Here is a 445,258-nt window from a genome sequence, read left to right on the forward strand (position 1 = left end):
CCCGGCCGCCGTCTTGTAGTCCGCCACCAGCCCCCGGTACAGAGCGTTGGTGTAGGTACCGTCCGCGCCCGGCTTATCGAGCGCCTGACTGAACCTCTGCACCGCCGCGTTCACGGCCAAGCCGGTCGCCGCGACGGCGGCGCCGTGGGTGGCGACGAGCCGACTCGCGAAGGCGGCGTTCTCGACGGAGAGATGGCGGTAGCCGTTCGCCATCGACAGCCAGGCCGCGGCGTTCGGCACCACCGCCACCTGGTCCGGCCATTTGTATCTCTCCTTCCCGTACCAGCTCAGGAACCCGGCGGCACCCCCGGTCCCCCGATGTAGGTCGAGCAGCGCGACCGGGTTCGCCAGATGGTCGGCGTATCCGCCCGGGTCCGGGATCAGCGGACTTTCCATGGTTCTTTCCACCGCAGCCGAGTACACCAGGCTCGCGGCGGTCGAATAGTGTTCGTAGGTCGGAACGGGCTTCCCGCTCGCCCGCCTCAGATAGCCGTTGAGTATCGTGTTGGCGTCCTGCAAGGCGCCGTTCTGCAGCGCCTTGATGATCTCACTCGACCAGACGTCCACCTTCTGCTCGATCGTGTGCAGCTGATCCTGGATCTGGTAGAGCTGGTCGATCGTCACCTGCTGCAGTCTCAGGACCTCGCCGAACCGCGCGAGCATCTCCGTGTAGATGAGGTTGAGATTCTTGTTCACCGCGTCGAACTGCTTGATCATCGCGATGTGGAGATCGTTCACCTCCTGGCGGAGCTTGCCGAGCTCGATCAGGGTCTGCGCCTCCGCACTGGGCTGACCGGCCTGGAAGAGCGGGAGCAGCGCGCCGACCGCCCCCAGGATGTTGCCGGTGAGCACCACCGAGCCCAGCGAGAAGAGCGCGTCGCTGAATCCCTTCGCGGCGATCACCGGCAGGAAGTCGTTGATGGCGTTCGCAATCTTCAAGGCCGCGTCACTGAGGTACCGCGTCTGCTTCTCGGCCTCCTTGTCGAACCAGCCCATCACCGTGGTGGCCGCCTTGAAGCCCTCGGCGAGCCCCTTGAGTACCTCCCGGCGTTTCGCTGCGTCCTCTTCCGCCTTCTCCAAGGGCGTCTTGCAGGCCGCGGGGTTGCGCGGAGCGGGACAGGTCGGCGCCGGAGGAGCGGAGGTCTTCCAGAGGAACGCGCCGTCGTACCCGTTCTGCAGTTCGTCGATCGCGCGCACCGCGGCGTCGACGTTCTGGTTGGTCAGGGCCAGCAGATGGGCCACCCTGGCGTCGAGCGCCTGCCGGCGCCTGGGGTCGCCCGCCGGGTATTTCAGGACCTCGGTGAGGCCGGCCACCTCTTTGATCACAGGATCCGCCAGGAGGTCCTGGAGCACGGTGACGGCGGTGATCCCGGACCGGACACCGATCTGCGAGTTCCAGACCCGCACCGCGGGATGGTCGGCACCCAGCTCCTGCGCCATCCTCCGAACCCGCCCGGCGGCGAAGACGTTTAGCCCGTCCAGGAGATGTTCGATCTCCCTGCTGGTGGACGTCTGGGTGGCGAGCGCTTCGTCCCAGTTGTTGTACGGCGAGATCGGTTGCGCGCCCATCTCGACCAACCCGGCCTTGAGCGGTGCGGCGACACCCGCCATTCCCGGCAGCACCTGGCCGATCTTGGCGATCCTCCTTAGAAGATCCAGCCGGGTCTTCACTTCGGGTGCCTCCGCGAGTTTCGACGAGACCCCTGCGGAAGCGTCCTGGTACCGGCTGAGGTACTCCGCCTCGGTCAGCCCGGGAGAGGCCAGCGCGAGCGAGACCAGGTATTCACTGAGCAGCACATCGTGGCCGGCTTTGGCACTCTTCATCTGTACGGCGACGGCGTGCAGCCTGGTGGTCAGGGTCTCCAGTTCGGTGGCCGCCGGATCGGCGTGCGCCGGGGTCGCCGGCGCTCCTTGCACGAGTGTCGCCGTGAGCACGACGGCCATCGCCGTCGCGGTCCACCGGCGGAGCCGGCCGCGCCATCCCGGGTGGGGTGGCGCGCCGTACCTTCTCCGTCTCGACCTCAATGAGGGTCCTCTCGTTTCGGTCCCGGCCGCGCGGCCCGGCCGGGGGGTTCGCCGGACGCCCGGCCGCCGTTTCCGGGCACGCCGCCGGACACGGCCCTCCGGCCCCGTTCGAGGCGGTGGGTACGGCGACGTGGACGGGCCGGCGAGGGGCCCGGCTCCCCGGCCCCGTGACCGGGCGGGGCCGAAAGGCGGGCGGGCTGCCGCCGGACGTGCGGCTGGGTGGTTCCCGGGCGGGCACCCGGTGCGCGGCGGCGGGCTCGGTGTCGTCGGCCCGAGGTGGTCGCCGCGCTCGTGTGCGCCACCCGGTGATGAACCGCGACGGCGGGTCGCGGTGGGTGAGGGTCACGGCGGTGGACCGCGAGCGGGCCGGAGCACCGGTCGTGACCGCGGATGTCCTACCGGAGGCGAGCGTGCCCGGTGGGCGACCCGGCCGGGGGGCGTTCGTGGGGTGACCGCACGTCGCTCATAAGCATTTCCTAAAGATCGACTTGTCCACGGGCGCAGAGTCGTTCAGATCACTTGCGAGCGCCTTGGTTTTCACTGGGGATGACTGGATTTGACTCGAACACCCCGGAAAACGATCCGAATACCTGGGAAAACACGAGTCGCCGCCGCCGCGGAACAATCCGCGACGACGGCGACCCGCCGTTCGAACTCAGCTTTGGGCAAGCAGAAAGCGCATAATTTACTGCATGATGCCGCCCTGACGGTGGAAGTTTGCCTCACCCGCCGCGTCGATCCGGGCCACTCCGTCGAATTCCATCGAATCGGCGGGACTTGACTGCGGCGCGCAGTGTGATTTAGGTCGCTTGCAGGGATCTTGGTTCTTACTGGTGCCGACTGGCAATGACTAGTACCGACTGTTCCGATACGAATACCATGGAAAATCCAATTCGATTACCTCGGAAAACACGAGTCGCCGCCGCCACGGAACAATCCACGACGACGGCGACCGGCCGCTCGAACTCAGCTTTGGGCAAGCAGAGAGCGCAAAACGTACTGCATGATACCGCCGTGGCGGTAGTAGTCCGCCTCACCCGGCGTGTCGATCCGGACCACCGCGTCGAACTCCGCCGAACCGGCGCGGACCTTGACGGTGGCGGGTATCCGGCCCTCGTTCAGCTCCTCGATCCCGACGATCTCGAAGGTCTCCTCCCCGGTCAGGCCGAGCGACTCCGCGCTCTGCCCGGCGGGGAACTCCAGCGGGAAGACCCCCATGCCGATCAGGTTCGAGCGGTGGATCCGCTCGTAGGATTCGGCGATCACCGCGCGGGCGCCGAGCAGCGCGGTGCCCTTGGCCGCCCAGTCCCGCGAGGAGCCGGAACCGTACTCCTTGCCGGCCAGGACCACCAGCGGGGTGCCCGCCGCGGCGTAGTTGACCGACGCGTCGTAGATCGTGGAGACCGGGGCCCCCTCCTGGGTGAAGTCCCGGGTGAACCCGCCCTCGGTGCCCGGCGCGAGCCGGTTGCGGAGCCGGATGTTGGCGAAGGTGCCGCGGATCATGACCTCGTGGTTGCCCCGGCGCGAGCCGTAGGAGTTGAAGTCCTTGACCGCGACGCCGTTCTCCCGCAGGTAGGTCCCGGCGGGCGAGTCGGCCTTGATCGAACCGGCCGGGGAGATGTGGTCGGTGGTGACCGAGTCGCCGAGCAGGGCCAGCACCCGGGCGCCGGAGATGTCGTTCACCGGGGCGGGCGCGGCGGGCATCCCGTCGAAGTAGGGCGCCTTGCGGACGTAGGTGGAGGAGGGGTCCCACTCGAAGGTGTCCCCGGTCGGGATCGGCAGGGACCGCCAGGTCTCGTCGCCCTTGAAGACGTCGGCGTAGTCCCGGAGGAACATGTCCTTGCCGATCGAGGACCGCACGACCGCGGAGACCTCCTCCGGCGCGGGCCAGATGTCCTTCAGGAAGACGGGCTGCCCGTCGCTTCCGACCCCGAGCGGCTCGGTGTTCAGGTCCACGTCCATGGAGCCCGCCAGCGCGTAGGCGACCACCAGCGGCGGCGAGGCGAGGTAGTTCATCTTGACGTCGGGGTTGATCCGGCCTTCGAAGTTCCGGTTGCCCGAGAGCACCGCGGTGACCGCGAGGTCGTTCTCCTGGATGGCGGCCGAGATCTCCTCGGCGAGCGGCCCGGAGTTCCCGATACAGGTCGTGCAGCCGTACCCGACGAGGTTGAAGCCCAGCTTGTCGAGGTAGGGCGTGAGCCCGGAGCGCTCGAAGTAACCGGTGACCACCTGGGAGCCCGGCGCGAGCGAGGTCTTCACCCAGGGCTTCACGGTGAGCCCCTTGTCGACGGCGTTCTTGGCCAGCAGCGCCGCGCCGATCATGACGTAGGGGTTGGACGTGTTCGTACAGGAGGTGATCGCGGCGATCACCACGGCGCCGTGGTCCAGCTCGAAGGTGCCGCCGTCGGCGAGGGTCACCTTGCACGTCCGGTGCGGACGGCCGTTCGGCGAGATGGACGGGGCGTCGGAGGCGGGGAAGCTCTCCTCGCCGGCCTCGTCGTCGGAGACGTAGTTCAGGACGTCGTGCCGCCAGGTCGTCTTGGCCGCGGTGAGGGCGATCCGGTCCTGCGGGCGCTTGGGCCCGGCGATGGACGGGACGACGGTGGCCAGGTCGAGCTCCAGGTACTCGGAGTACTCCGGCTCGTTGGCGGGGTCGTGCCAGATGCCCTGGGCGCGGGCGTAGGCCTCGACGAGCGCGAGCTGCTCGGGGCTGCGGCCGGTCAGCTCCAGGTAGGACAGGGTCTCCTCGTCGATCGGGAAGATCGCGCAGGTGGAACCGAACTCGGGGCTCATGTTGCCGATCGTGGCCCGGTTGGCGAGCGGCACGGAGGAGACGCCGTCGCCGTAGAAGTCCACGAACTTGCCGACCACACCGTGCTTGCGCAGCATCTCGGTGATGACCAGGACCAGGTCGGTCGCGGTGGCGCCGGGCGGGAGCTGACCGCTCAGCTTGAAGCCGACGACCCGCGGGATGAGCATCGAGATGGGCTGGCCGAGCATGGCGGCCTCGGCCTCGATCCCGCCGACGCCCCAGCCCAGGACGCCCAGGCCGTTCTCCATGGTGGTGTGGGAGTCGGTGCCGACGCAGGTGTCCGGGTAGGCCTTGCCGTCGCGAACCATGACCACCCGGGCCAGATGCTCGATGTTGACCTGGTGGACGATACCGGTGCCCGGCGGCACCACCTTGAACTCGTCGAACGCGGTCTGCCCCCAGCGCAGGAACTGGTAGCGCTCGCGGTTGCGCTCGTACTCCCGCTCGACGTTGCGCGCGAAGGAGTCGGGCCCGCCGAAGAAGTCGACGATGACCGAGTGGTCGATGACGAGCTCCGCGGGCGCGAGCGGGTTGATCTTCGCCGGGTCGCCGCCGAGGTCGCGGACCGCTTCGCGCATGGTGGCGAGGTCGACCACGCAGGGCACGCCGGTGAAGTCCTGCATGATCACACGGGCGGGCGTGAACTGGATCTCCACGCTGGGCGCGGCCTTGGGGTCCCAGGCGCCGAGCGCCCGGATGTGCTCGGCGGTGATGTTGGCGCCGTCCTCGGTGCGGAGAAGGTTCTCCAGCAGGATCTTCAAGCTGTACGGGAGGCGCCCAGAGCCCTCGACGGCGTCCAGCCTGTAGATCTCATACGACGCGTCGCCCACGCGCAGCGTGTCACGGCTGCCAAAGCTGTTCGCGGACACGAGTGTTCGCCTCCCTGAATGACGTCTTGGTCTCGCTATCCTCCCGCACCGCGGGGAACGCCGATTCAGTTAGGCACGCCTAACCTGCCGCCCCTCCCCCGAGGTGTCTTGATGTCAAGATATCTCCAAAGTATCTCGACATCAAGCTACCGCGTGGGCGAGCGGGCGTGATCGCAGGTCAGACGGCCGTGAAGGACGGGTAGAGGCGCCAGACGAGCAGACCGACGACGGCGATCGACAGGATCGGGGCCAGGATCTTCATCTCGAACTTCTGCCCGGTCTTGATTCCGATCTTGTACGGCAGCAGCCAGCGGCCCTTGATCGGCCAGAGCACCGGACATCCGCGCTCGGTGAGGCAGTCCCCCACCACGTGCGCCAGGCAGCCGACGCCGATCGCGACGCCGAGCCAGTCGTAGCGCACGCCGATCAGCATGAACGCGCCCAGCGCCCCGGCGGCGAGGACGACGTTGATCGCGGCCGAGGCGAGCCGCTTCTTGGGGATCCCGATCCCGATCGCCCGGAACGCCAGCCCGATCATCAGGAAGACCACGACGTCACTCGCGACCTTCGAGTACGAGGCGAGCAAGTGCGCGCCGAAACCCATCAGCGCCGCGAAGAGGATCGAGTGGGTGGCGTTGCGGTGGCCGCCGCTCACCCAGTTCACCGCCTTGCTGAGCGCCCAGGTCACCGGGCCGAACGTCTGCGCGATGGTGGCGGACGGATGGTCGAGGTCGGGGAGCATCGCCGCACCGGCGCAGACCAGCGCGCCGGCGACCAGTTCGGCGGGTCCGACCGGCATCCCGGTCATGGTCAGCGCCGGCACCCCGGCCAGCCACACGAGTGCCCCGCTGAGCGCGTGGCTGTGCCCCATCATGCGGAGCCCCGGACAGCCGAATCACACAATGTCATGATCAGGGATGTTAACGAAATCAGGCCGTCCGGACGCGCGGCACACCCGATGAGACAAGGCTTTTCGTCGTCGGCCCACCGGATCGGGGCCGGATTCCCGGGACCGCTTCCGGCACCTGACGGCCGGATCCCGGAGCAGGACGGCCGGACAACGGAACGGTCCTAAACCCACCCATTTCGGTGCGGCGTGATTACCCCGTCACGAAAGCGACCCCCCAGCCCTCTCGCGACGGGGCAACCCCGCACGTTTGGTCAAACGCCATGTGCTCCCGGCTAGTTCCCGCTTCCAAAAGAAATTTCAAGATTTATCTGGCCGGGCTGTCCAGGGCCGGGACACACCCGTGCCGGCAGACCTGTGAACTTCTCCAGTAAGCCGGCGGGACCGGCACGCGCCCCCTCAAACACCCAGCTCACACCGTATGTCCTCGGATCCGGCCCACCCTCGGCGACCCGGGCCCGGCCGGGCGGGGCGGGCACCGCGTCCGGCGCCGTGCGCCGGATCACATCTCCGGCGGCATTGCACACCGACATGTAGCGATATATCGTTGAAGTACCGGTGAAAGTCATAGAGATTCCTAAGAAGGAGGATCCGGTGGGCGCATCACATACGATGGGCGGCTCCGCCCGGCACTGCCGGGGAGGCTTTGTATTCGGCCGGATAGCCGAGGAGGTTTTGACAGCGATGACCCGAGGAGGCTTCCAAGGACGGGGCAAGGGTGGCTTCGAAGGGGGGCCGTGGCACCACATCGGCCAGTTCTTCAACCAGGGCCCCGGATTCCCGTTCGGCGGCGGCCCGCCGTTCGCCCGGGGACGCAAGGCCAAGCGCGGCGACGTCCGCGCCGCGATCCTGGCCCTCCTGGCCGAGGAGCCCCGGAACGGCTACCAGATCATCCAGGAGATCGGCGAGCGGAGCCACGGAGCCTGGCGGCCGAGCCCCGGCGCGGTCTACCCGGCCCTGCAGCAGCTCGCCGACGAAGGCCTGGTGATCGCGGCCGAAGGCGAGGGCCGCAAGACGTTCCGGCTCACCGAGGCCGGCCAGGCCTACGTCGCCGAGCACGCCGACGAGGTGAACGCGCCGTGGGAGGCGATGACCCCGCACATCGACGAAGGCGTCTTCGGGCTCTTCGACCTCGCCCGGCAGGCGGGCGCGGCGATGGTCCAGGTGGCGCACAGCGGAAACGAAAGCCAGGTTGAGCAGGCCAAGCAGGTGCTGATCGAAACCCGGCGCAAGCTCTACCAGATCCTGGCCGACGGGGGCGACCAGGAATGATCCCGGCCGATCGGCACGACGACCTCCGGGTCGGGGACGCCGAGCGGGACGCCGTGGTCGCGGCCCTGCAGGAGCACTTCGCCCAGGGCCGCCTGACCGCCGACGAGCTCGACGAGCGGGTCGCGGCGACGCTTTCCGCCAAGACGGCCGGGGCGCTCCGTGAGATCACCCGCGACCTGCCCGGGCCGGAGCAGGCGCCCCACCGTCCCGAGCACCCGATCCACCGCGCCCAGGTTCCGCACCGCCGTCCGGGTGGGACCGGACGTCACCGGGGGGCGCCCTGGCTTATCCTCCTCATCCTGTTCGTCATCGGGGTCTCCGCCGGATTCAAAGGCCTGCTGATACTGGGCGTGATCGCCGCCGTCGTCCGACTCGCGGCCCACCGCCGGCACATGCGTCCCGGGGGACCGTGCCGCCGACTGGGCTCAAGGCCCCACCTGACCTGACCGCCGCTCCCGCACCGCGCGACCGGGGAACCCACCGGGGGACCACCACTCCCCCGGTTCGGGGTTCGGCCCCCACGGCGATCCGACGACGACCTCACAGAGTTCGACGACCGCGCGGACGTCAAGGTGATCGTTGCGAAGTGCGCTCCCCAGATGGTGCGGACAACACAACGATCACCCGAGGCAAGGCACACAACCCACCTGTACCCTCACCGTGTTTCGCGGGTTCCCGACGGGCTTGTCCGGCCCTCGTGTCGGTCGTGCTCGCGGCCTGAGCCGCCCCAGCCCGCACCCCGGCCGGAACGGCCCGCACCAGGCCGCACCCAATCCATCCGGGATCGCCGCATCCCCGCCGTACCACCCCCAGGCCGTACGCCCACCGCGACCCGGTCCCTGAATTTCAGATGATCATTGCGCTGTCCGCACCCCCCAGGGTGCACACACCACAACGATCACCCGCACAACCCAGGCACCAGCCCCACCCCGACCAAGAACCCATGATCATTGCGCTGTCCGCACCCCCCACGGTGCACAGACCACAACGATCACCTGTACGACCCGGGGGCGGGCCAAAGCCTCACCAGCGGAGCAAAGCCGCCACACCGTCGTGCCCGGCGATCGGCTCGGCCGCGGGCTCCTCCAGCATCGTCACCTGGGCGGACTCCCCCAGGGCGAGCTCGATCATGCGTTCCCCCAGCCGGCTCTCCGGGATCAGCTCGGCCGCCGCCGCGCCGGGCGGGACCTCACCGCGGGGGGACAGGCGTCCGTCGGGCGCCCTGCTGCCCGCCCACTCCATCGCCTCGTCGAGCAGCAGGTGGGCGACCCGTCCCTGCTGGAGCGCGCCCAGGGTGTCCCCCAGGCCGACCGTGCCCGGTCCCCCGGCCAGGGCGACGTCCCGTACGGCGACCGCGAAGTCACGGGCCTGCGTCAGCCGTACCGACTCCATCTCCGGCGCCACGGCCTCGGCGAGCCTGGGCGCGGGCAGGGTCTCCACCACCTGGGAGAGCCGGACGATCTCACGGTGGCCGTTCTGCGGCAGCCCGGCGACCACGGCCTCGACCAGGCGCGGGTCGCCGGTGACCACGAGCATCTCCCATTCCAGTTCCTCGGCCCGCCGGTCGATCCGCGGGCCGAGGGAGGCCAGGAAGCGCAGCGTGTTCTCGTCGACCCGGCGGTCGAAGCCGTCGCGCTGGGACGCCGAGCGCTGACCGAGCCCGGGGTTGTCCGCGCGGGGCCCCTGCTTGCGCCGCCAGTCGTCGGTGTCCAGGTCGAAGGCGATCGTCTCGACGTCTCGGGCGAGCCCGAAACGCTGGTCGACCAGGCGGACCCCCGCCCTGGAGACGGCGGCCACCCCGGCGGGGGCGCCGGCCGTGGTGGCGGCCACCAGCGGGCGGACGTATGCGGTGGGTTCGATGACGGCGAGGTCGCCGAGCGGCATCTGCAGCGTCAGGGTGCGCAGCTCGTCGCGGCCGATCGTCGCGAAGAGCGCCCGGCCGAGCCCGGGCTCGCTCGCGTCGACCAGCCGGTCGATCTCGGGCTTCAGGGCGTCCAGCCGGGACAGGACCGTGGACTTGTGGTCCCGGTAGCCGTCGGCGGCGACCCGCTCGCGCAGCGCGGCGAGTTCGTGGGCGATCCGCAGACCCCAGGCGGGCCGGGTCGTCCCGGCCTCCCGCGGATCGGTCGTGACGTAGACGGACAGCACCCCGAGGTCGTCCGTGAGCGCCGCGAGATCACGAACCGTGGTCTGATTGAGAATCACGCTCATTCCCCCTTTGTGGCGCTCTTCCCCTTTGTGCCGATTCTGCCTGGACATCAGCCCCAAATCATGACGAAACCGCTTAAATAGCACGTGCTGATATCCACGCCAAGAATCTACGGGTGGACCGTCCGCCGCGACATGCATAAGGATCTTGAAAGCGGGCAGCCGTGACCGGGTGACGCCGGGTGCGGCTCGGTAACCCACCCACATCCACGCCGCACCCGGCGACCCGCCACGGCCGTCAGCCGAGCTTGGACATGACCTCCGCGGCGATGAGCTCCACGTGGTCGTGGTCCGACATGTCGAGCACCTGAAGGTAGATCCGCGACGCCCCGATCTCGGCGAGCCGCCCGATCTTGTCGACCAGCTCGTCCGGCGTCCCGGCCAGGCCGTTCTCCCGGAGTTCGGCCGGTTCCCGCCCGATCGCCGCCGCCCGGCGCGCCACCTCGGCCTCGTCCCGCCCGCAGCAGACCACCTGAGCCGCCGAGTAGACCAGGGAGCGTCCGGTGGACTCGCATGCTTGCCGCACCCGGGCGAAGGCGGCGTCGACCTCGTGGACCTGGCGGAACGGGACGTTGTACTCGTCCGCGTAGGTGGCGGCGATCCGCGGGGTACGGCGGGCGCCGACCCCGCCCACGATGATCGGCGGCCGGGGGCTCTGCACGGGCTTGGGCAGCGCAGGGGAGTCCGCCAGCCGATAGTGGGAGCCCTCGAAGGAGAAGGTCTCGCCCGGCGGTGTCTCCCAGAGCCCGGTGACGATCTCCAGCTGCTCCTCCAGGCGGGCGAACCGGACCCCCTGCGCGGGGAAGGGGATCCCGTAGGCCGTGTGCTCGGCCTCGTACCAGCCCGCCCCCAGCCCGAGCTCGACCCGGCCGCCGCTCATCCGGTCCACCTGGGCGACGGTGATCGCCAGGGGTCCGGGGAGCCGGAAGGTGCCGGCCGAGACCAGGGTCCCCAGGCGGATCGTGCTCGTCTCGCGGGCGAGTCCGGCGAGGGTGATCCACGTGTCGGTCGGTCCGGGATCGGGGTCCACCCCTCCCATGTGGAGGTAGTGGTCAGACCGGAAGTAGGCGTCGAATCCCAGCCGTTCTGCCACCTTGGCCAAGGCCAGCTGATCGTCGTATGTGGCGCCCTGCTGCGGCTCGGTGAAGATCCTCAAATGCATGGATCAATCATGCACTTTCTCGATACCCCGGACACAGCAGGGGAACCCCATTCACAACCGCGGACGCCTTGATAAGGTATACGTCAAGTAATCGATCAGTCACTCTCGGGAGCGCCATGTCGCCCAGGAGACTCGGAGCGGACGGCCGGGCGCCGCGTTCGCTGGTCATACTCGCGGCGTCAGGGCTCGTCCTCGTCACCTCCGTCGCGATCTGGGCGCTCCCCGGCGCCGGGCCGGACGACCGCCCCCTCGGCGGGCCGGGACGGGTCGCGGCGTCCACGACCCCCACGCCCAGGGTGACGGCCGGACCCACACCGCCCGTCCGCCCGTCGGGCTTCATCGGCTTCGTCAACGCCGTGAAGAACCCCCGTTACGACCTCCCGAGCACCGCGCGGCGCACCGGGGCCCGCTGGTTCACCCTCGGCTACATCACCGCCCTGCGTGACGGGTGCGCCCCCACCTGGGCGGGCATGCCGGACAACCCCGTACTCAAACGGGTCGAGCCGCTGCGCGCGATGGGCGGCGACGCCGGTCTGGTCTTCGGCGGGCCGGGCGGGCCCGAGCTCGCCCAGACCTGCAAGGACGTCCGGCGCCTGACCGCCGCCTACCGGGCGGCCGTCGACGATCCGAAGGTCCGGCACATCGACTTCGAGGTGACCGACTCGTTCGACCTGGACGCGGTCCGCCGCAGGGCCAGGGCCGTCGCCGCCCTCCAGCGGGAGCGCCCCCTGCAGGTGACCTTCACCCTGCCCGCGACGCGGGACGGACTCGACCCCGACGACCTGCGGATGCTCGGCCTCACCCGGGCCGCCGGGGTGAACGTCTCCGCCGTCAACCTGCTCTCCTCCCCGCCCCTGGCCCTGGTGCTCAAGGGCGCCCAGGCGGCCCATCGCCAGGTGTCCCGGGCCCTGCGGCTGCCCGGCGGCCCGGCCTGGCAGCGGATCGGGCTCACCCCGGTGCTGGCCGGTCCCGCGGACCTGGGCGTGCCGGAGGCCGAGCGGCTCGTCGGCTTCGCCACCTCCCACGGCCTCGCCTGGCTCTCCCTGCGCGGCGCCCGGCCCACCGACGAGGTCGCCCAGATCCTGCTTACCGCCTCCCGCCGGACCTGACCCCCGTCCGGGTACGGCGACGCGGAAACCGCACCCCGTGTCCCCCGGTTCACCGGCCCCTCTTCATTCCCAAAAGGGAAATTTGGCGTCATAACCCCATATGTGTAATGACATATAGATCTCTAATGCCGTGTCGTGACTGGTAACCGCCACTCAATGTGCGGCATGCTAAGCCCGTTTGGAGTGTCCCGGCAGGCGGGCCTCCAGGGGATCACTCTGTCGGCGAGGAGTGCCACGCACCATGGCCAGATTCAATCCGGCACCGGGCTGGCCCACCCCACCACCGGGCTGGGAGCCGCCACCGGGCTGGCGCCCGGATCCCGACTGGCCGCCGGAGCCCCCCGGCTGGCGGTTCTGGATCGAGGACGACGAGGAGCCCGCGGGGCCCGAGCCGGTATCGGACACCCTGCTGCTGGACGCGGCCTTCGAGCCGCCGAACCCGGCGCCGCCGGCGGAACCCGCGCCGACCCCGCGCAAGCCGTACCGGGCCCTGTCCCGCGAACTCAGGATCGCGCTCTCCGTCGCGCCCGTCGTCGCCCTGCTCGTCCTGCTCGGCTCGATGGTCGTCGCCGCCGCCTCGTCGGTGACCCCCGTCGCCCAGCAGGAGAAGCTGGCCCCGATCCCGGGGCCGACCACCTACGCCGACGACTCCCTCTGGACCGACGAGCCGGCCGTCCCGGCGGCCACACCCACGCCCACCCCGGCGCCGGTGTACACCCCGACTCCCCCGCCGTACACCCCACCGGCGGTCACCACCCCGGCACCCGTCACGCCCACACCCACGCCCACGCCAGCGCGCACCACTCCCACCCCGCCCCGCAGCCCGGCCCCGACCCCGACCCCGACACCGTCGCCGTCCGCCACCCCGACCACCACTCCCACCCCCACGCCCGGCCAGGCCGCCGTCCACGAAGGCCGCGGCGACAAGGTCGTCCAAATCCAGCTGACCGGCCCGTCCCTGCTGGCCCTCACCCACGACGGCTCGCAGAACTTCACCGTGCACACGCTCAACGCGAGCGGCGGCAAGCAGGACCTGCTGGTCAGCGCCACCGGTTCCTACTCGGGCACCCGCCCGGTGAAGGCGACCGGACCCGCGCTCCCCGGCTCCCTCAACATCCGCGCCGACGGCGCCTGGAAGATCACCGTCAAGCCCCTCGACTCGGCCCGGACCTTCACGGGGACCTCGCTGACCGGCCGGGGGGACGACGTCGTCCGGATCAGCCCGGCGACCACGACCCAGGTCACCCTGGCGGTCGCCCACACGGGCACGCGCGAGTTCGTCCTTTCCGGCGGCGCCGAGCAGAGCGTCCTGCTCACCGCGACCGGCAATCACACCGGCGACGTCACCGTGCCCGCGGGCACCGAGTACCTCACCGTACGCGCCGACGGCGACTGGACCCTCACCCGCCGCTGACCCGGGCCACGGCACCGCGGCGCGGGGGCGTCCCCGCGACCGCGGTACCGGTCTCTCAGCCCCGCCTCAGCAGCGCCACGCATTCGACGTGGTGGGTCATGGGGAAGGCGTCGAAGGCCCTGAGGTCGGCGAGCGGGTAGCCGCGCTCGGCGAACCAGGCGAGGTCGCGGGCGAGGGTCGCCGGGTCGCAGGAGATGTAGACGATCCGGCCGGGGGCGATCCGGGCGATCCCGTCCACCACCGTGCGGCCCAGCCCGGCCCGGGGCGGGTCCGCCACGATGAGATCGGCCGAGCCCTCCTCCCGCGCCGCGAGGGAGTCCTCCACCCTGCCGCGTTCGATCCGGACCTGGGGAAGGTCACGCAGATTGTGCTTGGCGTCCCGGACGGCGGCGGGATCCGACTCGACCCCCGTCACGCGCCCGGTGGAACCGACGGCCTCGGCGAGCGCCGCGGTGAACAGCCCGGCCCCGCAGTACAGGTCCAGCGCGGTCTCCCCCTCCTGGAGCTGTCCCATGGCAAGGAGCGCCTCCCGGAGGGTCGCCGCCGCGCCGGGGTGAACCTGCCAGAAGCCGATGCCGCTGACCCGGAACGACCGGCCGGCCACCGTCTCGACGACGGATCCGCGCCCCCGGACCTGACTGACCCTGCCGCGCCCCTCGTCGACGAGGACGGCGGCCTCGGCGTCGAGCTGCGGCAGGGTGACCTGGCGCCGGCCCTTGGGGTTGACCACCACGGCCCGATCCCCCGTCGAGGACGCGATCACCTCGACCGTCGCCGCGCCGCGCCACCGCCGGCGTTCCACGCCGACCGCCTCGACCTCGTCGTGGGCGATCATGCACTCGTCGACGGGCTCGACCGTGTGGGACCGGTGCCGCCGGAGGCCGACCACGCCGTCCGGCCGTACCGCGAACTGGACCCGGGTCCGCCACCCGAGTCCTTCGGGCGCCCCGGGCACCTCCTCCACGACGACCTTCCAGTCGAGATGGGCCAGCCGCTTGAGCTGCTCCTCCACCACGGCGGCCTTCAGCCCCCGCTGGGCCGGGAGCGCGACGTGCTGCCAGTCGCAGCCGCCGCACCGCCCGGGGCCGCTGAACGGGCAGGGCGCGACCACCCGGTCGGGGGACGGCCGGAGGATCTCCACGGCGTCCGCGCGGAGGAAGCGGGGCGCGCGGCCCGTTTCCGCGTCCGGCTCGTCCAGGATCTCGGCCAGCACCCGCTCGCCGGGGAGGGTGTGCCGGACGAACACCACCTGTCCCTCGTGGCGCGCGACACACCAGCCCCCGTTCGCGACGGGTCCAACCTCAAGCTCGATCATCGGTTTACTCGCTCCTCGGTACGCGTCTCGCCGTACGGCCTGCGAACTGCCCCCGGCGCTAACGGCTCGGGACGGCCCTTGAGCCGGTCCGACGAGGCGAGCTGCCACGGCACACTGATCACCATGATGCCGGGCGTGAAGAGGAGACGTCCCTTCAGCCGCAGGGCACTCTGGTTGTGGAGCAGATGCTCCCACCAGTGTCCCACGACGTACTCGGGGATGTAGACGGCGACCACGTCCCGGGGCGATCGGCGCCGTACCGACTTGACGTAGTCCAGGATCGGTTTGGTGATCTCCCGGTACGGCGAGGCCAGGATCTTCAAGGGGACGGGGACTCCCCGGCGGTCCCACTCCTCCTGCAGCGCGCGCGACTCCTCGTGGTCCACCGCGACGGAGATGGCCTCCAGGGTGGAGGGCCTGGTCGCCCGTGCGTAGGCGAGGGCCCGCATGGTGGGCTTGTGCACCTTGGAGACGAGCACGATCGCGTGTGTGCGGGCCGGGAGCATGGTGTCGTCCTCCTCCGCGGGCACCTCCAGCTCCACCGACACCTGGGTGTAGTGGCGGTTGATCCCCTTCATCATGAGGAAGAGCATCGGCATGGCGATGCAGACGATCCACGCGCCGGGGATGAACTTGGTGATCAGCACCACCACGAGCACCAGACCGGTCATCAGCGCGCCGAACCCGTTGATCAACCGGATCCGCATCATCCGGTGGCGTTCCTTGGCGTCGGTCTCGGTCCGCAGCAGCCTGGTCCAGTGCCGGACCATACCGGTCTGGCTGAGGGTGAAGGAGACGAACACCCCCACGATGTACAGGTTGAGGAGTTTGCTCACGTCGGCGTCGAACACCCAGATGAGCAGGCAGGCGAAGGCCGCCAGCATGACGATGCCGTTGGAGAAGGCAAGCCGGTCGCCCCGGGTGTGCAGCTGGCGGGGGAGGTAGCGGTCCTGCGCCAGGATCGAGCCGAGCACCGGGAATCCGTTGAAGGCGGTGTTGGCCGCGAGGAAGAGGATGAGCGCGGTCACCGCGGCGATCACGAAGAAGAGCACGGTGCCGTCGCCGAAGACGGCCGAGGCGACCTGGGCGATGATCGGCTGCTGGTAGTAGTCGGGACCGGCGGGCTGCCCGTTGATCAGGATGTCGGTGGCCGCGTGGGTGGGCTCGGTCACCTTCACCCCGGAGGCCAGGCCCAGCGTGATGATGCCGGAGAACATCGTGACGGCGAGCACACCCATGAGCAGCAGGGTGGTCGCCGCGTTCTTGCTCTTGGGCTTGCGGAACGCGGGCACCCCGTTGCTGATCGCCTCGACGCCGGTGAGCGCCGCGCACCCCGAGGAGAAGGCCCGGAGCACCAGGAGCGCCACGGCCAGGCCTTCCAGTCCTGTCTCCTGGGGCACGATGTCGTAGTCCTTGGTCGGCGCGACCAGCTCCTCCCCCAGGACGAAGAGCTTGAAGAAGCCCCAGAGGATCATGCCGATCACGGCCACCATGAACGCGTAGGTCGGGAACGCGAAGGCCATCCCGGACTCGCGGATCCCGCGGAGGTTCATCAGGGTGAGCAGGACGACGATGCCGATCGCGACCAGCGGCTTGTTCTCCGCCACGAACGGAATCGCCGCGCCCACGTAGTCGACCCCGTTGGCGACCGACACCGCGACCGTGAGGACGTAGTCCACCAGGAGCGCGCTGGCCACGGTCAGACCGGCGTTCTTGCCCAGGTTCTCGTTGGCGATCTCGTAGTCGCCGCCCCCGCTGGGGTAGGCGTGCACGTTCTGCCGGTAGGAGGCGACCACGGTCAACATGATCACGACGACCCCGGCCGCCACCCACGGGCTGTAGTGGAAGAGGGTGACCCCGGCGATCGAGAGGATGACGAGAATCTCCTGCGGGGCGTACGCCACCGAGGAAAGCGCGTCGCTGGCGAACACCGGGAGCGCGATGCGTTTGGGCAGCAGTTGATCGTGGAGCTGGGTGCTGCGCAGCGCCCGCCCCAGAACCACCCGTTTAACAAGATCCGTCACCTTGGACACGACTCACGATGCTAGTCGGGCCGGACGCTCGGCACGGCATCGGCACACACGATGCCGAATCGATGCGGTCAGAGATGCGGTAAGAGTAGACAGACGAGCGTGTAGTCTGCGGCGGACCCTGAGGTGCGAAAGGACGGCCGTGCATATCGTAATCATGGGATGCGGGCGCGTCGGCTCGACGCTGGCCCACATCCTGGAGGACAACGGTCACTCCGTGGCGATCATCGACCGCGACCCGTCGGCGTTCCGGCGCCTGCGGGCGGGTTTCCGCGGACGCCGCGTGACCGGCATAGGTTTCGACCGGGATGTACTCGTCGACGCCGGAGTGGAGAACGCCAGCGCGTTCGTCGCGGTGAGCAGCGGAGACAACTCCAACATCATCTCCGCCCGGGTGGCCCGGGAGACCTTCGGCGTGGAGAACGTGGTGGCGCGGATCTACGACTCGCGCCGGGCCGAGGTCTACCAGCGCCTCGGCATCCCGACGGTGGCCACCGTACGCTGGACCGCCGACCAGATCCTGCGCCGGGTCCTGCCCGAGGGGGCCGAGCCGCTGTGGCGGGACCCGACCGGCACGGTCGTCCTCGCCGAGGTCACCGTGGAGCCGAGCTGGATCGGCACCGACGTGAGCCGGGTCGAGGAGCATTCCGACGCCCGGGTCGCCTTCATCAACCGCATGGGCGAAGCCTTGATCCCCGACTCCGAGAGCGTCGTCCAGGACGGGGACATCCTCCACGTCATGGCCGTCGAATCCGACCTGGAGCGCATCATCGAGCTGCTCTCCGCCAAATACGAGGGGGGCCACTGATGCGCGTCGCCATCGCCGGCGCGGGTGCCGTCGGCCGGTCCATCGCCGTCGAGCTCCTGGAGAACGGCCACGAGGTCCTGCTGATCGACAAGGACCCGGCGGCCATCAAGATCGACTCCGTCCCCAGGGCCGAATGGCTGCTCGCCGACGCCTGCGAGATCTCCTCCCTGGACGAGGCCGGGCTCAACCAGTGCCACGTCGTCATCGCCTCCAGCGGGGACGACAAGGTCAACCTGGTCGTCTCCCTGCTGGCCAAGACCGAGTACGGCGTGCCCCGCGTGGTCGCCCGGATCAACCACCCGAAGAACGAGTGGCTCTTCAACGAGTCCTGGGGTGTGGACGTGGCCGTCTCGACCCCGCGGCTGCTCTCCGCGCTCGTGGAGGAGGCGGTCTCCGTCGGGGACCTGGTCCGGCTGATGACGTTCCGCCAGGGCGAGGCGAACCTCGTCGAGCTCACCCTGCCCGAGGACGCCCCCGTGGTGGGTCAGCGGGCCGGCTCGGTCCCGTGGCCGCGCGACTCCGCCCTGGTGGCCATCCTCCGGGAGGGACGGGTGCTCGTCCCGACGGCCGACGACCCCCTGGAGGCCGGAGACGAGCTCCTCTTCGTCGCCAACCAGGCGGTCGAAGACGAACTGGCCAACCTCCTCTCCCCCCGCTGACCGACCCCACCCCACAGGCCCGGGCGCCACGACCCCGGGCCTGTACGGGCTGCGCCACTCACCGGCCGTCCCGCGCCGTCCGCGCAAGACCGCTCTGCGGTGCACGATGTGCCATGCGGCTCCAGGCCCTGAGAGGCTCATGGTTGCCTGCCCGCGCAACGCGGCGGTGTTCAATCTCGTGCCCGATCGGGACAGGACACCACCTCGCCGCTAGGTACATGTACACATCAGGGGCAAGGGTCACAGCCTGGAAAGCAGCCGCTCAGGTCGAGGGGGTGGCGGTGCCGGCGATGGGGGTACGGCCGCGGGCGAGCAGCCAGGCCATCGCGCCGAAGGCGGCCACCTGGAGCGGCCAGCCGAGGGCGATCTTGGCTCCGGCGAGGATGGCGACGCCCGCCTCCCAGCCGGGACCGGCGGCCAGGTAGATCGGGTACTGGACCAGGACCCGCAGGAAGCACGGGATCGCCAGCAGCCAGGTGAGCTTGGAGCAGAGCTTGACGATTCCGGGGTCGGACCGCCAGCCGGTGGGATCGCCGGTAACCGAGCCGATCAGGAAGCCCATCAGCGGCCAGCGCACCAGGATGGACAGGGTGAGCCCGGCCGCGTAGGCGGCGTTGTAGAGGATCCCGGGCAGGAAGGCGTCCTCGGCCCGGCCGGAGCGGAGCGCGAAGAACGCCGCGATGGCGATGCCGATCAAGCTGTTGATCACGAACTGGGGGGTCGACCGCTGCACGATCCGGACCGCCAGAAGGACCAGCGCGCCGGCCGCCCCGATGATGAGGGAGAGTTTCAGGTCTTTGGTGAGGAGCCAGCTCCCGGCGAACATGAGGGTCGGCACCGCCGCCTCGACGATCCCCCGGACACCGCCGAGCGCCTTGGCGAGCTGGGCCCGCACCACCGTCTCCACGGTGTCGTGCGCCAGGACCTTCTCTTCGGGGGATTCGGTGGCCTGTCCGGGCTTGCCGGGGCCTTGACCGGACGCCGCTCCGGCACCGGCGACGGACTCGGTCATTCGCCCTTCACCCCACGCAGCTCGTATCTCGGGTTGAACATCACCTTGCGGCCGTCCTGAACGCTGATCAGGCCTTCGGCCCGGATCATCCGACCGGGTTCGATCCCGGCGATCCGGCGACGGCCGAGCCAGACGAGGTCGATCACGTCTGTGCCGTCGTAGAGTTCGGCTTCCAGGGCGGGCGCGCCGCCGCGAGGACGTAGGGTCACGGTCCGAAGAGTACCGGCCACACACGACCGTTGCCGTACACCACAGGAGGCGATGGGCGTGGCTCCCGCGCGATCGGTGTCTTCCTGGAGTTCAGCGGCCTCCAGCTCCGCTTGGCTCGAGGTCAGCCGTCTGAGAAATCCACGCCATCCGCCCTGTTTAGGGGGATCTGACTGAGCACTCATGATGCTTCCAGACTATGGCATGAGCCGTCACATCAACACGTGTGTCACGCAAACCACGAAACAGCCAGAAAACCGAGATCAGGGCTCGAATCGATAGCCCATTCCGGGCTCGGTGATCAGATGCCGGGGGTGCGAGGGATCCGGTTCGAGCTTGCGGCGGAGCTGGGCCATGTAGACCCGCAGATAGTTCGTCTCGTTACCGTAGGCGGGTCCCCACACCTCCTGCAGCACCTGCCGCTGGCTCACCAGCCGCCCGGGGTTTCGCACGAGAAGCTCAAGGATCGCCCACTCCGTCGGCGTCAGCCGTACGTCGTGCCCCTCCCGGGTCACCCGCCGCGCCGCGAGGTCGACGGAGAACGCCGCGGTCTGCACGACGGGGGTCTCCGAGGCCGGGACGCCCCGCCGCACGGCCGCCCGGATCCTCGCCATCAGCTCGTCCATGCCGAAGGGCTTGGTGACGTAGTCGTCGGCGCCCGCGTCGAGCGCCTCGACCTTCTCGTACGAGCCGTGCCGGGCCGACAGCACGATCACCGGGACGGAGGTCCATCCCCGCAGCCCGCGCAACACCTCAAAACCCGAAATGTCGGGCAAGCCTAGATCGAGGATGACCACGTCGGGATGGTGGGAGGCCGCCAGCTCCAACGCGGTCCGGCCGTCCCGGGCCGCGTCCACCTCGTATCCGCGGCTGCGCAGATTGATACTGAGCGCCCGGATCATCTGCGGTTCGTCGTCCACCACCAGGACACGCGTCATCGAAACCCCTCCTGCAGCCGGGCGGAGCACCGCGGACACCGAGCACTCCCCCGCCGCCCACGGGGGAGCCGACCACGACGATCAGCGGATCTCGGTGATCTCGGGCCCCCGCTCGAACGGGTTGAGCTTGGCCCGGTTCTGCTGGGCGTTGTGCTCCTCCAGCGCCTGGAGCGCCTCGGTGGGCAGCCGCAGGCCGATGAGCTCCTTGGGCGCCATCGGCTGGGCGCCCCGGACCACCACAACCCCGGCGAAGGCGTCCTCCAGCAGGGCCGCGGCCTCCCGGTCCAGCGCCGCCTTACCGCTGATCACGCCCCGCAGGAACCACCGCGGGCCGTCCACGCCCAGGAAGCGCACCGCCTGCTCGCCGGCGTCCTCGACCGGGATCCTCGCCTCCAGCTCGGCGCCGAACGGCCCCTCCGCCTCCTCCGTCGTCCCGCCCGAGGAGGCCACCTCGTCGGCGATCTCCCTGCGCAGGTCGTCCCAGATCCCGCTCTTCTTCGGCGCGGCGAACGCCTGGATCTGGAGCGCGCTCTCCCCGGTCAGCACCGTGGCGGCGACGACCTGGTCCTCGGCGAGGTTGACCTGGACCTCGAAGTCCTGCGAGATCGGCACCCGCATCCCGCCCAGATCGATCCGGTCGTGCTCGGGCACGTCGTCGGCCTCGTCCCACGGACCCTGGGTCCGCCCGGGGGCGGCACCCTCCTGCTCCGCGGGCTCGACGATCTCCTCGCCGGGCTCCTCACGACGGCGACGTCGGAACACTACCTCACGCTCCTTGCTCCTCAAGGGCGCCCTGCGGACGACCGCGGGGCGCCGGGGTCTCTCATGGTCCGGTGGATCCGAACCCGTCCGTGCCTCGCACCGAACCGGGCAGCCGGTCGACCTCGTGGAACCTGGCCCGCTCGACCCGCTGGAACACCAACTGGGCGATGCGATCGCCCCGCGCGAGCCGTACCGGCTCCTTGAGATCGGTGTTGAGCAGCGTGACCTTGATCTCCCCGCGGTATCCGGCGTCCACGGTGCCCGGCGCGTTGACCAGGGTAACCCCCAGGCGGGCGGCGAGCCCGGACCTCGGATGCACGAACGCGGCGTATCCGTCGGGAAGCGCGATCGCCACCCCGGTCGGCACGACGGCCCGCTCGCCGGGCGCCAGCTCCACGTCGCACGCCGCGTAGAGATCGGCTCCGGCGTCCCCGGGGTGGGCGTAACCCGGCAGCGGCAGCCCGGTGTCGAGCCGGTGAATCAATACCTCAACGGTGTTCACAGGTTCACCTCAACAGTCACGAGGGCCGACCCTACCGCCTGCGCGCCGACTGGGCCCCGGTGACTCCGCCACAGATCACATCGCGTCGCCGGGTTCCGAGGATACGGCCTTGGCGGCGGCCTTGGGCCCGCCCTTGGGCGGGCCCGGCTCGGCGGCGGGCGGCGCGGGCGGTTTGGGCCCCGGGCGCTCCGGGCGCAACTCGGGCAGCGCCCGGTAGATGACCGCGGCCACCGGTACGGCCACGGCGGCTCCGGGGATGCCGGCCAGGGTGCCGCCGATCGCCAGCACGAGAATGATCGCCAGCGGGTGGAAGCGGACGGCCCGGCCCACCACCAGCGGCTGAAGCAGATGGTTCTCGATCTGCTGCTCGATGATGAGGATGCCGACGAAGACCAGGGCGAGGATCCACCCCTTGGCGCTCAGCACGATCAACGAGGCGAGGCCGCCGGCGAACAGGATGCCCACCACCGGGATGAAGCTCGCCAGGAAGATGAGGACCGCCAGCGGCGCCCAGAGCGGCACTCCCATGACCACCAGGACGATCGCCATCGCCACGCCGTGGATCGCCGCCACCGCGACCGTGCCCTGCACATAGCTGGACAGGGTCCGCCAGGCGACCCGGCCGGCCCGGTCGACCCGGGGTGCGACGCGCCCGAACGCCTTGAGGAACCACTTCCAGATCCCCGCGCCATCCTTGAGCAGGAAGAACGTGATGAACAGCACCAGGATGATGCTCGCCAGCACCTCGACCGCGACGGTCGCGCCGGTCAGCAGCTGACCCGCGATCCCGGGCTGCTCGAACTGCTTGGCCAGCTGCGCGAACCACTGCTGGAGCTGAGCCTCCTTCAGGTGGAACGGCCCGGCGGTGAGCCAGCCCTGGATGTCCTCACCCGTCTTCTGCACCTGCCTGGCGAGCTGGGGGAACTCCTCGTTGGCCCGGACCCCGATCAGCACCCCGGTCCCGATGATCACCACGAACGCGGTGAGCAGCGAGAGCCAGGTCGCGGCCATGGGCCCGAGGCCGATCCGGCGGAGCCGGCTGAACAGCGGGTAGAGGAGCCCGGTGAGCAGCAGGCCGATCGCGCAGGAGAGGAAGACGAACTTGAGGATCGAGATGACGTTGAGGAGGTAGTAGACCACCGCGCCGAGGACGAGCAGCCGCCAGCCCCAAGCCGCCATGGTCGCGAGCACGGGGGGAACAAGCGACGAGCGGCGTTCTTGATCTGGCATCACGTATCCAGACTGGCACGTTCCCGGCCCGAACGCGCGGATGGCGGCCTCGATTCGCATGACACGCCCGCCGATCGCGTGCGGCACACCGCCCGGGCCGCCACGTGCCGCACGGTGATGAGGGAGACTGGTGGTAAGGAAGCGTCTCACCCACAGGAGATCTCATGCCGGACAAGGCGGAGAAGCCAGACGTCGGCTGGCGGCTGGTCGGCGGCGTGGCCGCGATGGTGGCCGGCTACGCCGCGCGCAAGGCCATCGTTTTCGGCTGGGAGAAGGTCACCGGCAAGAAGCCGCCGGCCAATCCCGACGACCCGGAGATCCGCCTGACCGAGGCGATCGGCTTCGCCGTGGTGATGGGCGTCGGGATGGAGGTCGCCCGGATCCTGGCGACCCGCGCCGCGAACAAGCGCTACAGAACCTGGGCGAGCCGGGCCGCCGACACCGCGAACCGGGGGGCGACCGCTTAGAGCGGCCGTTGTGTCAGCGGGGTGACGACCATCCGGCCCCGCTGACAGATCTGCCCGTCGAAGGCCGCCCGTACCTGTACCGTCTCGTCCGGGGGAATGATCAGGAGACCGACCGCGCGCGGGCAGGGTTCCTCCCCGGCGGCGGGGACGACGGCCCATCGCACCCGGAGCCAGGCTTCCCCCGCTCCCCCCGGCTCCAGGATGACCCGGGCCCGGGTTTCCTGCCGCTCCCGGACCGTCTCGGTCCGCAGCGCGTTGCCGTCCGCGTCGATCGCCGTCAGGCCGACGTACCCGTAGACCCAGCAGGGGGCCGGGCCCTTGTTCTGGAAGCGGATCTGCGCGGAGCGCCCGTCCTCCCCGAACTTCTCGCTTGGAAAGGACCGCGTCGTCAGCATGTCGGTCCGGCACCGTTCGACGGTGCCGGGCTCCGGCGGCTGGACCGTGGCCTTCCCGGTGATCGCGGGCTTCTGCGGCGGGGTGGCCACCGGATCGGACGCCCCCGGGAACAGGCCCGCCGACGAGGTGAGCGGCCGAGGATCCCCGGCCAGGAGGGCCGGGCCGACCGGGCCCGAGCCGCACGAGGTGACGAGCAGGCTCAACGCCGCGAGACACGGCAGGGAGGCGGCCCGCCACGCCACGCCCGCGCTCCCGGACGAGCGGGACGGGACGCCCTTCGCACCGCCGGCGGACATCGCCTCACGCCCCTTCCAGAGCCGACAGGAATCCCGTCGCCCAACGGTCGACGTCATGCAGCGACACGCGTCGGCGCATCGCCCGCATCCTACGCATGAGGTCCCCCGGTTCGGCGTGCATCGCGGCGAGGAGCACGTTCTTCATCCCGTCGATGTCGTACGGGTTGACGAGGAAGGCCTGGCGCAGCTCGTCGGCGGCGCCGGCGAACTCGCTGAGCACCAAGGCGCCCCGCAGGTCCCGGCGGCAGGCGACGTACTCCTTGGCCACCAGGTTCATCCCGTCCCGCAGCGGGGTCACCACCATGACGTCGGCGGCGAGGTAGAGGGCGGCCAGCTCCTCCCGGCCGTAGGAGGAGTGCATGTACCGCACGGGCTGCGCGCCGAGGAGGCCGTGCTCGCCGTTGATCCTCCCCACCTGCAGCTCGATGTCGTCCCGGAGCAGACGATACTGCTCCACCTGCTCCCGGCTCGGGGTGGCGATCTGCACCAGGACCGCGTCCCCCGGCTCGATCGAGCCTTCGGCGAGCAGCTCGCCGAAGGCGCCGAGCCGCTGGCCGATGCCCTTGGTGTAGTCCAGGCGGTCCACGCCGAGCAGGATCTTCCCGGGATCTCCCAGCTCCTCGCGGATCCGCTTGGCCCTGGCCACGACCTCGGGCCGGCGCACCAGCTCGTCGAGCTCCCCGAAGTCCACCGAGATCGGGAACGACTGGACGCGGACCGTCCGTTCCCCCGCGAAGATCGCGTTTCCCTGGAAGCCGTACCCCACCAGGCGACGGCACAGGCGCTTGAAGTTGGACGCCGCGCCGGGACGCTGGAAGCCCACCAGGTCGGCGCCGAGCAGACCTTTGACGATCTCTTTCCGCCACGGGAGCTGGTGGAAGAGCTCACTCGGCGGAAAGGGGATGTGCAGGAAGAACCCGATCCGCAGGTCCGGCCGGAGCGCGCGGAGGAGGGCGGGCACGAGCTGGAGCTGGTAGTCCTGGATCCACACCACCGCGCCGGGCGCGGCGGCCTCGGCCGCGGCCTCGGCGAACCGCTCGTTGACCCGGCGGTAGGCCTCCCAGAACGTCCGATCGTAGACGGGCGGCGCGATGACGTCGTGATACAGCGGCCAGAGGGTGGAGTTGGAGAACCCCTCGTAGTAGAGCTCGATGTCCTCGGCGGAGAGCGGCACGGGGACGAGGTGCATCCCGTCGTGGTCGAAGGGGTCGATCTTCTCGTCGGCCGAGCCGGCCCAGCCGAGCCAGCCGCCCTCCCGCCGCCGCATCAGCGGGGCGAAGGCCGTGACCAGGCCGCCGGGGCTGCGTCGCCACGCGGAGTCGTCGACTCGGTCCACCGGCAACCGGTTCGCGACGATCAGAAAGCTGCTCGATCCCACGGAATCCACCCTAGGGGCAGGCGGCGCGACCCGGGGTGATCGGGGCGGCCGCGCCCGGTGGCGTCTACTCGGGGAGCTCGCGCGGCGGGGGCGTCAGGCCACGTTGTCGGCGCAGATCCTGCCGTACGGCGTTCGCGAGTTTCCTGGTCGCCAGCCGGTTCAAGGTCCCGCCGGCCACGGCTCCGGTGAGGAACGGGCCGAGTGTGGTCAGATGCCGTCCCAAGGTGCGCATCAGACGGTTGCGCAGCGCCGTCTTGGTCGCCACCCCGAGCGCGATGGTCACCGACCCGGGGGCGAGCGGGTTGATTCCGCGCTGTCGCGCCCACGAGGTGACGTACTGGGCGGCCCGCTCGGTGAGGCTGCCCGGCACCTGGACGCCGTAGACCTCGTGCAGCTCGGCGATGAGCTTGACCTCGACCGCGGAGACCACGAGTGTCTCGGCGACGAGCTGGGCGGGCACGGTCAGCAGCAGCGGCGGTGCGGCGAGCTCGACCGCGGCGAGAGCCCCGCCGACCGCACCGACACCGGTGGTGGCGTTGGCGGCGGTGTTCACCAGTTTGTCGGCGAGCTCCTCACCCATGAGTCCCGGGTGATGCTTCTGAAGGGTGTGCAGATCGCGGATCGGAATTCTCGGGGCGATGGATTCGAACACCTCTGCGAGCCAGCGCCCGCGGCCCACCCCGGACGTCGCCGCCTGACGTGCTCCGGCGGCCAGTGCCCCGGTGAGCCGACCGAGCAGCATCCCGCGCTCGGCACGGTCCAAATCCTCGCCACCGGACAACCGTCCGACGAGCTCGGCGACCTCTTCGTTGCGTTCAAGGTCCCGTCCCGGCTCATCGGACGGCTGACGGTCGGCGTCGGGTGACACGGAAACTCCCCCTTAGGCCGCGCACTCCCGGCAGACCTGCTGTCCGCCCTTGTCCGATGCCAGCTGGCTCCGATGGTGAACCAGGAAGCATCTCGAGCAGGTGAACTCATCGGCCTGACGGGGAATCACCCGCAGGGAGAGTTCCTCGTTGGACAGGTCGGCACCCGGCAGCTCCAGCGACTCTGCGAGTTCAGTCTCGTCGATGTCGATGGTGCCCGATGACTTGTCAGCCCGCCGCGCCTGGAGTTCCTGGAGGCTGTCCTCGCCCAGGTCGTCGTCGGTCTTGCGTGGGCTGTCGTAGTCGGTAGCCATCGCTTACTCCATCCCCCTCATCTATGTTGCTGTGCCTCTCTAAGCTGATCGGCTTTCATGTCCGGTTGGATCCCGTCGCGCGCTTGTAACGCTCAACGGGCTCAAGTTGTGCCCGATCCGAGCTGGAAATTCTGTGATGCGCACTCTTTCTGGACACACACTGAACCTCCTGGCACGTCGGGACGTCGTCAAACCGCCACCATAGTTACGCAAATATGGCGAAAATCGCAGCTTTTGACGTTGCCCTGGGGGCACCGAGGGGACATCCAACCACATCCAAGGGCTTCTCTTGGTATCCCTCCGCGATCCGCGTGGCGGACACGGACACGGCAGGCCGACTAAGAGCGCGGCAGCCGTACGGTCACCACCAGACCGCCCCCCGGGCGCGGTATGGCGGTCACCGTACCACCATGCGCGCGTACCACAGCACGCACGATGGACAACCCGAGCCCCGCGCCCCGCGCCGAGTCCACCCGGTCGGCGTTGAGCCTGCGGAACGGCTCGAACAGGTCGTCCACCTCGTAGGCGGGGACGTGCGGCCCGGTGTTGGACACCTGGAGCAGGACCTCCCCCTCCGAGCCGCCGACCCGCACCCAGACCTGGCCGCCCTCGGGCAGATTGTGCTTGATCCCGTTCTCCACGAGGTTGGCGGCACAGCGCTCCAGCAGCACCGGATCGCCCACCGAGTCCGCCTGGTAGAGCTCGGGGGAGACCGTCACGGAGTTCTCCGCCGCGAACGGCGCCAGTTGCTCGATCGCGGTCTCGGCGACCTCCCGCACGTCGACCTGCTTGCGCACCTGGAGCTCCCGCTCACTCCGGGCGAGCAGCAGCAGCCCCTCGATCAGCCGCTCGTTGCGGGCGTTGGTGCCGAGCAGGGTCCGCCCGAGCACCTTCAGATCGTCGGAGGCCTCCGGATCGGAGATCGCCACCTCCAGCACGGTCCGGTTGATCGCCAACGGGGTGCGCAGCTCGTGCGAGGCGTTCCCCACGAACCGGCGCTGGGTGTCGAAGGCGATGTTGAGCCGGGTGAGCATCGCGTCGAAGGTGTCGGCCAGCTCCTTGAGCTCGTCGTTGGGGCCCTGCAGGTTGATCCGCTCGTGCGCCAGCGTGCTGTGCGAGAGCCGCCGCGCCGTGGCGGTCATCTCCTGAAGCGGGCGCAGCGCCCGGTCGGCGATGAAGTAGCCCACGATGACGGCGAGGATCCCCACCCCGATCAGCGCGATGATCGACCGGCTCACCAGCCCGCTGAGGATGCCGTCCATCAGAAGCTGCCGCTGGACGTCGACCTCGTTCGCCCAAAGCTCGGTCACCTCTCTGGGGATTCCCGGCGGAAACGACACCCGGAACCGCAAGCCCGCCTCCACGGCCGGCTTGATCAGGATGTACACCACCCCGAGCAGCACGGCGCCCGCCACGAAGAACATCAGGGCATAGGTCAAGGTGAGCCTGGTTCGCACACTCACCCGGCCGGGCAGCCTCTTGACCGTCTCGGTGAGCGAGGTGGTCCGGTCCCCCTCCCGCGGCAGCCCGTTCGGCGCCGACGCAGCCGGTACGGGCTGCGCGCCGCCGTCCGGCGCGGGCGGTGGGGCCGGCGGGCCGCCGTACGGCGGTGGCGTGGTCACAGCCGGTATCCGACGCCGGGCACGGTCTCGATGACCGGTGGGTCGCCCAGCTTCTTCCGCAGGGTCATCATGGTCACCCGGACCACGTTGGTGAACGGGTCGATGTTCTCGTCCCACGCCTTGTCCAGCAGGTCCTCCTGGCTGACCACGAGCCCTTCGGCCCGCATCAGCTCCTCCAGGACCGCGAACTCCTTCCGGGTCACCTGGATCTCCCTGCCGTCCCGGAGCACCACCCGGCGGCCCGGGTCCAGGGTGATCCCCGCCCGCTCCAGCACCGGGGGCAGCGCCGTGGCGGCGCGCCGGCCCAGGGCGCGGACCCGGGCGACGAGTTCCAGGAACGCGAACGGCTTGGCGAGGTAGTCGTCCGCGCCGAGGTCCAGCCCCTCCACCTTGTCGTCGACGTCGCCGGAGGCGGTGAGCATGATGATCCGGCTGCTCGACCGCGCGGCGACCAGGGAGCGGCAGACCTCGTCCCCGTGCACCTTGGGCAGGTCGCGGTCGAGCACGATGACGTCGTAGTCGATGTAGCCCGTCCGCTCCAGTGCCCCGGCCCCGTCGTAGGCCACATCGACGGCCATGGCCTCCCGGCGCAGGCCGGTGGCGATCGCGTCGGCGAGCACCCGCTCGTCCTCCACCACGAGCACGCGCATGTTCGAGGTCACCTCCCTGTGGTCCCCGGTCCAGTCACCGGGGACGGCATCCCATTGTTGTCATATTGCCGGTAAGCCCGGGGTAAGGCACCCGGGCGGACCGTCAGGTTTAGACCATCCGGCGGCATGGGTAGAGGCAAATCCAAGCCCACGGGCGCGTCTGGCGGCGCACCCGGGCCGCTTCTCCCTCATGACAGGGATACCGTCCCCCCGGAAAGAAGGTGAAATGGGCGAGTTCACCAACACGATCGCAGACCGGCTCAACCAGGCCTACCAGGGCCTGCGGGAGGCCGAGTCCAACGGAGACGACTTCCTCGCTGAGACGCTGATCGCGGACATCGAGGACCTGCGCAGGCTCGCCACCGAGCACGGCGTCGACGTCCCGCGCGTCGCCTAGCAGGACCTGCCGGAGTTGTGGAGCCGTACCCGAACCCGGGTACGGCGCCGCAGCCCCCGCCTCAGGCGTCCCGCTCGGGGTCGAGGGGGACGAGCAGATCGTGGAGCTCCTTGAAGAGCCCCGGCGACGCGCAGAGGGTCATGTCCGGGCCGGCGGGGCGGCCGTGCAGCCCGCCGATCACGGCACCCGCCTCGCCGGCGATCAGGCCGCCCGCGGCGAAGTCCCACACCTGGGCGCCCCGTTCGAAGTACCCGTCCACCCGGCCGGACGCGACCGAGCACAGGTCCACCGCGCAGGAGCCGCCCCGGCGGATGTCCCGGACCCGGGGAATCACGTGGGTGAGGACCTCGGCCTGGACCACGCGGCGCCCCCGCTCGTAGCCGAAGCCGGTGGCCACCAGCGCCCGGTCGAGCGGCACCTCCGTGGTGCAGCGCAGCCGCCGCCCCGCCAGATAGGCGCCTTCACCCTTGGCGGCGGTGAAGACCTCCCCGAGCGGCGGGATGTCGACCACCCCGGCGACGATCTCCCCGTCGACCTCCACGGCGATGCTGACCGCCCAGGCGGGCAGGGCGTACAGGTAGTTGACGGTCCCGTCGATCGGGTCGACGATCCAGCGGACCCGGGCCCCTTCGCCGCTGGCCCCGCCCTCCTCCCCGAGGAAGGCGTCGCCGGGCCGGGCCGCGAGGATCCGCGAACGGATCAGCCTCTCCGCGGCCCGGTCCATCTCGGTGACCACGTCGGTCGGACTGGATTTGGTGCCGACGACCTCGAGCCGTGCCGGACGCGAGTCGAGCAGCATCCGGCCCGCCTCGCGCGCCACGGAGACGGCCAGCTCCAGGAGTTCCCCGGTGTTCACTGTCATGGCACCCGATTGTCCCCTGCCGACCGGCCGGACCTCACAGCAGCTCCGGCCGCCTCCACTGCGACCCGAGCACGTGCGTCCCGAGGAACGCGAGCACCGTCTCGTACCAGACGGCGATGTTGCCCGGACGGTTGATCCAGTGGTTCTCGTCCGGGAAGTAGAGGTACTTCGCCTCGACCCCCGAGGCGATCAGATCCCAGAAGAGCCGCTTGGACTGCGAGATCGGCACCCGGTAGTCCCGATCCCCGTGGATCACCAGCATGGGGGTGCGGATCTCGCCGAGCGCCCGGCGGGGGTCGTTCCGGGCGTAGCCCGGCCCGCCCGGCGACCCGTACTCGCGGTGCCAGTCCAGGGCGTAGTCGGTCGTGCCGTAGAACCCGTCGATGTCCCAAAGCGAGGCGTGGGAGACGATCGCCCGGAACCTGTCGGTGTGACCGGCGATCCAGTTGGCCATGTAGCCGCCGAACGATCCGCCGATCGCGGCGGTCCGGGAGGCGTCGATCTCGGGCCGGACGACGCAGGCGTCGGTGACGGCCATGAGGTCGGCGTAGGTGCGCGGCCCCCAGGACCCCCATCCCCGGGTGAGCATCCCGGGGCCGTAGCCGGTGGACAGGCAGGGGTCGGGCATGAGCACCGCGTAGCCGCGGGCGGCCATGGCCCAGGGGTTCCAGCGCCACTGCCAGCCGGTCCAGCTGCCGAGCGGCCCGCCGTGCACGGCGAGGATCAACGGCACCGGGTGGGCCTCGGACGCCCCGTCGGGCAGCGCCAGCCAGGCGCGGAGCTCGGCGCCGTCGTCGGCGACCGCGTGCACCTCGGTGAGCGTGCCCGGGACCTCGACGGGTTCGGCGGGGCCCCGCAGCGGGACGACCTCGCCGGTGGCCATGTCGATCCGGACCGGTGCGGGCGGCTCGGCCACGGTCGAGCGCAGCGCGTACAGCGCCTCAGGTCCGGCGCACAGGTCGGTGTAGGCGGCGTCGTCGGGCGTCAGCCGTACCACCTCCCCGGAGGCGAGGTCGGCGCGGAAGACGGGCCGGCGGCCGTGGTCGTCGGCGCAGAAGTACAGGACCGAGCGGTCCCGGGCGAACGTCGCGTACTGCATGAGGATCTGTTCGCCCAGCTCGCGGCCCTCTCCCGACTCCAGGTCGACGAGCCAGAGCGCGAACGACGGGGGCAGCTCCTCCGTGGGGTGGGAGGAGCGCAGGCAGGCGGCGAACCGGCCGTCCGCGGAGATCGCGATCGGGCCGCCGTAGGCGTGGTCGTGGCCCTGCGCCGAGGCGAGGGTGCGGCGTTCCCCGGTGCGGACGTCGACCGCGACCAGGTCCTGGCGGATCTCGCCACCGGCCTCTGGCACCGCCCAGCTGGTGAGCAGGCTCGTCCCGTCGGGGGTGAGCGCGCCGGCCGCGTCGTCGAGCGCGCGCCCCGGGTCCGGGGTGAGGTCCCGGGGTTCGACGAGGCCGCTCTCGGGGTCGGCGGGCAGCGACGCCGCGAAGAGCCTGGGCTGGTCGGGCCCGAGGTCGGCGTCCCAGTTCCGGACGGGGAAGCCCTCGTGCAGGATCGCCGCGACCCCCGCGTCCTTCCGTGCCTTCCTGCGCGCCTCGTCACCGCCGGCCTCCCCCGGCAGCACCGAGGAGGGGAACACGACGACGGGCGACGCCTGCGCGGCGTGCACGCCGGTGATCCCGCCGGGCCGGGAGGCGATCCGCCGGGCCTCTCCCCCGTCCACCGGGAGCAGCCAGAGCGAGGGTGTGTCCTCCTCCCCACGCGCGGAGACGAACAGCAGGTCGCCGGTGTGGGTGAACGCGGCGGCTGACTCTCCCTTCTCAGATCGGGTCAATCTGCGCGCTGGGGTGTCCCCCGCAGGGTTGACCTGCCACAACGCGCTGTCAAAGGACCTGCCGTCCTGCCGGGGCGTCTGCACGGTGCAGACCAGACGCGAACCATCGGGTGAGATGCGCAGCGACGACACTCGGGGAATCTTGATGTACTCCTGAAGATCCTTAAATGGGCTCATTCGCGCAATGTACTCTTTGCGGACAAACCTCCATAGGCTCTTAACTGAACAGACAACAACTCGTGTCACAAGAGACCGGCTCCGGCTCGCTGAGCAGGTCGTTCACCATTGACACGAAACGGGGATGCGTCCCCGCCGTGCCCGCCCGGACCAGCCGCAGGCCGAGCCGCCGCGCGACCTCCGCCGCCTCCACGTCGAGGTCGTAGACGACCTCCATGTGGTCCGAGACGAACCCGATCGGGACGAGCACCACCGCCTCGACCCCCGCGGCGTGCAGCGCGGTCAGATGGTCGCAGACGTCCGGCTCCAGCCACGGCACACTCGGCGGGCCGCTGCGGCTCTGCCAGACCAGATCCCATTCCCGATCCCCCGCGACCAGCCCCGAGGCGACCCTGAGCTGGGCCTCGTACGCCCCTCCGCCCGGACCGGCGTTCCGCGCCATCGCGACGGGCACGCTGTGCGCGGTGAAGACGAGCCTGGCCTTCCCGCGGTCCCCCTCGGGCAGCCCGGCCAGCGCCTCGGCCACCCGGTCGGTCATGGCCGCGATGAAACCCGGGTGGTCGTAGTAGTGGCGCAACCGTACGATCTCCGGCGCGTCCGGCACGGCCGCCCTGGCCCGCGCGATGTCGTCCAGATACTGACGGCAGCTCGAATAGGAGCTGTAGGCCGAGGTGAGAAACGCGGCGGCCCGGCGGACCCCGTCCGCGGCCATCCGCCGTACCGTGTCCTCAAGGAACGGATGCCAGTTCCGGTTTCCCCAGTAGACGGGGACGTCCACCTCCAGCGCCTCGATCAGGTCCCGGCACTGCGCGTTGATCGGGCTGACCCCGCCGAAGCCCAGATAGTGCCGCTCCACCTCGTCGAGCCTGGCCGCCGGGACGTTCCGGCCGCGGACCACGTTCTCCAGGAACGGCCGGACGTCCTCGGGGCGCTCCGGCCCGCCGAAGGAGACGACCAGCAACGCCTCGTAACTTCCCATGCTCCCATCCAACCCCACGAGGGGGCCGGTGGCGGCCTCAGGGATAGGCGCGGGCGTACGCCTCGGCGAGGTTGAGCACTTTGCGGACATATGCCCAGGAGTGGTTGTACCGCCACACCGCCTGCTCCAGGCGTTTGCCGCCCTGACCGGCCTTGTTGGCGCACAGGTAGCGTGCGGCGGAGGGCACCGCGTCGTAGGCGCTCCAGACGTCGGCTTTGCCGTCTCCGTCCCCGTCGAGGCCGTACGCGCGCCAGGTGCCCGGCATGAACTGCATCGGGCCGAGGGCGCCCGCACTGGAAGGTCCGTTGTTGCGGCCGTGGTTGCTCTCGATCTGACCGATCGCCGCCAGGACGCTCCATGACAGACCCGGACAGATCAGGGCGGACTGCTTGTAGAGCTCCAGAAAGCTCGCCGGTCTACCCCGAACCGGTGCCGGTACGGGGGCCTGCGGCCCCGGCGCGGACGGGGTGGCCGCGGGGCGGACCGGGACCAGCGGAACCACCTGCGCCCGCCCGCCCAGCAGCCGCCGCAGGTCGGTGCCGAGCGCCCCGACCCGGTCGACCGGCGCGTTCACGAGTACGGCGACACTGCGCATCAGTCCGAGCCCGCGCCCGGTGTCCAGGCTGACCAGGCCGTCCACCCCGGGGATCCCCAGCGGCGCCGAGCCGCCCACCCGCAGCCGCCGCTCGTGGACCGCGTACTCCCCGCCGACCCGCATCCCCAGGCGCGCCCGGGTCTCGTCCGCCAGGATGAACTCGCCCTGGGCGAGAGCGCTCCAGAGTTCGGGGCGCGCGGCCACCGCGGGCGGCGCCCAGGAGCGGAACTCGGCGGGATCCACGGCGAGCAGGTTGATCCGGTAGGTGTGCAGCCGGACCGAACCGCCGTCGACCGCCGTGACCTTGGAGACGCCTTTCAGGGTCGCGATCGCGTGCAGGGTCTCCTGCGGGACCGGGACGGGGGTGACCGCGATCAGGCGGGGCGGCACCGGCGTCACCGAGGGCGCCCCCGCCGCCCGGCTGGGCGCGGGCACCGCGCTCGGAACCGCCACCGGAAGGGGCGCCGGAGGCGGGGGGGAGGGGACGTACGCCGCGACGGGTCGCGGCGCACCCGCCCTCAGATGGGAGACGCCGATCACCGTCACGGTGGCGGCGGCCACCGCGGTGAACGCGACGGTCCATCGCAATCCGGTCACCGGAGGAATACCCGCCCGCCCGCTCACGCTTGGTTCACCGGAGCCAAATCATTTGCATCGCCGCGAAGGTCTCCATAAGGATCGTTGGGTGCACATGCGGTTGGGGAAGGACGGGGGATGAGGGCGTACCGGGAGTTGTTCGAGGTGCCCGGGGCTAAGGGATTCGTGCTGGCGGGCTTCATCGGGCGGATGCCCATGTCGATGCTCGGGCTCGGTGTCGTGCTCCTCATCTCCGCCATCACGGGATCGTATGCCACGGCGGGCGCCGTCGCGGCGATCGTGTCCCTCTCCTTCGCGGTGAGCGCGCCGCTCTCGGGCCGCCTGGCGGACCGGTTCGGGCAGCGCCGGGTACTCGTCCCCATGATCCTGCTGCACGGGGCGGGCCTGTCCGCGATGATGCTCTGCGCGAAGGTCGGCGCCCCGGTCTGGACGCTCTTCCTGACCGGGGTGGTCACCGGCGGCGCCGCGGTCTCCCTCACCTCCATGGTGCGGGCGCGGTGGGCGCATGTGCTGCAGGGCTCCCCGCGCCTGCACACCGCCTTCTCCTTCGAGTCCGTCGTCGACGAGGTGGTCTTCGTCGGCGGCCCGGCCCTGATCACCGGGCTCGCCACCCTGGTCGACCCCTACGCCGGGTTGATCCTCACCCTGGTGCTCACCCTCGGCGGGACCCTCGCCTTCGCCTTCATGCGCCGCACCGAGCCGCCGGTCCGGACCGAGGGCCGGGCCAAGGGCTCCCCGATCACCATCCCCGGGGTCGCCCTGCTCTCGGTGGTCTTCCTGGCGATGGGCTCGGTCTTCGGCTCCGTCGACCTGATCACCGTCGCCTTCGCCGAGGAGGAGGGCGCCAAGGGCCTCGCGGGGCTTCTCCTCGGGGCCTTCGCGGCCGGGAGCATGGTCTCCGGGCTCTGGTACGGCGCCCGCCGCTGGCAGGTCCCGCTGCAGACCCGCTACATCCGGGCGCTCGGCCTCTTCGCCGTCGGGCTCACCCCGATCCTGTTCATCGACGAGCTGTGGCTGATGGGCGCCTACCTGTTCGTGGCCGGTTTCGCCATCTCTCCGACGATCATCAGCGGCTACGCGCTGATCGAGCGCCTGGTCCCGTCGCACATGCTCACCGAGGGCATGGCCTGGGTCTCCACCGCGGTGGGTTTCGGGGTGGCGATCGGGGCGTGGGCCGGCGGACGCCTCACCGACATGTACGGCGCGCAGAACGCCTACGCGTTCGCGTTCCTGTGCGGGGTGCTCGCGATCGTGGTCGGCCTGGGCGGCTCGGTCCTGCTCCGCGAGCGACCGGCTCTCGGCGACTCCGCGCACGACTGAGACACCGCGCACGACCAAGGGGCAGGGTTTCCCCTGCCCCTTGGTCACACCGGCGCGATCACTCCAGGACCGCGGTCATCAGGACGTGGATGACCATGCCCATACCGAGCGGCATGATGTGGGTGTTGCGGGCCGGACGGTCGTCGTCGTCCGGGAACATCTTGATCCACTCGTCGTTCACCAGCGGCCTGAGCTCGTCGCCGACCACGTTGAAGATCACCATCGCGATGTCGTCCGTACCGCCCCCGGCGTTCTCCACGATCGTGCGCATGTGCCGGAAGACCAGCTCGACCTGGCGGGCCGGGTCCGCCGGGACCTCACCCGTCTCCGGGTCCATGCCGTGGATGCCGCTGGAGTAGACCATGTTCCCGGTCCGCACCGCCATCGGAATCGGGGCGGTGCCGTGCCGGACCCCCGGCACGTCGATCACCTGACGGCGCCTGCCCACTCAGACCACCACCATGTCGCGGTGGTACCGGTTCAGGCTCCGCGCCCCACCCGGCTCGCAGACGAACAGGTCCTCCACCCGGGCGCCGACCCGGCCGGGCCGGAACACCGACGGCTCGATCGTGAACGTCATGCCCTCTTCCAGCACCGTGTGGTCCTCCTCGGAGATGAACGGCCGCTCGTGGGTGTCCAGGCCGATGCAGTGGCCGGTACGGTGGCGGAACCAGTCGCCGTAACCGGCGTCCACGATCACCTGCCGGGTGGCCCGGTGCACCTCGGCGGCCGTGTTCCCCGGGATCGCCGCGGCGATCCCGGCGGCCTGCGCCGCGATGACGATCTCGTAGACCTCCCGGTACTCCGGGCCCGGCTCACCGAGCTGGATCGTCCGGCCGAAGTCGGAGCAGTAGCCGTCCACGACCGTACCGAAGTCGAACGAGACGCCCAGACCCTCGACCAGCGCGTTGACGCTGACCCGCGTGGTGGCGTCCCGCCCGTCCCCCGGTCCCATGGCGAACACCCCCGTGTCGAAGGAGGGGGTACGCCCGCCGTGCCTGCGCATCAGGTAGTCGACCTCGGAGGCGATCTCCAGCTCGGTCGTCCCGGCCGCGACGCTGGAAGTGATCTCGGCCATGACCGTGTCGCAGATGAGACTGGCGCGTTCCAGCGCCGCCAGCTCGTCCGCGGACTTCACCCGGCGCAGCGGCCCCAGCACGGTGTCCAGGTCGACCAGGCGCACCTCGGGCAGCGCCTGCAGGATACGCACCACGGTGGCGCCCATCGCCCGCGCCGACACCGCGACGGTACGGGGCGCGCCGCCGCGCCGGAGCAGTCCCGCGAAGATCGCGGCCGCGTCGTCGGCGTTGGCGACCGCGACCACCTCGCCGTTCACGCCACCGGGCAGGTTGAAGGCGGCGTACCCCTGCGGGATCACATAGACCGGCTCGGTGCCGGGACGGAAGAGCGCCCCCGCCACCCACTGGTTGGCGTACTCGAAGTTGCCGAACGAGGCGAGCCGCCGGGGGAACCCGGTCAGGTACTCCAGGTCCCCCGAGGGCGGGCAGAAGGCGAGGTCGACCCCGGCCGCGGCGAGCGCGTCGGAAAAGCGGGCCCTGCGTCCCGCGTGGTCCAGGCCCATCTCAGCCGACCGGCTTCCAGCGGCTGAACACCGCGCGCGCGTTGCCGTGGAACACGTCGCCGCGCTGCTCCTCCGAGAGCCACCCGATCCCCTCGACCACCGGCTTGAGGTCGTCGAGCGTACGGCCCACGGCGGGGTCGAAGCCGGAGCCGATGCCGGGGGCCTCGGTGGCGAACAGGCAGCGGTCCGTTCCCACCACCTTGAGCAGCAGCTCCAGCGCCTCCGGGCTGTACAGCACGGTGTCGAACCAGAGGCGGCGCAGGCTGTCGTCGAAGGACTCGGCGTTCTTCTGCAGCCGTTGCGCCCGCCACCGCCCGATCTGGTACGGGATCGAGCCTCCCCCGTGGGCCACGATGAGCTTCAGGTTCGGGAAGTCGGTGAAGACCCGCGACTCCACCAGGGAGAGGATCGCGATGCTCTCCTCGGTGATGAAATGGTTGGAGTAGGACTCCCGAGGGTTGGCGCACCCCGCGCTGTGGATCAGCGCCGGGACGTCCAGCTCCGTCATCTTCTCGTAGAGCGGGTACCACCACTCGTCGCCGAGCGGCGGGGTCGCGTAGTCTCCCTCGCCCGGGTCCGGGTTGATCACGCATCCGATGAAGCCGAGCTCGGTGACGCAGCGCTCCAGCTCGGCCACGACCGCCGCCGGGCTCACCCCGGCCGACTGCGGCAGGCCGGCGACCCCCGCGAACACGTCCGGGTACGCCGTGACCTGCTTGTGGATCATGTCGTTGACGTGCTCGGTGTACCAGTGCACGATCCGCTCGGGCTTCTGCGAGTGCATCATCGCGAACGGCCGGGGCGAGATGAACTGGGTGTCCACGTTCAGCTTGCGCAGCAGCTCGATGTGCGGCTTGGCGGCCTCGACGACCTCCTCCTCGGAGCAGGCGGGACGGCCCTTGCCGTGAAAGCCCTTACTGGCTATCAGCTGAGCCTGGTAGGCGTACAGGGCCAGTGGGGCACTGATGTGCCCGTGCACGTCAATGATCTGCATGTCTTCGACGGTAGGAACCGGCGCCCGGCGGCGTCCAACGCGGAGTGCCGATGCGAACCATCGGAGCCGCCGATGGTATCGCGTACGCTGCGGGAATGGCGGAGCTCAGGCATTACCGGTACTTCGTGGAAATCGCCCAGCGGGGCAGCTTCACCGCGGCGGCCGCCTCGTTGCACGTGACCCAGTCGGCGCTCAGCGAGCAGATCCTCATGCTGGAGCGGCAGCTGGGCTGCCGGCTCTTCGACCGCGGCCGCCACGGCGCCCGGCTCACCGCGCACGGGGAGGCGCTCTTCGACCAGGCGATGATGCTGCTGAGCGTCGCCAACGAGCTGGAGCAGTCCGCCAGATCCCTGCAGCGCCACCGGGGCCGCCCGCTCCGCCTGGGGGTCACCATGGGGCCGCTGCTGGTCTGGCTGCCCGAGGTGCTGGCCGGGCTGACCGGCTCGCCGCAGCGGTACGACATCCGGATCGAGGACATCACCACCGCGGAGATCTTCCTGAAGGTGAGCATCGGCCAGCTGGACCTGGGCATCGCCAGCCTGGGCGAGGGCGGGCTGGCCGTGGCGCCGGGCACCGGGGTCGAGGTCCACACGCTCTTCGAGGACGACTGGGTGATCATCGTGCCGGACGGGCATCCGTTCACCGCCGACGGGGCGGTGCCGCTGTCCGCCCTCCGCGACCAGCGGCTCGTGCTCTTCCCCCGGCAATACTCCCTGCGCACCGTGCTGGACGACTTCTTCGCCCGGGCCGGCGTCTCGGTCTCCCCCGCCATCGAGACCGGCTGGCTGGAGATGGCGCTCCGCTTCGTCGAGCTGGGCATGGGCATCACCGTGGTCCCCCGCGCGGTGACGCTGCTCTACCACAACGTGCACGTCGTGGAGATCGACGAAGCCTACAAGCCGCGCCGCGTCCTCTCCGCCCTGTACCGCTCCGACACCCCCCGCCGCAAAACCATCGAAAAACTCCTCCACCTCGCCCGCGAACGCCTCCCCCCACAGGGCACCTGGCCCCCAGAAACGGACCGTTCCACCCCCTAGCACCGATACGGGCTGCGCCTGGCCGGGAAGAAATAGCCAAAAAGGCCACTGCCGGTAAGCCTGAGTTTCTTACGGGACTTCCGGGTTGTGGTGTAAGCACGGCTGGATCCTAGGTGCTCGACCATTTACGTACGCACTTCTCGCGCCGCGTACTTTGCGGCGCGAGAATGCGCGCGAGGTCTGTGCCGCGCGCTTTTTGTGCGGCACAGACCTCGCGGTCAATGTTAAAAAATACAGGTCCTTAAGCTCAACCTCGCTTAAGGCGGTTCGCACGTCCACGGTTGTGACCGGGGGCACAGCTACCTGCCCGGCCCAGTATGCGTGGTCGAGGTCACAACCTGGACGTGCGGACCGCCTTAAGAGAAACCACTCTCACAAGCCTGTATTTTCTGACATTGACCGCGAGGTTCGAGCCGCACAAAAAGCGCGCGGCACGAACCGCGCGCGCATTCTCGCGCCGCAAAAAACGCGGCGCGAGAAGTGCGTACGTAGCGCGCCCGACCCTAAAATCCAGCCGTACTTACAACCGTGACCCGGGAACCCCGCAAGAAACCTCAGGCTTAACGGCTGTGGCTTGCCCCGGCCCATTCTCACAGGGTGGGCACCTGGGGGATTACAAGTCGAGGCCGAAAAGCCGTACGGCGTTGTGGTACAGCACGTTTTCCAGGGTTTCGTCGGGGAGGCCGAAGGACAGGTATCTGTCCACGGTGGCCTGGACCGGGCAGAAGGGGTAGCCGGTGGCGAAGAGGAAGCGGTCCGCCAGGTAGGTGCGCATCGCCAGCACGTAGTCGTGTTCGCCGGGGAGGCCGGGGAAGTAGACGTCGGGCAGCATCCAGACGTTGGGGCGGCGGAAGGCGACGCCGAGGGCGGCCTGGGCGTGCGGCCACCCCCCGTGCACGTTGACCAGCGGCAGGCCGGGGAAGCGGATCGCCACCCGCTCGAAGCGGAGCGGGTCGCTGAAGGACAGGTCGGGCCCGGTCTCCCCGCCGCCCATGAGCAGGACGGGCAGCCCGGCCGCCAGGCTCGCCTCGTACACCGGGTCGATCCGGGGGTCGTCCACGTAGGCGGGTTCGTCGGCGACGCCGGGTTCCAGGACGATCGCCCGGGCGCCGGAGTCGCGGAGCCCGGCCACCGAGTCGGCCGCGCCTTCGGCGAACGGGTCGACGGCGGCGTAGCCGAAGAAGAACCCGGGCCGCTCCGCGCAGGCGGCGAAAACCGGGGCGTTGCCCTGCCCGCCCCACCACCTGTTGGGGGCCCGGGCGGGTATCCCGGCCCGCACGATACCCGCGGCGGCGCACTCGGCGAGGTAGCCGTCTAGGTCCTTCCCCTCCATGGCAGGGGCCGGGGTCCATCCCCGGGCCCGGACGTTGCGAAGGGTCCGCTCCAGATTGACGTAGGTCCGGTCGGGCAGGAACGCCGCTATCGGCGGCCGGCTGCGCGCGTCGACGATGCGCGGGTCGCTCACCCTGGTCTCCGTTTCTCGGTGCTGAATCGCGATGGTCGGGTCTCGGCGACCGTGAGCTCGCCCGCGCGCAGGCAGGCGGAGCTGTGGCCGGCGCCGACCTCGCGCGGGGCGGGGTCGGCGGTGCGGCACGTGTCGGTCACCAGGGGGCAGCGCGGGGCGAACCGGCACCCGGCGGCGGGCAGTCCCTCCCCGCGGGTCCGCCGTGGACCGGCCGGGCTCGGCCCGGGTTCGAAGGACGGCGCGGAGTCGATGAGGAGCCGGGTGTACGGATGCCGCGGCGCGGAGCAGACCTGTTCGGCGGGCCCCTGCTCGGCCACGGCCCCGGCGTACATCACGACCATGCGGTCGGCGAGGTGGCGGACCACCGGCAGGGAGTGGCCGATGAAGAGCATCGCGGTGCCGTACCGCTCCTGGATCTCCAGGAAGAGGTTGACGATCTGCGCCTGCACCGAGACGTCCAGCGCGGACACGGCCTCGTCGCAGACGAGCAGGGCCGGTTTCAACGCCAGTGCCCGGGCGATCCCGGCCCGCTGGGCCTGGCCGCCGGAGATCTGGTGCGGGTACCGGCCGGCCAGCGCGGGGTCCAGGTGGACCGCGCGGAGCAGTTCGGCGACGCGGGCCCGCAGCGCCGCCCCGCGGGCGACCTTGTGGATGACGAGGGGCTCGGCGATCGACCAGCCGACGGTCTTGCGGCCGTCCATCGCCTGCACACTGTCCTGGAAGACCGCCTGGACGGCGGCGCGGTAGCCCCGGCCCGATCCGGCCAGCAGCTCGGGAAGCGGCCGCCCGCCGTAAAAGATCTCCCCGGAGTCGGGACGTTCAAGACCGAGGACGAGGTCGGCCACGGTGGACTTGCCGGAGCCGGACTCCCCGACCAGGCCGACGATCTCGCCGGGGCCGACGGTGAACGACACGTCCCGGACGGCCTGCACCGTACGGGCGCCGGCGATGAAGGTCTTGCGGAGGTTCCGCAGTTCCAGCAGCGGGGTCACATCCGCCATGCGGGTTCCCTCCCCGGCTCCCCGGCGAGATGGCACGCCACCTCGATCCCGCCCACCGGGCGCAGGGCGGGCTCCGACGTCCGGCAGCGGTCCTCGGCGCGGGGACAGCGGGGCGCGAACACGCAGCCCGAGTGTGCGACCGGGCCCTGGGCCATCGCGGGCAGGGGTGTCTTGCGCGGCCCGTCCAGCCGGGGTACGGCCGCGAGCAGCCCCTGCGTGTAGGGGTGGCCGCGGTGCCGGTAGATCTCCGCGGTGGGTCCCCGCTCCACCGTCCGCCCGCCGTACAGCACCAGGGTGTGCCGGGCCAGGCGGGCCACCACCCCGAGGTCGTGGCTGATCAGGATCATCGCGAGGTCGCGTTCGGCGCGGAGCTCGTCGAGGATCTCCAGGATCTCGGCCTGCACCGTGGTGTCCAGGGCGCTGGTCGGCTCGTCGGCGATGAGCAGGCTCGGCTCGGTCACCAGCGCTCCGGCGATCATCGCCCGCTGCAGCATGCCGCCGCTGAACCGGTGCGGGTAGTCGTTCAGCCGGCTCTCGGGGTCGTGGATCCCGACCCGGCTGAGCAGCGCGACCAACGCGTCCCGGCGCTCGGGCCACCGTCCGGCGGCGCGCAGCCCGTCGACGAGCTGGGCGCCGATGGTGCGGGTGGGGTTCCAGGAGCCGGACGGGGACTGGAAGACCATGGCGATCCGGCCGGCCCGGAGCCGGCGCAGCTCCTCACGGCCCAGGCCGAGCAGGTCGCGCCCTTCGAAGGTCATCGTCTCGGCCCGGACGGCGACGGCGGGGCCGAGCAGCCGGCTCACCGCCAGGGCGACGGTGGATTTGCCGCTCCCGGACTCGCCGACCACGGCCACGGTCGCCCCCGGCTCCAGGTCGAAGCCGACGCCTTCGACGGCGGGGCGGGCGGTGCCGGGGTAGCGGACGGTCAGGCCGCGCACCGACAGGATCGGGCTCATCGGGTTCCTCCCGCCCGGCGCATCCGATCGCCGAGGGACATGAAGTTCAGCGCGGTCAGGAAGACCACGGCGCCGGGGAGAACCGCGGCCCACCAGGCGGTGAGGGCGTACTGCTTGGCGTCCGCGATCATCAGGCCCCACTCGGGGGTGGGCGGCTGGGCCCCGAGGCCGAGGAAGGAGAGGCCGGTCAGCGCGACCAGGGCCTGGCCGAGGTCGAGGGTGTACCGGACGAGCACCGCGTCGTAGGTGTGCGGCACCACGTGCCAGCGCAGGATCTGCGGGCCGGAGGCGCCCAGGGTGCGCGCGGCGCGGACGTGCCGGTCCCGGAGCAGCGAGATCACCTGGCCGCGGACCATCCGGGCGTAGCTCGGCCACCAGAGCACCGTCAGGGCGACCAGCGCGGCGGTGAGGCCGCGGCCCAGGGAGGCGGCGACGGCCATCGCGAAAACCAGGTAGGGGAAGGCGAGGAACAGGTCCACGACCCGCATGAGGATCCGGTCGAGGATCCCGCCGGACCAGGCGGCCGCCGCGCCGTACACCACGCCGAACACGGCGGCGACGGTGACCACGATCAGGGCGGCCCCGATGGAGTTGCGGGCGCCGTACACGACCCGGCTGAAGATGTCGCGGCCGGCGTCGTCGGTGCCGAACAGGTGCCCGGCCCCGGGTGGCCGGAACCGCTGGGAGACGTCGAGCCGGTAGGGGTCGAGGGGGGCGATCCAGCCGGGGGCGATGAGCAGCACGGCGATCACCAGGACGGTGGCGCCCGCCCAGAGCTCGGTCGGGGTGGGGCGGCGCCACCCGCCTACCGCGCCGGAGGTGGGCTCCGTCGTGGTCATCGCGCCTCCTTGAGCCGCGGGTCGAGCAGCGGGTAGATCGCGCCGACCAGCGCGTTGATCAGGACGAAGGCGACCGTGGAGAGGAGGGTGACAGCCATGATCGCGTTGTAGTCGAAGGCGGAGAAGGCGTGGTAGGCGTAGAGCCCGAGGCCCGGCCAGGAGAAGATCACCTCGATGATCACCACACCGCCGAGGCTCCAGCCGAGCTGGAGGCCGAGCATGGTCACCACCGGGTTGAGCGCGTTGCGCAGCGCGTCGGCGAAGACGATCCGCCGCTCCTTGACGCCCCGGGCGCGGGCGGTACGGACGTAGGGTCGCCGGAGCTGCTCCTCCAGCGAGGAGCGCATCAGCGTCATCGCCACCGCGAAATGCGTGACGACCAGGGTGGTCACGGGGAGCGCGAGCGTGCGCAGCGCCTCGCCCACCAGCGTGAGGTCGCCGGTGAGGGCGGTGTCCACCAGCCCCATCCCGGTCACCCGGGGCACCCCGGTGCCCTCGAAGTCGAAGTTGCCCGCGACCGGGAACCACCGGAGCCGCCCGGCGAAGACGATCTGCAGCAGGAGCCCCACCCAGAACACCGGTACGGCCACCCCGACCACGGCGCCGAGGCGCAGGAGCAGGGTGTGCGGTCCGCGGGGCCAGTAGGCCCAGGCGATCCCGGCGAGCACCCCGAGCACCGCGTAGATCAGGGAGGAGACGAGGATCAGCTCCAGGGAGGCGGGCAGCGCGGAGAGCAGGTCGTCCAGGACGGGTTGCCGGGTCTGCACCGATCGCCCGAGGTCACCGGTGAGCAGGTCACCCAGATAGCGCCCGTACTGCACGATCAGAGGCTGGTCGAGCCCCATCTCGGCCCGGACCTGCGCCACCTGCTCGGGGCCGGCGTCCAGCCCTGCGGCGAGCCTGGCCGGGTCGGCGGGCACGATCCGGCTGAGCAGGAACGTGACGGACACCGCGCTCCACACCACCACCAGGATCCAGGCCAACCCGGTGACCGGCTTGAGCAGCCGTCGGGCGACCGGTGGCCGCATGGCTCGCTCCCTTCCGCCGCAGCGCGGCACGACCGGCGATGGGTGTGGGTGACGGTGTCGGGCGGGGATGTCCGGCGGAGGGTCGACACCGCCGGGGAGGTCGCTCCAGGAGCGGGTGACCGGCGGGCTCGGGTGGGTCCGGGCCGTGTTCGGGGCGAGGGCCGGGTGGTTGGGGGATGGGGTGGGCCGAGGGGGTCCCGGGCGAGCCCGGCGGGAAACGGCCACGTCAGGTGGGGTGGCCGAGCCGATCCGGTCGGCGGTCGCCGGGCCCGGGAGTCCTTTGATCTTTATACGCTAGTCGGGGAGAAACATCTATCCCATCCGTTTTGTCAATGTAAGTCCTTACTAGCGCGGATTCATGCCTGCCGGGTGTAGAAGAACCGGACGAGCACCACGAAGTCGATGGGTTCGTAGCTGACGGTCCACTTCTTCCGGACGGGCTGGTAGATGTCGGCCGCGGGCAGCCAGATCGCCACCTGGTTCTCGATGATCGACTCCTGGACCTTCCGCAGCGCCGCCGTCCGCGCGGTCTCGTCCAACGTGCCGCTGATCTCGCCGAGCCCGGCGTCGAGCGCCTTGTCGGAGTGGTAGGCCCAGTTCAGCCCGCCCTTGTCGGCCCGGGCCGCGGTCGTGTAGTTGCGCAGGATCGAGGTCGGATCCGGGGTGACCATGTTCAGCACCACGAACGACAGGTCGTGCGCGGTCTCGGGGTTGCCCTGCAGCGAGACCATCTGCGGCCAGGCCACCAGGGTCTGCTTGACGGTGATCCCGAGCGGCTTGAGGTTCTCGGCCAGGAGCGTGCCGAAGAACTCCTCCCAGGCCAGGCCCTTCAGCCCGAGGTAGCTGATCGTGAACCCGCCCTTGGGGTGGCCCGCCTCGGCGAGCAGCCGCCTGGCCTCCGCCAGGTTCTGGGAGAACACCGGGAACCGCGGCTCGAACGACACCGTGGACGGCGGCAGCGGGCCGCGCGACTCCTGGGCCCGCCCCTTGAAGTACTCCAGGTATGCCTTGTAGTCCACCGCGAGGGAGATGGCCTTGCGGACCCGCACGTCGGCGACCGGGCCCTTGGCCGCCAGGTTGAAGAAGACCGTGTTCACGCCGAGCCGCGGCTGCTCCACCGCCTTGACGTCGGGGCACGCCGCCGCCTGTTCGGTCTGGTCGGTCCCGATGCCGCCGATCATGTCCACCTTGCCCTGGCACATCAGCTGGACCGCGGTGGTGACGTCGGGGTCGGTGCGCAGGGTGACCTTGGTCGGCGTCCCCGGCTCGAATCTCTGCCAGTAGCCCTCGAAGGCGGTGAGGTTGATCGCCTTACCGCGTTCCCAGGAGCCGAGGGTGTACGGCCCGCTGCCCGCCGCGTTGGCCGCGAACCAGTCCTTGGCCCAGGGGTCGGCGTCGGTCCGGTGCGCCTCCGTCGCCTTCTTGGAGACGATCGGCAGCTTGGGGAGCGAGCCGGGGAAGAAGGCGTCGGGCCGCTTGAGTTTGAAGACCACGGTGTCCGGGGCCGGTGTCTCCACCGCGTCCACACCCACGAAAAGCGTGGCCGGGCCCTGGTTGATCCCGAGAAGCCGGTCGACGCTGGCCTTGACCACCCCCGAGTCCAGAGCCGACCCGTCGTGGAATTTCACACCGGTGCGGAGCGTGAGCGTGTAGGTCGTGGCGTCGGCCGAGCCCTCCCACTTCACCGCGAGCGCCGGGCGGACCTTGGTCCCGCCGGGCTCGTACTCCAGCAGGCCCTCGTAGGCCTGCCTGGCGAAGAGGGCCGCCTCCGACGAGAAGGCCAGGTGGGGGTCGAGTGTCTTGGCCTCCGCGATGTTGGAGAAGACCGCGGACACGGCGGCGGCCTTCCTCTCACCCGGCGGCGTCACCTGGGTACATCCTGTCAGCGCCACAAGGGCGGCCACCGCGATGACCACAAGCCGACTCCGCATGACGTCACCTCCTAGAGGGGTGTGGGCCGTTGCAGAGTATCCGGTCCCGCTTTATCCGAAATGTCCGGCTAGTCTTGGACATATCCATCCGCAAGGTCCGCGGCAAGCGACTCCGGGTCCCGCAGCGCGGGCGACCCGTAGCCGCCCCCGCCACCGGTCATCACCAGGACCCGCGCTCCCTTCGCCAGCCGCCTGGCCCCCGTCTTCAGCACCGTCTCGCGCACGTCGCCGGTGACGATCTCCCCGTGGGTGGGCGCGCCGTCGCCGCCCCCGTGCAGTCCCCAGCCGGGTAGCGTCGACCGCTCCAGCCAGAGCGACAGGTAGGTCTCCTCGGCGAGGGTCTCGTACTCCCGGACGATGCCGAGGCCGCCCCGGAACCGGCCTTCCCCGCCGGAGCCGTCCCGCAGGCCGTACCGGAGCACCCGGATCGGGTACCGCGACTCCAGCACCTCGACCGGGTAGTTCTTCAGGTCCCCCGCGCCGTAGTTGATCATGCCGTTGGCGCCGTCCCCCGACGAGGAGGCCCCCCAGCCGACCGCGGTCGCCTCCCCGGTGACGTACCGGCCGCCGTCCGGGAGCGTGCCGACGAACGTCACGTTCATCGGGTCGGCGGGCTGCCCGGCGACCACGGCGTCGGGCAGCGCGTCGGCGAGCGCCCGGATCACCAGGTCGATCATGAGCCCGAGCGGCGGGTAGTAGTAGATCGTCGCGTGCGGCTCGGCGACGTTGAAGACCGTGCCCGGCGGCGCCACGACGGACAGGTTCCGGAACGTGCCGTCGGTGACCGGGACATTCGGGTTGATCAGGCACTTGTACGCCAGCCGGGCCCCGGCCACGGTGCCGGGCAGCGGGGAGTTGACCGACCCCGCGGTGGGGCCGCCCGACCCGGTCAGGTCGATCGTCATCCGATCCCCGGACACGGTCACGGTGACCTTCACCGGGACCGGGGGCAGGCCCGGCCCGCCGGAGTCCATCGCGCCCTCGGCCCGGTAGACGCCGTCCGGCACGGCGACGACCGCCTCCCGGTCGAGCCGCTCGCACTGGGCGAAGATCTCCTCCGCCGCGGCCTCCACCACGTCGACCCCGAACCGCTCGCAGAGCTCGACCATCCGGCGCTCGCCCGTACGGCACGCGGAGATCTGGGCGTGCAGGTCGCCCCAGACCGACCGCGGGAGCCGGCTGTTGCGGGTGATGTAGTCCAGCATCTGCGTCTGCGGCTCGCCCGCCCGGTAGACGTAGGTCGGGCCGAAGCGGTAGCCCTCCTGGTAGATCTCGGTCGTGTCGACGGGGCGCCCGGCCTCCTTGGCGCCGATGTCGATCCAGTGGGCCTTGGTGGCGCCGAAGCCGACCAGCCGGTCCCCGAGGAAGATCGGCGAGAAGATCGTCACATCGTAGGTGTGGCTGCCGACCAGGTAGGGGTCGTTGACCATGAACACGTCGCCGGGACGGTAGTGCTCGGTCCCGCCCAGCATCTCGGTGGTGACCTTGATGCCCGTCTCCAGGTTGCCGAGGAACATCGGCAACCCCGGGGACTGGCCGAGCAGCCTGCCTTTGCGGTCGAAGACGCCGACCGAGCAGTCCTTCATCTCGTAGATGATCGGCGTGTAGGCCGACCGGGCCAGGTTGTTGTTCATCTGCCGGGCGATCGAGGAGAACGCGTTCCGGACCACCTCGACGGTGACCGGATCCACGGCGTGCTCCGGCGGCGAGACGACGGTCATGAGAGCCTCTCCAGAATCAGATGGCCGTGCTCGGTGACGGTGGCCTGCCAGCCCGGGGGGACCAGCGTGGTGCATCCGGCCTCCAGCACGACGCACGGGCCGGCCAGACATGTGCCGGACCCCAGGTCGGTACGGTCGTAGACGGCGGTGTCGTGCTCGGTACCGGCGAAGACGGCCCGGGTCCGCCGGATCGGGACCGGCTCGGGCCCGGCGCCGATCGGCGAGGTCCCCGGGCGGGGGCGGACCCCGATCGCGGCGAGGCGCAGGTTGACGAGCTCCACCGCCTCGGCCGGGTTGCTGTGCCCGTATCGCTCCCGATACGCCAGGTGGAAGCCGACGGCGAGGGTCTCCAGTGCCGCGTCGTCCACCCGGTCGGGCACCGGCACGGTGAGGGTGTACTCCTGGCCCGCGTAGCGCAGGTCGGCCGCGCCCCGCAGCACCATCCGGGACCGCTCCACGCTCTCGGCGGCGAGCAGTTCCCGCGCCTCGTCCCGGAGCGCGCCGAACTCGGCGGCCATCCGCTCACCCGGCACCCGGACGCCCGGCGCCCCCGTCAGGACGGCGAAGAACGGCCGCACCAGGTCGTGCCGGACGTCGGCCTGGAGCATGCCCCAGGCGGACAGGGTGCCGGGCGAGGCGGGGACGACGACCCGGGGGATCGCCAGCTCCTCGGCGAGCGCGGCGGCGTGCAGCGGCCCCGCGCCGCCGAAGGCGAGCAGGTCGAAGTCGCGCGGATCTGTGCCGCGGGCCACGGTCAGCTCCCGGATGGCGTCGGCCATGGCGGCGTCCGCCACCGCCACCGCGCCCTCGGCCAGGCGGGTCGCGGTCAGGCCCAGCTCGGCACCGACCCGGGCCAGGGCCCGTTCGGCGGCGGCGCGGTCCAGGGCGACCGTGCCGGCCATGTGGGTGTCCGGGGGGATCCGGCCGAGCACCAGGTTGGCGTCGGTGATCGTGGGCCGTTCCCCGCCCCGGCCGTAGCAGGCGGGCCCCGGAGCCGCCCCGGCCGACTCCGGGCCCACCCGCAGGCCGCCGGACTCGACGTACACGATCGAGCCGCCGCCGGCGCCGAGGGAGTACATGGTCACCGACGGGGTGAGCACCGGGTGTCCCTCGATCTCCAACTCCACGTCGATGTCGGCGACACCGTTCACCACCAGCGAGACGTCGAACGAGGTGCCGCCCATGTCCACGCAGATCAGCCGGTCGGAGCCGAGCTGGGCCCCGATCCGGACCCCGGCCACGGTGCCGCCCACCGGTCCGGAGAACAGCGTCTGCACGGCCCGGCGCACACCGGCCTGCGCGGTCATCACCCCGCCGTTGGACTGCATGACGTGCAAAGGTCCGGGCAGGCCGTCCTCGGCGAGCCGGCTCTCCAGGCGGCCCAGGTAGTCGCTGATCTTCGGGGTGACGTAGGCGGAGACCAGGGCCGTGGAGAACCGCTCGTACTCCCGCCACTCCGGGGCCACCTCGTGCGAGGCCACCACCGCCAGGCCCGGCGCCGCCGCGGCGATCAGCTCCTTGGCCCGCCGCTCGTGCCCGGGGAACCGGTGGGCGTGCAGGAAGCAGACCGCCACCGCGTCGTAGTCCCGGGCGAGGGCGGCCCCGAGCGCGGTCAGCCCGGCCTCGTCCGGCGCGATCAGCACCTCGCCGCCGGCGCCGGTCCGCTCGGCCACCTCGAACACGTCCCTGCGGCGCAGCAGCATCGCCGGCCGCCGGTACCGGATGTTGTACATCTCCGGGCGTCCGGCCCGGCCGATCTCGTAGACGTCCCGGAACCCGGCGGTGACCACCAGCGCCAGCCGGGCGCCGGACCGCTGCAGCAGGGCGTTGAGCGCGGTGGTGGTGCCGTGGATGAAGTCGCCCACCTCGGGCAGGCCCACGCCGAGGCGCTCCACCGCCTCCAGCACGCTGGAGTCCTGCCGGCCGGGGACGGTCAGCGCCTTGGCCGTGCGCACGGTGCCGTCGGGGTCGACGCAGACCGCGTCGGTGAAGGTCCCGCCGATGTCCACGGCCACCCGGTATCGGTGTCCGGCCGTCTCCACAGTCATCGCTCCGTTCCCGTCTTGGTTCTGAGGTCGAGCAGGTCCAGGGTCGCCTCGCCCGCGGCGAGCCGGGGCAGCAGGATCCGCTCCCCCTCCGCCCGGGCCAGGGACGCCGCCAGCGTCACCGGTACGTCGCCGGCGGGCACCGCCACCGCGCCGTCGCCGTCCAGCACGACCACGTCGCCCGGCGCGATCGTCACCCCGCCGATCCCGACCGGGACGTCCGGCTCGCCGGGCACCGCCTTGTCCGCACCGCGCGGGCTGACCCAACGGGCCCACACGGGCAGGCCGAGAGCGACCAGCTCGTCCAGGTCGCGGACCGCGGCGTCCAGGAGCAACCCGGCGGCGCCGCGCGCCTTGGCCTGTACGGCGAGCAGCTCGCCCACCAAGGCCACGGGAGCCGATCGCGGCATCGTCGCCACGAGCACCTCCCCCGGCCGGATGCGGTCCAGGGCCAGGTGGACGCCGAGGTTGTCGTCCTGGCCGCAGCGCACGGTACGGGCGGGGCCGGCCACCCGGCTGCCCGGCACGACCCGGATGAGCGGCCCGTCCACCAGGCCCCGGCGGCCCGCGGCCTCGTACACCGTGGAGACGCCGAGCTCCGCCAAACCGGTCACAGCCGGTCCCTCAGCTCGGGCGTCATCCGCTGGAACGTCTCCACCTGGGCCGTCTCGGGGCCCGCGCCGAGGTAGCGGCTCTGGTAGGCGCGCTGGACCGCCCGCTCCCGGTAGTGCCCGGCGAGGTAGGACTGGGAGGTCATGGCCGCCATCGCCGCCAGCTTGCGATCGAACACCGGGGTGATGTCCAGGTAGACGTCGGGCTTGTAACCGCACTGCTCCGGCTGGTGGGGTTCGAAGGCGAACATGGCCGGGGGCGGGATGGTCGGGAACGCGGCGGGCACCCCGCCGGCCCCCATGGCGAGCAGCCGCGCCTTGACCGCGGCGGCCGAGGCGACCGGGTGGTCGGGGTTGAAGGGGTCGGCCGCGGCGTGCACGAGCAGCACCTCCGGCCGGGTCCGCAGATACACGTCGACCAGGCGCCGCATCGCTTCACCGGAGACCTCCAGCGGGTAGTCGCCGAGGTCCAGCGCCAGGTACTCGGCGCCCACCTCGGCGGCGGCCTTGGACCCTTCTGCGTGCCGGCGCTCCTTCACCGCCTCCACCGTCTGACCGGGCTCGCGCCACAGGTCCCCGGACTCGCCGCGTTCGCCGTAGGAGAGGCAGACCACGGTCGCGGTCCCCCCTGCCGCGGTGTGCAGCGCGACGGCGCCGCTCGCGCGCCAGACGAAGTCGGCCGCGTGCGCGCTGACCACCAGCATCGAACCGGCGTTCGTCATCGGGTCCACCTCACCATTGCCATGCCGCAGCCGGTTCCGGCCTCGGTGCGATAGGCCGGGATGTAGTCCACGACCTCCATGTCCAGCGCCGCGCAGGCGCCGCCGACCGTGAGCCAGCCCATGGCCTCACTGGTCCCGGAGACGAAGTCCTCCCCGGACAGGCCCGCGATGGCCTCCTCGTCCCGGTCCTTCATCGCGGCCAGCACCGCGCGGTCGATCTCCTCGTCCACCACGAAGTGGCTCAGGCCGCCCGAGGCGACCACCGCCACCCGCAGGTCCTCGGGGTAGGCCTCGATCGCCGCCGCGACGGCCTTGCCCAGGGCCCAGCAGCGGGCCGGGGTCGGCCGGTTGGGCTCGAAGTAGGTGTTGAGCAGCAGCGGCACGACCGGCAGGGGTTCGGCCGCCCGGTCCATGATCCGGTTGCGGACGAGCACGACGGTGTGGCCGATCGACTCCCCCGGCGGCTGCGCCCGCACCTGCGCCACGTCGAAGCCGGAGCCGTTGAGGTGGCGGATGAGGTGCTCGCCGAGCCCCGCGTGGCAGGGGTAGGTCTCGGGCTTGTCCCCGTACAGGGCCCAGGCGGCGGTCGCCACCTCGGGGAACCACAGCTTCTCCGGCGGGATGGCCTGGACGGTGTCCCCCCAGTAGACGGCGAACGTGGGCATGCTGTCCGCGCTGAACAGCTCGTGGTGGTCGTCGCCGACCACCACGACCACGTCGGGGGCGACCCGCGCCAGGGTCTCGGCGAGCGTGGCCACCGCGGTCTGGGCGCGGGCGTGCAGGCCGGCGAACGCCTCCTCGCCGATCCGCTCGGCGATGCCGTCGGCGGCCCGCTCGGCCACCAGGTCGTCGTACTCCCATCTGCGCCGGTGGTAGACGAGGTTGGGGTTCTTCCGGTCGTGCCTGGCGTACGAGGCCCACAGCTCGCTGGGCATGCTCATCTGCGGGGTGTGCGACACCCCCAGGCCGAGGACTAGTCGTGCCATGTGTGTACCTTCCTTGGGCCCCTGCGGACGCGTGGTTCAGCCGCCGTGCAGGGTGTACAGGGCTTCGGTCGGGTCGACGCGGGCGATGCAGGCCCGGCAGTTGGTCGAGCAGAGGCGCCCGCCGTAGAAGATCAGCGGGGGGCCGGCCTCGGGCGCGCGCCACAGTTCGGCGACGCGCCCGACGAAGAGCGTGTGGTCCCCCTCCCGATGCGCCGAGGCGACCTCGCAGCTCAGCCGGGCCAGCGTGCCCGGCAGGAGCGGGTCGCCCGTGGCGCCGGCCGCGACCGGGACGGTGCCGAAGAGCTCCGCCTCCCTGGCCATCGGCCGGGCGAACCGCAGCGCCGTGTCCGCCTGCGCCTCGGCCAGGACGTTCACGGTGAAGTGCCCGGCCTCGCCGATCAGGTCGGCGGTGTAGGACCGGACGTCCACCGCGACGGCGAGCAGCTGGGGCCGGAGCGAGACCGACATCACGGCGCTGGCCGTCATGCCGTGCCGTTTGCCCAGGTGCCCCACGGTGATCACCGTGACCCCGGTGGCGAACAGGCCCATCGTGGCCCGGTACGCGCGATCGGGAGACATCTCGGGCCCGGCTACTTGGCGCCGAGCGCCGAGTCGCGCAGCGCCCGGCCTTCGCTGAGGATCTCCTCAAGCAGTTCCCGGCCGAGTCCCATGTCGGCCGAGCGGGCGAAGAAGGAGGCGACGAACATCGGCTCGCCGATGTAGAACCGCTCGTAGTGCGCGAGCCGCTGACCCACCGCGTCCCCGGCCAGGTCCCAGGCGAGCTTGGCGATCTGCACCCGGTCCACACCGGGCATGTCGTCGGCGCCGGCGAAGTAGGTGTTGGCGAACTCGGCGACCTCCCCGGTGAACTCGCCCAGGGTGGGGGTGAGCATCAGGCCGGCGGCGCCCGTTCTCTTGATCACTTCCAGCATGGTGGTGTAGAAGTCCGGGAAGAGCAGGCCGGAGGCGCTGAGCGCGTCCCCGTTCACCCAGTAGGTGCCGGTGTCGGTGACCCGGGGGTCCTCCTCGCACCGGAAGAGCAGTGCCTCCTGCGCCTTGTACATCGCGGCGAGCCGGCCGAGCAGCTCCCCGACGTTGGGGAACGCGTCGGTCTTCACCGAGTTGCACATCTTCATCGCGGTGGCCACGGTCAGCGCGGCCCGCACCGTGGCGCGGTGGATGGACAGGTGGCCGGAGAACGCGGCCACGCCGGTCATGAAGCGCATGTTGTTCGCGGCCTGCAGGCTGTTGTAAAAGAAGACCCGCTCCCAGGGGACGAGCACGTCGTCGAAGACGATCAGCGCGTCCATCTCCTCGAACCGCGAGCTGAGCGGGTGGTCGTAGACGTTGCGGTCATCGCCCGGGACGAGCGGCTCCCGGCAGATGATCTTGACGCCGGGGGCCGTGGTGGGAACCGCGAAGCACATCGCGTAGGCGTCGTCGCCGGGCCCGAACTGCCGCCCGTTGGGGAAGACCAGGATCTCGTCGGTCACCGGAGCCGCGGTGGCGAGCTGCTTGGCCCCGCGGATGATCAGTCCCTCCGGGGTCTCCTCCTTCACCCTCAGGTGGATGAAGGGGTTCGCCTGCTGGTGGGACGGCTTGGAGCGGTCCGACTGCGGGTTGCCGAGAGCGTGGGTGAGAAAAAGGTCGTTGTCCCGCACGTAACGGACGTAGTCGGCCACCTTCTTGGCGCCGCCCTCGCCCCACTGCTCGAACCAGTCGGTGCTCTCCCACATCCCGGCGATCAGGGCCGCCATGAACTCCGGGCCCCGGCCCAGGCACCCGTACGACGCCTTGGCGAAGGTGTGGTACGCCTTCCCCTTCGCCTTCAGCTCATCCTTGCTCTTGGGTACGAGGAAGCTGATGTCGTGGCGCTCCCCGGTCGCGGGGTCGACGTAGGTGAGGATGTCCTGGAACCGGTTGTCGTGCTTCATGTCGTAGAGCCGGGCGTAGCTCTGGATCGGCTCACGGAACGCCGGGTACGTCGTCACGTCCACCACGCGCTCACCACCGACGTACACCTCGCGTGGTGCCCGAAGTCCCTCGATATATTGCTTTCCAGTGCGGATCACGACGTATTGCCCTCCGTGCGATATCCCGACTTTGTCGGGTTGCCCTGATGCTAAAAATCCGTGATCTCCGCAGTCCAACGGGCGTTCCCGATGCGATCCATCGGTCCGGCCGATCTGTGTTTTCCGACATCGACCGCGACGGTCCGTGCCGGATAGCGAACATCCGGCACGAACCGCCGCGCGCATTCCCTCCCCGCAGAGAGCGCGGCGCGAGAAGTGCGGACGTGGCGCCTCGGGCACCTAAGGTCCAGCCGTGCCGACAACCACGAACCGGGGAGCCCGGGAGGCGGCCGACCCGTCCGTTGCTGTGTTTTCCCACACAGACCGGGCTAGGGCGCCCGGCACGTAAGTCCCAGCCGTGCTCACACCCACGGACCGGGAGCCGCCTGACCATGATCATTGCGCTATCCACACCCCAGAGGGACCACACACCACAACGATCACCCCGGCAGAGACCGTCCGGAGGACCTGCAGGGCGCCGCCGGGCCGGTGCCGGGGCTCTCCCGTACTCAGGTGCCCATGTGGGTCTAGGCTTGGGAATAGTTCATGAGTAATGTTCGCGTTTATGGTGGCTTTCCGTAATTGGGCGGGAAATCAGACTGGCTCCCCCAGTGAGGTCCGCACCCCCGCGAACACCGGGGACGTGGCGGACGCCGTACGGGACGCGGCCGCGTCCGGCCGCCGGATCAAGATGGTCGGGACCGGCCACTCGTTCACCGGGATCGCGCTCACCGACGGGATCATGCTCCGGCCGGACCGGCTCCGGCGGATCCGCGAGGTCGGCCCGGACCGGGTCACCGTCGAGGCCGGATGCCCGCTGAGCGACTTCAACGCCGAGCTGGAACGGCGGGGGCTCGCCCTCGCCAACATGGGCGACATCATGGTGCAGACCGTCTCCGGCGCCGTGCAGACCGGCACCCACGGCACCGGCCGGGACGCGGGCGGGCTCGCCGACCAGGTCCTCGCCCTGGAGCTCGTCCTCGCCGACGGCTCGGTCGTCACCTGCTCCGCCGACCGCGACCCCGACCTCTTCGACGCCGCCCGGGTCGGCCTGGGCGCCCTCGGGATCGTCACCGCGATCACCTTTCGGGTGGAGCCGTCGTTCCTGCTCCACGCCGACGAACGCCCGGCCACCCTCACCGCCCTGCTGCACGGGCTGGACACGCTCACCGAGGGCAACGAGCACTTCGAGTTCTACTGGTTCCCGCACACCGAGGGGTGCCAGGTCAAACGGAACAACCGGACCCCGGGCCCCGCCCGCCCGCTCGGCCCGCTGCGGGACCTGTTCAACGGTGAGTTTCTGCAGAACACCGTCTTCGGGGCGATCTGCGCCACCGGGGCGTGGATCCCGGCGACCGTCAAACCGTTCAACCGGGTGAGCGCCGCGGCGCTCGGGGTGAACGTGTACAGCGACGCCTCCTACAAGGTCTTCACCAGTTCCCGCAGGGTCCGCTTCCTCGAACAGGAGTACGCGATCCCCCGGGAACACCTCGCGGAGGCGCTCCACCGGATCCGGGAGACCGTGGACTCCTCCCGCTGGCGCATCGGCTTCCCCGTCGAGGTCCGGGTCAGCCCGGCCGACGACGCCTGGCTCTCCACCGCGTACGGCCGGCGGACCGCCTACATCGCCGCCCACACCTTCCACCGGACCCCCAACCCGGAGTACTTCGCCGCGCTGGAGGAGATCCTGACGTGGTACGGCGGACGGCCGCACTGGGGCAAACTGCACACGCGCGACGCCGGGTACCTCAGGACCGTCTACCCCAGGTTCGACGACTTCCGCGCGCTCCGCGACCGGCTCGACCCGGGGCGGCTCTTCACCAACGACTACCTCGACCGCATCCTGGGCACCGCCGCTTCCGGGCAGTAGCCACGGACGGCGCCCCGCACGCCATACAATGAGCCGCCGTGAGGTCACCGGCTCGGCGGCGAAGCCGTCCGAGGGGAATCCGTTCGGCGTCGCGAACCCGCTTCGGCACAGCACAACCCCTAGGACTTACGGGTGAAGACCTTTAAAGTGTGATCGGCGTCACATCCCTCCCCGGGATTCGATGCAGGCGATGTTAGGACATGCCGGGTACGGTGCTGGAAGGCAACCGGAACACACGAGAGACTCAAGGGTCCGGGGGAAGAGTTAGAAGAGATCGACGAAGGGACTCGTATGCAGGAGCTCCGTCTCGTCGCGGTGAGTGAGGACGGCTCGTATCTGGTGCTGGCGTCCGCCGGCCGCGGGACCCGTTTCACGCTCCCCGTCGACGATCGGCTCCGCGCTGCGATTCGCGGAAACTTCTCCCGTCTCGGCCAGTACGAGATCGAAGTGGAGAGTCCGTTGCGACCCAAGGAGATCCAGGCCCGTATCCGGGCCGGAGAGACCGCGGAGGAGATCGCCGCCACCGCGGGCATCCCGGTGGAGCGGGTCCGCTGGTTCGAAGGCCCCGTCCTCCAGGAACGCGAGTACATCGCCGTGCAGGCGCAGCGGATCTCCGTCCGGCTGCCCGGCGAGTCCGGCCCCGGGCCGATCCTCGGCGACCTGGTCAGCGAACGGCTCACCCGGCGCGGCGTCCCGGCCGAGGAGATCGACTGGGATTCCTGCAAGCGCGACGACGGCATCTGGCGGGTGAAGCTCGGCTTCATCCTGGACGGCGTCACCCGGCACGCCGAATGGCTCTTCGACCCGCGGCGGCGCCACGTCAGCCCCGGCGACGAGGAGGCGCACCGGCTCTCCAGCGGCAACTACGAGGAGGAGATCGAGCGGGAGAACGCCACCGTCACCCCGTTCGTCCCCCGGCTCGCCGCCAAACTCCAGCCGCTCCCGCCCGTCATGATCGAGCGCGATCCGCCGCGGTCGACCCTGCAGCCGCGCAACTCGACGCACCTGCCGGGCTCACCCCCCGTCTACACCTTCGAGCCCAGCGCCACGACGCCTCCGGTCGCCGCCCCGGCCGCAGGCCGTGTCTCGGCACCGGTCAACCCGTACGGAGACCCCGTCCCGGCTGAGCCGACCCGTCCGGACCAGCATGTTTCGGACGAAGCCGTGTCGCAGCCGCCCGCCGAGCCCGATCCGGTGTCTCATAAGATCGTGTCCGCTCAGCCTGAGACCCAAAGGCCCACGTCGGAGCAGGTGCCGTCCGTGCAGACGACCGCCACCCCGCCCGCCGTGGACCCACCCGCGACCCGTGACGTCGTCCCCGCCGAACCGGCGGCGGCGACGCCGCAGACCCGTGCGCCGGAGCCCGTCGAGCCCGCGGCCGCTCCCCCGGACCAGGCGAAGCCGGACCCACGGCCGACGTCACCCGCCGCCGCGGAGCCGACACCCGCCCGGGTCCGGCCCCCGGCTCCCCGGCTGGCCCCGAACCGCGGCCCCTCGGCGCAGCCGAAGGCCCCCGCGCCGAGCCCGGCCGCGGCCGCGCCGCGCCCGCAGGTGGCCGGTCCCAAGCCCACGCCGCCGCGCAAGCCGCCGGCCCCCGGCCTGATCCCGGCGCCCGCGGCCCGGACCCCGCTGCCCAAGCCGCCGGCGCCCGCGGCCCCCGAGACCGAGGCCCCGGCCCACACCGGCAAGACCCCCAAGCCGGTCCCCGGGGGCAAGCCGGCCGAGCCCGAGCCCACCCGGCCCGCCCGCAAGTCGGGACGGGGCCGGCGCGCCTCCGTGCCGAGCTGGGACGAGATCATGTTCGGCGCCCGCCGCTCGGACTAGGACTGCTCCGAGCCGGGTTCCCCCGCACGGGCGACGGCCTTCCCGCGGCCTTTGCCCCGGCGGGCCGGCGGGTCCGCCAGGTGCGCGGACCCCCAGGTGACGAAGGATTCCAGCGACCGTTCGGCCGCCTCGATCCGGGTACGGAGCGCGGTCCGGTCCTCGGCCTCCCGGATGGCGAGCGTCGTCTCCACGGCCTCGGAGGCCAGCCGGAGCACGGCGTCGTCACCGGCGGCGATCAGCGCCACCCGGTAGAGGGCCTGGGTGGCCAAGGCCCGGGACCGGTACGACTCGGTCTTGGCCTCCAGGTAGCGGTCGCCGTCCCGGCCCTCCCACGTACGGTGCCAGCGGTCCAGCTGGGCGCGCCGGAAGTCGGTCACCGCCGAGGCGAACGCGCTGTAGGTCTCCATCCGCTCCTGGCGAAGCCGCTCGTCGCGGGTGAACCTCTCGGTGCGCACCGTGTTCAGGTGCTGGAAGTAATACGTGACCCCCGAGCCGAGCAGAGTCCCCACCACGGCGATGAACGCCGTCAACGCTCCGTCCATGGCGGCAATTCGACCACGGACCTCCGCCCCCGGAAAAGAGTGATCAGGTATTCCGGCCGGGGTGCGGCTCGGCGAGGAACGGGGTGATCCACGCGGGCGTGACGGTCCGGGCGAACTCCGCGCCTTCGGCCGTACCGATGTCCTTCGCCGGGTAGCCGCCGCTCCCGGCTCCCACACCCGCGATCACCGTGACCAGGCCCGCGCGACGCTGGAACCAGCTCTCCCGTACGGTCCATCCGACCACGGCACGCCGCTCCACCACCGCCTGCCTGCGGGTGAGGGAGCCCTCGCGGACCGAGAAGCGGCGCCCGTCGAAGGCGTGACCGAGCCAGCGGTACCGGTCCAGGCCCAGCGGGATCCCGGCCAGCGCGAGGACCAGCCCGGTCACGGCGACCGGGATCGAGGCCAGGGCCACGCCGGCCGCGGCGACCAGGGCCCACGGCGCGGTCGCCCGGAACAGGCGTCGTCTGCGCGCCGCGGGCGGATGCCGGGTCAACGGGGTGGTGAACGGCCCCACGACCCGCCCCGCCACCTCCCCCGCCGCCGCCCGCGGGGCGACCGGCAGCAGCTGGCCCCGGGTCGTGGAGTCACCCAGCCCGGCCACGATCGCCCAGAGCCGGGCGACCCCGGCCCGGCGCTCCAGCACGCTGTCGACCAGCTCGAACCCGCGGATCCTACGGCGTTCCAGGGTGACCGTCCGGCGGGTGAACAGACCTCGCTCGGCGACGAGGGAGGAACCCTGGACCCGCAGGGTGAAGCCCCAGTTGAAGATCGCGTACATGATCGTGCCGAACAGCGGCATGGCGATCAGGATCAGCACCGCCGCCACGGCGACGAGCCAGGGGCGGTCCCCCATCCAGCCGAGGAACCGCCAGGCCGACCGCGGGTCCACCGCGTACTCGCCGCGCAGCTGCGAGACCAGGCCCGCCGCACTCGCCAGCAGCGCGAACGGGGTCAGCAGATAGGCTCCCGAGAGCGGTCCGAACAGCAGCCACCGCACCGGCGCACGAGTGATCACATCGCTCTCGCCGCCGGACGCCGCCGTGCGCGCCGGGCTCTGGCGCAGCAGCAGCGTGCGCACCCGCCGGGCCTCGGCGAGCGTCAGGCCGTCGAGTTCCCCTTCCTGCTCGCCGCCGCTCGCCCCGGTGTCGACGCGCAGGACCGCCAGGCCGAGCAGCCGATGCGGCAGCGACGCGCTGACGTCCACCCCGCGGACCCGTTCCAGCGGGATCGTCCGGACGGACCTGCTCACCAGGGATCGGGTGAGCTCCAGCCGGTCCCCGACCACCTGGTAGGTGAAGGTGGCCCAGCGCACGGCGGAGTAGGCGACGGAGAACGCGAAGATCACCGCGGCCACGCCGTACGAGACCGGGGAGAAACCGCCGAAGAAGAAGACCCCGACCAGGGGGATGAACATGGAGGGGAGCATGCGTACCGGGTCCAGCAGGAGCACCAGCGGACTGAGCCGGTGCACCGGGAACCCGAAGGACGGCGGCTGCGAGCCGTACGGCGTCCCCGGCTCCTCCGCGTGGGGCGTCCCGCCCGATCCGGGGTACGGCCACGGCGGGCCGTTCGGCGGGACCTCCCCGTCCGAAGCGGCGTCCGGCGGCACGGCCGACGCTCCCGGCGCCTGCGGCGAAGACCCCGCGGAAACCGGCCGAGGGCCGTCGGCACCCCCCGCCGGCCAGGCGCCCGCCTCGGGGGGAGGGGCGACCGGCGGGACGGGGTCGTGCGGCGGCCGCGGAACGCCCTCCCCGGTGTCCCGCGGCTGCGCGACGGGGTCGCTCATGTTGCGTCGTCCCGCAGCTCGTGCGCCCGATGGGCCAGCTCCTCCGCGAGCCGGGCGGCGACGGCGTACTCCAGCCCTTTGATCGACGAGGAGCCCGCGTAGGACGCGGTCTTGATCTCCAAGGTGCCCAGCCCGAGCAGGCGTTCGAGCCAGCCCTGCTTCTTGTCCACCGTCTGGATGCGGCTGACCGGGACGAAGACCCACTCCCGGTTGATCCAGCCGGATCGGGCGAACACCACGTCGTCCCGGAGCTCCCAGCGGTGCACCGCATACCGCCGGAACGGCTCCAGCACCACGAAGGGGGCCAGGACCGCCCCCAGGGCGACGGGCAGCCAGCCCAGGTTGGCGGTGAGCCAGCCGGGTAGCCAGGAGACCTCGTCGCCGCCGAACCACGACGCCACCAGGAGCGCCGCGCCCACCATGAGGACGTAGCCGAAGACGGCTTCGGCGAGCCACATGGCGATGGCCCGGCGGGACACCCGATGTGCCGGATCGCGGAAGGGTGCGGTCACCACTCCAGATTAGGCGCTGCCCCCGTTGCCTGAAACGTCCGCCCCGACCCGGCCGCGCCGCCCCCAAGCCGCTTCCGGACGCCGTCACCGCAGGTGGGGGGCATGTTGACCGGCCCCGGCCCGGGCTCACGCCGCCCTGGCGCCGTACCACCAAACAAAACCCAGACCAACGGGTGATCCCGCCCCCTCGACGGCCGAGCTCCTTGATCTGGGCGGGGTACGGCGCCGGCGTGCTCCCGCGGGCGCGCCAAGCGCCCGGCGGGTCTGACCGGTACCGCCGGAGACGGTGGGACGGCGCACTGACAGATCCGTCGCCCCAAGCTCAGCCGGACCCGGAAATCCGGCTGTGACCTGGGCGAACCTTGGCCACCTGGATGTCCGTCACCCCTATCAGCGGGATATCAGGGAATTGTCAGAGCCTTCCGGCAGGGTGGACCCATACGCTGGAAGGAAACATGCCGATGCGATACGCGATCGAGGCACACGGCCTCGTCAAGCGATACGGGAAGACGACCGCCCTGGACGGCGTGGACCTCACGGTCCCCGAGGGCAGGCTCCTCGGGGTGCTCGGCCCCAACGGGGCGGGCAAGACCACCGCCGTCCGCATCCTGGCCACCCTGCTCCGGCCCGACGGGGGCACGGCCACGGTGGGCGGGTACGACGTGGTGCGCCAGGCCCACCGGGCCCGGCACATGATCGGCCTCACCGGGCAGTACGCCGGGGTGGACGAGTCCCTCACCGGGACCGAGAACATCATCCTCATCGCCCGGCTGCTCGGCATGTCCCGGGCCGACTCCCGGGCGCGCGCCAAGGAGCTGCTGGAGCGATTCGCCCTCACCGACGCGGGTGGCCGCGCCGCCAGAACCTACTCCGGGGGAATGCGGCGGCGGCTGGACCTGGCGACCAGCCTGGTCGGCCGCCCCCGGGTGCTCTTCCTGGACGAGCCGACCACCGGGCTCGACCCGCGGAGCCGTACCGATCTGTGGGACGTGGTGCGCGCCCTCGTCGCCGACGGCGTCACCGTGCTGCTCACCACGCAGTACCTGGAGGAGGCCGACCAGCTCGCCGACGACATCGTGGTGTTCGACCACGGGCGCGTCATCGCGAGCGGCACCTCCGACGAGCTGAAGGCGCGGACGGGAAACCTGGTGCTGGAGGTCCGGCCCCAGCGCGAGGAACACCTGGACCTGGTGATCCAGGTCGTCGGCGACATCGCGGGGGTGACCCCGGTCCTGGAGGGCGGCCAGGTGGTCACCGGGGTCACCGACCCCGCCGTGGCGCCCGCCGTGGTGCGCCGGCTCGACGACCTCGGTGTGGTGGCCGCCGAGATGTCCCTGCGGAAGTCGACTCTGGACGAGGTCTTCCTCTCCCTCACCGGACACCGCACCGAGGAGAACCCCACCGCCAAGGAAGGTGCCCTGGTATGACCGCGATCACCAGCCCCCGGGTCAAGGCGCCCTCCGTACGGGTCGGCCCGCTGAGCACCCTGCGCCAGACCATGACCCTCGCGTGGCGGAGCCTGGTGCAGATCAAGCACAACCCGATGGAGCTGCTCGAACTGAGCCTGCAGCCCATCATGTTCGTCCTGCTCTTCGTCTTCGTGTTCGGCGGGGCGATCGCCGGATCGACGGAGAACTACATCCAGTTCGCGCTCCCCGGCATCATCGTGCAGAACGCCGTCTTCGCCACCCTCACCACGGCGATCGGCCTCAACACCGACATCGCCAAAGGGGTGTTCGACCGGCTGCGCAGCCTGCCGATCGCCCGTACCGCACCGCTGGCGGGCCGGGTCATCGCCGACCTGACCAAGCAGGTCTGGTCCATCGCGATCGTGCTCGGACTCGGCATGCTGCTCGGCTTCCGGTTGAACAACGGACCGGCCGGGGTGCTCGGCGCGACCGCGCTCCTGCTCGTGGTGGCGCTCGCCGTCTCCTGGGTGTCCGTTCTCATCGGGGTGATCGCCAGTGAGCCGGAGAAGGTGCAGATCTTCGCCTTCGTCCTGCTCATGCCGCTCACCTTCACCAGCAACGTCTTCGTCCCCAGCGCGACCATGCCGGGCGCCCTCCGCGCCTGGGCGGAGATCAACCCGGTGTCCGTGCTCGCCGACGCCGTCCGGGGCCTGCTCAGCGGGGGGCCCGTCGCCACCCCGATCCTGCAGTCGCTGCTCTGGGCCGCCGCCATCACCGTGGTGTTCGCCCCGCTGGCGATCCGCGCGCTGCGCCGTAAGACCTGACGCAGTCGATGTCCAGCCCGGCGACCTCCTTGAGGACCTCCTCACGGGTCATCCGACGGCCGTACTCCAACGCCTCGGCGAACGCCGCGGCCCCGAGTGCGGCCGTCGCCGCGTCGGCGATCCGCGGGGTGTCCCGGCAACTCAGGTTGGGGGTCCCGCGGACCGCGTCCGCGCCCCCCAGCAGCCGGGCCGCCGTCGCCGCGTCACCCCGCATCACCGCCACCCCAGCCCAGCCGACCACCACGTCCGCCAGAAACGCGCAGCTCATCGTCGCGGTCCGGTTCCGCAGTGCCTCCCGGTGCAGCCGCCAGGCCCGCGCCGCGTCGTGTTCCTGTCCGGCGAGGAAACCGAGGTCGTTGAGGAGGATCGCGTCCAGGTGGACGCCTCCCTCCCGGATGCGTCCCACCCCCTCGGCCGCCACGGCGTAAGCCAGCCGGGCGCCCTCCAGGTCCCCCCGCAGGCGGGCGATCGCACCCGACACCAGGTCGACGAAGACCGTGGCGAACTCGTCCCCGGTGGCCACCGCCTCCGTCCGGATCTCAGCGAGCTGTGACCCGGCCCCCGCCACGTCGCCCGTGTAGAAGACCGCCGCGGCGAGCCTGGCCCGCAGGAAGAGCAGTTCGTCCGGCGGGCTGAACTCCTCGGTCACCCGCAGCGCCTCCTCCAGGAACCCGACCGCCTCCCGTGCCTCCCCCCGGAGCTGGGAGACCTCCGCGAGCACGGTGAGGGCGACGCCGATCCCCCAGCGTTCGCCGACCTTGCGGAAGACGGCGAGCGCCGCGAGGGTCTCCGACTCCACCCGCGCGAAGCGCCCGTCGTTGAAGTGGACGAAGACCTCGTACATCCGCTGGACCGCGTCGATCCACGGATCGACGGCCGCGGCGGCCTCGGCCGTACGGCGTCCGGCGCCGGTGGTGTCCCCGCCCAGCAGGGCGAGCATCGAGCCCGCCATGAAGATGAGCGGATACGTGGGCACCACCCCGGCCTCGTCCATGATGCGCACGGCCTTCCGCAGATCCCGGAAGGCCGTGCCCTCGACCCCGTGCTCCCCGTAGGCGTTGAGCCCGGCGACGGCGTAGACCAGCGCGAGCCGTTCCGCCGGCACCGAATGCGGCCCGGCCTCGAGCAGGCGGATCACCTCGTGGGCCCGCCGGCGCGACTCGGCGCGACGGCCGCGCAGCCATCCGTACCAGCCCAGGGCGCAGACCAGGCGGACCGCCAGCCCCACGTCGCCCGAGTCGACGGCCCAGCGCAGCGCCGCGCCGAGGTTGTCGTCCTCCAGCCACAGCCGCCGGAGCCAGATCAGCTGATCGGCCCGGCGCAGATTCGGCTCGGCCGTCTCGGCGAGCTCGGTGTAGCAGGTGGCGTGCGCCCGCCGTACCCGCTCCTCCTCCCCCGCCTCGGCCAGGCGCTCCGCGCCGTAGGCCCTGATCGTCTCCAGCATCCGGTAGCGCGACCCCTCGAAGGTCACCAGGGACTTGTCCACCAGCCTGGACAGGACGTCCAGTACGTCGTCCGGGTCCAGGCCGTCCCCCGCGCAGACCCGTTCCGCCACCTCCGGCGTCAGCCCGCCCGCGAACACCGAGAGCCGCCGGGCCAGCACCCGCTCGTCCTCGTCCAGCAGGTCCCAGCTCCACTCGACGACCGCCCGCAACGTCTGATGGCGGGGAAGCGCGGTCCTGCTCCCCCGGGTGAGCACGGCGAACCGGTCGTCCAGGCGCGCGGCGAGCCGGTCCACCGAGAGCGAGGAGAGCCGGGCCGCGGCGAGCTCGATCGCCAGGGGGATGCCGTCCAGCGCCCGGCAGATCGCCCCGACGGCGTCGGCGTGCTCCTCGGCGCGCAGCTCGGGGCGGACCGCCCTGCCCCGGTCGGCGAAGAGGCGGGCGGCCGGGAAGTCGAGGACCGCCCGTGCCCCCTCGGGCGGCGACGCCAGCGGGGGCACCGTCCACAGCCGCTCCCCGGTGATGCCGAGGGGCTCCCGGCTGGTGGCGAGGATGCGGATCCGCGGGCATTCGGCGAGCAGCCGGTCGGCGAGCGTCGCCACCGCGCCCACCAGGTGCTCGCAGTTGTCCAGGACGAGCAGCGCGTTTCTGCGGCGAAGCGCCGTCACCAGGTGGGAGGTCAGGTCGACGTCCCCGCCGGAGGCGAAACCGCCCAGGACCGCGGGGGAGAGCCGCTGCTCGTACAGACCGAGCGCCGCGGCCACGGCCCGCGGCACCTCCGCGGGGTCGGTGACGGGGGCCAGCTCCACCAGCCAGGCGCCGTCCGCCCCCCGGTCCGACGGCTCGGGCCGCGCGGCCGCCGCCTCCACCGCGAGGCGGGTCTTGCCCGCACCGCCGGATCCGGTAAGGGTCACCAGGCGGTGCTCGGCGAGCATCCGCCCGACCCGTCGCATCTCCGCCTCACGCCCGACGAAGCTGGTCAGGCGGGCCCGCAGGTTGCCGTGACGCCCGGACGGGAACCCGGCGGGCGGGGCCGCGTCCAGCTCCGGGTCGCGGCGCAGCATCGCCAGGTGGAGCGCGGTCAGCCGCGGGGAGGGGTCGACGCCGAGTTCACCGGCCAGCGTCGACCGGGCGTCCTCGTAGGCCAGCAGCGCCTCGGCCTGGCGCCCGGCGCCGTACAGCGCCCGGATCTGCGTCTCCCGCAGTCGCTCGCGCAGCGGATGCTCGGCGATCAGCCGGGCGAGTTCGGGGAGGGCCTCCTCGTGCCGCCCGAGCGCGACCCGCGCCCACGCCCGGTCCTCCAGCGCGGCGAGCCGCAGCGACTCCAGCCGCGACGCCTCCGGGCGGAGCGTCTCGTTGTCGGCGAGGTCGGGCAGGACGGGGCCGCGCCACAGCTCCAGCGCCCGATCGAGCAGGGCCTGTGCCGCCTGCGCGGCCGAGGGGTCCTCATTCGCCACCATGTCCCGCCCCTGGGACGCGAGCCGCTCGAACCGGTGGGCGTCCACCGAGTCCGGCTCCACCGCCAGGCGGTACCCGGCCGGATGCGCCTCGATCGGGGCCCGCAGCAGGGTCCGGAGCCGGGAGACCAGGGCCTGCAGCGCGTTCGCCGTCGCCGCGGGCGGCTCCTCGCCCCAGACCGCGCCGACCAGCGTCCGGGTCGGCACGATCCGGCCGGCGTTGAGCACGAGCGCGGCGACCAGGGCCCGCAGCCTCCGGCCGCCGACCGGCACCGGCTCGCCGTCCCTGCTCACCTCGAGGGTCCCGAGGACGGCGAAGCGCTCGCCGCCCTCCCGGGCCCGGCGCGGGGCTCCCGGGCGAGGCGTTGTGGTCATACGTCGATTCTCGCGGATCCCAGGGCCGTCGCGGTCCGGTCACCCTCGTCCCGTGAACCGCGTAGCATCGGCGTCGTTATGAGCGAGCGACACGGCCGCGCCGCGGCCCTATGGGCGGTCATCGGGACGATCACGGTCCTGGTATCGGGGTGCGGAATCGTCGGGGCGCGGTCGCCCGGGGCGCCGGTGGTGGACTCCATGACCGTGCTCAGCCCCCGGTTCCGATCCATGGGGGAGCTTCCGACGGAGTACTCCTGCCGAGGTGAGAAGGTCAACCCCCCGCTGAGGTGGTCGGGAGTGCCGGCGGGTGCCAAGTCGCTCGCGCTCGTCGTCGACGCCGTCGATCCGCACACGGGCGGCTACGTCCACTGGATCGTCTTCGACATCGATCCCCGGGCGACCGAACTCGCCGAGGACAGCGTGCCCGCAGGGGCTCGGCAGGCGCTCAACACCTCCGATGACAAGCGTTATTCTCCCCCGTGTGTCGCGGAGAACAATTACCGCTTCACCGTCTATGCCCTACGGAATCCCGTGGGTTTGCGTGATGGCGCGCCATTGGCACGTACTCTTGAACGCATCGCCGACGAGACGGTCGCCCGGGGTCGTCTCACGGCGTCGCACATCGAGTGATCCGCTGTTCACCTGACGTATTAGTAAGCGACAGATATTCACGTAGGGTGTGACAACGGTCATAGTGGTCAGACACAATCGGATGCTAATCCCTGGGCGCCGGTGATCAATGGGGACAGATCGCGTCGATGGCCGCGCGATCTCACCGGTGCCGACGGAAGGCCATTGGCTTGAGGGTGGTGCTATGCCTGGGGTCGTAATCGGCCTTGTTGTCGTCGTGCTCATAGTGCTTGTCGTTGTGGCGCTGGGCATGCGGACAATGGGCCGAGCGGATAAGCCGGATCGCTCCGAGAAGGAGTGGGACCGGCCGAGTCGGGCCGGTCGGCGTAACGCCTCCGAGGACCGTGAGGAGCGTGCGGAGCCCGTCGAGCAGACCGGACCACGTCCGCGTCCGGGGCGGCCCGTGCCCCGGCCGTCGGCCCGCCCCTCGTCCCGCTCCAAACAGCCTCCGCCGGGGCGCCCCCGAGGCCGCCGGGGGGTCGACGAGTGGGGTGAGTCCGACGACTACGACGCCTCCTACTGGGAGCGGGTGCGCGCCGACGAGGGGGGCTTCGGAGGGTCTCTCGCCGGCCGACGCGCCGCTCCGTCCTCGGCCCCCGTCCCGGAGGACAGGCGCCCCGCCGCACCGGCGGCGGCCCAGAGCGCCGATCTCCCGAAGCGGAACACGCCGACCGCCGCCGAACTGGCGGAGAACAAGACTGTGACGTTCGCCGTCGGGCAGGGTTCGCCTGCCGCGGCGCCCCCTCAGGCCCCTCCCGCCACCGACCCGATGCGCCTGAACACCACGGGACCGGTCACCTCGCCCGGAATGACCCCCCGGGGCGCGATGCCCGGGGCCGGACCCCGGCCCGACCCGCTGACCGACCCCCGCCTTTCGGTCCCCTCGGCCGCCTCCCCCTCCTGGAGCCCCTCCACGCCGACGCCGAGCCCCTCCGCACCGGCGGGCGGCAACGGCTACGGCTACTCCGCCCCGGCCCCCGAGCAGCGGCCCGAGCCCGCCTCCTGGCAGTCCTCCGGCTCCACCACCTCCGGCTCCTGGAGCTCCGGGGGCGGATCGGGCTCCTCCGACTCCGGCTGGCCTGCGCCGAGCGGCGGCCCCCAGGCCTCCTCCGGCTGGGACAGCAGCTCCTACCAGGGGTACGACACCTCCTACTCGTCCAGCTCGGCGACGTCGGGCTCCTACGAGGTACGGGAGGGCTGGGCCACGATCGACGACGCCGACTCCTACGCCAAACCCTCCCCCTACGGCGGCGGCGGGTCCTACCAGTCCCAGACCGGGCCCTCCGCCTCCCGCGGCCGGTCCGGTGAGGACCTGCTGTCGGGCAGCGGCTCCCTCAACTCGGGAGGCTTCCCCTCCCCCACCTACTCGGCCCCCTCCCCCTCCCCGACCCCCTCCCCGACCCCCTCCCCGTCCTCCTCCTACGGCGGATACGAGCCCGCGGCGACCCCCGCGCCGGGCTCCTACGCCCCGCCCGGTGCGGGAGGCCCCGAAGGCGAGCGGGAGCGGAGCTGGCCCTCCTACGACGACCTCTACGGCAACACCCCGTCCTCCCCCTCGGGACGGCACGGCTCCGGTCAGGGCGGCGGGCACCGCCGCTCCGCAGACGGCGACTATCCGGAGTACTATCGCTGATCTTTTCCTCCTCCGACCAGGCGCGGCGTGGGCACTTTCCCCGCCGCGCCTTCGTCATGACTTGCCAGATGCGACGACTCTCGGTTAACAGTGTTCCACTTAGAGTTACCGACATCGGGCTTCAAGGAGGAACCATGGGTCAGCAGCCACCAGGCCAAGCGGTCACCGAGCCTGCGCAAACCGTGAACCACGCCCACGATCCGCCATACCGATGGTCCCGGATCCGATCGGTGATCACCCACGACGTGCCGGCCTCCTGCGTCGTCTTCCTCGTCGCCGTGCCGCTCTCCCTCGGCATCGCGGTCGCCTCGGGAGCCCCGCTCATGGCGGGTCTGGTGGCGGCGGTCGTCGGCGGCGTCCTGGTCGGGCTCCTCGGCGGCTCCGCCGTCCAGGTGAGCGGCCCCGCCGCCGGGCTCACCGTGATCGTGGCCGAGCTGGTGCAGACGTACGGCTGGCGCGCGACCTGCGCCATCACGCTCATGGCCGGCCTGCTGCAGCTCACCCTGGGCCTGCTCCGGGTGGCCCGCACCGCGCTCGCCGTGTCACCCAGCGTGGTGCACGGCATGCTCGCCGGCGTGGGAGTGGTGATCGTGCTCGCCCAGCTCCACGTCGCCCTCGGCGGCAGCCCGCAGAGCTCGGCCGTGGCGAACCTGCGGGAGCTTCCCGAGCAGCTCGTCCGCAACCACACGCCGGCGGTCGCGGTCGGGCTGCTGACCATCGTGGTCCTGCTGCTCTGGGCCCGCGTGCCGCACCGGCTGCGGTCGGTTCCGGCCCCGCTGGTCGCGGTGGTGATCGCCACCGCGATCTCGCTCCTGGCGGGCTGGAACGTCGAGCGGGTGGACCTGCCCTCCTCGATCACCACGTGGACCGGCCCGCTCTGGCCCGACGGGGACTGGCAGCAGATCGCCGGGGCGGTCATCGCCGTCGCCCTCGTGGCCGGCGTCGAGTCGCTGCTCTGCACCGTCGCCATGGACCGGCAGCATCGCGGCCCCCGGGCCGACCTCAACCGGGAACTGGCCGCACAGGGCATCGGGAACACCGTCTCGGGCGCGCTGTGCGGCCTGCCCGTCGCGGGCGTGGTGGTGCGCAGCACCGTCAACGTCCACGCCGGCGCCCGCAGCCGGTGGTCCACCGTCATGCACGGGACGTGGATCCTGCTCTTCACCCTGACGCTCAGCTCGGTGATCGACCTGATCCCCCTCGCCGCCCTCGCCGCGATCCTGGTCTTCATCGGGGTGCAGATGATCAACCTAGGTCACATCCGCAACCTGCACCAGCACCGGGAGGCACCCGTCTACCTGGTCACCCTCCTCGGCGTCGTCGTCTTCGGCCTCGCCGAAGGGGTGCTCGTCGGGCTCGCCGTGGCCGGGGTGGTGGCGCTGCGGCGGCTGGCCCGGGTGTCGATCCGGGTCGAACAGCGCGACGACGGCCGGCACGTGACCGTCTCCGGTTCGCTCACGTTCTTCGGGGTGCCCCGGCTCGTCGCGGCGCTCCAGTCCATCCCGCCCGGAACCCACGTCGACCTCGACCTCAACGTCGACTTCATGGACCACGGGGCGTTCGAGGCACTCCACGACTGGCGCCTCACCCACGAGCGGTCGGGGGGCGCCGTCGACATCCACGAGATCCACGACTCCTGGTACGAGCGCCGCACGTCCGGCGACACCGGGCCCCCGGTCAAGGTACCGCCGGCGATCCCCGAACGCTGGTGGCTGCCGCGCTCGGATCGGCGCCGCCGCCACCGCCGCGGCCTCACCTCCGCCCAGGCCGACCTGCTCGCGGGGACCAGGGAGTACCAGACCCGGACGGCGCCCCTGCTGCAACCCATCCTCACCCGGATGATCCGCAAGCAGGAACCGTCCCACCTCTTCATCACCTGCGCCGACTCCCGTCTCGTCCCCAACATCATGACGGCGAGCGGCCCGGGCGACCTGTTCACCGTCCGCAACGTCGGCAACCTGGTGCCCCGGTACGGGTCGGAGACCGCCGACCACTCGGTGGCCGCCGCGGTGGAGTACGCGGTGAGCGTGCTCCGGGTCAGGGCGATCACCATCTGCGGCCACTCCGGCTGCGGCGCCATGGGCGCCCTGATGAGCGGCGGGGAGAAAACCGCCGAGCTGACCGAACTGACCCGCTGGCTGGAACACGGGCACCACTCACTCGCCCGCTACCTCGACTCGCCCGGTCCCGACACCCTCGACCGGCTCTGCCAGATCAACGTGCTCCAGCAGCTCGACAACCTCCGCTCCTACCCCGTCGTCGCCGATCTGGAGGAACGGGGCGAGCTGGAACTCGTCGGCCTCTACTTCGACCTCGCCACCGCGCGGGTCCACGTCGTCGACCACGAGACCCCGCGAGGGGAACCCGCCCTCCCCTCGATCGGCGGATAGCCCGGGGGCCCGGAGACCGGCCGCGCGACGGCGGCCGGTCTCCGGGCCCGGGGTCCGCGGCGGACCTGAGACAAGGATCGGGCTCCGCCCGTACCCACGTGAATCCCACACGTGGGCAAGGACCCCGAGCACCCGCGGGGCGGAATCCGCCTCAGGCCGAGAGGGACTTCTCGCAGCGGGCCAGGCGCTTCTCCAGCCGGTCCCGGACACTCGCGGCGGACGGGGGCTCCTTCATCGCCTGCCGGATGACCTGCGCGGCCTCCTCGAACTCACTCTGCTTGACCAGCCAGACCGTGAGGCGGTCGGCGACCGTCGCATTGGTGTTGCCCGCCGCCACCGCCCGGCGCCACGACGCCACCGCGGCGGCGAGATCGCCGTCCTTCTCCGCCTGCAGACCCACGTGACCGGCGAGGACGGCGACACTGCTCTCGTCGCCCTGCGCGTCCGCCGCCGTCACCAGCGCCTCGCCCAGCGCGACGCGCTCCCCCGCGGGCAGCGGGTTGGCCTTGTCCTTGCCGAAGGCGAGGCCGATCAGCCGGGTCATCAGCACCGGCCGCGCCTGCACCGGGCTCTTGCGGAACAGCTGGGTCAGCGTGGGGACGTCGGGCGACGCGCCCGCGTGCTCCAGCAGGCGGCGCCAGGCCTCCCCGTCCTCCGGGCCGGCGTCGAGCGCCCGCGCGTAGGCGGCGAGGACGTCCTCCTCCGCCCCGCCCCGCAGGCGCACCGCATCGGCGACGTCCAGCCACGCCTTGACCGCGAGAGGATCCCCCACCTCGTCGAGCCGGTCGGCGACGGCACGCAGCTCCCCCTCCACCCGGGACAGGGCGTCGGCGTCCGCCTCGGACTCATGGGCGGCCCGCAGCTCGGCCCACGCCACCTCGGCGGCGGCGAAGGCCTCCCGCGCGGCGGCGTCGGAGCCCGTCCGCTCCGGCCTGGATCCATCGATACGGTCAAGCAGGTCGATCACGGTTAAGGGCGTCGCCAAGGTCATCGCCGGTACCGGGGCGTCGATCTCATCGATCACGTCCGACGGCTCCCCGTCCGTCACCGGGCCGGGCTCGGCGGCAACCGGCTCGTCACGGACGGCGGGTGGCTCCTCAGGCACGAGGGTGTGCGCGTCCGGCTTCGCGGGGCTCTCCTCGTCCACAACGGGGTCCACGGCGGGAGCCGGTGTGGCCGCCCGCACGGGCTCCTCGGCCGGGGACGCGTCGGCGGCAGGCGCCGGAGCCTCCTCCGGGGCGGTCTCCTTCGATCGTCTCTTGCCTGTCAACCAGGCCCATAGACCCATCTGACTACCTCATCAATGTACGGAAACATCGCCTGAGCAGGACCTCCGCCCTGGTCGACCCTGAAAGCGTGAGCCGTTACGGCGTCGCCGACGGTGCGTGACGGTGATCACGACGCTCAGGGTGTCCGAGGAGGCGCTCGGCGTGTGATCGGTGGGGGTTTCAGCTAGGCATTGCACCACAACTCCACCGATCATGCACAGCCAATGCCATCTTCCGCCCAACAGACGAGACGGATGGGGCGGAAGAAGCGACCGGATCACCGGCGCGGCGGACGAGTCGGACTGTAGGCCGGGTTCTGTAGGCCCGCGTGTGCGGGCCCGGCGACCATCCATCTAGGACCGCGGTTGCCCGCGGCCTCGTGCGGTCTACCCGTGGACTCGGGCGGGCAGCCCTCGAACGCCCACGCAGGGACCCCGGAGGATCCCCTCTTGACCTTGCTCCGGGTGGGGTTTACCGAGCCGCCCAAGTCACCTTGGGCGCTGGTGGTCTCTTACACCACCCTTTCACCCTTACCCTCCCCTTCCGGGAAAGGCGGTCTGCTCTCTGTGGCACTGTCCCGCGGGTCACCCCGGGTCGGCGTTACCGACCACCCTGCCCTGTGGAGCCCGGACCTTCCTCGGCGGGATCCCTCGCGGAACCCCGACGCGGCCGCCCGTCCGGCTCGTCCGCCGTACCTCCAGCCTAGAGCCTGCGCCCGCCCCGCGCACACCGGCCACCGGACCACCAACCCAACCGTGCCTCCATGACCGCCCGGCCTTGGTCGTGAGCACGGCCGGATTCCAAAGCCCGTTTCGATGTCAGACAGCCCCCGTACCGTCCACCTGATCCTTGCCGTGTGCGCACCCCTCAAGGAACACACAGCACAACGATCACACGAGCGAAGCGGGGTACGGCCCACGCCGCGCTCCGAGCCACCTTCAGCCGTACCGAACGCCACACCCGTGATCGTTGTGCTGTACGCACCCCACGAGGAACACACAACACAACGATCACCAGAAAACCCCGAGCCGCCCACAGCCGAACCCCATGATCATTGCGGTTTGCGCACACTCAAGGCACGTACAGCGCGACGATCACGTGGACGACGTACGGGCCGCAGGCCGCACAAAGACCACCAGGATCCGAACCACCTGCACCCGACACCAGATGATCCTTGCCGTACGCGCACCCCCCAAGGAACACACAGCACAACGATCACCCAAACGACGTACGAGCCGCAGGCCGCACAAAGACCACCAGGATCCGCACCACCTGCACCCGACACCAAATGATCCTTGCCGTACGCGCACCCCCCAAGGAACACACAGCGCAACGATCACCCAAACGACGTACGGGGGCGTGGCCTCGTCGGGTATCGGGCTTCGAGACAGGGCTTAGGTGCCGGTCATGCTAGGTACGCACGTCTCGCGCCGCGGCCTCTGGGACGCGAGAATGCGCGCGGCAGTGGGTATCGCGACCTTTGTACGGTACCCACCGACCGCGATCAACGCTGACGAAGACCGCCGCAGGTCACCGTGGAACGGCGAGATGGGCGGTGTCGTTGAAGGAGTGGACCACGGAGGGGCCGTCGGGGTAGAAGTCGATGTGGGAGAGGCAGGCCACGTCCAGGTGCATCCGGTACAGGGCGGCCGGGGGTGCCAGCAGGGCCATCCGCAGCAGCATCTTGATCGGGGTGACGTGTGAGACGGCGAGGATCGTCCGCCCCGGGTGGGCGGCGAGCAGTTTCTCCCTCGCGTCCTTGACCCGCCGGGCCGCGGCGGTGAAGCTCTCCCCGCCGGGCGGCGCGACCCCAGGATCGTCGAGCCAGCGGGTGAGCTCGTCCGGCCACTTGTCGCGGATCTCTCCGAAGGTGTGTCCCTCCCACTCCCCGAAGTCGGCCTCCCTGAGCCCTTCGACCGCCTGGACGGGCAGGTCCAGGGCCCCGGCGACGATCCGCGCGGTCTGCATCGCCCGGGTCAAGGGCGAGCTCACGACCACGTCGATCCGCGGTTCGCGGGCCAGCCGCCGTGCCGCGGCCTCGGCCTGGGCCACCCCCTGCTCGGTCAGCTCCACGTCGCCGAGCCCGGAGAAGCGGCGTTCGACCGAGAGCGGTGTCTGGCCGTGCCGCAGGAGCAGCAGCGAGGTCGGCTGGTCGCTCGGCCCCATCCACCCGGTCCGTGGCCGCCCGCCGGAGTCCGTCTCCGCCTCGGCCCGCTGCGCGGGGGCGGGTACGGCCTCGGGCCGGGTCACGCCTTTCGCCTGCCAGGTGAGCCCTTTGGCCGCCGCGTCCATGGCCTCGTTGGCGAGCCGGTCGGCGTGCGCGTTGCGCTCGCGCGGGATCCAGGCGTAGGTGACCCTGCCGAGGTCACGCGCGACCCTGCCCGCTTCCAGCGCGAGCGGCCGCAGTCCCTCGTTCTTGATTTTCCAGCGGCCGGACATCTGCTCGACCACGAGCTTGGAGTCCATCCGGGCCTCCACCGTGGTGGCGCCCAGCGCGGCCGCGGCCCGGAGTCCGGCGATGAGCCCGCGGTACTCGGCCACGTTGTTGGTCTCGGTGCCGATGGCCTCGGCGACCTCGGCGAGTGTCTGGCCGCCGACCGACCGGACGACGGCGCCGTACCCCGCCGGGCCGGGGTTGCCCCGGGACCCGCCGTCCGCCTCGACGATCACTTTCAAGGGATCAGAGTCCCGACTCGGGGGTCCGGACCAGGATGCGGCGGCACTCCTCGCAGCGGAGCACCTCGTCGGCCGCGGCGGCCCGGATCCGGTTGAGGTCGGCGACGGCGAGCGAGACCTTGCACCCGTCGCAGCGGCCGCGGAGCAGCCGGGCCGCGCCGACGCCGTACTGGCCCCGCAGTTTCTCGTAGAGCGCCATCAGGTCGCCGGGGATCTCCTCGGCGACCGCCTTGCGCCGCTCGCCCGTGGCACCGGCCTCCTTGTCGATGTCGGCGAACGCGACGTCCCGGCGGTCCTCGACGGCGGCCCGCGCCGTGGCGACCTCGTCCCGCTCGGCGGTGAGCCTGGCCACGGTGGATTCGGCCGTCTCCCGCCGCTCCATGATCTCCAGGACCACCTCCTCCAGGTCGGACTGGCGACGCCGGAGCGAGGCGAGCTCGGACTGCAGGCTCTCCAGGTCCTTGGGGGAGGAGACCTGACCGGAGTTCAGCCGCGTCTGGTCGCGCTCGGCCCGGGCCCGGACGGCGTCGACGTCGGATTCGGCCTTGACCTGGTCCCGGCCGAGATCTGCGACCTCGGTCTCCGCTGTGATGATCTGGGTGCCGATGCGGGCCAGCCGAGTCTTGAGCTCGTCCAGCTCCGCCAGTTCGGGCAGAGTACGGCGGCGGTGCGCCAGTCTGTCGAGGGTCGCGTCGAGTTCGGCGAGCTCGAGAAGGCGGATCTGGGCTTGCTGGGCTGCTTTCACTTGTCCCTCACAGTTGTCCACGCGTCGGTGACGGTCGCGGATACGCGCGTCTCCACCGTAGTGCCCTGCGCACCCAGGGCGCTCTCCACAAGCGCGGCCGCGTCGCGCAGCCACGGCCATTCGGTCGCCCAGTGCGCGGCGTCGATCAACGCGGGGCCGCCGACTTCCATGAACTCACTCGCCGGATGGTGCCGCAGGTCGGCGGTGAGGTAGACGTCCACCCCGCCGGCGCGCACGTCCTCAAGGAGGGAGTCGCCGGCTCCCCCGCACACCGCCACCCGGTGGACGGGGGCGTCCGGGTCTCCCGCGACCCGGAGCGGCCCCGCCGTCTCCGGGAGCCCCGCCGACGCCTGTGCGGCGAAGTCGCCGAGGGACATCGGCTCGGACAGGAGCCCGATGCGCCCGAGCCCGGGCGACCGCTGCGGGTCGGCGCCGGGCACCGGCCGGATCGGCCGCAGGGGGCCGGTCAGCCCGACCGCGCGGGCCAGCGCGTCCGAGACCCCGGGGCGGGCCACGTCGGCGTTGGTGTGCGCGGTGTACAGGGCGATGTTCGCCCGGATGAGCCGGTGGACGAGCCTGCCTTTGGGGGTCGTGGCCGCCACCCCGTTCACCCCCCGCAGGAAGAGCGGGTGATGGGCCACGATCAGATCGGCCCCCCACTCCAGCGCCTCCTCCAGGACGGCGGCGACCGGGTCGACCGCGAAGAGCACCCGCCGTACGGGCTCCGCCGGGTCGCCGCAGACGAGGCCGACCGAATCCCAGGACTCCGCCCAGTCCGGATCGTAGGCGGCTTCCAGCACGTCGAGTACGTCACACAGTTGCGGCACGGCCCGAGAATACCGTGATCACGCTGGCCCGGGGCTCGCCGCCGGACGGCCCCGCGTCCGAGCCTGCTTGAATGGGCGGGGTGGACGCCGACCGGGCGAGGGCCCGCTTCACCGCCGCCAGGGTGGCCAGGCTCGCCTCCCTCACCCCGGACGCCTCCGGCGGCGTGCGGCCGCACCTGGTGCCGGTGACCTTCGCCCTCGACGGCGACACCGTGCTGACCGCGATCGACGACAAGCCCAAGTCCACGACCGACCTGCGCAGACTCCGCAACATCCGGGCCTGCCCGCGGGTCTGCCTCCTCGCCGACCACTACGAGGAGGACTGGACCGCCCTGTGGTGGGTGCGCGCGGACGGCCGGGCACGGGTGGTGACCGAGGAGCCGGAGCGGCTCCGCGCCCTCGCCGCGCTGCGGGCCAAATACCCCGCCTACCGTGGGCGGCCGCCCGGCGGGCCGGTCGTCGCGATCGAGGTCGAGCGCTGGTCCGGCTGGTCGTTCACGCCGGGCTGAGTCACCTCGAGTCCGGAACGCCCCGCGAATCGACCCGCTAACCTGGGGTCGTCCCGTCCGGAGCCGTGACCGGCGAGGGGAGGCGGGGTCGTCCGGCCGGGCTTCAGCCGTACCATCGACGCCGTGACTTCCCCGGTCGCCGTAGGTTGTCTTTGAGAAGTACGACTCCCGGAAGGTGTCGATCGCGATGCTTGACCCCACGGATCTCTATGAGCTGTCCGACGACGTTCCCGACCTGACCGATCCGGTCCTGCTCTGTCATCTCGACGGATTCGTCGACGCAGGCTCGGCCGGGCGGCTCGCCGCGAGTCATCTGCTCGACGGTCTTGAGCACCGTGTGGTGGCGCGGTTCGACACCGACCGGTTGCTGGACTACCGGGCCAGGCGCCCGGTCATGGTGTACGACGCCGACCACTGGGAGAGCTACACCCGGCCCGAGCTGGTCGTCTACGCCGTGCGGGACACGGTGGGCCTGGATTTCCTGCTGCTCACCGGGCTGGAGCCGGATCGGGAGTGGGAGCGTTTCACCGCCGCGGTGCGCGGGCTGGTGAAACGGCTCGGGGTGCGCTTGACGGCGACGTTCCACGGCATCCCGATGGCGGTGCCGCACACCCGGCCGATCAGCGTGATCGCGCACGCGACCCGGCCCGAGCTGGTCGCCTCCTACCGGCCGTGGATGGGCAAGGTCCAGGTGCCGGGGAGCGCCGCCGCGCTGCTGGAGCTGCGGCTGGGCGAGGAGGGCCACGACGCGATGGGCTTCGCCGTACAGGTCCCGCACTATCTCGCCCAGACCGAGTATCCGCACGCCGCGCTCGCCGTCCTGGAGACGCTGAGCCTGGCCACCGGGCTCACGCTCCCCATGGACGGGTTGCGGGAGTCTGCGGACCGCACCCTGGCCGAGATCGAGTCGCAGATCGCGGACTCCCCGGAGATATCCTCCGCGGTCACCGGTCTGGAGGAGCAGTACGACGCGTATACCCGAGCCGAGGATCGGGGCAGCCTGATGGCGGAGGAGCCGGGCACGGTGCCGACGGCCGACGAGCTCGGCGCGCAGTTCGAGCGGTTCCTCGCCGAACAGGACAGGCGAAACGAGAACCCCGGAGGGGACTTCTGATCTGGCATCTTCCCACCACAGAAGACAAACTAACTGGAAACTTTCTTAAAAGAAAGCATTGACGTCACGGCCTGAGCGCATTTACCTTCACGTCAACCCCCCCGGGGACCGGGGCAGGCCCCAGTTCCCTGAATCGACCGGAGGTGAGGCCCGTATGGCCTCTCGTTGGCGTGCCTCGCTCTTGGCCGTAGGCGCAACCCTGTCCCTCGTATCCGGCACCCTCGTCGCGGTCGCCGGCGCGGCGGCGGCGGTGGACCACGAAACCTGTCGCCCGGACGGGCTCTACAAATCCCCGGGCGTAGCCGCGCCCTACTGCCTCGTCTACGACGAGAACGGGCGCGAGAAGCTCGGCGCCGACCACGGACGCCGGATCATCGGATACTTCACCGGATGGCGGCACGGCAAGACCGGCCAACCCGCATATCTCGCCCCGGACATCCCGTGGAGCAAGATCACACACATCAACTACGCGTTCGCCCACGTCGGCACCGACAACCGCATATCGGTCGGCGCGAACAACGCCAACAACCCCGCCACCGGCATGGAGTGGCCGGGCAAGGCCGGGGCCGAAATGGACTCCGCCTACACCTACAAGGGCCACTTCAACCTGCTCAACAAGTACAAGAAGCTGAACCCCGACGTGAAGACCCTGGTCTCCGTCGGCGGCTGGGCCGAGACCGGCGGAATCATCGGCGAGACCGGTGAACGCTCCCCCACCGGCGGCTTCTACAACATGACCACCACCTCCTCCGGCGGGGTCAACACCGCGGCGATCAACACCTTCGCCGACTCGGCCGTCCAGTTCATCCGGACCTACGGGTTCAACGGCGTGGACATCGACTACGAGTACCCCACCTCGATGAACAACGCCGGGCACCCGCTCGACTGGACCATCGCCAACGGGCGGCGCGCCGGGCTGATGAAGAGCTACACCGTGCTGATGAAGACGCTGCGGGAGAAGCTCGACGCCGCCTCCGTCGCGGACGGCAAGTACTACATGCTCACCATCGCCTCGCCCTCCTCGGGCTGGCTGATGCGGGGCATGGAGACCTTCCAGGTGCTGCAGTTCCTGGACTACGTCAACATCATGTCCTACGACCTGCACGGCGCCTGGAACGAGTTCGTCGGCCCGAACGCCGCCCTCTACGACGACGGCAAGGACAACGAGCTCATCAAGTGGAACTACTACGAGCAGCAGCAGTACGGCAAGATCGGCTACCTCAACACCGACTGGGCCTACCACTACTTCCGGGGGGCGATGCAGTCCGGCCGGATCAACATCGGTGTGCCGTACTACACCCGGGGCTGGCGTAACGTCCAAGGCGGCACAAACGGCCTATGGGGCAAGGCACCCAGCACAACGTGCAACATCGGCCTGACCACCTGCGGCGACGGCGCCCGCGGCATCGACAACGTCTGGTTCGACCTGGAGAACGACAAGGAGGTCGCCGGCGGCGGCAACCCGCTCTGGCACGCCAAGAACCTCCAGGACGGCAAGTCGGGCTCCTACATCGGCGCCTACGGCCTGACCCCGGCGACCGACCCCGACGACCGGCTGACCGGCACCTACGCCGCGCACTACGACGCCACGCTCAAGGCCCCCTGGCTGTGGAACGCCACCAAGAAGGTGTTCCTCTCCACCGAGACCACCGAGTCCCTCGGAGCCAAGGCCGACTACGTGGTGAACAACGGCATCGGCGGCATCATGATCTGGGAGCTGGCCGGCGACTACGCCTACGACTCCGCCAAGGCCGAGTACGGCATGGGTCACGTGATGACCAACCTCCTCTACGACAAGTTCAGGACCGCCACGCCGTACGGGGCGGCCGTGTCCAAGGTCGCCATCCCGAACGAGAAGCTCAACGTCACCGTGGAGACCTCGCAGTTCGCCAACGGTGACAACCTCTACCCGATCAACCCCAAGCTGACGATCACCAACCGCGGCACGACCACGATCCCGGCGGGCGCGGAGTTCCAGTGGGACTACGCCTCCGCGGCACCGGGCACCGCCTCCGACCAGAACGGCTGGCAGCTCCGGGTGATCCGCAGCGAGCACACCGGCCCCAACGTCGGCGGGCTCAAGGGCGACTTCAACCGGGTCTCCATGAAGCTCCCGTCGGCGCTGCCCCCGGGTGCCTCGGCCACCACGACCTACGTCTACTACCTCCCGGTCCCGGGCCCGATCAACTACACCGTCACCTTCGGCGGCAAGACCTACGGCCTGGTCCAGGACAACGCCCGCGGCGCGATCGTCACCGAGCCGACCGCCGACCCGACCGGTTCCTGCACCGACCCGGCGTGGGACCGCAACGCGATCTACACCGGAGGCATGAAGGTCTCCCACAACAACAAGGCCTGGGTGGCCGGCTGGTGGAACCAGAACGCCGAACCCGGCGTGAACTCGGTCTGGACCGAGCTCGGGCCGTGCACCGGCAGCTCCCCGACGGTCGACCCGACCGGCACCTGCGTCGACCCGCCGTGGGACCGCAACGCGATCTACACCGCGGGCATGAAGGTCTCCCACAACAACAAGGCCTGGCGGGCCGGCTGGTGGAACCAGAACAACGAGCCCGGCGTCAACCCCGTCTGGACCAACCTCGGTCCCTGCTAGCGACGGATCCGCGTCCGGAGTAAGACGTCCCCGGGTGTGACCCACCCGGGGAACAGGGAACACACTGAACACGACGGGCGAGCGGCTGACTCGGGTCCAGCCGCTCGCCCGTCGGCCTTTTCCCCGGGACCGCGGGCCGGGCGGCGCCGCCGGGAAAGCGGGGTCGAGGATCGCGTCCTGTACGGCCCGCGGCCCGGCCGGGCCGCGGGCCGAACCGCCCGATCCTCCCGTCCGGCGAGGGCGGCGGTGCACCCGGTGCCCCGGAGATGGCACGATGTCAGGCAACCACCCCCGCAAGAAGGAGGCCGTTCCCGGTGAGGCGACTGCTGACGGTCCTGATACTCGCCTGGGCCGGGGTCGCCTGGCTGTCGGCCCCCGCGAACGCGCACAACGTGCTGATCGACAGCGATCCCAAGAAGGACTCCTCCGTCGCCTCGGCGCCGCGGAGCGTCACCCTGGTCTTCGACCAACCGGCCCGGCAGGGCTTCGCCCAGGTCACGGTCACCGGACCCGGCGGCACCCGATGGGAGCAGGGTCCGGTGAAGGTGAGCGGTGCGAAGGTCACCTCCCCGATCAAGCCGCTCGGCCCGGCCGGCAAGTACGTGATCGGCTACCGCGTCCTGTCCTCCGACGGCCACCCCATCTCGGGCACCGTGCGCTTCACCTTGACCGCCCCGGGACCGGGCGCGTCGCCCCCGCCGGCGTCACCGTCTGCGTCGTCGCCTGGATCCGCGGCCGGGTCGCCGTCGCCGTCCACGGCACCCGTCGCGGTGCAGGAGGCGCCCCCGGCGCAGGACCTCAGCGCGGAGGCGGCGGAGGCCGCGCAGAACGGCGGCGCGGGGGTCGCGGTGGCCGGGATGGCCGTGGCGATCCTGCTGCTGGGTGTCGGCACCGTCGTCGCGCTCCGGAGGGGCCGCCCGGCGCCCTCCGGCGACCAGGACGCGAAGGGCGCGAGCGCATGACGGCGACCCAGGCGACCGGACGGCTCGGCAGCCGTTCCTCCCACGTGGTGGTCGCCGGGCTGCTGCTCGGCGCCTCGATCGCCGTGATCGTCGGGACGGCCTTCACCACCGAGGAGCCCGTCCCGGGGATCCCCGCGCCCGGACCGTTCGTCAACTACGGCGTCCCGATCGTCCGCGTGCTGCTCGACGTCGCGGCCTCGCTCGTCGTCGGACTGAGCCTGCTGCCCAAACTGCTCGGCTTCGACCGCCCGGACCGGACCGAGCCGGTCATGCGCCGGGCCAGGGAGGCCGCGGTCACCGCCGCCTGGGGGTGGGCGCTGGCCGCGTTCACCGCGATCGTGCTCCAGACGGCCGAGCTGTACCCGGACCGGTTCCCGACCCCCGGCCTGGTGATGCAGTACGTGGGCGACGTGGGCGCCGGGCAGGGACTGCTGCTCAGCGGCGCCTGCGCCCTCGCCTACGCCGGGCTCGGCCTGCTGGCGGTCCGCTTCGGCGAGAAGGTGCCGGCCGAGTTGCGGATCATCGTCGCGTTCTTCGGGCTGCTCCCCATCCCGGTCACCGGGCACGCGGTCAACTCGGTCTGGCACGACCCCATCATGATCGGCATGGAGTTCCACGTGATGGGCTCGGCCGCGTGGGTCGGCGGCCTGCTCGCCGTGATCCTCTTCGTCGCGCGGGACCGGGAGCTCCTCGCCCGGGCGCTGCCGAAGTTCTCCAAGGTGGCCACGGTGTGCCTTGCCGTGGTGGGTGTCTCGGGGCTGATCAGCGGCCTGTCCACGATCGCGCTCACCCCGGGCACCGAGCTGCCGGGCTCGCTGTTCACCACCGGGTACGGGATCCTGGTGCTCGCCAAGGTCGCCTGCGTGGCCCTGCTCATCCCGCTCGCGGCCCACATCCGCTTCCGCCTGCTCCCCGCCGTCGTGGCACGGCGGGGGACGGCGGTCATGGCGTGGGCCGCGACCGAGATCACGGTGATGGGCGTGGCGTACGGGGTAGCGGTGGTGCTGACTCGCGCGTCCGTAGCCGGCTGACCAGCCCGGGGCCGTACAGCGTGACGAACCAGGCCACGACGAGCACCCCCGCCGCGACCGGCGCCGACGCCGGGACGAGCGGCGGGGCGTAGTAGAGCGAACTCTGGGCGGCCAGCGCGCCGTACCCGCCCGCCGTGATGAGCAGCGCGCCCGCGACCGCGCGGATCCGGGCCTCCATCGGGATCATGAAGACCAGGTCCACGACGAGGGCCGTGGCGACGAGGAAGAAGGGGATGGCCGACGGCGGGAAGTCCGCGACGAACAGGAGCGGCCAGATCACGCATCGGTAGGCCACGTAGACGGCGGCCACGACGGTGGCGGTGAACCGGAACCCGACCAGCATCCGGGCGACGACCAGGGCGAACATCACCGCGGCCACCATGTACACCGGGTACACCCAGTCCGCCGCCGGGAGGGAGAAGTTCACCACCATCTCCCGGTCGACCGGGCGCTCCATCTGGTCGGCGGCGAACTGCAGCAGGATCGGCTCCGCGTACGGCTCGCCGCGGTCCCAGGCCATGATGCCGAAGACGCCGTACTCCTGGTGCTGCGCGGGGAAGAGGGTGTTCTCCATGCAGTAGACGAAGAGCGCCAGCAGCCCGAGGTCGCGGATCCGGCCCGGCGCCGCGCAGACGTACCAGCCCCGGATCACCCCGGCGATCATGAACGCCGTGCCGATGTACAGCAGCATGTGGGAGGGGCTCCAGGACGTGATGTCCAGACCGTTCACCCTGTGGTTGATCAGGTCCAGGGGCACCGCGACCAGGAAGGTGCCGGTGCCCCACTGCATCAGGCGCAACGCGAGGCGGTCCACGCCGAGCCCGGTGTAGGTGTGCACGATCACCAGGGTGACGACGATCCCGGTACCGACCGAGTTGATCAGGTGCGGTGGGGCGAGGTCGTCACGGAGCCATTTGAAGTGCCAGGAGACGTCCCAGGAGGAGCCGAGGACCTTGAGGAAGAACGCCGTCACCCACCCGCCGTAAAGCAGGTACAGAAGTTCGACGGGCGTCTCACGTCCTGGTTCGCCACGCTCCCAGTGCGAGAGGGCGGTGTTGACCAGAGGCTGTATGGCGGCTGGTACCTTCACCCGCTGAATGATGCCGTTCCTCACCTAGACCGCGCAATCGGGGATGTCCCCGATATCCCTACAATCCCAAAGCGCGCTCAGCGTATCCGACACTTTGGGCTTCCCGCAGCTCACCGTGGGTATCCCGCCCCACCCCACCGTGACCGGACGGCTACTCAGGAATCGTTAAGAACTCCTCGGTAAGGTCTGCTTATGAGGTTTCGGGGGACGTTGTCGAGGCAACGCCGGATTGTCGCCGTGGTGCTCGCGCTTCTCCTCGCCGGCGGGCTCACCTGGTTACTCGTTCCGGGTGAGACGCCGGTCCGCACGTTCGAGCAGCGGATCGAGGTCGTGGACGGCCCGGCCGACGACCAGCGGGTCTCCCTGGACACCGCACTCCACGTCCCGGAGACCGGCGGGCCCCACCCCGCGGTGCTCCTCGGGCACGGCTTCGGCAGCAGCAAGGAGGCGATGCGCCCGCAGGCGCTCCGGCTCGCTGCGGAAGGATACGCGGTCCTCACCTGGTCCGCGCGCGGCTTCGGCCGCTCCACCGGGGAGATCGCGCTCAACTCCCCCGACTACGAGGTGAAGGACACCAAGCAGCTCGTCGACTGGCTCGCCCGCCGCCCCGAGGTCCGGCTCGACGCCCCCGGCGACCCCCGGGTCGGCATGGCCGGCGGGTCGTACGGCGGCGCGATCGCGCTCCTGACCGCCGCCCACGACACCCGGATCGACGCGATCGTGCCCCAGATCACCTGGTACGACCTCGCGGACTCCCTCTTCCCCAACGCCGCCGGGACCGGGGCCGCCGAGGGTGTTTTCAAGAAAGCCTGGGCCGGGCTCTTCTTCGGCGCCGGCGGCGCCGACGTCCGATCCGCCGCGCTCGCCCGTACGGCCGAAGGCGGCGCGGCCCGGGGTGAGGGCCCGGCGATCCCGCAGGGGACCGTCCAGTGCGGCCGGTTCCTCCCCGCGATCTGTGAGATCTACCAGAAGGTCGCCGAGTCCGGTCGCCCCACCCCCGAGGCCGTCGAGCTGCTCCGCCGGTCCAGCCCCTCCTCGGTCCAGGGCCGCGTCAAGGTGCCCACCCTGCTGCTGCAGGGCCTCAACGACTCGCTTTTCCCGATCGACCAGGCCGACGCCAACGCCAAGGCGATCGCCGCGACCGGGGCCCCCGTCGAGGTGGCCTGGTTCGACGGCGGCCACGACGGCGGCGACGGCGAGGCCGACCGGCTGCACGAGCTCACCCGCGGCTGGTTCGACCGCTGGCTGGCCAGGGAGTCCGTCGAGACGGGCCCGGCCTTCGCGGTGACCCGTCCAGGCGGACGCGACCCCGGCACCCGCCGCCTGGTGCTGCAGATCACCGGGGCCGACCGCTATCCGGGAATCTCCGGGACGGCGACCCGCGAACTCTCCCTCACCGGGGAGCGGCAGGAGATCGCGAACCCGGCGGGCGGATCCCCGGCCTCCATCTCCTCGGTTCCCGGGTTCGGCAGCCTGCTCGGCGGATTCGCCGGGGCCTCGACCGCGCTGGACATGCCGGGGCAGAGCGCGGTGTTCGAGACGGCGCCGCTCACCGAGAGCCTCCAGCTCACCGGGGCGTCCACGATCCGGCTGCGGGTCACGCCCGGGGCGACGGTCTTCGTCAAGCTCTACGACGTGTCGCCCGGCCAGCCGGGCACGCTCCCCCGCGGTCTCGCCGCACCGGTCCGGGTACCCGCGAGCGGTGAGGTGAGCGTCCGCCTGCCCGCGGTGGACCACCGGTTCGGCGTGGGCCACCGGCTCCGGCTGACGGTCACCTCGACCGACATGGGGTACGCGACCCCCGTGGCCCCGGCCGTCTACCAGGTCGCGCTCGGCTCCCCGACGCTCACGGTGCCCGTCGTCGACGAGCTGGGCGGCGCCGCCTCGGGTCCCCCGTGGTGGACCTGGGCGATGCCGCTGGGCGCGGTCGTGGTCGCGGCGGTCCTGCTGCTCACCGGCCGCCGGGCCGGCACGCCGGCGCCCGCCGACGACGTCGCCGTCCCGGCGCGGGAGGAGGTCCCGCTGGTCATCACGGGACTGACCAAGCGCTACCGCAACGGGGAGCTCGCGGTGGACGACCTGTCGTTCCGGGTGGAGCGCGGCCAGGTGCTCGGCCTGCTCGGGCCGAACGGCGCGGGGAAGACGACGACGCTGCGCATGCTGATGGGGCTCATCGTCCCTGATGCCGGACAAATCCAGATTTATGGGCAGAAAGTCAAGCCGGGCGCGTCGGTCCTCTCCCGGCTCGGCTCGTTCGTCGAAGGCCCCGGCTTCCTGCCCCACCTGTCCGGCCGGGCCAACCTGAAGCTGTACTGGCAGGCGACCGGCCGCCCCGCCGACGAGGCCCACATGGACGAGGCCCTGGAGATCGCCGACCTCGGCGCCGCGCTGGAGCGCCCCGTCCGCACCTACTCCCAGGGGATGCGGCAGCGGCTCGCGATCGCCCAGGCGATGCTCGGCCTCCCGGACCTCCTGGTCCTCGACGAACCCACCAACGGACTCGACCCACCGCAGATCAGGGAGATGCGCCGGGTCCTCATCGACTACGCCGCCACCGGCCGTACCGTGATCGTCTCCAGCCACCTGCTCGCGGAGGTCGAATTGACCTGCACCCATGTCGTCGTGATGCGGCGGGGACGCCTCATCGCCGCCGGCGAGGTCAAGGAGCTGATCGCCTCGGAGCGCCACCTGGAGGACGCGTTCCTCACCCTGATCGGAGACGAGGCGTGACCGTCAAGACCGCCCCCGGTTACCGGCCCGGCCGGACCCTTCCGCTCCGGGTCGAGTTCGTCCGGCAGTTCCTGCGCCGGAGAACCCTGCTCATGTTCGGCCTGCTGCTGCTCCTCCCGTGGATCCTGGCGGTCGCGTTCATGGTGGGCCGGCCGAGCCAGGGGAACCGGGCACCCAACCTGAGCGACCTGGCCACGGCGAGCGCCCTCAACTTCACCGCGTTCACGCTCTTCGTCTCGGTGGGCTTCCTGCTCGTGGTGGCGGTCGCGATGTTCTGCGGGGACACCGTGGCGAGCGAGGCCAACTGGTCCTCGCTCCGCTATCTGCTCGCCGCGCCGGTGCCCCGGGGCAGGCTGCTCCGGCAGAAGCTGGTGGTCGCCCTCACCTACTCGGCGGCGGCCATCGTGATCCTGCCGCTGATGGCGCTGCTGGTGGGGACCGTCATGTTCGGGTGGGACGACATCCAGCTCCCGGGGACCGGGCAGACCCTCGGCGCCGCCGACGTCCTCCCCCGGTTCGGCATCGTGATCGCCTACGCGATGATCAGCCAGCTGGTCGTGGCCGGCCTCGCCTTCTACCTTTCGGTGACCACGGACTCGCCGCTCGGCGCGGTCGGCGGGGCGGTCGGGCTGGTGATCATCAGCAACATCGTGGAGGCGGTGGAGGCCCTCGGCGTCTGGCGTGAGGTGCTGCCCACCTACTGGGCCATGGCCTGGCTCGACGTCATCCAGCTGGAGATCTCCTGGGCCGGCATGATCAAGGGTTCCGCGGTGTCGGTCTCCTACGCGGTGATCTTCATCGCGCTGGCCTTCCGCAGGTTCCGCACCAAGGACGTGGTCTCCTGACCTCCGGCTCCGCCCGTACCGACCATCCGGACGCACAGCACCCGGCTCGGTCGAACGGATCGCTTTGGTCGTCGTGGTAACACCACGGCGACCGGAGGTCGGCGGAGCGGCGGTCTACCAGTGCGGGGGACGTTCGTCGAGCAGCCGGGAGTCGTCGTCGCCCAGCCAGTCGCCCCAGCCGATGTCGGTGTCGTCCGTCGTCTGGTCGGGAAGCACCGGGGGCGCCTCGTCGAAGAGGTCGACGGGGCGCTCGTCGTCAGGACCGTGCATCACCATCTCCACCTCCGCAGCGCGTTCGCGCCATGGTACCGCGCACGGCATGATCAGTCCGCTAAGACGCGAAGCGCGGGCGGTGAAGAGGTTTCAGACCGTCCCGGCACCGGAACAATCACAGGGCTCTCCTCCCGCAACATGCCCGCACGGAGGGCGGCCAATCTATAGGATCTCCAGGTGAAAGCTTGCCTGAAGCGACCCCCGTGAGGCGGCATGGAAGCCCCCGCAGAATGGCGCCAGGACGGCAACCTCCCCGCAGAGCCCACCGGCTTCGTCGGCCGGAGCCGTCTGCTCGCCTCGATCAAGCGCGCCGTCCGGACGTCGCGCATGGTCACCGTCACCGGCATCGGCGGCGTCGGCAAGACCCGGATCGCGCTCCGCGCCGCCCGGGAGATCCGCTCCCGCTTCCCCGACGGGGTCTGGGTCGTCGACCTCTCCCGGCTGCAGACGCCCGACCTGCTCGCCCACTCCGTCGCCGCCACCCTCGGCATCGTCGACAACACCCCGCGCCCGGCCGAGGAGGTGCTCGCCGCCTACCTCACCGGCCGGCACGCGCTGCTCATCCTGGACACCTGTGAGCACCTGGTGGACGCCTGCGCCCACCTGCTGGAGGGTCTGCTGGACCAGGCCGAGCGGCTTCACGTGCTGGCCACCAGCAGGCAGTCGCTCGGGGTGCTCGGGGAGCAGTCGATCCTGATCAGCCCGCTCGAGGTGCCCCCGCCCGACCGGGCCACCCCGACCGGCGAGGCGGTCACGCTCTTCCGGCAGCGCGCCGAGGAGGCCTCCCCCGGCTTCACGATCGACGAGGACAACCTCGCCGACGTGGCGGAGCTCTGCCGCCGGCTCGACGGCATCCCCCTCGCCATCGAACTCGCCGCGGTACGGCTGCGCGTCCTGTCGGTCCGCCAGATCCTCAACCTGCTGACCGATCGGTTCGCGCTCCTGTCCGGCGTCGGCCTCAGCCCGCTCCCCCGCCACCAGACGCTCCGCGCCGCGATCGGCTGGAGTCACGAGCTCTGCGAGCCCAAGGAGCGCCGGCTGTGGGCGCGCCTGTCCGTCTTCGCCGGGGACTTCGACCTGGACGCGGCCCGCGACGTCTGCTCGGGGGAGGACCTGTCCCCCGACGAGATCCTCGAACTCGTCACCGGACTCGTCGACAAGTCCATCCTGCTCCGTCAGGGCCAGCCCTCGGGGGTGCGCTACCGGCTCCTGGACACCGTCCGCGAGTACGGCCAGGAGTGGCTGGAACGGCTGGGTGAGCGGGATCTGCTGCTCACCCGGTACCGCGACTACTACCTGCGGCTGGCCCGGCGCGGCGAGCAGGCCTGGTCGGGCCCCCGGCAGGTGCACTGGTTCATCCGGATGCGCCACGAGCACGCCAACCTGCGGGCCGCGCTCGACCACTGCATCGGCGACCCCCGGCACACCTCCGCCGGTCTCGACCTCGCGGCCTCGCTCTGGTACATGTGGGTCGCCTGCGGGCTGTCCAAGGAGGGCAGGCATTTCCTGGAGCGCGCGCTGGCGGCGAGCCCGCAGCCCAGCCCCGCGCGGTGCAAGGCGCTCTGGACGGCCTCCTACATCGCCAGCGCCCAGGGGGACATCCCGGCGGCGCTGCGGTTCGCCGAGGAGTGCGGGGACGACGCCGTGCGCATCGGCGACGACCCCTCGGTGGTGCTCGCCACCAAGATGCTCGGCACGGCCGCCTACCTCCAGGGCGACCTCACCAAGGCGATGGCGTTCCTCGGCGTGGCGATCGACCACGGGCGGGGCGTGCGCGGGCTGGACCCGCGTCTGCTTCCCGCGGTCGTCGAGCTGGCCCTGGTCCTGACCGCCTGCGGCCGGCCGGACGCGGCGATGCCGCTGCTGCGGCACTGTGTGGGCGTCTGCGTCGAACGGGGCGAGCTGTGGCTGCGCTCGTACGCCGACTGGGCTCTGGCGATCACCCAGCGGTCGATGGGCCTGATCGCCGACGCCGTCTGCAGCGCCCGGGAGGCGCTGCGCATCAAGCGGCACTTCCACGACGTGCTCGGGATCGTGCTCTGCGTCGAGACGCTCGCCCAGCTCGCGGTGGACGACGGAGACCCGGAGCGGGCCTCGCGGCTGCTCGGCGCCGGTCAGGCCGGATGGCGGACGTTCGGGGTGCCGCAGATGGACTCACCGGTGCTGCGAGCCGACCACGACCGGTGCGCGCGGGAGTGCCGTCGCCTCCTCGGCGAACAGCGCTACAACGAGGCGTTCGCCGAGGGGAGCGCGATGCCGCTCGACACCGCGATTCACTACGCGATCGGTGCGGCTCCTTCGGTCACGGTTGCCTAAAGGGCCTGATAGCGCGAGCTCCGGGTGGAGAACTCGATGTGCCCGCGCACCCAGTGCTCCAGCCCCGTCACGAAGGAGCGGACCTCCGCGGTGCCGGCCCACCGCTCGACGGCCGCCTTCCGGGCGGCGAACGAGTCGATCGACCCGGCGTGCATCCGGGCCACCTCGTCCATGGCCGACTGGGTCGAGCAGCCGGCATGTTCCATGATCACGGTGACCAGGTTGTGCCGCGCCCGGTCGCTCCCCCGTTCCTTGGCGTAGGAGAGCAGATCGTTGTCCCAGCCGATGAGATCGCACGCGATGTCCCGGAGGGCCTGGACGTCGGGGTGGTGCCACACGTCCGCCGGCACCCGGTATCCACCGGCCACGTCGATCAACGCGAGGCAGGTGTAGGTCGCCCCGGTGATCCGGCGCATCACCAGATAGTCGCCGAGGCCCGGGACGATGTCGGCCTCCCGGTTGGCCGCCTCCCACACCTGGGCGAACAGATATTCCTTCACCGTGGTCCGCCAGCGGTCGAACTGCTCCGGGCTGCTGCACCGGCCGACCCGGAACCGCAGGTCGCGCAGCGCCTGGACAAACAGGTCGTCACCGGGCCTCGGGTCGGGTTCGTCAAGGACCGACAGCAGCCGGGGGATGGCGCGGGAAATGGGCCCGGCCCGCCCTCCGGTCCTGGCGGATTCCGCGAACGCGTCGTCGAAGGCGAAAAGCCAGTTGTACCAGTCGTTGAGTAACCGGAGCATATCGGGCGGCACGGTGGGGTTTGTGCGCGCCGTAAGCCAGCCGATTTCGGCACGGCGGAAGTCCTCGATCGTCCCTTGTTCATCAAGCATTCCCGACGCTGCCAACCAGGCAAAACTCTCCCGGTTGACCCGGTCGGCATGGGCGTTCACCTCACTTGGAAACGGGCACGGCAGCTGCGGAATACACAGGTCAGAGCGGATCGCCCCAGTCAACGGTGAATACACGTCTCCATCATGGCCACAAATGACCGCAATGGCCATACTAACAATTTTCTCCAATATTAGGACAGCAATAAATGCATGATGGAGCACGCCCATTTGCGCGTGCAAATGCGCTATTGCAAATGCACGTGAAGAAACGCCACCGCCGGGTGGGCCAATCGAGAAACCCCGCCTTTTCGCACCGGCCGCGTGCCGTGGCCCCGGCGGACGGGCGAGGCGGCGGCGCCGCCGCTAATCACACAGCCGGGCGCGGAGCAGCTCGGTGTCCGCCTCCGTCCAGCCGTTCGCGTCCAGCCAGCCCGCCACGCCGCCGTACCGCCGGTCCAGCGAGCCGAGGAACCCCTCCATGATCTGCGCCCGGGGCAGGTGGCTGTCGGCCGGGCGCGAGTCTAGGTCGGCGGCATAGGTGGAGCTCGCGCGCAGTCTGCCGATCACCTGCTCCAGCCGATCGCCCGTCCGCGTGTAGTCCGCCACGACCTGCGCCCGCTCCACCCCCGCGACCTCCAGCGCCAAGGCGACCACGACCCCGGTCCGGTCCTTGCCGGCCGCGCAGTGCACCAGGGCCGTCCCGTCCCCGCCGGAGAGCACCCGGAGCGAGGAGACGACGGAGTCGGGCCGGGCCTCCAGGTAGCCGAGGTAGTGGCCGACCGTACGGCTTACCACCGGGCCGTTCTCCGCCTGACCCACCCAAGGAAGCACCGCGTCCACGTCCACGGCCAGGTCGGCCTCCACGTCGGTGCGCGCACCGCCCTCCGCGAACACCGTGTGATGGTGGATCGTCACCTCGGGCACCCGGGTCAGTGGCCCCGGCCCCTCCAGCATCACCTCGGCGTGTGAGCGGAGGTCGACCACATGGCGGAGTTTCAGCTCGGTGACGAGGTGGTGCACGTCCCGGTCGCTGAGGGCCTGCAGGTTGTCCGAGCGCAGGATCCGCCCGGGCCGGGTGGTCCCGCCGCCCTGGACGGCCAACCCACCGAGATCACGAACGTTGACGGCTCCATCAAGGTTTATCCATAGGGTCACCACAACAACCCTACATGTCAGTGTTTGATACCCCATGGACTTTTTTTGCCGTGACTGCCGGAGTCCGCCACCGGGTGTCGGTCACCTCTGATAGGACTTTCCGCGTTCCCCCCGACCGAGGAGCCGCCATGTCTTCCCTGCACCTCACCCGGTTCGCCGGTCTGCCGGTCCGGCCCGTCCCCGCGGAGGGGCCGCTCACCGGCGACGTCGCCTGGCGGATGAGTGTGGAGTACGAGAGCAAGGACACCTTCGACGGCCTGTTCGACCGGTTCCTCGCGCTGCCCGGTGCCGAACGGGTCCGTGCTCTCGTCGTCGGCGCCTGGCACCCCTTCCCCTCCGAAGGTCATTCCTCCGGTGACGCGGTCAGGCGGATCGCCGAGTCCGCGAAGCGGCTGCCGGAGCTGCGGGCGATCTACCTCGGCGACATCACCCAGGAGGAGTCGGAGATCTCCTGGCTCCAGCAGAGCGACGTCACCCCGCTGCTGGAGGCGTACCCCGCGCTGGAACGGCTTGAGGTACGCGGGGGTTTCGGACTGAGACTCCAGCCCGTCAAACACGCCTCGCTCCAAGCCCTGTGCGTCGAGTCCGGCGGGATCCCGGCCGAGGTGGTCTCCGCCGTCTCCCGCTCCGACCTGCCCGCCCTCACCGAACTGGAACTCTGGCTCGGCATCGAGGAGTACGGCGGGGACGCCACGCTCGCCGACCTCGCCGGGATCCTGTCCGGCGAGGGGCTGCCCGCCCTGATCCACCTGGGCCTGCAGAACAGCGAGATCCAGGACGAAATCGCCACGGCCGTCGCCTCCGCCCCGATCGTGGCCCGCCTGGAAACCCTCGCCCTGTCCATGGGCACCCTCACCGACGACGGCGCCGAAGCCCTCCTGTCCGGCCAGCCCCTCACCCACCTGCGACGGCTCGACCTCAGCCACCATTACCTCACCGACGCCATGATGGAGCGGGTGACCGCCGCCCTCCCCGGCGTCAAGGTCGACCTCGGTGACCAGGAGGAGCCGGACGACGGCGAGTGGTTCTACGTCGCCGTCTCGGAATAGGCGCTTCACCAGGGCGCGCCCCGCGCCGGTCCCCCGGATTCGGTACGGTCTGCCACGGCGCACGCCGTACCGGCATCGCGTGCGCCGCATCCGGAGCCGTCCGTTTCCAGCCCACCCCGTGCGTCGGCGGATTCCGACGCCGATACGGCCGGCGGCGGCACACGCCGTACCCCCCGTACACCGCCCGCCGATCCTGCGGATTCGGCACGACGCCGTATCCGCGCACCCCGTGTCACCCGCCGGACCCCGGCCTTCGCGCCCGGCGCCCCGGAGGCGGCGGGGTGTCGGTCACCTCTGGTAGGACTGGGCACCACTTCCCCGCCAAGGAGCTTTTGTGATCAACGAACGCCTCACCGAATTCGCCGGCCTCCCGGTCAAGGGCCCGGATCGGGACACCGAGCTCGACGGCGACACCGCCTGGTGTCTGGGCCTGGGGTACGACTCCGACGAGAACTTCCACGATCTCTTCGCGAGCTTCCTCGCGCTTCCGGGGTCGGAGCGGGTGCGGGCGCTGGTCATCGGGGCCTGGGATCCCGAGGTCGCCACCGAGGAATCCTCCGCGCCGGTCGTCGACGCCCTCGTCGCAGCCGCCGGGCAACTGCGCGGACTACGGGCCGTGTTCCTCGGGGACATCGTCCAGCACGAGGCGGAGATCTCCTGGATCCCACAGTCCGACGTCACCCCTCTGCTGGAGGCGTACCCCGCGCTTGAGCGGCTGGACGTGCGCGGCGGGGACGCGCTGAAGTTCCGGCCGATCCGGCACGAGTCGCTGCGCACCCTGCGGATGGAGACCGGAGGGCTCCCGGCCGAGGTGGTCTCCGCGATCGGCCGCTCGGAGCTGCCCGCCCTCACCCACCTGGAACTCTGGCTGGGCACCGAGTGGTACGGCGGGAACACGACCACAGCCGACCTCGCCGGCATCCTCTCCGGCGAAGGCCTCCCCGCCCTGACCCACCTCGGCCTGCAGGACAGCGAGATCCAGGACGAGATCGCCACGGCCGTCGCCTCCGCCCCGATCGTGGCCCGCCTGGAAACCCTCGCCCTGTCCATGGGAGCCCTCACCGACGACGGCGCCGAAGCCCTGCTTTCCGGCCAGCCTCTCACCCACCTGCGACGGCTTGACCTCAACTACCACTTCCTGAGCGAGGAGATGATGAAACGCGTGCGCACCGCCCTGCCAGGCGTCGAGGTCGACCTCGGGGATCGGCAGAACGCGGACGGCGATCGGTTCTACATCGCGGTCTCGGAGTAGGCGCGTCATCGGGCCGGACGCCTCCGGTGACACCGGAGGCGCACGCCGTACCCGCACTCCGCCCGCTGACCTCCCGGATTCGGTACGACCGGGGGCGGCGCACGCCGTACCCGCACAGACCGCCGGACCGTACCCCGGCCTGCGTACCGGAGGCATCGGGATGTCGGTCACCTCTGATAGGACTGGGCACGTTCCCCCCGCAAGGAGCTTTCGTGATCTACGAACACCGGACCGAGTTCGCGGGCCTCCCCATCGCGAGCCCCGAACCGGACACATCGCTGCACGGCGAGGCTGCCTGGGTCCTCAGCCTGGAGTTCGAGGCCACCGAGGCTTTCGACGAGCTGGTCGCGGGTTTCGTCGCACTCCCGGGATCGGACCGGGTACGCGCCCTGGTCATCGGCAACTGGGATCATGAGTACTCCATGGATCAGTCATCGGAGGAGGTCGTCCGGAGCCTCGCCGCGTCCGCCGGGCAACTGCCCGAACTCCGGGCGCTCTTCCTGGGGGACGTCATCCGGGAAGAGATGGAGATCTCCTGGATCCGGCAAAGCGACATCACCCCGCTGCTCGAGGCGTTCCCCGCGCTGGAACGGCTGGAAATCCGCGGCGGCGTCGACCTGGAGCTCCGACCGGTCACGCACCCCTCGCTCCAGGTCCTGCGGATGGAGTCCGGCGGACTCCCCGGCCCGGTGGTCGCGGCGATCAGCCGTTCGGAGCTGCCCGCCCTGACCCGGCTTGAGCTCTGGCTGGGCACCGAGCAATACGGCGGGAACGCCGGCGTCGCCGACCTCGCCGGGATCCTCTCCGGTGCGGGACTCCCCGCCCTGACCCACCTCGGCCTGCAGGACAGCGAGATCCAGGACGAAATCGCCGCAGCGGTCGCCTCCGCCCCGATCGTGGCCCGCCTGGAGACCTTGGACCTGTCCATGGGCGCCCTCAGCGACGAGGGCGCGGAAGCCCTGCTGGCGGGACAGCCCCTCACCCACCTGCGCGGCCTCAACCTCAGCCACCACTTTCTGACCGACGCGATGATGGAACGTGTGCGCGGAGCCCTTCCCGGCGTCGAGGTCGACCTCGGCGACCGGCAGAAACCTGACGGCGAGCGGTTCTACATCGCGGTCTCGGAGTGAGCGTCCGCTTCACCGTGGTCGGGGTGCCGGGTGAACGCCGTACCGAACTGTTCTCCCAGGCGGTACGGGCCCGCGGCCTGCCCGCGCCGGCGGTCCTGCCGTGGCGGGAGCTGCTGATCGGGGACCCGGTCCTGCCCGCCGAGACCACCCACGTCCGGGTGGACTCCCCGGGTGGGGACGTCGAGACCGACGCCCTGCTCCGCGGTGCGGGCGATCCCACCCGGGTGGACGGGGGCGCGCTCTGGTACTCCCGCCTGACCGGGGCGCTGCGGCGGGTCGCCGAGCTCACCGCGGGACGGGCCCGGCTGCTCAACGACCCCGAGGAGATCGGGGTCATGTTCGACAAGCGCCGTTGCCACGCGCGGCTCGCCGCGGCCGGCGTGCCGGTCCCCCCGGCCCTCCCCGAGGTGACCGGCTATCGGGAGCTGCGCGAGCGGATGGCCGACGCCGGATGGAACCGGGTGTTCGTCAAGCCCGCCCACGGCTCCTCGGCCTCCGGGGTGATCGCGCTGACCGCCCGCGGCGACCGGATCACCGCGACCACCTCGGCGGCCCTCGGCCCCGCCGGGCTCCACAACTCCCTGCGGGTCCGGACCTACACCGACCCCCGCGACGTCGCCGCGGTGGTGGACCGGATGGCCCCGGACGGGCTGCACGTGGAACGCTGGTTCCCCAAGGCGGGGCTCGGCGGCCGGAGCCTGGACCTGCGGGTGGTCGTCACGGCGGGCAGGCCGACCCACGCGGTGGTGCGCACCAGCCGGATCCCGATCACCAATCTGCACCTGGGCGGCGCCCGCGGCGACCTGCCCGCGGTCCGGGCCCGGCTCGGCGAGCGGGGCTGGCAGGCGGCGCTGGAGGTGTGCGTCCGGGCCGCGGCGTGCTTCCCGCGGAGCCTGGCGGCAGGGGTCGACCTGATGATCGGGTCGGACTGGCAGGAGTTCGCCGTGGCCGAGGTCAACGCGTTCGGAGACCTCCTCCCGGGCTTGGACGGCCTGCCGGGCGGCGGCTCCGAAGGCCTGGACACCTACGCGGCGCAGGTGGAGGCGGTCCTGTGCACGACATGAACGAAATCGTCGGCAGCCATGACCTACTGCTGGTGACCTTGGACACCCTCCGCTTCGACGTCGCCCAGGAGTCGATGGAGTCCGGCCTCACCCCGGAGCTGGCCCGGGTGGTGCCAGGCGGGCGCTGGAAACGCAGGCACGCCCCGGGCAGTTTCACCTATGCCTCGCACGCCGCGATGCTGGCGGGATTCCTGCCGACGCCGACCGAGCCGGGCCCGCACCCCCGGCTCTTCGCCGCCGCCTTCCCGGGGAGCGAGACGACCGGCGGGCGGACCTGGGCGTTCGACGCCCCGGACCTGCCGTCCGGCCTGGCCCGGGCCGGATACCACACCGTGTGCGTCGGCGGGGTGGGCTTCTTCAACAAGCTGACCCCGCTCGGCTCCGCCCTGCCCGGTCTCTTCGCGGAAAGCCACTGGGAGCCCTCCTTCGGGGTGACCTCACCGACCTCCTTCGAGAGCCAGATCGAACGGGTGGCCGAGGTCGTGGCCCGGGCCGGAGACCGGCGGCTCTTCCTGCTGGTGAACGTCGCCTCCCTGCATCAGCCGAACTGGTTCCACCTGCCCGGGGCGACCCGGGAGCACGGTGACACGCGGGAGAGCCACGCCGCCGCGCTGCGGTACGTGGACCGGCACATCGGCAGGCTCCTCACGCTGATGCGACGTCCTTGCTTCGTCGTCATCTGCTCAGATCACGGTACGGCCTACGGCGAGGACGGCCATACCGGGCACAGGATCGGCCACGAGGTCGTGTGGACGGTGCCCTATGCCGAGTTCATCCTGGAGAAAGACCTATGAGTAGCCCCTATCAGGGATATGTCTATGCGTATCCGCATAAATCGGCTTATCGGCCGCTGAATCCTCGGCCACGCCTCGCCGACCTGTGGGCGGAGGAGAAGCGGAACTCCCTCTTTCTCTACGTGCACATCCCGTTCTGTGAGATGCGCTGCGGATTCTGCAACCTGTTCACCCGGACCGGCGCCCCCGAGGAGCTGGTCGGCGCCTATCTGGACGCCCTCGACCGCCAGGCGCTGGCCGTACAGGACGCCCTCGGACCGGCCCGCTTCGCCCTCGGCGCGATCGGCGGCGGCACCCCGACCTACCTCTCCCCCGCCGAACTCGACCGGCTCTACGGAATCGTCGAGCGCTTCACCGACCCGCGGGCCGTCCCCTTCTCCGTGGAGACCTCCCCTGCGACCGCCACCCCAGACCGGCTCGGCGTGCTCGCCGACCGCGGGGTACACCGGATCTCGATCGGGGTGCAGAGCTTCGTCGACGCCGAGGCCCGGGCCGCCATCCGCCCGCAGCGGCGCGCGGAGGTGGAGAAGGCGCTCCGGCACATCCGGGACTCCGGCGTGCCCGTCCTCAACATCGACCTCATCTACGGGATCGACGGGCAGACCCCGGAGACCTGGCGGTACTCCCTCGACGCCGCCCTGGCCTGGGAGCCGGAGGAGATCTACCTCTACCCCCTCTACGTCCGGCCGCTCACCGGCCTGGCCAGAACCGCCCGCGAATGGGACGACCAGCGGCTCACCCTCTACCGCCGGGGCCGCGACCACCTGCTCGCCGCCGGATACGAGCAGACGTCCATGCGCATGTTCCGGCGGATCCGGCACGAGCCGACCGCCTACAGCTGCCAGGGCGACGGCATGGTCGGGCTCGGCTGCGGCGCGCGCTCCTACACCGGGGGGCTGCACTACTCCTTCGACTACGCGGTGGACGCCCGGCAGGTCCGGGCGATCGTCGACGACTTCGTGCGGCAGCCGGCCTTCGACCACGCCGAGGTGGGCTACCGGCTCGACGAGGAGGACCGCCGGCGCCGCTACCTGATCCAGTCCCTGCTCCAGGCCGAGGGGGTGGAGACGGCCGCCTACCGCGAGCTGTTCGGCCGCGAAGCCCGTACCGACCTGTGGGAATTCACCGCGACCGGCTGGATCGAGCCCGCCACGGGCACCACCGAGGATCGGGTACGGCTGACGCCCGAGGGCCTGGCCCACTCCGACGCGATCGGCCCGGCGCTGTTCTCGCCCCGGGTCGCCGCGCTCATGACGGCGCACGAGGCCCGCTGATGCTCACGATCCTCTACCGCGGCCCCCTGGCGAGCTGCGACTACAGCTGTGGGTACTGCCCGTTCGCCAAACGGCGGGACGACCCCGGGCGGCTCCGGGCCGACCGGGCCGCCCTGGAACGCTTCACCGGCTGGGTGGCCGCGCAGGACGAGCCGATCTCCGTGCTCTTCACCCCGTGGGGAGAGGGCATGGTGCGGTCCTGGTACCGCCGCGCCGTGGTCGAACTGAGTCACCTGCCCCACGTCGGGCGGGTGGCGATCCAGACCAACCTCAGCTTCCGCCCGGATCACCTGGCCGACGCCGACCTCTCCCGCCTCGCCCTGTGGGCCACCTACCATCCGAGCCAGGTCACCCACGAACGGTTCCTGGGCAAGTGCCGGACCCTGGCCTCGGCGGGGGTGCGGTACAGCGTCGGCGTGGTCGGGCTGCCCGAGCATCTTCAGGCGGCGCGACGGCTCCGGGCCGACCTCCCCGGACACGTCTATCTCTGGGTCAACGCGTCCGAGGGCCTCGTCTACACCGACGCGTCGGCGGCGCCCTGGCAGGAGATCGACCCGCTCTTCCACTACAGCCGTGACCCGCACCCCAACCTGGGGCTGCCCTGCCGTACCGGATCCTCGGTGATCACCGTGGACGGGGACGGCACGGTCCGGCGCTGCCACTTCCTGCCGACGACGCTCGGCAACCTCTACGACGGCTCGTTCCGCGACGCGCTGCGGCCCCGGCTCTGCCCCGCGACGCGGTGCGACTGCCACATCGGGTACGTGCACCTGGAGCCGACCGGCCTCTACGACGTGTTCGCCGGCGGAATCCTGGAACGCATCCCGGCCCGCCTGCACGGCGACCGGCCCGGCTGACCCGTCGTCCGGCGCCCCCGCGAACCCGGAGGACACGGCGACCGGCATAGGCGCCCCTCGGCTACGGCCCGCCGGAAGCCGACCTTCCCATTCTCCGCGATCCGCCGGGCCGACTCGGTCCTGATGACGGACGAGAGCCGGGCCGTCACGCCCGGCCGTCACGAGGAGCCGCCGACTACCAGGACCTGCTGCAACGCCCCCGAGTTCCTGGAGGCGGTGCCGTGACCGGCGACGAGGACTTCACGGTCGTCCCCGAACCCGGCCACCTCGTCGACCCGGTGGCCGGATACGCGGTGCGGGCCGCGGATTCGATCGCGGGCGTGGCCGGCGAGCCGGAGTCACCGGCCTGGGGAAACGACGGCATCGGGCCGACGGCGGACCGTCGATCCGCACAACCGCGGAGCCGTGGCCCGGCGGACGGAGGCCCCCGGGATGGGCGGACCGCCCGCTCCGGATCGGCGGCCCGATCCAGCGGCCCGGCCCACCCCGGGGAGGACCGGCGGAGGTGTACGGGAGACCGTCCACCTCGCCGGAGACGGCCGCCTCGCGGCGGTCAGGTCTCGCGCTCGGGGCGGTAGTCGGCGGCGTCCACGCCGAAGGTCCACGCCACGCCCTCCCGCGCGGACCGGGTGGCGGGCGGGACCCGGAGCCAGTAGGTGCGGAACGTGCCGTCGGGCTCGGCGGTGGAGTTGACCACCTCGACCATGACGACCGGCTCGTCGCCGGGGAGGTCGATCCGCCAGAGCACCCCGGTCTCGTCCCGGTGGGCCGGGGTGGCGCCGAGGTCGGCCAGGTAGCGGTCGTATCCGTAGTACTCCAGCATCACCCGGCGCAGCTCGGCGTTCTCCTCGTTCATGATCCGCTTGGCGGTGAGCCCGTCCAGCCCGGCGATGAAACCGGGCGGAACGGGCATGCCGCGCCAGGCGTACAGCGAGAAGCCGTCCGGGTAGCTCAGCGCCGGGCCGTCCCCCCGATGCAGCCGTCCCGGCTCGTCACGGTGAAGCTCGGCCGGGCGCTCACAGACGATCGCCACGCGTTCGTAGGGCCACCACCACCCGGCCGACCTGGCGACCTCGGCGAGGGCGGCGATCACGTCCGGCACCGCCTCGCCGTACAGTCCCTCGAAGGTGGCGAGCCAGGGGGCTTCGTGCTGACCCAGGACCGCGTCCAGGGTGACCCGGCGCAGCCGCCGGGCATACTCCGGGCTCTCCGCGTCGGCGATGCCCCGGCGGATCCTGCCCACCAGCCCGCTCACCGGCTCCCAGAGCCGCCCCCCGGCCAGCGACCAGGCCCGCGGCCAGCCGCGGGGCCCGAGCTCGGCGGCCTTGGCCGTGCGGGCGGCCTCCCACGGCCGGGTGAGCAGCACGTCCCGCACGCAGGCCCCGGGATGGTGCGCCTTGAACTCCAGCCCGCCGGTGAGCCCGGCGGCCCGCAGCTCGGGACCGGAGCGCTCCGGGTCGGTGAGCAGGCTCGCGAACACCGCTCCTTCGCGCGGGGAACGCGCCCAGAGGATCCGCGTCGGCTCGGCGAGCCCCGCGGCACGGTAGGCGGCTCGGATCCCGGCCTCGGCCCGGGGGCGGTCCGCGGGGCCGGCGGCGAAGGCGACGGCGGCCCACTCCCCGGCGGAGACGGCGAGACGGTCGAGTTCCACGGTCGCCATGTCAGTCGGCCACCATTCGGACGGCGCCGGGGGTGTACTCGCGCTGGCGGACCACCCGGTACCACCCGGCGGGCAGCGAGATCGCGGCGTGCTCCTCGTGCACGACCCGGCCTCCCGAGGGCAGGTGCAGGTGGGAGGGACGCATCGGGTCGGGGTCGCTCAGCAGCATGCCCGGCCCGACGACCGCGTGGGCGTGCCCGGTCGCCTCACCCAGGGCGAGCACGAGGCGTCCCCGCCCGTCCCGCGCCGCCGGTGAGGTCGACGCGGACGCCGCGAGGGCGTGCTCCTCCGCTATCGGAACGATCAGGACATCCCCTTGGCGATACATGTCGCGCCCTCTCCCTCGCACTGTCGTCGACTCGATGCACGGAAGCTATCGGCGCCCTCCGACATTTCCCGGCGGGCTCCGGACGGCCCGGATCGCCGGGCCGGTCACGCGGGCCCAGCCGGACGCACGGGGTGGACCGGACCGATCCCGCGGCGTCCCCGAGTCCGAGCGGCACCTGCCGACGCGGAACTCAGAGTGATCATTGCGCTGTGCGCACCCCACAAGGCCCACACAACACAACGATCACCCAGCCCAACCCGTGCAACCCAAACCAAACCCCCGACGCCGCCCCCGAAATCCGATAGCAGCGACCAACACGGCACTCCAGAGTGATCAATGCGCTGTACGCACCCCACGAGGCGCCGACAACGCAACGATCACCCACCGCAGGCCGCACAGGCCAAGCCCCAAACCACACACCGACACCACCAGGAACAACCCTCAGCAACCCGCACGACACACCAGAGTGATCAATGCGCTGTGCACACCCCACGAGGCGCCGACAACACAACGATCACCCACCGCACGCCGTACAGGCCGAACCCCAAACCACACACCGACACCACCAGGAACAACCCTCAGCAACCCGCACGACACACCAGAGTGATCAATGCGCTGTACGCACCCCACAAGGCGCCGACAACACAACGATCACCCACCGCAGGCCGTACAGGCCGAGTCGGGCTTCCGGGATCGGGCGCGGGACCGGAGGCGGGCGGGATCCGGCGGCCTCCGAACCGGGTGGCGGGATCTCCGGCCATGGGCTGGGGCGTGTAGGCACCGTGATCACCTGGACCTGGTAGCGTCCCAGCTTGGTGTGAAACAAGGAGATCGTGACGAATGACGACTTCGCGGGGAATCGAGGTACCGGGGTACCAGGTACTCGGCGTGCTGGGCCAGGGTGGGTTCGGCGTCGTCTACCGGGCGCGACAGCTCTCCGTGGGGCGCGAGGTCGCCCTCAAGGTGGACAACCGCGTCCTGCTCTCCGAACGCGATCAGCGCAGGTTCCTCCGCGAGGTCAACGCGGTGGGCGCCCTGTCGGGCCACCCGCACGTCGTGGAGATCTACGACGCGGGGGTGCTCCACGACGGCAGGCCGTACATCGTCCTTGAGCTCTGCACCAACGGCTCCCTCAACGACCGCCTGCGCGGCCACGGCCCGTTCGCCCCGGCCGAGGTCCGGGACATCGGGGTGCGCGTCGCCGACGCCCTCGCCGCCGCGCACGCCCACGGGGTGCTCCACCGGGACGTCAAACCCGCGAACATCCTGATCAATCGGTACGGGATGGTCGCGCTCGCCGACTTCGGGCTCGCGGCGATGCCCGTACCCGGCCAGGACCTGTCGGTGACGCTGGAGTCCCTCACCCCGGCGTTCGCCCCGCCGGAGGCGTTCGAGCTCGCCGGGCCGTCGCCGCTGGGCGACGTGTACTCGCTCGCCGCCTCGCTCTACGCCCTGCTCTCCGGCCGGCCGCCCCGCTTCCCGCCCGACGGGGTGCCCAACGTCGCCGTCATCCTCGCCCTCCACCGGCAGCCGATCCCCGACATCCCCGGCGTTCCCCCCATGTTGACCGAGGTGCTCCGGCGGGGGATGCACACCGATCCGGCCACGCGGCTAAGCGGCGCCGCCGCCCTGCGCGACGCGCTCGCCGCCGTACCGCTCTCCGCCCCGGAGGCGGGCCGGCCCCACCACGCCGCCCCCACCGGTCCGCCGCCGGGGTACGGACCCACCGCGTCGCGATCGGCTTCCGGGGAGCTCACCGCCTCCCACGCGGCCGCCCTTCCGTCCGGTCCCGCCGGCGTCGACGTGGGAACCCCGCCGGGCGGCCTCCCCATCCGTCCGGGCGTCTCGCGGCGGACGGGCAGCCCGCCCGGCGGACCGGTTCCCGCCGGCTCGCCGGGACGCCGATCGCGGACGACCGAGGCGGAACACCGGACGCGGCCCCCCGCGGCGGCGCAGCGGACCCTCGGCCGCGATCGGCGCGGCGCCCTCCGGTCGGGGCGGGTCACGGCGCTGATCGCGGCTTTGGGCGTCGTCCTCATCCTCGGCGCCCTCGGCGCCGTCGCGCTCGGTGCCCTGGAGGAGGGCATCCCCGGCGCCTCCCCTTCGACGATCACGTTCGCCCCCGGGGCGCCCGCCGGAGACGAGACGGACTACGGCACGCCCACCGTCACGGCCGGGTGCGCCGCGGCCAAGGTCTCCGGCGCGCGGGCGCGCTGCGTCAAGACCGCGGAGTGCTGGAGCGGGCTCGTCGTCATCCTCGGGAAGGTGGACGTCAAACGCCGGGGATGCGAGGAGGCACACGCGTGGGAGACCTTCGCGATCGCCCCGCTGCCGATCGACGCGATCACCAACGACCTGGACGACCTGGAGCGGCACCCCCAGGTCAAGCGGGTCTGCGCCAAGTCGGTCCTGCTCGCCTCACGGCTCGCCGCCGCCCGCGCGGTGCCCGTCGCGTCGTGGGACGTCTCCGTCCTCCCGCCGACCCAGGGGGCATTCGACCGGGGTGTCCGGGTCTACCGTTGTGTGGGCACCGTCGTCGGGCGGGACGGACCGGGAAGCTTCTTCCGGCCCAGGACCTGACGCCTCCCCCCATCCGGAGGGGAGGCCGGGGAATCGCGGAGGACATCGGTTCGCCGGATGCATACCCTGGGTGACGACGGCCAGGCGGAGGTACGGATCCTCGGCCCCGCCGACCGGGCCTCCGGCCACGCACCGGACCGCTCGATTCCGACGCGTTCACGAACCGCCGGCGATGTCGCCGAGTCCGTGAACGGCGCCGAGGGCGCGGCATGAAATCTCAAAATCCTGCGAACATTCATTCGCAAGATGCATAATCATGAGAGCGCGTTTAAACATACGTACGAATCTTATGCAAAGTTCGCCCAGAATCCGTAAATCTCCTCAATCCAGACCGGACCTGCTCGGAACGCGGCGGTGCCCGGATCTCACCGGGCACCCGATCGGGGGACGCCCCATCCCACGGCGTTCCGAACCGGCCGGCGACGATGCGGCCGGTGCGACCCCGGCGTTCCGAGACGGCCGATCACACAAGGTGGGCAGAGACATGGACGAGTTGGACGACAAGGAGATACTCACCCAGTTCGCGGGGCGCACCCAGCCCGCGGCACCACTCCACCCCTTCAGGAACATGGTCCTGACGGACTCGCTCGCCCCGGTCACCTTGATCACCGGGCACCGGACCCCGGACGAGGCCGCACACCTGGTGTGCGGACGCCCGGGACGCTTCGGGGACGTGGTCCGCCACACCCGGGTCGGCCTGCTCCGGGAGGCCGAGTTCCTGGTGCGGCCGACCCCCGCCATCCGGTTTCCGGAACACGTCTCGGTCGTCCTGGCCCGCTCCTGGACCAAGGAGGACGCCCGCCGATTCGACGGCTGCTTCGGCCCGATCACCTGGTGGAAGGAGAAGGAGGAGGAGAGGGATGCCTGAGATCGCGTTGCGGCTCGGCGCCAGTCCCTGGCAGCCGACGGACGACTCCCGGACGGTCCTCGCCCTGCACTCCTACGATCGCCCGCTCGCGGGAATCGTGGCGCAGGTCGGCGGGTACCTGCTCTTCGAATGCCTGCAGGGCCACGTGAACGACACCTCCCTGTGGGCCTACGCCGAGCTCGCCGGGACCGAAGTCTCCGCGTTCCGGGCGGCGCGAGGGCCCGTCGGGTGGGACCTCGCCGACCACGTGCTGCTCACCCGGCCGGTGCTCGCGGGCATGGCCGTCGACGACCGGCTGGTGCTCACCACCCGGATCGAGCCGGGGACGCCGACCCGCACCGAGTTGACCCGCGTCGCGCTGGCCAGGTTCCGCCGGAAGATGACCCGCGGGCTCTCGGCCGTCACCGGATGGCTTCAGGACCACGGCCCGGTGCCGAGCGCGGCGTCCTGACCCCGATCACCCGGCCGACCCGGCGGCCCGCTGCTCGGCGATGTCGTCCTCCATCGCCGAGCACAGGCCGTTCAGCGCCACCGCCAGCGTGCGGAGCATCTCGACGTCCATGCGGAGAAGCACCCGCTGCCGCCGCTCCCGTCCGGCGTCGACGATGTCCCCGATCATTTGCCGCCCCGCGCGGGTGAGCTCGATACGACGTACCCTGCGATCAGCAGGGTCTTCGGCACGGCGAACCAGGTCTCGGGATTCGAGACGGTCGACGATGCCGGTGGCCGTGGCGAGCCCCACCCCGAGGTTCGCCGCCAGGTCGTGTGTGGGGATGCCGTCGTCCAGGTTGAGCAGCATCAACACCCTGATCTGCTGAATGGTGAGATTGGCGTTGAGGAGCTCGTCGGACTGGTCCCTGGTGTGCAGGCGTATCAGATCCGCCTCCATACCCTCGATCTGCTCAATCAGCCGGTTCTTCTCATCCATTGACCAGTCCTCGGGAACTATTACATCGCTTAATCCGTATAGTCAGCTTGACACGAAGTTTCCCACCCCGCGACCGAAGGACCCGCCGATGTCCAAGCTGGCCAGGCTCAGCCTCGCCAACCGTAGCGTCATCGCCCTGGCGACGATTGCGATCATGATATTCGGGGGGCTGATCACTCCGTCCCTGCGTCAGGAGCTCATCCCCTCCCTGGAACTCCCCGTCGCCGCGGTCGCGACCGCCTACCCCGGTGCCTCCCCCGAGGTCGTCGAGCGGGAGGTCACCGAACCCATCGAGAACGCCGTCAAGGGCATCGCGGGTCTGGAGTCGGTCACCTCCACCTCCAGCAGCGGGTTCTCCACCGTTCAGGTCTCCTTCACCTACGGAATCGACATCAAATCGGCCGTCCAGGAGATCGAGCAGGCCGTCGGGCGCCTGGGACCCCGGCTCCCGGCAGACGTCGACCCCTCGGTCCAGGCGGGACGCTTCGACGACTTCCCCGTGGTCATCCTCGCCGCGAGCTCCGCACTCGACCAGCAGCGGCTGGCGGACCAGCTGGAGAAGACGGTCATCCCCGAGCTCACCGCGATCGACGGCGTCCGGGACGCCCGCGTCGCCGGGGTCCGGGACAAGGAGATCGCGATCCGCCTCGACCTGGGCAAGGTGCTGAAGGCCGGTCTCACCCCGAGCGGGGTGACGAACGCGCTCCAGGCCAACGGCGTGGTCCTCCCTGGCGGAACCCTGACCGAGGGCGGGCGGACCCTGGCGATCGACGCCGGGCGGTCCTACGCCTCGATCGACGAGCTGCGAAACCTCACCCTGGCGCCCGCCCCCTCGCCCGCGCTCGCGATCCCCGGACTGGCCGCGCCGAAGCCCGCCAAGGCCGTCAAGCTCTCCGACGTCGCCGACATCGACGTCCGGGAGGCGACCGCCCGCGCGCTGACCAGGACCAACGGCCAGCCGACGCTTGGCATCCAGGTGGTCAAGGCCGCCGACGCCAGCACCGTCGCCATCTCCGACGCCGTCCACGCGAAGCTCGGCGACCTGCGCACGGCGATGGGCAACGGCGCGGACCTGACCGTCGTGTTCGACCAGGCGCCCTTCATCAAGGACTCCATCCACGGGCTCACCACCGAAGGTCTGCTGGGCCTGGCGTTCGCGGTCCTGGTCATCCTGCTCTTCCTCTTCTCCTTCCGGTCCACCATCGTCACGGCGGTCTCGATCCCGCTCTCCCTGCTGATCGCCATGATCGGCCTCTACGTCAGCGACTACTCGCTCAACATCCTCACGCTCGGCGCGCTCACCATCGCGGTCGGCCGGGTCGTGGACGACTCGATCGTGGTCCTGGAGAACATCAAACGGCATCTGGGGTACGGCGAACGCCGCCGGGACGCCGTGCTCACCGGCACCAAGGAGGTGACCGGCGCGATCACCGCGTCGACGATCACCACGGTCGCCGTGTTCCTGCCGATCGCCTTCGTGGGCGGGCAGGTCGGCGAACTCTTCCGGCCGTTCGCCGTGACGATCGCCATCGCCCTGCTCGCCTCGCTGCTGGTCTCCCTCACGATCATCCCGGTGCTCGCGTACTGGTTCCTCAAGCCGTCGACGGGGGTGGACCGGACCGCCGCCGAGGAGCGGGAGCGCAACGGGATCATGCAGCGGACGTACGTCCCGATCATCAACTGGGCCGTCAGGCGCAAGGCGCTCACCCTCGCCCTCGGCATGCTCGTCTTCATCGGCACGATCGCGCTCACCCCCGCCTTGAAGACCAACTTCATCGACTCCTCCGGTCAGAACACGCTCTCGGTCACCCAGACGCTGCCCCCGGGCACCGATCTGGCCACCACCGACGCCGCGGCGCGCAAGGTGGAACAGGCCATCGGCGCGCTCACCGAGATCGAGACCTACCAGGTCACGGTGGGCTCCACCGGCTCCGCGCTGCTCGGCGCGGGCGGCGGCAACCAGGCGCGCTTCTCCATCAGCACCGACCCCGACGCGGACCAGGCCGCCTTCAAGGACCGGCTCCGCCGGGTGCTGGACGGCCTCACCGACGTCGGCGAGGTGAAGGTGGCCGGGCAGCAGTCCGGGTTCGGCGGCTCCTCCCTGGAGGTCCTGGTCCAGGCTCCGGACGAGAAGGTGCTGCGGTCGGCCACCCAGATGGTCACCGACATGGTGCGGGGCATCGAGGGTGCGGCGGACGTGACCAACGACCTGGAGGCCGCCGAGCCGGGGGTCGAGGTGGTCCCCGACCGGACGAAGGCCGCCAAGGCCGGGCTGTCCGACGCGCAGATCGGCCAGGCCGTGCAGCAGTCGGTGAGCGGGTCCCGGCGCCCGATCCTGGTGGGCGGCGAGACGTACAGCCTGGTGATCCGCGGCGGAATCATCCCGCTGACCGTGAAGGACCTCAAGGGGCTCAACATCGCGACCCCGACCGGGAAGACCGTGCGGATCACCGACGTGGCGACGGTCCGGGAGGTCGACCGGCCGACCCGGCTCACCCGGATCGACGGCGCCCGCAGCGCCAAGGTGACCGCGAGCCCGTCGGCCGACGACCTCGGCAGGATCAACACGGCGCTCACCGCGAAGCTCGCCGAGCTGAAGCTCCCCGCGGGTGCGAAGGCCGTCATCGGCGGCGTCAGCGCCGATCAGCAGGAGGCGTTCGGCCAGCTCGGCCTGGCGCTGGTCGCGGCCGTCGCCATCGTGTTCGCGGTCATGGTCGCCACCTTCGGCAGCCTGATCCAGCCGCTCATCCTGCTGGTCTCGGTGCCGTTCGCGGCCACCGGAGCGCTCGGCCTGCTCCTCGCCACCGACACCCCGCTCGGCGTGCCCGCGATCATCGGCCTGCTCATGCTGGTGGGCATCGTGGTCACCAACGCGATCGTGCTGATCGACCTGATCAATCAGTACCGCTCCGCCGGGCTGGGCGTCCGCGAGGCGGTCGTGGAGGGCGCCCGTCACCGGCTCCGTCCCATCTTGATGACCGCCGTGGCCACGATCTGCGCGCTCTTCCCGATGTCGCTGGGGCTCACCGGCGGGGGCGTCTTCATCTCCCAGCCGCTCGCGGTCGTCGTCATCGGCGGTCTGATCAGTTCCACCCTGCTCACCCTGGTCCTCGTCCCCACGCTCTACACGTTGGTGGAGGAGTTCAAGGAGCGCCGGAAGTCGCGCCGGGGCAGGCGTTCGGTCACTCCGCGTGAGGAGAGGGAGGTACAGCCGGTCGGTTGACGATACGGTGCGTACGGCTCCCCTGCCGGGAGCCGTACACGTCTTCCCGCGTGTCGCACCGATTCAGCGGCGAATCGTCGGTTACTGTCCAGTTGTGTCCGTGTAGACGGCTCCATCTATGAAGGACGGACAGGTGGGAAACACGATGCGCAGCTTGGCGACCTACCTAGGCATCGCTGACGACGTCCCCTATGGAGACGACGAGATCGAGGACCTCGATGAAGGCGTCGACGGCGACTGGCCCGACGAGCCGGCCGAACTCACCCAAATCGTGACCCTTCAGCCGCGAACCTACAACGACGCCGTGTCCATCGGCCACCACTTCCGGAACGGCATTCCCGTGATCATGGATCTCTCCCGGATGGCCGACGAGGACGCCAAACGGCTGGTCGACTTCGCCGCGGGGCTCATCTTCGGCTGCCGGGGCGGCATCGACCGGGTCGCCACCAAGGTGTTCCTGCTCTCCCCACCCAACGTCGAGGTCACCACCGACGCCCGCCACTAGACCCGTCTTCTCCGGCCACGCCGTCCGCGGACCCCGCGGACGGCGTCGTGGCATCCGGGCCGCGGACCCCTTCAGGGAGTTGTAACTCAAAAAGTCCCGCCCGCCGGTCCGCACTGCCCACCGTCACCGATCCAACCGGCCGTATCAGGCGTTTTGCCGCTTCCCTCACCCTCAGTCACCGCTGGCGGTGGAGATTAGGTCTTCGATTCCGGGCCCGCTCAGTGTATAGAGAGTGGAACATCATGATGGATTGGGTGGGGATCTGATGATTCGTCAAGCCAAGTGGGTCGAAGATGAGAGGATGCCGCACACGCGTGTCAACCCGCGTGAGGCCTGAATCACACCGGGATTCTTGGCCTGGAGCATACGTTTCCGCACTGCCGCCCGGGATTCTTCGCAACTACGGACATCCTCCTCCCGCAGGATGAGGGCTAATCCAGCCAAACGACTGATCTGGATTTGATACAGCACCCACTACCGTGAACGGTGTCAGCAACGTCGATAGGGGATTGACCATGGGCACAGAGTCACCCGCCAGGCAACGGTGCCGGGGACGAGGCATGCTCGCGCGGCAGAACCGGATGCCTTCGGCCGGCTCCGCGCGGAAGATCCGCCCCGCCGTCATCGAGGCCCGGGGAGAGATCGACCTCCTCGGCGCCCAGGCACTGCGCAAGGCCATGGCCGACGAACCGGCCAGGCATGTCATCGTCGACCTCAGCCAGGTGACGTTCTGCGACGCCAGCGGGCTCGGCGCCCTTGTCGCGGCGCGCAAGCGGCTTCTCGCCGAAGGCGGCAGCATCCAGGTCGTGGGTGCGAACACCCACATCCGCCGGCTGTTTGAGATCACCGGGCTGGACCGGGTCTTCCCTCTGCACGAGAACCTCGACGAGGCGTTCGCCGCCTGACGGGCGACGAGACGACGGGCCCCTCGCGCGGCGCCCGCGTTCACGCCCCACCCCTCACGCACCGCCCGCCCGCATCCGGGCGTCGCCGCCACGACCGACCGACCCCCCACCCGGTCCCTGCCCAGGCCGAAGCCGGGGTCCGGCGAGTCAGGCGACATCACAGGGCATCGACCAGCTTGAGCATGTGCTTGATCTGCGCCGACCGGGAGACGTCCATCTGCCGCGCCATCGCCTTCGCCCCGGTGTTGGCCCCGCTGTCGGACTCCACCCGGGCCATCTGGATCGAGTCGTCCAGCAGCGAGATCATGAGATTGAGGAACTCCCGGTCGAACCGGTCGAGCGATCCGCTCTTCAGCCTCTTGATCTGCTGCTTGCTCGGACCGGGCATGCCGCCGTGGGAGGCGTGTGCGTCCGCCTTCCCGGTCAGCGGCTGGTCCCACGCGCGCAGCCAGCCGGACATCGTCCGGACCTCGGTCTCCTGAGTGGCCCTGATCGCCGCCGCGAGGCTCCGGACCTCGGCTGCGGGGGACCGGTCGGCCGCCAGCTTGGCGATGTCCATCGACTGACGGTTCTGCGCCACCATCATCTGGAGGAACATCACGTCGGCCGGGTTGACCGCGTCCTTGGCCGCCGGGCCGGTCGCCGGTCGTAGGTGGGCCGGTTGGGCTTCGGCGACGCTCCCTGCGGCGCATCCGCCCAGCGCCAGGACCGCGAGTACGACGAAGGGGAGGAGGCGAGGTCTCATGGGGGGTGCTCCGGCGAGTCTGGTCGGGGTCGGGAGAGTGCCGGTGATCCGTGCGGAACCCGCACGGATCACCCGGCGCCCCGGCCGCGGCATGGCCGACCGCCCGATCGGCCGGCCGCGGCCGGGGGGTCTCGGCGCTTAGAAGACGACGTCCGAGCAGGTGTAGAAGGCCTCCTCGCTACCGACGACCCGCTGCCAGATCGAGTAGATGATGTGGCGGCCGGTGCGCTGCGGGATGTTGATCGTCCAGTTGGTGAACGTGGTCGGGTTCTGGTTGTTGAAGGTCTGGATGTGCACGAGGTCCGACCAGCGGAGCGGCTGGGTCGGGTTGAACCCCGGCTTGGTGATGTAGAAGGAGAAGTTGCTGGCCGAGTGCGGGGCCGTCGCGTGGTACGTGATGGTCTGGTTGCCCGACGACATCTGCCTGGCGGGCCAGTCGGCGCGCGGAAGGTCGAGGCCGCGGTACTTCGCGCGGCCCGCGCTGCACAGCTGACCGTCGGGGATGAGCTGCTGGTGCCGTCCACCGGCGTTGAGCAGCGAAACCTCGTGCCAGTCGTAGAACGCCTGGGTGCCGCCCGCGGCGACCGCAGCCCGGCACGCCGCGGACTGCGGACGCTCAGGGCCTTCCTGCTTGCAGACGTAGGCGCGGCTGGGCGGGTTGGACATGGAGCCGTGGGCGCTCGCCGGGGTCGCCGGGGTGAGTACCACGAGGGAGGTTGCGATTGCGGTGGCGATCAGAGCCACTTTGCGTCGCACGTGCATGGGGGGTCCTCCTTGGTGGGGGTGAAGATCTCTGTTGTGCCAGGCCAGGGATCGTTGAGCCGTTGTCGGCCGAGCTCAGCCCCTGGTACGCCCCCCGAGGGGGGCAGGGCCGCTCACCGCGAGCCGGTGGTCGGCCCGAGTTCTCTCACGGCCGGTCCTTCACGCAGGGACGATGACGGCTGACCCACCATTCCGCTCCGCCACCGCATCTCCTCCGAGGAGGACCGTCCTTACTAACAAGAAACCTTACTAAGAATTAACTATCGCCGACAGTGGGAAAGTTCGCAAGCACCCTGATACCGGGCGTTCCAGGATGGGATAGTCCGTTCAGGGAATTCCTCCCCCACCCTCGGCCACGGCACGTCCGGGACGAGCCGCAGCCCCGTGCGGGCTCGGGTTTGCGGGCTCAGCCCCGTACCGACGCAAGGATTTGCGGGATCGGCCCCGTATCCACGGGGAATCTCCGGCCGCCCGGAGCGCGGTGGCACAACCTGCCCGGCGGACCGGCTATGGAGCGCCTCGCCGCCTCACACAGTCGGCCCGCCGGACATTCCGGCGCACTATCCGCGGTCACCAAGCCCGCCGCCCGGCCTTCCCGCAAAGTCGGGCGGCGCCACCCCCATCGGCCGAACCCGGTGGCGCCGTTCCCTTACCGTCCTCTCGTTCCGCCCGGCGACGTCACGTCGCCGGGACGGCCTGCTCGGTCGCCGCTGTCACCAGTCGGCGCCGTCCTGCGTTTCCCAGTCGCCGCTCCCGAGGAGTCGGCGCTGTCTCGGTCGATCGCTTACCGGGTCGGCGTCGTCAGAGTCGCCGCCAGAGCGCCGGGACGTTGGGGGGTTCCCAGCCGGTGAGCGAGGGATGGGGCTGTCGGCATTCGTACTGCACTCCCGCGTAGGTCACCCGGTCACCCGCACGATAGGAAGTGTTCGGGGCCCACGTGGTGACGCCGCCGGTCGTCTGGGTGTCCGTGGGCGAGTGGCTGACCGTCGGATCATCGGTGATGGTCGGGGAAGGGTCGACGCCGAAGTAGACGTCGGAGCAGGTGTAGAAGGCCTCACCGCTGTCCGAGCGCTGCCAGATGGAGTAGATGAGATGCCGCCCGGACTTACCGGCCGGAAGCGTGGCGTTCGTCACGTACGCCTCGTTCTGGATCGGCGGGTTCGTGACCCGGTGGAACGGGGTCGCCTCCAGGTCCGACCACTTGAGCGGTGTCGTCGGGTTGTAGCCGTCCTTGGTGACGTAGAACTCGAACGTGCCGGGATGCGGTGCCGTCGCCTTGTAGCGGAAGGTGTACGGACTGCCGGCGTTCAGGTTCGTCGTCGGCCAGTCGGCCCTGGCCTGGTCGAAGCCCCGGTACTTGTCCCGGCCGCCGCTGCACAGCTTGCCGTCCGGAATGAGCGACCGGTGCTGCCCGTTCGCATTCGCCTGGTTGACCTCGTTCCAGTCATATAGCGGCTGGGTTCCGCCAAGTGCGACCGCCGCCTTGCAGGCGGGAGTCCTCGGGTTCTCAATGTTGTCCTGGAAACACATCCAGGTCCGGCTGGCGGGAGTCTGCATGCTTCCGTGGGCGCTCGCGGTGTTCACCGCCCAGATGGAGACCGCGACCGGTGCCAAGACGACGAAAGTGACCAACGCAGAGGTACGCCGTTTGCTCATGAGGCCTCTCTTGTATCTCTGAGCCCCCTAACTCTTAGGAAAGTTTCCTAAAAGTAATGGTGAATGTAGCCCCGAGATCCCACGCTTGTCAATCAACTCGACGCCGGGAAAACACCGGTTTGTCAACTAGAAAGCTGGTTTATCGCCCGATAGATACGTTTGTCCGAGACTGGGTGTGGAGTGCCGAGGGTCTGCGCGAAGTAGCTCACCCGGAGTTCCTCCAGCATCCAGCGAATCTCGGTCCGGCCCTCGCCCGGGGGCAGCGCCTCGAAAGCCGCACGGACCGGGGCAATCTTGGCCATCCACTCCCGGTCCCGCTGCGGGTTCTCCGGCAGCTTCTCCAGCCGCCGTTCCACCGCCCGCAGATAGCGGTGGAGATCCGGAAGCCTGCGCCAGCCGGTGGCGGTCACGAAGCCCGGATACACGAGCGCGCCGAGCTGGGTCCGCACATCGGCGACGGACGGAGCCAGCACCGGACTGGAGAGTCCCTTCAGCAGGAGGTCGACGCTCTGCGCCACGGCGAGGATCCGCTCCACCTTGACCACGACGTCCAGCACCGTGTCGCTCAGATCCGACCGCACCCGCTCCGAGAGCCTGGCGAAACCCTCCTGATCCCAGGCCGGTCCACCCGCGTCGGCGATAAGCTTGTCCGCCGCGCAGGCCGTGCAGTCGTCGAAGAGGTCGACGGCGCTCCCGTGCGAGCTGAGCACCAGCTTGCTCCGGTTCGACAGGGTGCCGAGGACGTACTTCACCGGGGACGGCGCGTTCAGCAGGATGAGCCTGCGGGTCCCCGTCCACATCGCCCGCCGCTGCTGCTCCCGGGTTTCGAACACCCGGACGGCCACGCTCTCCCGCTCGTCCACGAGCGCCGGATACCCCTTGACCCGCCCCTGCTCGAACAGGTCGGGCAGCCGGCCGAAACTCCAGCCGCGCAGGCCACGCCGCTCCACCCCGTCCCCGGCCTTGGCGAGCGTCTCGCGGAGCCTCGGGGTGAGCCGGCGTTTCAGCTCGCCCAGCTCCTTGTCCTCGGCGATCTTGCGTCGGTGCTCGTCCTCGACCCGGAACGTGATCCGCAGATGGTCCGGGACCCGGCCGAGGTCCCAGCTCCCGCCGGGGATCTTGAACCCGGTGAGGCGGAGGAACTCCCGCTCCATCACCTCGCAGAGATCGCCTTCCCGCGGTTTCGCCGCGGCGAGCACCGCCTTGGCGAAGTTCGGGGCCGGGACGAAGTTCCGCCGGATCGGCTTGGGCAGGGACTTGATCAGCGCGGTGACGAGTTCCTCCCGCAGACCGGGGATCTGCCAGTCGAACCCCTCCGGACTCACCTGGTTGAGGACGGCGAGCGGGATGTGCACGGTGACCCCGTCGGCGTCGGCGCCCGGCTCGAACTGATAGGTGAGCGGGAAACGCAGGGCGCCCTGCCGCCAGACGTCGGGGTAGTCCTGTTCGCTGACCCCCTCCCCCTGGATCAGCATCGCCCGTTCGAAGGTCAGCAGGTCCGGCTGGGCGCCGCGGGTCCGCTTCCACCAGACGTCGAAATCCCGGACCGAGCCGACCTCGGCGGGGATCCGCCGGTCGTAGAAGTCGAACAGGGTCTCGTCGTCGACCAGGATGTCGCGCCGCCGCGCCCGGTTCTCCAGCTCGGCCACCTCGTCCAGGAGCGCGCGGTTCTCCTTGAGGAAGCGGTGATGGGTGTCCCAGTCCCCCTCCACCAGCGCGTTCCGGATGAACAGGTCCCGGCAGAGCTCGGGGTCGATCCGGCCGTAGTTCACCTTGCGTTGGGCGACGATCGGCACGCCGTACAGCGTGACCCGCTCGAAGGCCATCACCGCGCCCTGCTTCTTCTCCCAGTGCGGCTCACTGTAGGTGCGTTTCACCAGATGTCCGGCGAGGGGCTCGATCCACTCGGGCTCGATGCGGGCGTTGACCCGGGCCCACAGGCGCGAGGTCTCCACGAGTTCGGCGGACATCACCCAGCGCGGCGGCTTCTTGAACAGCGCCGAGCCGGGGAACAGGGCGAACTGGGCGTTCCGCGCCCCCTGGTACTCGTGTTTCTCGGTGTCCTTGAGCCCGATGTGCGAGAGCAGCCCGGCCAGGAGGGAGACGTGGATCCGGTACGGCTCCGCGGGGGTGCTGTTGAGGTGCACACCCATGGATTTGGCCATCTGCCGGAGCTGGCTGTAGATGTCCTGCCATTCCCGGACACGGAGATAGTTGAGAAACTCCGCCTTGCACATCCGGCGGAACTGCCCGGAGGACAGCTCTTTCTGCTGTTCTCGGAGATATCTCCAGAGATTCAGGTAAGAGATGAAATCTGACTCTTTATCGGCGAAGCGGGCGTGCCGCTGCTGGGCCGCCTCCTGCTTGTCGGCGGGGCGCTCCCGAGGGTCCTGGATGGACAGCGCGGCGGCGATCACCATCACCTCGACGGCGCAGCCGTTGTCGTCGGCCGCCAGCACCATCGTGGCCAGCCGCGGGTCCACCGGGAGCTGGGCGAGCTTGCGGCCGAGCGGGGTGACCTCGTTCCCGGAGAACGCCCCCAGCTCCTGCAGGAGCAGGACGCCGTCCTTGACCTGACGGCGATCCGGGGGTTCCACGAACGGGAATGCGGCGATGTCGCCGAGCCCGAGGGTCGTCATCTGCAGGATGACCGAGGCGAGGTTGGTGCGCAGGATCTCCGGATCGGTGAACTCCGGCCGGCTGAGAAAGTCCTCCTCGTCGAAGAGCCGGATGCAGACCCCGTCGGAGGTACGGCCGCAGCGGCCCTTGCGCTGGTTCGCCGAGGCCTGGGAGACCTTCTCGATCGGGAGCCGCTGCACCTTCAGGCGGTGGCTGTAGCGGGAGATCCGCGCCGTGCCCGGATCGATGACGTACTTGATGCCCGGGACCGTGAGCGAGGTCTCGGCGACGTTGGTGGCGAGCACGATCCGGCGCCCGCGAGCCGGCTGGAACACCCGGTGCTGGTCGGCCGCGGAGAGACGCGCGAACAGCGGGAGGATCTCGGTGTCCCGGAGGTTCTGTTTGACCAGCGCGTCCGCGGTGTCACGGATCTCCCGCTCCCCGCTGAGAAAGACGAGGATGTCCCCCGGACCTTCGGCGCAGAGTTCGCCGACCGCGTCGCAGATCGCCGAAACCTGATCCTCTTGATCCTCGGTGATGGGCCGGTAGCGCACTTCCACGGGATAGGTGCGGCCGGAGACCTCGATGATGGGCGCGCCGACCGGCCCGGCCTCGTCGCCGGCCGGAAGCCGCGCGGACGCCGTACCGGCGCCGTCGACGCCGATGTGGGCGGACGCCACTCCGCCGGGCCCGCCGTAAGCCTCGCCGGTCTCCCCCGGCTCGGCGGAGGATCCGGTACAGGCCGCAGGCCGCGAGTCCGCCGTACCGGCGCCGCCACCGGGTTCGGCGGGACCGGCCGCCGACGGGGCGGATTCGGTACGGCCGGAGGGCCGCGAGTTCGCCGTACCGGCGTCGGCGCCGTGGTCCGGCCGAGGGCGGCGGGGCGCACGGCCCCCGCGTCCGCCGTCACCGGAGACCACCGGAAAACCGGCGAAATGCCGGGAGAACCGCTCGGGGTCGATCGTCGCCGAGGTGATGATCACCTTGAGGTCGGGTCGCTTGGGCAGCAGCTGCTTGAGGTAGCCGAGGATGAAGTCGATGTTGAGGCTGCGCTCGTGCGCCTCGTCGATGATCAGGGTGTCGTACTGGCTGAGCATCCGATCGCTCTGCAGCTCGGCGAGGAGGATGCCGTCGGTCATCAGCTTCACCAGGGTGGAGTCGCCGATCTGATCGGTGAACCGCACCCGGTAGCCGACGACTCCCCCCAGCGGGGTCTTCAACTCCTCGGCGATGCGTTCGGCGACCGTCCGCGCGGCGATCCGGCGCGGCTGGGTGTGGCCGATCAGGCCGCGGACCCCGCGCCCCAGCTCCAGGCAGATCTTGGGGATCTGGGTGGTCTTGCCGGACCCGGTCTCCCCCGCGACGATGACCACCTGGTGGTCCCGGATCGCGGCGAGGATCTCGTCCCTCTTCCGGCTGACCGGCAGGGCCTCGGGATAGGTGATCTCCGGGACGTTCTCCCGCCGCACCGCCACCCGGGCCTCGGCCGTCTCCACCTCCGCGGCGATCTCGGCGAGCACCGAGCGCCGGGCCGCCGGGTTGCGGACCTTCCGGACCCCGCCGATGCGGCGGCGCAGCCGGTGCGCGTCCCGCGACATCAGGCCGGGCAGGCGCGCTTCAAGGTCTCCGAGCACGGGGTCGGCAGGTTTCACAGGTGGCTTTCCCATACATTCGCAAGGATAGGCACCCCGGTCCTGCGAGCTGCCATCGCGGGCAGGCCGACACGGACGCCTGGCCCCCACCCCATGATGGCGACATCGGCGGCCGCGCGCGAATCGATTTCCGCCGATCGGCCGGCCGCCGCCCCGGATCACCGGCGGGATCGGGAATGCCGCCGCGTCGAAACCGGCGTTCGACGTCGCCCGTGTCTCCCCCGATCCGATCGATTCCGTACGGCCGCGCCCGCCGGCGTGGCGTCACGCCGTACCGGCTGGAGGTCAGCGTGCCGGTAGGCCGAGCGCCGCGCAGGCCGCGTCCACGGCGGCCGGCCCGATCTCCTCGGCGGGGAGGTGGGCGAACTGCACGGTGCAGTCCGACATGCCGCCGATCGCCACGACCGCACGCGCCTGGGCGGCGAGCAAAGGATCGGGGCCGATCAGCAGCGTGGTCAGCCGCGCGCGCCAATCCCACAGACGATCGGTCAGGTCGAGGCCCGCGAACGCGCTCAGATCGCGCACCACCATCACGGTGACCGCCCGGTGCCGGTAGAGGAGGTCGAAGTACCCCTGCAGGAGTTCCCGGGGATCGGCGGAGGCCACCGCCTCCCGCTCCGTCAGGAACCCCTCGACATCCTCGATGAGCGGCTCGACGATGCTGCGAACCAGGTCGTCCCGCGAGGCGAAGTGGTAGTAGAGCGCGGGCTTGGTGATGCCCAGACGGTCTGCGATCTCCCGCAGGCTCGTCCGCCGCACCCCCTGGCTCACGAACAGCTCCCGGGCCACCTCCTGGATCCGCGCCTTGGTGCCGGACGGTTGGGCAGACTCCACCGATCGCCTCCTTCGCAGGTTGTCCGTCGATTCTATCCCCTGACCTTCCGGTAAGTAGAATACATCCACAACTGACCTTCCGGTAAGTAGAATCATGGCTTACCATCCGTTAAGTAAGTACGGACGAAGGGGTCTCATGCGCATCCTTGTCTCCGGCGCGAGCGTCGCCGGCCCGGTCCTCGCCTACTGGCTCCGCCGGTACGGCTTCACCCCCACCGTCGTGGAACGCGCCCCCACCCTGCGCAAGACCGGCGGCCACGCGGTGGACCTGTTCAAACCCGCCGTGGAGATCGTGGAGCGAATGGGCGCCTGGCCGCGGATCCTGGAGCACCGCACCGGGACCGACCTGATCACGATGGCCGGTGACCGGATCAAGCGGCCCATCGACGTCGAGACCAGCCGGTTGACGAAGGTGATGTCCGACCGGCACGTCGAGATCATGCGCGACGACCTGAGCGAGATCCTGTACGACACCGTCAAAGGCGAGGTGGAGTACCTCTTCGACGACTCGATCACCGGGCTGCGCGACGACGGCGACGGCGTCGACGTCACCTTCGAGCGGACCCCCGGGCGCAGGTTCGACCTCGTGATCGGCGCGGACGGCCTCCACTCCAACGTCCGCCGCCTGACCTTCGGCGAGGAGTCGCGCCACACCGCCTACATCGGCTCCTACCTCGGCGTGATCTCGCTCCCCAACCATCTGAACCTCGACGGGCGCATGATGGTCTACAGCGGGGTCGGCCGGATGGCGGGCGTCTACGGCGCCCGGCGCCTCGGCGAAGCACGGGCGATCTTCATGTTCCGCAGCGCCGCGGAGCTCGACTACCACCACCGGGACATCCCCCGGCAGAAGGAGCTGCTCATCCGGCACTTCGCCGACCTCCCCTGGGACCAGGCCCCTCGGCTGATCAAGGAGATCGACCGCGCCACGACCTTCTACTTCGACTCCATCACCCAGGTCCGGATGGACACCTGGTCCCAGGGCCGGATCACCCTCGCGGGCGACGCCGGCTACTCCCCCGGTCCCGCGGTTGGCGGCGGGACCAGCCTCGCCGCGGTCGGCGCCTACGTCCTCGCCGGACAGCTCGCCGCCGCCGGCGGCGACCATCGGCGGGCTTTCCCCGCCTACGAGGCGGAGATGGCCGAATTCGTCCGGCACAGCAGAGCCTTCGGCCTCCGCACCGCGAAAACCATCATCCCCGACACCGGAACCCGGGCGTGGGCCCTCGCCCAGTCCGTCAGGCTGATAAACACCCTCCCCGGCGGCCTGGTCCGCTTTGCCCTGAAGCTCTCCCGCAGCGGCAGCGGCCCCCACAACGACTTCCCGATCCGGGACTACACCCCCGCGAACCCGGTACGGCCGTAGGGCACCGGTTACGCGTCGAACCGACCCGCCGACGAAACCACCTCGTGGCTCAGGTACCGCCCAGGACCGGAGCGTCCCCGTACAGTGCGGCAAGGTCGACAAGGACGAGGTCGTCGCGGAGGCCGGCGGCCCGCAGAACGTCGGGATGGAATCCGTGCAGGGAGAACAGGGCGAGCACCGCGTCCCCGGCCTGGTGGCCCTGCCGCTCCAGCAACTCCCGGATGCGCTGCAGGCGTTCCACGTTTCTCGTTCCGGCTGACCTGAACGAATCCTGTCGGCCGAGCGGGAGGGCCGGACAACCGGCGGGAGTCCTGGGCGAGGGGTTAGCTCCGGATTCCGGCAAAGAGGTCGTCCTCGCGGTCGGGGGCGGCGACGCGGCTCATCCGGCGGATGAACGTCTCACTCGCCAGCATGAGCCGCTGGGCCTCCTCCGGCATCGCGAGGAGGAAGGCGCCGTCGCTCTGGCTCGCGTGCGCCTTGAGCGCCTTGACCTTGCGGTCGAGGTACGGCAGGACGTCGACCACACTGGTGATCAGCTCATCGGGGGTGCCGAAGTCCTCGGAGGGATCGAAGTCGCCCATGTCGATCCCGGCCTCCCGCATGTAGGCGACCATCTGCCGCATCCCGGAGCGGGGCAGGGCGGTGTAGTACAGCTTGTCGGGGATCCCGGTGCCCTCGGTCGCCGCGACGGCGATCCGGTGCGCCTGGATGTGGTCGGGGTGCCCGTACCCGCCGTCCTCGTCGTAGGTCACCACGACCTGGGGGCGGTAGCGCTCCATGAGCGCGCCGAGCCGGGCCGCGGCCCGCTCCACCGGGATGTTGCAGAACGCCTCCGGATGGTTGTTCGCCGCCCAGCCGACCATCCCCGAATCGCGGTAGCCGAGCGTTTCGACGTGGGTGACACCCAGGTGGCCCGTGGACTCCTTCAGCTCGGCGAGGCGCCGCTCGGCGACCGCGGCGACGTCGTGGCCGTCCTGTCCGGGCTTCACCCCGCCGGGTCCGTCGCCCTGCTCCCCGTTGGTGCAGGTGACCAGGACCGTGCGGATCCCGGCCTCGGCGTAGCGGGCCAGGATCCCGCCGGTGCCGAGCACCTCGTCGTCGGGATGCGCGTGGACCGCCATGAGTGTCAGCACTTGATCCATTGAGTCCCCCAGATTCCGTTGCGTCCACCGGTGACGGACCGACGATACCGAGCGCGGCCGACATCTCCGGCCGCGTGTCCGCGGCCGTACCGCGGAGCGACCACCTGGACGCTCCGGGTCACCTTCAGGACCTGCCACAGCGATTCACGACAAATCCCCCCAAATAGCTATATAGAGATAGTTATCTAGACAAACAGCCCAACCAAGCCACATTGCCCTATAGGATCACAGAGATCTCAGAAAATGCACTTTATTATAACTTTATAGCAAATATCGATACGCCCCATTAGTTATCCGAAATGGGACATTATGGGATCTTGACGAAGATCCACCCCATGGCGAAGATTTCAGCCAAATGCACGTTTCCTACCGAGGTGAACCACTGCCCGGAAACGTGCGCCAACTGGAGGAATCTCTCATGAGGAGTTCTCTCAATGGCAGGAGAGCAGGCCGCGTCGCGGTCGTGCTCACCCTTCCCATTGTCCTGAGCCTCAGCTCCATCCCCGTTCTGGCGAACCTCTCCCCACCCGTGTCCGAGGTCGCCCCCGAGCGGCCGTCCAGCACGGAGCAGAACGGCGTGGCGCTGATGCGCGTCATCGTCCCCGACGAGGCCGGGATCGACCGGCTCAACGAGCTCGGCGTCGACCTCGCCGAGTACAAGAAGCCCGTCGAGGGCGGCTTCGAGGTCCACGCGGTGCTCAGCCCCGCGGAGGCGCAGCAGCTGCGCGACCTCGGCTTCAACGTGGCCGGGGTCATTTCCGACCAGAGCGACTTCGCCGCCAACAAGGCCGACCGGCGTGAGGCGATCGCCGCCCAGACCGAGGCCGCGTCGGAGACCGACACCCTGACCCCGCTGCGGGCCGAATGGTTCACCAGCCTCGACAACCAGCGATTCCTCTCCGTCGAGGTGAAGTCGAGCGCGACCGACGCGCAGACCGTGCTCACCGTCACCTGGGACAAGGGCCGCGGGACGCCGCCGGACTCGGGCGGCACCGCCACGATGTCGCGGTTCACCGACGTGGGCCAGTACATGTACCACCGGTTCAACGCGCCGGTGAACATCGCCGACACGCCCTCCAAGGTCACGATCACCAGCAGCCGCGGCGGCACGGCGACGGTGCCGGTGACCAAGTGGCTGGGTCTCCCGCGCAAGGCCCCGAGCCCGCACTACGTCGCGGACTTCGTGGACCGGTACATGGACGCGACCGAGGTGACCAACCGGATCACCGCGCTCTCCAAGGAGTTCCCGAGGATCTCCCAGCTCATCGACCTGCCGAACAAGACCAACGGCTACCGCCGGGCGGCCCAGGCGCAGTTCGGCACGGTCGCGGCGAGCACCTTCCACGTCGTCTCCAAGGCGTACGGCCACCAGGGCGGCAACGACCTCAGCGTGGCCGTGGTCAAGCCGGACGCCCCCTCCAGCCCGCTGAGCGTCACCGTCACCGGCAAGGACCTCGTGGTCAGCCTGGCCACGGACGCCTCCGGCGCGGCCGTCAGCACCGCCCGCCAGGTGGTGGACGCGATCAACGGCAACAGCGGCGCCGCGGCCCTGCTGACCGCCGCCGTCTACCGCACCAGCCCCGGTGACGGCGTGGTGGCCCCCGCCCCGGCGACCCGGCTGACCGACAACCTCAAGGCCCCCGCGACCGTCTCCCGCGACCCGTTCCAGGTGAAGGCGCTGCGGATCGGCAAGGACCGGAGCGGCTCGAAGGTCGGCGTCTTCCTCTACTGCCAGGAGCACGCCCGCGAGTGGGTGACCCCGCTGACCTGCGTGGAGACCGCCGAGCGGCTGCTGCGCAACTACGCGCGCGACAACCAGACCAAAAAGCTCGTGGACGACCTCGACATCTTCATCATGCCGACGGTCAACCCCGACGGGTCGCACTACAGCTTCTACGACTTCAACATGCAGCGTAAGAACATGACCAACCACTGCCCGCTCACCCTGGGCGACCCGGCGGTGCGCAACAACTGGGGGGTGGACCTCAACCGCAACTTCTCGGTGGGTTCCATCTTCGACGGGTACAGCGGTGCCTCCACCAACTGCACCAGCGGCAACTACGCCGGTCCGGGCGAGCTGTCCGAGCCGGAGGCGCGCAACGAGGTCTGGCTGACCGAGCGGTTCCCGAACATCAAGTTCGCGATGAACACCCACTCCTACGGCGGCTACTTCATGTGGGCTCCGGGGGCGTACAAGGTGCCGAGCCGCGAGACGCTGCCGCGGGTCGACTTCGGCACGGAGAACTTCTTCTGGGAGGCCTCGAACAAGATCCTCTCCGGGGTGCAGTCCTGGCGGGGCAACGGCATCTGGCCGGGCCGCACCGGCCCGATTCCGGACGTGCTCTACTCCGCGGCCGGCAACAGCGCGGACGAGCACTGGACCAACCGCGGCATCATCGGCTGGAGCTTCGAGGTCGGCGCGGACGTCTACAACCCGGTGACCAAGCAGTTCGAGGGCGTCGGCTTCCAGCCGCCGTTCACCGAGGGCCACGAGGAGGCCATGGAGTTCGCCTCCGGCCAGATCGCGATCCTGGAGGTCGCCCGCGGCTACTCCCGTGACCGGGAGGACCCCGAATCCGACCTGGAGATCACCGGGCGGACGGACACCACCACCACGTTCACCTTCGAGCTGGACGAGCCGGCCAACGTGTACTACACGCTGGACGGCAGCCGGCCCACCCTCAACTCGCCCAAGCTGACCGCCGCGGCGATGCGAGAGGGAGCGCAGAAGATCACGGTGGACAGGACCACCCGGGTCCACTGGTTCTCCGTGGACATCCGGGGCAACGTCGAGGACGGCTACAAGCCTGACGGCAAGGGCCACAACTACCAGAGGGAGACGGTGCGGGTCGGACGCCACTGACCCCTGCGGCTCCAGGCGGCCATCGGTCTCGCACCGGTGGCCGCCGTTCCGTATTCCGGACCGGTACGGCCTCCGGCCGCCCTCGACCCACACGATGCCGCCCGAGCCACCTCAGGCCGTACCGGCCCCCTGTACACCCATCGCCGAATGATCATTGCGCTCTCCGCACCCTCCAGAGTCCACACACCACAACGATCACGAAGACGACACAGGGAGCCACGGATCACCCGAACACCACCGAGATCACCAACGACGCACTACCCACCCCAGCCGCCGAATGATCATTGCGCCCTCCGCACCCTCCAGAGTCCACACACCACAACGATCACGAAGAAGCCGGCGGGCAGACCGAGGATCGCCGAGATCACCGGCGATGCGGCCGTGACGGCGGTCACCCGGTGATCGTTGTGTTCTCCGCACCCCCTCGGGTGCGCACAGCGCAACGATCACGCGGGCGGCGTGGAGCTGTGGCCGGATCGCGCACCCGGCTTCGAGACAGGTCGCCCGGAGCGCAACGGCTTACGCGGCCGCAGGCCGTACCGGGCTCTCATCGAACCGGCGTGGATCCCGGGCCTGACGGCACGGCGCACCCGGCGCCCGGGGAACCGGGCGCCGGGTGTTCGACCCGGTGAAACCGGTTACGGCATGGCCGCCAGATGCGGCTTGACCGTACGGGAGAAGTTCCAGTTGTGGGTCGCGTCCCAGTTGATGGACCAGGTCATCGCCCCGCGGATGCCCGGGTAGGCACGCGGCGGGACGAAACTGCCGCAGCTGGTCCGCTTGGCCAGGCAGTCCAGGGCGTTGTTCACCATGGACGGCGCGACGATGCCGCCGCCGGCCGCCCCGGGCCCGGCGGGCAGGCCGAGCGCCACCTGGTCTTCACGCAGGCCGTTCTCCAGCTGGATGCAGGCGAGCGCGGTCATGAAGTTGATCGTGCCCTGGCCGTACGCCTGGGCCTGGTCGCAGCCGAGCATCGTGCCGGAGTTGTAGTACTGGGTGAACACCACGGTGAGGATGTCCTTGATGGCCAGCGCGAGCTGGAAGTAGGACCCGCCGGTCGACTGCATGTCGATGGTCTGCGGCGCCATGGTGATGATCAGGCCGGGCACCCGGCTGTGCAGCTGCCGCAGGGCCTGGGCCATGTAGGTGGCGTTGAGGCCGTTCTCCAGGTCGATGTCGATGCCGTCGAACCCGTAGGTCTGGATCAGGTTGTAGGCGCTGTTGGAGAAGGCCGTGGCCGCCGCGGAGCTGGCCACCTGGACCCGGCCGAGCTCACCGCCGACCGAGAGGATGACCTTCTGGCCCCGCGACTTCAGCGTCGCCACGTCCGCGGTGAACTGGGCGTTGGTGTAGCCGTTGAGCGCGGTCGAGAGCTTGGGGTCGATGCTGTAGGCGAGCTCACCGGGGGTCGAGGTCGCGTCGGCGAAAGCCACCGCGACCAGGTCGTAGTCCCTCGGAACCTCGCTGAGCCGGAGCGCCTGCGCCGGGTTGGTGAAGTTCTGCCAGTAGCCGGTGAGGAAGTGCTTGGGCAGCGGGTCGACCCGGCAGCCGTCAGTGGTGCCGGAGACCGAACCGGACGCGGCGGACTCACCGATGGAGTTGTACGCCTTGACGGTGTAGGTGTGCGGCTCGCAGAGCCCCAGGCCCGAGATCGTGGCGGTGGTGCCGGTCACGGTCGCCCGCACGTTGGCACCCTCGTACACCCGGTAACCCGTCACGGTCCCGGAGGAGCCGGTCCAGGCCAGGGTGAGGGAGCTGTTGGTCTTGCCGCTCACGGTCGGGGTGCCGGGGACGCCGGGCACGCCCTGGCACCCGGAGGTGGTCCCGGTGACCGAGCCGCTCGCCGCGGACTCACCGACGCTGTTGTAGGCCTTGACGGTGTAGGTGTGCGGCTGGCACAAAGCGAGGCCCGAGATCGTGGCGGTGGTGCCGGTCACGGTCGCCCGCACGTTGGCACCCTCGTACACCCGGTAACCCGTCACAGTCCCGGAGGAGCCGGTCCAGGCCAGCGAGATGGAGGTGTCGGTCACCCCGGTCACGGTCGGGGTGCCGGGGGTGCCGGGCACGCCGCCGGTGTCGGTGCAGGAACCGCCGTTGAGCTTGCAGTTCAGCGGGAGGGCGCTCGGGCCGCCGGGGGTGCCGAGGAAGCCGAAGGTCCGCGACGCGCCGGGGGCGATGCTCCCGTTCCAGCTGAGGTTGTCGAAGACGTAGTGCTGCCCGGTCCTGGTCATCCGGGCGTCCCAGGAGGAGCCGACCGAGATCCCGGCGGGGAGGTCGAACTCGACCTTCCACGAGGCGAGCGGGGTGGTGCTGCCGTTGGTGATGGTGTATTGGCCCTGCCACCCGGAGCCCCAGTCGCCGGTCTTGACGAAGGTGGCGGTGGCGGACGCGGCGCTCGCCGGTCCGGTGGTCGCGATCAGGGCCGTCGCCGCCAATAAGGCGGCGACGCACAGGCGGATGAAACGCATGTGGTGCTCCCTCAGGGAGGGCCGGCAGGGCTGAGGGCCGCCGTGCCGGCAGTGGGGGGTCTGTCGGCGCGATGCCTGCGCCGTCTCCGGCACAGGCCCAATACTTTTAATAAAGTTTCCTAATAGATGTGCGTGATCGTAACCCGATCGACATCACTCCACAAGAGCCCGAACCCCACCAAACCGTTCCGGTACGGCCGCCACAGGGCCCACCCGTCGCGGTCGACCCCTCGCTCACCGCGCGATCCCCCCGAACACTCCCCGTGATCGTTGCGCTGTACACACCCTCCAGGGGCCACACACCACAACGATCACCAGAGCAGACTGCCGGCACCCCGCCCCACATGATCACTGCGCTCTGCGCACCCCAGCGGGAGCACACAGCGCAACGATCACCAAGCAGCTGGGGCGCGGCCTCGTAGGACGTGCGAGAGCCCCCAACTCGCCAAATGATCGTTGCGCTGTACGCACCCTCCAGGGGCCACACACCACAACGATCACCAAAGCAGACTGCCGACACCCCACCCGGCATGATCGTTGCGCTCTGCGCACCCCAGCGGGAGCACACAGCGCAACGATCACCGAGCAGTGGGCGCCGCTTCGTAGGACGTGCTAGCCCCGGACGCGCCGAATGATCGTTGCGCTGTGCGACCCCGCAGGGGTGCACACAGCGCAACGATCACCGGAGTCAGACCCGGGTGCGGCGGACCACGGCGAAGAAGCCGGGGATCCTGATGGAACTCGTGTCCGAGTCGGGGTCGATGGCGGCCAGCTCGACCCCGCCCGAGGTCACCTGCTCCCAGCCGTCCTCCGCCCGGAAGTAGCGGTCCAGCTCCTCGCCGCCGAAGCGGGAGGAGTGGTTGACCCCGGCCCGCTCCAGCGGCCGGACGAGCGTGGCGGCCCGGCCGCGGTCTCCCCCGACGAAGCCGAGGTAGCCGAAGGAGGACTCCTCGTAAGCCGGTTCGAGGAGGATGAGCACGCCGCGGTCGCCCGTCAGCTCGGCCACGGTCTCGGCGAAGCCGCGCCGCCCCGCGTCGTCCAGGACGTGCAGGACCGCGCGGACGAAGACGTTGGCGTCGCCGATCTCCATGGCGAGGGCCGTGCCCTCCTCGGGCCGGGTGGCGTCGAGGGTCTGGAAGGCGGTGCGCGGGGTCCGCACGGACTCGGCGACGGCGTGCGCGATCGCGCTGGCCGAGACGTCGGTGCCGACGGCCGCGGGGAACCTGGCGGCGAACGCCCGGGTGAACCGGCCGTTGCCGCAGCCGATGTCGACGACGGGAAGCGAGCGGTTCATGTGCTGGAGCGCGACGTCGACCCAGTCGGAGAGCTCCTGGTCGTTGTCGGGGTCCCACAGGACGTCGCCGCCGGACCCGGTGCGGTCGACCCCGGCCCAGAACCGCTCCCACGCCTCACCGGTGTCCCGGCCCGCGAGGGTGTCCTCCGGCCCGTCGGCCGCGGGGAGCTCGTGCGACGAGGTGAGGCCGAAGTCGGCGGCCCGCCACGTAGCCGGGTCGTCGATGAGCCGGTGCAGGATGGCGCAGAAGGCGTCGAACATCTCCTCGACCAGGCCGTCGGGGAACAGCCCGGGGAGGAAGTCCCAGTTGAACTGGAGCTCCCCCGCGACTTCGAAGACCTGGAAGTCGATCGAGACCTGCGGGGTCTGGGAGATGGAGTAGGTGGCCTCGCCGAGGGAGGCGGCGAAGGCGCGCGGCGGATGGCCGGCGAGGCTGGTCATCACGATGGGCATGGCGGGGAGCATGGCGCCGCGCTTGCGGGTGAGGGCCCGCAGGACCTGGACGCCGCTGAAGTACCGGTGCTCCAGGTCGGCCCAGAGCTGGCCCTGCAGGGCCTGCGCGCGTTCGGCGAAGGTGCCGTCGGCCTTCTCGACGGCGAGGAGCATCGTGGTGGTGGTGTCGCCGAGGAGCCCGTTGATGTCGGGGTGAAGCGGCAGGCGGTTGAAGATGGGGAAGTTGATGGTGAACCGCTCGGAGCCGCTCCAGGCCCGGAGGACCTCGGCGAAGACGGCGGCGAGCAGGCCGGAGGGCGTGACGCCGTACTCGGTGGCCTGGGCCTTGAGCCGGTCCCAGGTCCCCGGGTCGATGCGGTGGTCGCGCCGGTCGAAGCGGATCGGCTTCTCCTCCTGGTCCGCCGGGCGGGCGGGGAGGACGGGGGCGGCCGGCAGGGTGTCGAGGCGGTCGAGCCAGTAGAGCTCCGAGCGCCGGTAGACGTCGCTGTCGGTGAGCCGGTCCCGGCCGCCGAGAACGTAGTCCCGGAAGCTGAGCCGCAGCGGGGGCATCTCCTCGTCGGGGTGTTCGTAGAGCTGGACCAGGTCGGGGATGAGGACCTGGAAGTAGCTCCAGGCGTCGGAGATGAGGAAGTCGAGGCTGAGGTGGATGCGGACCCGCCAGGCCGGTCCGGGGAGGATGGAGAGCCGGACGTCGAAGAGCGGCCAGTGCCCGTCGTCGAGGACCTGGTGGGAGAGCCGGGAGCGCAGCGCCTCCAGCTGCTCGGCGGCGGCTACGGGGTCGGCGTCGCTCAGGTCCAGGACGTCGATGTCGTAGTGCGGCGGCTCGGCGAGGACCTGCTGCAGGGCGTCGGGCCTGATGATCGTACGGAGCGCGTCGTGCCGCTCGACGAGTCTGCGCCAGGCGGTCTTGAACCGCTCGACGTCGAGGTGGTCGCTCTCCCATTCGAAGTAGCCGTGGCATCCGACGTTGCCGAGGTCGACGGCGTCGCCCCGGCCGACCCACAGCGCCTGCTGGCATTCGGTGAGCGGGAACGGGGTGAACCGGTTCGCGGGGTCGGGTTCGATGGCGGACATGCCGCCGAAGTCCGATCTGCCCTCGGTTTTGCTGACGCCGATGAGCCCGGCGAGCCCTTCGATCGTGGGACACCGGTAGAGGTCGGGGAGGCTGAGTTCGACCGCGAACGCCGTACGGACCTCGTCGATGAGCCGGAAGGCGAGGAGGGAATGCCCGCCGAGCTCGAAGAAGTTGTCCTCGACGCCGACCCGTTCGATGTTGAACAGCGCCGCCCAGATCCGCTCCAGCCGGGTCTCGATCTCGTTCCGCGGGGCGACGATCTCGGTGCCGTCCCCGGTCCCGGTCGGCTCGGGCAGCGCCCGCAGGTCCAGCTTGCCGTTCGGCAGGCGGGGCAGCTCGTCCAAGGCGACGATCACCGCGGGCACCATGTACTGCGGCAGCCGCCGGGTGACGTGCGCGCGGATGATCCGGGCCTCGGCGGAGGCGGGGGCGACGTAGGCGACCAGGCGCAGACCGCCCCACTCCTCCGGCCGCGCCGTGACGACGGCCTCGGCGACGCCGGGCGCCGACCCGACGACGGTCTCGACCTCGCCGAGCTCGACCCGGAACCCGCGGATCTTCACCTGGGCGTCGGAGCGGCCGAGGAGCTCGATCACCCCGTCCGGACGGTGCCGCGCGAGGTCCCCGGTGTCGTACAGGACGGGCTCGGGCTCCTCGGGAAGGGTGGTGGGGCGGAACTTGGCGGCGGTGAGCTCATCCCTGCGGTGGTAGCCGGCGGCGACGCCCGCCCCCGCGATGTGCAGGTGCCCCACGACCCCGACGGGCACCGGCGCGCCCGCCGCGTCGAGGATGTAGGCCCGGGTGTTGGCGACCGGCCTGCCGACGGGGACGGGCCGGGTCTCGCGGATCTCCTCGGGGGTGGCCTGCGCGGTGCAGTCCTGGCCGGCGCCGATGTCCAGGCAGGAGAGCGCGTTGGTGGTCTCGGTGGAGCCGTAGGTCATGACCACCCGGAACGGGGTGTCGACCGGTGGCCAGCTGTGTACGCGCTCGGCGGTGGTGACCATGATGCGCAGCCGGGTGCCCTCCGGCCAGTGCAGCGGCCAGACCCGTTCGGCGAGCGCGGCGACGAGCATCGTGTGGGTGATCCCGGAGGAGACGAGCCAGTCGCGCACCTGCTCGGGCGTACGCTCCTCGACGTCCCCGACGTGGATCGCCACGCCGAGCGCGAGGTAGGGAAGCCACTCCATAAGCTGGACCGCGAAGCCGGGGGTGGAGAGCCAGGAGGCCCGGTCGCCCGGGCGCACGCCGTACGCCCGGCCGGTCCAGTGCACGAGGTTGACCAGCGCGCCGTGCCGTTCGAGGACCGCCTTGGGACGCCCGGTGGAGCCGGAGGTGTAGATGAGGTGGCTGACGGTGTCCGCGGTCAGCGTCACCTCGGGCGCCTCGTCCGGCTCGTCGTCGAACTCGGCGCCGTCGACCCGCAGGACCCGCACCCCGCCGGGCGCCCGGCCCTGCAGCGCCTCGGTGACCAGGACGACGACGGGCTCGGCGTCCTCGACCATGTGTGTGAGCCGGGCGTCGGGGTTGACCGGGTCGAGCGGGACCAGCGCCGCCCCGGTCTTGAGCACGCCGAGGGTGGCCAGGACGAAGTCGGCGCCGCGCGGGCAGAGGAGGCCGACCCGCTCACCGGGTACCGCGCCGAGCCGGCGCAGCAGGCCGGCGATCTTGTTGGTGCGGGTCTCCAGCTCGGCGAACGTGACGACCCGGTCCCCCTGGACCAGCGCCGGGGCATCGGGGGTCGCGGCGGCGTGCTCGGCGACGAGCCGCGGGTAGCTCGTGTCCGGCCAGTCGGCGGCGGTGTCGTTCCAGCCGGTGAGGATGCGGGCGCGGTCCTCCCGGGTGAGCAGGTCGAGCTCGGACACCGGGCTGCCGGGGCGGGCCCGGGCGCTCACCGCGAGGGTGACCAGCTGCCCGGCCATCCGCTCGGCGGTCTCGGGCAGCCACAGGTCGGCCGCGGCGAGCAGCACGCCTCCGTCCTCGGAGACGAGCAGGCACAGGTCGCCGGGGATCCGCCCCTGGTCAATGTGGGCGAGGGCGACGGTGACGCCGCCGTCCGCGGGGGCCGTACCGCCCGGTACGGTCTGGGCGGCGCCGGGACGGGCCACCCGGGCCCGCAGGGTGCCCAGGGTGTCGCCGGGATCCACGTCGTAGCGGTGTACCCGGCCGGTGGATCCGGTCAGGGGGATCTCGCCGACGCCGCTGTAGCGGTGCAGGAAGGCGAGGAACAGCGCGGTCCACCAGTCCTGGGTCCGCCCGGTGATGGGGACGCGCACGGAGTAGTGGCCGGCCGTTCCGTTGACGGACCGGCCGCGATCGGTCGGCAGGTCGAGAAACTCGGGGGTGGTGACCTGGGCACCTCGGGTGATGGCGGGGGTGGTCACGGCGTTACCTCCTTGGGGGCCTATGCGGCGGCGGTCTCGGGGCCGGCGATGCCGGGGTGCCGTGCGGGGACGAGTCGCACGGGCAGCCGGCGGAGGCCCCAGGTGAAGTTCGATCCGTTGTAGACCGGTTCGCCGGTGAGCTCGATCCGTTCGACGCGAGCGACGAGCTCTTCGAGGAACGCGACGAGTTCGATCCTGGCGAGCCGCGCGCCCAGGCACAGGTGGGGGCCGTGGCCGAAGGCGATGTGGCGGTTGGGTGTCCTGCCCACGAGGAAACGGTCCGCCTGGGTGAACACCTCCTCGTCCCGGTTGGCGGAGACGTTCCACAGGGTGACCTGGTCTCCGGGCTCGATCCTGACCCCGCCGACCTTGGTGGGGCGTACGGCGGTCCGCAGGGCGTGCACGCCGGGGGTGGTCCAGCGGAGGATCTCCTCGGCCGCGGTGGCGGCCGTGGCGGGGCCTCCGGCGCGCAGGAGTTCCCATTGGTCGGGGTTGTCGACGAAGGCGAGCACACCGCCCGCGGCGGAGTACCTGGTGGTCTCGTTGGCTCCGGCGAGCACGCCGTTGCAGTTGAAAATGATCTCCTCGTCGCTGAGCGGGCGCTCCCCGCCGGGGACGTCGGCGACCCGGCGCGCGGCGGCGACGGCGCTGACGAAGTCGTCGCCGGGGTGGCGGCGACGGCGGTCGAGGAGGTCGGCGAAGTAGAGGAAGATCTCTCCGTGGGCGCCGCCGCGCTCGGCTTCGTCCTCCGACTCGAAGGCGTCGGTGGTGATCTGGCCGAGCCACTCCCAGTCCTCCCGCGGGATGCCCATCATGGTGCAGACCACATAGTTGGGGATGCGCTTGGCGACGTCGATGAAATCGACCTCGCCGGCTCGCACCCCGTCGTCGAGGACCTCGGCCACCACCTGGCGGACCAGGGCCTCCATCCGCGGCATCTCGGCCGGGGAGAAGGCCCGCTGCAGGACGCGTTTGAGGTGGGTGTGGTCGGGGGCGTCGGAGACGATCAGCATCCGCTGGGAGACGGCCGCGACGGCCTGGCCGTCGGTGTCGAGCCGCATGCCGAACCGGGAGCTGAAGCCGGCATGGTCCGCGTACACACCCACAATGTCTCGATATTTGCTGACAACCCAAAAGTCCGGTCCCCCGTCGGCGGCCTCATGCCGATAGACGGGTGCGTTCTCCCTCAACCAGCTGAAAACCGGCCAAAACCTGTTCTCGGCGAACATCCGGGTGTCATGCAGGTTCACGCGCATGTCGGCCTCCCCTACCGGCGCGCCTGCGGCGGGCGCATGTCGGTCCAACGCTCGTCCACGTGGCGCGCGCACGCGTTCTCGTCACCCGAGAAGCCGGCCGGGCGCCAGCCGCCGGGCACCCGGGCCGCCTCGGGGTGGAGTGCGTACTGCTCCGCGTCGTTGACGAGCACGGTGTAGCGCCGGTGATCCTCGTTCACTGCGGCTCCTCTCGGGGTCGCGCGCTCATCGCGCGGCGGCTCGGTGCGACGGGTTCGCGGACGGCGCCCGGACGGCCGGCGGCGGCCCGGACGGTCCGGGGACGGATTCGGACGCGGGCTCGGGGTCGCCGAGCCCGGCCAGCAGCGGGAGGAGCGCCTCGGCGTGCTCCACGGCGAAGTGGTGGCCCCCCGGGAACCGCCTGCGGCGGAACCCTCCGGCCGCGTAGCCGGCCCACCCGTCCAGCTGGGCCGCGGTGACGGTCTCGTCGGTCTCCCCGCCCCACGCCTCGACCGGGCAGGGCAGCGCGGGCTCACCCCGGAGCTCGTAGTCGAGGGAGAGGCGGGCGTCCTGCCGGAGGATCTCCAAGGCGATCTCCCGGCTGTCCTCGTCGAGGTCGTCCGCGCCGAGTCCCCGGGCGTCGAGCAGCCCCGCCAGCTCCTCCTCCCCCTCGACGAGTCCCCGGCCGGCCCCGGCCCAGGAGTCCGGGGGACGGCAGGCGGCGACGACGAAGGCGAGCGGCCATCGGCCGTACCGCAGTCCGAGGCTTCGGGTGATCTCGTAGCCGATGAGCCCGCCGAAGCTGTTCCCGAACACCAGGAAGGGGTGGCCCGGGGGCATCGCGTCGACGAGCTCCCCGGTGACGGCCTCGACGACCGCCTCGACGCTCTCCGGCGGCGGATCGGCCCAGCGGTTCTCCCGGCCGGGGAGCTGGACGCCGATCACCGAGAGCCGGTCCCCCAGCCGGTGCTGCCAGGAGCGGAACCACCCGCATCCGGCCCCGGCCTGCGGCAGACAGAGCACGACCGGGCGGCCGTACGGCTCAGGCCGCCAGCTCACCAGCCATCGGGCCTTCACCGCTCCGTCCTCTCCGGGCGGACCCCGCGGCGGCCGCAGGCGGCGTTCACGTCCCCACCCGGGTGTCGGCCAGGACGAGGTCGGAGACGCCGGAGACGGCGGCGATGCGGTCCAGCTCGGCCGCGACCCCGGCCGCGGTCGGCTGGGCGAGCAGGTGCCGCATGGTCAGGCGCAGGCCGGTGAGGCGCCGCAGCGCCGAGACCGCCCGCGCGGCGAGCAGGGAGTGCCCGCCGAGCTCGAAGAAGTCGGCGTCGACGTCGTCGAGGGGCCGCCCGAGCAGCTCGCCGAGAACGGCGCACACCTGCCGCTCGCGCTCGCCGGCCGGAGGCCGTCCCGTCGGCGAGGCCGGCGAGCTGGTGAGCGCGAGCGCCGTACGGTCCACCTTGCCGGTGGTCGCGACGGGGAGCGCGGGCAGCACGTCGACGACGACGGGGACCATGGAGGAGGGCAGGGAGTCCGCGCAGTGGGCGAGAACCCGCCCGGCCAGCTCGTCGGGGTCCGTCCCCTCGGCGGCCGGGACGACCGCGAGCCCGGCCGCGTCGCCGGAGACGGTGACGAAGGCCGCGGCGGCGTGCACCCCCTCGACCCGGGTGGCGACCCGTTCGATCTCCCCGAGCTCCACCCGGAAGCCCCGGATCTTGACCTGGTCGTCCCGGCGCCCGGCGTATTCGAGCTGCCCGTCGGCCCGCTGGACCACCATGTCCCCGGTGCGGTACATCCGGCTCCCGTCCCCGGTGAAGTCGTCGGCGACGAAGCGGGAGGCGGTGAGCCCCGGGCGGTTGCGATAGCCGCGGGCGATACCGGGTCCGGCGAGGTAGAGCTCCCCGAGGGTACCCGGGGAGACCGGCCTGCGATCGTCGTCCAGGACGTAGGCCCGGTAGCCGCGGATCGGCCGGCCGATCGTGGTGACGTCGTCGCCGGCCCGGCTGTCGGCCCAGGTGGCGGCGATCGTCATCTCCGTGGGGCCGTAGACGTTGAGCACGCGCCGCCCTCCCCCGGCGAACCGCCTGGCGAGGGCGGGCGGGCAGGGCTCCCCGGCGACCACGATCACCTGCGCGGTGGGCAGGTCGTCGGCGCAGGCGGCGAGCAGGGACGGGGTGAGGCACACGGTACGCGGCCTGACCCCGGCGATGGCCGCGTCGACTCCGTCGGCGAGGTCGACGATCGCGACGCCCTGTCCGTGCAGCAGGTACAGCAGCGTGCACCAGAGCCACCCGTCGAACGCCGGGGAGACGGCGTTGACGCCGAGTCCCCCCGAGGGCAGGTCGAGGTCGGCGAGCGCGTCGAGGTGGGTGTCCAGGCCCCGGTAGGTGACCTCGACGCCCTTGGGCCAGCCGGTGGTGCCGGAGGTGTAGATGATGTAGGCGCAGTGGTCGGGATGGGATTCGGCCGTCCAGGCCGGCCGCCCGGTTCCGGCGAGCACGGCGGGGTCGAGGGTGCGGGAGCGCGGCGGCGCGACACCGGGCGGCAGCCCGGTGCCGAGCAGGATCCGCACATCCGCGTCGCGCAGGACGAAGTTGAGCCGGTCGGCGGGGTGCCGGTCGTCGACGGGGACGGCGGTCGCCCCCACCTTCCAGATCGCGAGCAGGCTGGGCACCACCCAGCGCGACCTGCCGAGGCAGAGGCCGACCGGTGTCTGCGGGCCGACCCCGGCGGCGACGAGACCGGCCGCGAGGGCGTCGGTGTACTCGGCGACCTCGGAGAATCGGAACGTGCCGTCGGGTGCGGAGACCGCGGTCGCCGTGGGCGCATGCCTGGCCCACCGCGCGACCGCGCCGAAGACCCGTCGTGCCGTGGCGTATCCGCCGTGACCGCCGGGCGTCGAGCTGTGGATCATCAGAGCTCCTGGGGTTGTCACACGGGTCACCCAGCCGGCGATCGCTCGTCGGCCATCTGCCGTGGAAGTTAGGGAATCTCGGTTAAACGGGGGTTACTCGGACGTGACGCCGTCGGCCGCGGGGCAAGGGTCCGCTCACACCCGGACGAGGTCGGGGTCCGGCCGGGCCTCGGTGTGCGGGGCGTCCGGCAAACCCTGTTCCGGTACGGCGGCGTCCGCGGATCCGTCCGTCTTCCCCCGGGAGCGGAACCGGACCGCGGGGGCGGCCATGGCCGTGGAGAGCAGGGCGATCACCACCATGATCGCGAACAGCTCACCTGTCAGGACGCCGAGGCTGAGCCCCACGTTGAGGACGACGAGCTCGGTGAGGCCGCGGCAGTTCATCAGGAGGCCGATCCGGGTGGCCTGGTCCCAGCTCTCGCCCACGGACCGCGCGGCCAGCATGGAGCCGCCCAGCTTGCCGGCGAACGCGACCACCAGGAAGGCGAGGAACCAGCCCCACATCTCGAAGGAGAGACCCAGCGCGTGGAGTTTGGTGTTCACCCCGGTGATGGCGAAGAAGATCGGGAGGAGCAGCACCGTGGTGAGCCCGCCGATCACGGACCGGAGCTCCTCCACGACGGGGGAGTCCCGGGGGATGGTGAGCCCGAAGAGGAAGGCCCCGAAGATCGCGTGAATGCCGAGCGAGTCGGTGGCCATCGCGCTGAGGAAGACCAGGACCAGGGTGAGTGTGGCCGCGGAGGTCCCCTTGCGCATCCACGGCTGGTGCAGCACACGCTGGAGCACCGGCCTGACCACGAGCATCAGCACCGCCACGAAGCCCACGGCGAGCACCAGGGTGAGCAGGACACCGCTGAGCGAGCCGGTGCCGAGCATCGTGACGACCACGGCGAGCAGGCACCAGGCGGTGATGTCGTCGACCAGCGCGCTGCTCAGCGCCACCCCGGCGATCTTGGTGTTCTGCAGACCCGCGTCGCTGAGCATGCGCGCCATCACCGGCAGGGCCGAGATGCTCATCGCCACCCCGACAAACAGGGCGAACGGCGCGAAGGACACCCCCGGCGGGGCGAAGACCGGGTATGCCGTGACCGCGAGCAGGATGCCGGAAAAGAGGGGGAGCGCGATCCCCACATGGCTCACCATCACCGCCAGCGGGCCCGACCCGCGCAGCATCCGGATGTTGAGCTCGGTCCCGGCGAGGAAGACGAAGAGCACGGCGCCCAGCTGGGCGAGCACATTCAGCTTGCCCAGTACGGCGTCGGGGAACAGCCAGGCCGAGGCCGCGGGGAAGGCGAGTCCCAGCACCGAGGGCCCGAGCAGGATGCCGGCCGTGATCTCACCGACGACGGCGGGCTGGCCGATCCGCTGCGCGAGCTTCCCCGCGATCTTGCAAACCCCCACGATGAGGGCGATCGCCACCAGCAGGCGGGTGATCCCCGCCGGCCCGGACCCGGCGTCGGCCCCCGGGCTCTCCCCGCCCGCACCGCCCGATCCGCCGCCGAGGATGACCACGGCGAGGATGGAGGGAAAGACGACGAGCATGCTGTAGACCGCGCCGATACGCCAGCGGCGCGGGAGAAACGACGTCTTGCTTTCCATGATCACACCTCAAAGTCATGCGGAGCGGGCGACGGCGGCCAGCGGGGACGTCGCGGGGAGGTCGTCCTGGGGCGGCCAGAGCAGCCCGTGCGTCCGGGCGAGGGAGAGCACCTGGTCCAGCATGATCTCCAGCTGCAGACCGACGCGTCCGCCGAGCGCCCCGTCGAGCCCCATCGGGGTCTCGGCCGTGGCGACCGCCATGCCGAGCGGCGTGGGCCAGCCGCGCAACGCGTGCACGATCGTCCGCATCGTGGCCAGCGTCAAGGCCGCGCCCTGCGCTCCCCCCGCGAGGGACACGCAGCCGACCGCCCTGCCGTCGAGGAAGGGCCGCGCGTCGTCGGCCAGCTCGTTGAGATAGTCCAGCGCGTTCTTCAGCAGCCCGGAGACGCTTCCGTGGTAGGCCGGGGTCACCAGGACCACCCCGTCCGCGCGGGCCAGGGCGTCCAGGAAGCGGACGACGTACGGGCCGTGCAGGTCACCCGGCCGGTAGAAGGGGAAACTCAGCTCGGCTCCGCGGAAGAAGCTCACCGTCGCCCCGCGTCGCAGGCAGTCCTGAGCGCACCAGCGGGCCAGTCGTTCCGTACGCGAATCGGCGCTCAAGGCGCCACTGAGCACAGCGATATGCGGCGCTACAGACATTGTGACTCCAGTCTGGTCAGTTGCGGGTGAAAGGTGGTCAGGAGTCGGAAGCGCCGGATCCCTGGTGCTACCCCCTCCAGACCCGGATCGGCCGGTCGGCCCCGAGGAACTCCAGCCGGCCCCCGGACAGCAGGCGGACCCGATGACCCGTCGCGAACATGCGGCTGCCGTCCGCCGCGAAGGGATCGGGCAGGAACCGGGTCACCGTCGCGGCGGGATCGTCGAGGTAGCCGCGTGCGAGCGCGACGCCCCCCACGTAGAGGAGACCGACCGCGCCGACGGCGACCGGCTCGAAGTCGGCGTCGAGCGCGTGGAGCCGGCAGCCGCGCCGGGGCGGCCCGATCAGCACGCGCGGTCCTTCCCGCCCGTTCTCCTCCACGACGCGGCGGGCACAGGCGATCGCCGTCTCCGGGAACCCGTAGAGCTGTGGCTCGACCGCCGCCGGTGCGGCGGAGCCGGACACCGCGCGATCGGCGAGCGCCACGCCGGACGGGTCGGCCCCGGGCCGTACCGGACGCCGTTCCCCGCGCTCACCCCGTGGCTCCCCCACGACGAGCTCGGCGCCGCTCGCGAGCGCGTGCAGGATCTCCAGGACGATCAGGCCGCTGGAGAACCGCCCGGACGGCGTCACCCGGTCCCCGCTGCGCACCGGCGGCAGGAGTGCCCCGTCGATCAGCGCGCCGAGCTGCCGGTGTTCCAGGATCACCCCCCGTGACTCCGGTTCCTCGGGCCGGTAGAGCACGCACGCGGCACCCGCCGGCCGGATCCCGGGCAGCGTTCCGTGGCCGTCGGCGACGTCGTCCGGCCAGCTCAGAATGTGCAGATCGAGGTGTTTGAGCCACCGGGCGGAGGGGGTGACGACGAGCCGCGCGCCGCTGTCGGCGATCACCAGATCGCGCCACGTGCCGACGTCGTCGACGTCGACGGGCAGCCACGCCGCGCCGGACAGCGCGACGCCGAGGAGCGCGGTCAGGGCGTCCGCCCCGACCGGGAAACACAGCGCCACCCGGTCCTCGGGGCCGACGCCGAGCGCCGTGAGCCGCCGGGCGAGCCGCTCGGCGGAGGAGATCAGCTCACCGTAGGTGATCCGGCGGCGCCGGACCCCGATCTCGGTGACGGCGGCGGCGCCGGGCTGCCGCTCGGCGATTCGGCGGATCCGGTCCACCACGGTGACCGGCGCGTCACCGCCCGTTCCGCGCCCGGCAAGGGGGCGCATGTCGTGCCACAGCTCGGCGACCTGGGTGAGACATTCCTCATAGGTGCTCACAAAGCCGATGGGCGACCAACCACCGGGTACCGCATCATATAGGGGCCAAATCCCGTATTGTCCTTCCACATTTACGACAACCTGGAAATACCGCTGCGGTGGGCCAGTCGCCATTGGTCCCTCCAGGATTCACCCCAAAAATCAGTATCGGCCGCACGATGCCGAACGCCGGTTGCGGCGCGGTTACGCGCGAAATTTCGCCATAACTGGCCACATTTCCTCATAACCCAGCGTTAACTCTGGCTCCTTAATCTCGGCCCGCGGATGAAGCCCCGATTCACCCGGTGTGAACGGTTATTTCACCCCCGGAGGTCCACATGACCAGGTTGGCGGAATTCCACAGACGTGCCACCGAAGAACTCTCCGCAGAGGATCCCGACCTGTTTCTCCTGCTAGAACGGGAGATGAGCCGCCAGAGGAGCACCCTCGCCATGGTGGCCGCCTGCAGCACGGCACCGCCGTCCGTCCTCGCCTGCGCCGGGAGCGCGCTCGCGAACGTGACCACCGAGGGTTACCCCGGGGGCCGGTTCCACGCCGGCTGCGACGTCGTCGACGCAGTCGAACGGCTCGCGGTGACGCGGGCCCGCGAGGCGTTCGGCGCCTCCTACGCCAACGTGCAACCCCACTCGGGGAGCTCGGCCAACCTGGCCGTCCTCTTCAGCCTGCTCCGGCCCGGCGACACCGTCCTCGGCATGGACCTGGACGCCGGGGGCCACCTCACGCACGGGTCGCCCGCCTCGGTGGTCGGACGCTACTTCACCGCCGTCGGATACGGCGTGGGCCCCGACGGCCACGTCAACCTGCACGAGGTCGCCGAGCTCGCCCGACGGCACCGGCCCAAGATGATCATCTGCGGGGCGAGCTCGTACCCGCGGGTCGTCGACTTCGCCGGATTCCGGCGGATCGCCGACGAGGTGGGCTGCTGGCTCATGGCCGACATCTCCCACGTGGCCGGGCTGGTCGTCGCCGGCGAGCACCCGAGCCCCGTCCCCCACGCCCACGTCACCACCACGAGCACCTACAAGCAGCTGTACGGGCCGCGCGGCGGCCTGATCCTCTCCGGCCCCGACGCCGACCGGCCCGGGCCCGGGACCAACGCCACCCTGGCCGGCACCCTGCAGCGCGCGGTCTTCCCCCGGGCGCAGGGGACGCCCGACCTCGCCGCCGTCGCCGCCAAAGCCCGCGCGTTCGCCGCGCTGGCGACCCCGGGGTTCCGCGCCCTGGCCCGGCGGGTCCGGCTCGACGCCGCGGCGCTCGCCGTCGAGCTGCAGGACCGCGGGCAGAACCTGATCACCGGGGGGACCGACAACCACCTCGTCATGATCGACGTCGGTGCCAAGGGCTACACGGGCGTCGTGATCGAGCAGGCGCTGGAGGAGTGCGGGATCATCGTCAACAAGAACCGCATCGTGGGCGACCGCAAATCCGCCCGGGTCACCTCCGGAATCCGGCTCGGCACCAACACCCTGGCCCTGCGCGGGATGGAGCCCGCGGACATGGCCGTGTGCGCCGAGCTGTACTGCCAGGCCGTCGGCGCCGTGGACCAGCTAGACGACGTGAACTACCGACTCGACCCGGTGACCCGGGACGAGATCAGGGTCACCGTGAACGGACTCTGCGAGACCTTCCCGCTGCCCGGATACGACTACTGACTCCCGCTTTCCGATGACGCACGGAGGTTCTCCAGGTGAGCGACATCCTCGCCGACCGACTGGCCGGCATGCCGGCGTCCCGCCGGGCGCTGTTCGAAGCACTCACCCGGCGGGCGGCACCGGAGACCGGCACCGAACCGGACGGTCCGATCCCCCGACCGGACGGACGACCGGGGGTTCTGTCGTTCGCCCAGCGCCGGCTGTGGTTCGTCGACCAGCTGCGGCCCGGTAGCCCCGCGTACAACGTGCCGGTGGCCACCCGCATCCACGGCCCCCTGGACGCGGCCCGTCTCCGCGACGCCCTCCAGGCCCTGCTCGACCGGCACGAGGTGCTGCGCACCGTGTATCCCGCGCACGACGACTCGGGTGCCTCCGAGCCGGTGCCGCAGGTCCTGCACGGGTACCGCCTGCCGCTCCCGGTGACCGACGTCGACGGCGAGGCGGGACTGCGCCGGTTCTTCGACGCCGACGCGGGAGCGCCCTTCGACCTCGCCGGCGCGGTGCCCGTCCGGGCCTCACTCGCCCGGCTCGGGCCGGAGGAGCACGTGCTGCTGCTCAACCTCCACCACATCGTCACCGACGGCTGGTCGATGCGGCTGCTCTACACCGAGCTGGAACACCTGTACGCCTCGGGCGGCGCGACCGCCGGACTCCCGGCCCTCCCCATCCAGTACGGCGACTTCGCCGCCTGGCAGCGCCGGCGGGTCGACGGCGACCGGCTGACGCGGCTCAAGGACTTCTGGACGGGCGAGCTCGACGGCGTCGCGCCGACCGACCTGCCCACGGACCGGCCGCGCCCCGCCGTCTTCGACCACGCGGGCGAGTCGAGCTTCATCGAACTCCCCGCCGACCTCATCGCCAGGCTGCGGGAACGGGGCCGGGCCGAGGGCGCGACCCTCTACATGACCCTGCTCGCCGGGTTCGCGGCCGTCGTCGCCCGCTACACCGGGAGCGACGACGTCATCGTCGGCACCTCGGTGGCCGGGCGGGACCACCCCGCCGTCTCCGACCTCATCGGCTTCTTCGTCAACACGCTGCCGCTGCGCATCCGCACCGGCGGCGACCCCGAGTTCCGCGAGCTGGTCCGCAGGACCCGTACCACGACGCTCTCCGCCTACGCCCACCAGGAGCTGCCGTTCGACCTGATCGTCGACGCGCTGCGCATCCCCCGCGACCCGAGCCGTCCCCCGCTGACCTCGGTGATGTTCCTGCTCGACGACGCGCTGGACACCGCGCCGAAGCTGCCGGGACTGCGTACCGAGCCGGTCGACTTCGACGCCGGGACCGCCAAGTACGACCTCATGATCAGTGTGCACGACGCCGGGTCGAGCGTGCGCGCGATGGTGCAGTACCCGAGCGCGCTCTTCGACGCCGAGACGATCGAGGCCCTGCTCGGCCACTTCCTCACCCTGCTGGAGGCCGCGGCCGGCGACCCGGGCACCCGGCTCTCCCGGCTGCCCCTGCTCGGCGGGGGCGAGCGCGAGAGGATCCTGCACGACTGGAACGACACCGCCGCGGAGTTCCCCGGGCACCTGTGCCTGCACCGGCTCTTCGAGGAACGCGCCGACGCCGCCCCGGAGGCGACCGCCCTGCGCTGCGCGGGCACCGGCGAGACGGTCGCCTACCGGGACCTGGACGAGCGGGCCAACCGGCTCGCCCACCACCTGATCGCCCACGGCGTGCGGCCGGACCAGCCCGTGGCGCTCGCCCTGCGCCGCGGCGTCGACCTGGTGGTCGCCGTCCTCGCCGTCCTCAAGGCCGGCGGCGCCTACGTGCCCCTCGACCCCGGCTACCCGCCGGAACGGCTCGCGTTCATGGTCCGCGACGCCCAGGCCCCCATCGTGATCACCCGTACCGAGCTCCTCGGCGGAATCCCGGCCGACGCCCACACCGTCCGCGTGCTGCTCGACGCCGACCACGCCGAGATCGCCGCCCGCCCGCACGACCGTCCCGACTCGGGCGTCACCTCGCGCCACCTCGCCTACGTGATCTACACCTCGGGCTCCACCGGCCCGCCCAAGGGCATCGCCCTGGAGCACCGGGGAGTGGTCAACAACCTCCTCGACCTCAACGGATCCCACGGGATCGGGCCCGGCGACGCCGTACTCTCCCTCTCCTCGCCCAGTTTCGACATGAGCGTCTACGAGATCCTCGGCATGCTCGGCGCCGGGGGGACCCTGGTGCTGCCCGACCCGGTGAGCGCCAAGGACCCCGCCCACTGGGCCGAGCTGATCGTCCGCCACGGCGTGACCGTGTGGAACTCCGCGCCCTCCCTGCTCGGCCTCCTCCTGGACCAGCTGGAGCACGCGGGCGGGCCCGCCCTCCCCCTCAAGGTCGCCTTCCTCGGCGGGGACTGGATCCCGGTCGCCCAGCCCGGCCGCATCCGGGCGTTCGCCCCCGGCCTTGCGTTCACCGCGCTCGGCGGAGCCACCGAGGCCTCCATCCACTCCACCGTGTTCCACGTCGGCGACGTCGACCCGGAATGGCGCAGCATCCCCTACGGCAGGCCGATGGCCAACCAGCGGACCTACATCCTCGACGAGCGATCCCGGCCGGTGCCCGCCGGCGTCCCCGGCGAACTGCACCTGGGGGGCGTCGGCCTGGCCCGCGGCTACCTCAACCGGCCGGAACTGACACAGGAGAGGTTCGTCGTCGTCGAGACCGAGCCGGGCCGGCCCGAGCGGCTGTACCGCACCGGCGACATCGCCCGGCACCGGCGCGACGGGGTCCTCGAACTGCTCGGGCGGACCGACTTCCGGATCAAACTGAACGGGCTGCGGATCGAACCCGGCGAGGTGGAGAGCGGGCTCCGCGCCCTGCCGGGCGTCCGGGAGTCCGTCGTGACCACGCGGACCGACGGCGGCTCGGCCAAGCTCGTCGCCTACGTCGTGCCCGACGCCGGCGCCGAGCCCGACCCGGCGGTCCTGCGCGCCGCGCTCGGCGCGACCCTGCCCGCGCACGCCGTACCCTCCGCCGTGGTCGTCCTGGACCGGATGCCGCTCAGCCCGAACGGCAAGGTCGACCGCAAGGCCCTCCCCGCGCCCGGCGGGCGGGCGGCACCCGGCCGGCGGCCGGACTCCGGCGACGACCCCCTCGCCGCCTCCATCGCCGCGGTGTGGCGGGACGTGATCGGGACCGGCGCGATCGGCCTCGACGACGACTTCTTCGCCGCCGGAGGCGACTCCTTCGCCGCGGTCCGCGCGATCCGCGCCGTCGAAGGCGACCTGCGGGTGGTCGAGCTGTTCACCCACCCGACGCCCCGCCGGCTCGCCGCCAGGATCAGAGCCCTGCGGGAGGCCCCCGGAGAAGGGCCCGAGCACACCCTGCTGCACCGGCTGACCCCCGATCGGCCCGGCGGCCCGCCCGAGCTCACCCTCGTCTGCTTCCCGCACGGCGGCGGCGACGCCATCATCTACCGGCCGCTCGCCGCGGAGCTCCCCTCCCGCATCGCCCTGTGGGCCGTCTCACCGCCGGGCCACGATCCGGCCCGGCCCGGGCCGATGATCCCGGTGAGCGAGTTCGCCGAGCTCGCCGCGGACGAGATCATCCGGACGATCCGCGGCCCCTACGCGGTGTACGGGCACTGCGCCGGGGTCGTCGCCGCGCTGGAGACCACCCGGGTCCTGGAGGAGCGCGGGCAGCACCCGTGCGCGCTCCACCTCGCCGCCGCGATGCCCGAGGACGACCCCGAGTACTCCCTCGAACTCGAACGGGTTTCCACCGACGACGACCTCGTCGCCCACCTGAAAAGCATGGACGGGTTCGACGGCGTCCTGGACGAGCGGGACCTCGCCGCCGTGCTGCGGATGGTCCGCCACGACATGACGGAGGCCGCCCGATTCTTCGCCCGTACCCCCGACGGCTATCAGACCCGGCTGTCCACCCCGCTGACCTGCATCATCGGCGATGCCGACGACGCGACGGCCGGATACGCCGAAGGTCACCTGGCCTGGGGGAGGTACGCCCGGGAAGTGGGGCTCTCCGTGATCCCCGGCGGGAGGCACTACTTCGCCAAGCATCTGCCCGAACAGCTCGCCGAGCTGCTGACCGAGATTCACCGGCTGGACCGGTACGACGGAGGAGACCATGAGTGACCTCGCAGAACGGCTCAGCCGGCTCCCGCAGGGACAGCGGGCCAAGCTGCTGCGCCACATGCGCAACCGGATGGAGTCCGGGCCGGCGGGCCGCGCGGCGCTGGTCCGCCGCGACCACGGCTCCCGGGCCAGGGCCTCGTTCCAGCAGGAGCAGATGTGGTTCGTCGACCGGCTCGGCGCCGGACGCACCCGGAACAACATCGCCCTCACCGTACGGCTGCGCGGGCTCCTCGACACGATCGCGCTCCGCGAGTCGGTCAACGCCGTGGTCCGCCGGCACCAGGTGCTGCACAGCCGGCTCGTCGAGATCGACGGTGTGCCGTGGCAGGAGCCCATCCCCGGCTTCGTCGTCGGAATCACCACCACGGACCTGTCCGAGCACGAAACCTACGAGGAGATCCAGCGGGAGCTCACCGAGCTGACCACGGCCGACGCGGCGACCCCGTTCGACCTGGCCGCGGGCCCGCCGATCCGGGCGAGGCTGATCCGCCTCTCCGAGGACGAGCACCTGCTGCTGTGGGTCGTCCACCACATCGTGTGGGATCCGGGGTCGACCCGGGTCTTCGCCGAGGAGCTCACCGAGGGGTACGCCGCGGCCGTCGCCGGACGGCGGGCCACCCTGCCCGAGCTTCCGGTGGCCTACGCCGACTTCGCCGCCTGGCAGCGGGAACGGCTCGACGGCGAGCGCACGTCGGCCCTGGCCGATCAGTGGCGCAAGGCCCTCGCCGGCTCCCAGGCCACCGAGGTGCCGTCCGACCACCCGCGCAGCCCCGAGACCGGCGCCGAAGGACGCGGGCTCACCCTCACCGTCGAGCGGGAGACGCTCGCCAAACTCACCCGAGTCGCCGGGGCCCAGGACACGACGATCTTCGCGACGCTGCTCGCCGCCTTCAACGCCACGCTGCGCCACTGGACCCGCTCCGAGGACATCGTGGTCGGCACCGCGAGCGCCTCACGCCCCCACCCCGACCTGGAGCGCCTCATCGGCTGCTTCGTCAGCATGATCACGCTGCGGACGGAGGTCTCCGACGACCTCACCTTCCGCGAGCTGATCGGGCGCACCTCCCACACGATCATGGACGCCTTCGCCCACAGCGAGCTCCCCTTCGAGCAGGTCGTGGAGGCGGTACGGCCGCCGCGCGACCCGCTGCGGCACCCGCTCTTCCAGATCGAGTTCACCTCGCTCGGCCGCTGGGGCGCCCACCGCGCGCAGGCCGCCGGAGTCGAGTTCTCCATCGAGCAGATCCACGACGGCGCCGCCAAGTTCGACATGAGCATGCTCGCCGGCGAATCCGACGACCTGGAACTGTCCCTGGAGTACAACACCTCCCTGTACCGTTCCGGAACCGCCTCCGCCCTCCTCGACGCCTTCGGCCGGGTCATCCACCAGGTCGCCGCCGACCCCGACATCCGCGTCGGAGACCTCACCCTGGTGGACCCGGAGCGGTCCCTGCGGTCGGCGCGGGAACTCGCCCCCGGCGCCCCCGCCCTCGAGACGTCGCTGCGCACCACCCTCGGCGAGGCCTTCCGGGCCGTCGCGGCGGCGCGCCCCGACGCGGTCGCCGTCCGCTTCGGCGACACCGTGGTCGACTACGACACGCTCGACCGCTGGTCCGATCGGATCGCCCGGGAACTCCTCGACCGAGGGGTCGGCAGGCAGGAGCCCGTCGGCGTCCACCTGCGGCGCGGACCCGCCCCCGTGGCGGCCGTCCTCGGCGTCCTGAAAGCCGGCGCCTGCTACCTTCCGATCGACCTCGGCGCGCCGCCCGAGCGGATCCGGACCGTCGCGGGCGACGCCTCCGCCCGGCTCGTCCTCGTCGACGAGGGGTCCGGCTCCCCCGTCCCCTGCCTCCTGGAGCCGATCGCGGTCGGCGCGCCGCCCGCCGGGCCCGTCACCGCGCCGCCCCCGATCGCCGAACCCGGCGACCTCGCCTACCTGCTGTACACCTCCGGCAGCAGCGGGACCCCCAAGGGGGTGATGATCGAGCACCGCTCGGTGACCCACTTCACGCACGCCATCGCCGAGGCGTACGAGATCACCTCCGCCGACCGGGTCCTGCACTTCGCCCCGCTCACCTTCGACGTCTCGGTGTTCGAGATCTTCACCTCGCTCCTCGTCGGGGGCGAGCTGGTCGTCGCCGACGACGCGCAGCGCCGCGACCCCGCGCTGCTCACCGAGCTCATGCGCCGCACCCGGGTGAGCGCCGCCGAGCTGCCGCCCGCGCTGATGCCGCACCTCGACCCCGACGAGCTGCCCGACCTGCGGCTGGTCTCGGTGGGCGGCGAGGCCTTCCCCGGGCACCTGGTCGGCCGGTGGACCCGCGGCGGGCGCCGGTTCTGGAACGGCTACGGCCCCACCGAGGCCACCGTCGCCGTGACGCTCATGGACTGCGTCGGCGACCACGACCGCAACCCCCCGATCGGACGGCCCATGGCCGGGCATCAGGCGCACGTCCTGGACGACCGGCTCCGGCCGGTCCCCGCCGGCGCCCCCGGCGAGCTGTGCGTCGCCGGGCCCGGGGTGGCGCGCGGTTACCTCGGCCGGCCCGAGCTCACCGCCGACCGGTTCCCGGACAACCCCTACGCGGACGGCCCCCTCACCGAGCGGCTCTACCGCACCGGCGACCTCGTCCGATGGCTCCCCGACGGCAACCTGGACTTCCTCGGACGCGCCGACCGCCAGGTCAAACTCCGCGGATTCCGCATCGAGCCCGGCGAAGTCGAGGCCGTGCTCACCGGGCATCCCGACATCGCCCAGGCCGTCGTCACCGTCGTTCCCGGAGCCGGCGGCGAACGGATGCTCGCCGGATACGTCGTCCCCGCGCCCGGCCGGACGCCCGGCGCCGACGAGCTGCGCGCCCACGCGGCCGGGCGGCTCCCCGCCTACATGGTCCCCGTGATCGTCGTCCTCGACGCGCTGCCGCTCACCCCGCACGGCAAGGTGAACCTGGGCGCGCTGCCGCCCCCCGCCGACGAGACCACCGCCACCGGCACGGCGCCCCGCGACGCCGTCGAGGAGAAGATCGCCTCCGAGATCGTCGCGCCGCTGCTGGACCGGACGACCGTCGACGTGGAAGGCGACTTCTTCGCCCTCGGCGGGAGCTCGCTCCAGGCCACCACCGCGGTCGCGCGGGTACGCGGCCTGTTCGGCATCGACATCGCCCTCGCCGACTTCTTCATCCGGCCCACCGTCGCCGGGCTCGCCGACCTGGTGAAGGAGGCCCAGCGGGCCGCCGCCGCGGAACAGGACCGCCTGCTCGCCGTCTTCGACCAGGTCGAGTCGATGAGCGACGAGGACGCCGCACGCATGCTCCTCTCCCTCCAGTCCTCGGGAGACCGGCCGTGAACCCCTACTTCGGTGATCATTGCGCTCCGCGCACCCCACCAGGCACACACACCACAACGATCACCAGAAAGCCTGAGCCGCCCACAGCCGAACCCCGTGATCATTGCGGTTCGCGCACCCCACGGGGGACGCACAACACAACGATCACGCGAGCCAAGCGGGGTACGGGCTACGCCGCCCTCCGACCTGCCTTCAGCCGTACCGAACGCCACACCCGTGATCGTTGTGCTGTCCGCACCCCGCGAGGAACACACACCACAACGATCACCCCAATCACACCGCGAACGCCGTACCCAACCGCCCATGATCATTGCGCTGTACGCACCCATCCGGGTGCACACACCACAACGATCAACGGAACGGGGGTACGGCCGTGAGCGCCGGGATCGACGAGGCGGCGCTCGCGCTCCTGCCCGAGCACAAGCGGGAGCTGGCCAGGCTGCTGCTCGCGGCCCGGGCACCCGCACGGGACGCCGTACCGGCGCAGCCCGTGCCCCGGCGCGAGGACGCGCCCGTCCCCGCGACCCCGACGCAGGCCCGGCTGTGGCGGTACGCGCAGGCCGGGGACGCGGCGGCCGGCACCGGATCGCACGCCGTACGGCTGCGCGGCCCCCTCGACCCCGGCGCGCTCACCGGCGCGCTCACCGCGGTGATCGGCAGGCATGAGGCGCTGCGCACCGGCCTCGGCGAAGGACCGGACGGGCTCCGGCAGCACGTCGCCGCCGAACCGCACCTGCGCCTCCGTGTCCTCGACCTGAGCGGCACCCCGCACCAGGACCAGGCCGCGCAGGTCACCCGGCAGGTGCACGCGAGCGCCGGGCGGCCCCTCGACATCGCCTCCGGCGAAGGCACCCGGTTCACCCTCATCAAGCTGCGCGAGGACGAGCACGTGCTGATCCTCGCCGCGCACCTCGCGGTCTTCGACGGATGGTCCTCCGGGGTCTTCCTGCACGATCTCGCCGCGGCGTATCGCGGCGAGACCCGCGCGGCGCCCGCGCTGCAGCTCGGCGACTACGCCGTCTGGCAGCGGGGCTGGCTCGACGGGCCCCACGGGGCGGCCGAACTCGGCCACTGGCGGACCGCCCTCGCCGGGGTGCCCGCCGCCCCGGCCCACGACGGCTTCACCCGGGGCCACCTGCCCGTCGGACTCGACCCGGAGGTCACCGACGCCGGGATCGCGGTCGGCGCGTCACACGGGGCGACCCCCTTCATGACGCTGCTCGGCGCGCTCGCCCTGGTCCTCGCCCGGAGCCGGGGCAACCCCGACGTCGTCATCGGAACCCCCACCGCCGGCCGGGTCTTCCCCGGCATGGAGGACATGGTCGGACAGTTCACCACGGTCGTCCCGATCCGCGTCGACTGCTCCGGCAGGCCGACCTTCGCCGGTCTGCTCCGCCGGGTCAGGACCGCCGTCGCGGACGCGCTCGCCCACGGCCGACTCCCGGTGGACACCCTCGCCCGCGAACTCCGCGGCACCCCGTACTCGGTCCTGTTCGCCCTCCACAACTACCCCGTCGTCCCTCTGGACCTGCCCGGGATCGAGGTGGGCCAGGTGACCGGTCCCCCGGCCCGGCACCTGGAGCTGTACAGCCCCGACCCCCGGACCGCCGAGGCGTGCATCGGCCTGGTCGAACGGAAGGGCCGCATCGGCGGCACCGCCGAACACAACCGGAACGCCATGACGGCGGACCAGGTCCGCGCCCTCGTCGACGGCGTCGGCGAGATCCTGGCCCTGGCCGCCGCCGAACCCACCACCACCTATCCGTGCTGAGCAACACCGTGGGAGGAGTCATGCTCACGCCCGAGCTGCTCTACTGGGAGCTCACCGAGACACCGGTGCGCGCACTCCGCGACGAGATCCGCGAGATCCTCGACGCCGCCCCGATCGCGCAGGCCCGGCGGTGCCGTGACCCACGGCCCATCCACCGGGCCCTCGGCACGGCGGGACTGCTCGCGCCCCAATGGCCGGTGGAGTACGGCGGCCGCGGCGTCAGCCACGTCGCCGCCGCGGTCCTCGTCGAGGAACTCGCCATGCACGACGTGCCCGACCTGCTGCACACCCTCACCGTGCAGATCGTCGGCACGACCCTGCTCAACTGCGCCACCCCCGAGATGAAGTCGCGCCACCTCCCCGGATTCGCCGCCGGGGAGACCTACGGCTGCGTGCTCTTCAGCGAACCCCACGCCGGCTCCGACCTTTCGGTGCTCTCCACCCGTGCCGTCAGAGACGGCGACGGCTACCGGCTCTACGGGGTCAAGACCCACTCCATCTTCGCCCGCCTCGCCGACGTCGCCCTCTGCCTGGCCCGCGGGGACGACGACGCGCTCACCCTGTTCCTCGTCCCCCTCACCGGTGACGGGGTCGCCATCAAGCCCATCGAGGCTCTGGGCGACGACGACTTCCACGAGGTCACCCTGGACGGGGTGTACGTCGGCGCCGACGCGGTGGTCGGGGAACCCGGCCAGGGCTGGGCCATCGTCGTCCAGACCCTGCTCTACGAGCGGACCGGCCTCGACTACTACGTCAAGGCCCTGCGCTGGTACCGGGCCGCGGCCGGACGGCTGAACGGCGGCGGCAGCCCCCAGGACGCGGCCGGGCTGGCCCGGCTCAACACCCGCCTGGTCACCGCCGGAACGCTGGTCCGGCGCGTCCTCACCCGGCTGGACCGGGGCGAACTCGGCGAGGACGAGGCCGCGGCGGCCAAGTGGTACACGACCGAGCTCGCCGCCGACGTCGCCTGGTGGGCCGCCGAACGCCACGGCGACCGGGCGCTCCTGGCGGAGCAGGACGGCGTCGCCGACCCTCTCGACACGGCCGTCCGGGAAGCCCCCGGCCTGCGCATCTCCGGCGGAACCTCCGAGATGATGCTGGAAACCCTCGCCCGCCTGCGCCTGGACTCCGGTGTGGAGGTCCGGCCATGACCCGCGCCGCAGCCTCCTGTGATCGTTGTGGTATGCGCCCCGTCCGGGGCACACACAGCGCACGGATCACCATGCCCTTCGCCAGACACCACGGAGGTAGACCGTGACCACGCAGGACCCGGGCCACCGCGAATGGTGGACCGAATGGGAGGAGGAGGAGCCCCTCTTCCGTCAGCTGCGGCTGACCGTACGACAGGCGCTGCTCGCCGGCGGGGAGAACCCCGCCGACGCCTGGGCCGCGCTGACCGACGTCGGCGCCTGGGACTTCGGGACGCCCGTCGACCGCGGCGGCCTGGACCTCGGCCACGAGGTCGTCACCATGCTCAGCGAGGAGGTGGGCAGCTCGACCCAGCCCATCCCCCTCCTCGGCACGCTCGTCGCCCTCGACGTCCTCGGCGTGCTGGACACGCACCGGGACCTGTTCGACGCGGTCCGCGGCGGCGACGTCCCCGTCGCCATGCCCGGCCGGCTTCCCGGGCTCGCCGGCTGCCTCGCCACCGGGCTGACCTGGCGAGCCGACGGCGACTCCGCCGGCCGCCTGAGCGGCACCGCCGGGCCGTTCGCCGTCGGCGTCGAACCCGGCGCCCTGCTCACCCTGGCGCCCGCCGAGGACGGGCCGCTGGTGAGCCTGCTCACCCTGCCGAGCCCCGGCGTCGAGCTGCGTACCCTCACCGACCGGGGTGGCGGCCCCACCGCGATGGCCGTGCTCACCGACGCGCCGGTCTCCGCCGAGGCGATTCTGCTCCGCGGGCACGAGGCCGAGCAGGCGCTCCGGCGGGTCGGGCTGCGGGTGGCCGTGTACCAGGCGGCGATGCTGATCGGCCTCACCGCGGCCACCCTCACGGCGGCCGTCGAACGGATCCGCAGCCGCCGGTCCATGGGCAAGGCGCTCGTCCAGCACCAGGCACCCCGCCTGCGCGTCGCGGGACTACTCGCGCGTCTCGACGCCGTACGCTGGGCCGTCGCCGACGCCGCCCGGTCCCTGGACCGGCACACCCTCACCTCCACCGAGGCGGCGGGGCTGCTCGCGCTCACCGCCGAGACCGCCCTCGACGTCACCCGGGACGCCGTTCACCTGCACGGCGCGTCGGGTCTCGGCCGCCGCTCGGTGGTCGCCACCTGCTACCGCCGGGTCGCCTGGGAGGCCCTGCGCTGCGGTCGCCCGACCCTGCTGTGGGAGACGGCCGCCGGCACCCCCCAGCCCACCTGATCGTCCCAGCCCACTGATCGTCGAGAGGTACGGCTACGCCGCCCCACGCTCCCGTGATCGTTGCGCTGTCCGCACCCCTGAAGGGCCACACACCACAACGATCACCTGGGACGGGCTCACCGGGATGACCACAGTTGAAGATCGCCCCCGCGTGTCCGTCCGCAGAACGGCGCACGGGGGCCTGTCGTCGTGACCGCCGAGAGGTACGGCTACGCCGCCCCACGCTCCCGTGATCATTGCGCTGTCCGCACCCTTGAAGGGCCACACACCACAACGATCACGCGGGAGGCGAGGAAACCGAGGCCGGTCGCCGCCACCCTCTACCCCGTGATCATTGTCCTGTCCGCCCCCCAACGCAGCCACACACCACAACGATCACACGCGCGGAGGCCACGTCGCCTCCGCCCTCCCTTGCTCCCGTGATCATTGCGCTATCCGCGCCCAGGAGCGGCCACACACCACAACGATCACGCGGGAACAGGCTCGCTGGATATCCACAGATGAAGATCACCCCCGCGTGACCGTCCACAGAACGACGCTCGGGGGTCTTTTGTCATGAGGGCAGGGCGAAGACCGATCCGCATGAATCTCAAGGCTGCGGAGCAGGCGACGCTCGCCCTGGCGGCCAGCCAGAGTGGGATGATCACACGCGAGCAGGCTCTGCGGCAGGGGATGTCCCGCAAACAGCTCTGGCATCGCCTCCGGACGGGCAGGTGGCGGCGTCTCTGCTCCGACATGGGGAAAGCCGGTAAGCGTCGCGCGGTCTACTCGACCTTCACGGGGCCTTTGAACCGTTCGGCCCGGATGTGGGGCGCGGTGCTCCTATGTGGCCGCGGCGCGGTCCTCAGTCACGAGTCGGCCGGCGAGATCTGGTCGCTCTCCGAGCCCCGCCCGGACAACCGCACCGTGCACATCACCGTGCCCAGCGGACGCACCGTGCGCTCCCCCGAACCCTGGATCAAGATTCACCATTCGTCCTACCTCACATCGTCCACGCATCCGAGCAAGCGGCCACCGTGCACCCGTGTGGAGGAGACGGTGTTCGATCTGACCCAGAGCGCGACAGGACTGGATCAGGCCACCGCCCTGATAGCGGAGGCCGTACGTCGAGGAATCACCACCCACGCCCGGATCGTCGGCATGATCCGGAAGCGCCCGAAGATGAGATGGCGAGCCGAGATCCTCGAGACGTGCGGCGAAATCGCCGACGGCGCCCAGTCCATACTGGAGCTCCGCTATGTCCGCGATGTGGAGCGCCCGCATGGGCTGCCCAGGGCGCAGCGGCAGGTCCGGCGGAAGGCCGACGGTCGGGGCATCGTCGTCGACAACCTGGTCCGTGCCTATCGGACCAGAATCGAGCTCGACGGGCAGCGAGGTCACACCGGGGACGGCGTCCTGCGAGACATGTGGCGGGACAACCAGGCGGCCGTCGACGGCGAGTTCACCCTCCGCTTCGGCTGGAACGACGTCACCGGCCGGCCCTGCGAGATCGCCGCGGTGCAGGCCACGGTGCTCACCGCCAACGGCTGGACCGGACGGTTGAGACCGTGCCGACCGGGCTGCGGCGCGGAGCGCACCCTGCGGGCTCTCAGCTCAACAGGTGCGGCCGGTCCTGTCACAGCCCAGCGGGTACCCCCAGGGCCGGATGGACCCCACGGGCATGGTGTGCCGACCGACCGTACGGACCTGAATCGGATGGCTCCGGGACCAAGCGGCGTCGTGGCGCAACGCACGATGTCCCGCTCCGTCGCCCTGGATGGCGGAGCGGGACATCGGATGGGTGACGGGGTGCCGCCCGTCACCTCCCGTGGAGGCTGCGCAGGTACTCGTAGTTGGTGGGCAGGACGCGCATCAGCTCGCGCTGCTCCTCCTTGACCTTGGCGAACAGCGACTCGGCCGCCCGGATCGAGTCGTCCTTATAGGTGAGCGCGGGCAGCGGGTGGTCGGGGAGACAGCCGAGGCCGGCGAAGATGCAGTAGTAGCTCCCGTTTGTCCAGAAGTTACGGAACTCGGCTTCGAAATTGCCGTAGTAGTTACTCTCGTCCGTCACAGGCTGGTTGACCGCCAAGCCGGCCTTGTAGGTCTCCATCTTCTCCCGGATGGCCTCCGGCAGGTACAGCTCCTTGTTCGCCTTCCAGAACGGGGTGTCCTGGCGGGGGGAGAAGTAGAAGTGCGCCTGAATGAAGTCCCGCGTGTCGTCGAACATCAGCTCGATCTCCCGGTTGAACCTGTCGACCAGGACCGGGTCGAAGCGCTTGTCCGGGAAGTGCTTGGCGAGCTGGTAGATCGCCGCGTAGATGAAGTAGATCCCGCTCGACTCCAGTGGCTCCAGGAAGCACGAGGCGAGGCCGATGCTCACGACGTTGTTCACCCAGGCCCGGCGGTTGCGGCCGACCCGGAAACGAATGTGGTTGAGCCGGGTGTTCTCCGGGTCGAGGCCCCACAGCCCGCAGAAGTCCCGGGTCGCCTCGTCCTTGCTCGCAAACTGGCTGGAGTAGACGTAGCCCGTGCCAAACCGGCCCAGCATCGGGATCTTCCAGGTCCAGCCCGACGGCATGGCGATCGCCGAGGTGTAGGGCTCCACCCCGTTCGCCTCGTCGTCGTGCGGGACGGCGGTGGCCACGGCGCTGTCGTTCATCAGATGGTCGCTCATGTCGATGAACGGCTCGTCCATGGTCTTGTTGATGAGAAGACCGCGGAATCCGGAGCAGTCCACGAAAAGGTCGCCCTCAAGGGTCAGACCGCCCTTGGTCTTCAACGCGGTGACATGACCCCGCGAGTCGAGGACCGCCTCGGTCATCTCATCCTGAACGTGACGAACGTTCTGCTTCTCCGTCGCGAAGCGCCGAAGGAAATCGGCCACCAGGTGGGCGTCGAAGTGCCAGGCGTATCGGGTGGCGTGGGTGCCGTCCGCGAAACGGGGCGCGAGGTTGGCGTCCATCAGCGGTGGCTCACGGAAGCACGCGTAGTCGAACGGCTCGGTGGTCCGGCCGTTGTGCACGTTGTTGTACCAGTAGTGCGACAGCGGAATCTGGTCCTGGTCGGGCAGGATTCCGAACGGGTGGAAGAAATGGTCGTTTCCGCCGTCGTCGAGGGTGCGGGTGGTCGACACGGCCGGACCGGGGGTCCGCCAGTTGATGAACTTGACCGCCATCTTGAAGCTGGCGTTGCACTGGGTCATCCACTCGTCCTCGGGAATGCCGAGGTAGTCGAAGAACGCCTTCTGGAGATTGGGCACGGTCGCCTCGCCAACGCCGATCTTGGCGATGGTCGGCGCCTCCAAAACCGTGATCCGCACCGTGCCTTGCAGAGCCTTGCCGAGGTAACTGGCCGTCATCCAGCCCGCGGTACCACCGCCGAGGATGACCACGTGCTTAATGCGATTGTCCACTACGCACTCCGTTTCCATCAGAACCTTGCGCCGGTCGGGAGGCGCGGTGGTCGTCGGTCACAGTGGTGACCGTAAAAGGTTCCAGTTAGACAGTGGTTACGCGAAGTACGGCGGCCTTGAGCATCAAAGGTAGTGATCGCCATGGATTGCGCAACCCCAAAGCGCGAATTTTCTGACGATCATCGAAAACCCGGGCGTAACCCCGTCCCGTTACCGTGCGGGTCCGACGCCGACCGGGTGACGAGACTGTGGTCCCCGCGAACGGAAAGCGACCAGGAGGGCACCATGACCGCGACCATGCCCATCACGAGAACGGTGTTGCCCGATCATCGTGACTCGATGTGGATCGGGGGTGCCTGGACGCGGCCGAGCGTCGATGAGCGGTTCACCGTCGTCGACCCCACCACCGAGGAGGTCATCGGCAGTGTCCCCGCCGGCTCGGCCATGGACGCCGGACGGGCCGTGCACGCCGCCGCCGCGGCCTTCCCCGGCTGGTCGGCGCAGCCGCTGCAGGCACGGCTGCGCCCGCTGCGCAAGCTCCTTGAGCTGCTTGAACGCGACGCCGACGGGTTCGCCGACCTGATCACTCAGGAGGTCGGCATGCCCCGGCAGCTGTCCCGCGGCGTCCAGGTGGAGTTCGCGCTCGGCGTGCTGCGTTCCTACCTGGAACTGGTGCCGAACCACCCGTTCGAGCAGCGGATCGGCGGCTCCCTCGTGATCCGCGAGCCCATCGGGGTCGTCGGCTGCATCACCCCGTGGAACGTCCCCCTGCTGCTGGTCGTGCAGAAGCTCGTGCCCGCGCTCGCGGCGGGGTGCACGGTCGTGCTCAAGCCGAGTGAGGTCACGCCGCTCAACACGTTCCGGCTCGCCGACCTCCTCACCGAGTGCGACCTACCGCCCGGTGTGGTCAACCTGGTCAGCGGCTCGGGTCCCGTCGTCGGCTCGGCGATCGCGAGTCACCCCGACGTGGCGATGGTCTCGCTGACCGGGTCGGCCCGGGCGGGACGCCACGTCTCCGCGCTCGCCGCGGACAGCGTCAAACGGGTCCACCTGGAACTCGGCGGCAAGAACGCCAACATCGTCCTCGACGACGCCCCGCTGGACCGGGCGGTCGGCGCCGGCGTCCGCCAGGCCTGCTTCAACTCCGGCCAGGCGTGCCTCGCGTGGAGCCGGATCCTGGTTCAGCGCTCCCGCTACGCCGAGGCGGTCGAGATCGCCGCCGCCACCGCGGACTCCCTGCGCGTCGGCGACCCGTTCGACGCCGGCGTCGACCTCGGGCCGGTCGTCTCCGCCGTGGCCCGCGGGCGGATTCGCGACTACATCCTCCTCGGCGAGCAGGAGGGCGCACGGCTCGTCACCGGAGGGGCCGCTCCGCCTCCCGGCCTGGACCGGGGCTTCTTCGTCCGTCCCACCGTCTTCGCCGGTGTCCACAACGACATGCGGATCGCCAGGGAGGAGATCTTCGGGCCGGTCGTCGTGCTAATCCCCTACCAGGACGAGGCCGACGCGGTGCGGATCGCCAACGACAGCGAGTACGGGCTGCACGGTGCGGTCTGGTCCGCGTCGGAGGAGCGCGCGCTCGCCGTCGCCCGCCGGATTCGCACCGGCCGCGTCGACGTCAACGGGGCGCCTTTCAACCTTCTGGCGCCGTTCGGCGGCTACAAGCAGTCCGGCAACGGCCGCGAGCTCGGGTCCTGGGGCCTGGAGTCGTTCTGCGAGGTCAAGTCGATCCAGCTCGGCGAGAGCGACGTCCAGGTGACGGTCGGCGGCACAACCTGATCCACCACCGGGTTCCGCAGACCCGCACGGCCTCTCGACCGGGGAGAAGTCTCCGCGGGAGGCCGTTGATCACGTGGCGGTCTCCTCCGATGTCCGGAATCGGCCACGCCGGACAGGTGGGTCTCGTCCGCCCTGGGGTATACGGCAGATCTCATCCCCGCCACGAGAGGGAAACCATGGCCTTCCGCATCAGGCATCTCGGCGTCGCCGTGGCGATTCTCGCGGGTTCGCTGTCGGTGTCCCCCGCTGCGCAAGCCCAGGCCTACGGGAACTTCGTCTGCGAGGACGGAACCCGGCATCGTGTCTCCACGCTCGTCCCCTACGTCATTTGGGGAACCGGCTGCACCGGTTCGGGATCAGGCGCGAGCAGGGTCGTCATTTCCTCCGGTCCCGACGCCGGCGTGTACCAGTGCCGCGAGGCGAGAGTCCTCCAGGGCACCCTGCTCGGGCAGCAGTGCTGAAATCCCGATGACCGGCGTGTTCCGCACGCCTCGGGACGGGCGCACAACGCAACGATCACCCGGGAGCCGGGAACTCAGTCGCGCGGCCGACCCCCACCCCCGCCGTCAATCATGGGGTGAATGAGCTTGGCGGCCATCGCCTTGCGCACCGAGTCGACGCGGGAGACCGCGCCGAGTTTGGCGTAGATGTTCGTGAGATGCCGTTTCACCGTGGCCTCGCTGATGCCGAGTCTGGTGGCGATCTGCGAGTTGGAGAACGCCTCGGCGGTCAACCGGAGCACCTCCATCTCCCGGGTCGACAGCCGCCGCGGCGTCCCTTCCCGGGGGTCCCCCCCTCCGCCGAGGGTCTCCCGGGACACCGAGAGCAGGACGTTGCGCGGACTCTGGTACACGGCGTGCAGGGCGGCGATGAGCTGGTCCCTGGCGATGTTCTTGACGAGGTAGGCGGCCGCGCCGCAGTCGAGCAGCTCCTGGACGATCCTGGAGTTCTGGTGCATGGTCAGCACGATGACCGAGACTTCGGGACAGGTTCTGCGCAACCCGGTGACGACGGCCCGGGCCCCGGGCCCGGGCATCTCCACATCCAGGACGAGGATGTCGGGACGGAGCGCGGTCACGATCTGGACGGTCCGGTCGCCGTCCGCGGCCTGTCCGACGATCTGGAAGGCCGGATCGGTCTGGATCAGCTGGGCGAGGCCGTCGCGAAAGAGTGTGTGATCGTCGGCGAGGACGACCCGGATGGATGGCTCGTCGGGAGCGCTCACGGCGTCACGGCCCCGACCGCTTGGACGACGTCCCGCCGGCCTCGCCGCTCGCCCTGCCCCGCTCCACCTCACGACGCTGCCACGTCGTGAGTATGGGGTCGTCGGACATGGGAATCCGTACCTCCACCGTGGTCCCCTCCCCCGCGTTGCTGAGCACGGCGACCGTTCCGCCGAGCAGCGCCGCGCGTTCCCGCATGGACGTCAATCCGCCGCCCTTCTTCCGGGCTTGGGTGGCCACGACGTCGAATCCGCAGCCGTGGTCGCTGACGGAGGCGCGCAGCACCCCGTCGGCTGTTTCCAGCGCTACGGCGAGTTCGGTGGTACCCGAGTGCAGCATGGCATTTCGAACGGCTTCGCGGAGCAAAATGTAAAGTTCTTCCGTTACCTCCCAGGGAAGGGAGATTGGCGGCCCCTGAACGTCGACGGAAACGCGCGTGGACCGGGGTACCGTGGTCCGCAGGTATTTCCGCAGCGCGACCTCCAAGCTGTCGTCGCCGACCTTTTCCCACAGGTCCGCCGAGAGCTGTCTGGTCCCCTGGAGCCCCTCTCTGATCGCCTGGCGGGCGGTGGCGAGGTTGTTCGCCGCGCGTTCGGGGTCGTCGTCCCGGTACACCTCGTACAGGTCGAGCTGCTGGAGCGCCACCCCCATCCCGTGCGCGATCCGGTCGTGCAGGTCCCTGGCGATCCGGTGGCGTTCGTCCTGGTAGGCGGAGAGCAGCTTGCCCAGCAGGAAGTTGACGTAGGGGACCGACCCCACCGCGAGCCGCACCATGATGGAACGGTGCAGCTCCAGGCCGATCGTGAGGACCCCTTCGACGGGATGGTCGTCCTCGGCGACGAGCCGCTGCGCGAGGACGGGAAACGCGGCCTCGAACATGAGGGCCGCCGCGTGCAGGGACTGGGTGGGGTGGACACCCGCCTGCGCCCGCTTCGCCCCGATCTCCATGCTGAGCGGCAGTGAGGTCCGGTCGTCCAGATCCAGGTTCCACCAGCGCGCCAGGACGTCCTTGGTGACCAGGGACGCCTGAATCTTGAGCTGCTCCTGAATGCCGGCGTCGGTCAGGACCGGACTCCCGGTCGCGGCCAGGTGCCGCTCGTACTCAATGAGGACCGCCTGGCAAATAAGATCAGGATCGTAGCGTATTGTCCCCTTGACGTACTGATGATCCTTGTCGGCCTTCGCCATCCCACACCTCGAAAGCTCGGGGACAGATCTTCTTTTGAGCGGGGAATATGATGTTCCATCTACACATGGCATCGGACTAACGCAGATGTTATGGAGCTCCCCTGGGTAGAGCAAGACATCTGACCCTGTTTGTCCATGTCTGTGGGTTACCTACGGAAAAATGCGGAACTCACAGTGAAACATGGGGATCATCAGACTTCTGGCCTGACATTAAAGCCTGTCAAGTCCACCCCTAACCCCGACAATCAACACAAACCTATATTGAACACCATCTCGCCTCTTTCAGCATCTTTGCAGCATTATCCCAGTGTGGGCCCGTGCATCCGCCCGTGCCGGGCCGACCGGCCCGGGCGCCGGCCGCAGAGTCCGGTGCGCGCGCGCCGTACCGGGCCCGTCCGAGACCGCGAAAACGATGTGGCCCCGCCCCCGGTGGGGGACGGGGCCACGGAGCCGGCTCAGCCGATCCGAGGTGGGAGGTCAGACCGGCGTCGCCATGGCGTCGCGTGACGACTCAGGCGTGGAAGGGTTTCCCTCACCGCCGTCACCGGTGCTCGGCATGTCCCGGATGGAGCGGACCGGACCGGCCAGCAGGGTGAGTCCGCCGATCACGGTGATGCCGCCCGCGAGCAGCAGACCGGCCGTGAGCCCGAGGGTCTCGCCCACGCCGCCGCCGATCGCGTAGCCGAGGGAGAGCGCGCCGTAGACCACCGCGAGCGCGGTGCCGCTGACCCGGCCCATCTGCTCGTTCGGCGTGACGCCCTGCACCAGGCTGAGCACGTGGATGTCGTACATCGGGCTGACGAAGCCGATGATCGCCTGGATCACGATCAACCCGACGAAGGCGCCCACGGCCCCGGCCGACGGCAGCAGCGCGTAGCCCGCGCCCAGGACGACCGCGGTGATGACGAGCGTGCGGCCGAGGGTGAAGAACTCGGCGACCTTGCCGGAGAACACCGCGCCGACGATCACGAACACGCCGCCCACCGCCGCGGCGGCACCGACCTGACCGGGGCTCAGGCCGAGCTGCTTGTACGCGTAGACGATCAGGAGGGCGTCACCCATCGCGGCACCGAGGTTGACCACGCTGCTGGACACGAACAGGCTGCGCAGCGTCGGGGTGCCGAAGAGCGTGCGCATGCCCTCCTTCATCTCGAAGGCGGCCGACTGCTGACGGTCCCTGGTGCGCCGGCGGACGTCGCGGTCCCGGATGAACAGCAGGGCGACGATCGAGATGAGGAAGGTGAAGGCGTCGATCGCGACCGCGCGCGCGATTCCGACGAACTGCATCAGGGCACCACCGGCCGCAGCGCCGACGACCTCGGCGAGGCTCCGGCTGATCTGCAGCTTGGTGTTGCCTTCGACCAGGTTCTCGTTGCCGACCAGCTGCGGCAGGTAGGACTGGTAGGAAACCTCGAAGAACGTGGTGAGGATGCCGGCCGTGGCCGCGACGATGTAGAGGTGGGCCATGCTGACCGTGTCGAACGCGAAGGCCACCGGAATCGATCCGAGAGCGATCATGCGGCCGACGTCGGCGACGATCATGATCGCTCGCCGGGAGAACCGGTCCGCTACCAGACCGGCGATCGGCGCGAGCACGAAGAACGGGAGGAAGCGCAGCGCGCCGAGCACACCGGCTTCGAACGCGCCCCCGCCGAGAACAACAATGGCGATGGTGGGCAGTGCCAGCAATGAAATCTTGTCGCCGAAATTGCTGGCTGTCTGACCAGCCCAGAGCCGATTGAAGTCGGCGTGTTTGTTGAGTGCCATTTCAACGTCCTCTTTCCTTTTCCAGGGGAAGGGCTTGGATCGGTGGCCCTCGGGCAAGTCTGGGGATTAGCCTGGGAACAGTCGCACCGTCGAACGTTCATCACCTCCCGACAGCCCTCATCGGGGGAGCCTCACGTGAGGCTAAAAACCCAGGGTTATCGCCCGGTTACGTGGGATTCGACGTCATTGCCGATGTCTCCCGAGGCGTAACCAAACCCATCTAGTTTCGCGATGCCGACGCAATGATGGGAGAAACCTATGACCGTTCTGAACGGGCCGGACGACGTGCGTTCCCCGTCTCCCCCGGATCTGCCGATCGCCGCCGTTTCGCGCGCGGTCCGGCGGAACAGCCGGCGCATCCACCGGCTCGATCCGGGCGACTGGCGGGCGCTGACCGGCCATGTCCGTGACATCGGAGCGGATCCGGACACCCTGCTTGTCGCCGCGTTCGCCGAGGTGATCCGTTCACGGTGCAAGAGCCCCGAGTTCACCCTCGCCTACCGGGCCTTCCGTACGCCGGTCAAGGCCGTGACGGCCCTGGGGCACGCCGCGACGTTCGCCGCGGAGGTCCTGGAGGTCCGGCGATCGATCGCCCGCGCCGTGCCCGGCCCCGACGCGGCCGGCCTGCCCGTGGTGTTCGGCGCCCTCGCCCAGGCGGACGCCGACGCGCCGCTGAGCGTGGGTTACACCGAGGACGCGGGCGGGCTGGAACTGTGGTGGGACTTCGACGCCGAGGCGTTTCCGCCCGGGCTGATCGACGGAGCCGTCGAGTCCTTTCAGGCGCTGCTCCACCGGCTCACGGATTCCGCGACCTGGGCGCAGCGCCGTCCCGACCCGCTGCCGGAGGCCGATCGCGCGCTCATCGCCCAGGTGAACGACACCGCCGGGCCGATCCCCTCCGTCCTCCTGCACGAGATCGTCGCCGCCCAGGCGGAGGCGCGGCCGGACGCCGAGGCGGTCGTCGACGGCCGGCGCCGGCTCTCCTACGGCGAGCTGGCGCGGTACGCCAACCGCATCGGCAGGCGGCTGCGCGAGGCGGGCGCCGTACCGGGCGAGCTGGTCGCGATCGTCATGGAGAAGGGCTGGGAGCAGTACGCCGCCGTCTACGGCGTGCTGACCTCGGGTGCCGCCTACCTGCCGATCGACGCGGGGGTGCCGGCGGAGCGGCTGGCCCGTCTGGTGGAGCGAGGCCGGGTCCGCCACATTCTCACGCAGTCGTGGCTGGACGAGCGGCTTACCTGGCCCGCTCAGGTGACACGCCACCGGGTCGACCAGGAGTTCGAGACCGGGGACGCGAGCCCGCCGCCCTCGGCGCAGAGCCCCGGCGACCTGGCCTACGCCATCTTCACCTCGGGCTCGACCGGGGAGCCCAAGGGCGTGATGGTGGACCACCGCGGAGTGGTCAACCTCATCACCGACGTCAACGCCCGTTTCGGGGTGGGACCGGAGGACCGGGCCTTCGGGATCTCGGGGCTGCACTTCGACGCCTCGATCTACGACGTGTTCGGGGTGCCGGCGGCGGGTGGCACGGTGGTCCTGCCCGATCCGTTCGAGCGCGCCCAGCCGGACCGGTGGACCGATCGGGTGCGGACGGAGTCGGTGACCCTGTGGAACTCCGTACCGGCGATCATGGAGATGATCGTCGGGCAGGCCGAGATCCGGGACGATCGCCCGCTCGAGTCGCTGCGCCTGGCCGTGCTCTCCGGCGACTGGATCCCCCTGACCCTGCCCCGGCGGCTCCGCGCCCAGGCCGGGAACGTCAACCTGATCGGCTCAGGCGGGCCGACCGAGACGATCTGCTGGTCGGTCTTCTACGAGATCGGCGAGGTCGACCCCGCCTGGACGAGCATCCCGTACGGCAAGCCCATCACCAACCAGCGCTACTACATCGTCGACGGCGATCTGCGGCAGCGGCCCGTCTGGGTGCCGGGGCAGATGGCGGTCGCGAGCCCCGTCGGACTCGCCCACGGGTACTTCGCCGACGAGGTCCGTACCGCCGCGCAGTTCGTCACGCTCCCGGAGACCGGGGAGCGCGCCTACCTCACCGGGGACATCGGGCGGTACCTCCCCGACGGCAACATCGAGATCCTCGGCCGTGAGGATCACCAGGTGAAGATCCAGGGCTACCGGATCGAGCTCGGCGAGATCGAGGCCGCGCTGCGTGAGCACCCGTCGGTCGAGGCGGCCGTGGTGGTCGCCCCCAAGAACGGTTTCGGGGTGCGCCGGCTCCACGCCTACCTGGTCGGACGCGGGGTGGACACCCGTGAGGTACGGTCCGCGCTGCGCGCCGTGCTCCCCTCCTACATGGTGCCCTCGTCGCTGGACGTCCTCGACGCGCTCCCGCTGACCCGCAACGGCAAGATCGACCGGCTCTCGCTCACCGAACGGGCGGGCGGCCCCGCGCCGGCGGTCCGCGCGGCCGTGGAGCCGGACCGCTCCGGTGAGCCGAGGAACGCGCTGGAACGCCTGATCTGCCGGCTGATGAGCGATGTCCTCGGCGGGGAGCAGGTGGACCGGAACGGCAACTTCCTGCGGCTCGGCGGAGACTCCCTCAGCGGCACGCGGCTCGCCTACAACCTGCGCGAGCTGCTCGACGTCGAGGTGCCGCTGCGCCACGTCTTCGACAACCCGGTCGTCGCCGATCTCGCCCGGGTCATCTCCGCTCACCCGGTGCACGGGACGACCGCGGTCGAGACCGCCGAGCTCATCGAGGCGCTCGGCGAGGAGACCGAGGTCGCCGAACCCGTCCCCGTCCGACCGGCGTGCTGAGACCCCGTCCGACAACCGGCGGAATCACCTCTGATTCCGCCGGTTTCCGGCTCACGGAAACGCGATGCCCCTCGGCTTTTGTCAACAAACCCGGCCCACATGCGCGACACCTGGGGAGCTCCCGGCCAGGCCGCTTCACAAAGCCGGACCGTCGTCACGCAGGCCGCCGGCCGAGAAAGAAACATCCAGGTGGCAATAATTCTTTTCAGCAAACCACCGCCAAAGCATTTGAAACATTCTTTTCGATTTCCCATCGAACCGATTTCCTCAACTATTCTCAACTCACCGATGATCGGGGGCACATCTTCACGCGTCACGATAGATCTCAACTCCGATTCGATAAAGAAGGGTTTCGTCACGGTGCCGGGCCGAGGTTCCGGGTGTTCCACCCGATTCCGGGCTCTTTCCGATGTCATATCGCCGATCTCCCGTGCCGATGCCCGCTGCATGCCGTCGCGCGGCCTACCAGGCAACGAGGTCGGTGAGGACGAGAAGGTGGGTCGAGTACTGCGTGATCATGAAGACGCGGTACGGCAGACGCCGGCGTGAGCGGTTGCCGACGCTCCAGCGGCCCAGGGCGGACACCGCCAGGCCGAGGCCTCCGGCGAGGACCAGGCACGCCGCGCCCAGCAGCCCGGGGGCGCAGATGAGCGCGCCGGTCACGAAGGCGACTCCCACCGCGCCGGCGCCGAGGCCGACGACGATCTTCGCTCCGCGGTCCCCCCAGATCAGCGGGAGGGTACGGCGTCCCGCGTCGCGGTCGCCCTCGATGTCGGAGAGGTCCTTCGCCAGGCCGCCGATGCCCATCCAGGCCGACATCGCGACCGCGAAGACCAGCATCGCCGAGTTCACCGGGATCCCCGCTGCGTTCATGCCCGCGAGGTAGGTCACGATTCCGGCCCCGACGACCGCCACCTGGACGCCGGCCACGGTGTTCTTCAACGGCGCCGGTCCGGTGGAGTAGACCCAGCCGAGGACGAGGAGCAGCAGGGCGAGGACGAAGAACCGCTCGGAGACCCCGGCGGCGAAGAGCAGCCCCAAGGTGCCGAGGAGCATCGCGAGCCGGCCGGCGGTGACCGAGGAGAGGTCGTCGCGGGCGATGGGCCGGTTGGACCCGTTCGAGCGGTCCTCGACGATGTCGGCCGCCCCGTTGACGAGGTACACCGACCAGGTGAGGAAGAGCCAGGCGCTCGCTCCGGTCATCATGGTTCCCCAGGTGACGCCGCTGAGCCCGCCGGCGGCGAGGAGGGCGCCGACGACGAGGCGGAGCTGGAAGATCACCTGAACCACGGGCCGGGCCTCGACCCAGGCGAGGCGCAGTGTCCGCCAGTTGGGTGTGACGACCGTGGACGCCGATGCGCTGATCTTGAACGATTGATGCGTCATTTCCCGCCCCAATACGGTGGAGGCTACGTCTGCGCATTAATCGTTTATCTAGGAATGAACCCTCGTATATCCCGCAAGGCGCGTATCGGACTACGACTAACGTCGTAGTCCCCATTACACCTTGGGGGCAAATACCTTGATCGTGGCTTCGGGCAATTCGTACCGTTCACAGTGAACCCACCCGCGCGGCCAGGCGAGCCGGCCAAGCCGGACCGGGGGAGATTCGGCGAAAGGACGACACGAAATGCTCACCGCAACCATTCCCACAGTGGTGGCCCGTTGCATGGGGCAGTTCCGTCTAGTGATCAACGATCAGCAGGTCGCCCACTGGCGGGCGGGCAAGGCCCGTGCCCTGTTCCAGTACCTCCTCATCAACCGGGGCAGGCTTGTGCACCGCGACCGGCTCCAGGAGGTGCTCTGGCCCGACTCCTGCGATCGCGGCTCCAGCTCACTGAAGGTCGCGGTGCACGCCGTACGGCGGATCCTCGCCTCCTACGGCGCGGACGAGGACTTCACCCTGGTCCACCAGGACCACGGCTACCTGCTCCGCGCCGAAGGCGTGTGGGTGGACGTCGACGAGTTCGAGCGCGCGTTCCAGCGCGGCCGCCTCGCCTGGGTCGCCAAGGACCACCTCCAGGCGCTGGAGTGGTTCCGCCGCGCCGCCGAGCTGTACACCGGGGACTTCCTGGCCGGCGAGACCGGTGACTGGATCAACGAACAGCGCCAGTGGATCCGCGGCATCGGGCAGCGCGCCCTGACCACGCTGCGGGCCGACGCCCTGGAGCGGGAGGACTGGCCCGAGGCGATGCACTGGTGCCGGCGCATCCTCGACCTGGACCCCTACCATGAGGACACCTATCAGACCCTGATGATGATGCACGGCGAGCTCGGCGAGCTGGGCCGCGTCCGGGACTGGTACGAGCTGTGCCGCATCCGCCTCCGCAACGACCTCGGCATCGAGCCGACCGACCGGACCGAGCGCATCCACACCTCGCTGCTGCGCAACCGGGCGCGCACCCACCTGGTGGCGGTCGCCGGAGCCCGGTGACCCCCCGATCCCGTCAACCCCATCCCAGCCACGCGGAGGACTCCCGTGAACACCCTCGTGACCACGCTGCTGTGGCGGCTGCTTACCGTCTTCGCCGCCACGATCCTCACCTTCGGACTGGTGGGCGGGCTCGCCCCCAAGCAGCCCGCCGGCCGCCAGCGCGGTCCCTGGGCGTACGGCGTCAGCCGTACCCGCCTCTTCTCCCCGAGAGGCCGGCTCCGGCTCGCCTGACGTGCCCGGAATCGGCTGACGGCGTGTCCCCCATCGTGACAAGGTGACTTCCATGGCTTTCACGGGCTTCTCCGCGGAGACCTTCGCGTTCTACGACAGGCTCGCCGCCGACAACACCAAAGAGTTCATGAAGCGCGAGAAGGCGGTGTACGACCGCGCGGTCCACGCCCCGATGGCCGCGCTGGCCGAGGAGCTGTCCGGTGAATTCGGCGAGGTGCAGGTGCTCCGGCCCCAGCGTGACTCGCGTTTCTCCAACGACAAGTCCCCCTACAAGATCTATCAAGGCGCCTACACCGACACCGAGCCGTGCCTCGGCTACTGGGTTCAGGTCGACGCCGGCGGCCTCTACGTCTCCGGACGCTTCTACCCCTGGGCGACCGAGCAGGTGACCCGCTTCCGCGCGGCCGTCGAGGACGACGTCACCGGTCCCGGGCTGGCCGCGATCGTCGCCGTGCTGCGCGACGGCGGGTTCCAGATCGGCGGCGAGCGGCTCAAAACCGCCCCGCGCGGCTATCCGAAGGACCACTCGCGCATCGACCTGATCCGGCACAAAAAGATCGACGCCGGGCTGCGCTTCGCCCCCGCGGCCTGGATGCACACCGGCGAACCGCTCGCCCGGGTGCGTGAGATCTGGCGGGCCCTCACCCCGATGCTGGACTGGATCTCGGTCAACGCCAAGCCCACGCCCTGATCCCGGTACGGCCCTGACGGAAGGCCGATCGGGAAGTCCAGGCGCTAGGGTTCAACAATGGCGATTAGCAGCACGAACCCATCGGTACGCCAGGCCGTCATCCTGGCCGGAGGTCAGGCGACGCGCCTGCGGCCCTACACCGACGACCGGCCCAAGGCGATGGTGCCCGTGGCCGGCAAGGCCATTCTGGACTGGCAGCTCGAGTGGCTGTCCGTCCAAGGAGCCGAGCACGTCGTGGTCTCCTGCGGTTACCGGGCCGACGTCCTGCAGGAGCACCTGCACGACCACCCCTACCCTCTGAAGATCGAAGTGGCGGTGGAGTCCGAGCCGCTCGGCCGGGGCGGGGCGCTCCGGTTCGCCGCGGGACACCTGCCCTACCGGGACGAGCTCTGGCTGGCGCTCAACGGCGACGTCCTCACCCGTTTCCCCCTGGGCGAGATGGTCGACCGGCATGTCTCGGCGGGCGCGATGGCCACGATCGCACTCGCCCAGTACCGTACGACCTGGGGCATCGCCACCCTTGACGACGAAGACCGCATCGTCGGCTTCGTCCAGTCGCCGCGGCTGCCGTACTGGATCAACGGCGGCATCTACGTCTTCGACCCCGGCGTGACACCGCTCCTGCCGGTCAAGGGCGACCACGAGGACACCGTGTTCCCGCAGCTCGCCGTGGACAAAAAGCTCGCCGCCCACAAGATCGAGGGCTACTGGCGGGGCGTCGACACCGTCAAGGACGTCAACGAGGCCACCACCGAGATCGGCCGCCTCGGCTGGTAGCGGACGTCCGGATCGCCGTCCCGGGGACCGATCCCGGGTCGCCCGTCCCACCGTCGGACGCCTCACCGAGACGGCAACCGGTTCCGCCTACGCGGACGGCGTCCCACGGTCAGGTCGCGGGGGATCCGGGTCCGGGGGCGGCGCCTCGGGCCGCTCGGACGCCGTGACCTCGGCCAAACGCTCGTGCAGCCGGGCCCGGATCTCCTCCGGGGTGTACGCGCGGCGCCTGCGCTCGGCTCGGGCGAGCACCACCCCCGTGGCCGCGACCCCCGCGAAGCCGGCCAGGCCGATTATCTTCCACCACCGCATTCGCATACCCATAGGCTAGTTGCGTGAGTGACGCGAGCATCACCCTCGACGAGGCCCTGGAGCTGACCAGGACCGGCGACGTCTGGGTGTTCCGCGGGCGTTCCGGGCCGGACCGCGCCATCCAGATGACCACCAACAGCCCGGTCAACCACGTGGGGATGTCCGTGGTCGTCGACGACATGCCGCCGCTGATGTGGCACGCCGAACTCGGCAAGTCGCTGCCCGACCTGTGGTCCGGGACCCACCAGCGGGGCGTCCAGCTGCACGACGCGCGGGACGCCGTCTCCGTCTGGGCGAACCGGTACGGTCAGCGGGCCTGGCTCCGCCAGCTCGACCCGGCGATCACCCGGGAGATGGAGGACGCCGTGCTGCGGACCGTGGCCCGCCTGGACGGCACCCCCTTCCCGTCGACCGCCCGGCTCGCCGGACGCTGGCTCCGCGGCCGGATCCCCCGGATCCGCCTGCCCGGCCGCCGGCGGGCCGGCGAGGACGGGCAGTGGGGGGAGTCCGCCCTGGAGACCGCGTACTGCGCCGAGGTGGTGGCCGTCACCTACGAGGCGATGGGGCTGCTCCCCACCGGCCGCCGGCCGAACTGGTACGACCCCGGGCGGTTCTGGAGCGGCGACGACCTGGGAATGGTCGAGGGCTTCCGGCTTGGGGGCGAGATCTCGGTGCGGATCCCCGCCGACACCGGGCGGACGCGGCGGCGCTGACCGTCATCGGTTTCTCCCGGCGAAGGCGAGCACGAACAGCGGAACGGGGAAGAAGAGCAGCCAGTCCGCGTACATCTCCGTCCAGCCGGCGCCGGCCGTGACGTCCCGCTGCGCGGCCCCGCCGGGATCCGCCTGGACACCCGGCGCCGATTCGGCAAGCGGGTCCGGCTCGGCGTGGACAAGCCGTCCCACGTCGGCGTCCCCGGGCACCGGCCCCGAGGCCAGGACACCGGCGATGAGCGCCGTCGCCGAGGCGACGGCGAGGACGGCCACGGAGATCCGCCATCCGGCGCGGCGGCCGAACCGGCCCGGCAGCTCGGCGAGGGTGAAGGCGAGACCGGCCACGTTGTAGGCGACCGCCTCGACGGCGAGCCGGACCACGCCGAGCTCGGTGCCGCGGGCGAGGCGGAGCCAGATGATGAACAGGGACGCGGTCCACGCGCCGACGGTGCCTACGGCTACGAGCAGGATCCGGAGCGAGCGGCGGATCCGGGCCCGGGCCGGGCCGGAGCCGACGAGGGCGAACCCCGCCCCCGCGCCGAGGAGGACCGCCGACATGCGGAGCAGCCCGGTCGCGTCCTGCGGGTGCGGGCCGGTGTCGGCGAACGTCACCCCGGCCACCAGGACGCTGGTGATCGCGGCGACGGCGAGCGGCGCCCAGTCGATCGTGTGGACGAGCGGGGAGAGCCTCTCCCGGACGACCCGGATCACCGACGATGGGGTCACCTGGTCCCCTGACGGGCCTCGGGCGGCGGGCGAAGTCCGGGCTCCGTCCCTATGTCGGGCTCGGCCGCCGGCCTTCCGCCGTCCGGGGCTCCCGTCCACGCCGAGGTGAGGAACGATTCGGCCGGGGCGGACCGGCCTTCAATCTCAATCGGTGCAGGCATGACGGGGTCCCATCGGGTGTGTCAGACGATTCCGGCCGGCTCCGGCGCCCGTGGGCCGAGCGGAACGGCCCGCTGCCCTCACCGATCCGAAGAATCAGCATCTAAATTGAATTACCGAGAAAACGGACAATTAGGTGCTTGCCTACATTCACCCCACCACCCCACTGGATCACCGATCTCGCTGTTCACCGGGAAGCGTCCGCGGATTCACCGGCGGATTTCCCATACGGACGAGATCGGTGTCGGAGTCACCCGGGCCGCGTCGGTCCACGCGAATCCCGGAGCCGCGTCGCCTCTCCCCGGCCCCGGAGCGGACTCAGGTCACCCGGCGAGCGCCCGCCGCACCGGCCCCGACCGGACGTGCTCACAAGGATGTGCTGACGACACGCTACCGTGACCCGATACGGCCGGGCACACCCGAAATGCCCCGGCAGCCCGTCGATCGGGCGCGAGCCGTACACCGCCTGAAGCACAGCTCATCACAATCTGTGCTTTTTACGACTAACAGTCGTGTTATCAATCCAATCACGCTTAAAGAGGGTCAACCCGGAGATACGATCTCCTCCACGAGATCGTTCGCGGAGCACGGGAGCAGGCCATGGGCGAACAGCGGCGGGTACCGCTTGGGGTCGACGTCACGCAGATGAGCCACGCCAGGGCCTACGACTATGTGCTCGGCGGCAAGGACAACTACGCGGTGGACCGCGACGGAGCCGAGCAGGTGATGGCGCTCGCCCCCGACCTTCCCGTCGTCGCCATGGCCCAGCGCAGGTTCCTGATCCGCGTGACGGAGATGTGCGCCCGCCTGGGAATCGACCAGTTCCTCGACATCGGCACCGGGATCCCGACCTCCCCCAACGTGCACGAGGCCGCGCGGGCGATCATCCCCGACGCCCGGGTCGTCTACATCGACAATGACCCCATCGTCCTCCTGCACAACAACGCCCTGCTCGCGGGGGACGACGGGGTGGTCTCCATCCAGGCCGACGTACGCGACCCCGACGAGATCTTCAAGCATCCCAGCGTCCGGCGGCACATCGACTTCGAGAAGCCGATGCTGCTGCTCTTCGTCGGCCTTTTCCACCTGGTCGACGACGAGGACGACCCGCCCGCGCTGGTCGCCAGGTTCCGCGACCGGCTCGCCCCCGGCAGCCACGTCATGATCTCGCAGTTCTGCACCGACGGCAGCGACCCCGCCGCCAAGGCCAAGATCGAGGAGATCTCCGAGCACTCCACCGCCTCGATGAACTTCCGGACCCGGGCCGAGATCGAGCAGATGTTCGACGGCTTTGAGATCCTGGAACCCGGCGTCGTGGACGTCCAGGAGTGGTGGCCGGACGAGAAGGCGCCGCCCACCGCGCTCAAGGTCGCCGCGGGGGTCGGCCGGCTCAACTGACCCCCGGCGACGACTGAAGGGGTGTCTCCCGCACCGGGAGACACCCCTTCAGTCATGTGAGGGTCAGTGGTTCGCGGACGAGCCGTTCACCGCCAGGATCCGCTCCGGCACCTCAACCGCGGGGAAGATCCCGCTGTCGATGATCCCGTGCTCGTGGTAGGCGGCCTCGATCAAGGCGTAGGCCCGCGGCTCCAGCTTCCACAGCGCCCGGTACTCCCGCGCGGTGTGCAGCGGGACCCCGACCTCCCTGGCGATCTCCGCCGCCCGGGGGACGTGCTTGCGCTCGATCTGACTGTCCCAGTATTCCCGGGCCGCCCGAAGGAGCGTCGCGCGCTGGGCCGTGTTCACCACCAGCGGGGCGGCGGGGGCGTCGAGCATCTTGAACTCCTCCGCCTCGTCCTCCGCGAGCGACATGGCGAGCGACATCGCCGCCGACGGCGGCTCGGGCTCGGGCTCCCATGGGACCGGCGGCTTCAGGTCGATCAGCGTGGAGGTGTTGTAGAGGGCGCCGATCTGCCGCAGCAGCGCCTCCTGGCGTTCGGTGTCGACGGCGAGTCCGGTGTGCTCCACCGCCTGGTCCATCGCCCGGTCCAGCCTGGCGAGCGCGGCGCGCATCTTGCGGTCCGAGGCACCGGTGGCGCGCAGGGCGCGCGCCCGCTTGGCGGCGAGCGCGACCCGGGTGAGCCGACGGTGGGCGTCCACGTCGCTGGCGGTGCGGTCGCTCACCTCGGCAAGGCCGATCCGGACCAGCGCCCGCTCGGGGGTGATCCGCCAGTTGATGCGGTGGCGGCCGGTGATGCGGTGCCGCTCGATCCTCATGCCGCGCTCCCAGAGCCATGCGGCAACCAGCGGCGCGGCGAGCCGGAACATGGCCTCGGCGAGGCTGCGCGCGTCCATGCTGGACAGGACGGCCGACAGGCCGGTGAGCGCCCACACGGCGACGCCGTCGATGCCCGCGGCGTAGTTCTCGCGCATGTTGCGGCGAGCGCGCACCGCGCTGGTGATGACGGCGACTTCGATGAAGGCGAAAAGCAGGAGCCGCAACGGCCCGTCAAATCCGAGCACGTCTCCGGAGAACCGCCACATGCCCTGGGCGGAAACCCCGGTCGCGATGCTGGCGGCGACGATCGTGAGGATGTCCTCGGTCGGACGCGGCGCGATGAAACGCTGGAAGAACCGCTCTCCCACGCGGTATGTGGCGCGCAGGGCGAAGTAGGCCAGGCCCAGGACTACCAGGGCGACCGCGCAAAGAACGATCGTTCCGACCGGATGGTCCGATGCGAAGGTGGTGATTTGATCAATGGGTGGCATCAGTCACTGTCCGTCAGTCTCGATGTCCGACAGGATACTCGGCGATCATTCCAGGTTTTTGACGCCTTGTTTGCGAAACACGCGCGAACCCGTGGGACGGGAGTGAAGCTGACAGCCTCCTGTTATCAATCCCGTCCCACCCTGTCGACCTGCGGCTTCACCGGAAGCGCGGTTACGGGCCGACCGGTACGCGCCGCGCCCCGCACCCCCTCGGGAGTGCGGGCCGGGCTAGGCCCCGAGGGTGTCCAGGACCTGCTGCCCGTACTTCGCCAGCTTGCTCTCCCCGACCCCGCTCACCTTGCTCAGCTCGTCCAGCGATGAGGGCGACCGGGTGGCGATCTCCCGCAGGGTGGCGTCGTGGAAGATCACATAGGCGGGAACGCCCTGCTCCTTGGCGGTCGCCGCCCGCCACGCGCGCAGCCGTTCGAACACCGGCAGGGCCTCCTCAGAAAGCTCGGCCGGTGCCGCCGCGGCTCCACGGGACTTGGGGGCGGCCGGCTCCCTCCGTACCTTCACCTCACGCCGCATCAGCACCTCGCGGCGGCGGCCCAGCACCTCGCCGCTGGATTCGGTGAGCACCAGCGTGCCGTAGTCGCCTTCGACGGCGAGGAGCCCCTGGGCGAGCAGCTGGCGGACCACGCCGCGCCATTCGGACTCGGTGAGCTCGGTGCCGACCCCGAACACCGTGAGCGAGTCGTGCCGGAACTGCGCCACCTTCGGCGTCTGCCGGCCCAGCAGGATGTCGATGAGATGACCGGCCCCGAAGCTCTGCTGCCGCTCCCGCCGGAGCCGCAACACCGTGGACAGCAGTTTCTGCGCCGCCACCGTGCCGTCCCACGCCTCCGGCGGCGACAGGCAGGTGTCGCAGTTCCCGCAGGCGACCGAGCCCTGGCCGAAGTAGTCGAGGATCCTTCGCCGGCGGCAGTCCACCGTCTCGCAGAGCGCCAGCATCGCGTCCAGGTGGACCCCGAGCCGGCGGCGGTGCGCGTCGTCGCCCTCGGAGACGTCGATCAGCCGGCGCTGCTGGATCACGTCCTGCAGCCCGTAGGCGAGCCAGGCGGTGGCGGGGAGCCCGTCCCGCCCGGCGCGCCCGGTCTCCTGGTAGTAGCCCTCGATGGACTTGGGCAGGTCCAGGTGCGCGACGAACCGCACGTCGGGCTTGTCGATCCCCATCCCGAACGCGATGGTGGCGACCATCACGAGCCCGTCCTCCCGCAGGAAGCGGGCCTGGTTCTCCGCCCGCACCCGGGCGTCCAGGCCCGCGTGGTACGGCAGCGCGGCGACGCCGTTCGCGGTCAGGAACTCGGCGATCTTCTCGACGGAGGAGCGGGAGAGGCAGTAGACGATGCCCGCGTCCCCGGCGTGCTCGGTCCGGAGCAGGCGCAGCAGCTGCCGTTTCGGCTCGTTCTTGGGCTCGATCCGATACCGGATGTTGGGCCGGTCGAAGCTCGCCACGAAATGCCGGGCCGCCCCCAGGTTGAGGCGGGAGGCGATCTCGGCGTGGGTGGCCTTGGTGGCGGTCGCGGTCAGCGCGATGCGGGGCACGTCGGGCCAGCGTTCGTGCAGCGCCGACAGGGCGAGGTAGTCGGGCCGGAAGTCGTGTCCCCACTGCGCCACGCAGTGCGCCTCGTCGATGGCGAACAGGGAGACGTCGCCCCGGGCGAGCAGGCTCAGCGTCGAATCCAGCCGGAGGCGTTCGGGCGCGAGGTAGAGCAGGTCCAGCTCACCCGCGAGGAAGACCGCCTCGACCAGGCGCCGTTCGTCGTGGTCCTGGGTGGAGTTGAGGAAGCCCGCCCGCACCCCGAGCCCGGTCAGCGCGTCGACCTGGTCCTGCATGAGCGCGATGAGCGGCGAGACGACCACGCCGGTCCCCCGGCGGACCAGGGCCGGGATCTGGTAGCAGAGCGACTTGCCGCCACCGGTCGGCATGAGCACGAGCGCGTCGCCGCCGCCGACGACGTGCTCGATGATCTCCTGCTGGCCCTCCCGGAAGGTGTCGTAGCCGAAGACGCGCCGGAGCACCCGTGCCGCGTCGCTGATCTCGGAATCGTTCTCGGGGGAGGACATCGCGCCAGTCTACGAGGGCTAGAAGGCGGCCGGGCGAACTCGACGCGGCTCCTGTGGACAACGCGACCCCTGTGGAAAAGTCCCATGCCACATACCGGACCGGCCTTGCCGCGGGGCCGCGTCTGCTAGATCATTAAACGCGATTCCGCACCTTGAAGTCCCGCGCCCCCGAAACAGGACAGGCGTCCCGATGATGACTCGTTCGAGGGTTCAGAGCGTCCTGCTCGTCATCCTGAGTGTGGTGGTCTTCACCTCCGGCGCGGCCGAGGCGAACGGCCCCCGGTGGAAACTCGTCGAGGGCGCCGACATCGGCCACGCCAGCGCCCTCGCGGACGTGACCGCGACCGGGCCGCGCGACGTGTGGGCCGTCGGCTACGGGTGCAGCTCCGCGGACCGGGCGGGCTGCCCGGCGGCCGAACGCTGGGACGGCACACGCTGGCAGGCGGTCACGCTCCCGCGCGGCGGCGCCACCCGGATCGAGGCGGTGAGCGCCGCCGGGCCGGACGACGTGTGGCTGGCCGGAAACGGGTCGACCACCTGGGCCGCGCACTGGAACGGCTCCGGCTGGACCGCCTACCAGCCGTTCGGCGCGTCCGCCGAACACAGCGTGAACGACGTCGTGGCCTTCGAAGGGCGCCCCTGGTTCACCACGGGTGTGCGCGACCGGGCCTTGATCGTGACCTGGACGGCCGGTGGCGGCTTCGCCGTGGAGTACGACTCCCCGGGCTACCTTGAGTCGATCACGGCGTACCCGCCCACCGGCGAGCTCTGGGCGGTCGGCACGAACGGCACGCGCCCGCTGGTGGTGCACGGCACGGGCGGGGGGACCACCTGGGCCGAGAGCCCGACCCCGGCGCACCGCAGCGACTTCCTCGCCGAGGTTCTGCAGGTCGGCAAGGACGACGTCTGGGCCGTGGGCAACGAAGGGCTGACCCCCTCCGCCCAGCGGCCGCTCGCGCTCCACTACGACGGACGCGCGTGGAAGCGGGTCCCGGTGCCGATCGCCAAGGGGCGGCTCTCCGGCCTCGCCGTGGACGCCTCCGGGATCCTGTGGGCGAGCGGCGTCGACTTCTCCCGCGGCAAGCAGGTCCTCTTCCTCCAGTACAAGAAGGGCAAATGGGTCCCGTCCTACGGCCCCGAGATCCCGCTCCGCGCCCAGCGCGCCCACGACCCCCAGACCGTCACCCGGACCGCCCTCGTCCGCGTCCCCGGCGCCAAGGACCTGTGGGCCGTGGCCGCCGCCGGCGGCGGCGACTACGAACAGCACTTCATCCTCCGCCGCCGCTGACGTGCCGGCCCCCGTGCCGGCACGTCGCGACGCCCCCGCTCCGCCGCCCGGCGTCTCCCCGGTCGCGGGTACGGCGGAACGCCGCCGCCGGGCTCCGCCCGTACCGGACCACCTCCCGACGGGCGGGTACGGCGAAACGCGACCGACCCCGTCCAACCCCGGACGGGTACGGCGGAACGCCCCCGGCCCGGCTCCGTACCGGACGTCGCCCGATCGCGGGTACAGACCGGGAACCCGGCTCCGCCCGTACCCGACCGTCCTTGATCGCGAGTACGGCGAAACGCGGCGAACCCGGCCCCGCCCACACGATTCGTGGACAGGACACGGCGGGTCCGGCGGAACGCCCCCGGCCCGGCTCCGTACCGGACGTCGCCCGATCGCGAGTACGGACCGGGAACCCGGCTCCGCCCGTACCCGACCGTCCTTGATCGCGAGTACGGCGAAACGCGGCGAATCCTGCCCCGCCCGTATCGGACCTCGCCCGGTCCCGGGTACGGGCGGAACCCGGCTCCGCCCGCGCGATTCGTGGTCAGGACACGGCGGGTCCGGAAACGGGGCCGACGGCCCTTCAGCGGGATGGGGCCGAATCCGCAGGCCGTCGGGCCCGATCGCGCAGGAGATCCACCGCGAGCAGGGTGAGCCAGAGCCAGTTCACGCCCACCAGGACGCGCTGGACGAGACCCGCGTAAGGCAGGTCGGCCGTGAAAACCTGGCCGTACCAGATGAAAAGCGCCGACGAGGCCACCGCCGTGGCCACCGAGTAGAGGCGCCACCCGCCGGGGAACCGGACCGCGGCGGCCACGCAGGCGGCCGGCAGCCCGAGGAAGACGGGCAGGGCGCCCAGGTCGTGGAGGAGGTGGGACACGCTCGTCTCAGCCGGGATCCCCGCCGGGGCACCGGGAGGGTAGCCCTGCATCGGGTCCATGACGAAGACCCCGGAAACGATCAGGCCGAAGCCCACGAGCCCGATGAACAGGGCGATCCACCGCGAGTCCAGCACCCGTCGGACGCCGACCGCGAAGGCGACCAGCAGCAGGCCGAGCAGAATGAAGTTGACGATCTGGATCCATCCCCGGCCGCCGAGGGCGAGGTGGCTGCCGGAATGGTAGACGGGATCGTATCCGGGGCGCAGTGCCCCTTCGATCAGCAGAACGGCGTAGAAAAGCGGCGGGCCGAAGGCTCCGCACCGGAGGAGTGCCCGAGTACTCATACCCGCAAGCCCATCCGCGACGGCCGGTCCGGCGCTTTGGCCGTTCGGCCAGACGGGAAACCGAATGGCCAGGGACCGTCGCGACGGCCGCGCATAGGCTCACCGACATGACCAACGTGCCGCGCCGGCTCCTCCCCGCGGAGCTGGCCGTGCTGGAGGGGTGGTCCCCCGGCCGGCGCACCGTACGGGACTGGGCCGCCGACACGGCGCTCTTCGCGCTCGCCGTGCTGGTGGCGGTCGAGCAGGCGCGTGAGTTCCCACCCCCCGGGGTGGACTTCATCGCCGGCTGGCAGATCGCGGTCAACCCCTGGGTGGGGGCCGCCGCCTGCCTGGCCCTGTGGTGGCGGCGCCGCTTCCCCGTCGCCCTAGCCGTCGGGATGGTCCCGGCGCTGGCTCTCTCGGCGTCGGCCATCGGCGCGGTCGCGGTCTCGCTCTTGACACTGGCCGCGCACCGGCCTTGGCCCCGAGCCGCCGTGATGACCGGCCTCTGCCTGCTCACGGTCGGCTACTACACCGTGTACAGCGACGTCCCCGGCGAGTCCCGGCCGGTGATCGCGGCCATGCTGCTCCTGGTGTTCGGCGGGCCCTTCTGCCTGGGCATGGTGGTACGGGCGCGCCGGCTGCTGCTGATCAGCCTGCACCGGGACGCCGAGGTCACCGAGCGACGGCACCGGCTCCGGCTCGACGAGGCGCGCCGGGACGAGCGGGAACGGCTCGCCCGCGAGATGCACGACGTGCTGGCCCACCGGATCTCACTGCTCAGCGTGCACGCGGGCGCGCTCGCCTACCGGACGTCCCAGGCCAAGGCCCGGACCGGTCCCCCGCTCCAGGCCGACGAGGTCGACGAAGCCGTCACGGTGATCCTGGGCAACGCCCGGCTGGCCCTGGACGAGCTCCGCGAGGTGCTGTCGATCCTGCGCGTGGGCGAGGGCGCCGACCCCGGGTCGCCCGCGCCTCCCGGCCTGAGCGACCTCCCCCGGCTCATCGACGAGGCCGGCGCGGCCGGGCAGCGGGTACGGCTGGCGGGCGGCGAGACGATCGAACGGGCCGCCGCGCTCCGGCCCCACCTGCAGCACACCGTCTACCGGACCGTCCAGGAGGGCCTCACGAACGCCCGCAAGCACACGCCCGGCGCCCGGGTGACCGTGTCCGTCGACGGCGAACCCGGCGACCGGCTCGTCGTCACCGTGGAGAACCCCCTTCCCGCGGGGTCCCCGCCCCGCCCGGCCTCCGGGACCGGCAACGGGCTGGCCGGCCTCGCCGAACGGGTCACCCTGGGCGGCGGCAGTCTCGACCACGGCCCGAAAGACGGTTTGTTCCGGCTGGTGGCGCGGTTACCGTGGCAGACATGACCGGAGAGCCGATCCGTGTGCTCCTCGTCGACGACGACCCCTTGGTCCGCGCCGGCCTGCGGCTGATGCTCCGCGGCGCACCCGACGTCGACGTGGTCGGGGAGGCCGCCGACGGCGCCGACGTGCCCGACGCGGTCAGGCGGCACACGCCCGACGTGATCCTCATGGACGTCCGCATGCCGCACCTCGACGGCATCGCGGCGACGAGGGCGCTCTCCTCCCGGACCGGCCGCCCGCCCAAGGTGATCGTCCTGACGACGTTCGACGCGGACGCCACGGTCATCGAGGCGCTCCGCGCGGGAGCGGTGGGCTACCTGGTCAAGCACACCCCGCCGGAGCAGATCGTGGAAGGCGTACGCCGGGCCGCGGCCGGTGAGCCCGTGCTCTCCCCCGGGGTGGCCCGCGCGCTGATCAGCCACGTGACCGAGGGGACCGACTCCCGCACCCGCCAGGCGCACGACCGGCTTGCCCGCCTCACCGAACGGGAGCGCGAGGTCGCCGTCGCGGTCGCCGACGGCCGCTCCAACGCCGAGATCGCCCGGCTCCTCCACCTGTCGGTCGGCGCGGTCAAACTCCACATCTCCAGCGCCCTGGCCAAACTGGACCTCACCAACCGCACCCAGCTCGCCGTCCTCGCCCACGACGCCCGCCGCCACCCCGGCTGACCCCTCACACCCCAGTCGGGTACGGCGCCAGGCAGCATGCCCATCTCCCACGTCCTTGGTCACGGCCACTGTGGAATGCGGCCAACCCCGCCCTGCTCCTTTCGGTCAGGAGTGTCTGGCGAAACGCGACGACCCCAGCACGGGCTCGTACCGGAAGCTCAGCACCTGACCGGCTCGGCCTCGGAATTACCCTGGCCACCGATTACTCATGTCCACTCACGGCAGACCCGGTCGATGTCGTCGATCATCCGGCGCCAGCTCGGCAACGTGGTGACGAGGCCGGTTGGGTCAAGCCGCTCCAAGAGTTGCCGACGATGCTGCGGAAAGCGCTTGTCGGCACGATCCCGCCGCCGACCTGTCAGATCGCCCGCTTTGAGAAGGCATTCGGCGAGCATCGTCTTGGGGTCGGCAATCTTCTCAACCTCACCTGCTTTGGGGAGTCCCAATGCCTGCCGACCTCGGGGGTTTCCGGCGACCTGCCGAATTGCGCTCTCGTCGAGAAGGAGCCATGCCTCGGTCATACGTACTGGAATGATGGGAATCAGGGAGGTCTTCTCGACGATGTTCTGGACCGCGCTTTCGATCTCGGTCCGGCGGACTCCGTGCCCTGCGTTGTCGGAGTCACGATGAACGACCACGAGATCCGGGGTTTCCTCCATCAGCTCGAGCCCTGCCGTCACCCGTGACGTGACATCCCTGGGTACCTTGCGGAGAAACGAGAAATCAGGCTTGCTGAGCCGGACATCAAATCCTCTGTCGATGAAGAGTGCCTCAACGATGTCCGCCAACGGCATATCGGAAGTCCCCTCGGCGATGAAGAGCCCGGAATACGAGCACATCGTCAGCCCTCCGTCTCCGATGAGAGCCGGAGCTGCGCACCTGGCGGTGCGACGAGGTAGGGGATCACATCGGCTTTCGAGAAAGTTGGCCCACCCTGCTTTGCTCGCCATGACCCGCGATACGGAAGCAGGGACAGCGCTGAGACCACCCGGCCGTCGGGTGCCCGTTGCGGCCGCGTCTCGGCCAGGAGCAGATCATCGGGATCGCAGAGCTGTACGACCCCGGGGGCGTGTGTGTTGATGACGACCTGCCGGTAGGGGTTGGTCGCACCAGGGCGTTCCGTCGCGTCGACCGACAGATCCCGGACCAGTTCCACCATCGCGGGCAGGTTCGCCGGGTGGATCCCGTTCTCCGGCTCCTCCATGCAGATCAAACCGGTTACCGTCGGGTCCTCCAGAAGCACGCACAGGGCCAGGAAGCGCAGCGTCCCCTCGGACAGAGCCCGCGCGGGAAGCCGCAGGCCACCGCGTTCCTGCAGGTACAACGTGAGAACCTCACGCGCCGGGTCCGGTTCCACCCGAAGACTCTCCACCCCCACACCGGAAAGGTCGGACAACCGGTCGGCGACTTGGGCGTACACCGCCTCCTCATCCTGGACGCCGACGTCATGGTCGGTCTCGACGGCCATTCGGAACAGCGTCGCCGCCAGATGCCGACCGTCGGTCCCCAGCGATCTCGGTGCGGCGAAGCCGTCGGGAGCCCGCAGCGCCGAGGGCTCCAGCGCGAGCCGACGCCAGCTCTGCATCTCCCGGCGCGCTGCGACGATCGTCGGGTGAGAATCGGCGCCGGTGACGCTGCTGAGGACGGTGCGGCGGGCCTTCCCTGCAGCGATTCTGGGCGGCGGTTGGTCGTGGCTGCCCCGATCACCGTGCACGTGGATGAACGTAAGGTCTTCCCACGACTCCGTGGTCAGGAAGACATCGCTTTCTCCCTGACCGATGACGACGGTGTCTCGGAAGTTCTCGGCGCTGTGGGGAAATCGCATATGCCGCGCGATGTCTCCGCGCTTTACGGCACGCAGTTCCTCATGGGCCAAACCCAGTCTGCCGACGCCTCGCCCAGTAGGCGGAGACTTGAACTCCAGGACGAGGTCGTAGCGGAGGAAAGTGGCGGTCGCCTTGGCAATGACACCGAGGTCGTCCTCCACCTCCGCCGGAACGATCATCTCCGCAGTGAGCGAAATACGGTGTTCCCCGTCCCGATAACCGTCCCAGAACAGATCTCTCGGGTCACCGCCCGGCGAACCGGAGGCGCCTCGGACCCGCTGAGCCGCCTCAGCCAGGGTTTCATCGGCCAGATAGGACAGAAACTCGATCGCGTCGAAGACGTTCGACTTGCCTGTGCCGTTGGCCCCGGCGATACAGGTGAACGGCCCGAAGTCGATCTTCACGTCCAGGAGATTCTTGAACCCCTTGACTTCAAGCCTGGTCAGCACAGCTCTCGTCCCTCCCGCGTAGCGCTCGCCCCCACACGCGCCCACAACCGGCAGCCGATTCACCGGGCGTGTTCTCCGGATCAACGACGATCTCGTAGGTGACCACGCCGCTGAGGAATTTGTCATGGTCAGTAGTACAAAATCTTCGGTCAGGCTATACCGAGATCGGACTCATCCCAGGCGAACGGCCGACGTGAGCGTGGCTGCTCCTGAGACCACCCATCCGGCTCCGCCCGTGCCGGACCTCCCCATCACGGTGTAGGCACGCGTGGGAAGCCGACTCGACCGGTACCGGCCTTCCCGTTCCTCGGGACGGCCGGACGCGGCGAACCCGGCTCCGCCCGTACCCGCCAGTTCTTGGCCATGGGTACGGCGGAAGGCCGGTGGGCGGGCTTGGCCCGTACCGGATCCGGGGTCAGGCGCCGAGGTGGGTGAGGCGGAGGCGGCAGGCCAGGTGGAGGGCGAAGCGGGTCTCGGGGTCGTCCAGGTCGGCGCCGAGGATCTCCACGATGCGCCGGACCCGGTAGGAGACGGCGTTGTAGTGGAGGTTGAGGCGTTTGGCGGCCAGGCGCGGGGACCGCTGGGCGTCCAGGTAGGCGGCGAGGGTCTCCACGGCCTGCAGGCTACGGCTCGGGTCGAGCGCGTCCAGGGGTTCGAGGAGTTCGTCGACGACCCGGCGGCTGAGGGTGGAGGCGGCGGCCTCGGCGAGGATCCGCTGGACGCCGGTGGCGTCGAACTCCTCCAGGAACGCGCCCCGGGAGACGGCGCCGGCGCTTGCCGCGCGGGCCTCGATCGTGGTGGTGCGCAGCCCGTCGAGGCCGGGCTGGGCGGTGCCGAGGCCGCAGCGGAGTTCGACGCCGGGGTGGCGGGCGAGGAGCGCGCGGGGCAGTTCGCGGGCGGCGCGGCGGAGCCGTCCGCCGGCCTCGTGGCCGCTGCCGGTCGAGGTGCCGAGGATGAGCAGCGCGTCCTCGACGGTGGCGACGTTCCAGTGGCCTTCGGGGGTGCGCGGGTTGCGGAGCACGTGCATGACCATGGTGTCCAGCAGATGGCGCCGCGCGGCGAGCGCCTGCGGGTCGCCGGCGGCGTCGCGGCCGACGCCGACCCAGATCGCGACGTGCTGCCCGTCGACGGGGAGGCCGAGGACGCGGGCCCGTTCGACCAGGCGGCTCGCCTGGGTGCGGTCGGCGACGACGAGCTCGGTGAGCAGGTCGGAGCGGCTCTGCCCGGGGGCGATCTCCCGGGCGAGGGCGGCGGCCCGCATCCGGGCGATCGCGGCCGCCGCGGCGGGCAGGATCAGCTGGGCGGCGTCGCCGGGGGCGTCGAGGGCGCCGAGGTCTCGGCCGTCGATCCGGATCGGCTCGCCTTGGGCGGTTTCGCCGTCGAGGAGGAGCACCTCCACGCCGAGGGTGTCGCGCAGCCCGGTGAGGAGGAGGGCGACGTCGCCGGAGGGTTCCCGTTCGCGGATGGCGGCGAGCGCGGCCTGGGCCCGGGCGAGGGAGTCGGCCGCGCTGTCCCGGGTGACCCGGTCGAGGTGGAGGAGGACCTCGGCGACGTCGAGCGGGTCGGCGATGGCGAGGACGGGGAGCTCGGCGCGGTCGGCGAGGTGCCTGACGGTGATCGGCAGGTTGGCGGTGCCGAGGAGGACGACCGCGGTGAGGTCGCGCTGCGCCGCGCGCCGGATGGCGATGTCCAGCTCGTAGGGGCGCGCGGGGCGGACGACCCGGCTGGGGACGACCACGACGGAGGAGACGGGCGCGTTCTCCATCGCGTCCAGCGCGTCGACGGAGGTGACGACGCCCAGCGGGCGGTCGGTCGGGGGGCCCGCCAGGAGCCGGAAGGGGACGGGGGCGCCGGGGGCCAGCAGATCGGAGACACACACCATGTCCGAAATTATGCCCATGTCACATAAAGTGGGCAAAGTTTGTTCTCCCAGATCTAGGTAACCCCCTGACCTGCTGCGAGGCTTTCCGCCATGCAAGGAGGGAAACACGTGAGCGCTCGCCGGATCACGCTGGACGACGTCCGTCCGCTCGCCCGCGGCTGCGCGATTCTCGGCACCGGCGGCGGGGGCGACGTCTCCACCTCCACCCTGGCGGCGGAACGGGCGCTCAAGGACTACGGCGACGTACCGCTGGTCACCCTGGACGAGCTCCCCCGGGACGGGCTGGTGCTCCCGCTCGGGTCGATCGGCGCGCCGACGGTCTCCCAGGAGATGCTGATGAGCGGACGCGAGCCGAGGCTCATCCGCGAGGCGGCCGAACGGGACCAGGGCCGGCCCGCGGTGGCCGTGATGGCCTCCGAGATCGGCGGCGGCAACGGGGTCGAGCCGGTCGCCTGGGCGGCCACCCTCGGGCTCCCGCTCCTGGACGCCGACGGCATGGGCCGGGCCTTCCCCGAGGTCCAGATGGTCTCCATGTACGTCGCGGGCCTGCCCGCGGGCACCGTGGTCCTCGCCGACGTGCAGGACAACCTCACCCTGATCCGCCCGGTCGACGGGCTCTGGTCCGAGCAACTGGCCCGCGCGGTCTGCGTGGCCTCCGGCGCCACGGCCCTCATGGCGGACTACATCCACACCCCGGCGGAGCTGGCCGGAGCGGTGATCGAGGGCTCGGTGAGCCGGGCGCTCGCGATCGGCCGGGCCGTCTCCGACACCCAGGACCCGATCGGCGCCCTCGTCCGGACCCTCGGCGCGGCCACCCTCATCACCGGCAAGATCATCGAGCTGGAGCGGCACACCGGCGGCGGCTTCGTCCGCGGCAGCGTGGTCGTCGACGGCGTCGGCGAGTGCCGGGGCCGGATGCTCCGGGTCGAGATCCAGAACGAGAACCTGGTGGCCCTGGAGAACGGCGTGGTCCGGGCGAGCGTCCCCGACCTCATCACCCTGGTCGACGCCCAGACCGCCGAGGCCGTCTCCACCGAGTCCCTCGGCTACGGCCAGCGGGTCACCGTCCTGGCCTGGCCGTGCGCCCCGCTCTGGCGCACCCCCGCCGGGCTCCGGACCGCGGGACCGGCCGCCTTCGGCTACGACATCCCCTACATCCCCGTCGAAGAGGCAGCCCATGCGAACGTCTGACCGCACCGCCGACCTGCGGGTCGGGGTCGACGTCGGCGGCACCAACACCGACGCGGTCGTCCTCGACGCCGCGAACCGGATCGTCGCCTCCACCAAACAGCCCACCAGCCCCGACGTGACCGCGGGGATGCGCGCCGCCGTCAGCGCCGTCCTGGCCGAGCTGGGCGAGGACCGGTCCCGGGTGGGCCGGGTGATGCTCGGCACCACCCACGCCGTCAACGCGATCCTGGAGCGTCGCAGACTCGGCCGGGTCGCGGCGGTCCGGCTCGGCGCCCCCTCGTCCCTGTCCATCCCGCCGCTGGAGTCCTGGCCCGACGACCTGCGGCGGACGGCGGTCGTGTCCACCACCACGCTGCGCGGCGGATACTACGTGGACGGGCGGTCCCTGGCCGACCTCGACCGCGACGGGCTCCGCCGGTTCCTCGGCGCGGTCGCCGGGCGGGTCGACGCGATCGCGCTCACCGGCGTCTTCAGCCCCGCCTCGCCGGAACAGGAGCTGCAGGCCGCCGAGATCACGGCCGAGGAGCTCGGCCCCGACGTCGCCGTCTCCCTCAGCCACGAGATCGGCGCCCTCGGGCTGCTGGAGCGGGAGAACGCGACCGTGCTCAACGCCATGCTGTACCGGGTGGCCAGGCACGTCCGCGACGCCCTCCAGGCCGTCCTGGACGAGCACGGCCTGCGGGTCTCCCGCTACTTCACCCAGAACGACGGCACCCTGATGGAGGTGGACTTCGCCGCACGGTACCCGGTGCTCACCATCGGCTCGGGGCCCGCCAACTCGATCCGGGGCGCCGCCTACCTGTCCGGCTTCTCCGACGCGATCGTGGCGGACGTCGGCGGCACCTCCACCGACCTTGGCGTCCTGGTCAACGGCTTCCCCCGGGTCTCCTCGGTGGGCGCCGAGATCGGCGGGGTTCGGACCAACTTCCGGATGCCCGACATCCTCGCGCTCGCCCTCGGCGGCGGTACGGTGATCGACGGCGACGGCGTCCCCGGGATCACCTCGGTGGGCTATCGGATCGGCGAGGAGGCCCTGGTCTTCGGCGGAGGCACCCCCACGATGACCGACGCGTGCGTGGCGGCCGGCCGAACCGGCCTGGGCCGGCACCGGGTACCCGAACGGCTGCGCCGGGCGCTGGCGGCCGCGGTGGGCCACGCCGACGAGCGGGTGGCCGACGCGGTGGACCGGATGTCGCTCGGCAAGGCCGGCATGCCGCTGGTCGTGGTCGGCGGCGGCGCCTTCCTCGTCCCGGACGGCCTGCCCGGGGTCGCGGCGGTGGTACGGCCGGAGCACGGCGGCGTCGCCAACGCGGTCGGGGCCGCGATCGCCCTGGTGAGCGGCTCGTGCGAGACGATCGCCCCCGCAGGCAACGGCCGCCGGGAGGCGGTGGAGGCCGCCGCGGAGACCGCGCGGCGCCGGGCGGTCCAGGCAGGCGCGGACCCGTCCTCCGTCGAGATCGTCGAGATGTCGGAGATCCCGCTCAGTTACCTTCCCGAGCCGTCGCTTCGGGTGCAGATCAAGGCGGCCGGGCCGCTCGGAAAGCTCTAGGAGATCCCCCCATGCGTCTTCCCCTGCGCACTCTGGCCCTGGTGTCCGCGCTCGGCCTCGCGGTCGCCGGGTGCTCCGGCGGCGAGGTACGGCGTCCCGCGGCCTCCTCGGCGCCGGCCGCACCGACCGCACCGTTCGTCTACGCGTTCAACCTGGACGTGATCACCAACTGGGATCCGGCCACCTCCTCGTCCAACGAGATCATCGCCTTGCAGAACGTCTACGAGACGCTGACCAAGTACAACCCGGAGACCAGAAAGGCCGAGCCGCGGCTGGCGGTCTCCTGGACCGCCTCACCCGACGGCAGGGGCTGGACGTTCAAGCTGCGCGAGGGGGCGAAATTCCACACCGGCAAGCCGGTGGACGCCGCCGCGGTGAAGGCCTCGATCGAGCGGACCCGGAAGATGGCGGGCTACGCCGCCTACATCTGGGACTCGGTGAAGGCGATCCAGGTGGTGAACCCCACCACGGTGCGGTTCTCGCTGAGCTACCCCGCGCCGCTGGACCTGATCGCCTCCGCCGGGTACGGCGCCTACGTGTACGACACCACGGCCGCCGGGCGGGGCGACCTCAAGGCGTGGTTCGCCGAGGGCCGGGACGCCGGCTCCGGCCCGTACACGGTCGGCACCTGGGAGAAGGGCAGGGAGACCGAGCTCACCCTGAAGGCCTTCGACGACTACTGGGGTGGCTGGAAGGACCCGGGTCACTACCGGGACGTGCGGTTCCGGGTGACCCCGGAGGAGACCACGGCCTGGCAGCTGCTGAAGCGGGGCGAGGTCGGCTTCATGGAGCGGGTGAGCCCGCAGCTGTTCGCGCAGGCGCCCGCCGACGGGGTGCAGACGTCGGAGACGTCCTCGTTCCAGAACCTGCTCGTGCTGTTCAACACCGAGTCGACGGATGTGCGGGTGCGGCGGGCCGTACAGAAGGCGATCGACTACCAGGGCCTGGTGACGGCGGCGAAGGGGTCGATCGTGCTGGGGGGCGGGCTGGTGCCGGAAGGGCTCCTCGGCCACGTCCCCGGCGATCCGCCGGCGCAGGACCTGGCGGGGGCGGAGGCGCTGCTCAGGGAGGCGGGGTACGGCCCCGGCGGCAGGGAGCTGACCCTGCGGATGACCTTCGCGCAAGGCGACTCCGACCAGCAGCTGCTCACCACCCTGCTCGGGTCGGCGCTGTCGAAGCTGAACGTGAAGCTGGAGGCGGCGCCGCTGCAGTGGAGCGCCCAGTGGGACCAGGGCAAGGCCAAGGACCCGAGCAAGCGCCAGGACATCTTCGTCATGTACTGGTTCCCCGACTACGCCGACGCCTACTCCTGGTTCAACAACGTGTTCCGCAGCGCCGAGAACGTGGAGTTCAACCTCTCGTACCTGAAGGACCCGGCGGTCGACGCCAAAATCGACACGCTTCCCGAGCTCACCGCGACCGACCGGGCCGCGGCCGAGAAGGCGTACGGCGAGCTGCAGGCCACGCTGATCGACGAGCGGGCGGCGGTGGCCGTCCCGTACGTGCAGCGGTACCGCCGCGCCTATCTGGGCGGTGTGCAGGGCTACGTCGACAACCCGGCCTACCCGAACGTGGTCTTCTTCCACGATCTGCGCGCGGGGCGGTAGCGGGTGCTCCGGCTGCTGATGCGCCGGCTCGGCCAGGCTGCCCTGGTCGTGGCCGGCGTGGTCGGCCTCACCTTCGTCGTCACGCGCCTGGTCCCGGGCGACCCCGCGGTCGCCTACGCCGGTCCCCGGGCGAGCGAGGCCGAGCTGGCGCAGGCCAGGGAGCGGTTCGGGCTCGACGAGGCGGTCCCGGTCCAGCTGTGGAACTATGTGCGGGATCTGTTCGCCGGTGACCTCGGGATCAGCCTGCGCACCCGGCAGCCGGTCTTGGACGATCTGGCGCTGGCCTTCCCGGCCTCGCTGGAGCTGGTGGGCACGGCGTTGTTCGTCGCGATCGCCGCGGGGATCCCGCTCGGTGTCCTAGCCGCCCGCTATAAGGGGAAATTTCCGGATCTGTCGGTGCGGTTCTCCTCGATGCTCGCGGTGTCGGTCCCCGTGTTCTGGCTCGCCCTCGTCCTGCAGACCGTGTTCGCGAGCAACCTCCGCTGGTTCCCGGTGGCCGGAGAGTACGACGCCGCCCTCGACACGACCAGCCCGCTCACGGTCTACACGAACGTCACCGTGGTCGACGCGCTCCTCACCGGCAACTGGCCGATCCTGGTCAGCACCCTGCACCACCTGGTGCTCCCCGCCCTCGTGGTCGCCGCCTACCCCATCGGGCTGATCGCCCAGATGACCCGGGCCGTGCTGCTGGAGGAGGCCGGCCAGGACCACACCCGGCTCGAACGCTCCCTGGGGTTCGGCGAGACCTCCATCCTGGTCCGGTTCTCGCTCCGGCCCGCGCTGAACCCGGTGCTCTCCCTGATCGCCCTGGTCTTCGCGTACGCGATCGTCAACGGGTTCCTGGTCGAGGCGGTCTTCAACTGGCCGGGCCTCGGCCGGTACGCGGCCGACGCCATCCGATCCCTGGACACCCCGGCCGTCGCCGGGGTCACCCTGCTGGTGGCACTGCTGTACGTCCTGGCCAACCTCCTGGTCGACCTGGTCCAGGGGATCCTCGACCCGAGAGCGAGGACGCGATGACCGCCGCCCTCCACCGGCTGGCCCGGACCGACCGGCTCGCCTTCGCCGGGCTGGTCATCCTCGTCCTGATCATGCTGGCCACCCTGCTCGCCCCGTGGATCGCGCCCTACCCGGCGGACGACCCCCGGCCCGTGGACGCGCTGCTGCCGCCGGGCGCCGAGCACTGGTTCGGCACCGACCAGGTCGGCCGGGACGTCCTCACCAGGATCCTGTACGGCGCGCGGACCTCGCTGTTCATCGCGGTGTCGACACTCGCCCTGTCCGCCGCGGTCGGCGTGACCCTCGGGGTGGTCGCCGGGTACGCGGGCGGCTGGATCCGGGATGTGATCATGCGGGTAACCGACGTCTTCCTCGCCTTCCCGGCGCTGCTGCTCTCCCTCGCCCTGGCGGTGGTGCTCCGGCCCAGCGTGACCACCGTGATCATCGCGATCTCGGCGACCTGGTGGCCGTGGTACGCCCGGGTGACCGCCGCGGCGGCCACCTCGGTGTCGGCCCGCGCCTACGTCGACTCGGCCCGCTGCCTCGGGGTACCCGCGCCGCTGATCGTCTTCCGGCACGTGCTGCCGAACGCGCTCACCCCGGTGCTGGTCCAGCTCTCCCTGGACGCCGGAGGAATCATCCTCACCGCCGCCGCCCTCTCCTATCTCGGTCTCGGCGCCCAGGAACCGACCGCCGAGTGGGGGCTCATGGTCGAGCAGGGGCAGGCCCTGTTCACCACCGACTGGTGGGTGGTCACCTTCCCGGGTCTCGCCATCCTGATCACCGCCTTCGCCTTCAACACCCTCGGCGAGGGTCTGCGCTCGATCCTCGACCCGCGAAGGACGGTCCGATGACCTTGATCTCGGTACGCGACCTGCGGGTACGCATCGGCGAGCGGGTCATCGCCGACGTCCCCGAACTCGACGTGGCGAGGGGCGAGTGCGTGGCCGTGGTCGGCGAGAGCGGCTCCGGCAAGAGCACCACCCTGCTGTCGATCCTCGGGCTGGTCGAGGGCGCGCAGATCTCCGGGAGCATCGAGGCTTTCGGGGTGGACGTCCGCACCGCGAGCCGAAGCCGGCTGCGGGAGATCAGAGGCGCGAAGATCGCCCTCGTCATGCAGAGCCCGCAGGCGGCCCTCAATCCGACGCTGCGGCTCGGGACGCTGCTCCGCCGGGCGTTGAAACGGCACGGCGTCGCCGGGGCGGAGGCGGAGCGGCGGACGGCGCAGGCCGTCGCCGACGTCATGCTGGAGCCGGCGATCCTGCGCCGGTACCCGCACGAGGTGTCCGGCGGGCAGGCCCAGCGCTTCGCCCTCGCGCTCGCGCTCGCCCTCGGCGCCGAGGTCATCCTGGCCGACGAGCCGACCAGCGCGCTGGACGTGACCGTGCAGGCCGAGGTGGTCGCCGTCCTGCGGCGGCTCCGCGCCGAGCGGGGCCTGGCGGTGCTGCTGGTCTCGCACGACCTCGCCCTCGTCTCGATCGTCGCCGACCGCGTACTCGTGATGCGGGAGGGCCGGGTCGTGGAGAGCGGCCCCGCCGCCGAGGTGTTCGCCCGGCCCCGTGACCCGTACACCCGAGAGCTGATCGCCGCCGTGCCCGTACTCCCGGAGGCCGACCGTGTTCACGACTGAGACCCTCGCCTTCCTTTCGATCGTCACCGAGCACGCCCGGGAGAACGGCCCCGCCGAAGGCACCGTCCCCCACCCGAGACCCCCGCTTCTGGACGAACTCCTCGTGGACGCCCCCGAACCCCCGGAGACCGACCATGCTGACAGCTGAGAACCTCGTCCTCGGCTACGGCGCACAGCCCGTGGTGCACGGGGTGGACCTCTCCCTGGGCTCAGGCGGCGCCGGTCTCATCGGGGAGAGCGGCTCCGGCAAGACCACCCTCGCCCGGGCGCTGCTCGGCCTGATCAAGCCGCGTTCGGGCCGGGTGCTGTACGGCTCGCGCGAGGTCATCGCGATGGGCCGCGCCGAACGGGCCGCCTTCCGCGGCGCCGTACAGCCCGTCTTCCAGGACGGCAGCGAGGCGCTCAACCCCCGGATGCGGGTCGGCGCCTCGATCACGGAGGCTCTCCGGACCCACCGGCGACACGAGCCCGGCGTGGCCGAACTGCTCCGGGCCGTCGGCCTCGATCCGGCCCTGGCCGACCGCAGACCGCACCAGCTCTCCGGCGGCCAGCGGCAGCGGGTCGTCATCGCCCGGGCCCTCGCCGTCCAGCCGAAGACCTTGATCCTGGACGAGCCGACCAGCGCGCTGGACGTGACCGTGCAGGCCAAGGTGCTGGACCTACTGGAGCGGCTCACCGCCGAGCGCGACCTCAACTACCTGCTCATCACGCACAACCTCGCCGTGGTGAGTAGGCTCTGCAGCACCTCACACGTGCTGTTCGCCGGGCGGGTCGTCGAGTCCGGCCCGACCCGGGCGCTGCTGACCCGCCCCGCGCACCCCTACACCGCGATGCTGCGCGACGCCGTCCCCCGCATCGGCGGCCCGCCCCCGGGAACGGCCGACCGGACCGAGGCCGCCCCCGCCGGCACCGGCTGCCCGTTCCGCCTGCGCTGCCCCCTCGCCGACGACCGTTGCGCGGCGCAGCGGCCGGAGCCGCGTGTCCTGGGCGACCGCACCGTGGCCTGTCACCGCGCCGAGGAGGCTCTCACCGCGCGTTGACCCCGAGCCGCGGCAGCCGTACCGAGCCCGCCACCCGGCGGTCCCGGTGACGTGCGGGGGCCGTCCACCGAACCCGGACGGCTGCCGCGGCCCCACCCCCCGCCGCAAATCCCGTCACCTCTTTATCCGTAGGTTCCGGGTCCGAGTCCCAGGCGTCCCACCGGACTGGTCCAAGGCCGACTCGCCATTGCGGACAACCTGAAGCGGTGTCCCCTCTTCGCCGGTGGCCCGCCCCCGGCCTTAATCGGCGACAAGCTGGACCTGGTCTGCCTGCTCGCGCTGGCGGCGCAGCTCGTAGGTGCCGGGTGCGATACCGGTAAAGGCGTGTTCGGGGTGCGCGAGGTAGGCCGTGGCGCCCTCCTCGACGGTCAGCACGCCAAGCACCAGTGCGCGGCCGGACCGGTCAGGGCTGAAGAACGCCGCGCCGGTCGCGACCAGGAGGTGGGTGTTGGCCTGGGCCTGGCCGCGGACGACCGGGACGCCGGAGGTGGGGATCGGGGTACGGGCAGGCTCCCCGGTGACCGGCACGACGGCGACGTCGCCCTGAAACTGCAGGCCGGACAGGATGGGGATCTCGGCCTGCCGGTCGAGGTGCTCGTCGACGGTGACGCCGAAGACGGCGATGGCCTGCTCGATGGTGGGCATCTTCTCGGGGCTCCTCAAAGGTCAGGATCGGCGCTGTGCCTGGGCGTACTGGGCGGGGGTGAGGCCGTAGGTCCAGGCGGCGGCCTCGATGGGGTCGGTGCAGTGGGCGGGGACGGTGAGGCCGAAGCGGCGGCGGGTGCCGTCCCGCTCGACGGTGCCGTTGGTGCACAGCAGGACGCGCACGTTCGTGGGGTATACGCCCGGGGGGACGTCGTGCAGGGTGAGCGTCTGGCCGGGGTTGCCGGGGTCGGGCGCGGCGGGCCCGATCTGGGCGAGTCGGGCCTCGGTGACGAAGCGGTCCCAGCCGCGGCGTTCGATGGCGCAGCGGCGGATCTCGGCGTTCGGCTCGCGGATGATCTCGTCGGTGGTCAGGGTGTCGTCGACGACGGCCCGGGGGACGTGGGTGCCGTGCCAGAAGTACAGCCCGAACCCGTCGACCCAGGTGACGGCGGGTCCGTCGGGGCAGTGGAGCCGCAGCCTGGCCAGGTCGCCCTCGCCGACCTGTTCCCGGCGCAGCTCGTCCGGGGGCGGGCAGAGGAGGACGAAGTCGCGGAACGGCCACCACCACCAGGCGGCGGGCGTGGACCGGATGCCCGGCAGGCAGGCCCGCCACAGCAGGCGGATCGCGCCGCGGATCGTGTCCTGCCGCGCGCCGCCCACCGCCGCGTCCACCGCCGACCGCACGTCCGCGTCCGCGGCCTCGGTGACCGTGGCCCGGGTGCCGGTGGGCGTGCCGCGCGGCGCGGTGTCCGCCGTCGCGGTGATCTCGGCGTGCAGGGCGGTCGCCGCCGCCCCGTGCACCGGATCGCCCGCCACGCCGTCCGCCGCGGCCCGGACGGCGTCGCGTACCGCCCGCCCGATCGTCTCGCCGGCCGTACCGTCCACGGCGCGATGGACCGAGTCGAGGACGCGGCCGTTGCGGTGGCCGGTGACCAGGCAGGCGGCGATCGGTGCGGCGAACGCGCCGACGAGCGGCGAGGGCACCCACACGACCCGCTCCGGGAACGAGACCCCGATCTGCCGGTAGCAGGCGCGGGCGGCCGACTCGAACGCCTGCCTCCCCTCGGCGGAGACGTCCTGCTCGTCGGTCGCGGGACGGGCCGAAGCCGGTGCGCTCACAGTGGAGACCTCCCATGCCGGCGGCCTGGCTCCGCCTCAGGACGCCGCAATGTATACCGTGCCGCGCGGAGCTGTCCACGCCCGCGATCACGCGTCCGATGGGCCGAAACGCCTGCGGGCAAGGTCATTTCGGCGGTAGCTTAGCGGGGCTTTGTCGTGACATAGCGATGGTGATCCGTACATGTGTTCTAATGACGTTGTGGTCATCGAGGAAGCACTACGGGCTCGTCCCGACGACTTCGCCGCGTGGCACGCGTACGGCGACCGGCTGCTGCGGCAGGGCGACGCCAGAGGCACGCTGATCCGCCTTGAGCAGCGCCTGGCACGCACCCGCCCCGCCGTTCGGCCGGCCGTGGAGCGCGAGATCGCCGACCTCGTCGCGGAGCACGAGGGCCGATGGGACGACGGGCTGCCGGGCAGGGCGCGGGTGCGGTCGCGCCGGTACGGCTTCGCCACGGAGGTGGCCGTCGAGTGGTCGGACGATGTCCGCGAGGTCGTGGAGCAGGTGCTGTGCGCCCCGTTCGTCACCACGCTGAGGATCACCTCGAACGCGGCGGCTGACGAGGACGATTACGGGGACGACGAGGACTCGTACCTGGCCGTGGACCGCGGCGAGTTACGCCCGGGCCGTCTGGACCTGCGAGCCCTGGCCGGGCTGGACCTCGGGCGGCTCACCGAGCTCGACCTGTCCTACCTGAGCGTCGGCTTCGACGGCGCCGAACTCCTCGCCACCCTGTTCGCGTCGGACCGGTTGCGCGCACTCGACCTGCGGTACTGCCGCATCGCCGACACCGGCCTGGCGGCGCTCGCCGCCTGCCCGCACCTGGGCGGGCTTCGCCGCCTGCACCTGCAGCGCAACAGGGTGACCGCCGAGGGCGTGCGGTCGCTGCACAGGTTCACGGAACTGACCGAGCTCGACCTGCGCTACAACGACCTCGGAGAGGCGGGCGCGCAGGCGCTGCTCGCCGCCCCGTTCGCCGGATCCCTCACCCGGCTGTGGCTGTACGACTCCGACGTGGGCCGGGACGGCGTGCGGAAACTGGCACAGGCCGCGAATCTTCCGCCGGGGCTGCGGAGCATGTGGAGGTGCGTGTGAGCATCGGACTTCGGGACCGGTTCTTCGCCCTGTCGGCAGGGAACGCCCCCGCCGAGGAGGTCGCCGTGTATCGGGCGGAGGTGGACGCGACCGACGCCGGACCGGCCGCGACGGTGGACGGGCTGGAGGTCTGCTGGCATCCGTCGGCGCGGTTCAAGGCTGTGCGCTTCATCGACGCCGAGCTCGTCGACGAGCGGGTTCGGGAGCTGTTCGCCCGGCCCAGCGCGGACGCGCCGTACCTGGCCGCCGTGTTCGCGGATCCGCACGAGCTGTCGTTCCGCACGTTCGAGAACATCGTCCCGCTGGACCGCCTCCTGCAGGCCGTGCCGCTGGAGATGGAGCTGACCGGGCGGAGGGAGCACGCCGAAGGGGTGTTCTCGTTCTCGCTGCGCCTGCCGGAGCAGGCTCGCGACCGGCTGGCGCGGCTGGACGGCATGAACCTGTACGTGCCGCCGCTGAACGCCGCCTCCCGGGGCGGCGAACGGTTCATCTTCCACTCGGCGCTGCTGGCCGAGGCGTTGACCGTGGCGGTGGCCGACGCGCTGCCGCCGTCCGTGGCGGAGGGGTTCTCGCACGTGAACCCGGTGTTCCGGTGCAACGGGTTCGAGCCCGGTGACGCCAAGTTCCACCTGCATCGGGACACGCCGTACTACGACGCGACGCGCGGGCACATCTCCCGCTACACGCTGCTGCTGTACCTGACCGGCGGTACGGGCTCGCCGGCGCTGGACCTGGTCGGCGGCGCCGCGCTCGGCGAGATCGGCGCCTTCACATGTGTGATCTTCGATCAGCGGTACGAGCACGAGGGCGCCCCCTACCGCGACGGCCGCAAGGTGTTCCTGCGTACCGAACTGATCTTCACCGCCGGCGAGGTCACCGAGGCGCCGGAGATCGGCGCGCTGTTCGGCAAGGCGTGCTACCTGACCGGCGAGAGCGTGTTCGCGCCCGAGCTGGCCCGGCACGCCGACGCGTACTACAACCAGGTGGCCGCCGCCCACTGGGACGGCTGGGGCGAGGGCCCCGCCCGCGAGACCTTCCTGCACAAGGAGTTCCGCGGGGTGCACTTTGTGACCAACGGCTACGACTTCTGGTTCCCCGGGACCGACGCGCTGCCGCCAGCGGAGTGCGCGGCCATCACCCTGCTCGACTACTTCAACTGCAAGCTCGGCGACACCGCGTTCCGCGCGCTGTGCCGGACGGAGGTCGTCGAGGCCGAGGATGCCGGCTGGATCCCCGAGTTCCTGCGGGACAAGCACGGCCACTCGGTCATGACGCGGGTGGACAAGTCCGCGTTCTTCCCCGAGCCGGAGCGGCCCCACGGCGCGATCTGCTGCCCGTTCCACTCCACCGGGCAGTTCGACCCCACGCGCTTCGACGAGGTCGTCAAGCTCTACACCGACGCCCAGTCCTTCGCCCAGGCGCACATCCTGCCCGCGCCGATCCTCATGCTCGGCGAGGATGTGGCCCTCGACCCGGACCGGTTCGTCATCCAGGACGGCCTCATCCACGTGCTCGGCAAGAACGCCCTCACGCCGGTCAACTTCGCCGCCTGCTGGAACGACGAATCCATCCCCGAGGACTATGTGGTCGTCGCGGCCAAGGTCGACGTGGAGCGGTTCCTCGTACCACCGATCATCTACAACGAGTCCGCCGGCTGCCGCCACCTCAGGTTCGACTTCTTCCGCAACTCCTGGATGGTCGCCCACCGGCGGGCCACCATCCCCGTTCCCAGGATCACCGAGCTGGGCTGGGCCGATCCCGAGGACAGCCGGGCCTGGCGGCGCGAGGTGGACGACTCCCTCATCGACGACGAGCACCCGCTGGAGCCCAGCGACCTGTGGGACGACGAGGAGGACGACTGGGACGACGAGGACCAGGAGTGAACGGCCGGACCCGGTCCTGCGCCTGCCGACAATCCTGCTTGAGGATCTCCCGGAAGGTGGAGCGGTCAAAACCGCGACCGGGGATCCGACACGCAGTTCCGCTGAGCGAGACGTTTCCATAGGCAAGCCCCTCCCGCGCGGCCGATCATCGGGGCATGGCTGAAGCGGCACCCGCGAGGATGACACCACGCGCGGATTCCGGCTCGCCCGCTACGGCGAGGCGGGGCAGGGGTCATCGGACGGAAGGCGCGTACGGGCGAGTCCGGCCCGAGTACGAGGCCGCCGCCGAGGGGTACCGGTGTCCGGTCACCCGCTTCAGCCACGTGACGGGGGAACAGCGACCCGAGGAGATCCCATGCCAGGCATTCTGCTGACCCTGCTGGTCTGCTGCGCCCTCGCGGCGGCGGTACCGCCGCTCTGGCGCCGGCTCGCCCGGACCTTCAACACCCAGGTCCACCGGATCAACCAGTGAACACCCCGGACGGGCTGAACGGACTGGAGGGCCTCGACCGGCGGCGGCGTGAGCAGGTCGCGGCGGCCTGGCGGCACGTCAGCGCGGACCGGCTGCGGGAACTGCTCTGCGGCCTGGTGAACGTCCCCAGCCCGACCGGCGGCGAACGCCGCCTCGCCGAGCACATCACGGGCACCCTCGCGGCCACCGGCATCACGGCGACGACGCAGCCGCTCGACGACCGGCAGGCCAACGCCTGGGGCCGGTTGCGCGGCGACGGCAGCGGCCCCGACCTCATGCTGTATGCGCCGATCGACACGCTCACCACCGGCCGCGAGAGCGAGGACGTCCCGTGGATCGGCCCCGAACTCCGCCCCGACATGCGGCCGGCCGCCCGGGTCGAGGGCGACCTGGTGATCGGGCTCGGCGCGGGCAACCCGAAGGGCCACGCCGCCTGCGTGCTGATGGCCGCCGAGGCCGTCCACCGCGCCGGGCTGCCGCTGACCGGGGACCTGCTGGTCGCGTTCGGGGCGGGCGGTATGCCCGCCAACGCGCCGCCCGGCGGGGAGCGGCGCAACATCGGGCAGGGAGTCGGCTGTTCGTTCCTTCTCGAACAGGGGGTCTGGGCGGATTTCGCGGTGATCGCCAAGCCCGGCTGGACGGTCTCCCGGGAGGAGGTGGGGCTGGCCTGGTTCGAGGTCGTCGTGCACGGCGTCCACACCTATGTCGGCTCACGCCACCGCCTGCCGTACGAGAACGCGATCGCCCGGGCGGGTGAGGTCGCCGTACGACTGGAGCGGTGGTTCGCCGAGTACGCCGAGCGGCACACCGCCGGGACGGTCGCCCCTCAGGGCGTCGTCGCCGCGGTGGAGGGAGGGTGGCCCCACCTTGCGGCCGTCACCCCGGCCGCGTGCAGGCTGCTGGTGGACCTGCGCCTGAGCCCGGGCACGAGCCCCATGGCGACCAAGCGGGAGTTCGGCTCCGCGATCGAGAGGATCCGCGGCGAACTGCCCGGCACCGCGGTGACGTTCGAGATGGTGCTCGCCGTCCCCGGCACCGCCTCCGATCCGGGAAGCTGGGTGGTCAGCAGCGCCACGGCCGCCTGGGAGGCCGTGGAGGGGCGCCCGCACGAGGTGATCCGCGGCAACAGCGGCGCGACCGACGCCAACATCCTGCGGAGCCGGGGCATCCCGACCGTGCGGATCGGCATGCCCAAGGTCGCCGACGTGCCGTTCGAGGTCGACTTCTCCATGGGGATGAACACCGCCGACGTCCGGGAGATGGAACGGCTCACCCGACATCTGATCCGCACCGCCGTCGACACGGTCACCCGGTCCCGATCGGAGGTGGGCCTGTGACGAGGACCGGCCCCGGTGGCCTGGCGTTTTCTCGTGGAACGTACCAAACTCCTTTCCAGGTCTCCGAGCCATTTGGGAGGTTCCTGTCATGACAGTGCTTTCGTCCACCTCACCGGAATCGTCGGCGGTCACCGCTCCGACGGGAACCGGCGACGCCGAGGCGATGAACTCCGTCCTGGGAAAAGCGCGCCTGATCATCGAGGCCTTCACGGCGGAGGACGACTCCCTCTCGCTCGCGGAGCTCGTCCGGCGCAGTGGAGTGGCGAAGGCCAGCGTGCACCGGCTCGCCCAGGAGCTGCTCGCCTGGGGTTTGCTTGAGCGGGCCGGGAACCGGTACCGCCTGGGCCTGCGGCTCTTCGAAATCGGCCAGCGGGTGCCCCGGCAGCGGATCCTGCGTGAGGCGGCCCTGCCGTACATGGAGGATCTGCTGCTCGTCACCCAGGAGACGGTCCACTTCGCCATCCACGAGGGCCTGGACGTGCTCTACGTCGAGAAGCTCATGGTGCACCGGGGGCTGAAGAAGCAGTCCCGCGTCGCCGGACGGCTTCCCCTGTACTGCACCGCCACCGGGAAGGTGGTTCTCGCCTTCTCTCCCCCGGCGCTCTTCCACGAGGTCCTCCGGGGCGGCCTCACGCCCTTGACCAATCGGACCGTCACCCAGCCCGGACGACTCCAGGTCCAGCTCGACAGGATCCGGGCCGAACGCCTCGCGATCGAGGTCGAGGAGACCAGGCTCGGCTACACGAGCGTGGCCGTACCCGTCTTCGGGGACGCCGGCGCACTGGCCGGCGCACTGTCGATCACCGCGCCGACCTTCCGGCTGAACCACATGAACCACGGCCGGTTCACGGGCGCGCTGCGCACCGCGGCACTCGGCGTCTCCCGCGCGCTCCAGACGACGGGCTGACCTGCGTCTCGTCGACGACCTCCGCCGCCTGCGCCGCACCGGCCGGACGGCGGGCCCGCCGTTCGGGCGCCGTACGGCCGGCAGGCACGGACTCAGTTCCGGCGCCTCATCCGGACACCGGGTGTTTCGCGAGGAACGCAAGGCTCACCGCGTTGTACCGCGCGGCCTGCTCGTGCTGGGGCCAGTGGCCGCACGCGTCGAACAGCACCAGCTCCGAGCCCGCGACGGCCTCGTGCATGGCGGCGGCCTCGGGTACCTCGCCGAACGGGTTGTCGCGGCCCCACACGATCAGGGTGGGCACGGTGATCCGGGCGAGGTCTTCCGGGCGGAGGATGTTCCGCTCCCGAACCTCCATGTCCTGCAGGCACAGCAGGTTGTCGATTCCCGCGACGAAGTCGGGCCGGTGGTAGATGGCGTGCCTGATCGCGATCAGTTCCTCGGTCGCGTCCTCGGCGTCGGCCATCAGCAGCCGCATCCGTGCCCGGGTCAGCTCGACGTCGTCCTCGGCGACCGCCTTGCGGGTGGTGGTGCGGATGCGCTCCATGACCTTCGGGTTGGCCACGGTGCCCCCGGCGCAGAGCAGTTGGAGGGAGGCGACCCGCTCCGGGGCGTCGATCGCCGTACGGGCGCCGACCCATCCGCCCAGCGACTCCCCGACGATGTGGGCGGCCTCGATCCCGGCGGCGTCCAGGTAGGCGAGCAGATGATCGCGGTAGCGGGGGATCTCATAGGGGAAGTCCGGTTTGCCGGTGTAGCCGTGCCCGAGCATGTCGACGGCGTGGCAGGCGTACCGCCCGGCGTGGGCGCCGATGTTGCGGGCGAACGCCTCCAGGTGGCCGCTGGTGCCGTGGAGAAAGATCACCGGCTCGCCGGCCCCCGCCTGGAGGGAGCGGGTCGGCACCCCGCCGGCGTCGACGGTGGTGACCCGGAAGTCGAGGCCGGCCAGTTCGGTCCAGATGGTGTGAACGACGGCGGTGGATGTCATGGGGTGCTCCAATGGTCGGGGACGGGGGTTTCCCGTCGCTCAGCGGTGCTGGTTGATGCGGTGGACCTGGGTGTTGCTCCGGGTGAGCACCTTCCACAGTGCGTAGGCCGCGGCCGGCATCACGACGAGGATCAGCAGCTTCTTCACGGGTGGTCTCCTCAAGGTCTGGGTCACGGATGGCCGACGGAGCGGAGGAACCCGTCGACGACCGCGTGGTAGGCGGCGGGCCGCTCCTCCTGCAGGTGGTGGGAGACGTGGTCCATGACGTGCAGGTTTCCGCGCTTGACCATCCGGGACAGCATGAGCGGGTAGTCCGGGGTGAGGAAGGCGTCCTCGCGTCCCCAGATGAAGAGCACCGGCGCCTCGATCCGCCCGAGCTCGCCGGTGAGGTCCTGCCAGTCGCCGCGCGGTGAGTCCGACATCGCGGCGAGCTCCCGCTCCCCCGGGTCCAGGCTCTGCCGCCAGCGGAGGTCGACGGTCTCCTCGGGCAGGCGGTCGGCGTCGTACCACTCCAGCCGGGTGATCAGGTCTCGCATCTTTTCGCGGGTGGGACCTTCTCCGCCGTAGTAGACGTCGCGGGCGTTGCGGCCGCGGCGGCCGCGCTCGGGCAGGGGGGCGAGCGGCCCGTGGAAGACCGGCATGCTGCCGGTCACCACGAGGGAGCGGACGCGGCCCGGATACCGGGCCGCGAGGCACAGCGCGATGGTGCCGCCCCAGGAGTTGCAGACGAAGTCCGCCTGTTCCAGGCCGAGGGTGTCCATGAGCGCGACGGTCTTGGCGGCGTGGAAGTCCCACATCGGCCCGGAGATCAGGCACTTGTCGGACTTGCCGTACTGGAGGAGGTCCACGATCAGGCAGTGCCGGTCGGCGGAGAAGTACGGCGCGACGGGGCCGAAGTCGCTCCAGCCGGTGCAGCCCGGGCCGCCGCCGTGGAGAAAGACCGTGTCCGGACCCGCGCCGAGCTCGTGGAAGTGGTACGTGACGCCGTCGGCGTCGGCGAACCGGCTCTCGGGCGCGGCACCGGCCGGAGGCGCGGGAGGACGAACGGGCGTGACGGTCATCGGGGTTCTCCTGAAGCACCGGGATCGAGTACGGCGACGCCCATGCCGGTGAGCCACTCGGGCATGGGCGCGTAGACCAGCGGTGTGCCCGGGATGAACCCGAGGGCGGCGGCCATCACCAGCCAGGCGCGCAGCTCCTGGCCGCCGTTCCCGGCCGCGGACTCCACCTCGTCGGTGGTCATCGACGCGTAGCGGCGGAGGCGGCCTTGCTCCAGGTCGTCGAGGAACGTCCGGTCGAACTCGGGGAAGATCGTCGGGCGCGCGGCCACGATGATCTCCCGGCGCCGCTTGTCGTAGCGCTCCCACTCGCCCCGCCCGTTGATCCAGGCGTCCACGAGGAAGGTCTCGTCGTCTCCGTGGGGATCCGTCCAGTCGCTCGGCCACGGGAGCCGGTGGGACAGCCCGCCCGAGGCGATCACGACCACGCGCCGACCGGCGGCGATCCGCCCGACGGCCGCGGCCAGGTTCTCGCCGAGCCGCACGCAGCGCGCCGGCGTGGGCAGCGGCCGGGCGAAGACGTTGACGACCAGCGGCACCACCGGCACGTCGAGGCCGTCGAGCAGGTACTGGATCGCATGCGACTGCCCGTGGTCGATCTGCAGCCGGGCCGAGATCGCCACCTCGGTACCCGCCTCGACCAGGTCGGCGGCGAGGGCCTGCGCGAACTCGGGGTCCGTCCGCTGCGGGCCCTTGGGCGTCCCCGACTCACCGGCGGCGACGACCTCGCCGACGCCCAGGGTGAATGCGGGGATCAGGTCGAGCCAGAAGCCGCGGAAGTGGTTCGACCCGACGATCACCGCCACGTCCGGGCGCGCCTCCGCGATGCGCCGCCGGGCGGTGCCGAGGGCGTCGCGGAAGGCTTCGGCGCGGTCGATGTGGACGACCTGGTCCCAATGGGTGTTCATCAGGGTTGAGTGGGACGCCCCAACCCCCAGCACGATGTCGGACATCGGATTGCCTGGCTCCCTTCCTTGTACGGCCGCGGCTCAGTCCGCAGTGGCGTCGGCGGGCTCGACGCCCTGGGCACGCAGCCGTTCCAGCCGTTCCTCGGTGGTGTCCTCGGCGAGCTTGCGCCACTGCAGGAGCGAGTCGTCGGGGCGGTAGAGCTTCTCCGGCGGCGCGTCGGTGACCTCGACCATCCACTTGTCCTGACCGGAGAACTGGCCGTGGAAGAGCCACCGCACCGCGCCGAGGTACTTGGCGTAGAACGGCAGCGTCCGCAGGCCCTTCTTGAAGTCGGCCAGCACGCCGACGTACAGGTGGTTGCCGGCGTCCACCGGCACGTAGAACTCGTAGTGGATGAAGGTGGGGTACACGATCCGCAGGACGCCCGGCATGCTGACGGACGCGAATCCGGGGAACCCCTGGTCCGCGATCGTCGGGTTGACCTTGCGATGCGAGGCGGTGTTGCCGATGTTCGCGGTCCCCTCCGGGGGACGGGCCTTGTACCAGGCCAGCCCCGACCACCTGCCGAGCCCGGGGAAGTCCGCCTCCCAGAACTGCTCCTGCTGCACCCGGTAGATCCAGCGGCCACGCTTGATGATCTTGGTCTTGTTCCAGACCGGCATCGGCTTGAACAGCCGCCACAGCGCCGTACGGTGCAGATACTTGGCGTGCCCCTCGTCGTAGCCGTTCTCGCAGGCGAACCGCCAGTTGCCCGTGCGCGCCTGGATCCGCGCGCCCACCACCGCCGGGTTGCCGACCAGTTCCTCGGGCAGCTGCCCGTCGATCGGGTGCGGCTTCTCGCCGTCGCCGACGTACACCCAGACCATGCCGAGGCGCTCCTCGACGTCGTACGTCGGCTGGGTGACCTTGCCGCAGATCGGGGACTGCGGCCCATCGGTGATCGCGGCCTTGAGGTCACCGGTCGCAAGGTCGAAGGTCCAGCCGTGGTAGACGCAGGAGACCGTGCCGGGGAACTGCTTGCTTCCGTAGCTCAGCGGCACCCCCCGGTGCGGACACCGGTCCTTCATACCGAAGACCTTGCCCTGGTCGCGGATGACGAACAGGCGCTCGCCGAGCAGGGTGACGGCGCGGGGCTTCTCGCCGACCTGCGAGGAGAAGCAGACGGGATACCAGTAGCCGCGGAACCCGGCCGCGGCGGCCTGGTAGTGCGGCCAGCTCGACCAGTCCTGGCGGCCCGGCAGCCTGCCCGCGCGATGTTTCCGGACCGGCTTGCGGACGGGCACGGGCTGGGGGTTCACGGTCTCGGTCATGTCTGCTCCACGGGTCCTCACGGCGGCGTCGCCGGCTGCGATCGAGATCGCCGTACACCGGTGCCGAGAGCAGACCATCCGGCCGGAAGCGCGGACAAGGAGTCCGGTTCGCCTGGCGGAACACGGTGCCGGACGGCGCGTACGGCGAAGGAATCCCGCGGACGGTTCCGGTGAGCGGTCCTCATCGGAGGACCGCGCGGGCCGCCGTACCTACATTCGACGGCGAAGCGCATCGCCCAACCCCTTCAAGGAGGCCTGTGGTGACCACGTCCGAGACCGTGTCGGCCGACGTCCTGGTCGTCGGTGCCGGACCGGCGGGCCTGTACGGCGCCTACTGCGCCGGGTTCCGCGGCCTGACCGTCGTCGTCGTCGACGCCCTGCCGCAAGCCGGCGGCCAGGTGACGGCCCTGTATCCGGAGAAGCAGATCCGTGACGTCGCCGCCATTCCCGCGATCAGGGGCCGCGACTTCGTCGCCGCCCTCGTGGAGCAGGCGTCGGCCTTCAACCCGACGTACCTCCTCGGCCGGCAGGCGACGACCCTTGAGCACCGCGACGGCGAACCCGTCGTGACGCTGGACGACGGCACGGTCGTCCACGCCCGCGCCGTCGTGCTGACCTCCGGCATCGGCACTCCGACCCCGCGTCCCCTGGAGTGCGGCGAGGAATGGCTCGGCAGAGGCCTGTCGTACTTCGTGGTGGACCCCGGGGTGCACACCGACCGGGACGTGGTCGTCGTGGGGGGTGGCGACAGCGCCCTGGACTGGGCGGACGCCCTCGATCCGATCGCGCGGTCGGTCACCCTCGTGCACCGCCGGGCCGCCTTCCGCGGGCACGCGGCCACCCTTGAGCGGGTCCGGGCCGGGCGGACCCGGATTCACACCGACACCCACGTGATCGCGCTGGACGGAGACCTGGCGGCCGGCCGCCTCGCGAAGGTGACGCTGCGGTCGAGATCCGGTGACGAGACGGTGGCCGCGGCCGACCACGTGATCGCCGCACTCGGCTTCATCAGCGACCTGGGCCCGCTGCGGGACTGGGGCCTGGAACTCCGGGCGAGGTCGGTCGCCGTCGACCGCTCGATGCGGACCAACCTGCCCCGCCTGTACGCCGCCGGCGACCTCGCCGACTACGCGGGCAAGGTGAGGCTGATGTCCGTCGGCTTCGGCGAGGTCGCCACCGCCGTGAACCATGTGGCCGTCGACCTCGATCCCACCCTCACCCTGTTCCCCGGCCACTCCACCGACGGCCCCTGACCCCGCCCTCGCGAACACCCCTAGGAGGGACACCCATGAGTTATGTGATCGGCGCCGACTGCATCGACGTCCTCGACCGCTCCTGCGTCGACGTCTGTCCGGTCGACTGCATCTACGTCGGCGAGCGGAAGAGCTACATCAACGCAACCGAGTGCATCGACTGCGGCGCGTGCGAGGTCGAATGCCCCGTTTCCGCGATCACCGCAGATCGCGCCGCCCTCAAGGACGGGAGATGGAACACCCACCTGGAGGACTCCCGCACCTTCTTCTCACAGCCACTTCCAGGCCGTGACCGGCCCCTCGGCGACCCCGGCGGCGCGAGACTGATCGGCGATGTGGGCACCGACACCGCCTTGGTCTCCGATCACCCCGCCTCTTGACGGGGGTGCATTTGACGTAGCCGCGGTCTCGGGGCGACGTCAGGGGGTGAGTTGGAGGGAGTGGGAGAGCACGAGTCCGGCCGCGCCGAGGAGGGTGGAGTCGTCGTGCAGGGCGGAGAACGCGATCTGCGGCAGGCTGCCCGGATGGGCGGCCGTGCGCTGACGTACTCGCTGCTCGATCTTGCCGCGCAACGCTTCGCCGCCCGCGACCACGTCGCCGTGCAGGATGAACAGCCCGGGGGCCAGGAGCTGCTGGATGTTCGTGATGCCGACGGCAAGGTTGTCGACATACCGGTCGAACAGCTGAGCCGCCCCGGGGTGGCCCTTGGCGGCGAGACGGGCCAGCGGTCCGACCGTCAATGTGGACGCCGAGGGCAGATTGAGCCGGGCCGCCTCATCGCGCAGCCAGCGGTGCGTGGCGATGGTCTCCCAGCAGCCCTGCTGACCGCAGTGGCAGGGGAGGCCGTCGACCTGCACGATGCTGTGCCCGATCTCGCCGCCCGCGCCGCCCGGCCCGCGGTGTACCGAACCGCCCAGCACCAGCCCCACGCCGAGTGCCTCTCCGGCGTAGAGCGAGGCGAAGGTGGACAGCCCACGTCCCTGGCCGAACCAGCGGTCACCGAGCGCTTGGACGCGCGGGTGCAGGTCGACGTAGACGGGCAGGCGGGTGTGCTCGGCGATGAGCGGGCCGATCGGCAGGCCGGCCAGGCCGGGAGCCAGGTTGACCTGCACGATGGTGCCGCTGTCGGTGTTGACCATGCCGCCGACCGCGATGCCCACGCCGAGGGCGACCGGTCGGTTCGGGGCGAACAGCTCATCCAGCGCATCCGTAACCGCCTTGACGACTTGGTCGGTGTCGCGGGTGTCTGCCGGGTACTCGCGTCTCGCCGTGGTCAGGATCGAGCCACCCGCGCTGACGAGCGCGGTCTCGACGTGTCCGGGCAGCAGATGGACGGCGGCGATGGGTGGGCTGTTGGGAGAGAACCACAGCGGGCGCGACGGCTTGCCCCCGGCCGCGCTGCTGGGTTGGGGATCGCCCTCGGCCAGCATCTCGCTATCGATCATCGGCTGCACGATGGCGCCGATCGTCGCCCGGCTGACCTCGGTGAGCCGGGCCAGGTCCGCGCGGGACAGCGGGCCGACGTCGTAGAGCGCTTGCAGCACCCGGGCGCGATTGACCTGGCTGACCGTGTTCGGGGAGATCAGCGGCGAGTGAGGCCGAGGCGGTGGGGCTGTCGCCGCCGGGCGTGTCGACTCCGATTGCACGCTACGGTACCTCCCGATCCGGATGGAACGCCCAGTGCAGCGCGCCCAGAGCGGGCATGGTCGCGCGGGATCTTTCCCCTACGCCAATATACGAGTCGCGCCGGTGATCGTTGTCCCATATGAATGCCGACAAGTCGTCCTCCTCGTGGCCCGGCTCAGCCGACCAGCGGGAAGGAGTGGGACAGCACCAGGCCGGCCGCGCCGAGCAGGGTGGCGCGGTTATGGGCGGCACCGAAGGTGATCTGTGGTTCGGCCGCGGATCGCGTCGGAAGGTGGCTGCGTGCTTGCCGCTCGACGCGGCCGCGCAGCGCCTCACCGCCGGCGATTACGTCGCCGTGCAGAATGAACAGGTTTGGGGCGAGGAGTTGCTGCAGGTTCACCACGCCGAGGGCGAGGTTGCGGGCGTACCGCTCGAACAGTTCCTTGGCGTCGGCGTTGCCGGCGGCCGACAGGCCGGCCAGCAGTGCCGTGGTCATCGCGTGCGCGGTCGGCAGACGTAGCCGGGCGGCCTCTTCGCGCAGCCAGTCGCGTGTGGCGATGGTCTCCCAGCAGCCGCGCTGGCCGCATCGGCAGGTTCGTCCACGGATATCCACGATGGTGTGCCCGATCTCGCCGCCGGCCCCGTCCGGCCCGCAGTGGATGGCGCCGTTGAGGAACAGGCCCGCGCCGATCGCCTCGCCGATATAGATGGACGCGAAGGACTGTTCGCCTCGGCCGGGGCCGGACCAGCGGTCGCCCATGGCCTGGGCCCTGGGATGCAGATCGAGGTGGACCGGCAGGCCGACCCGCTCGGAGACCAGCGGCCCGAGCGGAAGGCCGGAAAGCTCCGGCATCAGGTTGCAGGCGAGAATGGTCCCGCTGGTCGATTCGACGATGCCACCGACCGCGATACCCACGCCGAGGGCCCGGGCCGCGCTTCCCGCCAGAACCGCGTTGAGTCGGTCGACCACGCAGTCGACCACCGTGGCGGCCGGGGCGGCGGCTCGGAAGGGCCCGCCGGCGTTCGCCAGTATCTTGCCGTCGGCGCTCACCAGCGCGGCCTGCACCCAGCCGGGCACCAGGTGTACCGCGGCCAGCGGCGGACTGTCCGGAGCGAACCACAGCGGCCGGGCCGGCTTGCCGCCGGGAGTGGCGCCCCGTTGCGGTTCGCCCTCCGCGAGGAGTCCCCCCTCAAGGAGGGGCTGCACGATCGATCCGATGGTGGCCCGGCTGACCCCGGACAACCGGGCCAGCTCGGCCCGGGACAGCGGCCCCAAGTCGTGGAGCGCCTGCAACACCCGGCCCTGGTTGACGCGCCCGGCCTTGACTGCGGTCATCAGGACGGTTGGCTGCCGCCGGGTCGGCTGCCCGGGCGGGGGTGTCTTGCTGGGTGGCCGCACCGCACTACCGTCCTCACTAAGTATGTACGGAAATCTAACATACCGATTCGAACACGGATAGTGGTGGCTTGCAAGACAAACGATCTACCTGGCACGTTGGTTTTCAAGCCGACAAATGCGACCAGCTGGGACCTATTGACAGGGGAAGGTATGTAGCTACTCTTAACTAACCTCGCGACTCCGAACCACCCCCCGCGAGGCGGATCTTCAAGCAAGAAACGGTGTGACATGAAAGTAAGGCGTAGGGTTCAGCTGTTCTCACTCATCAGCGTCGCGGGGCTGGTGGCCACGGGTTGTGCGGCGGGCGGTGGCGGTTCCTCCGCCTCAGGGACCACCCTTGACCAGGAGAGATGCGACCAGATCACGAGTGGGACGGCAGCCGGCGCCACCACGTCGCTGAAGCAGCCGAGCGGAGGTGACCAGAGCCTCCGCGTCCAGCAGGCATCACTCAAAACCGAGCTGCCCAGGGCCACGGTGGGAAGCAAGAAGACCATCAGTTTCGTCGGCGGTGCCTACACCGGGACCACCGAGGCGTACTGGAAGGACCTCGCCGGCAAGTTCGAGGCGGCCAACCCAGGCTACAAGGTCAACATCCGGATCATCGACTGGAACAACATCGACCAGCAGGTCAGCACGATGATCCAGACCAAGCAGTACCCGGATATCCTGAACCAGAACAAGTTCTCCGGGTGGGCCGCGAACGGACTGCTTCAGCCGGTCGACTCCATGGTCTCCCCGTCGGTCGGGAACGACTTCATCCCCTCGTTCAAGCAGAACAGCTACTACCAGGGCAGCCAGTACGGGCTTCCCTTGATCGCCAGCACCCGCGCGCTGTTCTACAACAAGGACATCTTCGCCAAGGTGGGGATCGAAAAGCCTCCGGCCACTTGGGCAGAGCTGGTCGCCGCCGCAAAGAAGATCAAAGAGGCCGGGTACACCGGGTACGGCCTGCCGCTGGGCGGCGAGGAGAACCAGGGCGAGTGGTCCCTGTGGATGTGGTCCAACGGCGGTGAGTGGAAGTCGGGCGACACGTGGGGCGTCAACAGTGAGCGGAACGTTCAGACTCTGAACTTCCTCAACTGCCTGACCCACGTCTACAAGGTGACGCAGCCCAACCCGGGGCAGACAAACCGTACCGACGGCGTCTTCCGGCCGTTCGCCAACGGCCAGACCGGCATGATCATGGGGGCCAGCTTCGCCCCCAGCCTGTTCAAGCAGTGGAACGCCAACGTCAACTACGGCGTCGCCCCCATCCCGTTGAACAACGGCACCAAGCCGTTCACCCTGGGGGTGCAGGACTACCTGGTGTCGTTCAAGAACCCGGGCAACACCGAAGCCGTGTCGAAGTTCTTGAACTTCTTCTACCAGAGCGACAACTACGTGCGGTTCCTGACCAGTCAGGGCTTCCTGCCGACCACGCAGTCGGCGTCCACCGCTCTGAAGAGCGACCCGAACTTCGCGCCGTATCTGGATCTGCTGCCGATCGCGAAGTTCTACCCGTCCACCGACCCCGCCTTCCCGAAGGCACAGGGCACCCTTGAGGCGCAGCTCGGCACCGCGCTGACTCCGGGAGTGGACCCCAAATCGGTTCTGGACCAGATCCAAGCGGCGGCGACGCAGGGTAACGGCGGCTAAGTGGCGTCACCGATGATGCGGCGCCACCGATGGCGGTCGCTGGCCTGGATCTCGCCGAGCATGCTGCTCATCATCGCGGTGATCACGCTGCCTGCGCTGCAGATGGTCTGGACGTCGCTGCAGCTCACCGATGAGACCGGAGTCAGCCACGGTTTCGCCGGCTTGGCCAACTATCAGCGCTTGTTCGCCGAACCTGCGCTGGCAGGCGTCCTGAGCAACACGGTGGTGTGGGTGCTGCTCGTGGTCGGCGTGTCCATTGTGGCCGCGCTCGGCCTGGCGCAGTTCCTGAACAAGCGATTCTTCGGGCGGCGCCTGGTGCGCTGGGCGCTGATCGTGCCGTGGGCCGCATCGTTGGTGATGACCTCGACGGTGTGGCGGTACATGCTCGAGGGCGGTAACGGGATCGTCAACCGGTTCCTGATGGACCTCGGCCTGATCAGCACACCGATCGGCTGGTACCAGGACCCCCGGTATGCCTTCTGGTCGGTGGTCGCGGTGGGCATCGTGGTGACCATCCCGTTCACCACCTATGTGCTGCTGGCCGGGTTGCAGGCCATCGATCCGCAGGTGTACGAGGCCGGAAAGATGGACGGCGCCGGTCCGTGGAAGGCGTACCGGTACATCACCCTGCCGCTGCTCCGCCCGTCCCTGGTGATCGCCACCATCTTGGTTACCATCTACGTTTTCAACTCGTTCCCGGTGATCTGGGTCATCACCGGGAGCAACCCGGGGAACTTCTCAGACACCACTCTTACCTGGGCATACAAGATCGCCTTCCGTGAGCAGTTGAACACCGGTGAAGGAGCCGCCCTGTCGGTGATCAACGTCCTGATCCTCGTCGTCGTGATACTGCTCTACCTCCGTGCCGTCGACGGCGACCGTGAGCGGCAGTCGTGGCTGGGCCGCACCTGGGCGGCGCTGACCGGCAGGCTGAGCGAGCGATGGGGTCGGAGCGGTTCGGCAGGTCCTGTCCCGGCAGCGGCATCCGGCCGGGTGCGCCCACGGGTGTGGCCGCGGCTGCGTCCGGTGGTGCTGCCGCTGGCCGGCCTGCTCATCGCGGCGTTCTTCCTGGCCCCGTACGCGGTGATGTTCCTGGGCTCGTTCAAGGACGGCGCCGAGCTCTACGCGGTGCCGGCCACCTACCTCCCGCAGAACTGGGAGTGGAGCAACTGGATCGACGTCTGGGAGGTGCTGCCACTCGGCATGCTGCTCCGCAACAGCCTGATCATCGCGGTGGCCTCGACCGCGCTGGTCCTGCTGATCGCGGTGCCGGCCGCGTACTACACCGCTCGCAACCGGTTCGCCGGCCGGACGACCTTCATGAAGCTCGTGCTGATCACGCAGGTCCTCGCCCCTGTGGCCTTGGTCGTCGGCATCTACCAGGAGGTCGTCTACGTCGACGGAGTCAACCAATACTGGGCCATCGTCGTGGTCAACGCGGCGTTCAACCTCGCCTTCGTCACCTGGATCATGAACGGCCAGTTCGCCGGCGTCGACGTCGCGATCGAGGAGGCGGCCATGATGGAGGGGCTCGGGCCGGTGCGCCGGATGCTGCGCATCATGCTGCCGGTGGTGCGCCCGGGTCTGGTGACCGCCCTGGTCTTCACCTTCATTCAGGTGTGGAACGAGTTCGTCATCTCGCTGACCGTCTTCAATGACCCGACCAACGACCGAGTCACCCTGCCGGTCGGCATCCAGCAACTGGTCGGCCTCAACGAGACCAACTACCAGTACCTCTTCGTCGCCTCACTGATCGCCACGGTACCCGTCGTGGCGCTGTTCATCGCCGTCGAGCGGCATCTGGTGGGCGGCCTGACCGCAGGGAGCGTCAAATGATCGAGTTGACCGCCGGGAACGCCGCCATCCGCGTGGACCCGGCCGACGGCGGTCGCCTGACGTCCCTGCGCGTCGGCGACGCGGAGCTGCTGGGCACCGGCGGCGCGGGCCCAGCCGGCCTGAACCGGATCATGTACGGGAGCTTCCTGATGGCGCCGTTCGTCGGCCGTCTGGAAGGGGCCCGGTTCACGTTCGCCGGCCGGGAGTGGACGGTACCGGCGAACCTCGCCCCGCACGCCCTGCACGGTCTCGTCTTCGACCGGCCCTGGGACATCGACGGCACCGGGGCCATCGGCATCGAACTGGACGAGCGATGGCCTTTCGGCGGCGCCGTACGGCAGGAATTCGAGCTGGGGCCGGACGCGCTGACGGTACGCGCCACGGTGACCAACGAACGCCGCTCCATGCCGGCGATCGTCGGTTTCCACCCGTGGTTCGCCCGCAGGATCGCCGGCGGACCGGAGCTCACCTACCGCTTTGAACCCGGCCTGCGCTATGTCTGCGACGAGGACGGCATCCCGCGGCATCTGTCCGCCTCCACCGGCCCGCGGCCTTGGGATGACTCCTTCACCTCCGTCGCAAACCCACCGATCATCCGCTGGCCGACCCTTGACCTGACCGTCGCCAGTGCGGCCGGCCACTGGATCGTCTGCGAAACCAAAGCCGACGCCGTCTGTATCGAACCGTTGTCCGGACCGGTCAACGGCCTGAACACCCACCACTACCAGCTCGTCGAGCCCGGAGCGCCATTGCAGTTCTCGATGACGCTGCACTGGGCCGTGCGACAGCCAACCGACAGGAAGACAGCATGACCGTCTTGGACTCATTCTCGTTGCAGGGCAAGGTCGCCGTGGTCACCGGAGCCAGCCGCGGCATCGGCCGGGCACTGGCCCAGGCACTGGGTGAGGCGGGCGCGGCGGTCGCGGTGACCGCCCGCACCTTGGAGGCCGCCGAGCGGGCGGCCCGGGAACTTCAGGCCTCCGGGATCACGGCGCTGCCGGTCGAACTCGAGGTGACCGACCCGGCTCAGGTCGATCGGATGGTGGAGCTGGTCAGCGGGCGATTGGGCCCGATCGACGTACTGGTCAACAATGCCGGCATCAGTATCGGCCGGGCGGCTCTGGACACCCCGCCTGAGCTCTGGCGCGAGGTGCTGGCCACCAACCTGGACGGGCTCTGGTACTGCAGCAAGGCGGTCGGGGCGCAGATGGTCGCACAGGGCGGCGGGAGCATCGTCAACATCGGTTCGATGTCGGCCATGATCGTAAACCGGCCCCGGTGGCAGCCCGCGTATCTGGCCTCCAAGGCGGCGGTGCACCAGCTGACCAAGGCTCTGGCCGCCGAGTGGGCACCGCACGGGATACGGGTCAACGCGCTCGCCCCCGGTTACATCCTCACCGAGGCGTCCCCCGTGGACCAGCCGGAGTACCGCGAGTGGTGCGTCGAACCCGCCGCGATGAAGCGGTACGGCCTGCCTGAGGAACTCGGCCCGGCGGTGGTCTTCCTGGCCAGTCCGGCATCCAGCTTCATGACGGGCTCGGTCGTGGTGATAGACGGAGGATTCACTCTTTTCTAGGTGGATCAGGCCGGGCTGCGGTGAACGCTGACAGGTCGGTAGTGGAGGGTGGTCGTATCTGCTCGAGAAGAACGAGCGGATACGGGCGCAGGCAGGCTCCCGAGCTGGAGTTTCCTCCTCCTACTACTTCCTTTCGGTCACCCCAACCCTAGTTGGGGAGCCGTCCGGAAGATCTAGGGCACCTCAGCCATCGTCACACGGCAATCTCTGTCTTCGGGTGGTTCGCCCTAGTCGCGCCCAGCAGACTGAACCTGTTTCATCCCTGGGAACCCGATGATTGTGCGGAACGGTCTTGCTGGGGCTTGAGCGGAGCCTGCGGAGGATGCGCCGGCTCTTGAGCCGACAGCGGCATCGCGGTCTCCTCCATTGTCCGCAAGTCACCGAGGCCGGTGGCCCTTCCTTTTGCGGCCGGTCGGCACGGCCCGGCGGCCGGAGCTGTTCTGTGTGGGTTTCTGTGCCTTCCGCGGTACCGGTTTCTCCGCAGGGGCGGCGGGGGTGCGGCCTCGCGAGCTGTTCGCTGTCCTGCCGCGGACGATGCCGATGAAATCTTCCACCAGGTCGGTGGTCGCGTCCGTGGGCCAGGCCAGCGCGGCCTGCGACTGCGGTGCGTCCGGCACCGGCCGGTAGGTGAGGTCCCTGCGGTGGTGAAGGCGTGCCAGCGACTGGGGTACCAGGAGAATTCCCGTGCCGGCCGCCACCAGCTTGATCGCTTCCGCCGTCGTGGTCGGGCGGGTGTGCGCGGGCAGCCCGGGGCGGATCGTCCACTCGATGGTGTCGTCCAGGGGATGGAACACCTCGTGGTCGACGAGGTCGGAGACGGCCACCTCGTCAGCGGCGGCCACCATGTGGTCCTTGGGCACCACGGCCACCGTGGTCTCCACGTAGAGAGGGATCACGCTGAGACCGTCCCGGTCGATCGGGAGCCTGACGAATCCGGCGTCGGCGCCGCCGTTCCGCAGGAGTTCCACCACCTCGGCGGCGGGGACCGCGATCAGGGTGATCGGCACGCCGGGCATTCTCTCGGTCCAGATGTTGACCCATTTCGCAGGTGTCACCCCGGGCACGTACGCCAGTCGAAACACTCTGCCGGTCTCTCCATCAGTCACTTCCTCAGGGTACCGATGTCAAAGGAACCCGTTCCGGTTGACTACTCTTGACGCCATGATCTCGCCCAAACCGAAGACCATCCAGACGATGAAGCCCGCGACCGCGGCCAAGAAGCTGGGTGTCCTCCTCTCGGCCACACCCGCCGAGTTCCAGGCGGGTGTCGTCTCCAGGGACGAGCTGAACCAGTTGCAGTCGGCGCCCCCCGCCTGGCTCGCCGACCTGCGCCGCAACGGCCCGCACCCCAAGCAGGTCATCGCCGCGAAGCTCAGGGTCTCCATTTCCGGCCTGATCAGAGGTGGGATCACCGAACCGCTCACCACCGCTGAGATCGACGCGCTGAAAGCGGAGAACCCGGCGTGGCTGGAACACGAGAGGTCCATCCAGGCCGAGGTCCGCAACGAAGAACTCCGCCTCAAGGAACGCTAGACGCCTGAGATCCCGCACGTCTCCGCCCCCGGACGCGTGCGGAAGGCCGAGCGTCTGGGCGGAACGTTCACCGAAGTGAGATTCCGGGTCGCCCAGGATGAGGTCGGTGACAGCATCGACATCCTGGTCGTGGGCGGGCCAACCCACGTCTTCGGCATGACCTGGCCGTCGACCCGCAAGTCGGCGGCGGAGCAGGCTCCGGGCGAGCTGGTGTCCCGAGGACGGGGCATGTGAGAGTGGCCGGCCGCGGCGCGGGTTTTCCGGCCCAGGACTGTGCCGTGCCCCGGGTGATCTGGTGGCCGCGGGGCCCGAGGTCGAACTCGAGGTGCCCATCCGTACGGCGGCGGCGGAGAGTGACCGCCGGGAGTGAGGACCCGGGATGCCTGAAAGCGGGTCGCCGATCACCACAGCGCCACCCGCCACCGGCATCGCTCGCCAGGACACTCCGGCGGATCACGGTTCGTGATCGTCCAACTTCGCCGCGGCGTCGCGGAGTAGCCCGGGTGCCAGCCGGCGATGGACGGCGGACAACGGAGGCCACACGCTCCGGCCCAGACGCCGGTCGTAGTACAGGAAGGTCCCCAGCGACACCCGTCCCTCGGCCGCCTGGACCAGGAGGTTTCCGGTCAGAAACCAGGAAGCGGCCTCGAGCCGGATCCAATCCTCGCCGCGTTCGGCGATCCGCCATCCGGCCACGGTGTCCGGCGATCGCCCCCGGCTGAGCCGGAGACCGAGCAGACCACGCCAGATCAGCAGCTCCGCGAGGCTGGGGACGTCGCCGAACATCGCCCGAGCCCACTGCTCCGGGGTTGCGTCCGCGTCCGTGGAGAGGGTGAATCGGTCGGCGTAGTCGATGCCGGGCAACGAGCTGAGCGCGCGGACGGATTCGGGGACGTTGTGCGTCCCCACGGCACTGTCAACGGTCATCTCACGGTCTCCATTCATGTATACGCCTCCGTATAAACTGAGGTTATCCCGTTTTATACGGTGGCGTATACATAGTGGAGAGGTGAGGTGAGGCACATCGTGGGCGCAACTCGCACGACGCGCGACAGGTGGATCGAGGAGGGGCTGCGGGCGCTGGCCGCCGGCGGCCCGGACGCCGTCCGCGTCGAGGCGCTGGCGAAGCGGCTCGGCGTCACGAAAGGCGGGTTCTACGGGTCCTTCGCCGACCGCGACGCGCTGCTGAACGCGATGCTGGACGCCTGGGAACGGGAGAGCACCGACGAGGTGATCGACCGTGTCGAGCGCGAGGGCGGCGACCCGAAGGCCAAGATCCACCGCGCAGGCGTCCTCACCTTCTCCGACGACCGCCTGCTGCCCGTCGACCTGGCGATTCGGGACTGGGCCCGGCGCGACGAGGCGGTCGCCGAGCGCCTGCGGCGGGTGGACAACCGGCGCATGGCGCTACTGCGCGAAATGATCGGTACCTTCTGCTCCGACGCCGACGAGGTCGAGGCACGCAGCCTGCTCGCCTTCTGTGTGGCGATCGGCGAGCACTTCCTCGCCGCCGACCACGGGGACCGCACCCGGGCCCAGGTCCTTGCCCGAGCCGCCGACCTGCTACTCGACCGCCCCCGCGACGACCACGGCCGCTGATCGAATCTCGGCCGGCACCTGAGTCCGATGACGGTGAGGGGTGGGCTCCCGGCCGCTGGGCGCCTGACCGGGAGCCGGGGAACCGTCAGGGGATGAGGGAGACGTCGGGGAAGCGCGTGTCGGGACCCTCGAACAGGCGGGTCGGCTTGCCGCGCAGGTGCAGGTCGAAGAAGGCCCCGACGTAGGCGCGCTGGGCCGCGACCGATCGGCCGGGATCGATCGTGCCCACGTAGTCGGCGACCGGCACCGTGGGGAGCTTCGCCGCGATCTGCGGCAGCAGCGGCTGCAGGTCGGTGAACGAGCCGTGGGCCGCTCCCGTGAAGCGCAGTTCCCGCTTCCACCCGGTCGAGGCCCGCCAGAACGACTTCCAGCTTGGCTCACTGTCGCGGGTGTGGGTCTCGGCCGCCAGCTGCAGGAACGGCTTGGTCACTCCGCGCGTGGCCACCGGGCCGACGTAGGCGCCGTCGAGGTTGACGCCCGCGTCCACGCGGGCGTCGTCGCGGGCCAGCTGCGCGGCGACCGACCCGCCCAGGGACTGTCCCAGCGCCCCCACTCTCGACAAGTCGGGCGCGCCGCGCATCCCCTCGGGCAGCACGCCGCCGATCGGGCGGCCGTGCGCGAGGGCCGCGACCCGGTCCAGGACATAACGCATGTCGGCCAGGCGGGCGCGTGAATGCCGGGCGAGCAGCTTGGCGATGACCCGGGGGGTCAGCTTGGACGGCAGCGGCAGGGCGCGCACCAGGCGCCCGCCGGGGAACTCCACCTGGTCGGCCTCGTAGGTGTGGTCGACGGCGACGACCAGGTAGCCGCGCGAGGCCAGGTCCTCGACCAGGCTGGTTCCCAGGGTGCGCGGTCCGCCGTCCCCGGAGGCGAACAGCACCACGGGCAGTTTTCCCGCGCGGGACTCGACCGGCGCGCCCGCGCGGGCGTGGGTGCGGGTGGCGGCCCAGCGGACCGCGCCCTTGGCGATACCCATGGGCGGCGCGGAGTGCCGGTCCCAGTCGGCGGCGGCCAGCGGCGCCATGTGCGGCGCGGGCGGCCCGCCGCCCACGCCCGCGGGGTACCACAGGCTGACCATCAGTTCCCGGTACGGCTTGGCCGCCACCAGAGGATCGGGCCGTGAGCGGTCGACCAGGCGCAGCGCGACGGTCCCGACCGGGTACGGGCCGCCCGGCGCGGGCAGGCTCACCTCGATCGCGGGTCCGGCGGGTGCGGCGCCGGCTGGAGTCAGAAACACCGCCGGCGCCAGTACGGCCAGAGCCGCGGCTTTGACGAATGTGGCGACAAAGGACATGAGAAGGCTCCTCCAACGAATGAAAAGGGGGGTGTGGGACGAGGCTGGCAGGCGGGCACTCCCGCGGGCCAGCGGCGCAGGTCGCATACGCGTGTGCGACTTTCGGATGATGGTCGTCCTCGGGGAGGAGAGGGAGCGAACCCGCACGACAACTAGGGTGAAGGCCATGAAACCAACCGGTCGTCCGGCGGCCCGCCTCGCCGCGCTGAACCGGTGGTCGACGGTGCCCGCCGACGCGCTCCTGGCCGCCGCCCTGTTCACGGCCACGCTCGGGCCCGGCCAGGTGCTGTCCGGACCCGCGTGGCTGCCGGCGCTCCAGACCGCGCTGGTGGCGCCGCTGGCCTGGCGACGGCGCGCCCCGATGACGGTCCTGGTCGCGATCGGCGTCGCGGCGGCCGTCCAATGGGCGCTGGACGTGCAGCTTCCCGCCGACGCCGCTCTCCTGGTGGCCCTCTACACGGTCGCCGCGCGCCGCCCGTGGCGCCACACCCTGGTGGCCGCGCTCGCGCTGCAGGTCGGGGTACTCCTGGCCGCGGCCCGCTGGGCGCCGCCGGGCCGGTTCCCCCTCACGGCCGCCGCGTTGAGCGCGATGGCGGCCGCCGCCGTCCTGGCCGGTCTGTGGATGCGGACACGGCGGGCGTACGTGATCTCCTTGGAACGCGACCGGGAGCAGCGGGCGCGGCTGGCGGTCGCCGAGGAACGCGCGCGGATGACCCGCGACATGCACGACATCGTCACCCACAACCTGTCGGTCATGGTGGCGCTGGCCGACAGCGCCGCCCACGTCCGCCACAGCGCGCCGGACCGGGCGGCGGCCGCGGTGGAGCAGATCGCCGAAACGGGACGTCAAGCTCTGCAGGACATGCGCCGCTCCCTGGGCGCCCACGATCCGTCCGGCCCGTACGGCGCCGCCACCGCCGCGGAGGAGGAACATCCAAGCCTCGCGAGCACACCCGGACTCCGGACTCCCGCCGGGGGTGACGGCGCGGATCCTCTCCGCGGGCGAGAGGACGTGATGATCCGGCCCATGCCCGGGATCGCCGAGCTCGGCCCGCTGGCCGAGCGGATGCGCGCGGCCGGGCTGCCGACCCGGCTGCGGGTGGCCGGTGACGTCGAATCCGTTCCCGCCACCGCCCAGCTGACCATCTACCGGCTGGCCCAGGAGGCCCTGACGAACACGCTGCGGCACGCGCCCGGCGCCGGCGCCGACGTCCGGGTCCGGGTGACGGCGCGTCGTGCCGAGGTGGAGGTCGTCGACGACGGTGCTCATCCCCGGGTGTCCGGCGTCCCCGAGCCCGAGTCGGCCGGGCGGGGGCTGGCGGGCATGCGGGAACGGGTGTCCGCCTACGGAGGGACGCTGTCGGCCGGACCGGTCGGCGGCGGGTGGCGGGTGGCGGCCGTGCTGGATCTGGGGGCGCCGCGATGATCCGGCTGCTGATCGCCGACGACGAGTCGCTGCTGCGGATGGCCTTTCGCATGGTGTTCGAGGCCGAGCCGGACATGGAGGTGGCCGGGGAGGCGCAGGACGGTGCGCAGGCCGCCCTGCTGGCACGGCGGCTGCGCCCGGACGTGGTGCTGATGGACGTGCGCATGCCCGGCTTGGACGGCGTCGAGGCCACGCGCCGGATCGTGCGGGACAGCCCGCGCTCGCGGGTGATCATTCTGACCACCTTCGACCTGGACGAGTACGCGTTCGCCGCCTTGACGGCGGGGGCGGCCGGATTCCTGCCGAAGAACACCCGGCCCCCGGAGCTGCTGGGCGCGATCCGCAACGTGGCGGCGGGGGAGGCGGCGCTGTCGCCGCGGGTGACCCGCCGCCTGCTGGAAAGGTTCGCGCCGCAGATGACGCCGGGGCCCGCCGCGCGCGATGAGCGGCTGGCGCGGCTGACCGCGCGTGAGCACGAGGTGCTGGCGCAGGTGGCGCGCGGGCTGTCCAACGCCGAGGTCGCCGCGGCGTTGCATCTGGCCGAGGCGACGGTCAAGACCCATCTGAGCCGGGTGCTGGTCAAGCTCGGGCTGCGTGATCGCGCCCAGGTGGTGGTCTTCGCCTACGAGAGCGGGCTCATCCGTCCCTCGGCCCCCTCATGACGAAATCCTCAGGCGGCAGGCCGTACCCGGCCCGCCGTCGTCCGGGTCGACGGCCTGAGGCCGGTTCAGAACAACAGCCGGTCGAGCAGTTCCGCGCGCGTGTGCACGCCGAGCTTCGCGTAGATCGACTTGAAATGGTGCTTGACCGTGTGCGGGCTGATGAACAGGTCGGCCGCGATCTCGCCGTCCCGCCGGCCGGTGAGCGCGCGCGTGGCGATCTCGATCTCGCGCGGTGTGAGCAGCGCCAGCCGGGTCGGCGCGATCGCGCGCGACGTCTCGTCCCGCGCGGTGATGACGGACACGATCACATCCGGCTGGTCCGGCAGCCGCTGTGAGGTGACGGTGAGCTGAAGCCCGGCCCACCGGCCGCCGTCGGCGATCCAGGTGGCCACGACCCCTTCGTCGTCGCAGTCGAAGAGCCGCTCGACCTCGGGGCGGACCTCCCCGAGCCGGTCCAGCAGAGCGACCGCGGGCCCGTTGAGACGACGCCGTGCCCGCCCCAGATCGGTCAGCACCACCGGGGTGCCGCACCGGTCCAGCGCTTCGGCCAGCTGGACGCGCTCACGCTCGTTCGAGGCACGCTCCCGTACGGCGGACACGGCGATGCCGAGCACCGTGGCCGCGACGTGCGCCGCGGTGCGGTCCTCCTCGGTGAACTCCGGCTGTCCGTCCCGCCTGGCCAGGTTCAGCGTGCCGACCACCTCGGCACCGACGACGATCGGGGCGCACAGCACCCGGGCCATGGCGTGCGGTGTGAACACGTCGTGCACGATCGGGAGCTTCAGCCACTCCTCCCTCGGCATCAGCGAGTCGCTGTCGCAGACCCGGCGGTCGCGCAGGGCGTGCTGGACGACGGGATCCCGGTCCCGGCCGTGGCGTTCGTAGCTGTGCACGTAGTAGTTGCCCAGGCCCCGCACCTCCGCGGCGGCGGGACGCCCGGTGGCGTGATCGTGGACGTAGACACCGGCGGCGAAGGATTCCAGGCGCCCGGGTGCCTCGTCGAGGAAGCGGCTCAGCAGGCGTTCGACGGAGGGTGAGGTGACCAGTTCGGCGACGAGCGTGGGCGGCAGCGACCGGACCGGCTCAATGGGAAGGTTCCCCATGTGGTGCTCCACTCTGGATGCGCTCGGCCGGGCGGTGCCGCACCGAAGCGTCCGCCCAGACTAGCTCCACCCCCACCATCAGGGAAGATGCCGCGGACCGCCAGCCGCAGGGTCCGCTGAGCGGACCAGTTGCACGTCAAAGTCGGCAGCCGGCCCGGCCCTCCCTGCGCATCGGATCCCGGTGCCGCCGCACGGAACGCCGATCGACTCGTTCACCCTCGCCGACCTGACGAGACGTCCGCAGGACACCGCACCCGTCGGGCGCTCCACGGCGCGGCCCGTACCGCTTGGGCGGGGCGTCGTTCACATCGGCCGGTCCGGGGGCGGACACGCCGATGACCTGCCCGTGGATGCGAGCAGGCCATCGGCGTGCGGGGAGCCGTCATCCGGTCAGACGGCCGCGGACGAAGAGCAACGACTCGCGGCTCGGATCGGATGTCAGCGAGACCACGCGCCCGATGAGCATCCAGTGCGAGTTGTTGCGCAGCGTTCCGGCGAGTTCGCACTCGAACCGCGCCGCGGTGCCGGTCAGCAGCGGAGCCCCGAGCACGCCGGGTACGTGGTCCACGCCCACGAACTTGTCGGGATCCTTCGAGGCGAACAATTTTGCCGTGGCCGCCTGGTCGGAGGCGAGCACGTTCACCGCGAACACCCCGGACCGTTCGATCGCCGACCACGTTCGCGACGTCGCCGCCAGGCAGACCAGCACCTGGGGCGGCTCCAGGGTGAGCGAGGTGAAGGCGTTGACGGTGACGCCGTACGGCTTCCCGTCGACGGTCGTGGTGACGACCACGACCCCGGTGGGGAACTGGGCGCACGCCGACCGGAAGGCGGCGGGGTCGGGCATCGGCGTCATCGTCGTCGGCTCCAGACACGGCTCACACGACGCGGTCGGAGTCATGGCGTGGTGCGCAGGGCCGGCGCCTGGCCCGGGTCGAGTCCCATGGAGATCAGTCCGGCCATCTCCGCGCACGCCAGCGCGTTGGGCGGCATGATCGGGCCGGTCATGGCGTCACGGAGCATCCGCTCGTAACCCCGCCCGCGCATCAGCGAGTTGAGTCCGCCGGCGGTCGTACCGAGCGTGGAGATCGTGTGGATCACCGTGCCGACCATCAGCTTCGCCCGCAGGAACGCGGCACAGGTCGCAAGGCTCGGCCCGCTGTTCTCGTCGGCCTCCCACGCCGCGTGGTACATCATCAGCCGAGCCGCCTCGACCTGGGCCGCGATATGACCCATCGCGGTGCTGATCGTCGGGTGGTAGCCCATCGGCTGGGCGTGCCCCTTCGCGACCCGCGTCCCGAGCGCGCCCTGCAGCCACTCCGCCATCGCCTCGGCGACGCCCAGGTAGCAGCCCGTGTACCCGCCCCAGGCGATGTGGGCCTGCGCCACGATCCAGTTGCCCAGGAAGTCGCCGAACTCGCACAGGATCAGCTCCTCGGGCACGAACGCGCCGGTGATCTGGACCTGGTTGCTGCGGGTCGACCGCATCCCGAGGGTGTCCCAGTTGTCGGTGACCGTGATCGCGCCGTCCTGGCGCGTCGGCATCAGGAAGCCGACCACGTGGGTCGGGTCGTCCGCCCACTCCGGGTGGGCGAACATGAAGGCGTAGTCGCTCGCCTCCCAGAGGGAGGCGAACATCTTCATGCCGCTGACCTCAAGCCCACCCGGCACCCGGCGCGCCGACAGGGACGGCATGTAGGTGGCCGGCAGCAGGCTGGAGGCGGACGGCTCGGAGAGCGGCGCGCAGATCAGCGCGCCGTCCCGCACCACCAGGTCGGCGACCCGCTTCTTGGCGTCGGCCGGCACGGCGTCGAGGACGGCGATGATCCGCGTCGCCACGTAGTGCATGTTGAAGCCCAGCGCGGTGGAGGCGTCGCCCTTGGCGAGCGCCTCGACGAGGGCGAGCCACTGGGTGGTCCGGGCGCCCAGGCCGCCGAGGTCTCGCGGCAGCGCGACGCCGTACAGCCCGGATTCGCGTAGCTTGCCGAAGTTCTCCGCGGCGATGCTGCGGTCACGGTCGTGGTCGTCGGCGTGCGGGGCGAACTCGGCAGCGAGCCGGGCGCCCAGTTCGGCCAGTTGCCGACTGTGTTCGTCGAGTTCGAAGTGCATGGTGCCTGTCTTCCTGATCGTCGGTGGGCCGGCGCCCTCAGGTCCACATCGGAGGACGCGTGGTGTCGAAGCTGGTGTGGACGACTTTGGTCGCGGTGTACTCAAGGAGGGTCGCGGTGGCTCCCTCGCGGCCGAATCCGCTCGCCTTGACGCCGCCCTGCGGCTGGCCGAGCGGTGTCGCGAACCAGGTGTTGACCCAGACCATCCCGGAGTCGAGACGGTCGGCGAGGCGGTGCGCCTGGCCGAGGTCGGCACTCCACACCCCGTTGGCCAGCCCGTACGCGACCCGGTTGACCCGGTCGACCACCTCGTCCTCGGAGGTCCAGGCCTCGACGGTGAGCACGGGCCCGAAGAACTCCTCGCGGGAGGCGCAGGTCAGGCCGTCGGGGGACGCCAGGACGGTGGGACGGTAGTAGCTGCCTCCGGCCAACTCTTCGGACATCTCGGGTGTACGGCCGCCGGCCCGGAGCTCGGCTCCCTCCGACAGCGCGGCCTGGACCCGCTTGGCGACCACGTCGCGGTGCCCGGCCGTGATCAGCGGGCCGAGCTGGGTCGCCGGATCGAGGGCGTCGCCCACGACGATCGCGTCGGCGCGCGCGGCGACCCGCTCCAGCAGCTCGTCGTACCGGTCGCGGTGCACCATGAGCCGCGAGGAGGCGAAGCACACCTCGCCGTTCGCGGCGAAGATGCCGGTGAGCACGTCCTCGGTCACGGTGGACAGATCGGCGTCCGGGCACACCACCATGGACCCCTTCCCGCCCAGCTCCATGACGGTCGGGATCAGCCGGTCCGCGACGTCGCCCAGGATGCGGCGCCCGGTCTCGGTGCCCCCGGTGAAGCTCACCTTGGCCACCCCCGGGTGCGACACCAGCGCACGCCCGACGTCGTGGCCGAATCCGGTGACGACGTTGACGACGCCGGGCGGGAACAGGTCCTGCACCAGCCGGACGAACTCCACCGTGCTGACCGAGGCGAGTTCGGACGGCTTCACCACGACGGTGTTGCCCGCCGCCAGGGCGGGCGCCAGCTTGTGGGCGACCGAGATCAGCGGCGAGTTCCACGGGACGATCGCGGCGACGACGCCGACCGGACGCGGCTCGGTGAAGACGTGGGCGCCCGGGCCACAGGGCACGGTCCGCCCGTGCAGGTCCCGGACGACGCCGGAGAAGAAGCGGAAGATCTCCGCGGCCGTCGGCACGTCGATGAATCCGGCCTCGCGGACGGCCCGGCCGTTCTCGGTCGCGAGCAGGGCCGGCCACCGCGCGGCGTCCTGGGTGAGCCGTTCGGCCACGGCCCACAACAGGGCCTGCCGGGTGTCGAGCGAGGTCTGCCGCCAGGTCTGGAACGCCCGCTGAGCGGCCGCGACCGCGCGGTCCACGTCGCCTGCCGTACCCTCCGCGACCTGGGCCCAGACCCGGCCGGTACTGGGATCGACGGCGGGGAACGAGCGGTCGGCCGGTACCTCCTCGCCGCCGACCAGCAGAGGCTGCGGCGCGTCGAGCGTGAGCCGCGCGGTCGCGGTGTGCGTCGCGGTCACGTCAGAAGCCGATGTGCTGGGAGTGGAACGGGTTGTCGATGCGGATGCGCCACGTGCCGTCGGCCTGGCGGCAGAAGACGTTGCTGTCCACGGCGCCCATCTCGATCGGCTGCCCGTCCGGCCCGGTCCCGGCCAGATGCCACCTGAGCGCGACCAGGACGACGTCGCCCGCCTCGACCCGGTGCAGTTCCTCGACCGTCAGGTGGGGCTTGGTGTCGATGAACTGCTGAAGCGCCTCACGCAGGGCGGGCACCCCGCGGACGGGCTCCGTCCCCGGAGCCGTCCGGAAGACGGTGTTCTCGTCCCAGCAGGACATGGCCAGATCAAGGTCGCCGGCGTTCATCGCCTCGACGAACAACTCGTTGAGCTCGGTGACACTGTTGCGCGAACCCATGGGTTGCTCCTCACGCTGGAAGGGCTGAATGTCCCCCCAACGTAGGTTTGGCCGCCGCCGCCCACATCCCACCCGAACGGGGTTCCCCCGGCATCCCCCACCCAGGGGATACCGATCGTCACAGGTCGCACCCGGAGCGCACGAGGTCGGTCTGGAACGCCGGTCGCCACCCCCTCACCTCCGTGATCGTTGCGCTCTCCGCACCCCACAGGGTCCACACACCACAACGATCACCGCGCGCACAGCCACACCCGCACCCGGACACAGCGCCGGACGACCCGGCTCCACCCGTACCGAACCTCCACGAGGTCACGCCCCCGACCGGAACACACCCACCCGTCCATGATCGTTGCGCTGTACGCACCCCACAGTGGCCACACACCACAACGATCACCGCGCGCACAGCCACACCCGCACCCGGACACAGCACCGGACGACCCGGCTCCACCCGTACCGGACCTTGAGAGCCGGGTACGGGCCGCGGATCAGACGAGGGGGCCGTCGGTGAGGAGGGGACGGAGAACCCGGAGGGCGGCGCCGCGGCTGAGTTCGTCGTGGACGGTCTGGTTGCGGAAGCCGCGCAGGCAGCCGTAGCAGGAGGTCTCCTCGCCGCAGTCGCAGTCGGAGACGCGGGCGAGCGCCGCCTCGGCCACCCGGTCGAGCGCTTCGGCGATGCGGACGGCGGCGCCGGCTCCGCCGGGGACGGTGTCGTACACGACGATGCCGGGCCTGCCGCCGGGGCGGGTGTCGAGGGTGCCGCCGATGTCGTCGCGGCTGAGCTCCAGCCGCTGCGCGGCGCCTTCGAGGAGGGCGTAAAGCAGGGACAGCCAGTGGCCGCGGCCCGCGTCGAGCGGCATGGCGAGGGGGTCGAGGGTGAGGCTGAGCAGGTCTGTCTCGTACGGGTGGGCGAGTGAACGCTGCCGGAACGGGCCGGTGCAGTCCGTGCCGCGCAGCAGATGGGGGTGGCTTCTGCCGTACTTGGCACCGACGGGCATCCCGGTCCCGCACCAGTCGCAGATCAGGTAGCCCGCCCGGGTCGGCCCCTCGGAGATCGCGATGAGCTGCCCCCGGGATCCGGCCCGGCTGTGCAGGACCGCGCCACCGGGGGACCGCCAGACGCGTTCCCGCACCTTCTCCGCGGCGTGGGACAGCACATGGGTGCTCCCGTTCCAGCTGCGTTTGGGGGGTGTCATGGTGGTACTGGTGGGTTTGGACTCGGCGACGAACCCGAACTCAGGCACGTAGTACCGCCGTGGCGGGCCGTCCGCGACGACCGAGCAGGACGGGCAGATCGGGTCGAGGTCCTCCTCACCCTCCCAATAGCACCGGCAGTGCTCGCAGATCAGGTAGTGCTTCCCGACGAGTTCCCGGTCGGGCAGCCGGTACACCCCGCCGGATCGCCACAGCAGCCCACCGGCCACGACCTGGGCGCCGGGGGCGTACTCGTAGATCGCCGAGGTGAGGTCGCGGGTGAGTTCGAGTTTGGCGCCGACCGGCTCGCCGGAGTACGCGGTCCGCAGCTCGACGGTGTCCACCGGGAACCCGTACTTGGGCAGCACGTTCCGCGCGGCCAGATAGCCGAGAAGGTTCCGCCGCGTCAGGGTGTTGATCGTGTTGCCGTAGCGGAGCACCAAATGGTTCCGCCCCTGCTCGAAGGCCTGGCGGCGGCGCTCCTCGAAGACCTCCACATCGGCGGACAGCTGGAGCCTGATCTCCTCCAGAAGCTTGGCCAGGCCGCCGACCCACTCGCCGGTGTCCACACCGATCTCCCGCCGGACCCGTTCCGGCAAAACCCGCAGCAGCGACCGCCGCACCCCCTCCGGCACCGGGGTCAGGAACGAGCGGACCCTGGTGGCCGGGGGCGCCGCGCCGACGAAGAACTCCCCCGCGGTACGCCACGTCTCGCCTCCGCTCTCCTTGGCGTGCCGGAAGAACGCGGCCAGAGCGATCGAATGGGCGTGCCTGCGGTCGATCCGCTCGTTGCCGACGGGCACGTACGGTGCCCGCACCCGACCGGCGATCATCGATGTGGGGTCCTGGTAGCGGGTGAGGTCGTGGGAGCGGCGCTGCGCGTAGGTGACGACGAGCGCCGCGGAGTCGGTACGGCGTCCCGCCCGGCCCGCGCGCTGCACGTAGTTGGCGGTGGTCGGAGGCATGTTGCGCAGGACGACCGACTGCAGCTCACCCACGTCCACGCCGAGCTCGAACGTGGTGGAGCAGGAGAGCACGTTGACCTCGCCGCCGAGGAACCGCCGCTGGATGTCGGCGGCCTCGGCGCCGGTCCACTGGGCGGTGTGCTCCCGGGCGACCAGCGGCACGGGCCGCATCGTCCGGTAGAGGACGCGATAGTGGTTGTCGTCCCGCTCGACCGGCGGCGGCTCGAATCGCTCCAGCGTCCCGGTGCACCGCAACGTGGGACACACCCCCCGGACGGCGACGGCGACCACGCGGCGGCAGAGTGCGCACCGGTGGGCCGGCCGATCGGCCCGCGCCAGCCGTACCCAGGTGTGATCGATCTGGCGGACCGTCCCCAGCCCTTTCTCCTGCCGGACGGCGAGCCACCCGTCCCGCCAGCCGACGATCAGCTTCCAGCAGCCGCGAAGCACCGACTCGGGGTCGTCCGGGGAGCCCACGGCCACAAGGACCCGCCGCACATAGTCGAGCCGGCGGTTCACCCCCCGGGTGGGCAGCCAGCTGAACACCCGACGCGACGGCTCGGCCCCGTCCTCACGGACGAAGCGGGGCCCGCGGCGCGGGTCGAACGCCTCGTCGCCCGGATCGACCCCGTCGGGCATGTCCAGCACGCTCTGCTGGCGCAGGGTGCGGAGCAGCTCGGACAGGAGCGCCCAGCATTCCTCGTCGGTGAGCCCCAGCGAGCGGAGCGCGGGCGGGACGGCCCACCGGCGCTCCCGGTCCAGCTCCACCCGGAGCAGCCCGAGCCCTTCCAGGGACTGCCGGTCGTCGAGGGCGACGAGCTCCTGCATGACCCAGAGGCCCGTCGTACGCTCCCGTTCCTGCCGTGACATGCGCCGATGGAAGACGTGTGCCCGGTCGGCCGCCTTGGCCGTGTGGTACACCACGTCGGCGACGGTCGCGCTCTCGTCGTCCCTGGTGGCCGCGACCAGCCCTTCCAGGATGAGCCTGCGACGCTGGATCCCGGCGTAACTCGACTCCAGGTAGGGGGCGAAGAACGCCGCCGACTGCCTGCTGTCGCTGAAGCACAGCAGCTTGCGGCCCTGTCCCGGCTGGTCGGCCGTCTCGTCTGCGGCCGCTTCGGGGAGCGCCTGGTACAGGGCGGTGGTGAGCACCGACACCGCCGCGTCGTTGCCGCTCTCGAACCGGCGCACCATGCCGGCCCCGCGCGCCCCGCAGGAGCCGCACCCGGCCGGGGAGTCCTGGCGGGTGTTGAGCCGGTGCACCGGCCAGAGCACGGTCGCCGCGCATCCGCCCCGTCCGCAGGAGAGCCCGGCGGCGGAGTGGAGTCCGCCGCAGGCCGCGCAGAGGTACATCCGGTCACCGCGGACCTCCGCGGCGTTCTCGGCGTCCTCGTCGTCCTCGTCCGCGACCACCGGGGAGTCGCCGAGCAGCAGCCACACCCGGTGCTCCTCGTGCCGGAGCCGCTGGGCGAAGACGAGTCCGTCCCCTTCATGCCGGACCGCCCCGATGAGGTGTACGGCGCCGCAGCGCTTGCAGGCGCCGAACTCCAGCATCCGGCCCCGGCAGGACGGGCAGGACTCGTGCCGGCCCAGCGAGACGTGGGGACCGGCGCCGGTCAGGCAGGTGAACGCGCCCTCGGTGGCCCGGGCGAACAGGTGGTACCGCGCGGAGAGTACGGGCGAGCCCGCGGCGTCCCGGGTCCTGCCGCCCACCGCGACCAGGGCGGCGAGCGCGGTCTCCGGCCGGTCCCCGGGGTCGAAGAGCAGCCGGGCGAGCTCGCCGAACATGACCGGCCCGCCGGACAGGCGGGTACGGAGCTCGGCCAGACCCCGCTCCCGGGCGAGCGCGTCCGCGGGTCGGGTGGCCGGGCATCCGTGTTCCCGGGCGAGCCGCAGGATCTCGGCACCCGGATCGGGGGCCTCGGCGAGGTCGCGGTAGGCCTGACCGGACAGGGGACCCCAGAACGGGCCGGCCGGGTCCGACGGCGGGGTCGCGGTGACCAGGTCCTGCCGGGAGGGATCGCCCGGCACCCACTCGAACGGCACATCGAACAGCTTGCCGGCGAAGGAGACGACCGCCGCCGGGTCGTCGCCGACGGTCGCACTGGTGGCGAGGGACTGCGGCGGACGCCCCGGGGAGACCCGGTCGTACAGGCGGCGTAGCAGCATCGCCACCTCGGCCGCCTTGGCCCCGTCGTACACGTGCGCCTCGTCCAGGACGACGAACCGCCAGGTCCGCCCCTCGAACAGGTCGAGGTCGGCGGGTCGGAGCAGGAGGTACTCCAGCATGGCGTAGTTGGTCAGCAGCAGATGCGGCGGCCGGGCCCGCATCTCCTCCCGGCTGAGCAGCTCGTTCGGCAGCCGCCGTTCACCGGGGTCGAGGGACTCGAAGTCGTCGGTGCCCCGCTCGGGGGTGTCCCCGGTGTACCGGCCGAAGGTGATCTGCGGAGCCGCGGCGAGCATCTTCCGCAGCCGTTTCATCTGATCGTTGGCGAGCGCGTTCATCGGATAGAGCAGCAGCGCCCGTACCCCCGGTCCGAGCTCTCCGCGGGCGTGCTCGGCGACGAGCGAGGCGAGGACGGGGTAGAGGAAGCTCTCGGTCTTCCCCGAGCCGGTGCCGGTGGCCACCACCAGGTTCCGCCCGGTCACGGCCTTGCGTAGCGCCTGCTCCTGGTGCCGGTGGAGTGGCCGGTCCAGCGGAAGGTCGTCGCTCGCCAGCGTCGCGAAGGCCGGGTCGAGCACCCCTTCGGCGATCAACGTCCGCAGGGTGGCCCCGGCGGCGTACCGGGGGGTGGCCTCCAGCAGCGGCCCCTTGGTGAGCGCCGGGTTACGGGTGATCTCGGCGGAGAGCGCCTCGGCGATCCGCGGATCCCGGACCGGCAGCAGCGAACGCAGGTAGCGCCGGTAGCCCTCCACGATCAGGTGGCCGGTCTCCAGCGGATCCAGTGTGTGACCCACCTGCTCAGCTCCTCTCCGCACCGGGTCCGATCAGAAGCTCGGCCAGCACCAGGTCGATGGCGACGAGGTCGGGCGCGACCGTCGCGAGCCGGACCCAGTCCGCGCGGAAGGTCTGCTCGGCGGCCCGGCACGCGGTGTCGCCCCGGGCGGCCCGCCGGGCGACGAGCGCGAACGCGGCCGACGCCGCAGGCGCCGAGTACCATCCGCGCCGGTTCCGCGGGTGCCGGCGGCGGTCGATCTGACCGGTCAGCTCCTTGCGTTTGAGCAGCGTCCGTGCGGCGTCCGCAACCTGCAGGGCGACCTGGCCGAGGAGCCGCAGCGGCTCCTCGCCCCGCGCGTCGAAAAGCCTGCGGGCCGCCGACATGCGGGTGTCGGCGTCGAGCAGCGCCCGGGGCACCACGTCGGCGGCGCGCCAGATGCCCTCGATCTGCTGCGGGGACAGATGCGCCATCCGCTCCACCTCGGGCCCGAACCGGCCGACCGCCGCCAACGGGTCCACGCCGTCGCCGAGGATCCGGGTCAGCGCCTCGCCGCACTGCCGTTCCGCCGCGGCCAGGCAGTCGGGGTCGGTGAGATCCCCGGCGAGGACGGCGGCGGCCGGCGCGACGGGCCACATCCGCCGGGCGGGCGCCGACCCCGCGGAGCCGGGTACGGCCGAGGCGGCCAGACCGGAGGCGATGAGCGCGACGATCAGGCGTCCCGGCTCCAGGCCGAGGTCGACCAGGGTGGCGAGCGCCTTGGCCGGTTCGGCCAGCAGGGGCCGGGAGCAGCTCCGCCGGAAGTGCGGCACCTCCGGGAGCGGTCTGATCGACGGGGCGAGGTCGATCAGCGTCCAGATGCGCCGGAGGTCCTCGATCCCGGCGGGGAACGGGCCGCTCCCGGCGACGAAACGGGAGAGCTCCGTCTCCTCCGGGTCGTCGCCGGTGAAATGGCCCTCGCCGCCCGCGACGAAGTGGTGATCGGGCCGACGCGGCCACTCGGCCGGCACCCACGGATCGTCCACCTGGAGGTGGACCAGGAGCGGCCCGGCTTGGCGCAGCTCAGGGGGCAGCGGGATCCCGCCGTCCGGGTCGACCGGCACCACCAGGGGGTCCCGCCACGGCGCGGCCGCCGGGTAGACGCCGGCGCTGAGCCCGTCGACGGCGACGTGGCCGGCGAGCCGGAGCAGCCCGCCCGCGTGCTCCACCCCCCGGGCGAGCTGCCTCGGCCGGACACAGACGAGCCGGATGACCACACCGTCCAGATCGAGCAGCAGGTCGGCGCGTTGATGCTCGTGCACCGTGTCGGCGATCCGGGTCAGGTCGTAGCGCGCGGTGCCCCCCTGGGCCGCGCCGTTCGGCGGGACGTCCTGAACGGACTGCCCGCCCACGACCACCCGAAGCGGCGGGACGAACCGGGCCCCGGGGATCCGGACGAACAGGCACCCCGGCTCCTCGGCGAAGACGTCGGTGACGATCCGGAGCGGACCGGCCCGCCATTTCAGCGTGCTGTCGGCCCGCTCGTGCATCACCTGGAGGTGCGCCGGGGTGACGACCAGCGGCTCGGTCGCCGTCCCCGTCCGGTACTCGACGACACCGGACAGCGCGTCGGCGGCGAACCCGACGGTGCTCGGGATGACCGCGGCGCCGTCGGCGGAGCCGATCTCCGCCCGTCCCGCCACAAGCCCGGCGACCCCGAACATCCGTACCCGCGGGAAGAAGCGGGTGGTCAGCCCCTCCGCGACGAACACCGTGAGCCGGGTCCCGCGCCCGAGCGGCCCGCGCACCGTGATCTCGTACGCGCCGAGGAGCGGCCGTGGCACCGCGTCCCACAGGTCGTCGACCGTGGTCGGTTCGCCGACCGTCCGGCTGCGGGAGACCAGCGGCGTGTCCTCGCCGCTCATCCGGACGTCGATCAGCCAGGTGGTGTCGGCCCCCGCCTGGCCCGGGAGCCACACCTTCGGCGGCGCGGCGTGCACCGGGGTGCCGTACGGCGTCGCGGCCCCCGCCACCGGGTCGCCCGTGAGGATGCGCGGGCGGGTGTGCCCCCGGACCTGGCGGCGGCTCGCCGGAATCCCGGCCAGCCCGAGCGAACGGACGTGCTCCAGCGAGACCTGCCGGAGCCGCCAGCCGTTCCAGCCCAGCGGGAGCTGCCCTTCCACGACGACGCCGAGGTCGCCGTCGGCGACCAGCTCGTGCTCGGCCGGGTACACCGCCCAGACCACGTCGGGCGCCGGCGGCAGGGCCGGGGAGAGCCGCCGGCCGTCCTCGGCGAAGAGCAGGAGCGGCGCCGCCGGGTCGATCACCTGGAGCTCGGCCTGGTGGAACCAGCCGGCCAGTTCCACCACGACGGTCCGTACCGGGCGCAGCAGGCTGAACGTCGTGGACGGCGCCCCTTCGGCCACCCCCGCCCACTGCGCCTGGCTGCGGATCGTGGTGGTGACGCCGTCGGCGGTGACGTTCCAGCGGGCGAGCCCGTCCGGGGTGTCGCTGATCGCGGGCAGCACGACCTCGACCCCGCGCCCGAAAGGGTCGAGCGCGATCCGGGGATGCTCGCGCCGGATCCCGCCGCCGCGCCGTACCCGATGCCGGTCCAGCTTGAGGCGCCCCTGCCCCGTCAGCTCCTGGGCTCGGGCGAGGACCCGGGCGGGCAGGCCGACGCCGTCGAGGTCCGGAACGCGGTCGCGGAGCCGGTCGACCAGGTCGAAGCTCCGTTCGACGAAGTCGTGGGCGTACTCGGTCCCGTGCTGGAGGAACCGCCGGGCGGGTACGTCCAGGACGCCGATCCTGGTCTCCTTGCCCGGTTCGGTGGCCCAGTCGAGGAAGCCCTCCGCGTCCAGCCCCGGGTCGGCCCCGGCCCGCTGGACGAGCAGCCGAAAATAATCTTCCAGGCAGAACGTCGGAATCCCGGTATGCATGAGGATCGGCCCCACATAAGGCATCGGCATATCCGGAAATGTCGGCATTCCGAGGGCGTCGAGCGCGGTGGCGAAACCCTTGCCCCAGATCGGCTGCTCGTCCACCCCGCCCGGATGCCCGATCGCCGTCCAGAGCGACCGCCAAAACTGGCCCTGGCGGTAGTCCCGGGCGGCCACCGCCGTCATCGCGACCGCCACACACGCGGGCCACCGGGTGAAGAACGTGCCCGGCGTCCGCCCGCTCGCCACCCATTTGGCGTAGACCCGGCCGAGCACCGAGGCGACCTGCACACTCCTGTGGTCCGGGATGTCGACCTCGGCGACCAGCGAAGAGCCGCGCAACGACCGCGACCACGCTTTGTCCCGCAGGTTCAGCAGCTCCGTCGCGCCGACCTTCCGCACCTCACCCATCGGCACCCACCCAAGCGACGACGCCTCCCCCCGAAGTCCGCGGCCCCCCTCGCCCGCGACGAACTCGCCGATCCGGCTTGCCCGCGTGACGGCACCCCCGCCGGCACGCTCCAACCACCGCCGACCGCGCGGTACCGCTCACGACCTCCGGAGCGGGCGCGCGCGGGTCACCCCTCCCCGTGGCCGCGGCCCTCCGTCGGCCGCCCCTCACCCCCGACCTCGCCGAGCCGCCGTCCGCCACCGGCGCCCCTCCTCACGCTCCAGAGACCGTGGTCTTCACCTCTGATGACGCCTGACCCCCCGAATCAGTGGTCCTCTCCCATGAACCGCTCGAATTCCGCTATCGCCCGCTTTCCACAACAATCCGGACTCCGTCCTGGGGCTTCACCGCCTGAACGCCGCGCATCGAACCCCGCAAGACAGCGCGAACAGCCTCTTTTCAGCGTAATCGATCGATCGATTTATGCCGATACCCTCTTTTGCACCGAGGCTTTGCATCGAAGGGCGGCATCCGCCCGTACTCCCGCTCCTCGTTCCGATGCCGCACCCGCCCGCCAAAGCGTGAGCGGGCAACGGCCCGGGCGACCTCTTCGAAGCCTCTCCGGCCTGGCGGGGTGACGGCAGCGGGCTGTCGCCGTAACGCGGCACCCGCGGTCACGGGGCCTTCGGGAACGCGCGTCGAAGGGGAAACGGATGAATTGATGTTCTCGCCGACACCGAAGCGGTCGGCGACCGGCTCGCCAGCCGGAGTCGGCTACCCCGCACGACCACGGGCCCTTCGGGAACGCGCCGGGCTCAGCCCTCGCCGCGTAGGACCAATGTGGCGTAGCCGTACAGCCCGAGCCGGGCCATCAGGGAGGCGACACCCTCCCGGACGAACGGGTAGACATCCAGCCAGGCCACGGTGTCGGAGAAGGCCGTCACCGCGACCCGGTCGGTGAGGTCGAGCCGGTCCCGCAGGCTCGCGTCCCGGGGGGCGTAGGTGGCGACGAGGGAGAGGGAGACATCGGCGACCGGCCGGGATCGCTCCCCGACGAGACGGCCCGCCACGTCGAAGGTGAAGGCCAGCGAGTGCTCCGCGGACGCCGTACCCGACGCCAGGGACAGGTGCAGCCGCTTGCCGTCACCCGGCGCGAGACGTTCGGCGGAGCACGCCACCACGGCCACGTCCCGCAGTTCCATCAGCCCGGCGACGACCTCGGCCGGAGAGTCCGCCCTCCCGATCGTCACGTGATCACATCCCGTCCACCGAGGGGTGCGCGGCGAGGCACCGTACGGCCACCACCATACCCACGCCATAACTCTGTGTAACTATTGAAAACATAGGGTAATCAGAGCGTCACGCCTGCGACCGGTAACCCAAGGCGGTGCACGGAACCCTGCAGGCCGAGACCGGCTGGGCGGCGGAACCGAGACGACGCCGGCCACCGGGGCGGTGGGTGTTGCCCCGCAATCGCGCACCGCGCCGAACACCGCTCATGACCACATCGCACACCTCGATCAACCCCATTCTGGGATGATTCGTCAGATCTGCCGCCTTATGGTGAGGCACGGAAGGATGGTCGACGGTGTTCGCAGGGCTCAACACAATCGATTGGGCGTCCAAGGAGCACGCGCGCGGGAGCGCGGCCGACGTCCCCGACATCCTGCGCGGCCTGCTGTCGGAGGACACCGTGACCCGGGAGCGGGCCCTCGACGACTACCTCGACGCGCTGCACCGCGACGGCGAAGTCCTGATGTGCACCGTCGCGACCGTGCCGTTCCTGCTGGAGGCGGCCGTGTCTTCATCCGTCCCCGACCGCGGCGAACTCCTCGCCCTGCTCGCGAGCGTCGCCGCCGACACCCCGGAGGACAAGCCGCATCGCGAAGCGGCGCGGGCCGTCCTGACAGGCGGACTGGCCGACCTGCTCCCGCTGCTGGACGACGACGACCCCGCCGTCCGCCGACACGTGCCGGAAACCCTGCTGGCCTGCCGGGACCGGTGGGACGCCGTGCTTCCCGCGTTGCGGGACCGGGTCGCCCGCGAGCCCGACCCCGAGGCCCGGGCCGCGATGACACAGGCCGTCGGCCGGGCCGCCCGATCCCTGACCGACGGTGCGGAGGCGGCTCGGACGATCGCCTGGCTGACCGCGCAAGCCGGCAACGATCAGGATCCGGCCGTGCAGCTCCGCGCCGTCGGCGCGCTCGCGGCGATCGATTCGGACGAGGCCGTCAAAATCGCCGTCCGGACGGTGCGCCACCTGTTCACCACGACCATGACGCCACCGCTGGCCGCGGTCGAGAGCGGGCGGCAGCCGACCACGCTCACCGGCGTCCTCCGCCACCTCGCCGAACGAGCCGAGGCCGGCACCCGCCTCCCCTGGCTCGGTCCCATCACCCATGACGTGCACACCGCGCTCGGGCCCCGGATCGCGGAGCGCCAGGCGCTCCTCGCCGACCTGCTGCGAACCCCGAACTGGGAGGTACGGCAGGCCGCCTGCTACGCGGCCGGCGAACTGGTCCGAGGGTGGCGCAGCCCCGACTACGCCGAACTGGCCTGCGAGGTCGCCGCCCTGCTCACCGACGACGAGCCGCGGCTGAGCCGAGCCGCCGCGAAGATACTCGCCGACTTCGGCGAGGAGGCCGCCCCCGCGGCCGACATGATCGCCGATGCGCTGTACTCCGCCAGGCCCGGCACCGACGGCACGGACCTGTCCGGCTGGTTCACCGTGTACGGAAACGGCGACTTCTCCCCCAGCCCGCTGCTGTCCGCCCTCGCCGCCGCCGGTGACCAGCGCGCGGTCCCGGGCGTCCGCCGCGCGCTGGAACTCGACCGGCTGCCGGTCAACGTCGCCGGGCTGCTCGACGGGATCGGGACGAACGCCCTGGAGCTGCTGCCGCTGCTGCAGCGCCGGATGTTCGACCTGCACAACGGCGCCGACGACCGCGAAGTGTGGAAGGCCGGCCTGCTGGCGACCGCGATCGGCCGCCTCGGCGCCCAGGCGAGCGCCGCCGTACCGGACATCACCCAGCTCCTCGCCACCGAGGTCACGGTCCGCCCCGCCCTCAACGCGCTCGGCGAGATCGGGCGGCAGGCGGCCGCCGCCGCCCCCGCCGTGGAACGCCTGCTGACCAAGCGGGACCCCGCGCTCCGGCTCGACGCCGCCGCGACCCTGTGGCACATCACCGGCGACCCCGCACCGGCGGTCGACGTCCTCCCGGCGGCGCTCCAGGACGACAACAGCCGCATCTGCGTCCTCGCCGCGCAGCTCGCGACCACCGTGGGCCCGGCCGCCGCGGAGATCCTTCCGTACATCAAGCAGGCCCTGCTGGCCGCCGAACCGCTCTCCTGGGCGAGCGTCCAGGCCGCCGTCGCCCTCTGGCGGGTGAGCGGGGAACCGGAACCCACGGTCACCATGCTGATCGAAATGGCGAGCCGCAACATCCAATACCTGCGGCCGGCCGCCGCCTGCTTCGCCGAGATCGGCCCGGGCGCCCGCTCCGCGCAGGCCATCCTCACCGGCGAACTCCGCCAAGCCCGGCGCTTCAACAACAGCGGCGGCGGCGTCTACCTCAGCAACGCCGTCAGCGAAGACCTCGACTTCCTCCGCACCTGCACCCGCGCCCTCAACCGCGTCACCGCCTAGCCGACGTGCGAAACCAGACCTACCGCACGGCTCTAGAGCGCTCAGGCGACGAGTAGCGAGCAAGATCACAGGAATTCCCTTCTTCCGGAAAACGCCGAGCCTACGGTTCCTCAGCGCGGAACCCTTTGAGGATTGACCGGCACCCGGCACCCGGCACCCGGCGGCCCTGCGGGATGACAACAGCCGTATCTGCGTCCTCGCCACCACCGTGGCCCCTCCGCCGCAAAGATCCTCCCGTACATCAAACAGGCCCTGCTCGCCGCCGAACCGCTGATTCCGGGTCAGCGGTGATCGGCCGGGGAGTGGAAGCCGGACTCGTAGGCCGCGATAACCGCCTGGGTTCGGTCTCGGGCGTTCAGCTTGGCGAGGACGTTGCCGACGTGGGATTTGATGGTTTCGCCGCCGACGACGAGTTCGCCGGCGATCTCGGCGTTGGACAGGCCGCGGGCCATCAAGCGGAGAACATCGGCTTCGCGAGCGGTGAGCCTGGCGATGCCGGGATGGGGACGAGCTCCGGCGCGGGAGACCGCCAAGGCTCGGACGGCGGAGGGAAACAGCAGGGAGTCTCCGGCGCTGACGACGCGGATGGCCTGGACCAGGTCGGCGGGACGGGTGCGTTTGAGGAGGAAACCACTGGCTCCGGCGCGGAGCGCGTCGTAGACGTAGTCGTCGTTGTCGAAGGTGGTGACCACGATGACCTTGGGTGGCTCGGCCAGGGCGGTGAGCAGACGGGTGGCCTGGATGCCGTCCACGGAAGGCATCCGCACGTCCATGAGGACCACGTCGGGCCGCTGTTGCCGCACCATGGGCACGACTTCCGCACCGTCGGCGGCCTCGCCCACCACCGTGAGGTCGGGCTCCGCCTCGACGATGATCCGCAAACCGGCCCGGATCAGGTCCTCGTCGTCGGCGATGACCACGCGCAGCGTCATGACGCCGACCTTATCCCCCGCCGACCTTTAGTGACGGTGGTGGAACGGGAGCCGGACTGAGACGTGCCATTCGTCACCGATACGTCCCGCTTCGGCCTGACCCCCGAGCAGAGTGACGCGTTCTCGGATGCCGGATAGGCCGAGACCGGTCCTGGTGGTGCGCGAAGGAGCGGACGCGGAGTTGCGGACTGCGATCTGGAGATACCCGTCCTCGACGGTCAACGTCAGCCCGGCCGGGCCCGTGCCATGGCGCAGGGCGTTGGTGAGCGATTCCTGGACGATTCGGTAGCCCTCGCGGGAGACCGACGCGGGCACCGATGCGAGATCTCCGCATACGTCGGCGCGGATTCCGGTGGTCCGCTCCAGGTCAGGCAGGTCGGCGAGTGTCTTCATCGGGTGGGCTGCCTCGTCCGGGGTGGCGGAGCTCTCACGGAGCACACCCAGCACATGGTCGAGCTCCTCCAGCGCCGTACGGGCCGTCTCCTCGATCGCGCCGAGCGCCGTACGGGCCGCTTCCGGGTCCCGGTCCAGGGTCCGGGCGGCGGCCGCAGCCTGCACCGTCACGATGTTCAGTGCGTGCCCCACCGAGTCGTGCAGTTCGCGGGCGAGCCGGTTGCGTGCGACCAGTTTCCTCGCGTGCTCCTCCAGCGCCGCGAGCCGCTGGGCGGGGGACGGGCCAAGCAGGGCGGGCGCCGCCTTGGCCAGCAGCGCGCCTGCGGCCGCCACCAGGTAGACGAGGATCACCAGGGATCCGATGCCCAGCAGCGGGCCGCCCCACCAGACTCCCCGTACAGCGCTCAGACCGTAGGCGTCCGCCACATGGATCGGGTCGCCAGTCACCGGGAGCAGCACGGCCCAGATCGCGAACGGCACCAGCGCCAGGGTCAGCCCGGACATCACCCCGCCGACGCCGAGATGCAGGGTGTACCAGGCGGCGGTGCGCCGCCGCTCGTCCCAGGTGCGACCCGCGAAACCGGCGGGCCGGGAGTCGAGGCCGGGCGGCAGATCGATCGCGGCGCCGAGGAGTCCCCGCGCGGCGGCCGTCTCCAGCGTCCTGATCGGCAGCACCAGCCCGCTGGCGGCCACCAGCGGCAGGACGGCGGCGAAGACCGGCGGTTGCACGATACCCACCGGGCTGAAGGACCCGTCCGTCAGGCGGAGCACCTCGCCGATGATCGAGCCCGCCATCATGTACGGCATCAGCAGCGCACCGCCCATGATCAGGCAGACCCATCGCCGGTAGGTGGTGCGGTCGACGAGTGGGGACAGCATGCGTGGAATCATCCTCGATGGCAGGACTTGCACGCGCCGCGGGTCCGGTGGTGATATCCGATCGCGGCGGTGCCCAGCATCAGTCCCCAGGTCAGGAACAGCACGTAGATCCACTGGAACACCCACGGTTCGATACCTGTAGCAGGGTCGGAAGTCATGAGGAACGCGCGCCAGCTGCCCATCACGCCCACCGGCACGAGCATGGCGCAGCCGACGGCTGCGGCGGTGAGCGGCATCCAGCGGGGAATCCACGACGGCGTCCAACCACGGGCGAAGCCGACGGCCAGCAGTACGGCCACGGCGGCGAGGACGACGGTGTCGCCGAAACCCGGGCTCCAGAAGTGGATGTCCTTGAAGAGCTCCGGCTTGGTCAGCGCGAAGTGGGAACCAAGGCCCCAGGCGGTTTTCAGCGCGCCGTATGCGAGGGCGAGGGGGATGGTGGCGAAGGCGGCGAGTGTGCTCCACCGCTGCCAGTAGGCGGGTTCCGGCCCGACCGGGTGGTCGCCCCGGCCGCAGCGGACGCAGACGTCGCGCCGTCTGCGCTGATGGCGCCAGGTGGTGACGGCGATCGCGAGGCCGGCGGCGACGGCGGTGAACCTGATGCCGGTGCCAAGCCAATCGATCTCGATGGGGCCCAGGACCTGCGTGGTGTCCCCGACGATCACCCCGATTCCCCCCATGATCAGAAATATCACGTCAAAGGGGATCTGCGGGGCGGCGTAGCCGAGGAGGATCGGGGCCGCTACCCAGCCTGCGGGAATCAGGCCGCGGAGGCGCGTGTCGGTGCTCATTCTCCAAGATTCGCGCCGTGGCCGCCCGACTCCTTCCCACCCAGGCGTGAACACCCTCCCCCACACGGGGGATTTCCCGGCTCTCTCGCTTACCAGGCCGCGCAACGGCGCCAGGCTCGCGCCCTTGCCGACACATGTGACAACGCCAGGACCTCGGCCACTGATTCGGTACGACTGCCGCCTGCTGCGGCCCACCGCTCACCGGCAGACTATCCAGCGACCATTTCGTCACGACTCCAGCGACCAGTTCACCGTGATCATGGCGACCAATTCACCACGACCACAGCGACCATCTCACCATAGGTGGCATAAGAGACATCCCAATGCCAGCCCACTCAGCATCGCTACCTTCTGAGCATCAACCGCTCGACATCCCGCCAGAACTTATCGAACGACGGTGCGTTCCGCCGTGCTTGCGGCATATCGAAGTCTGCGGTCAATCCAGGCTGGTCAACCGTCTCCTTGTAGGGGGTTCCGTCCGTCTTGTGCGCCGTGAGCCACTCCTTGGCGCCTCTGCGGCTCTCCGGCTCGTCCGGCGCAACCAGTGAATCGGCCAGTCCCCGTTTCCCTGCCAATGAGGGCGCGGCCGCCATGAACCACGCTTCGAACTCCCGATTGGCCAGAACCACCGAGAGCTCCTTGTCCTCGCGCACCCGACGAGCCCGTTCCAAGAGTCTCGGCCCGAGCTCCGCCGGACAGTCGTCGTCGGCATCAAGCAAAACAAGTACGCCGCCGCGCCCGGCGACATGGTAGGCTGCCTGGTCGACGGCGCTCTCGATTCCTCCCGGAGCGACAAGTCGGCCGCGGTGCCGGCGAATGGGTGGAGGGAGGTGGATATCCCAGACGCCCAGAGCGTGAGCGATACGCCTCAGCAACAACGGGAGCGCTTGAACCTCTCCGTGTCCCTCCACGATGGAGGCGATTACCACCGGTTCCGTCATTCCACTGCCATGGGGCGAAGCTGGTTAGTTCTCATCAGTTCGCCGACGGTGACCTGGTTGTCGGCCACCAGGCGACGGCTCACCTCATCCGCCACGCCGATGTCGGTGACCCCGTCGGACATCATCACCACCCGAACGGACTCCATGTCCACATCGTCGCGGTCGAGCAGATCGGGGCTCTGCGTGGTCACCACGATCTGAACCCGCTCACTAGCCTCGGTCAGGGCATCGAAGAGAGCACCGGCGGCCGCGGGATGCAGGGAGATTTCCGGCTCTTCGATCCCCACCAGGCTGACCTGCCCATCGAGTACAGCGGGCTGGAACAGCGCCGTGAGCAGACCGACCGCCCGGAGCGTTCCCTCAGACATCGCCCCAGGTCCGAAGACCACACCGTCCAGGCTGTCCTCGGCCCGCATCGCGATGGTGGAGTACGCGTCGATGACCTGCTCCGAGACGCTGATCCGTCCGGGTACGATCGCCCTCACATAGTCGTTGAGTCTCCGCCACATCTGCGGATACTCCGCCTTGATCGTTCCCAGGACCGCCCCGGTGCGCGCCCCCACCGGATCCAAGGTCTGACCGGGAAGCCTCGGCTGCGGCCGCCGTAGCTGGGAGAGCTCCAGCTGGTAGACGAGCATCGAACGAAGACTCCGGTAAACCTCGCTGAAGACCCCCTGAGTCGCTGCGACCGGGAGGTAGAGACGGTCTTGTTCAATGCCGCCGCCGTCGAGCACAAGGCCGTGCATCACACGAAAGCCCGCGGTGCCGGCATCTCGAACTCCTCTGATCTCACACCATTCACCACGCACGACCAAGGTACGACGCCCTGCGCTGTCCCGATCGATGTGGAGACCGTACTGGACAGGCGTGCTCACACCGTCCCACGAGATCATGAAATCAAGGACTATCCGGAATCCGTCGATGTCCCGACGGGTTCTGCGAAGCAGCTCATCGATACCGCCGCGCTTCTTGACCGCGTCGGACGGCGTTGTGTCGAGCGCATCCGCCACGAATCTCAGCGCGTCAAGGAAGTTGCTCTTGCCCGCCGCATTGGGCCCGACCAGGATCAGCAACGGCGGGACGCTGATATCGCAGTGGGCGATACTGCGGTAGTCGGTCACCTGAACCCGCTGGAGAAACGGCGTGAGACCGACCATCCGCCCCCCATAGTGGTCCGCATCTTATGGGTGGGCGCTACTGGGTTCGAACCAGTGACCCCTCGCTTGTAAGGCGAGTGCTCTACCGCTGAGCTAAGCGCCCGGAGACCTCGATGCAATACCTTACGGCACTCAGCCCGTTCTCCGCGCCATCGTTTGACGTCGGGGCGGGTACGGCGGGACGCCGCGCGCCCGGGACGCTAACCGCGGGAGGTGAGCCGGCCGAGGACTCGGTTGAGGGCCGCGGCGACCTCCTGGGTGAGCTCGGGGGATTCCTCGGGGCCGGACTCGGCCTCGGTGCGCCGCGCCGCTCTGACATGCCCGCATCGGCGGCATTCCACCTCGCCGAGGCGGCAGACGAGGGCGGTTTCGTCGCAGTTCTCGCAGCGGTCCAGCTCGGCCTGCCAGTCGTGGATTCGCTGGCACTGCGGACAGACGAGCACCTGGGACTCGTGGCGTACCCCGCGTGTCCACGGACTGGCGCCACGAGCCGGATCGGTCTGCCGAGCCCCGCAGCGATAGCAGGGCATATCGCCTCCGTCACCCTCGCGCCCTACGAAGGTGCCGCCCTAAGAAAGCTGGGCCAGCACCTTGCGGTACTCCTCGACGTCCCGCGCCTCGGGGATCGGACTGACGACCCTCCAGCGCACGATGCCGTTCTTGTCGAGGATAAAGGTTCCACGCCCGGCGACGCCCTTTTCCTCATCGAACACACCGTACGACCTGGCGACCTCACCGTGTGGCCAGAAATCCGAGAGCAGCGGGAAGGTGTAGCCTTCCCGGTCGGCCCACGCCCGGTGGGAGAACACCGAGTCCACCGAGATGGCCAGAACCTCCACGCCGTCGCCCGCGGTGGGGATGAAGTCGTCGAGAAGCGCACCGAGCTCACTGCGGCAGACACTGCTGAACGCCAGCGGATAGAACACCAGGACGACGTTTTTGCCGCGATGGTCCGAAAGCTTGACCGGCGTGCCGTGCTGGTTCTTCAACACGAAATCCGGCGCTTCGGAGCCAACCTCAACCGTCATGTTGTCCTTCCCCTCATCCAACCGTGGATCTCGGCCGCCGACGTCGCGGCGGTCGGGCCTTGCGAGGTCGGACAGCCGTAATCGTTGCTCGGGCGAGGCGGTGTCGTCACCCGCCGCCCCTCCCGACGAGTCACCCGCCGACCCCGGCGTTCGCGCGCCACGCGATGCTCAAGCCATGGCGCGCGAGCGCTTTACCGGCGGGCCTTGGGAGCGACCAGTCTCGTTCCCGACCAATCACGGGCAGCACTGATGCTGCTGGTCTGGGACAGACCGGCGGTCGCGGCGTCCTCGCCGATGTCACTCGGCTCGACGTGGCCGTCCCTGCCCGCCTTGGGCGTCAGAAGCCAGATGTGGCCGCCGCCGGCGACCGAGGTCAGCGCACCGATGAGCGCGTCGACGAGATCACCGTCCTCGTCCCGCCACCAGAGCAGCACGACGTCCACGACCTCGTCGAAGTCCTCGTCCACCAGCTCGTTACCGGTCAGCTCGGCGATGGACTCACGAAGCTCCTCATCGACGTCCTCATCCCAGCCGATCTCCTGCACCACCTGACCCGGCTTAAGGCCGAGTCGCTCGGCCAGGCCGCGCTCGCCCTGCGCCTGACCCGCGGTCGCGCTCACGTAAATCCCTCCTGCTCGGGTGGGCCCGCCTTATGCGGTTCACAGCCCTTGGCCATTCAAGGGCTTCGCTGGCACAGTCCACACGTTACGACCCGTGGTCGTCAACGGTCGCCACGGTACCGAACCGTATCTGGGCCGCATTCTGATGAAACCGCCACGGACATGAGACCGTAACGACATCCGGCCGACCTGGTGAGAAGGTCCGCGCGCTCATGACCGCACACGCCCACCTGGCTGCCTGAGATCTCATTCTTCTGATGGTAAATCCCTCTGAGCTGGGACGATTACCGCGTCAGGGCCAGGGAACACCAGGCCGGTGTGACCGTCTTCGAACCGTACAACGTACGGCGGACCGCCGCCAGCCCCGTGCACCTCGACAATCTCTCCTCCGCGATCCCGCTCGCCCACTGTGTTTCCGTGGACCAGAAGCCGATCGCCTACATCCGCGTGCAATCCGATCCCTCCTCTCCGTGATTTTATCTGTTGTTCCCGTTCTCAACGGAGTCGTGCGGGTCGCGCTCCCCGAAACGGTCGAGAAGCGGAAAACTCCTGGGTAAGCGGCCCACTGGACACGGAGCGGGGAAAACGTCCTACCATCGGGGGTCTGGGGCTGTCTTCCAGCAGGCCGCCGCACCGGGACCTCACTCGGTTACCCAACGGTAGAGATGCGCTTTCCGGTGTAAGCGGCAAGGATGGAAGATGACCACACACCATGAAAGAGGCTGTACAAGTCCCATTCGACCTCGGAAGGCGAGACCCTGTGGCTTCCGGACGCCAGCGCTCCTCGATCATCAGTGACGGCCTACCCAGCCAGCTCCCTGATGTCGATCCCAGCGAAACCAAAGAGTGGCTTGAGTCACTGGACACCGTCGTCAAGACGGAAGGGCGTACCCGCGCCCGGTATCTGATGCTGCGGTTGCTCGAACGGGCGCGAGAGCATCAGGTCGGCGTGCCCGGCCTGCGTAGCACCGACTACATCAACACCATCCCCCCGGAGCGCGAACCCTGGTTCCCCGGTGACGAATACGTCGAGCGTCGCATCCGCGCCTACATCCGGTGGAACGCCGCGGTCATGGTGACCCGCGCGAACGCCCGTACCAACGTGGGCGGCCACATCGCCACCTACGCCTCGGCCGCGTCCCTGTACGAAGTGGGTTTCAACCACTTCTTCCACGGCAAGGACCACGGCGAATCCGGCGATCAGGTCTTCTTCCAGGGACACGCCGCGCCGGGCATCTACGCCCGGGCGTTCCTGGAGGGGCGGCTGAACGACAACCAGCTCGACGCGTTCCGGCAGGAGCTGTCGCACGGCTTCCGCGGTCTGCCGTCCTACCCGCATCCCCGGCTGATGCCCGACTTCTGGGAGTTCCCCACGGTCTCCATGGGACTGGGCCCGATCTCGGCGATCTACCAGGCGCGGTTCAACCGGTACCTGCTCAACCGCAAACTCAAGGACACCTCACGCTCCCACGTCTGGGCCTTCCTGGGCGACGGCGAGATGGACGAGCCGGAGTCCCTGGGCGCGATCGGCCTCGCCGCCCGCGAGGAGCTGGACAACCTCACGTTCATCATCAACTGCAACCTGCAGCGACTGGACGGCCCGGTACGCGGCAACGGCAAGATCATCCAGGAGATGGAGTCGTTCTTCCGCGGCGCCGGCTGGAACGTCATCAAGGTCGTGTGGGGCCGGGACTGGGATCCGCTGCTCGCGGCCGACGTCGACGGCGTGCTGGTGAACAAGATGAACACCACGCCCGACGGCCAGTTCCAGACCTACTCCGTGGAGTCCGGCGACTACATCCGGGAGAACTTCTTCGGCGGGGATCCACGGCTGCGCAAGATGGTGGAGCACCTCTCCGACGACGACATCCGCAAGCTGTCGCGCGGCGGCCACGACTACCGCAAGGTCTACGCCGCGTTCAAGGCCGCCCGTGAGCACGTCGGCCAGCCCACGGTCATCCTCGCCCACACCATCAAGGGCTGGACGATCAAGGGCTTCGAGGCGCGCAACGCGACGCACCAGATGAAGAAGATGTCCAAGGACGAGCTGAAGGAGTTCCGCGACCGGCTCTACCTCGACATCCCCGACTCCGCGCTCGACGCCGACCTTCCGCCCTACTACCACCCGGGCAAGGACAGCGAGGAGATCGCCTACATGCAGGAGCGGCGGGCGGCCCTCGGCGGCTACCTGCCCAAGCGCGTGGTACGGGCGAAGCCGCTGGTCCTCCCCGGCGAACGCCTGTACGCGGACATGAAGAAGGGCTCGGGCAAGCAGGAGGTCGCCACCACCATGGCGTTCGTCCGGCTGCTCAAGGACCTCATGAAGGACAAGGAGATCGGCCGGCGGTTCGTGCCGATCATCCCGGACGAGGCCCGGACCTTCGGCATGGACGCGATGTTCCCGACGGCGAAGATCTACTCGCCGTACGGCCAGACCTACGAGTCCGTGGACCGGAACCTGCTCCTCTCCTACAAGGAGGCCGACGAGGGGCAGATCCTGCACGAGGGGATCACCGAGGCCGGCTCGATGGCCTCGACGATCGCCGCGGGCTCGGCGTACGCCACGCACGGCCTCGACATGATCCCGATCTACATCTTCTACTCGATGTTCGGGTTCCAGCGCACCGGCGACCAGATGTGGCAGCTCGCCGACCAGATGGGCCGGGGGTTCCTCCTCGGCGCGACGGCCGGCCGGACCACCCTGAACGGCGAGGGTCTCCAGCACGAGGACGGTCACTCGCAGCTGCTCGCCTCGGTCAACCCCGCCTGCGTCGCGTACGACCCGGCGTGGGCGTTCGAGATCGGTCACATCGTGCGGGACGGGCTGCGCAGGATGTACGGCGACCAGCCCGAGGACGTCTTCTACTACCTCACCCTCTACAACGAGCCCTACGTCCAGCCGGTCGAACCGGCCGACCTCGACGTCGACGGGCTGCTCAAGGGGCTCTACCGGTTCGCCGAGGCACCCGAGGGTGAGGAGAGCAGGCCACGGGCGCACATCCTCGCGTCCGGGCCGGCGGGCCGCTGGGCGCTGGAGTCGCAGCGTCTGCTCGCGGAGGAGTGGGGGGTCGCGGCCGACGTCTGGTCGGCGACCTCGTGGACCGAGCTCCGGCGTGAGGCGCTCGACTGCGAAGAGCACAACATGCTCCATCCGGAGCAGGAGCCGCGCACGCCGTACGTCAGCCGGGCGCTGAACGGTCACAACGGGCCGTTCGTCGCGGTCAGCGACTACATGCGGGCGGTCCCCGACCAGATCGCCCAGTGGGTCCCCGGCGACTGGGCCTCCCTGGGCACCGACGGTTTCGGGCTCTCCGACACCCGTTCGGCGCTCCGCCGCCACTTCCACGTGGACGCCGCGTCGATCACCCTCGCGGTCCTCACCCAGCTGGCCCGCCGGGGCGAGGTGAAGCCGGAGACTCTTCAGCAGGCCATCGAGCGGTACGGCCTGCGCAACGGGGTGACCACGGCCGTCTCGCAGCCGACCCCGGAGACCACCGACACCGAGTCGATGGGCTTCTGAACCACCCGTTGGGTGTGCCCTCCCCGGGCACACCCAACGCGCGGGGTCAGGCCTCCGGCATGGTGAAGATCCCGAACAGACCATCCGACGGGTCCAGGATGTAGGCGTAGTCGGTCCCCATCCCGCTACCCACGTTCGACTGCACGACCTTGCCGCCCAGCTTCTCGATTCGAGCGCAGGTGGCCTCGACGTCGTCGACGTACACGTTGAAGATCGCGTGGTTCGGAACCCGGCCCCCGGTGGCGTACACCCCGCCGCACTGCTCCCCGCCGCCGACGGTGATCGACCGGTAGTCGATCCCGGCCTGACGTGCGTTCTCGTCAGGGGTGAACTCCCAGCCGAAGAGCTCACCGTAGAACTCCTGGACGGCCTCGGGCTCGTCCGTGGCGATCTCAAACCAGCTGACTGTGTTGGGTTTCATGACGACTCCACACTCGGGGTACGGCTTGCGCCGCGTTGACGGGCACCGTGCGCCAGGGTGGGCACCTCAGTCCTCCTGCGGTGCGGAGGCGATCCCGAACAGTCCGGCCGAGGGGTCCAGGACGTAGGCGAAGTCGGGGCCGTTCTCGTTGCCGATCACCGAGTGCACGACCTTGCCCCCGAGTTCCTCGACCCGCGCCAAGGTCTGCGCGACGTCCCGCACGATCACGCTGAAGACCGAGTGGTTCGGAATCCGCCCTCCGGTGGCCCACACCCCGCCGCACGGCTCCCCGCCGTCGACCGTGATCACCCGGTAGTCCATGCCGCCTTGGGCCGCGGCCTCGTCCGGGGTGAACTTCCAGCCGAAGAGCTCGGCGTAGAAGTGCTGGACCGGCTCGGGGTCGTCCGTGGCGATCTCGAACCAGCTGACGGTGTTCGTCTTCATGGCAACTCCACAATCGGGGTGCGGCCTGCGCCGCGCTGACGAACACCAGCCTCTCCCCCCGTGGCGACAACCCCCTGTCGGTGTTTTTCGGGGTTTTTCCCGATGCCTTCCTCAGTCGATGGCCACCGGGTGGACCATGAAGTCCGGTACGGAACAGGCGAAGAGCTCGTCCGGCCTGGCCGGGCTGCGCTCGCCCGTCACGGCCGCGTCCGCGATCCGGTCGAGGCGGAAGACCCTGGCCGCCGCACGCAACCGGCACCAGCCGACGAGAAACCAGCCCGTCGTCCCGCCGACCAGCGCCGCGGGCTCCACCTCGCGGACCGTCCGCGTGCCGCCCCGATCGTCGTAGTGCAGGCTCAGCACCTCACGCCGCCCCACGGCCGTCTCCACGATCCGGCGGATCCCGCCGGGCCGGGCCGGCGGGGACGGCTCGGGTCTCGGCCGCTTGAGGAAACGCACCCGCCCGGCCAGTGCCCTGGCTTCGTCCGCGGCCTGGACGGGCATGGCGCCGAGGACCTTGTGGAGGGCGCGCCGGGCCTCCACCGCGTACGGCTGCGCGTCGGATCCGCCGAGCGCCACCGCGATGGCCACGGCCTCGGTGGCGGTGAAGTTCACCGGTGGCAGGGACATGGAACGGTCGAGGGCGTATCCACCGGTACGCCCGATCTCCGAGTAGATGGGGACGCCCGACTGCTGGAGGGCGGAGATGTCCCGCTCGATGGTGCGCACGCTCACCGCATACCGGTCGGCCAGCTGGCGGGCGGTGCGGCGGCGGGGCGATATCGCCCGCAGCTCCTCGACGATGGCGTACAGACGGTCGGTCCGGTTCACAGCGGGAAACTAGCGCACGGCACCGACATTTCTTGCGGAGTGTTCACGCTCCGTCAACACTCTCTGTCAAGGGCGCCGTTCCGGCGCAGCCGCCGAGCCGTTCGACCGCACCGACAGGGGATTCCCGGCCACGCAAGTGATTCGTAAGATTTGATCTCTTGGGCAGAAGGTGACGGGGTACCGGTGGAGGGCTAAACTTCCGTCGCAAATGTCACGCTTTGTAGGGAGGCGGCGGATGTCGCCCGGCAACACTCGGAAAACACCTCGCCGACTCGCGTCGAGACGGGTCACCGTGGGAACCCTCGGCGTCATCTCCGCGATGGTGCTCACCGCCTGTTCCAGCGAGACCGTCACCGCCGACTGCGTGGACGTCACCAAACGCGGCTCGGACGGCTCTTACAGCATCGTCGACGACGACAACTGCGACGACGACGGCTCCTCGACCCGCTACTACGCCGGCCGCAGCGGCGGATACGCCTGGTACTACGGCGGCACCACGACCGGGACCACGGTGAAGGGCGGCACGACCATCAAGCCGAGTGGCGCCTCGATCACCAGCCGCGGCGGCCAGGTCGTCTCCCGCGGCGGCTTCGGCGGCCGCGGCGGCTCCGGAGGCTGATCCGTGCGTCGCGCGTCGTCCACCCCCCGCCCGGGGTGGGCCCACATCGTCGAGGAGCAGGGGCTCGCGTTCCACCGGACCTCGCACCCTGAGCACCTCACCCGTCCGTACTGGGACGAGAGTGTGCACTACATCTTCAGCATGGACGAAGTCCTCACCGTCGAGGCGGACGTCGACGAGCTGCACCGCATGTGCCTCACCGTCGTGGAGCACGTGATCTCCGAGGGGCGGTGGGCCGACTTCGCGATCCCGCCCTGGTGCCACCAGGCGATCGAGGAGTCCTGGCGCCGCAGGGATCCCCACGTCTTCGGCCGGTTCGACCTGCACTACGACGGAACCGGTCCGGCCAAGCTGCTGGAGTACAACGCGGACACCCCGACGAGCCTGGTCGAGAGCTCCATCGTCCAGTGGTACTGGCTCCAGGACGTCTACCCCGGCGACGACCAGTGGAACTCGATCCACGAGCGGCTCGTCGACCGGTGGAAGGGCATCTCGGGCCAGCTGCCGACCGGCCCCGCCCACTTCGCCTGGACCAACGAGGACGAGACCGGCGAAGAGGTGATGACCCTCGCCTACCTCCAGGAGACCGCCGACCAGGCGGGTCTCACCACGGTCTCCATCGCGATCGAGGACATCGGCTGGGACCAGCTCAACCTCCGCTTCGTCGACCTGGAGCACCGCAACATCCGCACGCTCTGCAAGCTCTACCCGTGGGAGTGGGTCGCCGCCGACCGGTTCGGGCCGCAGGCGATCCGGCATCAGACCGAGGGCACCTGGGTGGAGCCGATCTGGAAGATGATCCTCTCCAACAAGGCGCTGCTCGCCGTGCTGTGGGAGCTCTACCCGGATCACCCCAACCTGCTCCCCGCCTACCTCGACGGGCCCCGCGACCTCGTCCGGCACATCCGCAAGCCGCTGCTCGGCCGGGAGGGGGCGAGCATGCGGATCGTCACCCCCACCGGCTCGCAGGAGACCGAGGGCGGCTACGGGACCGAAGGTTACGTGTACCAGGAGTTCCGGCCGCTTCCCGACTTCGACGGGTGGCGTCCGGTGCTGGGCGCGTGGGTGGTGCACGATGAGGCGGCGGGTCTCGGCATCCGCGAGACGACCGGCCTCATCACCGATGACACCTCTTCGTTCGTCCCCCACCGCATCGCGCTCTAAGGAGAATCCCCCATGGTCCTGGAAAGTATGCTCGGCGAGGTCCTCGCCCGAGGCGCCCTGGCGATCGTCGCCTACGCCGCGCTCGGCCTGGTCCTGCTGATCGTCGGTTTCTTCGCGGTCGACCTGGCCACCCCGGGACGGCTCAGCAAGATCATCAGCGTGGAGCGCAACCCCAACGCCACCCTCATCGCCACCTCCGGGCTCGTCGCGATCGGCCTCATCGTGGCCGCCTCCATCTACGCCTCCGGCGGAACCCTCCTGGAGGGTCTCCTCGCCACCCTGGTCTTCGGCCTGGTCGGCATCATCGCCCAGACGGTCGCCGCGTTCGTGTTCGACAAAGTCCTCGGCTTCGACCTCGCGGGCCTGATCCGCAACCCCGAGCTCCAGCCCGCCACCCGCCTGCTCGCCGCCACCCACGTCGTCCTCGGCATCATCACCGCCGTCGCCGTCATCTGACTCGCTCCAGCCGGAATCCAGCACGGCTCCAGCCGATCGCGGGGGCCGGGACCGTGCCTGCCCTGCGCCCTGAAGCCGTGCCCGGCATGGCCCGTACCGAGCTCGGGTTGACGGTTGCGGCCCGGCGACCTGGCACTCTAGAAGTGTGAGCACACTTCGGGCAGCGTCGCCCCATGAGGAGAGCCGGACCGTTCCCACCTGCGGACCCAAGCCGCGGACAGGCAGGCGACACCGGTCATGAGCACGCGGGAGAACACGGCCAAGCGACTCGAACGGGCGATGGGGACGCTCGGCACGGCCACGGTGACGGCGATGGAGGAGCGCCTCCCGTGGTTCCGGCGCATGTCGGCGGAGGACCGCTCCTGGATCGGGCTGGTCGCCCAGGCGGGCGTCGCCGCGTTCGTCGAATGGTTCCAGCATCCCGAGCGCGGATCGGCCCCGACCATTGAGATCTTCGGTACGGCTCCGCGGGAGCTGACCCGTTCGGTGACCCTGCAGCAGACGGTGGAGTTCGTCCGGGTCGCGGTGGAGTCGGTCGAGGCGCGGGTGGACGAGCTGGCCGCGCCCGGCGGTGAGGAGGAGCTCCGCGCCGCCATCCTCGCCTACAGCCGGGATCTGGCTTTCGCGGCGGCGCGGGTGTACGCGGAGGTCGCCGAGGCCAGGGGGGCCTGGGACGCCCGGCTTGAGGCGCTCATCGTGGACGCGCTGGTCCGGGGCGAGGTGGACGACGGCCTGCACTCCTGGGCGGCGGCGCTGGGCTGGACGTCGACCTCGGTCACGGTGGTGGTGGGCCAGGCTCCCGAGGGGGACCCCAAGTCGGTGATCGACGGCTTCCGCGACCTGGGACGGCGCGTCGGGCAGGACATGCTCGCGGGGATCCAGGCGGGCCGGCTCATCGTCATCGTCGGCGGCGCCGAGGGCCCGGCGCACGCCGCGCGGCACGTGGTGGGCAGGTTCGGCACGGGCCCGGTGGTGCTGGGCCCCGAGGTCTCCACGCTGCAGGCGGCGACCCGCTCGGCCCGCGCCGCCCTCGCGGGGCTGCGCGCGGCACCGGCCTGGCCGGACGCCCCCCGCCCGGTGCTCGCGGACGACCTGCTGGCGGAGCGGGCGCTGGCCGGGGACGAGGACGCCCGGGAGCAGCTGATCGAGCACGTCTACCGTCCGCTGGCCGGCACCCCGCTGCTGGAGACGCTGACGACGTATCTGGAGCAGGGCACGTCGCTGGAGGCGACCGCCCGGCTGCTGTTCGTGCACCCGAACACGGTGCGGTACCGGCTCCGCAAGGTGGCGGAGCTGACCGGCTACCAACCGGCGGACGGGCGGGCCGCGTTCACGCTACAGGTGGGTTTGGTGCTTGGGCGGTTGAGTGAGGCATCTATCACGATGCGTGGATGATGCTAGGCATTGACCGGCAAACTTGTATGGGGCCTACAAAAGTAGATAGCCAAAGTTCGTGCGTATCCCCATCAGTGTGGTGAAGTCCTACAGGGCAAGGTGGGTTGTGTGCTTGTCATCGTCGCTCCGGGCCAAGGCGCCCAGACCCCGGGCTTTCTCGCTCCCTGGCTTGAGCTGCCCGGCCTGCGAGACCTGCTGGCCACGTGGTCGGACATCGTCGAACTCGATCTGATCAGGTACGGCACCGTCGCGGACGCCGAGGAGATCCGTGACACCGCGGTGGCCCAGCCGCTCCTGGTGGCCGCGGGGCTCGCCGCGGCGGATGCGATCTTCGGCCGCGTCGAGGACGCCGCGGACGTCGTACAGATCGCCGCGGGACACAGCGTCGGTGAGATCACCGCGTCCGTGCTCGCCGGGGTGCTCACCCCGGCCGAAGCCCTCACCCTCGTCCGGGAGCGGGGCCGGGCCATGGCCAGGGCCGCGGCCGTCTCCGAAACCGGGATGACGGCGATCATCGGGGGCGACGAGGCGGAGGTGCTCACCGAGCTCCGGCGGCACGGCCTCACCCCCGCCAACATGAACGGTTCCGGCCAGATCGTGGCCGGTGGGACACTGGCCCAGCTGGCCGCGCTCGCCGAGTCCCCGCCGCCGAAGGCGAGGCTGCGCCCCCTGGCGGTGGCCGGGGCGTTCCACACGACGCACATGTCGCCGGCCGTCGAGCACCTGCGGGGGTTCTCGGGCGAGGTCAACCCGGGGAACCCCAGGACCCGCCTGCTCTCCAACGCCGATGGAGCCGTGGTCGAGAGCGGCGTCGAGTTCCACGAGCGGCTCATCACCCAGGTCTCGAACCCCGTGCGGTGGGATTCCTGCATGGCGACCATGTCGGAGCTGGGGGTGAGCGCGGTCATCGAACTGCCCCCCGCGGGAACCCTCGTCGGCATCGCCCGGCGCGCCCTGCCCGGCGTCGAGACCCTCGCGGTCAAGACCCCCGACGACATCGGGGCGGCCAGGGCGCTGATCGCCACGCACGCGACGGCGGCGCACACGCCGGAGTGGCGCCTGATCGTCGCCCCGCTCGCCGGGACGTTCCACGTGAACACCGAGGTCAAGGAGATCGCCGCCGGAGACGTCGTCGGCAGCGTCACGGCGCGTCGCGACGAGCATCCGGTGACCGTCCCCTTCCCCGCACGGGTGATCGAATGGTTGGCCGAGAACGGAGACCCGGTGGCTGCCGGTCAGCCTCTGATCCGTCTAGAGGTAGAGGGGTAGTGGCGTGCTGAAACTACCGGCGGGCTCCCCGGGCGCCCGAATCCTGGCGTTCGGGCACTATCAGCCGAGCAACGTCGTCACCAACGACGATCTGGCGAAGACCATCGAGACCAACGACGAGTGGGTGCGGAGCCGGGTCGGCATCGCCGAGCGGCGGGTCGCCGGCCCCGAGGAGACCGAGATCGACCTGGCCGTGCAGGCCGGCGGCAAGGCCCTCGCCGCCAGCGGGCTCTCCCCCGGGGACATCGACCTGGTGATCGTCGCCACCTGCACGCTGGAGGCCCAGATCCCCAACGGCGCGGGGCGGGTCGCCCACCGGCTCGGCATCTCGGCGCCCGGCGCGTTCGACGTCAACGCGGCGTGCTCGGGTTTCTCCTACGCGCTGGCGAACGCCAACGACGCGATCCGGGCCGGTTCGGCGACCAACGTCCTGGTCGTCGGCGTGGAGAAGCTCTCCCAGTGGGTCGACTGGACGGACCGCACCACCGCCGTGATCTTCGCGGACGGAGCGGGCGCGGCCGTGGTGGTGCCCTCCCCGACCCCGGGGATCGGCCCGGTGGTGTGGGGCAGCGCCGGGGACAAGGCCGACGCCATCCAGATCAAGGATCGCGACTCCTTCCTCCAGCAGGAGGGCCAGACGGTCTTCCGCTGGGCCACCACCGCCCTGCACCCGGTCGCCAGGGAGGCCTGCGCCCGCGCCGGGGTGGACCCCGCCGAGCTCGCCGCCTTCGTTCCGCATCAGGCGAACCTGCGTATCGTGGAGGCGATCGCCCGTAAGATCGGTGCGGACAACGCGGTCGTCGCCAAGGACATCGTCCTGGCCGGCAACACCTCGGCGGCCTCGATCCCCCTCGCCCTCTCCCGCATGATCGAGCGCGGTGAGGTGCCCTCGGGCGGGCTGGCGCTGCTGCTTGGTTTCGGAGCCGGCTTGACGTACGCGGGACAGGTCATCGAGATCCCGTAGAACTTGTACGGCTCGCTGCCCGTACAGAAACCGAAAGATCAGACAAAGGAGCACGAACGATATGGCCACCACAGAGCTGGAGATCCTCAACGGTCTCGGCAAGATCATCAACGAGATCACCGGCATCCCCGCCTCCGAGGTCACCCCGGAGAAGAGCTTCGTCGACCACCTGGACATCGACTCGCTGTCCATGGTCGAGATCGCCGTGGCGGCGCAGGACGAGTTCGGCGTCGAGATCCCCGACGACCAGCTCAAGCACCTGAAGACCGTCAAGGACGTCATCAACTTCATCCAGAACTGAACAATCCGCGAGGAGAAGCACCATCATGAGCACTGACCGGGTACGTGTGGTCGTCACCGGGCTCGGCGCGACGACGCCCCTCGGTGGAGACGTGGCCTCAACCTGGTCGGGGCTTGTGGCCGGGCGTTCGGGAGTCCGTCCGCTGAACCAGGAGTGGATCGACGTCCTGCCGGTCGGCTTCGCGGCCCCCGCCGCCGTGGATCCGACCGAGGTCCTGCCCCGGCCGGAGGCGCGACGGCTGGATCGAGCCGAACAGTTCGCGCTGGTCGCGGCGCGCGAGGCATGGCGGGACGCCGGTTCACCCGAGGTCGACGCCGACCGTCTCGGCGTGGTCGTCGGCAGCGGCATCGGCGGCATCACCACCGTGCTCTCCGCCTACGACACCTTCAAGGAGAAGGGGTGGCAGCGGCTCTCGCCGTTCACCATCCCCATGCTGATGCCGAACGGCGCCGCCGGCTGGGTCGGGCTGGAGGTCGGCGCCAAGGCCGGGGTGCACTCGACCGTGAGCGCCTGCGCGACCGGGGCCGAGTCCATCGGCTACGCCCTGGAGATGATCCGCTCAGGCCGCGCCGACATCGTCGTGGCCGGCGGCACCGAGGCGGCCATCCACCCGCTGAACCTGGCCTCCTTCGCCGCGATGCGGGCGCTGTCGACCCGCAACGACGAGCCGGAGCGCGCGTCCCGCCCCTTCGACAAGAACCGGGACGGATTCGTGCTCGGCGAGGGCTCCGGCATCATCGTCCTGGAGTCCCTTGAGCATGCGCGGGCCCGCGGCGCACGGATCTACGCCGAGGCTCTCGGCGTCGGCTACTCCGCCGACGCGCACCACATCGCCCAGCCGGAACCGGAGGGCAGGGGGATCGTGCTCGCGATGGAGCGGGCGCTGGCCAACGCCGAGATCGCTCCTTCCGAGGTGCTCCACATCAACGCGCACGCCACCTCGACCCCGGCCGGGGACGTCATGGAGGCGGTGGCGATCAAGAGCGCCATCGGCGACCACCCCGTGGTGACCGCCACCAAGTCGATGACCGGCCACCTACTGGGCGGCGCGGGCGGCGTCGAGTCGGTCGCCACGATCCTCTCCCTCGTCAACCGCCTGGTCCCGCCCACGACGAACCTCGACGATCCCGACGACGGTGTCGAGATCGACGTCGTGCGCGGCGAGGCGCGCGCCCTGCCCGAGGGCGAGATCGCCGCGATCAACAACTCCTTCGGATTCGGCGGGCACAACGTCGCGGTGGTGTTCAAGACCTTCCACTCCTAGAGGAGTCCGCAGTGACCGTGCTCGACAACCGTGCGGCGGCGACCGAGGCGGGTACCGGGGAGACGCGCGACCCGCGCGACCCCCGCACCCGGCTTGAGATCCTCTTCGACGAGGGAACGCTGCGGCTTCTCGCCCCGGCCGACCTGAGTGGCGTGCTCACCGGCGTCGGCCGCGTCGAGGGAACCCCCGTCGTGGCCTTCGCCAGCGACCCCCGGATACAGGGCGGGGCGATGGGAGCCGACGGGTGCGAGCACATCGTCCACGCCTACGACACCGCGGTCCGGGAGCGGGTGCCGATCGTCGGGCTCTGGCACTCGGGCGGCGCCCGGCTCGCCGAGGGCGTGGAGAGCCTGCACAGCGTGGGCCGGGTCTTCGCCGCCATGACCCGGGCCTCCGGGGTGGTACCGCAGATCTCGGTGGTGTTCGGCCCGGCGGCCGGCGGCGCCGCGTACGGTCCCGCGCTCACCGACCTCGTGATCCTCTCCGAGCAGGGCAGGATCTTCGTCACCGGCCCCGACGTGGTCCGCTCGGTCACCGGTGAGGAGGTCACCATGGCCCGGCTGGGCGGCCCGGAGCCACACAGCCGCCGCAGCGGTGTCGTCCACGTGGTGACCCCGGGCGACGACGAGGCGTTCGCCGTCGCCCGGCGCCTGTCGGTGCTCCTCGGCCACCAGGGCCGGGTCCGGCCGGGCGACGTCGCCGAGGTGGACTTCTCCCCGCTGCTCCCCGAGAACCCCCGCCGCGCCTACGACGTGCATCCGCTCGTCGACGGCGTGCTGGACGAGCCGGGGGTCGAACTGCACCCCAAGTGGGCGCCGAACATCGTGACCGTCCTCGGCCGGATCGGCGGCCGGACCGTCGGGGTCCTCGCCAACAACCCGATGCGGCTCGGCGGCTGCCTGGACGCCACCTCGGCGGAGAAAGCGGCTCGCTTCGTCCGGATGTGTGATGCCTTCGGAGTCCCCCTGGTGGTCGTGGTGGACGTGCCCGGCTACCTGCCGGGTGTCGGACAGGAGTGGGACGGCGTGGTACGGCGGGGCGCCAAGCTGCTCCACGCCTTCGCCGAGGCCACCGTGCCGAGGATCACGCTGGTGACCAGGAAGGCCTACGGCGGTGCCTACGTCGCGATGAACTCGCGCTCGCTCGGCGCCACCCGGGTCTTCGCCTGGCCCACGGCCGAAGTCGCCGTGATGGGCGCGGTCGCCGCGGTGCGCGTCCTGCACCGCAGGACCCTGGCCGCCGCGCCGGAGGAGGAGCGCGCCGCCCTGGAGGCCTCGCTCGCCGCGGAGCACGAGAAGGTGGCGGGCGGGCTCGACCGGGCGATCGAGCTCGGCGTGGTCGACGAGATCGTCATGCCGGAGAAGACGCGCGGGGCGATCGCCCGGGTCCTCGCCCAGACGACGCCCGCGCGGGGCGCCCACGGCAACATCCCGCTGTAGCGGCTTTCGGGGAGACCGGCCCCGTCGAACCGGTTTCGGATGACCGGTGCGCCTCCATGGCGTACCGGTCGTTTCGCGGATAGGCGTCAGACGATCCTGCTGTACGGCGGATCGCACGTCCTCACCCACGTGGTGGCGGTGGGCGTTCCGTCGCCGCTCAGCCTGGAGCGGGCCGCGTGGCCGCCGTACCGGATCCGTGTCCGTGCCGCCGCCGATGACCGGGGGTGTCCGTGTGCCGTCGGCGATCCGTCGTGGAGTGGTCGCCCGGTGACTCTTTATCGTCCGATAGAACTATTCAGGACTACATATTTCCGCATTCAACTATGCCTTTGACTCCAGGAAATCAAAGGATCGTCATGTGGTCCATTGTAAAAACCCCACCCGAGGCGACGTGATTGAAATCACTGAGATTTCAATCACCGGAAGCCCTCGCACACCTTCGAAGGGGGACGGCCGACCCGAAGGACTACGCCCTGCTTATCCCCGGTGACCGACCCAAGCCCCCTCCGATGAATTCAATCCAGATTCATACTGTTTGGGCGTTTTGTCGGATTCTTTGAATTATCTCGAATTGACACTCACCCTTGCAGCTCCCTGGAGAACTCCCCTTTAATCTGCAAAAGGTAAATATCTCTCGGGAGTCAACCGCATGCCGCCTGCCTCGCAAGCCGGGCGGATCGCCGATTCATCCCCAGCCTCACCAGGTGAGCAGGCGATCAGCCTGGTCTCACCGGACGCACCGATTCTGGAAAGCACCGTTCGCGATTTACTGACGGACGGCAGCCTCTCCGGACATCGGATCTCTATGCGGCTGCCGCTGGACGCCTCCGCCGGGCTGCTCGCGGCCCTGCTCACCGAGTCCGGCGCCGAGCTCACCGTCGGCGCCGTCCCCGCCACGACGTCCGCCGGCCCGGCGGACGGGATCGCGGCCGCGCTGAGCGCCCGAGGGGTCACGGTCTGCCGCACCCGGTCCGGCCTCACCGGCAGCCGACCCGACCTCGTCATCGACGAACGCGCCGAGCTCACCCGGGCGATGGCGGCGGAGCGCCCCGAGGACTTCGCGCGGATCCGCGGTGTGGTGGAGTGCACCGGACCCGGGACCGCCCTGCTACGGGAGCTCGACCCGCCCTTCCCGGTCCTCTCCGCCGATCCGCCCTCCGCCACCCACCCGGGGATCGCCCAAGCCGTGATCCAGACCCTGCTGCGCCGGACCAACATGGTCCTCCCCGGCAAACTGGTCGCCCTCCTCGGGTACGGCGGCGCGGGCCGATCCCTCGCCGCGGCGATCCGGGCGACGGGCGGACGGGTCGTCGTCCTGGAGGCGGACCCGCTGCTCGCGTTGGAGGCCTCGCTGGAAGGCCATCGGGTGGACGACGCCGCCGAGGGGCTGAGCCGGGCCGACGTCGTCATCACGGTGGGCCGACGGCTGTCCGTACGGCATCTGCCGCTGCTCAAGCCGGGAGCGGTCCTGGCCCGGGCCGGGGACGGGGAGATCGAGCTCGACCTCCCGGAGGGGGAGGGAATCATGAATTTTCGGATATCTCCTGATCGGGAGGTGTTTGTCATCGACGGCGGCGCTCCTCCCCCATATCCGGCCGAGAACGCCGACCTCACCCTGTCCACGATCGCCCTGGCGTGCCGGCATCTGGCGACGGCCGGACCCGAGCCGGGCGTCCGCGAGCTCCCCCGCGAGATCCACGAGACGGTCGCCAGGGCCGGGCTCACCCTCCGCGGCCTGCGCCTGGACAGCCTATGAAGTCGGAGATCCGCGATCCGTCCTGCTGGCAGCTCGGCGCCGACCGGATCGCCTGGGCCGCCCGGTGGATGCCGGCGCTGCAGGCGGTCGGCGACCGGCTCACCGACACCGGCCTCCTGCGGGACCGGACCGTCGGGCTGGTGCTGACCCTGGAGCCCAAGACCGCCAACCTCGCCCTCGTGCTCCAGGAGGCCGGGGCCCGGGTGATCGTGGTGTGCCCGGCCGCCGCGGTCACCGATGAGGTGGCGGCCGCCCTGGACCGGCGGGGCGTCACGGTGCTGGCCCGGTCCGACGCCTCCGCGTACGACGACCGCCGCTTCGCCCTGCGAATGCTCGACGCGGGGCTCGACGTCCTCGTGGACGACGGCTCCGAGGTCATCCGCCTGGCGCACGCCGAACGGCCGGGGTCGCTGCGGAACATGGCCGGGGCCGCCGAGGAGACCACGAGCGGCCTGCGCCCGCTCCGCGTGATGGAATCGCGGGGCGAACTCGCCATCCCGTGCCTGGCGGTCAACGACGCCCGGTCGAAGTACCTGTTCGACAACGTCTACGGGACGGGGCAGTCCTGCGTGATGGCGGCGCTGGACCTGTCCGGCCTGCGGATCGCCGGGAAGGTGTGCGTGGTCGCCGGATACGGCTGGGTGGGCACCGGGATAGCCCGCTGCGCCCACGCCCTCGGCGCCCGGGTGATCGTGAGCGAGGTCAACCCGTTTCAGGCCCTTCGTGCCCATCACGATGGCTTTGAGGTCCGTCCGCTGATTTCCGCCTGTGAAGATGCGGATCTAGTCTTTTCCGCCACGGGAATCGCGCATACGGTGGCTCTGGAGCACTTGATCGCGATGAAGGATTGCGCGTTCGTCGCGGTCGGCGGGGGTGTCCCCCAGGAGATCGCTCTGGCCGATCTCACGGACTCGAGCACGGAGGTCGTGAGCGTGCGTAAGAACGTCACACGCTACACCTTGCACACCGGCCGCGTCGTCCACATCCTCGCCGACGGCGAATGCGTCAACTGCGCCGCGGCCGAGGGAAACCCCATCGAGATCATGGACCTCTCGCTCGCAGTGCAGGCGCTCGCCGTCGAGCACCTGCTGCGGCACGGCGCCGAGATGCGCCCCGGCGTCCACCCGCTGCCCGAGGCGCTGGACGAACACGTCGCCCGCGTCAAACTCGACGCCCTCGGCATCCGAATCGATCGAACGACCGACCGTCAGCGCGAATTCCTGGGCAGGGGCTTGTGATCGTCGAGGTTCACAACGTAACGGTTCGCTATCAAGGCAGGGAGAAACCGGCCCTCACCTCCGTCGACCTGACCGTGGAGAGCGGCGAGCTCACCCTGGTGAGCGGCCCGTCCGGCTGCGGGAAGAGCACACTCCTGCGCCTGCTCAACGGGCTCGTCCCGCACTCCTACCGCACCACCGTCGACGGCGAGGTCCTCGTCGGCGGGAAATCCACGGCGAAACAGACCATCCGGCAGATCTCCACGGTGGTGGGGACCATGCTCCAGGATCCGCAGAAGCAGATCGTGGGCACCACCGTGGAAGCCGACATCGCCTTCGGGCTGGAGAACTCGGGCGTCGACCGCGGCTCGATCCGGCGCCGGATCGACGAGGTGGCCGACCAGGTCGGGATCGGGCATCTGCTCGGCCGCGCCTCCGCCGAGCTCAGCGGAGGAGAGCTCCAGATGGTGGCCTTCGCGGGGGTACTCGCCATGCGCCCCAAGATGATCGTCGTGGACGAGCCGCTCGCCAACCTGGACCCCCGGGCCGGATCCCGCCTCCTGCGCGCGATCCGTGCCTTCGTGGACGACGGCGGAGCCGCCGTCGTCGTGGAGCACCGGGTCGAGGAACTGCTGGAGATCCGGCCGGACACCGTCCTGTACCTGGAGGAGGGCCGGACCCAGTACTCGGGGCCGATGGAGGGATTCCTCCGCGCGGCCCCGGTCGGCCACGTCAAACTCCCCTTCGAGGTGCTCGTCTCCCGGGCCGCGGAGCTGCCCGAGCCCGTCCAGCCTCCGCCCGCGACACCGCGTCCGGGGGACGAACCCCGGCTCTCCTTCCACGACGTGGACCTGGGGTACGGATCCCGGGTCGTCCTCCGCGACGTCGGACTCGGTCTCGCCGGGCACGAGCGGGTTGCGGTCCTCGGCGCCAACGGCGCGGGCAAGTCCACCCTCCTGCGTGCCGCCGTACGGCTCGTCGAGCCGACCCGGGGCGAGGTCCGGGTGGACGGCGACCCGGTGCGGGAGCGTTCCATCCTCAGCCTCGCCACGACCTTCGGCTACGTCTTCCAAAGCCCCGGCCAGGCGTTGTTCTCCCCCACCGTGGCGGAGGAACTCGCCTTCGGGCCACGCAATCTCGGCTGGGACAAGAAGAAGATCACCGAGGTCTCCCGGACCGCGCTGGAGACGATGCTCCTCGCCGAGGAGCCGGGGATCCTCAAGCGTCCGCCGCGAACGCTCTCCTTCGGCCAGCAGCGCCGGCTGACCGTCGCCCTCGCCCTCGCCATGTGCCCGCGCACCCTCATCCTGGACGAGCCGACCGCCGGTCAGGACCTGCGCACCACGACCGAGTTCATGGCCCGGGTGAACGCGATCGACAGCGTGGAGAGCGTCTACTTCATCACCCACGACGTCGACCTCGCGCTCACCGGCGCCGACCGGATCATCGTCGTCGACCGGGGGCGGATCGTCGCCGACGCCACCCCCGTCGAGATCGCCAAGGACGAAGGGCTCTGGACGCGGTCCGCGCTCCGGGAGACCAGCCTCGTCCGGGCCGCACGAGCACACCCGCCGGGACAGCGTAGTCTCGCGCATCCGTTCGCCCTCGCACGAACCCACCACCTCGCCACCTCACCCGAAGGGAACACGCTCCGATGAGCGCCACCGACACCCCCCGTGTGCTCTCCTCCCGCATAGTCGTCTTCAGCGCCGTGGGCGCCGCACTCTACGCCGTCCTCGGACTGGTCAGCTTCGCCATCCCCGGCACCCAGCTGGTGGCGGTCCGTCCGGCCTTCGCGCTCGTCCCGTTCATCGGGAAGCGCTTCGGCCCGATCGCCGGCTTCTTCACCGGCTTCGTCGGGAACTGCATGATCGACCAGCTGCAGGGCTTCGGCTTCCTCGCCTTCTGGAACTGGAGCGTCGCCGTCGGCCTCGTGGGGGCGTTCTCCGCCGTCCTCGGCGCCAAGGCGTTGCGGCACTCCAACGAGGTGGCCCGCATCGCGCTGACCGCGGTCGGTGCGCTCGTCGCCACCGCGGCCGGCCTGCTCTTCGTCATCACCGACATGTTCATCCAGGGCATCTCATTCGAGACCTTCCTGGTGGGGAACTACTTCCCCGCGCTCATCAGCAACGGGCTCGCCGTGGTGATCCTGGTCCCGGTGCTCGACGCCGTCTGGGAGCCGCTGAGCCGCCAGGCCGGACGGTAGCCGATGGACGTCACGCCGCGTTATCTGGGAGGAGACTCGTTCCTGGGGCGTCGCGACCCGCGCGTGCTCCTCCTGGTTCCACTGCTCTACCTCGTCGCGGTGGCCGGAGTGGGGGATCTGCGCGGCGTGGCGTTCTGCGCGTTGTTCGCGTTCGTCTACTATCGCGCCGCGGGGATCCCGTGGCGCGAAGTACGGAAGAACTGGATCTTCGTCCTCGGCTTCACCGCCATCCTGGTCGTGGTCAACAGCATCCTCACCGACGCCCTGACCGTGACGGCCCGGTCGCCTGAGCTGTTCACGGTGCCGCTCACCGGAAGCGTGGTGAGCATGGCGACCCTGTCCTACTCACTGACGATCTTCATCAGATACGTCACGCTGGCCATGGTGGGATTCCCGGTCGCCTTCGCGGTCGCCCCGAACGACATGGGCGTCGCCTTCGCCCGGCTGGGGGTCCCGCAACGGCTGGCCTACGCCGTCGACCTCACCTTCCGCTTCATCCCCTCGGTCGCGGCGAGCGTGCGGGAGACGATCGACGCCCAGCGGATCCGCGGCTTCGAGCACAAGCGCAAAGGCAATCCCCTGGTACGGCTGAAGAGCCTCAAGCCGGTGGTGATCCCGGTGACGGTGAACGCCCTGGTGGAAGCGGAGGACACCGCGAACGCCATGGACCTGCGCGGGTTCGGCGGCGGACGCCGGACCTGGCTGCGCGAGTTGTCCTTCGGTCCCGCCGACTATCTGGTGGTGGCCGGTTTCCTGCTGCTCGCGGCCGGGATGACGGCGGCCGAGGTGCTCGGCTTCTCCGAGGAGGTCTGGATCCCCTGATCCCCCGTTCTCAGGTGGTGGTCCACTCGGCGCCGGCACTCGTGCCGATCACGCGGCCACCTGTTTCCGAGGGCGCGGTCGCGGTGCACGAGGGCGTCGTCCTGGCCGTCGGGCGCCGGGACGACCTGGTGCGGGACGCCGGATCCGAAGTCCGGTGGCCCGGGGTGATCCTGCCCGGCCTGGTCAACGCGCACACCCACCTCCAGTACACCGCCATGGCCGAGGTGGGGCGCCGCGCCTACGACTCCTTCGAGGAGTGGTCCACCGCCTTCGACGACGCCTATCGGGCGGCGCCGGACCCGGACTGGGCTGCCGCCGCCCTCGAGGGCGCCCGCGCCGCGCTCGAGTACGGAACCACGGCGGTGGCCGACGTGGTGACCGACCCCGCCGCCGCGGGCGCCCTGGCCGAGACGGGACTGCGGGGCGTCGTCTACCTGGAGGCGATGGGCGAGACCGACCCCACCTGGCGGAGCGCCGGGCGGGACCGTTTCACCGCCCTGCTCGACCGTACGGCCGCCTCGGGAATCTCGCCGCACGCGCCGTACACCCTCGACACGGGGGTGCTGCGGGAGCTGACGGAGCTGGCCCGTACCCGGGGCGTCCGGCTCCACCCCCATCTCGCCGAGTCGGCGCACGAGCGGGAGTACACGGTCTTCGGCACCGGGCCGCTGGCGACGATGGTCGCCGAGCTCGGGCTGGACCTGCGGATCCTGCGGGAGGCGGGAAGCGGGCTCGGACCGGCCGCGTTCCTGGACAGCCTGGGCATGCTCGGCGCGGACTGCCATGTCGCCCATGGGATCCACCTGGACGCGGGCGAGCGGCGGCTGCTGCGCGACCGGAGGGTCTCGATCGCGCTCTGCCCGCGGTCCAACGCCGTTCTCGGGCAGGGGCCGGCCCCGGTCGCCGCGCTGCTGCGCGAGCGGGGCCCCGTCGCGGTCGGCACGGACTCCCTGGCGTCGGCACCCTCGTTGGACCTGCTGGAGGACGTCCGGCTCCTGCGCGAGATCGCGGTGGCCCAGGGATACCGCGGGGCCGACCTGGACCGGCGGCTGCTCACGGCCGCGACGCGGGGCGGCGCGCAGGCGACGGGCCTGGCGGGTTCGGGATACCTCGGTCCCGGGTCGCGGGCCGATTTCGCGGTCTTCGACGTGCCCGCCGGCCCGGAGGACGTGTACCGCAGAGTGATCAACAAGGGGCGGTGCGTGGCGACGATCGTCGGCGGCCGCACCTTGGCGAAAGCTCTGATGTTTCCTGAGGCGACCCCACCGTCAACCTTTGGATGCTAACCTCTCTGCGATCTTAAATGGTGCAATTCCCTGCGAATCACCCTACGCAGTTCAAGGCGAGGTGGCATGGCTGCTCGAAGTCGGACTATTCGCTTCAGGCTCTACTCGGTACTCCTCATCCCCAGTCTTACCCTCATCGCACTATGGGGCTATGTATCGGGTTACCTGATCGGGGACGTCTTCGAGCTCCTTCGGGCGAGCGCGCTGCACACCACATACGCGGCGCCCTCGACCGACCTGGCCCTCCAGCTCCAGCGGGAACGGCTGACGAGCTCGGTCTATCTAAGCGTCCGGACCTCGGGAAACGGAGAACTCACCGAGCAGCGCGGTAAAACCGACCAATCACTGAACACATTCAGACAGCAGATCAATTCTCTTGAAGCCGAGACTTTGACGGATTCCGTCATCGTTCCCCGACTCGCCAGAATCAACGAGGAACTCGGCAAGCTCCAGCAGATCCGCGACGGAGTCGACGCCGGCAGATCCAGCCGGCTGGACGCGATCACCGGCTACAACCGGATCCTGGACGCCATCTACCGCCTCTCCGACCAGCTCGTCCTCGTCCCCGACATCGGGATCTACCAGCAGGCGCGCGGTCTTCAGCTCCTCGACCACGCCAGGGAGCAGTTCGCCCGGGAGGACGCCCTGATCTCGGGCGCCATCCGACAGGGACAGATCACCCCGGCGGAGCACCTCGCGTTCACCACGATGGTGGCCAACCGGCGCTTCCTCTACGACGAGGGCCTGGAGCAGATCGACGGCGAACTCCGCGGCCCGTGGGAGCGCCTCCTGCTGTCCAACCCCTACACCCGGCTCGCGGCACTCGAAGACAAGATCATCGCATCGCGCACCCTCCCGGCCGCCTCCTGGGGGAGCGTCACCGACCAGCTCGACTCCACGATCAACCAGATCTCGGCCGACTCCGCCAACCTGATCGCCGCCCGAGCCCAATCGGTCCCCTCCGGCGTGATCCTCCGGCTCGTCATCGCCGGCGGCATCGGCCTGATCGCGATCATCGTCGCCATCGCGATGACCGTCCGCTTCGGGCGGCGGGTGTCGACGGACCTCGCCAACCTCCGGACCTCCGCGCTCGACCTGGCCGAGGTACGGCTGCCGCGGGTCGTGGAGAAGCTCCGCACCGGCCAGCGGGTCGAGGTCGCCGCCGAGGCGCCGCCCCTCGACCTCGGCGGCATGAACGAGACCGAAGAGATCAAGGGTGTCGGCCAGGCGTTCTCCACCGTCCAGCGGACCGCCGTCGAGGCCGCCGTCGGCCAGGCCGAACTCCGCAAGGGGGTCAACCAGGTCTTCCTCAACCTGGCCCGGCGCAGCCAGACCCTCCTGCATCGCCAGCTCACCCAGCTCGACGCCATGCAGCGGCGCATCCACGAGCCCGAGACCCTGGAAGATCTCTTCCGCGTCGACCACCTCACCACCCGAATGCGGCGCCACGCGGAGAACCTGATCATTCTGTCGGGTTCGTCCCCGGGCCGGGCCTGGCGCAAGGCCGTCCCCATCCTGGACGTGGTGCGCGGCTCCATCTCCGAGGTCGAGGACTACTCCCGGGTCACCGTGCACCCGTTCCCGGCCACCCGGTTGAAGGGCCCCGCGGTCGCCGACATCACCCACCTCGTCGCCGAGCTCGTCGAGAACGCGACGATCTACTCCCCGCCCGACACCCACGCGCATGTGAGCGGCGAAGTCGTCGGCAACGGATTCGTCATCGAGATCGAGGACCGCGGGCTCGGCATCCCCAAGGAGAGACTCGCCGAGATCAACGAACGGCTCGCCACCCCCCAGGAGTTCAACCTCTCCGACAGCGACCAGATGGGGCTCTTCGTCGTCGGCCGTCTCGCGGAACGTCACGGCGTCCGCGTGATGCTTCAGCCCTCGCCCTACGGCGGAACGACCGCCATCGTGCTGCTCCCACAGACGATCTTGGAGGAGACCGAGGATGTCGCACCCGTGTTGACCACCGCGGGGGGAACGTTCACCCATCCCAAATCCGCCCCCGCGCCGAGTCCCTTCTCCGGCGAGCGGGCCTCATCCCGCGCCGACGCCCCGGTGAGCGGGCTCCCCGTCATCGGTGTGGCCGGGGACCCCGATCCCGGCGACTCCGCGGCCCTGCCCCGGCGCATCCGCCAGACCCACCTCGCGCCGCAGCTCCGCGACGGAGGAGGCACCCCGCCGCCGGCCGTCGAAGCCGACGACCCCATCCCCACTCCCGAGCAGGCCAGATCCGTCCTGACCTCCCTCGCCCGGGGACGTCGACGCCTGGAGGAGGAAGAGCGGGGGACGGAGTCGTGAGCCGACCCTCCCCCGAACCCCGACATCCGGCCCACCAGGGGGCGCGATGAGCGAGCACGAGGGCATGTGGGTCGACGAGGACGCCGGCCCCCTGGTCCGCCCGTACACACTGACCCGCGGCCGGGCCCGCCCGTCCAAGGAGATCATCGACCTCATCGCGATCGTCATCACGACAGGGGTCCTTCCGCAGGGGGCGGCGAGCCCCGAACAGCTGCACATCCTGCGCATCTGTCGGCGCGCCACCTCGCTCGCCGAGGTGGCCTCCGAGCTCGACCTGCCGCTCGGCGTGGTCCGGGTACTGGTGAGCGACCTGCACGATCAGGGCATGGTCACGGTACGGCCGCCGGCGCCCATCGCCCAGCTGCCCAGCGAGCGTATTCTGCGCGAAGTCATCAACGGGCTCCGCGCCCTGTGATCGACGCGGGAAGTCCGGCCGTGGCGTGCACGGCCGGACCGGGCGGTCAGACCGCCGCGTGCAGCCAGCGCACCGGAGCGCCTTCCCCCGCGTAGCGGAAGGACTCCAGCTCCTCGTCCCAAGGCCGGCCGAGCAGCCGGTCCAGCTCGTCCTCCAGGACGCAGCGACCCTGCGCCGCCGACGTCATGGCCGAGCGCAGCCGGTCCTCCGAGACCAGGATGTCCCCGTTGGACGACGTCATCGCGGTGAACACGCCCAGGTCGGGGGTATAGGCGTAGCGCATCCCCTCGAACTCGGCGGAGGCGTTCTCGGTCACCTCGAAACGCAGCCGCTGCCAGCCGACGAGGGCGGAGGTTATCGCGGCGGCCGTCCCCGGACGCCCCTCCCACATGACCTCGGATCGCATGGTTCCCCTCGCGGCGGACTGAGGGGTCCACAACAGATCGACTGGCACGCCGAGCACGCCTGCGACCGCCCATTCAATGTGCGGGCACAGCGCAGGCTGCGCCGAGTGGACAAACAGCACGCCACAAGCAGACACCTGACCTCCCGGAAACAACGAGGTGCGCCTTCCCCAACGTCCTCGTGCCCGGTCAATTCGGGGTATGCCCGTAAACGCGATCACCCAGGAGTGACCACGGTGGCCATTGTGCCGCATCAACACCAGAGACACCAGTCCGTATCAGGCCACCCGACATCCGAATCCCCCGCGACCGAGCCCTTAAAGAGATCATCGGTTTACGGCATGGACACGTAAAGTAGCCAAGAGATTACCAGCAGCGGTCAGGGGGGACGACCATGGATCTCGCTCAACTGCTCCACCGGCATGCGGACATCCGCCTCGTCGAGCACACCCCGGGCCGGCCCGCCCTCATCCGCCGCGACGACCTGCTCGTCCCCGGCGCCGACGCCGACCGGGCCGAGCGCGCCCTGGGCCGGTGGACCGCCCGGCGCGGCGGCACCGCCGGCGTCGGCCGCCTCACCCTGCGGCCCGCGGCCAAGGTGGACGTGTGCGAGCTCGCCGACACCCTCGGGTACGGGCGCCCCAACCACGTCCTGTTCGGCCAGCCCCTCTGGTGGGGCGGCCCCGCCGACCGGCCCGAACCCGCCGCCCCGCTCCCGGCGCCGCGTCCCTCCGCGTCCGCCAGGCGGATCACCGTCGCGCTGCCCGACACCGGGATCGCCGACCACCCCTGGTACAGCGGGGCGGACTGGTTCCTGGAGCAGGACCGGGACGCCGTGGAGGTCCTGGACGCCGACCGCGACGAGATCCTCGACTCCCAGGCCGGGCACGGCACCTTCATCGCCGGGCTCATCCTGCGCCAGGCCCCCTCCGCCCGGCTGCTGGCCTGCCGCATCCTCGGCAGCGACGGGGTGGGCGACGAGCTCGGCCTCATCCGCGGACTGGACTATCTGCGCGGGCGGCGAATCGATCTGATCAATCTCTCCCTGGGTGGGTACACCTACGACGACCGCCCTTCCCCGCTGGTGCTGGACAGCCTCGGCGCCTTCCCCGACAGCGTGGTCGTCGCCTGCGCCGGCAACGGCGGCGACCGGCGGCCCTTCTGGCCCGCGGCCCTCCCCGGGGTCGTCGGCGTGGCGGCCCTCGACGCCGCCGAGAACGCCCGCGCCCCGTACGCCGGGCACGGCCCCTGGGTCGACGCCTGCTCCCGAGGCGACCGGCTGACGAGCACCTTCGTCACCTTCGGCTCCCATCGGGGTTATGCCACCTGGAGCGGATCCTCGTTCGCCTCCGCCGTGGTGGCCGGCGCGATCGCCGCCTGCGGCGAACGGCACGGCCTGCCGATCGGCGAGGCCCGTGACCGGATCCTGGCCGGGGACAGGCGTATCCCCGATCTCGGGGTGCTCGTCCCCACCCCACGCTAGAGTGACCGGGGCGTCACTTTACGTGAAGGACGGGATTCCATGACCGTGGACGGAGTCGAGCACCTCGTCGGTGCCGCCCTCGCCGACGATCAGGAGGCGTGGAACGCGATCGTGGCCCGGTTCGAAAGACGCCTCTGGCTCACCGCACGCGCGTGCGGCCTGAACGCCGCCGACGCGGCCGACGCCGTCCAGACGGCCTGGCTCCGCCTGGTGGAAAACCTGGACTCCATCCGCGATCCGGCCCGGATCGGCGGCTGGCTCACCACGACCACCCGCAACGAGGCGTCCCGGCTCCGGCGCCGCCGGGCGGCCGAGCGGCTGGTGCCGTGCCCACCCGAGACCGCCGAGTCCGAGGATGACCCGGTGTTCACCGTGATCGAGACCGACGGGCGGGATCGGCTGGCCCAGGCGATCGAGGCACTGCACGAACCCTGCCGCACCCTCCTCGGCATGCTCCTGTCCCACGCCGAACCCAGCTACGCCAGGCTCGCCGCCGAGCTCGGCGTGCCGCTCGGCAGCATCGGGCCGACCCGCTCCCGCTGTCTGGCCCGGCTCCGTGCCCGGCTCGCGCCGGGCACCCCCTGACCCCGGAGGCGACCCTGACACCCGACGAGGAAGACAGCCTGCTGCGTGCCCTGCGCGTCGCCGCCGGTGCCGATCCGGTACCGGCGCACGTCACCCGGGCCGCCCGGGCCGCCTTCGCCTACCGGATACCCGGCGCCGTCTTCGCCGAACGCATCGCGTCGCCCCCCTCCGGGGAGCCGGGGGTACGCTGCTCACCCGGCCCCGGCCTCCCCCGGATCCTGCGCTTCGCCGCCCCCGACCTCACCGTCGACGTCGAGGTCGCGCAGACTGCCGACGGACTCGACCTCGTCGGACAGGTGCTGCCCTGGGATCGGGTGACCGAGGTGGAGATCCGCACCGCGGAGAACCGGACCCGCCGCCCGCTCTCCGAAGCCGGCCAGTTCGCCGCGGCCGGGATCCGCCCGGGCCGCCTCAGCCTGGTCTGTCACCGGACCGGTCTGCCTCCCGTCGCCACACGCTGGCTGCACCTGCCCTCGTGAGCGCGCTGCGGCCCGCCCGGGCTCGGAAAGGCCCCGCGACCCCCGAGGACACCCCGGCGAACAGGGCCGACCAGGCGGTCGACCTGGCCTCCACCGACCCCGGCCGGGCCCGGGCCGAAGCCCTCGCCGTCCTCGCCGACCCGGGCGCCGTCCCGGCGGAGCGGTCCACCGCCCACCGCGCCCTCGGTCTGGCGACCAGGGAGCTCGGCGACCTCACCGGCGCCCGGGACCACCTGATCACCGCGATCACCGTCGCCGAGGGGGCCGGGCTCACCGTCCACGCCGCCCGGGCGAAGTCCTCGCTCGTCACCGTCGAAGGCGAACGCGGCGACCTCGCCGGCGCCCTGTCCCTCGCCGACGACGCCCGGCCCCACCTGAGCGGGGAGGACCTCGCCAGGCTCTCCGTACAGCGGGGCGTGATCCTCGCCAGGCTGGGACGGCCCCGCGAGGCGGTGCGCCTCTTCGACGACGCGCTCACGGCGCTGACCGGGGACACCCGGTACCGGACCGGCACCCTCCTCAACCGAGGGCTCACCCTCGCCTACCTCGGCGACCTCGACCGGGCGGAGCGGGACCTGCGCACCTGCGCCGAACTGGCCCACGGCAGCGGCCACCGCCACCTCGCCGCCCTGGCCCGGAGCAACCTCGCGTTCATCTCGGTCCGCCGGGACGACCTGCCCGCGGCGTTCGCCCACACCGCGGCCGCCGAACCGCTGCTGTCGGCCTACCCTGAGCGGCTCGCCGGGATGTGGGTCGACCTCGCAGAGGCGCTTCTCGCCGCCCACCTGCCCGGGGAAGCCCGGGTCACGCTGGGGCGGGCCTTGCCGGTGCTGGAGGACACCGGCTCGCTCGCCGGGCTGGCCGAGGCCCGCCTCCTCCTCGCCCGGGCCGAACTGCTCGCCGGGGAGCCGAGAAGGGCCCTGGCCACCGCCGGAACCGCGCGGCGGGAGTTCGAGGCCCAGCGCCGTACCGGCTGGACGCCGCTCGCCGACGACGTGGCCGTACACGCGCGGCTCGCCGTCGACGGCGCCGACGGGACTCTGCTGGCGGACGCCCGGCGGCTCGCCGCCCACCTGGCCGAAGCGGGATGGCCCACCGAATCCGCGCAGACCCACCTGACCGCGGCGCGGATCGCGCTGCTCCTCGGCGAAGACCGGACGGCCCGGATCGAGCTCGACGCGGTCCTCGCCGCCCGGGGCGACGGCCTGACCGCGATCACGGCCCGCCGGCATGCGCAGGCGTTGCAGCGGCTGTCGGCCGGGAACCGCCGAGGGGCCTTCGCCGCGCTCCGGGCGGGCCTGCGGGCCGTCGCCGCGCGGACGTCGGGGTTCGGCGCGCCCGACCTGCGGGCGCACGCCGTGCACCGGGGACGGGAACTGGCCGACCTGGGGGTGGCCCTCGCCCTCCGCACCGGGCGCGCCGTCACGGTCCTGGCGTGGGAAGAGCTGCGACGAGGGGTCGTGACCGGTCCGGCGACCCGCCCCGCCGGCCGCCGCGGACTCGCCGCGCTGCGCCGTACCGACTCCGAGCTGCGCGCCCGGGGAGGCGGCGGGGACACCGCCCGGCTGCGCGCCGAACGAGCGCGGCTGGAGGAGGCGGTACGGCGCGAGCACCGCCGGTTGACCGCCGTCGGCGGTTCCGCCGCGGCCACCCCGGACCCGGCCCTGCTCCGGGCCGCCGTGGGCGAGGCCGCGCTGCTGGAGTTCGTCCGCGACGGGGGCCGGCTCTCCGTCGTGGTGATCACCGCACGGCGATGCGTCCTGCGCACGCTGTGCGACTACCCGGAGGTCGCCGGTCGGATCGCACGACTCCGGTACGGGCTGCGCCGGCTCGTGCTGCGCGACGCCTCCGCTCGCGCGGTCGCCGCCGCCGAGCAGGGGGTCGCCGCGGAGGCCGCCGCCCTGGACCGGCTGCTGTTCGGGCCGATCTCCACGGTCATCGGCGACCGGGCGCTCGTCGTCGTCCCCGTGGGGCCGCTCGCCGCCCTGCCCTGGACGGTCCTCCCCCGCCTGGCCGGACGACACATCTGCGTCGCCCCCTCCGCCGCGCGATGGCTGACGGCCGCGACCCGGCCACCCGGTGCCGGACCGGTGATCGCCGTCGCCGGGCCCGGGCTGAGGTTCGCGTCCCGGGAGGCGGCGATGGTACGGCGCCTGCACCCCGGCACCCGGATCGTCCGCGCCGCCTCCGCCCCGGTGCTCCGCGCGCTCGACGGCGCGTCCCTCGCCCACCTCGCCACCCACGGGGAGTTCCGCGCGGACAGTCCCCTCTTCTCCGGCCTGTCCCTGCGCGACGGGCCGCTCTTCGCCTACGACCTGCTGCGGCTACGGCGGGCACCCGCCCTGACGATCCTCTCCTCGTGCGACGCGGGGCTCGCCGTCAGCCCGGTCGAGGGGGCGCCGCTCGGCCTGGTCGGCTCGTTCCTCGACCTGGGCGGCTCCTGCGTCGTCGCCGGGGTGGTCCCGGTCGACGACGAGCGGACCCACGCCTTCATGGAGGTGTTCCACGGGCTGCTCGCCACCGGGCGCCCGGCCGCCGAGGCCCTGGCGACGGCGAGCGTCACGACGGAGGTCGCCGGGTTCGTCTGCTTCGGCGCGGGTGATCAGAGAGTGGCGACCGGCCGGGACGGATCCTCGATCCAGTTCGACCAGGATCCGACGTAGAGCGCCGCCTCGAACCCTGCCAGGTGCAGCGCGAGCACCTCGTGCGCCGCGGTCACCCCGGACCCGCAGTAGGCGCCGACCTCCTCCGCGGCGTCGACCCCGAGGGCGGCGAACCTCTCCCGGAGCCGCTCCGGGCCGAGGAACCGGCCGTCCGGGCCCACGTTCTCCGTGGTCGGGGCGTTCACCGCGCCCGGGATGTGGCCCGCCACCCGATCGACGGACTCCTCCTCCCCGCGATACCGCCGGGGTGCCCGCGCGTCGAGGAGGATCCCGGAGACGGCGACCGCCGCGGCCCCGTCCGCGTCGAGCATCGGCATCCCGCCGGGCCTGGCGGTGAAATCCCCGCGGACCTCGGGGGATTCGGCCGCGGTCACCGGACGCCCGGCCTCCACCCAGCCTCGATACCCCCCGTCGAGCACCCGCACGTCTCGGTGGCCGAAGTAGCGCAACGTCCACCAGGCCCGGGCCGCCGCCGACGAGTCCGCGTCGTCGTACACCACCACCGTCCGGTCGCCGCACACCCCCAGCTCACGCATCGCGCGCTGGAAGGCCGCGGCGTCCGGCAGCGGATGCCGTCCCCCCGCCCCTGCGGGTGCGGCGAGGTCGGCGTCCAGATCACAGAAGCGCGCCCCCGGCAGGTGCCCCTCGCGATAGGAGTCGGCCCCCGGCGGACCGGCGAGGCGCCAGCGCACGTCGAGCAGGGTCATCGTGGACGGGTCCACCTCGGCGGCGGCGACCAGCGGGGTCATCGGGTGGAGACCTCCAGTAGCGGGACGTTCTGCTCGGCCTTGGTCAGCGAGCCGTGCATGCCGACTTGAAGGGACGCACGCGCCTCACCCACCGAGGAAATGATGCCGCACTCGCCGTACGGAACCACGATGACGTCGCCGACACGCGTCAAGAGTCCCGGCAGCACCCGCCGGCCGTACCAGCCCGCCTCAACCGCCTCCTCCCGGTGCATCACCCAGGCCCGGCCGCGGAGGAACTCGCTCCACGTCTCGTGTACGGCGCGGGCGGCCCCCTCCTCCGTGTACAGGTACCGGGCGCGGGTGTCCCCGCCGATCCGGACCACCCCGGCCTGCAGGTCGGGTTCGAGGTCGAAGTCCACCCGGTCGGTGACGTTGACCATGCCGTGGTCGGCGGTGATGTACAGCGCCGCGTCGCGGGGCAGCCCCTCGGCGATCCGCGCGGCCAGCCCGTCGACGAACGTCAGGGTCCGGAGCCACTCCGGCGAACCCCACCCGTGGTCGTGCCCGTCCCGGTCGAGATCGGCGTAGTAGACGAACACGAACGAGCGCTCACCGTCGCGGAGCGCGCGGTGGGCCGCGGCCACCCGGTCGAGCGGGTCGTCGGCGCCGAAGTAGCGCGCGCCGCGGTAGACGGCCCGGGTGAGCCCGGTCCCCTCGAACCGGGCGGGGCCCACGTAGGTCACCTGGACGCCGTCCGCCACCGCGCGTTCGAAGACGGTCGGCTGCGGCTGCCACTCCTCCGGATCGACCTCGTCGGTCCAGTGCAGGAAGCTGAGCAGCCGGTCCTGCCCGGGGATGTCCACCCGGCACCCGAGCAACCCGTGGTCGCCCGGGGTCAGGCCGGTCCCGATCGACCCCAGGCTGGTGGCCGTGGTCGCCGGGAAGCCCGCGGTGAGCGTGCCGCCGGCGAGCGAGCTGAGAAACGGCGCGGCCTCGGGGTGCGCCCGCAGCAGCTCACTGCCCATGCCGTCCACGAGGAGCACGCAGACCCGGCGGACCGGATCCAGCCGTAGCCCCGTCTCCCGGGCGGAGACACCGAGCGCGGCGAGGACCGCCGGAGTGAAATCGGTGAGCGCGGCGCGCCCGTAGTCGGGGACGAACGGTCCGATCATGAAGCGGTGGACGCGGAGAGCGCCTTGGCGAACGCGAGGACGCGCGCCACCGCCTCCGGCCCGTCGGCCGCCTCGCTGACCCGCAGGGAGAGGTCGTCCGCGGTGATCGCCCCGGTGTACCCGTGATCGGCTTCGCACGCCTCCTCGCTGCAGGTCGCGGGCTCCAGGTCGATGTGGGAGATCGCACCCCAGCCGATCGTCAGCATCACCTCGGTCGGGGGGACGCCGGGGACGTAGGAGCCGGGGTCGGGAACGACCCGGGTGACCGCCACCGATCGGACGCTGCTGAGCCGGACCGCCTCGGTCGTGGTGGAGGCGTGCGCGTGCGGCGACCCCTCCTCGGGCGGATGCTCGTCGGTATGGCAGACGAGGAGTCTGGACGGGGAGAGCACCAGGACGGTCACATGCCGGAGGACTTCCATCCTCGGATCGAACGTGGCCTCGTGGTGCACCACGAAAGCGATGACGGACTCTTCTCCCAGCGCCGACTCGACCGCCTCGGCGACGAGCGCCGGATAGTAACCACTTCGATCGATGGCCTCACGGAGTCCCGTGACCGAGACTCGGGTTTCCCTCATGGGTCCATCCTGCCCTGTCCCGGGGTGCGGTTTCACCTGCGGACGGCATATCTCCTCCGCCCGGCGCCCCGGAATCGACGGATCCCACGGCGAGAGACGGTCGCTCCGACGTCCGGCGGGCCGCCGGAGCGCACGACCGGCGGTACGGGCCCGCCCCGCCCGTCCCCGGACCGAATCCGGGACCATGGGTACGGAGTCAGGAGATGGCCCCAAAGGACCGGATTTCTGTTGTACGACTATCGGAGGCTCACCAACCTGCATTCCTTGTCCAATAAAGATCTTCATATGTTTCACAGTAAATAGCGACATTTTTCGCAATGCAAGGCATTTGGTGCACCCAGTGGGGATGGTGCGGACCGCAACCACGGACGTGCGGACCGCCTTAGGCGAAGGCACTGTTACAAGCCTGTACCTTCTGACATCGACCGCGGTCGGTTGGTGCCGGACAAAGGACGTCCGGCACCAACCGCCGCGCGCATTCGCCCGCCGCAAACTGCGCGGCGTGCGAAGTGCGGACGTAGCGCGACCAGCGCCTAAGACCCAGCCACACGCACAACCGGAACCCGGGCGGAGACCTGGGGCTTACCGGCAGTGGCCTTGCCCGGCTCATGCGTACGGGTCGGCCACGGGCACGCTCCAAACGGACCGTGTCCCACCCGGTGGTGGGATTCGAGTCGACGACGATCGACCGCCCTGGACCAGCCAAGCCCGGCCTGGCCTCGCCCGACGGCTCACCCCAGGACGAGGACACCGCTCTTCCCGAACTCCGCCGGCCGCGCGCTTGGAACGCCCTCAGCCGAGGCGGCGGGGGCCTCGGTCCAGGAGCGGGGTCGTGGGTTCGCGGACGACGGCGGTGGCGCCGAGCACCGCGACCCCCCAGTCCCCGGCCATGACCGGGTCGAGCTCCAGAACGGACAGCTCGGGGATCTCGTCGGTAAGACGCCCCACCCGGATGAGCAGCTCCTCCAGCGCGCTCACCCGCACGGGTGCGGCGCCGTGCCGGCCGAACAGCAGGGGCGCGGCCCGGATGGACCGCACCAGGTCCGCGGCGTCCACCTCGGTGAGCGGCGCGAGACGGTAGGCCCGGTCCCCGAGGAGCGCCGCGGTGACGTCCCCGAGGCCGAACGAGACGACGGCGCCGAACGCGGGATCCTCCACCGCCCCGACCACCGTGTGCACCGCCGGGAGGGGGGTCATCCGCTGCACGGCGAGTCCGGACGCGCCGGCCAGCTGGCCGCTGAGCGCGGCGTACGCCTCACGGAGGCTCTCCTCCCCGCCCAGGCCGAGCCGGACCCCGCCGACGGCGCGCTGGGCCTCCGGCGCGATCGCCTTGAGCGCCACCGGCCAGCCCAGCCGCTCGGCGGCGGCGACCGCCGCGTCGGCGGAGTCCACCGGTTCCGCGGGCCACACGGTCACGCCGTAGCGGGCGAGCAGCGCCGACGCGTCGACCGGGCGCGCGGTGTGCCCGTCCGAACGGTCGCCGCCGTCGGCGGGGTCGTGGAGGACGGCGTCCACCAGGGCGCGGGCCCCCTCGGGGTCGATGCCCGGCGTGTCCGGCACCGTCCCGGACGGGCGTCTGCGCCACGCCGCGTGGCGGGCCACGTGGGCCAGTGCCCGTACCGCCTCCTCCGGGGAGGGGTAGGAGGGGATCGCCCCACGGCCGGGAGCCCCGTCGCGACCGGTGCGGCGGAGTTCGGGCGGCATGCCCCGCCGCCCGAGGTAGGTGGCGACGACGGGTTTGCGGCCGTCGCCGGCGACCCTGGCCAGTTCGGCCGCGACGGCTTCGGCCCCTTGAGAGAGCGGCGGCACGTACACCACGACGACGGCGTCCACGCCCGGGTCGTCCAGGAGCGCGGTCAGCGCCTCGCCGAACTCCGCGGCGCCCGCCCGGGCCCCGAGGTCGACCGGGTCCCTCGGGTCCAGCCCCGCGTCGACGCACGCGTCCACGGCGAGCAGCGCCAAGGCGTCGGAGTTTCCCACGACACCGATCCGGGAGCCCTGCGGCAGCGGCTGGTGGGCGAGGAGCTGGGCGACGTCGAAGAGCTGGGTGAGGTCGTCCACCCGGATCACGCCGGACTGCTCGAACAGCGAGCTGAGCACTACGTCGGGGAGGCGCAGCGCGGGCGCGGCGTGCCCCTCCGGGACTCCCCGGGTGGCGCCGCCGCTCTTCACCGCGACGATGGGTTTGCGGCGGGAGATCCTGCGGGCGAGCCGGGCGAACTTCCGGGGGTTCCCCAGCGACTCCAGGTACAGCAGGATCACCTCGGTGGCCGGATCCTCCTCCCAGTACTGGAGGAGGTCGTTGCCGGAGACGTCCACCCGGTTGCCCGCCGAGACGAACGTCGAGATCCCCATCCCCCGCTCGGCGACCCACTGCAGGAGTGCCGTGCCGAGCGCCCCCGACTGGGAGAAGAACCCCACCCGACCGGGGGGCGGGAGCCGACCGGCGAGGGTGGCGTTGAGCCGTACGTCGGCGGCGGTGTTGGCGATGCCCAGGCAGTTGGGGCCGACGACGCGCATCCCGTTCGACCGGGCGATCCTGACCAGCTCGCGCTGGCGCGCCATCCCCTCCTCGCCGGTCTCCCCGAAGCCCGACGAAACCACCACGAGTCCGTGCACGCCCTTGCGGGCGCACTGTTCCACGACCTCCAGGACGTGCTCCGCCGGGACGGCGAGGACGGCGAGGTCGACCTCGCCGTCGATCTCCTCGACGCTCCGGTGGGCGCGGACCCCCGCGACGGACCGCGCCTCCCGGTGCACGGGGTAGACGGGGCCGGTGAAGTCGGCGGCGAGCAGGTGGCGCAGGACGGTCTGGCCGACGCTGTCCGGTTCGCGGCTCGCGCCGACGACGGCGACGGACGAGGGGGTGAGCAGCCGCTGGATGGAGCGCGACTCCGCCCGGTGTTCCCGGGCCCGCATGACCTCGCGGGAGGTCGGCGTGGGCGTGAGGTCCAGCGTGAGCCGTACGACGCCGTCCTCGAACGTGCTCTCCGCCGTGTACCCGGCCTGGCGGAAGACGCCGATCATGCGGCGGTTCCCGGGAAGGACCTCGGCGACGAACCGGGACAGTCCCCGCTCCCGGGCCGCGGCCCCGATGTGCTCCAGCAGGACCGAGGCGAGCCCGCGGCCCTGATGGGCGTCCTCGACCAGGAAGGCGACCTCCGCCTCCCCCGGGCCGATCCGGTCGTACCTGACGACCGCCGTCATCTCCTCGCCGATCGTGGCGATGAGCGCGACCCGGTCGACGTGGTCGACGACGGTGAACCGCTCGACCTCCCGATCGGAGAGCCGGGGGTGCGGGCCGAAGAACCTGAAGTAGATCGACTCGTCGGAGAGCCGGGAATGGAAGGCCCGCATCCGGTCGGCGTCTTCGGGCGTGATCGGACGCAGGTGGGCCGTGCCCCCGTCCGCGAGGACGACGTCGGCCTCCCAGCGATCAGGGTAGTGAGCCTGCACACCTTTGAGACTACGGGGCACCGCCGACGATCTCACATCGTGGGAAGAGTCGAGCGCGTACGGCAACGCTTGTGCATCGACTCCGTCCCGCTGTCCGCTTCATGTCCCGAGAAGGCGAGGAAACTGTTAGGTTTTCGGCGTCGGCTTCGCCTGTTTCCCCATACGGGTTCTGTGCAACATCAAGGTGGTGACATCATGACGCGGGTTGTCGTGGTGGGCGATCTCATGACCGACGCGCTCGCACGCGCACGGTTTGCCCTCGCCAGGGCGAGTGACACGCCTGCCGTCGTCACCATGCACGGTGGCGGGTCCGGTGCGAACATCGCGTCGTGGCTGGCCGTCGAGGGGGCCACGGTCGCCTTTGTGGGCCGCCGGGGCGCCGACATCACCGGCCGGAACCGCGACATGGAGCTGATGGGGTACGGCGTGGACGCCCGGCTGGTCATGGACCCCGAGCGCCCCACCGGCACCTGTGTCGTCCTGGTGACCCACAAGGGGGAGCGCACGATGCTCTCCGACCCGGGTGCCAACGCGGCCCTGTCGCCCGAGGATCTGCCCCGCGATCTGTTCTCCGCGGGTTCCCACCTGCACCTGTCGGGCTACACCCTGGTCAACGAGGGGTCCAGGACGGCCGGAATGGCCGCCCTCGACCTGGCCCGCCGCGCCGGGATGTCGATCTCGATCGACTCGGCGTCGTCCGCGCCGCTGGAGCGCGCGGGCGCCGAGCCGTTCCTGGAGTGGACGGGCGGGGCCAAGCTGCTCTTCGCCAACGCCGACCAGGCCAAGGTGATGACCGGCCGGGACGACCCCGCGGCCGCGGCCAAGGTGCTCACCGCCTGGTTCCCCCAGGTTGTGATCAAGCTCGGCAAGGAGGGCGCGCTCTGGTACACGAACTCGCGCTCCGAGCCGGTCCGGACGCCCGCCGTCCCGGTCGACCGCATCATCGACGGCACCGGCGCCGGCGACGCCTTCACCGCCGGGTTCCTCCCGCCCTGGCTGGACGGGAAGCCCGCCGGGGAAGCCCTCGCGGCCGGGTGCGCGCTCGCCTCCCGGGCCATCACCCACCTCGGCGCCCGGCCGCGTCTCTGAGTCCCGCCCGACCCGGCGCGATTCCGCCCGTACCGGCGTCGCTCCGGGTACGCCGGGGCCTGCCCGCGACGGTTCGGCCGCGCGGCGGGTGAAACCGGTCACGGAGTGTGGCCGTCCGTCCGCCAAACCGTCCACTGGCATTTTGGACAGTGGCGTCAACCCCGTTTCCGGTCCATGGTGAAAGGAATTGACTCGGACTGTTGACGTGGAGGGACGGGTGAACCAACCGTCGCTGGACCAAGTTCTCTCCCAATGGGCGGCACAGGCGCTGAACACGGACGACGTCGACCGGTCCCTCGCCGATCTCGTCGGCCGATTCCGGGACCGCCTGCCCGCCGACCGGTGGTGCGACGTCGTGGAGACGTCGCACCCGACCCATGAGACGCTGATGCGTACCGGGAAACTCATCGCCGCGCTGCGGGACGCCAACTCGCCCATCAGCCGGACGGAGCATCGGATGCTGCGGCACGCCGCGGTCGCCGTGGGACTCTCCGCCGATCAGGTGGACCGGCTCAACCTGACGGACTGATCCTGCGCGTCGCGGGGGTCACAGGGATTCCCCGGAGGGCAGGGCGAGGACGGTGTGCAGGTCACGGGCCGCGGGCAGGCATCGCCGCGGCTCCGGGATGAGCGCGTACAGCTCCTCGCCGCGGGAGTTGATGAGGCCGGTGCGCCAGTCGGCCGGCGCGCTGAGGATGGTGCGCAGCGCGTGCCTGACGCCCTCGGTGACGTCGCCTCGGCGAATCCACATGGTGGCGACGTCGAGCTCGACCAGGAGCCGGTCCCGGATCTCCCCCAGGCCGAGGAGGCGCAGCGCCTCCTGCTGCATGCTGGGTGCCCTGCGGTCCCCGAGGTGGGCGAGCGTGTTCTCCAGGTAGAACGCGAAGCGCTGCCGCCCGCAGCCGAACGGCGTGTTCACGGTGGCCGCGACCGGAAGGCGTTCGAAGAACTCCTCCGCCCGCCGCAACGCCTGGTGTGCCTGGGCCGCGGCGCCCAGACGGGCCCAGCCGCGGGCCTCCAGCGCCGCCGCCACCACCGCGACCGCGCTGTCGGGCTTCGCGGCCATGAGCTGCGCCTGCCTGGCGAGGTCGACCGCGCGCTGTACGGGCTGGGCGTAGTACAGGTAGATGGCGGACTCCCTGGCGGTCACCCAGGCGCGCAGGATCCGGTCCTCGGTCTCCTCCGCGGCGACCCTGGAGGTGCGAAACCAGCCCCGGGCCTGCTGGTAGTCGCCCAGATCCACCATGGTCATGGCGATGACGACGCCGAGTTGCGCGCTGATGTGGCAGAGCCGCCGCTGAATGTCGGTCGTCTGGCGGAGGGCGGTGAGCCGCTGAATCTCGGCGAAGTCCAGCACCATGTCCTGGAGCTGTCCGAGCGGTGGGCTGGTCATGTACGCGAGGCCGTAACCGGTGACGGTCTGCTCCCATTGGTCGAGGCTCGCCGCGCTGACCGTGGCCGAGCTGAGGGTGCGCTCCATGCTCTGCCTGACCTGCTCCATCGCTGAGACGATGGGGGCGGTGAGGCCGCTCACGAAGACGGACCTCAACAGGTTGCGGCGCCTCATGTCGTCCTCCTCTCCCGGAATCCGCGGGCTGGGAGGCTCCTCGCCTGAGTCGTGGGGCGCACCGCGCCCCCCTGGTTTGAGCTGTGGATCACTTCGCTGTTTTCTCCCTGGCTGTGTTCCCCCTGGATCAGCCACCTCGCCCACGGTGAAATCGTGTCCGAATCCCAGACGATCAGGCCTCGTCTGGTACAGCTCGCAGAGAGCGCGCAGGTACCGCGGAGTGGGGGGAACTCCCCGTTCCCACTTGGACACCTGCTGATGGGACAGTCCGTCGGCGGAGGGGCCGAGGATCTCCTTGAGCCGATCCACGACCTGGATGAGTGTCCACTCGTGCCGGAGGCGCCATCCACGAAGAAGGGAGACGCCCTGCCGGTCGGCGATCGATTGGACCTCAATCCAGTGCAAATCGCTCATTGCGGAACCTCCTGGTGCGTACCGCTCGGTGACGGTTAGGTTACGCGGTGTGCTGCTCGGCACGGGTGCAGTTGACGCACTTGCGCCGACCCTGCGCCTGGCGGGCGCATTGCCTGGGGGCTCCGGCGAGGTTCACTGTTGTCTGCCTGCCCCTCACGACCGATGATGCGTCCTCTACGGAGAGCTGAGCCATGCCCTCGGAGCAAGCGGCGAAAGATCTGTGTTCCGCCCTCGAACTCACCGGAGACGGCTTTGCCGACGACGTGGTCCGGGCGCTCGCCCGCTGCCTGGACCGATGGGTGGTCTGGCGGGTCGACGGCGACGGGCTGTGGGGGCTGCCCAAGTGGCTGGAGGCCTACGACAAGGTGATCAAGGCGGACTCCCCGCACGAGCTCATCGACAAGGCGGCCGAGATCGAATGGCGCTACCCGCCCGCCGGCGGCCCGCGCGCCTAGGCGGTGACGGCGAGGGCGAACGGGAGCACGGCGGGCGCACCCGCGTCCCGGAGCAGCTTCGCCGCCATCGTCATCGTCCAGCCGGAGTCGACGCGGTCGTCCACGAGCAGCACCGGCCCGCCCAGCGTGGCCACGGCCCCGGCCAGCTCGCCGGGGAGTTCGAGCGCCCCGGCCAGACCCCGGACCCGCTGGGCGCTGTTGTGCCGGCCACCCGGAGCGGCCGCGGCGCCGTACCGCAGCGATCCCAGGTGCCGCAGCCGCCCGATCCGGGCCAGGCGCTCGGCGAGACCGCCGACCAGGATCGGACGGCTCGCCGACGGCAGGCTCGCGACGGCGACCGGCCGCTCGGCCCAGTCCCAGGCCGCCAGGACCTTGACCACGGCGTCGAACATCCCATCCGGTACGGGGCCGTCCGGCCCGCCCTCCCGGAGCAGCTCGCGCAGGTCGTTCCGGCCGAGGTCGGTCAGCCTGCCGAGCGCCCGCCCCGTCGTCGCCACCCCTGTGATCCGGCCGGAGAGCCCGAGCTCGGTGAGCCCGCTCGGCCACTGACGGCGGGGCTCGACCTCCACACCCGGCCGGCGCAGCCGCTCCCGCGCCGCCTGGACCCCGTCCGGGGAAGCCGATACGCCGGGGCGCCGTCCCGTGCAGTTGTCGCAGCGCCCGCACCGCTCGGCGCCGGCGTCGTCCAGGTGCCGCCGGAGGAACTCCATCCGGCATCCGGAGGTGCCGATGTAGTCCAGCATGGCCCGCTGCTCGGCGTCCCGTTCCGCGGCCACGCGGGCGTACCGGTCCGCGTCGTAGGCCCACGGCCGCCCGGTCGACTCCCATCCGCCGCGCACCCGCCGTACCGCGCCGTCGACGTCCAGGACCTTCAGCATCGTCTCCAGCCGGCCGCGGCTCAGGTCCACGTGGTTCTCCAGGGCCGCGGTGGAGAGCGGGCCGTCGGCGAGGGCGGTCAGCGTGGCGCGGACCAGGGCCTCCGGCGGGAAGGCGAGCGAGGCGAAATACGCCCAGATATCGCGATCCTCGGCGCCCGGTAGCAGGATCACCTCGGCCCGGCCGACACCGCGACCGGCCCGGCCGACCTGCTGGTAGTAGGCCACCGGCGACTGGGGCGCCCCCACATGGATCACAAAGCCCAGGTCCGGTTTGTCGAACCCCATCCCCAGCGCGGACGTGGCCACAAGCGCCTTGACCCGGTTGCCGAGCAGGTCCCGCTCCGCGGCGAGCCGCTCGGCCGGATCGGTCTTCCCCGAATACGAGGCCACCGGGAAACCCTGGTCCCGCAGGTAGGCGGCGATCTCGTCGGCCGCCGCCACCGTCAGCGTGTAGACGATCCCCGAGCCGGGCAGTTCCCGCAACGCCTCGGCGAGCCAGGCCAGCCGCTCCTCGGGGGCGCGCAACCGCACCACCGACAGGTGCAGGCTCTCCCGCTCCAGCGGCCCGCGGAGCACCAGGGTGTCCTCACCGAGCTGCTCCGCGACGTCGCGCGTGACGCGGGCGTTGGCCGTCGCGGTCGTCGCCAGCACCGGAACGCCGGGCGGGAGCTCCGCCAGCAGGGTGCCGAGGCGCCGGTAGTCCGGCCGGAAGTCGTGCCCCCAGTCGGAGATGCAGTGCGCCTCGTCGACGACGATCAACCCGGCGCCCGCCGCCAGCTTGGGCAGGACCTGGTCGCGGAAGTCGGGGTTGTTAAGCCGCTCCGGGCTGACCAGCAGGACGTCGACCTCCCCGTCCTGGACGGATGCGTAGACCTCGTCCCACTCCTCCGGATTGGCGGAGTTCACGGTCGCCGCCTGAATGCCGGCCCGCGCGGCCGCGGCGATCTGGTTGCGCATCAGGGCGAGCAGCGGGGAGACGATCACGGTCGGCCCCTCCCCGCACTCGCGCAGCAGAGCGGTGGCGACGAAGTAGACCGCCGACTTCCCCCAGCCCGTGCGCTGGACGACCAGGGCCCGGCGCCGATCCAGCACGAGCGCCGCGATGGCGCTCCACTGGTCCTCGCGGAGCCGCGCGTGCTCCCCCGCGAGCGCCCGCAGCCGCTCCTCCGCCTCTTCCCTGAGCATCTCCACATCATCGGCCATGGGTACTTGCTACCAGGTTGCGGGCGGGATCGACGAGAGGCGCGGGGATTCCCCGCACCGGTACGGCTCGCGCCGGGCCGGCCCCGTACCGAACCGGGAACCCGTGGACGACATAGTCCACAAGCCGGTCAATCGGCCGCTCACCTGGGCGTGGATCGCGGTCGAACAGGCGCCGCGTGCCCGGTCCCGTACCCGGGACCGTATCGAGTTCGCCATAATGTTCGACATGGCCCGACGGACAACCAGCCCCCCGCCAGAGGACTTCGTAGAGCGGATCGTCGACATCGACGTCGCCTCGGAGATGCGCACCAGCTTTCTCGAATACGCCTACTCGGTGATCTACCAGCGCGCGCTCCCCGACGCGCGCGACGGCATGAAGCCGGTACAGCGCCGCATCCTCCACTCGATGAGCGAGATGGGGCTGCGCCCGGAACGGGGCCACGTGAAGTCCTCCCGGGTCGTCGGCGAGGTCATGGGCAAGCTGCACCCGCACGGCGACGCCCCCATCTACGACGCGCTGGTCCGGCTGGCCCAGCCGTTCTCCATCCGCCTGCCCCTCGTGGACGGCCACGGCAACTTCGGGTCGCTCGACGACGACCCGGCCGCCATGCGCTACACCGAGGCGCGGCTCGCCCCGCCGGCGATGCTGATGGTCCAGTCCATCGACGAGGACACCGTCGACTTCAAGCCCAACTACGACGGGCAGGAGACCGAGCCGACGGTTCTCCCGTCCGCCTTCCCCAACCTGCTCGTCAACGGCGCCACCGGCATCGCCGTCGGCATGGCCACGAACATGGCGCCGCACAACCTCGGCGAGATCGTCGCCGCGGCCCGCCTCCTGATCAAGAAGCCGCACACCCCGCTCGACGAGCTGATGCGCCACGTGCCCGGCCCCGACCTGCCCACCGGCGGCACGATCATCGGCCTGAACGGCGTCCGCGACGCGTACGAGACCGGGCGCGGCACCTTCAAGATGCGGGCCAAGGTGAGCGTGGACGCCGTCACGCCGCGCCGCAAGGGCCTGGTCGTCACCGAGCTCCCGTACAACGTCGGGCCGGAGCGCGTGATCGCCAAGATCAAGGAGCTCGTCCAGTCCAAGAAGCTCTCCGGCATCTCCGACCTGAAGGATCTCACCGACCGGCACAAGGGCCTCCGCCTCGTCGTCGAGATCAAGAACGGCTTCAACCCCGAGGCCGTCCTGGAGGACCTCTACCGGCTGACCCCGATGGAGGAGACCTTCGGCATCAACAACGTCGCCCTGGTCGACGGCCAGCCGCGCACCCTCGGCCTCAAGGAGCTCCTCCAGGTCTACGTCGACCACCGGCTGAGCGTCGTCCGGCGCCGCTCGGAGCACCGCCGCCGCAAGCGGGAGGACCGGCTCCACCTCGTCGCCGGGCTCATCGTGGCCCTCCTCGACATCGACCGGGTCATCGCCGTCATCCGCGACTCCGACGACTCGGCCCAGGCCCGCACCCGGCTCATGGAGACCTTCGGGCTCTCCGAGATCCAGGCCGTCTACATCCTGGACACCCCGCTGCGCCGGCTGACCCGGTTCGACAAGCTGGAGCTGGAGCGGGAGGCGGAGAAACTCAAGGCGGAGATCGCCGAGCTCACCGCGATCCTCTCCTCCGACGAGCGGCTGCGCCGCGTGGTCTCCGAGGAGCTCGCCGAGGTCGCGGCCGCCTACGGCACGCCGCGCCGTACCGTCCTGCTGGAGTCCGCGGGCGCCGCGCAGGCGGCCGGGGTTCCCCTGATGGTGGCGGACGACCCCTGCCTGGCGGTGCTTTCCGCGACCGGGCGGATCGCCCGTACCGCGGACGCCGCCCCGCTGCCCGCCGAGGGACCGCGATCCCCGCACGACCTGCTGATCGGGGTGGTGTCGACCACGGCCCGGGGCGAGGTCGCCCTGATCACCTCGCACGGCCGGGCGGTCCGGGTGTCCATCGTGGACCTGCCGACCCTCCCGCCGGGCGCCGCGCCGCCGTCACTCGCCGGAGGGCACTCCGTCGACGAGTACGTCACCCTCGGCCCGGACGAGACGGTCGTCGGGCTGGGGTCACTCGCGGTGGACGGCCCCGGGCTGGTCCTCGGCACCGCGCAGGGCGTGGTCAAGCGGGTGGTGCCCGAGTACCCCGGCAACCGGGACGACTTCGAGGTCATCGGGCTGAAGGACGGGGACACGGTGATCGGCGCGGTGGAGCTCGCCGCCGAGCACCACGACCTGGTCTTCATGACCTCCGACGCGCAGCTGCTGCGGTTCCCCGCGAGCGCCGTACGGCCCCAGGGGCGGCCCGCCGGCGGCATGGCCGGCATCCGGCTGGACGAGGCGGCCCGGGTGCTCTGGTTCGGCGTGGTGGACCCGTCCCGCGAGTCGGTGGTCGTCACCGTCGCCGGTTCCTCCTCGGCGCTGCCGGGCACCCAGACCGGCGGTGTCAAGGTCGCGAACTACGCGGACTTCCCGCCCAAGGGCCGCGCCACCGGGGGCGTCCGCTCCCACCGGTTCCTCAAGGGGGAGGACACGCTCCTGCTCTGCTGGGCCGGACCGGCCCCCGCGCGGGCCACGACCGTGGACGGCGACCCGGTGGACCTCCCCGACGAGCTCGGCCGCCGCGACGGCTCCGGCATCCCCCTGACCCAGCCGATCCACACCGTCAGCGGATCCCTCGGCGCCGGAGAGCCGCTCCAGAGCCCACCCCCGGCCCCCGAGGACTCGGCCGTCTGACCCTCGGTGGGGGCCGGATCCCGGCCCCCACCGGGGGTAACTCTGCGTAATGCGAGTTTACGAATTTGGTGTGTTAACATTACAACACACTGCTAACGTCGAAACGTGATCAGCCCTCGACGCCATCAGAAGAACGAGATCAACGCCGCCTTCAAAGCCGCGCGTAGGGCTGGGTTGATCCCAACGGAAGACCACAGGGGACATCGCTGGGGATATGTCATATGCCCTGGCTGTGGCGAAAAGCTCAGAGTCGCAAGTACTCCGCGTATCCCAATGAACGAAGCCAAGCGCATCCATCAATTCGTTCACGACCATATCGATCATGCAAAGCCCGGTGACGGGGGTGGGGCGGTCCACCACACTTCATGAACCTGACGAAACCCTCGACCTCACACAGCGGTGAAAGCGACACCGCCATTGGAGGGAAAATGCCGACCTGGAGTTTCAAAGCGATACTTGATCAAGCTCCGAGTGACGATGAGAGCGACGCGCTCTACGAGTCAGGCCTGGATTTCAGCCCGGTGATCGGAGGGTCCGGACGACCGTCGTACCTCATGTGCGATGTGGAGGCCGACACCCTGACCGCCGCCGTCGTCGCCACCATTCACGTGGTGCACCGAATCACCGGCCTGCGGGTAATCGGGCTGGGGACGCCGGACGCCGTCACCCTGGGGGAGGCCGCCCTCCGGCTGAACGGGAGCCGAACCCAGTCGAGCCTGCGTCAGCTCGCCACGGGCGAACGGGGGCCGGGCGGGTTTCCCGCCCCGGTAGCCGCTTCCGGCGGAAAGGTGGTCCTCTACTCCTTCGCCGAGATCGTCATGTTCCTCCGCGACGTCATCGGGGACGAGGTGCCGGAGGTCTCCCTGGAGGAGGCGACCATCGACATGGCGCTGCGGCTGATCGCGAGGGGGCGTGACCGTCGGCAGACCGAGCAGATCCAGGCGATCCTGGAAGCCGCCATGGCACCGGCCTGACCTCGTTCCCCTTCCAGAGATGACCTTCCAATCTCCGGAAGGGGTTGGCCATGGCCTTCTCGTAGACGCAGTACGGCTCACAGCCCAGCCCGTACAGCGCCCTTGATACCACCATGGGAGGCCTCCCGGGTACCGAGTCCCGGGCCCGGAGAAATGCCGTACGGCCGTCAGGCGGGGACGCGGGGTGGGTGGCTCACCAGGCGGGGGAGGGACGAAAGCAGGTCCCAGGGGTCGCCGTCGGGGCCCTCCAGGTGCCAGCGGCCGATGAAACGCTCCCCCGTCTCCCCGGGGTCGAAGGCGTCGCCGGCGAAGCAGCCGGCCACGGCGAGCGCCTCGATCGCCGGATCGTCCTCCGCAAGCGTCGCCACGTGCGCGGCCACGTCGAACAGGGCGAGCGCACATCGCGCGTTGGCTCCGCCGTCCCGCACCTCGACCCGGTCGAGTCGTCGCCTGGCCTGCCCCCGGATGTACTCGGCGAGCAACTGGGTCCTGTTCAAGCCCGTCCTCCACGATTGCGTTACGTAGCCGTATCATCACGCATCGTGGTACATGCTCGCGGGATCTTTGGCGAATGATTCCCGGGACCCGGGAGACGGTTGAGAGAACGCATCAGGCAATATCAGGACTATGACCGATTCTGGTGCTTTCTCCGATCTCCTCGCGGCCAACAACGAGTACCGCCGCACCTTCACCGACTCCGGCCTGACCGGCCGGGCCGGACGCGGCCTGGCCGTCATCACCTGCATGGACTCCAGGATCGACCCCCTGGCCCTGCTGGGACTCCAGCGGGGTGACGCGAAGATCCTGCGCAACGCGGGCGCCAGAGTCACCGGCGACGTCCTGCGCACCCTCGTCCTCGCCGTCTACCTGCTCGGCGTGGACCGGGTGCTCGTCATGCCGCACACCGACTGCCGGATGGCGAGCGCCACCGACTCCGACGTCCACGAACTGATCGCGAAGGAACACGGGATCGACACCCGGAGCCTGGAGTTCCGCACGGTGCCCGACCAGGACGCGGCGCTCCGCCGCGACCTGGTCCGCATCCGCACCAGCCCGTACCTGCCGCCCGATCTGGCCGTCGGTGGAGCGATCTACAACGTGCACACCGGCGGGCTGATTCCCGTCGAGGTGTAGTCCGGAACACCTCGAGCGCGTCCGCTCACGCGTCGATGTGATCCCGGTCGACCGCGGACGCGCTCTTGACGATGAACTCCCGGCGGGGAGCCACCTCGCTCCCCATGAGCAGGGAGAAGATCTGCTCGGCGGACTCGACGTCCTCGATCCTGATCCGGCGCAGCAGCCGGTGCCGTGGGTCCATCGTGGTCTCGGCGAGCTGGTCGGCGTCCATCTCCCCCAGACCCTTGTAGCGCTGGACCGGGTCCTTCCACTTTTTGCCCTTGCGCTCCAGCTCGTTCAGCCGGCGGTGCAGCTCGGCGTCGCTGTAGGTGTAGATGACGCGGTTCTTGCCCCGCCCCTGGTTGACGACCTCGATCCGGTGCAGCGGCGGAACCGCGGCGAAGACCCGGCCCGCCTCCACCAGCGGCCGCATGTAGCGGTGGAAGAGCGTGAGCAGCAGGCAGCGGATGTGCGCGCCGTCCACGTCGGCGTCCGCCATGAGGATGACCTTGCCGTAACGCGCCGCGTCGAGGTCGAACGTCCTCCCCGAGCCCGCCCCGACCACCTGAATGATCGCGGCGCACTCGGTGTTCTTCAGCATGTCCGCCACGGACGCCTTCTGCACGTTGAGGATCTTCCCCCGGATCGGCAGCAGGGCCTGGAACTCCGAGTCCCGCGCGAGCTTGGCGGTGCCGAGGGCCGAGTCGCCCTCGACGATGAACAGCTCGCTCCGGTCCACCGCGTCGCTGCGGCAGTCGACCAGTTTGGCGGGGAGCGCGGAGTTCTCCAGCGCGCTCTTGCGCCGCTGGTTGTCCCGGTGCTCCCGGGCGGCGATCCGGGCCTTGGCCGCGGCCGCGATCTTCTCCAGGACGGAGCGAAGCTGCTGCTTCTGCGCCTTCTTGGCCTCGGCGAACAGGATCTGCAGGTCTCTGCTGACCACATGCGCGACGATCCGGGTGGCCGCCGACGTGCCGAGGATCTCCTTGGTCTGCCCCTCGAACTGCGGCTCCGGCACCCGTACGGTGATCACCGCGGTGACCCCCTCCAGGATGTCGTCCTTGGTGACGGGGTCGTCCCCGGCCTTGAGGAGCCGGGTCTCCCGGAGCTGCTCGTTGAGGGTGCGGACCAGGGCGCGCTCGAACCCGGCCACGTGCGTGCCGCCCTTGGGCGTGGCGATCACGTTGACGAACGGGCGGACCGTGGTCTCGTAGCCCTTGCCCCAGCGCAGGGCGATGTCGACGGAGAGCTCGCGCTCGACCCTCGTCGGCACCATGTGGCCGAGGTCGTCGAGGATCGGCACGTTCTCGTGGAAGTGCCCGACCCCCTGGAGCCGCAGGACGTCGCAGACCGCCTCGTCCCGCGCGAGGAACTCGCAGTACTCGGCGATCCCCCCGTCGAAGCGGAACTCCTCCTCGGTGACGGCCTCGGGATCCCGCTCGTCCCGGACCGAGATCGCCAGTCCGGGGACGAGGAAGGCCGTCTGCCGGGCCCGCGCGTGCAGGTCCTCGATCGAGATCACGGCCTCGGGCAGGAAGATCTGCCGGTCGGCCCACCAGCGCACCCGGGTGCCGGTCACCCGCGCGCCCACCCGCCCGGCCAGCCGCAGGCCTGAGGACTTCTTGAACCGGGCGGTGGGGGCGTCCGCGGCGAAGACGCCGGGCACCCCGCGCCGGAAGCTCATCTCGTGCGTGTAGCCGTCCCGGTCGACCGCCACGTCCAGCCGTGCGGACAGGGCGTTCACCACGGAGGCTCCGACGCCGTGCAGACCGCCGGAGGCGCCGTAGGAGCCGCCCCCGAACTTGCCGCCGGCGTGCAGCCGGGTCATGACCAGCTCCACCCCGGGCAGGCCGGTCTTGGGCTCGATGTCGACGGGGATGCCCCGCCCGTTGTCTCGGACCTCGATGGAGCCGTCGGCGAAGAGGATCACCTCGACCCGGTCGCAGTGCCCGGCGAGGGCCTCGTCCACGGCGTTGTCGACGATCTCCCAGAGGCAGTGGGTGAGCCCTCGGCTGTCCGTCGAGCCGATGTACATGCCCGGCCGCTTGCGTACGGCCTCCAGGCCCTCCAGCACCGACAGATGGCGTGCCGTGTAGTCCTCGGGGTCGACGGCACCGTTGCCGGGGGTGGCAACTCGGGCTGTGGTCGCAGCGGTCACGCGGGCTCCTGTTCAGCTTCGAACACGTGTGCGTAGCCTATCGGTCATCAATAACCTACGCGCCACGGCACGCTCCACCGAGCGTGATCCACGTCACAATAGCGGTAGCCGGACGGTCCATTCCGCTCTAGGCGTACACGGGGGGTGATTGGGAACGCCCGAGTCGGGTTAGATGTTGTGCCAAGTGACTGACGCCAAGGCAACACCCCGTCCCCACGCGAGTGGGGGTGATCGAAAGGCGATACGTGACTGGAGCTCTCGCCCCCACCAAGCCGCTGTTGGCCGCGGACCGATGCGACCGATGCGGCGCCCAGGCCTATATTCGCGCCACCCTGCCGCTCGGCGGGGAGCTGTTCTTCTGTGCCCACCACGGGCGCCAGCACGTAGCGGTGCTGCGTGAGAAAGGCGCCGAGATCCAGGACGAGTCGGCGCGGCTCAGCGCCACCCCCGGCACAGCCGGCGACAACGAACGCTGACCGCGACGACCTTTCGGTGAGTTCGCGCCCGTGTCCCGCGCGGGCGCGAAAGCTCATCGCGGGTGACCGCTCGCCCCGTCACCCGCGTCGTCGGCGACCGGATCCCCCGGTCGGCCCGCCGTCCCGTACGGGCGTGCCCGCGTGCCGGAAGGCCCGCGCAAGCCCGTCCGGCGGTTCTCAACGCCCGGGTGAGCCGCGACCCGGCCCTAGTGACCCCACTCCAGCCCCAGCTGGACGAGAGCGGCCGCGAAGGCCCGTTCGGGGTCCTCGCTGAGGAACTCCCACGGTGAGGCCTGCCACCGGCCGCCCACCTTGGAGAGGTGGACGCGGGCCCGATCGGAGTAGGCGCCGCCGGGACCGCACAGGTAGGCGGCGCCGAACAGGTGATGCGCGCTGACGCCGTACGGATGGGCGCTCGCCCACATCGACCACTTCTCGTCGGCCTCGCGGATCTCGGCGAGGACCTCCTCGGTGAAGTACGACCGGACCAGCGCCGGGGTCCGGTCGGCCCGAACCTCCTCCGGGAGCTCCGACAGGTCGTACTCCAGGCACTCGAAATGGGCCAGTACGATCATCGCGGTGGCCGGATGCCCCCGTGGGGCCCGCGCGACGACCTCACGCGCGAAGTGGAACATCTCCTTGTGGCTGCCGTACCACTTCTTGCACATCGCCTGCAGCCGCTCCCGGGCGCCTTCGAAGTGCGACGGGCAGCGCCGCTCGACCTCCGACCAGATCGCGTCGAGCTCCGTCCGGTCCAGCCCCATCGCCTTCGCCTGGGCCTGCAGGAGCACCCAGGGCGCCGCGTCCGAGGGCGCCAGGCTCGCGGCTTCCAGCAGCGGGTGGCGGCTCGCCTCCAAAGCGGCGTAGAAGACCTCGTAGTCGTCGTCGGAGACCGTGGCGGTGTATCCGCGACCACGGGCCGCCCACGCCTCGGCGAGCATCGTGCACCCCAGCCAGAGCCATCCGTCCGGGTCACCCGGGTCGTCGGCGCAGAGCGAGGCCAGCTGGGCGCTCCGCCCCACCGCGGCCTCCGCGAGCGCGCCGACACGCAGGACCCGGGTTTCGTGGTCGTGCCGTGTCTGGGTCAGCAGGTGCAGCCCGGCCGTCAGGCGGCCCTTGACAACCAGTTCGACGGCGTCGTCAAGGTCTAGATCCTCCCATGGCCGGTCGACGAGAAGCCGACCCACGACCTCGTCGACCTCACCGCCTGCGGGCAAAGCGCGGCGAAACAGGCCCATGGCACCGGACCCTACGTCGCCGGCCCGAGCTTGGGTTCTAAGCTGCACATCTGTGCTTATCTTGTTACCGCCGTCCGAGGGCAAGGACCCGGGCGGGGACGGCCCTCCGCTCGATCTCGGCACCCTGGGCTTCCCCGAACTCACCCGGGAGCGCGTCCGCGTCCTGGACGCCCTCACCGCGCTCTGCCGGGGACCTGTGGACCACGCCCTCGCCGTACTCGGGCTCTCCCCCGGCCGCCTCGCCGAGGTGACGCGGAATCGGGCCCTCCGGGACGCCCCCACCCTGCCCGCCGCACGGCGGTACACCGGGGTGCTCTATCAGCGGCTCGATCTGCCCAGCCTCGACCTCGGCCGGGCCGGGGAGCGTGTGGTGATCTTCTCCGGACTCTGGGGGGCGCTGCGCGTCGACGACCGGGTGCCGCCGTACCGGCTCTCCGCCGACGTCAGGCTGCCCGGCCTGCCCCGGACGGCGACCCTGTGGCGTACGGCCGTCGGGGCGGCCCTCGATCCCGTGACAGGGCTGGTGGTGGACCTGCGTTCCGCCGGCTACGCGTCGATGTGGCCGGGCGGCGACCGGACGACGGCGATCCGGGTTGTCCGCGATCGGGCGGGCAGGCGGACCGTGGTCAGCCACATGGCGAAGGCGACCCGCGGCGACGTTGCCCGTACGCTGTTACTCTCCGGGGAGGACCCCCGGACCCCGTCCGAGCTGATCGACCTGCTCAAGGAGCACGGCTGGGCCGCCGAGCCCGGCGACGGGGCGATCACCGTCGTCGTCGGCGACTGACGGCCCCGGACGGAACACGCCGTCGCGCCCGGTGCGGGGCGCGACGGCGGGCAACCGACTAGTCCAGGTAGTCCCGCAGAACCTGGGAACGCGACGGGTGGCGGAGCTTGGACATCGTCTTCGACTCGATCTGGCGGATTCGCTCACGCGTCACGCCGTAGACCTTGCCGATCTCGTCGAGCGTCTTGGGCTGACCGTCGGTGAGCCCGAAGCGCATGGAGACCACCCCGGCCTCACGCTCGGAGAGCGTGTCGAGCACCGAGTGCAGCTGCTCCTGCAGAAGCGTGAAGCTCACCGCGTCGGCGGGGACGATCGCCTCGGAGTCCTCGATCAGGTCACCGAACTCGCTGTCCCCCTCCTCACCCAGCGGGGTGTGCAGCGAGATCGGCTCCCGGCCGTACTTCTGCACCTCGACGACCTTTTCCGGGGTCATGTCGAGCTCGCGGGCGAGCTCCTCCGGGGTCGGCTCCCGGCCGAGGTCCTGCAGCATCTGCCGCTGAACCCGGGCGAGCTTGTTGATCACTTCCACCATGTGGACCGGGATGCGGATGGTCCGCGCCTGGTCGGCCATGGCCCGGGTGATCGCCTGACGGATCCACCAGGTGGCGTAGGTGGAGAACTTGTAACCCTTGGTGTAGTCGAACTTCTCCACCGCGCGGATGAGGCCGAGGTTGCCCTCCTGGATCAGGTCCAGGAAGAGCATGCCGCGACCGGTGTACCGCTTGGCGAGCGAGACGACCAGCCGGAGGTTCGCCTCCAGCAGATGGTTCTTGGCCCGGCGACCGTCTTCGGCGATCCATTCGAGTTCGGACCGGCCGCCGCCGGCCAGCCGGTCACCGTCGGTGGCGAGCTGCTCCTCGGCGAACAGGCCCGCCTCGATGCGCTTGGCGAGCTCGACCTCCTGCTCGGCGTTGAGCAGGGGAACCTTGCCGATCTGCTTGAGATAGTCCTTGACCGGATCGGCGGTGGCGCCCGCCGCGGCGACCTGCGCGGCCGGCGCGTCGTCGTCGTCGTCACTGAGCACGATGACCTCGTCCTCGGTGTCGCCGACCGGCGGAGGCGCGGGCTCGAGATCTTCGGCCTCGACTTCGACCTCGGGCGTGTCGTCGTCGACGACCACCTCCAGGTCCTCGTCGAAGTCGACGAGCTCATCGTCGTCCACGGCGACGAGGTCGATGTCCTCGTCGTCCACGGGCTGCTCGTTGACGGCGGCCGGCTTGGGCTCCGGCTTGACCGGCTTCTCCTTGGCGGGACTCTTGGCGCTCTTGGCCTCCGCAGGCTTCTTCTTGGCCGCGGCGGGTCTTTTCGCCGTGGTCTGGCGCCCGGCTTCGGCCGACCCCTCCTGCTCGCCCACGACCGCGGTCACCGTGTCCGGCTGCTCCTTGGCTGCCGCGGTGGGGGTCTTGGACTTCTTCACAGGTGAGGCGGTCCGGCGCTTGGACGTCGAGCCGCGAGACCGTTTGGGCGCCGCGGAATCGGCGGCGGTCACCATGACGGTCACACCTTCCTTGCTGAGGCTGCGCAGGATGCTCGCAGCCCGGGACAGCGGGATGCTCGCTTCCTCGAACGCATTGCGGACATCCTCGGACTCGAGGAAACCCTGCGAGCGCCCACGCTCGATCAGCCTCTGAATGACGGGCTCGTTCAGCTCAGATGGCTTGGAGCGAGTCGAACTGGCAGGCGACACGAACACCTCTCGAACGAACGCGTGGCGAGAATGGACCCAGGTGCCCCTTGCGAGGGCGGTGTGCCTCTCGGATGTGAGGCCGCGCGGATGGCAAGCCTACCTGCTCAGAATTCTGGCATGACCTTACACTCCGCACGGCCACCTCCCGGTGGTTGTCCTCCACCCTAGGCCGACCGAAACACTAGTGCGTACGTACGGGTGACCTCGATACCCGAAAGAAACCGTTCTGACCGCTCATATTCCTCAGGTTTTGTTGCCGATCGATGGGACGTGCACGGCCAAGACCGTGACATCGTCATCCTGCTCGTAGCCTGCGAGCATGCGGTCCACCAGGTAGTCAAGGAGGAGATGCGGGCTGCTTATCACCTCCGGCGCCGCCTCGGTGACCGCCGCCACGAGATCGCTGAGTCCGACGTCGAGTCCGCGCTTACGGTTCTCCACCAGCCCGTCCGAGTAGAGCACCGCGGTGTGTCCCGGAGGGACGCAGAACCGGAACTGCCTGCGGCTGCTCGGCCAGCCGAGCGGGGTGCCCGGCTCGGCGTCGCAGAGGCGGTGCGGCCCGCCGGGCACGACGAGCAGCGGCGGGGGATGACCGGCCAGGGCGAGCGTCCCCTCACCCGTGCCCGGTTCGACCACCATGTACGCGAGCGAAGTGACCTGCTCTTCCTCCTCCGTCGCGTCGAAGACGCGGTCCAATCCGGTGAGAACCGCGGCGGGCGGCGGGTTGGTCAGGGCCAGCGCGCGCATGGCGTTCCTGATCCGTCCCATCCCCGCGGCGGCCTTGACGCCCTTGCCCATCACGTCGCCGACCACCGCGGCCACCCGGCCGTCCTGGAGCACGAACGCGTCGTACCAGTCCCCGCCCACCTGCACGTGGCGGCTGCCCGAGCGGAACCGCTGGGCGAGTACCAGACCGGGGACGACGGGCATGCGCTCGGGGAGCAGGCTGCGCTGAAGGGTCTCCGCGGTGCGGTGCTCCCGCTCGAAGAGCGTGGCGCGTTCCACCGCCAATGCGCACTGGCCGGCGAGCGCCTCCAAAAAGACGCCGTCCTCTTGGGAGATCTTTCTGGGCCGGGTGAAGGAGAAGCGCAGCGCTCCGAGCGACCGGCCCGCCGCGAGCAGCGGAAGGCCGACCCACGCCTGCTCGTCGGTGTGCTGCAGGAACCCGGCGACCGCCGAGTCGTTGCCACCGGCGTCCACCAGCTGGCGGCGGAGGCTGTCGGGCGACTCGGCGAAGACCGGACGCCGACTGTTCACCGCCATCGTCATGACGCTGGAGTGCGACAGCGGGATCTCGTCGCCGGGCGCGCCGGGCACGTCCGGGATGCCGCCGCTGTTGATCAGCTTCAGGGCCGCGCGGTCGCTGTCCAGCAGCGCCACCGCGCTCCGGTCCGCCGCGAGCGCGGACCGGCCGACGTCGATGATGACCTGGACGACCTGCTCCACCGTGAGCGCCTCGGCGAGCAGCGAGGTCGCCCCCTGGAGCCTGGCGGTGCGCAGGGCCGCCGCGCCGAGCTGGTCGGTCAGGCGGGCGCGCATCTCCTCGGCCTCACGCTGGGCGGTGACGTCGGTGTTGGCGCCGACCCACTCGACGACGGAGTCGCCCCGGACGATCGGGACGGCCCGCACGTCGAAGTGGCGGTAGCCGCTCGCCCGGGTGCGCACCCGGTAGCCGTAGTCGAACACCTTGCGGTCGCGCAGCGCGTTGCGCCAGGCCTGCTCGGCGGCGTCCCGGTCCTCCGGGTGCACCGCTCCCAGCCAGCCGTGGGCGAGGTACTCCTCCTCGCCCTGACCGGTGACCGTGCGCCACTGCGGGGAGTCGTCGTGGATCTCGCCGTCCGGCGAGGTGATCCAGACGACCTGGGCGTTGGACTCCACCAGGGAGCGATACCGCTCCTCGCTCTGGCGGAGCCGGTCCTCGGCGCGGCGGCGCTCGGTGACGTCCAGTGCGAACAGCGCGACGGCGGCGATCTCACCGTCCTCCCCGTGCACGGGGAACCAGCCCATGCCCCAGTACCGGACCTGACCCGCGGCGTCGCGGACGCGTAGCTGCCGCTCCGCGTCGAAGACCGGGCGGTTCTCGGTCAGCACGGTATGGAGCGCCGACTCCATGGTCGCGCTCAGGTCCTCGTCGAGGACGTCCGTCGGCGTGCGGCCGATGTGACGTTCGACCGGAACGCCGGTGAGAGCCGCCATCGTCTCGTTGACGCGGCGGAAGCGCATTGCCCCGTCGAAGAACGCGAAGGCGAAGGGCGCCTCGGACAGCAGTCCCTGAAACAGGGCGGCGTCTGAGATGTCCACATCCGACTCCCGGGGACGGGGCACGGAGGTGTCGGTGCTCACCGTCGACACCACCGCCCTAGTGCCAGGGTACCCACGAGGCACATCTCCATAGCTGCGGGTAAAACACGAGCTAGTCTCGGAACTAGCAGGCTAACGTCTCCGACGCCGCTGCGGGAACACGCGACGTCAGGTCTACATCATGTGTGATGCACCGGTGCGGACGGAAGCCCCGGAGGCCGACGGGTAAGGAAATCATGTCATGCGGATCCGCTTAAACGTTTCATCTCGGCCTTGTGCCGGCGGACCTTCCCCAGGCTCTCCGCGTCCACCACATCCGCCACTGACCTGTACACATTCTCCGCGCCGTACGGCCCTGCGGCCTCCCGCCAGCCCGGCGGACGGACCCCGAGCCGCTTGCCGAGGAGCGCAAGAAAGATTTGCGCTTTTTGCCGACCGAAACCCGGAAGGTCGTTGAGCCTCCGCAGCAAAGCCGCTCCGTCGGGAGCGTCGCGCCACAGGGCCTCCGCGCTGCCGCCGTACCCGTCCACCAGATACGCGGCGAGCCGCTGGATCCGCTCCGCCATGGCCCCGGGATAGCGGTGCACGGCGGGCTTGGCCGCCATGAGCGCGGCGAAGGCCTCGGGGTCGCGCCCGGCGAGGTCGTGGGCGTCGAGTTCGGCGCCGAGCCTGGCGGTGATGACGGAGGGCCCGGTGAAGGCCCGCTCCATGGGAACCTGCTGATCGAGAAGCATGCCGATCAGCAGGGCCAGCGGGTTCCGGCTCAGGACGGCGTCCGCCTGGTCGTCCTGGGCGAGGTGGAGGTGAATGGCCATGTGGCAAGCCTGCCACGGGCACCCGTACCCGGTCCGTTCACAACTCGCGCGGCGTTCTCCGGGCGTGGAGTGATCCGGCTTTCCCGCGATAGGGACTATTCTTCACGTCGACAAGAAGGTCGCCGCAGCCCCAAGTACGGCGATTCGCGGCGATCCGCGTGTCATCATGCCCGAGAATGCGAGAAAGTGAGGGGTGTGAGCCGCCGACGTCCGCGAAAGGTCGACACCCGTCCACCGCCCGACGACGTGTTCGCCGAGATGCTTCAGGCGGCTCGCGAGCTTCTCGCGCTCCGCTCCCCGCTCGACGCCGAGCTGATGGTCTCCGACATGCTCGGCGCGTGGTGGAACAGACGCCTGCGCCGCGGGGACGTGGAACAGGTGGTCGGTGAAGGGCTGGTCGACTTCGCCGCCAAGGCGGGCACCCCCGCCGCCCTCACCCTCCTCATCGCGATCGCCTACCTCGGCACGTCCCGGCAGGCCGCCAAGGCCGAGGGCGCCGCCCTGGCCCTGCTGGAGTCCGGTGTGGCCACGCCCCGCTGGGCGGACCGCGTCGGTACGGTGAAACCCGCCGGATGCTACGTCTCCCGCGACGCCTACGGCGACCAGGACACCGTGATGTGCACCTTCGCCTACAGCGGGGAGGAACGGCACGCCCTGGTCGTGCTGGTCGACTACAACATGCGGGGGATGGCGCGGGACGCCTGGGTCTCCACCCAGGTGGACCGGCTCATCACCCGCCGCCGCCGGGAGGCCGAGGAGAATCCGCTCCGGCTGTTCCAGGAGATCGAGCCGCAGCAGGCCCGCGCACTCCTGGAGTTCGCCATGCGCGCCACGACCGAGAGCCGCACCCCCGCGGTCACCGAGAGCTACAGCGGCTACCACGCGTTCGCCCGGTCGCGCATCCGCTCCTTGCCGCCCGGCCGCAAGCGCCCTGCCCCGCCGCACAGCGAGGGCCCCTACAGCCGGGACCGGCGCGCGATGCTCGCCGCGGAGTTCCTCGCCTCCGACGAGGCGAACCGGCTCTCCGACCTCTCCGCCGCCTCACGCTGCGCCGACCACATCATCGACTACGGCTGCGACCAGGACTTCGACCGCCCCCTGCGGGTGAGCCCCACCAAGTGCGACACGTTCATGCTGGACTGGCTGCCGCGGAAGGTGATGCTCAGCCCGGCCGAGCAGGAGGCGATCCCGCACGTCCTGGCGGCGTGGGTCCGGTGGGCGGGCACCCGGCTGAACCTGCCGGAGCAGGCCGTACGGGCCACGCTGGACGCCGTCTGGGAGGCGACCGCCAAGTTCTCCGACGCCTACCGCGACCCCACCTCCTTCGGGCTCGACCGGCGCCTGGTGGAGCGTCTGCTGCCCGACGGGGACCTGTCGGCCCTGGCCCGGCGTGCCTTCGCGTTCCCGCTCCTGCAGGGCTGGCACGGGATCACGAATCTGGACCTCCTCGACCCGGCGAGCGAGGCCGACCGCCGGATCCTGCTCGGGATCGACCACGCCGGGGAGACCCACCGCCCCGACTTCACCGAACACCTCGCCTGGCACGAGGAGATCGCCGCCCGGCTCTGGGACGGCGACCCGCCCGAGCTCTGGGAGGCGGCCCAGCGCCTGCTGGACCTCGGGCACGACCGCCACGACGTGCTGCACATCCTGATCGAGATCGCCGAGCGGATCGGCGACGACCCCGAGGAGCTCGCCACCGCCCTGGACGACCTCGCCGACATCCCCGACGAGTTCCCGCCCACCTAGCCGGCGTCCGCCAGGCCGGAGATCGTCCGGTACGGGCCGCGCCGGACCCGGCGCCCGCGAGGGCCTCTGTGGCGGCCGTGCGAAAGCTCGGAGCGGCCGTCTGGCGGCCGTACACCGCGTAGCCGTACAAATCCCTTCACGGGGGTCGGCGAGACGCGTCACGGCCGGGATAAGAGACGACAGGAACGGGCAAAGACCGGCTATGTCCGACCAGTGGGCGCCCCGAGACCCCGCAGGCCTGCCTCCCGTCGCGGCCCGGGCGCTCTTCCGGGCCGGGGCGCGGCCCGAGACGACCGGCGGGTGGTGCCGGGGCCGCCTCCAGGCCAACCTCCTTGCGATCCCCCGGGAGCTCGCCTTCGACGCCCTGCTCTTCGCCTGGCGCAACCCGGGGCCGTGCCCCCTGGTCGACGTGACCGACGTCGGCGACCCCTGCCCGCGCCGGGCCGCGCCGGACGCCGACCTCAGGTCCGATCTCCCGGCGTACGTCCTCCACCGGGACGGCGCCGCCGTGGCCACGCTGGAGGACGCCGCCGCGCCGTGGCGGGACGACCTGGTCTGCCTGCTCACCGGAAGCGGCTTCACCGCCGAGGAAGCCCTGCTCACCGCGGGGGTGCCGCTCCGTCACCTGGAGCAGGGCACCGGCGCCCCGATGTACGTCACCGATCGCCGCTGCGTCCCGGCGGGGCGGCTGTCCGGGCCGCTCGTCGTCTCGATGCGGCCGATCCCCGGCGAGCTGGTGGCCACGGCGCGCCGGGTCACCGGGCCGCTGGCCCTGGCGCACGGCGCCCCGATCCACGTGGGCGACCCGGGCGCGCTCGGCATCGGCGACCTGGACCGGCCCGAGTTCGGCGACGCGGTGCGCCTGCGCCCGGGCGACGTGCCGGTCTTCTGGGCGAGCGGGGTCACCCTGACCGCGGTGATCGCCGCGTCCCGGATCGGGTACGCCGTCACCCATGCCCCCGGCTCGATGTTCATCACCGACCACGCCGCGTGACCACGGCCGCACGCCGTACCGGACGCCGGGCGGCACAAGGTCAGGCGAGGCGTACCCGGGGGTCCAGGAAGGAGTACGCGACGTCCACCACGAGGTTGGAGACGACGATGAAGATCGAGGCGAGGATCGCGGCGCCGATGATGACGGGCAGATCCCCGTCCCGTACCGAACGGATCATCAGCTGGCCGAGCCCTTGGAGCCCGAAGACCGACTCGGTGACGACGACGCCGCCCAGCAGCGTGCCGATGTCCACCCCGAATTGCGTGATCACGGGGGTGAGCGCCGCGCGGAGCCCGTGCCGGTAGACGACCGCGCGTTCGGGCACCCCTTTGGCGCGGGCGGTGCGGATGTAGTCCTCCCCCAGCACGTCCAGCATCGACCCGCGGGTGAGCCTGGTGTAGACGGCGGTCTGCACGAGCGCGAGGCAGAACCACGGCATGATCATGACCCTGAGGAACTCGACCGGGTCGGCGAACGGGGAGACGAAGGCGCCGGGTTTGAGGAAGGCGAACCCGAGCGGGGCGAGCACGGAGAGCGCGATGAAGATCATCAGGAGACCGAGCACGAAAGTCGGCAGCGAGACCCCGGTGAGCACGAAGAGCGTGGTCCCCTTGTCGATCCAGGTCCGCGCGTGGGTCGCGCTGACCACCCCGCCGGCGATCCCCGCCACCAGCCACAGGACCGAGGCCCCCGCGACCAGCCAGAGCGTCGCCGGCAGGCTCTGCCAGAGCAGTGTGCCCACCGGGGTGTTCAAGATGAACGACGTGCCGAGGTCCCCGTGGAACAGGCCGCCCAGGAACCGCCGGTACTGGGTGAACAGCGGGTCGGTGAGCCCGAGGTTGGCCTTGATCTGCTCGACCACCGCCTGGGGTGCGCGCGGACCGGCGATCCGCCGGGCGACGGTCTCCGCCGAACCCACGTAGAACAGGATGAACACGGTCGTGGTGACCAGCCAGAGCACCACCGCGGCGAACACGACCCGGCGGATCAGGAAACGCGCGAACATCGGGGGACCCCCTACCTTGTGCCGATGCGGTCGCCGCGCGGGTCGAGGGCGTCCCGAATGCCGTCGCCGAGCATGTTGAACGCGAGCGTGGTGATGAGCAGGAGCGCGGCTGGGAAGAGCAGGAGCCCCGGGGAGACCCGGTAGAAGTCGACCGAGTCGGCCAGGATCGCGCCCCAGCTGGGGGTGCGCGGATCGACCCCGAGCCCGAGGAAGGAGAGCGTCGCCTCGAAAACGATCGAGGTCGGGATGAGCAGGGAAGCCAGCACCGTCACCGGGGCGATCAGGTTGGGCAGCACGTCCACGAACATCGTGCGGAACGGACCCGCGCCCAGCGACCTGGCCGCCTCGACGTACTCCCGCTCCCGGATGGCGAACGTCTGACCCCGGACGATCCTGGCCATCGCCGCGAACGAGAAGAACGCGATCACGAAGATCATAAGCGGGATGCTCGCGCCGTACACCGCCGCCAGCACGATCGCGACGAGCAGGTAGGGGAACGACAGGACCACGTCGAGGACCCGGGCCAGAACCGCGTCGACGGCGCCGCCGAAGAAGCCGGCCAGCATGCCCACGGTGACCCCGAAGACGGTGGCGAGCAGGGTGGCGAGCACGCCCACGAGCAGGGAGATGCGCGCGCCGTACGCCAGCCGGACCAGCAGGTCCCGCCCGAGCCCGTCCGCGCCGAGCCAGAACTCCGCCGAGGGTCCGACCGGGATGCCCTCGGGGGTCAGCCCGGTGGTCGGGAACCGTTCGGCGGGCCCGTGCCCGGTGATCGCGGCCAGGAGCGGCGCGCAGGCCGCCAGGACGACGACGAGGGCCACCACGACCGCGGAGACGACCGCCGCCCGATCCCGCCGCAGCCGGTCGAAGGCGAGCCGCCACGGTCCGCGCCCGGCCACCGCGGGCGCGTGCTCCCCCGAGTGGACCGCCTCGATCTGCGGTTCGGTCAGGCTCACGGCCGATCACCCGACCGCGTCGCGCCGGTGAGGCGCTCCCCCGGCTCGACCGGGAAGTGGCAGGCCGCCCGGTGCTCCACGCCGAGCAGGAGCGGTTCCTCCGTCGAACAGCGCGCCTGAGCCTTGGGGCAGCGCGGATGGAACCGGCACCCCGGGGGCGGGGTGATCGGCGAAGGCACGTCCCCGGCGAGGATCACCCGGCTGCGCGCGGCCGAGGCGTCGGGGTCGGCCACGGAGGCCGCCGAGAGCAGGGAGTAGGTGTACGGATGCCTCGGCTCGCGGTAGAGCTGTTCGCCGGGCGCCACCTCGACCACCTTGCCGAGATACATCACGGCGACCCGGTCGCTCACGTAGCGCACCACGGAGAGGTCGTGGGCGATGAACACATACGTCAGGCCGAGCTCGCCCTGCAGATCCGTGAGCAGGTTGATGACCTGCGCCTGGATCGAGACGTCCAGGGCCGACACCGGCTCGTCGCAGACGATCAGGCGGGGTTTGAGGGCGAGCGCCCTGGCGATCCCGATCCGCTGCCGCTGACCCCCGGAGAACTCCGCGGGGAACCGGTTGTAGTGCTCGGGGTTGAGGCCGACCAGTTCCATCAGCTCCTGGACCCGCCGCCTGCGGGCTCGCGCGTCGCCGATCCGGTGGACGACGAGCGGGTCGGCGATGATCGATCCGACTCTCCGCCGTGGGTTGAGCGACCCGTACGGATCCTGAAAAATCATCTGAACGTCGCGGCGGAACGCCTTGAGCCCGCGGCCCGAGAGCCGGGTGACGTCCTGACCGTCGAAGACGATCCGCCCCGAGGTGACCGGATGGAGCCCGGTGACGCACCGGGCCAGCGTCGACTTCCCGCATCCGGACTCCCCGACCACGCCCAGGGTCTCCCCCGGGTTCACCTCCAGGCTCACCCCGTCCACGGCGTGCACCCGGGCGATCTCGCGCCGCACGAACAACCCCTCCTTGATGGGGAAGTACTTGCGCACGTCCTCAATCCGCAGGAGCGACATCGCCCTCCCCCTTGTCCCTTCGGCGGGTCCCCGCCGCCTGCGCCTCGTCGCGGAGCCGCTCCGCCTCGGCACCCGGCCCGACCGCCGCGCCGGGAAGCCAGCAGGCCGAGCGATGGCCCTCCCCCGCGACCGCCAGCATCGGCGGCTCCTCGCTCCGGCACCGGTCCATGACGTGGCGGCAGCGCGGATGGAAGACGCACCCCGGGGGAAGGTGGATCAGGCTGGGGGGCTGGCCGGGAACCGGCTGGAGGCGTTCCCTGGTCCCGGTGGCCTTCGGGATGGATTCGAGCAGGCCGGTGGTGTACGGGTGGTGGGCCCGGTAGTACAGCGTCCGGCGGTCCGCGTACTCGGCCGGCTTGCCCGCGTACATCACCAGGACGTCGTCGGCGATGTCGGCGATGACCCCGAGATCATGGGTGATCATGATGAGCGCGGTGTCGAACTCCCGCTGGAGCCGTACCATCAGGTCGATGATCTGGGCCTGGACGGTGGCGTCCAGCGCGGTGGTGGGCTCGTCCGCAATGATCAGAGCGGGGTTGAGCGCGAGGGCCATGGCGATCATCACCCGCTGCCGCATCCCCCCGGAGAACTGGTGGGGGAAGTCGTCGACCCGCTCCGCCGGACGCGGGATGCCCACCAGCCCGAGCAGCTCGGCCGCGCGCCCTCGCGCCTGCTCGCGGCCGACCTCGGGCTCGTGCACCCGGATCATCTCGACGATCTGCCGGCCGACCCGGTAGAGCGGATGCAGACTCGACAACGGGTCCTGAAATATCATCGCGATCCTCGCGCCGCGGAGGCGGCGGAGCTCCTCCCGCGGCATGGTGAGCAGGTCCCGGCCCTCGAAAAGCGCCGCACCGGTCACGGTGGCTCCGCGGGTGAGCCCCATGAGCGTCTGGGTGCTGACGCTCTTCCCGGATCCCGACTCGCCGACGATCCCGAGGGTGCGGCCCCGGTCCACGCCGAACGAGACCCCCCGGACGGCTTGGACGACCCCGTCCGGGGTCGGGAAGGAGACCCGCAGGTCGGTGACCTCCAGCAGACGCATGATCCGCCTCAGCCCAGCCAGATCTGGGTGAAGTCGTAGTACTGGGCGAGCGGGTTGTAGACGGCGCCCCGCACCCTGCTCGACTTGAAGAGGGGGGTGTTCTGCGACATCAGCGGCACGATCGGCGCGTCCGCCATGATCTTCTGGTTGGCCTGCTTCCAGGTCTCCGCCGCGGCCTGGGGGCTGGACGCGGTCAGCGCCCGATCGATCAACGCGTTGACCTCGGGGTTGTTGTAGGCGCCGTAGTTCGTGGAGCCCTCGGTGTAGTTCCGCCCGTCGAAGAGGGGCTGCACGATCGCCCGCCCGTTGTTGCCGAACCAGTCGGGGATCCAGCCCGGACCGGCGATGTCCCACTTGCCCTCGCGGCTCTTGGCGACGCTGGACAGGTAGCGGCCGTAGAAGTCGTCCGCCGTGGTCGCGATGAGGGTGGTCCGGACGCCGCACGCGGTCAGGTCCCCGGCGATCGACTGCGCCACCTTGGGGTGGTTGCCGTTGGTCCGATAGGGGAACTGCAGGGTGAGCCCGGCCGGATGGCCCGCCGCGGCGAGTTCGTTCCGGCACCTCGCCGGATCGCCTTCGTCACCCGGGGTGGCGTACGGCTTGACGGCCGCGTCGAAGCCCGAACTCCCCGGCGGGATGGCCCCGTTCAGCACCGTGCTGATCTTCGGTCCGCCGAAGATCCGGACGATCGCCGCCTTGTTCACCGCGTAGCTCAGCGCACGCCGTACCCGGACGTCGTTCAAGGCCCTGCCGTTGTTCGGGCTCTGCAGGTTGAAGACGAGGAACGGGTTGAGGTTCGAGCTCTCCCAGACCTTGAAGTCCGGGTTGCCCTGGAGCCTTGGCAGCGCGGAGGTCGGCACCGGCTGGTCCCAGGCCAGATCCGCGCTCCCGGCCTCGAGTTGCAGCTGGACCGCGTCCGGGCTGTCCTGGCCGAGCGTGATGTCGATGCCGTCGACGTACTGGTGCCGGATCGGGTCGGTGTCCTGGCGCCACGCCGGATTCCGGGTCAGGGAGACGGACTTGCCCGCCTGGTATCGGACGATCTGGTACGGCCCGAGTGAGACGGTGTTCGTCCGGAACTCGGAGCTGTCGGGCACGTAGGCGTCGTACTCCACCGGGGCCGGGGAGGCGAAGCTCAGCGCCAGGATGTTGAGGAAGTCGCTCGCCGGGACCCGCAGCCTGATCGTCAGCTTCCGGTCCCCGTCCGCCTTGAGACCGGAGATCTCGTTCTCGGCCATGAACCGGCTGATCTCCGCCGCGGTCCGCCCGCCCCGCTGCGCCTTGGTGAAGTACTCCTGCATCCCGGCGATGGTGCTGGTGTAGTAGCTGATCCCGCCGGAGGGCTGGACCGGGTTGGCCAGCCGCTTGAACCCCCGGACGAAGTCGGCCGCGGTGACCTGGCGGGGCGGGTTGGTGTTCCACATCACCCCCTCGCGGATGGTGAAGGTGTAGGTGAGTCCGTCGCGGCTCACCCCGCCGTTCTCGCGGGTGGGGAGGTCGACGGCGACGTCGGCGACGGGGGTGGTGGCCCGGGTGAAGTCGTTGTCCGCGGGATAGGAGATCAGCTGGCGGGTCCACGTGCGGGCGAGGTTGTATCCGGCGGTGGTGTACGTCGACGAGGGGTCGAGGTGGTCCACGTCGGCCGAGCCGATGACCTTGAGCGTGCCGCCCTTGCGGGGGGTGCCGCCCCCGGCCCCCGGGGCACCTTGACCCCCGCCCCCGCAGGCGACCAGGACGATCGCGAGCCCGGCCGCCGCCGTGACCGGGATGAGGCGTCGTCGGATCTGCACAGGCCACTCCGTTCTCCACACCGGCCGCCCCGCGCCGGGGCCCGCTCGGGCCGGTCAGTCAGACACCGTGACCATCATGTGATCTTGTGGGCAGAAGGGAGACCTTGCGGGATCCACGAACAGGCAAAGCTTTGCGGGCGTCAGCGCTCGCCGAGCTCGTCGACCGCGGCGCGCACGTCGGCGCTGGTGATCGTCGTCAGTTCGTCGGCGGTGGCGTCGCCGTCTCGGGCGGCGAGGCGGACATCCCTCTGCATCGCCGCCTTTTCCAGGAGCGAACGGGCGAACCGGCCGTTGCCCCAGTCGTCGATGAGCCGCTCCCCGCACACCCAGGAGAAGACGTCGTCCAGATCGCGCAGCGCGTCGGGTTCGAACCGGTCCCCGGCCTCCTGGGCGAGCACCTCGGCGATCTCGGTGAGCTCCGCGGGCGCGTAGGAGGGGAAGTTCACCCAGCTGTTGAAGCGGGACGCGAGGCCGGGGTTGACCGTGAGGAAGGACTCCATCTCGCGCCGGTACCCGGCGAGGATGACGACCAGACGGTTCCGGTCGTCTTCCGCCCGTTTGAGCAGTGTCTGTACGGCTTCCGCGCCGAAGGCGTCGCCCCCTGAATAGCCGGGATTGACCAGGCTGTACGCCTCGTCGATGAAGAGCACCCCGCCGAGCGCCCGGTCCACCAGCTCGTTGGTCTTGATCGCGGTCGAGCCCAGGTGCTGCCCGACCAGGTCGGCCCGATGCGCCTCGACGACCTCGGTCCGGGACAGCAGGCCGAGCGCGGCGAAGATCCGCCCCAGCACCCGGGCGACCGTGGTCTTCCCGGTGCCGGGCGGCCCGGCGAAGACGAAGTGGCGGGACATCGGCGCGGTCGGCAGGCCCTGGGACTCGCGCATCTTCGCCACCCTCAGCTGGGCGGCGATCGCCTTGACCTGGCGCTTGACCGGTTCCAGCCCGGCCATCCGGTCCAGGTCCGCCAGGGCCTCGGCCAGGGTCGGCACCGCCTGGTACACCGTGATCTCTTGGAACGCCTTGACCGTGTCGACGGCCCGGATCGTGACGAGTTCTTCGGGCCTGGCGTCCCCACCCGCCCCGACAACCCGCACATCCCTCGCCCGAGCCGCCGCATCCATCAATGTCCGGACAAATCTGGCATTTCCGAGTTCGTCGATGGTGCCGCGCCGCCGGACGTCCTCGAACATCGCGCGCAGCGCCGGTACGGCGTCGGCGGCGAGCCGCTCCTCCCGCCGCTCCAGCCGGAGCTCGGCGATGCCCAGCAGCTCGTCGGGGCTGTAGCTCGGGAACCGTACCCGGGTGGCGAACCGGGAGGCCAGACCGGGGTTGGAGGAGAGGAAGTCCGCCATCTCCTTCTCGTACCCGGCCAGAATGATCACCAGGTTGTCCCGGTCGTCCTCGGCCCGCTTCAGCAGGGCCTGGACGGCCTCCGCGCCGAACCGGTCGGTCTGCCCGTCGCCGGTGTTCATCAGGCTGTATGCCTCGTCGACGAAGAGCACCCCGCCGAGCGCCCGGTCCACCAGCTCGTTGGTCTTGATCGCGGTCGCGCCGAGGAACTCCCCGACCAGGTCGGCCCGGTGCGCCTCGACCACGTTGGGCCGCTCCAGCAGGCCGAAGGCGTAGAAGATCTTGGCCACGCTCCTGGCCACGCTCGTCTTGCCCGTCCCCGGCGGTCCGACGAACACGAAGTGCCGCAACGGCGACTCGGTGCTGTAGCCGGCCCTGGCGCGGAGCCGGTCGGCCTCGATCGACGCGGCGATGGACCGGACCTGCTCCTTCACCGGAACCAGGCCGATCATGTCCTCCAGCTCGGCCAGGGCCTCCTCCACCGAAACCGGCGGGGGCTTCTCGGCCTGCCGGGCGGACTCGTGGTACGACCTGCGGGGCACTTCGGCGGACTCGCGAACCCGCTCGTGGGGCCCCCCGTACCGCTCCTCACCGTAGGCGGCCCGGCGCTCCCCCTCCAGGACGGCGGCCCGCGCCCGGCGGGCCTGGGCGAACCGGACGCCGAGCACGCACGCCGCGGCGGCGTAGGCGATCCAGAGCGCGACGACGGGCCAGAGCCCGGCGAACGCCAGCGCGAGGGCGCCCGCCGCGGCCAGCGCCATCAGCGTGGTGAGCCAGGGGGAGACCCAGTTGATCAGGTGGGCGCAGACCGCGGCGATCAGGCCGAGGAGCATGAGAAGCATCGGCTCGCCCGCGGGGCCGCCGAACGCCCAGCCGAAGACCGGCAGCATCATGCCCCAGCCGAGCAGGACGAGCACGGTGGCCGCGACCGGCGGGCGGTGCAGCGCGAGCAGGACGAACCCCACCAGGAGCACGGCGTAGATCAGCGCGGAGCCGAGGCTTCCCGTCAGGACCAGCAGCAGCGCGGCCGTGGCCGCGAAGACCCCGGCGGTCAGCCCTCTCCGGACACCCGGGGACGACATGGCGTACCCGTCGCGCATCCGGGTGAAGAGATTCCGTGCCGGGTCGTGTCCGAGTGGCCGGGCCCTGTCGGAGTGCCGCATGTCGATGTCGCCTCCCCGTCCGCCCCTTGTATACCGCACCGTGCACGACCGCGGGCTGGACGCACGCCGTACATTGTGTTTACTCCATGGGGCCGACATGCTCACCTGAGCGTGATCGCATTGTTGACCGGGGGATTCCCGGACGCCCCTTCCGTAAGGAGCAGAAGAGAAATTAGCTGAGATAACCGTGAATATCCCGTTCTACAGCCGCGTTTCTGGTGACCGATAAGACGGAATCCGGCCCCGGCGGCGTGACGCCGGATGTCAGGAGTGCCCGCGCCCCTGATGGCGCCCCGGGCGCTCGGCGAGAACGACCTCCTTGGGCGTGATCCGTAGTGTGCCGCTCTCCTCGTCCGGGAGCGCCACTCCGCGGATCTCCACCCAGAAACGCCGGTCGGCCGGGTCGGAGACGTAGACGGCGGCCCTCGGGTCGCGCAGCGCCGCGGCCCACGCCTCCTCCCCCGCGATGATCGAAAGCTCGCCCCCGGAGCCGACGCCGGTGACCGCACCGACCGCGACCATCCGCGGCCAGCCGGTCGCGTCCACATAGGAGAGCACCACGTCCCGCCCGGTGATGAACGCCCGCCGCAACTCCCGCCGCAACTCGGGTGCGGGGACGACCTCGCCGTGTGCCCGCGGCCCCGGGCTCTCTCCCAGGATCAGCGACGAGCGCAGCGGGCCCGGGCCGCCGCTCCACCAGGCGGGGGCCGCACGGCTCAGAAAGAGCAGCAGGATGAGCGCGGGCGGCCAGATCGCCGCCGGGCCCGCCACCGGCGCCGCGATCAGCAGCACGATCCCGACCAGGGTGGCGGCGCAGGCCAGCCCCAGCCGGCGGTCCGCGCGCAGGATCGCCGGCAGGTGCGGCACGAGTCCGCCGCGACGGTGGATCCGGATCAGCGCCACCAGGAGCACCACTCCCCCCGCCGACGCCGCAGGCAGGGTGAACCGCTCGATCAGCGGGGCGGGCGGGGGGATCCGCGCCGCCAGGAGCGCGAGCGGCACCAGGAAGCACCACAGCCGCGCCACCACGCCCCAGAGGGTCACGTCGGCGTTCCGGCGGGCGGCCCGGTCCCCGGGATCGATCGCCAGCGCCGCGGCCAGGTCCCGCAGCGCCGCCACCGGACGGCCGCGCCAGACCCCGGCGAGCAGGCGGAGTACCCCGATCACGATCCCGTGGCAGACCGTGAACGCCGCCAGCCCGCCCCAGACGGCCGGCGCGCCGGTCAGGCCGGCGGCCGGGGGCACGGCCGCCAGGACGAACACGGCGACCGCGAAGGCCGGTACCGCCGCGAGGACGGCGCCGCCCGACAGAGTCAGCCACCGATCGCGGGCGAGCACGTCGGGAAGGTAGGACCACGCGGGGATGCGCCGCGCGCTCAGCACGGTCACCAGGCCGACCCCGAGCAGCGCCGCCGCCCCGGCGCCCACGGTGAATCCGGACGCGACCTGGGTCAGGACCGCGGTCGCCGCCGTCGCCAGCGCGAGCAGCACCCTGACCCGGCGGATCCAGACCTCCACCGCGCGGCGCGTCCGGGCGGTCTGCCGCGGGTCGACCGGCCAGGCCGGATCGTGGTGGGTCCGGGGCCGCTCCCAGCGCAGCCGGGTGAGGGCCAGATTGACCCGGGCCGCGACGTGGGACTCGTCCCGGTGGAGCGCGTTCCGGTAGGCGATCCCGGCCCGCCGGTGGTCCCCGCGAAGCAGCGACAGATCGCCGATGAGCACATGCGGATCCGGGTGTTCCGGGGCGAACCGCACCGCGCGCCGCGCCTGTGCCCACGCCTCGCGCCAGCGGCCCGGCATCCGCTTGAGGGCACCGCCGAAACGCAGCCGCGCGGCCCAGGAGCCCGGCGCCAGCCGTACGGCCGTCTCGGCGGCGTCCGTCGCGTCCGCGGCCCGGCCCAGCCGCTCCAGGGCCAGGCTGGCCAGGCGGTATCCCCATTCGCCGCCGGGATCGAGCGTCACCGCCTGACGGGACGCCTCCAGCGCGGGGCCCGGCTCGTCCTGGGCGAGCCGGGCGACCGCGACGGCGCACCACGCCCGCGGATCGTCGGTCTGGCGTGGGGGCGGAACGGCCGAGGTCTCGGTTTCTCCCGTGTCGATCCCCACGTTCGCCATCGTCCGCGCGAGATCACCAAATGACCAGATATCGGTATATGGCTGTATCTCTCTAGAGAGGTTCCCCAGCCGAATCCCCGGATAGTGGCCGATACAGGCCGCACCAGGCCCTTCCGCCGCCTTCAGCCGTACTCTCAGTCACTGAAAACTCCGGCTGATCCTTGAGATCTGTATCCCCCACGAGGTGCGGACACCACAACGATCACCAGACACCGGGCTACGCATGATCATTGCGCTCTGCGCACCCCACCGAGTGCGGACAACACAACGATCACCAGAACTCAGACCCGACACCGCACCCCGCATGATCATTGCGCTCTGCGCACCCCACCGGGAGCAGACAGCACAACGATCACCAGACACCCGACTACGCGTGATCATTGCGCTCTGCGCACCCCGCCGGGTGCGGACAGCACAACGATCACCTGGTGCCGGTGTACCGGATCGGGGTGAGCCGGTACGGGCTGCGCCGGAAGTACCGGGGCAGCCCGCATGAGCCGGTTCAGGAGGGGAAGCGTTCGCAGAGCCAGGCGAGCGCGAGAGGGTAGCGGTATTCGATCCCGCCGTGCTTTCCCTCGAACAGTTCGAAGTAGACCCGGTCGTCGGGGAGCCCGGCCGCCGCGACCGCCCGCCGGAACGCCACCGCGCCGAGGTCGAGGTAGTACTCGTCCGCGGTGCCCGCGTCGATCCACATCGCGTTGAGCGACCTCAGGGCCGCGGCGCCGCTCTCGGTCCCGGCCATCCGGACCGGGTCGAGGGCGAGCCAGCGCTCCCACACCCGCGGAATCAGGGCACCTGTGTCGTCGAACGGGATGTCCACGGTCCCGTCGGGGTTGGCGGAGTAGGACGCCGCGTTCGCGTAGGTGATGATGAGCTCCTCGTCGCCCTCCCTGGACAGTGGCGGACGGGTGAAGAAATCCGCTAGGAAACGGTCGAAGGACCCGTCGTAGGAGTCCCTGAGCACCCTCGCCATCAGCGGAAAGGTCGGCAGGTAGAGCGTCTCGAAGAGCGCGTCCCCGGCGTGGGTGGCGAGCGAGCCGAACACGTCGGGCCGGAGCATGGGCGTGATCATCGCGCCGTAGCCGCCGCTCGACTTCCCGGCGATCGCCCGGTGGTCGCGGCCGGGGATCGTGCGGTACCGGGAGTCGACCCACGGCACGACCTCCTCGCACAGGTAGGTGTGGTAGGCCCCGTGCCCGTGGGAGTCGACGTACTGGCTGCCGCCGAGCCTGGTCCAGCAGTCGACGTAGACCACGATCGCGGGTGGCGCCTCACCCCGGGCGAAGACGCCGTCGGCGAGTTCGGGGTACGGCTGACGCCAGGGCGCGCGATTCGCCCACATCATGACGTGTCCGGTAAATCCCTGAATCGTATAAACCACCGGATACCTGCGGTCCGAGGTGTCGTATCCCGGTGGGAGGTACACCCAGATCGGCCGCTCGTGCGGATCGCCGAGCGGGTTGTCGCGCAACACGGTGCTCTCGATGGTTCGTTCGTCGATACGTCCGGCCAGATCAGCTTTCCACGGCAGCATCTCCTCATTCTTCCCAGATCTTTCTCTTTCCCCACAAACTCCGTCACATCCCAGCGGACACATCCGCGGTACGGCGAAGCCCTCCGCGAACCGCCCGGCGGCACCCCACCGCGATTTCACACTCCCCTTGATCGACCGGCGACCGGGAACACATCCCGAGCGCACCGGATCCCGGACCGGAAACCACCGCACAGCCGGTACCGTCGGCATCCCGGAACGGCCCGGCATACGGCCGAGCGGCCCGCTAGCCCGACATAAGCCATCAAAACCGGCGTCTTACGACCTGACGGAATCTCTCGAAGAGGCGTAGCTCCACCGCTAAGCTGCCCCGCATGTGTCAATCCCCCGTGACCATCTGACCCTGTATGGCGCTCACGCAGGCGAATCGCACCGACAACCCGAAGACCCGCCGGGACAACCGGTGGGCCGTCCTGGTGCTTCTCTGCTTCAGCCTGCTGCTGATCGCCGTCGACGCGACGGTGCTGCACATCGCGGTCCCCGCGCTCACCGCGGCGCTGAGGCCGGGCTCGGTGGAACTCCTGTGGATCATCGACGTCTACTCCCTCGTCGTCGCGCCCCTGCTCCTGACGTTCGGCACGCTGGGCGACCGATACGGACGGCGGCGGATGATCATCGCGGGATACTGCGTCTTCGGCATGGCGTCGCTCGGCGCGGCGTTCGCCGACACCCCGCTCGCACTGATCCTCTCCCGGGCCGCCCTGGGCGTCGGCGGCGCCATGATCATGCCGGCGACCCTCTCCCTGATCCGGGAGGTGTTCACCGACCGGCGTGAGCGCGCCTTCGCCCTCGGCGTGTGGAGTGCCGTGGCCGCGGCGGGCGCCGCCGTGGGGCCGCTGATCGGCGGGATCCTGGTCGAGCACTTCTGGTGGGGTTCGGTCTTCCTGATCAACGTGCCGCTCGTCCTGCTGGCACTGCCGCTCGCCGCACGGCTGCTGCCCCGGTCCGCGGGCGACCGCGCCCACCGCTGGGACGCGCTCAGCGCCGTACTGTCCATCACGGCCATCCTCGGGGTCGCCGGTGGGGTGAAGCTGAGCTCCGCGCCGGTGTTCCTGGCCGGCATCGGATTCGCCGTCTGGTTCGTCCGGCGGCAGCGGCGGCTCGCCCACCCCCTGCTCGACCTCCGGTTCTTCGCCGAACGCGGGCTCTCGGTGGCGGTGACCTGCGTCCTGCTCGGCACCTTCTCCCTGATCGGCCTGGAGCTGATGCTGGCACAGTACCTCCAGCTCGTCCTCGGGGAGAGCGCCCTGTACGCCGGCGTCCTCATGCTGCCGATCGTGATCGCGGCCATGTTCGGGGGGCTCTGCGGGGCTCCGCTGCTCAACCGGTTCGGGGTACGGGCGACGATGAGCATGGGACTCGGGCTCGCCGCGCTGTCCCTCCTCCCCACCCTGACCTTCGGCGTCGAACGGGCCGTCCCGCTCCTCGTGGCCTGCCTGGCGGGGATCGGGTTCGGCATCTCCCTCACCCTGCTCGCCGCCTCGGACATCATCATGTCCTCCGTCTCACCGGAGCGGGCCGGCGGTGCCGCGGCGATCAAGGAGACCGCCTACGAGCTCGGCGCCGGCCTCGGTATCGCCGTGCTCGGCACCGTGACCGCCGTGGTCTACGCCCCGGCGCTGCGGGCGTCCGCGCCCGGCATCCCCTTCGCCGAGGCGTACACCTCGCTCGCCCGGGCGGCCGACATGGCGGAGAACATGGGCGGTACGGCCGGCGCCGCGCTGCTCGCCTCCGCCCGCGAGGCGTTCATCACCGCGCTGCACGCCACCATCGGGGTGAGTATCGCGTTCCTGACGTTCGCCGTTTTTCTGGCATTTTTTCTGCTGCCGGGACGGTCGAGGCCCCGCAGGTCACCGCATATACCTCGTTCCAGGTTTCGGTCGGTCCAACTGCGGCTTAGCGGCAGATCATCCGATTCTCCCTCCCGGAACCAGGGCATCGGTCCCACAATGGGCGTGTGCGACGAACCCTCCATGACATCGCGACGCTAGCGGCCCGGCTCGGGGTCGGCGGAATCTTCATCGGGCGCGGCTGGTCCAAGCTGCAGGCCGGCCTGGACGACGTCGGCGGCGAGTTCACCACCCTCGACGTCCCCGTGCCCGCGCTCTGGTCCGCGGTCGTGGCACTCATCGAACTCGTCGGCGGCGCACTGCTGATCGCGGGCTTCGCCGTACCGATCGCGGGAATCGTCCTGTTCTTCGAGACCTTCGCGCTGTTTCTCCTGATCGACGGCCGGGGCGGCGGGCTCACCCTGCTCACCGGCGGAAACATCGAACTCATCGTGGCGCTCGGCGCGGCGGCGATGCTGCTGGCCACCGCGGGGGCGGGCCGGGCCTCCCTCGACTACCTGATCGTCATCCGGAGGCGGGACAACGACGCGGCGGCCGAGATGGAGGCGGCCGGCGCCATCTCCGATTTCCGGTACGGCGTCCGCGGCCCCGCATCGGATCTGGACGACGAGGACGAGTTCTCCGACCTGCGCGAACCCGAGCCCGTTCCCGAACCCGTCCCGGTCGAACCGGAACCCGCCCCCACCCAGCCCAAATCGGCCCGGAACAAGCCGGCACCACCCGCCGAGCAGCCCGGAGACCCAACCGACCAGGACACCGTCCCGCACCGCCGCCCGCCGGTCCCCGACGTCCTCGTCGCCGGCGAATCCAAGCCCGCCACCCGGCGAAAGCCCAAACCCAAGTCGTCCTGACCTCCTGCTTCCCGGGCGGTGCGTCCCCGGCCGAGCGAGGTCCGGCCGACAGTCGGTACAGGCGATCGACAGCGAAACGCACTTACCAACCGTCTCCCGACCCACCCGATCCGAAGGCCGCGGAGTCAGGAGACTTCACGAGGTTTGCTCCGCTCCCGCTTGGACACCCGGTAAGCGTCCACCGCCTTACGTGAGCCACATGTCCCCGCGCTCTCTCACCGCTGCGAAGGCTTGCTGTCCCCATGACTCGGTACAGCAAATCGAAACCTAAATGAACTGACCGACCAGCGGGCTTCACGGGCGTCGTAGCCAGGGTCTTCGGTGTCCGATCACCAGGGGCGACGTTCCGCAGCCTGCTCGACGCAGGGGAGAATCGGTAGGTCCGTGCGCCTGTAACCTGACCGGTCAAACTTGCACAAGTTTGTCGACACAGGTCGGTATCCGGCGGACGACGGGGATAGGGCCGTCGAGGAGCCGGACCCGGCTCGGGGCGCGTCCGGAAGATTCTCCCGGGCCGTTTGTCGAATCCGGCCGAGCCCGCTCGTCGGGAAGGCAGAAAACAGTCACACGCAAGGAGACACCGATGCCCCAGTACGGGATTTTCGTCTACTCGCCCGCGCCCGCGGACCCGATGGACCTCTCCCCGGAGTACGCGGCGGCGCTTGACCGGTACGCCGCCCAGATCGAGGAGCTGGGCGGCAAAGCCCTCTCGGGCATCGCGCTGCAGCCCAGCACCACGGCCACGTCGATCCGCGGAGACGTCGTCACGGACGGGCCGTTCATCGAGGCCAAGGAGGTCGTCGCCGGGTTCTACATCCTGGAGGCCCCCGATCTGGACGTCGCCCTGCGGATCGCGAAGCTCAACCCCGCCACCTGGGACGGCGGAGTCGAGGTCCGGCCGCTCTTCTTCCCGCCGGCCGAGTGAGCGCCGTGACCGCCGGGGCCGGGCCGGCCGCGTGAGCGTCACCGGAGACGGCGACACGGACACGGTCGAACACGCCGTGGCGGACGCGCACCGTCGCGAGTGGGCCTTCGTGCTCGCCGCGACGGCGCGCGTCGCCGGGGATCTCGACCTGGCCGAGGAGTGCGTCCAGGACGCCTACGTCGCCGCCCTGGACACCTGGGCCCGCGACGGCGTCCCCCGCAAGCCCGGCGCCTGGCTCACCGCCGCCGCCAAGCGCAAGGCGCTCGACGCGCTCCGCCGGAACCGGGTCTTCCGCACGAAGCTGCCCCTGCTCGTGGAGCCGGACGAGGTGGACATGGACGAGCCCGACGACGACGCGGTCCCCGACGACCGGCTGCGCCTCATCTTCACCTGCTGCCACCCCGCGCTGAACCGGGAGGCCCAGGTGGCGCTGACCCTCCGCCTGGTGTGCGGGGTGAGCACCGGCGACATCTCCCGGTTGTTCCTGGTAACCGAGCCGACCATGGCCGCGCGGATCACCCGGGCCAAGAAGAAGATCTCCGCGGCCCGGATCCCGTACCGGGTACCGGGCGCCGACGAGCTGCCGGACCGGCTGGACGCGGTGCTGACCGTCGTCCACCTCTTCTACACGACCGGGCACACGGCCCCGTCGGGAGGCGACCTGATCCGCGCCGACCTGGTGGAGCACGCACTCAACCTGGCCCGGATCCTGCTCACCCTGATGCCCGACGAGCCGGAGGTCCGCGGGCTGCTCGCGCTGCTGATCCTCACCGACGCCCGCCGGAGCACCCGGACCGACGCCCAGGGGCGCCTGGTGCTCCTGGAAGACCAGGACCGGTCCGCCTGGGACCGTGCCGCCATCGACGAGGGCTGCCACCTGACCGCCGACGCGTTCCGTAGCGGCCGCGTCGGCCGGTACGCCCTCCAGGCCGCCATCGCCTCGCTGCACGCCGTCGCCGCCGACTACGCGGCGACCGACTGGCCGCAGGTACTGCGGCTCTACGACGAGCTGCTGAAGGTCTGGCCCTCACCCGTCGTCGCGCTCAACCGGGCGGTGGCCGTGTCGATGGTGTCCGGGCCGCCGGCCGCCCTCGACGAGATCGACGCGCTGGAACGGGACGGGCGGCTCGGCGGATACCACTATCTCCCGGCCGTCCGCGCCGATCTGCTCCGCAGGCTCGGCCGGTGGAGCGAGGCGGCGGCCGCCTACCGCGCGGCGCTGGACCTCGCGGACAACGCGGCGGAACGCGAGTTCCTCGCGAACCGTCTCGCCGAGGCTGTCGAATCCGGATCCGGTCGTCCGTCGGAAAGGTAACCGACGACAGACCGGAGGATTGATCACCATGGAGACGACCCGCGCGACCCGGCGGGAGTGGCTGGGGCTGGCCGTGCTCGCACTGCCCACCCTGCTGCTCTCCCTGGACGTCAGCGTGCTGTACCTGGCGCTGCCCCAGTTGAGCGCCGACCTGGGCGCGGACAGCACCGAGCAACTGTGGATCCTGGACGTCTACTCGTTCACGCTGGCCGGTTTCCTGGTCACCATGGGCACCCTCGGCGACCGGATCGGCCGCCGGCGACTGCTGCTGTTCGGCGCCGCCGCGTTCGGCGTCACCTCGGTGGTGGCCGCCTACTCGACCGGCCCGGGCATGCTGATCGCCGCCCGCGCGCTGCTCGGGTTCTTCGGGGCGACACTGATGCCCTCCACGATGGCGCTGATCCGCAACATGTTCCGCGACCCGGCGCAGATGGGCGTCGCGATCGGGGTGTGGTTCGCCTGTTTCATGGGCGGGATGGCGCTCGGCCCCCTGGTCGGCGGGGCGCTGCTCTCCTCGTTCTGGTGGGGATCGGCCTTCCTGCTCGGCGTGCCGTTCATGGCGCTGCTGCTGGTGGCCGGGCCGCTCCTGCTCCCCGAATACCGGGACCCCGGCGCAGGTCGGCTCGACCTGACCAGCGCCGTCCTGTCCCTGGCCATGATCCTCCCGGTCGTCTACGGGCTCAAGGAGATCGCACGTGAGGGCCTGGCCGTCCTCCCGGCCGCCGCCCTCGTGGCGGGTGCCGGGGTCGGCGTGGTCTTCGTACGGCGGCAGCGCCGGCTGGCCGACCCGCTGCTGGACCTGCGGCTGTTCGCCAACCGCCCGTTCCGCAGGGCACTGCTGACCACGCTCGCCCTCGGCGTGGTGATGGCCGGGGTCAGCTTCACCTCCGCCCTCTATCTTCAGGTCGTGCGCGGGCTGTCCCCGCTGGAGGCCGGGCTCTGGCTGATCCCGCAGACCGTCGTGATGGCGGCCGGGATAATGTTCACCCAGACACTGGCCCACCGGATCCGCCCCGCCCATCTCATGACGGCCGGTCTGCTGATCGCCGGGGCCGGGCTGTTCGCGCAGGTCTGGACCGACCCCGCCGACGGCCTCGCGCACGTGGTGATCGGGCTCACCCTCGCCTCCCTGGGCATCTCCCCCACGATGGCGCTGTCGATGAACCTGATCCTCGGCGCCGCCCCGCCGGAGAAAGCCGGATCGGCCGCGTCGATCTCGGAGACCGGCGGCGAGTTCGGGGTCGCCCTCGGCGTCGCGACGCTGGGCAGCCTGACCGCCTACGTCTACCGGACCGGCCTGGCCGTGCCCCCGGGCACCCCCGCCGCGGCCGAGCAGGCCGCCCGGCAGGGCATCGTCGAAGCCGCGGTCGCGGCAGGCCGGCTACCCGGACCACACGGCGCCGACCTGCTCGACGCCGCCCGGACCGCCTTCACCTCCGGCCTGACCGCCGTCGCCGGCGTCGGCACCGCCGTCTTCCTCGGCCTCGCCGTCCTTACCGCCTTCGCCTTCCGGCACATCCCCCCGACCGGCTCGGCACCCGAGACCGGGACCGGCCCGGACCAGGAGCCGGCGGTGGCCGCGACCCACTGACATCGCCGAACCGCGTGGGTACGGCGGGTGCCGGTGCCCACGCGGCGCCCGTACCCCCTCTGCCGCCGGGCAGTGGGTATACCCGGAACGGCTCCGTCCCGCCCATGCCGGGTGGAGCGGACACGCGGCTGTGTCCGGATCGCCCTCACGGGGGTCGGCCACCGCGCTCTTCGCCGTGTTCTCCCGATCGCCGTAAGCTCCGGGTCACCCGCTCGCGGCCGACCGCTCGACGCCCACCGCGCGAGGCTCGTCTTCTTCGGAGCCGGCCCGCGAGCGGGTATCCCACGGTCCGCACCTTCGCGACGGCCGACACCGCCTCGGCCCGCTCAAACGATCGGTCGAGCGTACGGACGTCAGGTGCCGCCGTTGAGGCGGACGGGGATGCGCAGGCGGCAGATGACGGCGTCGGTGTGGCGGCGGATCGCGCGGTCCAAGACCGCCGCCCGCTGGTTCTGCAGCAGCCGCTGCCAGGACCTCGGCAGATGCGACTCAGGGATGAGGACGACGAGCCGGTCGTGCGCGCCCTCGGCGACGGCGGCGTGCAGGTAGTCGACGATCGGCCGGGTCAGGGAGCGGGTCCGGCTGTGCAGCACGATGAGGGGTACGTGGGGCTGCCAGACGTTCCACGCCCGGCGCACCTCGTCGGCGGACCTGGCGTCCCGATCCTCGGGGTGGACGACGGTGAGCGCGCGGACCTCGTCGCCGAGGGACAGCGCGGCGCCGATCGCCTCCTGGGTGAGCAGGTTCACCGCGCCGACCGGGACGATGACCAGCGAGCGGCGGGGTTCGGGGCGGGCGGGTACCTCCCCCAGGTGCAGTGCGACGCCGATACGCAGGTAGGTGCGGTGCACGAGTTCGAACAGCGCGGCCAAGCCGGCGACGACGAGGAACACCAGCCAGCCGCCCTCGGAGAACTTCGCGACCAGTTGAACACCGAGGGCCCCGGCGGTGAGCAGTGCGCCCAGGCCGTTGAGGGCGACGTGCCCGCGCCAGCCGCGACCGCGTTCGCGATGCCAGTGCCTGACCATACCGGCCTGGCAGAGGGTGAAACCGATGAACACCGCGATGGCGAAGAACGGCACCAGCGTCTGGGTGTTCCCCTCGGCGACGATGAGCAGGACCAAGGCGGCGACGGCGAGCACCGTGACGCCGTACCGGTAGACCTGCCGATCGGCCCGGAGCCCGAAAACGTGCGGCAGGTGGTTGTCGTGGGCCAGGAGCGAGGCCAGGACGGGCATACCGCCGAAGGAGGTGTTGGCCGCCAGGGCCAGGATCAGCATGGTGGCGAACTGCACGAGGTAGAAGGCGATGTTGTGGCCGAGTGCCGCATCGGTGACCTGGGCCAGGACGGTCTTGGTACCGCTGGGGGCGACATGGAACTTGTCGATCAGGAGAGCCAGGCCGATCAGCATCGTCCCCAGCAGGACGCCGAGCATGACTTCGGTGAGCTGGGCCCGCTTGACCCGGGGGGTGCGGAAGTTGGGAACGGCGTTCGCGATGGCTTCGACGCCGGTCAACGCCGAGCAGCCGGAGGCGAAGGCGCGCAGCAGCAACAGCACACCGACGGTGGTCGTGGCGGAGGCGGCCGGATGGCTGGGCTCGGTGGCGGGGTGTGCACGCACCAATCCGGCCAGCACGACGGCGGCGATCGCCACGACGAAGAGCAGGGTCGGCACGATCATCACCTTGGCCGACTCCGCGACGCCGTACAGATTGACGCCCGTGATCAGCGCCAGCACGACCGTGCACAGCAGGACCCGCTCGCCGTGGAGGGCGGGAAAGGCCGAGGTGAGCGCGGCGACTCCGGCGGAGACCGACACCGCGACGTTGAGCACGTAGTCGATGATCAGTGAGGCGGCGGCGATCAGGCTGACCCGCCGGCCCAGGTACCGCCCGGCGACCGCGTACGCGCCGCCGCCGTTCGGGAAAGCGGCGATCACCTGCCGGTAGGAGGTCGTCAGCACGGCCAGCAGCACCACGATGGCCAGCGTGACGGGCAGCGTGAACCCCAGCCCCCGGCTGCCGGCCACCGCCAGCACCACCACGATCGCCTCCGGCCCGTACGCCACGGAGGCCAGCGCGTCCAGCGACAGCGAGGCAACCCCTTGCGGGACGGTCAGCCGATCCCGTTCACGGCGCTTGACCGCGCGGTGGCGGGCGGGGCGATCCGCGCCGGCGGCATCCTTGGCGCTCGCAGGCACAGCCGTCTCCGCTCCACGTCATCCGCTGCCGTGGTTCGCCCATGGCCCTGCGCGGATGATTCCCCGAAACCCCTGGTCGGAGCGTATGGAATGCGTTAAGCCCAGGCCACGATCCGCTTCGGCCCCGCGGGAATCCCACATCCTGGCGGAACGACCACATCGCCTTGCGCCGTCTTCCCGATCGCCCTGGCTCACCGTGCTCCGGTGCGGTATCCGGAGTTCGGTGAAGTCTCGGCACAAGGGAACCGGCAAACCCGTCCCGGCCTCGCGCCAGGCGTCAGCCGTACAGGTCGTCGAGTCCGACCAGGTCAACCTCACCACGCCGACGCGCCTGGGAGAGCTCCTCGGTGAAACCCGAACCGGAGTAGCAGACCAAGCGAGTCTGGGAGGTGTCGTACCTGTCGCCGCGGGCGATGAGATCGCGGATATGTCGAAGCCGTTGGAGATGTCCCTCCCCCATGATGTCGCCCCACTTGACCTCACCGATCGCGAGCAGCGGCGGCTTGCCGTCGTCGGCGTGCCCGACAGCCGCGACATCCACCTGGTGGGTGGTCCGGCCGGTCGGGTCGTTGACGGTCCCCGCGGTCACCTGAACGGGCCAGCCACCGAAACGGTCTTCGGCGAAGTGGAGCGTCCAGTCGCGACACAGCCGCTCGAAGTGCGGGCCAAGGACATTCCCGGTGAACCGCTGCCTGGCCCGCTGCCAGATCCGGTCGGTGGCGGTGGCCCGCGTGAGCTGTGGCCAGAAGGGACGCATCATCACGTGATAGAAAGTGAGCAGCGGCTCGCTGATCCGGAAGTCGGTACGGTTGGCACGGAAGGCGTCGGTCTCGCGGGCTATGAGCCCGGCGCCCTCAAGCACCGTCAGCGGATGAGAGAGCTCGTTGCTCTTACGGCCCACATGGCCGGCGATCCCACCGCGCCCGCTGTTGCCCTCGGCGATGGCGCTGAGCACCGAATGGTAGATAGCACCATCTCGCAGGTCGGGCTCCTCCGCCAGCAGGTACCTCGCTTCCAGGAACATCGGGCTGCCCGGGGACAGCACGGCCCGCACGATCCAGTCGTCGAAGTCGTCCGGATTCCGGGGCGCGTCGTAACGGATCATCTCGGTGCGGTAGGCGGGCGTGCCGCCGACGACGGCGTGAACGAGCAGCGCGAGCCGCGGGTCGGCCAACTCCCAGAACCGAGCGGCGAGCCGGTAGTCGAGGGTGTTCACCGGCAGGTCGAGCGACGCCCGTCCACGCAACGGCGCGTTACCCGAAAGCAGTCCGCCCATGAACGACATGGCCGAACCGCACAGCAGCAGCCGGGTTCGGGAGGTCGTGCGCTCGGGCCTGCGTGGAGCATAGGCACCCTGGATGGCCGAAGGCAGCGCGGGGTTGGCACGGACGAGATAGGGGAACTCATCGATCACGACGGGGACCGGACGATCCCGGCCGATCCTCAGCAGAGCATCGATCACCATGGGCCAGTCCGACGGCGTGAAAGGGATGGCCGGATCGAGGTAGCGGGTCAACGCCTTCCCGATGAGTGCGAGCGACTCGGCGTCGGTCGCCTCCTGCGCGGAGAAGTAGAACCCGCCCAGTTCCTGGCAGAGCGACTCCAGCAGGAAGCTCTTGCCCTGGCGGCGGCGCCCCGAGACGACACCGAGCGTGGCACCCGGCTGCTCGTCCGCCGCGAACTTCACCAGCATCGACCATTCACGATCACGGTCGAACATGCTCGCCGGCTTTCGCATACGGCCTCCAGAAGCTGAGAGAAGTACAGTTCTGATAACTGTACTTCTCTCAGCTTCTCACGGAAGCCGCGAGTCACGCGGGAACGGACCGGCGACAACCGGACGGAGGCGCCGCTACAGCCGGATACCGGGATGCCGGCGCTTCGCCGACACACGTCAAGCCGGTTCGTGCCACAAGGTCGTGAGCACGGGCAGGCGATCGGTCCGCGCCGCGACCGGCGGCTGTGTCGTTGGGCCCGTGACACCGGACAGCGCATCCGCTGCGCCGTGGCCGGGGATCTTGGGACCTGACAGGAGTCATGGGTGTGCCGAGTTGTCGGACACGTCGGAGCCGTTGGTGCGCTGGACAGCCTGTCGGTGGCGCTTTGATGCCGTCGGGGTGTTCACGCGTGGGCGTGGCCTGCGGTCGAGGCCGAATTTCAAGATCACTTCCCGGCCGGTAAGTGATCGTTCGCCGGACTCGCCGAGGACTCGGGCACCGCGTGCGTTGATCAACTGTCCGTCAGGAAGGCCAGGGCGTCCGAAGCGAACCGTTTGTCGGTGAACGTGCCGCTGTGGCTTCGGCCCGGGTAGACGACGAGCTGGGCGTCCGGGATGCCTTCCACCGTCTGCCGGGCCAGTTCCAGCGGGTAGACCAGGTCCCTGTCGCCCTGGATCAGCAGCGTGGCCGCCTTGATGTCATGCAGCCGTCCACGCAGGTCGAAGCCGTCCTCGGCGTCGAGGGCGATGACGGCGTCGGTGTGGTCTTCGTGGCCGCTGTCGGACAGCCACAGCAGGGCTTCGAGCAGCCTTCGGCCGATCGTCGATTCCGTGACGACCTCGGCCAGCGCGGGGCTCGGCCGCCTGCCTTGGCGTGCGCGCTCGATGTAGGCGCGCTGGGCTCGCCTGCCGATGGGGCCGAGGGCGCAGGCCGTCCCGGCCAGGACGAGGCGGTCGACCAGGCCGGGATGGTCGGCGGCGAGTTGAAGGGCGATGGATCCGCCGGTGGAGATGGCCAGCATGTTCACCGGGGCCTCGAAGGTGGTTCTGATCGCCTGCGCGTAGACGGCGGCGAGGTCGGTCATCGTCGTGCCGGGTGGCAGCCCAGGTCGGCGGTTGACGACGTAGACGGTGAAATGCTCGGTGAACGGTCGCACCAGCCGCATCGTGGACCAGCGCGCCAAGCCTCTCGGGTTGGCCGCTTGCGGGGTTTAGAGCAGGACGACCAGGGGTGGTCCTTCACCGGCCGACAGGTACGGCAGGTCGTTCAGCATGAGGTGAGCCCTTCCGTGACGGCATCGATCAGGCGGTCCATCACGGACGGGTAGATGTCGGCGTCCAGGTGTTCGGCGTACAGCGGGGTCAGCAGGACCGCGCGCAGCACGCCGAGCAGTACCTGCGGATCGCCTTCCAGCCGGGTGTCGAGGAACTGGAGCAGATCGGCCATCGGGCCGTCCTCCGCGGCGGCCATCCGCTCGGGGGTGAGCTTGGCGGCCACTGCGGCCATCTCCTGCGGGTGGGACATCAGCCGCCGGTAGAGCGGGTTGGTGTCGAGTTCGGCGACCGTGGCACGCAGGAAGCGCCGCAGGCTGTCGCGGGTGTCGGTGCCGCGGTTGAGCCCTTCGTCGATCACGCGCCGCCGCACCCCCTCGTACTGCCGCAGCATGACCTCGAAGTAGAGGTCCTCCTTGGAGTCGTAGAAGGCGTAGATCGAGGACTTGGCGATGCCTGCGGGGGTCGTCAGCTCTTCCAGTGACGTCTTGCGCAGGCCCTGGGTCGAGAAGAGGCGGGTGGCGGTGTCGAGCAACCGCTCGATGATCCGCGCCCGCTCTTCCTCGGAGAACGCCGGCGGCATATCATCTCCATATGAACAATCTGGTTTTTTGTTCATACAATACTCTGTGGGCGCCCGGCCGACGCAAGCCGCAGATCTCACCCGCTCCTTTCCGGAGGCCGACGTGAAGCCCCCGGACAAACCGGAAGTTGACGTGAGGACCCCCTACGTCAATAGCAAGGAGGTCCGGCCCAAAGACCGAACCTCCTTACAACCCAGCATCACCGAGACCTCAACCGAAGCGTCGAGTTCCGGTTAACCGGATGACTTCGGGGAGTCAGCTGCAGCCGCTGGTGCTGCCGCAGCCTTCGCAGACGTAACAGCTGCCCGCCGGACGCATCTTGGTTCCGCAGGTCATGCAGAGCGGCGCGTCCGCCGTACGGCCACTGTGGCTCTCCAGCACCGGGTCGGAAGAGGCTGCGGGCGGAGCCGGGGCGTCGGCCAGGGCACGGTCCTCGATCGGCGCGGACTGGGCGAGCGCCTCGGTGTCCACGACCACCTCGGTGTGCAGGGACGCCGGGTCCTCCCCGCGCAGCTCGGCCATGCGCTCGGCGGCGGACAGGATGCCGAGGCCGGCCCGCTCCTCATAGCTGAGGTAGTCGAGCGCGAGACGCCGGAAGATGTAGTCCATCACCGACGACGCCATCCGGATGTCCGGGTCGTCGGTCATGCCCGCCGGGTCGAAGCGCATGTTCACGAACTTCTCGACATAGGTCTCCAGCGGCACGCCGTACTGCAGGCCGATGGAGATGGCGACGGAGAACGCGTCCATGACGCCGGCCAGGGTCGAGCCCTGCTTGGACATCTTCAGGAAGACCTCGCCGACGCCGTCGTCGGGGTAGGACGAGGCGGTCATGTAGCCCTTGGCGCCCGCCACCGAGAACCGCGTGGTCAGGCTGGGCCGCTGGCTGGGCATCCGCCGCCGCTTCGGCCGCGCCACGTCCGCGGCCGGTACGGCCTGCGGCTTGGCGGCCTCGGTGGCGGCGGCCTTCGCCGAGTCGGTCTTGTCGCTCTTTTCGGTCTTCGCGACCGACAGCGGCTGGCCGACCTTGCAGTTGTCCCGGTAGACCGCGAGGGCCTTCAACCCGAGGCGCCAGCCCTCCAGGTAGACCTCCTCGATGTCCTCCAGGGTGGCCGACTCGGGCAGGTTGACGGTCTTGGAGATCGCGCCGGACAGGAACGGCTGGGTCGCCGCCATCATCCGGACGTGGCCCATCGGCGCGATCACCCGGTCGCCCATCGCGCAGTCGAACACCTCGTAGTGCTCCTGCCGCAGCCCCGGCGCGTCGACCACGTGGCCGTGCTCGGCGATGTGCTCGACGATCGCCTCGATCTGCTCGTCCTGGTAGCCGAGCTGGCGCAGCGCCCGCGGGATCGTCTGGTTGACGATCTGCATGGAGCCGCCGCCGACCAGCTTCTTGAACTTGACCAGCGCCAGGTCCGGCTCGATGCCGGTCGTGTCGCAGTCCATCATCAGGCCGATGGTGCCGGTCGGGGCGAGCAGCGAGGCCTGCGCGTTCCGGTAGCCGTGCTTGTCGCCGAGCTTGAGGCACTCCGCCCACTGCCGGGTGGCCTCGACGTGGATCTTCCGGTCCATCTCGTTGACCGTGGCCAGGCGGGCGTTGGCGTCGGCGTGCATGCCCATGACCCGGCGGTGCGCGTCGGCGTTGCGCTGATACCCGTCGTACGGCCCGACGATCGCGGCCAGCTCGGCGCTGCGCCGGTAGGAGGTTCCGGTCATCAGCGAGGTGATCGCCCCGGCCACGGCCCGGCCGCCGTCGGAGTCGTAGGCGTGGCCCGTCGCCATGAGCAGCGCGCCCAGGTTGGCGTAGCCGATGCCGAGCTGCCGGTAGGCCCGGGTGGTGTCCCGAATCTTCTCGGTCGGGAAGTCCGCGAACGTGATCGAGACGTCCATCGCCGTGATGATCAGCTCGGTGAGCTTGACGAAGCTCCCGACGTCGAAGGTGTTGTCCTCGCGCAGGAACTTGAGCAGGTTGATGCTCGCCAGGTTGCAGGAGGAGTTGTCCAGGTGGAGGTACTCCGAGCAGGGGTTGCTCGCGGTGATCCGACCGGTCTCGGGACAGGTGTGCCAGGTGTTGATGGTGTCGTCGTACTGGAGTCCGGGGTCGGCGCACTCCCAGGCGGCCTTGGCCATCCGGCGGAAGAGCGACTTGGCGTCGACCTCCTCGATGACCTCGCCGGTGAGCCTGGCGCGGAGGCCGAAGCTCCCGCCTTCCTCGACCGCCCGCATGAACTCGTCGGAGACCCGGACCGAGTTGTTGGCGTTCTGGTACTGCACCGACACGATGTCCTTGCCGCCGAGGTCCATGTCGAACCCGGCGTCCCGGAGCGCGCGGATCTTGTCCTCTTCACGGGCCTTGGTGTCGATGAACTCGCCGATGTCGGGGTGGTCCACGTCGAGCACCACCATCTTGGCGGCCCGCCGGGTGGCGCCACCGGACTTGATCGTTCCGGCGGAGGCGTCCGCCCCGCGCATGAAGGAGACCGGGCCGCTGGCCGTACCGCCGCTGGAGAGCAGCTCCTTGCTGGAGCGAATGCGGGAGAGGTTCACCCCGGAACCCGAACCGCCCTTGAAGATGACACCCTCTTCCTTGTACCACTCCAGGATCGACTCCATGGTGTCGTCCACGGCGAGAATGAAGCAGGCGCTCACCTGCTGGGGCGAGAGGGTGCCCACGTTGAACCACACGGGCGAGTTGAAGCTGAAGATCTGGTGGACCAAGGCGTGCTTCAGCTCGTGGTCGAAGATCTCGGCGTCCTCGTCCGTGGCGAAGTAGCCGTACTCGCGACCGGTCCGGGTGTAGACGCCGACCACCCGGTCGACCAGCTGCTTCAGGCTCCACTCCCGCGCCGGGGTGCCCACCGCGCCGCGGAAGTACTTGGTGGTCACGATGTTCGCCGCGTTCACCGACCAGAAGTCGGGGAACTCCACTCCGCGCTGCTCAAAGTTGATCGAGCCGTCCCGCCAATTGGTCATGACGACGTCGCGGCGTTCCCAGCGCACCTCGTCGTACGGATGAATCCCGGGCTTGGTGAAGATCCGCTTCATCTTCAAGCCCTTTCGAACCCCTTTGCCACCGCGGGTCACTGATCCACTCACCGTCTCGGTCATGACATTTCCCATCTTGGGGCTCGGTTGAGCCCGTCTCCTCGTCGCCGCGCCGTCGCCCCCGGCGCCAGGGATTGAAATCTCCACCGCCCGCTCTCGTCCCCCCTCTATTGGAACGCCGAGCCGGGCACCTGTTAAGCCCGCGTTTCCCCGTCCGGCTTGCTTTCCCGAAGCGCCACGATCTCCGCCTCGAAATCGGCCAGCGTCTCAAACCCCCGATAGACGGAGGCGAACCGCAGATAGGCCACCTCGTCCAGGTCTCTGAGCGGCCCGAGAATCGCGAGCCCCACCTCGTGGGAGGTGATCTCGGCGCATCCGGTGCTCCGGATGCTCTCCTCGACGCGCTGCCCGAGCTGGGCGAGGGAATCCTCTGTCACCGGCCGTCCCTGACACGCCCTGCGGACGCCGGCGACGACCTTCTCCCGCGAGAAGGGCTCCGTCACCCCACTGCGCTTGCTCACCATCAGCAGCACGGTCTCCTGGGTCGTGAACCTGCGCCCGCACTCCTGACACGCCCTGCGTCGTCGGATGGCGGCGCCGTCCTCGGTGGACCGGCTGTCTATCACTCGGCTGTCCGGATGACGGCAGAACGGACAGTGCACGAACGCCGCCTCCCTCCCATGCCACCACCACAAGAACACAACTGGTGGTGAATCACACTGATGTAACTACTAGATGTTGTGGTCCTAACCTAGAAGCGGTGCAGCCGGTACGCAAGTTGATGATGGTGCCGTCGCCGAATGCCCTGCTCAGAACAGGCGCGGGCCGACCCCTTCGGCGTGTCGCGCGGAGACCTCGCGCGGAGCCGTCCCCGAAGGACCGCGCCCACCCTCCCACAGGCCCGCCGGACCCCGGGAAACGGGCCCCTCCCCCACACCGAAACCCCGCGCCGCTGGGCGATTCTCATCACCGCACCGAGTATTTTCCTCACGAACCCGCCGCCGGACCGCGCCGGGACGACTACACGGTGTAATGAAGCCCCATACTGAGGTATGGATTCCGCCCACGGCACACCTGCGTGAAGCGACCTAAAAAGATCTTCGAAGTCGAACACCACTTCGATCGAACTGTCGTACGATGGTGGCGCGCGCCATTCCGAGAGGGCGCAACACTTTCGAACTGGCATTGGATAATATTGATGATTATCGATAGCGTTGCCCCATGAAATAAGGAGTTTTGCTATATGGAGGTGAACAAGTGAGCGAGCAAGCCGGTGAGCAGAGTGTCCGGCGTCCACGCGTGGAGCCCGCGAGCGAGGCGGGCAAGAGGAGCGACGGCGCTGTGAGCGACCTGGCCCTGCGGCGCAGGGATTCGCTCGGGCTCACCCCCCGGCAACGCAAGATCCTTGAGGTGATCCGGGACTCCGTGCAGCAGCGCGGCTACCCGCCCTCGATGCGAGAGATCGGTGAAGCGGTTCAGCTCACCAGCACCTCCAGTGTGTCCCACCAGCTCACCGCATTGCAGCGCAAGGGCTACCTGCGCCGGGATCCCCACCGCCCCCGCGCGGTCGAGGTGAGACTCCCGGGTGAGCCGGTGCTCTGGGTCGACCCCGACTCCAACGAGGAGCCGGTGAGCCGCCCCACCGCGGCCTACGTCCCGCTTGTCGGCCGGATTGCCGCAGGTGGTCCCATCCTCGCCGAGGAGGCCATCGAGGACGTCTTCGCCCTGCCCAAGCAGCTGGTCGGCGAAGGCACCCTGTTCCTGCTCCAGGTGACCGGCGACTCGATGATCGGTGCCGCGATCGCCGACGGCGACTGGGTCGTGGTGCGCCAGCAGCCGGTGGCCGACAACGGGGACATCGTCGCCGCCCTCATCGAAGGCGAGGCGACCGTCAAAACCTTCAAACGCCGCGACGGACACGTGTGGCTTATGCCGCACAACCCCACCTATGAGCCGATTCCCGGCGATGAGGCGACCATTCTCGGCCGAGTCGTGGCGGTACTCCGGAAGGTCTAATGCGAATCCGGACAAGTTATCGATAACGGGATTTGAGACCGGCCGAGTCTCGACTCGGCCTGTCCTTCAGCGGGGCACTCAACTACAAACCCGGACATACCTATCTACGATAGGGGTGTGACTGCCAACGATCTTGATCTTTCCGGGTTCGCGAACCGCGACGGCATCAAATGGGCACAGGCCGGACCCGGGGTGATCCCCGCCTGGGTCGCCGACATGGACTTCCCCGTTCCCGAGGTCGTACGTCAAGCCCTCGTCCACCGCATCGACACCGACCTCGGCTATCCCGCCTGGCTCGAAGCACAGGACGGCGCCCCCCTCGGGGAGGCCTTCGCCGAGCGGATGGCCAAGCGGTACGGTTTCAGTCCCGACCCCTCCCGCGTACGGGCGTACTGCGACATCAACCAGGCGCTTCAGCTCATCCTCCGCCTGATGACCAAACCCGGCGATCACATCGCGATCCACACCCCCGCCTACCACCCGTTCCTCGACACCCTCGCGGACATGGACCGTCCGGCGCTGCCCATCCCGCTCCAGGCCGGCGAGAACGGCTGGGAGTTCGACCTGGTGCGGCTCACCTCCGAGCTCGTGCGGACCGGCTGCCGGGTCCTGCTCCTGGTCAACCCGCACAACCCCACCGGCCGGGTGTTCCGCTCCCACGAACTGGAGAGCCTCGCCGCGCTCGCCGAAGAACTCGACCTGCTGGTGCTCTCCGACGAGATCCACGCCGACCTGGTCTACGCCCCCGGCAAGCACATCCCGTTCGGCTCGCTCGCCCCGACGCGGACGATCACCCTGACCTCCGCCACCAAAGCCTTCAACCTGGCCGGTGTCCGCTGCTGCGCGGTCCACTTCGGCGCGGACGGCGCCTGGGCGGCGCTGGCCGCCGAGCCGCGGCACATCTACGGCGAGGTGAACGTCCTCGGCGTGACGGCCACCCTCGCCGCCTGGCGGGAAGGCGACGCCTGGCTGGAGCGGACCCTGGCCACCCTGGAGGAGAACCGGCGGCTCGTCGCCGATCGGCTCCCGGAGGGCATCGGCTACCGTCTCCCCGAGGCCACCTATCTCGCCTGGCTCGACTGCTCCGCCCTCGGCCTCGCCGACCCCGCGGAGTTCTTCCTCCGCGAGGCCGGGGTGCTTCTGATCTCCGGGCCGACGTTCGGCCCCAGTGGTGCGGGCTACGTCAGGCTGAACTTCGCCACCCCGACACCGGTGCTGGCCGAGATCCTCACCCGGATGGACGCCGCCGTCGGCCGTATCCGGTCCTGAAGGCCGCAAGACCCGGACCGGACCGGCACCCGGCCCGGTGGACACCGCCGTCGGCCGTACCGGAGTCTCGAACACCGAGGGGCCTCCGCGTCGTGGGCAAGGCCGGGAAACCCCGGTCCCGCCCACGGCCGGAAAGGCGCCCTCGGCCGTACCGGAATCCGATCAGCCGGGAACGATGTTGACGAGCTTGGGTGCCCGGACGATGACCTTGCGGGGAGGCTTGTCGCCGAGGTAGCCCTGGACCTTGGCCGAGGCCAGGGCGAGCGTCTCCAGCTCGGCTTCCGAGACGTCGGGCGAGACCGACAGCCGCTCCCTGACCTTGCCCGCGACCTGGACGACGCAGGTCACCTCGTCCACGACGAGCAGTTCGGGGTCGGCGACCGGCCAACCGGCCGTGGCGACCGAACCCGGCCGGCCCAGCCGCTCCCAGCCTTCCTCGGCCACGTACGGCGCGACCAGCGACAAAACGATCGCCAGGGTCTCGGCGGCCTCGCGCACCGCGGGGTCCGCCGCACCGCCGGGCGACGCGTCGATCGCCTTACGGGTGGCCGAGGTCAGCTCCATGGCCCGGGCCATGGCGACGTTGAAGCGGTAGGAGTCGATCAGCCGGGTGACCGCGTCGATCGTGCGGTGGGTGACCTTGCGCAGTTCCCGGTCGCCGTCGGCGAACGAGACGTCCGGGCCACTCGCCTTCCCCGCCTCCGCCATGACCCGGAAGGCCCTGGCGAGGAACTTCTGCGAGGCGGCGGGCGAGACGTCGGCCCAGTCGATGTCGTCCTCGGGCGGGCCCGCGAAGATCATGGTGAAGCGGACCGCGTCGACCCCGAACGCGTCGATCTGCTTGCCCAGGTCGACGCCGTTCCCGAGCGACTTGGACATCGCCCGGCCCTGGTTGATCACCTGTCCCTGGTTGAGCATCCGCATGAAGGGCTCGGTGAAGTCCAGCATCCCCATGTCGTGGAGGACCTTGGTGACGAATCGGCTGTAGAGCAGGTGGAGCACCGCGTGCTCGATGCCGCCGACGTACTGGTCGATCGGGCCCCAGCGGCGGACCCGCTCGACGTCGAACGGCCCGTCGGTGTACCCGGGCGAGCAGTAGCGCAGGTAGTACCAGGACGAGTCGACGAAGGTGTCCATCGTGTCGGTGTCCCGCGCCGCCGTACCACCGCACTTGGGGCACTCCACGGTCACCCAGTCGGTCGCGGAGGCCAGCGGTGAGATCCCCTTGGGCGCCAGCGCCTCGCCGCGCAGGTCCGGCAGGACCACGGGGAGCTGCTCGTCGGGGACCGGCACCTCGCCGCAGTCCGCGCAGTGGATGATCGGGATCGGGGTGCCCCAGAAGCGCTGCCGGGACAGCAGCCAGTCGCGCAGCCGGTAGTTGACGGTCGCCTTGCCCAGCCCGCGCTCGCCGAGGATCCCGATGATCCGGTCGATCGCCTCCGCCTTGGTCAGGCCGTCCAGGGGACCGGAGTTGATCAGCCGGCCCTCGCCCGGCGTGGCGACACCGGTCTCGGCGGGATCCTCCAGGCCGGTCTCCAGGACGACCCGGACGGGCAGGCCGAACCGGAGTGCGAAGTCCAGGTCGCGCTGGTCGTGCGCGGGGACCGCCATGATCGCGCCGTGGCCGTAGTCGGACAGGACGTAGTCGGCCGCCCAGATCGGGATCCGCTCGCCGTTGACCGGGTTCACCGCGTACCGGCCCAGGAAGACGCCGGTCTTCTCCTTCTCCAGCGAGAGCCGCTCGATGTCGGAGAGTTTGGCGGCCTCGGCCCGGTAGGTCTCGAACGCCTCGCGCGCCTCATCGGTCACGATCTCGTCGGCGAGCTTGGCGTCGACGGCGACCACGAAGAAGGTCGCGCCGAACAGCGTGTCCGGACGGGTGGTGTAGACGGTGACCGGCTCGGCCCGGCCTTCGATCTCGAAGGCGACGTCGGCGCCGTGCGAGCGGCCGATCCAGTTCCGCTGCATGGTCAGCAGGCGGTCGGGCCAGGAGCCCTCCAGCTGGGCCATGTCGTCCACGAGCCGGTCCGCATAGTCAGTGATCTTGAAATACCACTGGGTCAGCTCGCGCCGGACGACCTCCGCCCCGCACCGCTCGCACCGGCCCGCCACGACCTGCTCGTTGGCGAGCACGGTCTGGTCGTTCGGGCACCAGTTGACCAGTCCGCCCTTGCGGTAGGCCAGGCCGCGCTCGAAGAAGCGCAGGAAAAGCCACTGGTTCCACCGGTAGTACTCGGGGTCGCTGGTGTGCAGCCGCCGGGACCAGTCGAAGGAGATCCCGTATCGCTTGAACGAGCCGGCCTGGGTCTCGATGTTGGCGTAGGTCCAGGTGGCCGGGTGCTCCCCCTGCTTGATCGCCGCGTTCTCGGCGGGCAGGCCGAAGGAGTCCCAGCCGATCGGGTGGAGCACGTTGAAGCCCCGCTGGAACCAGTATCGGGCGATGACGTCGCCGATCGCGAAGACCTCGCCGTGCCCCATGTGCAGGTCACCCGAGGGGTAGGGGAACATGTCGAGCATGTACCGCCGCTCACGGGTGTCGTCGGGGTCCTCGCCGGCGCGGTAGGGCTCCGACTCCTCCCAGCGCCGCCGCCATTTCTCCTGGAGGGCGACAGGGTCGTAGTGCTCGCCGGTCGGCTCGCCTCCGGCTCGCGAACGCGCCTCGTCGCGCTTGTCGGTCCCCTCGCCAGGCTCACTCACTGTGTTTCCCTCTATCCGATTGTGGTGTCCCACTTCGCCTGCCACCTCGTCCGTTCAGCTGACCGCTTCCAAAAAGAAACCCCTCGTCTCACACGAGGGGTAGCCGCATCTACGGTCTGATCCGGTCCCGGGTCCGAACCCGGGCGGCCGGCTCAAAGACGTGGTCGACGCGGCCCGCTAAGAAGCTGCCGGACGGCTCGCATACCCCAAGGGTAGCGCAGTCGGCAAGTCGTCGGCATGGCCCTTGCGGCGAAGCGGGGCGGGTCCGATCGGTGGGAAAGCCCTCCCGGGGAATCCGGCGAACCGGTATCGTCTCCGGGATACCGGGGATGCATGGTGACCCTGTCGAGATAACGGGTACATGTCGCCCTTTAGGCTTCTATGATCCAAATGTCATAGATAGTCTACTCTTTTCAGCCGTGACCCCAGTAGAGCCGAACGACGTGACGGATGCCGGACAACCGCCCCGCCAGGTGGGCAGGCAGCCCTACGGCTTGGGGGCCGGTACGGCCGAGAGCCCGTGGTCCAGCGACTCCTGGTTCCAGCCCAAGACCCCGGTGCCCCAGGAGGAACGCACTCCTCCCTGGGAGGCCTCCCGGCCAGCCACGACGGACATGGTCCCGCCCGCCGAGGAGACCGACCCGGAGGAGGGGGAACAGACCGCCTTCCTCACCCGGATCTCCGCCGACTCCCCGCGGCAGGCCGAGCGGAACCACCCCGAGCCGGTCTCCCCGTACTCCTCCGGGCACGCGGGGTCCCCGTACCCCGACCCACTCGGCCAGGCTCCGTACGGCGGCGCCCGGTACGAGGACCCCGGGCACGCCGCCGCGGGGCAGGCCCGCCCCGCGTATCCCGACCCGGCGGGCCCCGGACCGCTGGACGGCCCGATGCGGGAGCAGGTCGCATCCCCCGGGCACGGGTACGGGACGGTCCCGGCGGCGCCACGCGACACTCGCGCCCCGGGCGTCGCCCCCGGTTCAGCGCCCAGTCATGAGATCATGCCCACCACCGCCAACACCGGCGAGATCGCGGAAGGCACGACATCCATGGCCCAGGATCGCACCGGGGGGCTCGGCACAGGTCCCGCACACCATGAGGAAGCGGACCGCCCGTTCGTCACCGCGGCACAGATCAGCGGACCCAAGACCCCGCCGGCCCAGCGGCAGCACGAGCTCTACAAGCGGGTCTTCGAAGACGACTTCGACGGCGCCGACGACGACGCCGGCCCCGAGCACCGGCGCCGGGTCTGGCCGTGGGCGCTGGTCGGGTCGACCGCGCTGGCCCTCGTCGCGGCGATCGTCATCATCTACGAGCCGTTCGAGGACTCCGGCGGGACCGGTGCCGCCCGGATCCCGGTGAACAACGCCGGGGCCAAAGCCTCGGCGACCCCCAAGCCCACACCGACGCAGCCGTCGTCGGAACGGCTCCCCCGCTACCCCGGCCGTCCCTCGCCGGTGGTGGGACGCGTCGCCGACGCCCAATCGCGCCTCGGCTACGCCGCGCTCGGCACGCCCTGGCAGCGAGACCAGCGGACCACGGTCCGGCGCGAGTTCGGCTTCACGGCGCGCCAGTACATCCCCGCCGGCACCGACCATCTCGGCCAGCCGGTGTACGCGCACGTCATGTCGGGCACGCTCGACCCCAGCCTCGCCGGCAAGTACGCGGGGCCGGACGACTTCGTCCCCGTCATCAACGCGGCCGCGTACCGGCTGAAGCTCAAGTTCAGCTCCAAGGAGGCGGTCGCGACCCGGGTGGCGACCCAGCGGCTCACCGTGGACGGCCACCCCGGCGGCTTGATCGTTTACAACGTGAAGGCGTCCACGCTCGGTGAGTCCTCCATGACGATGCTGGTGGCGGCGATCGACACCGGGGCCAAGACGCCCTCGATCCTCTACATCTCCATCCCGGACAACAAGAAGAGGATCCTGCCCGACATCCACACCGTGCTCAAGTCCCTCAAAGTGATCTCGTAGCCGACCGCGCTCAGAACTCGCACGGCAGGTGCTTGATCCCGTTGATGAAGTTGGAGAGCAGCCGCTCCGGCTCACCCGCGGCGATCGCGGGCGTCCGCCGGAGCAGCTCCCGGAACATCACGGCGACCTCCCGCCGGGCGAGGTGGGCGCCGAGGCAGAAGTGGGGTCCGGGACCGCCGAACCCCAGGTGCGGGTTCGGGGAGCGGGTGATGTCGAATCGGTACGGCTCCGCGAAGACCCGGGTGTCGCGGTTGGCGGACCAGTAGAAGAGCGCGACCTTGTCGCCCTCCCGATAGAGATGCCCGTTCACCTCGTGGTCCCGGGTCGCCTTCCTGCGCATGAAGTTCACGGGTGAGGCCAGGCGGACGATCTCCTCGATCGCGCCGGGCGTGTACCCGTCCACGTCGGACAGCCACAGCTCCCGCTGGTCCGGGTTGAGGGTGAGCAGGAGGAGCCCCTGGGAGATGGCGTTCCTGGTCGTCTCGTTCCCGGCCACGACCAGCAGGATGAAGAACGACCCGAGTTCGGCCAGGGTGAGCCGCTCCCCGTCGATGTTCGCGTCGACCAGGGCGGTGAGCAGGTCGTCGCCGGGCTTCCCGGATCGCCTGACCGCGAGGTCCTGGACGAGTCCCTGGAGTTCCGCGGCCGCGGTGAGCAGAGTCTCGACCAGATTATCCGGAGGCAGGTACTCGGGATCGAGACCGCCCAGAATGATATTCGTCCGGTCGAGGACAAACCGATATTCACTCTCCGGAATGCCCATCATGTCGCATATGATCTTCAAGGGCAACCTCGACGCCACCTCATGGACGAAGTCGCAGCCGGGCCCGGTGAGAAGGAGTTCGTCGACGATTCTCGACGCCGCCAATTCGACATCCCGCTCTAATTTCCGAATCATCCGCGGGGTGAACGCCCGCGAGACGATTCTGCGGAGACGGGCGTGCCGCGGGTCGTCCATGTTGATCATTGAGCCGAAGTACTCGGCGAACTCGGGGGGCATGTCGGCGATGTTGGTCGACCCGCCGGCCGCCGAGGAGAACACCTCCGGGGTGCGGCTCACCTCGACGATGTCGGCGTAGGAGGCCAGCGCGTAGAAGCCCGGACCGCGCTCCGCGTAGGGGACGACGGGCTCCGCGAAGAAGACCGGCCCCGGCTCGGCGCGAAGCAGTTCGAATGCCCGTTCCCGCTCGGGCATCGGACGTGCCCAGAATTCCCAGTCGGAGAGGTCGAAGTCGCTCACCTTCTCGATGGCCCCAGCCGTCATCGAAAATCCTTTCCGGTTTCACGGCGAAGAAGACGCCCCGAGGACCGAGCACGCGGACCGCGGCGCGGAGTGGCCTCCTCTCCCTTCCGGGAGGCCCCCGTCCCTCCATCATGGCAGGCGAATACCGGCTGGAACCCCTTATTCCCTGGGCTATCCGAATTACTTACTCACCGGTAATGTTAGCCGCGTATTTCCCCTCGAGAGGAGATCTAGTGCTCAATTTGTCGATCCTCCTGGAGGACAGTGCCAGGGAGGCGCCTGACCGCGACGCCTTCGTCTACGGCGACCTCCGCATCCCGTACTCCATGGTGGACACGGTCGCGAACCAGGTCGCGAACCTCCTGGTCTCCCGGGGGATCGGACCAGGCGACAAGGTCGCCATATCCTGTCCGAACATCCCGTACTTCCCTTTCGTCTACTACGGCATCCTCAAAGCGGGCGCCGTCGTCGTCCCGTTGAACGTCCTGCTGCAGGGACGCGAGATCACCTACCACCTTGAGGACTCGGGCGCGAAGGCGTACTTCTGCTTCGAGGGCACACCGCAGCTCCGCATGGGTGAGCGCGGCTTGACCGGATTCAAGGACTCCTCGGTCACCGACCATTTCTTCGTGCTGCCGGCGACCCCCCTCGCCGTCGAGTCCGAGTACGGCGAGAGCTTCTGGGCGGCCCTCGGCGGCATGCCCGGCTCCTTCGAGACCGTCCAGGCGGCGCCCGACGACACTGCGGTCATCCTCTACACCAGCGGGACCACCGGACAGCCCAAGGGCGCCGAGCTGAGCCACCAGAACATGGTGATGAACGCCATGGTCGCCGACGAGATGTTCGAGCGGACGGCACACGACGTGCTGATGGCGGTGCTCCCCGTCTTCCACTCCTTCGGCCAGACCTGCATCATGAACCTGGGCATGCGCCGCCGCGCGACCGTCGTGCTGGTGCCGCGCTTCGACGCCGCGGACACCCTCGCGCTGATGGAACGGGAGCAAGCCACCCTGATCGCCGCGGTTCCGACGATGTACTGGGCCATGCTCAACGAGGTCCGCGCGGGCCGCGCCTCGGCCCCCGCCTCCCTGCGGGTGGCCGTCTCCGGTGCCGCGCCGTTGCCGATGGAGATCCTCACCGACTTCAAGAAGACCTTCGGAGTCGGCATCCTGGAAGGGTACGGCCTCTCCGAGACGAGCCCGGTCACCTCCTTCAACCGCCCGGACCGGCCCACCAAGCAGGGTTCGATCGGACTGCCCGTGTGGGGTGTGGAGATGTGCCTGATCGACGACGAGTGGCGCAGGATCGAGGGTACGGGCCGCGGCGAGATCGCCATTCGCGGGCACAACGTGATGAAGGGCTACTTCAACCGCCCGGAGGAGACGGCGGAGGTCATGCGGGACGGGTGGTTCCGCACCGGGGACATCGCCCTGCGCGACGAGGACGGCTACTACTTCATCTACGACCGGGCGAAGGACATGATCATCCGGGGTGGGTTCAACATCTACCCGCGGGAGGTCGAGGAGGTCCTGATGACCCATCCGGCCGTCTCGCTCGCCGCGGTCCTCGGGGTGCCGCACGAGAGCCACGGCGAGGAGGTCAAGGCGTTCGTCATCCGCGAACCCGGTGTGGAGCTGACCGCGGACGAGCTGATCGCCTGGTCCAAGGAGACCATGGCGTCGTACAAGTACCCCCGGATCGTGGAGTTCCGGGACGAGCTGCCGATGACGGCGAGCGGCAAGATCCTCAAGCGCGAGCTCCGCTGACCCGCGCGCGCTCATCGGTACGGGGGCCGTGCCGATGAGCGCGCGACCGGCGCGTCTAGACGATCACGGCCAGGAGAGCGACGGCCGGAGTGGAACGCCGGCCTCCCCGCTCCCCGGGACCTTGACCGACAGCACCTGGTGGAGCTGGATCTTGTTGCGGTCGAATCCGAGGCGGGAGCCCGCCATGTAGAGCCGCCAGACCCGCGCGGTGCCCCTGCCGACCTCCGCCACCGCCTCGTCCCAGTGGGCGTCGAGGTTGTCGCACCACGCCTTCAGCGTCTTGGCGTAGTGCTCCCGCAGGTTCTCCTCGTGGCGGATCTCGAAACCGATGTCCTCCATCTGGCGGATGAGGTAACCGACCGACTCAAGCTCCCCGTCGGGGAAGACGTAGCGGTTGATGAAGCCGCCCTTGCGGATGGTCGGCTCGATCCCGGTCGGCCGGGTGATGCAGTGGTTGAGCAGCCGCCCGCCCGGCTTGAGCTTGCCGTAGAGGAAGCGGAAGTACCCCGGGAGCTCGGCCTTGCCGATGTGCTCGGTCAACCCGATCGAGCTGACCGCGTCGAATCCCCCCTCGACGACGTCCCGGTAGTCCAGGTGCCTGACCTCGCAGAGGTCGGACAGCCCGGCCTCGGCGACGGCCTTCTGCGCCCACTCCGCCTGCTGCCGGGAGAGCGTCACGCCGAGCGCCTTCACCCCGTACTCGCGGGCCGCGTGCATGACCATGCCGCCCCAGCCGCAGCCCACGTCGAGCAGCCGCATCCCCGGCTTAAGGTCCAGCTTCCTGGCCACCAGGTCGAACTTGGCGAACTGCGCCTCCTCAAGGGTGGAGTCCGCCTCGGGGTACACCGCGCAGGTGTAGGCCATGGAGGGACCGAGCACCCACTCGTAGAACCGGTTCGACACGTCGTAGTGGTGGTGGATCGCCTCGGCGTCCCGCTGCTTGGCGTGCTGCGAACCGAGGCGGGCCAGGGCGCTCCGCCGTACCTCCTGCGGCGGCGGGGGAATCCGCTTGGCCCACGGCTTGGTGCCCAGGGAGATCACCGTGGCCAGCCGCTCCTTGACCGGCATGTCCTCCAGCGTGATGTTGGACATCCGGGAGAGCGCCTCGTACATGTCTCCGCGCACGTCCAGGTGGCCGGCGACGTAGGCACGCGCCAGCCCCAGCTCTCCGGGAGCCTGGGCGAGGTAGGCGACGGCGACCGGGGTGCGAACGTCGACCTGGATCTCGGCCCCCGAAGGCCCGGCGCTGCTGCCGTCGTAGGCGACGAACTCCACCGCGGCCTCCGGCCCGACGATGCGTTCGAAGATCTCCGCGAGTTTGAGTCTCATACCGCCGCCCCTTTCCGCCGGTCCGCGCGCCGACAGGCTCGCGAACAGCCTCTCCCCTTCATGCGATCACCGTCCTCTTACGCACTTCTCATAAAGATCGAGTAGCCGCCCGTGCGGGTCGTACGAGCGCTTGACGGGCCAGTACGCGTCCCCGTTGTAGAGCCGCCAGAAATCTTCCTTCTCGTAATAAGAGGTGGAGTAGAGCGATTTATGCCCATGAAGCTTGGTCACAGCTTTTTCGATGAGTCTGTTGTGGTAGCCGTCGTACTGGCCTCGAGGCAACGGCACCGTGCCCCAGAACCCGAAGTTCACATACAGGCGTCTCCTCCCCAACGGGTACAGCGGCCAATCGCCGGACGTCCGGAGCGGGCACATCCACACCGGGGTCATCCCGATCGAGCCGTGGAAGAAGTCCAGGAAGTCGGCACCCCGCTCGACCGGCACCTCGACGTCCTGGATGACCGATTCCTGGATGGGGTTGTCCCGCCAGCGATCGATCCGGGCGATGACCCCGAAACGCCGGTCGAGGCCGACGATCTTGCGGTAGACGTCCGACCTGAGCAGACGGCGCGGCCAGATGGAGCGGACCAGGGGCTGCTGCGCCCCGAAGGCGCGCGAGCACCAGAACCAGTCGGTGTCCCATCGCCAGAGGTAGTCGCGGATCGTCAGCCAGTCGCGCTGCCGGCCGCGGATCGACTTGTAGTAGATCCGCATCCCCGTGTAGTCCGACAGGTACGGCGCCCGGTCGGAGTACTGCCCCAGCGTGATGTACAGCTCGTCGGGCCCGAAGAAGGTCCCGTCCACGAAGTCGGCGCGCTCCCCCTCGTACTCCCCGGTCTCGCAGATCTCCGCCATGGCGAGCATGCACTTGTCGGCGTCGGTGAACCGCACATGGGTCAGCCGGACGTAGGGCTTCACCCGCTCCAGCTTGATCCGGATCCGCAGCGCGTACCCGAGCGTCCCGTAGGAGTTGGGGAACGCCCGGAACAGCTCCCGGTGCTCGTTGTCGTCCCGGGCGACCAGGATCCGGCCGTCGCCGGTGAGGATCTCCAGCTCCTCCACGGACTCGTGCGGCAGCCCGTTGCGGAAACTCGTGGACTCGATGCCGAGCCCGGTCACCGCCCCGCCCAAGGTGATCGTCTTCAGCTGCGGAACCACGTAGGGCATCAGGCCGTACGGCAGCGTGGCGTCCACCAGGCGCTCGTACGTGGTCATGCCCTGCACCTCGGCGGTGAGGTTCTCCGGGTCGACCGCGATCACCTGATCGAGGTCCTTCGCCGACAACCGCGCGGACCTGCTCGGCGCGCGGAAGCGGAACAGGTTGGTCGTCGGCTTGGCCAGCCGCGGCACCGCCCCCCCTGGCAGCGCGGCGTACGACTCCTTGATTTGCGCCACCGCCTGTGCGTGCGCAGACATCTGGGCGGTTATCGCGGACGATTTATCAGGCATGACACCACCCTCTGGCTCATATGGATCTCTCTGGAGCACGCTATCTCGCACCACCGACATCGGCCAGAAGGCGCCCGCGAATCCCGAGAAAACCGCGGACATGTCCAGCATGTGGGCAAGCGGGCGTGTCCCCCGACTTGAATTTGTGCGAATAAATCATGCCGTACGGCCATATGGCGCAATTCGAGCACCCCTCCCACCACCGGCCGTACCGGTTCATTCCGTACGGCCACGGCCACGGCCGCCGACCGCGAACCAGAGCACCACCACACCGCCGAGCCCGAGGAGCGCGAGCGGAACCGAGACGCCGAGGGAGACGTTGACGGCCAGCGTCGCGAGCGCGGAGAGGCCGACCGGATACCATCCCCAGCGGCGACCGAACAGCAGGGCCAGCAGACCGGCGACCGCGACGAGGGAGAGGCCCACAAGGGTGGGAAGGGCCCAGTGGAAGCCCTGCTCCCACCGGGGATCGTCGTGGCTCACCAGGTCGTCGATGACCGTGACGTTCCGGTAGACGCCCAGCGCGTGACTGACCAGCAGGAAGACGATCCAGACCCGGGCGAAGAGACTCAGCCGCAGGCGGGCGTCCTCTGAGTTCACCACCTGCGGCACTCCCGTTCGGCGTGGATGGGGACCGAGCCCAGAAAAGCGGCGTCCAGCTCTTTTACCACCGATCCTCACCTTTGACCACATCCCGGTGTCATGGAACACCCGGCCGTCGGCGAGGCGGATGGAATATCGTCCCGCTTCGAGGTTTGATCGAATCGGAGGTCTGAACCGATATGACGGCACCCCACTTCGGCACGGGACCCGCGGACTCCGGCGGACACCCCGCGGCGAACGGACCACTCGCCGGGATCCGCGTCCTGGAGCTGGCCGGGCTCGCCCCGGGGCCGTTCGCCGGCATGATGCTCGCCGACCACGGCGCCGAGGTGCTGCGCATCGAGCGTGTCAGCGTCCCCGCCGAGACCCTCTCCACGACGAGCCTGTCCCAGACCGCCGACGCCCGGCGGGCCGGCGACGACGTCCTGGACCGCGGCAAACAGACCATCGGCCTGGACCTGAAGCGCCCTGAAGGCGTCGCCGCCCTCAAACGGCTGGCGGAGAACGTCGACGTACTCATCGAGGTGTACCGCCCGGGGGTCGCCGAACGCCTCGGCATCGGCCCGGCGGACATGCACGCGGTCAACGAACGGCTGGTCTACGGCCGCCTCACCGGATGGGGGCAGGACGGGCCGCTCGCCCCGGCCGCCGGGCACGACCTCGACTACCTCGCGATCTCCGGTGTCCTCTCCCAGCTGGGCCGGGCCGGCGAACGGCCGACCCCGCCTGTCAACCTCCTCGCCGACTTCGCGGGCGGCGGGCTGCTGCTCGCCTACGGGGTGCTCCTCGCCCTGGTCGAACGGGCCGGCACCGGGCGGGGCCAGGTGGTCGACGCCGCGATGACGGACGGCTCGGCCCTCCTGTTCGGCCTGTTCTTCCCCGCGGTGCTCTCCGGCACCTGGGGGCCGCGCGGCACGAACCTCCTTGACTCGGGCGCCCCGATGTACGACACCTATCGGACCGCGGACGGCGGATACGTGGCGGTCGCCCCGCTGGAGCCGGCGTTCTGGGATCGAATGTGCGAGCGGATGGGTCTGACCGATCTGCCCGACCGCACCGACCGCGGCCGGTGGCCCGAACTCCGCCGCCGTCTCGAACAGGCCTTCCTCGGCAGAACCCGCGCCGAATGGGAGAAAGTGTTCGAGGGCTCGGACGCCTGCGTCTTCCCGGTCCTGGAGATCGCGGAGGCGCCGGGCCATCCGCACAACGCGGCGCGGCGCGCCCACATCGAGGTCGGCGGCGTGCTCCAGCCGGCTCCCGCGCCCCGCCTGACCGGCCACATCCCGGCGCCCGCGGCCGCCCGGCGGCTGGACGACCTCACCGACTGGGGCATCTCCACCGAGGAGTCCGCCCACCTGAGGCGGATCGGCGTCCTGACCTGAGCGTCACCGCCCAGCCGGGGTGAAGCTGTTCAGCATCGCGTAGCCATCCTTGACCCGGGATTTCCATTGATCCTCGGAGATCGACCAGGTGATCACGTAGACGGTCTGGTCGGTGACGATGGCACGCCGTATCTCATGGACCCGGCTCTCGGCGTTGCCATAGATGACCTCCCAATCCGCGGCCTCGCCGTGCGGGGAGTCCACGGTCTTGATCCCCGAATCGGTGATTGTGGCCCCACCTTCCGAGTTGGCCTGGATACCGCTCTCCTGCTCTTCGAGCACCGACTGGGGGCTGTCCCCGGGGTAGAGCTCCTGTGTCTGGATGTAGAGCAGCCCGGCCCCGTAGCCCGGTTCGATGAACCGCCGGGCCTCGGCTTCACCGCTCACCTTGGCGTCGGCGGGCCGGTCGATCGACCAGCCCAGCTTCCTTTCGGTGTACGGCTTGAGCGTGCCCGAGCCGCCGCTCCGCACCGGCGGTTCTTCGGTCGTGGGTTTGGTGGCCTTGGGTCCGGGGGACTTGGTGGGGGCCTTGGTGCGAGGTTTCGACTCCCCGTTCGCGGCCGGGACCGAACCGGCCTTGTCGAAGCCCGTCGAATCGGGGTCGGCCCAGTTCTGCATCAGCACCACGATGATCGGGACCAGGATAACGAAGGCCACCGCGAGAGCCACGACAAACGGCGTCCGCTTCCGCCCACGCCGTCGCGCCGGAGGGTGACGGTCGTAACCGGACATGCCCGACGTCGCCGTGGACGGGCCCTGCGGGTGGTGCGACCCGGTGTGCCCGGCTACCGGGTGCATCGGCTGCCGTATCCCGGAGCCCGGTGTGGCGCCCCACGGCGATCCGGGGGGCGGCGCCACCTGGGGCCCCGTCCGATGCGGCGCGGCCGGTGGGTACGGGGTGCCCGGGTACGGGGTACCCGGGCGCGGGGGCGGAGGAGGCGGACCGCCGTACGCCTGACCGGTCGAGGGCATCGGACCGGCGGGCCGCGCGGGGGAAGGCCGCGCGGGGGCGGGCGGCGGCGGTGCGGGGCGGGCGCCGCTCTCGATCGCGGCCAGCATGCGGTCCGCCTCCGCGGCGGGGATGCGGTGTCCCGGCTCCCGCCGCAGCATCCCGGCGAGTACGGCACGCAGCTCGGGCGCCGCCCGCGCGATGTCCGCCTCCTCGGTGAGCAGCGCGCTGAGCGTGGAGATGGCGTCGCTCCGCTCGAACGGCGAGCGGCCGACGGAGGCGGCGTACAGGGTCGCGCCAAGCGACCAGAGGTCGGATTCGGGCCCCGCGTCGGCGCCGCGGGCCCGCTCGGGGGCGAGGAAGCCCGGCGACCCGGTAACCATCCCGGTCTGGGTGAGCGAGGTGTCCCCCTGGACGACGGCGATGCCGAAGTCGCTGAGCACGACGCGGCCGTCCCGGCCGATGAGGATGTTGCTGGGCTTGACGTCCCGGTGCAGCACCCCGGCCTGGTGCGCGACGGTGAGCGCCGCGAGGACCTGCCTGCCTATCTCGGCGATCCGCCGGGGCGGCAACGGCATCAGGCTTTCGAGGGTCTTGGCCTCAAGGAGCTCCATGACGATCCAGGGACGGCCGTCCTCCTGGGCCACGTCGTAGACCGCGACGATCGCCCGGTGGTTGAGCCGCGCCGCCGTACGCGCCTCCCGGGAGGTCCGCTCGAACAGGCGCGCCTGTTCCGCGGGCGGCATCCCCGGGGGAAGGAGCACCTCCTTGACGGCGACCGGACGGTCGAGCAGGGTGTCGTGCGCCTCCCAGACGACCCCCATGCCACCCCGGCCGAGTTCCCGAATCAGGCGATAGCGCCCCGCAACCTGATGACCTACGCCGTTAGCCATTTCAGGAGTTTGACACATTTGTCCGCTGGAAACGCACCGGACACCGGGCATGGCACAGTCTTGACGATAGACCTTCTAGGCTCGATAAGTGTGCGCTTCCTCAACGACATCACCCCGGTTCACGACCTGACCTACAGCGACGTCTTCATGGTCCCCTCCCGGTCGTCGGTGGGCTCCAGACTCTCGGTGGACCTGTCGACCCGTGACGGCAGCGGTACCACCGTCCCCCTCGTGGTCGCCAACATGACCGCGGTGGCCGGACGGCGCATGGCCGAGACGGTGGCCCGGCGCGGCGGCATCGCCGTACTGCCGCAGGACATCCCCATCGACGTGGTGGCCGACGTCGTCGGCTGGGTCAAGCAACGCGACCTCGTCCACGACACCGCTATCACCCTCACCGCGCACGAGACGGTGGGTGAGGCGCTCAACCTCCTGCCGAAACGGTCGCACGGCGCCGTCATCGTGGTCGACTGGGAGAACCGCCCCATCGGGGTGGTCACCGAGGCCGACTGCGCGGGCGTGGATAGATTCACCCAGCTTTCTCAGGTGATGTCCGGAAATGTGCTGACACTGCCGACGGGTATCGACCCGCAGACCGCCTTCGGCATGCTCAACGAGGGACGGCACCGCCTCGCACCCGTGGTGGACTCCGAAGGCCGGCTGACCGGCATCCTCACCCGGACCGGGGCGCTCCGGGCCACCCTCTACCGGCCCGCGCTGGACGGGGCGGGCAAACTGCGCATCGCGGCCGCCATGGGCGTCAACGGAGACGTCGCCGCCAAGGCCGGGGAGCTGCTGGAGGCGGGTGCCGACCTGCTTGTCGTCGACACCGCCCACGGCCACCAGGAGAAGATGCGCGAAGCGCTCCGCGCCGTACGGGCCGTCCGGCCCTCCGTCCCGGTCGTCGCCGGGAACGTGGTCACCGCGGAGGGGGTCCGCGACCTCGTCGAGGCCGGCGCCGACATCGTCAAGGTCGGGGTGGGTCCCGGCGCGATGTGCACCACCCGGATGATGACCGGGGTCGGGCGCCCGCAGTTCTCCGCCGTGCTCGAATGCGCAGCGCAGGCCCGGCGCCTGGGCCGCCACGTCTGGGCCGACGGCGGGGTACGGCATCCGCGGGACGTCGCCCTGGCCCTCGCCGCGGGCGCCTCCAACGTCATGATCGGCTCCTGGTTCGCGGGGACCTACGAGTCCCCCGGCGACGTGCACACCGCCGCGGACGGACGCCGGTACAAGGAGAACTACGGGATGGCGTCGGCGCGCGCCGTACTCCTGCGCACCGCCGACGACACGCCCTACGAGCGGGCCCGCAAGGCGCTGTTCGAAGAGGGCATCTCCACCTCGCGGATGTACCTCGACCCGGTACGGCCCGGGGTGGAGGACCAGATCGACGCGATCGTCGCCGGACTCCGCTCCGCGTGCACCTACGCCGGGGCCCGCACGCTGGAGGAGTTCGCCGAGCGCGCGGTGATCGGCGTCCAGAGCACCTCCGGGTACACCGAGGGCATGCCCCTGCACACCAGCTGGTAGGCACGGCCCGGCCTGTCGCGCTCCGTGACCGGCCGGGCCGCCGCGGATCGCTGGCGCCGTGGCGGCGTTGACAGCCGCGATCCGCACGCTGGGCAGCGCAGAGTCAGATCGGGCGCCGGGTGTTCCGGAGTGCGAAACAGGGTGGGGCTTCGGGCACATCCGCGTCGCCAACCCCGTAGAGTCATCCGGTCGGCCCACGACAGGCCGGATTTGTCAGGCCGCATCGGATATCGAGGAGACACACGTGACGCTGGAGAAGCCGGAGATCGACTTTCCCGAAGGCGCCCCGCCCGCAGACCTGGAGATCACGGACATCACCGTCGGCGACGGCGACCAGGCCAAGCCCGGCGACATGGTGACCGTGCACTACGTCGGCGTTTCCTTCTCCACCGGAGAAGAGTTCGACGCCTCGTGGAACCGGGGCTCGGCGTTCCAGTTCCCGCTCGGGGCCGGCAAGGTCATCGGGGGCTGGGACCAGGGCGTCGCCGGCATGCGGATCGGCGGACGCCGCAAGCTGGTGATCCCGCCGCACCTGGGGTACGGCAACCGCGGCGCCGGGCCGATCAAGCCGAACGAGACGCTGATCTTCGTGGTCGACCTGATCGGCATCGGCTGAGGGTCCGCACTCCCGGATCCCCGGGGCGCCGCCCGCCGTTTCCCCGGAGACCTCCGGAACCCCGACGTGTGGGGGCCGCCACCCCCACACTCCGGCGGGTCGCCGGATCCCCCCGGCACCCGGTTCCCCGTCCCCGCCGCTCGTGCGGGACGATGGAAACGTGCTGCTCATCGACCTCGTCAGGACCTCCACCGCCGTCGCCGGCGAATCCTCGCGGCTGAGCAAGACCTCCCATCTGGCCGAACTCCTCCGGAGCGCCGGAGACCAGGCCGCCCTCTGCATCTCCTACCTCGCGGGAGAGCTCCCGCAGCGCCAGATCGGGGTGGGCTGGGCCGCCCTGCGCGAGCTGCCCGCCCCCGCCGCCGAGCCCGGACTCACCCCGGCCGACGTCGACTCCTCCTTCGAGGCGATCAAGGCCGTCTCCGGTCCCGGCTCCCAGACCGCCAGGAGAACACTCCTGGCCGGGCTGTTCGGCGACGCCGTACCTGAGGAACAGGCCTTCCTGGTCCGGCTGCTCACCGGCGAACTCCGGCAGGGCGCCCTCGACGGGGTGATGACCGACGCCGTCGCCGCGGCCTCCGGCGTCCCCGTCAAGGAGATCAGACGCGCCCTCACCCTCCACGGCTCGCTCCCCGCCGTCGGCGCCGTCGCGCTCTCCGCCGGGGTCGAGGGGCTGCGGGCGATCCGGCTGGAGCCGGGTCGCGGCCTGCGGCCGATGCTCGCCGCGAGCGCCGGGGACCTGGACGCGGCCCTGTCCGGATCCCCGGGTGAGCGGGTCGCCCTCGAGTGGAAGATCGACGGGGTCCGGGTCCAGGCGCACCGCGCCGGCGAGCGGGTGACCGTCTTCACCCGTACCCTCGACGACATCACCGACCGCGTGCCCGAACTGGTGGCCACGGTGCGCGCCCTGCCGGTGCGCTCGGCCGTGCTCGACGGGGAGCTGATCGCGCTGCGGGCCGACGGGCGCCCCCACCCCTTCCAGGTCACCTCCGCCCGGGTGGCCACCCGGACCGCCCCACCCGCCGAACAGGTCCCGTTGAGCGTGTTCTTCTTCGATCTCCTCCACCTGGACGGGCGGGACCTGCTCGACTCGCCCGCGGCCGAGCGCTGGGCCGAGCTGGCCGAGGCCGTACCGGAGCCGCTCCGAATCCCGCGCCTGGTCACCGCGGACCCCGAGGCCGCGCGGGAGTTCTTCCGCCAGGCCCTGGCCCACGGTCAGGAGGGCGTGATCGTCAAGTCCCTGTCGGCGCCCTACGCGGCGGGCCGCAGGGGCGCGGGGTGGATCAAGGTGAAGCCGCGGCACACGCTGGACCTGGTGGTCCTCGCCGCCGAGTGGGGGCACGGACGGCGTCAGGGTTACCTGTCCAACCTTCACCTGGGCGCGCGGGATCCGGCGTCGGGTGGGTTCGTCATGCTCGGCAAGACGTTCAAGGGGCTCACCGACGCCCTTCTCACCTGGCAGACCGAGCGCTTCCTGGAACTCGCCGAGAGCCCCGCCGACGGGTGGACGGTGCGGGTCCGCCCCGAACTCGTGGTCGAGATCGCCTTCGACGGAGTCCAGACCAGCCCCCGGTACCCGGGCGGGATGGCGTTGCGCTTCGCGCGGGTGCTCCGGTACCGGCCGGACAAACGCCCCGAGGACGCCGACACCGTCGAGACGGTCCGGGAGATCCTCGCGGCGCAGGACCTCCCGGAGGCCTAGGGCAGCGCGGTGAGCGGGCGCCAGCCGAGCGGGGTCGACAGGACCATGGTGCTGGAGGGCTGGCCGTACGGGGCGAGCCGGTCGATGAGGTCCTCGAAGGCCGTCATCGACGTCGTCGCGACTTCGAGCAGGCAGCACGCGTCGCCGGTCACCCGGTGCACCTGGAGGATCTCCGGCCAGGTCAGCACCTGTGGATCACGCAGGACGCACCGGTCGTTGTAGCAGGACATCCGGATGACGGAGATCACCCTACGGCCGGTGCGCTCCAGGTTCACATGGACGTGATAACCCGTGATCACGCCTGACTCCTCCAGCCGCCGCACCCGTTCGGCGACGGCCGGAGCCGACATGTGGACCCGGCGGGCGAGCTCGCTGTAGGAGAGCCGGGCGTCCGCCTGGAGCTCCGCCAGCAGGGCCCAGTCAACCGCGTCAATCTGGCGTTCCAAAGGTCACAGCTCCATTCGCCTTCTCCACGGCAGGTGTTCACCTTACTATCACCGTGGTTCAAGGCTCAGAATGCCGTTCCCCTTTCCATGCCCTCGAATCCGAAACTCTTCGCAAAGCATGAAATATCGGTATGTGTCGCTCGGCGGTCGCCCGCGTGGCTCACCTGGCGAGCCGGAACTCGGAGGAGACCACGGTGACCGGATAGTCGTTGGGGTTGACGATCTGAAAGTGGAGCCGGTCCGCCGGCACCAGGCGGTCGATCGTGTGGAGCGAGGTGTCCAGCGCCCGGCCGTGACCGAGCCGGTCCTCACCGTGGATCTCGCTCACGAAACCCCGGTCGGCGGCGTGCCGGCTGAAACGCAGCCGGACCCGATCGCCCCGGCGCAGCCCGTCCAGGGTGGCCCTGGCCCACAGCACGTACTCCCCCGCGGCGCGCGGCACAACCGACGCCCCCTCGGCCTCGTGCAGGTCGTCCGGGTCGACGAACTCCACGGCGAACCGCACCGACTCCGCGGCCCCGGCGGCCACCGTCTGCCGTTCCCCCTCCCGGCTGCCGAGCACACACATCCGCTTGAGCGGCTGCTCCACGGCGGGCGGCTCCGGCTCGCCGCCGACGGGCATCCCGGCGCGCAGCCAGGTGTACAGCTCGTTTCCCGGGCAGTCGGTGGCGAGGTGGTCCCGGTGGCCGTTCACCCGCCTGCGGGCCCCCTTCGCCCACAGGTGCTCGACGGCGGCCTTGATCCCGCTCTTCATCTCGGGCGTGGCCTTGTCGCCCTGACCCATGATCGCGCAGACCGCGTACCACCCGTCGTTTCCGGTGTTGGTGCCGTTCGCGGCGGTACGGCGGCCGATCCAGCGGCCCTCGTAGACGAAGCCGTGCCGGCACACCAGCGCCGTGTAGGCGACGTCCGCCCAGCCGCGCCGGTCGATGTGGAACCGCTGGATGCCGCGGACCCGGTCGTCGCACACGTCGTGGGCGTACTCGCCGAGCTTGGAGCCCTCCCAGTGGATCGAGACCCCGCCCTGTGCGGGTGTGATGTTCCGGGAGGCCGGGGAGACGAGGGGACGGGCACCCCAGTCCCGTCTCGACACGAACTTCATTTCCGGCATGAGACCTCCCGCGAACTGGTTGCATGCCGAAGGCTAGACCACAGGCCCTCCGATTTCCCGAGTGTTGTCGCGGAAGTCGCGTGATCGAGAGCCCGAATCCACCGGATCGTTCCGGGTCGCCGTCCGCATGATCCGTACGGCGCATACCCGCTGTCCTCGGGGAAAACCCGCGAAGCCCGTGGTTCCCCACCCCGCCGCCGGCCGGATCGGACGGCGCGGCGCCGCGGCGCTTTGGAAACCCGGGTGACGTTCGGCGGGAGCTCACCGGACGCGGCTCCGTGACCTTACGACGCGCGGACTTTCAGGCGCACCCCGGCGAAGCCCGTACACCTCTCCGCCGGACGTCGGCCGCGACATCCCGCGCCCGGAACCCGTCACGTGAGCCGTACGGCGCCCGCGGGCCGTTCCGCTATTTGATCATGCGGAGGGTGAGCGGATAGCGGAAGCCCCCGTCGCCCAGCGCGGCCAGGCCGCCCACGAGTGAGAGGACGAACCACGCGACCCAGACAAAGGGGAGCAGCAGGATGCCGACCACCGTGAACGGCAGCGCGATGGTCGCGATCAGCACGGTGAGCTGGAAGTTCAGTGCCTCCACCGCGTGCCGCCGGATGTACGGCGAGCGCCTGCCCCCGGCCAGCATCATGATCAACGGGCCGACGAAGAGGAGACCGCCCAGCGGAAGCAGGTGCCCGGCCGCCGCGCCGAGCCGCTCCTTGCCGACGGGCATCGGCGGGTTCCGCGACGCGAACGGATCCGCCCCGGACGGGACCTGGTCCGGCAGGTCCGCCAGGAGGGGGGCGATGTCGGCACGGGTGACCGCCGCCATCGCCGCGTCCAGCCGCAGGTCGAACTCGACCTTGTCCAGAGTGCCCCGCTCATACGCCGTCTTGAGCCGCTCGACGACGCCTTCGCGCTCGGCGTCCCCCACCCGCAGATGGCCGAGCTCCCCATCGGAAGCGCCGTACCGGCGCGACCTGGTCGTCAAGGAGTCACCCCACGTCATCGAGATCTTCCTTCCCTCGCCGTCCTCCATTGCCGATACTGGCTTGTCTCAGGGTTCGGCGCATCGGGTATCCCCCTGATCGATCCCTGAGACCGACACCCGACCGATCGGGGAGGTATACAAGGACCATGGGATGGCGGGATCGCTACGGCCTCAAACGGCTCCGTGGCCCACGGAAGGCGAAGTTCGACCGTAAGGCCAACGACACAGACATCGAGGCATTGATCGCATTCGCGAAGTCCAGGATCGGAGTGGAGTTCTACGTCGAACCCGAGACGTTCGCCACAGACACGACGGCGGTGGCCGTCGCCCGCGACGGAGAGTGGACCCGGCGACGGGTCGGTTCCCCCAAGGTGATCGCCAAGGTCGCCAAGGATCTGGCGCTCCCCGTCTACGACGTACAGATCACCGGATACCCGGCGAGCATGCGCGCCTACAACGAGCGTCGCAAACAAGACAACCAGTCTCTCTGACCCAGTCCCCTCCGTGATCGCCTGGCGAATCCGGCGCACACCCCGGCGAGGTCGTCCCCCGGCCGCGCCGCCCCGGCCCAAGTCCTCCCGGAGGGGCCCTGACACCGGACCCGGCCGCCGTCGTTTCCGCGGCCGACGCGCCACATCCCTCATGTGCCGCGGTTCCAGGCCCACCTCCGGCTCCGCCGGGACTCGACGGCCCGGGGAGCCGGTACGGCAGGCCCTGGCTCGGTTTCCCCCGCGCGGACTCCGCCCACCCGGAGCCGCAGGCCTTTGTCAAGCGGGTGCGCCGCCCTCCCGGCTTCCCCCGGTCTTCGTGGGCCGGCTCCGACCGAGATCGACACCGCCGTCGCGCGGATCCGGGCCGGTGAACCAATCCCCTTTCCCGCTCTTCGCCCCAGCCGGGCCGATCCGGAAGGTGTCGATCCACAGGGGCTTGGGATCGGGGTTCCCGGCCCCGGCGGTCCGGTTCGCCGCGGCACTCGACCAGGCCGCCCTCCTCGGTCCCCGTGCGATGTCGTCGTTTGACGGATGGGTGCGTTCCGACCGCTACGGCATGATCTCTCCTGGTCGCCGACCTCCGTGGAGCCGGGTTTTCCACAGGCAGGCACAACCGTGACGGCGACTATCCCCAGAACGCCGTTCGGTTCTCCGGGGCCGAGCCCGTTCCGGCATCCTCCCGTGTCATGAGACTCTCCTCGCAGATCGACGTCCTCGCCGCCATCCCCTACCTCATCGGGTTCTATCCCGAGAACAGCCTCGTGATCGTCGCCATCGCCGGGGACCCCTCCGGTGGGGAGCTCCAGCTCACCGCGCGAGGCGACCTCCCGCTCCCCGGCGACTGGTGGGAGCCGGTGCTGCGGGTGCTGGAGCGCGAGAAGATCACCCAGGTGATGCTGGTGGGGTACGGGCCGGGCCCGTCGGTGACCCCGGTGGTCGAGGACGCCCTGGCGCGGATACCGGTCCCGGTCGTCGAGGCCCTCCGGGTGGAATCCGACCGCTACTGGTCCTACCTCTGCGCCAATCCTTCCTGCTGCTCCCCGGAAGGCATGCCGTTCGACCCGGCGGCGAGCGCCGTGCCCGCGGAGGCCACGCTCGCCGGGATGGTCGCCATGCCCGACCGGGCCGCGCTGGAGCGCTCCATCGCCCCGTTCGGCGGTCTGACCCGGCTCTCCATGCGGCAGGCGACCGATCGCGCGGTGGCCGCGGTGCGGGAGCGGCTCGGCGGCCGCCCGTCCCCCCGCCGGACGACGGAGTTCGTCGACGAGGGGCTCGCCCGGCTGCGCGCGGCGGTCGACCTCTACCGGGACGGGGGCAGGCTCGACCACGACACCGCCGCGCGGCTCGGGCTGGACCTCCTCGTCGTGCGCATCCGCGACGACGCGTGGGTGCGGATCGACGACGGGTCCCGCAAGGCGCACACCGCGCTGTGGACGGATCTCACGCGCAGACTCGAGGAGCCGTTCCTCGCCGCGCCGACGTCCCTGCTCGCCGTGACCGTCTGGGGTGAAGGGGCCTGCACACTCGCCGGGATCGCGGTCGACCGCGCGCTCACCGCGGATCCGACCTACTCCATGGCCCACCTGCTCCTGCACGGCCTGCGGAACTTCGTGACCCCCAGGCTCATCCGGACCGGCTTCGGCGGCCCGGAGCACCTGGCCGCGGAGATGGGCCCGCCGTCCCCGCACTGGCTGGCCCCGCTCCTGATCCGCCTGGTGGACTACCGCGCCGACGACCGGCGACCGGCGGTGTGACGCGGCCGGCTCCGCCGCCCCGGCCACGTCGCACCGGCGGGGCGCCGGCCTCAGCGCGGCCCGTTCGGCCCCGGCTGATAGGGCTGATACGGCAGAGGCGCGGTGATCCTGCGGACGAGCATCGTGGCCCCGGCGACGGCGCCGGGCATGGCGAGCACCGCGAGGAACGGGATGAGGAAGACGAGGAACATCGCGGTGCCGAACCCCACGGCCAACGCCTTGTGGGCCCGGAGCAGAGCGAAGCGCTGCTTGCGCAGGATCCCCCGTCGTTCGAACGCCACCGAGCTCATCTCGACGGTCAGGAAGAACCCCGAGACCATGGCGCCCAGCACCGGGATCACGGTCTGGCCGATCACCGGGATGAACCCGAGGAAGAACAGCGGGACGGTGAAGACGAGAACCCAGCCAAGGGTGATCAGGCTGTCCCGGATCGACCGCCCGATCGACCGCAGGAGCGAGACTTCGGGTCCGTGGACCACGCCGCCGAGGTCCTCGTCGACCTGCTCGGACAGCTTCTCGTAGAAAGGCTCACCGATGATCAGTGTGACGGCGACGAAGGTGAACACCGCGATCGCCAGCCCCGCACCGACGAGCAGGACGCCGACGGCGATGCGCACCGTGTTCCGCCATCCCTCCGCCCAGGAGTCCGCGAAGGGGGTGAACGTCTCGGCCAGACCGCCGACGTTCAGAATGAGAAAGGCGAACGCGGCGACGTACAGCGCGAAGGCGATCAAAGCGGGGATCAGCCCGAAGAGCCAGCGCCCCGGGTGCCGGGCGACCCAACCGATCCCCCGGAAGAACAAGGCTACGCCGTGAAAAAGGCTAGACATATAGTGCGATCTTAGTCGGGAACGTCGGTCCTGCGACTGCGTACGGCCCACAGATCGGTGACGTCGACGTCGAGTTCGGCGAGGAGCCGCCGGACCAGCGGGAGTGAGATGCCGAGAACGTTCCCGTGGTCCCCCTCGATCCCCTCGACGAACCAGCCGCCGAGGTCGCTGATCGTGAACGCGCCCGCCACCCGCAACGGCTCGCCCGAGGCGACGTACGCGTCGATCTGGGCGTCGCTCGGGGACCCGAACCGCACCGTCGTGGACCCGACCCCGACGGCCTCACGGCCGCTCGCCGCATCGATCACGCAGTGACCCGTCAGCAGTGTGCCGGTCCGGCCGCGCATCGAGATCCACCGCTCGCGCGCCTCCTGCGGGGTCGCGGGCTTGCCGTAGGTCTGCCCGTCCAGGTCGAGGACCGAATCGCAGCCGATCACCAGACCGCGGGAGAGCGTACCGGCGACGACGGCCGCCTTCGCCTTGGCGAGCAGAAGGCAGAGCCGCTCGGAGGATTCCGCGACCACGGCCTCCTCGTCCACCCCACTGACGATCACCTTGGGGTCGAGGCCCGCGCTACGGAGCAGCGCCAGCCTGGCGGGGGATGCGGAGGCCAAAATGATCTCTGTCATGCCTATCGAGTCTAGGGCCCGCCTCAAAGCCCCGGAGAACGCCCGGACGGACGCCCGAGACCCCGACGGCCGGATGCGGATCAGAGTACCTGGATCGCCAGCAGGCAGACGTCGTCCTCGACGCTGCCGGGACGCAGACGGTTGAGCAGCGTGTCCACCCCCGGTTTCCCGTCCTGCGCGGCCGAGGTCTCGGCGGCCCGCAGCAGCGCCGCCACACCTTCCTCCAGGCTGTGACCACGCCGTTCGATCACCCCGTCGGTGTAGAGCAGCAGCAGGTCCCCGGGTTTCAGCATCGTCGTGTTGAGCGGGTACTCGGCGAACTCGACCGCCCCGAGCAGCGGCCCCGGCGCGTGCCCCAGCAGCCGGGCCACCCCGTCGCGGACCAGAATCGGGGCGGGGTGCCCGGCCGAGGTCCAGGAGAGCGTCCGATCGTCGGGCGAGAAGTGGCCGAGCACGGCGGTGCCCGTGCTCGTGATCGCCGCCCCGTCGTGGAGGATCAGCTCATTGAGCCAGCTCGCCAGCCGATCCGCGTCGGCGCCGGTGTACGCGAGCCCGATGAGCCCGGTGCTCATCTGGGCCATCAGCGTGGTGGCGGTGAAGCCGTGGCCCATGGCGTCACCGACGGCGAGCAGCACCCGGCCGTCGGGCATGAGCCTGGCCGCGTACCAGTCGCCGCCGATCCGGGCGGTCTCCCCGGCCGGGAAGTAGTGCACGGCGACCACCAGGCCCGGCGGGGTGAGCAGTCCCTTGTGCAGCGGGAGGATCGCGTCCTGGAGCTCGCGGGCGATCCGGTGCTCCTCCTCGGCCCGCCGGCGCTGCCATTTCGCCTGTTCCCGGGCGATGGCCAGATCCTGATCCCGGCGCCGCAGGTCCGTGAGGTCCTGCGCGAGGGCCCTGATCGCGATGGGGTGTCCCTCCCCGTCGAGTACCGGCTCGCTCACCAGCCGCAGGTGGCGGATGCCGTGTCTGCTCCGGATCCGGAGCTCGCCGTCGACGGCGAGGTGGTGGTGGAGCAGGGTCCGCACCTGGGACTCCAGCGCCGGAAGGTCCTCGGCGAGGACGATCGCGGGGAGCGCCTCCAGCGGAGCCGGCCCCTCCTGCGGGGCCCGTCCGAAAATGTCGTACATCTGGCGGGTCCAGGTGACCCGTCCGGTCGCCAGGTTCCACTCCCCCCAGCCGAGCCGGGCGACCCGCTGAGCCCCTTCCCAGCCGGCCACCAGCAGGTCCTCGTCGTGGGTGCGCCAGGAGACGATCAGCCCGTCCCCGGCGCGGACGGCTCGGACGCTGACGCACGCGGGCCAGAGCGCCTGGTCACGGACCTCCACGTACTCCACCCCGTCCCGGACCAGCGGCGTCCCCGTCTCCAGGGTGGCGGTGTAGTCGTCGAAGAAGCCCGAGCTCAGCACCCCCGGGGACAGGCGGAGCAGGCGACGGCCGATCAGGGCCGGCGCGCGGCGTCCGGTGACGTCCCGGGCCCGGTCGTTCGCCGCGGCCAGGTAGAAGTCGACGACCCTGTCCCGCTCGTCCCGGATCGGGGTGAGGTAAACCGCCGAGACGTGGACGACCTCGAGGGCGGAGACCACCCAGGAGGGCATGTCGAGGTCGGGTGACCGGCTCTCGTCTGCGGGTTCCGCGGACGCGATCACCTCTTCCGCGACGTCCTCGACCGCCCGCCCGCTCTCCTCCGCCATCCGCCACAGCCGGTCCGAGGCCTCCTCCGGCGGGCATCCGCACCGCTCGGCGAGGACGGCTCTGGCCTCCTCGACGACGGCCAGGTTCCGCATCCCGAGGCGGAGCCGGGTGAGCTCACCGTGGATCCGATCGGCGATCTCAGCCCGTCGATCCTTGGTGGTATGTCGCGACAAGTGGCTTTCCATTCCTCCGATTACTGTTTCATCCTATACAGCCACTTAAATCACTATCTGGATGCAATTAGTCTGATTATTCAGGACAAAATTTCAGTAAGGACGGGGAACATGAGCATCCCGCGCACCGAGCGGATACGGAGCGGCGTTTCCACTCGCGCCACCACAGCCGCCGGCCATGCCCCCGGGTCCACCGGCGCCCGCGCGCCGACGCAAGACCAGCCGGTACGGCAGGCCGCCTTTCACACCGGTCCGCTCCTCACCGGTCCCCACCCTCGGCGTCGACAGGTCCGGACGGTATGTCGAGTACGGGAGAGACCTCCCGCCGGGATGGGAACACCTGTACGACCAGGGTGGGCGGGCAAAGGCCATCGGCCCCGGAAAAGATCCGCAGTGACCCCGATGTCCGCGCGTGGGGAAAACGTCGGAGGAGCCGCGTACAGTCAATCCACCATGTATGACGGCGAGCGGCGGGCATGAACGACAACCAGGTCATCCAGGACTTCCCCGGTCTGGCCGACGCCTTCCGGCGGGAGTTGCTGGCGCACTGCTACCGCATGCTCGGTTCGGTGCACGACGCCGAGGAAGCGGTCCAGGAGACCTACCTGCGGGCTTGGCGCTCCTATGACGGGTTCGAAGGTCGTTCCTCCCTGCGCACCTGGCTCTACCGGATCGCCACCAACGTCAGCCTGACCGCGCTGGAGACCCGGCAGCGGCGCCCGCTCCCGGCCGGCCTGGGCACGCCGAGCGCCCAGATAGGCGACCCAATGGTCCGGCGACCGGAGATTCCGTGGCTGGAGCCGATCCCCGACGTGCTGGTCGGCGCCGACGGATCCGACCCCGCGACGATCGTCACCGCACGGGAGAGCATCCGGCTGGCGCTCACGGCCGCGCTCCAGCATCTGCCGCCCCGGCAGCGGGCCGTGCTCATCCTCCGCGACGTGCTCAAGTGGCGGGCCGCCGAGGTCGCCGAACTGCTGGACACCACCACCGCCTCGGTCAACAGCACCCTGCAGCGCGCCCGGGGCCGGATGAACCTGATCGCCCCGACCGAGGACGGGGTGACCGAGCCCACCGCCTCGGAGCAGCGTGAGCTTCTCGATCGCTATGTCGCCGCGTTTCAGGCCAAGGACGTCGCGGCCATCGTCCGGCTTTTCACCACCGACGCCACGTGGGACATGCCGCCCTTCACCACCTGGTTCCGCGGCCGGTCCGCCATCGCCCACGCCGTGGGCGCAATCTGCCCGGCCGGTCCCGGCGACCTCCGGCTCCTCCCGATCCGGGCCAACGGCCAGCCCGGGTTCGCGCTGTACCTCCGCGGACCCGACGGGGTGCGGAGGGCCTTCAACCTGCAGGTGCTCACCCTGACCCCCGAGGGGATCCGGCACGGCTCCAACTTCTTCGACCACTCGCTCTTCCCCGTCTTCGGACTCCCGCCGGAACTCCCGCCCGAACCCGGCCCGAGCTGACCGCACCCGCCACGGCACGTTCACAACGACCGCCAAATCCGCACCCGGCTGCCAGCCGGTCCTCGAGCCCGTCGGCGAGGGGGCGGCGAGCTAGGCCCGGCCCGCCTCGGATGGCACCTTGCCCGTGATTTCCGGGAGCCGGCCGTGTCCACGCGGGCCGGGAAGGAACCCTGCTTCGGCCGGGGACGGAACCTGCCTTCGACGGGATGGATGTCACGGTGATCCCGCCCCGGCGGTGGCGAGCGCGGAAGCCGGAGCGGTCCGCCGCGTGTCGCCGGGACCCCGGGTCACGTGAGCGGTTCAGTCTGCGCCCGGAGGCGTTCAGGTGCCTGGTGGTCCTCGCGGTCTTCAAAACCGACGGCACCGAGTAGCTCGGTGCGGCGGGTTCGATTCCCGTCCGCCTCCGCACAACGAGGGACCCCGGGCAACCCGGGTGGTCACCTGCAGGTGTCATCCTCGATGAGGCGTGGATCAACGAGCCGAACCCGTCATCGACTCACGGCTTGCGTCCGACGACCCGGCGGTTGCGCCACCGGGTCGGCAGGTTGCGCAGTTCGATGTACGGACCGCCCGGCCACCGGTCGCCGGGCCGAATCCTCACCTCACCCGGCGGAGCGGTCCGCCGCCCCGGAAAACCCCTCGTCCGCAGGTACGGCGGCAACGCGGCTCCCGGCCGTACCGAATCACGAAATTATGGCCTCTATGTGGATTTCACCCGGTATGGGCGAGGTGGCTGGGCGGGGGCGCCGGGCAGAGTGGGCGTGAACAGGGAGACTCGAAGGGAGTCGCCATGGCAACCGCCTTCATGCCCAACAGGTCGGAGCACTCCGGCTGGCTGACCTTCGCCGGACTCCTCGCCATCCTGGTGGGCTTGTTCAACGCACTCGACGGAATCATCTCGCTGGCACGCCGCACGTTCTTCGTCGTCGGCGAAGAGAAGATCATCTTCGGTTTCACCGCCTGGGGCTGGATCCTGCTCATCCTCGGCATCATCCAGATAGTCGTGGGATTCGCGATCCTCAACGGCCAGGTGTGGGGACGTGCCGCGGGTGTGGTCCTGGCGATCCTCGCCGCGATCGGGCAGCTGCTCTTCCTGCCGGCCTATCCGATCTGGTCGATCATCGTCATCGCGATGTGCGTTCTCCTCGTCTACGCGCTCACGGTCCCGTCCCGGCACGCCGTCGGCTGATCGACGAGACGGCGGGGGCCGGGAACGGCGGCAGGACCGATCGACGCGGTGCGCCGGGTCAGGTACCGGCACACCGCGCCGATCCACGTCCCGGTACGGGCACCCGTCACACCCGCACCACCGGAGGCGGCTCCCAGGCACGGGTGAGCAGGGCCGGTTCGGGCCGGTGGGCGCGCAGGCAGAGGGCGAAGTCCCCGGCCGGAGCGGGCAGCCATCCGGCCCGGAGCGGTCCCGCCGGAGGGGCGTGCCGGACGACGACGGTGAGCCCCGCCTCCGCGTCCGCCGCAGGACCGAAACGGTAGCGGTTCGCCACGTTGGGGTGGAGAAAGCGGTCCCGGTCGTAGAGGGTCAGCGACCAGAAGCCCCGGACGGGCGGCAGCTCACCCGGGGCGAAGTCGACGCGGTAGGTGTGCGCGCCGTGCAGGCGCTCACCCGCGGAGTCGAGTTCCCGGAAGAAGCAGACGGTCTCCGCGGCCCGCCCGGCGCAGACCCCCTGTCTGGCCACCGCCGTCCGGGTGACGTAGTCCGTGCCGAACGCCGCGCCGTCCCAGAACGTCGTCCAGCCGTCGGCGACCTCGACCCCCACGTCGCGGAAGCGGAGCAGCGGGGCGATCAGTTCGGCGTCGGCGGCGACGGCGGCCTCCCGGAGCAGCTCCCGGTGGTCCGACGAGTCCAGCACCGTGCGCACCAGCCGATAGACGGCCTCCTCTCCGCGAAGCGGCGGCACCTCGTCCATCACCTCCGGCAGGACGTCGAAGAACGTGGCGGGCGACACCCAGGCGGAGACGTCGTCTCCCGCCTGGAAGGCGTCGGGGAGGTCCGGCACCGCCGACCAGTCCTGGGTCTGAAAGCCGCCGTCGAACCGGGTGAGCGGGTAGGCCGACACCTGCCCGGCGAGGCGCCCGACCGGTTCGCCGACCGGGTAGAGCCGGGGGCTCACCGTCGCGATGCCGGTGGGGGATCGCAGGACCCCCGCGAACCCCGGCGGCTTCACGCCCGACCAGTGCGGCCCGACGACGAGGTAGAGGCCGGGGCGCGAGCCGTACATGGCGCCGAGTTCGGCGAAGGCGTCGGTCCGCTGGTCGCACAGCTGGTAGACCCAGTACAGGTCACCGAAGTCGGGCACCTGGACGACCACGGGCCCGTCGCCGAGGTCCAGCACGCCGAATCCGTACACGACGTCGGGGTCGGGGCAGGGCACCCGGCGCTGGCCGGGGGCGAGCCGGTCGATCAGCATGCAGAGCCGCCCGACCGGGGCGACCGGGACGACCCCGCCGAGCAGCCCGGGCTCGGGCACCCGGCGGAGCGCCGCCAGCCGGTTGTGCAGGTTCACCATCGGCCAGGCCCACAGGTAGGCGAGTCGCGCGATCTCCCGCACCACGTCGGGGGTCAGCCGCCGTTCCCCGGCCCCGGGCATCAGAGCAGGCCCCGGCGGGCCGCCTCCGCGATCGCAGCACGGCGGGAGCCCACCCCGAGTTTGCGATAGGCCGCTCTGAGGTGGGTCTTCACCGTGTTGACGGAGAGGAAGAGCCCGTCGGCGATCTCCTCGTTGGTCATGTGCGAGGGGAGGAACCGGACGACGGCCAGCTCGCACTCGGTGAGCGCCCCCGCCGGGGCGGGCCTGGCGGTGAGCACGGCCGCGGGCTGGCGGTCGAAGCGGCTCAGCACCCGGTTGCGGAAGGGGCCCGGGGAGGTCAGCGCGGTGAGGGCGGAGCGCACCGTCTGCCCGCCCTGCAGGAAGACCCGGATCGGTTCCTCGGCGGCCGCCAGCTCCAGGGCCTGCCCCAGGCAGGTCGTGGCGGTGTCGGCCGCGCCGAGGCGGCGGTGGGCGCATCCGGCGACGAGCAGGGCGCCGATCCGATCGGGCAGCGTCCCGGCGCCGTCGAGGCGTTCGGTGACCGCCCGGAGCGCGGCCCGCGGGTCGTCGCAGATCAGGTGGAGGTATCCGGTGACGATCGGATCGCCGGTCAGGGTGAGCGCCGAGGCGGCCCGGTCCGGGTCGCCGATGCGCAGGGCGATCTCCGCGTCGAGTCCGTCGCTCACCGCCCGCGCCCCTTGGACGTCGCCTTCGGCGAGGAGCACCCGGGCGCGGAGCCAGGCGAGTTCCTCCCCGACGGGCGGTTCACCGGGGAACGGTTCGAAGCGCGGATCCTCGTCGAGAAGGTGCTTGGCGCCGATGAGGTCGTCCCGCGCCCAGGCGACGCGGGCGAGCGCGGCGACCGTGACGGCCCGGACCTCCGCGCCGGCGGGGACCCGCCCCGCGGCCCGGCCGCCCCTGGAGAGCGGCTCGGTCAGGGCGACGGCGGCCTCGAGCGCGCCGTAGCGGGCCTCCGCCACGGCTCGCCAGGCTCTGGCCCGTACCCGCAGCCCGGGCAGGATCGACGGGGAGGGTGCCGACCGCAGGGCTCCGTCGGCGATCCGGAGCGCCTCCCGCGCCTGCGGGACGGCTCCTTCGCGCAGGTGGGCGAGGCCGAGCAGGAACGCGTAGGTGCCGCGGGCGGCTTCGCTGCCGGCTTCCCGCACGCCCGCCTCCAGCTCCTCGTGGTCGCTCTTCCCGGCCGCACGGGTCCGGTCGGCGCGCAGCAGCCGGGTGACCAGTTCCGGGTCTCCTGCGTCGACGGCGCAGCGCAGGCCTTCGCGGGGCCGGTCCTCTCCGGCGTACCAGCGCGCGGCCCGTACCCGCAGGCCCGGGAGCTCTTCCGGCAGGTCCCGTTCGGCCTCGGCGAGAAGCAGGTCCCGGAAGAGCGGGTGGTATCGGTAGCCGCCGTCGCCCCGTTCGACGAAGCCGGTCTCCCGGCTCAGCCGGTCGAGGGTCCGGGCTCCGTCGTCGCCGCCGGTGAGCACGTCGGCGAGCGGTCCGGTGAGGGTGCCGGCGACGCAGGTCCGCAGGAGGAAGTCACGGTCCGACCCGGTCTGGTCGTGCAGCACCTCATCCCGGAAGTAGTCGGCGAGGAAGGAGTCGCCGGCGAGCCGAATGCCCGCCATCCAGCCCCGGGTGTGGTCGAACAGCACCCGGCCGACCTCCGGGGACACGCCGAGGACGCCGCAGTACTGCGCGCACTCCTCGGCGGTGCAGGCGAGTTCCGCGCCGTCGATCTCGGCGAGCTCACCGGAGACGCGGAGCCGGGCCAGGTGCCGGAGGCGGGGGACGCGCCGCCCGGAGAGGATCAGCCGGAGGGTGTCGGGCGCGTGCAGGATCAGCGAATCCAGATCCTCCAGTACGGCGGGCGCGCTGATCTCGTGGACGTCGTCCAGGACGAGGTACACGGGTTCGCCGTCCCGGGGCACCAGGGCGGTGAGCCGGTCGAGGAACCCCTCCACGTCACCGTCCGCCGCGCCGGCCTGCTCGGTGCCGAGTGCGCCGAGGATGCAGGCCCGGAGCCGGGTGGGCTCGTTGTCCCCCCGGTCGGTGCAGAGCCAGCCGACGCGGCGCCGCCCGGCGCCTTCCTTGGCCCACTCGGCGCAGGCGATGGTCTTCCCCGCGCCGGCCGGGCCCCGGACGAGGGTCACCCGGGCGGCGGTCGCCTGGTCGAGCCGGGTGGACATCCGCGGCCGTGGCATGACGGGTACGGCGGTGCGGGGTATCGCGAGTTTGGCGGTGAACCGCCCCCGATCCCCGTTCATGTTCTGCCGCATGGGCACGATCACCGCCATGGCTCCCCCCGAAGCTCCGGCGTACTCCCCCGCTAAGGATGAAGTCGCAGTTCAGGGACATACCCTGGCGCAGCCGTACACAATCAAGCGGAATGCTCGGCGCGGTCACCGGACCAGTCGGTGTGGAAGGCCCCGCCGCGGTCGACCCGCTCGTAGGTGTGCGCGCCGAAGAAGTCGCGCAGGCCCTGGACGAGCGCGGCGGGGAGCCGCTCCCGGCGCAGCGCGTCGTAGTAGGCGAGGGCGGAGGAGAACCCGGGGGTGGGCACCCCGGTCTCCGCGGCCGTGGCGACCACCCGGCGCCAGGACCGCTGCGCCTCGGTGAAGACCTTGGCAAGCGTGGGGTCGAGCAGCAGGGAGGGCAGGGCGGGGTCGGTGTCGTACGCCTCCCGGATCCGGTTGAGGAAACGTGCCCGGATGATGCAGCCGCCCCGCCAGATGGTGGCGACGGCGGCTCTGTCGATGTTCCAGCCGTAGAGCTCGCTCGCCGCGGCGATCTGGTCGAACCCCTGGGCGTAGGCCACGATCTTGGACGCGTAGAGCGCCTTGCGGACGTCCTCCACCAGGCTCGGGTCCCCCTGGGCGATCCGCGGCCCCGGGAGGTCTCGCGCGGCGGCCCGCTGCCCGGCGTGGCCGGAGAGGGATCGGGCGAAGACCGCCTCGGCGATGCCGGTGACCGGGACGCCCAGTTCGAGGGCGTTCTGCACCGTCCACCGGCCGGTCCCCTTCTGTTCGGCCCGGTCGACCACGACGTCGACGAAGGGCCTGCCGGTGGCGGGGTCGACGTGGCCGAGCACCTCGGCGGTGATCTCGATGAGGTAGGACTCCAGCTCCCCGGTGTTCCAGTCCCGGAACACGTCGGCGAGTTCGGCGGGGCTCAGACCGGCGGCCTGGCGGAGCAGGTCGTACGACTCCGCGATGAGCTGCATGTCCGCATACTCGATGCCGTTGTGGACCATTTTCACGAAATGTCCGGCACCGTCCGGGCCGATATGGGTACAGCACGGCACCCCGTCCACCTCGGCGGCGATCGCCTCCAGCAGCGGGCCGAGCGCGGCGTACGCCTCCGCCGAGCCGCCCGGCATGATGCTCGGCCCGTGGAGCGCGCCCTCCTCGCCCCCGGAGACGCCCATGCCGACGAAGTGGACGCCCCGCTCGCGGAGCGCCGCCTCCCGCCGCCGGGTGTCCTCGAACTGCGCGTTCCCGCCGTCGACGATCATGTCGCCGGGCTCCATGACGGCGGCGAGCTCCTCGACCACCGCGTCCGTGGGCTCCCCCGCCTTGACCATCACGATCACCCGGCGCGGCCGGGCCAGCGCGTCGACGAACTCCCGGGTCGACACGGTGGGGACGAACGCCCCCTCGTCCCCGTGCTCCTCGACCAGCCGCTGCGTCCGGGCGGTGGTCCGATTGTGCAGGGCGACCCGATATCCGTGCCTCGCCAGGTTCCTGGCGAGATTGCTGCCCATGACCGCGAGCCCGGTGACGCCGATATCAGCCTTCGTCATGCGATCAGCCTACGCCCTTTACATTGTAGATCTTTAGCCTGAGGTCGGCGACCGCGTCAGCCCGGCGTGTTCCAGCACCTCCGACGCCACCTCCCGCAGCGACCGGCCCTCGTTGACCACCACATGGTCCTCCACACCCGCCCGCGCCACCCGGGCGGCGAACCCGTCGACCTCGCCGAGGTGCGCCGCCAGGTTCGCCCCCGAATCCCGGCCGCGCAGCCGCGCCACGGCCGTCTCCCGCGACACCGTCAACCGCACCACGGTGAGGTACGGCGCCGCGGCCCCCACCGTCAGGCCCGCCCGGACCGCCGCCAGATGCGCGGGCTCCAGCAGCGCCCTGGCCAGTACGAAGCGGTCGATCCCCGCCTTGCGGTACTCGGCCGTCACCGCCCGCAGATTCGCGGTCAGCAGACCGTGCACCGCCGTACCGTCCAGGTCCGGCCCCGCCCAGCAGAGCCAGTCCAGGTCCACCACCGCATGCGGTGTCCCCCGCTCGCCCAGGATCTCCCCCAGCTCGACCGCCACCGCCGTCTTCCCCGACGCCAGCCCACCGGTGAGCAACACCGCCGTCACACTCATGCCGCCCCATTGTGGTGCCAAAGCCGCGAGGCCGGCGTCCGGGTCCGGTGCGCAGGCCGCCGGACGGCCGTACCGACCTCCGGGAAAGCCCGAATCCCACCGAACCCGGACTCGCCAGGTCCACGATCGGGCGATGTACGGCCGGCTGCGCCCGGCCCGGGATTTTTCGGGGCACGGAGACGGGTGGCGCCCGCGGCCGTCCCATTGTGGTGCCGAAGCCGGGCGGCCGGCGTCCGGGTCCGGTGCGCAGGCCGCCGGACGGCCATACCGACCTCCGGGAAAGCCGGACCCGGACTGACCAGGTTCACGATCGGCTGCATCCGGCTCGGGATTTCGGGGTACGGAGACGAATGGCGCCCACGGCCGTACGATCCCGGCGGGTCGGCCCGGGCCCGATCGGTTCCCCCCGGAAGTACCGCCCGTCCCGCCGGGGACCCCGGTATGGCTCACGCGGTGGGAAGCCGGTTGGATCGGGGTATGGACGAGAGCACGCCGACCGGCCCCGGCGAGGGGCCGGCGCCCGAGGACCGGCTCGCCGCCGAGCTGCGCGAGTTCGTCGCCGAACGGCACTGGCAGCGGTACATGCGGCCCAAGAACCTGGTGATGGCGCTCTCCGCCGAAGTCGGCGAACTCAGCGAGCACTTCACCTGGACGGATCCGGACGGCGCCGCCGACCTCACCCCGGAGCAGCGGGCCGAAGTCGCCGACGAGATCGCCGACGTCTACATCTACCTGCTCCGCCTGGCCGGCTCGCTCGGGGTCGACCCGGTCGAGGCGGCGCTGGCCAAGCTGGTCAAGGCCCGGCTGAAGTATCCGGCGCGCCCATCCGGGGCGGATCCCGATACCCTGCGCGAAGCCCCCGAGACACCCGAGTGAGGAGCAGCCGTGCCGGAGGACGAACACGTGTTCACCATCACCGAGGCGCTCGCGCTCATGCCCAAGGTGCGGGCCCGGGGCGAGGAGGTCGTACGGCTCCGCGCCACCCTCGCCGAACTCACCCACGACCTGCGGGTCCACGGCCGCTCCGAGCTCGGCGGCGTCGCCGAGGCGAAGGCCTGCGAGGCCCGGCTGGGCGAGCATCTCACCTGGTTCACCGAGAAGGGGATCGAGGTGAAGAGCATCGCGCCCCTGCTGATCGACTTCCCCGCCCGGCTGGAGGGCCGATCCGTCCGGCTCTGCTGGCTCGAAGGTGAGCGCGACCTGGAGTGGTACCACCGCAGCGAGCTGGGCTTCGCCGGCCGCCGCCGGCTCCCCCACTGACCCTCCGCCACGCCCCACACCGTACGGCCTCCGGATCAAGCCCCGCAGGCCGTACCCCATCCGGTGTCCGACCCCGTGGGGACCGTACGGGCAGCACTCCACCACGCTCTCGCCGGACGTGAAGCCGTTGCCCCCCGCATGATCCTTGTGATGTGTGTCCCCTACGGGGTACGGAAAGCACAACGATCACCCGGTGCCGGAGGCCACCTCCACACCGGAGCCGATCCCGACCACACCCCAAACGCGAACAGCAACAGCCCACACCCCCGGCACATGATCCTTGTGACGTGCGTCCCCCACGAGGTGCAGAAAGCACAACGATCACCCGGTGCCGGAGGCCACCTCCACACCGGAGCCGATCCCGACCACACCCCGAACACGAACAGCAACAGCCCACACCCCCGGCACATGATCCTTGTGACGTGCGTCCCCCACGAGGTGCAGAAAGCACAACGATCACCCGGTGCCGGAGGCGATCTCCGCGAGCAGGTCGCCGGACGGCGTCCGGTAGTAGAGCACGGACCGTCCGGACCGGCTGCGGCGCAGCAGCCCGGCGTCGAGCAGGACGCGCAGGTGCCCGCCGACCGACCCCAGTCCGTACCCGGTCAGCGCCACCAGCTGGGTGGTGCTCTTCGGGGAGCCCAGCAGGGTAAGGATGTGCGCCCGCACCGGGCCGATCAACCGGCTCAGCGCCTGCGGCGGGGTGTGGTCGACCGCGTCGGCGAGGATCCCCGAACAGGGATAGATCAGGGCGTATCTATGCGGTTCCTCCCAAGCCACCCAGCCGTACCGCACGGTCGTCGCCGGAATGAACAGCAGCTGGGCGCCCTCGGCGATGTCACGCGGCGGATAGTCGTTGGCGTTGATCCGCAGACTGCCGTCCCCCAGCCAGCGCAACCCGGGACGCATGTCTTCGATCACGGCCGCCCAGCCGCCGGAACTCAGTCGCTCGGTCCGGGCGACGATGTCGGCCTCCAGGATCCGCTTCCGCCGCGGCCAGTCGGCGTCGAGGGTGTTCGTCCAGATCCAGTCGAGCAGGTCGGCGACCCGGTCCGGCAGATCCGGCCCGCGGAGCTCCGCGGGCACCTCGCCCCCGGCGGCCGTCGCCAGGTGCGCGACCGCGACGCCCGGCGGGGTCCGCCGTACCCTGCGGAGTTCATCGTGGAATCCGCGGTCGTCGTCCTCCGGCGGCGTCACCATGAAATCGGGCAGCCACCGCCCGAGCGCGGTCGCGACGAAACGCGCGGCGAACGGGTCGGCGGCGAGCATGCGACGGTACGCGGGGGCGTGCGCCTGAAACCAGCCGCGCCCGCCGGCCCCCGGATCGCCGTGGTGCAGCTTGATCAGCGCCGCGACGGTCTCGGTCAGCGCGGAGACGGCGAACCGGCTCCGCACCAGCGTCTCCACCCCGACGTGCCACAAACCCACGTTTCGCCTCCATCCGAAACTGTAACGGCATGCCCGGCTCGCCCCTGAGACTTCGGCGTATGCGTACTTATCGGGAACTGTTCCGTGTCCCGGAGTTCACCCCGTTCTTCGCCGTCTTCTCGCTCTACACCGCGGCGATGACGATCATGTCTCTGGCGGTGGCCACCCTGGTCTACACCGCCACCGGCTCCCCCCTGCTCTCCGCCCTCAGCATGTTCGGCTCCTCGTTCGCCCAGGTGATCGGGGCGATGACCCTGCTCTCCGCCGCCGACCGCCTCCCGCCCAGGAGGGCCAACGTCGCGCTCGCGGCCGTGTTCGCCCTCAGCACCTACGCCTTGGCCGTCCCCGGAATGCCGATCTGGGGCACTTTGGGGGTCATCGCAGTCATGGGCCTCGTCGGATCCCTCGGCGGCGGCGTCCGCTGGGGGCTCCTCAGCGACATCGTGCCCGACTCCGGCTACGTCCTCGCGCGATCGACCGTCACCATGGCCGGCGGGATCACGCAGGTCGTCGGCCTCGCCTTCGGCGGGGTGCTGATCGCGACGGTCTCCGCCCGGAGCGCGCTGCTCATCGCCGCCACCCTCCACCTGATCACCGTCGTGGTCGCCCGGTTCGGTCTCACCCACCGCCCGCCGCGCGCCACCGGACGCCCCTCCGTGCGGGCGACCTGGCAGGTCAACCGAATCCTGTGGTCGGCACCCGAGCGGCGGTACCTCTATCTCGCCCTCTGGGTACCCAACGGGCTGATCGTCGGATGCGAAGCGCTGTTCATCCCGTACGCCCCGGAATCGGCGAGCATCCTGTTCATCGCCGCCGCGCTCGGCATGTTCGCCGGGGACATGGCGATGGGCCGGTTCATCCCCCCGGCCTGGCGGCGCAGGCTGCTCACCCCCGCCCGGATCGTGCTCGCCGCCCCCTACCTGCTCTTCCTCCTCCCGATGCCCCTCCCGATCGCCCTGATCGTGGTCGCGGTGGCCTCCACCGGGTTCAGCGCCTGCCTCATCCTGCAGGAACGCCTCCTCGCCCTCGTCCCCGAAGAGCTGCGGGGACAGGCCCTCGGGCTCCACACCTCCGGGATGCTCGTCCTGCAGGCCGTCGGCGCGACCGTCGCCGGAGCCGTCGCCCAGTACCTGGCGGCCGGTACGGCGATGGCCGTGACGGCCGCCGCCTCCCTGCTCGTCACCCTCGCCCTCATCCCGTTCCTCCGCAGCCCCGCGCAAACCCCGTCCCGGGCCGAGCCGATCCCCGCCTGACCTGTACGGGCGACGGCGGCCCGGTCGAACCCACGGCCGCCACGGCGCGAACACCGCCTGGCGGCCGTACGGGCACGCGGCTCAGAAGGCCGTACGGGACGGCCGTGGTTCGGCGGCAAGTCAGCCGTTCTCGGGCGGCGGGGCGTAGAAGTCCGTCGTGTTGCGGACCGCGACGGCGACCTCCTCCTCGGTCCCGCCCCCCGCCAGCATCGCGGCCCCCCACGCCTGGCTGCTCAGCGTCGCGAACCGACGCGCCTCCTCCGACACCTCCCACTCGCGCGGATCCTCGATCGTCCCTCCGGCCAGGTACAGGCCCAGGCCGAGAAGGCTGAGGTCCCAGCCGACGCCGGCGGCGCCCGGGCCGTACCGCGCCCACCACTCGGGGTTCACGACGGCCGCGTGCTCCAGCTCGAACAGGGTCCTGCCGTCCGGCCCGGGCGACAGCCGCACCTCGACCTCGCTGATGTCCTTCTCCGTGGTGTTCTCACCGAAGACCCAGGTCAGCTTGAGCAGCCGGGGCGCCTCACAGCGAAGGATCTCCCCTCCGGCGTTCCCTTCGAGCTGGTACTTCCCGCCGACTTTCAAATCGCCTTTCACAGGCAGGAACCAGCGGACGATCCGCTCCGGGTCGGTGATCGCGTCCCAGACGTCCTCCATCGACGCCTTGTACTCGCGCCGCAGCACCGTCGTGCGCCCCGCGCCGGCGGGGATCTCCTTGCTGCCGACCTCCCGGCTGATGGCGTTGATCTCGCCGACCACATCGATCACGACACGACTCCTCTCCTCTTCCACCCCGACTCCGCCGAGCCGGCGAAGCCAACATATCACCCCCAACTTATATAAGTCTCTACTAACCCAACAACCCCGCGCCGACACCCATCCAAACGATCAAACGGCCGACGACACTACGCATAACTGAAACTCATCACCCATCTAAAGGAAGTATCCGACCCGCCACCACCACAACAGGAGCCAGAAATCCCCCAAAACCGACAACCCGGCCACGGCGGGCCGGGTTAGTGACACGGATGCCCACGAGCACACCGCGTGGCGTCAGAAGATGGAGAGGCTACCCATCAGCTTGGTCGCTGCTTCGAGAAGAAGCCCAGAGGTTTTGATCGCCATTGCAGCTTCGTCTGAGGCGACATCGTCGCCAGGACGCATCGGATACTCGATCTCGTTACGACGACGGCGCAGAGCCCCGAAGCCCCGGAAGACATCACCGAACTGGGCTCGCAGCGCCTCCTCCACGACATAGTGCCCACCGATGGTGGTAGGACGCAGCCCTTGATGCGCCAACACAGCCGTACAGGCGTGACGAGCCGCATCGTAGGCAAGGATGAATGCGCTATCGGGATCATCAACAATGGCTTGAGCAGTTTGCAACGTACGTCCGGAACGTTCCAACCAACCAGTGCCGTCGGCGGCCGAACCGGTGACCTTCTGAAGCTTCCCCTCTGCGAGCAGGCGCATCACGTCCGCCTCACCTCGGGTCCAGCGCATTATGCGGTCTCCTCAGCTAGCTCCTTCACCCAGACGATCGGGGAGGATTGGATTTGCTGGACAAGCGGGTCTGCCGCTTCCCGCCAACGATCACGAGTGATGAGAACCGGGTTGACCGGCATACCGATTCGGCGTTCCACCCGTTCGGCGGCGTCGTAGACGTCAGCTCGGGTAGGACGTCCGACAACCAGGACGTCGATATCGTTCGGCGGCGGTCCGGGCTCCCCTTGATACCGAGTCGCCCAGGAACCGAAAACAGCGACGGCATCCACCTTCCGGATAGCCGAGAACTCCCGCTCGATGAAAATGTGCGGCCCAAACGCCAAGGTCAGCAGTTCGGTGAGCGGCCGAGCATAACGTCCGGGCACCTTGGCTCGGACCACATGGGCTCTCCCCACCCGACGGCCCTCGATGAGATCGGCTTCCAGGAGACGTCCCACCTCACGCTGCAAGGTCGTCAGTGGTACTCCGATCCGGCCCGCGAGCTCGGTCAGAGTGAACTCCTGATCCGGCTGAAGGTAGAGCAGCGCGAGCAGTTCCACCTGATGCCGCGATCGGAAGATCGGCAGCAACGGAGGCGCCTCACTACGCATAGATGAAACTTATCACCCATCTAAAGGAAGTGTCGGCCTCCGTCCACGAGCCCGGCGACACCAGTCGGCAAGGCGTCTCGGATCCGAGGTCTTTTCGCACTTCATCCGCTCAGGCGGGGTCCCGGCCGGATAGGTTCGGCTGTCGGCGACCGGCCATCTGTGGAGGACACTCGCATACTCGGGGCCACGCGGCCCCTCCAGAGGAGGCGCCCTCCCGCAATGCAAGCCCCGAAGGGGCGAACGAGCCGAGGAAGCCCACAAAGACCAAGCCGAACAGCCCGACCCCAAGCCACGCCACAACCTACGGACCCGAAGACCCGCGGCCAGAGCGACCCCGGCGGGGGCGTGGGGGCGGCAGCCCCCACACGTGGAGGTTCCAGGAGGTCATCCTCCTGGGATAAATGACGAGACTCCCACCGGCGAAGTAAGCCCCGAAGGGGCTTACAAGCAGGGGGAGCCCAGGAGAGTCTCGTGGAGCTATGGGGATTCGAACCCCAGACCTCCTCCATGCCATGGAGGCGCGCTACCAGCTGCGCCATAGCCCCGCGCCGGATGTGATCCAGCCTGAGAAGCGTAGCGCTCTTCGCGACCACTTCGCACCTGACGGCCGGATTCCGAATCGGACGGTGAACGCGCGACGGCGTGTGGTGCCCCCTGTTGGCTGTCGCGCGTTCGGTCGGCGTCGTCCGGTGTCAGCCGGCGAGGCTGGTGGAGACCCGATGGAGGAGCGCGGCCAGCTGGGCTCGTTCAGCCGGGTTGAGACAGTCGAAGATCTCTCCGGTGACCTGGCGTTCGAGCTGGTCGATTCTGCCTAGGGCGTCTTGCCCCTTGGGGGTGAGTTCGAGTTGGAAGGCCCGCCGGTCTGCAGGGTCGGGTTTGCGGGCGACGATGCCTTCCTTTTCGAGCCCGTCGGTGAGTGCGGTGACGGTGCGTGCCGTGACTCCGAGCCGGTCCGCAAGTTCCCCCATGCGTACCCGGGTGTTTTCGGCGACGGCGGTGAGTAGCCTGATCCGCGCCGTGTTGAGGTTGTGCTCGGCGAACCGAGCGTTTGCGTATCGGGTGAACGCACGCATGGCTCGGGACATCTCCATCCCGAGTTCAACGGCGTCCACCTCCTCCATGCAGGTCATTTCCAGCCTCCCCGTCAGCCAGATGTTTACATATGTAAGTTTCACATGTGATATCAACCCTTGAAGTCTGGCACACTCCCCCCGTCCCTACCACACGAAACATTGACACAAAGTCATTGTCGGTTCTGGTAACCGATGCCACCAAGAAGCTCGATAAAATACCCAGACAACCCACTATCGGACAGCAAAGTTGGCAGCTTTCGCCAGCTCCCTCACGTACCGGAATGCCGGTCCCGAGCCCGGCGGGCCACGGCACCGGCAAGCGCCCGTGTCGCCCAAGGCGACGAGGCTCGTAGCCCTCCTGCCCGGAAGCCGGCTTCAGGGCCTGGACCGAGCCACCGTCCGGGGCGGCCGGCGTGGCCCGCCGCCGAAGGCGTCCACGCACAGCTGAGCAAACCAGGCCAGACCCGGAGTCATGATCAGCCAGCCGAGCACCGCCCAGCCCAGGTTGACGTGGGTCAGCACATGCGCCCACGCCGCCACACCCCGGGCGGTGAAGCCGTCCGAACGCTCATAGGCCATCCGGACCAGGTCGCCCGGGTGGTCTTCGGCGGCCGCCACGGTGAGCGCGACCGGCCGCCTGCGCTGGATCCAGTGCCCGATCTGTCCGCACTGACCACAGCTCCACGCGACGTAGACAGTGGCCGCCGGTGTGGCGGGACTCGGCCTCCATCGGGGTATCCAGGCCCGCACCGCCCGCCGGTACTCGTGCCATTCACGGCCAAAGCGCTCGGCCAGCCGTTCCCCCTCGTGCCAGGCGGCCAGACCGGCCCCGTAGGCGAAGGCCACCCCGGCGGCGGCCAGGAAGATCGGGTCGAGCGGGGCAAGCACCAGGTAGCCCGCGGTCATCGACACCTGCATGGGGTTGCGGACGTAGGCGTAGGGCCCGGTGGTCACCAGCCGGACCGGCGGGTCATACGGCAGGGGCGTCCCTTGCCCCGCGACTGCAAACTCCCGGACCGCGGCCAGCCCAAGCGTCATCGGAACGGCCAGGACCTGCGTGAACAGGCTGATCAGCCAGCCCGGCTGCCGCCACACCCCGGTAAGTAGGACAGGCAGGGCGAGACCGAGGCCGCCCGCGAGGACGATTTGAAGCAGCACCCGGGCCGGCAACCTGCGGCCTGTGGCCGTCCAACGGGCCAGCAGCAGCCCGGGGACGAGACAGAGCGCGATCCCCACGGCCTCCCCGGCGAGCCAGTCGGCACTCAGTACCACGACGGGTTCGCCGAACGGCATCACACCGAGGTCCAGCAGTGCCGCCGACGCCACCAGGAGCGGCACCGGCACCCACCTCACGAGCAGGGCGGGGAGCGCACCCCAGAGCAGCGCCCAGCCGAGCAAGAGATCCACCGGCAGGCCGTGGAGGACCGCACCCTGGGCGTGGAACTCCCACCAACCCAGGTTTAGGGCGAGGATGTTCACCGCGGGCAGGGTCAGCAGATTCCACGCCGTCGCCGGAATCGCGCCCGCGAGCTCGCGCTCGCCGGGCTTCCTCAGGGCGCACACCACCAGGATGAACGCCACCGGTGCGAACAGCGCCACCCCTCTGATCAATGCGGGATCGGCGACGTTCGCGGTCATCGGGTGAACGTGGCCGCGAGATAGTCCGCCGCCTCGGTCATGGCGTACCGCTGCAGCGGACCGAAGTACCAGGCCGGGTCGAAGGTCCGCCGGTAGCGCAGGGTGACGGTCAGCTCGGCCTCGTCCCAGGCGAACTCGGCTTCCCGCAGCTCCACCCAGCGGGCCAGTGTCGTGTCGTCGACCACGGCGAAGACCACCCGGCCGGGAGTGTGTTCCCGCACCCGGAGGGTCATCGCCCGCGGCTCGGCGACGGCTCCGATGCCGAGGGACTTACGTGGGGTGAAGGTGATCGTCCGGAGTGCGCCGACCGCTAGCCCGGTGCCCTCGGCCCGCAGCGGCCGGGGAAAGCCGAGCTTGAGAAACGGCGACTCGAAGGCCGAGAAATCGGGGGTCTCCGTGAGTGCTCGGCCGACGTCACCCGGCCCGGCCGGGCGGGTGACCGACACCTCCGCCGTCTGGGGCGGCGCCGCGACAGCCATACCGCCCTCGATCAGTGCGAGCAGCGCGACCGGAACGATGAACGCGTGCGGCCCGCGGCCCCTATTCCTGGCAATCGCATCGAAGATCAATCCGAAGAGTAGTCCCACGAGGTAGAACAGCGGTGCCGAGAAGAACAGGCAGACGCTCCCCTCGCTGAGCAGGGGACCTGCCAAGGCGAGTCCCACGGTGATGGCCGCCATGATCAATCCTGTGGCGTTCTTCGGCCGGGCGGTGAGCACCACGGTGATCGCGATGACTGCGGGGAGACCGATGTAGAACAGCGCGGTCTGTTCCAGCCCACGGTCATGGAGCACCCGGTAAAGCACCATCGCGACGAACACCGCAACCAGCACCGCGACCAGCAGGCGCCGAGCCCGGCCCTGGTTCGGGGAATCGGGGTCTTCCATGCCAGACTCCTTAATCGATGGGTTTAATCAGGTGATTAAACCCTATGCTTGGTCACGCGGAAGCGACAAGGGGGTTCAGGTGACCAAGCAGCCGGGCGAGGAGACGCGTGAACGGCTGATCGAAGCCGCGTCCGAGGTCATCCGGACCGAGGGGTACGCCGGGACCAGCGCCCGGAACATCGCCAAAACGGCAGGGGTCAACTCGGCGCTGGTCTTCTACCACTTCGGCGGTGTCGACCCCCTGCTGCTGGCCGCACTCGACCGTTCATCGGAACAGCGCATGACTGCCTACCAGGAGGCCGTGACCCGAGCCCGGACCCTGGAACAACTCGTGGAGGTGTCCACTGAGATCTACCGGGCAGACCTCGAAGGCGGGCACATCACCCTCTTCTCCGAACTCGTCGGCGCCGGCATCGCCCGTCCCGAACTCCGCGCCGAGATCATCAAACGCGCCGAACCCTGGATCTCCTTCATCGAAGAGACCCTGGAGCGGGTCATCGGCGGGTCTCCCCTGGCCAAGCTGATGCCCCCACGGGACCTGGCCTACGCCGCGATCACCCTCTACCTGGGTATCAACCTGTTCACCCACCTCGACGCCGACCGCACCCGCACCGAAGCCCTGTTCGACCTCGCCGCCCGCCTCGCCCCCCGCGCCAAGCTCCTGACCGTCCGCCTCCCCCGCCGCCGCACCCCGGCGCCGATTCCACGCCCGCCCGCCGCCACCTGAAACCAAGCCCGCAGCGACAACCACTCCTCGCAGTGATCGTCGGACCCCGACCTGTCGAGTCACCTCGCCAGCCGGCGGTTTCCTCCGCCACAGCCCATGTCACACACCCCACGTGACAGTAATATTACCTATCGTGACGCCGCCTCTACTTCGCACACGTCGGCACCATGAAGATCCGTATCTTGTAGTCTTCTTCCGAAGACACCCCGACGACGACCCGGCCGAAGAAATCCCCGGAAGGCGGTTTCTCAGCAGGTGCCCTGGAGGCGTACGGGTCAAGTTCGCCGCAGTGCTGGTGGCGGTCGCGTCAGCGCCCCCGTCACGGTTCTCAGGAGGGGGCTACTGGGAGGCCATGCACGGTGACATGTCGGGCTACTACGAGGTTCGCCTCGACGGTCCCAAACCCGGCGGAGGCAAGGGTCGTCATCACTACCGTCTCTACTGCCTGCTGGACGACGAGGCGAAAGACGTCGACCAGCCGCTCCTCACAGTGATCACCGGATTCGACAAGCCGTATCGCACAACTTTGCGCGCAGCCGACTACAAGTCGATACAGGATCTGGGTGCCGAATATCTCTCTCGCAATCCACGAGTGATCTCATAACGAGTGCTACCCGCGAACAAGCCTTTGCCGTCGACCGTTACGACTCTCCGAAATTCGGCGGAGACTCTCTCCGCTCGCATGGCCGGAGCGAAGCGGCTCGGTGACCGCCTTCCGATCCTCGTTCGGCAACGGCTCCACCGAGATGCGCAGGCCCAGGGCCGCAGCCACCACGGCAAGCGTGCTCAGGGTCGGGTTGACGTCCCCGGCCGAGAACAACCTGCGCACCGTCGCCGGCTCGGCTCCGATCGCCCGTGCCAGCTCGGCTTTCGACAGGCCGGCCGAGATCCGGGCGTCATCCAGCGCGTTGACGACCGCGTCAACGGCCGCGATCTTGACAGACTCCGCGACGTACTCCCGCAAAAGTTCGGGATCCTCGAGATCCCTTCGCAGATCTTCCCAGAACAGATCCTCCACGCGATCCCACCTCCCAGAATGAGTGTAACATAGATGTTACGCCACGGTGAGGGTGACAGATTCACACCGACTAGTTCCAGACGAACGAACCGCCGTCTCCATGCTGGACAGGAAACCGTCGGAGGTCGAGTTCAATGAGAATCACTCTGGTTCTCGGGGACATCACCCGGCAGGAGGTCGACGCCGTCGTCAACGCGGCCAACTCCTCGCTACTGGGCGGCGGCGGAGTCGACGGGGCCATCCACCGGCGAGGCGGCCCCCAGATCCTCACCGAATGCCGCAGACTCCGCTCGGCTCAACTCGGGAAAGGGCTGCCCACCGGCCAAGCCGTGGCCACCACCGCCGGAGACCTTCCCGCCACCTGGGTCATCCACACCGTCGGCCCCGTCCACTCCCGCCAAGAAGACCGCTCCGGACTGCTCGCCTCCTGCTATCGGGAATCCCTAAGGGTCGCCGACGAACTCGGCGCGGCCGTCGTCGCCTTCCCCGCCATCTCCACCGGGATCTACCGATGGCCGATCGACGACGCCGCCCGCATCGCGATCCAGACCATCTGCGGCACCCCGACCCAAGTGGCCGAGGTGAGATTCGTCCTGTTCACCCCGGACGCCTACACCGCCTTCGAGAAAGCCCTCTCACGACACCGGTGACCCCGTACCAGGGCCAGGTGCGAAATGGTCGCCGAGGGCGCTACGCTTCTGGAGCCGGATCACATCCGGCGCGGGGCTATGGCGCAGCTGGTAGCGCGCCTCCATGGCATGGAGGAGGTCTGGGGTTCGAATCCCCATAGCTCCACGCGACTTACCTGGGCTCCCCCTGCTTGTAAGCCCCTTCGGGGCTTACTTCGCCGGAGGGAGTCTCGTCATTTATCCCAGGAGGATGACCTCCTGGAACCTCCACGTGTGGGGGCTGCCGCCCCCACTCCCCCGCCGGGGTTGCCCTGGTCGCGGGTTTTCGGGTCCGTGGGTTGTGGTGTGGGCTTGGGTGGGGCTGGTCGGCTTGGTCTTCGCGGGCTTCCTCTGCTTGTAGGCCCCTTCGGGGCTTACGTTGCCGGTGGGGGCCTTTGTTGTTTCTCCCGGGAGAGTGAGCCACTGTGGTGGGCTGCCGCCCCCACGCCCCGCCGGGGTCACCCCGGTTACGGGTTCTCGGTGGGGGTGGAGCGGGTCGTTCGACTCAGGCCATTCCGGATTCCCCCTGCTTGCAGGCCCATTCGGAGTTCGCTTCGCCGGAAACAGGCTCGTCGTTCCTCCGGGAGGGCCATCGACTCCTGGACGCTCCACGTGTGGGGGATGCCGCCCCCACACGCCTGTTGGAGTTATCCCGGTCATGCGACGCGGGTCGAGGGCAGGTCTGATCGGCTCAAGCCATCCTGGATTCCCTCTGGTTGTAAGCCCATTCGGGGGCTTGGCCTGCCGGAGGGGGTCTCGTCGAAGGGGGACCGTCGTGAAGGTCCGATGTAGAGGCGGGTGGTGCTCAGATGAGGGGTTGGGGGACGGGGTCGGAGTCGTCGCGGTAGCCGCTGGCTTGGGTTTCGAAGAGGCGGGCGTATCGGCTGCCCGCGCTGACCAGTTCACGGTGGGTGCCCTGTTCGACGAGCATGCCGCCGCTCAGGACGACGATCAGGTCGGCGTCGCGGACCGCGCCGAGCCGGTGGGAGACGAGCAGGCTGGTCTGCCCGGCGCGGTGCTCGCGGAGCCGCCGGTGGACCTCGTACTCGGCCTGCGGGTCCAGGCCTGAGCTGGGTTCGTCGAGGATGAGCAGGTCCCGGTGTTCCCGTACGACGGCGCGGGCCAGGGCCAGGCGCTGCCACTGGCCGCCGGAGAGCAGCACCCCGGCCTGCGGGTCGTCGTCCTCCGGCCCGAAGAAGGCCCGGCTCAGCAGGGTGTCGTAGCCGCGGGGCAGGGCACGGATGGTCTCGTCCACGCCCGCGGTCACCGCGGCGGCCCGGATTCTGGCCCGGTCGGTCATCGCCGCGAGTTCCCCGACGCCGATGTTCTCGGCCGCGGTCAGGTCGTAGCTCATGTAGTCCTGGAAGAGTACGCCCATTCTGGCGCGCAGTTCGGCCGGCGGCACTTCGCGGATGTCGACCCCGTCCCAGAGGATGCTGCCCCTGGTCGGATCGTAGAAGCGGCAGAGCAGTTTGATCAGCGTGGTCTTCCCGGCCCCGTTGAGTCCGACCAGCGCGACCGACGTGCCGCGGCGGATCGTCAGGTTGACCCCGCGGAGCACCCAGGGATGCCCGGCGTCGTAGCGGAACCACACGTCGCGGAGTTCGATGCCGTGCCGCAGCGTGGGCAGGGTCGCCGGTCGCAGGGGCGGGCACAGGTCGTCGGGGAGCGCCATCACGCGTTCGTGGTACCCGAAGAGGAGCAGCGCCTGGCTCGCCACGGCGGCGTTCTCCACGGTGGCGATCAGCGCGGCCTGCGTCCCGGCCACGGCGGCGGCGAAGGCGGTGACGTCGCCGAGGGTGAGCCGCCCGGCGAGCGCGGAGTACACGGCCCAGATCAGCCCGGCGCCGCTGACGGCGGCGGACAGCGCGGCGAGCGCCGACTGGGTGAACGCCTCCCGGCGGTCGAGGCGCCGCTCGCCGCCTTGAAGGGTGGCCAGTTCCCCGAGGACCCGGCGTTTGAGGAAGTCGCCGAGCCCGAAGAGCCGGACCTCTTTGGCGGCTTGGACGTCGGTGATGAGGGTGGAGTAGAAGATCTGCCGCCGGGCCGCCGCGGACTGCCCCGCGATCATCCGGACCCGCCGCCGTTCCAGGGACATCCTGGCGAGCAGGATGGGGAGCGCGGCGAGCGCCACGAGTCCCGCCATCAGGGGGCTGAGCACGGCCAGGGCGGCGAACAGCCCGGCGAGGGCGATGACGTTGCGCGCGAGGTCGAACAGGCCGGAGGTGACCGGCCCCATCGCGCCTCCGGTGGCCTGGGTCGCCGTCCGGAGTTCGTCGAGGAACTCGGGGTTCTCGAACCGCGACAGACCTTGGAAGCCGTTCACCTTCGTGTAGAGGCGGTCCTGCAGCACCATGTCGAGCCGGCGATCCGTCTCGGCTCGGAGGTATCCGGTGAGGTGCGGCAGCACCCCGGCGAACAGCCCGAGGGCGACGAGGGCGCCGACCGGCCCCGCCACGGTGCCGGTCCCGCCGGCCGTCAGCCCGTCGATCAGCAGTTTGGTCGTCCACACGGTGGCCGCGGGCAGCAGCCCGGCCAGGACCGTGACCACCAGCTGGGACAGCACGAGGACGGGCCCGGCCTGCCGGCACAGCGAAGCCACGGCGGCCAGGCGCCGGAGCCTGGCCGCGCGTGGTGCCGGACGGCCGGTCATGTCGCGCCCGCCGCGGCCAGGATGTGGTCCGGTTCGGTGTCCGCCGCCACGATCGTCCCGTCGGGTCCGACCCGGAGGAACATCGGGAAGACCTGCAGCCCGAGAGCGTGCGCCACCCGGTCCGCGTCGTCGCCGGTGACGACGTTCGCCACACCGTCCACCGCCTGGATGAGGTCGGCCGCCTTCCCGATGTCGCCGACGACCGCCACCAGGGCGGTCCGGCCCTCGGCCAGTTCGGCGAACCGGGGCGCACGCTCGTGGCAGGTGTCGCATTCGACGTCGAAGAACGCCACGACATCGGTGGCCGCGGCCCCCGCGGGCATGGCGCGGCCGACGAGGGCGGCGGGATCGTACGGGGTGAGCGCGGCCCCGCCGAGCCGCCCGAGCTGGGCGGTGTGCTCACGGAGCCGGCGGAGTATCCCCAGGGCCAGCACCAGGTTGAGCAGGCAGAGCGCGCCGACGAACACGACGGCGGCGATCAGGAAAGGCATCGGGCACCCTCATTTTCAGGCGGTGAACAGCTCCATCAGGTCGTCGAGGCGCACCACAAGAAGCGCCCCGACGACGGCGGCGGCGAGGGCTAGGGCGACCCCGGCCGGGTGCGCCGCGGCACCCCCGGCGGCCCAGGCCACGAGCCCGGTGCAGCCGATCGCCGTCAGGATGAGATTGCGTATCACGTGCGCGGGTCCGAGCGGCGTGGCGGTGCGGCCGAAACATCGGCACGGCGTCCGCCGCCCCCGGCGCAACGCGATCAGGACACCTCCGGTCAGGACGGCGAGCGTCCCGGTGGCGGCGGCGAACCCCAGGGGCGCCGTCGGCGGTGACACCAGCAGAAGCGGCGTCACCGCCTCAGCCCCCACCAGGGCATACGCCGCCACCGCGGATCCGGCTCGGGAGAAGATGCCAAGGGTCGTGAGGGAAGCCGTGAACTCCTGGAACGCGGTACGCCCGCGGACCTTCCCGGCGACCGCGATCAGGAAGACCGTGATCAGCAGCGCCCGGCAGGCGATCTCGACGTATGGCATCTCCGCCACCACCTCGTGTCCGGGTCTGGCGGCGCCCGCCGCCAGACCGATGCCTTCCGCTTAGGCGCCGCACCTCCGGTACACGTAGCAGGCGCCGCAGTAGGTCCTGCCGCCGATGTTGGTGCAGAGCTTGCGGTAGTCCGAGCGCTCCCGGCAGTAGCAGTGCACGTACCACTCGGCGGCGGCCTGCGCCGACGCCTTCGGCGCCAGCTTCTCTACGATCCGATCACCAAGCCGGCCCAAGAGACTGGTCATGGATTCGCTCCTTTCCTAGCGATTCGGTGGACCGAAAGCTAGCGGGGAGGCATACAGCGACCGATACAGCCGCACTACAAACCGGCGGTGAGCAGCCTCTCCAGCACCGGATCCCGCCGCATCGCGCGACCGGCGAAGAGTTCCGCGGCCCGTCCGGCGTCCGCCGCGGCACGGGGATCCCCCAAGGCCGTACGGGCCCTGGCGAGCTGACGCAGGCAGGCGGCCTGGCCGTAGACGTCGCCGGTCCGGGTGGTCAGTTCCAGCACGGGTTCCAGGTCGGCCACGGCCGCCGCGGGGTCACCCCGGCGCAGCCAGAGCTCGGATCTGCTGAGCAGCACCTGCCACTCATCCTCCCGGTTGCCGGTCTCCGCGCAGCGGACCAGCGCCTCCGCCCACACGGCCAGCGCCCGCTCCCCCTCGTCGAGCAGCAGGTGGGCGCGGCCGAGCGCGGCCAGGGTGATGCTCTCGCCGTACAGATCGCCGTCCGCCCGTCGGACGGAGAGGCACCGCTGGAGCCGGTCCGCCGCCTCGGCGTACCGGCCCAGCCCGAGCAGCACCTCGCCCAGGTTGTGGCTGACCATCCCGACCCGTTCCAGCCCGTGCGCCTCGAGCAGCCGCAACGCCGCGGTGAAGTGGCCGAGCGCGGCGTCGAGGTCGCCGGTCTGCATGCTGATCCAGCCGAGGTTGTGCAGTGCCCGCCCCTCCCCGGCACGGTCGCCCGACTCCCGCCAGAGTTCGAGCGCCCGGCGCGTCAGGTCGACCGCCGCCTCGGCCCGGCCGGTCCGAAGCTCCGCGAGTCCGAGCGTCACGAGCGTGGACGCCTCCGCGTCGCCGTCACCGGTGCGCCGCGCCACCTCGACGGCGAGGCGGGCGACGGTTTCGAGCTCCTGCCAGTATCCGCCTTTCATCGCCACGGATTTGATCGTGGCCATCAGCTCGACGACGAAAAGGGGGATGTCGCCCTCCCCTGCCGCGGCCTGTACGGCTACCGCGACCAGGCAGCGCAGCTCCGTGTCGAACCACCGTACGGCCGTGGCGGGGTCGTTCAGGACGAGGCCGGTGTCGTGCCCGTCCGTCTTCCCTCCGCCGGATCCCAGATGTGGCTGAATCAGCCCGTGCATCCGCCGGCAGAGGCCGAGATACCAGTCGAGGGCGCGCCGGACGGCGTGTTCCCGTTCCTCAGGCGGTTCGCAGGCGACGGCCAGTTCCCCGGCGAACAGCCGGAGCAGATCGTGGGTACGGAAGCGGTCGTCGCCGACCGGCTCCATCAGGCGCGCCTCGGTCAGCTCGTCGAGCGCGGCTTCGGCGTCCTTGGCGTCGACGCCGGCCAGGGCGGCGACCAGTCCGACGCCGACCTCGGGCACGTCCAGCATGCCGAACAGGCGGAAGGTCCGCTGCGCGACACTCGTCAGGCTCTCGTAGCCCACCTCGAAGCAGGACCGGAGCCGCAGGTCGGCGGCCTGCAGCTCGTCCAGCCGCCGCCGCTGGTTCCGCAGCCGCCCGCCGAACCGCGCGAGCGACCAGTCGGGACGGCTCGCCAGCCGGGCACCCGCGATGCGCAGCGCCAGCGGATAGTGGCCGCACCAGTGCGCGATCTCGGCCGCCGCCTCCGGCTCCGCCTCCACCCGCTCCCGACCGGCCAGCAACCCCAGCATCAGCACCGCCTGCGCCTCGTCGAACCGGTCCACGACGATCTGTACGGCGTCCACGGTGGTCAGCGCCGACCGGCTGGTGACCAGCGCCGCGCAACCGTCGCCCGCCGGCAGCAACGGCGCCACCTGGGCGGCGCCGACCGCGTTGTCCAGGACGACCAGGACCCGCCGCTCGGCCAGCATCGACTGGTACGCGGCGGCCGCCTCCGCCGGTGCCGCCGGAACCTCACCCGGTCGCATGCCCAGGGCGCGCAGGAAGCGGCCGAGCACCTCGGCCGGACGCAGCGGCGGCAGGCCGGGGGTCGACCCCTGCAGGTCCACGTACAGCTGGCCGCCGGGGTATCGATCGGCCGCGTCGTGGGCCGCCCGCAACGCGAGGATCGACTTGCCGACCCCACCGGTCCCGTGCAGCGCGAGCACCGGCCGCCCCGCACCCGGCTCCGGATCGTCGCGGAGTACGGCCTGGAGCCGGGTGAGCTCGGCCGACCGCCCGACGAACACCGTGGGGGCCCGCGGAAGCTGCCGGGGAGCCGGGTGCCCGTCGTCGGCGGCCACGGCGCGCTCGGAGGCCAGGAGTGCGGGGTCCCGGCGCAGCACCGCCTGGTGCAGTCGGCCCAGTTCGGGCCCGGGGTCGATGCCGAGTTCGTCGGCGAGGATCCGCCGCGCGGATCCGAACGCGTCGAGCGCGCCGGCCACGTCGCCCCTCCGGTAGCGGGCGAGCATCAGCTGGGCGTGCAGCCGTTCGCGCAGGGGATACCGGCCGATCACCTCGCTGAGCAGGGCGGCGGCGGCCTCGTTCTTGCCGAGGGTCAGCCGGATCTCCGTGTGCTCCTCCACGACGCTCAGGTAGCCGTCGGTGAGGCGGGCGACCTCCTCACGAAGGGTGTGTCCCAGGGGTACGTCCTCCGCCGCCGACCCCTCCCACAGTGCGAGGCCCCGGGCGAAGGCGTCCTCCGCGCCGCGGAGGTCACGCCGGTTCAGCGCCTGGCGACCGCGTGCGGACAGCGCCTCGAACCGATGGAGGTCGAGCTCTCCGGGTTCGACCCGCAGCAGGTAACCGGCCTCCGAGGTGACCAGCCGTTCGACGGTGGGGTCGGCCATGGGCGGGAGCAGTTTCCGCAGCTGCATCAGATACGTGCGCAGGTTCGCCACCGCGGAGTCGGGCGGCCGGTCGTCCCAGACCTCCGTGACCAGTGACCGGAGCGAGACGACGTGACCGGACCGCACGAGGAGCATGGCCAGGACGGTGCGCTGTTTGGGCGCTGTGATCTTGACGGGTGAACCGTCGAGGAGGACCCGCAGGGGGCCGAGTATCCGGAACTCCATAAGCGTGCGGTCCTTACCGCGCGAGCGCGGGCCCGCCCAGGCGGCGCAGCGCGATCCCGAGCAGGCGGTCGGCGGGGTAGAACCCGCGCTGCCGGGAGTCTACGCCGTCGGGGTTGTCGCCGTAGACCACCAGCGAGCCGGCCGGTACGCGCGTCACGGTTTCGTCCACGGCGATCCCGCGGGGTACGGGGTCTCCGGGCGTCGCGACGATGCGCTTGATGTGTCGGCGCCTGCCGGGCGGCAGGGGGATGTGCCGTCCGGCGGGGGCGGGCGGAGGTTCCAGCACCACGATGTCGCCTCTGCCCACCTGGTCGATCCGCCTGCGCCGGACCAGGACCCGGTCCCCGTCGTCGAGGGTCGGCGCCATGCTCGTCCCGTCGACCGTGACCACCACGTAGCGGCGGCGGACCAGCAGGGCCGCCGCCCCCAGGACAAGAGCCACCAGCATGCCCCCGCCGATCAACTTCATCGTGTGCTCCCCCGGCCGACCCGCGACGACAGATCCGTTCGGGAAACAATCGCGTCGGCCTCGGAACGCTGTCAACCGCCCGCCCGGTCGCGGGAACCCCCGGGGGAGGGACCGTACGGCCGGCGGCGGCTCGCGTGCCGCCGTACCGGCACTCGGTTCGTGGCGAACTCGCCGACCGTCTGGGCGAACTCGTCGTCTCGCGTGCCGCCGTACCGGCACTCGGTTCCCCGGCGGCTCCGGCGGGGTCGGCGCCGTCAGTACATGGTCAGCGCCCACGTGGCGAGCTTGCCCGCCTCGGTGTCCCGCTCCGCCTCACGCTCAAGCCGCACGCGGATCTCGGGGTCCGGCGCCGGCCGGGGCGGCAGGTGCAGGTTGACGAGCCCGAGCACCGCGCTGTGGCGCAGCCGATCGGAGACGTCGCGGTCGAGGACGGCGGCGAGCCGCCCGGGGAGGCCGGGAACGCCGCCGCCGATCCGTCCGGCGAGTTCGGCGGCGGCCACGGCGGCCTCGTCCGATCCGCCGAGCGAGGCGTCCAGTTCCCGCAGGAGGGTGCGGCGGTCGTCGTCGCCGCGGGCGACTTCGGCGAGCGCGTACAGCGCCAGGCCGAGCGCGCCGCCGCGCAGGTCCGGGAGCAGGGAGACGAGGGTCTGCCACGCGCCGGGCACGCGCCGGGCGCAGCGTTCGACTTCGGGGACGAGGTCGTGCATCTCGCCGCCGGCGCGGACGAGGGCGACGAGCAGCTCCGGTGAGGGCTCCGCCGTGCGCGCCAGGTACCAGGCCGCGCTGGGGGCGTTCTCGCCGCTCAGCATGTTCAGCATCGCGGCGCGGAAGCGCGGTTCGGGCCGCAGCTTCGTGCAGGGGCCGCACAGGCATCGCTCGCGTGCCGTGGCGTACTGCTTGCGCTCCCGGTCGGTGAGCTCGGTCACGTCGACGAATCTGTCGTCGCCGTGCAGCCCGTCTTCACTGACGGACCACAGGTCGCCGCGGAGTTCCACGTAGCGCTCGTCACCGGCGAGAAGGTCGGCCAAGGGGGAGGGCTCATCCCCCAGCGAGAGCCCGTGCTTGTCCGCCAGCCGGGTGAAACGGTCCCGGTCCGCGGCGAGAGCGAGCCGGAACCAGTGCTCCCACACCCACGCCGATCGCGCGGCGCAGCCGGCGTAGTCGCGGAACGTCCACTCCAGCCGCTCACCGTCGGCTCCCCAGAGGTCTCTGTCCCGGGCGTCCTCGACCGCTTCCGACAGATACTCATAAACCCCGTTGTTTGCCGACGAGGCGGTATACATGCGGATGAACTCCTGCACGTCTTCCCAGATCGCCTCGTGCAGCGCAGCACGATCCCCATCACCCGACACTTTTAGCGAAATCAGAGCGGCACCCATGGCGGGGATCGTACTGGATCAAGAAATAGATTTGCCGATTGATCACATAATCGGCAAATTGATCACATAACCGTAAGAAATGGCGATTCCCTCGACTCCTGGATCGGCCGGACGCCCACCGCCGGCCACGGCCCGCCTCCGGACGGCGGACCAGCCAAAGCCGTACACAACCCAAAGTCAGGCGGACGTTACCGCCTCAGGTGGCCTCCCCGGCGGGGACCGTACGGCCGGAGGCAGCGCGGGCGGCGCGGCGGCGTTTGGCCGATAGGAAGGCCTCGATGACGGCGGCGGCGGGGGCGCCGATCGGACCGGCGGGGCGGGCCAGCAGGATCTCCCGGGGCGGGAAGGCCTGCCGGATGCCGATGGCCGGCAGGCCGGCGTTCTCTGCCACGCAGCGCGGGACGATGGCGACGCCGACGTCGGCCTGGACCAGCGAGACCAGCAGCGTCATCTGGCCGAGGTCGGCCACGACGGTACGGGCCGTCCCCAGGACCTCGTCGTTGACCTGGCGGAGTGTGCTGCCTTTGAGGAATTCGACCCACGCCTCGTCGGCCAGTTCGTCGAGGTCCACCGTCACCCGGTCGGCGAGCCGGTGCGCCGCCGACGTGATCAGGACGAAGTCCTCGCGGTGCAGCGCCTGCAGATGCACTCCGGGGGGTTGGTCGGCGAGGGCGGGAACCACGGCCAGGTCCAGCCGGCCCTTCGCCACGTCGATGAGCATGGCGGGGGGCTGACCGTCGCGGAGATGCACGGAGAGTCCCGGATGGCGCTTACGGAGATCGGCCATGGCACCCGGGATGTCGATCCCCTCCAATGTCTGAATAATCCCGATTCTGACCGTGCCGGTGAGCAGACCGCTGACCGCCGAGACGCCGTCGCGGGCCTCGCGGGCGGTGGCCAGCAACCGGCGGGCCGCGGGCAGGAACACCCGGCCGGCCTCGGTGAGCTGAACGGTCCGGCTGTCCCGGGCGAACAGGACCGTGTTCAGGTCGCGCTCAAGCGCCCGGATCGACGATGAGACCGACGACTGACCCAGGTGCAGCCGCTCGGCGGCCCTGGAGAAGTTGAGCTCCTGGGCGACCGCGACGAAGTGCTCTACCTGCCGCAACTCCATCTAGCGATGGTATCGATACCTGCGTCCGAAACGTTCTGTTGGACCCGGAGGGGGTTCCCCCGCGACATTGAGTGGGTAACCGTCGAGCGCGGATCGTCACGATCTGTAATCTCCGGCCGGATTCAATCACGGTCCTGACGCGCGCTCTCCGTCCACAGCCACGCCGACGACGCGGGCTGTCTCTCCTGGAGGTGTTGTGACCTCATCCGTGGTTCCCGACCGGATTCTCGTCAACGGCCGGATCACCACCCTCGCCGACTCCGGCGACGTTCCCGGCGAAGTCAGCGCCCTCGCGATCGAGGGTGGTGTGATCACCTCGGTGGGAGGTGACGGGGAGATCCGGTCGCTGGCCGGTGAATCCACCGAAGTGGTGGATCTAGGTGGTCGCCGGGTCGTTCCGGGTCTGATCGACTCGCATGTCCACTTCGTCCGGGCCGGCCTGACCTGGGACGACGAAATCCGATGGGAGGACGTCTACGAGCTGTCCACCGCACTGGAGCTGGTCGCGGAGGCGGCGCGACGGCAGCCTGCGGGCAGCTGGATCCGAGTCATCGGCGGCTTCGACGACAGGCAGTTCCGGGACGGCGGCCGGGGGCCGACCCGGCAGGAGCTGGACCGGGTTGCTCCCGATCACCCCGTCTACGTCCAGATGCAGTACACCTACGTCCAGCTCAACACGCTCGCCATGGAGGCCATGGGGATCACCGAGGAGCTGGTGTCGACTCTGACCCACCTCGGCAGGTTCGAGCGGGACGAGAACGGCGAGCTGACCGGCAGGGGGCTCGGCGTCCAGCTGATGCCGTGGTTCTACCGGCGACTCCCGGCCCCGGCCTTCGAGAACCAGGTCGCCTCGACGGCGTCCCTGTCCCGGGAGTTCGCCCGGGTCGGCCTGACCGGCTGCATCGACGGCGGCGGCTTCAACACCGGGCCGGACGTCTACCATCCGATCTACGAGACGTGGCGCCGGGGTGAGCTCTCCACCCGGGTACGGCTCTACAAGCACGGGGCCGCCCCCGGCACGGAGGAAGACGACCTCGCCGGCTACGCGCGGTTCCTCGAACCGCACTTCGGCGACGACATGATGCGGGTGTCGGGCATCGGCGAGGTGATCGTCTTCCGCAGCCACGATCATATGGACACCCCGGGCGACACCTCGCCCGAGGCGATGGAGATGCACGAACGACTGCTCACGCCGTTCGCGGCCAAGGGGTGGACCGTGCAGATCCACGCGCACCACACCCTGTACATCGACCGGCTGCTGGACGTGTGGGAGCGCATCGACTCCAAGCACCCGATCTCCGGCCTCCGCTGGACGATCGTGCACGGCGTCGGGATCACCGAGGAACACATCCCCCGGCTGCAGGCCCTGGGCGCGGGCGTGATGGTCCAGAGCCTGATGCGGTTCCACGGCGAGGAGTCCATCAAGGCCTGGGGCGCGGCGCTCATCGCCAGATCCCCGGAGATGCGCAAGCTGATCGAGGCGGGCGTCCCGATCGCCCTCGGCTCGGACGGCATGCGCGGCGCCTCGTACAACCCCTTCACCAGCCTGGAGTGGTTCCTCACCGGCCTCACCGTGGCGGGCACCCCGACGCTGGCGGAGGAGAACCTGCTGACCAGGGAGGAAGCCCTCCGTGGCTATACAGTGGGCAGTGCCTGGTGCACCTTCGAGGACGGCGTCCGGGGGCGTCTGGTTCCGGGCTACCGCGCCGACCTGGCGGTGCTCTCCAAGGACTACCTGACCGTTCCGACCGAAGAGATCCACACCATCACCTCGGAATTGACCCTGCTGGACGGCCGCGTCGTGTGGGCGAGCGGCGCGGTCTGCTGACCGCGACCACCTTGGGCAACACCCCGACGACGATGGCGCCGTCCCCGTGGACGGCGTCTCCCCATATCCCCCTTGAAACACCCAGATCTCCAAGGAACAACATGAGATCCTTCCGATCATTTCCCTACGGATCGCAGCGCGCCCTGTTCTCGATTCTCGCCGTCGGCGCCCTCATCGCGACCGGCGCCTGCAGTTCCCAGTCGAACACCGCGCAGGGGGCGCGGGGCGGCACGGACAAGCACGTCAAGTACGCCGTGTCCGGTGAGCCCGGACAGCTGGACCCGACGCTGGCCAACACCTTCACCTCCGTCGTGATCTTCGACGCGATGTGCGAGACGCTCTACGCGGTCAGCCCGGAGGCCACCATGGTGCCCCGGCTCGCCGCGGGTGAGCCGGAGTTCGGCGAGGACCACAAGACCGTCACCGTAAAACTGCGCCAGGGCGTGAAGTTCTCCGACGGCACGCCGTTCAACGCCGAGGCGGTCAAGGTGTCCCTCGAACGGCACCTGACCCACCCGAGTTCGCAGCGGAAGAGCGAGCTGGCCGCGCTGGAGAGCGTCGCCGTCGTGGACGAGCACACCGTGCGGCTGACGATGAAGAAGCCCATCTCGCCGGGCGCGTTCAGCGTCCTGGTCACCGACCGGGCGGGCATCGTCATGTCGCCGACCGCGCTGAAGTCCGCCGGGGACGACTTCGGCAACTCCCCGGTCTGCGTCGGCCCGTTCAAGTACGACAGCCGGGCTCCGCAGAACTTCGTCAAGGTGGTCAAGGACCCGAACTACTACGACGCCGCCAAGGTCCAGATCGAGAGCCTGACCTACCAGATCATCGCGGACTCGACCGTCCGGGTGACCAACCTCCGGTCCGGGGACATCGACGTCGTGGAGCGGGTTCCGACGACGGACGTCGCCGGCCTCGACGGGAAGAACGGCACGAAGATCCTCAAGTCCAACGGGATCGGTTTCATCGGCCTGGAGGTCAACGGCGGCAACGCCGGCGGGGTCGGCAAGCCCGGCAAGGTGGAGGGGCCGCTGAACCGGGACCCCCGGGTCCGTAAGGCCCTTGAGCTGAGCATCGACCGTGAAGCGCTCAACAAGGTGGTCTACAACGGCCAGTATGCCGCGGCCTGCGGGTTCATCCCGCCGGGGACCGCCCTGGCCGGGGAGGCCGCGACCACGTGCACGCCGTACGATCCGCAGAAGGCCAAGGACCTGCTGAAAGAGGCGGGCGTGACCGCGCCGGTCAAGGTCTCGCTGCTGCTCAGCAACACCCCCGAGTTCACCCGGATCGCCCAGGCCCTCAAGTCGATGGTCCAGCAGGGCGGCTTCGACCTGGAGATCAACGCGCAGGACTCGACGGCCGTGCTGGCCGCCGCGACCGCCGGGGAGTTCCAGCTGCACCTGAACTCCTGGTCGGGACGGATCGACCCGGACGCCAACATCAGCCGGTTCGTCTCCACCGGGAGCCCGTTCAACTACGGGAACTTCTCCAACCCGAAGATCGACGAAATGGTCGCCGCGGCCCGGTCGGAACCCGACGTGGACAAGCGGCGTGAACTCTACGGGCGGCTCACCACCGAGCTCGCCAAGGAACTGCCCATGATCTTCTTGGTCCGCCCGTCCTTCTACGCCGGTGTGCGCGACTCGCTGGAAGGCGTCACGACCCAGCCCAACGGGGTCGTCGACTTCCGCGCCGCGCGTGTGACCGGCCAAGGGTAGCGAGAGCCCCGTGCGTCTTCTCGCCCGTGCGGGCAGCGCCCTGATCACCCTGCTGATCGCCGTCGCCGTGGTGTTCCTCGGGGTACGGGCGCTGCCGGGGGACCCGGCGGTCGCCCTCGTCGGACAGGAGGGCGACCCGGCCGCCCTCGAGGCCGTGCGACGTCAGTACGGTCTCGACCAGCCGATCGCCGTCCAGTTCGTGAAGTACCTGGAGCAGATCGTCACCGGGAACCTCGGGACGTCGGTTCGGACCGGCCTGCCGGTCTCCGAGGTCATCGCGGGCGCGATCCCGGTGACGCTGGAACTGGCGGTGGTGTCCATGTCGGTGGCCGTCGCCATCGGCGTCACCACCGGGGTGATCGCGGCACTGGGCCGGGGACGGCTCATCGGCAGGCTGGTCGGCGTCGCGGCGCTGATCGGCCTGTCGGTCCCCGCCTTCTGGCTGGGGCTCATGGCCATCCTGGTGTTCGCCATCCTCATCCCGATCCTGCCGGCGTCGGGGTTCGTGCCGATCGGCGACGACCCCGTGGCCCACGTCACGCACCTGGTGCTCCCCGCGCTCGTCCTCGGATCGGCATTCGCCTCCGTGATCATGCGCCAGACCCGGGCCGCGATGCTGGAGGCGCTCACCACCGACTATGTCCGTACGGCGACCGCCAAGGGGCTGAGCCGGTGGCAGGTGGTGGTGAAGCACGCCCTCCGCAACAGCCTCATCGTGGTCGTGACCGTCGTCGGCCTGCAGCTCGGCACGTTGATCGCGGGTGCGGTCGTCACCGAGCAGGTGTTCGTCATCCCGGGGTTCGGCAAGCTCATGATCGACGCGGTCACCACGCGGGACTACCCGCTCATCCAAGGGGTCGTGCTGATCACCGCCACCGCCTACATCGTCATCAACCTCCTGACCGACCTGCTCTACTCGGTGATCGATCCCCGGGTGCGCGTCACGTCGGGAAGTGCGGCATGACCGCCGGCGAACTCTCCGTGAAGGGCCGGGGGGCGAAGTTCTCCCTCGTCCGCAACCGCGCCGCGGCCGTCGCGCTGACGACCGTGGTCGCGATCACGGCGGTCGCCGTGCTGGCCCCGGTGCTCGCCCCCCACGACCCCGAGGCCACCGTCTTCGACGCCGCGCTGCTCGGGCCGAGCGGGGAGCATCTCCTCGGCACCGACGACCTCGGCCGCGACATGCTCTCCCGGACGATCTACGGCCTGCGGGCGTCGGTCCAGATCGGGCTGCTCGCCGTACTGGCCGCCACGGTCGTCGGCGTGGTGCTCGGTCTGGTCGCGGGCTTCTACCGGCGCCTCGACGCGGTCGTCTCCCGGCTGGTCGACGTCACGCTCGCCTTCCCCCACCTGGTGACCGCGGTCGGCCTGGCCGCCATCCTCGGGGCCTCCGGCGTCAACGCGGCGATCGCGATCGCCATCGCCCAGCTGCCGGGGATGGTCCGGGTCACCCGGAGCGAGACCTTGCGGCTGCGGGAGATGGACTACGTCGCCGCCGCGACGGTGAGCGGCGCCCGCGACAGCCGCATCCTGTTCCGGCACATCCTGCCGAACTCGGCGAGCGCCCTGCTGGTCCAGATCAGCGTCTCGATCCCGGCGGCGATCATCAGTGAGGCGCTGCTGTCCTTCCTCGGAGTGGGGGTCCAGCCCCCGGCTCCGTCGCTCGGCGTGATGCTGGCGAACGGGCAGTCCTTCCTCCAGGTCGCCTGGTGGATGCCGGTTTTCCCCGGCATCGCCATCGTCGCGATCACACTCGCGTTCAACCTCGCCGGGGACGCCCTGCGCGACGCGCTGGATCCGCGGTCGGTCAACCGATGACGGCCATGAAGGGAGAGTCGACATGAGCCTGCTGGACGTCCGTGACCTCACGGTACGCTTCCCCACCGTCAAGGGCCCGGTGCTCGCGGTCGACGGCCTCTCCTACCACCTGGAGCCCGGCGAGATCGTGTCGCTGGTCGGCGAGTCCGGCTGCGGGAAGAGCGTCGGCATCCAGACCCTGCTCGGCCTGCAGGGGCCGCGGGCGAAGATCTCCGGATCCGCCCGGTTCGACGGCGAGGAGCTGCTGGGCGCCTCGGAGCGGAAACTGACGTCGATCCGCGGCAAGCAGATGGCCTGCGTGTTCCAAGACCCGATGAGCTCGCTCAATCCCGTGGTCACGGTCGGGAAGCAGGTGGCGGAGGTCCTCCGCCGCCACCGGGGGCTGTCCGCGTCGAAGGCCAGGCTCCGGGTGATCGACCTGTTCGAACGGGTCGGCATCCCCGCCCCGGCCCAGCGCTATTCGGCCTACCCCCACGAGATGTCCGGGGGGATGCGCCAGCGCGTCATGATCGCGATGGCCATCGCCTGCGAGCCGCGTCTGCTCCTCGCCGACGAGCCGACCACCGCGCTGGACGTGACGATCCAGGCCGGAATCCTGGAGCTGCTCAAGGAGCTGAGGGAGAGCACGGGCATGGCGGTGCTGCTGGTGACGCACGATTTGGGCGTGGTGGCGGACATCGCCGACCGGGTGATCGTCATGTACGCGGGCCGGAAGGTGGAGGAGGCCGGGGTGCGGGCGCTGTTCAACGACCCGCAGCACCAGTACACCAGGCTGCTGCTGGAGGCGATCCCCCGCCGGGGGACCCGGAGCGGTGGGGAGGACCGGCGGCTGCGCGGCATCCCCGGGACCGTGCCCACCCTGTACGACTCCCCTGACGCGTGCACCTTCGCCGGACGCTGCCCGATCGCCTCCGACCGCTGCCGCACCGAGCGGCCGGGCTTCACCGAGGTCGTCGCCGGGCAGGCCGTCGCCTGCTGGAACCCCGGCGACCGGCCCACCGTGACCGGAACAGGAGCAGGCCGATGAGAACGACCGAGAACCCGGCCGTGCCGGCGCTTCAGGTCACCGGGCTGACCAAGCACTTCAGGACCGCCGCGGGCGTGGTCCGCGCCGTCGACGACGTGAGCTTCACCGTCGGCAAAGGCGAGATCGTCGGCCTCGTCGGCGAATCCGGCAGCGGGAAGTCGACGGTCGGCCGGTGCGTGGTGATGCTCAACCCGCCCACCGGCGGCAGCGTGGTCATCGACGGCACGGAGGTCTCCGCGCTGCGGCGCGGCCGGATCCGCCGGCTGCGCACCGGCTTCACCATGGTCTTCCAGGACCCGGCCACCTCGCTCAACCCCCGCATGACGGTACGGGACATCGTCGCCGAACCCCTGGTCATCCACCGCATGGGCCGGGCCCGGGAGCACGATCGCCGGGTGTCGGAACTGCTCGACCTGGTGGGGCTGCCGGACTCGACGAGGACGCGGTTCCCGCACGAGCTCTCCGGCGGGCAGCGTCAGCGGGTGAGCATCGCCCGCGCGCTCATCGCCTCCCCGTCGCTGGTGGTCGCCGACGAGCCGACCTCGGCGCTGGACGTGTCCATCCAGGCGTCGATCCTCAACCTCATCAAGGACCTCCAGCGCGATCTGGGGTTCGCCTGCCTGTTCATCAGCCACGACCTGGCGGCGGTGGAGTACGTCGCCGACCGGGTCCTGGTGATGTACCTGGGCCGGGTCGTCGAGGTCGTCGGCTCAGAAGGGCTGAACGACCGGGCGGCCCACCCGTACACGCAGGCGCTGGTGTCCGCCGCGCCGGTCCCGGACCCGGACGAGCAGCGCACCCGGCAGCGGATCACGCTGACCGGTGACATCCCCAGCCCGCTCGCCCCGCCACCGGGCTGCCACTTCCACCTGCGCTGCCCGGTCGCGCAGGACGTCTGCCGGGTGCGGCCCCCCGAGCTCCTGCCCTCCTCCGAGGCCGGGCACCTGGTGGCGTGCCACCTCGTCTCCCCGGGCGCCGGGAACCGCCCGGCGGTGTGAGGGGTGGCGGATCGCTCCGGCGTAACCGCGCCGGAGCGGTCGTCCTGTGCGGCCCCGCTCGGCCGGACGAGAGACCAGGCGCACGCCGCACCGCAGAACGTGCCATCCGTACGGCCTCAGGCGGCACCGGCCGTACCGGCCTCCGGGAAACGCCGACGGGGCGATCGGGCTTTCGCGCTCCGCCCGCCTGCGGGACAGACCGCGCCGGGGTCTCGGCGCACGCCGTACGACATCCCAGACGGGCTGTACGGCCGTAGGCGGCGCGCGTCGTACGTCCCCGGTCCGGCCTCCACACCTGAGTCCGGGAAGCCGGCTGGCGGCTGTTCCGGCAGGTGAACCGCTCGGGCACTCGCCCCAGGCCCCGGATGTCGCCAGAATCCTCTCATGGACTTCACCACCGCCGACCTGATCGACGAGTACGGCGACACCCTGTCAAGCTGCCTCACCCAGTTCCGCTCGTACGGCTCCCGCGCCCGCTTCTCCGGCCGGATCGCCACCGTCCGCTGCCGTGAGGACAACGCACTGGTCAAGCGGGTCCTGTCCACCCCGGGCGACGGAAGGGTGCTCGTGGTCGACGGCGACGCCTCGCTGCGCACCGCGCTGATGGGCGACCTCATCGCCGCCTCCGCCGTATCCGGCGGCTGGTCCGGCGTCGTGATCAACGGTGCCGTCCGCGACACCGTCGCCCTGGCCGCCCTCGACCTCGGCGTCAAAGCCCTCGGCTCCAACCCACGCAAGAGCGCCAAGACCGGGGCGGGGGCCGTCGACGTCCCGGTCGTCTTCGGCGAGACCACCTTCACCCCGGGCGAATGGCTCTACAGCGACGAGGACGGCATCGTCACCAGCCCCCGCGAGCTGTGACCCGCACCGATCCGAGCGATCCCGCGCAGCCCGTACGGCGACGGCATGCCGCCCGGACGGCCACAGGTGGGACAGGGTGTGCGCCCAAGACCGAACACGTGCCGGTACGGCAGGGGGCGGCGCCCGCCGTACCCGAGTCCGGCGAAAGGACGGCCCAGGCCGTACGGCGCCTGGGATCGTCCCGGAAACGGGGAAGTCCCGGCTCCCCCTGACCCGTGGGGAGCCGGGACCCGGATAGGAGGGTCAGAAGCCGATCAGGGTGCAGGTGGCCTCGGACTTCTTGGTGGGGTCGCTCTCGGAGACGGCGGTGAGCTTGAGCTTGGCGGTGCGGGAGCCTCCGGCGTCGCGGTTGGCGTGCACCACGACCGTGGTGAGCTCGCCGGCCTTGGCGCTCTTCAGCGCGTTGGGGACGAGGGTTTCCCAGCCGCGGCCTTCGACGGTCGCGCTGAGGCGGTAGACGTCGGAGCTCGCGTACTCGCTGATGTCGCCCTCGGGGTGCTGACCGGCGGGGACGTCCTTCTTACCGGTGTTGACCAGCGGGAAGACGCACTTGGCCCAGCGCTGGGAGGTGGAGACGCCCACGGTGGGCAGGACCTTCACGCCGCGCCGCTGCACGCCGGCGCCGTCCAGGGAGCGGATGGCGACGGTGTAGGAGAGGACGCCCGTGCGGTCCCGCTTGAGGTCGAGGACGTAGAAGTGGAGCCGGTTGGCCTCGTCGACGTACTCGTACTCGCTGCCCGAGTTGGTACCCGCGTGGAACAGGGCGTCGGAGAGCTGACGGTAGTCGCCGATCGTGATGTACTCCTTCGTCCCGTCGGGACGGACGAAGTCCACCATCCGGATGTCCTGCGGGTTGGCGTCGATCACCCACTCGAACGGCGCCCGGTCCTGGTTCTTGGTCTTGGCGAGCAGGACGCCGGAGTCGGGGGTGAACGAGTCGGAGCCCATCCGGTCGACGACCTCGACGGTGTAGTTGTTGTAGGCTCCGCCGTCGCAGAACGGGTCGGTCTGGACCGAGCAGGCGGGGCTCTTGTCGCCGGTCGCGAGCTCGATGTTCACCCCGGCCAGGCCCTTCTCGCCGGGTGGTGCCGACCGCGCGACGACCTTGGCCACGACGAGCCCGGATTCGGCGAGGGCCTCCCGGGACAGGCGCAGGACGTTCTTCTCGTCCACCATCTCAAGTTTGATCTTGTTTCGCAGCATGTGCTGGGCGCCCATCGAACCACCGGCGGTCGGCGGGATGACCCAGCGGCTGTGCGGGCCTCCGGGGCCGTTGAAGCTACCCCGGCTGAGCATCTCCCAGATGCCGGTGTACGCCCGTCTCGCCGGGATGCCGAAGGGGTTGTTGTAGTTGTCGCCGATGCCGAGGATGTGGCTCAGCTCGTGCGCGTAGACGCCCTGGCCGGAGCTCTCGGCCTGGGTGGAGGAGCCGCCGCCGGCGTTCGGCCAGATGGTGGAGCCCGACGCCCACGAGGTCCACTCCACGTACCGGGTGCGCACCCAGTTGGGCAGCGCGGGGTCCGGCGGCCCGAACTCGTCGGTGACGTCCTCCTTGTTCTTGAACTTGATCGGCCCGAACTCCTGCCAGGTCGCCGACTCGTCCTGACCGGCGCTCAGGTAGAAGATGAAGTCGAACTCGCGGAGGCGCTCCTCGCCGACGTCGGCGACCAACTTGGCCCGGGTGTCGGTGCGGATGTTCTTGTTGCAGGCGTCCCCGGCCGGGCAGCCGGTGCCGGCCTGCATCTCCATCGCGTACTCGTGGGACTTGCCCGGCAGCTCGTACGGGCCGAAGGCCGTGAGCTCCACGCCGTAGCGCCCGCCTGAGCCTTCCATCCAGTATTCGTGGACGGTGTGCCCGCGGTTGAGGGCGTTCGGGGTGTTCAGGAAGTCCTTGTAGAACTGGGCGACCTGCTCCCGGGGGATGGAGTGGGCTTCGGTGCTCGGGTTGCCGAAGACCGTCGACTTGGGCGGCTGGGTGACCACGAACGGCATGTTCGGGTAGTCGGCGAGGACGAGCGCGCCCTTGAACGTGCGCTTGCTCCCCTTCGCCGCAGGGTCCGCCCAGTTGGTACCTGGAACGCCCTTGTAGTCGTTCCAGGTCATGTTGTCGGGGTTCTTCCAGTTCTGCGGGTCGATCGGAGCGGGCGCGTCCGGCCGGGAGGCCACGCCCGTCTTCGCCATGGCCCGAGCGTCCAGCTGCTCCTCGCTCGGGGCGTCCCGCTGCCAGGGCTGTTCCTGCGGCCAGTGGGGGGCCCGCCAGGGGTGAACCGGTTCCTCGGGCTGCGCGGCGAGCGCCGGACCGGCCGCCATACCGGCGGGAACGAGGGCGACCGCCATCACCATCAGTGCGCCCGCGAGTTTGACACGCCCCCTACGTGATGTGGACATCGACATGAATCACCTCTTCGCCGGGGGGCAGGCACGTCACCTCACCGCCCCTTTGGAGCGGACACTAAGGATCAAACCCCCCTTGGGCATCGGTCATCTGTTGAGAAGATCACCAATGCTGACTTATACAGATGTATAAAGGGGCAGCTGAGAACCTGGCCGGGATATGTGACAGGTGTGAAGATTGTCGACATGCCCGCCGAGCTTCAGCGGATCGTCGACGATCTCGCCGTTCGCCTGAACCGCCCGGTCCTCGTCGAGGACCGCCGGCAACGGGTCGTCGCCTACAGCGAGCAGTTCGGCCCCATGGACGACATCCGCCGGAACTCGATCCTCCGCCGCGGCACCACCCCCGAGATCCGCGCCTGGCTCCAGGGCACCGGGGCCTTCCAGTCGCGGGAACCGATCCGCACCCCCGCCGCGCCGCACCTCGGGCTGCTGCCCCGCGTCTGCGTCCCGGTCCGCCACCGGGACCTCCTCCTCGGCTTCGTCTGGTTCATCGACACCGAGCCGGCCATGCCGCAGGAGAACGTGGACCACGCGGTCGAGACGATCTCCCAGATGGCGCTCGCCCTCTACCACGAGAGCCTCGCCGCCGGGCTCGCCTCCCACCGGGAGCTGGAAGCCGTACGGGACCTGCTCCTCGGGGACCCCCGCGAGTCCGTCGCCGCCGCGCACACCCTCATCGAGGCCGGCAGCTTCACCCAGGCGGGCAGCGTCACCGCCCTGGTGATCCGGCCCGTCCTCGCCCCCGGCGCCGAGCCCGACGAGAGCCTGCGCACCGCCGTCGAGGAGATGCTGCTCACCGCCCGCCAGGCCGGGCGCGGCGCGCTCCACCTCGTCCGGTACGACCACGGCATCCTGCTCACCGCCGGAACCCCCCAGGCGCTCCAGCAGACCGTCGCCTCCGTCGTGGGAGTGGGCCGGCCGCAGGCGCAGCTGGCCCAGGCCGCGACCTCGTACGGCGAGGCGCTGCTCGCCGCGCAGATCGCGGCCCGGGTGCCCTCGCTCGGGCCGACCGCCGAGTGGGCCACGCTCGGGGTGTACCGGCTGCTCGCCTCGCTCCCCCCGGTCTCCCCCGGCGACGGACGGCTCCACCCCGGCCTGGAGCGGCTGCTCGCCGACGAGCACTGCGGACCGCTGGTGGAGACCCTGGAGACCTACCTCGACCTGGCCGGGAACGCCCACGAGACGGCCCGACGGCTCCGGCTGCACCGGACCTCGCTCTACTACCGGCTGCACCGGGTCGAGGAACTCGCCGGGACCGACCTGAAGGACGGCGGCGAGCGGCTCGCGCTCCATCTGGGCCTGAAACTCGCCCGGCTCTCCGGCTGGCCGGCCACCGGCTCCTGATCTTCGCACTTTCGGGTCTTGCGCGGATCACACCGCACGGTCATGATCCGGTCAACCACGTCCACTCCGGAGGGGACCCGCCATGCGAGAGTCCATTCTGACCACGGTGCTGCTGCCGGTGGCGCTCGGCATCGTCATGCTCGGCCTCGGTCTCTCCCTGACCGTCAAGGATTTCACCCGGGTCGCCGTCCAGCCCAAGGCCGTGCTGGTCGCCCTGACCTGCCAGGTGATCCTCCTCCCGCTGATCTGCTTCGGCCTGGTCGAGCTGTTCGCGCTCGACCCGCTGTACGCCGTGGGCATGATGCTGCTCGCCGCCTCACCGGGCGGAACGGTCGCCAACCTCTACAGCCACCTGTTCGGCGGCGACGTCGCCCTCAACGTCACGCTGACCGCGGTCAACTCGGTGCTCTCCGTGATCACCCTGCCGATCGTGGTGAACCTCTCCCTCACCCACTTCATCGGCGGCGGACAGGACATCGGGCTCCCCGCGGACAAAGTCATCCAGGTCTTCGCGATCGTCCTGGTCCCGGTCGCCCTCGGCATGCTGGTCCGGCATTTCCGCCAGGCGTTCGCCGACCGGATGGACAAGCCGGTCCGGATCTTCTCCGCGGTCGTCATCACCGTCGTCATCGTGGGCGCGGTCATCCAGGAGCGCGACAAGCTGGTGGACTCCTTCGCCGCGCTGGGCCTGATCACGCTGGCCTTCAGCGTGGTGAGCCTGGCCCTCGGCTACTGGATCCCGCTCCTGCTCAAGGTGGAGCGGCGTCAGGCGATCGCCTCCGGGATGGAGATGGGGATCCACAACAGCACGCTGGCGATCACCATCGCGCTGACCCTGCTCAACAACCCGCCGATGTCCATCCCCCCGGCCATCTACGCCCTGGTCTCGTTCCTGGTCTCCGCCGCCTTCGGCGCCCTGCTCGCCCGGAGCAGGCCGGTCTCCCCGGTTACCGCGGAGTCCGGCTGACTTGTGACCGGCCGGGTACGGCTGGGCCGGTACCAGGTCGCGTGGTCCGCTCTCCGCGGCGCCTTCAGACGCGGACGGCGGGGGCGTGACCGGCGGTACGGCGGAGCCAGAGCAGACCGAGGACCGGGAGGACGAGCGGGACGAAACCGTACCCCTGCCCGAACGCCGACCAGACGGTGGGCTCGGGGAACGCCGCCGGGAGGGCCAGGCTGACCGCCCCGACGACCACCACCCCGGCGAGTTCGACCCCGCAGGCCGCCCAGGCGAGCGTGCGGGAGAGCGCGCCGGGCCGGGCGAGCGCCACGGTGGCGAGGATGTAGACGGCGGCGGCGAACGCCGACAGCAGGTAGGCCACGGGCGCCTCGTCGAACCGGAGGGCGATCTGCACGCCCGCGCGGGCGCTCGCGGCGAGGGCGAAGATCCCGTAGACGGCGACGAGCAGCCGCCCCGGCCCGGACGCGGTGCCCTCGGGCACCGTCACGCGGTCCCGGTCCACATCTGCTCCAGCCGCCCGATCAGGACGGGGACGACGAAGCACGCCACCGCGATCACCGCGGGCCCCCACCTGCTCCGCTCGACGAAGCCCCAGAAACCCGCCGCGATGGGGATGACCGCCGCGCCGATGAGGTAGCCGACGAAGGTGGCCGACGCCTCCGGGCCGTCCCCGCCGAGCACGGTCGCGACGCCGACGCCCGCCTGGACGAGCAGGCCGATCTCCAGCAGGGCGAGCAGGCCCACGTGCACCATGCTCATCGGCCGGTTCCGCACCGCCGTGACCACGCTGAAGACGGCGATCAGCAGCGAGGCCGCGATCAACCCGATGGTCAGCCCGTCGATCATCGGACGGACTCCGCGCTGAAGGGGGTCATGACAAGAGGCTATCGGCTACACCCCGCACCCCCGCCATGACCCGCCCGTACGGCGAGGCGATCGCGGACCGCGGGGAAGGAGCCGGCGGAGCCCGTACCGGATCGAGGTCGGCCCCGGTCCGGTACGGACCCCGCGCCGGGGTCAGCTCTCGATGTTGGCCATCACGTGCTTGATCCGGGTGTAGTCCTCCAGCCCGTACATGGACAGGTCCTTGCCGTAGCCGGAGTGCTTGAAGCCGCCGTGCGGCATCTCCGCCACCAGCGGGATGTGGGTGTTGATCCAGACGCAGCCGAAGTCCAGCTGCCGGCTCATCCGCATGGCCCGGCCGAAGTCCTTGGTCCACACGCTGGACGCGAGCCCGTACTCCACGCCGTTGGCGTACCGCAGCGCCTCGGCCTCGTCGTCGAACCGCTGCACGGTGATGACCGGGCCGAAGACCTCCTGCTGGATGATCTGGTCGTCCTGCCGGAGGTCGGCCACGACGGTGGCCGCGTAGTGGAACCCGCGGTCGCCGAGGCGCGCCCCGCCGGCGGTCAGCCGGGCGTGGTCCGGGAGGCTGTCGACGAACCCGGAGACCCGGGCCAGCTGGTTCGCGTTGTTGACCGCGGGCAGCAGCGCGTCCTCGTCCTCCACGCCCTTGTCGTACGTGCTCACGATGCCCTTGGCCTGCTCGGTCAGGGCGTCCACGAAGTCGGCGTAGGCGCCGGGCGAGGCCATGACCCGCGTGGCCGCCGTACAGTCCTGACCGGCGTTGAAGTAGCCGGCGATCGCGATGGCCTCGGCGGCGGCCTCGATGTCGGCGTCGTCGAACACGATCACCGGGGCCTTGCCGCCGAGCTCCAGGTGAACCCGCTTGAGGTCGGCGGAGGCCGCCTCGGCGACCTGCATGCCGGCGCGGACCGAGCCGGTGATCGCCACCATCTGCGGCGTCTTGTGGCTCACCAGGGCCCGGCCGGTGTCCCGGTCGCCGCAGACGACGTTGAAGACGCCCGGCGGCAGGAACTCCGCGGCGATCTCGGCGAGGAGGAGCGTGCTGGCCGGCGTGGTGTCGGAGGGCTTGAGCACGACGGTGTTGCCCGCGGCGATGGCCGGGGCGAACTTCCACACCGCCATCATCATCGGATAGTTCCACGGCGCGACCTGGCCGACCACCCCGACCGGCTCCCGCCGGACAAAGGAGGTGTGCCCGGCCATGTACTCCGACGCCGCCTTGCCTTCCAGGACCCGGGCGGCCCCCGCGAAGAACCGCAGCTGATCCACCATCGGCGGGATCTCCTCCGAGGCGGTGAGCGGAACCGGCTTGCCGGTGTTCTCGCTCTCCAGCCTGATCAGCTCGTCGGCGCGCGCCTCGACCGCGTCGGCGATCTTCAGCAGGGCCTTCTGCCGCTCGCTCGGCGTCGTGTCGCGCCAGCCCTCGAAGGCCTTGGCCGCCGCGCCGTACGCCGCGTCGACGTCCGCTTCGCCGGAGACGGGCGCGGTGGCGTAGGCCTCACCCGTCGTGGGGTTGATCACTTCGCTGGTACGCCCATCCACGCTCTCCGCGTACTCCCCGTGGATGAAGTTGCGCAGTGTGCGCATCGCTGCTCCTATCGGTGTGGACTAGCCGGTGCTGGAAGGCCGGTTCCGGGTGGATCGATGGGCGGGAGGCTACGGGATAAAACCGGAACCGCACACCCGCCACAATGGACAATCGGCGCAGATGACCCCACCATTGGGGCAAAGCGCCTAACCGCCGGGGACAAGGACGGCCCGCCCGTTGATCTTTCCCCGGCCAAGCAGGTCGTAGACGTGGAGCGCCTCGCCCAACGGGAAGCGCTCCACCCTGACCTTGATCGCGCCACGCCGCGCCAGGTCCAGCACCTCGATCAGCTCGGGCCTGGTCCCCCAGTACGGTGTGGCGACGTTCACCGCGTAGTTCGTGGTGCCGAATCCGACCGGGACGACGCCCGCGCCGATCCCGATCAGCGTCAGATCCCCGTCGATCGCGCAGAGCGGCACGGCCAGCTCGACCGTCGTGGAGGCGCCCACGAAGTCCAGGACCAGCTGGGCGCCGAGCCCGCCGGTCACCGCGCGGATCTCCTCCACCGCCCCCGGATCGGCCCGCATGGCCAGATGCGCCCCGCTCGCCTTGGCCAGCTCCAGCTTCTCCTCGGCGATGTCCAACGCGATCACCTGCGCCGGGGTGATCGCCCGCAGGATCTGCACCGCCATGTGCCCGAGTCCCCCGACCCCGATCACCACGGCGGTGCTCCCCGCCCAGAGCTTGCCGAGCGAGCGCTTGATCGCGTGGTACGGCGTCAGCGCGGCGTCGGTCAACGGCGCCGAGTCCACCGGGTCCAGGTCGCCCAGCGGCACCAGGTGCCGGGGCGAATCGACGATCATGTAGTCGGCCATCGCCCCGTCCCGGCCGAGGCCCGGCTGCTCGATCCCGAGCTCGTCCAGCCTGGTGCAGTAGTTCTCCCGCCCCTGCGCGCAGTGCCGGCACAGCCCGCACCCCCACGCCGCGTACACCGCCACCGGCTCCCCGGCGGAGAGCCCGGTGACACCCGGCCCCATCGCGGCCACCCAGCCCGTGCACTCGTGACCCAGCGTGAAAGGCAGCGGCCTCCCCATGGCGCCCGGAGTCTCCATGATGTGCAGATCGGAGTGGCACACCCCCGCCCCCGCCACCTTGACGAGCACCTGCCCCGCCTCCGGCTCGGGTACCGCCACCTCGCGGATCTCCGGAAGGCTCTCCGCTCGATGAAGCTGAATCGCTCTCATAAATCCCCCCTGACCTCACCATATCCAGGCGACAGCCCGCTTCGACCCACCCCTCCTCAAGCCGCGCCCACCCGGCCGGGGTACGGGCTTCGCCACGCCCACGCCGCCTCCGGCCGTACGGCCCCACAACGCGCCACACCCCGCCGATGATCGTTGCGCTGTGCATTCCCCGAGGGGCGCACACAACACAACGATCACCCCCGCCAGGCGGACAGAGCCACCCTTGCCCCCGACCCGGCACAGCCCGAACCCACCCCGATGATCATTGCGCTGTGCATCCCCTGAAGGGTGCGGACAGCGCAACGATCACTCTGCGCCTGGGGTACGGGAACCACGCCGGGTCGATGGCGCCGCGCCGCCCGGATGATCGTTGTGGTGTGCAACCCCCGGAGAGTGCGCACAGCCCAACGATCACCCGCTGCGCGGACACCGAATCGCCCGCGTGATCGTTTGCGACGTGTGCACCTGGAGAGGTGCGCACAGCGCAACGATCATCCGCTGTACGGGCTCACGCCGCGCCGATCACGCGGGCTGCAACCCGCCCGAGCCGCCTCGGCCGTACCCGGATCGGTTCAGCGGGTGGCCCGCGCCAGCCGTACCTTGACCGGGAAGGCGACGGCGAGGACCGCGGCGGCGACGAGCGCCACCGCGACCGGGATCGCCGGTGTCCCAGCGACCCCGACGACAACCCCGATCACCTGCGGGAACACCACTCCCCCGGCCATCGAGGCGACCAGGACGCCCGCGATCCCCTGCTGCGGCGCCACCCCGGTCCGGGTGAGCCACATCAGCAGAGCCGGGAAGACCGGCCCGATGAACAGACCGGTCAGCGCGTACGCGACCGGAGCCACCGAGGCCGACATGGCCAGAGGCAGCACCGCGGCGGCGAGCACGAGGCACACGAGGATCAGGTTCGAGGAAGAGAGCCGGCGGCTGAGCAACGGGATCGCCAGCCTGCCCACGGCCAGGCCGCCCCAGAAGAGCGCGGTGAGCTGGGCCGCGGCCGACGACGCGTACCCCAGGCCGGTGAGATGGGAGGACTCCCAGGTGCCGATCCCGGTCTCCACCCCCGCGTAGACGAATGCGATCGACGCGAACGCCAGGAACCGGGCGCGACCCCCGGTCTTTCCCTGGGGCTCCACGGACGGCTCCGCCCCGCTCTCCGTTCCCGCGGATCCGGCGAGTCCGCGCAGCGGACCGCAGAGTACGGCCGCCACGGCGACCAGGAGAAACGTGTACCGCTCCAGCCATCCCACGATCAGCGGCCCGACGACCGCCCCCACCCCGTAGATCGCGTGCAGCAGGCTCAGCAGAAACACCCCGCGACGATCGGCCCACCGGACGAACACCGCGTTCAGGCAGAGGATGAGGCCTCCGTACCCCACCCCGGCGAACACCGCCGCCCCGAGAAACCCCGCCCACACCGGCGACCACGCCATGCCCAGGCATCCCGCGACCACGCAGGCGACCAGGGCGGTGAAGACCGTCCGGGTCTGCTGGAACACGAAGCCGAAGAGCAGAATCGCGGCGAGCGCCCCGAAGCCGTAGGCGCCGACGGCCGTCCCGCTCGCGGCGGAACCCAGGCGAAACGCCGACTGAATCGCCGGAAGCGCGGCTCCGAGGCCGGCCGTGGCCACGCCCAGGGAGAACGACATGGCCAGGGAGGCGACCACCGGGCCGGTCGCGGCCCTCACCGGGCGACAGTCAGGAGTGCCCCGACACGGTGTCGTCCCGCGCTGATACCTCCCGTATCAACTGTCATATCTCTGCACGATAGTCACAGATCACCACCAGGAGATAGGGGCATAATCTGCCCAAGATTCCTACATAGTCGAATAAGTCGCCTTATAGATCTTTAAAAGTGACGATGGCGACATGGCAGCACGTAGGCTCTTCCACGGAACCGGCCCTGGAGTGATCACCCCCGACGGATGCTCGGTCGAGCTCTACCAAACGCTCGTCCCCAACGGGGAACCGCAGCGCATCCACGCCGCCGCCGGCGAAGGCGCGTCCATCCTGGAGCTCGGCTCGGGCACCGGCCGGATCACCCACGCCCTCCTCGCCCTCGGCCACGAGGTGGTCGCCGTCGACGAATCCCCCGAGATGCTCGCCCACATCCGCGGCGCCGAGACCGTCTGCTCCCCCATTCAGGCCCTGGACCTCGACCGGGAGTTCGACGTCGTCCTGATGATGTCCTACCTCGTCGAGCTGGCGGACGACGACCGCCGGAGGGCTCTCCTCGCGGCCTGCCGCAGGCACGTCGCCGACGACGGCTGCGTCATCCTGCAGCGCCAGCCGCCCGGGTGGTACGACAACCTGGAGCGGGGTTACGAGCGCTCGGGCGAGGGCTTCCGGTTCCGGATGAAGGGGTTCCACCGCCTCGGGCCCGATGTCGTGGAGGCGACCATGGAGTACGTCGTCGGCGAACGGGAGTGGACCCAGACCTTCGTCAGCCGCCGGATGGACGACGACTTCCTGGAGTCATGCCTGGCCGAGGTCGGCCTGACCGTGTCCGGTCTCCTCGACGACGACCCCGGCTGGATCCGCGCCGTCCCCCGCTGATCCGGAACCAAGCCTGCGAAGATCGCCCACGCACTAGGCTGGTGCTTCAAACGGGACAAACCTAGGCACGGGGAGATCGCCATGGGTGGGACCGATCTGGAAATCCGCATGGCGACCGACGGGGACCGGGCGTGGATCCACCGGTTGCGGCACGAGGTGTACGCCCGCGAACTCGGCCAGCACCCCACCAACGAGCAGGGCGTGCTGGCCGACGCCCTGGACGAGGCCAACGTCTACCTCGTGGCCGCCCACGGTGGCGAGCGCAGCGGCTTCGTCAGCGTGACACCGCCCTGGGCCGGGCGCTACGCGATCGACAAGTATCTCCGGCGCGACGACCACGGGCTTCCCGGCGACGGCGGCCTGTTCGAGATCCGCATCCTCACCGTGGAACCGGGCCGGCGCGGATCGAGCGCCGCGCCCCTGCTCATGTACGCGGCGCTGCGCTGGACGGCCGCGCACGGCGGGCGCCACGTCGTCGCCCTCGGCCGCGCCGGCATCCTCGGCATGTACCTCGCCGCCGGGCTGAGCCGGACCGGTGTCCCGGTGCGTTCGGGCGCGGTCGACTTCGAGCTGCTCACCGGTGACGTCGCCGCCCTCACCGAACACGCCGTGACCCGGTACGGCGGGATGCTGCGCACGCTGGAGCCCCGGCTCCGGTGGCGGCTGGGCTTCCCCTTCCTGCCGGGCGCCGACGGCTGCGAGCACGGCGGCGCCTCCGTCGGCGCGCTGGGCCACCGGTTCGACACCCTCGCCGCGCACGGCGACGTCGTCCCGGCCGACGTGCTCGACGCGTGGTTCCCCCCGGCCCCCGGCGTCCTGGACGCCCTCGGCCGCCACCCGGACCGGCTCGCCCGTACCTCCCCGCCCGCGACCGCCGACGGACTCATCGAACAGGTCGCCGAAAGCCGCGGCATCCCCGCGGCGGCGGTCGCCGTGGGCGCCGGATCCTCGGACCTGATCTTCCGGGCGTTCCGCGGCCTGCTCACCCCGGCGTCCAAGGTCCTCCTGCTCGACCCCGCCTACGGGGAGTACGGCCACGTGACCGAGCGCGTGATCGGCTGCCGCGCCGACCGGTTCCCGCTGCGCCGTGCCGACGGCTGGCGCGTCGACCTCGACCGGCTCCAGGACGTCCTGCGGCGGCGCTACGACCTCGTGGTCATCGTCAACCCCAACAACCCCACCGGGGTCCACGTCGAGCCCGGCGACCTGCGCCGGATCCTGGAGACCGCCCCGGGCGAAACCCGCTTCTGGATCGACGAGGCCTACCTGGAGTACTCGGGCGAGGGGCGGTCACTCGAATCGTTCGCCGTGGCCTCCGGCAACACCGTGGTGTGCAAGTCCCTGTCCAAGATGTACGCCCTGTCGGGCCTGCGCGCCGCCTACCTGGCCGCCTCCCCCGGGTTCGCGGCCGAGACCCGCCGCTGGACCCCGCCTTGGGCCCTCGGCCTCCCCGCCCAGATCGCCGCGGTCCACGCCCTGCGCGACCCCGGCTACTACGCCACCCGCTGGTCCCAGACCCATGAACTCCGCGCCGGACTCGCCGCGGACCTCCGCTCCGCCGGACCGGACCTCCACATCCACGAGTCGACGGGCAACTTCCTCCTCCTGACGCTCCCGCCCCACGGCGTGGACGCGGCGGGCCTGGTACGGGCATGCCGCCGGCGCGGCGTCTACCTTCGGGACCTGTCGGCCCTCTCCCCCGCCTTCGAAGGCCGCACGGTCCGGATCGCGGTCCGGGACGCCGCCGCCAACACGCGGATCGCCACGGCCGTCGCGGAGTCGGTCGGCGGATGACCCGCGTCGAGGATTTCATCCCCTACATCGCGGTCGCCCTGGTCGCGGGCGGGATCGGGGTGGCCCTGTCGGGCAACCGCGGGTATCTGCTCCGCTGGTGCGCCTGGGCCGTCGCCGTGCCCGCGGTCGTCGCCGCGCTCCTGCTCGGTCCCGGCGGGGCCGCGGTGCTCGCCGCGGCTGCCGCGGCGATCTGCGCCACCGAGTACGCGCTTCTGACCCGCCTCCCCCGGCCCGACCAGGCGCTGCTCACCGTGGTCGCGTCCGCGCTGCCCCTCGCCGCCTGGCTCGCCCCCGGACGTCTTCTCCAGGTCTTCGTCGCCGGACTGCTCGCCGTGGCCTTGGTCCCGGTCGTCGCCGGCGACGCCGACGACGGCCTGCGCCGCCTCTCCCTGAACGTGCTGGGCGTCGTCTGGTTCGCCCCGCTGGTCGCGGTGGTGCTGCTCAACCCGGCCCTCGTCCTGGCGGTCTTCACGGCCGTGTCCGTCACCGACATCGCGGCGTCCTTCGGCGGCCGTTTCCTCCGCGGCCCGCGCCTGTCCCCCCTGTCCCCCGGCAAACACTGGAGCGGCGTCCTCGTCGGCGCCGCCGCGGGCCTGGCCGTCCTCGCCCTCCTCGGCGCCTTCACCCCGCTCACCGCCGTCGCGGTATCCCTGGGCGCCCCGGTGGGAGACCTCCTGGAATCCATGGTCAAAAGAGGGGTCGCCACCAAGGACTCCGCCACCTGGCTGGCCGACGCCGGCGGCCTCCTCGACCGCCTGGACTCCCTCCTCCCCACCCTCGCCCTATCCCTCCTCTTCTGCACCTGACCCTCCCAGGCACACCGCACCGAAAAGACTCACCCCGAAAGAGCCACCCCCGCAAGGACTCGCCTCAGAAGTCTTCTCTTCTCCGAACCAGGAAAAGACACCCCAAGCCACCACCCGGCTCACCGTGAACCCAAGCCAGAGTTTTCCGCGAGACAATTGATCACCCATTGCCCCCTCGCCCCGGGCGAAGATGAAGAAGTCAACCCCAAGGCCGGGCGAAGCCCGCCCGGGGGCGTGGGGGCAACAACCCCCACAGCAAGAACCCCAACCCAAAAGGGGGGCAAGGGGGCACAGCCCCCAAACCCACACCACAAGCCCCAACCGCAGAAGAAGACCGGACAAAGCCCGCCCGGGGGCGTGGGGGCAACAACCCCCACAGCAAGAACCCCAACCCAAAAGGGGGGCAAGGGGGCACAGCCCCCAAACCCACACCACAAACCCCAACCGCAGAAGAAGACCGGACAAAGCCCGCCCGGGGGCGTGGGGGCAACAACCCCCACAGCAAGAACCCCAACCCAAAAGGGGGGCAAGGGGGCACAGCCCCCAAACCCACACCACAAACCCCAACCGCAGGGGAAGGCTGGGCGAAGCCCGCCCGGGGGCGTGGGGGCGGCAGCCCCCACACGTGGAGGTTCCAGGAGGTCATCCTCCTGGGATAAATGACGAGACTCCCACCGGCGAAGTAAGCCCCGAAGGGGCTTACAAGCAGGGGGAGCCCAGGAGAGTCTCGTGGAGCTATGGGGATTCGAACCCCAGACCTCCTCCATGCCATGGAGGCGCGCTACCAGCTGCGCCATAGCCCCTTGGTGCCCCGCAGGAAGGTCATGTCCTTCTCAGCGGTGCGTGGTAAGTGTATCGGACTTCGTCTGCTTGGACGAATTCGTTTGGGGTGGTGCCGGGTTCGGGGTGTGCGGGACCGGGTGTACGGCTTGACGTCTCCGGGTCGCCGTGTCAGCCGTACACGTCTGGGGTCAGCGGTCGTCGCTCGCGACGGGTTCGGGGAGGGTCCCGGCGTTGTGTTCGAGGAGCCGCCAGCCTTCGCGGCCTTCGGCGAGGACGGACCAGGAGCAGTTGCCGAGTGGGCCGAGGTTGTACCAGAGGTGGTCGGGGAGCCGGAGGAGGCCGGCGATGCCGAATCGGAGGGCCGCGCCGTGGGAGGCGAGGACGAGGAGGCCGTCGGGTTCGAGCCGGTCGAGCCAGGTGGTGATGCCGTCGGCGACGCGTGCGGCGACGGCGGCGACGGTTTCACCTCCGGGCGGTTCCCAGGCGGCGTGTTCGGCGGGCCAGCGCTCTTTGATCTCGGGGCCGGTGAAGCCTTCCCATTCGCCGCCCGATCGTTCCCGGAACGCCTTGTCGGTGTGGACGGGCACGTCGGTGAGGCGGCTGAGCGCGCTCGCGGTGTCGTAGGCCCGCTGGAGGTCCGATGAGACGATCATGGTGGGGCGCAGGGTGGCGAGGAGGGAGGCGGCGCGTGCCGCCTGGGCGAGCCCGGTCTCGTCGAGGGGGATGTCCGCGTGGCCCTGGAACCGGTGTTCGATGTTCCAGAGTGTCTGCCCGTGCCGCCAGCAGACGATCCGGCGGCTCACTCGGCGGTTCCGGCGCGCGGTTTCCGCGAGCGCTGCGCCGCCGCCAGGGCGACGGCCGGGGGCAGGTCGATGAGCGGGCAGTCCTTCCAGAGGCGTTCCAGCGAGTAGAAGACCCGGTCTTCCTCGTGCTGGACGTGGACGACGATGTCGATGTAGTCGAGCAGGACCCAGCGGCCTTCCCGTTCGCCTTCGCGCCGGACGGGCTTGGCGTCGGCTTCGACGCGCATGCGTTCTTCGATCTCGTCCACGATGGCCCGGACCTGGCGGTCGTTGCTCGCGGAGCAGAGCAGGAACGCGTCGGTGATGACGAGCTGGTCGCTCACGTCGTAGGCGATGATGTCGTCCGCCAGCTTGTCCGCCGCTGCCTCAGCGGCCACGGTCACCAGCTGAATCGCTCTTTCGGATGCGGTCACGATGCGGCTTGTTCCTCCATGTGAGGGCTTGTCAGAGAGTTGTCCGGGAACTCCTGGGACGGGGTGTCCCGAGCAGCTGCCCGTTATCGGGGTTCTCCCGATCAGCGTACCCGCCCGCGCCCCCTTTCTCGTGACCGTTCATTCAGCGCTTACCCGCCGGGCCCGCCCGTCGCGGTGCCACGCCGGGCGCTCCCGCACCGTGAGGCCGGTCCGTTCGGCCGGTGGTGAACGTCGCCTTCCCGATATGACGCGGCGGCTATCGTCCGCGTATGGACATCGCCGATCACTTCACCACCACGGCCGGGGGAATCCGGCTGGCCTACCGGACATGCGGTCCTCCCGACGCCCCGCCGCTCGTGCTCCTGCACGCGCTGGCCGAGAGCGCCGCCGACTGGGACGCCGTCATGCCCGCTTTCGCCGGCGCCTGGCGGGTGTACGCGCCCGACCTGCGCGGCCACGGGGGAAGCGACCGGCCCGGCGACTACGCGGCGGAGTCGATGTGCGCCGACGTGCTCGGCTTCCTGGACGCGCTCGCGCTCGACCGGGTGGACCTGATCGGGCACTCCCTGGGAGGCCTCGTCGCCTACCTGCTGGCCGGGGCGCACCCGGAACGGGTGAGCCGGCTGGTCCTGGAGGACGTCTCGGCACCGCTCCCCCGCGAGGGCACCGTCCCCGCCCGGCCGGACGGCGACCTGCCCTACGACTGGGAGATGGTCCTGGCCGTCAGGAGGCAGATCGACGACCCCGACCCCGCCTGGACGGACAGGCTCGGCCGGATCACCGCGCCGACCCTGGTCGTCGCGGGCGGCCCCGCGAGCCACATCCCGCAGGATCGGGTCGCCGAGCTGGCCCGGCGCATCCCGGACAGCCGGACGGTGACCATTCCCGCCGGGCACCTCGTCCACGCCGCCGAGCCGCAGGCGTTCTCGGAGGCGGTCCTGACGTTCCTCAAGCAGACGAAGCCGTTCCCGTCGGCGTCCCGCTGAACCACCGTGGCAGCCTGTGTCCGTGCCCGGCCACGGAAGGCAGGTCACACGCCCGTCCCCGATCACCTCATGCGCCGTCGGCCCACCGCGAAGCGGCGGCGGGGCGGTGTCGGAGGCACAATCTCGGCCTCGCGCGCACGTTCGCCCGGTCGTGGTCCCCCCGGCCATCGGAGCCCATCGGTCACGGCTGGGCCTGTGCCGGTCAGGGGGTTGTCGCGCGGTAGAGGTCGCGCTTGTTGATGTACTGCACGATCCCGTCGGGCACGAGGTACCAGATGGGTTCCCCGGCCCCGACCCGGTGCCGGCATTCGGAGGAGGAGATGGCGAGCGCCGGGATCTCGATGAGGCTGACCTTGCCTTTGGGCAGGCCGGGGTCGTGCAGGGTGTGGCCCGGGCGGGTGCATCCGATGAAGTGGGCGACGTCGAAGAGTTCGTCGGCGTCCCGCCAGCTGAGGATCTGGGCGAGGGCGTCCGCCCCGGTGATGAAGTACACGTCCACCTCGGGGCCGTACTCCCGGGAGATGTCACGCAGGGTGTCGATGGTGAACGTCAGGCCGGGGCGGTCGATGTCCACCCGGCTCACCGAGAACCGCGGGTTGGACGCGGTGGCGATCACCGTCATCAGGTAGCGGTCCTCCGGCGCCGAGACCGTCCGATCGCCTTTCTGCCAGGGTCTGCCGGTCGGGACGAAGACGACTTCGTCCAGGTCGAAGTGGTGTGCGACCTCGCTCGCCGCCACCAGGTGACCGTGGTGGATCGGGTCGAAGGTCCCGCCCATGACGCCGAGTCGTCGCCGCGCGCCGCTGTTCCCCCTGGCCGTGTGCCCCATGCGAGGGACACTAACGCGCCCCTGTCCGCTCTCCTCCGGCAGGGTCGCAAGGAAGTCTGCGCTACTCGCCGATCCGCGACATAGAGTGCCCGATATGACGACTACGCCGGACCGAAGCCGCGTACAACTACCAGGCATCAGCTCACGCGCCTACGAACACCCCGCCGACCGCTCGGCCCTGGTCGCGATGCGCTCGCTGACCGGGTTCGACTCGGTGCTGAAGCGGATGTCGGGGCTCTTCAGCGAACGCAGACTCCGTCTGATGTTCCTCGCCTCCGCCGTACGCACCACGGAGACCCAGTTTCGCGCTCTGCACGACATGGGGCGCGACAGCGCCTACATCCTCGACCTGCCGAGGATCCCGGAAATCTACGTCCAGCAGGACCCCCGGGTCCAGGCCATGGCGGTCGGCTTCGACGAGCCGTTCATCGTGGTGACGACCGGGCTTCTGGACCTCATGGACGAGGAGGAGCTGCGTTTCGTCGTGGGGCACGAGACGGGGCACATCCTCTCCGGCCACGCCGTGTACGGCACGATGCTCCACATTCTCACCCGGCTCGCCACCCGGGTCGCCTGGATCCCGCTCGGCTACATCGGCCTGCGGGTGATCGTCGCGGCTCTTGAGGAGTGGCACCGCAAGGCCGAGCTCTCCTCGGACCGCGCCGGGCTCCTCGCCGGTCAGGACAAGGACGCCGCGCTGCGAGCCTTGATGAAGCTGGCGGGCGGCTCCCGGCTCCACGAGATGAACATCGAGGAGTTCCTCGCGCAGGCCCGCGAGTACGACACCGCGGGTGACGTGCGGGACGGTCTGCTGAAGGTCCTCAACCTGCTGGGCACGACGCACCCGTTCTCGGTCACCCGGGTCGCCGAGCTGGACCGCTGGCGCCGGAGCGGTGAGTACGACCGCATCATCGCAGGCGACTATCCGCGCCGGGAGGACGACCCGAGCGCCAAGGTCACCGATGAGGTACGGGCCGCCGCGAACGCCTACCGCGAGTCCTGGTCCCAGTCCAACGACCCCTTCATCGGGGTGCTGCGCGACGTCGCGGAGGGTGCCGCCAACGTCGGCGAGCGGATCTTCAACCGATTCGCCCGGAGGGAAAACTAGCCCGGAATCCCCGAAAGAGGTCCCCGCGCCCAGCGATGAGCGCGGGGGTGGGTCGTCGGCGGACGGTCAGGCCTTGACTTCCGGTGTCCCGGCCGATGCGGCTTCGGCCGGGGCGGGCGTCCGCTCCGGCACTCCGGTGAGCAGGGATCCGCCTCGCTTGCCGAACACGAGGTAGTCCAGGCTGAGCCGTCCGGCGCCGGTGACGGCGAGGAGCAGGCAGAGCCCGCCGAGGGTGAGCACGTACTCGTACCCGCCGTCGGAGAGAAGCAGGCCGTTGCCGAGGTGGACGTAGAAGGCCGCCCCCGCCATCACCACGACGAGCGCGAGTGAGGCGAGCGGGGTCAGCAGGCCGAGGATGAGCAGGCCGCCCCCGCCGAGCTCGGCGACCAGGGCGAACAGTGCGGAGATCTCGGGCATCGGGATGCCCAGGTCGGCGAACGACTGGGCGAGCTCGCCGTGCCCTTTCTGATACTTCTGCCAGCCGTGCGCCAGGAACACGGCACCGACCGCGACGCGGGCGACGAGTGCCCCGACGTCTTGCGCGATTCTTCTTACCATGACAGAGGCTCCTTTTCGGGCGGCCCCTCCATCGTTGCGCCTGTCCCCCGCTCGGGCTGCCCGCCGCGGCGTCCGGGCACCCAGGTCCACCCGCGACGCCGAGATGAGACCGCCGACCCGGTCTTAACCGGCCGAGCAGCGCCACATCGGGTTACAGTACGGTGCCGATTATCTTCACAAGCCCAGTCAAACGCAAGAGCCCTGCCTACGGAGGGTGATGCCCGGGCCGGGCCGGAACGGTTGCGGTCACGGCCCCCCGCCGGGGCCGTGGGACCCCCGTCGCCGACGAAAGATGAGGTGGTCCACGCTGAACCGCCCCGCGCCGTACACGAGGAAGAGCAGGGCCAGCGCGCCGAGGGCGAGCACGAGCTCGGCCCCGCCCTCCGTCACGAACAGGCCTTTGCCGGAGTGGATGAAGAGGAAGGCCCCCGCCATCACGATCAAGACCACCAGCGAGGCGAGCGGGGTCAGCAGGCCGAGGATGAGCAGGAAGCCGCCGACGAGCTCCGCCACCATCGCGAACGGGGCGGCCACCTCCGGCAGGGGCGCCCCCATCTGGGCGAACGACTTGGTGACCGCGTCCAGGCCCAGCTGGTACTTCTGCAGTCCGTGCGCGACGAAGATTGCGCCGGTCGTCACCCGGGCGAGGAGCGACGCGGCGTCCTGCACGATCCGCCACGCCGAGGTGGCACCGGCGCGGGTCCGGCCCGTGCTCACGACGCCTGCCCTCCGCCGGGGCCGCCCCGTCCTGACAGCAGGGAGTCCAGGTCGACCCGCGGCGCCGCGGTGATGTCCTCGCGCTCGGTCCTGCGCCAGCTGACGTGCCCCCGGCGCTCCAGCCAGAGCATGAAGCGGTCGAGGCCCAGCAGGGCCACGACGGCGAGCAGGAGCGTGATGATTATCTGCACGCACCCAGTCAAGCGCAACGTCCCGGTCACGGAGGGTGACGCAACACGGGTTTTACCCTCTGGTGTGACCGTCCCCGGTAAAGACCCAGGTGGTGGAGGTAAGCTCGGGCAGCCCCAGCGGCCCTCGCGCGTGCAGCTTCTGCGTGGAGATACCGATCTCCGCGCCGAACCCGAACTCGCCTCCGTCGGTGAACCGGGTGGAGGCGTTGACCGCGACCGCGGCCGAGTCCACCAGCGCGATGAACCGCCGGGACGCGGCGAGGGATCGGGTGATGATCGCCTCGGTGTGGCCCGATCCGTAGGTGCGGATGTGCGCGACCGCGTCCTCCAGGGAGTCGACCACGGCGGCGGCGATGTCGAGGGAGAGGTACTCGGCGCGGTAGTCGTCCTCGGTGGCCGGGACGACCGCCGGGTCGAAGGCCGCGGTTCGCTCGTCACCGTGCACGGTCACCCCCGCGTCGGCGAGCGCCTTCAGCGCCCTCGGGAGGAACTCGTCGGCGACCGCGGCGTGCACGAGCAGGGTCTCGGCGGCGTTGCACACCGAGGGCCGCTGGATCTTGGCGTTGAGCAGGACGGTCAAGGCCATGTCGAGGTCGGCGTCGGCGTCGACGTAGACCGCGCAGTTGCCCACGCCGGTCTCGATCACCGGCACGGTGGCCTCTTCGACGACCGAGTTGATCAGTGAGGCGCCGCCACGGGGGATGAGCACGTCGACCAGGCCGCGGGCCCGCATGAGGTGTTTGACCGATTCGCGAGTGTGACCGGGGACGAGTTGTACGGCGTCCGCGGGTACCTCGGTGGTGCGCAGCGCGTCCTGCATCACCCGCAGCAGCGCCTCGTTGGAGGATCGGGCGCTGGAGGATCCGCGGAGCAGCGCGGCGTTTCCGCTCTTCAGGCAGAGGGCCGCCGCGTCGACGGTGACGTTGGGACGTCCCTCGTAGATGATGCCGACGACGCCGAGGGGCACCCGAATCTGCCGGAGCTCCAGCCCGTTCGGCAAGGTGCTTCCCCGGACGACCTCTCCCACGGGGTCCGGGAGACCGGCGACGTGGCGGACGGCGTCGGCGATGGCCTCGATCCGTCCCGCGTCCAGCCGGAGCCGGTCGATCATCGCCTCGGCGACACCGCCTTCCCGGGCCCGGGCCACGTCGGCCTGGTTCGCCGTGACGATCTCGGCCGCACGCTCGACCAACGCGTCGGCGACGGCCCGCAGCGCGGCGTCCTTAGGCGCACGGGCCAGCGGGGCGAGGGCGGCCGCAGCGGCACGGGACCGCCGCGCCACGTCGTTGAACAGCTCGGACTCGTTCATGCGCGCTCCTCAAGACCAGTTGGGCACCAGAATGACGATGTCGTCACGGTGGATGAGCTCTCGTTCGTACTCCTGGCCGCGCTCGACGGCGAGCTCCCTGGTGGAGCGGCCGAGCAGGGCGGGGATCTCGACGGCGTCGAAGTTGACCAGTCCCCGGGCGATGACGTGCCCGGACGGGCCGCACAGATCGACCGGGTCCCCGGCCGCGAACTCCCCCTCGACCTGGGTGACCCCGGCTGGGAGCAGGGACATCCGGCGGGCGACGACCGCCTCGACCGCCCCGTCGTCCAGCACCAGGCGGCCTCGCCCGGTGGTGGCGTGGGCGAGCCAGAGCAGGCGGGTGCCCGGATGCCGTCCCCCGGGGTGGAAGTAGGTCCCGACCTCGCCCCCGGCGAGGGCCGCCGCGGCCTGGGCGGCGGCGGTCAGCACGACCGGTACCCCGGCTCCGGTGGCGATGCGCGCCGCCTCCACCTTGGTGATCATGCCCCCGGTGCCGACCCGCCCACCGGCCTTGCCCAGCTCCACGGCGGCCAGGTCCTCGGGGCCGCGGACCTCGGCGAGCCGGACCGCGCCCGGCCTGCGGGGGTCCCCGTCGTAGAGGGCGTCCACGTCGGAGAGGAGGATCAGCGCGTCGGCGTGGACCAGGTGGGCGACCAGCGCGGCCAGCCGGTCGTTGTCTCCGAAGCGGATCTCGTCCGTGGCGACGGTGTCGTTCTCGTTGACGACGGGGACGATGCCGAGGTCGAGCAGGCGGGACAGGGTGCGCTGGGCGTTGTGGTGGTGCGATCGCCGCATCATGTCGTCTGCGGTGAGCAGCACCTGCCCCACCCGCAGGCCGTACCGGGCGAAGGACGAGGTGTACCGGGCCACGAGCAGGCCCTGCCCCACCGAGGCGGCGGCCTGCTGGGTGGCCAGGTCCCGCGGCCGGGCGCTGAGCCCGAGCGGGCCGAGACCGGCGGCGATGGCGCCGGAGGAGACCAGGATGACCTGCTGCCCGCCCAGCCTGCGGGCGGCCAGCACGTCCACGAGGGCGTCCACCCTGTCCCCGTCGATCACGCCCTGGGGTGTGGTGAGCGACGAGGAGCCGATCTTGACCACGGCACGGGCCGCGGTGCTTACGGCGTTGCGCACGGCTTCCTCTCTAGCTGAAGCGGTTGTCGGTGCCGCGGGGGCCGGGTCTGACCTCCGCGTTCAATGTGGGCTGCCAGTCGAAGACGTAGCCGTCCTCCATCGAGCCGATGACGACCTCCGCGCCGGCGACGGCACCCGCCGCGGCAAGGGCTTCCTCGATGCCGAGCCGGTTCAGCCGGTCGGCGAGGTAGCCCACGGCCTCGTCGTTGGCGAAGTCGGTCTGCTTGATCCAGCGCTGCGGTTTCTCGCCGGTGACCTGGAAGACGTTGTCGCCGACCCGGCGGACCGAGAATCCGGTGTCCCCGAGCTGCTTGGGCCGGATCACCAGGCGGGTCGGTTCCTCCACGGGGGTGGCGGCGCGGGCCGCCGCGACCATCTCGGCGACGGCGAAGGAGAGCTCGCGGAGCCCCTCGTGGGAGGCCGCCGAGATCTCGAACACACGTACGCCCTTGTCCTCCAGCGACGACCGGACCAGCTCGGCGAGGTCACGGGCGTCCGGGACATCGATCTTGTTGAGTACGGCGAGACGCGGCCGGTCGTGCAGCTCGCCGTAGGCCTTCAGCTCGGCCTCGATGGTCTCGAAGTCGCTCAGCGGGTCGCGGCCGGGCTCGAAGGTCGCGCAGTCCAGCACGTGCACGATCGTGGAGCACCGCTCCACGTGGCGGAGGAACTCGTGGCCGAGCCCCCGGCCCTCGCTGGCCCCCGGGATGAGGCCGGGCACGTCGGCCATGGTGTAGACGACGTCCCCCGCGGTGACCACGCCGAGGTTGGGCACCAGGGTGGTGAACGGATAGTCGGCGATCTTGGGCCGGGCGGAACTGAGCGCGGCGATCAGGCTGGACTTGCCCGCGTTGGGAAAGCCGACCAGGGCCACGTCGGCGACCGTCTTCAGCTCCAGCACGACGTCACGGGCTTCCCCCGCCTCGCCGAGGAGGGCGAATCCGGGGGCCTTGCGCTTGGGCGAGGCGAGCGCGGCGTTGCCGAGCCCGCCGTGGCCGCCTTGGGCGATCACGTAACGGGTGCCGTTCCCAACCAGGTCGACCAGGACCTCGCCGGTGTCCGCGTCCTTGACCACGGTGCCGCTCGGCACCTGGAGCAGGACGTCCTCGCCGTTCGCCCCGTCCCGGTTCGACCCCATCCCCTGCTTGCCGTTGCCGGCCCGCTGGTGCGGGCGCCGGTGGAAGGCGAGCAGGGTCGCCGTGTTCGCGTCCACCTCCAGCACGACGTTTCCCCCGCGACCGCCGTTGCCCCCGTCGGGGCCGCCGAGCGGCTTGAACTTCTCCCGGTGCACGGAAGCGCAACCGTGCCCCCCGTCACCGGCCTTGACGTGCAGGATCACGTGATCCACAAAGTCCCCTGCCACGGTGCCCTCCCTTCAGAAAACGCCGAAGGCGGATCGGTGACCGATCCGCCCTCGTCAACTCTTGTCCGGCTTGTTCCCCGAGAGCGGTGTCACTCCGCCACTGGGACGATGCTCACGGCACGCCGACCGCGCCTACGGCCGAACTCGACCTTACCTTCGATCAGCGCGAACAGCGTGTCGTCGCCGCCGCGGCCGACGTTGTCGCCCGGGTGGAAGTGCGTGCCGCGCTGGCGGACGATGATCTCACCGGCGTTGACGAGCTGACCACCGAAGCGCTTCACCCCAAGCCGCTGGGCGTTGGAGTCACGTCCGTTCCGGGTGGACGACGCGCCCTTCTTGTGTGCCATGTCAGTTCTCCCTAGTCGAGGATCTGGGGTGCGTCCCCGATCAGGCCTGGTTGATGCCGGTGACCTTGACCTGGGTGTACCGCTGACGGTGACCCTGGCGCTTCTTGTAACCGGTCTTGTTCTTGTACTTCAGAATGCTGATCTTGGGGCCCTTGACCATGCCGAGAATCTCGGCGCTGACCTCGAACCGCCCCGCCTCGGTGGTCACGTCGCCTTCGTTGACGACGAGCACCGTGGGCAGCGAAACCGTGGAACCGACCTCGCCGGCGACCAAGTCGACGTTGAGGACGTCACCGACGGAGACCTTTGCCTGCCTGCCGCCGCAACGAACGATCGCGTACACCGCGGAACCCTTCTCTGGCTTTGGATGCTGCTGCGCCTCGTACCCCGCTTGGATTGAGCTGTGGGAGGCGCGCGAACGCAAGGCACGCCTTGGACGCGCCGATGGTTTAGGGTACCGGATCTCGGGATTCAGGTCGAACCGGCACCGTAGGTCCCACCGTATCAGCCGATGGGACCCACGCTTCGCCTACTCCGCCGATTTGGACCTGCGGGCCCGGCGCCGGGTCCTGGCGTTGCCCGCCGGCGCGGCCTCGGCATCCTGCTCACCGGACGACGGCGCCTCGGCCACCACATCGGTCACCGTGGCCCGCGAGGACGGCTTGACGGCCGCCACGGCGCCGCTGAGCGGCGCGGGCTCGGCACCCGTCTCCTCGTCCGCGGACTTACGGCGCCTGCCGCCGGACTTCTCCGCCACCGCCTTCTCCACGGCCATCTTGCCCTGGGTGCCGCGGGGCTCGGGGGCCGGCGCCACCGGCTCCTGCTGGATGTGCAGCCCCCGCCCGTTGCAGCACTCGCACGGGGTGGAGAACGCCTCCAGCAGGCCCTGTCCGACCCGCTTGCGGGTCATCTGGACCAGACCGAGCGAGGTCACCTCGGCGACCTGGTGCTTGGTGCGGTCCCGGGCCAGGCACTCCAGCATGCGCCGGAGCACCAGGTCGCGGTTGCTCTCCAGCACCATGTCGATGAAGTCGATGACGATGATCCCGCCGACGTCCCGCAGGCGCAGCTGGCGGACGATCTCCTCGGCCGCCTCCAGGTTGTTCCGGGTGACCGTCTCCTCCAGGTTGCCGCCCTGGCCGGTGAACTTGCCGGTGTTGACGTCGATGACCGTCATCGCCTCGGTCCGGTCGATGACCAGCGAGCCTCCGCTGGGCAGCCAGACCTTGCGCTCCAGCGACTTGGCGATCTGCTCGTCGATCCGGTACGCGGCGAACGCGTCCTCGCCGTCCTCTTCCCAGCGCTTGAGCCGGTCGTTCAGATGCGGGGCGACGTAGCGGACGTACTCCTCGACCGTGGCCCAGGCGTCGGCGCCGGAGACCACCAGCGAGCTGAAGTCCTCGTTGAAGATGTCGCGGACCACCCGGATCGTGAGATCCGGCTCGGAGTAGAGCAGCTCCGGCGGGCTCGCCGACTTCGCCCGCCGCTGGATGTTCTCCCACTGCGCCGCAAGCCGGTTCACGTCGCTCGCGAGCTCCTCGTCGGAGGCGCCCTCGGCGGCCGTCCGGACGATCACGCCCGCGTTCTCCGGCATGACCTTCTTCAGGATCTGCTTCAGGCGGGTCCGCTCCTTGTCCGGGAGCTTCCTGCTGATGCCGGTCATCGAACCGTCGGGGACGTACACCAGGTAGCGCCCGGGCAGGCTCACCTGGCTGGTCAGCCTGGCGCCCTTGTGTCCCATCGGGTCCTTGGTGACCTGCACCAGGACCGACTGGCCCGACTTCAGCGCCGACTCGATCCGCTTGGGCTGACCCTCCAGCCCCACCGTGTCGAAGTTGACCTCACCGGCGTACAGGACGGCGTTCCGCCCCTTGCCGATGTCGACGAAGGCCGCCTCCATCGAAGGCAGGACGTTCTGCACCTTGCCCAGGTAGACGCTGCCCACATAGGACTGTCCGGCCTCGCGGTCGACGTAGTGCTCGACGAGCACGCCGTCCTCCAGGACCGCGATCTGGGTCCGCCCGGCGCTCCGCCGTACGACCATGACGCGCTCCACCGACTCGCGGCGGGCCAGGAACTCCGACTCGGTGATGATCGGCGGACGGCGCCGCCCCAGCTCACGCCCTTCCCGGCGGCGCTGCTTCTTGGCCTCCAGGCGGGTGGAGCCACGCAGGCCCTGCACCTCGTCCAGGAAGCCCGTCGTCTTGTCGACCCGGGGCTGGCGGATGCGCACGACGGTGTTCGGCGGGTCGTCCGCCGCCGGTTCGGCGACGTCCTCCGCGCTCCGGCGGCGCCGGCGACGCCTGCGCCGGGACCCGGCGACCAGGTCGGACTCCTCCTGCTCCTCGTCGGCCTCGGCGACCGGCTCCAGCCGTTCGGCCTCGGCCTCCTCATCCTGTTCCTCGTCGGCCTCGGCCTTGGTCCTGCCCCGGCCGCGACCGCCTCTGCGGCGACGCCGCCGGCGGCTGCCCGGCTCCTCGTCCCCGTCCCCGTCGCCGCGCTCGTCGCCCGGCTCGCCGTCGAGCTCCTCGTCGAGTTCGGCGGAGTCCTCCTCCGGCCCGAGCTCCTCGGGCACGGGCGGCGGGACCGGCTGGATCGGACGTGCCGCGAGCGGCTGCGGGGCCTGGAACACCACGGCGGGCGCCTGGAAGGTCACCGCGGGGACGGCCGCGAACATCGGCCGGACCGGTTCCTCGGCCCCCTCCCCCGATACCGGGGCGAACGGGGCGAACGCCGCCTTGCGGGGCGCCTTCGCCCGGGAGCCCGCCTCCGCGGCGGTCCCGTTGGACGCCGCGGCCTCCCCCGGGCCGGGGGTCGTCTCGCCGCCGGCGGATTCCGGGGCGCCCGGCTCGGACGGCTCCGCGCCCGCCTCGGGCTCCGCGACCTCGGCCACGGGCGGGGTCTCCGGCTCGGCCGCGGGCGCGGCCGCCTTCCGGGTCCGCCGCCGCTTGACCGGCGCCTCGGCCGCGGTCTCGGCCGGCGCGTCGGACGGGGCGGGTACGGCCTCCGGCTCGGCGGCCTTCGCCTTCGCCCTGCTCCTGGTCCGGGGAGCCGGGGCCTCGGCCTCCTCGGCTGGGGGCTCCTGCGGCGTCTCGGCCACGGCCTTGGCCTTGGTCGCGCGGCTCCGCTTCGGCTTGGCGTCCGGGTCGGTCGCCGAGGCGGCCCGCTTCCGGGTCCGCTTGGGGGTCTCCTCCGCAGGCGCCTGCTCGGCGGACGGCTCCTCCGCGGTCGCCGAGGGCGGGGCCGCCGGCTCCGGAGCGGGTGTCCGGTCCTCGGCCGACGCCGGCTCCTCCCGGACGTGGACGCGGGGAGCCTCCACCTCCTCGGGAGGCGGTCCGGCGGGCCTGCTGACGGCACGCCGTCTGCGTGTCCTTGTCGGTTCTTCTGTCGTTGTATGCGTTGATGTATGCCCAGCGGTGCTTGTCACACCGGCAGCGGGCTCGTTATCGAGCATCCGGGCGGTCTCCCGTCGGCTCCCGGGCACGTTTCCGCGCCACGCGGGAGCACTTGTCTCTCGCTCATCGCCAGGCCGTCACACGGCCCGGCGCGAAGTCCTATAGGTCTGCGGCGACGTCCCCGCCCACGGAGGCGGCACATTCGCCGGCTCCGTCCACCGTCCCCTGCTCATCGTCGCGAGAGTCAGCCACGTCGCGGTCGAAGTCGAGCGGGTCGGTCAGCCCACCGGTCTCGTCATCGAGCGGCCCCTGCGCCAGCCTGATCACCTCTGGGGGTGACGGCGGCGCCAGTTCGGCCACAAGACGCAGACCAGCGAGGACGTCATCAGGTCGTACGGCGGGTGTTACGTGCCGAACAACCATTCGAAGTATGGCACATGGCGTGGAATCATGCTCCTCGCCGCGCCTGTCCGGCTCCTGACCAGCCGGTTCACCTGCTCCCTCCACAGTCAGGCCCACCACCGCTTGACGGGTGTCGAAGCGGCGCATCCCCTTCTTCGTCAGGCGCTCCACCTCAACCTGCTCCCTGGCGAGGAAACGCTCCACCGCGTCGGCGGCGTCCGCCGGCCTGACCCCCCTCAAACGAACCAGCCACACGGAGCCGTGCAGCCGATCGGCCAGGCCTCCGCCGCCGGACTCCACGACGTCCAGGGCGTCGAGGCCGGGCGGAAGGGACGCGTCCAGATCGGCACGGAGCCGCTGCGGGTCGCACCGTCTCGTCAGGCCGATCTCGAGGTATTCGGCCTCACTCGCCACTCCGGTCGGGGCGGCGCCGGCATAGGAGATTTTCGGGTGGGGACTGAATCCCGCGCTGAATGCCACGGGGATGCCCGCGCGACGCACCGCACGTTCGATGGCACGCGAAATATCCCGGTGACTGGTGAAGCGCAAACGCCCGCGTTTTGCGTAACGGACACGCAACCGCTGCGTCACCGGCGCCGGTGGCGGACCATCGGGAACAGGTTTCAGAGTTTTGCCTTCCTTCCCGTGTCGTAGGTCGTCAAGTTAAGGATAAGGCCGCTCTCACCGGCGCAAGCCCAACGGTCAAGATGACCAGGTCCCCAAGCGTGGCGCCTAGACCCTCCGCACGACCTGCGGCGGGCGGGTCCACCTCCTCCCGAAGAGCGCGATAACCGGTAACGTGCACAGTAAAGGACCGATTACCGCGACCGGCCTGGCGATCCACCAGAGCAGATCCGGTGGAACGCGATCATCGAATCCGTTACCGAAAAACCACCAACCGAGACCCCTGGCGATCGCCATTCCGGTGGTGTGGAAGAGAAAGAGCGGAAGCGCGAAACGATTGATCGTCTCATTGACCCGGTGCCAGAGCGGGCGCTCCAGCAGCCGCTCCATCCCCGGCCGGGCGACCTCGACGACACCGATCTGGAAGATCAGCAACGCGACGATGACGAAGGTGGGCGGGGCCATGTTCGACAGCCGATCGCCAGGGACCCCGACCATCGAACCCGGGTAGATCCCCGAGAACACCAATCCGAAGAGGGCGAACAGGCCGGTCCACAGGAGCGCCACGTCGTAGCGCCGGGGAAGCCGGACGATCCGCTGGTAGAACAGCCCCGCCTGGTGGGCCAGCCCCCAGACGAAGAGCATGTTCAGCCAGCCGATCCACTCCACCCCGTAGTGCAGCCGGATCACGTCCACGGCGAGCGCCGCGCCGCCGAGCCAGATCAGCGCCAGCACGTCGAACCTGCGGTGCAGCCAGAGCGCCACCGGCAGCAACGCGATCAGCATCAGGTAGACCGCGAGAAACCACAGTGGGCTGATCACCAGGAGGACGGCGCGTCCCATCCACTGCAGGTTGAACATCTCGGCCAGCAGGATGCCCAGGACGGTCCAGGTGAGGATGAGGGCGAGCGCCGGCACCGCCAGGCTCTTCAGCCGGCGGCCGACGAACGCGCCGAGCCGTACCCCGCGCGCCTGGGCCCGCTCCCAGGACAGCAGATGCACGTAGCCGCCGACGTAGAAGAAGATCGGCATCACCTGGAACAGCCAGGTCAAGATCCATAGGCCGGAGGTGAAGCCGAGCGGGCTGGTCGCCGACGGCCCGTGCGGGCCCCATCGCAGGATGGTGAAAGCCCAATGCCAGAGCACGACGACGAGCAGGCTGACCGCCCGCAGCCAATCGACGTACCGATCGCGCTTGACCTCCGCCACCCCAACCGCCCTTTGCCGCTTCGTGCCTCCATCACCTTTCATCATGCAGGCTGACCGCAGGTGATGGGGACACGGCCCGGGTAGGTCAGATCACGGTGAGCGGGAGGAGCTTCTTGCCGGTGGGGCCGATCTGGATCTCGGTCCCCATGGTCGGGCAGACGCCGCAGTCGTAGCACGGGGTCCAGCGGCAGTCCTCGACCTCCACGTCGGAGAGCGAATCCTGCCAGTCCTGCCAGAGCCACTCCCGGTCCAGGCCCGCGTCGAGGTGGTCCCAGGGGAGCACCTCGTGCTCGTCGCGCTCCCGGGTGGTGTACCAGTCGACGTCCACCCCGGTGTCCGCGAGCGCCTTGGCCGCGCACTCCATCCAGCGGTCGTAGGAGAAGTGCTCGCTCCACCCGTCGAAACGCCCACCGGCCTCCCAGACCGCCTGGACGACGCGCCCGACCCGCCGGTCGCCGCGTGAGAGCAGGCCCTCGACGATCGACGGCTTGCCGTCGTGGTAGCGGAACCCGATCGCCCGGCCGTACTCCTTGTCCCGCCGCAGATCGTCGCGGAGCTCCCGGAGCCGCCGGTCCACCGTCTCGTGGTCGGTCTGCCCGGCCCACTGGAACGGTGTGTGCGGCTTGGGCACGAATCCGCCGATGGAGACCGTGCACCGGATGTCCCGGGTGCCGGTGACCTCCCGGCCCGCCTTGATCACCTTACGGGCGAGGTCGGCGATGGCCATGACGTCCTCGTCCTGCTCGGTCGGGAGGCCGCACATGAAGTAGAGCTTCACCTGCCGCCACCCCTGGGAGTAGGCCGTGGACACCGTACGGATCAGGTCCTCCTCGGTGACCATCTTGTTGATCACCTTGCGCATCCGCTCGGACCCGCCCTCGGGCGCGAACGTGAGCCCGGAACGGCGGCCGTTGCGGGAGAACTCGTTGGCCAGCGTGATGTTGAAGGCGTCGACCCGGGTCGAGGGGAGCGAGAGCGAGGTCTGGGTCCCCTCGTACCGGTCCGCCAGCCCCTTGGCGATCTCACCGATCTCGGAGTGGTCGGCGCTGGAGAGGCTGAGCAGGCCGACCTCGTTGAACCCCGACTCGCGAACGCCGTTCTCCACCATCGCCGCGACCGTGGTGATCGACCGCTCCCGGACCGGACGGGTGATCATGCCCGCCTGGCAGAAGCGGCAGCCCCGGGTGCAGCCGCGGAAGATCTCCACGCTGAACCGCTCGTGGACCGTCTCGGCCAGCGGCACCAGCGGCTTCTTGGGGTACGGCCACTCGTCGAGGTCCATGACCGTGTGTTTGTGCACGCGGAACGGCACGCCCGGCTGATTCGGCGCGACCCGCTGGATCCGCCCGTCCGGGTGATAGTCCACATCGTAAAATTTCGGCACATACACCCCGCCGGACTCGGCGAGGCGGAGCAGCAGCTCGTCCCGGCCACCCGGCCGGCCCTCGGCCTTCCACTCGCGGATCACCTCGGTGATCGCGATGGCGATCTGCTCGCCGTCCCCGAGCACCGCGGCGTCCACGAAGTCGGCGATCGGCTCGGGGTTGAAGGCCGCGTGCCCGCCCGCCAGCACGATCGGGTCCTCCTCGGTCCGATCCGCCGCGTGGAGCGGGATCCCGGCGAGGCTCAGCGCCGTCAGCATGTTCGTGTAGCCGAGCTCGGTCGAGAAGGACAGGCCGAACACGTCGAAGGCCCGGACCGGACGGTGGGCGTCCACGGTGAACTGGGGCACCCCGTGCTCCCGCATGAGCGCCTCAAGATCGGGCCACACGGCGTACGTCCGCTCGGCGAGGGTGCCCTCCAGCTCGTTGAGGATCTCGTACAGGATCTGGACGCCCTGGTTGGGCAGGCCCACCTCGTAGGCGTCCGGGTACATCAAGGCCCAGCGGACCTCGGCGTCGTCCCAGTCCTTGACGGTCGAATTGAGCTCACCCCCGACGTACTGGATCGGCTTCTGCACGCGGGGCAGCAGCGGTTCCAGGCGAGGGAAGAGCGACTCAACAGACATGGGCCAAGCCTATGGCCTGTCCGGGAGCGGATCGACGCGTCGAGGCCCCCGGGCGGGTTCAGGTAAAGGTCCGGTCCCGGATGTGCATGGCCTGGAGCAGGCCGATGGCGATCATGTTGGCGAAGGTCGCCGTACCGCCGTACGAGACGAACGGCAGGGGCAGGCCGGTGATGGGCATGACCCCGATGGTCATCCCCACGTTGATGAAGGTCTGGAAGCCGAACCAGCAGACGACGCCCCCGGCCACCAGCGCGCAGAACCGGTCCCCCGACTCTCTCGCGATCTTCAGGCCGCGGAGCAGGATCACCCCGAGCAGCGCCACGATCGTCACCGCGCCGATGAAGCCGAGCTCCTCCCCCGCGACGGTGAACACGAAGTCGGTGTGCTGCTCCGGGACGAAACGCCCCGTGGTCTGGCCGCCGTGGAAGAGTCCCTTCCCGAACAGCTCGCCGGAGCCGACCGCGATCAGCGACTGGGTGCTGTTGTAGCCGACGCCCCGCGGGTCGGTGGAGGGGTCGAGAAAGGCGGTGAACCGGGCGACCTGGTACGGCTCAAGCAGGTTGAGGAACCACACCGCGGCCGCCCCGGACACGCTGACGGCGATCAGGAGGAAAATCCAGAGTTTGCGGATTCCGGCGAGGACGAGCAGGCCGGCGGTGGTGGCGATGAGGACGAGCGTGGTCCCCAGGTCGGGCTGCATCATGACCAGGCCCATCGGCAGCACGGCGGCGCCCAGGGCGAAGAGCAGGTCGGGGATGCGCGGCTTTCCGGCGTTCTCCCGGGTGCGGGAGAGCAGCATCGCCATCATCAGCACGAGCGCCGGTTTGGCGAACTCCGACGGCTGGAGCTGGAACCCGCCGACGACGATCCAGGAGTTGGAGCCGTTGGCGGTGCCGCCCAGCGGGGTGAGCACCAGCACCAGGCCCAGCATGGACACCAGGTAGAAGACCGGGGTGAGGGTCCGCAGCCACCGCACGTCGATCAGCGTCGCGGCGGCGAGCAGGAGCACCCCGATCGCGATGTTCATCAGGTGCCGGGAGGCGAACGCGGAGGACTCGGCCCCGTTCCAGAGCCGGGTGGACGACCAGACGAGCAGGACGCCGATCGCGGACAGCCCGGCCGCGGCGACCAGAAGCGGCCCGTCCATCCGGGTGACCTGGGAGGACACCCGGATTCTGAGCGGCGGACGGCGGCGGGCGGCGACGCTCACTGGCTCGCCGCCGACACGGTTCCGTCGGGCCGGATCGTGGGCAGTTTGACCGCGGGCCGCAGGTCGAGGTTCTTCACGGTCTTGCCGTCCTTGCTGATCCCGAACATCTTCTCGTAGATCTCCCGTACGGCGGGGCCGGCCGAGCCACCGCCCAGCCCGCCCTGGGAGACCATCGCCACCACGACGTACCGCGGCTTGTCCGCGGGGGCGAAGGTGGCGAACCACCCCGTGTCCGCCTTGCCGTACACCTCGGCCGTTCCGGTCTTTCCGGCGATGGACAGCTTGTCCAGCGGGAACCCGGAGAACGTCCCCGCCGCGGTGCCCTCCTTGGGCACCCCCGCCAGCGCGGTCTTGATGTAGTTCCGCAGCTCGGAGCTGATCGGCAGCTTGCTCGACACCGGCGGATCGATCTTCTTCACCAGGCGCCCGTCCGGGCGGACCAGGGCCCAGCCGAGCCGCGGGCTGCGCAGCTTGCCGTCGGAGGCGATCGCGGCGTAGGCCTGGGCGAGCTGCAGCGGGGTGACCAGCACGTCACCCTGGCCGATGGAGAAGTTCGCCGCGTCACCGGGCCGCCAGACGAAACCTTCGAGGCAGTTCTCGTTGGCCAGCGTCTTCAGGTAGCCGGCCCTCGAGGGATCCTTCTTGGCCACCTCCGGATAGCCGGTCTTGGCCCGGGTGCAGTTCTCCTGCTTGCTCGCCTCCCAGAGCCTCGTCTTCCAGGTGCGGTCCGGGATCCGCCCGCCCGACTCCCCGGGCAGGTCCACCCCGGTGGGACGGCCGAACCCGAACTGGCGGGCCATGAACTGCATGGGGTCCTTGGGGTTGGCGCGCGGCTTCATCCCCCCGTCCCGCAGCCACTGCTGGTACGCGAACCGGTAGAAGATCGTGTCGCAGGACTTGATCAGCGCCGTCTTGAGATTCATCGGCCCGAGGCCGATCCCCCGGAAGTTGTGGAACGCCCGGCTGCCCACGTTGATCGCGCCCGGGCAGTCGTAGATGCCGTTGAGCGGATAGCCGTCGTAGACCGCCGCGGCCACCGACGAGATCTTGAACGTCGAGCCGGGCGCGAACGTGCCGTGGGTGGCGCGGGAGACCAGCGGCCGGCCCGACTCGGCGGAGAGCAGCCGCTCGTAGGCGCCCTCGGCCAGTCCTCCGACCCACATCGACGGGTCGTAGCTGGGATAACTCGCCAGGGCCACCACCCGCCCCGTCTGCGCGTCGAGCACCACGCCCGCCGCGCCGTCCGCCCGCGGCGCCTTCTTGACCGCCCTCGTGATCGCGGTCTCCACGATGCGCTGAACCCGCCCGTCGATACTCGTGATCAGGGTGTCCCCGGTCACCGGGGCGACCTGCTCCTCGATGCCGATCTCCCGCCCCATCCGGTCCACGGCGATCCGGCGCAGGCCGGGCTTGCCCCGCAACCACTCGTCGTAGACCGCCTCCAGGCCGTCCCGGCCCACCAGGTCCACGCCGGAGAAGCTCGCCCGCAGCCCCTGCCGGCGCTCCAGCTCCTCCTGGGTGACCGGCTGCAGGTAGCCGAGCGCCTGAGCGGCCCCCCGGCCGAGCGGGTACTCCCGGATCGCCTGCACGTCGGCGATCACGCCGGGGAACTCCTCCTGCCGCTCCAGGATCTGCAGGGCCTTGCGGGTGGAGACGTGGTCGTGCACCGGGATCGGCTGGTACGGCGAACCGGGCCAGCAGGGTCTGCGGATCCCCGGCCCGCAGGGCCGTACCCGCTTCTCGATCTCGTCGAAGGGCCGCTCCAGCACGGCGGCGAGGCGTTTGAGCACCTCCCGGCCCCCGTCGGGCATGCGCTGCAGCTGCATCCGGTCGATGGAGACGACCAGGGCGGTGCGGTTCCGGACCAGGGGACGCCCCTGGGCGTCGAGGATCTGGCCCCGTACGGCGGGCACCATGACGTTCCGGGTCCTGGTCGCGGTGGCCGTCGAGGCGTACTTGGTCCCCTGCATCACCTGCACCTGCCACAGCCGTCCGGTCAGCACCACCAGCATGGCGATGACGACCACGTGCAGCACCGTCAGCCGCGTGCCCAATGGGTTCACGCCGGGCTCCTTCCCAGCTTCAGGACGAGCGGGCCGGCGACCACGTTGTAGGCCACGGCGATCGGGACCACGGTGCCGATCGCGGCCCAGGTGAGGCGTTCGTCGCCGAGCAGCACCCCGATCGCGGCGGAGGCGATCGTCCCGCCCGCCGCACAGAGGATCATGGTGACGGCGCCCCGGTCCCGGAGCCCGGCCCGGCCGGTGGCGTATCCGATCAGGCTGTAGGCGAGGGCGTGCTCCCCGATCAGGTGGTCGGCGGGCGGAAGGACGTCGGCGGTGAGGCCGATCACGAATCCGATGACGGCGCCGGGCACCGGCCCCCGGGTGAGGGCCAGGCGCACCACCGCGAGCAGGACCAGATCGGGCCCGGACCCACCCGGCCACGGGATCCGGTTCACCACCGTGACCTGGAACACCATGGTCGCCACGACCACGAGGGAGATGACGAGTCCGCGCACCGGTTCACCTCGATCCCGATCGCCTGGCGGGCGCCGCCCGCTCCGAGGGATCGGGTTCGGCGGGCCTCCGGGGCCGATCGTCGTCGTCGACCTCCGAGAGGTCGGTCTCCGACAGGTCCGGGGAGGCCGTCGGGGTCGGCGACGGGCTGGGGGTGGCGAGAGGCTTGGGCAGTACGGCGTCGCGCGGGTCGCGCGCCGGCGCGGCGACGACCACCCCGACGACGTCGAGCGCGGATATCCGGGCGAACGGCCGGACGTAGGCGATCCGGGTGAGTTCCCCGGGGGTCTCCTGAACCCGCTGGACCACGCCGATCGGCACGCCCGGCACATAGGGCCGCGCCTGGTCGGACCCGAAGCTGACGATCCGCTGGCCTTCGGCGATGGGCGCGGTGGAGTCGAGCAGCTGGAAGCGGACGAAGAGTCCGCCGGGGATGAGTTTGCCCAGGCCGCTCACCACCCCGACCTCCAGGCTGTCCTCCAGCCTGCCCCCCACCGAGGAGGCGGAGTCGGTGATCAGCGCGACGGTCGCGGTGTTCGCCCCCGCGTGCACCACCCGGCCGACCAGCCCGTCACTGTTGATCACGGTCATGTTGGGCCGGATCCCGTCCGCCCGCCCCGCGTCGAGCTCCACGGAGTCCTCGAACCCGGGCACCCCCCGCCGGGCGATCACGGAGGCGGCCACGATCTTGTACTGCCCGAGCCGCGCCGTCCCGAGCAGGCGGTTCAGCTGAGCCGAGCGTTCGGTGGAAAGCCGCTGCTCCCCCAGCTGCCGGCGGAGCCCGGCGTTCTCCGCCTCCAGGCGGCCGATCCGGTCCTGCGCCTCGGGGGCCCCGGTGAACATGGTGAAGAACGAGGTCACCGGACGGATCACCGAGGTGGTCAGGTCCTCCATCCCGCCGAACAACGACGAGCCGAGCGAGCGCAGCGAGCCGAGCGGGGACGACTCCGCGCCCCGGAAATCCACGGTCACCAGGATGAGCGCGATCGCGAGGAGAATCCCGAGGGTGAACCGGGCACGGCGGGTGTCACGCATCAATGCCTCGGTTCTGGCACCAGAACCTGCTGGAGGGCGTCGAAGTCCTCGACGCACTGGCCGGAGCCGAGCACCACCGAGTCCAAGGCGTTGTCCACCAGGTGGATGGGCATCCCCGTCTCGTCTCGCAGGCGTTCGTCGAGGCCGCGCAGGAGGGCTCCCCCACCGGTGAGCGCGATGCCCCGATCCATCAGGTCCCCCGACAGCTCCGGCGGGCACTTGTCCAAGGTCGTCTTGACCGCGTCCACGATGTTGTTGACCGGCTCCTCGGTCGCCTTCCTGATCTCCTCGGTGGAGACCACGATGGTCTTGGGCAGACCGCTGACCAGATCGCGCCCGCGGATCTCGGCGTGCCGCTCCTCCTCGGTGGGGCAGGCCGTCCCAATCGCGATCTTGATCTCCTCGGCGGTGCGCTCGCCGAGCATCAACGAGTATTCCTTTTTGGCGAAGGTGATGACGGCCTGGTCGAGCTCGTCCCCGCCGACCCGGATGGAGCGGCTGGTCACGATCCCGCCCATGGAGATGATCGCCACCTCGGTGGTGCCGCCCCCGACGTCCACCACCATGTTGCCCGTCGGTTCGTGGACCGGGAGACCGGCCCCGATCGCCGCGGCCATGGGCTCCTCGATGATGTAGACCTTGCGCGCGCCCGCCTGGTAGGCCGCCTCCTTCACCGCGCGCTGCTCCACGCCGGTGATGCCGCTCGGCACGGCCACGATGATCCGGGGCTTGGCGAACTGCCGCCGCCGGTGCACCCGCTGGATGAAGTAGCGCAGCATGCGCTCGGTGACGTCGAAGTCGGCGATCACGCCGTCCTTCAGCGGTCGCACGGCCACGATGTTGCCGGGCGTCCTGCCGATCATGCGCTTGGCCTCGATGCCCACGGCGACGATCTTGTTGGTGACGGTGTTGATCGCGACCACGGAGGGCTCATTCAGCACGATCCCGCGCCCGCGCACGTAGACCAGTGTGTTGGCGGTGCCGAGATCGACCGCCATGTCACGACCGAGGAATGCCAGCTTGTTGCCCATGGGGAAGGAGACCTTCCGAAAGGTTGAGAGGCGGGAGTGACGGATCGCGTTTGTATCGTAACGCGGTGTACCCACTTATGGGCGCACTGAGCCGGTTCCGTCCCAAGAAAATCTGAAAACCCACCCGCCGCGCCCACCACGATCATCCCCCGGTGAGACCTCGATGAGCTGGAGAAACGCCGAACAGCAGGGAATCCGCGCGCTCATCCCGAACGGAATCCGGCCCCCACCAAACATGATCACCTGACTAAAGCTTTACGGGTGCCCGCCTCCGGGTGACAGCCGATTCCGTTGATCGTCGGGCCTGCGCGGGGCGACAACCGAAAGCGCGGGTACGGGCTGCGCCCGGGCCGAACCCGATGAACCCCGCCGTGTAGCTCCCTCACACGGCAAACCCAAGCTCGCATGAGACAGTGCGACGGCCCGTACCCCGGTGGGTGGGGAGACGGGCCGTGGCGGGCGAGCTCGGTGGAAGCCCGGATCAGAGCTCCGGGAAGAAGATCTTGATCTCGCGCTCGGCGGAGTACGACGAGTCGGAGCCGTGCACGACGTTCTCGCCGATCTCCAGGGCGTGGTCGCCGCGGATGGTGCCGGGAGGCGACGCGACCGGATCGGTCATGCCGGCCAGGCTGCGGAACGCCTCGACCGCGCGGGGTCCGGCGACGACCAGGGCGACGAGCGGGCCACCGGTGATGAACTCGACGAGCTCACCGAAGAACGGCCGGGCCGAGTGCTCCTCGTAGTGCTGCTCCGCCGTCTCCCGGTTGAGAGTGCGCAGGTCCATTGCGACGATCTTGAGGCCCTTGCGCTCGATACGGCCGATCACGTCGCCGATCAGACCGCGGCGGACGCCGTCGGGCTTGATCAGGACCAGGGTGCGCTCGGACACGAGACTCTCCTTGATAAATAGTGGGAACGGCGGAAGTTTACCCGCCGGCCGAGGCGGAGCTCGCCGGGGCGGACACGAGCGGACGCGGTGCGCCGCGCCGAGTCCGCCAGACCCCCGCCGCGAGCACCCCGACCACCACCACACCCACGATCAGCGCCCACAGGTGCAACGCCCCGCTGAACGCGGTGACCAGCGCCTCGGCGTCCCCGCTGCGCACCGTCCGGACGTGGATCGCCTGGATGATCGCGCCCGCCAGGAAGCCGGCGAGCACCGCGGGGAAGCACAGCGACAGCGCGAAGAGCGCGGCGTCGCCTCCGGTGTGGCGCAGCGCCGTCGCCGTCGCCGCCGCGGCCCCCGTCGCCAGGAGCGCCATCGGCACGATCAGCGAGAGGGTCGACTCGGCGGGCACCAGCAGCCGGACCGCGCAGAGCCCGCCGACCAGCACCACGAACCCGCCACCGGCCAGGGTCCCGGTGGGGACGTGGACCCGGACCGCGTACCAGGTGACGAGGAGCGCCGTCGCCGCCGCGATCCCCCCGGCCACCGCCAGCCCCGGCAGGCCCGGACCGCCGAGGCCCTCCAGCTCCAGAAAGGTCATCGGCGCCGCCGTCGGGAAGAGCACGAGCCCGACCACGACCAGCGCGAACGAGGCCACCTTGCCGCCGAACCACGCCACCCCCAGCAGACCCAGCACGGCCACCGCCGCGACGATCACCTGTACGGTCGTGCCGAGGTCGAAGGTGGTGGCCACGGCGAGTGCGGCGACCCCGGTGGAGGGGATCAGCGCGAGCGTGGTCAGGCGCCGGCTCGGCGACGGTTCGGCCAGGCCCCCGGCGGCACGCCGCCGTACCAGGGTGTAGGCCGCGGCGAGCACCAGCCCGGCCCCGGTGAGCATCGGATAGGGCCGGAGCGTCACCTGCCAGGTCGAGGCGTCGGCGAGCGCCCACAGCGCCAGCGCCTGGGAGCCGAGCAGACTGAGCGGCAGCGTCGTCGCCCAGAGCGGGACGAGCCACCTCCTGGCCGGCTCCGGCCGCTCCCGTACCGCCGTGAACGTCGCGGGGACGATCAGCCCCGCGGCCACCCCGTGGCCGATGCGGAGCAGGGCCACCACGGCGGGCGACCCGGCGCCCGCCGCGGCCACCTCGGCGACCGCCAGGAGCAGCAGGCCGGCGACGAGCAGGGACGCGGGCCGGAACCGCCGCAGCGCCGACACGGCCAGCGGGACGGTCACCAGCATGGCGGGCAGCGCCAGGCCGTGCGCCCGGATCATGGCGAGTGTCGACACCCCGGCCGGAAGCAGATCGGCCACCACGGAGATCGTGTTGGGGATGACGACGACGGCGAGGGGGAGCGTCGTCACGACCAGAAGCCCGACGAGCGCATCGAGGACATGAGCCTGTTTGACGGAGGGAAGGGCCATGTCCGCCGACTCTAGCGCGGAGTGACGCCCTCAACACGGCGAGCGATGAAAATCGCGGCGACCCACAGGACGGCGAAGAGCGCGCCGAGGAAGTACATGGCCGGGACGAGGAGTCCGGTCGCGATCGCCGCCACCTGGGCCACACTGCCCGCGACGTACGCCCACGGGTATCTGAGCAGGCCCGCCAGCAGCGCGCACACCACCGCGAGCCCGAGGCCCACCCCCACCGCGACGGCAGGTTCCACCTTGCCCACGCCGATCGCCACCGGGGTGGCCAGGCCGACCACGACCGCCTCCATCCCGAGGACGGAGGCGCAGAGCCGCCGCATCCCCGGAGTCACCGTCATCATCGCCGCAACACCTCTGTCATCCTGAGAATCCCTTCCGCGGCTCAACCCCGGTCGGCCCGGAGCAGAATCCTGGCCTCGCCCGCGGTCACCACCGAGCCGGTGACGAGGACCCCGTTCCCGGTGAACTCCCCCGTCTCCTCCGCCAGCCGCAGCCCCTCGTCGATGGCGTCGTCCAGCCGCTCCACCACATGGACCCGGTCCTCGCCGAAGACGTCTTCGGCGATCTCGCCCAGCTCCCGCGGCGACATCGACCGCGGCGAGGAGTTCCCGGTGACGACGATCTCCTCAAGGACCGGTTCGAGCAGTTCGAGCAGGCCGGCCACGTCCTTGTCGGCCATCACGGCGACCACGCCGATCAGGCGGGCGAACCCGAACGACTCGTGCAACGCGTCGATGGTGGCCTCCATGCCCCCCACGTTGTGGGTGGCGTCCACGATGACCGTCGGCCCGCGGCGTACCACCTCCAGCCGTCCCGGGGAGGTCAGCTGCGCGAAGGCACGGCGGACCAGCTCGGGGTCGAGCGGGTCCTCACCCCCGGTCAGCGTCTCCACGGCGGCGAGCGCACAGGCGGCGTTGCCCGCCTGATGCTCCCCGTAGAGCGGGAGGAACACCTCGTCGTAGACGCCCTTGAGCCCTTGGAGCCGGAGCAGCTGGCCGCCCATGGCGATCTCCCGGCCGAGCACGCCGAACTCCAGCCCCTCGCGCGCGACGGTCGCGCCGACCTCGGCCGCACGCCTGACCAGGACCTCGGCGGCGGGCAGCGGCTGCTGCGCGAGGATCGCGACCGCGCCGGGCTTGATCACGCCGGCCTTCTCCTCGGCGATCTGGGCGACCTCCGACCCCAGGTAGGCGGTGTGGTCGAGGGAGATCGGGGTGATCACGGCCACCGCGCCCGAGACGACGTTGGTCGCGTCCCAGGTGCCGCCCATGCCCACCTCGACCACGGCGACGTCGACCGGCGCGTCGGCGAACGCGGCGAAGGCCATCGCGGTCAGCACCTCGAAGAAGGAGAGCCGGACGCCTTCCGCGTCGACCAGCTCGACATACGCCTTGATGTCCTCGTATATCTCGACGAACTTCTCGGCGCTGATCGGCTGCCCGTCGATCGAGATCCGTTCCCTGATCGTGGTCAGCTCGGGGCTGGTGTACCGCCCGACCCGCAGGGACCGTTCCCGCATCAGGGCGTCGATCATCCGGCTCGTGCTCGACTTGCCGTTGGTGCCCGTGATGTGGATCACCGGGTAGCCGTCCTGCGGCGACCCCAGCAAGTCCGTCAGACGCTTGATCCGATCGATCGACGGATCGATGTCCCACTCGACGCCTCGCGCCCGTATCTCCTGCTGGACCGATGAATAATCCACCCTGCCAGCCTACTGACGTCCCGCCCCGCCCCGGACCGGCCCCACGCCCCGGCGCCGCATACCCGCCCGGCCCGGCGATCCATCCGGAGCCGGTACGGTCGGCACCCTCGGGAAACAGCCGCAACACGCCGACATCGCCCGTACGGCGCAGAGCACCGCACCCCCAGCCAAGCCCGGCCGCCGACACTTCCCCGGGACTCTCAAGCCCCGGAAGGCGGCCGGGGCCGACTCGTGCGCCAGGTGATCGTTGGGCTGTCCGCGCCCCCGGGGAGTCACACACCGCAATGATCACCCAAACACCGGAGCCGCCCTGGCCCGAGGAACGGCACCCGGGTGATCGTTGCTCTGTCCGCCCCCTGAGGGGCACGCATACCGCAATGATCAAGTGGACGCGGGTCTTCGGCCCAAGCCGGTACGGCCGTCGGCGGCCTGGACACCGGACCACACGGAGCGGGCTCCGCGCAGCCCGTACCGCCATCGGACCGGCACGCCGCACCGGACGGCGACCCGGCGCAGCCCGTACGCGGACGGGAAACCCGGGGTCACCGACAGCGCCCGATGGCGACCACCGGGGTGAAAGGCGGTGCTCCGCGAGCGGTAGAAAGAGCATGTGTCCGTCTTCTACGACGAATGGGATCGGCGTGCGCCGGGGAGCCGCCGTTCCCTGGAGCGCGCCCGCATGGTCCGCGACCGGCTTGGCCTGACCGACCCGTCGATTCCGATCCTCACCGTCGTGGGTTCCAAAGGCAAAGGCACCGCGGCGACCCACGCCTCCGCCGTACTCGCCGCGGCGGGCCGCACCGTCGTGACCGTGACCAGCCCAGCCCTGCGCGGCGACCGGGAACGGATCCGGGTGAACGGTGCGGCCGTCTCCGTCGCCGAGTTCGAGAACCTGGCCGAGCGGCTCTCGTCGGTGCTCTCCGGCCTGCCCGCGGGCACGGGTCACCTCTCCCCGAGCGGACTGTTCACCCTCGCCGGGGTGCTGCACGCGACCACCGTCGGAGCCGACCTGCTGGTCCTCGAGGCGGGCATGGGCGGACGCTCCGACGAGGTCTCGCTGTTCCCGCCCACCGTCGTCGCGGTCACCGAGATCTTCGCCGAACACGTAGGCGTCCTCGGCGCCGACCCGCCCGAGATCGCCAGGGAGAAGGCCGGGGTGGCCGGCCCGGCGACCCGCGCGCTGGTGACCCTGCCGCAGACCCCCGAAGTACGCGCCGCGATGGACGAAGTGACCCCGAACCCCCGCCTGACCTGGGAGATCACACCGTCCTCAGCCGGGTGGGAACGGAACGCCGAGCTCGGCCGGGCCGCCGCCCGCCGCCTCCTGCGCCTCCTCGGGATCCCCCGGCCCGAAACGGTCCCCCCGGTACGGCTACCCGGCCGCCTGTCGTTCCACCCGATCCCCGGCGGGGAACTCCTGGCCGACTGCGCGATCAGCCGGACCGGCGTCGCCGTCGCCCTGGCGACCGCCCGGCGGCGCTGGGACACGATCGACCGGGTGCTGCTCTGCCTCCCCGACCACAAGGACCTCGACGGGGCGATCGGCGAACTCGCCGGGCTGCCGGTGACCTTCGTCCGGCTGCCCTACGCCCACCTGCGCTTCGAGCGGCCGGTGCCGTGGCCCGTCGTCGAGGCCGACGAGCTGGCCCTCCCGCGCGGCCGGGTCCTCGCCCTCGGCACGGTCTACTTCATCGGCCGGGTCCTCGCCCTCGCCGACGTCGACACCGAACGCCTGTTCACCGTGGATCATGTACGGCCGATGTGAAGACACGCGAAGGATTCCATGCGACGCTGAAGCATGCGGAGGCGGACCCTGCCGCTGTGGGGCGGCGCAGCGGGCCTGCTCGGCGCGCTCCCGACCGGCCTGCTCGCCATGCCGGAAAGCCCCCTCGCGTGGGCGCTCCTCGGCGGCCACGGACTCGTCGTCGGCACGGCCGTCGGCGTCATGGCGGGCGTCCGGCCACGCCGGCCGACCACCACGATCACCTCGGGGCTCCTCGCCGGACTGCTGGGCTGGCTGATCCTCCGGCTCACCCTCGCCCCCCTGACCAGGGGAGACCTCCCCGACTGGTCGGCCGCCGACGCGGGAGCCGCCTACCCCGACCTGGTGGCCGGTCTGATCCACGGCGGACTCACCGGCGTCGCCTTCCAGCTCCTGACCTACCGGAGCGCGGCCCGGCGGGGAGAACCGTCCACCCGTCCCGAACACCCTCCCGCGCCCCGAGTGGTGATCGTCGGAGGTGGATTCGCCGGAGTCGAAGCGGCGCGGCGGTTCGAACGCCTCGCCCTCCGCGGCAGGCCCGTCGACGTCACGCTCGTCAGCGACTCCAACTACCTCCTCTTCACCCCCATGCTCGCCGGAGTCGCCTCGGGGGCACTCGAAGCCCAGCACATCGGCGCCCCGATCCGCGCCGCGCTCACCCACACCCGGTTCCGGCGCGGCACCGTGGACAGGATCGATCCGGTACGGCGGAACGTCCGGCTCACCGACGGGCCCGCGGAGCCGTACGACCACCTCATCCTCGCCCTCGGAGCCGTCCCGCACTTCGCCGGGCTACCCGGCGTCGCCCGGCACGCCTTCACCCTCAAAAGCCTCCAAGACGCCGTACGGCTGCGCAACCACGTCCTCGGCCTCCTCGAACACGCCGACACCGCCCCACCCGGAGCCAGGGAAAGCCTGCTCACCTTCGTCGTCGCCGGAGGAGGGTTCGCCGGCACCGAACTCATCGCCGAACTCTTCGACCTCGTCCACGGCGTCCTCCACTACTACCCGGGGATCCACCCCGGCGAGCCCCGGTTCACCCTCCTGCACTCCGGCACCGAGATCCTGCCCGAGCTGCCGGCCACCCTCGGCTCCTACGCCGCCCGCAAACTCGGCGCGCGCGGGATCGACATCCGGCTCAGCACCCGGGTGACCGCCGCCGGACCCGGGAACGTCCACCTCTCCGACGGCGCCGAACTCCCCACCCACACCCTCGTCTGGACAGCCGGCAACCGTCCGCACCCACTCGCCGCCGAACACCCCGTCGACGCCACGCTCCGATCGACCGCCCACCCCGGTGTGTGGGCGGTCGGAGACTGCGCGCGAGCCCCCGACCCCACCGGACGGCCGTACCCGCCGACCGCGCAGCACGCGCTCCGCCAAGGCCGCGCCGTCGCCGACAACATCGACCGCGTCCTCGCCGGACGAACCCCCCAGCCCTTCCGATTCCATACGATCGGCATACTCGTCGCCCTCGGCCACCGGACCGCCGTCGCCGAAATCCGCGGCCACCGATTCTCCGGCCTCGCCGCATGGCTCCTCTGGCGCGGCACCTACCTCGCCAAACTCCCCGGATTGGAAAAGAGGCTGCGAGTCCTCATCGACTGGATCATCGAGCTCGCCTTCCCCCGTGACATCGCCGTCACCTCCGCACCCCCCGACCTGAACCTGCCCGGCAGATCCGTCACCACGTGGACACCGGCCACCCCGAGCAGCCAGGACACCGTGCCCCACCCCGTCCCCCGCCCCGAAACCCGATGACCGCCCGTCCCGGCCGCACCGCCCTCATCGCCGGCATCACCGGAGGGGCCGCCGGACTCCTCACCGGCCTCGCCCTCCCCGAGCCGCCGACCGGCGGCCTCATCCTCCACACCGTCGTCGCGGTCCTGCTCGGCGCCGGATTCGGCCTCCTCGCCACCCGGCAGAACCCCGCCGACCTGCTCTACTGGGGGCTCGCGTACGGAGCCGGCTGGTGGCTCCTCGGCACCCTCACCCTCCTGCCGCTCCTCGACGGCGGACCCGTCGCCTGGACCCTCCCCGACGCCCGGCTCCGGCTCCCCCAGCTCATCGGCCTCCTCGTGTACGGCATGGGCACCGCCGCCGTCCTCACCGCCGTCCACGGCGGGGTCCTCCGCGGCATCACCCCCAGACGGCTCCTCCGCGGCGCCACCGCGGGACTCGCCGCCGCCCTCCTCCTCATCCCCCTCACCGACACCATGACCGGCGGCATCCTCATCACCACCGGAATCATCGCCGGACTCCTCTACCCCACGCTCTTCGCCGGCCCCGCCCTCGGCAGCGGACCCGCCCTCGTCCGCGGAGTCCCCTACGGCTTCCTCTGCTGGATCCTGGCCGGCCTCAGCCTTCCCGCGCTCCTCGACGGGGCACCCGGCGCCCACTGGACCCTCGCCGCCGCCCAAGCCGCGCTCCCCCGCCTGCCCGCCTACCTCCTCCTCGGTGCCGGCATCGCCCTCGTCGACAACGCGCTCCGCTCCCTCGGACGCCTCCTGTTCGCCGACGACATCCGGCGACTCCGCCGCGAAGGCGCCGGAACCCGCGGCGTCCGCGCACTCGCCTACGGCGCGCTCGCCGGCCTCACCGGCGGCCTCCTCTTCACCGTCGTCATGGTGGGCATCGGCGTCCTCGACACCGTGGCCCGGCTCGTCGGAGCCACCTCCGTCTGGACCGGGCTCCTCGTCCACCTGCTCATCTCCCAAGCCATCGGGGTCTCCTACGCGCTCCTGTTCCATCGGCGGAGCTACGACCTGGCCTCCGGCATCGGCTGGGGAGCCTCCTACGGATTCCTGTGGTGGATACTCGGCGGCGTCACCCTCTTCCCCATCCTGCTCGGCAGCACCCCGAAGTGGGACGCCGCCGGCCTCGCCTCCGCCTTCCCGTCCCTCGTCGGGCACCTCACGTACGGGGCGGCGCTCGGAGTGGTCTACCACCTCCTCGAAAGCCGCACCAACCCCTGGTGGCTCACCCGCAACACCCTTCAAACGGCCCGGGTCACCACCGAACGCGAGCAGACCCTGGGCTCCGCACCGGCCCTGTGGACCCTCACCGTCCTCATCGCCACCACCATTCCCCTCCTCACCACCCCACCCGGGTAAACGGGGCACAACACGAGAAAGGGGCCCCTGGTGGAGCGGCCCCTTTGGCTGTCGGAGGAGGCGACTAGTGTGTTTCTCCACTGAGACGCTCACAGACCGCCGTGACGCGGACCACCGGAGGAAGCAATGGGGACTCACGAAACCGAGAATCCGACGGAGTTTCCCCACGGCATCGGCAAGGTCGCCCGCGCGGTGCTGGCCCTCAACGGCTACACACGCTACGACCAGCTGACCGGCGTCAGCGCAAAGGAACTCCTGAAGCTCCACGGGATAGGACCCAAAGCCATCAGGATCCTCGAAGCCGAACTGGCGGCACGAGGACAGGCACTCGCCGACTCGGAAACCACCGGCAGTGGTCGGAAAGCAACCGTCCAAGTCACAACCACGGATGGCCACGACACATAAGAACCGCAGGCCTGCCGACTGTCAAACCAACCCCGCCAGAAGACCCAGCCACATACCACCCCAGCCAGAAACCCCCCGCAAAACAACGAAAGGGCCACCCCCACAGGCCACCCCCCACAAAAACAGAAAAAGCCACCCCACCCAGATGACCCCCACAAAAGCATAAAAGGGCCAGCCTCTTCGGCTGACCCCTCCCACAAAAATTGTCCGGCGGCGTCCTACTCTCCCACACCGTCCCCAGTGCAGTACCATCGGCGCTGAAAGGCTTAACTTCCGGGTTCGGAATGTAACCGGGTGTTTCCCTAACGCTAAAACCGCCGAAACCCCTCGAAACACACAACCCAACAGGATTGCAGTCTCAGAATCACACAGTGGACGCGAGCAAACACCTCTCCGCGCAACCCGCGTGCGCCCCGAAGGGCAGCGGACACAGACGACGCGAACAGAAC

General features: G+C 70.7%; 360 protein-coding genes, 5 tRNA genes, 1 rRNA gene, 1 other RNA gene and 1 pseudogene. 159 read left to right on the forward strand and 209 right to left on the reverse strand.

The window, feature by feature from the left end:
- The 3 genes from RUR_RS26655 to RUR_RS26665 all read right to left on the reverse strand — a co-directional run.
- Positions 1 to 1,944 (reverse strand): hypothetical protein (locus RUR_RS26655; RefSeq protein ID WP_283137945.1); only part of this gene is annotated, 1,944 nt, incomplete at its 3' end.
- A 1,047-nt stretch (positions 1,945 to 2,991) separates the two neighbouring features.
- Positions 2,992 to 5,706: an aconitate hydratase AcnA gene (gene acnA, locus RUR_RS26660; RefSeq protein ID WP_283137946.1), complete on the reverse strand. Its 2,715-nt coding sequence runs from the start codon at positions 5,704 to 5,706 to the stop codon at positions 2,992 to 2,994.
- A gap of 178 nt (positions 5,707 to 5,884) precedes the next feature.
- Entirely contained in the window at positions 5,885 to 6,580 is a 696-nt protein-coding gene (locus tag RUR_RS26665) for a metal-dependent hydrolase (RefSeq protein WP_283137947.1), read from the reverse strand.
- Positions 6,581 to 7,297: 717 nt separating this feature from the next.
- Between RUR_RS26665 and RUR_RS26670 the strand changes: the two genes are divergently transcribed.
- Both RUR_RS26670 and RUR_RS26675 read left to right on the forward strand, forming a co-directional pair.
- A complete protein-coding gene (locus tag RUR_RS26670) occupies positions 7,298 to 7,885 on the forward strand; it encodes a PadR family transcriptional regulator (protein ID WP_283137948.1) in 588 nt (195 codons plus the stop codon).
- Positions 7,882 to 8,331, forward strand: coding sequence for a DUF1707 SHOCT-like domain-containing protein (locus tag RUR_RS26675; RefSeq protein ID WP_283137949.1), 450 nt, complete (start codon positions 7,882 to 7,884; stop codon positions 8,329 to 8,331). Before RUR_RS26670 ends, RUR_RS26675 begins: the two co-directional genes overlap by 4 nt.
- A 577-nt stretch (positions 8,332 to 8,908) precedes the next feature.
- Here the strand turns inward: RUR_RS26675 and RUR_RS26680 are convergent.
- Together RUR_RS26680 and RUR_RS26685 are read right to left on the reverse strand one after the other, a co-directional pair.
- Positions 8,909 to 10,096, reverse strand: coding sequence for a VLRF1 family aeRF1-type release factor (locus RUR_RS26680; protein ID WP_283137950.1), 1,188 nt, complete (start codon positions 10,094 to 10,096; stop codon positions 8,909 to 8,911).
- Positions 10,097 to 10,331: 235 nt separating this feature from the next.
- Positions 10,332 to 11,255: an LLM class F420-dependent oxidoreductase gene (locus RUR_RS26685; RefSeq protein ID WP_283137951.1), complete on the reverse strand. Its 924-nt coding sequence runs from the start codon at positions 11,253 to 11,255 to the stop codon at positions 10,332 to 10,334.
- A gap of 116 nt (positions 11,256 to 11,371) precedes the next feature.
- On the opposite strand from RUR_RS26685, the gene RUR_RS26690 reads away from it, so the two are divergent.
- Entirely contained in the window at positions 11,372 to 12,364 is a 993-nt protein-coding gene (locus RUR_RS26690) for a glycoside hydrolase family 18 protein (RefSeq protein WP_283137952.1), read from the forward strand.
- Between the two features lie 241 nt (positions 12,365 to 12,605).
- Positions 12,606 to 13,778 carry a hypothetical protein gene (locus tag RUR_RS26695; RefSeq protein WP_283137953.1) on the forward strand — a complete coding sequence of 391 codons (1,173 nt, stop codon included), beginning with the start codon at positions 12,606 to 12,608 and terminating at the stop codon, positions 13,776 to 13,778.
- A gap of 55 nt (positions 13,779 to 13,833) precedes the next feature.
- Here the strand turns inward: RUR_RS26695 and RUR_RS26700 are convergent, their stop codons facing one another.
- Together RUR_RS26700 and RUR_RS26705 are read right to left on the reverse strand one after the other, a co-directional pair.
- Positions 13,834 to 15,093: a class I SAM-dependent RNA methyltransferase gene (locus RUR_RS26700; protein WP_283137954.1), complete on the reverse strand. Its 1,260-nt coding sequence runs from the start codon at positions 15,091 to 15,093 to the stop codon at positions 13,834 to 13,836.
- Positions 15,090 to 17,126 (reverse strand): APC family permease, encoded by a 2,037-nt coding sequence (locus RUR_RS26705; RefSeq protein ID WP_283137955.1) that lies wholly within the window; start codon positions 17,124 to 17,126, stop codon positions 15,090 to 15,092. Before RUR_RS26705 ends, RUR_RS26700 begins: the two co-directional genes overlap by 4 nt.
- A 139-nt stretch (positions 17,127 to 17,265) precedes the next feature.
- Here RUR_RS26705 and RUR_RS26710 point away from each other — a divergent pair, with 139 nt between their 5' ends.
- Together RUR_RS26710 and RUR_RS26715 are read left to right on the forward strand one after the other, a co-directional pair.
- Positions 17,266 to 17,931: a potassium channel family protein gene (locus tag RUR_RS26710; protein WP_283137956.1), complete on the forward strand. Its 666-nt coding sequence runs from the start codon at positions 17,266 to 17,268 to the stop codon at positions 17,929 to 17,931.
- Positions 17,931 to 18,590, forward strand: a complete 660-nt coding sequence (locus RUR_RS26715) for a potassium channel family protein (protein ID WP_283137957.1) — start codon at positions 17,931 to 17,933, stop codon at positions 18,588 to 18,590. The genes RUR_RS26710 and RUR_RS26715 overlap by 1 nt, the downstream gene beginning before the upstream one ends.
- Before the next feature lie 262 nt (positions 18,591 to 18,852).
- Here RUR_RS26715 and RUR_RS26720 read toward each other — a convergent pair whose 3' ends face one another.
- The 6 genes from RUR_RS26720 to RUR_RS26745 form a co-directional block, all read right to left on the reverse strand.
- Positions 18,853 to 19,602 (reverse strand): DUF3159 domain-containing protein, encoded by a 750-nt coding sequence (locus RUR_RS26720; protein WP_283137958.1) that lies wholly within the window; start codon positions 19,600 to 19,602, stop codon positions 18,853 to 18,855.
- The gene (locus RUR_RS36870) at positions 19,599 to 19,811 is read right to left on the reverse strand and encodes an OB-fold nucleic acid binding domain-containing protein (protein ID WP_283137959.1); all 213 of its coding nucleotides are present in this window, start codon (positions 19,809 to 19,811) and stop codon (positions 19,599 to 19,601) included. The genes RUR_RS26720 and RUR_RS36870 overlap by 4 nt, the downstream gene beginning before the upstream one ends.
- Before the next feature lie 261 nt (positions 19,812 to 20,072).
- On the reverse strand, positions 20,073 to 20,747 hold the full coding sequence (locus RUR_RS26730) for a response regulator (protein WP_283137960.1): 675 nt from the start codon (positions 20,745 to 20,747) through the stop codon (positions 20,073 to 20,075).
- 81 nt (positions 20,748 to 20,828) lie between these two features.
- Positions 20,829 to 21,509, reverse strand: a complete 681-nt coding sequence (locus tag RUR_RS26735) for a DUF3710 domain-containing protein (RefSeq protein WP_283137961.1) — start codon at positions 21,507 to 21,509, stop codon at positions 20,829 to 20,831.
- A 61-nt stretch (positions 21,510 to 21,570) separates the two neighbouring features.
- Positions 21,571 to 22,011 (reverse strand): dUTP diphosphatase, encoded by a 441-nt coding sequence (gene dut, locus RUR_RS26740; protein ID WP_283137962.1) that lies wholly within the window; start codon positions 22,009 to 22,011, stop codon positions 21,571 to 21,573.
- A 75-nt stretch (positions 22,012 to 22,086) separates the two neighbouring features.
- Positions 22,087 to 23,241 carry an AI-2E family transporter gene (locus RUR_RS26745; RefSeq protein WP_283137963.1) on the reverse strand — a complete coding sequence of 385 codons (1,155 nt, stop codon included), beginning with the start codon at positions 23,239 to 23,241 and terminating at the stop codon, positions 22,087 to 22,089.
- 164 nt (positions 23,242 to 23,405) lie between these two features.
- Between RUR_RS26745 and RUR_RS26750 the strand changes: the two genes are divergently transcribed.
- Positions 23,406 to 23,708: a DUF4235 domain-containing protein gene (locus tag RUR_RS26750; protein WP_283137964.1), complete on the forward strand. Its 303-nt coding sequence runs from the start codon at positions 23,406 to 23,408 to the stop codon at positions 23,706 to 23,708.
- Here RUR_RS26750 and RUR_RS26755 read toward each other — a convergent pair.
- The 6 genes from RUR_RS26755 to RUR_RS26780 all read right to left on the reverse strand — a co-directional run bounded on the left by RUR_RS26755 (position 23,705) and on the right by RUR_RS26780 (position 29,230).
- The gene (locus RUR_RS26755) at positions 23,705 to 24,400 is read right to left on the reverse strand and encodes a DUF4232 domain-containing protein (protein ID WP_283137965.1); all 696 of its coding nucleotides are present in this window, start codon (positions 24,398 to 24,400) and stop codon (positions 23,705 to 23,707) included. The genes RUR_RS26750 and RUR_RS26755 overlap by 4 nt on opposite strands.
- A 4-nt stretch (positions 24,401 to 24,404) precedes the next feature.
- Positions 24,405 to 25,778: an alpha,alpha-trehalose-phosphate synthase (UDP-forming) gene (locus RUR_RS26760; protein WP_283137966.1), complete on the reverse strand. Its 1,374-nt coding sequence runs from the start codon at positions 25,776 to 25,778 to the stop codon at positions 24,405 to 24,407.
- A gap of 64 nt (positions 25,779 to 25,842) precedes the next feature.
- A complete protein-coding gene (locus RUR_RS26765; protein WP_283137967.1) occupies positions 25,843 to 26,646 on the reverse strand; it encodes a hypothetical protein in 804 nt (267 codons plus the stop codon).
- Positions 26,647 to 26,658: 12 nt separating this feature from the next.
- Complete coding sequence (locus RUR_RS26770) at positions 26,659 to 26,958, reverse strand: DUF4193 domain-containing protein (RefSeq protein WP_283137968.1); 300 nt, start codon at positions 26,956 to 26,958, stop codon at positions 26,659 to 26,661.
- 338 nt (positions 26,959 to 27,296) lie between these two features.
- Entirely contained in the window at positions 27,297 to 28,580 is a 1,284-nt protein-coding gene (locus RUR_RS26775; protein WP_283137969.1) for a sensor histidine kinase, read from the reverse strand.
- A complete protein-coding gene (locus RUR_RS26780) occupies positions 28,577 to 29,230 on the reverse strand; it encodes a response regulator transcription factor (RefSeq protein WP_283137970.1) in 654 nt (217 codons plus the stop codon). Before RUR_RS26780 ends, RUR_RS26775 begins: the two co-directional genes overlap by 4 nt.
- A gap of 226 nt (positions 29,231 to 29,456) precedes the next feature.
- Between RUR_RS26780 and RUR_RS26785 the strand changes: the two genes are divergently transcribed.
- Positions 29,457 to 29,627 (forward strand): hypothetical protein, encoded by a 171-nt coding sequence (locus tag RUR_RS26785; protein ID WP_283137971.1) that lies wholly within the window; start codon positions 29,457 to 29,459, stop codon positions 29,625 to 29,627.
- Between the two features lie 61 nt (positions 29,628 to 29,688).
- Here the strand turns inward: RUR_RS26785 and RUR_RS26790 are convergent, their stop codons facing one another.
- The 4 genes from RUR_RS26790 to RUR_RS26805 are packed head-to-tail and all read right to left on the reverse strand — an operon-like array spanning position 29,689 to position 34,671.
- Positions 29,689 to 30,489 (reverse strand): inositol monophosphatase family protein, encoded by an 801-nt coding sequence (locus tag RUR_RS26790; RefSeq protein WP_283137972.1) that lies wholly within the window; start codon positions 30,487 to 30,489, stop codon positions 29,689 to 29,691.
- 34 nt (positions 30,490 to 30,523) lie between these two features.
- Complete coding sequence (locus tag RUR_RS26795) at positions 30,524 to 32,500, reverse strand: S9 family peptidase (protein ID WP_283137973.1); 1,977 nt, start codon at positions 32,498 to 32,500, stop codon at positions 30,524 to 30,526.
- 40 nt (positions 32,501 to 32,540) lie between these two features.
- Complete coding sequence (locus RUR_RS26800; protein WP_283137974.1) at positions 32,541 to 33,479, reverse strand: ferrochelatase; 939 nt, start codon at positions 33,477 to 33,479, stop codon at positions 32,541 to 32,543.
- Between the two features lie 37 nt (positions 33,480 to 33,516).
- Positions 33,517 to 34,671 carry a lytic transglycosylase domain-containing protein gene (locus tag RUR_RS26805; RefSeq protein WP_283137975.1) on the reverse strand — a complete coding sequence of 385 codons (1,155 nt, stop codon included), beginning with the start codon at positions 34,669 to 34,671 and terminating at the stop codon, positions 33,517 to 33,519.
- Positions 34,672 to 34,788: 117 nt separating this feature from the next.
- On the opposite strand from RUR_RS26805, the gene RUR_RS26810 reads away from it, so the two are divergent.
- Positions 34,789 to 35,991 carry an MFS transporter gene (locus tag RUR_RS26810; RefSeq protein ID WP_283137976.1) on the forward strand — a complete coding sequence of 401 codons (1,203 nt, stop codon included), beginning with the start codon at positions 34,789 to 34,791 and terminating at the stop codon, positions 35,989 to 35,991.
- 58 nt (positions 35,992 to 36,049) lie between these two features.
- Here the strand turns inward: RUR_RS26810 and RUR_RS26815 are convergent, their stop codons facing one another.
- From RUR_RS26815 to RUR_RS26825, 3 genes are read right to left on the reverse strand one after another with little or no spacing between them, the layout of a single operon-like run.
- Complete coding sequence (locus RUR_RS26815; RefSeq protein WP_283137977.1) at positions 36,050 to 36,439, reverse strand: RidA family protein; 390 nt, start codon at positions 36,437 to 36,439, stop codon at positions 36,050 to 36,052.
- Positions 36,440 to 37,573, reverse strand: coding sequence for a M24 family metallopeptidase (locus RUR_RS26820; RefSeq protein WP_283137978.1), 1,134 nt, complete (start codon positions 37,571 to 37,573; stop codon positions 36,440 to 36,442).
- Between the two features lies 1 nt (position 37,574).
- Positions 37,575 to 38,567 carry an amidohydrolase family protein gene (locus RUR_RS26825; RefSeq protein ID WP_283137979.1) on the reverse strand — a complete coding sequence of 331 codons (993 nt, stop codon included), beginning with the start codon at positions 38,565 to 38,567 and terminating at the stop codon, positions 37,575 to 37,577.
- A 95-nt stretch (positions 38,568 to 38,662) separates the two neighbouring features.
- Between RUR_RS26825 and RUR_RS26830 the strand changes: the two genes are divergently transcribed.
- Entirely contained in the window at positions 38,663 to 39,604 is a 942-nt protein-coding gene (locus tag RUR_RS26830) for a LysR family transcriptional regulator (protein ID WP_283137980.1), read from the forward strand.
- A gap of 613 nt (positions 39,605 to 40,217) precedes the next feature.
- Here the strand turns inward: RUR_RS26830 and RUR_RS26835 are convergent.
- The 13 genes from RUR_RS26835 to RUR_RS26895 all read right to left on the reverse strand — a co-directional run bounded on the left by RUR_RS26835 (position 40,218) and on the right by RUR_RS26895 (position 55,167).
- Positions 40,218 to 41,069, reverse strand: a complete 852-nt coding sequence (locus RUR_RS26835; RefSeq protein ID WP_283137981.1) for an amidohydrolase family protein — start codon at positions 41,067 to 41,069, stop codon at positions 40,218 to 40,220.
- On the reverse strand, positions 41,066 to 42,070 hold the full coding sequence (locus RUR_RS26840; RefSeq protein ID WP_283137982.1) for an oligopeptide/dipeptide ABC transporter ATP-binding protein: 1,005 nt from the start codon (positions 42,068 to 42,070) through the stop codon (positions 41,066 to 41,068). Before RUR_RS26840 ends, RUR_RS26835 begins: the two co-directional genes overlap by 4 nt.
- Entirely contained in the window at positions 42,058 to 43,026 is a 969-nt protein-coding gene (locus RUR_RS26845; RefSeq protein ID WP_283137983.1) for an ABC transporter ATP-binding protein, read from the reverse strand. The genes RUR_RS26840 and RUR_RS26845 overlap by 13 nt, the downstream gene beginning before the upstream one ends.
- Positions 43,023 to 43,865, reverse strand: a complete 843-nt coding sequence (locus RUR_RS26850) for an ABC transporter permease (RefSeq protein WP_283137984.1) — start codon at positions 43,863 to 43,865, stop codon at positions 43,023 to 43,025. The genes RUR_RS26845 and RUR_RS26850 overlap by 4 nt, the downstream gene beginning before the upstream one ends.
- Positions 43,862 to 44,893, reverse strand: coding sequence for an ABC transporter permease (locus RUR_RS26855; RefSeq protein WP_283137985.1), 1,032 nt, complete (start codon positions 44,891 to 44,893; stop codon positions 43,862 to 43,864). Before RUR_RS26855 ends, RUR_RS26850 begins: the two co-directional genes overlap by 4 nt.
- A gap of 356 nt (positions 44,894 to 45,249) precedes the next feature.
- Positions 45,250 to 46,824 carry an ABC transporter substrate-binding protein gene (locus RUR_RS26860; RefSeq protein ID WP_283137986.1) on the reverse strand — a complete coding sequence of 525 codons (1,575 nt, stop codon included), beginning with the start codon at positions 46,822 to 46,824 and terminating at the stop codon, positions 45,250 to 45,252.
- Between the two features lie 68 nt (positions 46,825 to 46,892).
- Positions 46,893 to 48,545 carry a hydantoinase B/oxoprolinase family protein gene (locus RUR_RS26865; protein WP_283137987.1) on the reverse strand — a complete coding sequence of 551 codons (1,653 nt, stop codon included), beginning with the start codon at positions 48,543 to 48,545 and terminating at the stop codon, positions 46,893 to 46,895.
- Positions 48,542 to 50,593: a hydantoinase/oxoprolinase family protein gene (locus tag RUR_RS26870; RefSeq protein ID WP_283137988.1), complete on the reverse strand. Its 2,052-nt coding sequence runs from the start codon at positions 50,591 to 50,593 to the stop codon at positions 48,542 to 48,544. The genes RUR_RS26865 and RUR_RS26870 overlap by 4 nt, the downstream gene beginning before the upstream one ends.
- Positions 50,590 to 51,204 (reverse strand): RraA family protein, encoded by a 615-nt coding sequence (locus RUR_RS26875; protein WP_283137989.1) that lies wholly within the window; start codon positions 51,202 to 51,204, stop codon positions 50,590 to 50,592. The genes RUR_RS26870 and RUR_RS26875 overlap by 4 nt, the downstream gene beginning before the upstream one ends.
- On the reverse strand, positions 51,201 to 51,923 hold the full coding sequence (locus RUR_RS26880) for a PIG-L deacetylase family protein (RefSeq protein WP_283137990.1): 723 nt from the start codon (positions 51,921 to 51,923) through the stop codon (positions 51,201 to 51,203). The genes RUR_RS26875 and RUR_RS26880 overlap by 4 nt, the downstream gene beginning before the upstream one ends.
- Positions 51,920 to 52,909 (reverse strand): DODA-type extradiol aromatic ring-opening family dioxygenase, encoded by a 990-nt coding sequence (locus tag RUR_RS26885; protein WP_283137991.1) that lies wholly within the window; start codon positions 52,907 to 52,909, stop codon positions 51,920 to 51,922. The genes RUR_RS26880 and RUR_RS26885 overlap by 4 nt, the downstream gene beginning before the upstream one ends.
- A 36-nt stretch (positions 52,910 to 52,945) precedes the next feature.
- Positions 52,946 to 53,488 carry a flavin reductase family protein gene (locus RUR_RS26890; protein WP_283137992.1) on the reverse strand — a complete coding sequence of 181 codons (543 nt, stop codon included), beginning with the start codon at positions 53,486 to 53,488 and terminating at the stop codon, positions 52,946 to 52,948.
- Positions 53,489 to 53,499: 11 nt separating this feature from the next.
- Complete coding sequence (locus tag RUR_RS26895; protein WP_283137993.1) at positions 53,500 to 55,167, reverse strand: 4-hydroxyphenylacetate 3-hydroxylase family protein; 1,668 nt, start codon at positions 55,165 to 55,167, stop codon at positions 53,500 to 53,502.
- A 379-nt stretch (positions 55,168 to 55,546) separates the two neighbouring features.
- Here RUR_RS26895 and RUR_RS26900 point away from each other — a divergent pair, with 379 nt between their 5' ends.
- Positions 55,547 to 56,851 (forward strand): D-arabinono-1,4-lactone oxidase, encoded by a 1,305-nt coding sequence (locus RUR_RS26900; RefSeq protein WP_283137994.1) that lies wholly within the window; start codon positions 55,547 to 55,549, stop codon positions 56,849 to 56,851.
- A 291-nt stretch (positions 56,852 to 57,142) separates the two neighbouring features.
- Positions 57,143 to 58,675, forward strand: coding sequence for a septation protein SepH (gene sepH, locus RUR_RS26905; protein WP_283137995.1), 1,533 nt, complete (start codon positions 57,143 to 57,145; stop codon positions 58,673 to 58,675).
- Here sepH and RUR_RS26910 read toward each other — a convergent pair.
- From RUR_RS26910 to RUR_RS26920, 3 genes are read right to left on the reverse strand one after another with little or no spacing between them, the layout of a single operon-like run.
- On the reverse strand, positions 58,672 to 59,217 hold the full coding sequence (locus RUR_RS26910) for a hypothetical protein (RefSeq protein WP_283137996.1): 546 nt from the start codon (positions 59,215 to 59,217) through the stop codon (positions 58,672 to 58,674). The genes sepH and RUR_RS26910 overlap by 4 nt on opposite strands.
- A 43-nt stretch (positions 59,218 to 59,260) precedes the next feature.
- On the reverse strand, positions 59,261 to 61,006 hold the full coding sequence (locus RUR_RS26915) for a PH domain-containing protein (RefSeq protein WP_283137997.1): 1,746 nt from the start codon (positions 61,004 to 61,006) through the stop codon (positions 59,261 to 59,263).
- Positions 61,003 to 61,518, reverse strand: a complete 516-nt coding sequence (locus RUR_RS26920) for a PH domain-containing protein (RefSeq protein ID WP_283137998.1) — start codon at positions 61,516 to 61,518, stop codon at positions 61,003 to 61,005. Before RUR_RS26920 ends, RUR_RS26915 begins: the two co-directional genes overlap by 4 nt.
- Before the next feature lie 461 nt (positions 61,519 to 61,979).
- On the opposite strand from RUR_RS26920, the gene RUR_RS26925 reads away from it, so the two are divergent.
- Positions 61,980 to 62,945 carry an ATP-binding cassette domain-containing protein gene (locus tag RUR_RS26925; protein ID WP_283137999.1) on the forward strand — a complete coding sequence of 322 codons (966 nt, stop codon included), beginning with the start codon at positions 61,980 to 61,982 and terminating at the stop codon, positions 62,943 to 62,945.
- Positions 62,942 to 63,751 (forward strand): ABC transporter permease, encoded by an 810-nt coding sequence (locus RUR_RS26930; protein ID WP_283138000.1) that lies wholly within the window; start codon positions 62,942 to 62,944, stop codon positions 63,749 to 63,751. The genes RUR_RS26925 and RUR_RS26930 overlap by 4 nt, the downstream gene beginning before the upstream one ends.
- Here RUR_RS26930 and RUR_RS26935 read toward each other — a convergent pair.
- The gene (locus RUR_RS26935; protein WP_283138001.1) at positions 63,699 to 67,025 is read right to left on the reverse strand and encodes an AfsR/SARP family transcriptional regulator; all 3,327 of its coding nucleotides are present in this window, start codon (positions 67,023 to 67,025) and stop codon (positions 63,699 to 63,701) included. The genes RUR_RS26930 and RUR_RS26935 overlap by 53 nt on opposite strands.
- Positions 67,026 to 67,103: 78 nt before the next feature.
- Between RUR_RS26935 and RUR_RS26940 the strand changes: the two genes are divergently transcribed.
- The 3 genes from RUR_RS26940 to RUR_RS26950 all read left to right on the forward strand — a co-directional run bounded on the left by RUR_RS26940 (position 67,104) and on the right by RUR_RS26950 (position 71,678).
- A complete protein-coding gene (locus tag RUR_RS26940; RefSeq protein ID WP_283138002.1) occupies positions 67,104 to 67,655 on the forward strand; it encodes a YbhB/YbcL family Raf kinase inhibitor-like protein in 552 nt (183 codons plus the stop codon).
- Positions 67,656 to 67,839: 184 nt separating this feature from the next.
- On the forward strand, positions 67,840 to 69,288 hold the full coding sequence (locus tag RUR_RS26945; protein ID WP_283138003.1) for a hypothetical protein: 1,449 nt from the start codon (positions 67,840 to 67,842) through the stop codon (positions 69,286 to 69,288).
- Positions 69,289 to 69,422: 134 nt separating this feature from the next.
- Positions 69,423 to 71,678: a SulP family inorganic anion transporter gene (locus RUR_RS26950; protein WP_283138004.1), complete on the forward strand. Its 2,256-nt coding sequence runs from the start codon at positions 69,423 to 69,425 to the stop codon at positions 71,676 to 71,678.
- Positions 71,679 to 71,829: 151 nt separating this feature from the next.
- Here the strand turns inward: RUR_RS26950 and RUR_RS26955 are convergent, their stop codons facing one another.
- The 5 genes from RUR_RS26955 to RUR_RS26975 form a co-directional block, all read right to left on the reverse strand.
- Positions 71,830 to 72,966, reverse strand: coding sequence for a tetratricopeptide repeat protein (locus tag RUR_RS26955; protein ID WP_283138005.1), 1,137 nt, complete (start codon positions 72,964 to 72,966; stop codon positions 71,830 to 71,832).
- A gap of 269 nt (positions 72,967 to 73,235) precedes the next feature.
- Positions 73,236 to 73,631: RNase P RNA component class A (rnpB, locus tag RUR_RS26960), an RNA gene on the reverse strand.
- A gap of 845 nt (positions 73,632 to 74,476) precedes the next feature.
- Positions 74,477 to 75,622 carry a bifunctional RNase H/acid phosphatase gene (locus RUR_RS26965; RefSeq protein ID WP_283138006.1) on the reverse strand — a complete coding sequence of 382 codons (1,146 nt, stop codon included), beginning with the start codon at positions 75,620 to 75,622 and terminating at the stop codon, positions 74,477 to 74,479.
- Between the two features lie 4 nt (positions 75,623 to 75,626).
- Positions 75,627 to 76,367: a zinc ribbon domain-containing protein gene (locus RUR_RS26970; protein ID WP_283138007.1), complete on the reverse strand. Its 741-nt coding sequence runs from the start codon at positions 76,365 to 76,367 to the stop codon at positions 75,627 to 75,629.
- The gene (locus RUR_RS26975; RefSeq protein ID WP_283138008.1) at positions 76,364 to 77,194 is read right to left on the reverse strand and encodes a Nif3-like dinuclear metal center hexameric protein; all 831 of its coding nucleotides are present in this window, start codon (positions 77,192 to 77,194) and stop codon (positions 76,364 to 76,366) included. The genes RUR_RS26970 and RUR_RS26975 overlap by 4 nt, the downstream gene beginning before the upstream one ends.
- Before the next feature lie 71 nt (positions 77,195 to 77,265).
- Between RUR_RS26975 and RUR_RS26980 the strand changes: the two genes are divergently transcribed.
- The 5 genes from RUR_RS26980 (at position 77,266) to RUR_RS27000 (ending at position 83,421) form a co-directional block, all read left to right on the forward strand.
- Positions 77,266 to 77,703 (forward strand): TIGR03668 family PPOX class F420-dependent oxidoreductase, encoded by a 438-nt coding sequence (locus tag RUR_RS26980; protein ID WP_283138009.1) that lies wholly within the window; start codon positions 77,266 to 77,268, stop codon positions 77,701 to 77,703.
- A gap of 187 nt (positions 77,704 to 77,890) precedes the next feature.
- Positions 77,891 to 78,817: a proteasome assembly chaperone family protein gene (locus tag RUR_RS26985; protein WP_283138010.1), complete on the forward strand. Its 927-nt coding sequence runs from the start codon at positions 77,891 to 77,893 to the stop codon at positions 78,815 to 78,817.
- A gap of 154 nt (positions 78,818 to 78,971) precedes the next feature.
- Positions 78,972 to 81,428: a chitinase C-terminal domain-containing protein gene (locus RUR_RS26990; RefSeq protein ID WP_283138011.1), complete on the forward strand. Its 2,457-nt coding sequence runs from the start codon at positions 78,972 to 78,974 to the stop codon at positions 81,426 to 81,428.
- 314 nt (positions 81,429 to 81,742) lie between these two features.
- Positions 81,743 to 82,390 (forward strand): copper resistance CopC family protein, encoded by a 648-nt coding sequence (locus tag RUR_RS26995; protein ID WP_283138012.1) that lies wholly within the window; start codon positions 81,743 to 81,745, stop codon positions 82,388 to 82,390.
- Positions 82,387 to 83,421, forward strand: coding sequence for a copper resistance D family protein (locus RUR_RS27000; protein ID WP_283138013.1), 1,035 nt, complete (start codon positions 82,387 to 82,389; stop codon positions 83,419 to 83,421). Before RUR_RS26995 ends, RUR_RS27000 begins: the two co-directional genes overlap by 4 nt.
- On the opposite strand, the gene RUR_RS27005 is transcribed toward RUR_RS27000, so the two are convergent.
- Complete coding sequence (locus tag RUR_RS27005; RefSeq protein WP_283138014.1) at positions 83,357 to 84,511, reverse strand: hypothetical protein; 1,155 nt, start codon at positions 84,509 to 84,511, stop codon at positions 83,357 to 83,359. The two genes, RUR_RS27000 and RUR_RS27005, sit on opposite strands and share 65 nt — an antisense overlap.
- A gap of 192 nt (positions 84,512 to 84,703) precedes the next feature.
- Between RUR_RS27005 and RUR_RS27010 the strand changes: the two genes are divergently transcribed.
- Entirely contained in the window at positions 84,704 to 87,241 is a 2,538-nt protein-coding gene (locus RUR_RS27010; RefSeq protein ID WP_283138015.1) for an alpha/beta fold hydrolase, read from the forward strand.
- Entirely contained in the window at positions 87,238 to 88,086 is an 849-nt protein-coding gene (locus RUR_RS27015; RefSeq protein WP_283138016.1) for an ABC transporter permease, read from the forward strand. The genes RUR_RS27010 and RUR_RS27015 overlap by 4 nt, the downstream gene beginning before the upstream one ends.
- A gap of 114 nt (positions 88,087 to 88,200) precedes the next feature.
- On the opposite strand, the gene RUR_RS27020 is transcribed toward RUR_RS27015, so the two are convergent.
- A complete protein-coding gene (locus RUR_RS27020; protein WP_283138017.1) occupies positions 88,201 to 88,356 on the reverse strand; it encodes a hypothetical protein in 156 nt (51 codons plus the stop codon).
- Positions 88,357 to 88,572: 216 nt separating this feature from the next.
- On the opposite strand from RUR_RS27020, the gene RUR_RS27025 reads away from it, so the two are divergent.
- Positions 88,573 to 90,675: an ATP-binding protein gene (locus tag RUR_RS27025; protein ID WP_283138018.1), complete on the forward strand. Its 2,103-nt coding sequence runs from the start codon at positions 88,573 to 88,575 to the stop codon at positions 90,673 to 90,675.
- Here the strand turns inward: RUR_RS27025 and RUR_RS27030 are convergent.
- On the reverse strand, positions 90,672 to 91,418 hold the full coding sequence (locus RUR_RS27030; protein ID WP_283138019.1) for a terpene synthase family protein: 747 nt from the start codon (positions 91,416 to 91,418) through the stop codon (positions 90,672 to 90,674). The two genes, RUR_RS27025 and RUR_RS27030, sit on opposite strands and share 4 nt — an antisense overlap.
- Before the next feature lie 453 nt (positions 91,419 to 91,871).
- Entirely contained in the window at positions 91,872 to 92,663 is a 792-nt protein-coding gene (locus tag RUR_RS27035) for a tyrosine-protein phosphatase (RefSeq protein WP_346349070.1), read from the reverse strand.
- A gap of 128 nt (positions 92,664 to 92,791) precedes the next feature.
- Between RUR_RS27035 and RUR_RS27040 the strand changes: the two genes are divergently transcribed.
- The 7 genes from RUR_RS27040 (at position 92,792) to RUR_RS27070 (ending at position 100,083) form a co-directional block, all read left to right on the forward strand.
- Positions 92,792 to 93,712, forward strand: a complete 921-nt coding sequence (locus tag RUR_RS27040; protein WP_283138021.1) for an STM4015 family protein — start codon at positions 92,792 to 92,794, stop codon at positions 93,710 to 93,712.
- A gap of 334 nt (positions 93,713 to 94,046) precedes the next feature.
- Positions 94,047 to 94,964: an STM4015 family protein gene (locus RUR_RS27045; protein ID WP_283138022.1), complete on the forward strand. Its 918-nt coding sequence runs from the start codon at positions 94,047 to 94,049 to the stop codon at positions 94,962 to 94,964.
- Between the two features lie 212 nt (positions 94,965 to 95,176).
- The gene (locus RUR_RS27050) at positions 95,177 to 96,094 is read left to right on the forward strand and encodes an STM4015 family protein (RefSeq protein ID WP_283138023.1); all 918 of its coding nucleotides are present in this window, start codon (positions 95,177 to 95,179) and stop codon (positions 96,092 to 96,094) included.
- Positions 96,091 to 97,158 carry an STM4014 family protein gene (locus RUR_RS27055; protein ID WP_283138024.1) on the forward strand — a complete coding sequence of 356 codons (1,068 nt, stop codon included), beginning with the start codon at positions 96,091 to 96,093 and terminating at the stop codon, positions 97,156 to 97,158. The genes RUR_RS27050 and RUR_RS27055 overlap by 4 nt, the downstream gene beginning before the upstream one ends.
- Positions 97,155 to 97,952 (forward strand): STM4013/SEN3800 family hydrolase, encoded by a 798-nt coding sequence (locus RUR_RS27060; RefSeq protein WP_283138025.1) that lies wholly within the window; start codon positions 97,155 to 97,157, stop codon positions 97,950 to 97,952. Before RUR_RS27055 ends, RUR_RS27060 begins: the two co-directional genes overlap by 4 nt.
- The gene (locus RUR_RS27065; protein ID WP_283138026.1) at positions 97,949 to 99,226 is read left to right on the forward strand and encodes an STM4012 family radical SAM protein; all 1,278 of its coding nucleotides are present in this window, start codon (positions 97,949 to 97,951) and stop codon (positions 99,224 to 99,226) included. The genes RUR_RS27060 and RUR_RS27065 overlap by 4 nt, the downstream gene beginning before the upstream one ends.
- Positions 99,226 to 100,083 carry an STM4011 family radical SAM protein gene (locus tag RUR_RS27070; RefSeq protein WP_283138027.1) on the forward strand — a complete coding sequence of 286 codons (858 nt, stop codon included), beginning with the start codon at positions 99,226 to 99,228 and terminating at the stop codon, positions 100,081 to 100,083. The genes RUR_RS27065 and RUR_RS27070 overlap by 1 nt, the downstream gene beginning before the upstream one ends.
- A 553-nt stretch (positions 100,084 to 100,636) precedes the next feature.
- On the opposite strand, the gene RUR_RS27075 is transcribed toward RUR_RS27070, so the two are convergent.
- Both RUR_RS27075 and RUR_RS27080 read right to left on the reverse strand, forming a co-directional pair.
- The gene (locus tag RUR_RS27075) at positions 100,637 to 101,743 is read right to left on the reverse strand and encodes a DUF6745 domain-containing protein (protein ID WP_283138028.1); all 1,107 of its coding nucleotides are present in this window, start codon (positions 101,741 to 101,743) and stop codon (positions 100,637 to 100,639) included.
- Between the two features lies 1 nt (position 101,744).
- Positions 101,745 to 102,071 carry a hypothetical protein gene (locus tag RUR_RS27080; protein ID WP_283138029.1) on the reverse strand — a complete coding sequence of 109 codons (327 nt, stop codon included), beginning with the start codon at positions 102,069 to 102,071 and terminating at the stop codon, positions 101,745 to 101,747.
- A gap of 840 nt (positions 102,072 to 102,911) precedes the next feature.
- On the opposite strand from RUR_RS27080, the gene RUR_RS27085 reads away from it, so the two are divergent.
- The 4 genes from RUR_RS27085 (at position 102,912) to RUR_RS27100 (ending at position 105,970) form a co-directional block, all read left to right on the forward strand.
- Positions 102,912 to 104,651, forward strand: a complete 1,740-nt coding sequence (locus RUR_RS27085; RefSeq protein WP_283138030.1) for a serine/threonine-protein kinase — start codon at positions 102,912 to 102,914, stop codon at positions 104,649 to 104,651.
- 57 nt (positions 104,652 to 104,708) lie between these two features.
- Positions 104,709 to 104,864: a hypothetical protein gene (locus RUR_RS27090; RefSeq protein ID WP_283138031.1), complete on the forward strand. Its 156-nt coding sequence runs from the start codon at positions 104,709 to 104,711 to the stop codon at positions 104,862 to 104,864.
- A 271-nt stretch (positions 104,865 to 105,135) separates the two neighbouring features.
- Positions 105,136 to 105,519 (forward strand): hypothetical protein, encoded by a 384-nt coding sequence (locus RUR_RS27095; RefSeq protein WP_283138032.1) that lies wholly within the window; start codon positions 105,136 to 105,138, stop codon positions 105,517 to 105,519.
- Positions 105,512 to 105,970 (forward strand): hypothetical protein, encoded by a 459-nt coding sequence (locus RUR_RS27100; protein ID WP_283138033.1) that lies wholly within the window; start codon positions 105,512 to 105,514, stop codon positions 105,968 to 105,970. The genes RUR_RS27095 and RUR_RS27100 overlap by 8 nt, the downstream gene beginning before the upstream one ends.
- A 6-nt stretch (positions 105,971 to 105,976) precedes the next feature.
- Here RUR_RS27100 and RUR_RS27105 read toward each other — a convergent pair whose 3' ends face one another.
- Positions 105,977 to 106,447: a MarR family winged helix-turn-helix transcriptional regulator gene (locus RUR_RS27105; protein WP_283138034.1), complete on the reverse strand. Its 471-nt coding sequence runs from the start codon at positions 106,445 to 106,447 to the stop codon at positions 105,977 to 105,979.
- 88 nt (positions 106,448 to 106,535) lie between these two features.
- On the opposite strand from RUR_RS27105, the gene RUR_RS27110 reads away from it, so the two are divergent.
- The 3 genes from RUR_RS27110 (at position 106,536) to RUR_RS27120 (ending at position 111,080) form a co-directional block, all read left to right on the forward strand.
- Entirely contained in the window at positions 106,536 to 109,670 is a 3,135-nt protein-coding gene (locus tag RUR_RS27110) for an efflux RND transporter permease subunit (protein WP_283138035.1), read from the forward strand.
- A gap of 133 nt (positions 109,671 to 109,803) precedes the next feature.
- Positions 109,804 to 110,175 carry a cell division protein SepF gene (locus tag RUR_RS27115; RefSeq protein ID WP_283138036.1) on the forward strand — a complete coding sequence of 124 codons (372 nt, stop codon included), beginning with the start codon at positions 109,804 to 109,806 and terminating at the stop codon, positions 110,173 to 110,175.
- A 560-nt stretch (positions 110,176 to 110,735) separates the two neighbouring features.
- Positions 110,736 to 111,080, forward strand: a complete 345-nt coding sequence (locus RUR_RS27120; RefSeq protein ID WP_283138037.1) for an STAS domain-containing protein — start codon at positions 110,736 to 110,738, stop codon at positions 111,078 to 111,080.
- A gap of 157 nt (positions 111,081 to 111,237) precedes the next feature.
- On the opposite strand, the gene RUR_RS27125 is transcribed toward RUR_RS27120, so the two are convergent.
- The 5 genes from RUR_RS27125 to RUR_RS27145 all read right to left on the reverse strand — a co-directional run bounded on the left by RUR_RS27125 (position 111,238) and on the right by RUR_RS27145 (position 119,348).
- Complete coding sequence (locus RUR_RS27125) at positions 111,238 to 111,825, reverse strand: DUF305 domain-containing protein (RefSeq protein ID WP_283138038.1); 588 nt, start codon at positions 111,823 to 111,825, stop codon at positions 111,238 to 111,240.
- Between the two features lie 138 nt (positions 111,826 to 111,963).
- On the reverse strand, positions 111,964 to 112,587 hold the full coding sequence (locus RUR_RS27130; RefSeq protein WP_283138039.1) for a lytic polysaccharide monooxygenase auxiliary activity family 9 protein: 624 nt from the start codon (positions 112,585 to 112,587) through the stop codon (positions 111,964 to 111,966).
- 801 nt (positions 112,588 to 113,388) lie between these two features.
- Positions 113,389 to 114,243, reverse strand: a complete 855-nt coding sequence (locus RUR_RS27135; RefSeq protein ID WP_283138040.1) for a lytic polysaccharide monooxygenase auxiliary activity family 9 protein — start codon at positions 114,241 to 114,243, stop codon at positions 113,389 to 113,391.
- A gap of 122 nt (positions 114,244 to 114,365) precedes the next feature.
- The gene (hrpA, locus tag RUR_RS27140) at positions 114,366 to 118,529 is read right to left on the reverse strand and encodes an ATP-dependent RNA helicase HrpA (protein WP_346349071.1); all 4,164 of its coding nucleotides are present in this window, start codon (positions 118,527 to 118,529) and stop codon (positions 114,366 to 114,368) included.
- 270 nt (positions 118,530 to 118,799) lie between these two features.
- On the reverse strand, positions 118,800 to 119,348 hold the full coding sequence (locus RUR_RS27145) for a TetR/AcrR family transcriptional regulator (RefSeq protein ID WP_283138041.1): 549 nt from the start codon (positions 119,346 to 119,348) through the stop codon (positions 118,800 to 118,802).
- Positions 119,349 to 119,484: 136 nt separating this feature from the next.
- Here RUR_RS27145 and RUR_RS27150 point away from each other — a divergent pair, with 136 nt between their 5' ends.
- Complete coding sequence (locus RUR_RS27150; RefSeq protein WP_283138042.1) at positions 119,485 to 120,714, forward strand: FAD-dependent monooxygenase; 1,230 nt, start codon at positions 119,485 to 119,487, stop codon at positions 120,712 to 120,714.
- A gap of 49 nt (positions 120,715 to 120,763) precedes the next feature.
- On the opposite strand, the gene RUR_RS27155 is transcribed toward RUR_RS27150, so the two are convergent.
- The gene (locus RUR_RS27155; protein ID WP_283138043.1) at positions 120,764 to 120,955 is read right to left on the reverse strand and encodes a hypothetical protein; all 192 of its coding nucleotides are present in this window, start codon (positions 120,953 to 120,955) and stop codon (positions 120,764 to 120,766) included.
- 82 nt (positions 120,956 to 121,037) lie between these two features.
- Positions 121,038 to 121,856 carry a PIG-L family deacetylase gene (locus RUR_RS27160; protein WP_283138044.1) on the reverse strand — a complete coding sequence of 273 codons (819 nt, stop codon included), beginning with the start codon at positions 121,854 to 121,856 and terminating at the stop codon, positions 121,038 to 121,040.
- A gap of 418 nt (positions 121,857 to 122,274) precedes the next feature.
- Between RUR_RS27160 and RUR_RS27165 the strand changes: the two genes are divergently transcribed.
- Positions 122,275 to 124,719: a M14 family zinc carboxypeptidase gene (locus RUR_RS27165; protein WP_283138045.1), complete on the forward strand. Its 2,445-nt coding sequence runs from the start codon at positions 122,275 to 122,277 to the stop codon at positions 124,717 to 124,719.
- 638 nt (positions 124,720 to 125,357) lie between these two features.
- Here the strand turns inward: RUR_RS27165 and RUR_RS27170 are convergent.
- The 9 genes from RUR_RS27170 to RUR_RS27210 all read right to left on the reverse strand — a co-directional run bounded on the left by RUR_RS27170 (position 125,358) and on the right by RUR_RS27210 (position 140,155).
- Complete coding sequence (locus RUR_RS27170) at positions 125,358 to 127,187, reverse strand: cellulose binding domain-containing protein (protein ID WP_283138046.1); 1,830 nt, start codon at positions 127,185 to 127,187, stop codon at positions 125,358 to 125,360.
- Between the two features lie 688 nt (positions 127,188 to 127,875).
- Positions 127,876 to 132,390, reverse strand: coding sequence for a non-ribosomal peptide synthetase (locus tag RUR_RS27175; protein ID WP_283138047.1), 4,515 nt, complete (start codon positions 132,388 to 132,390; stop codon positions 127,876 to 127,878).
- A gap of 20 nt (positions 132,391 to 132,410) precedes the next feature.
- Positions 132,411 to 133,496: a cytochrome P450 gene (locus RUR_RS27180; protein WP_283138048.1), complete on the reverse strand. Its 1,086-nt coding sequence runs from the start codon at positions 133,494 to 133,496 to the stop codon at positions 132,411 to 132,413.
- Positions 133,497 to 133,657: 161 nt separating this feature from the next.
- Positions 133,658 to 133,843, reverse strand: coding sequence for an MbtH family NRPS accessory protein (locus tag RUR_RS27185; RefSeq protein ID WP_283138049.1), 186 nt, complete (start codon positions 133,841 to 133,843; stop codon positions 133,658 to 133,660).
- A 25-nt stretch (positions 133,844 to 133,868) separates the two neighbouring features.
- Complete coding sequence (locus tag RUR_RS27190) at positions 133,869 to 134,699, reverse strand: thioesterase II family protein (protein ID WP_283138050.1); 831 nt, start codon at positions 134,697 to 134,699, stop codon at positions 133,869 to 133,871.
- Positions 134,700 to 134,745: 46 nt separating this feature from the next.
- Positions 134,746 to 136,536 (reverse strand): non-ribosomal peptide synthetase, encoded by a 1,791-nt coding sequence (locus tag RUR_RS27195; protein WP_283138051.1) that lies wholly within the window; start codon positions 136,534 to 136,536, stop codon positions 134,746 to 134,748.
- A gap of 135 nt (positions 136,537 to 136,671) precedes the next feature.
- Positions 136,672 to 138,135: a cation:proton antiporter domain-containing protein gene (locus RUR_RS27200; protein WP_283138052.1), complete on the reverse strand. Its 1,464-nt coding sequence runs from the start codon at positions 138,133 to 138,135 to the stop codon at positions 136,672 to 136,674.
- Positions 138,136 to 138,150: 15 nt separating this feature from the next.
- A complete protein-coding gene (locus RUR_RS27205) occupies positions 138,151 to 138,774 on the reverse strand; it encodes an NADPH-dependent FMN reductase (RefSeq protein ID WP_283138053.1) in 624 nt (207 codons plus the stop codon).
- 67 nt (positions 138,775 to 138,841) lie between these two features.
- Positions 138,842 to 140,155: an AMP-binding protein gene (locus tag RUR_RS27210; protein WP_283138054.1), complete on the reverse strand. Its 1,314-nt coding sequence runs from the start codon at positions 140,153 to 140,155 to the stop codon at positions 138,842 to 138,844.
- A gap of 203 nt (positions 140,156 to 140,358) precedes the next feature.
- Between RUR_RS27210 and RUR_RS27215 the strand changes: the two genes are divergently transcribed.
- The 7 genes from RUR_RS27215 (at position 140,359) to RUR_RS27245 (ending at position 155,140) form a co-directional block, all read left to right on the forward strand.
- Positions 140,359 to 141,693 carry a serine hydroxymethyltransferase gene (locus RUR_RS27215; RefSeq protein ID WP_283138055.1) on the forward strand — a complete coding sequence of 445 codons (1,335 nt, stop codon included), beginning with the start codon at positions 140,359 to 140,361 and terminating at the stop codon, positions 141,691 to 141,693.
- Between the two features lie 35 nt (positions 141,694 to 141,728).
- A complete protein-coding gene (locus RUR_RS27220) occupies positions 141,729 to 145,787 on the forward strand; it encodes a non-ribosomal peptide synthetase (RefSeq protein ID WP_283138056.1) in 4,059 nt (1,352 codons plus the stop codon).
- A complete protein-coding gene (locus tag RUR_RS27225) occupies positions 145,780 to 149,133 on the forward strand; it encodes a non-ribosomal peptide synthetase (RefSeq protein ID WP_283138057.1) in 3,354 nt (1,117 codons plus the stop codon). The genes RUR_RS27220 and RUR_RS27225 overlap by 8 nt, the downstream gene beginning before the upstream one ends.
- 373 nt (positions 149,134 to 149,506) lie before the next feature.
- A complete protein-coding gene (locus RUR_RS27230) occupies positions 149,507 to 150,904 on the forward strand; it encodes a condensation domain-containing protein (RefSeq protein WP_283138058.1) in 1,398 nt (465 codons plus the stop codon).
- Positions 150,905 to 150,924: 20 nt separating this feature from the next.
- The gene (locus RUR_RS27235) at positions 150,925 to 152,055 is read left to right on the forward strand and encodes an acyl-CoA dehydrogenase family protein (protein WP_283138059.1); all 1,131 of its coding nucleotides are present in this window, start codon (positions 150,925 to 150,927) and stop codon (positions 152,053 to 152,055) included.
- Between the two features lie 103 nt (positions 152,056 to 152,158).
- On the forward strand, positions 152,159 to 153,265 hold the full coding sequence (locus tag RUR_RS27240) for an acyl-CoA dehydrogenase family protein (protein WP_283138060.1): 1,107 nt from the start codon (positions 152,159 to 152,161) through the stop codon (positions 153,263 to 153,265).
- A 582-nt stretch (positions 153,266 to 153,847) separates the two neighbouring features.
- Entirely contained in the window at positions 153,848 to 155,140 is a 1,293-nt protein-coding gene (locus RUR_RS27245) for a type IV toxin-antitoxin system AbiEi family antitoxin domain-containing protein (protein ID WP_283138061.1), read from the forward strand.
- Here RUR_RS27245 and RUR_RS27250 read toward each other — a convergent pair.
- Complete coding sequence (locus RUR_RS27250; protein ID WP_283138062.1) at positions 155,064 to 156,656, reverse strand: tryptophan halogenase family protein; 1,593 nt, start codon at positions 156,654 to 156,656, stop codon at positions 155,064 to 155,066. The genes RUR_RS27245 and RUR_RS27250 overlap by 77 nt on opposite strands.
- A 285-nt stretch (positions 156,657 to 156,941) precedes the next feature.
- On the opposite strand from RUR_RS27250, the gene RUR_RS27255 reads away from it, so the two are divergent.
- A complete protein-coding gene (locus RUR_RS27255; protein ID WP_283138063.1) occupies positions 156,942 to 158,435 on the forward strand; it encodes an aldehyde dehydrogenase family protein in 1,494 nt (497 codons plus the stop codon).
- 176 nt (positions 158,436 to 158,611) lie between these two features.
- Entirely contained in the window at positions 158,612 to 158,896 is a 285-nt protein-coding gene (locus RUR_RS27260; protein WP_283138064.1) for a hypothetical protein, read from the forward strand.
- 74 nt (positions 158,897 to 158,970) lie between these two features.
- On the opposite strand, the gene RUR_RS27265 is transcribed toward RUR_RS27260, so the two are convergent.
- The 3 genes from RUR_RS27265 to RUR_RS27275 all read right to left on the reverse strand — a co-directional run bounded on the left by RUR_RS27265 (position 158,971) and on the right by RUR_RS27275 (position 162,613).
- On the reverse strand, positions 158,971 to 159,660 hold the full coding sequence (locus RUR_RS27265) for a response regulator (RefSeq protein ID WP_283138065.1): 690 nt from the start codon (positions 159,658 to 159,660) through the stop codon (positions 158,971 to 158,973).
- A gap of 4 nt (positions 159,661 to 159,664) precedes the next feature.
- A complete protein-coding gene (locus RUR_RS27270) occupies positions 159,665 to 160,846 on the reverse strand; it encodes a sensor histidine kinase (RefSeq protein WP_283138066.1) in 1,182 nt (393 codons plus the stop codon).
- 477 nt (positions 160,847 to 161,323) lie between these two features.
- Positions 161,324 to 162,613: an MFS transporter gene (locus tag RUR_RS27275; protein ID WP_283138067.1), complete on the reverse strand. Its 1,290-nt coding sequence runs from the start codon at positions 162,611 to 162,613 to the stop codon at positions 161,324 to 161,326.
- Positions 162,614 to 162,871: 258 nt separating this feature from the next.
- On the opposite strand from RUR_RS27275, the gene RUR_RS27280 reads away from it, so the two are divergent.
- Positions 162,872 to 165,382: a non-ribosomal peptide synthetase gene (locus tag RUR_RS27280; RefSeq protein ID WP_283138068.1), complete on the forward strand. Its 2,511-nt coding sequence runs from the start codon at positions 162,872 to 162,874 to the stop codon at positions 165,380 to 165,382.
- A 462-nt stretch (positions 165,383 to 165,844) separates the two neighbouring features.
- Here the strand turns inward: RUR_RS27280 and RUR_RS27285 are convergent, their stop codons facing one another.
- On the reverse strand, positions 165,845 to 166,768 hold the full coding sequence (locus tag RUR_RS27285; RefSeq protein ID WP_283138069.1) for a UbiA family prenyltransferase: 924 nt from the start codon (positions 166,766 to 166,768) through the stop codon (positions 165,845 to 165,847).
- 244 nt (positions 166,769 to 167,012) lie between these two features.
- On the opposite strand from RUR_RS27285, the gene RUR_RS27290 reads away from it, so the two are divergent.
- The 4 genes from RUR_RS27290 to RUR_RS27305 are packed head-to-tail and all read left to right on the forward strand — an operon-like array spanning position 167,013 to position 169,515.
- Entirely contained in the window at positions 167,013 to 167,816 is an 804-nt protein-coding gene (locus tag RUR_RS27290; protein WP_283138070.1) for an AfsR/SARP family transcriptional regulator, read from the forward strand.
- Between the two features lie 45 nt (positions 167,817 to 167,861).
- Positions 167,862 to 168,047, forward strand: coding sequence for a hypothetical protein (locus RUR_RS27295; protein WP_283138071.1), 186 nt, complete (start codon positions 167,862 to 167,864; stop codon positions 168,045 to 168,047).
- A gap of 52 nt (positions 168,048 to 168,099) precedes the next feature.
- Positions 168,100 to 168,738 (forward strand): DUF2461 domain-containing protein, encoded by a 639-nt coding sequence (locus tag RUR_RS27300; protein WP_283138072.1) that lies wholly within the window; start codon positions 168,100 to 168,102, stop codon positions 168,736 to 168,738.
- Positions 168,739 to 168,795: 57 nt separating this feature from the next.
- Positions 168,796 to 169,515 carry a nucleotidyltransferase family protein gene (locus RUR_RS27305; RefSeq protein WP_283138073.1) on the forward strand — a complete coding sequence of 240 codons (720 nt, stop codon included), beginning with the start codon at positions 168,796 to 168,798 and terminating at the stop codon, positions 169,513 to 169,515.
- An 87-nt stretch (positions 169,516 to 169,602) separates the two neighbouring features.
- Here RUR_RS27305 and RUR_RS27310 read toward each other — a convergent pair whose 3' ends face one another.
- Entirely contained in the window at positions 169,603 to 169,830 is a 228-nt protein-coding gene (locus tag RUR_RS27310) for a hypothetical protein (protein WP_283138074.1), read from the reverse strand.
- Between the two features lie 17 nt (positions 169,831 to 169,847).
- On the opposite strand from RUR_RS27310, the gene RUR_RS27315 reads away from it, so the two are divergent.
- Entirely contained in the window at positions 169,848 to 170,537 is a 690-nt protein-coding gene (locus RUR_RS27315) for a hypothetical protein (RefSeq protein WP_283138075.1), read from the forward strand.
- A 3-nt stretch (positions 170,538 to 170,540) separates the two neighbouring features.
- Here the strand turns inward: RUR_RS27315 and RUR_RS27320 are convergent, their stop codons facing one another.
- Positions 170,541 to 171,263, reverse strand: a complete 723-nt coding sequence (locus tag RUR_RS27320; protein ID WP_283138076.1) for a hypothetical protein — start codon at positions 171,261 to 171,263, stop codon at positions 170,541 to 170,543.
- Positions 171,264 to 172,022: 759 nt separating this feature from the next.
- On the opposite strand from RUR_RS27320, the gene RUR_RS27325 reads away from it, so the two are divergent.
- Positions 172,023 to 172,820, forward strand: coding sequence for an SAM-dependent methyltransferase (locus RUR_RS27325; protein ID WP_283138077.1), 798 nt, complete (start codon positions 172,023 to 172,025; stop codon positions 172,818 to 172,820).
- Positions 172,821 to 172,883: 63 nt separating this feature from the next.
- Here RUR_RS27325 and RUR_RS27330 read toward each other — a convergent pair whose 3' ends face one another.
- The gene (locus RUR_RS27330) at positions 172,884 to 174,131 is read right to left on the reverse strand and encodes a hypothetical protein (RefSeq protein ID WP_283138078.1); all 1,248 of its coding nucleotides are present in this window, start codon (positions 174,129 to 174,131) and stop codon (positions 172,884 to 172,886) included.
- A gap of 228 nt (positions 174,132 to 174,359) precedes the next feature.
- Positions 174,360 to 176,198 (reverse strand): DNA helicase RecQ, encoded by a 1,839-nt coding sequence (recQ, locus tag RUR_RS27335; protein ID WP_283138079.1) that lies wholly within the window; start codon positions 176,196 to 176,198, stop codon positions 174,360 to 174,362.
- Positions 176,199 to 176,388: 190 nt separating this feature from the next.
- On the opposite strand from recQ, the gene RUR_RS27340 reads away from it, so the two are divergent.
- Positions 176,389 to 177,486: a hypothetical protein gene (locus tag RUR_RS27340; protein WP_283138080.1), complete on the forward strand. Its 1,098-nt coding sequence runs from the start codon at positions 176,389 to 176,391 to the stop codon at positions 177,484 to 177,486.
- Positions 177,487 to 178,054: 568 nt separating this feature from the next.
- Here the strand turns inward: RUR_RS27340 and RUR_RS27345 are convergent.
- Positions 178,055 to 178,696 (reverse strand): DUF998 domain-containing protein, encoded by a 642-nt coding sequence (locus RUR_RS27345; protein WP_283138081.1) that lies wholly within the window; start codon positions 178,694 to 178,696, stop codon positions 178,055 to 178,057.
- A 107-nt stretch (positions 178,697 to 178,803) separates the two neighbouring features.
- Between RUR_RS27345 and RUR_RS27350 the strand changes: the two genes are divergently transcribed.
- Positions 178,804 to 180,048, forward strand: coding sequence for a sensor histidine kinase (locus tag RUR_RS27350; protein ID WP_283138082.1), 1,245 nt, complete (start codon positions 178,804 to 178,806; stop codon positions 180,046 to 180,048).
- A complete protein-coding gene (locus RUR_RS27355; RefSeq protein WP_283138083.1) occupies positions 180,045 to 180,713 on the forward strand; it encodes a response regulator in 669 nt (222 codons plus the stop codon). The genes RUR_RS27350 and RUR_RS27355 overlap by 4 nt, the downstream gene beginning before the upstream one ends.
- Before the next feature lie 206 nt (positions 180,714 to 180,919).
- Here RUR_RS27355 and RUR_RS27360 read toward each other — a convergent pair whose 3' ends face one another.
- The 3 genes from RUR_RS27360 to RUR_RS27370 all read right to left on the reverse strand — a co-directional run bounded on the left by RUR_RS27360 (position 180,920) and on the right by RUR_RS27370 (position 184,888).
- Complete coding sequence (locus RUR_RS27360; protein ID WP_283138084.1) at positions 180,920 to 181,552, reverse strand: DUF4276 family protein; 633 nt, start codon at positions 181,550 to 181,552, stop codon at positions 180,920 to 180,922.
- 2 nt (positions 181,553 to 181,554) lie between these two features.
- On the reverse strand, positions 181,555 to 182,988 hold the full coding sequence (locus tag RUR_RS27365; protein ID WP_283138085.1) for an AAA family ATPase: 1,434 nt from the start codon (positions 182,986 to 182,988) through the stop codon (positions 181,555 to 181,557).
- Between the two features lie 415 nt (positions 182,989 to 183,403).
- Positions 183,404 to 184,888, reverse strand: coding sequence for a PucR family transcriptional regulator (locus tag RUR_RS27370; protein ID WP_283138086.1), 1,485 nt, complete (start codon positions 184,886 to 184,888; stop codon positions 183,404 to 183,406).
- Positions 184,889 to 184,978: 90 nt separating this feature from the next.
- Here RUR_RS27370 and RUR_RS27375 point away from each other — a divergent pair, with 90 nt between their 5' ends.
- From RUR_RS27375 to RUR_RS27410, 8 genes are read left to right on the forward strand one after another with little or no spacing between them, the layout of a single operon-like run.
- Positions 184,979 to 186,061, forward strand: a complete 1,083-nt coding sequence (locus tag RUR_RS27375) for an S-methyl thiohydantoin desulfurase family protein (protein WP_283138087.1) — start codon at positions 184,979 to 184,981, stop codon at positions 186,059 to 186,061.
- Positions 186,048 to 187,610 (forward strand): hydantoinase/oxoprolinase family protein, encoded by a 1,563-nt coding sequence (locus RUR_RS27380; protein WP_283138088.1) that lies wholly within the window; start codon positions 186,048 to 186,050, stop codon positions 187,608 to 187,610. The genes RUR_RS27375 and RUR_RS27380 overlap by 14 nt, the downstream gene beginning before the upstream one ends.
- Before the next feature lie 11 nt (positions 187,611 to 187,621).
- Entirely contained in the window at positions 187,622 to 189,217 is a 1,596-nt protein-coding gene (locus tag RUR_RS27385) for an ABC transporter substrate-binding protein (RefSeq protein WP_283138089.1), read from the forward strand.
- 3 nt (positions 189,218 to 189,220) lie between these two features.
- The gene (locus RUR_RS27390; RefSeq protein ID WP_283138090.1) at positions 189,221 to 190,237 is read left to right on the forward strand and encodes an ABC transporter permease; all 1,017 of its coding nucleotides are present in this window, start codon (positions 189,221 to 189,223) and stop codon (positions 190,235 to 190,237) included.
- Complete coding sequence (locus tag RUR_RS27395; RefSeq protein ID WP_283138091.1) at positions 190,234 to 191,070, forward strand: ABC transporter permease; 837 nt, start codon at positions 190,234 to 190,236, stop codon at positions 191,068 to 191,070. The genes RUR_RS27390 and RUR_RS27395 overlap by 4 nt, the downstream gene beginning before the upstream one ends.
- Positions 191,067 to 191,846, forward strand: a complete 780-nt coding sequence (locus RUR_RS27400) for an ATP-binding cassette domain-containing protein (protein WP_283138092.1) — start codon at positions 191,067 to 191,069, stop codon at positions 191,844 to 191,846. Before RUR_RS27395 ends, RUR_RS27400 begins: the two co-directional genes overlap by 4 nt.
- Complete coding sequence (locus tag RUR_RS27405; RefSeq protein WP_283138093.1) at positions 191,833 to 191,994, forward strand: hypothetical protein; 162 nt, start codon at positions 191,833 to 191,835, stop codon at positions 191,992 to 191,994. The genes RUR_RS27400 and RUR_RS27405 overlap by 14 nt, the downstream gene beginning before the upstream one ends.
- The gene (locus tag RUR_RS27410; protein WP_283138094.1) at positions 191,981 to 192,886 is read left to right on the forward strand and encodes an ABC transporter ATP-binding protein; all 906 of its coding nucleotides are present in this window, start codon (positions 191,981 to 191,983) and stop codon (positions 192,884 to 192,886) included. Before RUR_RS27405 ends, RUR_RS27410 begins: the two co-directional genes overlap by 14 nt.
- Positions 192,887 to 193,126: 240 nt before the next feature.
- Here RUR_RS27410 and RUR_RS27415 read toward each other — a convergent pair whose 3' ends face one another.
- Both RUR_RS27415 and RUR_RS27420 read right to left on the reverse strand, forming a co-directional pair.
- Positions 193,127 to 193,531 (reverse strand): hypothetical protein, encoded by a 405-nt coding sequence (locus RUR_RS27415; protein WP_283138095.1) that lies wholly within the window; start codon positions 193,529 to 193,531, stop codon positions 193,127 to 193,129.
- Positions 193,532 to 193,552: 21 nt separating this feature from the next.
- Positions 193,553 to 194,650 carry a DUF6745 domain-containing protein gene (locus RUR_RS27420; protein ID WP_283138096.1) on the reverse strand — a complete coding sequence of 366 codons (1,098 nt, stop codon included), beginning with the start codon at positions 194,648 to 194,650 and terminating at the stop codon, positions 193,553 to 193,555.
- 199 nt (positions 194,651 to 194,849) lie between these two features.
- Between RUR_RS27420 and RUR_RS27425 the strand changes: the two genes are divergently transcribed.
- From RUR_RS27425 to RUR_RS27440, 4 genes are all read left to right on the forward strand, one after another.
- Positions 194,850 to 195,746: a leucine-rich repeat domain-containing protein gene (locus tag RUR_RS27425; RefSeq protein WP_283138097.1), complete on the forward strand. Its 897-nt coding sequence runs from the start codon at positions 194,850 to 194,852 to the stop codon at positions 195,744 to 195,746.
- Positions 195,743 to 197,629 carry a hypothetical protein gene (locus RUR_RS27430; RefSeq protein WP_283138098.1) on the forward strand — a complete coding sequence of 629 codons (1,887 nt, stop codon included), beginning with the start codon at positions 195,743 to 195,745 and terminating at the stop codon, positions 197,627 to 197,629. Before RUR_RS27425 ends, RUR_RS27430 begins: the two co-directional genes overlap by 4 nt.
- 468 nt (positions 197,630 to 198,097) lie before the next feature.
- Positions 198,098 to 199,438, forward strand: a complete 1,341-nt coding sequence (locus tag RUR_RS27435) for a M20 family metallopeptidase (RefSeq protein WP_283138099.1) — start codon at positions 198,098 to 198,100, stop codon at positions 199,436 to 199,438.
- An 88-nt stretch (positions 199,439 to 199,526) separates the two neighbouring features.
- Positions 199,527 to 200,345 carry an IclR family transcriptional regulator gene (locus RUR_RS27440; RefSeq protein WP_283138100.1) on the forward strand — a complete coding sequence of 273 codons (819 nt, stop codon included), beginning with the start codon at positions 199,527 to 199,529 and terminating at the stop codon, positions 200,343 to 200,345.
- Positions 200,346 to 200,451: 106 nt separating this feature from the next.
- Here RUR_RS27440 and RUR_RS27445 read toward each other — a convergent pair whose 3' ends face one another.
- The 4 genes from RUR_RS27445 to RUR_RS27460 form a co-directional block, all read right to left on the reverse strand.
- Positions 200,452 to 201,330, reverse strand: coding sequence for an alpha/beta fold hydrolase (locus RUR_RS27445; RefSeq protein WP_283138101.1), 879 nt, complete (start codon positions 201,328 to 201,330; stop codon positions 200,452 to 200,454).
- Positions 201,331 to 201,500: 170 nt separating this feature from the next.
- Positions 201,501 to 202,391: an alpha/beta fold hydrolase gene (locus RUR_RS27450; RefSeq protein WP_283138102.1), complete on the reverse strand. Its 891-nt coding sequence runs from the start codon at positions 202,389 to 202,391 to the stop codon at positions 201,501 to 201,503.
- Positions 202,388 to 203,341 (reverse strand): DODA-type extradiol aromatic ring-opening family dioxygenase, encoded by a 954-nt coding sequence (locus tag RUR_RS27455; protein ID WP_283138103.1) that lies wholly within the window; start codon positions 203,339 to 203,341, stop codon positions 202,388 to 202,390. The genes RUR_RS27450 and RUR_RS27455 overlap by 4 nt, the downstream gene beginning before the upstream one ends.
- Positions 203,342 to 203,377: 36 nt before the next feature.
- Positions 203,378 to 204,607, reverse strand: coding sequence for a Rieske 2Fe-2S domain-containing protein (locus tag RUR_RS27460; RefSeq protein WP_283138104.1), 1,230 nt, complete (start codon positions 204,605 to 204,607; stop codon positions 203,378 to 203,380).
- Between the two features lie 260 nt (positions 204,608 to 204,867).
- Here RUR_RS27460 and RUR_RS27465 point away from each other — a divergent pair, with 260 nt between their 5' ends.
- Both RUR_RS27465 and RUR_RS27470 read left to right on the forward strand, forming a co-directional pair.
- Positions 204,868 to 205,860, forward strand: a complete 993-nt coding sequence (locus RUR_RS27465; RefSeq protein ID WP_283138105.1) for an NAD(P)/FAD-dependent oxidoreductase — start codon at positions 204,868 to 204,870, stop codon at positions 205,858 to 205,860.
- 35 nt (positions 205,861 to 205,895) lie between these two features.
- Positions 205,896 to 206,240 carry a ferredoxin family protein gene (locus RUR_RS27470; protein ID WP_283138106.1) on the forward strand — a complete coding sequence of 115 codons (345 nt, stop codon included), beginning with the start codon at positions 205,896 to 205,898 and terminating at the stop codon, positions 206,238 to 206,240.
- A 39-nt stretch (positions 206,241 to 206,279) separates the two neighbouring features.
- Here RUR_RS27470 and RUR_RS27475 read toward each other — a convergent pair whose 3' ends face one another.
- Together RUR_RS27475 and RUR_RS27480 are read right to left on the reverse strand one after the other, a co-directional pair.
- Complete coding sequence (locus RUR_RS27475; protein ID WP_283138107.1) at positions 206,280 to 207,404, reverse strand: ROK family protein; 1,125 nt, start codon at positions 207,402 to 207,404, stop codon at positions 206,280 to 206,282.
- Positions 207,405 to 207,661: 257 nt separating this feature from the next.
- On the reverse strand, positions 207,662 to 208,822 hold the full coding sequence (locus RUR_RS27480) for an ROK family protein (RefSeq protein ID WP_283138108.1): 1,161 nt from the start codon (positions 208,820 to 208,822) through the stop codon (positions 207,662 to 207,664).
- 291 nt (positions 208,823 to 209,113) lie between these two features.
- Between RUR_RS27480 and RUR_RS27485 the strand changes: the two genes are divergently transcribed.
- Genes RUR_RS27485 through RUR_RS27500 form a run of 4 tightly spaced genes read left to right on the forward strand, consistent with a single transcriptional unit; the run spans position 209,114 to position 213,932 of the window.
- Positions 209,114 to 210,520, forward strand: a complete 1,407-nt coding sequence (locus RUR_RS27485) for an extracellular solute-binding protein (protein WP_283138109.1) — start codon at positions 209,114 to 209,116, stop codon at positions 210,518 to 210,520.
- Positions 210,521 to 212,356, forward strand: a complete 1,836-nt coding sequence (locus RUR_RS27490) for an ABC transporter permease (protein WP_283138110.1) — start codon at positions 210,521 to 210,523, stop codon at positions 212,354 to 212,356.
- The gene (locus tag RUR_RS27495) at positions 212,353 to 213,168 is read left to right on the forward strand and encodes an aldose 1-epimerase (protein ID WP_283138111.1); all 816 of its coding nucleotides are present in this window, start codon (positions 212,353 to 212,355) and stop codon (positions 213,166 to 213,168) included. The genes RUR_RS27490 and RUR_RS27495 overlap by 4 nt, the downstream gene beginning before the upstream one ends.
- Entirely contained in the window at positions 213,165 to 213,932 is a 768-nt protein-coding gene (locus RUR_RS27500; RefSeq protein ID WP_283138112.1) for an SDR family NAD(P)-dependent oxidoreductase, read from the forward strand. Before RUR_RS27495 ends, RUR_RS27500 begins: the two co-directional genes overlap by 4 nt.
- 377 nt (positions 213,933 to 214,309) lie before the next feature.
- On the opposite strand, the gene RUR_RS27505 is transcribed toward RUR_RS27500, so the two are convergent.
- Complete coding sequence (locus RUR_RS27505; RefSeq protein ID WP_283138113.1) at positions 214,310 to 215,038, reverse strand: LysR family substrate-binding domain-containing protein; 729 nt, start codon at positions 215,036 to 215,038, stop codon at positions 214,310 to 214,312.
- A gap of 55 nt (positions 215,039 to 215,093) precedes the next feature.
- On the opposite strand from RUR_RS27505, the gene RUR_RS27510 reads away from it, so the two are divergent.
- Both RUR_RS27510 and RUR_RS27515 read left to right on the forward strand, forming a co-directional pair.
- Complete coding sequence (locus RUR_RS27510) at positions 215,094 to 215,465, forward strand: DUF5997 family protein (protein ID WP_283138114.1); 372 nt, start codon at positions 215,094 to 215,096, stop codon at positions 215,463 to 215,465.
- Between the two features lie 75 nt (positions 215,466 to 215,540).
- Positions 215,541 to 215,699, forward strand: a complete 159-nt coding sequence (locus RUR_RS27515; RefSeq protein ID WP_283138115.1) for a hypothetical protein — start codon at positions 215,541 to 215,543, stop codon at positions 215,697 to 215,699.
- A 219-nt stretch (positions 215,700 to 215,918) separates the two neighbouring features.
- On the opposite strand, the gene RUR_RS27520 is transcribed toward RUR_RS27515, so the two are convergent.
- Positions 215,919 to 216,392 carry a hypothetical protein gene (locus tag RUR_RS27520; RefSeq protein ID WP_283138116.1) on the reverse strand — a complete coding sequence of 158 codons (474 nt, stop codon included), beginning with the start codon at positions 216,390 to 216,392 and terminating at the stop codon, positions 215,919 to 215,921.
- Between the two features lie 99 nt (positions 216,393 to 216,491).
- On the opposite strand from RUR_RS27520, the gene RUR_RS27525 reads away from it, so the two are divergent.
- Complete coding sequence (locus RUR_RS27525) at positions 216,492 to 217,064, forward strand: TetR/AcrR family transcriptional regulator (protein ID WP_283138117.1); 573 nt, start codon at positions 216,492 to 216,494, stop codon at positions 217,062 to 217,064.
- Between the two features lie 85 nt (positions 217,065 to 217,149).
- On the opposite strand, the gene RUR_RS27530 is transcribed toward RUR_RS27525, so the two are convergent.
- Complete coding sequence (locus RUR_RS27530; protein WP_283138118.1) at positions 217,150 to 218,358, reverse strand: alpha/beta hydrolase family protein; 1,209 nt, start codon at positions 218,356 to 218,358, stop codon at positions 217,150 to 217,152.
- A gap of 166 nt (positions 218,359 to 218,524) precedes the next feature.
- On the opposite strand from RUR_RS27530, the gene RUR_RS27535 reads away from it, so the two are divergent.
- Together RUR_RS27535 and RUR_RS27540 are read left to right on the forward strand one after the other, a co-directional pair.
- Positions 218,525 to 219,784, forward strand: coding sequence for a sensor histidine kinase (locus RUR_RS27535; RefSeq protein ID WP_283138119.1), 1,260 nt, complete (start codon positions 218,525 to 218,527; stop codon positions 219,782 to 219,784).
- Complete coding sequence (locus RUR_RS27540; RefSeq protein ID WP_283138120.1) at positions 219,781 to 220,446, forward strand: response regulator transcription factor; 666 nt, start codon at positions 219,781 to 219,783, stop codon at positions 220,444 to 220,446. The genes RUR_RS27535 and RUR_RS27540 overlap by 4 nt, the downstream gene beginning before the upstream one ends.
- 65 nt (positions 220,447 to 220,511) lie before the next feature.
- Here the strand turns inward: RUR_RS27540 and RUR_RS27545 are convergent, their stop codons facing one another.
- From RUR_RS27545 to RUR_RS27580, 8 genes are all read right to left on the reverse strand, one after another.
- Positions 220,512 to 221,549 carry a LuxR C-terminal-related transcriptional regulator gene (locus RUR_RS27545; protein WP_283138121.1) on the reverse strand — a complete coding sequence of 346 codons (1,038 nt, stop codon included), beginning with the start codon at positions 221,547 to 221,549 and terminating at the stop codon, positions 220,512 to 220,514.
- Between the two features lie 382 nt (positions 221,550 to 221,931).
- Positions 221,932 to 222,396, reverse strand: coding sequence for a flavin reductase family protein (locus RUR_RS27550; protein ID WP_283138122.1), 465 nt, complete (start codon positions 222,394 to 222,396; stop codon positions 221,932 to 221,934).
- Between the two features lie 50 nt (positions 222,397 to 222,446).
- Positions 222,447 to 223,658 carry an acyl-CoA dehydrogenase family protein gene (locus tag RUR_RS27555; RefSeq protein ID WP_283138123.1) on the reverse strand — a complete coding sequence of 404 codons (1,212 nt, stop codon included), beginning with the start codon at positions 223,656 to 223,658 and terminating at the stop codon, positions 222,447 to 222,449.
- Between the two features lie 37 nt (positions 223,659 to 223,695).
- Complete coding sequence (locus RUR_RS27560) at positions 223,696 to 225,195, reverse strand: aldehyde dehydrogenase family protein (protein WP_283138124.1); 1,500 nt, start codon at positions 225,193 to 225,195, stop codon at positions 223,696 to 223,698.
- 1 nt (position 225,196) lies between these two features.
- Positions 225,197 to 225,589: a YybH family protein gene (locus tag RUR_RS27565; RefSeq protein WP_283138125.1), complete on the reverse strand. Its 393-nt coding sequence runs from the start codon at positions 225,587 to 225,589 to the stop codon at positions 225,197 to 225,199.
- Positions 225,590 to 226,074: 485 nt separating this feature from the next.
- Complete coding sequence (locus RUR_RS27570; protein WP_283138126.1) at positions 226,075 to 230,703, reverse strand: DEAD/DEAH box helicase; 4,629 nt, start codon at positions 230,701 to 230,703, stop codon at positions 226,075 to 226,077.
- Between the two features lie 4 nt (positions 230,704 to 230,707).
- Positions 230,708 to 234,010: a hypothetical protein gene (locus RUR_RS27575; protein ID WP_283138127.1), complete on the reverse strand. Its 3,303-nt coding sequence runs from the start codon at positions 234,008 to 234,010 to the stop codon at positions 230,708 to 230,710.
- A gap of 795 nt (positions 234,011 to 234,805) precedes the next feature.
- Positions 234,806 to 235,240: a hypothetical protein gene (locus tag RUR_RS27580; protein WP_283138128.1), complete on the reverse strand. Its 435-nt coding sequence runs from the start codon at positions 235,238 to 235,240 to the stop codon at positions 234,806 to 234,808.
- A 338-nt stretch (positions 235,241 to 235,578) separates the two neighbouring features.
- Between RUR_RS27580 and RUR_RS27585 the strand changes: the two genes are divergently transcribed.
- The gene (locus RUR_RS27585) at positions 235,579 to 237,636 is read left to right on the forward strand and encodes a HEAT repeat domain-containing protein (protein ID WP_283138129.1); all 2,058 of its coding nucleotides are present in this window, start codon (positions 235,579 to 235,581) and stop codon (positions 237,634 to 237,636) included.
- A 281-nt stretch (positions 237,637 to 237,917) separates the two neighbouring features.
- Here RUR_RS27585 and RUR_RS27590 read toward each other — a convergent pair whose 3' ends face one another.
- The 10 genes from RUR_RS27590 to RUR_RS27635 all read right to left on the reverse strand — a co-directional run bounded on the left by RUR_RS27590 (position 237,918) and on the right by RUR_RS27635 (position 244,830).
- Positions 237,918 to 238,568 carry a response regulator gene (locus RUR_RS27590; protein WP_283138130.1) on the reverse strand — a complete coding sequence of 217 codons (651 nt, stop codon included), beginning with the start codon at positions 238,566 to 238,568 and terminating at the stop codon, positions 237,918 to 237,920.
- A gap of 27 nt (positions 238,569 to 238,595) precedes the next feature.
- Entirely contained in the window at positions 238,596 to 239,840 is a 1,245-nt protein-coding gene (locus RUR_RS27595; protein ID WP_283138131.1) for a sensor histidine kinase, read from the reverse strand.
- 8 nt (positions 239,841 to 239,848) lie between these two features.
- Positions 239,849 to 240,631, reverse strand: coding sequence for a hypothetical protein (locus RUR_RS27600; RefSeq protein WP_283138132.1), 783 nt, complete (start codon positions 240,629 to 240,631; stop codon positions 239,849 to 239,851).
- A 344-nt stretch (positions 240,632 to 240,975) separates the two neighbouring features.
- Positions 240,976 to 241,572 (reverse strand): DUF4276 family protein, encoded by a 597-nt coding sequence (locus RUR_RS27605; RefSeq protein ID WP_283138133.1) that lies wholly within the window; start codon positions 241,570 to 241,572, stop codon positions 240,976 to 240,978.
- Positions 241,569 to 242,729, reverse strand: coding sequence for an AAA family ATPase (locus RUR_RS27610; RefSeq protein ID WP_283138134.1), 1,161 nt, complete (start codon positions 242,727 to 242,729; stop codon positions 241,569 to 241,571). The genes RUR_RS27605 and RUR_RS27610 overlap by 4 nt, the downstream gene beginning before the upstream one ends.
- A gap of 31 nt (positions 242,730 to 242,760) precedes the next feature.
- Positions 242,761 to 242,832: transfer RNA gene (locus RUR_RS27615), tRNA-Val, on the reverse strand.
- Between the two features lie 97 nt (positions 242,833 to 242,929).
- Positions 242,930 to 243,259 carry a hypothetical protein gene (locus RUR_RS27620; protein WP_283138135.1) on the reverse strand — a complete coding sequence of 110 codons (330 nt, stop codon included), beginning with the start codon at positions 243,257 to 243,259 and terminating at the stop codon, positions 242,930 to 242,932.
- 39 nt (positions 243,260 to 243,298) lie between these two features.
- On the reverse strand, positions 243,299 to 243,757 hold the full coding sequence (locus RUR_RS27625) for a peroxiredoxin (RefSeq protein ID WP_283138136.1): 459 nt from the start codon (positions 243,755 to 243,757) through the stop codon (positions 243,299 to 243,301).
- A gap of 191 nt (positions 243,758 to 243,948) precedes the next feature.
- The gene (locus tag RUR_RS27630; RefSeq protein ID WP_283138137.1) at positions 243,949 to 244,377 is read right to left on the reverse strand and encodes a DUF3052 domain-containing protein; all 429 of its coding nucleotides are present in this window, start codon (positions 244,375 to 244,377) and stop codon (positions 243,949 to 243,951) included.
- A gap of 246 nt (positions 244,378 to 244,623) precedes the next feature.
- Positions 244,624 to 244,830, reverse strand: a complete 207-nt coding sequence (locus RUR_RS27635; RefSeq protein WP_283138138.1) for a DUF1918 domain-containing protein — start codon at positions 244,828 to 244,830, stop codon at positions 244,624 to 244,626.
- 307 nt (positions 244,831 to 245,137) lie between these two features.
- Here RUR_RS27635 and aceE point away from each other — a divergent pair, with 307 nt between their 5' ends.
- Positions 245,138 to 247,897, forward strand: a complete 2,760-nt coding sequence (gene aceE / locus RUR_RS27640; RefSeq protein WP_346349073.1) for a pyruvate dehydrogenase (acetyl-transferring), homodimeric type — start codon at positions 245,138 to 245,140, stop codon at positions 247,895 to 247,897.
- Between the two features lie 46 nt (positions 247,898 to 247,943).
- On the opposite strand, the gene RUR_RS27645 is transcribed toward aceE, so the two are convergent.
- From RUR_RS27645 to RUR_RS27655, 3 genes are all read right to left on the reverse strand, one after another.
- Positions 247,944 to 248,318: a VOC family protein gene (locus RUR_RS27645; RefSeq protein ID WP_283138139.1), complete on the reverse strand. Its 375-nt coding sequence runs from the start codon at positions 248,316 to 248,318 to the stop codon at positions 247,944 to 247,946.
- A gap of 66 nt (positions 248,319 to 248,384) precedes the next feature.
- Entirely contained in the window at positions 248,385 to 248,762 is a 378-nt protein-coding gene (locus tag RUR_RS27650) for a VOC family protein (protein WP_283138140.1), read from the reverse strand.
- 111 nt (positions 248,763 to 248,873) lie between these two features.
- Positions 248,874 to 249,593, reverse strand: coding sequence for a helix-turn-helix transcriptional regulator (locus RUR_RS27655; protein ID WP_283138141.1), 720 nt, complete (start codon positions 249,591 to 249,593; stop codon positions 248,874 to 248,876).
- A gap of 292 nt (positions 249,594 to 249,885) precedes the next feature.
- On the opposite strand from RUR_RS27655, the gene RUR_RS27660 reads away from it, so the two are divergent.
- The 17 genes and pseudogenes from RUR_RS27660 (at position 249,886) to RUR_RS27740 (ending at position 268,470) form a co-directional block, all read left to right on the forward strand.
- On the forward strand, positions 249,886 to 250,212 hold the full coding sequence (locus RUR_RS27660; protein WP_283138142.1) for a hypothetical protein: 327 nt from the start codon (positions 249,886 to 249,888) through the stop codon (positions 250,210 to 250,212).
- Between the two features lie 3 nt (positions 250,213 to 250,215).
- On the forward strand, positions 250,216 to 251,376 hold the full coding sequence (locus RUR_RS27665; RefSeq protein ID WP_283138143.1) for a glutathionylspermidine synthase family protein: 1,161 nt from the start codon (positions 250,216 to 250,218) through the stop codon (positions 251,374 to 251,376).
- A gap of 12 nt (positions 251,377 to 251,388) precedes the next feature.
- Positions 251,389 to 251,832, forward strand: a complete 444-nt coding sequence (locus RUR_RS27670; RefSeq protein ID WP_283138144.1) for a DUF350 domain-containing protein — start codon at positions 251,389 to 251,391, stop codon at positions 251,830 to 251,832.
- 237 nt (positions 251,833 to 252,069) lie between these two features.
- Entirely contained in the window at positions 252,070 to 253,227 is a 1,158-nt protein-coding gene (locus RUR_RS27675) for a PucR family transcriptional regulator (protein WP_283138145.1), read from the forward strand.
- Positions 253,228 to 253,335: 108 nt separating this feature from the next.
- A pseudogene (locus tag RUR_RS27680) lies at positions 253,336 to 254,259 on the forward strand (ACP S-malonyltransferase); the annotation flags it as partial.
- Between the two features lie 241 nt (positions 254,260 to 254,500).
- Positions 254,501 to 255,460 (forward strand): beta-ketoacyl-ACP synthase III, encoded by a 960-nt coding sequence (locus RUR_RS27685; RefSeq protein WP_428847031.1) that lies wholly within the window; start codon positions 254,501 to 254,503, stop codon positions 255,458 to 255,460.
- A 61-nt stretch (positions 255,461 to 255,521) separates the two neighbouring features.
- The gene (locus RUR_RS27690) at positions 255,522 to 255,761 is read left to right on the forward strand and encodes an acyl carrier protein (RefSeq protein ID WP_283138146.1); all 240 of its coding nucleotides are present in this window, start codon (positions 255,522 to 255,524) and stop codon (positions 255,759 to 255,761) included.
- A gap of 25 nt (positions 255,762 to 255,786) precedes the next feature.
- A complete protein-coding gene (gene fabF, locus RUR_RS27695) occupies positions 255,787 to 257,025 on the forward strand; it encodes a beta-ketoacyl-ACP synthase II (protein WP_283138147.1) in 1,239 nt (412 codons plus the stop codon).
- Positions 257,026 to 257,036: 11 nt separating this feature from the next.
- A complete protein-coding gene (locus RUR_RS27700; protein ID WP_283138148.1) occupies positions 257,037 to 258,464 on the forward strand; it encodes an acyl-CoA carboxylase subunit beta in 1,428 nt (475 codons plus the stop codon).
- 805 nt (positions 258,465 to 259,269) lie between these two features.
- A complete protein-coding gene (locus tag RUR_RS27705) occupies positions 259,270 to 260,220 on the forward strand; it encodes a Rossmann-fold NAD(P)-binding domain-containing protein (RefSeq protein ID WP_283138149.1) in 951 nt (316 codons plus the stop codon).
- Positions 260,217 to 261,458, forward strand: a complete 1,242-nt coding sequence (locus RUR_RS27710; protein ID WP_283138150.1) for an adenosylhomocysteinase — start codon at positions 260,217 to 260,219, stop codon at positions 261,456 to 261,458. Before RUR_RS27705 ends, RUR_RS27710 begins: the two co-directional genes overlap by 4 nt.
- Positions 261,455 to 263,095 carry an ABC transporter ATP-binding protein gene (locus RUR_RS27715; protein ID WP_283138151.1) on the forward strand — a complete coding sequence of 547 codons (1,641 nt, stop codon included), beginning with the start codon at positions 261,455 to 261,457 and terminating at the stop codon, positions 263,093 to 263,095. Before RUR_RS27710 ends, RUR_RS27715 begins: the two co-directional genes overlap by 4 nt.
- Positions 263,092 to 263,643, forward strand: a complete 552-nt coding sequence (locus tag RUR_RS27720; protein ID WP_283138152.1) for an ECF transporter S component — start codon at positions 263,092 to 263,094, stop codon at positions 263,641 to 263,643. The genes RUR_RS27715 and RUR_RS27720 overlap by 4 nt, the downstream gene beginning before the upstream one ends.
- A 3-nt stretch (positions 263,644 to 263,646) precedes the next feature.
- Positions 263,647 to 264,465 carry an energy-coupling factor transporter transmembrane component T family protein gene (locus RUR_RS27725; protein WP_283138153.1) on the forward strand — a complete coding sequence of 273 codons (819 nt, stop codon included), beginning with the start codon at positions 263,647 to 263,649 and terminating at the stop codon, positions 264,463 to 264,465.
- 14 nt (positions 264,466 to 264,479) lie between these two features.
- The gene (locus tag RUR_RS27730; RefSeq protein ID WP_283138154.1) at positions 264,480 to 265,751 is read left to right on the forward strand and encodes an amidohydrolase family protein; all 1,272 of its coding nucleotides are present in this window, start codon (positions 264,480 to 264,482) and stop codon (positions 265,749 to 265,751) included.
- A gap of 66 nt (positions 265,752 to 265,817) precedes the next feature.
- Positions 265,818 to 268,055 carry a sensor histidine kinase gene (locus tag RUR_RS27735; RefSeq protein WP_283138155.1) on the forward strand — a complete coding sequence of 746 codons (2,238 nt, stop codon included), beginning with the start codon at positions 265,818 to 265,820 and terminating at the stop codon, positions 268,053 to 268,055.
- Positions 268,056 to 268,101: 46 nt separating this feature from the next.
- Positions 268,102 to 268,470 (forward strand): DUF742 domain-containing protein, encoded by a 369-nt coding sequence (locus RUR_RS27740; protein ID WP_283138156.1) that lies wholly within the window; start codon positions 268,102 to 268,104, stop codon positions 268,468 to 268,470.
- Between the two features lie 46 nt (positions 268,471 to 268,516).
- On the opposite strand, the gene RUR_RS27745 is transcribed toward RUR_RS27740, so the two are convergent.
- Positions 268,517 to 269,011, reverse strand: a complete 495-nt coding sequence (locus tag RUR_RS27745) for a DUF3145 domain-containing protein (RefSeq protein WP_283138157.1) — start codon at positions 269,009 to 269,011, stop codon at positions 268,517 to 268,519.
- 257 nt (positions 269,012 to 269,268) lie between these two features.
- Between RUR_RS27745 and RUR_RS27750 the strand changes: the two genes are divergently transcribed.
- Entirely contained in the window at positions 269,269 to 270,357 is a 1,089-nt protein-coding gene (locus RUR_RS27750; RefSeq protein ID WP_283138158.1) for a S8 family peptidase, read from the forward strand.
- Between the two features lie 39 nt (positions 270,358 to 270,396).
- Positions 270,397 to 270,942, forward strand: coding sequence for an RNA polymerase sigma factor (locus RUR_RS27755; protein ID WP_283138159.1), 546 nt, complete (start codon positions 270,397 to 270,399; stop codon positions 270,940 to 270,942).
- A gap of 191 nt (positions 270,943 to 271,133) precedes the next feature.
- On the opposite strand, the gene RUR_RS27760 is transcribed toward RUR_RS27755, so the two are convergent.
- A complete protein-coding gene (locus tag RUR_RS27760; RefSeq protein ID WP_283138160.1) occupies positions 271,134 to 271,370 on the reverse strand; it encodes a hypothetical protein in 237 nt (78 codons plus the stop codon).
- Positions 271,371 to 271,417: 47 nt separating this feature from the next.
- Between RUR_RS27760 and RUR_RS27765 the strand changes: the two genes are divergently transcribed.
- A complete protein-coding gene (locus RUR_RS27765; protein WP_283138161.1) occupies positions 271,418 to 274,084 on the forward strand; it encodes a CHAT domain-containing protein in 2,667 nt (888 codons plus the stop codon).
- On the opposite strand, the gene RUR_RS27770 is transcribed toward RUR_RS27765, so the two are convergent.
- From RUR_RS27770 to RUR_RS27785, 4 genes are all read right to left on the reverse strand, one after another.
- A complete protein-coding gene (locus RUR_RS27770) occupies positions 274,024 to 274,833 on the reverse strand; it encodes a sulfurtransferase (RefSeq protein ID WP_283138162.1) in 810 nt (269 codons plus the stop codon). The genes RUR_RS27765 and RUR_RS27770 overlap by 61 nt on opposite strands.
- Entirely contained in the window at positions 274,830 to 275,945 is a 1,116-nt protein-coding gene (locus RUR_RS27775) for an alkaline phosphatase family protein (RefSeq protein ID WP_283138163.1), read from the reverse strand. Before RUR_RS27775 ends, RUR_RS27770 begins: the two co-directional genes overlap by 4 nt.
- Positions 275,942 to 276,523 (reverse strand): DUF5998 family protein, encoded by a 582-nt coding sequence (locus tag RUR_RS27780; RefSeq protein ID WP_283138164.1) that lies wholly within the window; start codon positions 276,521 to 276,523, stop codon positions 275,942 to 275,944. The genes RUR_RS27775 and RUR_RS27780 overlap by 4 nt, the downstream gene beginning before the upstream one ends.
- Positions 276,524 to 277,315: 792 nt before the next feature.
- Positions 277,316 to 279,979 carry a bifunctional acetate--CoA ligase family protein/GNAT family N-acetyltransferase gene (locus RUR_RS27785; protein ID WP_283138165.1) on the reverse strand — a complete coding sequence of 888 codons (2,664 nt, stop codon included), beginning with the start codon at positions 279,977 to 279,979 and terminating at the stop codon, positions 277,316 to 277,318.
- A 195-nt stretch (positions 279,980 to 280,174) separates the two neighbouring features.
- Here RUR_RS27785 and RUR_RS27790 point away from each other — a divergent pair, with 195 nt between their 5' ends.
- Positions 280,175 to 281,068 (forward strand): carbohydrate kinase family protein, encoded by an 894-nt coding sequence (locus RUR_RS27790; protein WP_283138166.1) that lies wholly within the window; start codon positions 280,175 to 280,177, stop codon positions 281,066 to 281,068.
- A gap of 217 nt (positions 281,069 to 281,285) precedes the next feature.
- Positions 281,286 to 281,597, forward strand: a complete 312-nt coding sequence (locus tag RUR_RS27795; protein WP_283138167.1) for a hypothetical protein — start codon at positions 281,286 to 281,288, stop codon at positions 281,595 to 281,597.
- Positions 281,598 to 281,615: 18 nt separating this feature from the next.
- Here the strand turns inward: RUR_RS27795 and RUR_RS27800 are convergent, their stop codons facing one another.
- Positions 281,616 to 283,049 (reverse strand): helix-turn-helix domain-containing protein, encoded by a 1,434-nt coding sequence (locus RUR_RS27800; protein WP_487250725.1) that lies wholly within the window; start codon positions 283,047 to 283,049, stop codon positions 281,616 to 281,618.
- 191 nt (positions 283,050 to 283,240) lie between these two features.
- On the opposite strand from RUR_RS27800, the gene RUR_RS27805 reads away from it, so the two are divergent.
- Complete coding sequence (locus tag RUR_RS27805) at positions 283,241 to 283,504, forward strand: hypothetical protein (protein ID WP_283138169.1); 264 nt, start codon at positions 283,241 to 283,243, stop codon at positions 283,502 to 283,504.
- Here RUR_RS27805 and RUR_RS27810 read toward each other — a convergent pair.
- Entirely contained in the window at positions 283,501 to 285,585 is a 2,085-nt protein-coding gene (locus RUR_RS27810; RefSeq protein WP_283138170.1) for a RecQ family ATP-dependent DNA helicase, read from the reverse strand. The two genes, RUR_RS27805 and RUR_RS27810, sit on opposite strands and share 4 nt — an antisense overlap.
- Before the next feature lie 217 nt (positions 285,586 to 285,802).
- On the opposite strand from RUR_RS27810, the gene RUR_RS27815 reads away from it, so the two are divergent.
- Positions 285,803 to 288,307, forward strand: a complete 2,505-nt coding sequence (locus RUR_RS27815) for a DNA gyrase/topoisomerase IV subunit A (protein WP_283138302.1) — start codon at positions 285,803 to 285,805, stop codon at positions 288,305 to 288,307.
- 554 nt (positions 288,308 to 288,861) lie between these two features.
- Positions 288,862 to 289,281: a hypothetical protein gene (locus tag RUR_RS27820; protein WP_283138171.1), complete on the forward strand. Its 420-nt coding sequence runs from the start codon at positions 288,862 to 288,864 to the stop codon at positions 289,279 to 289,281.
- 167 nt (positions 289,282 to 289,448) lie between these two features.
- Here RUR_RS27820 and RUR_RS27825 read toward each other — a convergent pair whose 3' ends face one another.
- Positions 289,449 to 289,778, reverse strand: a complete 330-nt coding sequence (locus tag RUR_RS27825) for a hypothetical protein (RefSeq protein ID WP_283138172.1) — start codon at positions 289,776 to 289,778, stop codon at positions 289,449 to 289,451.
- Between the two features lie 130 nt (positions 289,779 to 289,908).
- Here RUR_RS27825 and RUR_RS27830 point away from each other — a divergent pair, with 130 nt between their 5' ends.
- The gene (locus RUR_RS27830) at positions 289,909 to 290,415 is read left to right on the forward strand and encodes a beta-class carbonic anhydrase (RefSeq protein WP_283138173.1); all 507 of its coding nucleotides are present in this window, start codon (positions 289,909 to 289,911) and stop codon (positions 290,413 to 290,415) included.
- Between the two features lie 25 nt (positions 290,416 to 290,440).
- Here the strand turns inward: RUR_RS27830 and RUR_RS27835 are convergent, their stop codons facing one another.
- A complete protein-coding gene (locus RUR_RS27835; protein ID WP_283138174.1) occupies positions 290,441 to 292,552 on the reverse strand; it encodes a DNA gyrase/topoisomerase IV subunit B in 2,112 nt (703 codons plus the stop codon).
- 245 nt (positions 292,553 to 292,797) lie between these two features.
- On the opposite strand from RUR_RS27835, the gene RUR_RS27840 reads away from it, so the two are divergent.
- Positions 292,798 to 293,028 carry a DUF7455 domain-containing protein gene (locus tag RUR_RS27840; RefSeq protein WP_283138175.1) on the forward strand — a complete coding sequence of 77 codons (231 nt, stop codon included), beginning with the start codon at positions 292,798 to 292,800 and terminating at the stop codon, positions 293,026 to 293,028.
- Positions 293,029 to 293,234: 206 nt separating this feature from the next.
- Here the strand turns inward: RUR_RS27840 and RUR_RS27845 are convergent, their stop codons facing one another.
- Positions 293,235 to 294,266: a hypothetical protein gene (locus RUR_RS27845; RefSeq protein ID WP_283138176.1), complete on the reverse strand. Its 1,032-nt coding sequence runs from the start codon at positions 294,264 to 294,266 to the stop codon at positions 293,235 to 293,237.
- 52 nt (positions 294,267 to 294,318) lie between these two features.
- Here RUR_RS27845 and RUR_RS27850 point away from each other — a divergent pair, with 52 nt between their 5' ends.
- Positions 294,319 to 295,053, forward strand: a complete 735-nt coding sequence (locus tag RUR_RS27850; protein ID WP_283138177.1) for a YaaA family protein — start codon at positions 294,319 to 294,321, stop codon at positions 295,051 to 295,053.
- 58 nt (positions 295,054 to 295,111) lie between these two features.
- On the opposite strand, the gene RUR_RS27855 is transcribed toward RUR_RS27850, so the two are convergent.
- The 3 genes from RUR_RS27855 to RUR_RS27865 all read right to left on the reverse strand — a co-directional run bounded on the left by RUR_RS27855 (position 295,112) and on the right by RUR_RS27865 (position 299,856).
- Entirely contained in the window at positions 295,112 to 296,740 is a 1,629-nt protein-coding gene (locus RUR_RS27855; protein ID WP_283138178.1) for an RNA polymerase sigma factor, read from the reverse strand.
- A 243-nt stretch (positions 296,741 to 296,983) separates the two neighbouring features.
- Complete coding sequence (locus RUR_RS27860; RefSeq protein ID WP_283138179.1) at positions 296,984 to 299,083, reverse strand: SpoIIE family protein phosphatase; 2,100 nt, start codon at positions 299,081 to 299,083, stop codon at positions 296,984 to 296,986.
- Between the two features lie 197 nt (positions 299,084 to 299,280).
- On the reverse strand, positions 299,281 to 299,856 hold the full coding sequence (locus RUR_RS27865; RefSeq protein ID WP_283138180.1) for an HhH-GPD-type base excision DNA repair protein: 576 nt from the start codon (positions 299,854 to 299,856) through the stop codon (positions 299,281 to 299,283).
- A gap of 258 nt (positions 299,857 to 300,114) precedes the next feature.
- Here RUR_RS27865 and RUR_RS27870 point away from each other — a divergent pair, with 258 nt between their 5' ends.
- Positions 300,115 to 301,605, forward strand: coding sequence for a hypothetical protein (locus RUR_RS27870; protein WP_283138303.1), 1,491 nt, complete (start codon positions 300,115 to 300,117; stop codon positions 301,603 to 301,605).
- Positions 301,606 to 301,807: 202 nt separating this feature from the next.
- Positions 301,808 to 302,599: a D-glutamate cyclase family protein gene (locus RUR_RS27875; protein ID WP_283138181.1), complete on the forward strand. Its 792-nt coding sequence runs from the start codon at positions 301,808 to 301,810 to the stop codon at positions 302,597 to 302,599.
- A gap of 40 nt (positions 302,600 to 302,639) precedes the next feature.
- Here the strand turns inward: RUR_RS27875 and RUR_RS27880 are convergent, their stop codons facing one another.
- The 8 genes from RUR_RS27880 to RUR_RS27915 form a co-directional block, all read right to left on the reverse strand.
- The gene (locus RUR_RS27880; RefSeq protein ID WP_283138182.1) at positions 302,640 to 303,605 is read right to left on the reverse strand and encodes an ABC transporter permease; all 966 of its coding nucleotides are present in this window, start codon (positions 303,603 to 303,605) and stop codon (positions 302,640 to 302,642) included.
- Between the two features lie 11 nt (positions 303,606 to 303,616).
- Positions 303,617 to 304,561: an ABC transporter permease gene (locus RUR_RS27885; RefSeq protein WP_283138183.1), complete on the reverse strand. Its 945-nt coding sequence runs from the start codon at positions 304,559 to 304,561 to the stop codon at positions 303,617 to 303,619.
- A complete protein-coding gene (locus tag RUR_RS27890) occupies positions 304,558 to 305,571 on the reverse strand; it encodes an ABC transporter ATP-binding protein (RefSeq protein WP_283138184.1) in 1,014 nt (337 codons plus the stop codon). The genes RUR_RS27885 and RUR_RS27890 overlap by 4 nt, the downstream gene beginning before the upstream one ends.
- Positions 305,552 to 306,616, reverse strand: coding sequence for an ABC transporter ATP-binding protein (locus RUR_RS27895; RefSeq protein ID WP_283138185.1), 1,065 nt, complete (start codon positions 306,614 to 306,616; stop codon positions 305,552 to 305,554). The genes RUR_RS27890 and RUR_RS27895 overlap by 20 nt, the downstream gene beginning before the upstream one ends.
- A gap of 8 nt (positions 306,617 to 306,624) precedes the next feature.
- Positions 306,625 to 308,406, reverse strand: coding sequence for an ABC transporter substrate-binding protein (locus RUR_RS27900; protein WP_283138186.1), 1,782 nt, complete (start codon positions 308,404 to 308,406; stop codon positions 306,625 to 306,627).
- A gap of 140 nt (positions 308,407 to 308,546) precedes the next feature.
- Positions 308,547 to 310,919, reverse strand: a complete 2,373-nt coding sequence (locus tag RUR_RS27905; protein ID WP_283138187.1) for an AAA family ATPase — start codon at positions 310,917 to 310,919, stop codon at positions 308,547 to 308,549.
- Between the two features lie 264 nt (positions 310,920 to 311,183).
- Positions 311,184 to 313,025 carry a CHAT domain-containing protein gene (locus tag RUR_RS27910; RefSeq protein ID WP_283138188.1) on the reverse strand — a complete coding sequence of 614 codons (1,842 nt, stop codon included), beginning with the start codon at positions 313,023 to 313,025 and terminating at the stop codon, positions 311,184 to 311,186.
- Between the two features lie 511 nt (positions 313,026 to 313,536).
- Positions 313,537 to 314,568 (reverse strand): alpha/beta hydrolase, encoded by a 1,032-nt coding sequence (locus RUR_RS27915; RefSeq protein ID WP_283138189.1) that lies wholly within the window; start codon positions 314,566 to 314,568, stop codon positions 313,537 to 313,539.
- 365 nt (positions 314,569 to 314,933) lie between these two features.
- Between RUR_RS27915 and RUR_RS27920 the strand changes: the two genes are divergently transcribed.
- From RUR_RS27920 to RUR_RS27940, 5 genes are all read left to right on the forward strand, one after another.
- A complete protein-coding gene (locus RUR_RS27920; protein ID WP_283138190.1) occupies positions 314,934 to 316,577 on the forward strand; it encodes an MFS transporter in 1,644 nt (547 codons plus the stop codon).
- On the forward strand, positions 316,544 to 317,287 hold the full coding sequence (locus RUR_RS27925; RefSeq protein WP_283138191.1) for a DoxX family protein: 744 nt from the start codon (positions 316,544 to 316,546) through the stop codon (positions 317,285 to 317,287). The genes RUR_RS27920 and RUR_RS27925 overlap by 34 nt, the downstream gene beginning before the upstream one ends.
- A gap of 583 nt (positions 317,288 to 317,870) precedes the next feature.
- Positions 317,871 to 318,212, forward strand: a complete 342-nt coding sequence (locus tag RUR_RS27930; protein ID WP_283138192.1) for a YciI family protein — start codon at positions 317,871 to 317,873, stop codon at positions 318,210 to 318,212.
- Positions 318,213 to 318,243: 31 nt separating this feature from the next.
- Positions 318,244 to 319,527 carry an RNA polymerase sigma factor gene (locus RUR_RS27935; protein WP_283138193.1) on the forward strand — a complete coding sequence of 428 codons (1,284 nt, stop codon included), beginning with the start codon at positions 318,244 to 318,246 and terminating at the stop codon, positions 319,525 to 319,527.
- A 28-nt stretch (positions 319,528 to 319,555) separates the two neighbouring features.
- Positions 319,556 to 321,118 carry an MFS transporter gene (locus RUR_RS27940; RefSeq protein WP_283138194.1) on the forward strand — a complete coding sequence of 521 codons (1,563 nt, stop codon included), beginning with the start codon at positions 319,556 to 319,558 and terminating at the stop codon, positions 321,116 to 321,118.
- A gap of 353 nt (positions 321,119 to 321,471) precedes the next feature.
- On the opposite strand, the gene RUR_RS27945 is transcribed toward RUR_RS27940, so the two are convergent.
- The 6 genes from RUR_RS27945 to nrdR all read right to left on the reverse strand — a co-directional run bounded on the left by RUR_RS27945 (position 321,472) and on the right by nrdR (position 330,602).
- Positions 321,472 to 323,319: an APC family permease gene (locus tag RUR_RS27945; protein ID WP_283138195.1), complete on the reverse strand. Its 1,848-nt coding sequence runs from the start codon at positions 323,317 to 323,319 to the stop codon at positions 321,472 to 321,474.
- 277 nt (positions 323,320 to 323,596) lie between these two features.
- Positions 323,597 to 325,057 (reverse strand): AAA family ATPase, encoded by a 1,461-nt coding sequence (locus tag RUR_RS27950; protein ID WP_283138196.1) that lies wholly within the window; start codon positions 325,055 to 325,057, stop codon positions 323,597 to 323,599.
- A 491-nt stretch (positions 325,058 to 325,548) separates the two neighbouring features.
- A complete protein-coding gene (locus tag RUR_RS27955) occupies positions 325,549 to 326,193 on the reverse strand; it encodes an alpha/beta fold hydrolase (RefSeq protein ID WP_283138197.1) in 645 nt (214 codons plus the stop codon).
- Positions 326,194 to 326,303: 110 nt separating this feature from the next.
- Entirely contained in the window at positions 326,304 to 326,891 is a 588-nt protein-coding gene (locus tag RUR_RS27960; RefSeq protein ID WP_283138198.1) for a TetR/AcrR family transcriptional regulator, read from the reverse strand.
- 256 nt (positions 326,892 to 327,147) lie between these two features.
- On the reverse strand, positions 327,148 to 330,003 hold the full coding sequence (locus RUR_RS27965; protein WP_283138199.1) for a vitamin B12-dependent ribonucleotide reductase: 2,856 nt from the start codon (positions 330,001 to 330,003) through the stop codon (positions 327,148 to 327,150).
- Positions 330,004 to 330,134: 131 nt separating this feature from the next.
- On the reverse strand, positions 330,135 to 330,602 hold the full coding sequence (gene nrdR, locus RUR_RS27970; protein WP_283138200.1) for a transcriptional regulator NrdR: 468 nt from the start codon (positions 330,600 to 330,602) through the stop codon (positions 330,135 to 330,137).
- A gap of 679 nt (positions 330,603 to 331,281) precedes the next feature.
- On the opposite strand from nrdR, the gene lexA reads away from it, so the two are divergent.
- Together lexA and RUR_RS27980 are read left to right on the forward strand one after the other, a co-directional pair.
- Positions 331,282 to 331,956 carry a transcriptional repressor LexA gene (gene lexA, locus RUR_RS27975; RefSeq protein ID WP_428847032.1) on the forward strand — a complete coding sequence of 225 codons (675 nt, stop codon included), beginning with the start codon at positions 331,282 to 331,284 and terminating at the stop codon, positions 331,954 to 331,956.
- A gap of 117 nt (positions 331,957 to 332,073) precedes the next feature.
- Entirely contained in the window at positions 332,074 to 333,225 is a 1,152-nt protein-coding gene (locus RUR_RS27980; protein ID WP_283138201.1) for a MalY/PatB family protein, read from the forward strand.
- A 162-nt stretch (positions 333,226 to 333,387) separates the two neighbouring features.
- Here the strand turns inward: RUR_RS27980 and leuS are convergent, their stop codons facing one another.
- Positions 333,388 to 335,922 (reverse strand): leucine--tRNA ligase, encoded by a 2,535-nt coding sequence (leuS, locus tag RUR_RS27985; protein ID WP_283138202.1) that lies wholly within the window; start codon positions 335,920 to 335,922, stop codon positions 333,388 to 333,390.
- Positions 335,923 to 336,341: 419 nt separating this feature from the next.
- Here leuS and RUR_RS27990 point away from each other — a divergent pair, with 419 nt between their 5' ends.
- Entirely contained in the window at positions 336,342 to 337,895 is a 1,554-nt protein-coding gene (locus RUR_RS27990) for a hypothetical protein (RefSeq protein WP_283138203.1), read from the forward strand.
- 10 nt (positions 337,896 to 337,905) lie between these two features.
- On the opposite strand, the gene RUR_RS27995 is transcribed toward RUR_RS27990, so the two are convergent.
- Positions 337,906 to 339,159, reverse strand: a complete 1,254-nt coding sequence (locus tag RUR_RS27995; RefSeq protein ID WP_283138204.1) for a cytochrome P450 — start codon at positions 339,157 to 339,159, stop codon at positions 337,906 to 337,908.
- Between the two features lie 212 nt (positions 339,160 to 339,371).
- Between RUR_RS27995 and RUR_RS28000 the strand changes: the two genes are divergently transcribed.
- The gene (locus tag RUR_RS28000) at positions 339,372 to 340,904 is read left to right on the forward strand and encodes a long-chain-fatty-acid--CoA ligase (RefSeq protein ID WP_283138205.1); all 1,533 of its coding nucleotides are present in this window, start codon (positions 339,372 to 339,374) and stop codon (positions 340,902 to 340,904) included.
- Positions 340,905 to 340,967: 63 nt separating this feature from the next.
- Here RUR_RS28000 and RUR_RS28005 read toward each other — a convergent pair whose 3' ends face one another.
- The 3 genes from RUR_RS28005 to RUR_RS28015 all read right to left on the reverse strand — a co-directional run bounded on the left by RUR_RS28005 (position 340,968) and on the right by RUR_RS28015 (position 344,285).
- On the reverse strand, positions 340,968 to 342,233 hold the full coding sequence (locus RUR_RS28005; RefSeq protein WP_283138206.1) for a class I SAM-dependent methyltransferase: 1,266 nt from the start codon (positions 342,231 to 342,233) through the stop codon (positions 340,968 to 340,970).
- Positions 342,234 to 342,299: 66 nt separating this feature from the next.
- Positions 342,300 to 343,682, reverse strand: coding sequence for an FAD-binding oxidoreductase (locus RUR_RS28010; RefSeq protein WP_283138207.1), 1,383 nt, complete (start codon positions 343,680 to 343,682; stop codon positions 342,300 to 342,302).
- A 216-nt stretch (positions 343,683 to 343,898) separates the two neighbouring features.
- Positions 343,899 to 344,285 (reverse strand): hypothetical protein, encoded by a 387-nt coding sequence (locus RUR_RS28015; RefSeq protein WP_283138208.1) that lies wholly within the window; start codon positions 344,283 to 344,285, stop codon positions 343,899 to 343,901.
- A 179-nt stretch (positions 344,286 to 344,464) separates the two neighbouring features.
- Between RUR_RS28015 and RUR_RS28020 the strand changes: the two genes are divergently transcribed.
- On the forward strand, positions 344,465 to 345,667 hold the full coding sequence (locus RUR_RS28020; RefSeq protein ID WP_283138209.1) for a CaiB/BaiF CoA transferase family protein: 1,203 nt from the start codon (positions 344,465 to 344,467) through the stop codon (positions 345,665 to 345,667).
- A gap of 3 nt (positions 345,668 to 345,670) precedes the next feature.
- Here the strand turns inward: RUR_RS28020 and RUR_RS28025 are convergent, their stop codons facing one another.
- Entirely contained in the window at positions 345,671 to 347,509 is a 1,839-nt protein-coding gene (locus RUR_RS28025) for a serine/threonine-protein kinase (RefSeq protein WP_283138210.1), read from the reverse strand.
- Between the two features lie 90 nt (positions 347,510 to 347,599).
- Between RUR_RS28025 and RUR_RS28030 the strand changes: the two genes are divergently transcribed.
- From RUR_RS28030 to RUR_RS28040, 3 genes are all read left to right on the forward strand, one after another.
- A complete protein-coding gene (locus RUR_RS28030; RefSeq protein ID WP_283138211.1) occupies positions 347,600 to 349,039 on the forward strand; it encodes a GuaB1 family IMP dehydrogenase-related protein in 1,440 nt (479 codons plus the stop codon).
- Positions 349,040 to 349,283: 244 nt separating this feature from the next.
- Complete coding sequence (locus tag RUR_RS28035; RefSeq protein ID WP_283138212.1) at positions 349,284 to 349,655, forward strand: FKBP-type peptidyl-prolyl cis-trans isomerase; 372 nt, start codon at positions 349,284 to 349,286, stop codon at positions 349,653 to 349,655.
- A 160-nt stretch (positions 349,656 to 349,815) separates the two neighbouring features.
- Positions 349,816 to 351,357: an ATP-dependent DNA ligase gene (locus RUR_RS28040; RefSeq protein ID WP_283138213.1), complete on the forward strand. Its 1,542-nt coding sequence runs from the start codon at positions 349,816 to 349,818 to the stop codon at positions 351,355 to 351,357.
- On the opposite strand, the gene RUR_RS28045 is transcribed toward RUR_RS28040, so the two are convergent.
- From RUR_RS28045 to RUR_RS28055, 3 genes are all read right to left on the reverse strand, one after another.
- Complete coding sequence (locus RUR_RS28045; RefSeq protein ID WP_283138214.1) at positions 351,354 to 351,803, reverse strand: Lrp/AsnC family transcriptional regulator; 450 nt, start codon at positions 351,801 to 351,803, stop codon at positions 351,354 to 351,356. The two genes, RUR_RS28040 and RUR_RS28045, sit on opposite strands and share 4 nt — an antisense overlap.
- A 160-nt stretch (positions 351,804 to 351,963) precedes the next feature.
- Positions 351,964 to 352,905 (reverse strand): peptidoglycan recognition protein family protein, encoded by a 942-nt coding sequence (locus RUR_RS28050; protein ID WP_283138215.1) that lies wholly within the window; start codon positions 352,903 to 352,905, stop codon positions 351,964 to 351,966.
- 418 nt (positions 352,906 to 353,323) lie between these two features.
- Entirely contained in the window at positions 353,324 to 353,917 is a 594-nt protein-coding gene (locus RUR_RS28055) for a DUF1707 and DUF4870 domain-containing protein (RefSeq protein ID WP_283138216.1), read from the reverse strand.
- 128 nt (positions 353,918 to 354,045) lie between these two features.
- On the opposite strand from RUR_RS28055, the gene RUR_RS28060 reads away from it, so the two are divergent.
- Positions 354,046 to 354,390 (forward strand): hypothetical protein, encoded by a 345-nt coding sequence (locus tag RUR_RS28060; protein WP_283138217.1) that lies wholly within the window; start codon positions 354,046 to 354,048, stop codon positions 354,388 to 354,390.
- Positions 354,391 to 355,076: 686 nt separating this feature from the next.
- On the forward strand, positions 355,077 to 356,144 hold the full coding sequence (locus RUR_RS28065) for a DUF4192 domain-containing protein (RefSeq protein ID WP_283138218.1): 1,068 nt from the start codon (positions 355,077 to 355,079) through the stop codon (positions 356,142 to 356,144).
- Positions 356,145 to 356,194: 50 nt separating this feature from the next.
- Here RUR_RS28065 and RUR_RS28070 read toward each other — a convergent pair whose 3' ends face one another.
- The 3 genes from RUR_RS28070 to RUR_RS28080 all read right to left on the reverse strand — a co-directional run bounded on the left by RUR_RS28070 (position 356,195) and on the right by RUR_RS28080 (position 359,468).
- A complete protein-coding gene (locus tag RUR_RS28070; RefSeq protein WP_283138219.1) occupies positions 356,195 to 356,974 on the reverse strand; it encodes an EI24 domain-containing protein in 780 nt (259 codons plus the stop codon).
- A gap of 11 nt (positions 356,975 to 356,985) precedes the next feature.
- Positions 356,986 to 357,603, reverse strand: a complete 618-nt coding sequence (locus RUR_RS28075) for a Maf family protein (RefSeq protein WP_283138220.1) — start codon at positions 357,601 to 357,603, stop codon at positions 356,986 to 356,988.
- An 80-nt stretch (positions 357,604 to 357,683) separates the two neighbouring features.
- Positions 357,684 to 359,468 carry a SpoIIE family protein phosphatase gene (locus RUR_RS28080; RefSeq protein ID WP_283138221.1) on the reverse strand — a complete coding sequence of 595 codons (1,785 nt, stop codon included), beginning with the start codon at positions 359,466 to 359,468 and terminating at the stop codon, positions 357,684 to 357,686.
- Positions 359,469 to 359,944: 476 nt separating this feature from the next.
- Here RUR_RS28080 and RUR_RS28085 point away from each other — a divergent pair, with 476 nt between their 5' ends.
- The 3 genes from RUR_RS28085 to RUR_RS28095 all read left to right on the forward strand — a co-directional run bounded on the left by RUR_RS28085 (position 359,945) and on the right by RUR_RS28095 (position 362,126).
- Positions 359,945 to 360,937 carry a sigma-70 family RNA polymerase sigma factor gene (locus tag RUR_RS28085; RefSeq protein ID WP_283138222.1) on the forward strand — a complete coding sequence of 331 codons (993 nt, stop codon included), beginning with the start codon at positions 359,945 to 359,947 and terminating at the stop codon, positions 360,935 to 360,937.
- Positions 360,938 to 361,250: 313 nt separating this feature from the next.
- A tRNA-Sec gene (locus tag RUR_RS28090) sits at positions 361,251 to 361,344 on the forward strand.
- A 383-nt stretch (positions 361,345 to 361,727) separates the two neighbouring features.
- Positions 361,728 to 362,126 carry a DUF7144 family membrane protein gene (locus tag RUR_RS28095; protein WP_283138223.1) on the forward strand — a complete coding sequence of 133 codons (399 nt, stop codon included), beginning with the start codon at positions 361,728 to 361,730 and terminating at the stop codon, positions 362,124 to 362,126.
- A gap of 106 nt (positions 362,127 to 362,232) precedes the next feature.
- On the opposite strand, the gene RUR_RS28100 is transcribed toward RUR_RS28095, so the two are convergent.
- The 4 genes from RUR_RS28100 to RUR_RS28115 all read right to left on the reverse strand — a co-directional run bounded on the left by RUR_RS28100 (position 362,233) and on the right by RUR_RS28115 (position 367,864).
- Positions 362,233 to 363,543, reverse strand: a complete 1,311-nt coding sequence (locus RUR_RS28100; RefSeq protein ID WP_283138224.1) for a DUF1254 domain-containing protein — start codon at positions 363,541 to 363,543, stop codon at positions 362,233 to 362,235.
- Complete coding sequence (locus RUR_RS28105; protein WP_283138225.1) at positions 363,543 to 365,780, reverse strand: winged helix-turn-helix domain-containing protein; 2,238 nt, start codon at positions 365,778 to 365,780, stop codon at positions 363,543 to 363,545. The genes RUR_RS28100 and RUR_RS28105 overlap by 1 nt, the downstream gene beginning before the upstream one ends.
- An 83-nt stretch (positions 365,781 to 365,863) precedes the next feature.
- Positions 365,864 to 367,285 carry an NADP-dependent phosphogluconate dehydrogenase gene (gndA, locus tag RUR_RS28110; RefSeq protein ID WP_283138226.1) on the reverse strand — a complete coding sequence of 474 codons (1,422 nt, stop codon included), beginning with the start codon at positions 367,283 to 367,285 and terminating at the stop codon, positions 365,864 to 365,866.
- A 33-nt stretch (positions 367,286 to 367,318) separates the two neighbouring features.
- Entirely contained in the window at positions 367,319 to 367,864 is a 546-nt protein-coding gene (locus tag RUR_RS28115; RefSeq protein ID WP_283138227.1) for a hypothetical protein, read from the reverse strand.
- 477 nt (positions 367,865 to 368,341) lie between these two features.
- On the opposite strand from RUR_RS28115, the gene RUR_RS28120 reads away from it, so the two are divergent.
- A complete protein-coding gene (locus tag RUR_RS28120) occupies positions 368,342 to 368,740 on the forward strand; it encodes a nucleotide pyrophosphohydrolase (protein WP_283138228.1) in 399 nt (132 codons plus the stop codon).
- A gap of 9 nt (positions 368,741 to 368,749) precedes the next feature.
- Complete coding sequence (locus tag RUR_RS28125) at positions 368,750 to 369,124, forward strand: DUF2203 domain-containing protein (protein WP_283138229.1); 375 nt, start codon at positions 368,750 to 368,752, stop codon at positions 369,122 to 369,124.
- 456 nt (positions 369,125 to 369,580) lie between these two features.
- Here RUR_RS28125 and RUR_RS28130 read toward each other — a convergent pair whose 3' ends face one another.
- Positions 369,581 to 370,552 carry an ArsR/SmtB family transcription factor gene (locus tag RUR_RS28130; protein WP_283138230.1) on the reverse strand — a complete coding sequence of 324 codons (972 nt, stop codon included), beginning with the start codon at positions 370,550 to 370,552 and terminating at the stop codon, positions 369,581 to 369,583.
- Positions 370,553 to 370,611: 59 nt separating this feature from the next.
- On the opposite strand from RUR_RS28130, the gene RUR_RS28135 reads away from it, so the two are divergent.
- On the forward strand, positions 370,612 to 371,805 hold the full coding sequence (locus RUR_RS28135) for an MFS transporter (RefSeq protein ID WP_283138231.1): 1,194 nt from the start codon (positions 370,612 to 370,614) through the stop codon (positions 371,803 to 371,805).
- A gap of 120 nt (positions 371,806 to 371,925) precedes the next feature.
- Here the strand turns inward: RUR_RS28135 and RUR_RS28140 are convergent, their stop codons facing one another.
- The 7 genes from RUR_RS28140 to RUR_RS28170 all read right to left on the reverse strand — a co-directional run bounded on the left by RUR_RS28140 (position 371,926) and on the right by RUR_RS28170 (position 377,499).
- Positions 371,926 to 372,573: an SRPBCC domain-containing protein gene (locus RUR_RS28140; protein WP_283138232.1), complete on the reverse strand. Its 648-nt coding sequence runs from the start codon at positions 372,571 to 372,573 to the stop codon at positions 371,926 to 371,928.
- A 285-nt stretch (positions 372,574 to 372,858) separates the two neighbouring features.
- Positions 372,859 to 373,308: a hypothetical protein gene (locus tag RUR_RS28145; RefSeq protein ID WP_283138233.1), complete on the reverse strand. Its 450-nt coding sequence runs from the start codon at positions 373,306 to 373,308 to the stop codon at positions 372,859 to 372,861.
- Positions 373,308 to 373,880, reverse strand: coding sequence for an ArsR family transcriptional regulator (locus RUR_RS28150; RefSeq protein WP_283138234.1), 573 nt, complete (start codon positions 373,878 to 373,880; stop codon positions 373,308 to 373,310). The genes RUR_RS28145 and RUR_RS28150 overlap by 1 nt, the downstream gene beginning before the upstream one ends.
- A gap of 493 nt (positions 373,881 to 374,373) precedes the next feature.
- Positions 374,374 to 374,446 (reverse strand) — tRNA-Ala (locus RUR_RS28155).
- Between the two features lie 147 nt (positions 374,447 to 374,593).
- A complete protein-coding gene (locus tag RUR_RS28160; protein WP_283138235.1) occupies positions 374,594 to 375,031 on the reverse strand; it encodes a MarR family winged helix-turn-helix transcriptional regulator in 438 nt (145 codons plus the stop codon).
- Between the two features lie 318 nt (positions 375,032 to 375,349).
- Entirely contained in the window at positions 375,350 to 376,612 is a 1,263-nt protein-coding gene (locus tag RUR_RS28165) for a methyltransferase family protein (protein WP_283138236.1), read from the reverse strand.
- Positions 376,609 to 377,499 carry a hypothetical protein gene (locus RUR_RS28170; protein ID WP_283138237.1) on the reverse strand — a complete coding sequence of 297 codons (891 nt, stop codon included), beginning with the start codon at positions 377,497 to 377,499 and terminating at the stop codon, positions 376,609 to 376,611. Before RUR_RS28170 ends, RUR_RS28165 begins: the two co-directional genes overlap by 4 nt.
- A 79-nt stretch (positions 377,500 to 377,578) precedes the next feature.
- Between RUR_RS28170 and RUR_RS28175 the strand changes: the two genes are divergently transcribed.
- Together RUR_RS28175 and RUR_RS28180 are read left to right on the forward strand one after the other, a co-directional pair.
- Positions 377,579 to 378,226, forward strand: coding sequence for a TetR/AcrR family transcriptional regulator (locus RUR_RS28175; RefSeq protein ID WP_283138238.1), 648 nt, complete (start codon positions 377,579 to 377,581; stop codon positions 378,224 to 378,226).
- 364 nt (positions 378,227 to 378,590) lie between these two features.
- A complete protein-coding gene (locus RUR_RS28180) occupies positions 378,591 to 378,830 on the forward strand; it encodes a hypothetical protein (RefSeq protein WP_283138239.1) in 240 nt (79 codons plus the stop codon).
- Positions 378,831 to 378,836: 6 nt separating this feature from the next.
- Here RUR_RS28180 and RUR_RS28185 read toward each other — a convergent pair whose 3' ends face one another.
- The gene (locus tag RUR_RS28185) at positions 378,837 to 379,244 is read right to left on the reverse strand and encodes a helix-turn-helix domain-containing protein (RefSeq protein ID WP_283138240.1); all 408 of its coding nucleotides are present in this window, start codon (positions 379,242 to 379,244) and stop codon (positions 378,837 to 378,839) included.
- 134 nt (positions 379,245 to 379,378) lie between these two features.
- Between RUR_RS28185 and RUR_RS28190 the strand changes: the two genes are divergently transcribed.
- Together RUR_RS28190 and RUR_RS28195 are read left to right on the forward strand one after the other, a co-directional pair.
- Positions 379,379 to 379,894, forward strand: a complete 516-nt coding sequence (locus RUR_RS28190) for an O-acetyl-ADP-ribose deacetylase (RefSeq protein WP_283138241.1) — start codon at positions 379,379 to 379,381, stop codon at positions 379,892 to 379,894.
- A 72-nt stretch (positions 379,895 to 379,966) separates the two neighbouring features.
- A tRNA-Ala gene (locus RUR_RS28195) sits at positions 379,967 to 380,039 on the forward strand.
- 678 nt (positions 380,040 to 380,717) lie between these two features.
- On the opposite strand, the gene RUR_RS28200 is transcribed toward RUR_RS28195, so the two are convergent.
- The 8 genes from RUR_RS28200 to RUR_RS28235 all read right to left on the reverse strand — a co-directional run bounded on the left by RUR_RS28200 (position 380,718) and on the right by RUR_RS28235 (position 389,785).
- On the reverse strand, positions 380,718 to 382,565 hold the full coding sequence (locus RUR_RS28200) for an ABC transporter ATP-binding protein (protein ID WP_283138242.1): 1,848 nt from the start codon (positions 382,563 to 382,565) through the stop codon (positions 380,718 to 380,720).
- Positions 382,562 to 383,056, reverse strand: a complete 495-nt coding sequence (locus RUR_RS28205; protein WP_283138243.1) for a hypothetical protein — start codon at positions 383,054 to 383,056, stop codon at positions 382,562 to 382,564. Before RUR_RS28205 ends, RUR_RS28200 begins: the two co-directional genes overlap by 4 nt.
- 15 nt (positions 383,057 to 383,071) lie before the next feature.
- Positions 383,072 to 383,590: a MauE/DoxX family redox-associated membrane protein gene (locus RUR_RS28210; RefSeq protein WP_283138244.1), complete on the reverse strand. Its 519-nt coding sequence runs from the start codon at positions 383,588 to 383,590 to the stop codon at positions 383,072 to 383,074.
- Between the two features lie 60 nt (positions 383,591 to 383,650).
- Positions 383,651 to 383,845 (reverse strand): hypothetical protein, encoded by a 195-nt coding sequence (locus RUR_RS28215; protein WP_283138245.1) that lies wholly within the window; start codon positions 383,843 to 383,845, stop codon positions 383,651 to 383,653.
- Positions 383,846 to 383,919: 74 nt separating this feature from the next.
- Complete coding sequence (locus RUR_RS28220) at positions 383,920 to 386,823, reverse strand: AfsR/SARP family transcriptional regulator (protein WP_283138246.1); 2,904 nt, start codon at positions 386,821 to 386,823, stop codon at positions 383,920 to 383,922.
- 13 nt (positions 386,824 to 386,836) lie between these two features.
- Positions 386,837 to 387,292 (reverse strand): signal peptidase I, encoded by a 456-nt coding sequence (gene lepB / locus RUR_RS28225; protein ID WP_283138247.1) that lies wholly within the window; start codon positions 387,290 to 387,292, stop codon positions 386,837 to 386,839.
- A gap of 254 nt (positions 387,293 to 387,546) precedes the next feature.
- Complete coding sequence (locus RUR_RS28230) at positions 387,547 to 388,671, reverse strand: hypothetical protein (protein ID WP_283138248.1); 1,125 nt, start codon at positions 388,669 to 388,671, stop codon at positions 387,547 to 387,549.
- 196 nt (positions 388,672 to 388,867) lie between these two features.
- Positions 388,868 to 389,785, reverse strand: a complete 918-nt coding sequence (locus RUR_RS28235; RefSeq protein ID WP_283138249.1) for a LysR family transcriptional regulator — start codon at positions 389,783 to 389,785, stop codon at positions 388,868 to 388,870.
- Between the two features lie 196 nt (positions 389,786 to 389,981).
- On the opposite strand from RUR_RS28235, the gene RUR_RS28240 reads away from it, so the two are divergent.
- From RUR_RS28240 to rraA, 7 genes are all read left to right on the forward strand, one after another.
- The gene (locus tag RUR_RS28240; protein ID WP_283138250.1) at positions 389,982 to 391,613 is read left to right on the forward strand and encodes an amidohydrolase; all 1,632 of its coding nucleotides are present in this window, start codon (positions 389,982 to 389,984) and stop codon (positions 391,611 to 391,613) included.
- 101 nt (positions 391,614 to 391,714) lie between these two features.
- On the forward strand, positions 391,715 to 393,331 hold the full coding sequence (locus RUR_RS28245) for an ABC transporter substrate-binding protein (protein WP_283138251.1): 1,617 nt from the start codon (positions 391,715 to 391,717) through the stop codon (positions 393,329 to 393,331).
- A 10-nt stretch (positions 393,332 to 393,341) separates the two neighbouring features.
- The gene (locus RUR_RS28250; RefSeq protein ID WP_283138252.1) at positions 393,342 to 394,295 is read left to right on the forward strand and encodes an ABC transporter permease; all 954 of its coding nucleotides are present in this window, start codon (positions 393,342 to 393,344) and stop codon (positions 394,293 to 394,295) included.
- Positions 394,292 to 395,149, forward strand: a complete 858-nt coding sequence (locus RUR_RS28255) for an ABC transporter permease (RefSeq protein WP_283138253.1) — start codon at positions 394,292 to 394,294, stop codon at positions 395,147 to 395,149. The genes RUR_RS28250 and RUR_RS28255 overlap by 4 nt, the downstream gene beginning before the upstream one ends.
- 22 nt (positions 395,150 to 395,171) lie before the next feature.
- Positions 395,172 to 396,176 carry an ABC transporter ATP-binding protein gene (locus tag RUR_RS28260; RefSeq protein WP_283138254.1) on the forward strand — a complete coding sequence of 335 codons (1,005 nt, stop codon included), beginning with the start codon at positions 395,172 to 395,174 and terminating at the stop codon, positions 396,174 to 396,176.
- Positions 396,173 to 397,174, forward strand: coding sequence for an ABC transporter ATP-binding protein (locus RUR_RS28265; RefSeq protein WP_283138255.1), 1,002 nt, complete (start codon positions 396,173 to 396,175; stop codon positions 397,172 to 397,174). The genes RUR_RS28260 and RUR_RS28265 overlap by 4 nt, the downstream gene beginning before the upstream one ends.
- A gap of 384 nt (positions 397,175 to 397,558) precedes the next feature.
- Positions 397,559 to 398,035: a ribonuclease E activity regulator RraA gene (rraA, locus tag RUR_RS28270; RefSeq protein ID WP_283138256.1), complete on the forward strand. Its 477-nt coding sequence runs from the start codon at positions 397,559 to 397,561 to the stop codon at positions 398,033 to 398,035.
- Positions 398,036 to 398,278: 243 nt separating this feature from the next.
- On the opposite strand, the gene RUR_RS28275 is transcribed toward rraA, so the two are convergent.
- A complete protein-coding gene (locus tag RUR_RS28275; protein ID WP_283138257.1) occupies positions 398,279 to 400,423 on the reverse strand; it encodes a M6 family metalloprotease domain-containing protein in 2,145 nt (714 codons plus the stop codon).
- 177 nt (positions 400,424 to 400,600) lie between these two features.
- Here RUR_RS28275 and RUR_RS28280 point away from each other — a divergent pair, with 177 nt between their 5' ends.
- Both RUR_RS28280 and RUR_RS28285 read left to right on the forward strand, forming a co-directional pair.
- Positions 400,601 to 401,776, forward strand: a complete 1,176-nt coding sequence (locus RUR_RS28280) for a PucR family transcriptional regulator (RefSeq protein WP_283138258.1) — start codon at positions 400,601 to 400,603, stop codon at positions 401,774 to 401,776.
- Positions 401,777 to 401,858: 82 nt separating this feature from the next.
- Positions 401,859 to 402,743 (forward strand): bile acid:sodium symporter family protein, encoded by an 885-nt coding sequence (locus RUR_RS28285; RefSeq protein WP_283138259.1) that lies wholly within the window; start codon positions 401,859 to 401,861, stop codon positions 402,741 to 402,743.
- A 64-nt stretch (positions 402,744 to 402,807) separates the two neighbouring features.
- On the opposite strand, the gene RUR_RS28290 is transcribed toward RUR_RS28285, so the two are convergent.
- The 5 genes from RUR_RS28290 to RUR_RS28310 form a co-directional block, all read right to left on the reverse strand.
- Entirely contained in the window at positions 402,808 to 403,239 is a 432-nt protein-coding gene (locus tag RUR_RS28290) for a hypothetical protein (protein WP_283138260.1), read from the reverse strand.
- The gene (locus RUR_RS28295) at positions 403,221 to 403,583 is read right to left on the reverse strand and encodes a hypothetical protein (protein ID WP_283138261.1); all 363 of its coding nucleotides are present in this window, start codon (positions 403,581 to 403,583) and stop codon (positions 403,221 to 403,223) included. The genes RUR_RS28290 and RUR_RS28295 overlap by 19 nt, the downstream gene beginning before the upstream one ends.
- A gap of 171 nt (positions 403,584 to 403,754) precedes the next feature.
- Positions 403,755 to 405,191, reverse strand: coding sequence for a gamma-aminobutyraldehyde dehydrogenase (locus tag RUR_RS28300; protein ID WP_283138262.1), 1,437 nt, complete (start codon positions 405,189 to 405,191; stop codon positions 403,755 to 403,757).
- A gap of 147 nt (positions 405,192 to 405,338) precedes the next feature.
- The gene (locus tag RUR_RS28305; protein ID WP_283138263.1) at positions 405,339 to 406,376 is read right to left on the reverse strand and encodes an NAD(P)-dependent alcohol dehydrogenase; all 1,038 of its coding nucleotides are present in this window, start codon (positions 406,374 to 406,376) and stop codon (positions 405,339 to 405,341) included.
- A gap of 572 nt (positions 406,377 to 406,948) precedes the next feature.
- The gene (locus RUR_RS28310; protein ID WP_283138264.1) at positions 406,949 to 408,070 is read right to left on the reverse strand and encodes an MFS transporter; all 1,122 of its coding nucleotides are present in this window, start codon (positions 408,068 to 408,070) and stop codon (positions 406,949 to 406,951) included.
- Between the two features lie 181 nt (positions 408,071 to 408,251).
- Between RUR_RS28310 and RUR_RS28315 the strand changes: the two genes are divergently transcribed.
- The 3 genes from RUR_RS28315 to RUR_RS28325 all read left to right on the forward strand — a co-directional run bounded on the left by RUR_RS28315 (position 408,252) and on the right by RUR_RS28325 (position 411,538).
- Positions 408,252 to 408,938, forward strand: coding sequence for a class I SAM-dependent methyltransferase (locus RUR_RS28315; protein WP_283138265.1), 687 nt, complete (start codon positions 408,252 to 408,254; stop codon positions 408,936 to 408,938).
- An 81-nt stretch (positions 408,939 to 409,019) separates the two neighbouring features.
- Positions 409,020 to 410,732 carry a histidinol-phosphate aminotransferase family protein gene (locus RUR_RS28320; protein WP_283138266.1) on the forward strand — a complete coding sequence of 571 codons (1,713 nt, stop codon included), beginning with the start codon at positions 409,020 to 409,022 and terminating at the stop codon, positions 410,730 to 410,732.
- A complete protein-coding gene (locus RUR_RS28325) occupies positions 410,729 to 411,538 on the forward strand; it encodes a phosphatidate cytidylyltransferase (protein WP_283138267.1) in 810 nt (269 codons plus the stop codon). Before RUR_RS28320 ends, RUR_RS28325 begins: the two co-directional genes overlap by 4 nt.
- 730 nt (positions 411,539 to 412,268) lie before the next feature.
- On the opposite strand, the gene RUR_RS28330 is transcribed toward RUR_RS28325, so the two are convergent.
- The 3 genes from RUR_RS28330 to rsfS form a co-directional block, all read right to left on the reverse strand.
- Positions 412,269 to 412,341, reverse strand: a tRNA-Ala gene (locus tag RUR_RS28330).
- 168 nt (positions 412,342 to 412,509) lie between these two features.
- Complete coding sequence (locus RUR_RS28335) at positions 412,510 to 413,124, reverse strand: histidine phosphatase family protein (RefSeq protein WP_283138268.1); 615 nt, start codon at positions 413,122 to 413,124, stop codon at positions 412,510 to 412,512.
- Complete coding sequence (gene rsfS, locus RUR_RS28340) at positions 413,121 to 413,537, reverse strand: ribosome silencing factor (RefSeq protein ID WP_283138269.1); 417 nt, start codon at positions 413,535 to 413,537, stop codon at positions 413,121 to 413,123. Before rsfS ends, RUR_RS28335 begins: the two co-directional genes overlap by 4 nt.
- Before the next feature lie 269 nt (positions 413,538 to 413,806).
- On the opposite strand from rsfS, the gene RUR_RS28345 reads away from it, so the two are divergent.
- Entirely contained in the window at positions 413,807 to 414,523 is a 717-nt protein-coding gene (locus RUR_RS28345) for an alpha/beta fold hydrolase (RefSeq protein ID WP_283138270.1), read from the forward strand.
- Between the two features lie 202 nt (positions 414,524 to 414,725).
- Here the strand turns inward: RUR_RS28345 and nadD are convergent, their stop codons facing one another.
- Entirely contained in the window at positions 414,726 to 415,352 is a 627-nt protein-coding gene (gene nadD / locus RUR_RS28350) for a nicotinate-nucleotide adenylyltransferase (RefSeq protein WP_283138271.1), read from the reverse strand.
- Positions 415,353 to 415,446: 94 nt separating this feature from the next.
- On the opposite strand from nadD, the gene RUR_RS28355 reads away from it, so the two are divergent.
- Entirely contained in the window at positions 415,447 to 416,460 is a 1,014-nt protein-coding gene (locus tag RUR_RS28355; RefSeq protein WP_283138272.1) for a M48 family metallopeptidase, read from the forward strand.
- 66 nt (positions 416,461 to 416,526) lie between these two features.
- Here the strand turns inward: RUR_RS28355 and RUR_RS28360 are convergent, their stop codons facing one another.
- The 21 genes from RUR_RS28360 to RUR_RS28460 form a co-directional block, all read right to left on the reverse strand.
- Positions 416,527 to 417,018, reverse strand: a complete 492-nt coding sequence (locus RUR_RS28360) for a DoxX family protein (protein ID WP_283138273.1) — start codon at positions 417,016 to 417,018, stop codon at positions 416,527 to 416,529.
- Between the two features lie 246 nt (positions 417,019 to 417,264).
- On the reverse strand, positions 417,265 to 417,735 hold the full coding sequence (locus RUR_RS28365; protein ID WP_283138274.1) for a DoxX family protein: 471 nt from the start codon (positions 417,733 to 417,735) through the stop codon (positions 417,265 to 417,267).
- Positions 417,732 to 417,926, reverse strand: coding sequence for a hypothetical protein (locus tag RUR_RS28370; protein ID WP_283138275.1), 195 nt, complete (start codon positions 417,924 to 417,926; stop codon positions 417,732 to 417,734). The genes RUR_RS28365 and RUR_RS28370 overlap by 4 nt, the downstream gene beginning before the upstream one ends.
- Before the next feature lie 52 nt (positions 417,927 to 417,978).
- A complete protein-coding gene (locus RUR_RS28375) occupies positions 417,979 to 419,235 on the reverse strand; it encodes a glutamate-5-semialdehyde dehydrogenase (protein ID WP_283138276.1) in 1,257 nt (418 codons plus the stop codon).
- Between the two features lie 9 nt (positions 419,236 to 419,244).
- Complete coding sequence (gene proB / locus RUR_RS28380; protein ID WP_283138277.1) at positions 419,245 to 420,366, reverse strand: glutamate 5-kinase; 1,122 nt, start codon at positions 420,364 to 420,366, stop codon at positions 419,245 to 419,247.
- Positions 420,367 to 420,376: 10 nt separating this feature from the next.
- Complete coding sequence (gene obgE / locus RUR_RS28385; RefSeq protein WP_283138278.1) at positions 420,377 to 421,729, reverse strand: GTPase ObgE; 1,353 nt, start codon at positions 421,727 to 421,729, stop codon at positions 420,377 to 420,379.
- An 89-nt stretch (positions 421,730 to 421,818) separates the two neighbouring features.
- On the reverse strand, positions 421,819 to 422,076 hold the full coding sequence (rpmA, locus tag RUR_RS28390; RefSeq protein WP_283138279.1) for a 50S ribosomal protein L27: 258 nt from the start codon (positions 422,074 to 422,076) through the stop codon (positions 421,819 to 421,821).
- 40 nt (positions 422,077 to 422,116) lie between these two features.
- A complete protein-coding gene (gene rplU, locus RUR_RS28395) occupies positions 422,117 to 422,419 on the reverse strand; it encodes a 50S ribosomal protein L21 (RefSeq protein ID WP_283138280.1) in 303 nt (100 codons plus the stop codon).
- A 186-nt stretch (positions 422,420 to 422,605) separates the two neighbouring features.
- Entirely contained in the window at positions 422,606 to 425,530 is a 2,925-nt protein-coding gene (locus RUR_RS28400) for an Rne/Rng family ribonuclease (RefSeq protein ID WP_283138281.1), read from the reverse strand.
- Between the two features lie 100 nt (positions 425,531 to 425,630).
- Positions 425,631 to 426,464: a TIGR03936 family radical SAM-associated protein gene (locus RUR_RS28405; protein WP_283138282.1), complete on the reverse strand. Its 834-nt coding sequence runs from the start codon at positions 426,462 to 426,464 to the stop codon at positions 425,631 to 425,633.
- Positions 426,465 to 426,605: 141 nt separating this feature from the next.
- On the reverse strand, positions 426,606 to 427,706 hold the full coding sequence (locus RUR_RS28410; protein WP_283138283.1) for an acyltransferase family protein: 1,101 nt from the start codon (positions 427,704 to 427,706) through the stop codon (positions 426,606 to 426,608).
- A gap of 85 nt (positions 427,707 to 427,791) precedes the next feature.
- The gene (locus RUR_RS28415; protein ID WP_283138284.1) at positions 427,792 to 429,714 is read right to left on the reverse strand and encodes a TIGR03960 family B12-binding radical SAM protein; all 1,923 of its coding nucleotides are present in this window, start codon (positions 429,712 to 429,714) and stop codon (positions 427,792 to 427,794) included.
- Positions 429,715 to 429,772: 58 nt separating this feature from the next.
- On the reverse strand, positions 429,773 to 430,924 hold the full coding sequence (rodA, locus tag RUR_RS28420) for a rod shape-determining protein RodA (protein WP_283138285.1): 1,152 nt from the start codon (positions 430,922 to 430,924) through the stop codon (positions 429,773 to 429,775).
- The gene (gene mrdA / locus RUR_RS28425; RefSeq protein WP_283138286.1) at positions 430,921 to 432,987 is read right to left on the reverse strand and encodes a penicillin-binding protein 2; all 2,067 of its coding nucleotides are present in this window, start codon (positions 432,985 to 432,987) and stop codon (positions 430,921 to 430,923) included. The genes rodA and mrdA overlap by 4 nt, the downstream gene beginning before the upstream one ends.
- Positions 432,984 to 433,445: a rod shape-determining protein MreD gene (mreD, locus tag RUR_RS28430; protein ID WP_283138287.1), complete on the reverse strand. Its 462-nt coding sequence runs from the start codon at positions 433,443 to 433,445 to the stop codon at positions 432,984 to 432,986. Before mreD ends, mrdA begins: the two co-directional genes overlap by 4 nt.
- 4 nt (positions 433,446 to 433,449) lie before the next feature.
- Positions 433,450 to 434,478 (reverse strand): rod shape-determining protein MreC, encoded by a 1,029-nt coding sequence (gene mreC, locus RUR_RS28435; RefSeq protein WP_283138288.1) that lies wholly within the window; start codon positions 434,476 to 434,478, stop codon positions 433,450 to 433,452.
- Entirely contained in the window at positions 434,478 to 435,509 is a 1,032-nt protein-coding gene (locus RUR_RS28440) for a rod shape-determining protein (RefSeq protein ID WP_283138289.1), read from the reverse strand. Before RUR_RS28440 ends, mreC begins: the two co-directional genes overlap by 1 nt.
- Positions 435,510 to 435,990: 481 nt before the next feature.
- Positions 435,991 to 436,398, reverse strand: a complete 408-nt coding sequence (ndk, locus tag RUR_RS28445) for a nucleoside-diphosphate kinase (protein ID WP_283138290.1) — start codon at positions 436,396 to 436,398, stop codon at positions 435,991 to 435,993.
- A 37-nt stretch (positions 436,399 to 436,435) separates the two neighbouring features.
- On the reverse strand, positions 436,436 to 437,818 hold the full coding sequence (locus RUR_RS28450; RefSeq protein ID WP_283138291.1) for a hypothetical protein: 1,383 nt from the start codon (positions 437,816 to 437,818) through the stop codon (positions 436,436 to 436,438).
- A gap of 11 nt (positions 437,819 to 437,829) precedes the next feature.
- Positions 437,830 to 438,168, reverse strand: a complete 339-nt coding sequence (locus tag RUR_RS28455; protein WP_283138292.1) for a DUF4233 domain-containing protein — start codon at positions 438,166 to 438,168, stop codon at positions 437,830 to 437,832.
- Between the two features lie 41 nt (positions 438,169 to 438,209).
- On the reverse strand, positions 438,210 to 439,529 hold the full coding sequence (locus tag RUR_RS28460; protein ID WP_283138293.1) for a bifunctional folylpolyglutamate synthase/dihydrofolate synthase: 1,320 nt from the start codon (positions 439,527 to 439,529) through the stop codon (positions 438,210 to 438,212).
- Between the two features lie 385 nt (positions 439,530 to 439,914).
- Between RUR_RS28460 and RUR_RS28465 the strand changes: the two genes are divergently transcribed.
- The 5 genes from RUR_RS28465 to RUR_RS28485 all read left to right on the forward strand — a co-directional run bounded on the left by RUR_RS28465 (position 439,915) and on the right by RUR_RS28485 (position 444,809).
- Complete coding sequence (locus tag RUR_RS28465) at positions 439,915 to 440,106, forward strand: hypothetical protein (RefSeq protein ID WP_283138294.1); 192 nt, start codon at positions 439,915 to 439,917, stop codon at positions 440,104 to 440,106.
- Positions 440,107 to 440,139: 33 nt separating this feature from the next.
- Entirely contained in the window at positions 440,140 to 441,294 is a 1,155-nt protein-coding gene (locus RUR_RS28470; protein ID WP_283138295.1) for a folylpolyglutamate synthase/dihydrofolate synthase family protein, read from the forward strand.
- Between the two features lie 33 nt (positions 441,295 to 441,327).
- Complete coding sequence (locus RUR_RS28475) at positions 441,328 to 443,052, forward strand: NAD(P)/FAD-dependent oxidoreductase (protein WP_283138296.1); 1,725 nt, start codon at positions 441,328 to 441,330, stop codon at positions 443,050 to 443,052.
- Positions 443,049 to 444,404 (forward strand): hypothetical protein, encoded by a 1,356-nt coding sequence (locus RUR_RS28480; RefSeq protein WP_283138297.1) that lies wholly within the window; start codon positions 443,049 to 443,051, stop codon positions 444,402 to 444,404. Before RUR_RS28475 ends, RUR_RS28480 begins: the two co-directional genes overlap by 4 nt.
- A gap of 126 nt (positions 444,405 to 444,530) precedes the next feature.
- The gene (locus RUR_RS28485; RefSeq protein ID WP_283138298.1) at positions 444,531 to 444,809 is read left to right on the forward strand and encodes a helix-hairpin-helix domain-containing protein; all 279 of its coding nucleotides are present in this window, start codon (positions 444,531 to 444,533) and stop codon (positions 444,807 to 444,809) included.
- 205 nt (positions 444,810 to 445,014) lie between these two features.
- On the opposite strand, the gene rrf is transcribed toward RUR_RS28485, so the two are convergent.
- A 5S ribosomal RNA gene (gene rrf, locus RUR_RS28490) occupies positions 445,015 to 445,131 on the reverse strand.
- Positions 445,132 to 445,258: the final 127 nt, after the last annotated feature.

It is taken from the genome of Rhizohabitans arisaemae (genome assembly GCF_025996515.1).
Lineage (GTDB): Bacteria > Actinomycetota > Actinomycetes > Streptosporangiales > Streptosporangiaceae > Rhizohabitans > Rhizohabitans arisaemae.

Coding starts and splice junctions, on each gene's coding strand:
- RUR_RS26665 (WP_283137947.1), bottom strand. CDS start 6,580: ATGATGGGGCACAGCCACGCGCTCAGCGGGGCACTCGTGTGGCTGGCC.
- RUR_RS26670 (WP_283137948.1), top strand. CDS start 7,298: ATGACCCGAGGAGGCTTCCAAGGACGGGGCAAGGGTGGCTTCGAAGGG.
- RUR_RS26675 (WP_283137949.1), top strand. CDS start 7,882: ATGATCCCGGCCGATCGGCACGACGACCTCCGGGTCGGGGACGCCGAG.
- RUR_RS26680 (WP_283137950.1), bottom strand. CDS start 10,096: ATGAGCGTGATTCTCAATCAGACCACGGTTCGTGATCTCGCGGCGCTC.
- RUR_RS26685 (WP_283137951.1), bottom strand. CDS start 11,255: ATGCATTTGAGGATCTTCACCGAGCCGCAGCAGGGCGCCACATACGAC.
- RUR_RS26690 (WP_283137952.1), top strand. CDS start 11,372: ATGTCGCCCAGGAGACTCGGAGCGGACGGCCGGGCGCCGCGTTCGCTG.
- RUR_RS26695 (WP_283137953.1), top strand. CDS start 12,606: ATGGCCAGATTCAATCCGGCACCGGGCTGGCCCACCCCACCACCGGGC.
- RUR_RS26700 (WP_283137954.1), bottom strand. CDS start 15,093: ATGATCGAGCTTGAGGTTGGACCCGTCGCGAACGGGGGCTGGTGTGTC.
- RUR_RS26715 (WP_283137957.1), top strand. CDS start 17,931: ATGCGCGTCGCCATCGCCGGCGCGGGTGCCGTCGGCCGGTCCATCGCC.
- RUR_RS26720 (WP_283137958.1), bottom strand. CDS start 19,602: ATGACCGAGTCCGTCGCCGGTGCCGGAGCGGCGTCCGGTCAAGGCCCC.
- RUR_RS26730 (WP_283137960.1), bottom strand. CDS start 20,747: ATGACGCGTGTCCTGGTGGTGGACGACGAACCGCAGATGATCCGGGCG.
- RUR_RS26745 (WP_283137963.1), bottom strand. CDS start 23,241: ATGCCAGATCAAGAACGCCGCTCGTCGCTTGTTCCCCCCGTGCTCGCG.
- RUR_RS26750 (WP_283137964.1), top strand. CDS start 23,406: ATGCCGGACAAGGCGGAGAAGCCAGACGTCGGCTGGCGGCTGGTCGGC.
- RUR_RS26755 (WP_283137965.1), bottom strand. CDS start 24,400: ATGTCCGCCGGCGGTGCGAAGGGCGTCCCGTCCCGCTCGTCCGGGAGC.
- RUR_RS26770 (WP_283137968.1), bottom strand. CDS start 26,958: ATGGCTACCGACTACGACAGCCCACGCAAGACCGACGACGACCTGGGC.
- RUR_RS26780 (WP_283137970.1), bottom strand. CDS start 29,230: ATGCGCGTGCTCGTGGTGGAGGACGAGCGGGTGCTCGCCGACGCGATC.
- RUR_RS26785 (WP_283137971.1), top strand. CDS start 29,457: ATGGGCGAGTTCACCAACACGATCGCAGACCGGCTCAACCAGGCCTAC.
- RUR_RS26790 (WP_283137972.1), bottom strand. CDS start 30,489: ATGACAGTGAACACCGGGGAACTCCTGGAGCTGGCCGTCTCCGTGGCG.
- RUR_RS26795 (WP_283137973.1), bottom strand. CDS start 32,500: ATGAGCCCATTTAAGGATCTTCAGGAGTACATCAAGATTCCCCGAGTG.
- RUR_RS26800 (WP_283137974.1), bottom strand. CDS start 33,479: ATGGGAAGTTACGAGGCGTTGCTGGTCGTCTCCTTCGGCGGGCCGGAG.
- RUR_RS26810 (WP_283137976.1), top strand. CDS start 34,789: ATGAGGGCGTACCGGGAGTTGTTCGAGGTGCCCGGGGCTAAGGGATTC.
- RUR_RS26820 (WP_283137978.1), bottom strand. CDS start 37,573: ATGGGCCTGGACCACGCGGGACGCAGGGCCCGCTTTTCCGACGCGCTC.
- RUR_RS26825 (WP_283137979.1), bottom strand. CDS start 38,567: ATGCAGATCATTGACGTGCACGGGCACATCAGTGCCCCACTGGCCCTG.
- RUR_RS26830 (WP_283137980.1), top strand. CDS start 38,663: ATGGCGGAGCTCAGGCATTACCGGTACTTCGTGGAAATCGCCCAGCGG.
- RUR_RS26840 (WP_283137982.1), bottom strand. CDS start 42,070: ATGGCGGATGTGACCCCGCTGCTGGAACTGCGGAACCTCCGCAAGACC.
- RUR_RS26845 (WP_283137983.1), bottom strand. CDS start 43,026: ATGAGCCCGATCCTGTCGGTGCGCGGCCTGACCGTCCGCTACCCCGGC.
- RUR_RS26850 (WP_283137984.1), bottom strand. CDS start 43,865: ATGACCACGACGGAGCCCACCTCCGGCGCGGTAGGCGGGTGGCGCCGC.
- RUR_RS26855 (WP_283137985.1), bottom strand. CDS start 44,893: ATGCGGCCACCGGTCGCCCGACGGCTGCTCAAGCCGGTCACCGGGTTG.
- RUR_RS26860 (WP_283137986.1), bottom strand. CDS start 46,824: ATGCGGAGTCGGCTTGTGGTCATCGCGGTGGCCGCCCTTGTGGCGCTG.
- RUR_RS26865 (WP_283137987.1), bottom strand. CDS start 48,545: ATGACCGTCGTCTCGCCGCCGGAGCACGCCGTGGATCCGGTCACCGTC.
- RUR_RS26870 (WP_283137988.1), bottom strand. CDS start 50,593: ATGACTGTGGAGACGGCCGGACACCGATACCGGGTGGCCGTGGACATC.
- RUR_RS26880 (WP_283137990.1), bottom strand. CDS start 51,923: ATGACGAACGCCGGTTCGATGCTGGTGGTCAGCGCGCACGCGGCCGAC.
- RUR_RS26885 (WP_283137991.1), bottom strand. CDS start 52,909: ATGGCACGACTAGTCCTCGGCCTGGGGGTGTCGCACACCCCGCAGATG.
- RUR_RS26890 (WP_283137992.1), bottom strand. CDS start 53,488: ATGTCTCCCGATCGCGCGTACCGGGCCACGATGGGCCTGTTCGCCACC.
- RUR_RS26895 (WP_283137993.1), bottom strand. CDS start 55,167: ATGCGCGCGGCGGTTCGTGCCGGATGTTCGCTATCCGGCACGGACCGT.
- RUR_RS26900 (WP_283137994.1), top strand. CDS start 55,547: ATGGTGGCTTTCCGTAATTGGGCGGGAAATCAGACTGGCTCCCCCAGT.
- sepH (WP_283137995.1), top strand. CDS start 57,143: ATGCAGGAGCTCCGTCTCGTCGCGGTGAGTGAGGACGGCTCGTATCTG.
- RUR_RS26910 (WP_283137996.1), bottom strand. CDS start 59,217: ATGGACGGAGCGTTGACGGCGTTCATCGCCGTGGTGGGGACTCTGCTC.
- RUR_RS26915 (WP_283137997.1), bottom strand. CDS start 61,006: ATGAGCGACCCCGTCGCGCAGCCGCGGGACACCGGGGAGGGCGTTCCG.
- RUR_RS26925 (WP_283137999.1), top strand. CDS start 61,980: ATGCGATACGCGATCGAGGCACACGGCCTCGTCAAGCGATACGGGAAG.
- RUR_RS26930 (WP_283138000.1), top strand. CDS start 62,942: ATGACCGCGATCACCAGCCCCCGGGTCAAGGCGCCCTCCGTACGGGTC.
- RUR_RS26935 (WP_283138001.1), bottom strand. CDS start 67,025: ATGACCACAACGCCTCGCCCGGGAGCCCCGCGCCGGGCCCGGGAGGGC.
- RUR_RS26940 (WP_283138002.1), top strand. CDS start 67,104: ATGAGCGAGCGACACGGCCGCGCCGCGGCCCTATGGGCGGTCATCGGG.
- RUR_RS26945 (WP_283138003.1), top strand. CDS start 67,840: ATGCCTGGGGTCGTAATCGGCCTTGTTGTCGTCGTGCTCATAGTGCTT.
- RUR_RS26950 (WP_283138004.1), top strand. CDS start 69,423: ATGGGTCAGCAGCCACCAGGCCAAGCGGTCACCGAGCCTGCGCAAACC.
- RUR_RS26955 (WP_283138005.1), bottom strand. CDS start 72,966: ATGGGTCTATGGGCCTGGTTGACAGGCAAGAGACGATCGAAGGAGACC.
- RUR_RS26980 (WP_283138009.1), top strand. CDS start 77,266: ATGGGCGGGGTGGACGCCGACCGGGCGAGGGCCCGCTTCACCGCCGCC.
- RUR_RS26985 (WP_283138010.1), top strand. CDS start 77,891: ATGCTTGACCCCACGGATCTCTATGAGCTGTCCGACGACGTTCCCGAC.
- RUR_RS26990 (WP_283138011.1), top strand. CDS start 78,972: ATGGCCTCTCGTTGGCGTGCCTCGCTCTTGGCCGTAGGCGCAACCCTG.
- RUR_RS27000 (WP_283138013.1), top strand. CDS start 82,387: ATGACGGCGACCCAGGCGACCGGACGGCTCGGCAGCCGTTCCTCCCAC.
- RUR_RS27010 (WP_283138015.1), top strand. CDS start 84,704: ATGAGGTTTCGGGGGACGTTGTCGAGGCAACGCCGGATTGTCGCCGTG.
- RUR_RS27020 (WP_283138017.1), bottom strand. CDS start 88,356: ATGCACGGTCCTGACGACGAGCGCCCCGTCGACCTCTTCGACGAGGCG.
- RUR_RS27025 (WP_283138018.1), top strand. CDS start 88,573: ATGGAAGCCCCCGCAGAATGGCGCCAGGACGGCAACCTCCCCGCAGAG.
- RUR_RS27030 (WP_283138019.1), bottom strand. CDS start 91,418: ATGCTCCGGTTACTCAACGACTGGTACAACTGGCTTTTCGCCTTCGAC.
- RUR_RS27040 (WP_283138021.1), top strand. CDS start 92,792: ATGTCTTCCCTGCACCTCACCCGGTTCGCCGGTCTGCCGGTCCGGCCC.
- RUR_RS27060 (WP_283138025.1), top strand. CDS start 97,155: ATGAACGAAATCGTCGGCAGCCATGACCTACTGCTGGTGACCTTGGAC.
- RUR_RS27065 (WP_283138026.1), top strand. CDS start 97,949: ATGAGTAGCCCCTATCAGGGATATGTCTATGCGTATCCGCATAAATCG.
- RUR_RS27070 (WP_283138027.1), top strand. CDS start 99,226: ATGCTCACGATCCTCTACCGCGGCCCCCTGGCGAGCTGCGACTACAGC.
- RUR_RS27075 (WP_283138028.1), bottom strand. CDS start 101,743: ATGGCGACCGTGGAACTCGACCGTCTCGCCGTCTCCGCCGGGGAGTGG.
- RUR_RS27080 (WP_283138029.1), bottom strand. CDS start 102,071: ATGTATCGCCAAGGGGATGTCCTGATCGTTCCGATAGCGGAGGAGCAC.
- RUR_RS27085 (WP_283138030.1), top strand. CDS start 102,912: ATGACGACTTCGCGGGGAATCGAGGTACCGGGGTACCAGGTACTCGGC.
- RUR_RS27090 (WP_283138031.1), top strand. CDS start 104,709: ATGCATACCCTGGGTGACGACGGCCAGGCGGAGGTACGGATCCTCGGC.
- RUR_RS27095 (WP_283138032.1), top strand. CDS start 105,136: ATGGACGAGTTGGACGACAAGGAGATACTCACCCAGTTCGCGGGGCGC.
- RUR_RS27100 (WP_283138033.1), top strand. CDS start 105,512: ATGCCTGAGATCGCGTTGCGGCTCGGCGCCAGTCCCTGGCAGCCGACG.
- RUR_RS27105 (WP_283138034.1), bottom strand. CDS start 106,447: ATGGATGAGAAGAACCGGCTGATTGAGCAGATCGAGGGTATGGAGGCG.
- RUR_RS27110 (WP_283138035.1), top strand. CDS start 106,536: ATGTCCAAGCTGGCCAGGCTCAGCCTCGCCAACCGTAGCGTCATCGCC.
- RUR_RS27120 (WP_283138037.1), top strand. CDS start 110,736: ATGCTCGCGCGGCAGAACCGGATGCCTTCGGCCGGCTCCGCGCGGAAG.
- RUR_RS27125 (WP_283138038.1), bottom strand. CDS start 111,825: ATGAGACCTCGCCTCCTCCCCTTCGTCGTACTCGCGGTCCTGGCGCTG.
- RUR_RS27130 (WP_283138039.1), bottom strand. CDS start 112,587: ATGCACGTGCGACGCAAAGTGGCTCTGATCGCCACCGCAATCGCAACC.
- RUR_RS27135 (WP_283138040.1), bottom strand. CDS start 114,243: ATGAGCAAACGGCGTACCTCTGCGTTGGTCACTTTCGTCGTCTTGGCA.
- hrpA (WP_346349071.1), bottom strand. CDS start 118,529: ATGGGAAAGCCACCTGTGAAACCTGCCGACCCCGTGCTCGGAGACCTT.
- RUR_RS27150 (WP_283138042.1), top strand. CDS start 119,485: ATGCGCATCCTTGTCTCCGGCGCGAGCGTCGCCGGCCCGGTCCTCGCC.
- RUR_RS27160 (WP_283138044.1), bottom strand. CDS start 121,856: ATGGATCAAGTGCTGACACTCATGGCGGTCCACGCGCATCCCGACGAC.
- RUR_RS27165 (WP_283138045.1), top strand. CDS start 122,275: ATGAGGAGTTCTCTCAATGGCAGGAGAGCAGGCCGCGTCGCGGTCGTG.
- RUR_RS27170 (WP_283138046.1), bottom strand. CDS start 127,187: ATGCGTTTCATCCGCCTGTGCGTCGCCGCCTTATTGGCGGCGACGGCC.
- RUR_RS27195 (WP_283138051.1), bottom strand. CDS start 136,536: ATGATCCACAGCTCGACGCCCGGCGGTCACGGCGGATACGCCACGGCA.
- RUR_RS27200 (WP_283138052.1), bottom strand. CDS start 138,135: ATGGAAAGCAAGACGTCGTTTCTCCCGCGCCGCTGGCGTATCGGCGCG.
- RUR_RS27205 (WP_283138053.1), bottom strand. CDS start 138,774: ATGTCTGTAGCGCCGCATATCGCTGTGCTCAGTGGCGCCTTGAGCGCC.
- RUR_RS27210 (WP_283138054.1), bottom strand. CDS start 140,155: ATGGCGACTGGCCCACCGCAGCGGTATTTCCAGGTTGTCGTAAATGTG.
- RUR_RS27215 (WP_283138055.1), top strand. CDS start 140,359: ATGACCAGGTTGGCGGAATTCCACAGACGTGCCACCGAAGAACTCTCC.
- RUR_RS27225 (WP_283138057.1), top strand. CDS start 145,780: ATGAGTGACCTCGCAGAACGGCTCAGCCGGCTCCCGCAGGGACAGCGG.
- RUR_RS27235 (WP_283138059.1), top strand. CDS start 150,925: ATGCTCACGCCCGAGCTGCTCTACTGGGAGCTCACCGAGACACCGGTG.
- RUR_RS27245 (WP_283138061.1), top strand. CDS start 153,848: ATGAATCTCAAGGCTGCGGAGCAGGCGACGCTCGCCCTGGCGGCCAGC.
- RUR_RS27255 (WP_283138063.1), top strand. CDS start 156,942: ATGACCGCGACCATGCCCATCACGAGAACGGTGTTGCCCGATCATCGT.
- RUR_RS27260 (WP_283138064.1), top strand. CDS start 158,612: ATGGCCTTCCGCATCAGGCATCTCGGCGTCGCCGTGGCGATTCTCGCG.
- RUR_RS27270 (WP_283138066.1), bottom strand. CDS start 160,846: ATGGCGAAGGCCGACAAGGATCATCAGTACGTCAAGGGGACAATACGC.
- RUR_RS27275 (WP_283138067.1), bottom strand. CDS start 162,613: ATGGCACTCAACAAACACGCCGACTTCAATCGGCTCTGGGCTGGTCAG.
- RUR_RS27280 (WP_283138068.1), top strand. CDS start 162,872: ATGACCGTTCTGAACGGGCCGGACGACGTGCGTTCCCCGTCTCCCCCG.
- RUR_RS27285 (WP_283138069.1), bottom strand. CDS start 166,768: ATGACGCATCAATCGTTCAAGATCAGCGCATCGGCGTCCACGGTCGTC.
- RUR_RS27290 (WP_283138070.1), top strand. CDS start 167,013: ATGCTCACCGCAACCATTCCCACAGTGGTGGCCCGTTGCATGGGGCAG.
- RUR_RS27300 (WP_283138072.1), top strand. CDS start 168,100: ATGGCTTTCACGGGCTTCTCCGCGGAGACCTTCGCGTTCTACGACAGG.
- RUR_RS27305 (WP_283138073.1), top strand. CDS start 168,796: ATGGCGATTAGCAGCACGAACCCATCGGTACGCCAGGCCGTCATCCTG.
- RUR_RS27310 (WP_283138074.1), bottom strand. CDS start 169,830: ATGCGAATGCGGTGGTGGAAGATAATCGGCCTGGCCGGCTTCGCGGGG.
- RUR_RS27325 (WP_283138077.1), top strand. CDS start 172,023: ATGGGCGAACAGCGGCGGGTACCGCTTGGGGTCGACGTCACGCAGATG.
- RUR_RS27330 (WP_283138078.1), bottom strand. CDS start 174,131: ATGCCACCCATTGATCAAATCACCACCTTCGCATCGGACCATCCGGTC.
- recQ (WP_283138079.1), bottom strand. CDS start 176,198: ATGTCCTCCCCCGAGAACGATTCCGAGATCAGCGACGCGGCACGGGTG.
- RUR_RS27340 (WP_283138080.1), top strand. CDS start 176,389: ATGATGACTCGTTCGAGGGTTCAGAGCGTCCTGCTCGTCATCCTGAGT.
- RUR_RS27345 (WP_283138081.1), bottom strand. CDS start 178,696: ATGAGTACTCGGGCACTCCTCCGGTGCGGAGCCTTCGGCCCGCCGCTT.
- RUR_RS27350 (WP_283138082.1), top strand. CDS start 178,804: ATGACCAACGTGCCGCGCCGGCTCCTCCCCGCGGAGCTGGCCGTGCTG.
- RUR_RS27355 (WP_283138083.1), top strand. CDS start 180,045: ATGACCGGAGAGCCGATCCGTGTGCTCCTCGTCGACGACGACCCCTTG.
- RUR_RS27360 (WP_283138084.1), bottom strand. CDS start 181,552: ATGTGCTCGTATTCCGGGCTCTTCATCGCCGAGGGGACTTCCGATATG.
- RUR_RS27370 (WP_283138086.1), bottom strand. CDS start 184,888: ATGGGCATAATTTCGGACATGGTGTGTGTCTCCGATCTGCTGGCCCCC.
- RUR_RS27380 (WP_283138088.1), top strand. CDS start 186,048: ATGCGAACGTCTGACCGCACCGCCGACCTGCGGGTCGGGGTCGACGTC.
- RUR_RS27385 (WP_283138089.1), top strand. CDS start 187,622: ATGCGTCTTCCCCTGCGCACTCTGGCCCTGGTGTCCGCGCTCGGCCTC.
- RUR_RS27395 (WP_283138091.1), top strand. CDS start 190,234: ATGACCGCCGCCCTCCACCGGCTGGCCCGGACCGACCGGCTCGCCTTC.
- RUR_RS27400 (WP_283138092.1), top strand. CDS start 191,067: ATGACCTTGATCTCGGTACGCGACCTGCGGGTACGCATCGGCGAGCGG.
- RUR_RS27410 (WP_283138094.1), top strand. CDS start 191,981: ATGCTGACAGCTGAGAACCTCGTCCTCGGCTACGGCGCACAGCCCGTG.
- RUR_RS27415 (WP_283138095.1), bottom strand. CDS start 193,531: ATGCCCACCATCGAGCAGGCCATCGCCGTCTTCGGCGTCACCGTCGAC.
- RUR_RS27440 (WP_283138100.1), top strand. CDS start 199,527: ATGACAGTGCTTTCGTCCACCTCACCGGAATCGTCGGCGGTCACCGCT.
- RUR_RS27445 (WP_283138101.1), bottom strand. CDS start 201,330: ATGACATCCACCGCCGTCGTTCACACCATCTGGACCGAACTGGCCGGC.
- RUR_RS27450 (WP_283138102.1), bottom strand. CDS start 202,391: ATGACCGTCACGCCCGTTCGTCCTCCCGCGCCTCCGGCCGGTGCCGCG.
- RUR_RS27455 (WP_283138103.1), bottom strand. CDS start 203,341: ATGTCCGACATCGTGCTGGGGGTTGGGGCGTCCCACTCAACCCTGATG.
- RUR_RS27460 (WP_283138104.1), bottom strand. CDS start 204,607: ATGACCGAGACCGTGAACCCCCAGCCCGTGCCCGTCCGCAAGCCGGTC.
- RUR_RS27470 (WP_283138106.1), top strand. CDS start 205,896: ATGAGTTATGTGATCGGCGCCGACTGCATCGACGTCCTCGACCGCTCC.
- RUR_RS27480 (WP_283138108.1), bottom strand. CDS start 208,822: ATGACCGCAGTCAAGGCCGGGCGCGTCAACCAGGGCCGGGTGTTGCAG.
- RUR_RS27485 (WP_283138109.1), top strand. CDS start 209,114: ATGAAAGTAAGGCGTAGGGTTCAGCTGTTCTCACTCATCAGCGTCGCG.
- RUR_RS27495 (WP_283138111.1), top strand. CDS start 212,353: ATGATCGAGTTGACCGCCGGGAACGCCGCCATCCGCGTGGACCCGGCC.
- RUR_RS27500 (WP_283138112.1), top strand. CDS start 213,165: ATGACCGTCTTGGACTCATTCTCGTTGCAGGGCAAGGTCGCCGTGGTC.
- RUR_RS27510 (WP_283138114.1), top strand. CDS start 215,094: ATGATCTCGCCCAAACCGAAGACCATCCAGACGATGAAGCCCGCGACC.
- RUR_RS27520 (WP_283138116.1), bottom strand. CDS start 216,392: ATGACCGTTGACAGTGCCGTGGGGACGCACAACGTCCCCGAATCCGTC.
- RUR_RS27530 (WP_283138118.1), bottom strand. CDS start 218,358: ATGTCCTTTGTCGCCACATTCGTCAAAGCCGCGGCTCTGGCCGTACTG.
- RUR_RS27535 (WP_283138119.1), top strand. CDS start 218,525: ATGAAACCAACCGGTCGTCCGGCGGCCCGCCTCGCCGCGCTGAACCGG.
- RUR_RS27540 (WP_283138120.1), top strand. CDS start 219,781: ATGATCCGGCTGCTGATCGCCGACGACGAGTCGCTGCTGCGGATGGCC.
- RUR_RS27545 (WP_283138121.1), bottom strand. CDS start 221,549: ATGGGGAACCTTCCCATTGAGCCGGTCCGGTCGCTGCCGCCCACGCTC.
- RUR_RS27550 (WP_283138122.1), bottom strand. CDS start 222,396: ATGCCCGACCCCGCCGCCTTCCGGTCGGCGTGCGCCCAGTTCCCCACC.
- RUR_RS27555 (WP_283138123.1), bottom strand. CDS start 223,658: ATGCACTTCGAACTCGACGAACACAGTCGGCAACTGGCCGAACTGGGC.
- RUR_RS27565 (WP_283138125.1), bottom strand. CDS start 225,589: ATGGGTTCGCGCAACAGTGTCACCGAGCTCAACGAGTTGTTCGTCGAG.
- RUR_RS27575 (WP_283138127.1), bottom strand. CDS start 234,010: ATGGGTGAGGTGCGGAAGGTCGGCGCGACGGAGCTGCTGAACCTGCGG.
- RUR_RS27590 (WP_283138130.1), bottom strand. CDS start 238,568: ATGACGCTGCGCGTGGTCATCGCCGACGACGAGGACCTGATCCGGGCC.
- RUR_RS27595 (WP_283138131.1), bottom strand. CDS start 239,840: ATGCTGTCCCCACTCGTCGACCGCACCACCTACCGGCGATGGGTCTGC.
- RUR_RS27600 (WP_283138132.1), bottom strand. CDS start 240,631: ATGAGCACCGACACGCGCCTCCGCGGCCTGATTCCCGCAGGCTGGGTA.
- RUR_RS27605 (WP_283138133.1), bottom strand. CDS start 241,572: ATGACGGAACCGGTGGTAATCGCCTCCATCGTGGAGGGACACGGAGAG.
- RUR_RS27610 (WP_283138134.1), bottom strand. CDS start 242,729: ATGGTCGGTCTCACGCCGTTTCTCCAGCGGGTTCAGGTGACCGACTAC.
- RUR_RS27620 (WP_283138135.1), bottom strand. CDS start 243,259: ATGCCCTGCTATCGCTGCGGGGCTCGGCAGACCGATCCGGCTCGTGGC.
- RUR_RS27625 (WP_283138136.1), bottom strand. CDS start 243,757: ATGACGGTTGAGGTTGGCTCCGAAGCGCCGGATTTCGTGTTGAAGAAC.
- RUR_RS27645 (WP_283138139.1), bottom strand. CDS start 248,318: ATGAAACCCAACACAGTCAGCTGGTTTGAGATCGCCACGGACGAGCCC.
- RUR_RS27650 (WP_283138140.1), bottom strand. CDS start 248,762: ATGAAGACGAACACCGTCAGCTGGTTCGAGATCGCCACGGACGACCCC.
- RUR_RS27670 (WP_283138144.1), top strand. CDS start 251,389: ATGGTCCTGGAAAGTATGCTCGGCGAGGTCCTCGCCCGAGGCGCCCTG.
- RUR_RS27675 (WP_283138145.1), top strand. CDS start 252,070: ATGAGCACGCGGGAGAACACGGCCAAGCGACTCGAACGGGCGATGGGG.
- RUR_RS27690 (WP_283138146.1), top strand. CDS start 255,522: ATGGCCACCACAGAGCTGGAGATCCTCAACGGTCTCGGCAAGATCATC.
- fabF (WP_283138147.1), top strand. CDS start 255,787: ATGAGCACTGACCGGGTACGTGTGGTCGTCACCGGGCTCGGCGCGACG.
- RUR_RS27705 (WP_283138149.1), top strand. CDS start 259,270: ATGCGGCTGCCGCTGGACGCCTCCGCCGGGCTGCTCGCGGCCCTGCTC.
- RUR_RS27710 (WP_283138150.1), top strand. CDS start 260,217: ATGAAGTCGGAGATCCGCGATCCGTCCTGCTGGCAGCTCGGCGCCGAC.
- RUR_RS27720 (WP_283138152.1), top strand. CDS start 263,092: ATGAGCGCCACCGACACCCCCCGTGTGCTCTCCTCCCGCATAGTCGTC.
- RUR_RS27725 (WP_283138153.1), top strand. CDS start 263,647: ATGGACGTCACGCCGCGTTATCTGGGAGGAGACTCGTTCCTGGGGCGT.
- RUR_RS27735 (WP_283138155.1), top strand. CDS start 265,818: ATGGCTGCTCGAAGTCGGACTATTCGCTTCAGGCTCTACTCGGTACTC.
- RUR_RS27740 (WP_283138156.1), top strand. CDS start 268,102: ATGAGCGAGCACGAGGGCATGTGGGTCGACGAGGACGCCGGCCCCCTG.
- RUR_RS27750 (WP_283138158.1), top strand. CDS start 269,269: ATGGATCTCGCTCAACTGCTCCACCGGCATGCGGACATCCGCCTCGTC.
- RUR_RS27755 (WP_283138159.1), top strand. CDS start 270,397: ATGACCGTGGACGGAGTCGAGCACCTCGTCGGTGCCGCCCTCGCCGAC.
- RUR_RS27770 (WP_283138162.1), bottom strand. CDS start 274,833: ATGACCCCGCTGGTCGCCGCCGCCGAGGTGGACCCGTCCACGATGACC.
- RUR_RS27775 (WP_283138163.1), bottom strand. CDS start 275,945: ATGATCGGACCGTTCGTCCCCGACTACGGGCGCGCCGCGCTCACCGAT.
- RUR_RS27780 (WP_283138164.1), bottom strand. CDS start 276,523: ATGAGGGAAACCCGAGTCTCGGTCACGGGACTCCGTGAGGCCATCGAT.
- RUR_RS27790 (WP_283138166.1), top strand. CDS start 280,175: ATGACGCGGGTTGTCGTGGTGGGCGATCTCATGACCGACGCGCTCGCA.
- RUR_RS27800 (WP_487250725.1), bottom strand. CDS start 283,049: ATGAGCGATTTGCACTGGATTGAGGTCCAATCGATCGCCGACCGGCAG.
- RUR_RS27805 (WP_283138169.1), top strand. CDS start 283,241: ATGCCCTCGGAGCAAGCGGCGAAAGATCTGTGTTCCGCCCTCGAACTC.
- RUR_RS27810 (WP_283138170.1), bottom strand. CDS start 285,585: ATGGCCGATGATGTGGAGATGCTCAGGGAAGAGGCGGAGGAGCGGCTG.
- RUR_RS27815 (WP_283138302.1), top strand. CDS start 285,803: ATGTTCGACATGGCCCGACGGACAACCAGCCCCCCGCCAGAGGACTTC.
- RUR_RS27820 (WP_283138171.1), top strand. CDS start 288,862: ATGTGCGATGTGGAGGCCGACACCCTGACCGCCGCCGTCGTCGCCACC.
- RUR_RS27830 (WP_283138173.1), top strand. CDS start 289,909: ATGACCGATTCTGGTGCTTTCTCCGATCTCCTCGCGGCCAACAACGAG.
- RUR_RS27845 (WP_283138176.1), bottom strand. CDS start 294,266: ATGGGCCTGTTTCGCCGCGCTTTGCCCGCAGGCGGTGAGGTCGACGAG.
- RUR_RS27865 (WP_283138180.1), bottom strand. CDS start 299,856: ATGGCCATTCACCTCCACCTCGCCCAGGACGACCAGGCGGACGCCGTC.
- RUR_RS27870 (WP_283138303.1), top strand. CDS start 300,115: ATGCTTCAGGCGGCTCGCGAGCTTCTCGCGCTCCGCTCCCCGCTCGAC.
- RUR_RS27875 (WP_283138181.1), top strand. CDS start 301,808: ATGTCCGACCAGTGGGCGCCCCGAGACCCCGCAGGCCTGCCTCCCGTC.
- RUR_RS27880 (WP_283138182.1), bottom strand. CDS start 303,605: ATGTTCGCGCGTTTCCTGATCCGCCGGGTCGTGTTCGCCGCGGTGGTG.
- RUR_RS27890 (WP_283138184.1), bottom strand. CDS start 305,571: ATGTCGCTCCTGCGGATTGAGGACGTGCGCAAGTACTTCCCCATCAAG.
- RUR_RS27895 (WP_283138185.1), bottom strand. CDS start 306,616: ATGCGTCTGCTGGAGGTCACCGACCTGCGGGTCTCCTTCCCGACCCCG.
- RUR_RS27905 (WP_283138187.1), bottom strand. CDS start 310,919: ATGCGGCACTCCGACAGGGCCCGGCCACTCGGACACGACCCGGCACGG.
- RUR_RS27915 (WP_283138189.1), bottom strand. CDS start 314,568: ATGCTGCCGTGGAAAGCTGATCTGGCCGGACGTATCGACGAACGAACC.
- RUR_RS27920 (WP_283138190.1), top strand. CDS start 314,934: ATGGCGCTCACGCAGGCGAATCGCACCGACAACCCGAAGACCCGCCGG.
- RUR_RS27930 (WP_283138192.1), top strand. CDS start 317,871: ATGCCCCAGTACGGGATTTTCGTCTACTCGCCCGCGCCCGCGGACCCG.
- RUR_RS27940 (WP_283138194.1), top strand. CDS start 319,556: ATGGAGACGACCCGCGCGACCCGGCGGGAGTGGCTGGGGCTGGCCGTG.
- RUR_RS27950 (WP_283138196.1), bottom strand. CDS start 325,057: ATGCGAAAGCCGGCGAGCATGTTCGACCGTGATCGTGAATGGTCGATG.
- RUR_RS27960 (WP_283138198.1), bottom strand. CDS start 326,891: ATGCCGCCGGCGTTCTCCGAGGAAGAGCGGGCGCGGATCATCGAGCGG.
- RUR_RS27965 (WP_283138199.1), bottom strand. CDS start 330,003: ATGACCGAGACGGTGAGTGGATCAGTGACCCGCGGTGGCAAAGGGGTT.
- RUR_RS27995 (WP_283138204.1), bottom strand. CDS start 339,159: ATGACGGCTGGGGCCATCGAGAAGGTGAGCGACTTCGACCTCTCCGAC.
- RUR_RS28005 (WP_283138206.1), bottom strand. CDS start 342,233: ATGAGACTCAAACTCGCGGAGATCTTCGAACGCATCGTCGGGCCGGAG.
- RUR_RS28010 (WP_283138207.1), bottom strand. CDS start 343,682: ATGCCTGATAAATCGTCCGCGATAACCGCCCAGATGTCTGCGCACGCA.
- RUR_RS28020 (WP_283138209.1), top strand. CDS start 344,465: ATGACGGCACCCCACTTCGGCACGGGACCCGCGGACTCCGGCGGACAC.
- RUR_RS28025 (WP_283138210.1), bottom strand. CDS start 347,509: ATGGCTAACGGCGTAGGTCATCAGGTTGCGGGGCGCTATCGCCTGATT.
- RUR_RS28050 (WP_283138215.1), bottom strand. CDS start 352,905: ATGAAGTTCGTGTCGAGACGGGACTGGGGTGCCCGTCCCCTCGTCTCC.
- RUR_RS28055 (WP_283138216.1), bottom strand. CDS start 353,917: ATGACGTGGGGTGACTCCTTGACGACCAGGTCGCGCCGGTACGGCGCT.
- RUR_RS28060 (WP_283138217.1), top strand. CDS start 354,046: ATGGGATGGCGGGATCGCTACGGCCTCAAACGGCTCCGTGGCCCACGG.
- RUR_RS28065 (WP_283138218.1), top strand. CDS start 355,077: ATGAGACTCTCCTCGCAGATCGACGTCCTCGCCGCCATCCCCTACCTC.
- RUR_RS28070 (WP_283138219.1), bottom strand. CDS start 356,974: ATGTCTAGCCTTTTTCACGGCGTAGCCTTGTTCTTCCGGGGGATCGGT.
- RUR_RS28075 (WP_283138220.1), bottom strand. CDS start 357,603: ATGACAGAGATCATTTTGGCCTCCGCATCCCCCGCCAGGCTGGCGCTG.
- RUR_RS28085 (WP_283138222.1), top strand. CDS start 359,945: ATGAACGACAACCAGGTCATCCAGGACTTCCCCGGTCTGGCCGACGCC.
- RUR_RS28095 (WP_283138223.1), top strand. CDS start 361,728: ATGGCAACCGCCTTCATGCCCAACAGGTCGGAGCACTCCGGCTGGCTG.
- RUR_RS28100 (WP_283138224.1), bottom strand. CDS start 363,543: ATGCCCGGGGCCGGGGAACGGCGGCTGACCCCCGACGTGGTGCGGGAG.
- RUR_RS28105 (WP_283138225.1), bottom strand. CDS start 365,780: ATGGCGGTGATCGTGCCCATGCGGCAGAACATGAACGGGGATCGGGGG.
- gndA (WP_283138226.1), bottom strand. CDS start 367,285: ATGACGAAGGCTGATATCGGCGTCACCGGGCTCGCGGTCATGGGCAGC.
- RUR_RS28115 (WP_283138227.1), bottom strand. CDS start 367,864: ATGAGTGTGACGGCGGTGTTGCTCACCGGTGGGCTGGCGTCGGGGAAG.
- RUR_RS28120 (WP_283138228.1), top strand. CDS start 368,342: ATGGACGAGAGCACGCCGACCGGCCCCGGCGAGGGGCCGGCGCCCGAG.
- RUR_RS28135 (WP_283138231.1), top strand. CDS start 370,612: ATGCGTACTTATCGGGAACTGTTCCGTGTCCCGGAGTTCACCCCGTTC.
- RUR_RS28145 (WP_283138233.1), bottom strand. CDS start 373,308: ATGCGCTGGACCCGAGGTGAGGCGGACGTGATGCGCCTGCTCGCAGAG.
- RUR_RS28160 (WP_283138235.1), bottom strand. CDS start 375,031: ATGACCTGCATGGAGGAGGTGGACGCCGTTGAACTCGGGATGGAGATG.
- RUR_RS28165 (WP_283138236.1), bottom strand. CDS start 376,612: ATGACCGCGAACGTCGCCGATCCCGCATTGATCAGAGGGGTGGCGCTG.
- RUR_RS28170 (WP_283138237.1), bottom strand. CDS start 377,499: ATGGAAGACCCCGATTCCCCGAACCAGGGCCGGGCTCGGCGCCTGCTG.
- RUR_RS28180 (WP_283138239.1), top strand. CDS start 378,591: ATGTCGGGCTACTACGAGGTTCGCCTCGACGGTCCCAAACCCGGCGGA.
- RUR_RS28190 (WP_283138241.1), top strand. CDS start 379,379: ATGAGAATCACTCTGGTTCTCGGGGACATCACCCGGCAGGAGGTCGAC.
- RUR_RS28200 (WP_283138242.1), bottom strand. CDS start 382,565: ATGACCGGCCGTCCGGCACCACGCGCGGCCAGGCTCCGGCGCCTGGCC.
- RUR_RS28205 (WP_283138243.1), bottom strand. CDS start 383,056: ATGCCTTTCCTGATCGCCGCCGTCGTGTTCGTCGGCGCGCTCTGCCTG.
- RUR_RS28210 (WP_283138244.1), bottom strand. CDS start 383,590: ATGCCATACGTCGAGATCGCCTGCCGGGCGCTGCTGATCACGGTCTTC.
- RUR_RS28215 (WP_283138245.1), bottom strand. CDS start 383,845: ATGACCAGTCTCTTGGGCCGGCTTGGTGATCGGATCGTAGAGAAGCTG.
- RUR_RS28220 (WP_283138246.1), bottom strand. CDS start 386,823: ATGGAGTTCCGGATACTCGGCCCCCTGCGGGTCCTCCTCGACGGTTCA.
- lepB (WP_283138247.1), bottom strand. CDS start 387,292: ATGAAGTTGATCGGCGGGGGCATGCTGGTGGCTCTTGTCCTGGGGGCG.
- RUR_RS28230 (WP_283138248.1), bottom strand. CDS start 388,671: ATGGGTGCCGCTCTGATTTCGCTAAAAGTGTCGGGTGATGGGGATCGT.
- RUR_RS28235 (WP_283138249.1), bottom strand. CDS start 389,785: ATGGAGTTGCGGCAGGTAGAGCACTTCGTCGCGGTCGCCCAGGAGCTC.
- RUR_RS28245 (WP_283138251.1), top strand. CDS start 391,715: ATGAGATCCTTCCGATCATTTCCCTACGGATCGCAGCGCGCCCTGTTC.
- RUR_RS28255 (WP_283138253.1), top strand. CDS start 394,292: ATGACCGCCGGCGAACTCTCCGTGAAGGGCCGGGGGGCGAAGTTCTCC.
- RUR_RS28260 (WP_283138254.1), top strand. CDS start 395,172: ATGAGCCTGCTGGACGTCCGTGACCTCACGGTACGCTTCCCCACCGTC.
- RUR_RS28265 (WP_283138255.1), top strand. CDS start 396,173: ATGAGAACGACCGAGAACCCGGCCGTGCCGGCGCTTCAGGTCACCGGG.
- rraA (WP_283138256.1), top strand. CDS start 397,559: ATGGACTTCACCACCGCCGACCTGATCGACGAGTACGGCGACACCCTG.
- RUR_RS28275 (WP_283138257.1), bottom strand. CDS start 400,423: ATGTCCACATCACGTAGGGGGCGTGTCAAACTCGCGGGCGCACTGATG.
- RUR_RS28285 (WP_283138259.1), top strand. CDS start 401,859: ATGCGAGAGTCCATTCTGACCACGGTGCTGCTGCCGGTGGCGCTCGGC.
- RUR_RS28295 (WP_283138261.1), bottom strand. CDS start 403,583: ATGATCGACGGGCTGACCATCGGGTTGATCGCGGCCTCGCTGCTGATC.
- RUR_RS28300 (WP_283138262.1), bottom strand. CDS start 405,191: ATGCGCACACTGCGCAACTTCATCCACGGGGAGTACGCGGAGAGCGTG.
- RUR_RS28305 (WP_283138263.1), bottom strand. CDS start 406,376: ATGAGAGCGATTCAGCTTCATCGAGCGGAGAGCCTTCCGGAGATCCGC.
- RUR_RS28315 (WP_283138265.1), top strand. CDS start 408,252: ATGGCAGCACGTAGGCTCTTCCACGGAACCGGCCCTGGAGTGATCACC.
- RUR_RS28320 (WP_283138266.1), top strand. CDS start 409,020: ATGGGTGGGACCGATCTGGAAATCCGCATGGCGACCGACGGGGACCGG.
- RUR_RS28325 (WP_283138267.1), top strand. CDS start 410,729: ATGACCCGCGTCGAGGATTTCATCCCCTACATCGCGGTCGCCCTGGTC.
- RUR_RS28345 (WP_283138270.1), top strand. CDS start 413,807: ATGGACATCGCCGATCACTTCACCACCACGGCCGGGGGAATCCGGCTG.
- nadD (WP_283138271.1), bottom strand. CDS start 415,352: ATGGGGCACACGGCCAGGGGGAACAGCGGCGCGCGGCGACGACTCGGC.
- RUR_RS28355 (WP_283138272.1), top strand. CDS start 415,447: ATGACGACTACGCCGGACCGAAGCCGCGTACAACTACCAGGCATCAGC.
- RUR_RS28360 (WP_283138273.1), bottom strand. CDS start 417,018: ATGGTAAGAAGAATCGCGCAAGACGTCGGGGCACTCGTCGCCCGCGTC.
- RUR_RS28375 (WP_283138276.1), bottom strand. CDS start 419,235: ATGAACGAGTCCGAGCTGTTCAACGACGTGGCGCGGCGGTCCCGTGCC.
- rpmA (WP_283138279.1), bottom strand. CDS start 422,076: ATGGCACACAAGAAGGGCGCGTCGTCCACCCGGAACGGACGTGACTCC.
- RUR_RS28400 (WP_283138281.1), bottom strand. CDS start 425,530: ATGCTCGATAACGAGCCCGCTGCCGGTGTGACAAGCACCGCTGGGCAT.
- RUR_RS28415 (WP_283138284.1), bottom strand. CDS start 429,714: ATGTCTGTTGAGTCGCTCTTCCCTCGCCTGGAACCGCTGCTGCCCCGC.
- mreC (WP_283138288.1), bottom strand. CDS start 434,478: ATGCGTGACACCCGCCGTGCCCGGTTCACCCTCGGGATTCTCCTCGCG.
- RUR_RS28440 (WP_283138289.1), bottom strand. CDS start 435,509: ATGGGCAACAAGCTGGCATTCCTCGGTCGTGACATGGCGGTCGATCTC.
- RUR_RS28450 (WP_283138291.1), bottom strand. CDS start 437,818: ATGGCCCTTCCCTCCGTCAAACAGGCTCATGTCCTCGATGCGCTCGTC.
- RUR_RS28455 (WP_283138292.1), bottom strand. CDS start 438,168: ATGATGACGGTGACTCCGGGGATGCGGCGGCTCTGCGCCTCCGTCCTC.
- RUR_RS28475 (WP_283138296.1), top strand. CDS start 441,328: ATGCGGAGGCGGACCCTGCCGCTGTGGGGCGGCGCAGCGGGCCTGCTC.
- RUR_RS28480 (WP_283138297.1), top strand. CDS start 443,049: ATGACCGCCCGTCCCGGCCGCACCGCCCTCATCGCCGGCATCACCGGA.
- RUR_RS28485 (WP_283138298.1), top strand. CDS start 444,531: ATGGGGACTCACGAAACCGAGAATCCGACGGAGTTTCCCCACGGCATC.